This window comes from Asanoa ferruginea (genome assembly GCF_003387075.1).
GTDB classification, from domain to species: domain Bacteria; phylum Actinomycetota; class Actinomycetes; order Mycobacteriales; family Micromonosporaceae; genus Asanoa; species Asanoa ferruginea.
In genome coordinates this window covers 2032419-2493791 of record NZ_QUMQ01000001.1, presented here as the reverse complement: position 1 = coordinate 2493791, position 461373 = coordinate 2032419, and the positions used below count along the sequence as shown (strand labels likewise).

Genomic DNA, 461373 nt, shown 5'->3' with positions numbered 1-461373 from the left:
GAGGATCGATCGCCGCGGCGATCGGTATTGCCGCGTGCGCGGGCGCCGCGCAGCTCGGTCTCGGCTACGGCCTGGGCATCATCACCTGGTTGCCGGCATCCGACCGGGCCGGCGAAGCGGCCTGGGCGGCGAGCCTGGCGTGGGCCGCGTGGATCGCCGCGACATCCACCGTCGCCGGTGCGATCGGCGCGCAACGCCTGGCCGACGACGAGGGCGAGCCGCCCGCCGCCGCGCTGCTCGGTCGGGTCTCGCTGGTCATCGCCGCCGCCGTCGGTGCGTTGGTCACGGTCGCCCTGGTGGCCGTTCCGGCCCGCGCCGCCGTCCGGGCCGACACGTTCTCGCCGCAGACCATTGCCGCGGGCTACGCGGTGATCGGTGTCCTGCTGGGCATCGTCGTCGCGATCTGGACCCTGTCGTCACGCGCCGCTGCGGTCAACGTCATCGCCACGGTCGGTTGGCTCTGGCTGCTCTCGGTCGTCTCGGTCAGCGAGGGCGTGATCTCCGGTGGTGACCAGGCCCCGGCCCAACTCGGCGTCTGGCAGATCACCGGCGGTGGCGAGGCCTTGTGGTTCCGCGACTACCTTTACTGGCCCGGCGCGGCCCTGTCGCTGGGCGCGGCCTTCGTCATCGGCGCTCTGGTCGCCCGGGGCCCGGCGCGCGACCCGCTGCACCGCGTCGGTGCCGCGGTCTCCGGCATCGCCGGCCCGCTCGTCGTGGCCGCTGCCTACTTCCTGGCCGCCCCGCGGCTGTCCGGCATCCGGCCCGAGCAGGTCTCCGCTCACCTGCTGGCGCCCTACGCGGTCCTGGCCGGACTGGCCGGCTCCGTGCTGGTCACCTCGCTGGCGCAACGCGCCGACCGCCTCGCCACCGGCGTCACCGTCCCGGCCCAACGCGGCGAAAAAGCCGCGGACGACCCCTTCGGCGACGGCGAGACAACCCGCTACGCGACCACCACGACGACCGCGGCATCCACCGACCGGGCCTACGGCGAGGCCGACGAGCACGGCTACGGCGAGTCCGACGAGCACGGCTACGGCGCGCGAGGCAGCGCGAGCGACAGCAGCGAGTCGGCGACCACCCGCACCTCCGTCGCAACGCCCCTGTGGCCCGAAGGCACCGCACCTGGCGACCCCGAGCCGCCGGCCGATCCGGAGCGCAAGCCCCGCCGCTTCGGCCGCCGCAGCAAGTAAACGGCACCAGCCGCGGGTCAGAAAGCCACCGCGGCGAGACGACCGTCCTTAGTCGATCGGCCAGGTGTGCACGGGGTCGTTGGTGCGTTGTAGCTCGCCATACCGGGTGAGCATGTGGTGCAGGGCGGTGGTCCGGTCCATGCCGCGCTTGTGTTCGGCCACCCGCACCATCGCGGTCTGCCAGGCCGCGCCGTTTTGGCCCGTGCGGCAGCGTTCGCCGATGATGCCGAGCAATTGGTCGCGGAAGCGGGGTGCGACGCCGAACCGGTCAAGGCCGGCGGCCGCCCGCGGCAGCAGCACGTCGGGCACCAGGTCGGCGATCCGGACTTCGCCGTGCCGTGGCCAGTAGACCCGGGCGTCCAGCCCGCGCCGGGCCGCGGCGTGGAAGTTCTCCTCCGCCTTCGTGAACGGCAGCTGGCTCCAAATCGGACGGTCGGCCTCGGCCAGGTCGCGGACGAGTCCGAAGTAGAACGCCGCGTTGGCCAGCATGTCGACCACCGTCGGGCCGGCCGGAAGCACGCGGTTTTCCACCCGCAGGTGCGGGCGGCCGTTGGTGACGTCGTAGACCGGGCGGTTCCAGCGGTAGATCGTGCCGTTGTGCAGCCGCAACTCGCCCAGATGTGGCACGCCGCCGTTGTGTAGGACCTCGACCGGGTCCTCGTCGTCGGTGATGGGCAGCAACGGCGGGAAATAGCGCACGTTCTCCTCGAACAAGTCGAAGATGGACGTGATCCATCGTTCGCCGAACCAGACCCGCGGGCGTACACCTTGCGATTTCAGCTCATCGGGCCGGGTGTCGGTGGCCTGCTCGAACAGCGCGATCCGGGTCTCCGCCCAGAGCTGCTTCCCATAGAGATAAGGGGAGTTGGCGCCGATGCCGACCTGGATGCCGGCGATCGACTGCGCGGCGTTCCAATAGCTGGCGAAGGCGTCTGGCGAGACCTGAAGGTGGAACTGCACGCTGGTGCACGCCGACTCCGGCGCGATCGAGTCGGTGAAGGTCTGCAACCGTTCGACACCGCGGATGTCGAGCCCGATGTCTTCGCCGCGGGCGTCGACGATCTGCTCGTTGAGTGCCCAATAGCGCTCGTTGCTGGAGAGGTTGCCGAGCACCAGGTGGCGCGGGGTGAGCGTGGGCAGGATGCCGATCAGCACGATGGTCGCGTCGGCCTTGTTGGCCCGGTCTTCCGCGCGCCCGAGGCTGGCCTGGATGTCGTGCTGGTAATCGGCGAAGCCGTCGCCCTCGATCATGCGGGGACGGGCGTTGAGCTCGAGGTTGAACTGACCGAGCTCGGTCTGGAAGGTCGGATCCGCGAGGTTGGCGAGGATCTCCGCGTTGCGCATGGCTGGCTCGGCGTCTTTGTCGACCAGGTTGAGCTCGATCTCGAGACCCGTCGTCGGCCGCTCGGCGTCGAACTCGAAGTCGTCGAGCATCAACGCGAAGACATCGAGACATCGCCGGACTTTCTGGCGATAACGGACGCGATCTTCGCGGGAGAAACCAAGCGGCGACACATCCTTGCCCATGTGTGCCCTCCCCGGCGCACGGCCCCGTATGACTGGCGGTGGACCCTTCACGGTAGGAGCGCGAGGGGCGCTCGGCCAGGGACAAACCAAATACTTATCACCCTTTGTAAGCGGATCAAAGCGTTCAGTCCACCATACGCCAGGGCCCCGGCAGCTTGGATCAGCTGCCGGGGCCCTGGAAAGAGGGGTAAATCAGGCCTGACGAACGGCCTCGCCCTCGAGCTCGATGCGCACCTTCTTGCCCACCAGAACGCCACCGGTCTCCAGGTTGACGTTCCAGGTCAGGCCGAAGTCCTCACGGTCGATCTCGGTGTGTGCCGAGAAGCCGAAAATGTCCATGCCGTAAGGGTTTCGGCCGGCGCCCTCGAACTCGACCTTCAGGTCGACCTTGCGGGTCACGCCGCGGATCGTGAGCTCGCCGGGGAGCACGAACTCGTTGCCGTTGACCTCCTTGACGCCACCGATGCTCTGGAACTCGATGGTCGGAAACTCCTCGGTCTTGAGGAAGTCGGGGCTGCGGAGGTGGGCGTCACGGTCCGCGACACCGGTGGTGATGCTGGCGGTCTTGATCGTCGCGGTGACGGACGACTCCAGCGGGTTCTCGCCGACGGTGATCGTGGCAGATGCCTCGTCGAAGTGACCGCGTACCTTGGCGACCATCATGTGGCGCGCGGTGAAGCCGACCAGCTTGTGCGCGGCGTCCAGGTCGTACGAGCCCGCGGTGGGGATGGTCAGGCCGTTCCAGACGCGGGTGTTGTTGGTGACGGTGTCGCTCATCGGAGAAGAACCCTTCAGCGGTTGTCGGGACGAACTCAACGCTTGATTGAGCAACTATATCTCTCGCAATATTCCGCATGTCAAGGACTGGTACACTCAATCTCGTGGCTGAGCTGTTAGACGATCCCCGCATCACCGCGATCGGGCTGCTCTCCGAGACCTTCATCGGGCTCTCGGCGCGCTTCGCCGCGCAGTTCGCGGGGCAGAAGCTGTCCCCCGTTGAGTTCGAGGTCCTGATGCGGCTCGCCCGCTCCCCCGGTCACGAACTACGCATGACCGACCTCGCCGCCCAAACCTCGCTGTCGACCAGTGGCGTCACCCGGGTGGTCGACCGGATGGAGCGCGACGGCCTGCTCCGGCGCCGCGCCTGCCCCACCGATCGGCGCAGCTCCTACGCGGGCGTCACCAACGCCGGCATGACGAAGCTCACCGATACCCTGCCGGGCCACCTGGCGCTGATCGAGGAGTGGTTCACCGGCCAGCTCACCCCGGCCGAGCTCGACCAGCTCCTGAGCCTGCTGCGCCGGGTGCGCGACGCGGTCAACCCCTGCGCCACCGCCGGCGTTCCCGAGCGGGGCGGGGTGTGCGACCCCGACGACCCCGACAACGAGCCCGACACCGACCCCGACGCCGAGGCCGACGAGCCGGAAACCCTCAGCGCTCGATAGGCCTAATCGGTCACCGGCAGAAAGACCGGCAGAACCGATAACCTCTTATCGCCAAAAGCCACATTTGGTACGCCGAGCGCGCGGCCACCGATACGGTACTCACCAGCAACACACGCAACGGGGACAAAGCGCGAGCGCCACGGGGGGCGCGGCGCGGACGTTATAGATAGTCCGTCGGGGGGCGGGCTGGTCCGCGTCGAGCGGGGGTGGAAGGCAGCCGGTGCTGACTGAGTGGGAGGGCGGTCAGCGCCGGCTGTCTTGTCCTTCGGCCCGGCTTCGCTCCGTGGCCAGCAGCGTGATCCCGCCTTCTTTGCAGACCGCGTCGAGCCGCTCGACCACCGCTCCGCGGGTCTCCTCTTCGTCGGTCACCGACGCCAGCCCGACCAGCGCCTCGGCGACGTCGCGCAGGTCGCGCCCGCCGGCGTAGGCCTGCACCGCGACCCCGAACCATTCCGCCGCGAGCACCCGGTCACCGCGCTTGGCGGCCAGCGTCGCCTCGATCATCGCGCTCGGACCCTGCACGTCGCTGGCCGGCGCCTCGCCCACGTCAGTGCCGGACGCCGTGGACCGAAGTTGGGTCAGCACCGCGAACGCGTCGTCGAAGCGGTCGGCCAGGGCGAGCGCCAGCCCGATCGTGCCGAGCACCCGGGCCCGGTGCCCCGGGTCGCCGAGCCGCTCCAGGGCGGCGATCGCGCGCCGGCCCATCTTCACCGCGTCTTCGTAGCGCCCGTCGAGGCGGTTGACCTCGGCCACGTTGGCCAGCGCCAGGGCGCGCAGCCGGTCATCGCCGCACTGGGCGGCCAGCCGGTCGACCGCGGCCATCCGTCGCCGCGCCGCGGCCAGCTCGCCACCCCGGATCTCGTGCCAGGCCAGGTTGCTCTGCGCGACCGCCATGTCGCGGGTGCGCCCGGTGCGGGTCGCCAGCGCCAACGCCGCCGCACCGTGCCGGCGCGCCTCGTCGTAGCCGCCCGTCGACATCCACAGCCCCGAGAGTTGGTTGCGCGCGGCCAACTCGCCGGACACGTCGCCCTGCTCGCGGAAGGTCGCCAACGCCTCCTCGGCCGCCGGCAACTCGAGCGGGCCGGCGCTGTGCTCGGCGGCGAGTTGGGCCACGCCGAGCTGGGCCCAGGCCCGCAGCACCGGATCGGCATCCGCCGTGCGCGGGTCGTCGAGCAGCCGGCGCAGCCACTGCCGACCGGCAGCGTCGCGGCCCCGGAACCGCCACCAGCGCGGCAGGTTGGCGGCCAGCAGCAGCGCGGTGTGCGGGTCGTCGATCGCCGAGTGGGCCAGCGCCGCCCACAGGTCGCTGGTCACCTCGTCGAGCCGGGCCACCGCACCGGCCAGCCGGCCACCGGCCAACTCTGGCGCCACCCGGGCGGCGAACCGGGCCATCACCTGCGCGTGCCGGCGCCGGATCGCGGTCAGCTCACCCTCGGCCGCGGCCTGCTCCTCGGCGTAGTCGCGGACCACGTCGAGCAGCCGGAACCGCATCGAGCCGGCGCCGCGCATGCCGAGCAGGCCGAGCGCGACGAGCCGGTCGAGCAGCGGCACCGGGTCGCCGTCGAGCGCGATGCCCGGCGCGGCCGTGTCGGCCAGCATGGCCTCGCCGAGCTCGACCGACCAGCGGTTGCGGAACGGCGACAAGCGCCGCACGGCGACCTGCTCCTCCGGCTCGAGCAGCCGGTAGCTGGCCGCGACCGCGTCGCGCAGGCTGACGGCGATCGCCTGGTAGGCACTTCCCGGCGCCGTCTCCGGGCCGGCCAGGTCGAGCAGCCGGTGCCCGTAGCGGTCGAGGATCTGGTTCATGTCGAGCACCCGGCCGCGGGCCGCGGCGAGCTCGATGGCCAGCGGCAGCCCGCCCAGCCGGCGGACCAGCCGGACCAGCGCGCCGACCTCGCCGGGCTCCAGTGGGTCGCGGCGGACCCGGCGCAACCGGTCGAGGAACAGCGCGACCGCGGGATATTTGGACACCGCCGACAGGTCGAGGTCGTCGGTCGGCGGCACCTCGAGCGGCACGACCGGCCAGACGCGTTCGCCAGGCAGCCCGACCGGGTGCCGGCCGGTGGCCAGGATGCGCAGTGACGGCGCCACGGCGACCAGCCGGTGCAGCGCCTCGGCGACCGCACCCGGCGCCCGCTCGACGGCGTCGACCAGCAGCAGGCTCGGCGCGCCGGCGAGCCGGTCGGCCAACTCGTCGGCGCGGGCGACGCCCAACACGGTCGCGGCGGCGGTCAGCACGTCGCTCTCGGTCGAGCCCTCGGTGATCAGGATGCCGGCGACGCCGCCCGGGTGGCGTTCCTTGACCCGTTCGATGACCGACAGCGCCACGCTGGTCTTGCCGACGCCGGCCAGCCCGACGAGGGTGACCAGGCCGTCGCCGCGCAGCAGGGTGAGCGCGACCTCGGCGACGTCGAGGTCGCGGCCGACCAGCGGGCCGGGCGGCGGAAGCCCACGCCCCCGGCTGGCCGCGGCCGAGGCGAGGGGTGTCAGCGAGGGAACCGGGTCGGGCGCCGGTGCGGTCGGCGCGCCGCGGGCCACCGCCAGAAACTCGGTGCGCGCGGCGCCGCTGAGGTGCAGCGCGGTCGCCAGCAGGTCGACGGTCGTCCGCTGTGGCCGGGACGCCCGCCCGCGCTCGAGATCGCGAACGGTCCGGACGCCAATCCCGGCCCGGTTGGCGAGCTCGCTCTGCGTTAATCCGGCGTCGCGGCGGCGCGCTTTGAGCAGGGCGTCGAATCCCTGGTCAGCAGCGTGATCCGCGGTCATGGGCTGGAAGGGTACGCAGGTCAACGCCGCCCCGGGAGCACAACGTCGCGTCACTGACCGGTGAACGCCCGATTCCCGACAGATGAGGGGTAGTTGTCAGGTGGAAATCGTCTCCCGGGCCGTTGAGACGCTCGCGGTGGCCCGCACCGGCGCACCGCTGGCGCTCTGGAACCAGCGCTGGTGCAGCCGGCGCAACGGGGCCGGCGACCACCAGTTCCACTCGCCGAGCAGGCTCATCAGCGCCGGCAGCAGCAGGCCGCGGACGACGGTCACGTCGAGCACGACGGCCACCACCATGCCGAAGCCGATCTCCTTGACCGCGGTCAGCCCGCCGAGCAGGAAGCCGAGGAAGACCACCGAGATGGACAGTGCCGCGGTGGTGACCACCGGGCCGGTCTTCGTGATGCCGGCCAGCACGGCGCGGTCACTGGCGGCGGCGTCGGCACCGGGGCGCCGGCTGCGGCGTCGCTGGTCCCATTCCTCTTTGATCCGGGCCAGCAGGAAGACCTCGTAGTCCATCGAGAGCCCGAAGATGAAGACGAAGAGCAGCACCGGCGTCGTCACGTCGATCGCGCCCCAGGAGTCGAAGCCGAGCAGCACGTCGCCGACACCCCACTGGAACACCACGACCAGCACACCGAGCGTGCCGAGCAGGGTGAGCGCGTTCATCAGCAACGCCTTGAGCGGGATCACCAGCGAGCCGGTGAGCACGAACAACAGGATCGCGGTGACCAGCAGCAGCACGAGCACCGCGATCGGCAGCCGGCTCGCGACCGAGGCCTGATAGTCGACGAGTTCCGCGGCCGGGCCGCCGACCAGCAGCGGGACCGGGGTGTTGAGGGCCCGGATCTGCCGCACCAGGTCGCGCGAGGTCTGGTCGGCGGTCACGCCCTTCGGAGTGACGTCGATGATCGACGCCGGCCCGGTGACGTCGGGCCGCGGCTGCATCAACACCACGCCCGGCATCGTGTTGAGCTGGTTCATCAGGTCGCGGACGGCCGCGGTCGCCGGGTCGCTGTTGACCACCACGACAACCGGCTCGGCGCGGTCGACGTTGAAGTCGCGCTGGACGACCTCGTAGAGCTGGCGCGCTTCGCTGCTGGCCGGCAGCGCTCGGGCGTCGGAGTTGCCCAGGTTGGCGCCCAGCACGAAGGGCAGCGACAAGACGACCAGCCCGACCGAGACGGCGAGCGCGACGGGGCCGGGCTTGCCCTGCGCGACCACCGCGAGGCGGTGCAGCAACGCCTGCTTGGGCCGCGGCAACCGGTCGAGGATCCGGTGCCGGGCGCCGGCCTCCGGAATCCGCCGGTGCCCGATCGCGATCAGCGCCGGCACGGCGGTCAGGCCGGCGACGGTGGCGAGCACGACCACGACCGCGCCGCCCAGCGCCATGCTCGCGAGCAGCGGCTCGGCGAACGCGAACAGCCCGAGCATCGCGGCGGCGACGGCCAGGCCGGAAATCACGACTGTCCGCCCGGCGGTCGCGGTGACCCGGGCGAGCAGCTCAGCTGTTGCCGCCTCCGGTGCGGCCGCCCGCTCCTCGCGGAACCGCGCGATCATCAGCAGCGCGTAGTCGACCGCGAGACCGATGCCGAGCAGCGTCACCACGTTGACGGTGAACTCGCCGACGTCACCGAGGGCGGTCAGCAACAGGAGGCCGAGCAGCGTCGCGGCGACCGAGGCGAAGGCCGCGGCGAGCGGGATCAGGCCGGCGACGAAACCACCGAGGAGCAACACCAGCACGATGAGGAGTACGACCAGCGCGATGCTCTCGCCGACAGCGGCGTCACGGATGGCCTGGTCGGCGAACGCCCGCTCGGCCAGCTTCTCGCCACCGACCAGCACCTGCGGCGCGTCGATCCGGTGCAGGGCGGCGGCGACCAGGTCTTCGGCCCGCTCGCGCTGGGCGTCGGGCAGCCCGGGCCGCAACTCGACCTCCACAAGGGAGCTTCGGTTGTCGGCGCCGATCCGGCCGCCGGGTGCGCCGTAGAGGTCGTCGACCGACTTGACGCCGTCGATGCCCTTGATCTCGGTGACGATCTTCTGGACGTTTTCCACCAGCGGCGGGTCGTAGATGTCGCGGTCGCGAATGACCGCGACGACCTTCTCACCCTCGGGTTTGAGCTGTTGCACCCGCTGGTCGGCCTGCTGCGACTCGGCGTCGGGCCGCAGGTTGTCGGTGGTGGCGAGCCGGTCGAACACCTTGCCGCCGAAGGCCGCGCCGGCGATCAGCAGCACCAGCCAGACGGCCAGCACGGGCCACCGCCAGCGAACCATCGCCCGACCGAGCGCACCGAACATGGTTGGACCTCCCCGGATGAGTACCGGGGAATGCAAGCACCTCTGATCCGCCTACGTCACCAGGCATTCGGCCGGGGTTAGCGTCGGGTTTAGTACTTGTCGTAGAACTTCTCCCACGGGCCGATGGCGGTGCGGTTGGCGATCAGCGGCTTCCGGCCGGCGGACTCGGCGGTCACATACTTGCCGTTGACCGCCACATAGCTCACGGAGTCGTCGGCGTTCTCGATCCGCTTGAAGGTCTCCCACGGCCCGACGGCGGCGCGGTTGGCGATGAGCGGCTTGGTGCCGGCGCTCTCGGCGCACACGTATTTGCCGTTGACCAGCGACTTGATTGCCACGTACCCGTTGCCGAGGTCTTCGATCTGCCAGAACTCCCACAACCCGAGCGACGGCCGGTTGGCGATCAACGGCTTCTTGCCCGCCGACTCGGCGCTGACCCAGTTGTCCCTGGCATAGGAGAGGATCCCGATCGGCGCGGTCTCCGGCGTGTAGCGGGTGAACGACTCCCACGGGCCGACGGCGGTGCGGTTGGCGACCAGCGGCAGCAGACCGGCCCGTTCGGCGGTGACGTATTTCCCGTTGAGCTCGGACCGCAGGCTGATCGTCTTGTCGGCGTTGGTGACGATGCGGAACTTCTGCGCGTCGCCGTCGATCCGCAGACCGCTGGCACGGAGTTTGCCGTCGGAGCCGACCGTCACGAACCTGCCCTGCAGCTGGGCGCGGAGGGCGACATCGCCCCCGCCGACGTCGAAGAACTCGAAGACCAGATCAGGGTCGCGCCGGTTGGCGCCGTGCGCGTAGAGCTCTCCCTGATCGCGCGCCGCGACATCCCGGTTGTTGGCCTTGGCGAACAACTGGAACCTGCCCAGCGACGAGTAGGAATCACACGAGGACGGCCGCGCCCAGCGGCCCTCCGTCAGGGCCACCACGCCGGGGATCTCCACGACGAGCGGTCGCGCCGGAGCCGGGGTCACGGCCTGCGACCGCGTGGCGCCGGGCTCCACCACGAACCCGCCGACCGATTTGCCGTCGGTGCGCAGGTCGAGCGGCACCGCGTAGCCGCTCGCCGCCATGGTCGCGGTGACCAGCAGGTCGTCGCAGCGCGACTCGAACGTCATCCGTGGCCGCACCGGCGTGCCGCAGATGATCGGCAGTTTCACCGCAGCCTGGTAGCCCGCCGCGGGCCCGCCTTCGACGACCAGGTTGAGCCGGGTCTCGGTGGCGGGGCCATAACTGTGCACAGTGGACGTCGCGGTCAGCGAACCGGTCGCGGCGGGCGGCAGCGTGTCGCCCGCGGCGATGCCGGTCACGCTCGTGATCGGCGCGATCGGGAACGCGGTGACCTGATTGACCTTGACCGCCGTCTCGCCGCCGTTGGTGATGGTCCACGTGACCACCCAACTGCTGCTGGCCTCGTCGCATGACGCGGACCCGACGATCTTCGGTGCCGCGGGGGCGGCGTTGGCGGGCGAGGCGGCGACGATCCCGCTGAGACAACCGGCGAGTGCCGCGGTGGCGGCGGCGAGCTTCCTGATGCGCACGCGCGCAGGATAGATCTCGATGGCTCGCCGCCGCAGTCCCGAACGGCTAGACGATGCCCATATCGCGGGCGATGACCAGGCGCTGGATCTCCGACGTGCCTTCGCCGATCTCCAGGATCTTCGAGTCGCGCCAGAAGCGGGCCACCGGGAACTCGTTCATGAAGCCGTAGCCGCCGTGGATCTGGGTGGCGTCGCGGGCGTTGTCGACCGCGCTCTCGCTGGCGTAGAGCTTGGCGATCGCGGCCTTGCGCTTGAAGTCGCGGCCGGCGAGCATCTCGGTGGCGGCGTCGTGGTAGGCGAGGCGGCCCAGGTGGGCGCGCTTCTCCATGTCGGCGATCTTGAATTGGATGGCCTGGAAGCCGGCGATCGGCTGGCCGAACGCGTGCCGTTCCTTGGCGTAGCGCACCGACTCGTCGACGCAGCCCTGCGCGAGCCCGACGGCCAGCGCGGCGATCGCGATGCGGCCCTCGTCGAGGATGCGGAGGAACTGCGCGAAGCCGCGGCCGCGCTCACCGAGCAGATTTTCCGCGGGTACGCGGACGTTGTCGAAGGTCAGCTCGTGGGTGTCCGAGGCGCACCAGCCGACCTTCGAGTAGCCGGGTGCCACCGTGAAGCCAGGCGTGCCGGACGGCACGATGATGGTCGACAGTTCCTTGCTGCCATCGGCGCGGACGCCGGTCACCGCGGTCACCGTGACGAACGAGGTGATGTCGGTGCCCGAGTTGGTGATGAACGCCTTGGCGCCGTTGATCACCCACTCGTCGCCGTCGAGGACGGCCCGGGTGGTGGTGCCGCCGGCGTCGCTGCCGAAGCCGGGCTCGGTCAGGCCGAACGCGGCCAGCGCCTCGCCGCGCAGCAGCGGCGGGAGCCAACGGCGCTTCTGCTCCTCGGTGCCGAAGCGGTAGACCGGCATGGCGCCGAGGGATACCGCGGCCTCCAGGGTGATCGCCACGCTCGAGTCGACCCGGGCCAGCTCTTCGAGGGCCAGGCAGAGGGCGAAGTAGTCGCCGCCCATGCCGCCGTGCTCCTCGGCGAACGGCAGGCCGAACAGCCCCATCTTGCCCATCGCCGCGACGATGTCGTAGGGGAACGTGTGGTTGTCGTAGTGCTTGGCGATCACCGGCGCGACCACGTTCTGGGCAAACTCGCGCACGCTCTCGCGCAGCGCCTCGTGCTCCTCGTTGAGCATGGCTCGGCTCCCTTGATCCTGTTAGACGGGGGTTACGCCGTGGCGACGGCGGGAGAAATGGCGGTCCTTGCCGTGGGCCGCCGCGTAGCGCGCGACCAGTTCGGCGCGCAGCAGGTCGGGTGTGACGATCGCGTCGATCACCAACTCGCTCGCGAGGTGGACGATGTCGATGTCGCGCTCGTAGGCGTCGCGGCGCTCGCTGACGAACGCCGCCCGCTCCTCGGGGTCTTCGATCGCGGCGATCTTGTTGGCGTAGACCGCGTTGACCGCGGCCTCGGCGCCCATCACGGCGATCTTCGCGGTGGGCAGCGCGATCGTCGCGTCGGGCATGAAGCCGGGGCCGGCCATCGCGTAGAGGCCCGCGCCGTAGGCCTTGCGCACCACCACGCAGATCTTCGGCACCGTGGCCTCGGCGATCGCGGTGATCATCTTGGCGCCGTGCCGGATGATGCCCTCTTTCTCCACCGCGGTGCCGACCATGAAGCCGGGCACGTCGGCGAGGAAGAGCAGCGGCACGTTGAACGCGTCGCAGAGCTGGACGAACCGGGTGGCCTTGTCGGCCGAGTCGACGAAGAGCACGCCGCCCTTGAACATCGAGTTGTTGGCGACCACGCCGACCACCTGGCCGTCGAGGCGGCCGAAACCGATCGTCAGCTCTTTGGCCCAGAGCGCCTGGATCTCGAAGAACGAGCCCTCGTCGAGCAGGCCCTTCGCGAACCGGCGCATGTCGAACGCCTGCCGCTCACTGGCCGGCACCAGCGCGGCCAGGTCGACGTCGGGCGCGCTGGCCGCCGTGGTGGCGGGCGGCTGCTCGGTGTAGTTGCCCGGGAGGTAGGACAGGTAGCGGCGGACCGTCTCGAGCGCGTCGTCTTCGGTCTTGCAGAGGAAGTGGCCGACGCCGGATTCACGGGTGTGCACGGCCGCGCCGCCCATCGCCTCCAGCGTGGTCTTCTCGCCGGTCACCATCTCGACCATGCGGTCGGAGCCCAGATACATGCTGGCGTTGCCGTCGACCATCGCGACCACGTCGCAGAACGCCGGGATGTAGGCACCGCCCGCCGCCGACGGCCCGAACAGCGCGCAGACCTGCGGGATCGAGCCGGAGGCCCGGACCTGGTTCCAGAAGATGTGCCCGGCGCCGCGCCGGCCGGGGAACAGGTCGACCTGGTCGGTGATCCGGGCGCCGGCCGAGTCGACCAGGTAGACCATCGGCAGGCCGGACTGGTAGGCCCGCTCGATGATCCGGATGATCTTCTCGACGGTGCGGGCGCCCCAGGAGCCGGCCTTGACCGTCGAGTCGTTGGCCATCAAGCAGACCCGGCGGCCGTCGATCATGGCCTGGCCGGTGAGCACGCCGTCGGCTGGCAGCCCTTCGGCCAGCGCGTTGGCGTAGAGCCCGTCTTCGACGAAGGAGCCTTCGTCGACCAGGCGGGCGACCCGCTCGCGGGCGAACAGCTTGCCCTTGGCGGCGTTGGCCGCGTGGTAGCGCTCCGCGCCACCGGCACGGACCCGCTTGCCGAGCTGCTCGAGCTCTTCGTCGTCGAGTGCCACACCGACCCCTTCGCCCACGCTACTGAACGATCGTTAGGTTACTACACCCGGGCATGCGAAGGGGCCCCCGCGGGTAGCGGGGGCCCCTGTGGTGCGATGTGCGATAGATCAGCCGTTCAGGGCCAGCGCGCCACCGGTGCTCTGCGCGAAGGCGCCACCGATGATGCCGATCGCGTTCCCGCTGACGTTCACCGGGACCTGGATCGGGAGCACAACCTGGGTGCCGTTGAGGGCGCCGAAGTTGTTCGAGCTGACGATGTTGCCGCCACCGTTGGCGGCGATGGCGCCACCACGGGGACCGCGGTCGTCGTGCTTCTTGCCGTGCTTGCCGTGACGACCGTCGTTGTCGTCGTTGTCGTAGTCGTCACCCTCGGTGGCGCCCGAGCGGGCGCCCGGAGCGTCGGCCATCTTGGGGGCGGCCGGAGCGGCGCTCTGGGTCAGCCCACCAACGACCGGGAGGCCGTTGACGACCGGCAGCTGCGGCAGCGAGCCGACCAGCGGCAGGGCCTCTTCCTGGGCGCTGGCGCTCTCGTTGATCGCGAGTGCGCCACCGTCGCAGGACGCGAACGCGCCGCCGATGAGGGCGATCGCGTTGCCGCAGACGTTGATCGGAACCTGGATCGGGGCGTAGAGCTGAGTGCCGTTGAGCAGCCCGAAGTTGTTCGTGCTGATCAGGTTGGCCTCGGTCTCGTGTGCACCCTCGGTGGCGTGCGCGCTCTCGCCGTTGAAGGCGATCGCCCCACCGTCGCATGCCGCGAACGCACCGCCGATGAGGGCGATCGCGTTGCCGCAGACGTTGATCGGCACCTGGATCGGCGCGTAGATCTGCGTGCCGTTGCCCAGCCCGAAGTTGTTCGCGCTGATCATGTTGACTTCGGTGTCGTGGCCACGGTCGTAGCCCTCGGCCCGAGCGCTCTCGTTGATCGCCGCGGCGCCGCCGGTGGACGACGCGAACGCCCCACCGATGAGGCCGATGGCGTTGCCCGAGATGTCGATCGGAACCTGGATCGGCACGACGACCTGGGTGCCGTTGAGCAGCCCGTAGTTGCCGGACGAAACGATGTTGCTGCCGCCACCGTCGGCGAAGGCGCCCTTGCCGTGGTGCTTCTTGCCCTGGTCGTCCTTGTACTTGCCCTCGGCCATGGCGACGAAGTCTTCCCCGCCCCCGTGGCCCTTCTTGTCGTCGTAGCCGTAGCCGTCGTGGTGCGGGTCGCGGTCGTCGTCCGAGCCGCCACCGTTGATCGCGGCGGCGCCGCCGTCGCAGGACGCGAACGCCCCACCGATCAGGGCGACCGCGTTGCCGCAGACGTTGATCGGGACCTGGATCGGGGCCACGACCTGGGTGCCGTTGAGGGCACCGAAGTTGTTGGCGGAGACGATGTCGGCCTCGGTGGTGTGCGCGCTCTCGTTGACCGCGATCGCACCGCCGTCGCAGGCTGCCTGGGCGCCACCGATGATGGCGATGGCGTTGCCGCAGACGTCGATCGGCACCTGGATCGGAACCACGACCTGCGTGCCGTTGAGTGCGCCGTAGTTGTTGGTGGTGACGACGTCGGCCTGCGCCGCCGCTTGCGTCGCCAGGAGACCACCCGCGGCCATGACGCCAACGCTGATGGACTTACGAACCCAAGTCTTCATTGGGTGAAGTGACCTTTCAAGGAATGTCAGTAAGAGGGTGTTGCTGTGGTGTCGCCTTGTCCGGGCGCGACGGTGCCGTGATGGGTCCTGACTCCGCCTGTCGACTTGCGCCCAGGTGTCGTTCGTGATGTCCGGCCAGGAACTCACCGCTAGTCAGAGCGGTCATCGGATTTCCTGGTCTGCCGCGCTACCGCGGACCGTGTGGCCCGGGTGGGGCTGTGGCTCCTGCCCGTCGCGGACGGTGCAGGTCCTCATCACTAGTCAGGTGAGACGGTCGGCTTCTCGGCGTCGTGCCGGGGAACCGCACTGTCGGCCGGCTTAGGCAACAGTTGGAAGGCCACCATGCTGCCCACGACCGACGAGGGAACGGTGGCGAACGCACCACCTCCCGCCGGCGACCCCGACCCGCTGGCCGGGGTACCCGACGCGCTGCCCTCGCCCCGCGTGGGAGCGGGATAGGGCTGGCCGGGCGTCTCGCCGTTCTTCCGGTGCGACGCGGCCGCAGCCACCCGCTCCGGCAGGCCGACGTATTGCCGGATGGTGCTTGCCCCGGTGTGAGTGGCCCGAGGTTCAGCGACGCTGGCCGAACCAGCAGCGGTCGTGCCGGGCGTGCGGGATGACACGCGTCCGTGCACGCCGACGACGCCGACGGGCGTGACAGCCGGGATTGGCCGGCCGCGAGGGCCGGACAGGGTGCCGGTCACCGTCCGGGTCACCGCGCCCACCGTGCTGAACAGCGGTGCCGCGACAAGCCGCAGCATCGATGTCAACGGGCGGAGAAGCGCGGTCACCGGCGCGAGAACCGGCAGGGCGACCTGAGCCACCGGGGTAAGCAGGGCGCCCGGGACGGCCAGCGCACGGGTTACCCCGAGCGGAGCGACCAGTCCAGGTGTGCCGGCCAGGCCGCTGGTGCGCGGTCCGGGCCGGTCCGCCGAGCGGCTCGGCGCCCGGTCAGGGGCGCTGAGGCGGACGGCCGTACGGGCGGCGGTGTGGTCCGGCTTCGCTGCCGGTGCCGCGCCCGCGATGACGATGGAGCGTTGTGCCGTCGTGCTGGGCGCGACGACGGCGGCGGGATCCGAGATGACCCGCTGTGCGGTGGTCCGGCCGGTCGACAACGGTCGCTCGACGGGCGTTTGTGCCGTCACCGGCACCAGCGCGTCGCCGAGCAGGCCGGTCGCCGTGCTCAACACCGGCTTCGCGGTCTCCAGTACCCCGGTCAGCGGTGCGAGGACGGACCCCGCACCGTGATCGGCGACCGGTTCCGCACCAGCGGCCTGCGCCGCCGACGCGGACAGCAGCCAAGCCGCCCCCGCGAGACCACCAACGACGAGCGTCCGGACCAGGACCCGCCGCGGCGCCGTGCGCTGCTTGCGCTCGACCCCCGACCGAATCATGGTTGGCCTTCCGCTCGCCGGTTCGTTAGTAGTGGCGGTCCGGCCTGATTTGACCGGTTATGACCGCCACTGCTCTAGGTAACGAACTGGCTTGGAGCGGGTCACGCAGGTGAATGGGAAAAATTGGTCATCCTGTGACTTATCGCATGCGGCGCACGATGCCCGTGTCGTAGTCACCAGAGACGAACTCAGCCTGGTCGAGCAGTTCGGCGAAGAACGGCAGGTTCTGTTTCGGACCCACGATCTCGAACCCGGCGACCGCGGCCCGGGCCCGCTCCAGCGCCTGCGCGCGGTCGTCGCCATAGACAACGAGCTTGGCCATCAATGAGTCGTAGAAGGGGGTGACTGTCGTCCCTGCGGCGTACCCCGAATCGACCCGGACACCCTCGCCGGTCGGCTCGACCCAGGTGCTGATCACGCCCGGACCGGGCAGGAAGCGCTTCGGGTCTTCGGCGTTGACCCGCAGCTCGATCGCGTGACCACGCGGCGTGAGCGCGGCCGGGTCGAACGCCGGCGGCAGGCCGGCCGCGACCCGGAGCTGCTCCTCGACCAGGTCGACGCCGTAGACCAGCTCGGTCACCGGGTGCTCCACCTGGAGCCGGGTGTTCATCTCCAGGAAGAAGAACTCGCCCGTCGCCGGCTCCAGCAGGCACTCGACGGTGCCCGCGTTGCGGTAGCCGACCGCCTCGCCGGCCCGCACCGCCGCGGCCAGCAGCCGGGCCCGCAGCTCGGGGGTGACCGCCGGCGACGGCGACTCCTCGGCCAGCTTCTGGTTGCGCCGCTGCACCGAGCACTCGCGCTCGCCGAGCGCCACCACGGTGCCGTCGGCCAGGCCGAGGATCTGCACCTCGACGTGGCGTACCCGGGGGAAGTAACGCTCGATCAACACCGCGCCGTCGCCGAACATCCGCTCGGCGAAGGCCCGCACCTTCGCGAACTCGGTCCGCAGCGCCTCTTCGTCGTTCGCGACGCCCATACCCATGCCGCCGCCGCCCGCGGCGGCCTTGACCATCACCGGGTAGCCGATGCCGGCGGCCGCCTCGACCGCGGCGTCGACCGACGCGGCCGGGTCGGTGGTGCCCGGCGCGACCGGCACGCCCGCCGCGGCCATCAGGTTGCGCGCGTTGATCTTGTCGCCCATCGCGCTGATCGCCTCGGGGCCGGGACCGACCCAGATCAGCCCTGCGGCCTCGACCGCGCGGGCGAACTCGGCGTTCTCCGACAGAAACCCATAACCAGGGTGTACGGCCTGCGCGCCGGTGCTCTTCGCCGCCTGCAGGATCGCCTCGACGTTGCGGTAGCTCTGCGCCACATTGGCCGGGCCGATCAGCACGGCCTCGTCGGCCTCGGCCACGAATGGCAGGTCGGCGTCGGCCTCGGAGTAGACGGCGATCGTGCGCACACCGAGCCGGCGGGCCGTCCGGATCACCCGGCGCGCGATCTCGCCACGGTTGGCGACCAGCAGAGACTCGATCATCAGGACTCCCCTTTCGGCGGGCGGCACTGCCCGGCTGGAGGATAAATGGTCCTGCGGTGGTTGCTCAGGCGGTGTCGCGCAAGGCGGCCATCGTGGCGACCCGGAGCAGGTCGGCCAGGCGCTCCCGGTTGACCTCGCCGCCCAGGAACGGGGTGGAGTTCATCAGGCCGAACGCGGCGTGGGCGAGCACCCGGGCCTCGGGCGCGGTGAGCTCGGGACGGATCCGGGTGAGGACCTTGACCCACTCTTCGACGTAGAGCCGCTGCAGCCGGCGGATCTGCCGGCGCGGGTCTTCGGGCATCCGGTCGAGTTCGTGCAGGTGCAGGGCGATCACCGCCGGGTTGGCCAGCGCGAAGTCGACGTGGAACTCGACCAGGGAGGCCAGGGCGGCCTCGCCGGGGTGTCGGGCGACCCGCTCCCGGCCGCCGGCCAGCAGGCCCTCGCTGACTGGGATCAGCGCGGCCACCAGCATCGCCTCTTTGCCGGCGAAGTGGTGGTAGAGCGCGGGGCCGGTGACCCCGGCCGCCGACCCGATGTCGTCCATGGAGACGCCGTGATACCCCCGCGCGGCGAACAGCCCGACCGCGATCTCGAGGATCTCGTCGCGCCGGGATCGGCGCTTCGGCGGGGTGGACGCGGCACTCGGGGTGGCGGGGTCCGCTTGTTGTTCCAGCGTCACGTGGCCAGCCTAGCCAGCTGTCAAGACCAACAAGGTGGCGTGATCTTGAATTTTGTCCAGTAATTAGGGGGGTTGTGTGGTGATTTGTCCGACGGTTTCGCGTGCCGCACGTCACGTTCCGCGCTTCAGCGACCCGGGCTCCTCGCCACGCACGATCGGTGACCGCACCAGGTTGCCCCACTCGGTCCACGAGCCGTCGTAGTTGCGCACGTGCGTGTAGCCGAGCAGGTGCCGCAGCACGAACCAGGTGTGGCTGGAGCGCTCACCGATCCGGCAGTAGGCGATGATGTCGTCCCCTTCGGACAGACCGAGCTGGTCGGCGTAGATGCCGCGCAACTCGTCGGCCGACTTGAAGGTGCCGTCGTCGTTGGCCGCCGCCTTCCACGGCTTGCTCACCGCGCCCGGGATGTGGCCGCCACGCAGCGCACCCTCCTGCGGGTAGTCGGCCATGGCCAGCAGCTTGCCGGTGTATTCGTCGGGCGAGCGCACGTCGACCAGCGGCCGGCCGGCCTGGATGTGTGCCAGCACCTGCTCCCGGAAGGCCCGGATGCGGGCGTCGTCGCGGCGCGGCACCGGGTAGGGCGTCGGCGGCCGCTGGGTGCGGTCGCGGGTCAGCTCGCGCCCTTCGGCGACCCATTTCTGCCGGCCACCATCGAGCAGGCGCACGTCGGGGTGGCCGAAAAGGGAGAACACCCACAGGGCGTACGCCGCCCACCAGTTGAAATTGTCGCCGTAGAAGACGACGGTGTCGTCGCGGCTGATCCCCTTGCCCGAGCACAGGGCGGCGAAGCCCTCCGGGTCGACATAGTCGCGGGTCAGCTCATCGTTGAGCTCGGTGTGCCAGTCGACCTTGATCGAGCCGGGGATGTGCCCGGACTCGTAGAGCAGCACGTCTTCGTCGGACTCGACGACCACCAGGCCGTCGCGCCCCAGGTTTTCCGCCAGCCACTCGGTGGTGACCAGCGAGTGCGGGTCGGCGTAGGTCTGGAGCCGGGGGTCCGGGTCGTTGGAAACGGACATAAGCGCAACGCTATACCCGTCGCCGTCACACCAGGTCACGAACGGCGCGCACTGCGGCGTCGACCTGATCCTCGCTGTTGGCGATGCTCGCGCCGAGCCGCACGTAGGAGGTGCGGTAGGGGGTGACGCTGGCGACCACCTTGGCCACGGCGAGGCGGCCGACCGCCTCGTCGGCGGTCACGTTGCCCACGGTGAAACAGACGACCCCGGCCGACAGCTCCGGGTCGCGCGGTGTCATCAGGGTGACCCCGCCGATGCCGGCCAGCCCCGCCTTGAGCCGGGTGGCGAGGTCGCGGACCCGGCCGGCGACGCGGGCCCGCCCGATGCTGTCGTGCAGCTGGAAGGCCTCGGCGAGGGCCCAGCGGTGCTCGAAGCTGTGATAGCCGCCGGGCGTCGCCGCGGCACCCGGCGGGACCATCGGCCGGCTCGCGGTGATCCAGCCAGTCAGGCTGCGGCCGTCGAACGACGGGACGCTCGGGCTGAACCGGGCCCAGCCGCGCTCGGAGCCCCAGATCAGCCCGGTGCCGCGCGGGCCGTGCAGCCATTTGTGGCAGCCCGAGACCAGGAAGTCGCAGCCCAGGCTCTCGGGCGCGGCGTCGAGGGCGCCGAACCCGTGCACGCCGTCGACGCAGAGCAGCACGTCGCGGCCGGCGAGGGCGTCGGCGATCGCCCGGATCGGCAGCCGGACCCCGTTGCTGGAGTGCACCCAGGTCACCGCGACCACCCGGGTGCGCGGCCCGACCGCGGCCACCAGCTTGCCGACGATCTCGTCGACGCCCGCCGTCGCCGGGTCGGCGTAGAGCTCGACCTGGCGGACGGTGACCCCGTCACGCTCGGACCGCAACCGCAGCGCCTCGTGGGTGGCGTAGAAGTCGTGCTTGCTGGTCAGCACCTCGTCACCGGCGGCGAGCCGCAGCCCGCCGTAGAGCAGCCCGAGGCCCAGCGTGGTCGAGTCGGTGAACGCCACCCGGTCGACCCCGGTGCCCAGGTATTTCATCGCCGCGCCGGCCACCCGGGCCTCGGCCGTCGCCTCGTTGGCGTGCAGGTAGCCGATCGGGTCGCGGTCGAGGCCGGCCCGGTGCTGCTCGATCGCGGCGCGGACGGCCGCGGGGTGTGGCGCGAACACGAACGTCGACAGGTGTGCGACGTCGGGTGCGAGGTCGAACTGGGCCCGCACGCTGGCCCAGTCGCCCGGATCGAACGGTCGCGGCGCGGTGGGCGCTGCCGGGCCGTCACACGCCGCGACGCCCAGGAGGCCGACCGCGGCGGTAGCACCCAGCAGACCCCGGCGGCTGAGCTGTGCCATAGAGCACAGTGAACACCGCCAACATCACACGCGGGTCACTCGGCGTTGCGCAGGCCAAACGGGGTGAGGTCGGGTCGCTTCGCGGTGATCAGGTCGCCGGACGAGCGCCCGGTCAGCCGGCGCTTGACCCACGGCGCGAGGTGCCGGCCGGCCCAGGCGGCGTCGGCGGCCCGGGCGGCCAGCCAGCGCGCCGACGGCAGCCGCTCCGGCGGCACCATCCACTCGGGATCCGACTGCACACCCAGGGCGGTGAGCACGTGCCCGGCCACCCGGCGGTGGCCGGCGGGCGAGAGGTGCAGCCGGTCCGGGCCCCACATCACCGGGTTGTAGAACTCGTGGTCGACGAACAGGTCGACCAGATGCGCGCCATGCCGTTCCGCCGTCTCGCCGACCGCGCGGTTGAGCAACGCCGTACGCGGACCGATGATCTTCTGGCCGGGCAGCCGGGCGGTGACGTCGGCGAACCGGAACACCACGACGTCGGCGCCGGTCGACCGCAACTCGCCGATCACCGCGTCGAAGCGCGCGACCAGCACGTTGGGGTCGAACGACCGGCGCAGCACGTCGTTGCCGCCAGCCGCGAAGCTGATCAGGTCGGGCTTCATCGCGAGCGCGACCGGCACCTGCTCGGCGACCACGTTGGGAAACAGCCGGCCGCGGATCGCCAGGTTGGCGTAGCGGAACTCGGGCGCGTCGACGGCCAACCGCGAGGCGACGAGATCGGCCCAGCCGCGGTAGGTGCCGTCGGGATAGGGATCGTCCATCCCCTCGGTGAAGCTGTCACCGACCGCCACGTAACTGCGCCACTGCACGACCGCATTTTGGCATCGTGCCTACCCCCGTGTACCCGCCGTTGTCGGCAACGTCACTCGCGTGCGCTGGGAGAAAACGGCTCGACTCGATTTCCATCACTCTCCTAGGCTCTGAAAATGCTGCTCCGCATGTCGACGCTCTTTCTGCGCACCTTGCGCGAAGACCCGGCCGACGCCGAGGTCGCCAGCCACCGCCTGCTGCTGCGGGCCGGCTACATTCGGCGGGCCGCGCCGGGCGGCTTCACCTGGCTGCCGTTCGGCAAGCTCGTGCTCGACCGGATCACCGAGGTGGTCCGCGCGGAGATGGCCGCGGTCGGCGGCCAGGAGGTGCAGTTCCCGGCGTTGCTGCCGCGCGAGCCCTACGAGACGAGCGGGCGCTGGGCCGAATACGGCGACGACATCTTCAAGCTCACCGATCGGCGCGGTGCCGAGTTGCTGCTGGCGCCCACCCACGAGGAGATGTTCGCGCTGCTGGTGCGCGACCTGTTCAGCTCCTACCGCGATTATCCGGTGCTGCTTTACCAGGTGCAGACCAAGTTCCGCGACGAGACGCGGCCGCGGGCCGGGCTGATCCGCGGGCGCGAGTTCCTGATGAAAGACGCCTACTCGTTCGACCTCGACGACTCCGGCCTGGAGGCGGCGTATGCGGCGCTGCGCGACGCGTACCAACGGATCTTCGATCGGTTGGGTTTGGATTACACGATCGTCGCGGCGCAGTCCGGGCTGATGGGCGGCACGGCGTCGGAGGAGTTCCTGGCCACGACGCCGGTTGGCGAAGACACCTACGTCGGCTGTGCCGACTGCGGCTATGCCGCCAACACCGAGGCCGTGGTGACCCCGCCGGCGCCCGCCCGCGACCCCGCCGCGCAACCGGCGGCGACCAGCCATGACACGCCCGACACCCCGACCATCGAGTCGCTGGTCGCGCTGGCCAACGAGCGCCGGCTGGGCGACCGCGCCGACTGGACCGCCGCCGACACCCTCAAAAACGTCGTCCTGGCGGTCACCGCACCCGGTGGCAAGCCGGCACCGCTGGTGATCGGCGTGCCCGGCGACCGTGAGGTCGACCTGAAGCGCCTCGCCGCGGTCATCGCGCCCGCCACGGTCGACATGTTCGACGACTGGGCTTCGCTTCCGTCGCTGGTCCGCGGCTACATCGGGCCGCAGGTGCTGGCCGGGCTCGGCATCCGCTACCTCGTCGACCCCCGTGTCGCCGTCGGCACGGCCTGGCTGACCGGCGCCAACGAGGCCGGCCGGCACGCGGTGCACGTCACACACGGGCGCGACTTCGTGGCCGACGGCACGATCGAGGCCGCCGAGGTGCGGGCCGGTGACCCCTGCCCGGGGTGCGGCACGGGCGTGCTGACCATGCGCCGCGGCATCGAGATCGGCCACATCTTCCAGCTCGGCCGCCGGTTCACCGACGCGTTCTCGATCGACGCCCTGGGTGCCGACGGCAAGCCGGTCCGGCCGACCATGGGCTGCTACGGCATCGGCATCTCGCGGGCGGTCGCGGCGATCGCCGAGCAGCATCACGACGAGCGTGGCCTGGTCTGGCCGGCCTCGATCGCGCCGGTCGACGTGCACCTGATCGCCGCCGGCAAGGGCGACCAGATCGCCGGCGCGCTGGCGCTCGGGTCGCGGCTTTCGGGCCTGGGCGTGCGGGTGCTGGTCGACGACCGGGCGCAGGTCTCGCCCGGGGTCAAGTTCACCGACGCCGAGCTGATCGGCGTCCCGATCGCGGTCGTGGTCGGCCGCCGCTTCGCCGAGGGATACGTCGAGGTGCGAGACCGGGCAACCGGCGAGCGGGAGGACATTCCCGTCGAGACGCTTGCTGAGGCGATTGCGTCGCGCGCTGGCATTTCCGGCGTACCGTCGGCTTAGCGCAGCGGCGGCCGGTCTACCGCCGCTACACGAGGGGGACCGGGAGGGGCCGTGGGGACTGTGCGTGTCTCGGATGTGATGACCAAGCGGATCGTCTACCTACCGTCGGAGACCCCTCTCGACGAGGCCGCCCGGGCGATGGCCGAAGCAGACATCGGTGACGTCGTGGTGACCGAGGGCGCCAACCTGGCGGGCATGGCCACCGACCGCGACATCGTCGTGCGCGCGGTGGCCACCAACCGCAAGCCGTCGGCGGTGACGCTCGGCGAGGTCGCGGTCCGCGAGATCGTGATCATCGAGCAGTCGGCGACCCTCAAGGAGGCCGCCGACCTGATGCGCCAGCGGGCCGTCCGGCGGGTCCTGGTCGCCGACGCCGACCGCCAACTCGTCGGCATCATCGCGATGGGTGACCTGGCCGTGATCCACGAGACGGCCGTTTCCGTCCAACGCAACTAAAGGCGCTGTTTCAGGACTGAGGCCGGGCTGCGGCGGGCCCAGGCGCCGCCTGACCGCAGTCCTGAAACAGGGCCTAACGTAGAGGCCATGCCACCGAAGCTGGCCGAGATCGTCGACGAGTTCCGCACCGCGCCGCGTGACGTCGTGCTTGAGATGCTGCTCGAATACTCCGACGCGGTGCCGCCGTTGCCGGCCGAACTGGCCGACCACGCCGGCATGGAGCCCGTCCCCGAATGCCAGACGCCGTTCTTCCTCAAGGTCGAAGTGGCCGACGACAAGACGGTGACCACCTGGTTCGACTGCCCGCCGGAGGCACCGACGACACGGGCCTTCGCCGGCATCCTGTCCGAAGGCCTGGCCGGCGCGACCGCCGACGAGGTGCTCTCGGTGCCCGACGACCTCTACCAGCAGATGGGCCTGGCGCAGGCGATCAGCCCGCTGCGGGTACGCGGCGGCAGCGCGATCCTGGCAAGGTTGAAGCGTCAGGTGCGGGAACAGATCGCCTGAGTCGCGGGTTGCCGTTGGCGTGGAGATCGAAATCTACGCCGACGTCGTCTGCCCCTGGTGCTTCATCGGAAAGCGCCGGCTGGAGAAGGCCCTCGAGTCCTACCCCGGCGACGTGACCGTGCGCTACCGCCCGTTCCAGCTCGACCCCTCCCCCGTGCCGCGGCCGGAACCGACCATCGAGGCGCTGGCACGCAAGTTCGGTGGCCCGGAGCGGGCCCGCCAGATCACCGAGCAGACCACCCAGACCGCTCTCCGCGACGGCCTGGAGCTCAACTTCGCGAAGTCGCTGACGGCCAACACGTTCGACGCGCACCGGCTGGTCCGCGTGGCCGACCAGGTCGGCAAGTCCGAAGCGTTGGTCGAGGCGCTCTACCAGGCCCACTTCGTCGACGGCGTCGACGTCGGCTCACACGATGAGTTGGCCCGGCTGGCCGGCACCGTCGGCCTGGACGAGGCCGAGGCGAAGGCCTACCTCGACTCGGGTGAGGGCACCGACGAGACGCGCGCGGCCCTGGCCGAGGCACGCGACCTCGGCGTCACCGCGGTGCCGATGTTCGTCTTCGCCGGCAAATACGGCGTCAGCGGCGCACAGGAGCCGGCCACCCTGCTCGAGGTCCTGGCCGAGGTCGAGAAGCGCGAGGCTGCCTCAGCTAGTTGATCTTCATGTTCCACGTGGAACATGAGGCATCAGCGCGCCAGATCGTCGACCACCTGGGCGTTGGGCAGCAACGCGAGCGCCGCACCCGGCAGCTCGATCTTGCTGTGCCGCACCCCGGACCCGATGATCACCTGCGCCGTGGCGGCGACCCGCGAGTCGATCAGGATCGGCCAGTCGGCCGGCAACCCGATCGGCGTGATGCCGCCATATTCCATGCCGGTCAGCTCCACGGCCTCGTCCATCGGCGCGAAGCTCGCCTTGCGCACGTCGAGCAGCTTCCGCACGACGCCGTTGACGTCGGCCCGGGTGGTGGCCAGCACCAGGCAGGCGGCGTAACGCACGTCGCCGCCGCGCTTGCCGGCCACGATCACACAGTTGGCCGACACGTCGAGCCCGACCTCGTAGGCATCGCAGAAAGCGGCGGTGTCCGCGAGGTCGGCATCGATCGGCGCGACCAGGATCTCGTCGACCGGCACCGCGGCATCGGTGGGCCACTTCTCCAGAGCCTCGACAACCGGCTTCGCCAGCAGGTCGGCCCGTGCCAGAGCCGCCTCGGTCTTCAGCGTTCCCATCACAGCGCCGATCCTCGCACGCCCCGCCCGGTGCGGGTCACCGGCGGCGCCGCAGCAACCGCCGCAGCTGCGCCGCGATCCGCTGCGCGGTGAAGGGGACGACGGAGACCATCAGCCGACCGGACGCGTCCAACGCCGGCGTGAGCACGTAAAGCCGGGCACCACGCCGCCGCAACAACGGCACCATCCGAACCGGCCGCGGTACGCGCACCGCGGCCGCCCCGGCAGCGCCGGTCGCGCTCGACGCGCCCAACGCCCGCCCAGGGTCGAGCGGCCCCGGCTGCGCCGACACGATCCTGCGCTGCCCCGTCGGGTCGCTGCCGGCGAGCAGCTCCGCTGCCCGCAGCCGGATCCGCACGGTGCCGGGCCCGGCGATGATGTCCACCCGGGCCGGAATCTCCTCGGCGCTCACGCTCAGCAGCTCCAGGTCCGGCGCGGGCGACCGCGCGGTGATGGTCAGCACGCGATCGCCGTTTTCGTCGCGCTCCCAGGCCAGCCCCGTGGCGTCGAGCTTCGCACCCCAGTCGGGCGACGTCGTCACGTCGAAACAGGCGTCCGGGAGCGACCCGTCCCGGAACCCCGGATACCTCGCGTACGACCGGCCGTCCTCGGTCAACGTCGCGGGCACGCCGGTCTCCGCGTCCTGCCGGATCACCGCCAGCAGGTCGTCGAGCCGGCCGTCGCGGGTCAGCGCCAGCCGGATGCGGGTCTCCGCGCCCAACCCGGCGGCGATCTCGTCGGTGAGATGGTCGGCGACGATCCGCCCGATGCCGGCGTGCACCGCCTGCTGGGTGTCCCGGTCGAGGCGCAGGAAGTCGTCTTCGAGCAGCCGGGCGATCTCGTGGTCGAACCGGCGCAGCAGGATGGCGTCGCGCTGCTTGCCAGGCTCGATCAGGTCGGCCACGAACGACACCACCGACTCGACGGTCGCCAGCCGCTGGGCATGCCGGCTGAGGTAGGTGATGTTGGTGGCGCTGAACCGCCGTACGGCGTAATAGAAGTCGTAGTCCGCCAGGACCGAGATCCGCCGCGCCCGGTAGCAGGCCTCCAGCGTGAATGGCAGGTCGCTGCCGATCCGCAGACCCTCGTCGTAGCGGATCCCGTGCCGCTCGAGCAGCTCGCGCCGGAAGAGCTTCGTGTTGGCCAGGGAACGCGGCAGCGGCGAGTCGAAGAGGTCGACGTCGGTCTGGTTGCCGGCGAAGATGTCCTGGTAGATGTGCCTCCCGTGCACCCCGACGACCTTCCCGAGCACCACATCCGCGTCATTGGCGTCGGCCGCGTCGACCAGCCGGCGCAGGGCCTCCCGGCCGAGATGGTCGTCGGAGCCGACGAAGAAGACGTAGCGACCGGTGGCGGCGTCGAGGGCGCGGTTGCACGGCCCCGCCGGACCGCCCGAGTTGGCCTGGCGGATGACGGTGAAGACGCCCGGGTAGCGCGTGGCGAAGCGGTCGAGCTCCGCGCCGCTGCCGTCGGTCGAACCGTCGTCAACCGCGATGATCTGCATCCGGGCCAGACCGATGGTCTGCTCGACCAGCGAGGTCAGGCACTCGGTCAGGTAGGGCATGGTGTTGAAGACCGGCACCACCAGGCTCACCTCGGGCGTGCTCATCGGGCGCCGGCCTCGACCGACAAGAGCCGCCGATAGATCGAGTCCAGCCGCGCGGCCTGCGCCTCCCACGTCCACCCGGCCAGCGGCCCATCCGGTTTGTCGTAGACCGCCCGGTAGCGGTGCGGGTTGGCGAGTACGGCCCGCACCGCCCGCACGAAGTCGGCCGGGTCCTGCGCCCGGAACACCTCACCCTGCCCGGTAGTCCGCACGGTCTCGGCCATGGTCTTCACATCGCTGACCACGATCGGCAGGTGGGCGTGCGAATACTCGAAGAACTTCGTGATCAGGGCGATCTCGTGGTTGGGCCAGTGGTGGATCGGGATCAGCCCGACGTCGGCGGTGGCGAGAAACGCGGAGACCTGTCCGTGCGGCACATACGGGACGGCGTGCACCCGGTCGGCCACCCCGAGCCGGCCGGCCGTGGCGCGCAACTGCCGCACATAGGCGCTGGCCGGATCACCGACCACCAGCGCCAGGTGTACGCCGGTCAGTAGCGGCAACGCCTCGACCACGGTGCCCAGACCACGCTGGACGGTCGCCGAACCGGCGTACACCAGCAGCGGGGTGGTTTTTTCGAGTCCGCAGAGCGCGCGCAGGTCGGGCACCGGGCCGGCGGGGGTCGTCGCGGGCGCGTTGAGCACGACCGCGGGCAGTTCGGCCAAATGGTGCTCGGTTCGCAACAGCTCGGCCAGGGTGTCGGAGACAGTGACCACGGCGTCGGCGTAGGGGACGTATTCGCGCTCGTAGCCGAGGTGGGCCGGCAGCCAGCGGGCGTTGTCGCGCCTCGGCTTGGCGCCCGGCAGGAACTCGTGCGCGTCCCAGAGCAGCTTGACCGGGCGACCTGCGGCCCGAGCGCGTTGCGCGGCGCGCGCACCGACACCGAGCATCCGGAAGTCGTGCGCGTGGATGAGGTCCGGCGCCAGCTCGTCGATCACCGGACCGAACACCCGCTCGTAGGTCCACAGTCCAGGTTCGAGCCGGCGCCACGCGCCATCTCCGTGCACGCGACGCCAGAACCGGACCTGGGCGTGCTCGACCGGCCGCCGCGCCAGCCGGGCCGCCCGCAACGGCAGCCCTCCGCGCTCGACCAGCCGGGCCCGCAGCCCACGGCCCTGGGCCGGCTGGCCACCGCCCATCGGGAGCAGCCGCACCCGCGCCGGGTCGAGCAGCCATTTCTGCTCCGCGCCGGTCGTCGAACAGCCCAGCAGCGTGACGTCCCACCCCGCGTCGGCCGCCGACCGGGCGGCCTTCTGGACCCGGGAGTCGCCTTCGACGCCGTTGTCCACGAGCATGACCACACGGCGCGCGGTGCTGGGGTTCGTCATCCAATTCTCCGGCGTCTTTGTCCCGGCCCGAAACGTCGGTGAGTGTACGTCGGATCTTCGCCCCGACCGCTGGTGCAGTGCGGCGTCTTTGTCTCGTAAACGTTGTCGCTGCCGCTCGTACACCTTCAGGTCGCACGTGCCGAATAACGTTCGGCGACATTCTTCGCGTACGCCGGAACCGTATCTCTTCATATTTGAGATAGCAGGTATTTCATGTCCCACTCTCCGCAGGTGAGTGTCGTCATTCCCACCTTCGCCCGGCCGGACCTGGTGACCCGCGCCGTGCGTAGCGTCCTGGCGCAGACGGTGCCCGACCTCGAGGTCGTGGTGGTCGTCGACGGTCCCGACGACGCGACCTGCGCCGCGCTCGGTGTGATCGACGACGGGCGGGTGCGGGTGGTGCCGCTGACCGCGCAGGGTGGCGCGCAGAACGCCCGCAACGTCGGTGTCGGCGCGGCCCGGGCAGCATGGACGGCGCTGCTCGACGATGACGACGAGTGGCTGCCCAACAAGCTCGAAGTGCAACTCGGGCTGGCCAAGCAGGCCCGGGCCGCACAGCCGGTGATCGCGAGCCGGCTGATCAACCGCACGCCGCGGGCGGATTCCGTCATGCCCAGGCGGCTGCCGGCCCAAGGCGAGCCGATCAGCGAATACCTGACCGTGCGGCGCGGGCTGTTCTACGGCGACGGCTTCATCCAGACCTCGACCATCCTGGCGCCGACCGAGTTGCTGCGCCGGGTGCCGTTCTCCATCGGACTGCGCCGCCAGCAGGAGCTGGACTGGACCCTGCGGGCGGTGCGGCACAGCGACGTGGAGCTGATCATTGCCGCCGAGCCATTGGTCGTCTGGCACCAGGACGAGAGCCGGCAGCGGATCAGCCTGGAGATGCCGTGGGAGTCGCAGCTCGAGTGGCTGCGCGCCAACCGCGAGATCTTCACACCGCGGGCGTACGCCGCCTTCACGATGAGCGTCCTGAGCTCGATGGCGGCTACCACCCGCAGCTACCGGGTATTCCGCGAGATCCTCGCCGAGGCGCGCGCGCACGGCCGACCCGGTCCGCTGGACTACCTGACCTTCCTCCAGATCTGGGCGGTTCCGCCGCGGGTCCGGCGCGGCCTGCGTGACTTCGTGCTCGGGCGCCGGAGTCCCGCGCCGCTCGTGCAGTCGTCGTGACGGCCGCCGACCAGGTCGTCGTGATCTGGCGGAGTCTTCTGCTGCCCGGCTCCGAGACGTTCATCCGGAACCAGGCCGACGCGCTGACCCGTTGGCGACCGGCGTTCCTGGGCGCGCTCAAGTTCGACTCGGTCATCGCCCGGGACACCGACGTGACGGCCTACCCGAACTCGGCCGGCGGGCGGCGCGCGTTCCTGCGGCTCCGCGCGCTCGGCCGGTCGTCGCGGGTGCACCACCTGCTGGCCGGAATGCGCCCAGGGCTGGTCCATGCCCACTTCGGCGGCGACGGTTGGCTGATCAGCCGGTCGGCCGTGCGCCTCGGCGTGCCGCTGGTGATCACCCTGCACGGGCAGGACGTGACCCGCCAGGCGAACGCGCGCGGCGCACGCGGCTTCCGTTATCGCCGCAACCTGCGCTCGGCGTTCTCGCGCGCGGCCCTGGTGCTCGCGGTCTCCGAACATATCCGCCAGCGCGCGATCGAGCTCGGCGCGGATCCGGCGAAGGTGCGCGTACACCACATCGGTGTGCCCGCACCCACCGCGCCGGCGGCCGCGGCAGCGGCTGCGGCTGCGGCTGCAGAGAAGGAGTGGGACGTCGTCTTCGTCGGCCGTTTCGTGGAGAAGAAAGGTATCGACGACCTGGTCGAGGCGCTCGGCCAGCTCGACGGAGTCCGGGCCCTGTTCATCGGCAGCGGCCCGATGGAGGCGACGGTCCGCGGGCGGGCGGCGGCATTGGGGTTGGACGCGACGTTCCTGGGCGCGCAGGATCCGGCCGCGGTCAGCCGGAGCCTGGCCGCCGCGCACGTGTTCGCCTCACCGTCCAAGACGGCGGCCAACGGCGACGCCGAAGGACTGCCGACCACCATCCTGGAAGCGCAGCGCCTCGGCGTTCCGGTCGTCTCGACCTATCACGGCGGCATCCCCGAGGCGGTGTCACACGGAGAGACCGGTCTCCTCGTGGCGGAAGGCGACCCGGCCGGGTTGGCGGATTGCATCCGGCGGCTGCTCGCCGACGAGCAGTTGCGGGTCCGGCTGGGCTCGCAGGCCCGGCGCAACGCGGAAGCGCACTTCGACCTGGCGACGCAGACCCGGTTGCTGGAAGACCTCTACGAGAGCGTGATGTCCCAGCGCTTCTCCAGCTGACGGCGGCCCTCGTCGGTCATCCGCAGCGCGCGGTGGCCCGGCGCCCGCCGGACGAACCAGCCCTCCGCCAGCGCGTGGTCGCAGACCGCAGCACCCAACGCGCCCGCCAGGTGTGGCCGGCGCTCGGTGAAGTCGAGGCACGACCGGGCGAACGCCCGGCGGCTGGCCTGCGCCCCGGCGATGTCGACGCCGGCGTCGGTCAGGGCCTCGGCGCCGGCCGAGGTGAGCGTGAAGCCGTCACCGCCCGCGGCCAGCACCGACCGGTCGACGAAGGCGTCCACCAGGGCGACCGCCACGACGCCGGCCAGATGGTCGTAGCAGGTGCGGGCGAACGTCATCGCCTCATCGGTGCGCGACTGCCGCAGCGAGCGGATCGGCCGCGGCGGGCTGATCGCACCCAACGCTTCGAGCGCGTGGGCCACATCCGCGGACGCGAGCCGGAAGTAGCGGTGGCGGCCGCTGTGGGTGACCGTGATCAGGCCGCCGTCGAGGAGTTGGCTGAGGTGGCCGCTCGCGGTCGAGGCCCGCACACCGCCGGCGCGGGCCAGTTCGCCGGCGGCCAGGGCCTGGCCGGAGAGCAGAGCGTCGAGCATCGCCGCCCGGGCCGGTTCGGCGATCAGCCGGGCGACCGCCGTCAGGTCGACATCGGTGGTCATCGGCCAACACTAGGCCGGGAACAGTTCGGCCCGGCCCGAACTGTTCCGCACCTACGGTCCTTCCATGATCACTGAACTGATTCCGCAGGCGGTCGACGAGGTGCTGGCCCGCGCGGCCAGCTGGCTGGGATGGGACGGCCGCCCGGTTTATCGCGACGGCAACGCCTGGACCCCGCACAAGGCGATCCGGCGGGTAGCCGACCACCTGGTCGACCACCTCGCCGAGATCGACTGCCGACTCGCCGGTCTGCCGACCATCCCCGACGAGTGGCACGGCCGGACAGTCACCACGCACGCCGACTTCGCCCATTTCACCGAGGTCGACCTCGACGAGGCCCGAAGCCGGCTGACCCGGTTGGCCGCCTGCTACCGGGCCAGGCTGCTGGCGCTCGACCCGGAAGCCCTCGACCGCAAGACCGACGACGCGTGGAGCCTGCGCGCGGTGGTCGAGCACGTCTCGAACATCACCTACTACGCCCGCATGCTCGACGGCACCGACTAGCCGGGTTGCGGGCGGTCTTGTTTGACCGCATCGCGAGCAGCGCTCGACGACGTTACGGCTTCGGTACCGCTGCCGCTGCTCGTGACCACAGTCGATCGGGGGGCGAGGTCGCATTCGGCGATCCCTATCCGGACGGCACCTACCGCGGCAGGGCCGACCGCGCCGCGCCACCACTGGACCGACCGCGCCGCGCCACCACTGGACCGACCGCGCCGCGCCACCACTGGACCGATCACGTCGCGCCACCGCCGGACCGACCGCGTCGCGCCACCGCCGGACCGACCGCGTCGCGCCACCGCCGGACCGACCGCGTCGCGCCACCGCCGGACCGACCGCGTCGCGCCACCGCCGGACCGACCGCGTCGCGCCACCGCCGGACCGACCGCGTCGCGCCACCGCCGGACCGACCGCGTCGCGCCACCGCCGGACCGACCGCGTCGCGCCACCGCCGGACCGACCGCGTCGCGCCGCCGCTGGACCGACCGCGTCGCGCCGCCGCTGGCCGTTGGCACCGCTGTTCGCGGCGATGGCGCCACCGCGGGCGGGTGAGCGATCTGGTCGTCACGTTCCGGGATCGTCGTGGCGATGCCGCGCTCGCGACACGAGGCCGGTTAGCCCTGGGTAGCCCCTGTCCACCAGCCGCAGGGCCGGGGGCTGACGTGGCTGCCCGGTCGCGCCGGGCACGCGGATCTTCTCGAGCGTGTCGGGCCGGCTCTCAGTCGATGCCGAACGCGACGTGCCGCCGGGCGTCGACCTCAACGTCGAGACCAGCCGCCCTGTGGCCCGTCCGCAGCCGGCTCGCGGCTCTGTGCATGGTCGTGTCCGCAGCGCCCGCCCCTTGCCGTCGGCGACCAGGTGCGTCTTGGTCAACCCGCCACGGGCGGGGCCGATCGCGTGATCAGCGGGTTCATCTCAGACAGGATCGGTGAACGAGATCGGCTTGCCGGTGGCGCGGGCGTATGCGATCTCCCTGCTCGTGGACTCGCCGATATACCCGCCCGGGTTGACGACCAGAACCCGGTCAGCCAGGTCGATCTTGCGCAGGTGGAGGGCGCCCAGCGCGGTCTTCTGCTCGTCGGTGAGCACCTCGGCTGCTTCGTGATCCTCGGCGCGCAGGAATACGCCTGGCGCGACGACGATGACACCCGCGAAGGTCAGCTCCCGGTTCGCCGCGCTCATCTCGGCCCCGAAGCGGGCGGAGCCGCAGATGCAGACAATCTCAGGTCGGTCGGCCACGGCTCAGTCCTTCGGGACAACGGGAAACCGTCATTGTGCGCATAGCCATCACCAGACGGGCGTCCGACCCGACAATGGGGTGCACCAGCTGCCTTTGGCAACACGGCCTAGTCCGATCCGGGGCGCCACATCTATTAAGTCGATCTTCTTGTTGACAGATCTGCCGCCCCAGATGCGAGTCGGGGCAGCGGTTCGGCCAACCCGGCCGCGTCCTGTCGCTTATCGCGTCGGGCGCCGTGCCGGGCGGTTCGCCGGCGGCACGGTCGCGAACCGGACCGAACCCAGCCGAGCCGAGCCGCGGTCGCAGCCCGTGCCAGGACCCGGCATCCCGGCACTCTCCGGGCGGCGCCCAAGGGGGGAGGGATACCTCGGCAGGCACACAGCCCGCGATGATCCGCAGGACGCGGCCGAGGACCCCACCCGACGGATCACGCTGATGCTCCGGCAAAGCGCCAGCCACGATTCGCCGGATAGGCCCTAGTCGCTCGGCGCGTCCGAGGGTGCCTCCGCCGTGGGCGACGGCGGGGTCGACGGTGCGGCCGGCGAGTCGGAGGGATCCGCCGGTTCGGTGGTCGCGCGCGGGGTCGGCGTCGGCGGCCGCGACGGCGTGGCCGTCGGGCGCGGTGTCGTCGTCGGGGCGGTTTCCCGCGCGGTCGGATGCGGGGTCGTCGGCCGCGGCGCCGGCGGGTCCTCACGCTGGTCGGCGACCGGCCGCTTCGGTGGCGGCTGGCCGCCCGTGGTCGTCGTATCGGGGCGCACGAACAGGTAGGCGACGAACGCCACCACGAAGATGATCGCCAGGATGATCGTGGAGAGCCGGACCTTGCCCAGCCGGCGCAGCGGGCTCATGAGGCGGCCATCGGCTCGGCTGTGTCGACCTGTGCGGCGACCAGGATGCCCTCGTGCTGGAAGGCGATCGCTACCCGGGAGCGCAGCTCGCGGCCCACGTCGAACTGCTTGCCAGGGAGCGTGCGCGCGACGAGCCGCAGGTGGACCGAGTCGACTTCCATGCTCTGCACGCCGAGCACGGTTGGCGCGTCGAGCAGGAGTTCGCCCAGGGCCGGGTCTTCCACCGCCGCGGTCGTGACCTCCTGGAGGATCTCGCGGGCCCGGGTCAGGTCGACGCTGATCGGCACCGGCACGTCGACCACGGCGCGGGCCCAGTCGCGCGACATGTTGATGACCTGGGCGATCTGGCCGTTGGGCACGATCACGACCTCGCCCTGGAGGGTGCGCAGGCGGGTGATCCGCAGCGTGACCTCTTCGACGGTGCCGGTCACGCCGCCCTCCGAGCCGAGCGTGCCGAACCGGATCACGTCGCCGAAGCCGTATTGCCGTTCGAAGATGATGAACGTGCCGGCCAGGATGTCTTGCACGATGCGCTGTGCGCCGAAGCCGAGCGCCACACCGAGCACGGCCGCCGGCGCGACCAGGCCGGTCACCGGCACGCCGAAGCGCTGCACGATCAGGACCGCCGCGATCGAGTAGATCGTCACGATCACGACCCAGGTCAGGCCCTGCGTCACGACGTGGCGGTGTTTGGCGCCCTCGTCGGCGATCTGCTCGGCGCCCGACGGCCGGGCGTCGATGCGCCGGTAGATGCGGCCGCTCACCCAGTGCGTGAGCCGGGCCAGGAGGACCGAGCCAGTGACGAAAAGCACGATCTCCAACCCGTCACTGCGTAGCCAGTTGGTCAGATCGTCGATTGGAGCCATCGCCACCGCCATGGCAACCCATCCTGACACGACCGGTCAGTGGGCGCACCAGCCGACCAGCTCGTCAGGCCGGTTGGACGGCGCGCACGATCGCCTCCCCGAGCTGCTTGGGGCGGGTGAGCTGGGGCCAGTGTGAGGTCGGCAGGTCGATGTAACTGACGTCACGAACCAGCGCCAACTCGGCGGTGTAGCCATGCCCTCCGTCGATGAACTGGCGCAGCATGCCGCTCGGCATCTCGCACGCGATGACGGTGACCGGCACGTCATAACGGCGCGGATCGGAGAGCGCGAACTTGTCCGACGTCACACGCTCCGGCGTCGGGATCGCCCTGGCCCGGAAGGCGGCGCGCAACGAGTCGTCGAGGTCGACCAGGCTTTCGTCGTCGAAGTCGGACCAGTCGGGCAGCGGCACCTCGCCGTCGCGCGCCGGCAGGTTGGGGTTGATGTTGTCGCCGTCGCTGATCGGGACGGAGTCGACGTAGACCACCCGGGCGATCCGGTCGGGCCGGGCGTCGACCACGGCGTGCGCGATCGCGCCACCACCGGAGTGGCCCACCAGCACGACCCCGGGGTCGAGCCCGTCGACCACCGCGACCACCGCGTCGACGTGGTCACGCGCGGTGATCGCGGACCGGTCCACGTCACCGCGATTCATCCCCGGCAGGGTCAGCGGATGGCTGCGATGGCCAGCCGCCGACAGCGCGGGAACGACCTCGTCCCACGACGACGCGTCGAGCCAGAAACCCGGAATCAGCACGATGTCCATGGCGGGAAGGCTAGGACAACCCACCGACAGTTTCAGCCCGGTCACACCTCGACGAAGCGCACATGCGGGCGCCGGCGCAGCCGGATGCCGAACGCCACGGCCACCACCAGCAGCAACACCCCCGCGGTCAGCACGCCATGCAGCACGCCCCGATCGAGATAACCGACCGACGTGTGGTCGATCGCGTAGGTGCCGATCTCGCGACTGAACCAGAACGGCAACACCCGCGCGGCATTGCCGGCCGGATCGAGGATCATCTGCAACCCGACGACGGTGAGCAGCACCAGCATGCCCTCGAGATCGCGCGGCAGCAGCGCGCTGACCGCCAGCCCGAGCAGCGGCGCGACCAGCACACCAAGGAGCATGATCACCGCGATCGCGCCGTACCGAATATTCTTCTGGTCAAAGAGAATCAACGCGAAATACGGCAGCGACAAGGCGACACCGAGCGTCCACAACGCCAGCAATCGCCCGAGGAAAAGCTGGTGCGTGCGATAGCCGGACAGGCGCAGCCGCGGTTCGAGCGACCGCGCCGCCGAGCCGACGAACAGCGCAGCGGTGCTCAGCGCCCAACTCAACCCCAGGCACACGAACCGGATCGACTGGCCCAGGTGGTCGCCACGCCGGGCAAGATAAAAGGCCAGCGGCAAAAGCAGCAGCAGCACGAGTACGCCGCGGCGGCGCCCCGTCTCCCGCAGGGTCATCTCGGCGATGGTCATGGTCCGGTTCACACCGACACCCCCGACAGGTCGAGCACCACGTCGACGCGGTCGAGTTGGTTGAGCAGGTGGGTGACCACCACGACGGCCCGGCCGGCGTCACGCCACCGCCACACCTCATGCCAGAAGTCGAGGTAGGTGCCCCGGTCGAAACCCTGGTAGGGCTCGTCGAGCAGCAGCACGTCGGGGTTGCCGAGCCCGGCGAGCACCAGGTTGAGCTTCTGCCGGGTGCCGCCGGAAAGCTGCCGGGCCTGCGCGCCGTCGGGCGTCCAGTCGAGCGCCGCCGCCTGGCGGGCCCCGGACCGCACCGCCGCGCCGCGCGACACGCCCCGCCCGGCGCCGATGAGGGCGAAGTGCTCGTCGGCACGGAGAAAGTCGGCGGTGCCGCCGGCCTGCGGGCAGTAGCCGAGCGTGCCGTGCACCTCGACCCGGCCGCCGTCGGCCCCGACCAGCCCCGCGCAGATCCGCAGGAACGTCGACTTGCCGGAGCCGTTGGCACCGACCACGGCGGCGACCTGTCCTGCGTGGACGGTCAGCGAGGCGCCGGAGAGCACCGTGCGCTTCCCGTACCTCTTGACGATGTCGATGGCCCGCAGCCGAACCGGACCTGATGAGGCCCGGGGAGCCGGACCACCGATGCTGTCGGCGACCGCCGCCGCGTAGGCGTCCGGCGGCCCGAACGCGCGCAGCGGTGCTTCGCCGCTGTCGCGCAGGTGCCCGGCGGCCTCGGCCACCACGTGACCCGCCAGGTCCGGCCCGACGCCGTGCCGCCGGAGTTCTTCGCTGAGTGCGGCCAGCCAGATCTCGTGTCTCACCGCGCCGTCCTTTCCTGGAGTATCGCGCCGACCCCGCCCGCGAATGCCGCCCACTGCCCGGCGGCGTCGGCGACGACCACGAGGCCCGCGGCGCTGATCCGGTAGTACTTGCGGGCCGGACCGCCGCCGCCCTCGCGCCAGTAGACGGTCACCAGGCCGGAGCGCTGCAACCGCAACAGCACGGGGTAGAGCGTGCCGCCCTGGATCGCGCCGAGCCCCGCCGTCTGGAGCGACTGGGCCAACTCGTAGCCGTAGGAGTCGCCGCGCGCGAGCAGCCCGAGCACGCACAGGTCGAGCACGCCCCGCAACCACTGCGCCCGGCGATCTTGATCCACGGTCCAGCACGCTAGCACGGCCATCTAGATAGCGGAACCATCTAGTGCGCCAACGCCGAGGTCGGTGCCAGCCGTGCCGCCCGGACCGCCGGATAGAGCCCGGCCACCGCGCCGATCACCAGCGTCGCGCCGACGGCACCGAGCGACGCCCACGCCGGCACGACCGCGGGCCAACCCTGGGCCATCGCGTACGCCGTGGTCACCCCGATGCCGAGCAGCACACCGCCGACCCCGCCCAGCGCGCACAGCAGCAGCGACTCAGCGAGGAACTGCGCCCGGATCTGCCCCCGGGTCGCGCCCAGCGCGCGGCGCAGCCCGATCTCGCCGCGCCGTTCGAGCACCGAGATCACCATCGTGTTGGCCACACCGACGCCGCCGACCAGCAACGCCACCGCACCGAGACCGAGCAGCAGCCCGGTGAACGCGTCGTCGGCGGCCCGGCCCGCGACCAGCGCGTCAGACGGCCTGGACACCTGCACCTCCGTCGGCGACTCGGGGTTGGCGGTGTTGGCGAGCACGGCCGCCACCGCCTCGACCGACGACTCGGCTGCGCGGGTGTAGATGGTGGTCGGATGACCGTCGAAGCCCAGATAGCCGGCAGCCGTGTCCCAGCCGACCAGCGCCGACGAGTCGAGCTCCGGCGCCAGCGGCACCGGTGCCAGCACCCCGACCACGGTGAACCAGAGGTCGCCGAGCCAGACGGGCTGCCCGGTGACCGCGCCGAGCCGGGCCGCCGCGGTCGCGCCGAGCACGACCGCCGGATACCGGGCGGTGGCCGCGTTGAGCCAGACCCCGTCGGCCACCGTGGCGCCGACCGTCGCCGGCAGGTCGAGGTAGCTGGCGACGACGGCGATGCTTCCGTTCTGCGGGGCCGGGATCCGGTCGGTGCGGTAGACCCGCGCGTCCACCCGGCCGGTCGCGCTGACCGAGGTCACCGGGCCGATCCGGCCGACCATCGCGGGCGCTTCGACCGGCAGCTCGGCCGGCTCGTCGGCGAAGAGTTTGGTGCCCGGGCCGACGGTCAGCAGGTTGGTGCCCAGCCGGTCGAGGGTGCGGTGCAGCTCCGCCCGGCTCGACGCGGAAACGCCGACGACCGCGGTCATCGCGGCGATGCCGATCGCGATCCCGAGCGCGGCGAGCACCGCCCGCAGCGGGCGCGAGCGCAACCCCGCGACGCCGAGCCGGGCCAGGTCGGCCGGACCGAGACGGGCGGCGGTCAGGAGTCGCATGTGACACCTCCGTCGCGGATCTCCACCCGCCGGGGCAGCCGTGCGGCGATCTCCCGGTCGTGGGTGATCACGATGACCGTGGTGCCGGCCGCGTGCAGCCCGTGCAACAGGTCCAGCACCGCGACGCCGGACGCCGAGTCGAGGTTGCCGGTCGGCTCGTCCGCCAGCAGCAGCGACGGGCCACCGACGATCGCGCGGGCGATCGCCACCCGCTGCCGTTCGCCACCGGAGAGCTCGTGCGGCCGGTGCCGCAACCGGTGACCGAGCCCGACGCTGGTCAGCGCCGACCGGGCCCGCTCCAGCCGGGCCGGGCGGCGCACGCCGGCGTAGAGCAGGCCGTCGGCGACCGCGTCCAGCGCCGGCACCCCCGGCGCCAGGTGGAACTGCTGGAAGACGAAGCCGATCCGGGTGGCCCGCAGCGCGGAGAGCCGGCGGTCGGAGAGCGCGGCGACGTCGTACCCGGCGATCTCGACCTGTCCCGAGGTCGGTCGGTCGAGCGTGCCTACCAGGTGCAGCACGGTCGACTTGCCGGAGCCGGACGGTCCGACGATGGCGAGCAACTCGCCTTCCTCGACGGTCAGCGAGATGCCGTCGACGGCGACCACGCCACCCGGATATTCCTTGCGCACGTCGCGCAGCGCGACCAGCGTCACGACGGCACCCCCACGGTCATTCCGGCGGCCAGGCCCGAGCCGCTGACCTCGACCCGGCCATCGGCGAACAGCCCGGTCTCCACCGCCAGGTAGCGGCCGTCGGCGACCTGCACGCCATAGCCGCCCTCGGCGAGCGCGACCAGCGCGGCGACTGGCACAGTCAACACGCCTTCGCGGCGCGACGCGGTCAGCGACACGTCGACCGGGCCCTCCTGGAGATCGCCGAGCGCCTTCGCGTCGGCGACCGTCACCGTCACCTCGACGGTGGGCGCGCTGTCCGAGCCGGCTGCGGCCGAGGCGACCGCACCCACCGAGGCCACCGTCCCCTTCGCCGTCTTACCGTCCGGCAGCTCGATGGCAGCGGCCGCGCCGGCGACCGCGAGGTGCCGGTCGGCGACCGGCAGGTCGACCGTCACCAACCGGGCCGTGCCGGTGTAGCTGACCACCTGCCCGCCGGCCGGCGCGCCGACCGGGGCGGTGTGGGCGGCGATCCGGATCGCGCCCGGCGCGTAGGCGACCAGGCCCGCGGTGACCGTGCCTTTCTCGTCGACGCCGAGGTCGTCCTGCCACTCGCGCACCGCGTCGGCGGTCGCGCCGGTGTAGTCGTCGTCGACGGTGAAACCCCGGTAGCCGAGCGCGGCCAGGTTGCGCTCGAACTGCTTCACGTCGGGGCCCGCGACGCCCGGCGACAGCGGCCGGTAGAGCGGCAGCGGGCCGTAGAGCAGCACGACCGGCGCGCCGTCGACCCGGAACACCGGCTTGCCGCGCCGCACCGTGGCACCTTCCGGCGCTAGCCAGGTGACCATGCCGCCGGTGCCGCGCAATGCCACCGGGTCGCCGTAGCCGAGCGTGCCGTCGACCTTCTCGCTGTCGACCAGGGTCTGCCGGGTCACCGTCGCGGTCCGCGGCGGTTGGTCGCCGGCATGCGCCGTACCACTGTCGCCGCTGCCGAAACCGACCGCGGCGGTGACGGCGGCGCCGGCCGCCACCACCGCGATGGCCACCGCCAGGACGGCCCGGGACCGACGCGTCACCTGCCGGCTCCCGGGGTGGGCGCGGCGTCACGGCATTTGTCGAGCGCGGTGAGGACGCCGTCATCGTGCTTGTCGAACAGGTAGTCGCGGATGGACTCGCCGGCCGGATCGGGGTCGGGGAAATCGGGCACCCCGTTGGCCCGCATGCACACGGCGAGCGCCCGCTGTTTCTCGAGCTGGCCCGGGTCGAGCTTGCCGTATTCGCCGCCGTTGGGCATGACGTCGCGGCACGCCACGACCGCGCCGATCGCCTTGTCCTTGTCGATGCCGTCCATGTCGACCTTCCCGCCGGGCTGCGGGTCGGGCAGGTCGACACCCTGCTCCCGCATGCATTCCGCGAAGTCCCGGCCGCGTTCCTCGTCGGACTTGCCGCCGGCTGGGCTCGGCGTGCTGCTGGCACCGCCGGCACTGGCAACGCGGGCCGGTTCCGTCGGGCCCTTGCACGCGGCAAGACCGATTCCAAGACCAAGAGCCAGCAGGGGTACGGCTATCCGCCGCTTGAGCGTCATTGGTTTCTCCTTCCGTTCGCTGACCCGCAGTCCACCGGTCCGCGCATAAGGCCGACATCAAGCCGGTCCGGCTGCTTATGGCGGCCTTATCCACTGGTCGGCGACCATGACGGGGTGCGGGTACTGGTGGTGGAGGACGAGCGGTTGCTGGCCGACGCAGTCGGCGAGGGGCTGCGGCGCGAGGCGCTCGCGGTCGATGTCGTCTACGACGGCGACGCGGCGCTGGAACGGCTCGGCGTCAACGAGTACGACGTGCTGGTGCTCGACCGCGATCTGCCGATCGTGCACGGCGACGACGTCTGCCGGGCGGTGGTCGCGTCCGGCGCGGCCACCCGGGTGCTGATGCTGACCGCGGCCGTCGACGTCGCCGACCGGGTGGCCGGCCTGGGCCTGGGCGCCGACGACTACCTGCCCAAGCCCTTCGCGTTCGCCGAGCTGGTCGCGCGGGTGCGGGCGCTCGGCCGCCGGGCCCGGCCCGCCGCACCGCCGCTGCTGCGCCGGGGCGGCCTCACGCTCGACCCGGGCCGGCGGGAGGTGACACGCGACGGCCTCCCGCTGGTGTTGTCCCGCAAGGAGTTCGCGGTGCTGGAGGAGTTGCTCCGCGCGGACGGGTCGGTAGTGAGCGCCGAGCAACTGTTGGAGCGGGCGTGGGACGAGCACATCGACCCGTTCACCAACGTGCTGCGGGTGACCGTCATGACGCTGCGTCGCAAGCTGGGCCCGCCGCAGGTGGTGCTGACCGTGCCGGGAGTGGGGTATCAGATCCGATGAAGTGGCTGACCTCCCGGCTCACCGTCCGGGCCCGGCTGACCCTCACCTACGGCCTGGTCTTCCTGGTCGCCGGTGTCGCCCTGCTCGCGGTCACCTATGTGCTGATGGACGCCAGTCTCGACCGCCAGAAGATCGACGCCTCGGTGATCTTCGACGGGAAGACCGGCCAGCAGCTTCCGGCCAGCGCCCGCGACTTCCTCTCCGACCTCGCGGTCGACCCGAACGTGATCGCCAAGGCGCTCGACGCCCCGTCGCTCACGGAGCAACAGCGGCAGTCCATCTCGGACCGGCTCGAACTGGCCCAGCGGCTCCAACACGACCTCAAACAGCGCACGCTCAACTCGCTGCTGACCCGGGGCGGTGTCGCGGTCGGCGTGGTGACGGTGCTCGGGGTTTGGGTTGGCTGGCTGATGGCCGGCCGCACGCTGCGTCCGCTCACCCAGATCACCGCGACCGCCCGCCGGGTGGCCGACCGCAACCTGCACGAGCGGATCGGGCTGTCCGGGCCGCGTGACGAACTGCGCGAACTGGCCGACACGTTCGACGACATGCTGGCCCGGCTGGACGCGTCCTTCGACGGCCAGCGGCGGTTCGTCGCGAATGCCTCACACGAATTGCGTACGCCGTTGGCGGTGAACCGCACGCTCGTCGAGGTGGCGATGGGCCGGCCCGGTGCGCCACCGGAGCTGGTCGACCTCGGCGCGACCCTGCTGGAGGTCAACGCCCGGCACGAGCGGCTGATCGACGGGCTGCTCACGCTGGCCCGCTCCGAGCAGGCGGTCGCCGATCCGGTGGCGGTCGACCTGGCGGAGGTGGCGGCCCGGGTGCACGAGCAGTTCGGCGCCGACGCCCGCGGTGCCGCGCTGTCGTTCGACCTCGGCGGGGCCCCGGCTCCTACGGCCGGCGACCCGGTGCTCTTGGAGCGCCTCGCGCAGAATCTCGTGGAGAACGCGATCCGGCACAACGTCGCGGCCGGCTGGGTCACGGTGACCACGCGCTCGTCCGCGGACCACGCGGTGCTCACGGTGGCCAACACCGGCCCCGTGGTGCCGGCGGTCGAGGTGGCCGGGCTGTTCGAGCCGTTCCGCCGGCTGACCGACCGGGTCGGCTCCGCGCACGGCACCGGGCTGGGGCTGTCGATCGTGCGCTCGGTGGCCCGCGCGCACGGCGGCGACGTCACGGCGCAGCCCCGCGCCGGCGGTGGCCTGGTCGTCGACGTGACCCTGCCGCTGGTCAGGTGAGCGTGCGCAGCAGGTGGGCGACCGTCTCGAAGGAGGCGGCGCCGAGGTCGAGGTTGGCCGCGGCTTCCGCCAGCGGCTTGTCGACCTGCGGGTCGTAGCCCTCCAGGCCGGTCTCCTCCTCGACGATCCGGCCCAGCAGATACATCGCGTGGAGGATCGCGGTGGCGCCGTCGCCGGTGGGGCCGTAGGGCACGCTCATGCCGGCCGAGTCGGCGAACAGGTCGAGCTGGATGTTGGTGGGCTCGTGGTTGATCTCGCCGCAGTCGTCGGTCACGAACAGCGAGACCTCGCCGAGTAGCAGCCGGGCCCGCTCCACCACCCGCTGCCAGACGTCGGGCGCCGGGCCGGCACCGAACTCGTCGTCATCCTCGACCGCGTCCAGCGCGTCGGCCCAGGTCTGGCCGGGCTGACGGCGGACGAACATGAGGTCGTAGCTCACCGGTGCAGGGTATAAGGGTGGCGCACGCGCTATTGGTCGCTGAGGATCCGGGCGACCGACTCGAACGAGGCCGCGCCGAGGTCGAGGTTGGCGGCGGCCTCGCGGATCGGCTTGCCCAGCCGCGGGTCGTAACCCTCGAGGCCGGTCTCCTCTTCGACGACCTGGCCGAGCAGGAACATCGTGCGCAGCAGGGCGGCGTCGTCAGCGGGGACGGTCAGCTCGGCCGAATCGGCGAAGAGCAGGAGCCGCAGGCCGGTGCGCTCGTGGTCGAGCTTCCCGCAGTCGTCGGTCATCCGCAGCGCGACCTCGCCGAGCAGGAACCGCGCTCGCCCGACCACCCGCTGCCAGACGTCGGCCTCGGGGCCGGCGCCGAAATCGTGGTAGTCGTCGGCCGCTTCGAGGGCCTCGTCCCAGCTCTGTCCCGGCTGCCGCCGCATAAACATGAGTGCATAGCTCACCGGCGCAGCGTACCGAGGGCAAATGCGCCAATCGGTTACCGAAAGGAGCGGACTGGTGACCTCGCGGCCATATTTAAATCGCCGAATAGATCAGGCGTCAATGCTGGTGGAGCCGAGGGGACTTGAACCCCTAACCCCTGCCTTGCAAAGGCAGTGCTCTGCCAGTTGAGCTACGGCCCCGACGGCGGGTGGAGCCGCCGGTCGGAAAATTAACGCAGGTCGGGTGCGGTGGTCGCCTCGTGCCACAGAGCCCGCTCGTCGCTGGACTCCTTGACCTTCTTCACCACGAGGGCGGCCACGCCCACGACGCCAACGATGATCAGGAGCTTCTTCAACATTTGGGTTGGCCCCTCACACGCTCACTGTTGCCAGACCGTCTGAAGTGGGGCTAGCTGGAATCGAACCAGCGACCTCAGAGTTATCAGCTCTGCGCTCTAACCGACTGAGCTATAGCCCCGTGCGACCGGGCAAGGTTACCGTATCGCTTCCGCTTCCCCCAACTTGGATACCCGGTGCGGCGCCGTGCGCCGCACCGGGTATCACTCCGTCAGGGTCAGTCGCGCTCGGCGAGGGTGAGCTCGACGCCGCCGACCAGGTCGGCGCAGACGTTGTAGATGAACGCACCCAGGGTGGCCAGCGCGGTGAAGAGCACCACGTTGACGACGCCGATCAGGGCGGACGTGCCGATCACGCCCTTGGCAGTGATCTTGAAGGTGCTGCCCTCGCTGCCGCCGCTGGCGCTGATCAGGTCACCGAGGCTGGTGTTGACCTTCTCGAAGACGCCCATCGCGTCGAGCGCGAGGTAGAGCACCGACGTGGCCACGATGACCACGATGAACAGGACCAGCGACACCGCGAAGGAGAACTTGAACACCGACCACGGGTCGATCCGCTTGACGTTGAGGCGGGCCCGGCGCGGGCCGCGGGAGGCGCCGCCGGCCACCGTCGAACGCGCCGTGCGGACGGCCTCGGTCACCCGGGCCGCACCCACGGCGGACGCGGACGCGGCAGTGGCGCTGCCGGCCGCACCGGGGCGGGTGGTGGCCGCGGTCGCGGTCGCGTCGCCCGGGCGGGTGGAACTGTCACCCGGGCGGGAGACACCAGGCCGGGTGATCGACGGCGGCGTGCCGGCCGAGGCCGACACGCCGGAAGCCGACACGCCCGAAGTCGCCGGAGCCGGCGCCGCCGAGCCCGAATTCGCCGCGCCCACCGACGCACCGACGGGGACCGACGAAGCGCCGGCACTGCTGCCGCCGTTGGCGTCGGAGCCCTCGTCGGGGGTGCTTCCGTTGTCGCCGTCACCCGGCTTCTCGGGAGGCGGGACCATGCCCGGTGCCCTGGTGAACTTGGGTTGCGGCGCATCGGCGGGGACTGCCGCCCGGCCTACTGCCGCGCGGCCGGTCGCAGAGGCGCCGCCTGCGGCGTCGCCTTCGACCGGGTTCGTCGAGGCCCCCGCAGTCCCCGACTTCGCCTGAGTCTCCGTCATCACCTAGTCCTGTTCGTCGGGCTCGTCGGCATTGCGAGCGATGGCCACGATGGTTACGCCGTCCGGAAGGTCCATGAGCTTGACCCCCATTGTGTTCCGATCGCGCGTGCGGCGTACAGGCTTCACCGGAGTCCGGATAACACCACCATTGCTCGTTATAGCAAACAGCTCATCGTCGGGGCTGATCACCACCGCCCCTACGAGGCCGCCGCGGCGCTCGGTGAGCTTGGCCGTGAGCACGCCCTTGCCGCCGCGACCCTGCACCGGATATTCCGAGATCGGGGTGCGCTTCGCGTAGCCGCCATTGGTCGCCACCAGCACGTCGAGGTGCTCCATGCCCTCGCGGACGACCTCCATCGCCAGCAGTTCGTCGTCGCCGGTGAACCGCATGCCGATGACGCCCGAGGTGGCCCGGCCCATCGGCCGCAGCGCGTCGTCGGTCGCGTTGAACCTGATCGCCTGTGCCATTTTCGAAACCAGCAGCAGGTCGTCTTCGGTGCCGGCGAGCGCGGCGCCGACGAGTTCGTCTTCGTCGCGGAGGTTGATCGCGATGATGCCGCCGGACCGGTTGGAGTCGAACTCCTCCAGCTTGGTCTTCTTGACCAGGCCGTTGCGGGTCGCCAGCACCAGGTAGGGCGCCACACCGTAGTTGGCGATCTCGATCACCTGTGCGATGTGCTCGTCGGGCTGGAACGCCAGCAGGTTGGCCACGTGCTGGCCGCGGGCCGTGCGGCTGGCCTCCGGCAGTTCGTAGGCCTTGGCGCGGTAGACCCGGCCCTTGTTCGTGAAGAACAGGATCCAGTCGTGTGTGGAGCAGACGAAGAAGTGGCTGACGATGTCGTCCTGCCGCAGCCCCGCACCGCTGACACCCTTGCCGCCCCGGCGCTGCGAGCGGTAGAGGTCGACCTTGGTGCGCTTGGCGTAGCCGGTGCGGGTGATCGTCACGACCACGTCTTCACGGGCGATGAGGTCTTCCATCGAGACCTCGCCGTCGAACGGCACGATCTTGGTGCGGCGCTCGTCGCCCCACTTGGCGACGATCTCGCTGAGCTCGTCGGCGACGATCTTCCGCTGCCGCTCGGGCTTGGCCAGGATGTCCTTCAGGTCGGCGATGTCGATCTCGATCTTCGCCAACTCGTCGATGATCTTCTGCCGCTCCAGGGCCGCGAGGCGGCGGAGCTGCATGTCGAGGATCGCGGTCGCCTGGATGTCGTCGATGTCGAGCAGGGTGCGCAGCCCGCCACGGGCGTCTTCCACGGTCGGCGAGCGCCGGATCAGGGCGATCACCTCGTCGAGCGCGTCGAGCGCCTTGACCAGACCGCGCAGGATGTGTGCCCGCTCCTCGGCCTTGCGCAGCCGGTAGGCGGTCCGCCGCTGGATGACGTCGATCTGGTGCTCGACGTAGTAGCGGATGAACTGCGCCAGGTTGAGCGTGCGCGGCACGCCGTCGACCAGCGCCAGCATGTTGGCGCCGAAGGTCTCCTGGAGCTGGGTGTGCTTGTAAAGGTTGTTGAGCACGACCTTGGCGACCGCGTCGCGACGGAGCACGATCACGATCCGCATACCGGTGCGGCCCGACGACTCGTCGCGGATGTCGGCGATGCCGCCGATCTTGCCCTCGCGGATCAGCTCGGCGATCCGCTCCGCCAGGTTGTCGGGGTTGACCTGGTAGGGCAGCTCACTGACGACGAGGCAGGCGCGGCCCTTCTTGTCTTCCTCGACCTCGACCACCGCGCGCATCCGGATGGAGCCACGGCCGGTGCGGTAGGCGTCCTGGATCGCCTGGGTGCCGACGATCAGCCCGCGGGTCGGGAAGTCCGGGCCCTTGACGATGCCCAGCAGCGCCTCGAGCGTGGTGGCCTCGTCGGCCTCCGGGTTGTCGAGGCACCACTTGACCGCCTCGGCGATCTCCCGCAGGTTGTGCGGCGGGATCTTGGTGGCCATGCCGACCGCGATGCCCTCGGCGCCGTTGACCAGCAGGTTGGGGATCCGCGACGGCAGGATCACCGGCTCCTTGGCCCGGCCGTCGTAGTTGTCCTGGAAATCGACGGTGTCCTCGTCGATGTCGCGGAGCATCTCCATCGCCAGCGGGTCGAGCTTGCACTCGGTGTATCGCATGGCGGCGGCGGGGTCGTTGCCCGGCGAGCCGAAGTTGCCGTTGCCGTCGACCAGCGGGTAGCGCAGCGACCAGGGCTGCGCCATCCGGACCAGTGCGTCGTAGATCGCGGAGTCGCCGTGCGGGTGGAACTGACCCATCACGTCGCCGACGACCCGGGAACACTTCACGTAGCCGCGGTCGGGCCGGTAGCCCGAGTCGTACATCGCGTAAAGGATCTTGCGGTGAACCGGCTTGAGGCCATCGCGGACGTCCGGCAGCGCGCGCCCGACGATGACGCTCATCGCATAGTCGAGGTAGGAGCGCTGCATCTCGACCTCGAGCCCGACAGGCTCGATCCGGTCCCGGCTGGAGACCGCGGCGGCCGCGGCCTCGAGATCTGGCTCGCCCTCGTAGGCCTCGGGGTTATCCGTCACAATTAATCCTTTTTCGCCTTAAATGCCGTCTTTGTCCTGTGGATAACGGCTGTGGAAACCGACCTGTCTGTGGATAACTTCCGCCCTCCGTCAACGACCGACCGGGAGGTAGACGCCGGCCGGCCGTTAACGGTTGCGTCAGATATCCAGGAACCGCACATCCTTCGCGTTGCGCTGGATGAACGAGCGCCGAGCCTCGACGTCTTCGCCCATCAGCACGCTGAACAACTCGTCGGCGGTCGCCGCGTCGTCGAGCGTCACCTGGCGCAGGGTGCGGGTCGCCGGGTTCATCGTGGTCTCCCACAGCTCTGGGTAGTTCATCTCGCCCAGACCCTTGAACCGCTGGATGTCGTCCGGCTTGGCGTTGGGCTTGGTCTCCTGGCGGAGCCGGATCAGCCCGTCGCGCTCGCGGTCCGAGTAGGCGTATTGGGCGTCGTCGCCCTTCTTGTTCCACTTGATCTTGTAGAGCGGCGGCGATGCCAGGTAGACGTGGCCGAGCTCGACCAGCGGCCGCATGAAGCGGAACAGCAGGGTGAGCAGCAGCGTCTGGATGTGCTGGCCGTCGACGTCGGCGTCGGCCATCAGCACGACCTTGTGGTAGCGCAGCTTCTCCATGTCGAAGTCGTCGTGGATGCCGGTGCCCAGCGCCGTGATCAGCGCCTGGACCTCGTTGTTCTTCAGCACCCGGTCGATCCGGGCCTTCTCCACGTTGAGGATCTTGCCGCGGATCGGCAGGATCGCCTGCACCCGCGGGTCACGGCCCTGCTTGGCCGAGCCGCCGGCCGAGTCGCCCTCGACGATGAACACCTCGGACTCGCGGGGGTCGGTCGACTGGCAGTCGGCCAGCTTGCCCGGCATCGAGCCCGACTCGAGCAGCGACTTGCGGCGGGCCAGCTTGCGGGCCTGCTGCGCGGCGATCCGGGCCCGGGAGGCCTGGGTCGCCTTGGTGATGATGGTCTTGGCCTCGCTGGGGTTGCGCTCCAGCCAGTCGTTGAGCCACTCGTTGCAGACCCGCTGCACGAAGCTCTTGACCGGGGTGTTGCCCAGCTTGGTCTTGGTCTGGCCCTCGAACTGCGGGTTGGCCAGCTTGACCGACACGATCGCCGCGAGGCCTTCCCGGATGTCTTCACCGGTCAGCTTCTCGTCGCCCTTGAGGATCTTCTTCTCGGCGCCGTATTTGTTGACCACACCGGTCAGCGCCGCGCGGAAGCCCTCTTCGTGGGTGCCACCCTCGTGGGTGTTGATCGTGTTGGCGAAGGTGTAGACCGACTCGCCGTAGGACTCGTTCCACTGCATGGCGATCTCGACCGCCATGCCCTCCTCTTCACCACCGAACTCGATCACCGACTTGTGGATCGGCGACTTGGAGTTGTTGAGGTGCCGGACGAAGTCGGCGATGCCGCCCTTGTAGAGGAAGGTCACCTCGCGCGGCTTGCCGTCTTCCTCGCCGCCCGGACGCTCGTCGCGGAAGTGGATGGTGAGCCCGCGGTTGAGGAACGCGTATTCCTGGAGGCGCCGGTAGATCGTCTCGAAGGTGAACTCGATCGTCTCGAAGATCTTCGGGTCTGGCCAGAACGAGACGGAGGAGCCGGTCTTGTTGGTGGTCTCGCCCTTCTCCAGCGGCCCCGGCTTGGAGTTGGTGTAGCTCTGCCGGTAGACGTGGCCCGACTTGTCGATGACCACCTCCATCCGGGTCGACAGGGCGTTGACCACGGAGACGCCGACGCCGTGCAGGCCGCCGGAGACCGCGTAGGCCTTGCCGTCGAACTTGCCGCCTGCGTGCAGGACGGTCAGCGCGACCTCGACACCCGGCTTCTTGAGCTTCGGGTGGAGGTCGACCGGGAAGCCACGGCCGTTGTCGACGACGCGAACCCCGCCGTCGGCGAGCAGCACGACGTCGATCGTGTCGCAGTAGCCGGCCAGGGCCTCGTCGACCGCGTTGTCGACGACCTCCCAGACCAGGTGATGCAGGCCACGCTCACCGGTCGACCCGATGTACATACCGGGGCGCTTGCGGACCGCTTCGAGGCCCTCGAGCACCTGGATCGATTCGGCGCCGTACTCCTGCTTTTTCTGCGTTGCCACTCTGGCCACTTTCTCGCGCCGCCCCGGCGTCGTTGACTGACGCTGGTGCGCGGGTATGGCGGGATGGCCACCAGCGACCGGCGCGACCGGGGTAGGGGCGCACCGCTCGCCGCGCCTTCCCGCGGTCACGATCGGTTGGACGCGGCACGCGGGCGGCCTCGGGCCGGGGATGACCCGATACGGTCGTACGCGCGTCGTCCTTCGTCTCCCGCAATCTTACCGGGCCGGAGCCCCGAACACCCATCCGGCGCACGCCGGAAACAGCGCTAGAAGCGCCACAGCGGCCCGAACCTCGGTATCCGCGACTCCCCCCACACGAACGCCCCCTCGGCGCGAGCTAGCCGCGCGCCGGCGCCTTTTGGCCGCGGATCATGAAGTCGCCTCGGTGGCCACTGGGACCACCGGGAGCCGAGTTCCCGGCATTCCAGACATCAGGGCCATGATCCCCACACCAAACGTGACCGGTCGGGGGTCGCGCGAACCGGCTACCGTGCCGTAGTTTCTGCGCGGCGCGATCCGATCGGGGCCAGCACCCCGACGTGTCATACGCTCGCGACCCCACCTCTTTCGGTGTCGGGATGCTGCTCAGCGGAGAAGGGTGGCCCGATGGGGCTGGACAACGTCGCCGTCCAGTGGCCGCGCACCGGTCGTTTCTACGATCCGGTCGCACCGGCCGAGTTCGTCGACTTCGCCGACCTGGCGGACGCCCCCGACGTCTCCGCGCCGACCGCGGCCCTCGCGGGACACATCGCCAAGACCGGCACGGTCCGGGCGACGGCCTACACCGAGCTGGTCGATCTTCTGCTTGGTCTCAACGGTGTGCTTTACGCCACAGAGGCCGCGGCCGAAGACGAAGACCCGGTGATCGACCCCGACGGATGCGCGTGGATCGCCGGCGGCCTGGAGCGCTTCGTCGACGGGCATCGCCCACACGGCGAGTCGGTCACCTTCGAGACGGTCGGCGCCGTGCTGCGCACCGCCCTGTCCGGCGGCCGGCTTGCCGAGCAGCAGTTGCGCTGGCTCGACGGGCGCCTCGACGCGCTGCGCGACGAGTCCGGCGACGCGCCGCAGTGGAGCTTCGCCCGCAGCGAGCTGGCGGTGCTGTCGCGGTTCTACCGGCGCTGCGCCGACCGCGGGTTCGCGGTCTACGCCGACTACTGAAAATCAGCCATACGTGTCGCGCGGCCCGCGGCCCTGCACCCGCCGTGGGCCCTTCTGCCACGACGGCGCGGCCGGGCCGTGGATGTGCAGCTTCTTGACCACGTTGTGGCCCACCTCGCCGGCGATCCGCTTGAGCAGCGACGCGGCCAGCAGGCGGAGCTGAGTGGCCCACGCGGTCGACTCGGCCTCGACCGTGAGCTCACCGTCGGCGAGCTTGATCGGGCGGCAGTGTGACGCGATGTCGGGACCGACGACTTTTTCCCAGACCCCGAAGACCTTGGCCTCCGCAGCCGGCTTCTGCCAGCCGCGAGCTTTGATCAGTTTTTCGAGTACGGCGCCGAAGAGTTGCGGGTCGCGCGGGTCGGGGCCGGGGCCGGAGTAGCCGCGCAGGCGCCGCCCCTGGCCGGCTCCGCCGCCAGATCCGCCGGCCGGCCGGCGCCGCTGTGCGGCCGCGCCCCGCTTTGCCAGCGCCGCGTCGAGCGCCGCCCGGGCCAGTTGCGGCCCGGCGAGGCCCTCAGCAGCCGCGGCTGGTCCAGCTTGGGCGGCGGGGCCGCCGGAGGTGGCCGGACCGGATGCGGCCCCGCTGCCGCCTGACGCGGCCGGGCCGGATCGGGCGGCACTGCCGCCGGACGTGGGCGGCTCGGATCGGGCGGCACCGCCGCCTGACGCGGCCGGGCCGGATCGGGCGGCACCGCCGCCGGACGTGGACGGGCCGGATCGGGCGGCGCTGCCGCCGGACGCGGCCGGGCCGGATCGGGCGGCACTGCCGCCGGACGCGGCCGGGCCCGATCGGGCGGCACTACCGCCGGACGTGGACGGGCCGGATCGGGCGGCACCGCCGCCGGACGTGGGCGGCTCGGATCGGGCGGCACCGCCGCCAGACGTGGACGGGCCGGATCGGGCGGCACTGCCGCCGGACCCAGCCGGCTCGGACGCGGCGGCACCGCGGGCTGCGGTGGCTTTGTTCGGCCGGGACGTGGCTCGCGGGCGTGCCTTCCCGGAGCCGGCGTCCCCAGGGTCGCCGGCGGGTGGGTCAGTCGGCACGGCGGACCGTCCCTTCCGAGACTTCGAAGCGGGCGCCGCGCAACGCCGCCGGCACGTCGTCGGGGACCGCGCAGGTCACCAGGAGCTGGCTGGCGCCGCCGACCAGGTCGGCCAGCCGCTCGCGGCGGCCGGCGTCGAGCTCGGCGAACACGTCGTCGAGCGCCAGCACCGGCTCGATGCCGTCGGCGCGCAGCAGGTCGTAGGCGGCCAGCCGCAACGCCAGCGCGTAGGACCAGGACTCGCCGTGACTCGCGTAGCCCTTGGCCGGCAGCTCGCCCAAGGTCAGCGTCAGGTCGTCGCGGTGCGGGCCGGTCAGCGTCGTGCCGCGCTCCACTTCGGACGAACGGCCGGCGGCGAGGGCGGCCAGCAGAAGTTCTTCCAGCTCGGCCCGGTCGGCGCCGGCCGGCGGGATCTCGACGCCGGAGCGGTAGGCGATGCCTGCGGCGCCGCGGCCCGCCGCCACCGCGTCGTAGGCCTTGGCCACGAACGGGCCCAACGCGGTCACCAGCTCGAGCCGGCCGGCCAGCAGCTCCGCGCCGTGCCGGGCCAGATGGGTGTCCCAGACGTCTAGTGTGGACAGATCGCCGCCGCGGGTGCCGCCGGTCTTGCGGGCCAGGTAGGACGTGCGCAGCAACGCGTTGCGCTGCTTGACCACCCGGTCGTAGTCGGCCCGCACGCCGGCGTAACGCGGCTGGCGCGCTACCAGCAGGTCGTCGAGGTAGCGGCGCCGCTCGGCCGGATCGCCGCGGACCAGTTCGAGGTCTTCCGGTGCGAACAGCACCATCCGCAGCGCGCCGAGCACGTCGCGGGCCCGGCGGGCCGGTGATCGGTTGAGCCGGGCCCGGTTGGCCTTGCCGGGCACGATCTCCAGCTCGACTTGCAACTCGCGTCCATCATGGACGATCAGGCAGCGGATCACCGCGGCTTGCGCGCCGGCCCGCACCAGCGGGGCGTCCGTGGCGACCCGGTGACTGTCCAGGGTCGCCACGTAGCCCAGCGCTTCGAGCAGGTTGGTCTTGCCGACCCCGTTGGGGCCGATCAGGACGCTAGTGCCAGCGGACAGGTCGACGGCCACCCGCTCGTAGGAGCGGAAGTCGACCAGCTCGAGCCGCTGGACGTACACGAATCAGCTCTTGTGAACGGGGTGTCCACCGAACTGGTTGCGCAGTGCGGCCACCGCCTTCATCGCCGGTGAGTCGTCTTCGCGGGACTCGAAGCGGGCGAACAGCGACGCGGCGATGACGTGCATCGGCACCGCGAGCCGGATCGCCTCTTCGACCGTCCAGCGGCCCTCGCCGGTGTCGTCGGCGTAGCCCTTGATGGCTTCCAGGGCGGGGTCTTCGTCGAGCGCCCGGTCGAGCAGGTCGAGCAGCCAGGACTTGATCACCGTGCCCTCGCGCCACGACTTGATCACGCCGGGCACGTTGGTCACCAGTTCGGAGGCGCCGAGCAGCTCGTAGCCTTCGGCGTAGGCGTGCATCAGGCCGTATTCGATGCCGTTGTGGACCATCTTGGCGTAGTGGCCGGCGCCGACCGGGCCGGCGTGCACGAAGCCGAACTCGCCGGCAGGCTTGAGCGCTTCGAAGATCGGCATGAGCCGGGCGATGTGGTCGTCGGAGCCGCCGGCCATCAGCGCGTAGCCGAGTTGGTTGCCCCAGATGCCACCCGAGACGCCGACGTCGACGTAGCCGATGCCCTTCGCGTCGAGCCGCTCCGCGCGCGGTGCGTCGCTGCTGAACCGCGAGTTGCCGCCGTCGATGATGATGTCGCCGGGGCTGAGCTCGGCAGCCACGTCGTCGATCGTGCTGTCGGTGACCCCGGCCGGGACCATCACCCAGACCGCTCGCGGCGCCTGGAGCTTCGATGCCAGGTCTGCCAACGTCTTCGCGTCGGAGATCTCTGGCTTGTGGTCAAATCCGACGACCTCGTGACCGGCGGCGCGCAGACGTTCGCGCATGTTGCCACCCATCCGGCCCAGGCCGATGAGCCCCAGCTGCATAGCGGGTTCCCCTCCCGTTGACGTGCCCTTGCTCGTGCCCTACCCGCGGATCAGCGGGTTACCCGGATCGGCATGATCAGATACCGATAGCCGGGGACGATCTCGCCGTCGTCGGCGGCGGGCGAAATCACGGCGGGCTTGAAGGCATCGACGAAGGAGAGGACAGCCGTCGAGGCCAGCAGGTTCTGCAGCCCGTCGATCAGGTATTGCGGGTTGAAGCCGATGGTCAGCGGCTCGCCGCTGAAGGTGGCGTCCATGGCCTCACTGGCCCGCGCCTCCTCGCTGCCGCCGGCCTCGACGACCAGACCGTCGGGGCCGAAGCTGAGCAGCACCGGCGTGGTGCGCTCGGCGACCAGGGCGACCCGGCGGACGACCTCGACCAGCGCCGGCACGGACACCCGGGCCTCGGCGTTGTGGCTGGCCGGGAACAGCGAGCGCACCGGTGGGTAGTTGGCGCCGTCGAGCAGCCGGCTGGTGGTGCGCCGGGTGCCGGCCGAGAAACCGATCATGCCCTCGCCCGCGCCGCCGTGTGCCAGCGCCATGGTGACGTCGCCACCGAGCGGGCCGAGCGTCTTGGCGGTGTCGTTGAGGGTGCGGGCCGGCACCAGCGCGTTGATGCTGATCTCCGGGTCGTCGGGACGCCACTCCAGCTCGCGCATGGCGAGCCGGTAGCGGTCGGTGGCGAGCAGCGCGATGTTGCTGCCGCTGAGCTCCACCCGCACGCCGGTCATCATCGGCAGCGTCTCGTCACGGCCCGCGGCGATGGCGACCTGGGCGACCGCGGTCGCGAACGTGGCGGCGTCGATCGTGCCGGCGCTGGCCGGCATCGCCGGCAGGCTCGGGTAGTCCTCGACGGGCATCGTCGGGAGGGTGAAGCGGGCGCTGCCGCAGACGAGCTCGAGGTGCGCACCGACGGCGGCGATGTCGACCGGCTTGCCGGGCAGCGCCTTGGTGATCTCGGCGAGCAGCCGGCCGGAGACCAGTGCGGCGCCGTCGGCGTCACCCTGGATGTCGACGGTGACCTGACTGGAGACCTCGTAGTCGAAGCCGGAGACCTCGAGGCTGCCGTCGGACACCCGCAGCATCACACCGGCGAGCACCGGGACGGACGGACGGCTCGGCAGGCTCTTCGCCGTCCACGCCACGGCGTCGGCGAGCGCGTCGCGCTCCACACGGAACTTCATGCGTTGCCTCCGGGTCGGCTCGGACGGGGCTGGGTCGGATGCGAGTTGCCCCACCGCACCTTAAGGCGAGGCGGGCGATGACGTGCGCCCGACCCCGGTGTTTCTGGCGAGGTTGTGGGTCCATGCACAAATCCCCAGAGGTGATGATTGGTTTTGTTCTCTCTAAAGAGATAACTAGTCGTCTTCATAGGGCCTGTGCGAACTGTGGAGATCCTGCGTTTTCGCAGCTCAGACATGTTATCCACCGGTGTCGAACATGTGGAGAACGCTGCGGGTAACTCGGCTCGCCATCCACAGCCGATCGCTCGCACACAGCGACGCCCAGTTGTCCACCGGTTGTCCACGGGGTTTCCCCAAGGTTTCTCCCCAGGCTTTAGAGATCATCTTCCGGCTTTCCCCAGAACCTTCAACACGCTTCGCACATGTGCGTCGTCGCTGTGGACGTGGCGAGCGACATCCACAGTGTCATCCCCAGCCTTCATCCACAGGCTGTGTGGACATCGACGAGCACGACGACCACGCCGTCCACGACGGTGGACAGCGCTTGTGGATTAGCTGTGGGAACTGTGGATGAACGCGAGTCACCTGTGTGTTCGGGGGATAACCGCTCCTTACTTGTGCAGAAACCTGGGGACGCAGACTGATCCAGACCAATCATAGTAAACAACCTAATCCGGACAATACTGGAAACGCTGGCTGCAACGACTTTTCTCAGTGTGGATGTGCCTGGGGGTAGACGTGTGGAAAACCCGATCGGTCTGTGGATCGACGTCGACCTGTGGATAACCGCTACGGGTTGTGAACACACGGGTACGCGCAAGCGACCCCTGGCGAGGGGTTCAGCGGACCTCTGGCGGGGTCAAAACAGGGTCAGAAGATTTCTGGCAGAGCTCAGGTGTTCTGCTTGATCCGGTTCGTCAGCTCGGCGATCTGGTTGTAGAGCGAGCGACGCTCCGCCATCTGCTGGCGGATCTTCCGGTCGGCGTGCATCACCGTGGTGTGGTCGCGGCCGCCGAACGCCTGCCCGATCCGGGGCAGCGAGAGGTCGGTCAGCTCGCGACAGAGATACATCGCCACCTGGCGGGCGTTGACGAGCACCCGGGAACGGGAATGGCCGCGCAGGTCTTCGAGCGAAACGCCGAAGTAGTCGGCCGTCGACACCATGATCTGGTCGGCGGTGATCTCCGGGCCCGAGCCGTCGGGGATGAAGTCGCGCAGCACCTCTTCGGCGATCGCGAGCTCCACCGGCGAACGGGTCAGCGACGCGAACGCGGTGACCCGGATCAGCGCGCCCTCGAGCTCGCGGATCGAGTTGGCGATCCGCGACGCGATGAACTCGAGCACGTCTGGCGGCGCGTAGAGCCGCTCCTGTGCCGCCTTCTTCTGGAGGATCGCGATCCGCGTCTCGAGGTCGGGCGGCTGGATGTCGGCGAGCAGACCCCACTCGAACCGGGTGCGCAGCCGATCCTCCAATGTGGCCAGTTGCTTCGGCGACCGGTCAGAGGTGATGACGATCTGCTTGTTGGCGTTGTGCAGCGTATTGAAGGTGTGGAAGAACTCCTCCTGGGTCCGCTCGCGGTTCTCCAGGAACTGGATGTCGTCGATCAGCAGGATGTCGACGTCGCGGTAGCGGCGCTGGAACGCACTGGTCTTGTCGTCGCGCAGCGAGTTGATGAAGTCGTTGGTGAACTCTTCGGTCGAGACGTAGCGCACCGACCGCGCGTTGCCGAGCGTCTGCGCGTAGTGGCCGATCGCGTGCAGCAGGTGGGTCTTACCCAGCCCGGAACTGCCGTAGATGAACAGCGGGTTGTAGGCCTTCGCCGGCGACTCGGCGACCGCGACCGACGCGGCGTGCGCGAACCGGTTGGACGAACCGATGACGAACGTCTCGAACATGTATTTCGGGTTGAGCCGATTGCCGCCGCCGTCGGCACCACCGCGCCGGTCGTCGCGCCGGTCGCCGGAGCGTCCCGGTCCGCTGTCGGAGCCGCCGTCGCGGCGCATCGGCTGGGTCGGCGGTTCGTCGTATTGCCCGCCGCGGTGGTCGGGGGCCTGGCCGCGACCGTCGCGGCGGTCGCGGTCCGCGGCATCCGCGCGGAACGTGGGTGGCGTGTCGGACCGCTGCTGGTAGGAAGCCGGCGTGCCGTAGGTCGTTCCGCCCGCGCCGTAGCCCGGCATGGTCGGTGGCGGCGCCGGCGGGTAGGGCGTCGCGAACAGCGCGTCCTGCCGGTCGCGGTCGACATCGCGCGGCTGGGGGTTGGCCGCGGGCGACGGTGGGCGGGCCTTGCCGACCGCACCGGTGCCGGCCGGGCGGGCCGGAGCGGCGGGGCTGGTCGGCGCCACCGGAGCCGGCTCGATCGGCGGGTTGGGCTTGGGCGAGATGACACTGTGCAGGGCGGTCGGCGCGTTGAGCGCGCTGATCGGCTCGCCCGCCGGCGTGCCGCCGCTGGCCGGGGCGGGGTGGTTGCCGGACTGCGGTGTGGTGGCCTGGCGGGGGGCCGGCGCCGGGTTGCTCTGTGCCGGCCGCGGCGGTCCCGGCTCGTCCGGTTGCTCGGTGTCGGGTGCGGTGCTGCGCTGGTGTGGCGGGAACGCGGTGGCGGCGTAGCTCTCCGGCGCGCCGGTGTAGACGGTGCCCGGTGGGCGGCTCTGGCCGTCTTCCGGCGGGCGGACGGTGACCGCCACCTGGATCGCACGACCCATCCGGCGGGACAGCGCCTCGGTGATCGCCGGGCGCAGCCGGGACTCGATGACGTCGCGGGTGAACGCGTCGGGCACGGAGAGCAGCGCGGTGTCTTCGACGATCGCGCGCAGGCGGGTCAGCCGGAGGTAGGCACGTTGCTGGGCGGAGACGATCTCGTCCGCTAGTTCATCTGTCGCCGCCATCCAGACGCCGGCGAGATCGATCGTCTCGGACACCCCGTTGCCACCCCCCTCGCTTCATGTGCTCGGTCGAGACGGGCCAGCCCCACCCGCTGTGACCTGGCACAACCCCCGCGTACGGGCGGCTGGCCTGACCGCTGTCCACAAGTTATCCACAGCCTGTGTGCTAGCCGATCGTGGCGCCATACCCATACGAACTGACGACCCCGGGTTCAGCCGATCCGGCATCGGTGTGACTACACCGTGCCGAACGATTGACTACCTCGCCCGGTTTTGCCCCATATGGCAGCCGTGAGCCCCCCAGATCGCCGACCAGCAACCCGGCACGCTAACAGCGTTGTCCACACCCCTACAACCGTTGTCCACAGAACTGCCTTCTCGGCATACGCGAAAGGGGGCAGTGGCCCCTGCGTCGAAGAGGCCGCGGCCTGCGCTGACGCGCTGTCTGCCGGTGTTTGACGGTCATTGCGTGCGTGCGTAGGCTTGAGCGGCCGCTCCGTCGCCCTCTGGTAGGGTGGCGGGTGTTTGCTGCGTGGGCCGACCCACGCCCGCTCGCGCGGAGCGCGCCGTGCACAGAACACCACACGACCGGCCCGACCCTGGGGCCGCCCGACGACGGAGAGCCTGACGTGAGCAAGCGCACCTTCCAGCCGAACAACCGCCGGCGCTCCAAGACCCACGGCTTCCGGCTGCGCATGCGCACCCGCGCGGGCCGCGCGATCCTCTCCGCCCGCCGGGCCAAGGGTCGCAAGGAGCTGTCGGCCTGAGTCCGGCACCAAGATGGAAGTAGGGCAGCGATGCTGGCCGCCGCGCAGCGCCTCCGGCGCCGCGACGAGTTCACCACCGCCGTTCGCGGTGGCCGCCGAGCCGGCCGCGGCGCTGTGGTCGTCCACCTGACACTCCCTGCTTCACCCGATCTCGACCAGCCGGCGTCCGCCGCCCCATCGGCGCGCGCCGGCTTCGTCGTGTCCAAGGCCGTCGGCGGCGCCGTGGTGCGCAACCAGGTCAAGCGCCGCCTGCGACACCTCTCCCGGGAGCGGCTAGCCGCCTTGCCGGCCGGGAGCACCCTTGTGGTCCGGGCGCTGCCACAGGCCGCCGATCGCTCGTACCAACGACTCGGTGTTGATCTTGATAAGGCCATCGCCGCGGCTCGGGGGGTGTGATGTCAGTGAGTTCACAGGAAACCATCAGCAACACGACACCCAAGAACATCAGCCTCCCCGCCCGCGTGCTGGCTTTTTGCATCATCGCGTACCGTCGTTGGATAAGCCCGGCACTGCCGGCTCGCTGTCGGTTCTATCCGTCGTGTAGCGCTTACGGCCTCGAGGCTGTGTCGCGGCATGGCGCGATCCGTGGAACCGGTCTGACGATCTGGCGGCTGCTGCGCTGCCACCCCTTCCACCCCGGTGGCTACGACCCGGTCCCTGAGCCGCGTCGTCGTCGCCCCGCCAACACGGCGGAACCCCTGGCCGAGTGACAGGAGCCCTTGGTGCACATCAGTCTTGACTGGATCTACTGGGCGATCTCGTGGATCCTGCTGCGCTGGCACGGGGTGTGGGATGCCATCGGTGTGCCCGACCACGCGGTGCTCGGCACCACCTGGTCCTGGATCCTGGCGATCTTCTTCCTGGTTGTCACGGTCCGGGTGATCCTGTTCCCGGTCTTCGTCAAACAGATCAAGTCACAACGCGCTATGCAGGCCCTGCAGCCCAAGGTCAAGGAGCTGCAGGAGAAACACAAGGGCGACCGGGAAACGCTCCAAAAAGAGATCATGGAGCTCTACCGCACCGAGAAGGCGAACCCGCTCATGGGCTGCCTTCCGATGTTCCTCCAGATTCCGGTCTTCCTCGGCCTCTTCCACGTGCTGAAACGCGTAAACCCGAACAACCAGCTCAAGGAGTTGTACGGGTGGACCGCGCAGCAGTTCGACAGCGCCTCACACGCGACGCTGTTCACCGCACCCATCTCCGGTCGGTTCGGCTCGAGCGCTTCTGAACTCGCCGTCCTCGACTCGAGCGTCACCACGGTAAAGATCATCGCGGCCATCCTGGTCGCCATCATGATCACGACGACCTACCTGACCAGCCGCCAGATGATCCTCAAGACCGGCTGGGCCGAAGACCCGCAGCAGCGGATGTTGCAGCGGATCATGCTCTACGGCATCCCGGCGTCGCTGCTGATCTCCGGTGCGATCTTCCCGATCGGCGTGATCATCTACTGGGTCACGAACAACCTGTTCACCCTGGCGCAGCAGCAGTGGGTGTTGCGCAAGTTCCCGCCACCGGCCGTCAACAAGGCCAACCTGCCCAGCCGTTACTCCGAGGCGGGCGAGAAGGCCCGGGCCGCCGCGGCCGCCCGCGAGGCCCAGCCGAAGTCCGGCGGCCTGCTCAGCCGGCTCACCGACGCCGCCAAGTCGGCTGCCACGCCGCAGCCGGGTGCGACCGCCAAGCCGGTCGGCAAGGGCGCGACCAACGGCAAGGCCGCACCGTCGCGCCAGGCCAGCAGCAAGGCCAACGGCAAGCAGCCCGAGGCCAAGCCCGCGACCGACGGCAAGGCGCTGGCACCCAAACCCGGCGCTAAACCGGTCAACCCGAAAAAGGGCGGCCGCCGCCCCGCTAAACGTCAATGAGCGCTGCGGCCGGCGACTCCTCCGCCGGCCGCGCCTCGCGACACCCATACGTGCCCGGCCCGGTGACTGCGCTCACCGGCCGGGCTGACCAGCGGACCCAGTGGTCCGGCGAGAGACATACGGAGATGACACCGTGACCGACACCAGCATCCCCCGCACCGACAAGCCCTTCGAAGAGGAGAACGACGAGGCTGCCGCGCGCGTGGACGAGGCCGACACGGCCGAGGACGACGAGGCGGTCGACGAGGGCGAAGACGGCGACGAGGCCGAAGACGAGGCCGAGGGCGACGACGACGCGGCGGGCTCCGCGGTCGCGGAGACCAAGGAGACCAGCGACAACGACCTGTTCCGGCAGAGCGAGATCGCCGCGGACTACGTCGAGGGCCTGCTCGACATCCTCGACTACGACGGCGATATCGACGAGCTGGTGTCCGGCGGCCGTCCGGTCGTCGAGGTCGTCGGCGGGCGGCTCCAGCCGCTGGTCGGCCAGCGCGGCGCCACGCTGGAGGCGCTCCAGGAGCTGACCCGGCTGGCGGTCTTCCGTGAAACCGGGTCGCCGAGCCGACTGCTGCTCGACGTCGGCGGCTACCGCGCCACCCGGCGCAAGGAACTCGCCGCCGTGGCCAAGAACGCGGTCGAGAAGGTCAAGGAATACGGCGAGGCCGTGCGCCTCGAGCCGATGTCGGCGTTCGAGCGCAAATGCGTACACGATGTGGTCAACGCCCTTGCCGGTGTTGAAAGTGAGTCCGAGGGCGTCGAGCCGCACCGCCGCATCATCGTGCGGCCGGTTTCGTGACACGGGCCGCGCTCAGCGCGGCGGCTTCGGCCCGGGCGGTCATCCGCCCGGGCCGTTCCATGCCGGGGGTCCGCTCGTGACCGCCCCCGTGCCCGCTGCTGCTTCGGTGTTGTTCGGTGACCGGTTGCCGTTGGCCGCGCGTTATGCCGAGCTGCTCGTCACCGACGGGGTTGTGCGTGGCTTGATCGGCCCGCGCGAGGCACCCCGGATCTGGGACCGCCATCTGCTGAACTGCGCCACTATGACCGAATTGATCCCGTCCGGCGCTTCGGTGGTTGACGTGGGGTCTGGGGCGGGTTTGCCCGGTATCGTGCTTGCGGTGGCGCGGCCGGACCTGACCATGGTCCTGGTCGAGCCATTGGCACGACGGACCGCCTTCCTGGCGGAAGTGGTGGCCGAGCTCGGCCTGGACGACGCCGTAACCGTCGTCCGCGGCCGAGCCGAGGAGGTACGGGACGCCCTGGTCCCCGCCGACGTGGTCACCGCTCGGGCGGTCGCGCCGCTCGACCGGCTCGCCGGCTGGTGTCTCCCCCTCACCGCACCCGGCGGACGGCTGCTCGCCCTCAAGGGCGCGTCGGCCTCCGACGAGATCGCGGAACACCAGACCGCGATCGGTCGACTGGGCGGAGCCACGCCGGTCGTACGGCATTGCGGGGTCGGCCTGGTCGACCCGCCGACGACCGTCGTGGAAATCGTCCGCGAGCGCATCGTCGAGCCGGCACACCCTCGGCCGGCAGGCCGAGGACGCAGCCGTCCGGCCTCGGACGGCGGCGGAGGTCGCGGGAGATCGCGGAGGGGATAAATGGGCCGGCGGGGAGCTGTACCTGAGTTCGGATCTTCTTCCCCGCCGTCGCCGGTGGATCCTGTCGCGGAGTCCGCCCGTCCGGCACGCAAGGCCGGTTCTCGGTCCGCTGGGCCTTCCGAACCCGCCGCGACATCGAAGCCGGCCAGTCGCAAGGCGGTCGGCGCTCAGCGTGCGAGCGCGCCTGTCGCTGGCCGGGCCGATCGCGTTGAGTCTGGCCGTTCGGGGCGGCCGGGCGCTCAAGCCGCCCGCGCCAAAGCCGATGCGGCTGAGTCCGTCGAGTCGGCGCCTCCTCGCGCGGGCTCGCGCCGTGCGGCTCCGCAGGGTGCGGATTCCTCCTCAGCCGCGTCGCCTTCGCGTGCGACTGCTCGGGCTGTCGCAGCCCAGGAGGTGTCGGGCCCGCCCGTCGGCAGTGCCCGGCGTGGCAGCAAGACTTCACCGGTCGGCCTGGACCCGTCTCCCGAGCGTGCGCCTGCCGCTGCTGCCGGCTCGGTTGTGCGGAAGGCTCCGGCGCGATCGACAGGCACACCGCGCCAGTCCCGTGCGGGTGCGGCGCCGGACAGCGGCGACGCGGTCCCGACCGGGAAGCGCACTGCCTCGGCACGCCCCACGTCGAAGCCGGCGAGGGCTGAACCCAACGTCGGTGCCGCACCCTCGACGCCTACGGCAGCCGGTCGCGATGCCGGCTCGTCCAGAGGCCGGCGCAGGGCTCAATCGGAAGCCGGATCCGCGGTTTCGGCGGATGCCGAGCGTGAGGAGTTGGCGGCATCTGCCGGTCCCAGCCCGTCCCGATCGGCTGTGCGGTCGGCTACCGCGGCGGCCAAGCGCGAGGAGTCGGCCGTCTCTGTTGGTCCGCGCCGATCGCGGTCGGCTGCGGTGTTACCGGATGCCCAGGTACCCGAAAGCGGCGGCCCTGCCGCCGCAGGCGGCCAGCGGCGGCGTGCGCCGCGGTCGGCTGCGGTGTTGTCGAACGCCGCTGTGGGCGGCGCCGACGCAGCCCCCTCAGGTCGTCGCGGACGATCCCCATCACCGTCGGCTGCGGCACGGTCGAACGCCGCCTCGACGAGCGGCGACGATCCTTCCGCAGTCGGGCGGCAGCGACCTCCTGCGGGATCCGCGGTTTCGGCGGATGCCATTGCGGTCGGAGGAGACGTGCCCGCCGCCGCTGGTGCTTCGCGCCGGTCCGCCTCGCGCGCGGCTGGGGCGGCTGACGGTGATCAACCAACTGGCGCCGGTAGACCGCGGCGATCTCCGTCGTCCCGCGTGGGGGCACAGGCGAAGGCTCCGCTGGCCGAGGAGGACATTCCGGTTCCGGCTGGTGGGTCGCGTCGAGCTTCATCGCGAGCTGGGGCAAGGCCGTCTGTAGTTGGGACGCCGCGCTCGCGACGCGGCTCCGCTCGGCCGGATCCGGAACCCCTTTTCGACACTTCGCTGATTGCATCGCGAGACTCTGACGACGGCGACGATGTGCAGTCTGCCGCGCGCGTCACCTCCGCACCGCGTGGCTCGGGGACGGCCGGGTCGGGCCGGCCAGCCACCCCGGCAGCACCCCCTTCGGCGAAAGCGACCCGCTCGTCGAGTCGGTCATCGTCGGCACCGCGGACGCCCAATCAACAGCCGGACGATGCGCGTGGAGTCCCGGCTTCGCGGGGGCGAGTCACCCGCGCTACCGCTCCGGCCGAGGCCCAGCACGATGCACCTGACTTCGTGTCAGATCGGGCTGGGGACCCCGAGCTTGTTGGCGGCGGTGTGTCCTCTGGTAGCGGAGGACCCAAGCCCGTTCGGCGTGCAGGAGCAGCCGCCGCGCGCCGTCGCCTCACTGGAGCGGAGCCAGAGCGACAGGATGCGTCACGCGCCGGTGCAGACATTGGACCCGCGGCGCGCAGGCTCGTTGCCGAGGCGGAGCGTGAGGCTGAGCCGCAAGTCGACCCCCGGGCTGAGCAGCAGGTGAACCGCCAGGCTGGGCTGCGGGCGGACCGCCAGACCGAGGGGAAGGCTCAGCGCCAGGGCGAGCGCCAGGGCGAGCGCCAGAGTGAGCGGAAGACGGACCGCGAGGCTGAGCTCCAAGGCGGGGGGAAGGCGGACCGCGAGGCTGAGCGCGAGGGCGAGCGGAAGGCGGATCGCCAGGCTGAGCGCCAGAGCGAGCGGAAGGCTGAGCGCCAAACCGAGCGGCAGACCGGCTCCCAGGCCCAGCAGCAGGCTGGCCCGGGCTCCGTCCGGCAGACCGACCCCGAGGCCGAGCCTCCGTCCGGTCGAAGAAAACGTGCCTCGGTTGCCGCCGCGAAATCCAAGGCCGCTGCCGGTCGACCCCTCGCGAAGGCCAAGCGGTCGGATGGCGGCGCAACCGGGCACGGCACGCGAGCCGCCGACGGCGAGCACACCGCCAGACCCGATGGGGACAAAGCCGACTCCCCTGCCGCTGGCGCGCCGGCGGCAGGGTCCCTTGTGGCGAAGCGGCGCGGAGTGCCGAAGGAACAGCGGAAGGGCGCTGAGAGCAGCCCAACTCGGGCCAAGGGCGAGTCGGGTGGATCAGATGGCGGAAGAAGAACGCGCGATTCGAGTCGAGGTACTGCGGTGTCTGGTTCGGTTATGCGGGACGGGGAGCCGGGCGGCGCGGACCGCCGGCACACAACGGGTGGGGCGGCACGTAAGGCAGCGAACTTCGTGGATCGGACCAACGATCCTCGAACTGAGAGCGTAGGGCGCGGTCGAGCGCCGGCGGCGAGGTCACCACAACAAGAGCCGGGTTCGCCCGACATGCGGCAAAAGCCCAAGAATCAGCCGCCTTCCGAGGCGGGCGGCAGGCCGCGACCTGGCAACAAGGGTCCACGGCCGGGACCGGCTCCGAGTCCGTCGCAGGAGGACGACCCCGACAACCTGGCTCAAGAGCCCGGTGCGAAGGGTGCCAACCGGCGCGGTGGCGTGTCAGGTTCCCGTCGCGTACCCGTGGGCGGCACGGGTTGGCCGCCGGTCGCGACGCCTCGGCGGGGTGGTTACCTGCGCCTGGTTGACGGCTTCCTGGTGTTTGTCCCTCCACACTCGGGTACCGAAACGGCCGACGGTCCGAACAGCCGTGGCCTTGAACGGAGTTCGGCCGTAGGCTGGCCGCGCGGCAATAGCGCGGAACGCGCGGCGGGAGTGCACTCCCCCGCGCAGGCGGACCAGACGCGCAGTGCCCCGGCTGAGCCGGCCGAGGTGACTTTGCCGCCAGATGCGATTGCCTCGAGCTTCGGCGAAGCCGATACACCCCGAGCGGACAGGGACGACACCGTGCATGACAACGGCAGCCACGACCCCGGCGCGACAGCACCTCATGTTTCACGTGAAACCGGGCCCGATGGTTGGGCCGTCGGCAGGCGTGCGCAGGTCCCTGACCCCGGCCTCCCGCACCCGCGTGTCGAGAGTGGACAGAGCGGTCCGGTGAATGCCGCAGCGGATGGCACCGGGGCAGCGCCGCGCGTACCCCTGGCCGTACCATTTTCTAGCCCGGACAACGGCACCAGCGGTGCTTATCCGGGTCGGCCAGACGTGGCTGAGCGCCCCCCGGCTCCGGCACCCCGCCCGCAGCCTGCCCCCAGCACGGATCGGGTCGACGTTGCCCCGTCCCGGCCTGCAGAGCCTCGGACAGACACGCCCGCCGCGGCGCCCGAGGTGATCCCGGAGGAAGCGGTGACCGACGCGTACGTTTCACGTGAAACCCCGACGCGCGAAGAGGACGATCCACCGTTGGCTATGGAGGCATTGCGCGCCGTACAGATCCTGAACCCGAGCGGTGAGATCACGATGCCGCGTCCGGATCACACCAGGATCATGTGTGTCGCGAACCAGAAAGGTGGCGTGGGTAAGACCACGACCACCGTGAACCTTGCTGTCGGCCTCGCGCTGCATGGCAACCGAGTCCTGGTGGTCGACCTCGACCCGCAGGGCAACGCCTCGACTGGGCTCAACGTGCCGCACCACGCCGGCATCCCGGACGTCTACGACTGCCTGATCGACAACGTGCCCCTCTCGGACGTTGCCCAGGCGGTCGAGGGCATCCCCAACCTGTGGTGCGTGCCCGCCACGATCGACCTCGCCGGCGCGGAGATCGAGCTCGTTTCCGTGGTTGCGCGCGAGTCGCGCCTCTCCAGGGCGATCGCCGCGCACCCCGACACGTTCGACTACGTCTTCATCGACTGCCCGCCGTCACTGGGCCTCCTGACCGTCAACGCGCTCGTCGCGGCGCAAGAGGTGCTGATCCCGATCCAGTGCGAGTACTACGCGCTGGAAGGGCTCAACCAACTGATCAACAACATCAATTTGGTACGCCAGCACCTCAACCCGACGCTCGACGTCTCGACGATCCTGCTGACCATGTACGACCGGCGTACCCGCCTGGCCGACGCCGTTGAGCAGGACGTGCGTAACCACTTTGGCGACAAGGTGCTGCGCGCGGTCATCCCCCGCAACGTCCGGGTCTCCGAGGCGCCTAGCTATGGCCAGTCGGTCATGACCTACGATCCGGGGTCGCGCGGCGCCACCAGCTACTTCGAGGCGGCCCAGGAGATCGCCGAGCGTGGTGTCAAGGGAGGCAAGGCATGAAGAACCGTCCGCGGGGCGGTCTTGGACGCGGGCTCGGGGCGCTGATACCGACCGCTCCCACCCCGGCTTCGTCGGTGGCGGTCGCGCCACCGCCGGCGCAGACCGAGGCGCCACCGCCTCCTCCCCCGGCCAGCGCGCCACCGGCGCCGGCCCAGGTGTCGGCACCGCCCGCTGAGGAGCCGGCGCAGGCACCACCCGTACCCGAGGAAGCGCCTGAACCGACGCCACCGGCGGAGGCTGCGGCGCCGGCGCCGATCGACCCTGGTCCGGAGTTGGCGCCTGTTCCTGGCGCGCGCTTCGCGGAACTGCCGGTTGACGCGATCGTGCCCAACGCGCGCCAGCCGCGGTCGGTGTTCGACGACGAAGCGCTCGACGAACTCAAGATCTCGATCCAGGAGGTCGGCTTCCTCCAGCCGATCGTGGTGCGGGAGACCGACGAGGACGGGCGCTACGAGCTCGTCATGGGTGAGCGGCGGTGGCGGGCCGCGCAGGCCGTCGGACGCACGACCATCCCGGCGATCGTTCGGTACACGCGCGACGATGCGATGCTTCGCGACGCCCTGCTGGAGAACATCCACCGGGCCAACCTGAACCCGCTCGAAGAGGCGGCCGCTTACCAGCAGCTACTCGACGAGTTCGGTGCCACGCACGAGGAGCTGGCGCGCCGGATCGGCCGTAGCCGTCCGCAGATCTCGAACACCATTCGGTTGCTGAACCTGCCGGCGGTCGTACAACGTCGGGTTGCGGCTGGTGTGTTGTCAGCCGGGCATGCGCGTGCGCTGCTCGGCCTGGATGACGCCCAGGCGCAGGAAGACCTCGCGCACCGGGTCGTGGCGGAGGGTCTGTCGGTGCGGGCGACCGAGGAGTTGGTGACGCTGGCGTTGGCGGATGGGCCCGCCAAGGCGTCTTCCCCGGCGAAGCGTCGGGTCAAGGCGGTGGCGCCGGCACTCACGGACCTCGCCGACCGCTTGTCGGACCGCTTCGACACGCGGGTCAAGGTGGAGCTCGGCCGCAGCAAGGGCAAGATCTCGATCGAGTTCGCGACGGTCGACGACCTCGAACGCATCGTCGGAATCATCGGGATGAACGAGGAGTCTCCGTCGGAGTAGAGCCCTCCGGCGTCAACGGCCGCGAACCCCATTCGGGTTCGCGGCCGTTTCACGTGAAACCCCCTCTGCGGGTGGCGGAAGTTTTACACAGGCGTTGTCCACAGGCACCCCCTCAAAACCACGAAACCCCGTGTCGGAGGCGTTGTCAGCCTGTGGATGAAGAAGTGCGGAGGACCCCGCGACCGCCCGAAATGGGGAAGGACGGAGGCCTGCATCCTCCGATAGGGTCACCCTCGTGCCTCACTCCCCCGACTCGGTCCCCGCGTACACCAAATGGCCCTCCTTCCCGTTCGAGGGCGATCTGCGCGTCAAAAAGCTCGCTACCCCCGTCGACGCCGAACCGCGCCGGAAGGGCGAAGACGCGGCTGAGTGCATCGCGTGCAACACCCCGGACGACGCCTACATCTGGGTGAGCGAGCGTTGGCGGGTGCGGGCGATGGAGCGGCCGACCGGCCTGCCGATGGTGCTCATCCTCGAAGCCCGGTCCCACCTCGACCTCGGCGACCTCCCCAACCTGCTGGCGGCCGAACTCGGGGTGATGACGGTCCGCCTGGAGCGCGCGGTCAGATCACTCGACGGAGTGGCCCGGGTCCACGTCAACCGGTGGGGCGACAGCTCGGCACACCTGCACATGTGGTTCCTGGCACGGCCATACGGGCAGCTTCAGCTCCGCGGCACGTTCCTGTCCCTGTGGGACGACATCCTGCCGCCCATCGCCGAGTCGGTGTGGCGCGAGAACCTGGCGTTGGTGGCCGCTTGGCTGGCGGAGTTCGGCGGCACGGCGCTCGCTGAGCCGCCGCACATCGAGTGGCAGGCGCCGTCGAGCCTGACGCCCCGGTCGACCCCGGCTGCGGTGGCGGCTGCCGTCGAGTCGGTGGCCGAGCCGCTGTCTGTGGCGATCGCTGAGGCGCCGGAAGGGTCGGATAGTGCGCCGGCGCCGGATGCGGGTTCGACGCCGTTGGTGCCGCCGCAGCCGACGCGAGATGGCCGGGCGCCGGTTGGTGCGGCTGGGCCTGCCGCCGGCGCGTCTGGGGCTAAGGCTGTGCCCGCTGAGAAGGAGTCGCTCGGTGCGCGCCTTGAGGCTGCCGCCGCCCCGGGTGTGGATGGCGTCGCTCCCAACGGTGGCGAGGCCGCGCCAGCGCCCGATGGGGTGAAGCGTGGGCCCGCGCCGGTCGTGGTGGCGGGCTCTGGGAAGCCCACCAAGCCGTAGCCGTTCTTGGCTCGATCAACGGAGCGCACCGGGGTCCGCAAGGACTCTGGTGCGCTCTTTGGTTTCCCGTGAAACATCGGGTTCGGGTTCGCTTCGGCATCGCCGACGGGGTCGAGGCCGATGGGGAGGCGTCGGGGGCAGCCGAAGTCCGTAGGTGACGGGGCGAGGGTTCGGCGACCGGCACCGACACGCTCGGGCGTCGAGGGCGTCGCAGGCTTGGGGGCGTCGCAGGCTTCGAGGGGCGATCGTTGCAGGCCTTGGGGGGCGATCGTTGCAGGCCTTGGGGGTCGATCGTTGCAGGCCTTGGGGGTCGATCGTTGCAGGCCTTGAAGATGCCGGGTGTCGCTGACGCCGAGGGCGTCCAAGGTGCCACGGGTGCCGAGTGCCGTTCGGCCTGCCGAGAGGTTGCCTCTGCCTAGCTGGCTAGCGGTGGAGCCGTCGACGCCTGTTCAGGTTGGGCTGGCGGTGAGACGGTCCGCCGCCTCGGTTGGCTGGTGCCGGGAGCGGATCGGGTCCTCGAGTTCCGCGCACGTCTCGTTTCCCGTGCAACGTCGTCAGCCGCGATGGCGATGGCATGCCTGACCCATGTCGGACGGCTCCGAGAACCAGCCCGCAGGAACGTCTCGCGGCCAACGGCGATGAGGAGCAAGGGCACGGAGACCGCGACACGTGGAGTCTGGCTGGGTAGAGGCGCCGAATCGTCGGTGTCGGGGCGCAGGGTTGAGGGAGTCGGTTGACCACCTCGGCGAGCCGCTTCTATCGGGCTCCTCTAGTAGGGGGCGGGACCGGGTCCGCGGTTCTCGCTGCGCTCCGCGGTTTCTCGTGAAACGTTCCGACGGTACGGCGGCCACTTGGGGTGCCGGCCCGAGGAGGCTGCGGAGCCCGGAGCCCGGAGCCGCGTGATCGCTCGAGCGGTAGACCGCAGGGCTAGCCGGTAGAGCGCGGGCAAACGGTGGTGTGTTGGTCGGGCGGTTGAAGTCGGGCTCGATAGGTCGGGTTCGGTGCGGGTGAGGGCGGGTCTCTTCTTTCATGGGGTGATGGCTTGAGCGAACCGGTCGGCACGGCTCCCGCCAGCGTTACACCGTGCGACGGCACCGTCAGCGCCGAACCGGGTTGGGCCCGAGAGCGGGCGCGCTGGCTCCCCAGCCCGGTGCGTCGTTTATGGCCAGTTGGCGGAACGTCGGATGCTGCCTCGGGCGGGCAGCCTCTCGGCCGGTTGTGGCGCGCGGCAGCTCTCCCGTCGGCTGCTCGGCCCCATCGGTCGGCTCATGAGGCGAAGCCCTCTGTTCCCCTCCGTCGGCCCGACCGACGGTTCGCCTCGAAGATGTGCTTCGCCGCTGCTTTTCTCGGCGGCGAGTGTCAACGCGCTTCGAAGCGATCGGCGGGCGATGACTCCACCCACGCTTACGCCGACTGACCGCCGCCGTTCGCGCGGACGCACACCGTCTAGTCGTCGGTGACGGCGACGTGTCGACCATCCCCAATCTCTGGTGGTTTCACGTGAAACACCAAGGTCCACTTCGATGGGACGAGAAGCGCCGCCCGGCTTCTTGGCGACGCGCTAGCCGGCCGCGGCTCCCCCGACGCCAGAACTGATGCGCCGACGTAGGGGTAGGCCGGTCGTCGGCGAGACGCCTGACATATGGAAACACCCTCGGCCTGGTTGGTGATTCGGGCTCGTCCGCAGAGAGCCCGGTCCTGTAGCGGAACCACGGACCCGGGAACTGGGTCGTGCACCGCACCGATGCAGAGAGCGGTGGACCCGCGGCGAGCTCGACCACAGGCCTGCCGGTGGGGGCGAGCCCAGCCGCCCGGTCGTACGAAGGCGCGGGCGTTTGGGACCTGGGCGCCCCGGGCCTCGCACACGTGCGAACGCGTTCAGCCGGGCCTTGATCACTCACCATCGCGCCCCGCGATCTGGGAGGCACCCCTATCGTCATCCCGCCCATGACGCTGGTCGCTCCCCCTTGTCGCCGCGCCTCCCGATGCCAGGCCGTCTGCCGTCGTCGTGCTCCCGATGCCGGGCTGGGCGCGCCCACCAATTTGGCTTCATGGCTGATGCGTGCCGGATAGACCGGCGGATGGAGCCATCGCACGGGACGATGAGCGAGGCTGCCACAAACCCCGGGCCCCAGAGCCGCCGGGACAGGTAGGCGGGGCATCCCTCGGGCCGCAGAGCCGCCAGGAGAGATAGGCGGGGCAACCCTCGGGCCGCAGAGCCGCCGGGACAGGTAGGCGGGGCAACCCTCGGGCCGCAGAGGCGCCTAAGCGTGGTGTGCGGTGCCGGAATGGAAGCACCACCCAAGCCCCGCCGCAGCGTCGCGACACCGGGGCTAGCGCGGTGACGCAGCGCGGCAACGTTGGATCGACAGCGCCGCTGTAGCCGCGGAGTCGTCGCAAGCCGGGACCTTGAAGCACCCAACGCCGCTGGCGAGAAGATGAACGTCCCGCGTCCGCCCGGCTGCGTCGCCGGGTGCTAAGCGCGCAATGGCAAACCACGGCAGGCCTAAGGGGTTGGGTAGGCGCCAGCTGGTCGCACGAAACGATGGCGGGCCTGAAGCCCGGCCCGGGCGCGGCTCCCGAGCAGCGTTAGGTCATGGCGGGTCTGAACGAGTATGCACGGCCGGACAGAAGGTCCAGCGACGGTACAGAACGACTGACAAGCCTACGAGAGTGCGGGGTCACCCTCGGGATCCGTCGCCGGCCATTTCGGGGCCAGCGACCCACGCGACCACCGGACGGAGCGTTGGAGTCCCGCCGGGAGCGCGCTGGCACGGGACACCTGGGCGGTAATGCGCGCGTCGCAGCCCCGAGTCCGCAGCCCCGAGTCCGCAGCCCCGAGTCCGCAGCCCCGAGGCGGCAGCCCCGAGTCCGCAGCCCCGAGGCGGCAGCCCCGAGGCGGCAGCCCCGAGGCGGCAGCCCCGAGGCGGCAGCCCCGAGGAGCGGGGGGCTGCGGTGAGGAGGCGACTAGCGTCGCGCGGCGATCAAGGCGGTAAGGACAGCCGCTGGTTGACGGGGCGCTCGATAGCGACGTCCAGACGGCTGGTCATCGTCGCGTCCCGAGCAGTCGGATGCTGAATCCCCTATCGCGAGCCGCTCCCCGGACCGATGCGCAAGGTAGTGCTGGCGGAACTCCCGGGCAGGCGCGCCTGTGACGCTGAAGCGACCGCGGGGCTTGCCGGGCGTCGAGCTGCGGACCGGCCAGGTCTCTGGCGCTCGGCGTTCATCCGGCGGGGCAGCGCTGTAGGCGAGGCGGAAACGCCGCACCTCGCTCGGCCCTTGGCAGTACAGGGTCGTTGGACTCTCGCTCGCGGCCGAGGGCGACGTGCTCTGGACCGCCACACGAAGCCGGGTCGGGCTCCGGTGCGGAGGCCGCTGCTACCCCTCGCGACGGGAGCCGCTCCCAGCAGATCTTCTGGTGCGCCCGAACCATCAAGGAGAAGGTTTCACGTGAAACATCGGTGTCGGCACGAGTAGCGACGCGAGGCCACCCAGGAGCGAGCCTTGCAGCACGCTGGGGGCGGCCCGTCGTGTGGGGGTGGGTGATGACCCGGAGCCGGCTCGCCTGGAGATAGCGGGTGCCTGTGTTGGCGGTGGCGGACGCTGGGCGACGCGACTGCGATGGAGCCGTACTCGACCAAGTCTGCCGACCGACTGTCCCCGAATCCGAGCGCGCCGGCGGCTGTGTCCTGGGAGCTGATTGCGCGTCCCCCCGATGCCAGGTTCGGTCGGGTCGGTCTCGGGGGCTTTGGCGGCGGACAGTACGCAAGGGTCCGACGAGCCTCGCCCCCGATCCCTCAGACGCCGGTCGTCGAGGCGGCCGTAGCGATCGTGGCCCGGACGGCAGCGACGCCAATCCTCCACGGCGACCCGCCTTCCGCGGTGTCCGCGCCACACTCGCCCGCTGGCGCGTTGATTGGGCGCCGGTCGAGCTCGAATCGTGGGCGCGCCGTTGTATTCCAAGCCGCGCAGGCGCCGTTGCCTGTATGGCCCGTGCCGCCGCCCTGTCAGAACGCCGCGCGGGTCGACCCCCGCCGGCGGATCCACAGCGAGTCGGTGGTTCGGCGGTCACCCTGCCGGGGATAGCGATGGTCACCGGCTTCACGTCGAACTCGACTCCTGACGCGTCTTCGGCTTCGGTGACGCTGCCCGGAATCCGGTAGGCGATCGAGAACAGCACCGCCACGTCGCTCCAGTTCAGCTGTAGCCAGACACCACGGCGACAAAGGGCCGGCCATTCATGTCGACGCCAACGGCCCGACCGTGTCGCGCATCGGTGATGACGCGGTTGGACGCTGGCCGCGATAGCGCGAGGTTGACGAGGCCCTGCGTCGTTCCACACCATGGCTGCACTCCGGCGGGAGAGAACGCTCCACCGAGCCCAGCGACTGTAATGAGACCTCCACGGGTACGGGGGCACGAGCACGCCAAACCTTCCGATGGACACGCAACCGCGCCCTGGCCCATCGCACTGACGCATGACGGTCGCGCCCCCTTGACGCCTCGACAGCATTCGAGGCCGAAGCAAGCCCCCGGCCCCGGCGGAAGCAGGCGATGTCCGCGGGCCGCACCGGCGACGCCTCGGCCCAGTCAATTAGCTTGCCGACTCCGCCTGCACAACCCCACGGCCGCCACGGCGACCACGGAGCACCGGGCGAGGCGCGGCGCGCGGCTCCGTGGCTGTCCAGTTCCATGTGGAACAGCGAGGCCCTGACCGCGGCCACGGGCAGATCGCCCGCCCTAACCCCACAACGAACTAACGCAGACTCTCAACCGCCAGCCAAGCGCGAACTGCCGACCAACTGCCGGCCTGTCCAGCCCACGGGCCCTCGGCAAGGTCGACCTCACCCCCCACCAACCTCGAATCCGCGAGACCCGACACCTCAACCCATCCCCACCATCGAAACCCGTTTCACGTGAAACGAAGGAGCCTCAGAATCGTGGGATGCGGATACGGGAGGCGCACTCCGATGACCTGGTAAGCCTCCAGGACATCGAACGCTCAGCCGGCGAACTCTTCCGAGAGATCGGCATGCCGGAGATCGCTGACGACGACCCGCCGTCGCTGGCAGACCTGACGCGATACCAGCAAGCCGGCAAAGCCTGGGTAGCCACCACCAACACCGACCACGTGACGGCCTACCTATTCGCCGAACCGCTAGACGGCAACCTCCACCTGGAGCAGCTCTCCGTACACCAAACCCACGCACGACAAGGAATCGGCCGCGAGCTGATCACTCACGCCGCGAAAACGGCAAAGGCGAAGGGGATGCCAGCACTTACGCTGACCACCTTCAGGGACGTCCCATGGAACGCGCCCTACTACGAGCGCCAACGCTTCCGAACACTCGACGAGCACGAAATCACGCCGGGCCTCAGAGAGAGGCGGCAACAAGAAGCCGACCACGGCCTCGACCGCTGGCCCCGAGTCTGCATGCGCAGACCGACGACCTAGTCAGGAAGCCCGTCCCGCCGACCGTGACACCATCGCCGCCAACACCTTGCCGAAGTCCAACCCGGCGGCCTGAATCGCCATCGGCATGAGCGACGTCTCCGTCATCCCCGGCGCCACGTTGACCTCGAGCACATGCGGCGCCCCAGACCCGTCGACGATCATGTCTACGCGGGACAGGTCGCGCAGCCCCAGCGCGTTGTGCGCCGCCACCGCCGTCTCGGCGACCACGGCGGCAGCAGAAGCGTCCAACCGCGCCGGCGTGTGCCACGTCGTCAGCCCGGCCGTGTAGCGCGCCGCATAGTCGTACACCCCATTGCGCGGCACGATCTCGACCGCGGGCAGCGCCTGGGGCCCGTCGCCAAGGTCGATCACGGTGACCGCGACGTCCATGCCGGTCACATACCGCTCGACGAGCGCGGTGGAGTCATAGGCGAAGCAACCCACCATCGCCGCCGGCAGCGAGCTCTCGTCGCGCACGACCGCGGCACCGAGACCCGAGCCACCCTGAGCCGGCTTGACCATCAGCGGCAGCCCCAACCGCGAGGCGATCCGCTCCAGCACCGCGACCGCGCCGAGCTCGGAGAACCGGTCGTGCGGCAACGCCACCCAATCGGGTGTCGGGATGCCGGCCTCGCGCAGCACGGCCTTCGCCGAGGGCTTGTCCCACGCGAGCCGGGACGCCAGCGCGTCACAGCCGACGTAGGGCACGTCGCACAGGTCGAGCACCCCGCGCAGCGACCCGTCCTCACCGGTGGCGCCGTGCAGGGCGATCACCACGGCATCCGGCGGGTCGGACCGTAACGCCGGCAGCAGCGACACGTCGGCGTCGCGCTGCTGGGCGTCGATGCCCGCCGCCCGTAGCGCGTCGATCACCCGGCGGCCGGACTTGAGGGACACGTCCCGCTCGTAGGACAACCCGCCGGCAAGAACAAGGACGCGCAGATCGGTGCTGCTCATAAGTCAGATCATGCCAAGTCGGGACCAGGGGTGTCGGATCCGGCCTGCCCGCGGCGGCGGTTGGCAACGGCGCTGATGGCGCCGAACACCTGCCGCATGGCCAGGTCCTGCTCCATCACCCCGGCGAGGCGGCGGACGCCCTCGCGGATCCGCTCCGGCGACGGGAACGAGAAGTTGAGCCGCATGTTGTCGCCGCCCTTGCCGTCGGCATAGAACCCGGTGCCGGGCACGTAGGCGACCCGGGCCGCGATCGCCCGCGGCATCATCGCCTTGGAGTCGAGGCCGGGTGGCAGGGTGGCCCAGACGAACAGGCCGCCGCTCGGGCGGGTCCAGGTCGTGCCTTCCGGCATCAGGTCGGTGAGCGCCTCCAGCAGCGCGTCGCGCCGCTCCCGGTAGACCTCGCGGTAGGTCTTTATCTGCTCGCGCCACGGCATCGTCGACAGGTAGGTGGTCACCGCCGCCTGCGCGAACGCGCTCGGGCACAGGATCTGCGACTCAGAGGCGATCACGAGCTTCTCGCGCACGGCGTGCGGAGCCAAGATCCAACCGACCCGCAGCCCGGGCGCGAACGTCTTGGAGAACGTCGAAAGGTAGAAAACCCCCTCGCGACGCCGGGCGCGCAGCGGCAGCGGCGCCTCGCCGTCGAAGGAGAGCTGCCCATAGGGGTCGTCTTCGACCACCAGCAGGCCGGCCCGCTCGCAGATGTCGAGCACCTGGTCGCGCCGCTCGTCGGTCAGCGTGACGCCGGCCGGGTTCTGGTAGGTCGGAATCGTGTAGAGGAACTTCGCCCGCCGCCCGGACCGGGTCACGTCGGCGATCGCCGCCTCCAGCGCGGCCGGGATCAGCCCGTCGTCGTCCATGGCGACGTGCACGACCTGGGCCTGCGCCGCCTGGAACGCACCGAGCGCCCCGACGTAGGTCGGACCTTCGGCAAGCACGACGTCACCCGGGTCGAGAAAGAGCCGGGACACGAGATCGAGGGCCTGCTGGCCCCCGACGGTGACAACGACATCGTCCGGCGAAGCGCCGGCGGCTGCGTCGATGCCGGAGAGCGCCATCACCTCGCAGATCCGCTCGCGCAGCTCGGGGGTGCCCTGCCCGATGCCGTATTGCAGCGTGCTGGTGCCGTGGTCGGCGGCTAGGCTGCCGAGCATCTCCCCGACGGCGTCGAGCGGGAGGGCGGCGATGTAGGGAGCGCCACCGGCGAGCGAGACGACCTCGGGGCGGCTGGCGACGGCGAAGAGAGCTCGAATCTCCGATGCCGTCATGCCGCGTACCCGCCGCGCATAGCGGTCGGTATAGTCGTCGAGCGTCGTCCCGGTCATGCCCTACCTCGCCTTCGGGCTCTGCGCTGGTTGGTTGATGGTAGACCGCGCGCCCTCAAGGCACCTTCGGGTTACCTGCGGGCAGTCCATATCGCGGAATCCGGGGTCCCCCGCCAGGTCAGCGCCACGACCCGCGATGTCCGACCTCTCCCGTCCTGCACGGTTCCGGCGTACGATCGCTGGTTGGGGCAGGCGGGCAGCACGCGACTTCCACCGTGCTCCGATAACCGTGAATTAGGCAACCGAGCGGTTTTCGAGGTTCCGCAATGTCACGTCGCCTGGTCAGTCTCACGCTCGACACCCTGGAAGACCTGCCGCGCCCATGCCGGCAATGCGTCTACTGGGAGCTCGACCCGGTCTCCGCCGAGCGCGCCTGTGCCGCCGGCGACCCCGGCCTGGAAAAGGAGGCCTGGGTCTCGCAGACCCTCCTGGAATGGGGCTCCTGCGGCAAGCTGATCTACGTAGACGGCATGCCGGCCGGCTTCGTCCTGTTCGCCCCGCCGGCTTATGTCCCGCGCTCGATGGCGTTCCCGACCTCGCCGGTCTCCGCCGACGCCGCCCTCCTGATGAACGCCCACGTGGTCACCGCCTTCGCCGGCGGCGGCCTGGGCCGCATGCTCGTCCAGGGCGTGGCCCGCGACCTCGTCAAACGCGGCATAAAGGCGATCGAGGCATTCGGCGACGCAAAGTTCGGCGACGCCCCCGACGAGCCCGGCTGCCTGGCCCCGGCCGATTTCTTCCTCTCCGTCGGCTTCAAGACGGTCCGCCCGCATCCGCGCTACCCGCGCCTCCGCCTCGAGCTGCGCACCGCGCTCTCGTGGAAATCCGACGTCGAATATGCCCTGGAAAAGCTCCTCGGCTCCATGAGCCCGGAAAGCATCCTGCGGCCGGTCCGCCCAGCGACCCGAACCAGCAACAGCTGACAACCAAAGATCAAAAATCGGTCCCGGGTCCGCCGGGGGCACGACCGTCGCTCCCGCCGGGGACCGCTCGCTGACGCGTCGCTGCCAGGTCCGCGCCACACAACCAAACAGCCAGCCCGATAGCCACATCGCCGCGGCAACCAGCCGCTAGATCCACCGAACCGCAACGGCGCTGATCGACCTCTGCCCGTTCGCCGGTCGAATCACCGCTGACCTGCGGGGTCGTCCCGGCGCGGTATCGGCGGGACAAGTCGGCGGGCAGGGCCGCGTCCACGAAGCGGAACCGTCAAAGCGGGCAACGACACGGCATCCGTGCAGCCCCGCAGGCGGTCAGCGATGACGGCGGCGGGTCGCCCGGGTGGGGGGACCACGGTTCGGGCCGCGTCGCCCCGGTCCAGCCTCGCAGGGGGCAGACAGCGTGCGACGGTGACGGCGCCTGCGGTTCGGACCGTGCGGGCTCGGGCCGTGCGGACTTGGTCGGGGTCGGCCGGGGCCGGCGGCGTGGAACAGGCGCAGCCATGCGGGCTTGGTCGGGGTCGGCCGGGGCCGGCGGCGTGGAACAGTCGCAGCGCTGCCGGTTTGGGGCTGCGGACTCGGGCGCTGCGGACTTGGTCGGGGTCGGCCGGGCCCGGCGGCGTGCAACAGGCGCAGCGCTCCCGGTGTGGGCCGGGCTCAGGCCGTGCGGACTTGGTCCGAGTCGGCCCGGGCCGGCGGCGTGGAACAGTCGCAGCGCTCCCCGTTTGGGCCGCGGACTCGGGCCCTGCGGACGGTCCGGGTCGGCCGGGCCCGGCGGCGTGTAACAGGCGCAGCGCTCCCGGTTCGGGCCGGTCTGGCGCCGGCCCGGCCGCGATGCGACTGACAGCGCGCACCGGAGGCGGCGACCCAGTCACGGCCGTGGCGCCGGCCTGGACGCGACCGGCCCGCGCAACGATCCGACCGTGGGGCCGCAGACGCTAAACGAGGGACGTGAGAGGTCAGGCGGGCGCAGTTGCGGCGGCGATCGCGGCGCGTAGTTCGCGCACGTCGATCGAGCCGGTCGGCACGTCCTGGTCGATCGGGTAGTACATCCGCTGCACGGCCGCCACGACCGCCTCGACCACCTGGTCGCGGAAGCGCGGATCAACGAGCTTCGCCCGATCACCCGGCGAGGTCAGGTAGCCGACCTCCACCCGGACCGCGGGCATCTTGGTCAGGCGCAGCAGCTCCCACGTCTTCGCGTGGGTCTGGCAGTTGCGCAAGCCGGTCCGGACGACGATCTCGCGCTGCACCAGCCCGGCCAGCCGCTCGCCGACCGTCGACGCGGCGCCGTGGTTGGTGCCGTAGTGGTAGGTCGCCACCCCGTCGGCCTCCGGGTTGGCGTGCCCGTCGATGTGCAGCGAGATGAACAGGTCGCCGCCGAGGTCGTTGGCCAGTTGGGCCCGCTCCAGGTCGGTCAGTTCGGCGGTCGGGGCCGGGCCCCGGGTCAGGTGCACGCGCATGCCGGCCGCGGCCAGTCGGCCTTCCAGCCGGGCGGCCATGTCGTAGGCGAGTTCGGCCTCGGTCCAGCGCAGCGCGCCCTCGGGCACCACGACGCCCGGGTCGGGGCCGCCGTGGCCGGGGTCGACGATGACCGTCTTGCCGACCAGGTTGGGGCCGGAGTGCCGGAAGGCATCGGACTCGCGCAGCCACTGGGGACGCCCGCCGATGACCTTGCGGCCCAAGCGGCGCAGGGCGTGCATCGTCTGGGGGCCGCAGGCGCCGTCGGGTGCCAGCCCGACCTCGCGCTGGAACTGGGCGACCGCCCGGGCTGTACGCGCGCCGTAGACACTGTCTGCGCGCCCGACGTCGTACCCCATCTCGAGCAGTCGTTCTTGCAGGGTTCGGACGTCTTCGCCGATGAGCGGCTCGGGGATGGCCTGGTAGAGGGTGCGCGAGCCGAGCCGCCAGCGGGCCGCGACCAGCGCCCGCCAGGTCTCCGCACCGACCGCTCCGTCGACGCTGAGGCCGCGGCTCTGCTGGAACGTGCGCACCGCCCGCTCGGTCGCCTCGTCGAAGTCGGTGGACTCGAACTCCTCGCCCGGCGAGGTGGCGTGTGCGCCCGGAATCAACCCGAGGCCGACGAGGATGCCACGGATCTCGGTAACCGCGGGACCACGGTCTCCACGTCGGACAACACGCACGGACTACCTCCTCCGGGTGACACGAGCCGCGCTCCCGGAGCCTATCGTGGCTGCCTGGCCGGGGCCGGAAGGATCACGAGACGACGACGCCCCCGCAGCCAGTGGGTGCGGGGGCCGTCGCTGAACGTGGATCAGAACGCGGACTCGATGAGTTTGACCAGGTCACCCTTGGGGCGGGCGCCGGCGACCGACTGCACCGGCTCGCCGCCCTTGAAGACCGTCAAGGTGGGGACCGACATCACGCGGTAGGCGCGGGCGGTCTCCGGGTTCTCGTCGATGTTGAGCTTGACGATGCGGACCTTGTCGCCCATCTCGTTGGCGATCTCCTCGAGGAGTGGCTCAACCTTGCGGCAAGGCGCGCACCACTCGGCCCAGAAGTCGACGAGCACGGGTGTATCCGCCTGCAGGACATCGTTGACGAAGTTGGCGTCCGTCACCGATTTGGTTGTTCCCACTTGAAAACCCTCCTCCGGGCCAACGAATGCTGAATCGAGTATGTAGTTTCCGGGTACGCCCGGCGGCATGTCGTGTCCGGACTCACGCCCAGTCGAAGATCAGACCTCGAGCGCGGCGATGAACCGCTCGGCGTCGAGCGCTGCCGACGTGCCGGTGCCGGCGGCGGTGATCGCCTGCCGGTAGGTGTGGTCGACCAGGTCGCCGGCGGCGAACACACCCGGGAGGCTGGTGTGCGTCGTCGGCGCGGCCACCTTCACGTAGCCGTTGTCGTCCATGTCGACCTGGCCGCGGAACATCTCGCTGCGCGGGTCGTGGCCGATCGCCACGAAGACGCCGGCGACCTTGAGCTCCTTGACCTGGTTGTGGTGGACGTTGTGCACCTTCACGCCAGTGACCTTGCCGTCTTCACCGAGCACCTCGGTGACGATCGAGTTCCACTCGACCTTGATCTTCGGGTTGGTCAGCGCCCGCTCCGCCATGATCTTGCTGGCCCGGAACGAGTCGCGGCGGTGGATGATCGTCACGCTGGCGGCGAAGCGGGTGAGGAAGCTCGCCTCCTCCATCGCGGAGTCGCCGCCGCCGACGACCACGATGTCCTGGCCGCGGAAGAAGAAGCCGTCACAGGTGGCACACGACGAGACGCCGTGGCCGAGGTATTCCTGCTCGCCGGGCACGTTGAGCGGGCGCCAGGCCGAGCCGGTGGCCAGGATGACCGCCTTGGCGCGGTAGACCGTCTCGCCGACGTAGACCGCCTGGGTCACGCCGGAACCGAGCTGGCCGCTGTCGACGAGCTCGACCCGGGTCACGTCATCGGTCAGGAACTCGGCGCCGAACCGCTCAGCCTGCTTGCGCATGGCGTCCATCAGCTCGGGGCCCAGGATGCCGTCGGGGAAGCCGGGGAAGTTTTCCACCTCTGTGGTGGTCATCAGCGCGCCACCCGACTGCACACCCTCGATCACCAGGGGGTTCAGGTTGGCGCGAGCGGCGTAGACCGCGGCCGTGTAGCCGGCCGGGCCGGAGCCGATGATGATCAAGTTGCGGACGTCGTCCACTGCCGTCTCCCGAAGATATGCGTTGCTCGCACCAGGCAGAACGTCATGGTACGAGCCGCGGATTCCCGTGCGTGGACAACCTCACGCCGCGCGTCCGATCTGTCCTCCGCTGTGCGTGTCACCCTACTCGGGCGCGGAACAGCTCGTCTGTGCCGGCCAGTCCGCAATCGGGACCAACCGCCCAGCCCCAGCGGGCCCCGGCACCGTCCGTGAAGAACACCACGACGGCCGGCCGCCCGTCAAAGGCCGCGTAGTCGGCCAGCTCCACCGTGATCGGCCCCTGGCCGTGCGCGGCCGCGATCGCGTCGACGCAGACCTGGAGGGCCGCGGCAGCGTTGAGCCGGGCCAGCGGCCCTTCCATGCTGCTGAACGTGGCCGGCGTCTTCTCGGTCGACTTGGTCACGTCTCCGGCCGTGGCCTGGGGCAGCGGCGGGAGGCTGACCGCCGATCGCGAGGCCCGAAGGAAACCCCCGGTCACGCCCGGGGCGTCGTAGTCACGCCCACTCATGGCGCGCGGGATGGCTGCCGCATCGCCGGCGGCCGGCGCCTGGGCCACCGCCGCCTCGCCGCCGGCGTCGCTCGCCGTCGTGCTGTCGAGGCCGGTCATCGAGCCGTTGATCCATAGGCCGCCGAGCACCGCGACCGCCAGCGCGACGAGCACCGGCGCCGCCACGATCAGCCAGCGCGACCGCTGCCGGGCCCGACCCAGTGGGCGCGCCGCGGGTCGCGACGCGCGCGGCGCCCGGTTGTCGCGGGCCGGCCCGGTCGCCGGCTCGGCGCGCTGAGCCGGCACGGGATGGGCGGAGGGCAACGCGGCCACCAGCCGGGCGACCACCTCGTCGGGCATCGGCTCCGCGGTCTGGTCGGTGAGGAGAGCCAGGTCGTCGGCGGTCGCCGCGAGCGCGGCGACCAGCGAGTCGTGTTCGGCGGCCCAGGCCGGATCGGCGTCGACCAGCGTCGCCACCCGGGCCTCGTCGGGGGTGCCGGCGAGCGCGCCGCCGACATAGTCGGCCAGCAGGTCGAAATCGACCGCCACAGGCTCGCTCATCACTCCCCCTCCCCGGCGTTGTCGGGCACCGGACGGCCCGACACTGATCGGACGTCGCCGCCGGTCGGCCGGTTCCGTGCCGTGGCGGACGGCACCCCGGCGCCGCTGTCACGCGGTCGCAGGTGCCCGAGCAGCATCGCCAATCGTGCCCGGCCCCGCGAGCACCGGCTCTTGACGGTGCCCTCGGCGACGCCGAGCAGCACCGCGGCCTCGGCGACCGGGTAGCCCTGCACGTCGACCAGCAGCAGCGCGGCCCGTTGGTCTTCGGGCAGCCTGGCCAGCGCCTGCCGGACCACCAGCGCGGTGTCGTGGTCGGTGACCGGTGCGGCCGGCTCGACGCCGGTGGGCCGGTCAGGATCGTTGGTGCCGTCGGGCAGCGGCACGGTGGGGTGCGCCTGGCGCCGGCGGATGCGGTCGAGGCAGGCGTTGACGACGATCCGGTGCAGCCAGGTGGTGACCGCCGAGTCGCCACGGAAGCGGGGCGCCGCCCGGTGCGCCGAGAGCAGCGCCTCCTGGAGCGCGTCGGCCGCGTCTTCCCGGTCGCCGAGGGTGCGCAGCGCGACCGCCCACAGTCGATCGCGGTGGCGGTGGAAGAGCTCGGTGAAGGCCAGCGGATCGCCGTCGACATGGGCGCGCAGCAGCGCCTCGTCGTCTGGCGCGTCGAGGTGCTCTAGGTCGCGCCGGCCGGCGGTCACGGCTGCACCCTATCGTCGCGGCGCTATCCCGCGCGGGTGACGATCAGCCCCGTGCCTGGACCGTGATCTCCTGGATCTCGAGTCGCAACCGGCCGTCGGAGGTGCTCGGCAGCTTGGTGAACCAGATCAGCAGGTATTGATTCTTCTGGTCGGGCGGGAAGCCCTGGAACGTCAGCGTGGTCGCCTCGTGGTTTTCGAGGGGCTCGCCGATGCGGGTCTTGTAGTCCTTGAGGACCTTCTGGTCGCCGGCGCGGGTGCTGCCGGTGTCGCCCTGGCCGCTGAACAGCGTGGCCGAGGCGCCGGTGGCGGACAGGTTGACCTGCACCGAGCTGACGTCGGTGGGCTCGGCGAGCTTGATCAGCACGCCCATCCCGGACTTGTCGCCGAACGGCAGGTTCTTGTAGGTGTCGCTCTCCCACGCGGTGTCGCGCTTGCCGTCGACCATCAGCGCGGCGTCGGCCAGCTCGGTGCGGTCGCCGTCGGGGTCGACGATGCGGACCTGGTCGCGGGTGAGCGGGACCGCCTTCGGCGCGGCCGGCTCGTTGGCGTCTCCGCTCGGCGCGGCGGTGCCGGTGGCGGCGACGCCGGGACCGGGCGCGGCGTCGCCGGACGAGTCGTCACCGCGGTCGGCCAGCACGCTGATGCCCAGCAACAGGCCGACGGTGGCGATGACCAGCAGGCTGGCCACGCCCAGCACGAGCTTGCGCCGGGTGGCCGGGGGCTGCTCGGGCAGGCCCTCTTCGACGGCCGAGAACCGCAGCGGCCCGGCGTCGACGATGAACGGCTCGTCGGCGGCCACGTCGAGCCGGTCGAGCTCGGCGGCCAGCACGTCGGCCGACGGCAGCGCCAGCCGGTCGTCGAGCAGGTCCATGGTCAGGTCGTCGAGGTAGGCGGGCACGCCGGCGCGCACCATCCGCGGTGCGGCGATCGCGCCGGAGCCGTCGCGGACGGCGTCGGGCAGCGACGACGGGCCGACCTCGGCGTGCGGCCAGTGGCCGGTCAGCGCGAAGTAGAGGATGCCGCCGATCGCCCGGACGTCGGTGTCGGGGGTGTCGCCGTCGGTCGCGCGGGCGTCGGCCAGCACGACCCGGCCGTCGGCGCCGACCATCACCGTGCCGGGGTGGACGTTGCCGTGCACCATGCCGGTCGCGTGCACGGCGGCCACGGCGCTCGCCACGGAGTGGGCGATCGAGGTGGCGCGCTCGGCGTCGAGCGGCTCGTCGACCACGAGTTCGCGGAGCGCCTCGCCGTCGATCCACTCGCGCACCACATAGGCGCGGCCGTCTTCGTCGATGGCGTCGTAGACGCCCGCGAGGTTGGGGTGGATCACCCGGCTGGCGGTCACCGCCGCCTGGAGCATCTCCTGCGCGGAGTCGCCGCCGGGGTAGCGCAGGACGACCGCGACCGGCCGCCGCAGCACCACGTCGATGCCCTGCCAGACCTGCCGGCCCGCGGCGTCGTCGTTGATGTGCTCGGCCAGCTCGTAGCGGTCCGCGAGCACCTCACCGACATGCGGTGCCCCGACAGTCAGCACGGGAGGTGTGGCCTCGTCGGCCTCCTGGCCCTCGCCGACCTGGGTCACCGGTCCTCCTTCGGTGCTGTTCTCGCTCGTCATGCTGACTCGCTCGCCGTCTCGCAGTCACCTTTGGGCAGCGCGCTGCGCCCCGTGTGAAACCGAAGGGCGGCGCCACCTCAATAGCGTAGGGGCTCGGCGCATCTGTCGGGAGCGACCTTACCTGGGAGGGACCACCCCGCCACAGGCCATGTTCCCTCGTTACGCACTGCTCGTCCGGGGGTCTGAGCACTGCAAACAACGTCAAATCAGTCTTTGCAGCGACATGTTCAGAACCCGAAAAAGGTACGATTTCTTGTCCGGCGCGTCGCCGCCGCCCTGGCGAAAGCCCTAGCGGGCCAGCCCCAGCCGCCGCCGCACCATGCCGAGCACGCTGGTCACCTCGGTGATCCGCAGTGCCGTCGCGAGCGCGAGATAGCTCAGGCAGATGACCAGGCCGCCGACCACCAGCCGGGCCAGCGCGATCATCCGGTCGGCAGAGTCACTGTTCGGCAACAACCGCAGCGCCACGTAACCCACCAGTGCCGCACCGGCCGCCGCCACGGCCACCTTGCCGAAGGTCATCATGATCCGCCCGGCGCCCATCGGCCCGATCCGGCGGCGCAGCAGCATCGCGAACACCACCGCGGCGGCCACGTAGGAGACCGCGTTTCCGAACATCAGGCCAGCCGCGACGGTCGAGGTGGACAGCACCAGGTAGAGGCCCACCTGCACCGCGACGCGTACGCCGACGATCGGGATGTTGACCAGAGCCGGCGTCTTGGTGTCGGGCAGCGCGTAGAAGGCGAACGTGAAGAGCTGGCTGATCGCGAACGGCACGAGCGCGAGCGCGCCGGTCAACAGCACACCCCCGGTGTCTGTCGCGTTGCGCTCAGTGAACGCCCCGTAGTGGAACAGGACTACCGAGATGGGGTACGAGAGCACGGCGTAACAGACCGCGATCGGGGCGAGCACGGCGGTCACCGTGCGTGTTCCACGTGAAACATCGTCGGCGAAGTCGCCGAACCGCCCCTCGGCGGCGGCCGCGCTCATCCGGGGCAGCAGCGCGGTGATGATCGAGACGGCGATGATCCCGTGTGCGGTCATCACCAGCAGGAAGACGTTGTTGTAGATCAGCGGGCCGGCGTCGCCCTTCGCGCTCGCCGCGTTGGCCAGCTTGAACACGACGATGAGGCCGAGCTGGCTGACCGCGACGTAGCAGAACATCCACCCGCCGAGCTGGGCCAGCTCGCGCAGGCCGAGCTCGCGCCACTGGCCACGCCAGCGGTAGTGGAAGCCCACCTTGCGCAGCGCCGGGATCAGGCCGGCGACCTGGACGATGATGCCGAGCAGCGTGCCGCCGCCGACCAGCAGGATCATCATGGCGCTCATGTCGCCGGTGGCCAGGTCTTCGCGGGCACCGTAGAGCCCGATGAACAGCCCGAACGAGGCGATCACGATGATGTTGTTGAGGATCGGCGTGAACATCGGTGCGGCGAAGTGGCCACGCACGTTGAGGATCGCGCTCATCAGGGCCGACAGGCCGCTGAAGAAGATCATCGGCAGCATCAGCAGCGCGAGGATGTTGATCAGCGACTTGGTGTCGGCGGTCGTGGCCTTGTCGATGTAGAGCAGCGTGAGCAGCGGCGCGGCCAGCAGCGCGAGCACGGTCGCCAGGAACAGCGCGACGACCGCGAGGCTCAGCAGCCGCTGGGTGTAGAGCTCGCCCCGGTCGCGGTCGAGGTCGCGGCGGCGCACCAGGACCGGGATCAGCACGCTGGTCAGCACGCCACCCAGGAGGAACTCGAACACCATGCCCGGCAGGATCTGCGCGGTCGTGTAGGCGTCGCCGACCGCCGCGCCCAGGGCGGCCGAGATGACCAGCGTGCGCAGGAAGCCCGTGCCGCGGCTGACCAGGCTGCCGACGGCCATGACCGCGCTGTTGCCGGCGGCGCTGCCCGGACCGGGTTCTTCGATCGCCGGTGGGCCCGCCGGCGGCGGTATGTCGACCGGATCTGCCCGGACGATGCCCTCGTTACCGGTAGCGGCGTGTGCGCTCCGGTAAAGTCCGCTGCTCACGGGACCTCCAGACGAGGGTGAAGACGTACGCCCGACCCTAACCTGACGAACGTTGCCCCGCGGAGACGGCGACCCCGGAGAGAAAGATAGGCTGGCGGTCCCATGTCCGGAACATCCTCTCCCAGCCGCCTCACCCAGGCGCAGCAGACCGCCGTGGCGGAACTGCTCCGGGTCTCGCCGGTCGCCGACGAGCTGGGCCGCCGGTTCGCCAAGGCCGGCCACGAGCTGCATCTGGTCGGCGGTTCGGTGCGCGACGCACTGCTCGGCCGGCTCGGCAACGACCTCGACTTCGCCACCGACGCCCACCCCGACCAGACCCTCGCCGTGCTCAAGGGCTGGGCGGAGGCCACCTGGGAGACGGGGCGCGAGTTCGGCACGATCGGCGCGCAGCGCGACGGCCTGCGCCTGGAGATCACCACGTTCCGGGCCGACGTCTACGACGGTGTCACCCGCAACCCGCTGGTCCAATACGGCTCGAACCTGGCCGACGACCTGCGCCGGCGCGACTTCACCGTCAACGCGATGGCGGTCAGCCTCCCCGACCACACCTTCACCGACCCGCACGGCGGCCTCGACGACCTGGCCGCCAAGCTGATCCGCACGCCCAGCACGCCGGAGCAGTCGTTCGGCGACGACCCGCTGCGGATGCTGCGGGCGGCCCGGTTCGCCGCGCAGCTCCGGTTCGCGGTCGACCCGGCGGTGCGCGCCGCGATGAGCGCGATGGCCGCCGACCTCGACCGGATCACCGCCGAGCGGATCCGCGACGAGTTCACCAAGCTGCTCTCCGGCGCCGACCCGGTCACCGGCCTGCGGCTCCTGGTCGACAGCGGGCTCGCCGACCGGTTCGTCCCGGAGATCTCCGGTCTCAAACTCGAGATCGACGAACACGCCCAACACAAGGATGTGTACGAGCACACGCTGATCGTGGTCGCCAACGCCGTACGCCTGGAGGGTCCGGAAGGTCCTGACTTCGTGCTGCGGATGGCCGCGCTGATGCACGACGTCGGCAAGCCGGCCACCAAGGCGGTCTCCCCCGACGGCCGGGTCAGCTTCCACCACCACGAGGTGGTCGGCGCGCGGATGACCAAGCAGCGGATGAAGGCGATGCGCTACCCCAAGGACGTCATCGCCGACGTCGTCGAGCTGGTGGCGCTGCACCTGCGCTTCTACGGCTACGGCCGGGGCGAGTGGACCGACTCCGCGGTGCGCCGCTATGTCACCGACGCCGGGCCGCTGCTGTCCCGCCTGCACAAGCTGACCCGCTCCGACGTGACCACCCGCAACCGGCGCAAGGCGGCGCAGCTCGCCGCCGACTACGACGCGCTGGAAGACCGGATCGCCCGCATCGCGGCCGAGGAAGACCTGGCTCGGGTACGCCCGGACCTGGACGGCAACGCGATCATGGAGCTGCTCGGCGTGCCGCCGGGGCCGGTGGTCGGGCAGGCCTGGCGCTACCTCAAGGAGCTGCGGCTCGACCGCGGCCCGCTGGACCGCGACGAGGCCGAGGCCGAACTGCTGCGCTGGGCCCGGTCGGAGGGCATCGTCGGCCCCGAATGACAACGGGCGGCTCCGGTCGCTACGGTCGCGGGCATGCAGCCGCACCCCGGCGTCACCCCGCGTTCCTACCGGGTGCCGATCGTGGTCCTGTCGGCGCTGCTGTTCGTGCTCGTCGGCGGCATCGTCGTGGTGCTCTCGGCGCGGGCCGGCGGGCGAGCGCCCTGCCCGGTCGGCGAGTGGACCGTGGAGAGCTATCGCGACGCCGTGCCGGTCGACGCGATCGGCCAGACGTTGACCTTCACCGGCGGCGCCGGCACGATCCTGCGGCTGCGCGGCGACGGGACAGGTGAGACCGACTACGGCGCCGGGGTGACGTTCACGGCCGCCGCGCCGGACGGACGCACGGTCAAGATCGAGGTCTCCGGGCCCGCGCGGTTCCGCTACGAACTCACCGCGGCCGGTGGTGACATTTCCGTCACCCCGGTCAGCAACGACACCACCAGCCAACTCTTCATCGGTGCCACCCGGCTCGGTGCGCCGGCGAAATACAGCGACTCGGCGAAGACCCGGTCCTACCGGCTGGTCTGCCGGCAGGACTCGCTCACCCAGGACGACGACCAACTCGCGGTCGGCTACCGGCGGCGCTGACTTGTCGTACCCCCGAGGTTGAATGGTTCTTATGCACTGGACCGTCGTCGACTCGCCCGTCGGGCCGCTGTCGCTCGCCGCTGACGAGGTGGGTGTGTGCGGGCTGCGCTTCGGTGCCGTGCCGGGTGTGGAGTCCGTCGCGCCGACCGGGGCGCTGGCCGCGGCGGTCGAGCAACTCGCCAGCTACTTCGCCGGCACCCGCACCGACTTCGACCTGCCACTGTCGGTCCGGCGTGGCTCCGAGTTCGAGCGCGCCGTCTGGCGCCGCATGTCGACGATCCCCTACGGCGAGACCGAGACCTATGGCGAGGTCGCGGCCGTGGTGGGCGATCCGGGTGCGGCGCGCGCGGTCGGCGTCGCCTGCAACCGCAACCCGATCGCCATCATCGTGCCGTGCCACCGCATCGTCGGCGCGGGCGGCAAGCTGGTCGGCTTCGGCGGCGGGCTGCCCACGAAACGCTTCCTTCTCGAGTTGGAGGCCGGCAACGCGTGGCAGCGCGCGTGGGCGACCTAGCCCAAGATCGACCGTCTCGGGGCTGAGGATGGCCCGATCAGGCAATGGCAATCGGTGGGCCGGCCTTGGATGATCCGTCCGACTTCCCACTCTCCACGCGACTGAAAGACGGGGGATCTGCCGCATGTCCACCGAGACTCCTGAGTCCAACCTGGGCCGTCGCCGGCTGCTGCGTCGTGCCGGCACGGTGGCCGCGGGCGTGGTCGGCGCGGGCGCCGTGAGCGCCGCCGTCGCCGGTCCGGCCCAGGCCGCGCCGGGCGACCCGATCGTGCAGGGCAACAACGACGCCGGCGCGGGCGTCACCGAGCCGATGGTCACGCTCGACAACACGGAGGGCCCGGCCCTCAACCTCGCGCCGTCGGGCTCCACCAACGGCGACGACCCGGTCGGGTCGTTCCGCGTCGACGGTGGCGGCAACATCTGGACCCTCGTCACGCCGGGCCTGCCGGAGATGGTGCACACCTCGTTCACGGCGACCCAGCTCGTGCCGATCGTCCCGCAGCGGATCCTCGACACCCGCACGAAAGAGGGCCGGGCAAACGTCCTCAACCCGTCGGGCCTCTTCGACGCGGGTGGCCGGCTGCTCGCCGGCAAGACCATCAACCTGCACGTCGGCGACTACGCGTCCTGGGCGATCGCGCTGCACGGCAACGTGACGGTGACCGGCTCCGTCGGCGACGGCTACCTGACGATCTGGCCGGGCGGCACGGCGCGACCGACGACGTCGGTCATCAACTTCCCGTCGAGCGCGAAGCTCAAGGCGCTGGCCAACCACGTGGTGGTCGGCGTCGGCTACCTCGAAGACGAGGACAAGGACGACGTGATCTCGATCTACAACAGCGGCGCCACCGCCCATGTTGTGCTCGACGTGAGCGCGTGGAGCACCGTCTTCGGCTTCACCGAGGTCAAGAAGGGCATCCCGGGGGCCGACACCGCGCGCGCGGCGCGCGCCGCGGCCGGGCTGGCCAAGCCGCAGTCGGTCATCGCCAAGCGGATGGGCGGCAAGCCCGGCTGGGCCAAGTAGCCTTCACCAAACGCGAAAGGGCGGCCACCCCCTCGGGGGTGCCCGCCCTTTGTCGTGCGTGGGTCAGCGCTCGACCTCGCCGCGGATGAACGCCTCGACGGCGTTGTGCGCGTCGTGGTCGGCGTATTGCTGCGGCGGCGACTTCATGAAGTAGCTCGACGCCGACAGGATCGGGCCGCCGATGCCCCGGTCGAGAGCGATCTTCGCCGCGCGGAGGGCGTCGATGATCACGCCGGCCGAGTTGGGCGAGTCCCAGACCTCGAGCTTGAGCTCCGCGTTGAGCGGCGTGTCGCCGAACGAGCGGCCCTCGAGCCGGATGTAGGCCCACTTGCGGTCGTCGAGCCACGGCACGTGGTCGGACGGGCCGATGTGCACGTCGCTCTTGGCCATCTCGTGCGGCACCTGGGACGTGACCGACTGGGTCTTCGAGATCTTCTTCGAGACCAGCCGGGTGCGCTCCAGCATGTTCATGAAGTCCATGTTGCCGCCGAAGTTGAGCTGGTAGGTGCGCAGCAACTCGACGCCACGGTCTTCGAACAGCTTGGCCAGCGCGCGGTGCACGATGGTCGCACCGACCTGGCTCTTGATGTCGTCGCCGACGATCGGCAGGCCGGCGTCGGTGAACTTCTGCGCCCAGACCGGGTCGGACGCGATGAACACCGGCAGGGCGTTGACGAACGCGCAACCGGCGTCGATCGCGGCCTGCGCGTAGTGCTTGTCGGCCTGCTCGGAGCCGACCGGCAGGTAGGCGATCACCACGTCGACGCGGGCGTCACGCAGCGCCTGCGCGACGTCGACCGGCGCCTGGTCGGACTCTTCGATGATCTCCCGGTAGTACTGGCCCAGGCCGTCGAAGGTCGGACCCCGCTGCACGACGACGCCCGTGGGCGGCACGTCGCAGAGCTTGATGGTGTTGTTCTCGCTGGCGACGATCGCCTCCGCGAGGTCCATGCCGACCTTCTTGGCGTCCACGTCGAACGCCGCGACAAACTCCACGTCGGAGACGTGGTAGTCGCCGAAGGTGACGTGCATGAGACCCGGGACGCGGTCGTTGGGGTCGGCGTTGCGGTAGTACTGCACACCCTGGACCAGGGACGAGGCGCAGTTACCCACACCGACGATGGCGACGCGGACGGAGCCCATCGCGTTTGCCTCCTTCTTATTACGGCCGCTCGTCCTGGACGTGCGGGCTGGTTTCTGTTTCTCCCTGGGCAGCGCGCCCTTCGGGAGCCCGGCCGGAGCGCTCATTCACGATGAGCTCCTCCAGCCAGCGCACCTCGCGCTCGCAGGCGTCCAAACCATGACGCTGGAGCTCGAGGGTGTATGCGTCGAGGCGCTCGCCCGCGCGGGAGAGCACGTCGCGCATGCTTTCGCGGCGTTCTTCGACCTTGCGCCGGCGGCCTTCCAGGATCCGCAGGCGGGTGGCCTGGTCGGTGCGCGCGAAGAAAGCGAAGTGGACGCCGAAACCGGCGTCGTCGTAGGTCTCGGGGCCGGCCTGGGCGATGAGGTCGGCGAACCGCTCCTTGCCCTCGGCCGTGATCTTGTAAACCACCCGGCCGCGCTTGCTGGTCAGCGCCGGCACCTCGGGCTTGGTCGGCGGAGTCTCGCCGGCCTCGCTGATGTAGCCGGCGGACTGGAGGCGGCGCAGCGTCGGGTAGAGCGAGCCGTAGCTGATCGCCGCGCGGATCGACCCGAGCTTCGCCGCAAGCTCTTTACGCAGCTCGTAGCCGTGCATCGGAGACTCGTGGAGGAGGCCGAGGATCGCGAACTCGAGCAACTTCCACCTCCCTGCCGTCGTCGATGTATCGGCTCGATACATCGCAACGGTAAACCACGACCGAGCGTCGAGCAAACCTCTGATTGCGCCCGGGGAATCACGCTCCGTAGCCGTTGTCGCTCTCGCCGCCCCGACCGCGTACCCTCTTGCGCATGCGCACGCAGCGCCAGACCATCGACTACTCGCTACAGAAGCGAGCGGTCCTGCGTGACGTCTATTCCGGCCGGGTCGGGACCTACGAGGTCTGCGACGCCTCTCCCTACCTGAAAAGCGCTGCCCGCTTCCACGGAGAGCCGACCGACGAACGCTGCCCGATCTGCCGGCGGGAAAACCTGACGCACGTCCACTACATTTACGGCGATGAACTCAAGCAGTCCGCGGGACAGGCGCGAACACTGGCCGAGTTGCCAGTGCTTGCCATGACTCTGCGTGAGTTCCAGGTCTACGTGGTGGAAGTGTGTGCCGGCTGCTCGTGGAACCACCTGGTGGAGCAATACCTGCTCGGTCGCGACGGACTGGTCTCGACAGACGCAGACACAAGCGGGCGAAGGAGAGAGGCGCGACGGTGACGACGGTTCGCCCGGTTGAAGCAACGTCTTCGACGGTTGGGCGAATCGTTTACCGGATAAGTCCGGTTTTCTCTGATATGTCAGTGGCGGCCCGGTTAGACCGGACGACCGCACGGCGTTGTCCAACTCACGGCAACCCGGTGTGCGCGCGGACGCGCGTCACCGCGACCGGCAGGGTGTGACGAATGAACTCGTACGACGGCTCCAGTTCCGCGCGCGGCCACGCGCGTCCCACGGGCCACAGTGGTCCCACGGGCCACAGTGGTGACGGCGGACCAGGGTTCGGCGGCGACCGGCACTGGCAGGCGACCGGCGACGGCATGGGTGGTTGGCCCAACAACGGCGGCGGCTACGGCGACCAGCCGGCCGCGCCGCGGGGCTCCACTTCGGGTGGTCGGGCGTCGGTGCCCACGGCGTCGGCGTCCGTGCAGTCCTCTTCGGCCTCGGGGGCGGCGTCCGTGCCACCGCCGGCGGGCCGGGCGGGCGTGGGTCGCGCGTCGGCCGCCGTACCCAGTGGATCGTCGTCTTCGGGTCGGGCTTCGGTCGGCAGCGCGTCGGTGGGCAGTGCGTCCGTCGGCAGCGCGTCGGTCGGCAGTGCTTCGGTCGCCGGTGTCGCGGGTCGGGCTCAGGTTGGTCGCGCGTCGGTCGGCTCCGGTCCGGGTGGCCCGGGCGGTCCCGGTGGCCCGGGTGGCAACGGGCCGGGCGGCCCCGGTGGTCCCGGCGGACGCGGTCGTTCGGGCGGCAGCCGGCCCAAGCGCACCCGCAAGCGCAAGTTGATCAACTGGGCCATCGCCGGCTTCGCCGTGCTGGTCATGGTGGCCGGGGCGGGGCTGGTCGGCGGCACCTACTACACGACCAACGTCGTGGTGCCCGACCAGGTCGACCTGCCGCTGGCGACCACCATCTTCGCGTCCGACAACAAGACCCAGATCGCCAAGCTGGGCGAGGTCAACCGCACGTTCGTGTCGATCAACCAGATCCCCAAATACGTGCAATACGCGGTCGCGTCGGCCGAAGACCGCAAGTTCTACGAGCACAGCGGCGTCGACTACGTCGGCATCGCCCGCGCCGCCTGGAACAACTTCACCGGCGGCGACAAGCAGGGCGCCTCGACGATCACGCAGCAATACGCGCGCAACGCCTTCGACAACCTCCAGGGCGTGACCTACGCACGCAAGCTGCGCGAGGCCGTGATGGCGTCGAAGCTCAACGACGAATACAGCAAAGACCAGATCATGGAGATGTACCTCAACACGATCTACTTCGGTCGAGGTGCGTGGGGCATCGAGGCGGCCTCGCAGGGCTACTTCGGTAAGTCGGTCAGCAAGCTGACGCCCGCCGAGGGCGCGGTGCTGGCAGCGGTCATCAAGCAGCCCCAGCCGTCGGAGACCCACAAGGGTTACGACCCGGGCTACAACCCGGAAGCCGCGCAGGAACGCTGGGGCTACGTGCTCCAGGGCATGGTCGAGAAGACCTGGCTGCCGCCCGAGCAGCGGCCGACCGAATATCCGACGAAGTCGCTCAAGCCGTTGCCCAAGGACGGCACCTGCTTCACCGACTGCGGCGTCAACACCCCGCTGGGCAACGTGATCAACTACGTACACGACGAGATGATCGGGATGAAGATCCCGGGCTGCGACGCGAAGAGCTGCTCTCAGTTGATCAAGGATGGTGGCTTCAAGATCCGAACCACCATCGACAAGAACATGCAGAACGACCTTCAGGACGCGATCTGGCGGAAGAAGGCCGGCTCAGAGCTCGCGAAGCAGCCGAAGAACATCATGGCGGCGGGCGTTGCCATCGACCCGGTGCACGGGCGGGTGCTGGCCTACTTCGGCGGTGACAACGGCACCGGCCACGACTACGCCGGCAAGAACGTCGAGGGTGGGGCGTTGACCGGCGGTCACGCGCCCGGCTCGTCGTTCAAGATCTACACGCTGGCGGCGGCGCTCAACAACAACATCTCGCTCGACTCGCGCTGGGACGCGACCGACTACGACGTGCCCGGCACGAAGATCAAGGTCATCAACGCGGGCCGGCAGCCGAGCTGCGCGAAGAGCTGCACGTTGCGCCAGTCGACGGTGTCGTCCTACAACGTGCCCTTCTACCACATCGCCGACAAGCTCGGCGCCGACAAGGTCATCGAGATGGCCCGCAACGCCGGCGTCACCACGATGTGGACCAACAACCCGGTCAAGCCCTACGACCTGACCAACAAGAACACGAAGATCGGCGAGAGCGACCCGTTCTACTACGTCGTCGGCTACGGCGCCTACCCGATCACGGTGCTCGACCACGCCAACGGCCTGGCGACGATCACCAACCGGGGTGTCTACAACAAGGCACACTTCGTCATGTCGGTCGAGCAGAAGAACGCGGCCGGCGCGTGGATCAAGGTCGGCGGCGAGCAGCTCAAGCCGAAGCAGACCATCCGGCAGGATGTCGCCGACGACGTCAACGACGTGTTGCAGGAGATCTCCGGTGGGCTGCCCGGCGGCCGCCCCGCGACCGGCAAGACCGGCACGTGGGAGCTCAACGAGAAGAGCTCCGACAACGCGCACGCCTGGATGCTCGGCGCCACGCCGACGCTCGCCACCGCGATCTGGGTCGGCAACGTCGCCAAGGAGCAGGCGCTGATCGACGACGACGGCGACAAGATCCAGGGCGCCAGCCTGCCGAAGGACATCTGGAAGCGGTTCATGACCGACGCGCTCAAGGGCACCGACGTCGACCGCTTCAAGCCGGGCACCCACATCGGCGACAAGGAAGCCGGCAACGGCACCCCGGTGCAACCCCAGAACGGGGTCTGCTTCCCGGGTGACCAGGCCTGCCTCGCGGCCCAGGGTGGCAACGCGGGCGGCAACCCCGGCGACAACGGCGGGCGCCGCGGCCGCGACAACAACGGCCCCGGCAACAACCAGCCGCCGAACCCCAACACCAACCCGTTCACGATCGTCCCGCCACCCGGCGGCTGATCCGCACGACCATCCGCCGGTCGGTGGCGCCCTGACGGGTGCGACCGACCGGCGGTCGTGCACTACCCGATGCGACAAAATCGGCGCTCCGGATGGGGCACACCGGGTGGGATGCGGAAAGATGCGTCTTCGTGGGTGCAAACCTGATGCGTGACGACGCCGGACCGGTCGACCAGCCGTCCCGCTCCGACGGCTTCGTCCGCGGGCTCTCCGAGGTGATCGGCGGCCCGGTGGGCGAACACGCGGTCGAACGCCGCGACGGGGTGCGGGCCGGCGGCGGCTTCTGGACCGCGGCGCGGGTCGTCCTCGCGCTGATGTGCCTGTCCCTGGCGCTGCACTGGGTGCAGAAGTCACCGTGTCAGGACGGAGCGTGGCAGAACTACCGGCAATACACCCGGTTCTGCTACACCGATGTGCTCGCGCTCTACTACGCCGAGGGGCTCAACGAGGGCAAAGTGCCCTACGTCGACCACCCGGTCGAATACCCGGTGCTGACCGGCGCGTTCATGGGCGCGCTCGGGCTGCCGGTGCACGCGCTCGGCAAGGACCGCCCGGAGATCAACCAGGGCCAGTGGTTCTACAACCTCAATGCCCTGGTGCTCGGCGCGATCGGCGTCGGCGCGGTCGCCGCGCTACTGGCCCTGCGCAAGAGAAGACCGTGGGACGCGGCGATGTTCGCCCTCTCCCCCGCGCTGCTGGTCACCGCGACCGTCAACTGGGACCTGCTGGCGATCGGATTAGCGGTCTTCGGCATGCTCGCGTGGGCCAGAAAGAAACCCGTCGCGGCCGGCGTCCTGCTCGGGCTCGGCTGCGCGGCGAAACTCTGGCCGCTGTTCATCCTGGGCCCGATCCTGGTGCTGGCGTTCCGCACCAAGCGCTGGCGGGCCGCCATGACCACGGTCTGGGTCGGTGTCGCCACGGTCCTGGCCGTCAACATCCCGGTCGCGCTGGCGTTCCCCGACGGCTGGAAGCGGTTCTTCGAGCTCAACAACACCAGACCGATCGACTGGGGCACGATCTGGTACGTCGGCCGCTACCTGGACACCAAGTGGTCGCCGAACTCGGCGGGCCCGTTCCAGTGGCTGAGCGACCACATCCCGACCCTCAACATCCTGTCCTACCTGCTGTTCGGCCTCGCCTGCCTGGGCATCGCCGCGCTCGCCTTCTACGCACCCCGCCGTCCTCGCCTCGCGGCACTGGCCTTCCTCGTGGTCGCGGCGTTCCTGATCTTCAGCAAGGTGTGGTCACAGCAATACGTGCTTTGGCTGCTCCCCCTCGCCGTCCTGGCCCGCCCCCGCTGGGGCGCGTTCCTGGCCTGGCAGGTGGCCGAGGTGTTCTACTTCCTGGCCTTCTACGGCGAGTTGCTCGGCGCCTCGGGCAAGCAGGTCTTCCCGGAGGGCGTCTTCGTGCTGGCCGCGACGCTGCGCCTGGCCGGCGTGATCGCGATGTGCTACTTCGTCATCCGCGACATCCTGCGCCCGGAGCTCGACCCGGTCCGCGCGACCTACGCCGACGACCCCGACGGCGGCGACTTCGACGGCGCGCCCGACCCGGAGCCGGTCGGCAGGGCCGAGCCGGTCCGGGTCTGAGCGTCGCCGCTCAGAGGTGGTAGACCACCGCTGAGCCGATGTCTTCACGGGTGATCCCCAGCGAGTCGACCGGCAGGTCGATCGTCGTCAGCAGGGGTGAGCCCGGCTCGATCTGGTCGCGCACCACGACCACGTTGCGCACGCCCATCGCGCGCAGGTAGTTGATGCTGTTCTGGTCGGGGAACGTCGCGGTCACCTGGCGCACCTCCTCGAGCTTCTTCGGCACGAACCCGCTGCCGCCGTTGACGATGTCCTGGAACTTCGTCGTCGACCAGAGCATCACGTTCTCGTCTTTCAACTGGTCGCTCGGCAGCACCAGCAGCGGACCCTCGACGGTGCGCATCGCCGCGGGCTGGACCGGCACGATCGGGTGCGGCGTGGTGTTGATCCCCTCGATCAGCACCAGGGCCAGCGGGACCAGCGTGACCAGCCGCAGCCACGGACTCGGCCACGGCGGGATCCGGTTGGCCGAGATCTCCTTGACCCGATCGACGAACGCGCACACCGCGCCGGCGGCGAGGATGCCGAGCAGCAGGGTCACCCACAGCATCAGCCGGCCCGGGGTGCGGATGCCGTCCCAGCCGGGCACGTGCTCGAGCAGCGGGATGTAGGTGTATTTGCCGCCCAGGAACTCGCTGCCCATGGCCAGGATCGTGGTGACCGCGACGCCGAGCACGAGCAGCAGCCGCTGCTTGATCGTCCAGATCGAGACGATCAGGCCGGCCAGCGCCAGGGCGATCAGGGTGAACCCGGGCAGCAGGGTCATCTCAGCCGGCCAGCCCAGCGAGTCACGCAGCGGGGCGTGCAGGCCACCCCAGAGCCAGGAATGCTCGGGGGCGGTGAAAAGCCCCCGCAGCGGCGGCGAGTAGAGCTCGATCTCTTCGATCCCACGCCGGGCGTAGGGGTGCGCGTCGGCGACCTCGAAGTAAGGAATCGCCAGCAGCCCACCGGCGGCCGCGAAGATCACGCCACCGCCGAGGTCGGCGAAGAAGAGCTTGCGACCGAACGGCCGCCGGACCGCCCACCGCCGGGCCCGCTTGACCTGCCAGCCGACGAGCGCGCCGATGCCGAGCAACGCCAGCACGTACGCGAAGACCAGCCCGATGCCGAAACCAAGGCTGAGCTGCCACGCGGCGACCAACCACCCCGCCAGCGCCCAGCCAGCATGCCGGCGTTCGGGCCGGTAGCCGTGCCGGAACGAGAAGCCATGCCCGCGGGCGAGCATCGCGAGGGCCAGCGGAATGCCGCCGTTGGAGATGATGTGCAGGTGCCCGGCCTGCGAGAGCAGCCACGGCGCGTAGGTGTAGGCCGCCGCGGCGACCGCGCTGCCGGTGCGGCCAGCGCCGAGTTGGCGCACCAGCACATAGGCGCCGGAGGTGGCGAGCGCGTGCGCCAGCACGAACATGATGTTGTAGCGGACGATCGCCGCCACCGGCCCCTCGCCGATCATGCCGAGCGGTGCGTAGCCGAGCAGCGAGTCGGAGAACGCGAAACTCCACAGCTCGGGATAGAAGGCGTTGGCGTGCCAGAGCCGGGCGGGGTCGGTCAGCAGGCTGTGCCCGGACCAGGACATCTGCCAGGCCTGGAGGGTCGGATCCCAGATGTCCTGCGGGATCGTGTGCCGCGGGTAGCGCAGCGTCGGCCAGGTCATCACCACCGCGGCGGCGACCGACAGGAAGGCGGCGATGAACCACTCGTGGCGGATCGTGCGGCCGGCCCAGCGGGCGGCCCGTCTTGCGACGTTGGGCGGTGGCTCGGTGCGGCCCGCGAACTCCGCCCATTTGTCGGGCTCTTTGTCGCCGTCGGTCAGGGTCGCGACCGCGGCCTTCTCGGCCGCGTCGTCCTCGGCGGCGTCGCTGGCGTCTTCCTTGGCGTCGCCGCCGGTCTTGCTCGGCTTGACGTCCGGGGGAGCAGCCTTTGCGGCTGCGGGGTCTTCGGTCCCACTGGCGTCGGCGGAGCTGCCCGGCTTTTCGGCGGCGCCATCCTCGCGTTGGCCTGGTTCGTCGGCCGTAGGTCCGGTGGTGACGTTGTCGGCCGATTTCACCATCGCGGGTTCGTCGGTCTTGCTCAGGTCGGTGTCTGCCGGCTCGTCGGCGGCGTGCCGTCCGCGCTGTTCAGCGGCGGGTTTGGCCATGGTGGCAGCCGCGACTGTCGCTCCGGGCGCGACCGGAGTCGTTTCGCCGTCGGTCTCTGCCGGGTCTTCGCCGATTTGCTGCGCGGGCAGCCGCGTCTCCGCCACGCTCGTGGCCACGGCGGCAGTGTCGCGGGCGGACCGCTTGAACGGCCACCAGCGGCGGGTCTTCTTCGTGGACGTGCCGGTCGTGGGTTGATCCGGCGCCCCTTCGCCGGCGCCGCGTTGCTTGGGCGCCGTGCCCGGGGACGCCGCTTCGACGGGCGGAGTCGTCTCCGCCGACGAGGGTTCTTCGGCGCCGTCGACTGCTGGGTCGCTGCTCTCGGCCGAGGTGGCTTCATCGCCGAGTTGCGCTGAACCAGGTCGCGCCTTCGGTGCGGCGGCCTTCCGAGCCCTGCGCGGGGTGGCTTCCCCGTCGGGCACGGATGTCGCCTCTTCACTTCCCTCGTGGACGGTCACACCGGCGCCGCCGGCGGGCGCCTTGGCCGCGCGGCGGGCACGCGTTCGCGCCTTCGGCGCGGTGCTTCCCGATCCAGCGGCCTCGCTGCTGGATCCGGATTGCGCTGTCGCGTCGTCGTCGCTGTCCGCGGAGCCACGATCCGCGACTTCGGTGTCTGCCTTCTCGACGGATGCGGCTTGCATCGCGGTGCTGGCCGCCTGGGTCTCGCTTCGCGCGGCGCCAGCGGTCTCCGTGCCAGCGGCGTCCACACCGGTGCTGACCGTCGCACCAGCGCCGGTCGCGACCGCAGCGGCGGTATCGGTCTTGCCTGCTCGGCGGCGTCGCCCTTTGGCCGCCGGCGTTGCCGCCGCGGGCGCGTCGCCTTCGGATTCACCCGCGCGGGTGCCGGCGCCGGCCTCGGCGCCGCCGGTGGTTCGTTGGCCGGTGTCCGTGCGACCAAGTGCGCCTGCGGCGCCTTCGGCCTCGGCACCGCGGGTGCTGGCGCTGCCGGTGGGTCGGTCGCTTACTTCCGCGCGACCAGGTATGGCCGCTGCTCCCTCGACATCGGCACCGCGGGTGCTGGCGCTGATCTTGCCGCTGCCGGTGGTTCGTTCGCTGGTGTCCGTGCCACCAGGTGCGCCTGCGGCGCCTTCGGCCTCGGCACCACGGGGGCTGGGGGCGGTATTGGCGCTACCGGTGGTTCGGTCGCCGATGTCCGCGCGCCCAGGTGTCGCCGCTGCTCCTTCGGCCTCGGCCCCGTGGCGGCTGGCCCCCTCGCCCACGTCTGCGAGACGACGTGTAGCTGCTGCGGCCGCCATCCCGATCACTGCTGCCGCGCCGCCGCCACCGTGGTCACCGCCACGGTCTTCGGCAGACGCGGCACGGCGCCCGCTCGCACTGCCCGCGTCGGACCCGGCCGCGACCGCGCCGCCGTGAGCGCCGCCGGTCGCCTCAACGGTGCCGTCGCTCTCGCGTACACCCGTGGACTGGTTGGTCGCCGTCTGAAGGTCGCCCTGCCGGCGGCCGCCGAGGGATTCGGATCCGTCGTCGGCGGGCCCACCGCGATCGTCGTCCGCCGACTCGGTGACACCCGACCCGCGCCCCTCGTCGCTGGAAGCGGCTTCGCGCCCGTTGGTGCTCGGTGCGGATCCCGTCGCCACCTCGGATGTGCCCGACTCCGCCACATAGGGCTCGTCGGGTTCCTCCTCGCTGGCGATGGAGGGCCGGCGGGTGGGCTCGGGGCCGGGTGCCGCACGTCGCGCGGTCATCGGCGGTTCTTCCGAGTTCATGCCGCTCTTTCTCTCGACCGACCGGAGGCGGGGTCTCGCCGGTGACCGCACCGCGACAGCGCGGTTGGCCCCACGAGACACCTCCTAGTGGCGCCTAACGTCACACCTTGCCGCGTAGAAACGCGATGTCGGCCGCTTGGCCCTCGGCGTCGCCCGGTGTCTCCACGATGACCGGTGCTCCGGCCGCCCTCACGACGGCGATGAGCAACTCGGGGTCGATCATTCCGGAACCGAGGTTGTCGTGTCGATCCCGGCCGGAGTCGAACGGGTCCTTCGAGTCGTTGCAGTGAATCAGGTCGATCCGGCCGGTGATCGCCTTGACCCGGTCGACCAGGCCGAGCAGGTCTTCGCCACCGGCGTGGGCGTGGCACGTGTCGAGGCAGAAGCCGACCTCGTAGTCGCCGACGGCGTCCCATAGCCGGGCCAACATGTCGAGCTTGCGGGCGCAGGCGTGGTCGCCACCCGCGGTGTTCTCGATCAGCACGGGGGTGGCGAAACCGCCCTGGTCCTGCGCGTAGGCGAAAGTCTTGCGCCAGTTGTCGAACCCGGTCTCGAGCTCGTCGACCGCGCCGACGTGTCCGCCGTGGACGATCAGTGCCTTGGCACCGACATCGGCCGCGCCGGCGGCATGCGCGAGCAGCAGCTTGCGGCTCGGGATGCGGATCTTGTTGTTGAGCGTCGCCACGTTGATCAGGTAGGGCGCGTGGATGTAGATGTCGACCTCGGAGGCCTTGAGGTCGGCGGCGTCGGCTCTCGGCTTGGGCGACTTGTAGCCCTGTGGGTCGGTGAGGAAGAACTGCACCGCGTCGGCATCGCGGGCCGTCGCGGCGGCTAACGGATCGGTCGGGTCGACGTGAGCTCCGATGCGCATGGAGGCGAGCCTACGTCGCGGGTACGACAACGGCGCACCGGTGCCCGCGTCCGGAATTCCTCGCAAATCGCCCACCCTCGCGTCACCGCCGCCCGTCCCGCTTCGTTACCTCCGATAGACCAGCCCGGGGGCCGCTGAACCACCACGAGCCTCCACGCACCGGCCGACCACGGGAGTTGTGAACGTTGCACGCCATCCGACGCCGTACCGTCGCGTCCGCTGCCGCCGCCTTTTTTGTGGCCGCGCCGCTGGCCATCGGCGGCGCCGCCCTCGCCGCCGAGCCGGCGCAGGAAACCAACAGCCAGGTCACCTTCAGCGGCGACGGGCTGCTCGGGGTGGCCTGCGGCGCCAAGCCCAACTCCGCGTCGGTGACGGTGCCGGCGGAAAGCACGCTGCGCGTCGTCAACAACACCGGCCGCAAGGCCAAGCTGCTGCTCGACGGCGCGACCCGCGGCGAGGTGGCCTCGGGTGCGACCGCCGACGTGCTCTTCCACCGCGGTCCGGTCGAGTTGGCGCTCAAGCCCGACTGCATGCTGGCCGACGAGAAGTCGGTGCGGGTCGAGGTGCTGGCCGCGCCCGCGCCCCCGGTGGTCAACAACGACACCCCGGCCAACTCGCCGATCGTCCCGTTCGGCAACGGCGGTGGCAACAACTCCGGCGGCGCCGACACCCCGGCGGCGGCCGGCGGCGACGACCAGCAGCCCCGGGGCGCCGCGGCGGGCGGCGACAACGCCAACCCGGCGACCGGTTCCTCTCCCGCCGCGGTCGACCCGGCCAACCCGGCTGCCGGCGACGACGCGGATCCCGCGAACCCGGACGACCCGGCCAACCCCGACGCGGCGGCACTGTCGGCGGACAGCTTCGGCGACCCGACCGGCGGTGGCAGCCTCGACGGGGCGACCACGGTCGCCGGTGCGGCCGCCGAGCCGCTGGCTTCGGTCGACCCGGTCAGCGACAGCGGACCGACCGGTCTGCTGGCCCTGATCGCGACAGTGTGTGCGGTCGGCGTATCCGCTGGGGCAATTCGGGCTATTGTTGCTCAACGTGCAAGCCGGACTCGGGCCGCGTAAACTAAATAACACAACAAAGCTCCGCGGGGCGCCCGCGTCCAACCTCGTCGGTGTGGTCGTTCCTCCCCAGGTCCCACCCAAAGAATGCGGACTCAAGGCGCTCCGCGGCTCTGCACAGAGGGCCCCTTCCTAGCGGAGGGGCCCTTACCACGCCCGGACGGCCTCTCACCTGGGGTCTCCGGTATTGTGGTGGGGTTGTCCGCACCAGCAGGGTGCTGGCAACGACGCACGACCTCCTGCCGCGGATGGACCGTGGCCGCTAAGCCCATAGGAGGTGAGCACGTCTTGCGTCATTACGAAGTTATGGTGATCCTCGATCCCTCTCTCGAGGAACGCACCGTCGCCCCGTCTCTCGACACATACCTCAATGTGATTCGGACCGCGGGTGGCTCGGTGGAGAAGCTCGATGTGTGGGGCCGCCGGCGGCTCTCGTTCGAGATCAACAAGAAGGCCGAGGGCATCTACGCCGTCATCGACCTGCAGGCGGAGCCTGCGGCGGTGGCTGAGCTGGACCGTCAGCTGCGACTCAACGAGTCGGTGCTGCGCACCAAGGTCATCCGGCCCGAGACGCGCTAAGCGCACTTCGGACCAGATCAGCCCGAACAAAGCCTCACCAACTCTGTCGTACGGCTCTGGCAGCCTGTCGGCAGAGACTCGAATGAGTGCACGAGGAGACGGTCATGGCAGGAGACACCACGATCACGGTCATCGGCAACCTGACCGACGACCCCGAGTTGCGCTTCACCCCGTCGGGTGCGGCGGTCGCCAAGTTCCGCGTGGCTTCAACCCCGCGGATCATGGACCGCTCGACCAACGAGTGGAAGGACGGCGAGCCGCTCTTCCTTTCCTGCACCGTGTGGCGTCAGGCGGCCGAAAACGTCGCCGAGTCGCTGCAGCGGGGCGCTCGCGTCATCGTGTCGGGCCGGCTCAAGCAGCGGTCCTACGAGACCCGCGAGGGTGAGAAGCGCACCGTCATCGAGCTCGAGGTCGACGAGATCGGCCCATCCCTGCGCTACGCCACGGCGAAGGTGCAGAAGATGTCGCGCTCCAGTGGCGGTGGTGGTGGCGGCTTTGGCTCCGGCGGTGGCGGCGGCCAGGGTGGCGGCGGAGGCAACAACTTCGACGACCCCTGGGCGACGGCCGCGCCGGCAGGCGCCTCCTCCGGCGGCGGTTCGGGCCGGTCGAGCAGTTTCTCCGACGACGAGCCCCCGTTCTAATCAGAATCACCAGGAGCACGAGCAATGGCTAAGGCTGCCGCGCTACGCAAGCCGAAGAAGAAGGTGAACCCGCTCGACAAGGACGGGATCACCTACATCGACTACAAAGACACCGCGCTGCTGCGCAAGTTCATCTCCGACCGGGGCAAGATCCGTGCCCGCCGGGTCACCGGGGTGACCTCGCAGCAGCAGCGTCAGATCGCACGCGCCGTGAAGAACGCGCGCGAGATGGCGCTCCTGCCCTACACGACCACGGCTCGCTGAGAGGAGGCACCGAAATGAAGGTCATCCTGACTCAGGAGGTGTCCGGCCTCGGCACACCCGGCGACGTGGTCGACGTCAAGGACGGCTACGGCCGCAACTATCTCCTCCCCCAGGGCTTCGGCATCCGCTGGAGCAAGGGCGCGGAGAAAGAGGTCACCAACATCAAGCGGGCCCGCGGTGCTCGCGAGATCCGCGACCTCGGCCACGCCAACGAGGTCAAGGCCCAGCTCGAAGGCCTCAAGGTCAGCATGCAGGTGCGCGCCGGCGACGGTGGCCGCCTGTTCGGCTCGGTCACCCCGGTCGAGATCGTCGACGCGGTCAAGGCCGCTGGTGGCCCGTCGCTCGACCGCCGCCGGCTCGAGCTGCCCGGTCACATCAAGTCGACCGGCAGCTACCCGGTGAAGGTCAAGCTGCACCCTGAGGTGACGGCCACGTTCGACGTGAACGTCAACCGCAGCAAGTAAGGCAACACCCGCGAAAGGGCGTCGCACCGGTCACGGTGCGGCGCCCTTCGTGCGTCAGCCGAGCGGTTGGCCGCTGAACACGCTGTTGAGCACGGCCGCCATGCCACCGCCGACCACCGCCGCGGCCAGGCCGACACTGCCGGCACGCCAACTATGGCCGAGCCAGCGCAAAAGAATGGCCGCGATCAGCGTGACCCCGAGCGCGATGCCAAACGTCGGCACACCCGACAGCAACCCAGCCAGCGCCTGCGCCCGCGGCGAATCACACCCACCGCCGGTCACATCACTGACACAGTCGTCGGTGGCAACCGCAGGCAGGGTCATCAACCAGAGACCAAACGCCAGCACGGGTACGGCGTACCAGGCGGCCGCGTAAAGCACCGCCGCCAGGAACCCACCGTTGTCAGCGTTGTCGAGCTGCTCGAACTCGTCCTGCTCCCAACGCGACCGCCGCCGCGGCGGCACCTGCGTACGGGCCGCGGGTGCGGACCGGACCGGTGCCGGCTCGCCGCGCGGCGCGGTGCGGGCCGGGGCGCCCCAGCCAGGGTCGGTCGCGTCGAGCGCGGGCGGCATCGCCGCACGGGCAAGCGCCGCTTCCTCGGCGGCCGACCGCCCCCGGCGCGGCGGCTCGGCATAACTTTCGGGTTCCGGCCGGCGCGGCTCAGGCAGCCCGACCGCAGGCGACCGCGGCGCCGTAGCCGGCGTCGGCACCCACCGCGGGTCGTCACCGGAAAGCCGATGCCCCGACCAGAACGCGTCGAACTTCTCCTCAGCCTCTTCATCGATGCTGCCGACAAGCCGGTCCCACTCGCCGGTCGTCGTCGTGGGGTCGTATTGACCCGTGTCAGTCATCCGCTCCCACGACCCGGTGCCGGGGTCGTCGTCGCGCCGGTCACCCGGACGCTGCGCAGGAGCGCGCCGCCCGCCCGGCTCATCGATCCGCCGGCTCCCGGTGTCGGCGACCCCATCGGCCGCGTCGCGGGAGGCATCCCGCCGACCACGCCGCCCAGCATCCTGGCCCGGGCGATCGTCGCGCGGTTCCGGCGGTTGCTCGATCGGCGCCATCGCGCGCCGCGACCACTCGCCGGTCATGTCCGGGTGCCGCCAACGGTCCGAGTCAGGCTCGCCCGCCCACGACCCACGCTCCCCGCCGCGACCGGGCCGCTCGCCCGGCTCAGGCTCCGCGCGCCGCCCACCGCGACCACGGACGGGCGGTTCGCCCAGGTCCTGGTCGTCCGGCTCGGCGCGGCGTCCGCGGCTGGGCAGGTCAGGACCGTCGCCAGGAGTCCGTCGACGCTGCGCCGGCACGTCGCCACCGCGAGTGCCGTCACGCCAATCGCGGGCGGCTGGATCGATCTCGTCGCCTCGGCCCCGCCTGGACGGTTCGGGCTCCGCGTGCCGGCTCCGCCCGTGACCGGTCTGCTCTCCGGGGGCGATCTCGTCATGCCGACCCCGACGCCCGACTCCGGTCGAGCCGACCGCATCCGTTTCGTCGTGCCGCCCACGCCGTCCGGCGCCGGTCGAACCGGGGGCGTCGGCTTCGTCGCGGCGGCTGCGTCGTCCGGCGCTGGTCGAGTCGAGGGCGTCAGGCGAGCCGCGATAGGCGCGGCGCGCTACACCGGTCGAGCCCGGGGCGTCCGGTTCGTCGCGCCGGGCGCGCCGGCCCGCGCCGGTCGAGTCGAGCGCGTCGGGTTCGTCGCCGAAGATGCGCCGGCCAACGCCGGTCGACCCGACCGCGTCAGGGTCGTCGCGCCGGCTGCGCCGCCCGGCGCCGGTGGAGTCGAGTGCGTCGGGTTCGTCGCGGTAGGTGCGGCGCCCAACGCCGGTCGAGCCGACCGCGTCGGGGTCGTCGCGCCGGCTGCGTCGTCCCGCGCCGGTGGAGTCGAGTGCGTCGGGTTCGTCGCGGTAGGTGCGCCGGCCAACGCCGGCCGAGCCGACCGCATCCGTTTCGTCGCGCCGGCTGCGTCGTCCGGCGCTGGTCGAGTCGAGTGCGTCGGGTTCGTCGCGGTAGGTGCGGCGGCCGATGCCGGTGGAGCCGACCGCGTCGGGGTCGTCGCGCCGGTCGCGCCGTCCGGCGCTGGTCGAGTCGAGTGCGTCGGGTTCGTCGCGGTAGGTGCGGCGGCCGATGCCGGTGGAGCCGACCGCGTCCGGGTCGTCCCGCCGGTCGCGCCGTCCGGCGCTGGTCGAGTCGAGTGCGTCGGGTTCGTCGCGGTATGTGCGGCGGCCCGCACTAGTTGAGTCGAGTGCGCCTGGGTCGCGGCGGCCGACGCCGGTGGACCCGATCGCGTCGGGGTCGTCGCGCCGCCGGCCGCGTCCGGCGCCGGTCGAATCGAGCGCGTCGGACTCGTCGCCGTAAGCGCGCCGGCCGACCCCGGTCGAGTCGAGGGCGTCCGGGTCGCCACGGCGGCTGCGCCGCCCAACACCGGTCGAGTCCAAAGCATCCGATTCGTCGCGGTATGCGCGGCGGCCCCGACTCGGTGCGTCGACTTCGTCGTCGCGGCCTCGGCGGGCGCGGGTCGGGGTGCCGGGCAGGTCGACCTCGATCGGGTCGTCGTTCCAGCTTGGCCGGCTGCGCTCGGGTGCGTCGGTGTCGCCGTGCCGGGCTCGGCGGCCGCGGGAAACCGGCGGGTCGGCGGGCTCGCCGTGCCAACTGCTGCTCGGGTCGCTGTCGGAATAGCTGTCGCGCCGTCCGCGCAGCGGAACCTGGATGGTGCCGGTGTCTTCGCGGCGGGTGATGCCCGGCAGTTCCGTATCCGTCTGCTCGGTCTGCCAACTCCGCGAGACACCGGCGTCGGCCTCGTCCTGCCGCCGGCGTCGGCCGCGACTGACCGGCGCGGTGTCGGTGGCCTCGTCACGCCGGCTGCGGCGGCCACGAGTCGGCACTTCGGCGGTGCCCGTCGCCGCGTAGCCGACGCTGGGCAGCTCGGTGTCGGTCACCTCGTCCTGCCAGCCTCGGCGACCGCGCGGGGCAGGGGCGTCGGTCTCGACATCGTCCAGGTGGCGCCGCCCGCGGCTGACCGGCTCGGTCTCGACAGGCTCGGCCCGCCGGCCACGCCGCCCGCGAACGGGCACCTCGATCGCGCCGGACGCCTCAATGTCCGCCGAGTCATCGCGGCGGCCGCGGCGCCTGTCGACAGGCACGGAGGCGGCACCGCGGGTCAGCTCGTCGGCAGGCCCGTCGTTCCAACTCCGCCGAGCGCGCGAGTCGCCGACGTCGTCGCGCTGCCGCCGCCCGCCACTGGACAACTCGATCTCGTCAGAGTCGTCGTAACGACGGCGACCACCGCTGGTCAGCTCGACGTCGTCGGATCGGCCTCGGCCGGCACGGGAGTCCGAAATGTCGTCTCGGCGACGTCGGGCCCCGCTGGACAGCTCGATCTCGCCGGGCTCGTCCCAGTCGCGACCCGCGCGCGAGTCCGAAATGTCGTCTCGGCGGCGCCGTGCGCCGCTCGAAAGCTCGATCTCGTCCGGTGAGACGCGGCTACGACGGACGTGTGAGTCAGAGACCTCGTCCCGCCGACGCCGACCACCGCTGGACAACTCGATGTCGTCATAGTCGTCGACTTCATCCCGGTCACGACCACCACGGACCCGGCGGTCGCCGCCGGTCGGAACGATGACCATGTCACCGTCGTCGCCGGGCTCGTCCTGCCAGAAGTTTTTGGGCAGCTTCAACGACGCGGTGTCTTCGATCTGCTGGATCGCCGCGAGCTCGCCGCCGGTCGCACCGAGCGGGTCCCACTGCGAGATCGCGTCCGGGTTGGGCTCGGCGGCCGGTGGCTTGACGCCCCGCCGGGCGCCGGTGCGGCGCGGCCGATCCTCGGACCTGGGCGAGCGCGACCTGGGCGACGTCACCGGGGTGTCGTCGCCGCGCGCCCAATCCCGATAGTCCACAGCCGGAGCGTGACCTTCCTGATATCGGATCGCAATCGTCCGTGTCGACAAGACCAAATCCACGGACGCGTCGATGGTAGTCGACCCAGAGAGGGGTCGCTGGTCCTGGTGTGGACGTATTTCTTTCCTCCACACGCTGGGGACTAAGGAACCGCACGTCAGGAGGGTGCCGCGCAAGGATTCACTGTGGTCATGCACAAGCTGTGCACAGGTTCACGCACACCCTCTGGCCTGCTTTCCACAGGTTGTCCAAAGGTTCGTCCACGTGGCTCTTTGCGCTGGTGGACAACGGGCTCATAAGGTTGCCGTTCGGTCCTAGAAGAAACGGCGCGACATCCCCCGGTCGTGTCGGGGGTCCGCCGATCAACTGTCGGTTATAGTACAACCGTACGAGAGGGGGCCACCGTGTCGATCACCGACGACGTGCGCGGCGGCCGCCCACCCGGGCCGCCGCAAGATGGTCCCCCTCCACAGCGCGACGGTGGCTACGACAAGACGCCGCCGCAGGATGTCGCCGCTGAGCAGAGCGTCCTGGGCGGCATGCTGCTCTCCAAGGACGCGATCGCCGACGTCATCGAGATCCTCAAGACCGGCGACTTCTACCGCCCGATCCACGCGACCGTCTTCGACGCGATCCTCGACCTCTACGGCCGCGGCGAGCCCGCCGACGCGGTGACCGTGTCGGCCTCGCTGGCCGACTCCGGCGACCTGATGCGGATCGGCGGCGCGCCCTACCTCCAGACGCTGATGGCCAGCGTGCCGACGGCGGCCAACGCCGGCTACTACGCGCGGATCGTCGCCGAGCGCGCCGTGCTGCGCCGCCTGGTCGAGGCCGGCACGCGGATCGTCCAACTGGGCTACGGCTCCGCCAACGGCGGTGGCCGCGACGTCGACGACGTGGTCGACCTCGCGCAGCAGGCCATCTACGACGTGACCGAGAAGCGGGTCAGCGAAGACTTCGCGATCCTCGCCGACATGCTCCAGCCCACGCTCGACGAGATCGAAGCGGTCGGCGCCCAGGGCGGCGTGATGACCGGCGTGCCCACCGGTTTCACCGATCTCGACCGCCTGCTCAACGGCCTCCACCCCGGCCAATTGATCATCGTGGCGGGAAGGCCGGGTCTCGGTAAGAGCACCGCGTCCATGGACTTTGCCCGGAATGCGGCTATCCGGCACAACTGCGCGAGCGCCATCTTCTCGCTCGAAATGAGCAAGGTCGAGATCGTCATGCGACTGCTCTCGGCCGAGGCGCGGGTGCCGCTGCATGTCCTGCGATCAGGGCAACTCTCCGACGACGACTGGACCAAGCTGGCGCGCCGGATGGGCGAGATCAGCGAGGCGCCGCTGTTCGTCGACGACACGCCCAACATGAACCTGATGGAGATCCGGGCCAAGGCGCGCCGACTCAAGCAGCGCCACGACCTCAAGATGATCGTCGTCGACTACCTGCAACTGATGAGCTCGCCCAAGCGCACCGAGAGCCGCCAGCAAGAGGTCGCCGAGCTGTCCCGTGGCCTCAAGCTGCTCGCCAAAGAGGTCGAGTGCCCGGTCATCGCCGTGTCACAGCTCAACCGCGGCCCGGAACAGCGCACCGATAAACGCCCGCAGCTGTCCGACCTGCGCGAGTCCGGGTGCCTGACCGCTGAAACCCGGGTGCTGCGTGCTGACACCGGCGCCGAGACCACCATGGGTGAGTTGTTCAACACCGGCGCCCGTGACGTGCCGGTGTGGGCGCTGGATGACCGACTCAAGTATGTGCGCCGGCACCTGACGCACGTGTTCAGCACTGGGGAGAAGCCGGTTTTTCGGCTGCGGCTGGCGTCCGGGCGGGAAGTTCGCGCCACCGCCAACCACCCGTTCCTCACCTACGAAGGCTGGACCCCGCTCGGTGAACTGACGGTCGGCGGCCGGATCGCCGCACCACGGCACGTGTGCGCGCCCGAACAGGTCACCACGTGGGACGACCGGCAAGTCATCCTGCTGGCGCACCTGCTCGGCGACGGCTCAATGCTGCCCCGGCAGTCGATCCGATACGCCAGCATTGACGAAGCCAACCTCGAGGCGGTCCGTGATGCCGCCACGTTCTTCGGGATCACGGCGGCACGCGACGACTACGCGCAGGCCCGGTGCGCCACGTTGCGGCTGGTCGCCCCCTACCGGTTGACGCACGGCAAGCGCAACCCCGTTGCCGTGTGGGTCGACTCGCTAGGGCTATTCGGGAAGCGCAGCCACGAAAAGTTCGTGCCGGCGGAGGTGTTCAGTCTCCCCAAAGACCAGATCGCCCTGTTCCTACGGCACCTGTGGGCAACGGACGGATCGGTCTGGATCCGACCGCTCACGGGGAAAGGCCCGATCGGCCGGGTCTACTACGCATCCACCAGCCGCCGGCTGGTGGACGACGTGGCCCGCCTCCTGTGGCGGTTCGGCATCCAGACACGGATCAAGACGACCCGGAAGACCGGCTACCGCGACGGCTACCAACTGCACATCACCAGTGCCGGCGACCAGGAGGCTTTCTGCCGGGTCATCGGGGTCAACGGCAAGCGCGGGGAGGCGGCCGAACTACTCCGTCAACGCTTGCAAGGGGTTAAGGCCAACACCAACGTTGACACCATCCCGGCAGTCGTCTGGGAGCGCGTGCGCGACGTCCTCTCGGAGCGCCGCATGACCCACCGGCAGTTCGCCGCCTCGATGGGGACCAAGTTCTCCGGGAGCACCATGTGGAAGCACGCCCCGTCCCGGGACCGGATCGCTCGGGCCGCGGCGATCCTCCACGACAACGACCTCGACATGCTCGCCACCAATGACGTCACCTGGGACGAGATTGTGTCCATCGAGCCCGACGGGGTTGAGGCCGTCTACGACGCCACCGTCGCCGGGGCGCATAACTTCGTCGCCAACGGCATCGCGGTCCACAATTCGATCGAGCAAGACGCCGACGTCGTCATCCTGTTGCACCGCGACGACTACTACGACAAAGAGTCGCCGCGGGCCGGTGAGGCTGACTTCATCGTGGCCAAGCACCGAAACGGTCCCACCGACACGGTCACCGTGGCCGCCCAGCTCCACCTGTCGCGCTTCGTCGACATGGCCATTTAGGACAAAAGGGGAAACCAGCCCGCCGCCTCGCCCAGTGCGAGCCGATCGCGCTGCGTCAACGACTCCCGGCCGCTGGCCTTGAGCAGAAAGTCCGTCGGTGACCAGGTCGCCGGCCGGACCACCTCGTCGCTGAGCAAACCGTCCATCGTGGACACGGCGACGGCGAGCGCGGAAGCGGGTGGTGCCGGCGGCGCCGGCAGCGCGACGCTCAGATCGAGATGGTGCACGACCGCCTCGGTGACCAGCGTCGCGATGAAGTCGGGCACGGCCAGCACGTGCCCCTGGGTCGCGACGAACGCCGCCGGGTCGGCCGCGGCCGCCGCCCGCGCGGCCGCCGGCGCGGTTTCGGCCCACAGCGCCACGATCGACGACGGCCGCTCGAACGCACTCGCCGCCCGCCGGGTCAACCACGCACTGTGTCGACCGGCCACGGCGTCACCCGTCCAGTAGCTCACGTGGTCTACATCAGACGGACCGGGCACCGCGCTGACGAAGGCCACCAGCGCCCGCCGCGCGTCTTCGAGCAGGTGGAGCAGCACATCGGCGACCACCCAGCCGCGACAGCGGGTCGCATGCAGCAGGTCGTCGTCGGTCAGCGGCAACACCGTCGCAGTGACCGCGTCGTAAGCGTCGCCGAGCGCGCCAGCGGGTGCCGTCATAACTAGACGATCTCACGCGACGCGGGGCCCGGCAGCCGACAATCGGCCACCGGGCCCCCGCATGCGCATCGCCGGTCAGTCGAACAGTTCGCCCAGGAAACCCTTGTGCTTCTTGTGACGGTAGTGGCCGTGGTAGCCGTATTGTCCGCCGTGCTGCCCATAGGCCGGCTGCGGCGGGTAATGCGCCGGCGGGGGCGGCGGCATGTGGCTCGGCTGGCCATAACCGGGCTGCCCGTGCCCACCCGGCGGGGGCGGCGGCGGAGGCGCGTAACCAGGCGCCACCGGCTGGCCCGGCACGCCAGGTGCGGATTGCTGACGGTTCCAGTTGGCCTCGGCCTCGAAGAGCTTCTCGAGCTCACCGCGGTCGAGGAAAATTCCACGGCACTCGGTGCACTGGTCGACGGTGACGCCGCTGCGCTCGTAGGTTCGCATCTCGCCACGACACTTCGGACAGGTCATCTGCATCACTAGACGGTACCGGGTGGATGCACGTCGCCCGAGCGCAGCGCGGCCGCCACCTCGCCGTCGGTGACCTGGTGGAAGTCGTCGTAGAACTGGCTCACCGCACCGAACGGCTCCGGCCGCACCGGACAGACCAGCTCGTCGACCAGCGGTGTCAGTGCCGATAGCGCCCGCGCCGAGCCGACCGGAACGGCGAGCACCACCCGTGCCGCATCGAGCGCGCGGGCCACCGCGACCGCCGCCCGCGCCGTGGCGCCGGTCGCCAGGCCGTCGTCGACCAGCACCGCGACCTTGCCGCGCAACGTCAGCGGCGGCCGGCCGGCCCGGTAACGCTCCTCGCGCCGCGCCAACTCCGCTTCCTCTCGCGCCAGCACCCGCTCGATGTCGGGCTGCTCGAGCCGTGCGGCCACGTCGTCGTTGCGCACCGCGACACCGCCCGGCCCCAGCGCACCGAACGCGACCTCGGGCGCCCAGGGCACGCCGAGCTTGCGGATGACCAGCACGTCGAGCGCGACACCCAGCCGCGCGGCCACCGCCGCGGCGACCGGCATGCCGCCACGCACCAACCCGAGAACGACGACCTCGGGCCGCCACGCGTAGCCGGCCAATCCCTCGGCCAAAGCCAAGCCGGCCGATGCCCGGTCACGGAACGAGCCCTCCACCCATTCAGGTGTACGCCGTCGCGCGCCCGTCCGTCGCCTCTTCCACCCGATCGCGCGGTGCCGGAGCGGCCGCATCCCGCAACGCGGGCGCCCAGGCCAGCAGGGCGATCGGGTAGAGCAGGTAGCCGAACCGGGTCGACGGCATCAACAGGATCGCCGCCAGCAGCCCGTACCCGCTGATCAATGAAACGGCGGCCGCGGTCCGCGGTGGGCGACGGATGATCCAGACCGCGATCACCACCCCGGCGAGCCCGAGTAGGCCGGCGGCGATCAGCCGCCCACCGGGCAGGCCGGAAGCGATCAGCTGCCCGGGAAACGGCGACGCCGCCGGGCTGCTCACGACCCCGTGCCCGAGCGGGAAGCCGATCACGTTGTCGACCAGGGCGCCCGGGTCACGCAGCAACGGCGGCACGAGCGCGAGCACCGGCAGGCCGAGCGCGCCGAGCGCGAACGGACGCAGGCGCCGCCGGGTCAGCGCGTGGATCAGCAGCACCACCACGATCGGCAGCGCGAACAGCTTGAGCGCGCCGGCCAGCCCCGCGACGACACCGGCCCAGGCCCACCGCTCTCGCGCGCACAACGCCAGCGACAGCAGGCAGAGCGCGAGCACCGGAATGTCATCGCCACCGGTCGCGATGGCCAGCGCGCAGATCGGCAGCACCGTGGTGAGCTGCACGGCGCGCAGCAGGTGCGGGCCGCGGACCAGCGCGATCGCGATCGCGAGCGCGGCCACGGTGACCACCAGGAACCAGATCCGGGCGTCCGTCCACCAGGCGCTCCCCGCGATCGCGCGGGGCAGACCGAAGAGCGCCATGCCTGGTTGGTACGGGAGGTAGCCGAGCAACCGTTCGTCGGCGGGCAGCCCGGCGATCGTGCCGTCGGAGAGGTAGGGCGTGCCGTGGTGCAGCAGCCGGATGCCGCCGTCTTCGACGACCAGCACCTCTTCCTGCGCCCGGTCGGTGCGGCCGCCCGCCCGCTCGACGCACTGGATCAGCATCGGCACCCAGGCGGTCGCGACCCAGGCGACACCGGTGATCGCCGCCCGCAGTCGCGGGTCGCGGTTGCCGGCCAGCCACTGCACCAGCACGGCGACCGCCGCGACGGCGTAGCCAACGGCCGCGACGGCACCCCAGGCCCGGTGTGGCAACAGCGTGGAGGTCAACGCGGTGACCACGGCGAAGCCGGCGGACAGCGTGTAGAGCCCGAGGTCGAACGCCAGGCCGCCGGCCGCCCGGTCGAGCCGAGACCAGGGGATCATCCGCCCAAGTGTGGCAAACGCTCGCTGCGCTGTCGTGGCACCGGTCGCCGGTGCGGGCTGAGCCGGATCACCGCGCCCTCGTCGTGCAGGGCCGGCGCTAGCATCCCCGGCCGGCCGCCGGAGCCGCGGTGCAGCGCCGCGAGCAGCCGGGCGGCGGTCATCGGCCGGGCGAACAGGTGCCCCTGGCCGGCGGTGCAGCCCATCTCCCAGAGCGCGCGGCGCTGCGGCTCGCTGTCGACGCCCTCGGCCACCACCGCGAGGTTGAGGCTGCGGCCGAGATCGACGGTGGACCGGATGACCGCGCCCGCCTCCGGCGAGGTTTCCATCGCGGTGACGAACTCGCTGTCGATCTTCAGCTCGTGCACGGGGATCCGCGACAACACCGACAGCGACGAGTAGCCGGTGCCGAAGTCGTCGAGCGCGAGCCGGACGCCCTCGTCGCGGAACCGGCCGAGGACCTGGTCGACGACCTCGAGCTGGCTGATCGTCAGCGTCTCGGTGAGCTCCAGGATGAGCCGGTCGGGCGGCAGGTCGTGGGTGCGCAGCCGGGTCATCACCGAGCCCGGGAAGCGCGGGTCGAGCAGGCTGCGGGGTGCGACGTTGACCGCGACGGGCAGGTCGAAGCCGGCCTCCCGCCACGAGACGCAGGCGAGCAGCGCTTGATCGAGAACGGCCTCGGCGAACGCCGGCAACAGCCCGCTGCGCTCGACCGTCTCCAGGAACCGCAAGGGGTCGACGGTGCCGTGGTCGGGGTGGTGCCAGCGGGCCAGCGCCTCGGCGGCGAGCACCTCACCGTTGGCCAGGTCGACGATCGGCTGAAAGTCGACGGTGAGCGTGCCGTCAGCGACCGCGCTCGACATGCTGCCGGTGATCGCGAAGCGCCCGATGTCAGCGGTGTCGCGGGCGTGCGAGTAGGTGGCGATCCGCTGGCCGGAGCGCTTGGCCTGGTACATCGCGACGTCGGCCCGGCGCAACAACTCAGCGATGCCACCGGTGCTCGGCGCCGTCGCGATGCCACCACTGGCCTCGACGCTGATCTGCATGCCCTCGACCTCGATCGACTCGTGCAGCACGGCGATCAGACCCTCGGACCGGTGTGTGGCGACGGCCGGCGCCGGCAGGCCGGTCAGCAACACCGCGAACTCGTCACCACCGAGGCGGGACACGAGGTCGGCCGGTCGCGCGGCGCTCTTGAGGCGGTCGGCCACCACCTTCAATACCTGGTCGCCGGCGGCGTGGCCAAGCGTGTCGTTGACTTCCTTGAAGTGGTTGAGGTCGAGCAGCAGGAGCGCGATAACACCGTCGGAGTGGCCTTCGGCGATCTTCTTCTGGCCCTGGTCGATCAGTTGCCGGCGGTTGGCCAGCCCGGTAAGCGCGTCATGCGCGGCGTCGTGCGCGTGCACGATCGCGATGCGTTCGAGTTCGGCGTAGGCCGTCGCGTTGTGGAGGGCTGTGTTCAACGCCGATGCGAACGTGCGGAGCTTGTAGTTCTCCATCTCGTTGAGGGTGACCGGGCCGCGGAACCGGAGCCGGAACTCACCGATCGGACGCCGGTCTGTGCGCCCTTCCAGCACGGTCGTTATTACGAACGCGTCGGCTGGCCACGCCCCCTCGAGGGCGACTTTGCCCGCAGTGCCGCGGACCACCTTGGGTTGATCGGTGTGGAAGACCTCGACCTCCGCACTGTCAGCGGAGAAAAGACTGGGCGCCCATTCGACCGCGACCGCCATGACGCGATCGAGGTCGACGTCGTTAAGCGCTTCTGCGGAGGTGGCGAGGCCTTGCCAGGAAATGCGTTCGTCGCGTTTACGGATCCGCGAGAGGTACCAGAGGTGCATGGTCAAGATGAGCAACGGAACCACAAGTAGCAGCTGCGCATCGTGGTTGACCGACAGCAGCCAGACGACAAAGAACGCGACGATCAGGCGGGCGGCGAGGAATCCGAGGCGGATGTCGAGATGCCGGCGGATCTGTTGACTCAATGGCGTCTGCGTCGCCAACGAGATGACCGGGTTGATAAGCAACTCGTCGGTGAATGTCACCGCCAGGAGCATGAGAAACAGCGTGGTGAGATGGAATTGCGGCTCACCTTGAACGAAATGTGCGCCCGTTGCATATGCGACAAGTCCGCCGGCTGCCGCGCAAATAGTGTCCTTGCCGGTGCCGAAGGCCACCTTGAGGGGGCTTACTCGAGCCAGGAACCGGCCGATCACGATGCCGACGGCCGTGCTCACGACCACCCAAGGAGGCGGCATGACGGTGAGCGCGACGAGGATGACGATGTCGGTCCACGATTGGCCGAACTTGGTGGCGTTCACCCGCACGTTGACCACGGCGCTGGTCGACGCGGTGGCAGCGAGGGCGAGCGCGGCAATCGCCACCAGCGGCGGCGTGTTGACGAGGCCGGTCGCGATGGCGTGGATCGAGAAAATGAGCGCGACTAATGCCACAAACACCACGAGACCGACGAGCAGCCGTAGCTGCCGATCGGTCGCGTTGTGGTGTGCCTTCTGTTCGTCGGTCAATCGATCCCCATCGGAGTGACGCGCACGAGTGACGTCAGCATACCGGACCGTGACCTATTTGTTTCTGGGCTCAGCCCCACTCGCCACTGCGCATGGCCCGCTCCGCTCTCGTCTGCCGGCTTGTTCCGGTGTTGCGATCAGCGTAGGTTGTGATTCGCAGGATTTGAACCGAGAAATGTCGATATGAGCAGCATTCGCTAACCATACGAGGATTTGTCACGATCTGTTCTCACATGAATGCGCAGCGCATTCGCCCAAGTGCGGTTTGTACTATTCGGTCCGAAGGCTTGTCCGAAAGCGAGAGTGCGCGTGCGGTCAGCGATTGTGTGCGGTGCGTGGGCAATGGGCCGCCCCCGATATTGTCTGACCAGAAGCGGTAAGGGACCACCCCCGGTCACGTGACTTATGTCAACGCTCCGCATCTGCATACTTCGACAAACCCCCATAAGCCCGGATGAATTGCCTGCGTCAACACATCGAAGTGCCACTCTGCGTAGCCGGTCGGTCGACAGGCCATGCACCATGTGGCAGTCACGAATAGCCGCGTGCCCCATTCCCTGATGCATTAAGCAAACCGTGTAAGAGGCGGACAAAATTTGTGCGATACTACGAGTTCGATATAACTGAGCAGGGAAGCGTCCGTGCCGCACGGTGTCGGGCTGGCACCGATAGGCTCAGAGCGTGGCTGAGACCAACCTGACGCATGTCGACGAGAGCGGGGCGGCCCGCATGGTCGATGTCTCCGCGAAAGACGTCTCCGCCCGGCGCGCCACCGCCGCCGGCCAGCTCCGCACCACCGCCGAAGTGATCGATCTGCTCCGCCGCGACGGCCTGCCCAAGGGCGACGCGCTGGCGGTGGCCCGGATCGCCGGCATCATGGGCGCCAAGAAGACGCCTGACATCGTGCCGCTCTGCCACCCCATCGCGCTGACCGGCGTGACCGTCGACTTCGCGCTCGGCGAGACGACCGTCGAGATCACCGCCGTGACCCGCACGGCCGACCGCACCGGCGTCGAGATGGAGGCCCTGACCGCCGTCGCCACCGCCGGTCTGGCGCTGGTCGACATGGTCAAGGCCGTTGACCCGGCCGCGTCCATCACCGACGTACGGGTGCTGCGCAAAGAAGGTGGCAAGACCGGCCTGTGGACCAGGGAGGGCGAGCAGTGATCAGGGCCCGCGTCATCGTGGCGTCCAACCGGGCCGCCGCCGGCGTCTACGCCGACACCAGCGGGCCGATCCTGGTCGACGGCCTGCGCGAGATCGGCTGCGAGGTCGGCGACCCGATCGTGGTGCCCGACGGCGAGCCGGTCGCCCAGGCGTTGCGGATGTCGATCGCCGAAGGCATCGAGGTGGTGGTCACCAGCGGTGGCACCGGCATCAATCCGACCGACCAGACGCCCGAGGTGACCAAGGTGCTGCTCGACTACGAGGTGCCGGGCATCGCCGAGGCGATCCGGGCGCACAGCCGCGACAAGATCCCGGCCGCGGCGCTGTCCCGCGGGGTCGCCGGCGTAGCCGGCCGCACGCTGGTGATCAACCTGCCCGGCTCGAAGGGCGGCGCCCGCGACGGCCTCGCCGTGCTCGGCCCGATCCTGGTGCACGCCGTCGACCAGCTCCGCGGCGGAGATCACCCCGGCTCCGACATCTAGGTCGGATTGACCCTGCCCGCACAGGGCACCGCCTACCGGGGCATGCCCGGCGGACCGGTCCGGCCGCCATGATCGGCGATAGGCTCGCAGGGTGACCGCCGAAACCGTCGCGACCACCGCTCCGACCGCCTGGGACCGGGCCCGCACGTTGATGTACGAGGCCGGTCGCGCGGCCCTGCTGCCCCCGGTCGACGTGCTGGTCGACCACGCCGACGGGCTGACCCTCGCGCATGACCTGGTCACGCTGACCGCGCTGCCGGCCTTCCCGACGTCGAGTGTGGATGGCTACGCCGTCCGCGGCCCGGCGCCGTGGACGCTGGTCGGCAAGGTGCTCGCTGGCAACTCCCCCGAGCCGCTGCGCGAAGACGGCACCGCGGTTGAGATCGCCACCGGCGGGATGCTGCCAACCGGTGCCGACGCCGTGCTCCGGGTCGAAGAGTCGACCCGCACCGCCGACGGCCGGGTCACCGGGCAGTTACGCGAGACGGTCGAGTGGCGCCGGACCGGTGAGGAGGCCGAGGTCGGCGAACTGCTCGTCCCAGCGGGCACGCCGGTCGACCCAGGGGTGCTCGGGCTCGCGGCGTCCTGCGGCTACGACAAGCTCGCCGTGCACCCGCGCCCGCGTGCCGCTCTGCGGATCTTCGGCGACGAACTGCTCACCCAGGGGCCGCCCGGCGACGGTCGGGTCCGCGACGCGCTCGGCCCGAACGTGCCCGCCCTGCTCCGCCGCTACGGCTGTGCGGTGGCTCCCGGGGCCGTGGTCGGCCCGGTCGAAGACACCCTCGAGGCGCACGTGGCCGCGATCCGTTCGGCGCTCGCGGAGAGCGACCTGGTCTGCACCACCGGCGGCACCATGCACGGGCCGGTCGACCACCTGCACCCCGCTCTCGCCGCGCTCGGTGCGTCCTATCTGGTCAACACCGTCGCGGTGCGTCCCGGCTTCCCGATGCTGGTCGCCCGGATCACCGGCGACGACGGGCGGGCCCGGTTCATCGCCGGGCTGCCCGGCAACCCGCAGTCGGCGCTGGTGGCGCTCGCCTCGCTGGTGGAGCCGCTGCTCGCCGGGTTGCGCGGGCGGCCGATGCCGACGCTGGGGACGGTCGTGCTGGCCGAGCCGGTGCCGGGGCGGGGTGACTACACACATCTCGCGCTGGTGCACGTCGATGCCACCACGGGGTCGGCGCGGCCGGTGCGGCACGTCGGTTCGGCGATGCTGCGGGGGCTGGCGAGGGCACACGGCTTCGCGGCGATCGCGCCGGGCACCTCCGGCGAGGTGGGCGCGCGGGTACCGTTCGTACCGTTGCCGCTACTCCCAGGAGAACGCCCGTGATCGTCACCGTGACCTCGGAGCCACTCGACCTCGCCGCACACGAAGCGGCCGTGGCCGACCCCCGGGCGGGCGCGGTGGTGTCCTTCCAGGGCGTGGTCCGCGACCACGACGGCGGCCGGTCGGTGCTGTCGCTCGACTACGAGGGCCACCCGTCAGCGATCGACGTGCTGCGCGAGGTCGCCGCGGAAATCGCCAAGGACCCCGAGGTGTACGCCGTCGCTGTGTCACACCGAGTCGGCTCCCTGAAGATCGGCGACGTGGCACTGGTGGCAGCGGTCAGCACCGCCCACCGCGGCGCCGCGTTCGCCGCCTGCGGCCGCTTGGTCGACGAGGCCAAGGCCCGCTTACCGATCTGGAAGCGGCAGGTCTTCGGTGACGGCACCGAGGAATGGGTCAACTGTCCCTAAAGGGAGCGTGACCCATCGCGGACCTGGCAGCGAAGCGAAGCGAGCGGTGCCCGGCGGGAGCGACGGTCGTGCCCCTGACGGGCCCGGGACCTGCCCCGGACTTGGTTCCTGAAGTTCGAATTCGCGGTGCCCGGCGGGAGCGACGGTCGCGCCCCCGACGGGCCCGGGATGATCTGTTTATCGCTGTTGGATGGCCCTGCGGTCGAAGCGGATTCGTTCCGGGTAGAAGGCCGGTTCCGCGCCCGGGCGCCACGGCAGGGTGGCGACCAGGATGATCAGGGCGAGCGCCAGGGAGTTTTCCATCAGGGCGCCCCAGAGGCCGTCCTCGTAGTGGGAGTACTCCGGGAGTTGGTGCTCGTAGGGCCAGATCGGGCTGATCAGGAACAACAGGTAGACGAAGATCGCGGCGCTCGCGTGGCGCAACCCGGTCAGTGCTGGGAACCAGATCGGGGTGCGTAGCGGTGCCAGGCCGCCCATGCCGGCGCTCGGGGTCAGGCCGCGGCGGGTCAGCCGGCGGCTGCTTTCCAGGCCTCGGCTCGCGTCTCGGCGGCGCATCGCGGCGTCGGCCAGGACCAGGATCGCCGGGATCACGAAGACCAGGTGGTGGCTCCAGGAGATCGGGCTGATCACGTTGGCGGTCAGGCCGACCAGGGTGAACGCGGTCAGTTCGTCGCCGTCGGCGTGGGCGCGGGCGGCCCGCGACAGGCCCAGGGCGAAGACCAGCAGCGCGAACGAGAGCCAGAGCAGCGTTGGTGCCTCGGGCGTGTCGTAGAGGCGCGCCAGGACGCCGGCCAGGGACTGGTTGGGCGTCATGTCGGCGGCGCCGACGCGTTCGGTTTCCCAGATCACCCGGAGGAAGTAGGCCGACGAGTCGCGGCCGGCCACCAGGAACGTGCCCGCCGAGACGGCGATCGCCGTCGCCACCGCCGTGGTCGCGGCCCGCCACTGCTTGGTGACCAGGAGGTAGACCACGAACAGTGCGGGCGTCAGCTTGATCGACGCGGCCAGGCCGATGCCCACGCCGGCCCAGGAGCCGCTGCGGATGAAGCGGACCAGGGCGCCGCCGGTCGGTGCGAAGCCCGCGCTGGCCCTTGCGCGCCAGCGCAGCGCGACCATGTCGGCCATGATCAGCAGGAACAGCAGCAGGTTGATCTGGCCGTAGCCGAGCGTTTCGCGGACCGGCTCGATGGCGGCCGCGATCGGCACCGCCAGGCCCACCGCGAACCAGCGCGACCAGCCATAACGCCGGGAGATCGGGCCGAGCAGCGCCCACATCACCACCGCGAGGGCGAGCAGGCTCGCCACCACGTTGATCCACGCTGCGGCCGCGAACGGCACCCGCGACATCGGCAGCATCAGCACGCCGGCAAAGGGTGGGTAGGTGAACCCGAGCCCTGTGTCCGGCGCAGCGTATGCGTATAGATCGTGTCCGCTCGCCCACCAGACAGCCGCGCCGTGGTAGATCTTCATGTCGAAGAAGTTGTACGGCCTGCCGAACGCACCAATCGCGTACCAGGCCGTGACGAACGCGGCGGCGATGATGCCCACGCGTACGACGTTTCGACGATAGATCCCACGGACGGGACTGCTTGTCTGGACGAGGCGGTCCATCCGTCTACCGACGGTCGCCGGCATGGCGTGGCCACCCCCGTACCCTTTGTAACGTGCCGTCCAGGTCCGTCATCGAGCCTAGAGGGGCCCGTCTTTCGTCACCCGTGGCGTTATCTGACCGTGTCCGATCCCACACTAGTTCGCGACATTTCGTCCACGTTAACGCACGGCGACTGGTTCATACGTATCAGGTCGTTACTGTCTGATTCAGCTCGGTAACTTCCGCCCGACGGCTGCGGCGCGGTAGGCGATCTTCGCCTCGCGTCGGGCCGTGCGGGCCGCTCGGCGCACCGACTCGCCGCTGTGCCCGAGCTGGTGCAGGCCGTGGTCCAGGTTGTGCCGGCCGTGTTCGAGTGCGTGCTTGCTGTGCCCGGCGTAGTGGCTGGCCCGCCAGGCCAGGCCCGGCCGGCCCTGGGTGTCGCTCGCGGCGAGCAGCAGCCCACCGAAGAGCCCCAGGTTCTTCATGAAGTGCGTCTCCTGGTGGCGCCGCTCCATCGGGTCTTTGACCGTCCAGAAGGGATGCGCCGCCAGCGTGGTCGGCACCAGGGTGCTGGCCAGCACGGCCGCCGCCGGCCGGGTGAGTCGCCCGGTCGCGAGCAGGAGACCGGCCACGACCTGGGCCGCGCCGTTGAGCCGCACCAGCGTCTCGGCGTCGGTCGGCAGGCTCGGGTGGGTCTTCTCGAACAGCGGGCCGACCTTCTCGGTCACCTTCTGGGCCCTGGGCACGAACGCCGTCGGCCGGGCCACGGAGCGGGCGCCGCTGACGACGAAGATCGTGCTGAGGAACAGGCGCGCGACCGTGCGTACGGGACTCATGGCTTAACTCTTACCCCGTCGGAGGCCGCCGTATCCCCCAAACGGTGCGACTCACGGCTGCGTGCGCAGATACCGTCCGAAGTGGGGGACGGTGAAAGCGACCGTGCCGCGCTCGCCCGAATAGATGAGGCCCTTCTTGATGAGCGCGTCGCGGGCCGGTGACAGGCTGGCCGGGCGGCGGCCGAGCGACTGGGCGACGTCGGCCGTGGCCACCGCGGTGTCCATGTCATCAGTCGTGGACAGTCCCGCCATCGCCCGCATGTATTCGCGTTCGGCCGGTGTCGCGCGCTCGAAGCGGGAGCCGAAGAAGCCGACCGCCAACTCGGCCTCGGCCTCGGGTGCGGCGACCCGCACGTCGTCTGCGGTGATCGGGGTACGCGGGGCGTGGTCCCAGGTCGCCTTGCCGTAGGCCTGCACGAAATAGGGGTATCCACCCGACTTGTCGTAGAGCAGGTCGAGCGCCTTGGGCTCGTATTCCACCTCTTCGCGCTCCGCCGGCGCACACAGTGCCTGGTCGGCCGCGATCCGGTCGAGCCGGTCGATCCGCTGGTAACGGAACAGCCGCTCCGAGTAGGACTTGGCCGCCGACAGCACGGCGGGCAGGTGTGGCAGGCCGGCGCCGACCACGATCAGCGGCGCGCCGAGCTGCGACAACTCGTGGCAGGCGGCGCACAGCGCGGAGACGTCGTCGCCGGGCACGTCCTGCATCTCGTCGATGAACAGCGCGATGCCGGTGCCGACGTCGGTGGCGATGGCGGCGGCGTCGGTGAACAGCTCGACCAGGTCGATCTCGATGTCGCCGGAGTCGGCCCGCCCGGACTTGGCCGGCACGTCGATGCCGGGTTGCCAGCGGTCGCGCAACTTGGCGTTGGCCTGGTTGGCGCGCAGGGCGAACGCCTTGAGAACGCCGAGGAAGTCGTCGATGCGGTCGGGCGCGCGATGCCGCGGCGCCAGCTCACGGACGGCCATGTGCAGCGCGGCCGCGACCGGGCGGCGCAGCGACTGGTCGGGCCGGGCCTCGATCTTGCCGGTGCCCCAGAGCCGGCCGATCGCCTGCGAACGCAGCGCGTTGAGCAGCACCGTCTTGCCGACCCCGCGCAGGCCGGTCAGCACCAGGCTGCGCTCCGGGCGGCCGCGGGCGACCCGCTCCAGCACCACGTCGAAGACGTCGAGCTCGCGGTCGCGCCCGGCCAGCTCCGGAGGCCGCTGGCCGGCGCCGGGTGCGTAGGGGTTGCGCACCGGATCCATGTCGATGACCGTATCGGTCGATCTAGGAAAGACCCTAGAAACGCTTAGATGTGGGTACGGCGTGTCGCGGTCTGCTGATAACTAGGGCCGTCTAGCGCAGGTGCTAGACGGCCCTAGTTTCGGCTAGCTATCGCAGCTTGAGACAGAGCACGTAGTCGTTGAGGTCCAGCGGACTGTCGAAGAAGTACCAGTCGGTGTAGCCCTCGACGTCTTTGCACTTCTTCTCGGCATCGTCCTGGCCGGTGGTTGCCGCGTCGTAGCGGGCCAGCACCTGGTAGGTCTTCGCCGCGCACTTGGCGATCTCGAGCTTGGGGTCGTCGGTCGAGCCGACGTTCTTGACGCACTGGCCCTTCTTGACGAACCGGGCGTCGGCCGACGACTCGGCGTTGGGCGACGTCGTCGGCTCGGTGGTCGGCTCGGCCGCGCTCGGGTCGGGCGTGGCCGGCGCGTCGAGGGCCTTGTTGTCGTCGGGGCGCCCGACGAAGTAGACCGCCGCCGCGCCGCCGCCGCATACGAGCACGGCCAGCACGATGACCAGCACGAGCACGGGGCTGAACCGCTTCTTGCGCGGCGGCTCCTCGGGCGGGGTCGCCCAGGCCGGCTCCGTGCTGTATTGCTGGAAGTTGGGGTCGTATTGCTGGGTCGGGTTGCCGTAGCCGGGTGGCGGCTGGCCGTAGCCCGGGGCGGGCTGACCGTAGCCGCCGCCCTGGGTGTAGTCGGGGTTGCCGTAACCCGGGTTGCCATAGCCCGGGTTGCCCTGGCCGTAGTCGCCGCCCCCGCCGTAGCTGGGCGAGCCTGGTCCGCCGGGTGGGCTGGACTGCGGCTGGCCGCCCCAAGGATCCTGCCCGCCCCACGGGTCCGATGGCTGCCCGTAGGGATCGTTGGGCTGGCGGCCTTGCCAGGGCTCCTGCGGCGGACCGGGGTACGGCCCACCGTTCGGCGGTCCGTAGTTCGACATGGACGTTCCTCCTGGCCAAGGGGAGATCTCATCGATGGCCACCGCGCGGGGGGTCGCGGTGCTCTGGTCACCGTAGCGTCTGACCCTGCGGGGCTCACCTCCCGGAACCGCGCCAACGTGCCACGGACCCGGGCCGCGGGTCAGATCAGCCGGAGCTGACGGTCTTTCGGCCGGCGTTCCTCGGTCGTGCCGAGCCGTTCGAACAGGCCCGCGTCGATCGCACCGAGGAACGGCGACGGGCCGGTGTCACGTTCACTGCCGAGCCGGAATCTACGCTGCGCGTGCGACACATACAGCCGATCCTGTGCCCGGGTGAGCCCGACGAAGAACAGCCGGCGCTCCTCAGCGGTGTCGTCTTCCGTGCTGCTGCCGAAATGTCGCAGCGGGAGCAGGCCGTCTTCGCAGCCGACCAGGAACACGATCGGGAACTCGAGGCCCTTCGCCGCGTGCAGGGTGAGCAGGGTGACCGCCTCGGCGCGGGAGTCGAGCGCGTCGACCTCGGCACCGGTGGCGAGCTGGGCCAGGAACTGCTCGAGGTCGTCGCCGCAGCGCCGGGCCAGCGGGGTGAGCACCTCGACCGCCGACCACACGTCGGCCGGGCTCGGGGTGCTGCTGCTGTCGAGGGTGGGTGTCGCGAACCGTTCGGCGAGGAGTTGGCCGGCACGGCGTACCCGGACAGGAAGTTGACCTTCAGCCGCCGGGCCGGACAGCCGCAGCTCGCGGGCGATGGCGGCGACGCCGGCCCGGTCGCGCAGCCGGTTGTGCGAGCGTTTCTGCACCGGGATGCCGGCACGGGCGAGCGCCTCGACGATCGGGGCGGCCTGCTGGTCGGTGCGATAGAGCACGGCGACGTCGGAGAAGGAGATGCCGGCGGCGTTGCCGCTGATCCGCCCCGAGTCCAGCGACCGGTGGGAAAGGCCGCCAACCAGGTCATCGACGGTACGGGCGACAAAGTCGGCTTCGTCGGTGACCGAGGTCGCGGCGTAGCGCCCGACCAGCGGGGCCTCGGGGTCGAGCCGGGCCGGTTCCAGCCGCCGTCCCCGGACCAGCGACGAGGGCGCGATGGCCTGCACCGCGGCGGCCAGGATCGGAGCCGAGGAGCGGTAGTTGCGGGTCAGCCGGACCAGCCGGGCGTCGGTGAAGTCTTCGGCGAAGCGCATGAAGTAGCCGACGTCGGCGCCGCGGAACGAGTAGATCGACTGGTCCGGGTCGCCGATCGCGCAGAGGTTGCCGTCGGGTGGGCAGAGCAGCCGGAGCAGCTCGTACTGCGTCTCGTCGACGTCCTGGTATTCGTCGACGAAGATCCAGCGCCAGCGGCCCTGGTAGCGGTCGACCAGGTCGGGGTCCTTGCGGAGGAGCTGCAACGGCAGCGTGATCAGCTCGTCGAGGTCGACCAGGTCCTGGCCGCGTAGCAGCTTCACATAGGCCGCCGCGTCGTCGCCGGCCTCTTTCCGGGCGGTCTCCCGCTCGGTGTCGTCGGCGATCCGGAAGTCTTTCGGCAGCCCGGCGGCGGCCGCGTTGCCGCGCAGGATGGTCAGGCCCAGGGAGTGGAACGTGGCGACGGTGACGTCGGCGGCGACCGGGCCGAGCAGGCCGTCGAGGCGAGCACGCAGCTCCTCGGCGGCGCGCCGGGTGAACGTGATCGCGAGGCAGTGCTCGGCGAAGACGCCCAGCTCGGCGCAGAGGTAGGCGATCCGGTGGGTGAGCGTGCGGGTCTTGCCGGTGCCGGGGCCGGCGACGATCAGCATCGGGCCGCCGGGTGCCGACGCGGCGACCCGCTGCATCGCGTCGAGGCGGTCGAGCAGGCCGGTGCCGACCTCTTCCATGCCGGCCAGCATCGGCTCGAACGGCTCGTGCGGGGATACCTGCGGTGGCGGCGGGATCGGGGGTGGGGTCGGTTCGACCCGCTTGACCGGGCCGCGCCTGGCTGAGCCCTCTGACGGGCGGTCTCTTTGGGTTTTTGTGGCTTTTTTCTTGGTTTGCGCGGGCATGTCGAAGAGGGTGTCTGTCTGCGCCGCGTTCGTGGGCAGCTCGTCCGGGTTGAAGACGCGGATGATGCCGTAGGCGCCGTCGTAGCCGGGGGTGCGGTGGACCTCGCCCCGGCGGAGCCGGCGGATCGCCTCTTCGAGGTGGTCGCCGCCGACCCGCTTGATGTCGTCGAGCGGCACGTCGCGCAGGATGGTCAACTCGGGGCCGAGGGCGGCGACCAGGGTGTTGAGCTTGCCTTCGACGGTTTTCGAGCGCGGGCCGACGCCGGCGATCTCGCCGAGGATCTCGGCCAGGGCGAGGAGGTGTTGGACCGGCTTGGCGTTGGTCCGGACGTGTCCGTCGTGCCGGTCGGCCAGGTCTTCGACCCGGCTGAGGACGCCCACGGTCAGCGGTTTGTGGCATTCCGGGCAGAGGCCGCCCGCGGTCCTGGTCTGTGCCGGCACCCAGTTGACGCCGCAGAGGCGGTGGCCGTCGCCGTGGTATTTGCCCTCTTCGGGGAAGAACTCCAGCGTGCCGGCCAGGCCGTCGCCGGTGCGCAGGGCGTCGCGGACGGCGAAATAGTCGAGGTCGGTGGCCAGGACGGTCGCCTCGCGGGCCAGCGCCGGTGGCGAGTGGGCGTCCGAGTTGGACACCAACTGGTAGCGGTCGAGGCTCGAGACCCGCCAGTTCATCGCCGGGTCGGAACTCAGCCCGGTCTCGACGGCGAAGATGTGGTCGGCGAGGTCGGCGTAGCAGTCAGCGATCGCGTCGAAACCCGACTTGCTGCCCAGCGCGGAGAACCACGGCGTCCAGATGTGGGCCGGCACGAGATAGCCGTCCGGGCTCGCCTCGAGCGTGATCTCCAGCAGGTCGCGCGAGTCGAGGCCGAGGATCGGCCGGCCGTCGGAGGCGAGGTTGCCGATCCGCCCGAGCGCCGTGTTGAACCGCGCGACCGCGTCGAGGTCGGGCAGGTAGATCAGGTGGTGCACCTTGCGGGTGCGGTCGTCCCGCTTGTAGATCGTCGAGATCTCGACGGAGAGCGTGAAGCGGACCTGCTCTTCGCTGCTGGCCAGCCGCGGCGGCAGTTGCCGGGTGATGGCCTGCTCGGCGTCGCGGTCGAGCCGGAAGAGTCCGGGTTCGGCGGGTAGGAGGTTTTCCTTCAGGTGCTCAAACCAGGCAGGGTGGGTGAAGTCGCCGGTGCCGAGGAGGGTGACGCCCTTGCGCCGGGCCCACAGCGCCAAATTGGGCAGGGTGAGGTCGCGGCTGCAGGCGCGGGAGTACTTGGAGTGGATGTGCAGATCCGCGACGAAGGGTACGGCGCTGTACGGGAGCACGCCGCATAGTGCCACGCCCCGATGAAGAATGCGGTGACCGTCCACCGTGGTGCGGCGTGTCGCACACCCGTTATGGGCTACGAAGCTCCACAAGAGTGACTTGCGGCGGCGCGCCGACCCGGACCGGCGGCCCCCAGAATCCCGCGCCGTTGGTGACGTAGAGCTGGGTGTCACCGAACCGCGCGTAGCCCCGCACGACGGGTTGGTCGAGCTTGACCAGCAGGTTGAACGGCGCCATCTGACCGCCGTGCGTGTGGCCGGAAAGCTGGAGGTCGACATGCTGCGCGGCGGCGTCGTGGACCTGCACGGGTTGGTGCGCGAGCAACACGACCGGGATGGTCTCGTCGCGGCCGCGCAGGGCACCGGGAATGTCGGGGCCGCCGGTGCTCGTACCCGCACCCGCGACGTCGTTGACGCCGGCGAGGTCGAACGCGCCGCCGGTGCCGGTGATGAGCTCGCGTTCGTTGCGCAACGTGCGGATGCCCAGGCTCTCCACCTCGGCGAGCCATTCCTCGGCGCCGGAGTAGTACTCGTGGTTGCCGGTCACGAAGAACGAGCCGTGCCGCGACTGCATGCCGCGCAGCGGTGCGGCGGCGGGGCCGAGCTCTTTGACACTGCCGTCGACGAGGTCCCCGACGACGGCGACGAGGTCGGCATTGGTCCGGTTGATGACGGCGACGATGCGTTCGGTGTGCGCGCGGCCGGCGAGCGGGCCGAGGTGGATGTCGGAAACGGTGGCGATCCGGAATCCGTCCATTCCGCGGGGCAGTTTCGCGAGGGTGATCTGGACGCGGTCGAGTTGCGGTGCGCCCAGGGCGGTGCGGGCGCCGTAGGCCGTGATGCCGGTGGCGGTGAGCCCCGCGAAGATGGCGGCGCCGCGGGCGAGCAGCAGGCGACGCTCGATGCCGGGCCGCGGTGCTTCGGCGGGGCGGGCGTCGTCGGTCGCGGTCCGGCTCGCTGTTTGGCTCGCGGCTTCGGCGAGGTCGTGCTGCGTCTGGGGTTCGTTTTGGTCGGCAGTGACCTCGCGCCAGCGCGTCTCGGTGACCGGGCTGTTTTCGTGTTCAGCGGTCCCGGTTGGCTGGCGCTGGCTTGTGTCGCGCTGGGCCGCGGTGCCGGTCGCCTGGCCTGTGTCGTGTTGGGCCGCGGTGCCGGTCGCCTGGCGAGTGTCGTGTTGGGCCGGCTCGATTGGCCGGCGGGTGTCGTGTTGTGCCGGCTCGATTGGCTGGCGGGTGTTGGGCCGGCCCGTTGCATCCTGGTCCGTTTCGACCGGTTGGCCGGTCATTTCGGTGGACTGCGGTCCCGTTGCCGGCCATTCGGCGGACGCCGGTCGCTCGTCGGCCCGCTGGCCTAAGGGCGCGGCGCGGCGGCGGAGCACGATGCGGGTGACCAGCATCGGGATCTCCAGCAGGAGCAGCACGACCAGCAGGTAGAACATCAGCGCGATCCACAGGTATCCCGGCCAGGCCAGCACCGTCAGACCCGTGCGGGTGCCGATCAGCGTCGCCGGAACCAACAGCCCGAGAACGACAGCGACGATCGCACCGATCCGCCGCCAGCGCCCGGGACGCGTGGCGTCCCGCACGAGCCGTTTCCAGAGATAAAAGTGGATCAGACCGATGAGGGCGAGTGCCACAACGGCCAACAGGATGATTCCCACTTACCCACCCGCGAAGGGCGGCAGGACATCAACCTCGGCACCGGCCGGCAACGGTTTTTGACCGTCCCGCCAGGCGACCCCATCCACCAGAAAACTCGCCACCTTCAGCACGGTCGCCAACCGCTCACCGTGTCGTTCGGCAAGCTCGGCGACGAAGTCATCGTGGGTCAACCCAGCGGACACGCTGGTCTCCGCGACCCCGGCGGCCGCCCGAGCCCCGGCGAAGAACCGGACGGTGACGACCCCCGACGCCGACCCGTCAACGGGATTACCCATGCCGATCAGCCTATCGCCCGGCTGAACCCGATCCGTCCCACACCGGTCCGCCCCGGCGGGGCGTCAACCACCGATGGCGGACATCGGCCTGGCCGGCTGCAGGAACGACGGATCGTCGATGCCGTGCCCGGCGCGCTTGACCCGCATCGCCGACTGCCACCGCCTGGCAAGCTCCTCGTCGCTGGCACCGCCACGCATCGCGCCGCGCAGATCTGACTCGTCCGTCGCGAACAGACAGTTGCGGATCTGCCCGTCGGCAGTCAGCCGGGTGCGGTCGCAGTCACCGCAGAACGGCCGCGTCACGCTGCCGATCACACCAACCCGCGCCGGCCCGCCGTCACTCGCGGTATAGCCGTCAACCACCCACGTCTCCGCCGGCGCACCGCCGCGCTCGACCGGGTCAGGCAGCAGCTGGTAGCTGGACCGCAACGACGCCAGAATCTCGTCGGCCGTCACCATGGTGGCGCGGTCCCAACTGTGCTGCGCGTCGAGCGGCATCTGCTCGATGAACCGCAACTCGTAGCCGTGCTCCAGCGCGAACCGCACCAACTCCGGCGCCTCGTCGTCATTGACCCCACGCATGAGCACAGAATTGATCTTCACCGGAACGAGCCCGGCGTCGGCGGCAGCGGTCAGCCCCGAAATCACCGCCGCGAACCGATCCCGCCGCGTCAGCGTCTTGAACCGCTCCGGATCCAGCGTGTCGAGCGAGACGTTGACCCGATCCAACCCCGCGTCCTTCAACGCCGAGGCCATCCGCTCCAACCCGATGCCGTTGGTGGTCACCGACATCCGCGGCCGAGGCCGCAACTCGGCACAAGCTCCGACGATCGCGACCACACCAGGCCGGATCAGCGGCTCGCCACCGGTGAACCGGACATCCGTGACCCCAAGCCGCTCCACCGCGACGCGCACCAACCGGACGATCTCGTCGTCAGTGAGCAACTCTTCCCGCGGCAGCCACGCAAGCCCCTCAGCAGGCATGCAGTAGGTGCAGCGCAGGTTGCACCGATCGGTCAGCGACACCCGCAGATCGGTTGCTACCCGTCCGAAGCGGTCGGCCAACACCCCATCCGTGGCCCGGACCTCGGTTATCGTCACGCTTCGACCGTATCGCGTAAAGCTCCCGCCCGTGGATTCCCGCAAGGTCGCCTTCGTCCGACCGATCAGGCACTTGCCTCGATCAATCCGGCGAGTCCGGGAGACCGAGCCTCGCCCGCACGGCCGCGCTGCGCCCGCGGACCGCGCTGCGCCCGCGGGACCCTGCTGCGCGAGCAGGACCGCGCTACGCCAGCAGCAGGGTGTCGACCGCCTGGCGGACCGCGGACCGGTAGGCCGAGCCGAACAACGCCGTGTGCACGAGCAGCAGGTGCAACTGATGCAACGGCACCCGTTGCCGCCAACCGTCGGCGAGCGGCCACTCCTCGTTGTAGGCGTCGACGATCCGGGCCAACTCCGGCGCTCCACCGAAGAGCGCGAGTTGCGCGAGGTCGGTCTCGCGATGACCGCCGTGCGCGGCCGGGTCGATCAGCCAGGCGCGGCCGTCGCCCGCCCAATAGAGGTTGCCTGGCCACAGGTCGCCGTGGATGCGCGACGGTGGCTCGGCTCCGCCGTACACCTCGATCTGGTCGATCAACCGCTCCGTGGCCTCGATGTCGGCCGCGGACAGTGCCCCACCATCGGCCGAGAGCCGCAAATATGGCTGTAGCCGCCGCTCGGCGAACCAACGCGGCCACGGCTGGGCGGAGGGCGTGTTGTCCTGGGTCAGGGCGCCGATGAAGCCGGGCCACTCCGCCCCGAACGCCGGCGCACCAGCGCGATGCATGGCCGCGAGTTGCCTGCCGAATCGCTCGGCTCCCTCCCTGGTCGGCTCTCCCGCGTCGAGCCACTCCAGCGCCAGCAGTTCCGGTAGCGCCGCCAGCACCTCCGGCAGCGGCGGCCCGTCGGGAGTCCGCAGCCACTCGAGACCAGCCGCCTCCGTGGTGAAGAAACCCTCGGGAGTGGGCGCCGACGACCGCTCGGGCCAGGTCTTGACGAACAGCGAGGCGCCGTCGTCGAGGGTCAGCCGGGATGCCGCCGCGATGCTGCCGCCCGCGACCGGCGTCTCGCGTATCCGCTGGTGTTTGAGGAAAGTCGGCAGATGTTGCGGATGAGACCGGAGGTAGGCCAGGTCCATGACGACCAAGTCTGTACCCCTGTCGTGCGTCGGGTTCCGCCGGGTCGCTTCGGAGAGTAAGCATGAGGACATGACGGATGCGGTGGTCCGGCCTTATCGACCCGGGGACCACTCCGCGGGGCGCGCCCTGTGGGCCGAGCTCGCGGAGCGGCGAAGTGGTCTGTATGGGCAGTCTCCGGGCCCGGACCCGGGCGCCGGTTTCGAGGACTATCTGACCCGGATCGACCTGTCGGGGATCTGGGTGGCCGAAGACGCCGGGGAGGGCGTGATCGGTCTGGTCGGGTTGTTGATGCAGGGCACCACCGGTGAGGTGGAGCCGATCGTCGTCGCCGCCCGGCACCGCGGCGCGGGCGTGGGCGCCAAGCTGCTCAAGCACGTTTCCGGCGAGGCCAAGAAGCGCTCGCTCGCGCGGCTCACGATCCGACCGGAGTCGCGCAACGTCGAAGCTCTGAAGTCGCTTCATGCCGCTGGTTTCGACCTCCTCTCCGCTGTCGAGCTCAGCCTCGACCTGCACCCGGCGCCGTCCACCGTGGACAACGTCGACATAGACCTGTTCGGGCTGCGCTTCCGGAGCTGAGTTTCGCGGGTGGGGCCGTTTCCGCGGGGATCTTGACGAGTTGCCTGTGGATAACTTCGGGTCGAGCGTGTCGTGGCACAAGTTATCCACAGGTTGCCCATAGTGCGGTGGCGATCACGCACCGGCATCGGCCACGCTTCCGCGCCATGACCGCTACCCAGGCGCCACCCATCACCTTGCGTTCCTGCGCCGACCTGATCGCGTCGGTGCCCTATCTGCTCGGGTTCCACCCGTCCGACAGCATCGTGGTCATCGCGATCGTCGGAGTCCGCGTGCGCTTCGTGGCCCGTGGCGACCTGCCCGGCGGGGTCGCCCCGGAACACATCGCGCGGCGGCTGCTGTCGCTGCTCCAGCGCGACACCGTCGACACGGTCGCGATCGTCGGATACGGCCCGTCCAGGTCGGTGACCCCCGCCGCCGAGGCGCTGTGCGCGGCGCTGAAGTCGGCCGACATCCACACCCTCGACGTGCTCCGGGTCGACGCCGGCCGCTACTGGTCCTACGTCTGCACCAACCCGACCTGCTGTCCACCCGAGGGCAAGACCTACGACCCGACGACAACCTGCGTGGGCGCCGCCGCGGTTTACGCCGGCCGCGTGGCGCTGCCCGACCGGGATGCCGTGGCGGCGTCCATCGCCCCGGTCGACGGCGCCGCACGGATGGCGATGACCGAGGCCACGACACGCGCCGACGCCCGCCTGACCGCCCTCGTCGAAGGCGCCCGTTCGGCTCCCGACAACGGACAGCCCCGGCTCCGGACGATCGCGCTGCGTTCCGCGGGTGCGGCCGTCCGCGCCAACGCCCGGGTCGCGAAGGCGCTGCGCACAGCGGGCGACGAGGCCGTCGACGCCGCGTTCGACCGCTACCGCGCCGGCCGCCGCCTCACCGACGACGAGGTGGCCTGGCTCAGCGTCCTGCTGGTCCACCTGCCGGTGCGTGACCACGCGTGGGAGCACAGCACCGACGACGACTGGCAGGTCGACCTGTGGAGCGACGTCGTCCGCCGCGTCGACCCGCCGCTGGCCGCGGCGCCGGCGAGCCTGCTGGCCTACACGGCATGGCGATCAGGCCACGGCGCGCTGGCGACCATCGCGGTCGAGCGGGCGCTGGCGGTCGACCCCGACTACGCGCTGGCCCGGATGATCGACGAGATCCTCGACCAGTGCCTGCCGCCCTCGATCGTGGCCGACGCCGAGGCGCAGCCCCACCGCGCGTCGCCGCGGCGCGACCGCCGAACCACGCGACGGCGCTGGATCGGCCCGCACACGGGCCTAGACCAGGCGAGCTAGGGGGTGCGCGATGCCGTTCTCGTGGCTGGCCGCCGTGTCGACAGCGGCCGCACTGCTGCTGGCGTGGGCTGACCTCGCCAGGCGGGGCTCAGCGCACCGCCGGGCTGGCCGCGCGGTCCTCCGGCTGCGGCTGGGTGACCCGGTGGGCGCCGGAATACACGTTCATCGTCGCTCCGCGCAGGAATCCGACCAGAGTCATGCCCGCTTCCTGAGCCAGGTCGACGGCGAGCGAGCTCGGCGCCGACACGGCGGCGAGCAATGGAATGCCCGCCATCCAGGCCTTCTGCGTGAGCTCGAAACTGGCCCGCCCGGAGACCAGCAACACGTGGTCGCGCAACGGCAACCGGTGCTCCGCGACGGCCCGGCCGACAACCTTGTCGACGGCGTTGTGCCGGCCGACGTCCTCCCGCACCAACACGGCCTCGCCGGCCGCGGTGAAGAGACCGGCGGCATGCAGCCCGCCCGTGCGCGCGAAGGCCTGCTGCGCGGCCCGCAGCCGATCGGGCAGGCTGGCCAGCAGCTCAGCGGAGACGGTCATCGGGTCGTCACCGAGGTGCCAGGGCGACTGCGTCCGGATCGCGTCGATGCTGGCCTTGCCGCAGACGCCGCAGGAACTGGTCGTGTAGAAGGCGCGAGCCGGATCCGTGTCGGGCGCCGGCACCCCGTCGGCCAGCACGATGTCGACCACGTTGTAGGTGTTGGGCGTGTCCGTTCCAGCACAGAGCTGAGCGGTGACGATGTCGGCGGCGCCCCGGATGACCCCTTCGGTCAACAGAAACCCGATGGCGAGATCAATATCGTCTCCGGGCGTACGCATCGTGACAGCCAATGGCCGTCGCGGCGTCTTGCCGTCGGCCCGCGTCCCAACCCGGATCTCGAGCGGCTCCTCACCCGAGACCGAATCCATCCGCCGCACGGCGGTCCCGGCCGAGAGGTCGATCCGGACGATCTCGCGCCGGTCGGTAACCCTGCCCACGCCCCCATCCTGCCCCGCCCACAGCCACGCCGCCGAGAGAAGACGAGCAATTCTGAAGCGTTGGCGGTCAATGGTCTTCGCAGCGCGCGCCTGCTCGGCCTCGGATCCCCGCACTCGCCGCAGTTGGCCGCCCTGGGGGGTCGTATGGGGCGTTGGCTGAGTGGAGCGGGCCCGTGTGGCCAGAACGGAGAACGAGGTCCCGGCCGCGAAGGAGTTGCCAACCACCGTGGAAGTGCCGAGAAGTGATTTCTGCCGGGCCTCGACCCCGTCGCCGTAGGGTCGGGAGCGGGAATCGTCGCCGAAGGGAGTGCTGTGACGGGGTTCGCGGCCGTTGTGCTGGCCGGTGGCTCGGGCCGGCGGATGGGTGGGCCCGATAAGCCGTCGGTGCTGGTGGCCGGTCGTTCGATGCGCGACCGGGTGCTGGATGCCCTGGTCGGTGCCGATGCCCGCGTAGTTGTCGGTGGAAGCGGCGATGTGCCTGAGGGCGTGGGCTACACGCGCGAGGATCCACCGGGCGGCGGGCCGGTCGCCGCGGTCGCGGCGGGGTTGGCGGCGATCGACCGGAATTCGCGCGACGTGGTCGTCGTCGCCGGCGACCTGCCGTTGCTGACTGTGAACGCCGTTGCCACACTGCGCGCGCGTCTATCCACAGCAGACGGTGCGCTGTTCGTCGACCACGACGGGCGGAGGCAGCTCTTGTGCGGGGCGTGGCGGGCAGACGCGTTGCGGCGCAGCATCGCGGAGCTGGCTCGCGACCGGGCCGGTGGGCTGAGCGGTGCGTCCATGCGGGCGCTCGTCCAGCCACTCGACGTGGTTGAGGTGTCGTGGGATGTCGCTGGGCCGCCACCGTGGTTCGACTGTGATACCGAGGAGGATCTCCGTAGGGTTCGGGAATGGCTGACAGCGGAGAAAGCGGTATGACGCTCGACGAGTGGGTCAAGGCCGCATGCGCCGAGCTCGGCATCGCACCGGCTGATGCCTCCGTGTCGCTCGTGCTCAACCTGGCCAGGGACGTCGCACACAACACGGTTCGGCCGGCGGCGCCGGTGACGGCCTACCTGCTGGGGCTCGCCGTCGGGCGGGGCGCGGACCCACAGGAAGCGGCGGCGGCGTTGACTGCCCTCGCTACGGCCCAGGCCGGCCCGGCCGCTGCCAGCGACCGCGACCGCGATCGCGATCGCTGAGCAGGTTCTCCCCCGTCCTCGATGGCGAGCACTTCGCCTCGCTGGCCGACCGCGTTAGCTTTGTGCCGAGGGTCGGCCTGAGTACGTCCAGATGTCGGTAAACAAGGTCCCTAGCTGCGGTCTGGCAGATCAAGCAGGGTGGGCCGGCACCGAAGGTGCGGGTAGCGTCCGCCGGGAAGCGTGCCCTGCGGTGGACCGGGCCGAGCAAGGCGAACGATCTAGCTGCGGCCGTTGCGGGTCTGATCTTGCCGCGGCCGGTCTCAGCCACCGAGAATCCGTGCTGGGACGAGCAATGATCATGGGTCTGGCCTGGGGCGGGAGCGAGATCGTGAGGGCTCGGTCAGCAGACTGGGCGTAAGCGCGGTGTAATGCCGTTATCCGACTCACACCGGCCTATCCGTGGGCACCGGTGCCGTGGGTAGGGTGTGGCTGACGGACGGAGGCGATCATGACGTCAGCGAGTGCGGGGGACGATGGGCTTACAGACGCCATCCTGCTCGACGAGGCCAGCACGGCCGATTTGAGGGGCAAGGTCACCGAGGCTTGGCGGGACTTTGCGCGGGCGCTGGCGAAGATGCTTCCCGAGTTGCCGGTTGGCGCTCGGGTTGAGCTGACCCTCGATCCGACCGCCTCGGGGACGGGTACGGCCGTTTACTCCGTCGAGTTGCTGATCCTCGGTGACGGGCTCGTGCGGGCGCTCGCCGTTGGCAACGCCGGGTTGCCGCAGGGGTACCGGCTTGATCGCGCTGCTGTCGCAGACCTTGTCGCGCTCGGCTGGTCGCCGCCGGGGGTGTTGCCGGATTCGGGAGAGCAGTTCGGGCTGCACGCCTCGATCAAGGATGCGTCGAAGATTGCCACGACCGTTTCGCGCACGCTGCGCGACGTCTACGGCGCTCCGCATCCGGCGTTCCTGGTTTACCTCGTGCACGACGCCGAAGACGAGCCCATCGACGTGGAGGCGCTTGCCACCGCGCGGCCCGAGCTGGCCGGCAACCTTGACCTCGACGCGGCCATTAAGGCGGGCCAGGCGATGGCCGCCCGGGGCGAGACCGTTGTCGAAGACGACAGCATCGGGCTCGAGGAGCGGGTCCGGACCGTGGTCGCCACGCTGATGAAGTCGGATGCCGAGGCTCTCAAGGTCGACTCCGACGGCGACATCGGGATCCGGGCGGGCTCGGCGATGGTGTTCGTGCGCGTCCGCGACAACCCGCCGCTCGTCGACGTCTTCTCGCCCGTGCTGACCGAGATCGAGCCGACCGAGCAGCTCTACGTCAAGCTCTCCGAGCTGACCAACCGCATGCCGATCGGTCGTCTCTACTGCACCAACGACACCGTCTGGGCGTCGATCCCCGTGTTCGGCCGCAACTTCCAGGCGACCCACCTGATGCTCGCCGTCCAGGTGATGACCGGGCTCGCCGACGAACTCGACGACCGGCTACACGGCGAGTTCGGCGGCAAGCGTTTCTTCGGCGAGGGCGACAAGCCCGCCAACCGCGCCGCCGAAGAACCCAAGACCGGCATGTATCTGTAGCCAACCCGCCGGCGTCTAGCGCTAGCTCGAATACCTGTCGCTGCCCCAAGCCAGGCGCCAGCCCGGAAACCTGGCGCCAGCTCGGAACGGCCGGTTTCCGCCCGGAAGCTTGGCGCCGGCCGGCAATCCTGGCGCTCGATTGCGCGGAGCCTGGCGTCAACCCCGAGTTCGGTCGCCGAAAATACCCGTCCCGCCGGCCTACGTGAACGGAATCCAGGCCGCGTCGCGCATTGACGTTGTGTCTGTGGCGCGCATGCCGCCGTCTGACACCGTCCACAGTGTCCCGCCCACCATCAACGAGCGCCGGATCGACCCCTGCCATGGCGTCGACGTCGGGTGGCGAACCGTTGCGAGTTGCTCCAGCCGCGACCCGGACAACCTCAACGCCAGTGCGCCGTATGTTGTCTGAGCCGACAATGGCACGACCAGCAAGCCCGTCTCGGGCCAGTAGAGGAAGGCGTGCGGGTCGGACTCGGCCTCCGACCACCCGTTCTTCACCACGTGCTGGGCGACCCGGCGCGGGCTTGACAGGTCGGATACGTCGAACACCGAGACCTGGGTGCCCAGCACGCGGCCGCGGCTGTCGGCGTCCTGGCCCACGCCGATCACGTGGTTGGCGTCGATCGGGTGCAGGTAGGACGAGTAGCCATTGATCTTCAGTTCGCCGGCCACGGCTGGGGATGCCGGGTTGTGCAGGTCGAGAGTGTAGAGCGGATCGGTCTGGCGGAACGTGACCACGTAGCCGACCGGGCCGGTGAAGCGGACCGCGTAGATCTGCTCGTTCTTGCCCAGGCCGCCGACCGAGCCAACCTTGGACATGTCGGTCGACCTCAACACGTAGACCGACGACGACGATGCCCGCGTGGTGGCAACGCGCAGGTGGCCGTCGTATTCAGACATCGCGTATTGGTTGAGCAACGTCCCGGGCACCGAGCCAGAGGCGACGAACCGTGGCGGCCCGGAACCCGTGATGTCGAAGCGGTAGATCTTCGTTTCCTGGTCCTGCGGCAGGACGAACGCCGTTCCGAAGTCAGAGCGGATGCCGCGCCAACTCTCGTCGTTCGCCACGTAGAGGCTCGCGCCGCTGCCGTAGACGAAGTTGCCGTCCGCGACGATCGTGGTCGGGTCGCCGGTGCCCAGCGGGGCCCCGATGTCGAAGCTCAATACCGTCAGCAGCGACGTGCCGGAGAACGTGTCCGGCTTGCGGACCGCACCGCAGTCAATGTGCCCGCTAGCACTGTCGGAGCTCCAGCGCGGCAGCCAATCATCCACCGTGGACCGATCAATGACCCGCCGGTTCTCGGCCAGGCGTTGCGCCTCGGTCGCGTTTTCCCGGAACGGGAAGTCGAGGCGCGGCGTGCTGCGCACCACGATCCGCGCCGTGGCGCCGACCTGGCGGGCGTCGACCAGCGCGCCGTCGATCGTGAACGAGCTGACCACCGCGGGCCGCGTCCCCGCCAGGTCGACCGTGACCAACCGGAACGTCAGGTCTCCGTAGGAAAGCAGCTTGGACTGGGCAGTGGCCACGTCAGCGGCGGGAAAACGCCGGCCGGGACCACCCTGCGACATCAGCACCAGCGCCCGGTCGCCGGACAGCAGCAGACTGGCGTCGGCGAGGTATTCGTCGGTTCCGGCGGTGAGGTCGAGGCGGCCGGTCATCCGGCGGGTCGCGGGATCGAGCACCCGGAGCATGCCGCCCGTGACGGTGACGATTCGGCGTCCGTCGGTCTTGACCAGGTCGGGTTCGTCGACGCCGGTCTCCTGGGTGTTGGTTCCGGAGAAGCCGACTCCGGCCGGCTCGGGCACCGACTTGGCCGCCTGGTCTCCCGCGGCGAAGGCGCTTGCCGTCCGGCGGGCCGACATCATGCCCCCGTTGAACCCCCACGGCGTCACCACTGCCTTGGCGGCGCTCTTCAGACCGCCGAGCACGTCGGCGCAGGAGTCGAACGCGACCAGCTTGAACGCCGGTGCGGGGAGGGCCACGACCGGGGCCGGGGCGGGAGCGGGCGAGGGGGAAGCTGTGCACCCCGAGACGAGCAAGACAGCGACAACGGCGTACGCGGCGCGACGGGCGTTGGTCATGCCGGGTTTGACGCGGCCACCCGCCTCACCGTTCCGCCGGCACCACGTTCGGTGAGTCGACCAGCCGGCTCAGCACGATCATGCTGCGGGTCGAGGTGACGAACGGTTCGGCCCGCAGCCGCTCCAGGGCCTGCTCCAGGTGGGCGATGTCGGCGGCCCGCAGGTGCACGAGGGCGTCGGCCTCGCCGGAGACCGTGTAGGCGCCGACCACCTCCGGGTGCCGCCGGGTCGCGACCGTGAGTTGGGCGGGCGTGGTGCGGCCGGTGCAGTAGAGCTCGACGAACGCCTCCGTCGTCCAGCCCACCGCGGCCGGGTCGACGACGGCCGTGAAGCCGCGGATCACGCCCGCGGAGCGCAAGCGATCGACGCGCCTCTTCACCGCCGGGGCCGAGAGCGAGACCCGTTCTCCGATCTCCGAGTAGGAGGCGCGGGCGTCAGCGACGAGCGACGCAATGATTCGCTGATCTACGTCGTCGATCTGCAACGTTTCGCCTCTCCCAAGCAAGAGATTCGGCTGTCTTGACCACGAAGAGTACCTGATCATGGTGATCGTGAAGGACGAGCGGATGCCACGTATGCGGACATATCTCATGTGCCCGCCGGAATGGTTCGCGGTCACCTACGCGATCAATCCCTGGATGGACACGAGCGCGCCGGTCGACCCGGAGCTGGCCCTGAAGCAGTGGCAGGTGCTCCGCGAGACGCTCACCGGGCTCGGCCACACGGTCCACGTGCTGCCGGCCGAAGACGGGCTGCCCGACATGGTCTACGCCGCCAACGGCGCCTTCACCGTCGACGGTACGGCGTTCGGCGCCCGCTTCCGCTACCCGCAACGGGCCGCCGAGGCAGCCGCGCACCGGGCCTTCTACGCCGAGCACAGCTGGCCCTACGTCGAGCCCACGGAGATCAACGAGGGCGAGGGTGACTTCGCCTACCTGCCCGAGGCGTACGGCGGAATGATCCTTGCCGGTCATGGCTTCCGCACCGAGTCGGTGGCGCACAGCCACGCCCAGGAGGCCCTCGGCCGCCCGGTGATCTCGCTCCAGCTCGTCGACCCGCGCTTCTACCACCTCGACGTGGCCCTGGCCGCGCTCGACGACGCACGGATCACCTACTACCCGGGCGCGTTCTCCCCGGGCTCGCAGCGGGTGCTGGCCCAGCTCTTCCCCGACGCCCTGGTCGCCGACGAGGCCGACGCGCTGGCGTTCGGACTGAATCTGGTCAGCGACGGCCGCAACGTCGTCTTCAACGCCGAAGCGACCGGTCTAGCCGCGAAGCTGGCCGCGGCCGGCTACACGCCCGTCCCGGTCGAGCTGAGCGAGCTCAAGAAGGGCGGCGGCAGCGTGAAGTGCTGCGTCGCGGAGTTGCGCGCAGGGGCCGGCCTCAGCCCAGCGTCGCCAGCTCGCTGATCACGACATTCGACAGCACGGGGCCGTCGCGGCGCACCTCGCGCAGGTACCACTTCTGCTGCGGGGTGCGGGTCTGGTTGAACTGCCACTCGCCGCGCGGGCTGTCGATCACGCCGATCTTGCCCATGGCCAGGTTGACCGCCTGCGGCGTCGGGTCGGGCCCGGCGATCCGCACGGCCTTGTCGATCGCCTGGGCGGCGTCGTAGGAGGCCACCGCGTAGGTCGTCGGGGTCGCGTCGTAGGCGCTGCGGTAGGCGGACGCGAACTCGCGGTTGGCGGCGTTGTTGAGGTCGGGCGAGTAGTTGAGCGCGGTGAAGATGTTGCTGGCCTCCGGGCCCTTCAGCTCGCCGAGCACCTCGCCCTCGGTGAGGAAGCCGGGCGCGTAGACGGCGCCGCGGAAACCGTCGGCGTGCAGCTGGCGCAAGAACTCGACGCCGGCCTGTCCACTGTAGAAACAGTAGATGGTCTTCGGGTTGCTCTGGCGTAGCTCATCTATCTTGGCGCGGAAGAAGTTCTTCGTCGGCTCCGCGTTGTATTCCGTCCACACCGGAGCGGCGGAGATCCGCGGGTCGGTGGGGCCGAACGTGCTGCGGAACCCGTCGACGGCGTCGTGGCCGGCCTCGTATTCGGGCGCGATGATGCCGACCTTGCCCTTGGTCTCCTGCGCCACCCAGTGGCCGAGCGCCTGGCCGGGCTCGTTGTTCACATAGGACGTGCGCCAGATGTAGACCACGCTCTGGAGGTCGGACGGCGAGGCGACGGAACCGATCAGCGGGATCCGGGCCTGCTCGACGGTGTCCCGGATGCCGAGCATGACGGTCGAGTTGACGACGCCGGTCAACGCCAGCACGCCCTGCTTGAGCAGACCGTCGAGGGCGGCCTTGCCGGACTCGACCGTGTCGCCCTCGTCGGCGACGACGAGCTGCACCTGGTGGCCGCCGAGCCGTTGGTCGTTGGTCTCGAGGAACAGGTTGAAGCCCCGGGCGATCTCGTCACCGACGCTCTTGTAGCCCGCGGTCTGCGGCGCGATCAGACCGATTTTGATCGGCTTGTCGCTGACCAGTTGGTTGCCTGCGGCCGCTTCCTCGGTGTTACCGGTGCCGCAACCCGCGGCGAAGCCCGCGGCGCCCAGCGCGGCGAACAACCGCAACGCCTGGCGACGATCCATCTGCGACACGGAACGACCTTCCCCGACCGGTGGGCTGGTTCCCACACTCCCCCGGGTTCCTACCGTCTCAACGACGCTGCGTCAATGAAGATGATCACCACTGCAACGACCGCAACGCCTCTGTCACCTTGCGCCAGGCGGCCGACCGGGGATCGATGAGTTCGAAATGACCCACATTGGGAAGCTCTGAAAGCGTGATTTCGCTACCGCCGGCCCGCGCGGCTGACGCGTACCCCCGGCTCAATGAGATCGGTACTTGCACATCTGCCGTGCCGTGCACGATCACCGTGGGTGATCGCAACGGCATCGTCGGCAGTGGCTCCGCTGCGGCGTAGGCCGCCGCTCGGGTGGTCGGGTCACCACCGAGCAGGGCCGTCACGGCACCGCCGTCGAGGTCGAGCCGGTGTGCCTCGGCCAGGTCCGCCACCGGCGCCAGCGCCAGCACGCCGGCGGGTGCGGAAGGCGCATGGGCGGCGTACCAGAGAGCGAGGTGACCGCCCGCGGAATGACCGACAAGGAGCGGTGGGCCGGGCGCCGGCGCGGGACGCCCCAGCGAGGCGGCCACCGCGGCGACGAGCGCCGGCAGTGCCTCCACCCCGGCCACGACGTCGTCGAAGGTCGCCGGCCAGCCACCCGGCGCCCCCGGCCCGGTCCGCCGGTATTCGAGCTGCGCGACCGGGTAGCCCAGGGCCACCAGCGCGGCCGCGAGATGCCCGGTGTGTGCCCGGTCGTACTCGGCGCGCCAGAATCCGCCGTGGATCACCACGACCAGCGGCGCGACCAACGGCCCGGACCTGGTCAGCGGCAGCCGCACGTCAGCGACGTGGTCGAGGTGTGGGCCGTAGGCGACCACGGCGTCCGGCGGCGGTGCCGGAAGAATCAGCACGTCGCGCGGGTCGGGTTCGCGTGCGGGCATGTGCGGAACGCTAGCTTGCCGGGTCCGGGGAGCACACCCGACGGGCGTTGGGGAAAGATGGAGACTATGACCGAAACCCCAGGAGCGCCGGACGCGCAGGCCGAACCCAACCGTCGGTCGGGCACCGTGGTGGTGGTCGGGCCGGATGGCCGGCCGGTCGGCACGGTCGACACCGACAGCAGCGGCGGCGAGGAAGACCCGGGTCGCCAGATCGAGCAGCCCGCCAAGGTCATGCGGATCGGCAGCATGATCAAGCAACTGCTGGAAGAGGTACGCGCGGCGCCGCTCGACGAGGCCAGCCGGGTCCGCCTGCGCGACATCCACCAGCGCTCGATCATCGAGCTGGAGGATGGCCTGGCGCCGGAGCTGCGCGACGAGCTCGAGCGCCTGTCGCTGCCGTTCAGCGAGACGTCGACGCCGAGCGAGGGTGAGCTGCGGGTCGCGCAGGCCCAGCTCGTCGGCTGGCTGGAGGGGCTGTTCCACGGCATCCAGGCCGCCCTGGTGGCCCAGCAGATGGCGGCCCGCATGCAGCTCGAGGGGATGCGCGGCGGCCAGCGTGCGCTGCCGCCCGGCGCGGTTCCGGGCGTCATCCCCGGCCTGCCCGGCGCGGGGCCCAACCCGGGTCAGCCCGGCACCGAGGGACGCGGCACCGGCCAATACCTGTGACCGGCCAGACCGGCTAACGCCGGTGACCGATCAGGGCAGCAGCGACTCGATGTAGATCGCCACGCCGTCGTCCTCGTTGGAGGCGACCACCTCGTCGGCGACCTCCTTGACCGCCGGATGGGCGTTGCCCACCGCGATCGCCCGGCCGGCCCAGGCCAGCATCGGCACGTCGTTCGGCATGTCGCCGAACGCCGTCACCTGGGCGGCCGGCACGCCGAGCCGGTCGCAATACCAGGCCAGCCCGGCGGCCTTGGTGACACCGGAGGCGGAGACCTCGACCAGACCCGACAGCGACGAGTGGGTCGCCTCGGCGATGCCGTGCAGCGCCTTGCCGATCCGGGCGGTGAACTCGTCGGGATCGCGCTGGCCGGCGCGCACCAGCAGCTTGACGGCCGGCTCGGTGAGCAACTCGGCGACCGCGTCGACGGCCCGCACGCCGCCGTGCGCGCTGTCCCACAGGATCGGGTATTCGACCTGGTGGCGCATCTCCCGGCCGTCGACGATCTCGACCGCCAGCACCGCGTCGGGCACCTCGTCGGCCAGCCGCCGGGCGATCTCGGCGAGCACGTCGGGCGCGAGTGGGTCGGCGCGGAGCACCTGGTCGCGGGCCGGGTCGTAGACCACCGCGCCGTTGGCGCAGACCGCCGGCAGGGGAATGGCGAGCTGCTCGTAGACCAGCTTCAGCCAGCGGATCGGGCGCCCGGTGACCAGCACGACCGGCAGGTCCGCTTCGGCCGCGCGGTCCAGCGCGGCCGCCGTGCGGGCGCTGATCGTCTTGTCAGCGCGGAGCAGGGTTCCGTCGAGATCAGTGGCGATCAGCATCATCGCGACAGTAGCCGGTCGAGGTAAACGGCCACGCCGTCCTCGTCATTGCTGAGGGTGATCTCGTCGGCCGCGGCCCGCACCAGCGGGTGCGCGTTGGCCACCGCCACCTTGCCCCAGCCGGCCCAGGAGAACATCGGCAGGTCGTTGGGCATGTCGCCGAAGACCAGCACGTCGCCGGGGTCGACACCGATCGCCTCGGTGACCACCGCGAGGCCGGTCGCCTTGTCGACGCCGGGCGGGAGGATCTCGATGAAGCCGAGCCCGGCCTGGGTGACGTTGGCGGCCGACGAGGCGACGATGCGGTGTGCCGCCGCCAGCAACTCGTCGACGTCGTGCCCGGGCGCGCGGGCGAACGCCTTGAGCACGTCACCGGCCAAGCAGTCGGCGCGGCTGCGCGGCTCGAACCGGTCGGGGTAGCGCCACGCCGGGTCGGCATCGCCCCAGAGCGGCTCGTCGTGCCCGTCGAGCGCCTCGACCATGACGTTGAGCGGACCGACCGCCGCCTCCAGGTCGACGAGCACCGACGCGAGCACCTGGCCCGACAGCCGGGCGTCGCGCAGCACGATCGGGTCGAGCGGGTCGGTCTGGTCGACCACCCGGCCCCCGTTGGCCATCACGAGGAAGTCGGCGTCGCGGATGTCGTTGCGGGTCAGCTCGGCCAGGCGCGGGCCGCGGCCGGTGGCGCCGACGATGGGGATGCCGGCGGCGCGCACCCGGTTGAGCACCTCATGGGTGAATGCGGACACCGTGTCGTCGCTGCGCACGATCGTGCCGTCGAGGTCGGTGGCGACCAACTTGGGCAGGCCCGGCCGGGGCATGGCTCCTCCTCGCCCCGACCCGTGACGGCTGCCGGGAAGGAGCCGCGAGCGGCCGGGCAGCAACCGTACCTCGCACGAGGTAGCCCAGCCATGACTTTTGGGAGAAATCGTCGCAACCGGGCGGCCGCCACTCAGCGGCGGAAGAGCAGGTCAGGAGCGCTTGACCGGCTCCAGCACCTCGCGACCGCCCAGATAGGGGCGCAACGCCTGGGGCACCACCACCGAGCCGTCGGGCTGCTGGTGGTTTTCCAGGATCGGCACGATCCACCGGGTGGTCGCCAGCGTGCCGTTGAGGGTCGCGGCGGTCTGCGGGCGCCCCGCCTCGTCGCGGTAGCGGATGTTGAGCCGGCGCGCCTGGAAGGTCGTGCAGTTGGAGGTCGAGGTCACCTCGAGGTAGCGCTGCTGCGACGGCAGCCACGCCTCGCAGTCGAACTTGCGCGCCGCGCTGCTGCCCAGGTCGCCGGCGGCGGTGTCGATCACCCGGTAGGGCAGCTCGACCTTGGCCAGCATCTCCTCTTCCCAGGCCAGCAGCCGCAGGTGCTCGTCGCGCGCCTGCTCGGGCCGGCAGTAGGAGAACATCTCGACCTTGTCGAACTGGTGCACCCGGATGATGCCCCGGGTGTCGCGCCCGTAGGAGCCGGCCTCGCGGCGGAAACAGCTCGACCAGCCCGCGTAGCGGACCGGCTCGCCCAGGTCGAGGATCTCGTCGCTGTGGTAGGCCGCGAGCGCCACCTCGCTGGTGCCGACCAGGTAGAGGTCGTCGGACTCGAGCCGGTAGACCTCGCTGGCGTGGGCGCCGAGGAACCCGGTGCCCTCCATCGCCTCCGGCTTGACCAGCGCGGGCACGATCGACGGGGTCAGACCGTATTCGACCGCCTGGGCGATCGCCATCTGGAGCATGGCGAGCTGGAGCAGCGCACCGACGCCGGTCAGGTAGTAGAACCGGCTGCCCGACACCTTGGCGCCGCGCTCGACGTCGATCGCGCCGAGCATCTCGCCCAGCTCGAGGTGGTCGCGGGGGGCCGGCAGGTCGGGCTTGGTGCCCACCTCGCGCAGCACGACGTAGTCGTCTTCGCCGCCGGCCGGCGCACCCTCCTGGACCACGTTGGAGATTCGCAGCTGGGCCTCGCGCAACGCCGCCTCGGCCGCGGTCACCGCCGCCTCGGCCGCCTTGACCTCGGCCGAAAGCTCTTTGGTGCGGCCGAGCAGGGTCTCCTTCTCGGCGCCGGTAGCGCGCGGCATGAGCTTGCCGAGCTGCTTCTGCTCGCCGCGCAGCAGCTCGAAGCGCTGCACCGCGGCCCGCCGCGCCTCGTCGGTCGCGATCAGGTCGTCGACGACAGACTCGGACTCACCCCGGGCCCGCTGGCTGGCGCGCACAACATCGGGATCGTCACGGAGCAGTCGAAGGTCAATCACGGTGAATCAGCCTACCGGGAAGGGTTCTCGGCGGTCGCGCGGATATCACCGTGCGCGGCCGTCGTCTCCGTCTGGGTGGGCGAACGGGCGGGCGGGCTGCACCGTGAGATCGAGCGGCGCCGCCGCGGCGACCTCGGCGGCCGTCTCGTCGCTGCGGTATGGCCGCGGGGCCTGCCACACCGAGTCGGGTGCCACGGCCACCGGTGGCGCTTCCGTCGGCGTCGGGACGAACCGGTGGCGGCCGATCAGGAAGAGCGCCGCGCCGGCCAGCAGCACCGCCGCGTAGGCACCGGTCAGCCCGGCATGGCGGGTGGTGTCGAGGTCGATGTTGGCGCCGAAGTAGTTGCGCTCGATCGAGTGGCCGAAACTCACGCTGAGCGCCACCAGCACCGCCACCAGCCCGCCGGCGAGGCCCAACCCGCCGACCCGGAGCACCGGGCGAAGCGCCGGCGGCCCGAAGAACGCGAGCGCGCAGGCCACGACCAGGGTGAGCACACCCAACACGTAGCCGGTGCCGAAGGTGCCGACATCGCCGACGGTGAACGTGAGCGTCTGGCCGACCGAGCCGCCCTCCTCGGGGCTGACATCACCGGCTGGCACCGCGATCGAATACCACTGCGTGACCAGTGAGATGAAGCCGGCGGCGGCGGCCAGCACGGCGACGATCGCCGCCAGCAGCCGGTCGCGGCCGACCCGGGCCACCCAGGCGCCGAACGGGTTTGCGCGCAGCCGGCCGGTCGTGGGCTCGCCGGCGCCGAACGCCACGACGGCCGGCCCGGAGTGGTCCTCGGACATGCTCACCAGCATGCCATGGAGCGGGTCGCGGCGCGTGCTCAGTTGATCAAGGGCGGCGGCGCCGATCCTTCATGATTTGACGGACCACGTTGCGGCCCGGAATCCCGGTCACGCCACCGCCGCCGTGCGTCGCGCTTCCGGCCTGATAAAGACCTTTCACGGGGGTACGCAGGTCCGCGTAACCCGCGGCCGGCCGGCAGTGGAACATCTGCCCGGGCGTCAGCTCGCCGTGGAAGATGTTGCCGCCGACCAACCCGTACTCCTGCTGCATCTGGTGTGGACCGATGACCTGGCGCCCGATGACCGAATCGGTGAAGCCCGGTGCCACCGCCTCGAGCCGGGCGACCAGCCGGTCGGCGTAGGCGTCGAGGTCTGCGGTGTGCGGCCCGGCGGCGTAGGTGTGCGGCACCCATTGGGTGAACGCGCTGACCACGTGCTTGCCCTCGGGCGCCAGGGTCGGGTCGAACACCGACGGGATGCAGATGTCGGCGAACGGCAGGCTGGCCGGCCGCCCGGCGACCGCTTCCTGGAACGAGCCCTCGATCTCGTCGAGCGAGTCGGCCAGCACGATCGTGCCGCCGTGCACCTCGGGCGCGTACGCCGGATGGCTGGTGAAGGTCGGCAGCCGGTCGACGGCGAAGTTGACCTTCACGGTGCCCGAGCGGCTGCGCCACGCCTCGATGTCGGCGACGAAGTCGGTTGGCAGGTCGGCACGGTCGAGCAACTCGAGGAACGAGATCCGCGGGTGCGCCGTGGTGATCACTGTCGGCGCGCGGAACTCGGTGCCGTCGACGAGCGTGACGCCGACCGCCGCACCGCCCCGGGTGTCGATCCGGGCGACCGGCGACCCGGTGCGGATCTCCGCGCCGAAGGACCGCGCGGCCGACGCCATCGCCTGGGTGACGCCGCCCATGCCGCCCCGCGGGAAGCCCCAGCCGGCCTGCTGCCCGCCGGTCTGGTCGAGATGGTGGTGCAGGGTGACGAAGCCGGTGCCGGCGCTGCGTGGGCCGGCCCAGGTGCCGATCACGCCGGAGACGCTGAGGATGCCGCGCAGCGCGTCGGACTCGAACCGGTCTTCGACCAGGTCGGCGATGCTCGCGGTGAACAGCCGGGTCAGGTCGACCGCGGCCCGCACGTCGACACCGCGCAGCTGGCCGGCGAGGCCGAGTTGGCCGACCAGGTCGAGCGGCCGCTTCGAGCCCAGCTTGGGCGGGATCTCGTGGAGCAGCGGGCCGACCAGCCGGCCGAGGTGACTCAGCCAGGCGTCCCAGCGCTCGTAGGCGTCGGCATCGCGGGCGGAGAACCGGCTGATCTCCCGGTGCCGCTCGGCGGGGTCGTCGGGCAGCCGCAGGTAGCGGCCGTCGGCACGCGGCGCGAAGTAGGGGCCCTGCGGGTAGACGTGGTAGCCGTGCTCGGCCAGCCGCAGGTCGCGCACCATGTCGCCGGGCAACAGGCTGACCACATAGGACAGGCTGGTGACGGTGAAGTCGGGACCGAACGGGTGCTCGGAGACGGCGGCGCCGCCGACGGTGTCGCGGCGTTCGAGCACCAGCACCCGACGGCCGGCGCGGGCCAGGTAGCCGGCGGCGACCAGACCGTTGTGGCCACCGCCGATGACGATGACGTCGTACGCCGAGGTCATCAGCCCTGAACCACGTTGATGTTGAAAGCCAGGTTGCCGTCGAGCGCCCGCATGATCGACACCCAGAGCGGCATATACATCTCCATGCCCCGGCTCTCTTTGATGCCGCCGAGGTCGAGCACGCTGCCCTTGGCCCAGCCGAACTGGCCCAGCAACCCGATCACCACCTCTTTGGCCGACGGGTCCTCACCCGCGATGAAGATCGTGTGCGGTGGCGGCACCAGGCTCGGCTCGACCATCACGCTGCCGTTGACGGTGTTGAGGCTCTTGACCACCCGGGCGTCGGGGAACGCGCGCTGAAGCTGCTCGCCGACGCTGTCGGTGTTGCAGACGGTCAGCCGCAACTCGCCGGAGCCGAAGTCGAGCGGGTTGCTGACGTCGAGCACCACCTTGCCGGCCAGCGCGGCGTTGCCGCCGGCCATCTCCAGGGCGTTGACGGCGTATTGGCCCGCGGTGGCGTTGATCACCAGGTCGGCGCCGGCGACGGCGTCGGCGAACGTGCCGCACTGTGCCGCGTGTGCCTCGGCCCACTCCACGGCGCGTGGATTGCCCGTTTCGCGCGCGCCGAGCGTGACGTCGTGATCAAGATTGCGCAATCGTGTGCCGAACGTCTGGCCAACCGTGCCGGTGCCGAGGATGCCGATCCGCATCCAGCAATCATGCCGGACGGTGGACTAGCGTCGGGGGCATGCCAATCCGCACTTCATCCGCCCGCTGGTCGGGCAACCTGACCGAAGGTTCCGGCACGATCCGCACCGGCAAGGGCGGCTTCGAGGGGAACTACAGCTTCAAGTCGCGCTTCGAGGAGGGCGAGGGCACCAACCCCGAGGAGCTGATCGCCGCCGCGCACGCCGGCTGCTTCTCGATGGCGTTCTCGAAGGGCCTCGCCGACGCCGGCCACACGCCGACCGCCGTCGACACGACCGCGAAGGTGCACCTCGACAAGACCGACGCCGGGATGACCGTCACCCGCATCGACCTCGAGACGGTCGGCGACGTCCCGGGCATCGACGACGGCGAGTTCCAGAAGATCGCCCAGGGTGCCAAGGAGAACTGCCCGATCTCCCGCCTGCTGTCCCCCGGCGCCGAGATCACCCTGACCGCCCGCCTCGCCTGAGCGGCGGCTCTGTCGCGACCGGCACGGCACAATAGGAGCCGTGCCGGTCGAGATGAGTCGCGAGCGCTTCGAAGAGCTGGTCGCCGACGCCCTCGACCAGGTTCCCGAAGAGTTCCTCAAACTGATGAACAACGTGGTGATCCTGGTCGAAGACCGGTCGCCGCGGGGCACCCGGCTGCTCGGCCTCTACGAGGGGCACGCGCTGACCGACCGCGGCTGGAACTACGCGGGCGTGCTGCCCGACCGGATCACCATCTACCGCCTGCCGATCCTGTCGATCTGTCACACGGAAGAAGACGTGGTCGACGAGGTCGCCGTCACCGTCGTACACGAAATCGCACATCATTTCGGGATCAGTGACGAGCGCCTGCATGAGCTCGGCTGGGGTTAGCCCGCGCCAAAGTCAAGGTCGGTTTGGCGACACTGTACGCATGGCGTTTGCGCAGGATACCTACGCTCTTGGCAGTACACAGACCTTGTCGATGGAGGAACGCCCACATGCGTAGCGCGCTGTTTTCCGCGGAGAACCTGGAGAAGGAGTCCGACCAGCCGGGCATGCGGCTGCAAAACTCCAAGATGCTCAAGATCGAGCTCAACGGTGAGTGCATGGCGCGCACCGGGTCGATGGTCGCCTACCAGGGCCAGGTGCAGTTCCAGGCGCTCGGCTCCGGCGGCATCGGCAAGTTCCTCAAGCAGAAGCTGACCGGCGAGGGTGTCCCGCTGATGAAGGTCAGCGGCCGCGGCGACGTCTTCCTCGGCGACCGCGCCGCCGACATCCACCTGGTCGACCTCGACCACGGCGACAACCTGTCGATCAACGGCGCCAACGTGCTGGCCTTCGACTCGTCGCTGCAATACGACATCAAGATGGTCCAGGGGATGGGCATGCTCTCCTCGGCCGGCCTGTTCAACTGCGTCTTCTCGGGCCAGGGCCGGATCGCCATCACGACCAAGGGCACCCCGGTCGTGCTCTCCGTCGACCAGCCCACCTTCGTCGACCCGCAGGCGGCGATCTGCTGGTCGGCCGGGCTCCAGACCGGCTACCACCGCGCCGACCAGCTCGGCATCGGCACGCTGCTCGGCCGGAGCACCGGCGAGGCGTTCACGATGAGCTTCGCGGGCCAGGGCTTCGTCGTCGTGCAGCCTTCCGAGGAGCCCCCGGGCGGCCTCGCCGGCGCGGGTGGCGGCCAGCAGCAGAGCGGCGGCGTCCTCGGCGGCCTGCTGGGTTAAAAGATCTAGGCAGAAACGGCCCACCCCGCACACGGGGGTGGGCCGTTTGTCCGCCTAGGCAGTGTTGGCTGGCCGCGCCTCCGGCGCGGCGGCTACGCGCACCAGCGGGCGCTTCGCGGGTCCGTGGTCGCGGTACGCGGGGCGCCGAGTCACACTCGGCGCCAACCCTTCCGGTGGCTGGCCTGAGTCGGCCACCTACTCTGAGCGTTATGCCGGGAACGCCGCCCACTCGATATGTCTTTCTCGGGCCTGAGGGGACCTTCGCCGAGCAGGCGTTGCGGACTATTCCGGCCGCTGAGCGCGGGCTGCTGACCCCGGCCCGCAGCGTGCCCGAGGCGCTCGACGCGGTGCGCTCAGGCGACGCCGATGCGGCGCTCGTGCCGCTGGAAAACTCGATCGGCGGCGGCGTGGGCGTCACGCTCGACGAGATGGTGGCCGGGTCGCCGCTGGTGATCACCCGCGAGGTGGTGCTGCCGGTCGAGTTCGTGCTCGGCGCCCGCGCCGGGGTCACCCTGGCGGGCATCCGGAGCGTCGCCGCCCACCCGCAGGCGTCCACCCAGTGCCGGGGCTGGCTGCGTGACAACCTGCCCGACGCGGTCGTGGTCGACGTCCTGTCCAACGGCGCGGCCGCGCGCAGCGCCGCCACTGGCGAATACGACGCGGCGATCTGCGCACCGATCGGCGCCAGCCAGCAGCGGCTGACCGTGCTGGCCGAGAAGATCGCCGACCATGGCGACGCGGTGACCCGGTTCGTGCTGGTCTCCCGCCCCGGCCCGCCGCCGCCGGCGACCGGCGACGACCGCACCTCGCTGGCCGTCTACATCGCACACGACCGGGTCGGCGCGCTGCTCGCCGTGCTGATGGAACTCGCCGTGCGCGGGGTCAACATGACCCGCATCGAGTCGCGGCCGACCGGCGAGGCGCTCGGCCGCTACGCGTTCTTCCTCGACTGCACCGGTCACGTCGCCGACGACCGGATGGGGGAGGCACTGCGCGGGCTGCGCCGGGTGAGTGCGGAAGTGCGCTTTCTCGGCTCGTACCCCCGGCATCGCTGGACCGGTTCCGAGGGCGACGGACCGGTGCCGGCGCCGCCCGGCCAGTCCGATGTGGACTACGCCGACGCGGCCGCCTGGCTCGACCGGATCCGCAAGGGCTAGAGCCCCGGCGGCGACGCGTCGCAGGCGGCTGTGCGGATGCCGGCCGGTGCCGCGGCGCGCACCTCGATGCTGCACACGTCGGTGCCCGCGGTGACCAGGCGCAGCGAACCCGGCGCGCCCCGGGTGACCGCCTGGAGCGGGCCGTTGTTGGTGTCGAGCACGATCCACTGCCAGGTGCCCGCGCACAGCGGGCCCACGGTCGCCCGGCCGGAATAGGACGACGGGAGCAACCCCCGGCGCTTGAGCAGCGCGACCACCTGGCTCACGGAGGGCCGGTCGGCGCAGGCGACCGCGGGGCTGTCCGGGAAGCCGGGCGTCGGCGAGAGCGTGGTGGCCGGCACCGTTGGCGGCGTCGGCTGCAGGGTCGGCGTGGGGCTGGCGGTTGCCGACGGGCTGGGGACAACACTGCCCGGCGGATTCAGCTCGGGCGGGGTGCCGCAACCGGCCGTGACCAGGGCAACCAACGCGGACGCGGCGAGGATGAGGGGGCGGCGCACGTGACCTCGGGGGGTGGCATCGATGGGGATGATGACCGGATCATCGTATGCCCGGTCAGGTGGTCACCGGATGGCCGGCCTGGTCGAGCGTCGCGACGGCTTCCGCCAGGCGCACGCTCGGCACCAGGATGTAGTCGGTGTCGTAGGTCGAGAACGCCATGATCGTGACCCGGGCGGCAGCGAGGGGTGCCACCATCGAAGCGAGCACGCCGGTCAGCGCGAAATCGAGCGGGCCGGCGACCCGCAGGCAGCGCCAGGGCGCCTCGGCGGTCGCGCCCTCGGGCACCCGGTCGGCCCGGCAGATCACCGACACCTCGTCGGCGGTCCAGGTCACCGAGACCACGCCGGCGCCGTCTCCGTTGCCGACCAGGCCGGCGGGCAATGCCGAACCCGCGGGCAGCCGACAGACGGCGTAGTCGTCCGGCAGAAGATCAAGGGCAGGCATGACAGGAAGAGTACGACCCACGGGGCGCTTCGAAGAACTTTTTCGCCGCCGGTAGTGCGCGCGCCATCCCGTTCGTCGTAGAGGTGGAAGTTGACGCGAAGTGGAAGGAAACCCGAGATGAAGTACCTGTTTCTGATCTGCACCGAGGCCCCGGGCAACGAGCCCGCCGACGAGTCCGTCGAGGCGGGCGGCGGCCCGATGGAGATCGACGACTGGGTCAGCGAGATGGACGGCAAGGGCGCCCGGCTGACCGGCAACCGGATCCGGCCGGGCAGCGACGCCACCACCGTGCGCGTCCGCAACGGCGACGTGGTGGTGCTCGACGGTCCCTACGCCGAGACCAAGGAGCAGATCGCCGGCTTCGACATCATCGAGGCGGAAAACCTCGACGAGGCCATCGAGATCGCGTCGAAGCACCCGATGGCCTGGGGCGGCATGGTCGACGTACGCCCGTTCTGGGTCGAATGACCGACGTCGACGCCGAGGTCGCTGCCGTCTACCGCGCGGAGTGGGGCCGCGTGGTGGCGGCGGTGATCCGGCTGACCGGCGACTGGGACCTCGCGGAGGAGTGCGCCCAGGACGCGTTCGCGAAGGCGCTGGAGCGCTGGCGGCACGAGGGCGTGCCGTCGCGCCCCGGCGCCTGGGTGCTGGTGACCGCGCGCAACCGGGCACTCGACCGGGTGCGCCGGGCCGCCGTCGAGGCGACCAAGCTGCGTGAGGTGGTGGGGATGAGACAACCGGAGCCGCTGGCGCCGCAGGGCATCCCCGACGACCGGCTGGAGCTGATCTTCACCTGCTGCCACCCGGCCCTCGACCAGGACGCGCAGGTCGCGCTCACCTTGCGAACCCTCGCCGGCTTGAGCACAGCGGAGATCGCCCGGGCGTTCCTGCTGCCCGAGAAGACGATGGCGCAGCGGCTGTTCCGCGCCAAGAGCAAGATCCGAAACGCCGGCATCCCGTTCCGGGTGCCACCGGACCACCTGCTCCCGGACCGGTTGGCGGCCGTGCTCGCCGTGGTCTATCTCCTTTTCAACGAGGGGTACGCCGCCTCCGCCGGCACCGACCTCGTCCGGGTCGACCTGACCGGTGAGGCGATCCGGCTGGCCGAGGTGCTGGCCGCGCTGATGCCCGACGAGCCCGAGGCGCTGGGCCTGCTGGCCCTGCTGGTGCTGCACGACGCGCGGCGGCCGGCCCGCACCGACGCGGCCGGCGACCTGGTGTCGTTGGAAGACCAGGACCGTTCCCGCTGGGACCACTCACGAATTCGCGGCGCCGATGCCCTACTCCAGCGCGCGCTGCGGCGCGGGCGGCCCGGTCCCTACCAGATCCAGGCCGCGATCGCGGCCGTGCACGCGACGGCGCCGACCGCGGCCGAGACCGACTGGACCGAGATCGCCGGGCTGTATGCCGAGCTCGCGAAGCTCGTGCCGTCGCCCGTGGTCGAGCTGAACCGCGCGGTGGCCGTGGCGATGGCCGACGGGCCGCAGGCTGGTCTGGCCCTGGTCGACCGGCTGGCGGCGACCGGTGCGCTGGCCGGTTATCACCTGCTGCCGGCGACGCGCGCGGATCTGCTGCGCCGCCTTGACCGGCCGGCGGAGGCCGTGCTCGCCTACGACGAAGCGCTGGCACTGGTCACATCGGACCCCGAGCGCGCTTATCTGCTACGCCGCCGGACGGCGCTGATGGAGGGCCGCTAGACCGGCGCGAAGAAGGTGAGCGAACCTGCCACCTTGCCGTCGAGCAGGAGCGGGGTGGCGATCGCGTCGACGGTGTCGTTGGCGTTGTCGCGGTGGACCCGGAGGAGGCCGCGGGCCTGGCGCCCGGAGGTGACCGCGAGCAGTGGCGGGATCTTGTCGACCTCGGTCTCGGCGAGCTCGCTGCGCGCGGCCGTGAAGTCGACCAGACGCAGGCCGGCGTCGAGCAGCGGGCGACCCACCGCGGTGCGCTGATCGGACAGGCCGAGCAGCGCGCAACACGACGCGGATGCGGCGACGATGGTCATCGAGTCGTCGATGACCAGGCAGGGCTCGTCTGCCGCGAACACCGTGTCGGCCCAGCGGCCGAAACTGGTCGGCGCTGGCTGTGGCGGCCACGTGTCTGACCACGTGGGTGACGACCAGGCAGCCCCCGCAGGTGGGCCAGTGGTCGGCTCCACGGCGTCTGACTCGCCAGGTGCCGAGAACTCAAGCTCAAGGTCGACGTGCGCCACCGCGCCTCCTGTGCATCGCCGGCAGTTGCCCCACCGTTACGCTAACCGGTGTTTCGCGTGCCGACGACCCTCCGGTCGGCCAGTGCTTCAGAAGGTTGTAGCGGCGCGGTCAACGGCGAGTGGCCAGTTTAGTCGAGGCGGTCGTGCTGCCCTCATACCACCGGTAGCCGCCGCTGTGCGCGACGTTGAGCCACGTGCTCGGCTGGCTGGCGACGTGGGACAGCTTCTCGGCGGTTGCCGAGCTGATCCGGTCGCCGCCGGCGACGAGCAGGCGGTCGAGCTCGCGGTGGGTCGCTACGAGACAGTCTTTCGGCAGCCCGTAGACGCTGATGACGCCAGAACCGACGAAAGTCAGCACCGGTGTCACCGGAATCGTGTGGCCGACGGCGCCGCTGAGTGCCTTGGCCGCACGCTTGGCGTCGCGGCGTGCCTCGGACACGTAGGGCGGGCGCTTCCCGCTGATCTGCACCACGTCACCGGCGACCATCACCCGGGCGCGGCCGTGGTCGGCGATCGTCACGGCGAACAGGCCGCTCGGCCCGATCACCAGGAACCCGGCCTGGTCGTCAGCGCCGGTGAACAGCGCGTCGAACGAGTCGGTGCGGGGCCATTCCACCACGTGCCACGACGGGCCGAGGTGTTCGATGCGGTTGAGAGCACGGGCGCCAGCAGCTTCGATGCGGCGGGCGTCGCGCTCGGCCCGCCGGCGGCGGGCCCAGTCCATCGGGCGGGGACGGACGGCGTCCAGCAGATCTGGTTGGGGGGATTCTGCGCTAGGCAGGGCTCGTTGAGGGGTGAAGGGGACGGCCCGACGCGCAGGAAATACGGTCATCGCTGCCTCCGGCAAGGGCGAGCTTTGGCTGTCTAACTACCGTACGTGGTCACACCGGTACTCCCACAAGATGCAACGACGGAATGAGTGGGGATGAATGCCGCATTCACGGTACGGCTCTTTTCCCGGATGGTGACAACCACGGCTTAGGCTCGGGCCTTGTGACGAACTATGTCGGAAGCGAAGTCGGCCGTCTGGGCACTGTGCTGCTGCATCGGCCTGGTCGGGAGTTGGCCCGTCTGACCCCCCGAAACAACGATTCGCTGCTCTTCGACGGCATCCCGTGGGTGGGCCGGGCCCAAGAGGAACACGATACCTTCGCGGCGGCCCTCCGCGCTCGTGGCGTCGAGGTCCTCTACGTCTCTCAGTTGCTCGCCGACACGCTCTCGGTGCCCGAGGCACGGGCGGAGATCACCGCCAGCGTCGTCGACGACCCGCGCCTCGGCGACACCCTGCGCCGCCGGGTCGCCGACCACCTCACCTACCTCGACCCGTCCGGGCTCGCCGGGGTGTTGATCGGCGGGCTGGCCCACGACGAGTTGCGTACGAGCGTCGACCGCCCGGGCGGCCTGGTCTACTCCCTGATGGCGAGCAACGAGTTCGTCATCGACCCGCTGCCCAATCTGCTCTTCACCCGCGACTCGTCGGTCTGGGTCCGCGACCGGGCCGCCGTCACCAGCCTGGCGACCCCGGCACGCCGGCGCGAGACGACGCTGACCAACGCGATCTACCGCTACCACCCAAGGTTCGTCGGCACCCGCTTCGTCTACGACCCGGGGCTCGAGCCCGTCGAGGGCGGCGACGTGCTGCTGCTGGCCGACGGCGTGATCGCCATCGGCGTAGGGGAGCGAACCACCCCGGCCGGCGCGGAACGCCTGGCCCGCCAGGTCTTCGGGGCCGAGTTGGCGCACACGATCCTGGTGGTCCCGATCGCCCAGGAGCGGGCGACCATGCACCTGGACACCATCGTGACGATGGTCGACGTCGACGCCGTCATCATGTATCCGAAATATGCGGACTCGCTCCAGGCCTACACAGTCATCGCCGGCCCCGACGGCGAGCCACAGGTCGACGGCCCGGCCCCGTTCCTGCGCGCGGCGGCCGACGCGATGGACATCGACATGCTGCGCGTCATCGACACGGGCCTCGACCCGGTCACCGCCGAACGCGAGCAATGGGACGACGGCAACAACACCCTGGCGCTCTCCCCGCGGCTCTGCGTCGCCTACGAGCGCAACGTAGAAACCAACGCCCAACTCGAACGCGCCGGCATCGAGGTCATCCGCATCCCCGGCTCCGAGCTCGGCTCCGGCCGCGGCGGCCCGCGCTGCATGTCCTGCCCAATCCTCCGCGACCCGGTGGCATAGCCACCTGCCCCGCGCGACCCCACTCGCCCGCGTGTCGAAAGAGCGGCGTGTCGTGGCCGGGCCGCGCCGTCTGTTCAGCCGTACATGTTTTGTTATGTAGGCACATAACAAAACATGTACGCGCCGGAAGACCTACCCGTCCTGGCCGTTGCCGACCCGTCCACAGGACGGACCGCGCCGAGGGGCAGAAGTAAAACCGCAGCCAACAGCGGCCCGTCCGCGCGGCGGAACCGTCGGCGTGCTCGGGCGCCTACGCGCGGGAGTTAGCGCAGGGTCAGTTGGCGGCCGACCAGGCCCTGGCGGGAGCGGCGGGCGGCCGAGTCGAGCGGGGTCGGGTCGGCGAGGGCGTCGGCGTAGCGCTTGGCGAACGCCGCGACGGGCGCCTCCCACTCCGCCGGCTCCGGGTCGCGGGGGATGTCCCAGACCGGAACCAGGCGGCCGTGTGCCCGGAACATGCCGGCGAACTTGGTGCCCTCGCCGAGCAGCAGGTCGCCGCTGGCGGACAGGCGGGCCAGGGCGCCCAGTGCCGCGTCTTCCTCATCAGGGAGGACCCAACGCACGTGGCCGCGGTCGGGGACCCGGCACCAGTAGGCCGCCTTCGCCGCGGCGAGGCGGACGGTCGGGTAGATCGAGGCGTTCGCTCGTTCGAGCGACGCCTTGACGTTGGGGTCGTCGCCGGGCTCGTCGTCGAGCCAGAACTCGAAGCCGTCGTGCAGGGTGATCTCGAGCGGGCCGTCGACGATCAGGTCTTGCAGGCGCGGGCCGTGGCCCGCGTGCGCCGGCACCGAGACCGGGCTGCCGGGGGTGGTCTGGAGCGCGCGGACCAGCGCGACCGCCAGGTCGCGGGAGACGTCGCCGGACTGCACGTGGCGCTGGAGGCCGACGAAGACCCGGCCGTCGGGCTTGGTCATCGCGGGCCAGGCCATCGGCAGCACGGTGGCGAGGGTGACCGGCCGGTCGCCGAACTCGGCCACCATCTGCGGGTTGAGAGTCAGCGGCGCGGAAGCGGCCGGGACCAGCTCACGCAGCGCGATCCACTCGACCTCGTCGGCGAAGCCCTCGAACGGCCGCGCCGAGAACATGTCGGGGCGCTTCTCGCGCTTGGGGGTTCCGTCGCTGTTGATCCGGCGCTTCTTGCTCATGGGGAGACAGCCTATTGCCACCGCCGGGCATCCGGCCCGTTGCGGGGTGGCGTTTCACGCCAGGGAGTGGGAGTGCTCCCCGAGCTCGGCCCAGACGATCTGGCCCTGGCCGTCGTGTTCGACGCCCCAGCGGTCGGCGAGCGTGCCGACGATGTGCAGCCCGCGGCCGTTGAGCGCCTCCGGGCCGGCGGGCCGCGACCGCGGCCGGACGTGGCCGGTGCCGCCGCCGTCGGTGACCCGCACCTCGACCACCCCACCCGGGGTGAGGCTCCAGGCCACCCGGATCACGCCGCCGGGCAGGGGGCGGGCGTGCCGGACCGCGTTGCCGACCAACTCGCCAGTTACCGCGACCACGTCATCGAGCAAAGCGGAAGGCACCGTGCCGGCGAGCTCGGTCGTCAGCTGGTGGCGCGCGGCGCGGGCGCCGCGGGCGTGGTGTGGCACGACCACGTGCCAGGATCGTTCGGCCACTGCTGTTGTCACTCCCAGCCTCCCGATCCATCGCTACGCACCGCTACTGGGCTCAGCCGCGGGGTAGCCGGACCTCCGCGACCGTGCCGCCGCCGTCCCGTGGCCGGAGCGACACCCATCCGTTCTGTCGCTCTATGACCCTTCGTACCAGGTAAAGCCCTAATCCGGCCCCTGGATAGCGCCGCCGGTCACCCGATTCGGCTTGCCAGAAACGGTCGAACGCGCGCTCCACATGTTCGGGTCGTACCCCGATGCCCCGGTCGGAAACTCGAAAGACGACTGTGCGCTCGTCACTCTGCGCGGTCAGCTCGATGGATGAGCCGTCGCCGCTGTATTTGTCGGCGTTGGTGACCAGCTCGGTCAGGATCGTGGTGACGGTGCTCCGGTCGCCGACCGCCTTGGGCAGGTCGACCGGCAACCGGACGAGCAGCCGGCGGCGCAGCGCGGTGGGCAGGTCGCGTTCGGCCAGCCGGAGCGCCTCGACCAGGTCGAACGGTGCGGGCGGGGAGCTGGCCGCCGGGCCGGCTTCGTCGGCCGAGGAGAGCAGCCGGTCGACCAGCCGGGCCAGCTCGCCAGCGCGCTGGCCGATCACGTCGGCGGCGTGCCGCCGCTCGTACTCCGGAAGCTCGTCCCAATGGCTGTTGAGGGTGTCGGCGTAACCCTTGATCACGGTGACCGGGGTGCGCAGCTCGTGGCTGGTCAGGGCGACGAACAGGTCGCGGTCGCCCTCGCGGCGGTGCTGGTCGCTGATGTCGCGGAAGGTGACGACGATCGAGTCGACGGTGCCGGTGAGCTCGCTCGCGGTGATCTTGAGCCAGCGGCCGTCGGCGAGGCGGTGGTCGAGGGTCTGGTCGAGCACCGGGATGGGGAACGGCAGGGTGGCGTTGAGCACGTCGGCCTGGCTGAGGCCGGTGACCTGCTCGGCGGCCGGGTTCCAGAGCCGCACCTTGCGGTCGAAGTCGATGATCGCGAGGCCGTCGGTGAGCGCGGCCACCACCGGACCGTCGCCGTGCACGGGGAGGCCGGCCTGGTGGCCATACATGTGGGCGAGGTTGGTGCCGACGAACTCGATCAGGGTGTGGTGCTCGATGGTCGGCAGGTCGTCGACGCTCGGGTAGAAGGCGTGCAGGCTGCCGATCACCATGCCGCGCAGCGAGAGCCGGGTGGCGAGCATCGTGTGCAGGCCGCGGCCGGTCGCCTGGTGCGGGAACTTGCCCTCCAGCCGGTCGAGGGTGAGCACCTGGGTGGGCAGGCCGGTGAGCATCCGCATCGCGATCGGCGACTCGGTCTCGATCGGGCGGCCCAGCGCCCACTCGGCCGCACCGGTCGCGGCGACGATCCGGCCGCCGGACGTGCCGTATTCGGCGAAGAGCATGCCGACCGCGCCGAGCGCCTCCTGCGCGACCCGCAGCAGGATGTCGAGAGTGGGCAGGCCGGCGTCACCGGCGTTGATCCGCTCGATCACCTCGGCGTGGCCGGCGATGAAGGTCGGGTAGTCCGGGCGCGCGGGCATGTTCCCGAGTGTGCACAACCCGCCGCCCGGAGAAAAGGGGCGATTCAGCGGCCGATGTGTTTGAGGACGAACGCCGGACGGTCGGTGATGATGCCGTCGACGCCGAGGTCGACCAGGAAGTCGATCTCGTCGGGCTCGTTGGCGGTCCAGACGTAGACCCGGTTGCCGGCGGCCTGGAGGGTGCGGACCAGCCGGGGGCGGGCCTTGACCAGGTGGATGCCGGGGCCGGCGATCCGGGCGCCGAACGGCAGGGTGCCGCGGACGGCCGAGGGGAGCAGCTCCATCAGCAGCGCGGTGGGCAGGCCGGGCGCCAACTCGCGCATCCGGCGGACGGCCAACGCGGAGAACGACATCACCGTCACCGCCACCCGCTCGCTGTCCCGCGGCTGCTCCAGGCCGTAGCGCTTGAGCAGGGCGGCCAGCGCGCGCTCGACATCGCCGCCGTGGTGTGTCGGGTGCTTGGTCTCGATCAGCACCTGCACCTCGCGCCCGGCGTCGCGGACGGCACCGAGCAGGCGGTCGAGGGTGAGCAGCCGGGCCCGGTCGGGGTCGGCCGGCTCGTCGGTGCCGGACCGGTCGGCCCAGTTGCCGAAGTCGAGGGCGTCGAGTTCGGCCAGCGTGTGCCGGCTGACCCGGCCCTTGCCGTTGCTGGTGCGGTCGAGCCTGCGGTCGTGCACGCACACCAGGTGCCCGTCGCGGGTGAGCCGGACGTCGCACTCGACGCCGTCGGCTCCCTCTTCGAGGGCTTTCAGGTAGGCCGGAAGCGTGTGCTCCGGCAGCACCGCGGAGGAGCCGCGGTGCGCGAAGATCAACGGCGACTCGCCCACGGGTGGCTCAGACGACGCGGGCCGGTTGGCCGTCTTCGCTGACCATCGGGCGGCCGGCGGACTGCCAGGCTTCCATGCCGCCGTCAAGGTTGCGCACGTTGTCCCAGCCCTGCTTGGCCAGGTAGGTCACGACCTGCGACGAGCGCCCGCCCATCCGGCAGACGACCACGACCTCGGCGTCGGTCGGCACTTCGGCCAGCCGGGCCGGAATTTCCATCATCGGCAGGTGGTGCGCGCCTGGCGCGTGCCCGGCCGTCCACTCGTCGTCTTCGCGGACGTCGAGCAGATAGGCATCGTCGGGCACCTCGTCGGCGCTCACCCACGGAACCGGTTGCGGTTTCCACACGCTGCTAAGACTAGATGCGCAGGACCCACTTGGGGTTGGCGGCCGCCCATCCCGTGACGTCGCCCTCCCGGATGGCCTTGAACAGGCCGTCTGCCTCGGGGATGGTGACGTTGTAGGCGGTCCCGTCGACCCGGGCGCCGACCGATGGAATCCGGATGCCGTTGACGTTTTGGGCCCGCATGTTGCGCAATGCGAGGACCAGATCATTAATGGGTACGCCGTTCGTGTCGACGGTCATCGTGGCGCCGATCGCCCGCACGGTCTGGTCGAGCTTGAGTGGGTTGGCCAGCACGCTCGGGTCGGTCAGCTTCTGCGCGATGCCTTTGAGGATCTGCTGCTGGTGGCGCTGCCGGTCGTAGTCGCCGCGGGGGAGCCCGTAGCGCTGCCGGGCGTAGTCGAGCGCCTCCGCTCCGTTCATCGAGTAGCAACCGACGGTGAAGACGTGGCCGGTGTGAATCGAGGTGATCTGCCGGTCGACGCAGACGTCGACGCCGTTGAGCAGGTCGACCACCTGCTTGAAGCCGTTGAAGTCGACGATGGCCGCCCCGTCGAAGCGCACCCCGGTGAAGTTGGTGACCGTGGCGGAGAGCAGTTTGGCGCCGTCGGCCAGGCCGTACTCGAAGGCGGCATTGATCTTGTCCTGGCCACCCTTGTAACCAGTTGCCGGCCAGGGTGGGATGGTGACCCGGAGGTCCCGGGGTATCGAGATCAAATAGGCGCGGTCGAGCCCGGCCGGGATGTTGACGATCACGATCGAGTCGGCGCGATGGCCCATCGAGGGATTGGCGACCCGCGCGTCCGAGCCGATCAGCAGATAGTTGAGCGGCCCTTTGAGATGGGCGTCACCGGTACGCGCGCCGTTGTCGAGCAGGTTGGCCTTGTGCAGCGCGTGGTCGAGGCGGGTGGTCAGGAACTTCACCCCGCCGAGGCTGACGCCGGCCAGCACGGCCAGGGCGATGCCGACCACGATGAAGATCTTGGCCCAGCGCGGCCGACTCCGGCGTGGAGTGGCGGCCCCCGCACCCTTCGGTGCGGGCGGTCGCTTCCCCTGATTGCGCCCCGAGCTGGGAATGGCCCCTCCCGACTCCCCGCCGCCATGATCTGACGTCAGCTTAAGTCGGATATTTCGGGTCTGAGCCAGCGTCGCGGTTAGTCCGGATCGGGGTCAGAGTGACTGCTGAGCTATTTCTTGTTCGCCGCCATCCAGTCGGCCATCTTGTCGTCGGCCATCGCCTTGTACATCGCCAGCGCCTTGGTCTTGTCGGACACCACCACCGACTCGCCGTTGATCGTCTGCGAGCCGCTGAACGGGCTGGTGACGAACTTCAGGTTGTCGCCCCGCAGGCTGCGGAACTGGAGGGCCATGTCGACCAGCGAGAAGCCCTGGTCGACGGTGACCGCGTTGGTGACCGCCTTGAGGAAGCTGTTGAGCTTGGCGGGGTTGGTGAGCGTGCCGGTGCTCGCCGCCTTGTCCATCAGCGCGCGGAGGAAGTCCTGCTGGTGGCGCATCCGGGCGAAGTCGCCGTCGGGGAACTGCTTGCGCTGGCGGATCCAGTCGAGGGCCTCGTCGCCGTTCATGTGGTTGAGACCCTTCTGGAAGGTGCGGAAGGGCTTGTGGATCGACTTGATCGTGCGCTCGACGTTGAGGTCGACGCCGCCGAGGGCGTCGGTGACCTCTTTGAAGCCGGCGAAGTCGATCGCCATGACGTGGTCCATCCGGACGTCGGTGAAGCACTCCACCGTGCGTACGGCCAGCGGCAGCCCGCCGAAGGCGAACGAGGCGTTGACCTTGTGGCGCTCGGCGTTGGAGCAGTCGGCCTTCGCCGACTCGGGCACCGGGACGTAGAGGTCACGGGGTATGGAGACGAGGTAGGCCTGGTCCTGCGACGCCGGTATGTGCATCACGATGATCGTGTCGGCCCGCCACTTGCCGGCCTTGTCGAGCTCGGCGTCGGGGTCGCGGGAGTCGGTGCCGACCATCAGGATGTTGAGCGCGCCGCTGGCCGTCTTGGCCGGTCGCCCGCCGGTGATCTCCGAGAACGGGTCGGTGCGACCGATGTTGCCGTTGAGCGCCCGCACGTAGATCCACGTGCCGGCCGCGCCGAGCAGGCCGAGCAGGGCCAGGCCGGCGACCGCGACCAGGGCGATCCGGCCCCATTTGGGCTGGGGGCCCTTGCGGTAGGGAGCGCCGGGCCGCCGCGGCCCACGCGGGCCACCGGGACCGCCGGGGCCACCGGGACGGGCGCGGCCCGGCTCGCTGCGCGCGCCGGGGACCTGTGCCCGACCGCTGATGCGGGTGCCGGTCGGCGCGCCCGACACCGAAGCGCGCCCGCGGGTGCCACCGGACGAGGACGTGGTCGCAGACATGTCACTCAGGGTACGAAGCAAACCTGGGCATGACTCACTATCAACGCCGGCACGGCACGAAGTTGGTAGCTAAAAATTCTCGGTTGACCTGGGGATTTGCCAGACCGACCCTAGATCGCGCGGCGCCGGAAGTCGTCAATGGTGCGGCGCAGGCCGTCTTCGAACGGGGTGACCGGCTCGAAGCCGAGCCTGGTGCGGGCCAGCGTCAGGTCGGGCCGGCGCATCTCCGGGTCGTCGGCGGTGCGTGACGTGAAGGTCACCGTCGATGAGCTGCCGGTCAGCCGCACGATCGTCTCGGCCAGGTCGCGCATGGACATCTCGTGCTCGTCGCCGCAGTTGATCGGGCCGGCCTCGGTCGAGTCGAGTAGCAGCAGGATGCCGCGGACCAGGTCGTCGACGTAGCAGATCGACCGGGTCTGCTCACCGTTGCCGTGCACGGTGATCGGCTCGCCACGCAGCGCCTGCGCGATGAAGGTCGGGATCGCCCGGCCGTCGTCGGGGCGCATCCGCGGGCCGTAGGTGTTGAAGATGCGCACGATCGCGCTGTCGAGCCCGCGGTAGCGGTGGTAGGCCATCGTGGACGCCTCGGAGAAGCGCTTGGCCTCGTCGTAGACGCTGCGGATGCCGACCGGGTTGACGTTGCCCCAGTAGGTCTCCACCTGCGGGTGAACCAGCGGGTCGCCGTAGGCCTCGGAGGTGGAGGCCATCAGGAACCGGGCGCCGTCGTTGACCGCGCGGTCGAGCAGGTGCAGCGTGGCGATCGAACCGACCCGGAGGATCTCGATCGGCAGCGTCGTGAAGTCTTTGGGGCTGGCCGGCGACGCCATGTGCAGGATCGCGTCGAAGCGATCGGCGAGGGCCGGGTGGTGTGTCGGCAGCCCGTCGGCGACATCGGCCTCGACCAGCGCGAACAGCGGGTTGTCGATGAGGTGGGTGACGTTTTCCTTCGACCCGGTGACGAAGTTGTCGACCGCGACGACCGTGCAACTACGGGCGATAAGGGCGTCGATGAGGTGGGACGGGACGAAACCGGCGCCTCCTGTCACAAGGACGCGATGACCGGCTCCGAAACGTTGGGCAACCACCATGTGCTCCACACTACCGATCGAGCGGATCACCCACCCGCCCCGGGCTGCCCAAGGGCTGAGCGCGGGCCCCGGCGGTGTGCCGCCGCCGGGGCCTCGCGCGACCAGCGTGGGTTTCTATCTAGTGGGCGCCCGAGCCGGTCAGGGAGCGGACCTCGAGTTCCGCGTACTTGGCGTCGTCGCGCTCCTTGGACAGGATCGTGCCGAGCCAGCCGCAGAAGAAGCCGAACGGGATCGAGATCAGACCCGGGTTGGACAGCGGGAACCACTGCCAGTCCGACTTCGAGAACATCGCGGTCGCGGACCCGGAGACGACCGGCGAGAAGAACACCAGCACCACGGCGGAGATCAGACCACCGTAGATCGCCCAGGTCGCACCGGATGTGTTGAACCGCTTCCAGAACAGGCTGTAAAGGATCGCCGGCAGGTTGCCGGACGCGGCCACCGCGAACGCCAGCGCGACCAGGAAGGCCACGTTGAGGTTCTGCGCGAAGATCGACAACAGGATCGCGATCGCACCGATCACCAGCGCGGAGATCCGGGCGACGTTGACCTCCTGCCGCTCAGACGCCTGGCCGTCCTTGACCACATTGGCGTAGAAGTCGTGCGCGAGGCTCGACGACGACGCCAGCGTGAGGCCGGCGACCACGGCGAGAATGGTCGCGAACGCCACCGCCGCGATGATCGCCAGCAGGGTCGCGCCGCCGGTCTCGCCGCCGAGGAACCGGCGACCCAGCTCCTGTGCGAGCTGTGGCGCCGCGGTGTTGCCGGCCTTGTCCTGTGCGGTGATCGCCTTGCTGCCGACCAGCGCCGCGGCACCGAAGCCCAGGGCCAGCGTGAACAGGTAGAAGACGCCGATGATGCCGATCGCCCAGAGCACGCTCTTGCGGGCCGCCCGGGCCGTCGGCACGGTGTAGAACCTGATCAGGATGTGCGGAAGGCCGGCGGTGCCGAGCACCAGGGCGATGCCCAGCGAGAGCAGGTCCATCTTGTTGTAGAAGGTCTGCGTCGCGTTGCCGGCCACTTCCACGCCGTAGCGCAGCCCGGGTTCGAGGAACGCCTCACCCTTGCCGGACGACGACGCCGCGTCGCCGAGCAGCGACGACAGGTTGAAGTGGAAGACCGACAGCACCAGGATCGTCATCACCAGGGCACCGGTCATCAGCAGCACGGCCTTGACGATCTGGACGTAGGTGGTGCCCTTCATGCCGCCCACGGTCACGTAGATGATCATCAGCGCGCCGACCATGATGATGGTCGCGATTTTCGCCGCGCCGGCGTCCATGCCCATGAACGTCGTGCCGGGCCGGATGCCGAGCAGCAGCGCGACCAGCGCGCCGGCGCCCACCATCTGGGCCAGCAAGTAGAAGATCGACACGGTGATCGTGGAGACCGCCGCCGCGGTGCGGACCGGCTTCTGCCGCATCCGGAACGCGAGCACGTCGGCCATCGTGTAGCGGCCCGAGTTGCGCAGCAGCTCGGCGACCAGCAGCAGCGCCACCAGCCAGGCGACCAGGAACCCGATCGAATACAGGAAGCCGTCGTAGCCGTTGAGCGCGATGATCCCGGCGATGCCGAGGAACGACGCCGCCGACATGTAGTCGCCGCCGATGGCCAGGCCGTTCTGGAAGCCCGAGAACGAGCGGCCGCCGGCGTAGAAGTCGGTTGCCGTCTTGGTCTGCCGGCTGGCCCAGACCGTGATCGCCAGCGTGGCGGCGACGAAGATCAGGAACAGGACGATCGTGATGGTACGGGCGGTGTTCCCACCCGTCGTGGCCTCAGCCGCGAGGTGACTCTCCACCGGGCACCTCCCCCAGCTCGTCCTTGATCCGGTCGGCGAGCGGATCGATGTTGCGGCTGGCGTACCGCGAGTAGAGCCAGGCGATGAGGAACGTCGACACGAACTGGAGCAGACCGAAGATCAGCGCCACGTTGATGTGGCTACCGCCGATTCGGGTGTCCATGAAGCCACGCGCGTACGCGGAAAGGATCACGTAGAGCGCGTACCAGACGAAGAAGGCCACGGTCATCGGGAACACGAAGCCGCGAACGGCTTTGCGCAGTGCGGCGAACTCCGGGGAGCTCTGCACGGCTAGATACCGGTCCTCGGGGGATTCCGTGGGGACGGCGTCAGTCGCCTCGGTACTCATGTGGTCACCACCCTTCGCAGGGGCGTTTGTGGGACAGGGGCTGAACACGCGCACCGTAAGAAGGGCGCGGCCGGCCTGGAACCCCCAATGCGGGCGGCGCAGCCACCTGCGCCGAACGGACAGGTGGCTGCGCCCAGTGACGCGGGTCACGCCGTTGAACGGCGCCAATCTCTAACAGCTCGAGGTGCCCGCGCAGAGCCGGTCGGCGGCGACCCGGCCGAGCTCGACCAGCGCGGCGGGGTCGGTCTGGTCCTGCTGTGAGATAAGGGTGATCAGAGGGCCCTGCCGGACGAGGAGATAGAAGCCGGGCTCGCCGATGTCGGACCTGGCCTGGATCAGGAGCGAGCCCGCACCGGCGAAGCCGCTGTCGGCCACCGTGATTCGTGACGGGACGCAGTCGCCGCGGAGCACGTCTGGCAGGGCGTCAAGCCAGTCCTGGGCCGCGGCTGCCGAGTCCATCCGGGTGACGACCTGCTGCAGAAACTCGTGGTCGCCACGCATGAACTGCGCAACGCGCCGGGCGTTCCCGAGCGGTTCGCGGCCGAAGCAGCGACCTCCGATGCCCGCCTGCGGGTCCTCGCTGACCTGGGGAACCAGGTGGCGGTAGCCGGCTGGCAGATCGCTCTCCCGCAGCATCGCCACGGCCGGCAGGGCGGCGCCCGGCCCGGTGACGTCGGTCATCGGGGCGGCGCTGGGGATCAGCGCACCGTCTTTCACCGGCGGACGGTCGAACACGCCGGCCGCGAGGCCCACCGACGGCAGGCCAACCGCGACGGCGGTCAGCACGCCAGCCGCCACCGTCTGCGACCGCCGGCGGCGCCGGGAGACCAGCCGGGCAGCGTGAGCGCCGGCCGGAGCGGCCAGTGGTGGGCCAGCACGGAATCGCGCGAACAGTTCGTCGAGTTGCTGGTCAGTCATGGTGCCCCTCCTCGTCTTCGGTCAGCAATGTGGCGAGTGCGGTCCGGCCGCGGTGCAGCCAGGCCTTGACCGTGCCTTCGGCGACGCCCTCCTGCGCGGCGATCTCGGCGATCGCGAGGTCGGCGATGTGGAACAGCACGATGGCCCGGCGATGCTTCTCCGGCAGCGAGCGCAGCGCACGGGCCAGCGCGACCCGGTCCGGGCTCGGCTCGGCCACCACCTCCTCGCGGTGGTAGCCGGCGTGCGCCCGGGCCGCGCGGACCCGGCGCCAGCGGTTGTTGGCAACGTTCAACGCGACCCGCCGGACCCAGGCGGCCGGCTCGTCGTAGTCGGCAACCCGGTCCCAGCGGGCCCAGGCACGGGTGAAGGCCTCCTGGACCGCGTCCTGCGCCGCGCCGACGTCGGCGGTGTACGCGTACAACTGGAGCATCAGGCGGTGGACGTTCGCGGCGTAGAACTCGTCGAACGATGCGCTCACCCCGGGCTTAGCCACCCGCACAACTGTCTCCATAGGCTGCCTCCCCGTTTCCGGAGAGGACACCGTTGACCCCCGGCGCGGGTTGCGCCGTCAGTCGGCGAGATATCGGCCGCGATAGTGGATCAGTGGCGGCGCGTCGCCGACGATCTCCACGTGCTCGATGGTGGCCTCGACCAGCAGGCCCCAGCCGAACTCCCGGGCGCTGTCGAGGCGGCAGCCGGCCCACGCACCCGCGTCGGCGGGCACCGGGCCGAACGGCGTCTCCGTCCACTCCCCGCTGCGGAACAGGCCGCCGGGCGCGGGCATCAGCCCGGCGAAGCGATCGGCGAGTTGGCGGTGTGCGGTGGTGAGCGGTGCGACCGCGAACCGGCCTGCCGCGGACACCGCTTCCCACAGGTCGGACTCGTCGTCGAGGATCCCGATCAGCCGGCCCGGGTCGCCGTCGACAACCAGGGTGCTCGAGACGGTGAAACCCGCCGGCCCGGGTGCCGTCCACAGCGTCACCGGCGACGCCAGCCGGCCACGGAACCGCCTGATCGGCGAGCGGGCCTGCTCCGGCGTGGCGAAGGGGTCGGTGCCGTGGATCTGCGCGCCGGGCTCGATCGGGTTCACCACACCATCATCGCCGGGGGGTGATCGTCAGGAGCAGTTCGGGCATCCGCCGGTCGAGCACGTCGCCGGCCACCACGCTGCCGAGCCTTGCCGCGCCGAGGCCGTAGAGCAGGCCGATCGGCAGCGCGAGCCAGAGCCAGAGGTCGCCGGCGAGCAGCGTGGCGATCAGCATCGGCGCCGCGAGCACGACGGTGGCCAGGATCGCGACCGTGCTCAACAGGCCGCGGGCCAGGCCCGCTCCGGTGTTGAGGGCGAACGGGTTGGACGTCTCCGGCAGCGCGTAGGCGCCGACCACCGACAGCAGCGAGTTGAGGGCCAGGCCGCAGCCGAACGTCGCGATCAGGGTGCCCAGCCCGAGCGGGATCCAGCCCGGCTCGCCGACGAGCAGCCCGACGAGCACGGCGATCAAGACCACCAACGGGAGTACGTAGATGGAGAACGCGCCCGCGCGCCCGGCGATCTGGACCCGGCCGGGCACACCGGCGACCACGTCAGCGGCGTAGGCGGTGCCGTCGTAGCCGAACTGGTTGGCCAGGGTGACCGCACCCAGCGTGCCTACGAAGATCATCGAGAGCGTGAAGCTGACGGTGGACGCCTGCACGTCGCTGGCGGGTTCCGTACCCCAGATGGCGCTGCCGAAGTTGACCATCGCCGAGACGAACAGTGCGGCGACCGCGAAGGTGATCAGGTTGGCCCGGCGGCGGGCGTCGCGCCACCAGTAACGCACCTCGCGGGCGAGGACGGCGCCGAGCGGGCCGCGCCGGGCCCACCACAGCACGCCCGGGAAGAGTTGCGCGACCGGCGCGCCGGCGCGGACCTGCTTGGCGGCCGGCCCGGCGCTGACCGTGCCGACCATCGCCGACTCGAGCGTGCGCGACCACCACCACATCAGCACGACGATCGCGACCACGCTGATCACGATCTTCAGCAGGGCCGCCCACCAGCGGCCGGACGCCACCTCGAAGCCGGCGGTGTAGGGCGCACCGAACGGCGTCCAACCGGCGATCTCAGCCGCCGGCAGGAACCGCCGCCAGTCGGTGTCGGTGGTCGCCCGGTTGAGCACGACCTGGAGGGGACCGATCAGCGCGGCGGTGACGGCGAGCAGCACGGCGGCCAGGTCGCGGGTCCGCCGGGAGCGCAGCAGGTTGGCGAACGCGCTGGTCACCGCCCGGCTCACCGCGACGCAGAAGACCAGGCCGAGAACGACGCCGACGGCCTCGACGAGCGCGGCGGCCACGCCGCTGAGCGCCCCCGCGGACAGCACCAGGCCGGCGGTCGCGATCAGCGTGGCCGCCGCCGGCACGCCGATCAGGGCGGCGGTCAGCAGCCCGGTCACCAGCGTGCGGCGCGGCAACGGCAGCAGCGCGAAGCGGGACGGGTCGATCGTCTCGTCGACGCCGAAGAACACCAGCGGCAGCAGGGTCCAGGCCAGCGCGACCACGCCGCCGCCACCGGCGGCCACCAGCAGCGCGGCGTCGGCCGAGCCGGCGATTCCGGGCAGCGCGCTGAGCAGGAAACCGGCCGCCGCGTAGCAGAGGCCGATCACGATGCCGACCGCGAACAGCGCGACCCGCCACGGCCGGCCACGGAAGCTGTTGCCGGTGATGCGGAGCTTGAGCTTGGCGAAGTGGCGCGCGGTCACCGGCCGCGGCGTGCTGGCCACGGCGGTGGTCAGAGCCACGACAGCTCCTGACCGGTCGCCGTGCGCCCGCCGACGACCTCGACGAACACCTCTTCGAGGCTGCGGTCGCCGCGCACCTCGTCGAGCCGGCCGACCTGCTTGATCGCGCCGCCGGCGAGGATCGCGACGTGGCTGCACAGCCGCTCGACGACCTCCATCACGTGACTGGAGAAGATCACCGTGCCGCCACCGACCACGTAGCGCTGGAGGATGTCGCGGATCAGCGCGCCCGCGACCGGGTCGACGGCTTCGAACGGCTCGTCGAGGACCAGCAGCCGTGGCGCGTGCAGCAGTGCGCAGGCCAGCCCGATCTTCTTCTTCATGCCGGCCGAGTAGTCGACGACGAGGGTGTTGCCGGCGTCGGCGAGCGCGAGCACGTCGAGCAGTTCCTGGGCGCGCTGGTCGACCACCGCGGGCTCCATGCCGCGCAGCAGGCCGTGGTAGGCCAGCAACTCGGCGCCGCTGAGCCGGTCGAACAGCCGCACCCCGTCGGGCAGCACGCCGAAGAGCCGCTTGGCCGCGATCGGGTCGGCCCAGACGTCGTGCCCGAGCACCCACGCCTGCCCGTGGTCGGGGCGCAGCAGCCCGACCGCCATCGACAGCGTGGTCGTCTTGCCGGCGCCGTTGGGCCCGAGCAGGCCGTAGAACGAGCCGGCCGGCACGTCGAGGTTGACCCCACCGACCGCGACCTTGCCGTCGAAGCTCTTCGCCAACCCGCGCAGCACCAGGGCGAACCGATCGTCCTTCACCGTCGTCGTTTCCACCCCTTGACGGTATCGGCCCGGGTCACCGTCGTGTGGGGCTGGCGAGCACGCTTTCCGGCGCGTGCAGGCGGAGCATCACCGCGCCGACGTCGGCGGGGATCCGTTTGCGGCTGGCCAGCGACACGGCGACCATGACCGCGAACGCGAGCGGCACCGTCCACGCCGCCGGCTGACTGACCAGCGCCGCCGGCCAGCCCGACAGCGGCGGGCCGAGCACGGTCAGCAGCACCGCCGACCCGGCCGCGCCACCACCGGCCAGCACACCGGCCGCGGCGCCGCGCGCGGTCAGCCCGCGCCACCAGATGCCGAGCACGAGCAACGGGCAGAAACTCGACGCGGCGACCGCGAACGCCAGACCGACCACCTGGGATACGTCGAGGCTCTCGACGGTCAGCGACAGCACGATCGGCGCGACCCCGGCGAAGATCGTGGCGAGCCGGAAGTCGCGCACCGAGCCGCGGCCGATCACGTCGGTGGAGAGCACGCCCGCGACGCTGGTGAGCAGCCCCGACGAGCTGGACAGGAACGCGGCGAACGCGCCGGCCACCACCAGTGCGGCGAGCAGTTGGCCGGCCGGTCCGCCGCCGAGGGCGGCGCCGGGCAGCAGCACGACGACGGCATCGGTGCGCCCGGTCATCAGCAGTTGTGGCGTGTAGACCCGGCCCAGCACGCCATAGAGGGTGGGCAACAGATAGAAGAGCCCGACCAGACCGAGCACCACCAATGTCGTACGCCTGGCCGCGTTGCCGTCTGGGTTGGTATAGAAGCGCACCAGCACGTGGGGTAAACCCATGGTGCCGAGGAAGGTCGCCAGGATCAGCGAGTAGGTCTCGAACAGGCCCTGGTCGCTGTCGCCGGGCAGCAGCCAGTCGGGCCCGCGGGTGTCGTCGACGGTGGAGACGCGGGGCACCTGCTCGCCGGCGTCGAAGGAGAGCCGCTCGCCGGGGCGCACCTCCATCGTGGACCCGTCGGAAAGGGTCAGCGTCGCGCGTTGCTCGACCACGACGGTGGTGGCGCTGTGGAAGACCGGCCCGTCCGGGGCGGCGACCGCCGGGCGCCCGTCGGCCTGCCAGTGCAGCAGCAGGAAGATCGCGGGCACCAGCAGCGCGGTCAGCTTGAGCCAGTATTGGAACGCCTGCACGAAGGTGATCGCCCGCATGCCGCCGAGCGCGACGTTGATCGTGACCACGGCACCGACGAGCAGGGCACCGAGCGCGTAGGGCTGGCCGGTGACCGTGGTCAGGGTCAGCCCGGCGCCCTGGAGTTGCGGCACCAGGTAGAGCCAGCCGATGAACACGACGAACGCGGTCGCCAGCTTGCGCAGCCGGCGCGAGCCGAGCCGCAGCTCGCAGAAGTCGGGCAGAGTGAACGCGCCCGAGCGGCGCAACGGCGCGGCGACGAAGAGCAGCAGCGCGAGATAGCCGGCGGCGAAGCCGACCGGATACCAGAGCACGTCGAAGCCGTATTTGAGGATCAGGCCGGCCACCCCGAGGAACGAGGCCGCCGACAGGTATTCGCCGCCGATCGCGGCCGCGTTCCAGGTCGGGCTGACCATCCGGGACGCGACCAGGAAGTCGGAGGTGGTGCGGGCCAGCTTGAGGCCGTAGAAGCCGATGCCGACGGTCACCAGGGTGACCGCCACGATGGCGGGAACGACGTAGGGGTTGTCCACTCAGCGCTCCGGCCGGCGGACCACCGCCACGAAGTCCTGCTCGTTGCGTTCGGCGAGGCGCACGTAGGCCCAGCCGACGGCGAACAGGAACGGGTAGGCGGCCACCCCGAGCAGCACCCAGGGCAGGTCGATGCCGGCGATGCTGGCCGAACTGACCTCGGGCGCGACGGCGAACAGCAGCGGCAGCCCGCCGAGCCCGGTGGCGACCACCAGCGACAGCCGCAGGGCGAGCGCGAGCTGGGCCCGCACCAGCCCGCGGACCAGCGCCTCACCGACCTGGGTCTGCTCGGCGAGCTCGGTGCGGGTGCGGTCGTGGTCGTGCGCCCGCGGCTGGACCTCGGCCAGCACCACCCGGGTCCGCCGCCCTTCCGTCATGCCGGCAGTGTCCCCGATCACACCTAGCCGCGGTAGCCCCCGCAGGAGCCGGCCGGCCGCTCGGCGAGCAGCGCGCGGGCCTGGTGGCGGGCCAGGTTGAACGACCGCCAGTCGTCGTGCTCCCGGCGGAGCCGGAGTTCGGCGAGCCAGAGCGCGCAGGCCCGGTCGTTGTCGGCGAGCCGATCGAGCGCCGGCACGGCGTCGGCCGAGAGCGTGTTGAGGTAGTGCAGGTCGATCCGGCCGGTGGCGGCGAACCGGTCGACGTTGCGGTCGGCGATGAACCGGTCGGGGTTGAGCACCGCGAGGCCGAGCAGCGCGACGGTCGCGATCGCCAGCACCCCGCGGGGCAGCCACCCGCCGCGCAGCTTGACGCCGGCGACCAGCACCGCGACGAAGACCGCGCCGAGCCCGAGTTCCACCGCCGTGACGAACACGCGCAGCCGGGTGAAACCGTAGGCCTGCTCGTAGACGTTCATCCGGTAGGTCGCGCTGGCCACCACGACGAGCGTGAGCAGGGCCAGCGCGCCGAGCAGCACCCGGATCGCGACCCGGTCGGCCCGGTTGGCCCGGGGCGCCCAGCGGCCGCCGATCGCGACGACCACCAGGGTCAGGCCGGTGACCGCGAGCAGTTGCCAGAAGCCGCCGCGCGCGTAGTTGGCGAAGGTCGGGCCGCCCGGGTCGAGCACGTGCCGGGTGCCGCCGAACAGGACCGTGCCCTGCACCGCGACGAACGCGGCGAACAGCAGGTCGAGCAGCGCCACCGGGATCGCCCAGTCGGACCGCCGGAACGCGAACCGGGTCGGCAGGTCGGCCCGGCCCAGCGTTGGCGGCCCGGCGAGGGTGAACGCGGCGCCGGCCAGGACGGCGAAGAGCAGCGGGAAGAACAGCACGGCCCGGGACACGGTGCTGCCGCTGACCGACGGCAGTGCCCAGTCGAGCACCGCGGCGAACGTCTCGTCGGCGGAGGCGAACAGGGCGCCGAACACGACCAGCAGGATCAGCGACACGGAGGCGACGCCGATCGCTCGGGCGGGGCTGCCCGGTGAGCGGTGCTGCACGCCGGCGCGGACCCAGGGCAGCGCCCGCACGGCGGCGGCGGGCGGGATCGCGAAGGACGCCACGATCGCCCGGAGGGTACGCGGGTCGACCAGCGCGAGCGTCCCGGTCACGGCGGCGGTGAGCACACAGAGGACGAACAGCCAGGGCGCGGCGCGGACGGTGCCGACGCCGAGCAGGGCGAGGGTGGCCGCGCCCCAGGCGGCCTGCCGCCAGGAGACCTTTGTTCTCGTGACTGCCAGGGCAACGATGCTTGCGGTCGACCCGATCAGCCAACCGATGCCGGCCCGGTCGAGGGGGATGGCGGTGGCACTGATCGCCGCCGCGAGCAGGAGGGCAACCAGCAGCGCGCGGCCAGGCACCCGGTTGGGACCAGGCCAAGCCCAGGTCGGCGCCTTCGGCGGCGGCGGAGGTGCCTTCAGCACCGGGACGGCTTTCGCCGGTGGCGGGGTCGTTGCGGCCGGCCGGGCCGGTCCGGTCGCCGGGGTCGGTGCCTTCGCAGTCGGCGAGGTCGGTTCGGTCGGGGCAGTCGCTGAGGTCGCGGCGGTCGGTGCCTGCGCTGAGGGCGAGGTCGGTTCGGCCGGAGCAGTCGCTGGGGTCGCGGCGGTCGGTGCCTGCGCTGAGGGCGCGGCCGGCGAGGTCGGTTCGGTCGGCATGGTCTCCGGGGTCGGCGCGGTTGTCGGGGCCGTCGGTGCCGCCGCGGTGGGCGCGGTGGGCGCGGTCGGCGGGGTCGGTTCGGTCGGCATGGTCTCTGGGGTCCGTTCGGTCGGCGCGCTCCGCGGCGCTGGTGCTGTCGGTGCGGTCGCCTCGGTCGGGGTTGGTTCGGTCGGCGTGGTCATGCGGCCACCGCCGCCGGGGTCGGGTTGGCGACGAGCCGCGGCAGCGACACCCGGACCAGGCAGCCGACCCCGTTCGGTGGATCGACGACCCGGATCGCGCCGCCGTGCAGCAGCACCACCCACTGGGCGATCGCCAGGCCCAGGCCTGTCCCGCCGCCGACCGCGCGGTCGCCGCGGGTGAAGCGGTCGAAGACCGACTCGCGCTGGGCCGGCGGGATGCCGGGGCCCTCGTCGCCCACCTCGAACACCACCCGGTCGTCGTCGACCCGGCCGGTGATCGACACGGTGCCGCCGGGTGGGCTGTGCCGGGTCGCGTTGTCGAGCAGGTTGGCCAGCACCTGGTGCAGCCGGGCCGGGTCGGCGTGCACGGTCACCGGCGTGGCCGGCGGGGTCACCGCCAGCTTGATGTCGTGCCCGGCGCCGCTCGCGGTGACCGCGGCCTCGCCGGCCACCTCGTCGAGGAAGTCGGCGACGTCGAGCAGCACCGGGTGCATCGGCTGCACCCCGGCGTCGAGCCGGGACAGGTCGAGCAACTCGGCGACCAGCCGTCCGAGCCGTTCGGTCTGGTGCAGCGCGGTGCGCATCGTGGCGGGATGCGGGTCGGCGACGCCATCGACGACGTTCTCCAAAACACCCTGCAAAGCCGTGATGGGGGTACGCAGCTCGTGCGACACGTTGGCGATCAGCTCGCGTCGCTGCCGGTCGGCAGCGGCCAGGTCGGCGGCCATCTGGTTGAACGCCTCGGCCAGCTCGCCGACCTCGTCGCGGGAGGTGGCGCGCACCCGCCGGCTGTAGTCGCCGCGGCGCATCGCCCGGACGGCGGCGGTCATCTCGCGCAGCGGCGAGGTCATCCCGTGCGCCAGGACCTGCGAGGTGAGCAGGCCGACCAGCAGCGCCGTCGCGGAGGTGATGTAGGGGATCCAGCGGATGGCGTACCAGAAGTAGGCGAGCCCGGCGGCCGCGGAGGCGAGCAGCAGGAAGGCCAGCTTCAGCTTGATCGACCGGACCGGGTCGAGCGGCCGGGGTAGCAGATCGAGGCCGCGGGTCAGCAGGTCTTTCACGGCCGTACCTCCAGCGCGTAGCCGACACCGTGGACGGTGCGGATCAGATCGGCGCCCAGCTTGCGGCGCAGTGCCTTGATGTGGCTGTCGACGGTGCGGGTGCCGGCGCCGTCGCCCCAACCCCAGACGTCGGCGAGCAGCCGTTCCCGGGGCAGCACGGTGCGGGGCCGGCCGGCCAGGTGCACCAGCAGGTCGAACTCGGTCGGGGTCAGGTGTGCCTCGACGCCGGCCCGGCTGACGCGGCGCTCGGCCTGGTTGATCTCCAGGTCGCCGAGCCGGATCGGCTGTGGGCCGGCCGATTGGACCCGATCGACCCGGCGGAGCAGCGCGTGCACGCGTGCGGCGAGTTCGCGCATCGAGAACGGCTTGGTGAGGTAGTCGTCGGCGCCGACCGCGAGGCCGACGAGCATGTCGTTCTCGTCGTCGCGGGCGGTGAGCATCAGCACCGGCACCGGGCGGTCGGCCTGGATCCTCCGGCACACCTCGAGGCCGTCGAAGCCGGGCAGCATCACGTCGAGCACCACCAGGTCGGGCGGCTCGCGGCGGGCCGCGTCGACCGCGGCCGGGCCGTCGCCGGCCAGACTCACCGTGAAACCCTCCGCGCGCAGGCGCACGGCGATCGAGTCGGCGATGGTGCGTTCGTCCTCGACCACCAGGATGCGGCGCTCTCTCATGCCGGCGACTGTAGTGAGCAGGCGTGAGGATCCCGGCCGGGCGATGTGAACAAGCTGTGGAGATGCGAAAAGGCCCGCACCGGGAACGGTGCGGGCCTTCCCATTTGTCGCGCTTAGTCGACCAGCACGTCGACGGTCAGACCGCCGGCCGGGACGGCCACCGAGTAGCGCGGCGGGCCGCCCGGGGTCGCCGGCGCCAGCTTCGCCTTGTCGGAGCTGACGTAATCGCCGTCGATCCGCAGGTCGTAGTCGTAGCGGATCTCCTGGTCGGGCAGCAGGTGCAACTCGTACGCGTTGCCCTGGAAGTCGCTCGTGCCCGTGTAGTCACCGGTGACGGTGTTGAAGACGCTGATCCGTCCCCAGCCGTCCAGCGTGCCGTGGCTGACCACGCTGCCGCGCACGGTCACGCCGTGGGTCAGCGCGAGGTCGGCGGTGGCCACCGCGCCGGCGGTCACCTGCGTGCCGGTGGCGGCGTAGCGGCTGACCGCGCCGCCGGTCCAGGTGGTCGCGTAGCCGAAGCTGGCGTACTTCAGCGGCCACCGGTAAGGGCCGAGGCCGTCGACCTGGAACCGGCCGTCGGCGTCGGTCCGGGTCTCGGGGGCACCCAGTCCGGGGTTCTGGGTGAACAGGGCGATGCTGGCGGAGAGTGGGTTGCCGGTCGCGGCGTCGGTGACCCGGCCGCGGATCGACCCGGCCCGGTCGATCTTCACCGCGGGAGCCGTCGTGGTCTTGCCGGCCGTGGTCTTGACCGTGGCGGCCAGCCGTTCGTCGCCGGCGCCACCGTTGGCGGTCACCCACTGCCGCCCGTAGGCCTTGTCACGGGGTTCGGCGAACAGGCGGTAGTCGCCCGCCGTGAGCCGGGTCAGCGTCACCTTGCCTGCCGCGTCGGAGCAGTTGTCGCCGAAGCCGTCCTGCAGATAGACCTGCGCCGGCTTGTAGGCGGTCAGGCAGACGTTGGCCAGTGCCTTGCCGGTGGCCTTGTCGACGACCGTTGTGGTGATCTTCGCGCCGGGCACCAGCCGCACGATGAGGTCGGCGGTCTGGTTGGCCCGCACCGTGACGGTGGTGTCGCGGTCGAGGTAGTTGCCGTTCGCCCACACGCCGACGTGGCGCAGCCCGACGAGTTGGTCGGTCATCAGCACCTGGCCGGTGCCGTCGCTGCAGAAGTCTTCGGCGCAGAAGTCGCGGATGATGGCGCCGCTGATCGCGTCGTAGGCGCGCACCCGGATGCTGCCCGTCGGGAGCATGCTCTCGGTGACCCGGGTGTCGTGGCCCGCGCTGACGGTGACCCGAGCGGCGTCCTCCTGCTCGGTCGCGCCGTCGAAGTACTGGTAGCGGTTGCCCGCGTTGAACTGGACCGTGTAGGTCCCGACCAGCAATTTCGGGAAGGAGAACTCGCCGTTGGCGTCGGTCGTCGTGCTGCCGGGGCCTCCGTAGGTCTGGTAGGGCTGCGCGTCGACGTTGGCATCGCTGACCGGCGTGCCGTCGTCGTTGGTGAGCCGTCCGCTCAGGCTCCCGATCTCCAGCACCGTGTCGTCGGCCCGGGTCTCCTGGCCCGCGGCCACGACGAATCGGCCCGCGGTCTCGGAGCTGAGCTGCCCCGGGACGTATTGGCGCTGGTAGCTGTCTTCGATCGGCGTGAACGAGAGCTGGTAGGTGCCGGGGGGCACCGCCGCCCGGTATTCGCCGTTGTCGTCGGTGGACGCGCCATAGGACGCGATGCCGTCTTCGTCGCTGATGTCGACCCAGCTCATCACGAGCGGTTCGCCCGTCGCCGTGACCAGGCGGCCGGTCAGCACACCGGTCGCGACGAGTTGCTGGTTGACCGTGGTGGTCTGGCCGGTCGTGACGTGTACCTCGTCGGCTTCGCTGATGTCGGTCTTGCCGTCGAAGTATTGGGTCGGGTGGTCGCCGCCGGACATCGACACGATGTAGCTGTCGGTGTTGAGCCCGCCGATGCGGTAGGTGCCGTCGGCGGCCGTGGTGGTGTAGGCGACCGGGTCGCCCCACTCCTCGTAGTCGAGCACCGACACCCAGATGTCGGCGGCCGGCGTGCCGTCGCTTGCCGTGATCCGGCCGGTGATGACACCGGTGCCGGCCGCCTGTGCGGGCGTCGCCCACCCGGCCACGGTCCCGGCCAGGATGGCCACGGCAAGGGCGGCCGTGGCGCGAACTCGTCTCATGCTGCTCCTGCTCATGGGATCGGGACAGTCAGGTCGAGGGTCATGCCGGCGGCCGGCACGGTGACCGCGTAGCGCGGCGACCCGCCCGGGGTGGCCGGCGGCAGCGCGACCTTGTCGGACCGGTAGGTCTTGCCGTCGATGTCGATGACGTAGCTGAACCGGATCTCCTGGCCCGGCAGCACGTGCAACTCGTAGGCGTTGCCCGCGAAGTCGACGGTGCCCGCCTTGTCGCCCGTCGCGGTGTTGAACACGTTGAAGCGCGCGAACTCCGGGCTGTGCCCGCCGGCGAACAGCGCGCCGCGCACGGTGACGCCCTTGGTGAGGGCGTAGTCGGCGGTGGCGACCGCGCCCGCGGTCACCTGGGTGCCGGTCGCGGTGAAGCGGCTGACGGCGCCGCCGGTCCAGGCGGAGGCGTAGTCGGCACTGTTGACGGCGTAGTTCAGTGCCCACCGGTAGGGGCCGAGGCCGTCGATCTGGAACACGCCGTCGTCGCCGGTCGTCTGGTCGCGGCCGGTGAACACGCCGACCTCGGCCCACAGCGGTGCGCCGGTCGCGGCGTCGGTCACCCGGCCGCGGATGGAGCCGGCGCGGTCGATCTTCACCTGTGCAAGGGTTGCTGTCCGACCTGAGGTGGCCTTCACCGTGACGGCCTGGCGTTCGTCACCACTGCCGCCGTTGGCGGTCACCCACTGCCGGCCGTAGCTCTTGTTGCGTGGGTCGGCGAAGACCCGGTAGTCGCCGGCCTCGAGCCTGCTCAGCGTCACCTTGCCGGCTGCGTCGCTGCACTGGTCCTCACCCCTGCCGTCCGGGACGAAGACATGGCCCGGCTTGTAGGCGTCCAGGCAGACGTTGGCCAGCGCCTTGCCGGTGGCCTTGTCGACGATCGTTGTGGTGATCTTCGCGCCCGGCACGAGCCGGACGATGAGGTCGACCGTCTCGTTGGCGCGCACTGTGGCCTGGGCTTGTCTGCTGACGTAGTTGCTGTCGGTGTTGACGCTTATCGTCTGCGTCCCGACGTCGAGGTCGGTCACCACCACTTCGTTGGCGCCGTTGCTGCAATGCCCTTCGGCGCAGAAGTCGCGAAGGATGGCGCCGGTGATCGCGTCGTAGGCGCGCACCCGGACGCTGCCGGTGGGGAGCAGGCTCGGCGTGATCCGGTTGTCCTGGCCACCGACCACGGTGACCGGGTCGGCCTCGTCCGGGTCGGTCGTGCGGTCGAAGTATTCGGTGCGGTTGCCGACCCAGAACGAGATCTCGTATTGCCCGGCCAGCAGGCGCGGGATGGAGAACCCGCCGTTGCTGTCGGTCGTCGCGCCCTCGCCGCCGCGGTTGCCCTGGAACGGCGTGGCGTTGAGCTGGAGGTCGCGGGCCGCTGTGCCGTCGGATCGGGTGACCCGCCCGCTCAGGCTGCCGGCCGTCAGCGCGGTGTCGTTGACCGTCGTCTCCTGGTCGGCGGTGACGACGAACCGCTTCGCGGTCGCGGGGGAGACCTTCCCGGGCACGTACTGCTCCTGGTAGAGGTCTGCGATCGGCTCGAAGCTCACGAAGTAGGAGCCGGTCGGCACCACGGTGCGGAAGGTGCCGTCGCTGTCGGTGCCGGCCGAGCCGGCCTGGCGCCCGTCGTCGGCCCGGTAGAGCCGCACCAGGCTGCTCTCCAACGGAGCGCCGGTCGGGTCGGTGAACCGCCCCGTGACGACGCCGGCCGCGAGCAGGCCTTCGTTGACGGTCGTGTTCTGGCCGGCGGTCACGCTGACCGGGTCAGCATCGGACAGTTCGGTCTTGCCGTCGAAGTATTGCTCGGCGTAGTCGGCGCCGTTGAAGCCCACGAGGTAGTGACCGGTGGCCAGCCCGTCGAGCCGGTAGGACCCGTCGGCCGCGGTGGTCGTGAAGCCCCGGCCCTCCCAGGTTTCCGAGTCGTAGGCCTGGATGAGGACGTCACCGGCCGGCGCGCCGGCGGCGGTGGTCACGTGCCCGCTGATCGAGCCGTTGGCGGCGGCGTGCGCGGGCGACGCCCACGCGGCCAGGCCGCCGGCCAGGACGACCGCCGCGGTGGCGGCGGTGCCCCTTCGCCTGAAGCTGGATCTCATCTCTTTCCTCCCCGTTTGGTGTCCATCCACAGTGGAACGGATGCACGATCGGCGATCGAAGGATAGAGCCACTTCGCTTCCGCGTCGTCGGCCGTTCGACTGAGATGATCTAGCGGTTCCAGTCCTGCTTCGCCGCGCGGACCAGCTTGTCCTTCAGCTCGCGGGTGTGCCGCCGGGAGACCGGCAGCTCGGCGCCGTCGACAACCACCACATAGCCGGAGTTGGCCAGCCGCAGCTCGGCGATCAGCCGGAGCTGCACGAGGTAGGAGCGGTGGATGCGAACGAAGCCCGCGTCGGCCCAGCGGTCGGCGAGCGTGGCCAGCGGGACCCGCACGAGGTGTGAGCCGTCGGCGGTGTGCAGGCGGGCGTAGTCGCCCTGGGCTTCGACCCAGCGCACTGCGGAGCGGGGCAGCATCCGGGTGGTGCCGGCCAGCTCGACCGGGATCGTCGGGTCTTCCTCGGCGCGGGCGCGGGCCAGTGCGGCCGGGTGGGTCGGCACGACCCGCGAGCTGACCACCCGCCGGATCGACTCGCTCAACCGCTCGGTCTGCACCGGCTTGCGCACGTAGTCGGCGACGCCGAGGTCGAAGGCGTCGACGGCGCCGTCGTCGTAGGCGGTGACGAAGACGATCGCCGGTGGGCGGGCGAAGCGGCGCAGCACCCGGGCCAGTTCCATGCCGTCGAGGCCGGGCATCCGGATGTCGAGGAAGACCACGTCGATGTCGGTGTCGCGGAGCACCCGCAGCGCCTCGGTCGCGTCGGCCGCGGTGTGCAGCTTCGCCACCCGCGGGTCGGCGCGCAGCAGGTAGGCCAGCTCGTCGAGGGCGGGCGGCTCGTCGTCGACCGCGAGCACGCGCAGGAAGCCGTCGGTCATGCCGCACCGCCGGCCGCTCGGACGCCCGGGTGGAACTTCGGCACCCGCATGCTCACCCTTGTTCCCGCCCCGATTCCCGTTTCCACGACCAGGCCGAACTCGTCGCCGAAGACCGAACGCAGGCGTTCGTCGACATTGGACAAACCGACGTGGGCGCCCGCGTCGTCGACCCCGGCCACGCCGGCCTCGGCGACCCCGGCGACGAGGGCCGCCGGATCCATGCCGACGCCGTCGTCTTCGACGGTGATGTGGCACTCGGCACCGGCATCACGGGCCTCGATGCTCACCATACCCAGACCCGGCTTGCGCGACAGCCCGTGGCGAACCGCGTTCTCCACCAACGGTTGCAGGCACAGGAACGGCAGGCTGACCGGCAGCACCTCGGGCGCGATCTGTAGCCGCACCTGGAGCCGGTCGCCGAACCGGGCGCGTTCGATGGTCAGGTAGCGGTCGATCGAGCGCAGCTCCTCGGCGAGCGTGGTGAACTCGCCGTGCGCCCGGAACGAGTAGCGGGTGAACTCGGCGAATTCGAGGATCAGCTCGCGGGCCCGCTCGGGGTCGGTGCGCACGAACGAGGCGATCGCGGTCAGCGCGTTGTAGATGAAGTGCGGGCTGATCTGCGCGCGCAGCGCCTTGACCTCGGCGCGGGCCAGCCGCTCGCGCGACGAGTCGAGCTCGGCCAGGGCCAGTTGTGCGGCGGCCCAGCGGGCGGTCTCCAGGGTCGCCTGGACCAGCCCGGGTGCCGGCTGGTCGTCGGCGACGGCGACCAGCGCGACCGGCGTCGCGGCCCGGATCGGGGCGACGACCGCACCGCGGATCTCGCAGTCGACCCGGTCGCAGGGCAGCTCGGCTTGGCGCAGCACGGTCGACCGCCCGGTGGCGATGGCCTTCTTGGCCGCGGCCTGGAGCTGGTGCGAGTGGTGTGCGCCGCGTCCGTCGAGGGCGAGCAGCGTGTTGTCGTCGGCCAGGGCCAGCCCGGACGCGCCCACCAGCACCCGCAGCAACCGGGCCGCCTTGGCGGCGCTCGCGGCGTTGAGCCCGCTGCGCAATGGCTCGGCCGCCAGCCCGGCGGTGTGCAGCACCTCGTAGGTGGCCCGCTGGGTAGCGGTCGCGATGCCCCGCCTTGCTCGCAGCCGGACCACCGCGTAGACAGCACCAACCAACGCACTGACCAAGGCCAGCACGGCGACCGCCGCGGAGAGGTCCGGACTCATGCGGCGAATCCTCGCCGCCATTGACCGATTACGGAAGCCCTCGCACGGAGGGCAACCATTCGCCCGGAAAAGAAACCGCACCCACGGCGGACCTGGCAGTGAAGCGAAGCGAACGGTCCCCGGCGGGAGCGACGGTCGCGCCCCAGACGAGCCCAGGACCGCATTTTGCCCTTAACGGGCTGGCCTTTTAATAAGCTCCCTTGCGGGCTACGACGACGCCGATGGTGCGCCAGAGGATGCTCAGGTCGTAGGCGAGCGACCAGTTGTCGACGTAGTAGAGGTCGAGGCGGACCGCTTCGTCCCAGGAGAGGTCGGAGCGGCCGGAGACCTGCCACAGGCCGGTGATGCCGGGGCGCACGAGCAGCCGGCGGCGGACGTCGCCGAGGAAGTCGCCGTCGTCGGCGGGCAGCGGGCGGGGGCCGACCAGCGACATCTCGCCCTTGAGCACGTTGACCAGCTGGGGGATCTCGTCGATCGAGCTGGCCCGCAGGAAGCGGCCGAACGGGAACACCCGCGGGTCTTCGCGGATCTTGAAGAGCATGCCGTCGGTCTCGTTCTGGTCGACCAGGGCGGCCAGCCGGTCCTCGGCGTCGACATACATGGTGCGGAGCTTCCACACCCGGAAGGTGCGGCCCTCGTGACCGACCCGGCCCTGGCGGAAGAAGACCGGGCCCTTGTCGGAGATCTTGATGCCGATGGCGACGACCAGGAACAGCGGCAGCAGCAGGATCAGCCCGACCGCGGCGACCATCCGGTCGAGGATGTTCTTGGCCAGCAGCGCCGGGCCGGACAGGGTCGGCTCTTCGACGTGTAGCAGCGGCAGGCCCTCGATGGGGCGGATGTGCACCCGGGGGCCGGCGATGTCGGTGAGCTGAGGGGCGACCACCAGGTCGACGCCGCTGCCCTCGAGCTGCCAGGCGAGCCGGCGCAGCTCGCCGGGCTCGGCGCTGGCCGAGCCGCAGACGGCGATCGTGTCGGCGCCCAGCTCGCGGACCAGGCCGAGCACGTCGCGGCCGGCGTAGACCGGCACCGGGGTCTCGATGCCCCGCGCGGCGGCGTAGCCGTCGGTGATGTGGATGCCGACGGGCACCAGGCCGGCGGCCGGGTTGCGGGTGACGGCCGTGTAGACCTCGAGCGCCTCGGGCAAGGTGCCGATCAGGATCATCCGGTGGCCGGCGCGGCCGCCGCGCTTGCGCACGAGTTGCAGCGCCTGGCGGGCTAGGTAGCGGACGACCAGAACGATGAGCAATCCGCCCAGCAGGGCGCTGCCGACCGTCATACGTGACAAATCGGTCTTCGTGGCGAAGGCCAGGAACGACACGCTGGCTGCCACCACGAGCCCGGCGCGGACCACGCGTTTGAACTCGTCGGTGCCCAGCCCGAGGAAGCGCCGGTCGTAGCCGCCGTTGGCCCAGAGCGTGAACATCCAGCCGAGCGGCAGGAAGACGTAGGCGGTGAGGGTGAACAGCGTCGGGCGGTCCTGGAAGCCCACCCGGGAGTTCTCGAACTCGGTGACCGCGATGTAGCTCGCGAGCGAGACAGCGCCGTAGTCGAGGGCCAGCAGGATCAGAATGTAGGGGCGGTGCCAGCGCGAAACGCGGCGGCGGGCCCGGGCCCAGGCCGAGCGCGGCACGCCGTTTGGCGGCGGGGGCGGCGGGACCTGGATCTCGAAGCTGTCGACGTGGCGCACGACGCCGCCGCGGCCGTTGCTGGTCACCGGGCGTTCGAGGCTGGTGGTCACCTCACCTACGTCCTCCCGGGTAACGCGTTCCGCCCACTCGCCGTACGGGCTCGGGTCGCCCACCGCATCAGTCTCCCATGTCAACGGCTCTGAGCCGTGGACAGAAGACAGACATTACGCCCGGACCCGCCGGAGTGGTCGTCCCCGCGCCGTCGGTGCGGGACCGGGCCACTATACCGATAGTTGAGGGGTTTTTTAGAAGTCAGTTGTGCGTCGAAAAAGGTTCGTACGCAGGGCTTCCGGGCGCTCACTCAGCGCACCAGCCGGGACAGCCGTCGATCCGCCAAGGGTTTGCCGCCGGTTTGGCAGGTCGGACAATATTGCAGGCTCGTCGTGGCGAACGAGACCTCCCGCACGGTGTCGCCGCAGACCGGGCAGGGCAGGCCGGTGCGGGCGTGCACCTTCATGCCGGAGCGCTTCTCGCCCTTGAGTTCCGCGGCCTTTTGCCCCACCGACCGGCTCACCGCGTCGTTGAGCACCGTCTGCGTGGCTTCGTAGAGCGTCGCCAGCTGCTCGTCGGAAAGCCGGTTGGTGATGGCGAACGGCGACATCTTCGCCGCGTGCAGGATCTCGTCGGAGTAGGCGTTGCCGATGCCGGAGAGCACCTTCTGGTCGGTGAGCACGCCCTTGACCTGACCGCGCTGGCCGCGGATCCGCTCGGCGAAGGTGGCCCGGTCGGCGGCGAGCGCGTCGGGACCGAGAGTGGCGACCCGCTCGACCTGGGCCGGATCGGTCACCAGGTGTGCCGAGAGGCGTTTCTGCGTGCCGGCCTCGGTGAGGTCGAAACCGGACCCGTCGTCGAGGCGCACCCGCAACGCGATCGGGCCTTTGCCCGGCTTGAGCGGCAGGTTGCTCGGGAACGTCTCGCGGTAGTGCAGCCAGCCGGCGCGGGACAGGTGCACCAGCAGGTGCAGCCCACCGTCGAACTCGACGTCGAGATATTTGCCGTGCCGACCGGCGCCGGTGATCGCCTTGCCGGCGACGGCGGACGGTGGCGGGTCGTAGGTCTTCAGCGCGTTGATTGCGGCCACCTCGAGCCGCTCGACCCGCCGACCGACGGCGCGGTCGCGCAGGTAGGCGGCGAGTGCTTCCACCTCGGGCAGTTCGGGCACGTCGACAACGGTAGCCTGACGCCACCATGAAGGTCGTCGTCGCGCACAACCGATATCGCGAGGCCCAGCCCTCCGGCGAGAACATCATCGTCGATCTGGAGATCGCCCAACTGGCCGCCGCGGGCGTCGAGGTGCTGCCGTTCCTGCGCAGTTCCGACGAGATCGCGGCCATGTCGCCGGCCGCCAAGGCGCTGCTGCCGATCTCGCCGATCTATGCGCCGAAGGCACAGCGCGACCTGGCCGACCTGATCCGGGAGCACCGGCCCGACGTGCTGCACCTGCACAACCCGTACCCGTTGATCTCGCCCTGGATCGTTCGGACCGCCCACCGGTTCGGCCTGCCGGTGATCCAGACGGTGCACAACTACCGGCAGGTCTGCGCGTCGGGGCTCTACTTCCGCGACGGCGGCATCTGCCACGACTGCCGCGGCCGCGCGTTGCCGTTGCCGGCGATCCGGCACCGTTGCTACCGGGGTTCGGCGGCGCAGAGCGCGGTGATGGCGACCGCGTTGACCGTGCACCGGCCGACGTGGCGCTCGGTCGACGGCTACCTCGCGCTGACCGACGGCATCAAAGATCATTTGATCGCGTACGGGATTCCGCCCGAGCGGATCACCGTCAAGCCGAACGCGATCCCCGACCCGGGCCCGCCGGCACCGATCGGCAACGGCTTCCTGTTCTTCTCCGGTCGGCTCTCCGAGGAGAAGGGCATCCGGCTGCTGCTCGACGCCTGGCAGCGGCACCCCGACGGCGCACACGGCACGTTGCGGGTGGCCGGCGACGGTGACCTGCGCCCGCTGGTCGAGTCCGTCGCCGCGCAGCGCGGCGACGTCGAGTTCCTGGGTCGGCTCGACCGCGCCGGGGTCGACGCGGCGCTGGCCGCGACGGCCGTGGTGCTGGCCACCCCGACCTGGCACGACGTGCTGCCGACGGTGGTGATCGAGGCGCTGGCCGCCGGGCGACCGGTGCTCGGCACCGCGCTGGGCGGCGTGCCCTACCTGGTCGGCGACGCCGGCTGGACGGTGCCGGCGGAGCCGGCCGCGCTGGCCGCCGCGCTCCCGGTGGCCCGGGCCGAGGCCGCGGCGAAGGCGCCGCTGGCCCGGCTGCGCTACGAGGGCACGTTCCACCCCGACGTCGTCACCCAGCAGTTGCTCGACACCTACGACCGGCTCAGCTCCGCAGCGCGCTCCGCCCGGTGAAAGCGATGCTGGCGAGCAGGAAGCCGCCGTTGATGACGGTGAACGCGACCAGCAGCCACACGGTCCACTGTGGAACAACGAGCAACACCAGGCCGGCCAGGAAGATGACCGCGCCGTAGTCGCGGACCAGCTTGACCAGCCGCACCGGCAGCGAGGTCGACGTGACCATGCTGGCGGCGTTGGGGCCGGACTGCATCACCGAGGTCACCAGGTTGACCATCCAGGTGCTGGCGAACAGCGCGACCAACCACGAGGCGGTCGACGGGTGCTGGTCAACCGCGACCGCGGACAGCGCGGTGACCAGTGAGATCTGCACCGCGATGTCGCACAGCACGTCGACCCGCGCGCCGGCCGGGCTGGTCTTGCCGGCCACCCGGGCGAGTTGCCCGTCGGCGCAGTCCAGCGCGTAGGCGAGCTGCCAGCCCAGTAGCGCGACCAGGCCGGCGACCCAGGTCGGCACGGTGGTCGAGGCCAGCGCGACGACCACGGCGGAGGTGGCCAGGCCGATCACCAGGTTGCCGACGGTCAGCGCGGTCGGCGGGACGCCGAGCCGGTAGGCGGCCGCGGCGAACACGGCGCCGGCCCGCTGGCTCAGGCCCTCGCTGAACAGGCCGCCGCCCCGGTTGGTCCGGTAGAAGGCGCCGGCGCTCGGCGTCGTGTGCTCAGCCGACAAGGTCGCGGAGTGCATCGGCGTACCCCTCTAACCGGGTGTCGATCTCGGTGGGCGAAAGCGCGAGGTGCTCGAGGATCGTGTAGCGGTCCGGGCGGGTCGACGGCGCGTGCGCGACGGCCAGGCCGAACTGGCGGTCGGTCAGGCCAAGGTCGGCCGGCGCGACCGGCAGCCCGTGCCGGCGCAGGCAGTTGGCCAGTTGCACGAAGCGCTCCTGGTCGCCGCGCAGGTAGGTGCAGAACAGCGCGCCGAGGCCGACCTGCTCGCCGTGTGACCCGGTGCCGGGGAACAGGTGGTCGATGGCGTGCGAGATCTCGTGGCAGCCGCCGCTGGCCGGGCGGGACGACTCGGCGACGGCCATCGAGATGCCGCCCATGATCAACGCCTCGGCCAACGTGGTCAGGAACGCGTCGTCGCTGATCTTGCCCGGGTGGTTGACCAGCGCCTCGGCGCCGCTGCGGGACAGCGCGACGGCCAGGCCGTCGATCGACTCGCCGCGCTCGCGGTGGGCCAACTCCCAGTCGGCGACCGCGCTCAGGTTGGACAGCGCGTCGCCGATGCCGGCCTGGGTCTGCCGGTCCGGGCCGTTCTCGACGAAGTCGAGGTCGACGACGATCGCGAGCGGGATCTGCACGCCGTAGGAGCCGCGCCGGCCGTCGAGGTCGAGGGAGGCCACCGGCGAGCAGATGCCGTCGTTGGCCAGGCTCGTCGCGACCGTCACCATCGGGATGCCGAGCCGGGTCGCCGCGTATTTGGCGGTGTCGATCGTCTTGCCGCCGCCGATGCCGACCACCGCGTCGTAGTTGCGCTGCCGGAGCCCCTGGCCCAGCTCGGTGGCGGCGTCGATGGTGCCGCCGCAGATGTGGAACAGGTCGGCGTTGCCGAGCGACGGGCGCACCAGGTCGGCGATCCGCTCACCCTGGCCCGGGCCGACCACGATGGCGACGTCGCCGCCGCCGGAGATCCGCCGGTCGTGCAGGAGCGTGCCGAGCTCCGCGACGGCGCCCCGGCGCACCTCGATGGCCAGCGGCGTGGTGACCGTGCGGGCTAGTAGTGGCACGCGATCTCCCTGGCTCGGGCGAGATCGGCGTGGTTGTCGACCTCGACCCAGGGGATGTCGCCGATGGTCGCCGCGCGGACCTCGCCGCCGCGGTCCGCGTACTCCTGATAACCGTCTTCGTAATAGAGCCCGGGATCGCGGCGCCAGGTCGCCTCCAGCGCCTCGGCCAGACCGGCGGCGGCCGACGCCTCGATCAGCGTGGCGCCGATGTATTCGCCGAAGGCCGCGGCCGGGTCCATCAGCTTCGTGATCCGGGTGAGCTGGCCGGCGTCGTCGAACGTGGTCTTCATCTCCTCGTCGGCGAGCGTCTTCACGTCGTCGACGGCGAGCAGCACGCCGGGGCCGCGGTTGGCCAGCAGCGTCTGCTCGACCGAGACCGGGTGCACGGTGTCGCCGTTGACCAGCAGCGCGCCGCCGGCGAACTGGTCGCGGGCCAGCCAGAGGCTGTAGGCGTTGTTCCACTCCTCGGCGCGCTCGTTGTGCACCAGGTTGAGCGTGACCCCGTAGCGCGCCTCCAGGTCGGGCCGGCGCTTCTCCACCGTCTCGGCCGCATAGCCCACCACGACCGCGATGTCGGTCAGCCCGACCGCGGCGAGGTTGCGCAGCGCGATGTCGAGGATGGTGGTCTCGCCGTCGACCGGCACGAGGGCCTTGGGCAGCGAGTCGGTATAGGGGCGCAACCGGCGACCTGCGCCGGCTGCGAGCACGAGGCCGATCATCCCGGCGCTGCCTCCACACGTGTAGCAGATGTACGGGAAGAAAACTCTTCCCGACGTGAGGATAGCGGTGCGCCGGCTCAGGCCCGTCTTGCCGGATTAAGACGGGGGCTTACAAGCCGATCTGCCGTAAAAGGGCGAAACCGCCCTCGATGATCTGGCGGACGAGGCCGCCGTCGATGTCTTTGTTCTCGTCGAGGACGTCGAGCTCGTCTCGGGAGATCCACTTGTAGCTGGTGTGCTTGCCGGCTTCGAGCCGCGGCCGGGAGAGATCACCGTCGACCCGGATCAGGAAGTCGGTCTCCAGCCGCTCCAGCCCGTCTTCGCCGAAGTAGCGGTGCTCGCCGATGGTGCCGAGCACGATCGAGACACGCCAGCCGGTCTCTTCCTCGACCTCGCGGCGCAGCGCCTCGTCGATGGTCTCGCCGGGCTCGAGGTGGCCGCCGACGACGTCCCAGGTGTCGGGGAAGAGCTTGCGGGTCGGCGACCGGCGCTGGATGAACACGCGCCCGTCGTCGTCGACGATCACACCTGCCGCGCAGCGCAAGGGTTCGACGGACACGCACCGAATCTAGGTGCTGTCATCGCCGGCGGCTAGTGGGCCGGGCCGGGTCGGGCGCGGTGCTCTGCTCCAGATGGGCCAGCACCTTGCCCGAGATGGTGGCCAGCGCGGCCAGGTCAGCCGGGTCGAGCAGGTCGATGAAGTGCTCGCGGACCGACGCGACGTGGAGTTTGGCGGCCTCCTGGATGACCGCCCAGCCCTGGTCGGTGAGCACCACGGTGGCGCCCCGGCCGTCGCTGGCGCAGTCGTCGCGGGCCACCAGCCCGCGCTGCTCCATCCGGCTCACATGATGCGAGAGTCGGCTGACCGACCAGCGGATCGACGCGGCGAGCTCGCCAAGGCGCATCCGGTGCTCGGGGGCCGAGGAGACGGTCGAGAGCACGTCGTAGTCGGCGTCGGAGAGCCCGGAGTCGGCGGCCAGGTCGCGGGTGATCTGAAGGTCGAGGAGCGTGCGCAGCCGCCGGTAGCCGAGCCACGCCCGCATCTCGTCGTCGCTCAACCACCTGGTCACCGCTCCAGCGTAACAGTCTGCTTGACATGTCAAACAGAAGGCGGCTAATCTGCTTGACATGTCAAGCAGGTTGTTGCGGCTGTTCGCCGGTCTCGTGCTCTTCGGGGTCAGCCTGGCGCTGATGGTCCGCGCCGACATCGGCCTCGGCCCGTGGGACGTCTTCCACCAGGGCGTCGCCCAGCGGATCGGCCTGTCGATCGGGCTGGTCGTCAACCTCACCGCGATCGTCGTGCTGCTGCTCTGGATCCCGTTGCGGCAACGCCCGGGCATCGGCACGGTCGCCAACGTCGTGGTCGTCGGCCTGGTCACCGACGGCACCCTCTGGCTGCTCCCCGACCTCGACGCGCTCGCGCCGCGGATCGCGCTGCTGGTCGCCGGCATCCTGGCCAACGCGGTCGCGACCGGCCTCTACGTCGGCGCCGGCCTCGGACCGGGCCCGCGCGACGGGCTGATGACCGGGCTGGCCGCCCGCGGCCACTCGATCCGGCTCGTCCGCACCCTGATCGAGCTCACCGTGCTGGTGATCGGCTGGTTGCTGGGCGGCTCGGTCGGCGTCGGCACGATCGTCTACGCGCTGGCCATCGGACCTCTGGTCGGCGTCTTCCTGCCCTTGCTGACCGTGGCACCCCGCCCGGTCGTGAATGGAGAAGCAGCATGACGAAGATCCTGTTCGGGCTGGACGTGCCGGCCACCACCTCAGCCCCTGAGCCGGCGGTGGACCCGGTCGCCGCCGCGCGCGTCGCCGAGGCCGCCGGCTTCGACTTCGTGTCGGCCTCGGATCATCCCTGCGGCACCGATCCGAGCTTCGAGACCTGGACGATGCTGACCTGGATGCTCGCCAACACCAGCCGGCTGCGGGTGCTGCCCCGGGTGCTCGGCGTGCCCTACCGGCGGCCGGCGATGGTGGCCAAGATGGCCGAGACGCTCGACCGGCTCTCCGGCGGGCGGCTGCTTGGCCTGGGCCTCGGCGGTGGCTATTCCGACGACGAGTTCCGGGCGTTCGGCATCGGCGTCCCCTCGCCGCGCGACAAGGTCGACGGTCTCGGCGAGGCGATGCAGATCATCCGGGGACTGTGGACGGAGCCGTCATTCACCTTCAACGGGCGTCTCCACCACACCGACGCCGCGACCATCACGCCCCGGCCGGAGCGGCCGATCCCGATCTGGGTCGGCACCTTCGGGCCCCGGGCCCTCGCGGTCACCGGCCGGCTCGCCGACGGGTGGATCCCGTCGCTCGGCCACGCCCCGCCGGAGACCATCCCCGCGCTGCGCGACCGGATCGCCCGGGCCGCCGAGGGCGCCGGTCGCTCGATCGAGGAGATCACCTGCGGCTATCACCTCGACGTGCCGTCGGGCGGTGCGGGGGAAGTGATCGAGACACTCCTGGGGTACGTGCGGCTGGGCTTCACGGCCTTCAACTTCCGGGTCACCGGGGCCGACCGGGACCAGCGGGTCGGGTGGCTCACGACCGAGATCCTGCCGGGGGTACGGCAAGCGGCGTGAGCACGCAAGTCTTGTAGTTCTGTCCCGGCAGGACCACTATGTCCGTACCGTGACCTTCAAGGGGGATGTGTCATGCAGGTTCGCGATGCCATGTCCAAACAGGTTCTTGTGGTCGGTCCCGAACACACGCTCCGGCAGGCGGCCAGCATGATGGCCACGCGCCGGGTCGGGTCCGCCATCGTCATCGATCCCGACGCGCAAGGGATCGGCATCATGACCGAGCGCGACGTGCTCTACGCCATTGGCGGCAACCTCGACCCCGACACCGAAACCGTAGGCGCCCACATCACCTGGGACGTGGTCTACGCCGGTCCTGAGTGGACACTGGAAGAAGCGGCGCTGGCCATGTCCCGCGGCGGCTTCCGCCACCTGGTGGTGCTCGATGGCACCGAGGTGGCCGGGGTGGTCTCGGTCCGCGACATCATGCGCGTCTGGGCCGCCGCCCGCGAACGCGTCTAGCCCGGCTCGCGGCCTACGGCCTGCGGCTCGCGGCTTGCGGCTTGGGCCTCGCGGCGCGGCCTGCGGCCAGGGTTCGCGGTGCGGCCTGCTGCCCGCGTTTGCGGCTTGGCCTCGCGGCGCGGCCTGCGGGCTCGCGGTCTGGAGACCGCGCCGCGGCTCCGATTTGCTAGATCTAGGTAAATAATTGCTGCTGGGGGCGCATTTTCTTACCTAGATCTCCAGTGGACCGGGGCGTTGGCGGCGTGTCGGCCGCGGCTCGCCGGCGGCTGGCCGACGGCGGGCCGTGATGATCGTCTGGGCGTGGCACCTGGGCGCCGTTACTGCGAAACGGACCTTGGCGCGGCAGACTGGGGAGCATGACGGGGCGCGCGGTCCACGGCTCGACGACCGAGATGATCAAGGCGGTCGCCGCTGGCCGGCCGGTGCGCAGTGAGCGGGCCGATGATCCGTCCGGTGACCCCGATGCCGGGCACGAGGTGCTGCTGATCGGTGACGAGCGGTTCCGGATCGAGCGGATCGGCCGGCCGCTCGACTGGGTGTCGCGTGCCCTCGGTGACGGCGCCGAGGGGCGGCCGCCGTGGACGGTGCTGCTGTGGCAGAGCGGGTTGCTCGACCGGCTGCCGCGCACGGTCGACCACACGATCGCCGGCATCGCCTGGGACCCCACCACCGAGATCGCTGATCTGCTCGTCCTCGATGGGCGGATCTCCGTACCCTTTGATATTGATCTTGAAACGCACCACCGGGTGCTCGATCACATGGCCGCCCTGCACTCGCGGTTCTGGCATTTCACCGATCCGGTCGGGCTCGCGCCGCCAGGCGCCCGCTACACCGCGCTGGCGCCCTCGACCGGCATCAGGGAGGCCAGCTCCGGCGCCGACGCGCTCGTCGTCGGCTGGGCCGCGCTCGCCGCCGACCAGCCCGAGGCGCACGAGATCGCGCTGGCCCTCGCGGTCGACCCCACACCGTTGCTGGTCGCGTTCGACGGGCTGCCGACCACCATGGTCAACGGTGACTGGCGGTTCGGCAACGCCCGGCCGACCAGCGACGGGCGCACCGAGCTGCTCGGCTGGGGCTGGGCCGGCGCCGCGGGGAGCTGTGTCGACCTGGCCAGCTATCTCGCGCTCAACGCCGGCCGGCTGCCCGAGTCGAAGAACGCCACGATCGAGGCATTCCGGGCCGCGCTCGAACGGCGGAAGATCGACACGGCCGACTGGTGGGACCGGCAGCTCGAGTTGGCGCTGCTCGGCGCTTTCGTGCAGTTCGGCTGGTCGAAGACGACCGACCAGCCGGAGCTGGCCTGGTGGATCGATCGGGTACTACCTACTGCCCGAACGTTGCCAGCCTGATCTGGCATCTACGCTGGATACCCATGACCGCCGCGCAACTCATCTCCTTCGCCCGTGGGGCTCCCTCGCTGGACATCGTCGACGTCGAGGGCCTGAAGGCCGCCGCCGTCCGCGCCTTCGACGCCGACCCGGGTGGTGTCACCGCCTACGGCACGTCGGTGGGCTACCTGCCGCTGCGCAAGTGGATCGCCGACAAGCACGGGGTGGCGCCGGAGCAGGTGCTGGTCACCAACGGCTCGCTGCAGGCCGACGCGTTCCTCTTCGACCACCTGGTGGGCGCCGGCGACGCGGTCGTCGTGGAGCGGCCGACCTACGACCGCACCCTGCTCAACCTGCGTGACAAGGGCGGCGAGGTGCACGCCGTGACCACCCAGACCGACGGCATCGACACCGACGAGCTGCGCAAGCTGCTGGAGTCGGGCGTCCGGCCGAGGATCGCCCACATCATCCCGAACTACCAGAACCCGGCCGGCGTCACGCTCTCCCTGGAGAAGCGCCGCGCGCTGCTCGACCTGGCCGCCGAATACGGCTTCACGATCTTCGAAGACGACCCCTACGCCGACATCCGGTTCCGCGGCGAGGCGCTGCCGTCGATGCTCTCGATGGACGAGCGGGGCGTGGTCGTTCACGCGTCGAGCTTCACCAAGACGGTCTGCCCGGGCGTGCGGGTCGGCTACCTGGTTGGGCCGGCGCCGCTGATCGCGGAGATCGCCAAGAAGGCCACGAACCTCTACATCTCGCCGGGAATGGTGTCCCAGGCGATCGTCTACCAGTTCTGCGTGTCCGGTGACATCGACCGCTCGATCGCGACCGTCCGCGAGGCGCTTTCCGAGCGGGTGCGGGTGCTGGCCGAGTCACTGCGCCAGCACATCCCGGGCGTCTCGTTCACCGAGCCCGACGGCGGCTATTTCCTCTGGGTCGAGCTGCCCGACGACGTCGACGTCGACCAGCTCCTGCCGGCGGCGGCGCAGCGCGGTGTCGCGGTGGTCAAGGGCAGCGACTTCCTGCTCGACGGCGGCAAGCACGCGCTGCGGCTGGCCTATTCGGCGGTGACGGTCGATCAGATCGATGAAGGGGTACGCCGGCTGGCGGCGGCCATCGAGGATATCCGCGGCTGATTAGGGTCCGCCAAGGGCACTCTGTCGGATTCCCGACAGAGTGCCCCATCCGTGTGATGAGGGGGCTGACCGGGCGCCGGATGACGGTGAACAATGCGATCCACCGGTCGGTGCCGGCGCCCAAACCGACCCCCTCAGCACTACCCCGCCCCCGATGGCGCCGGGTGGGCCGTTCGCACCCCACCCCCCGACGCGGCCGGTCCACCCGGCGCCCCCCGGGCGGGGTTGCGATCATGACGACATCCTGACGGCTCCCGGCCATCTTCCAGGCGTAACCTGCACTCGGCCCCGATCCGGGTTGTGGTTTGCGGAGGGAGGTGTGTCGATGTCAAATGACGCCGACAAGACCAGTCAAGTTCGTTCGCGAACAAGGTCCTGGAGCGATCCGGTGCGGGCGATGACCCGCATCCTCGCCCCCGCCGAGCCCAAACCGGCGCCCCCGCCCGGTTTCACCGGCCGCGACAAGATCGTCGACTGCGCCCTCTACGTCGACGGCGTGCGCCAGCCGGGCGAATGGACCCCCGAAGACGCGCTGCACGCCGCCCGCGAGGAGACCAACGCCTTCGTCTGGATCGGCCTGCACGAGCCGAGCCTGACCACGATGGCCGGCATCGCCGAGACGTTCGAGCTGCACGAACTCGCCGTCGAAGACGCGGTCAGCGTCGAGCAGCGCCCCAAGCTGGAGCAGTTCGGCGAGATCAACTCGTTGGTGCTGCGCACCGCGCGCTACGTGCGGCACAGCGGCGAGCTGACCGAGACCACCGAGGTCGTCGAGACCGGTCAGGTGATGCTGTTCATCGGGCCGGAGTTCGTGATCTCCGTGCGACACGGCGACGCTTGCAAGCTCTCGCCGGTGCGGGCCGGGCTCGAGCAGCGCAAGGAGCTGCTGTCGCAGGGTCCGTGGTCGGTCGCCTACGCGATCGCCGACCACGTGGTCGACCTCTACCTCGACGTCAGCGACCAGGTGGAGACCGACCTCGACGACCTGGAGAACCAGGTCTTCGCCCGCCAGGTGCACGGCCGGATCCAGCGGATCTACCAGATGAAGCGCGAGCTGGTCGAGTTCAAGCGGGCGGTGGTCCCGCTGCTGCGGCCGATCATGCAGCTCACCGAGTCGACCAACCGGCACGTGCCCAAGGAGATCCGGCGCTTCTTCCGCGACGTGCAGGACCACCTGATCCGGGTCGCCGAGCAGGTCAACGGCTACGACGACCTGCTCAACTCGATCCTTCAGGCCCGGCTGGCCCAGGTCTCTGTCGAGCAGAACAACGACATGCGCAAGATCGCGTCCTGGGCCGCGATCTTCGCGGTGGAGACGTTCATCGCCGGCATCTACGGCATGAACTTCCACAACATGCCCGAACTCCAGTGGCGCTACGGCTACCCGGCCGCGCTCGCCGCGATGCTGGCCGCCGCGATCGTGCTCTACCGGTGGTTCCGCCGCTCAGGCTGGCTCTAAACAGCAAGAAGGGGCTCCCCGCGACGGGGAGCCCCTTTCCTTTGTTCGTGCTGCTCAGGCGTGGCCGTTGGGCGAGCCCATGTGGTCGCTGCTGGCCGTCGGGTCGGTCGTGGTCGGCCGGGTCGTCTGGGTCGACGACGAGGTCAGCCGCTCCTTGGCCGAGTTGGCGGCGTTCTTGGCGGTCGATGCCGCGGTGCGCACCGAGGTGCGGGCCGCGTCGGTGGCATCGCCGATCCGGCCGTGGCTGTGGCCACGGCCACCGCCCGACCCGCCGGAACGGGCCGAGTCCAACGAACGGCTCGGGTCGTATTCGTCCCACTGCTGCTGGCGACGCCGGCGCATGACCGCGGCGGCGCCGAACGCCGCACCCGCGACCAGGACCGCGGCGATGATCGGCCAGCGGCGGCCCGACGATGACGACGATGACGAAGACGAGCGTTCGAGTGCTTTCAGGGCGCGCTTGTCCAGCAGTCGCTGTGCCCGGCTGCTGTTGTCACTCTTCGACCTGCGTGCGGCCTTCCGCGCGTTCTCGCTCGCGGCTGCCGCCAGCGGCCGGACCGAAGACCGGGTCGATTCCCAGCCGCTGCCCGCGACGTCGCGGACCCGGGTGGCCGGCGGAGCGACGAAGTCGCGCGCGGCGTCGACGCGTGGCCGGACCGCGGTGGTCACCCCGCCCGCCGCGTGGCCCGCTGCTGCCTTCAAGTGCTCGAGGCTGTCGCCGAGCTCGGATCGGACCAACTCGGCATGAGTTCTCCGCCGGATACCAAACACCAGACCCCCACCTTCCTGGGCGTAGTTCCTCCTGCATCCTCCACCTTTGGACGTGTCCGCATTGCCGGAACGGGCACATGGGAGGATCGAACTGAAACTCACCGACGATGGAGGAGTACCCGTGGCTGAGACCCTTTACGCCACCCTGCATACGAACCGCGGCCCGATCCGGCTGGAGCTCTTCCCGAACCACGCGCCGAAGACGGTGCGCAACTTCGTGGAACTCTCCGAGGGCACCCGCGACTACGTGGACCCGCGCACCGGGCAGAAGGGCAACGGTCCCTACTACGACGGAACCATCTCGCACCGGGTGATTTCCGGCTTCATGGTCCAGATGGGCGACCCGACCGGCACCGGTCGCGGTGGCCCGGGTTACGAGTTCGGCGACGAGTTCCACCCGGAGCTTCGGTTCGACCGTCCCTACCTGCTGGCCATGGCCAACGCCGGCCCCGGCACCAACGGCTCGCAGTTCTTCATCACGGTCGGCCCGACGCCGCACCTCAACAACCGCCACACCATCTTCGGCCAGGTCGCCGACGAGGAGTCGGCCAAGGTCGTCGACGCGATCGCGAACACGCCGACCAACCACAGCGACAAGCCGCTGGAAGACGTCGTGATCGAGCGCGTGGAGATCGAGCGGGTCAACAGCTGATCGACGGAGCCAGGTACCTTTCTTGGCATGAGTGAATCGCCCCCGACGGCGGCGCCGGTCTGCTATCGCCACCCGTCGCGGGAGACGTGGGTGCGCTGCACACGTTGCGAGCGCCCGATATGCCCGGACTGCATGCGAGAAGCCTCGGTCGGGCACCAGTGCCCGGAGTGCGTCTCGGAAGGGCGCCGTACCCAGCGGCCGGCGCGCACCGCCTTTGGCGGCAGCGCGGCCGGCCGCCACGGCTATGTGACCAAGGCCCTCATCGGGATCAACGTGTTGGCCGCGCTGATCGGCCTCGCGCTCTACGGCGTCGACACCCTGATCCCCCGGGGTGGGTTGTTCACCAACACGACCCAGCTACAAGCGGCCGGCGGGGTGATCGGCCCGTCGTTCCAGTTCCCCACGGACCAAGGCTGGATCAACTACACCGGCGTCTACGACGGCAGCTACTACCGCCTGATCACGGCGATGTTCCTGCACTACGGCATCATCCACCTGCTGTTCAACATGTGGGCGCTGTGGGCGGTCGGCCGCTCGTTGGAGGCCGCTCTCGGGCCGGTCCGCTACCTGAGCCTCTATCTCCTCGCCGGAATCGGTGGAAGCGTCGCCGCGCTGCTGGCCGACCCCAACTCGCTCACCGCCGGCGCCTCGGGCGCCCTGTGGGGTTTGTTCGTGGCGTTCTTCGTCATCCTGCGGCGCCTCGGACGCAGCACGTCGTCGATCGTCGGCCTATTGGTGATCAACCTGGTCATCACGTTCACCCTGCCCGGCATCTCCTGGGCCGGGCACCTCGGCGGCGGCGTCGCCGGCGCGGTCGTCGCGGTCGTCCTGGCCTACGCCCCACGCGCCAACCGCACGCTGATCCAGGTGGTCGGTTGCGTCGTCATCCTCGCGGCGCTGGTCGGTCTGACGCTGAGCGCGGGCTCGCTCTAGACCCGCACGGCCTCGAGCGCCGCCGCGACCTCGTCCGGCGGCGCGCCGAGGTCGTGCTTGCTGAACAGATGCACCGCGTCACCGGTGTCGATCTCCAGCGTCTCGGAGCGGACGCCGGCGTGCGGGCGGCGCTCCACCGCGATCTTCTCGACCGCCGCCCAGGGGATGTGCCGCCGCCGGGCGAACCCGGTGACGACCGTGAGCCCGGTCTCGTCGGCCGCGAGCCGCTCCCGGGCCAGCAGGTCACGGGCACCCCAGAGGGCCAGCCCGGCCGCCGCCACCACGGCCACGGCCAGCGTGACCGCGTCGGTGGCGAACAACACGCCGACCAGAACGAGCAGCACGGCGCCGGTGAGCTTGAGGACCGGAACGAAGCCCGGCACCCGCCAGTGAGAGGTCACGGGGACAAGCATCCCAGCCCCACCTGGCTCAGATCCGCCGTGGCCGCGGCTCCGCCACCGAACACGTCAGTCCGCACTCGGATCCACCCCAGCCAACGGCCGTTGCCGTGCAGGCCGAGACAGCGCGGGTGGACTTCGCGGAACTGCGTGATGCCAGGCCTGTCGCTTGCGGCCAACGATCGCGGGGGAGGATTCGGCCTCCCGCGACCGCGGGCAGAGTTCGGCGATCGGCGGTGCTGCGGCGAGAGTTCGGCGACCAGCGGGCCCCGCGGGGAGGCCCGGCCGCCCGGCGGCCCGAGGGAGAGGCTGGCCGCCCCCGGCCTGCAGGGAGGGGCCGTCCGCCTGGCGGCCTGCGGGGAGGGGCCGGTTGCCCGGCGGCCTGCGGGGAGGGGCCGTCCGCCTGGCGGCCTGCGGGGAGGGGCCGGTTGCCCGGCGGCCTGCGGGGAGGGGCCGTCCGCCTGGCGGCCTGCGGGGAGGGGCCGGTTGCCCGGCGGCCTGCGGGGAGGGGCCGTCCGCCTGGCGGCCTGCGGGGAGGGGCCGGTTGCCCGGCGGCCTGCGGGGAGGGGCCGGTTGCCCGGCGGCCTGCGGGGAGGGGCCGGTTGCCCGGCGGCCTGCGGGGAGGGGCCGGTTGCCCGGCGGCCTGCGGGGAGGGGCCGGTTGCCCGGCGGCCTGCGGGGGGAGGCTGGCCGCCCCCGGCCCGCGGGGAGGCTGGCCGCCCCCGGCCCGCGGGGAGGCTGGCCGCCCCCGGCCCGCGGGGAGGCTGGCCGCCCCCGGCCCGCAGGGAGGGGCCGTCCGCCTGGCGGCCCGCGGGGAGAGGCTGGCCGCCCTCGGCCCGCGGGGAGGGGCTGGCCGCCCCCGGCCTGCAGGGAGGGGCCGTCCGCCTGGCGGCCCGCGGGGAGAGGCTGGCCGCCCTCGGCCCGAGGGGAGGGGGTGGCCGCCCCCGGCCTGCAGGGAGGGGCCGTCCGCCTGGCGGCCCGCGGGGAGAGGCTGCCCGCCTGGCGGCCCGCAGGGAGAGGCTGGCCGCCCCCGGCCCGCAGGGCGAGGCCGGCCGCCTGCGGCCGGGCTGCCCGCCCAGCCTCCCGACGCGCCGCCGGGGATCGCGCGACACGCCGCGCGGGTCGTTCGCCGGCAGATCTAGGTAAATAGATGTAGCTATGGCTACATCTATTTACCTAGATCTCGGAGGATCGCCCCAAACGCGCAGCGTGATCTTGCACAGATCGGGCTTATCGGTGAAGATCGGGCTGCCCGATTGATCATCGTCCGGAATCGTGCCTGGTGGCGTTTGGGGTCAGCGTGGACCGGCGGGGCGATCCCGGCTCTGCGAACGATCAAGGGCGGGGCGCGGCCGGCCACGACGTAGGATTCGACCAGGGCTCACGTTACCGGGGAGTAATCATGCGGGACGCGGTCATCGTCGGTGCGGTCAGGACTCCGGTTGGGCGTCGAAATGGCGGCCTTTCCGGCGTACACCCTGTTGATCTTTCTGGTCATGCTCTGCGTGCCCTTGCCGAAGGGCTCGCGCTTGATCCGGCCGAGGTCGACGACGTGGTCTGGGGTTGCGTCTCGCAGGTCGGTGACCAGTCCTGGAACATCGCGCGGGCGGCGGTGCTCGCCGCCGGCTGGCCCGAGTCGGTGCCCGGCAGCACGCTCGACCGGCAGTGCGGCTCCAGCCAGCAGGCCGTGCACTTCGCGGCCGCGGCCGTCATCGCCGGCCAGGCCGACCTGATGGTCGCCGGTGGCGTCGAGTCGATGAGCCGGGTGCCGATGGGCTCGAGCATCGGCGACGGCAACGCGTTCGGTGACCAGGTGCGGGCCCGCTACCGCGACCACGAGGGTTTCGCGGCCGACGACCCGGTGCCGTTCAGCCAGGGCGTCGGCGCCGAGATGATGGCGCAGCGGTGGGGCTTCGATCGGCGGCGGCTCGACGAGTACGCGCTGGCCAGCCACCAGAAAGCGGCCGCCGCGCAGGACACCGGCCTGTTCGACGCCGAGATCGCGCCGGTGGCGACGGCCGACGGCGGCAAGGTCACCCGGGATGAGGGCATCCGCCGCGACACCACGCTGGAGAAGCTGGGTGAGCTCAAGACGCCGTTCCGGGCCGACGGGGTGGTGACCGCCGGTTCCGCGTCGCAGATCTCCGATGGCGCCGCGGCCCTTGCGGTGACCACCAGTGAGTGGGCGGCCAGCCACGGCCTGCGCCCGCTGGCCCGCATCCACACCGCGGTCGTCGCGGCCGACGATCCGGTCATCATGCTGACCGCGCCGATCCCGGCCACCGCGAAAGCCTTGCGGCGCGCGGGCCTGGGCATCGAGGAGATCGGCGTGTACGAGGTCAACGAGGCGTTCGCGCCCGTGCCGCTGGCCTGGCTGGCGGAGACCGAGGCCGACCCGTCCCGGCTCAACCCGCGTGGCGGCGCGATCGCGCTCGGTCACCCGCTCGGCGGCTCCGGTGCGCGGATCATGACGACGATGCTGCATCACATGCGTGACAACGGGATCCGCTACGGGTTGCAGACGATGTGCGAGGGCGGCGGCATGGCCAACGCGACCATCATTGAGGCGCTTTAGTACCCCTTGAGGGTAAAGATCCTAATGGAGGTTTAAGGAAGTAGCCACCGGGCAGGCCGCGACTCTCCAGCGAGGCGCGTCGTTGTGTGTGACATGGACGTCTTCTCCCGTACGTTCCTGCCCGCCGCTGCGGAAGCCGGTGTGGCCATCCCCACCGTCAGCAGGCACATGCCGGTGTTCCGGCGCTGTGTCGCAGCCGACGACACCGCCGCGCTGGTGGCCCGGTGCACCCGCGCCGACCGCCCCGCGCAGGGCGAATACCTGCTGCTCTTGACCTATCGCCGCCTGGTTGTGACCCACGAGTCGCGGATGCTGCACCGCCTCCGGCTGCATCTGAACACCGAGTTGGGCCACCTGGGCAACGTGACGTGGAACCCCGATCCGCGGCTGTCCGCGGTTGAGTTGGCGGCGACCGCCGTCGATGGGGTGCGGGAGCGATTCTGGATCCGGGTCGGCCACGCGAAGCAGGTGTGGCACCTGGACGCGCTGCTCAGCCACGTCTTCCGCCCGCGCACCGTCCGCGTGGGAGCCGGGACGGCGGCCGGGGCTCTGTCCCCGGCCGCCGCCACCCGCGACGCGCTGCGGCGCGAGACGGGTGCCTGGGAGTCGCTGGGACGGTCGCGCCGCGACCTCGCGGTGGCTTTCTAACAAAGCCCTTACATAACGGCGTACGCCGGTCGGCCATGATGGGGCCGTGAGTGACCGGCCATCAGGGCTCGTGCTCGTCGTCGAAGACGAGCGGGCGATCGCGGATCTGGTCCGGCTCTATTTGAGCCGCGACGGGTTCGGCGTGCACGTCGAACACGACGGCGACGCCGGCCTGGCCGCTGCCCGCCGGGTCCGGCCGGTCGCCTGCGTGCTCGACATCGCGCTGCCCGGCATGTCGGGCACCGAGATCTGCCGCCGGCTCCGCGAGGCCGGCGACTGGACCCCGGTCATCTTCCTGACCGCACGCGACGACGAGGTCGACCGGATCGTCGGCCTGGAACTCGGCGCCGACGACTACATCACCAAGCCGTTCTCGCCGCGCGAGCTGGTCGCCCGGCTGCGCGCGGTGCTCCGCCGGGCCGACGGCGGCGTCGCCGCGGCCGCCGACCGCCCGCGCACGGTCGGCCCGCTGACCCTGGACCCGGCCCGCCGCGGCGTAACCGTCGCCGGCACCCCGGTGCTGCTCACCTCGACCGAGTTCGACCTGCTGGCACACCTGGTCGGTCGGCCCGGAAGGGTGTTCACCCGCGAGGAACTGCTCGCGGCGGTATGGGGCTACGCGTCGCATTCGGGCACCCGCACGGTCGACGTGCACATCGCCCAGGTGCGCGGGAAACTCGGCGCGGCCGGCGCGCTGATCCGCACACACCGCGGCGTCGGGTATGCGATCGATGGCTGATCTGACCGTTCCGTTGCAGGTGATCCGCGAGCGCACCGGCCGCCGGGTGGCCCGCACGCTGACGTCCCGCGCCGTCCTCGTCGGCTGCGTGGTGGCCCTGGTCTCGGTGCTGGTGACCGCGCTGGTGGCCATCCCGCTCGCGGCCCGCGCGGTCGAGGAGCGCACCCGCGAGTCGTTGGCCACCGAGGCCACGGTGGTGGCGGCCGCATTGCGCGCGACACCGCGCCCGGCCGGCGACCAGAAACTCCTGGACGCGTTGCGCAAACGCGACATCTCCCTGTTCGTGCTCCGCCGCGGCGTGCCCGACCAGCCCGGCCTGCCGCCACAGGTGCTGCGCCAGGCCGCGGCGGGCGAGGCGTTCTCGGGCCGCGGTGTCGTCGCCGGCGTACCGTCCCTTGTGGAGGCCCGAGCCCTCAACAACAACGGCAACGCGGTGGTGCTGACCCACCCGCGGGCCACCGGCGTGTGGCGCGACGTGGGACAGAACCTGTGGCTGGCACTGCTGGCCGGGCTGGCCGCGGGCGTGCTGGCCGGTGCCCTTCTCGGCCGCCGGCTGGCCCGCCCGATCCGCAACGCCGCCACGGCCGCGGTGCGACTGCGCGGCGGCGACCGCCAGGTGCGCCTGCCGATCGAGCAGCCACAGGAGGCGGCCGACCTGGCACACGCCCTCAACGGCCTGGCCCAGGCGCTGTCGACCAGCGAGGGCCGGCAGCGCGACTTCCTGCTGTCGGTGTCACACGAGCTGCGAACCCCTTTGACGACCATCCGGGGGTACGCGGAAGCGCTGGCCGACGGCGTGATCGACGGCAGCGGCGCGGCGATTGCGGGCCGCACAGTGCTTGACGAGGCGTCGCGCCTGGACCGGCTGGTGACCGATTTGCTCGCGCTGGCCCGCCTGGACGCGGTGGACTTTCCCTTGACCCCGTTGCCGGTGGACTTGGCGGCGATCGTGACCGAGACGGCGCAGACGTGGCGCCCGCGCTGTGCTGCTGCGGGTGTCTCGCTGGGCGTGGAGTTGCCGGGTCATCCGGTGGCGGCGTTCACCGATCCGGGCCGCACCCGGCAGATCCTCGACGGCCTGCTGGAGAACGCGTTGCGGATCGTGCCGTCGGGCGCACCGATCGTGCTGTCCGCCCGCCCGGATCCGGCCGGCGGTGCGGTCCTGGAGGTCCGCGACGGTGGGCCTGGCTTCACCGACGACGACCTGCGGGTGGTCTTCGAACGCGGCGCCCTGCGGCAGCGTTACGAGGGCATCCGCAAGGGTGGCAGCGGGCTCGGGCTGTCGCTGGTGCACGGCCTGGTCCGCCGGCTGGGCGGGCGAATCGAGGCCGGCCACGCACCGGAAGGCGGCGCCCGCTTCACGATCTGGCTGCCGCAGCAGCCTTACCAACCTCTTACACCGGCCTGACCCGGCCCACGTGGTCGTAGCCGATCGTGGTCTCCAGTTGGCGAGGAGAGGGAGACCATGAGGCGTTGGCTTGCGGGAATTGGGCTGGTCGCGGTTGTCGGGCTCGGCTTGACCGGGTGTGGGCTGGCCAGCAGCGGTGGCCAGGTGGCCGACCAGGCTTACGACGTGGTGGCCGGGATGGGTGCCGAGGGTGAGGCGCTGGCCGCGATGGGGTTCGACCCCGATGACATCACGCCGGCGGAGTTGGCGGAGCTGAAGCTCAACGCGCCCTCGCCGAGCCCGTCCGCGACCGTGGGGCCGAAGGGCAAGGGGCACAACGGTGACCGGGGCAAGCGGCTCAAGGCGCGGGTCCTGCTGCGCAAGAACACCTTGCACGGCGAGGCGGTCGTGCAGACCAAGGACGGCACCACGCAGACCGTGCTGGTGCAGCGTGGTCAGGTGACGGCCGTCGACAGCGACTCGATCACCGTCAAGAGCACCGACGGGTTCAGCCTCACCTGGAGTTTCGCCGATGACCTGCGGGTCGTCGAGCGGCGCAACTCGATCGAGGCCAAGCAGCTCGCGGTCGGTGCTCAGGTCGGGGTGGCCGGCACCAAGAGCGGCGACGGCGGCAGCGCCCGGCTGATCGTGATTCCGCGGGACAAGTAAGCCCGAGGGGCCCCGGCGGACCGCCGGGGCCCAAGGCCTAGTAGACCCGGTCGCCGATGAAGTCGTCGTGGCCGTAGCCGACCGGGTTCGGGAAGTTGCGGGACTCGAAGGACCACTGCTGTCGGGTGCTCGAACCGCAGGTGGCCAGGCGCAGCCGTGGCGTAGCGAGCAGCGGGCTGTCGAACGCCAGGCAGAGCGCGGTGTTGCCGGCCGGCTTGAGCTGGCTGCCGGCGAAGACCCACTTCTGGTTGGCGCCGCCGGTGCAGTTGAAGATGTTGACCGTCGTGTTGGCGGTCAGCGAGCCGCCGGTCACGTCGAGGCAACGGTCGTGCGACAGTTCGCTGTGTAGGGATTGGCGTGCGGGGTCATACCAGAAGCCCTGGTTTCGCCCGCCGTGGCAGGTGTAGGACTGCTGGGCCGTGCCGTTGCGCGAGTCGTAGCCCTTGCCGTCGACGCACTTGCCGGTGCCGGCGTTGCGCAACTGCTTGAACTCGAGCAGGCCGCCGACCAGCGTGCCGTGGCCGGTGCTGGCCGGGTCGACGCAGGTCGCCTGGGGCAGGCCGGAGTTGACGAACGCGGTCATGCACTCGGCGAACATGCCGTGGCCGCGGGCGTTGGGGTGGAACGACTGGCGTGCGGCGTTCTCGTTCCAGATGCCGACCTCGATGAACAGGCCGCGGACGCTGGTGTTGTCGGTGCACACCTCGTGGCCGTGGAAGAGCCGGCTGGCGTCGAGATAGCGGGTGCCGGTGTTGGCCGCCGCCTGGCGCAGGCCGCGTTCGAAGAGCGGCACGGCCTTGTTGCGGGCGAACGCCTGGTCGGCGAGGTAGAGCAGGCAGCCGCCGGAATACCAACCAGGGAAGTCCGGATTGTCCTCGACGTCCGGGCTCGCGGGGCTCGGGTAGGACTGGAGCACGAGGTCGTAGTCGGCGGCGAGATAGCCGGCCCCGGTCATCGTCGCCCGGATGGCGCGGAGCGCGTCTTCGACGGCCGCGCGCGAGCCGTCGACCTTGGTGGTCCACACGTCGGTGTAGGTCGGGTAGCAGGCGCCCTGGAAGAACACCCGCTTGATGGCGCAGTCGGTGGCCACCGGGCCGAACTGGATCGTGCCGTCGCCGTTGGCGCCGACGACCACCCAGATCAGCTTGATCCGGGTGTTGCGGGCCTTGATGGCCAGGTTGTCGCCCTGGTTGAGCTCGTTCCACTGGGTCGGGCCGCCGGCGATCAGGTTCCACGGTGTGGCGCCGGAGCAGGCGAGGTTGAACTGGGTGTCGGACGCGATGCCGGTGCGGAACACGGCCTGGTCGAAGGACCGGTCGCACCAGTTGCCGTCCTGGTGCGTGCCGGGGACGTAGTTGCCGACGCCCTCGCCGGAGATCTCGCTGTCACCCATGGTGACCAGCGCGGTCCTGCGCTCTTCGAGGGGGCGGATGCCGGGGCTGCCGTAGAGGGCGGTGGCCTCGGTGGCGCGGATCGCCTCGAGGTTGGCCGGCAGCGGCGTGACGGTGGGGCGGTCGGCCGCGGCGGCGGGAGCACCGGTGGCGGCGAGGGACGGGAGGACGAGGCCTGCGGCGAGTGCCGCTGCGGCGAGGATGCGCATCGACCCACTCCTTAAATCAATCGGGGGACGTCGATTGAGTTACTGGAGAGTAGCCTGATGAACGCGCATATGTGAATAGTCTTCGGATGGCTGGATGGGCTCCTGCGGGTGACCCCGCCGAACGGCGGAACACGATCTTCATCGCTAGCCGGTACGCTGGTGCGGATTTGTCGCCTGCCCAGGAGAAGTTCCCGTGAAGCTCTCGATCCTCATGCCGGTCTACAACGAGGAAGAACGCATCGCGGAGGCGCTCAAGCAGGCGCTCGCGGTGGAGTATCCGTGCGAGATCGAGCTTGTCGTGGTCAACGACGGCAGCCGCGACGGCACCGGTGCGATCCTCGACGCGGCTGACGACGCGCGGCTGCGGGTCATCACCCACCCCCGCAACGCCGGCAAGGGTGCGGCCATCAAGACCGCGGTCGACAGCGCCGAGGGCGACTACATGGTCATCCTCGACGCCGACCTCGAATACGACCCGATGGACATCCCGAAGCTGCTCGACCCGGTGCTCGACGGTCGCGCCAAGGTGGTCTACGGCAACCGCACGTTCGGCAGCCACAGCGCCTACAGCTTCTGGTATGTGATGGGCAACAAGGCCGTCACCACCGCCGCCAACGTGCTCTTCAACTCCTACATCGGCGACCTGGAGACCTGCTTCAAGCTGCTCCCGGTCTCGCTCTACCGGTCGTTGGAAATCAAGTCCAAGGGCTTCGGCATGGAGGCCGAGGTGACCGGCAAGCTGCTGCGTCGCAAGATCCGGCCCTACGAGGTGCCGATCAGCTACCGGGCCCGTGGTCGTGAAGAGGGCAAGAAGATCACCTGGAAAGACGGCGTCGAAGCACTGTGGATCCTCACCCGCGAGCGCGGCCGCAAGCGCTGAGCAACGAATCGCTCACCATCGGTGAGCTGTCCGCGCGGTCGGGCGTCGCGCCGTCCGCCTTGCGTTACTACGAACGGCTCGGGCTGATCCGGGCCGGTCGCACCAGTGGCAACCAGCGCCGCTACGACCGCGCCGAGCTGCGCCGGGTCGCGTTCATCCGGATCGCGCAGCAGGTCGGCGTCGCGCTCGACGAGATCGCCGACGCGTTGGCCTCGCTGCCTGACAACCGCACGCCGACCCGGGCCGACTGGGGGCGCCTGTCGGCGCTCTGGCGCACCCGCCTGGAGGAGCGCATCGCGCTGCTCGAAGAGCTGCGCGACGATCTGTCCGAGTGCATCGGCTGTGGTTGCCTGTCGATGCAGCGCTGCCAGCTCTACAACGCCGGCGATCGGCTGGCTGCGGAGGGCAGCGGCCCGCGACTGCTGATGCGCAGAGCCGGCCGGCGCGTCACGCGGGATTGACCAGCAGCACCTTTCCGGTGTGCAGGTTGTCTTCGACCACCCGGTGCGCCTCAGCGGCCCGCGGCATCGGGATGCGCCGGTCGATCACCGGCCGGATCTTCCCTTCTTCGACCAGCGGCCACACGGTCGCGCGTACACCCTTGATGATTTCGGTCTTCTCCGCCGCCGGACGGGCCCGCAGGGTCGTCGCGGAGACCGACCCCCGCTTGGCCATCAGCTTGCCGAGGTCGAGCTCGGCGCGGCGACCGCCCTGGGTGCCGATGATGGCCAACCGGCCGTTGGGCGCCAGCGCCGCCATGTTGCGGTCCAGATAGGACGCACCGATGATGTCGAGGATGACGTCGGCGCCGCCGAGCCCCTGTGCCACGGCCGCGAAGTCCTCAGTGGAATAGTCAATGACGTGGTCGGCGCCGAGCGCTAGCAACGCCTCGTGCTTCACTTTCCGTGCGGTGGTGATCACCCGGGCGCCGAGTGCCTTGCCGAGCTGGATGGCAAACGTGCCGATGCCGCTCGATCCACCATGGACCAGGAGCGTCTCTCCCGATGCCAGCCGGGCACCACGGACCACATTGGACCAGACCGTGCAGGCGACCTCGGGGAGTCCGGCCGCTTCGTCGAGCGCCAGACCGGCCGGCACCGGCAAGACATGCTCGGCCGGCACGGCCACCCGCTCGGCGTAGCCGCCGCCGGAGAGCAGCGCGCAGACCGGCTCGCCGCCCACCAGGCCCGCGCACTCCAGCCCCGGGTAGGGCGAGGCGCCGGCGGGCGGTGCGTAGTGCCCCTGCCGTTGCATCAGGTCAGCCCGGTTGACCGCGGAGGCAACCACGTCGATCAGCACCTCGCCCGGGCCCGCTACCGGATCGGGGACCTCCGCCCAGGTGAGCACATCGGGGCCGCCGAACTCGGGGATCGTTATCGCGCGCATGCCCTTTCTTACCCCGTGCCCGGACGCATGGCAGACTTGACCCGCGTCCAGGAGGGTTCGCCTAGTGGCCGATGGCGCTGGTCTTGAAAACCGGTAAGAGGGCAACCTCTTCGTGGGTTCGAATCCCACACCCTCCGCTTTCAGTGCGTGTCTCAGCGTGGCCGGCGGGCCACCGCGAAGACCGACTGCCCGAACGGCGGGCGCACCCGTTGCTCGACCGCCCGCGTCGCGGGAAGCACGAGTTTGTCGTAGAACTTGACCATCGCGCCTTCCTTCGGTGTCAGGCGGAAGACGCTGGTGGCCATGTAGTAGCCGATCAGTCCGAGCGCGTTGGTGTAGTTGATCCGCTCGACCCGCAGGTCGGCCCGGTTCATCACCCGGGCCAGCGACCGGATCGTGTAGCGGCGCACGTGGCCGGTCGCGATGTCGACCGGGCTCATCGCGAACGGGAACGCCGGCACGATGATGATCACGGCGCCGCCCGGGCGGACCATCCGGCCCATGCTCTGCAGCGCGCGGCGGTCGTCTTCGATGTGCTCCAGCACGTTGTAGGAGACGACCGCGGAGTACGCGCCCTCCTCCTGGCTGGGTAGCAGCATCTGGCGTACCTCGATGTCGGTATGGCCGGCCAGCCGCTCCTTGAGCGCGATCAGCCGGTCCGGGTCGGCCTCGGTGGCCGTGAAGCGCTGGGTGTGTGGCGCCCACTCGAGCGCGTAGTCGCCGAGCCCACTGCCGATCTCGATCGGGTTGCTGCCCAGATAGGGCAGGGCCAGTTCGGCGAACCAATGTCGATGGTTGACCGCGGTCGCCAAGCCTTCGAGTACCTCGGACTGCACGTGCTGGTTCCCGGTGATCTCGGCCATCTGCCGCCTCCCCCCGGTAGGGACAGTTACCTCGATGGAACGTGAGAGACCTTCCCTATTAGTTACGGTATGAAAACCTAGGTCGGATGTGCCAGGAACCCGGTGATTTGCCGGTCTTCTGTAGAACCCCTTGACGGGCTTTGGAGGAGCCGATGCCGGTAGGTGGGTCACGGGTGATCAGAGAGACCAGTGCGCCGCTCGTGGCGCACCGGCAACCGCTCTGGAAGCGCGCCCGCGCCCGCGACCTGGCGGCGGTCGCGAGTTACGTGCTGGCGGCGTTCTGGGTGACCTACCGGATCTGGCTGCACCCGACCTGGGGGCTGGCCGCCAACCGGGCCGACCAGGCGTTCTTCGAATGGATGCTCGGGCACGGCGCGCTGGTGGCGACCGGGCAGGCATCGCCGTTCGTCTCCGGCCAGATGAACGCGCCGCTGGGCATCAACCTGATGGCCAACACCTCAGTGCTCGGCATCTCGATCCCGCTGACCCCGGTGACGCTGCTCTTCGGACCGCACGCGGCCTTCAACGTCTTCCTCACCGGCGGCCTGATCCTGACCGCGGTGAGCTGGTATCTGGTGCTCTCCCGCTATCTGCTGCACCGCCGCCTGGCGGCCTGGATCGGCGCCGGCTTCTGCGCCTTCGCGCCCGGGATGATCTCTCAGGCCAACGGACACCCCAACCTGGTGTCCCAGTTCCTGGTGCCGGTGCTGATCTGGCGCACGCTCGAGCTGCGCAAGGCGCGCTTCGTCGTCAACGGCGTGCTGCTCGGCCTGGTGATCATCTGGCAGGCGTTCATCAACCTGGAGATCCTGTTCATGACGGCCGTCGGCCTGGTGATCTTCCTGATCGTCGCCGGTGCCGTCCGCTGGCGGGAGACCCGGGCCACCTGGCGACCGTTCCTGTTCGGCGGCCTCGTCGCGGGTGGGGTCGCGCTCGCGGCCCTCTGGTATCCGATCGCGATCCTGCTCAACGGACCCCAGTCCTACAGCGGCCTGCCGCTGGAGGTACGCGACTACGGCGCCGACCTGGCGGCCTATGTCGCCCTGTCCCGCGAGTCGCTGCTCGGCAGCATGGCCACCGCCCGCGACCTGGCGCAGAACGCCGCCGAGGAGAACTCGTTCTTCGGCTGGCCGCTGCTCGCCCTCACGCTCGTCGTCGTGGTGGCCCTGCGGCGCAGCGCGGCCGCGATCGGGCTGTTCGTCGTCGGGGTCGTGTTCGCCTACCTCTCGCTCGGCCCGGTGGTCCGGCTGCACGGCGAACCGACCGGCATCCCGTCGATGTGGGCGTCGCTGCACGAGGTGCCGGTGCTCAGTTCCGCGGTGCCGACCCGCTGGGCGCTCGCGGTGACGCCGGTGGTCGGCTTGCTGCTGGCGATGGGCGTTGCGGCGGCGCAGCGGCACGCCGAGACGATCACCGCACCGGCCCGGGCCAACGCGTTCCGGGCCGTCGCCGCGGCCGCGTTGCTCGTGGCGCTGGTGCCGATCGCGCCGACCGCGCTGCCGGCCACGAAACTGACCAACACGCCGGACTTCGTCACCGACGGCACCTGGGCCCGCTACACCGCGGGCGGGCGCAGCATCGTGTTCGTGCCCATGCCGAACTCCGGCATCAACGACCCGATCCGCTGGTCCGGCGCCACGCTGACCCGGATGCCGCTGGCCGGCGGCTACTTCCTCGCGCCGGTCGGCCCCGACCGGATCGCGAGCTTCACCTCGGAGTTCCGGCCCACCAACTACTTCCTGCGTTACGTGGCCCGCAGCAAGAAGGTGCCGGCGTTGTCACCGGAGAGCCGTGCCAACGCCCGCGGCGACCTGGCCTACTGGAACGCCGGCGCCGTCGTGATCCCGCAACGCCGCGACACCGAGCTGTGGAAAAAAGCCCTGACCTCGTTGTACGGAGCACCGCCCGAGCGGGTCGGCGACGTCTGGCTCTGGGACGTGGCGAAGCTACCCGGTTGACCGGCGGTGCACCGGCGGCCGTTGCATCGCGGCGAGCAGCGGCTCCGCCGGCGGCGGGTCGGGCAGCGGGCTGGGTCGGTCGGTGCGCAACGCGTCGAGGGCGAGGGCGAAGAACCGGGGCGAGCTCTGCGGCACCTCGCCGACCCGGTCGACGATCGCGGCGTTGGCGATCAACAACAGGACCACGTCTTCGGGTACGAAGTCCGCGCGCAGCGTCCCCTGCTCCTGAGCGGCGCGGATCAGCCGGTTCTGGGTCGCGTACAACCGTTTGCGGAGCTGTTGAAAGGCGGTGGACGCCGGCAGATCGAGGGTCAGCACGTCGGTCACGGTCTGGTCCTCGGCCTGCATGGCGCGCAGCCGTTCGAGATAGCTCCGGAAGCCGTCCCAGGGGTCCGGGTGGCCCAGGGATTCCTGCGCGGCGACCAGATAGCGCTGGGCGCGTTCGAGGAACACGGCCTCGACCAGCTCGGTGCGGTCGGGGAAGCGCCGGTAGACGGTGCCGACGCCGACGCCCGCCTGGCGCGCGATCTCCTCGACCGGCGCGTGCACGCCCTGGTCGGCGAACACCTGCCGGGCGGCTTCGATGATCCGTTGGCGGTTGCGCTCGGCGTCCTTGCGGAGCATGCGGCCAGCCTAAACGGAACTCCGAGTTCCGGTGATGACCATGGTCACGATCAGCGGCGGTTGCTGTTGCGGCGTGGCACAGTTCGCAACGGCGATGTTCTTCAAACTTTAAGGAACTTTTGCGATGGGTACGTCGATCGTTGTCGGTGGAACCGGCGGACTGGGTCAGGCCGTGGCGGCGCATCTCGCCGCCCGGGGCGACACCATGGTGGTCACCAGCCGGGACAAGGCGGTTGCTGAAGCCGCGGCCGCCGCGCTCGGTCCCGGCGCCAGCGGACTGGCCGTCGACCTGGCCCAGCCGGCGACGATCGCCGACGCGTTGGCCTCCGTCGGCGAGGTCGACCACCTGGTGATCACCGCCACCAGTCAGGTGCCGAACACCCTGGCCGACTTCGACCTGAACGCCGCGGTGACGGCGCACACGATCAAGCTGGTCGGCTACGCCGAAGTAGTGCGGGTGCTCCGCGACCGGTTCCGCCCCGGCGCCTCAGTGGTGCTGTTCGGCGGCGTGGCCAAGGACCGCCCCTACCCGGGCTCGACCGTGGTCACCACCCACAACGCCGGGCTGGCCGGCCTGGCGAAGACGCTGGCCACCCAGATCGCACCGCACCGGGTCAACGTGATCCACCCGGGCATCGTCGGCGACAGTCCCAAGTGGCGTGACATGCCCGACCACCCGCACGTGGCCCGCACCCCGATCGGCCGGCTGGTCACGGTCGCCGAGATCGTCGACGCGACCGACTTCCTGCTGCGCAACGGCGGCATCAACGGCCAGGAACTACTCGTCGAGGGCGGCGTGCTCGCCGTCTAGTCCATCGCCACCCGGGGCAGCGTGACGATGGCGGGGTCGACCTCGACCGCCTGCACGATCTCGCCCTGCCCGTCGCCGCGGACCAAGAGCAGGGCATGGTCGGGCAGGTCCTGGAGCACACGCGGTTCCACGGCGTATTCGTAGACCCGCTGGGTGGCCTCGGCGTCGCTCCAGTTGGTGCCGTCGGCGTGGGCGACCGTCCGGCTCCAGTCGCGGACCACGCCGTGGTGCTGGGTGAAGCGGAGGTGGCCCTCGGAGACGCCCAGCATGTCGGCTGCACCGTGGGATTCGGCGACGGTGTGCGCCTCGTTGCCGCCGAGCGTGCGGGTGAGCTGGCTGACCACGAACCGATGGCCCTTGCCGACGAAATCGGCCGCTTCCGTGGCTTCGCGGTGGTTGCCCAGGCGCATCAACGCGACCTCGCCGCCGCCGATCGTGCGCAGCGACTCTTCGCGCAGGTGGGCGAAGAGCAGCACGAGACGGACGCCGCGGCGCTCGCAGAGCGTGCTGAGGCGCTCGATCGAGCGATGGTGGATGCCATCCGCGCCGACCAGAACGAGCGAGCCCATCGGTGGTGCGTCGACCCGGAGCTGCCGGGCCAGCCACTGCACCAGCAGTTCCTTCAACAACTCCTGTTGTACGCCGCCGGTGTCCTCGTCGGCGATCAGGCAGAACAGGTCGGCAGTGGTCGGCTCGGACGGCTCGGTGCCCATCGTCCCCAGTGGATGCAGGAACGCCTCGATCCGGCGGAGCCTTCGCCGGTCGTCGGATCGCGTGTTTCGCAGGCGGGTGCGTTCGTCGTCGCTGAGCGCCGGCGCCGGTCGGTCGGTGAAGGCGTGCAGCGCGCCGAGCAGGCGCGGCATGCTGAAGTCGGGTGCGAGCACGTCGCAGATCTCGTGCAGCAGCAGGGCGTCTTCGGAACGCTCGGCGCGGTCGGCCTGCCGCGCGTCGCCGTGGATCGCCTCGACCAGGCAGTCGACCAGTTCGCCGGCGCTGAGTCCGGTGACCAGGTCGAGGCGGGCCAACTCGGCCGGGAAGCGCCGCACTCCGACGGTGCGGCCGGTGCTCGCGGCCAGCCGCATCAGTTCGCCGCAGAGGGCGTCGCCGGTGAAGTCGACGAGCAGCATCGGGCCGCGGGTGGCGAGCAGCGAACCGCCGAAGACCGTCAGAACCGCTTCCCAGCCGTACGCGGTGCCGCCAACGATGTCGATCCGCCGGTTGCCGGCGACCGGCGCGGCGGCGCGCCACTCGGGCAGCCGGTCGACGGTCTCCTGCTGCTCGCGGTCGTGCGCCCGGCGGCGCTCGTCCCAGCCGGCGCGGGCCCGGGCATAGTCGCGCTCGACGGTGCGCTCGGCCGCGGTGGCCATCCGGGCGGCGATGATGGCCGGCAGCGCGACCAGGCCGCCGACGACCGCGCCGGCGAGCAACAGGAGCAGCCCGATGACGCTGAAGGCGATCCAGCCAGCGGTAGTCAGGTTGAGAACGGTCCCGCCACACAGGAAGAGCACCGCGGCGATCGCTCCGCCGACGCCGACGGAGATCAGGATCCGCCGGAGCATCCCCTGCTGCCACCGTGCCGCGCGGGCCCGCAGGTGCGGCGGCACCGTGCCCCGGACCGGTTCGGGCTCGGCGAACGGCTGCCGGCGGAGGTTGCGGTCGTCGAAGGTCCAGCCGAGTCGCTCACCGGGCGCGGCCAGCAGTGCCAACGGGTCCACGGTCCTGCCTCCGTTACCTTTCAAAGCGCTCTAGTGAGCACGCGATCGGCTGTCCTACCTTGCGGTGGGACGGTCCCGGCCTGACCGGCGGATGCCGTGCCGGGTTCACGCTTCACGGCCACCTGCCCGCGCGCGCGGGTCTTCCGGTCGGCTCCACGTGCTGCCACCGGGCCACTCCCGGCGGTGTCGAATTTAGCCGCGAGGGCGGCCAGGTTAAGCGCGGCGTTGCGGTCGCGGTCGATGACCAGGCCGCACGCCTGGCAGTGGTAGTCACGCTCGGATAGGGCCAGCTTGGCTTTCACCGCGCCGCAACCAGAGCAGGTTTTCGAGGACGGATACCAGCGGTCAGCGACCAGCAGCCGACCACCGTTCCATGCAGTCTTGTACGCCAGTTGCCGGCGGATCTCGGCGAAGCCGGCGTCGGCGATATACCGGGCCAGGCGCCGGTTGGCCAGCATGCCGATGACGTTGAGGTCTTCCACCACGACCGTCCCGTACGTAGCGCCGAGCTCAGTGGTGAGCTTGTGCAGGCCGTCACGGCGCAGGTTCGCGACACGGGCGTGAGCGCGGCCGACCCGGGCAGCGGCACGTTCCCACCGCTTCGACGGCCGTCGTCCGGTCCGCCGGTCCGGGCCGCTCTTGCGCGACAGTGCCTGGCCCAGCGCCCGCAGCCGGGTCTGCGCGACGCTCAGGTGGCGCGGGTTATCGACCAGCTCGCCGGTGGACAGCACCACGAGATGTTTGATCCCGACGTCGACACCAACCACCGAGCCGGGCAGGGCCGGGGTCCGATCGGCGCGTTCAACCTCAACGCAGAAGGCGACGTGCCACCGACCGCCGTCGCGGCGGACCGTGGCGGACATGATCCGGGCCGTGCCGTTGTCCAGGCGACGGGCGAGTTTGCGGGCGGACTCGTGTAGCTTCAGGCGGCCCAGCCGGGGCAGCACCACGTGCATGCGGTCCGGGTCGACCCGGATCGCGCCGGTCGTGAACCGCACCGACGGCGTGGTTCGGCGCCGGGACTTGAACCGCGGGAAGCCGGCCGGGCGTCCGGCCCGTTTTCCGTTCCGGGACTCGGCCCAGTTCTTCAACCCGCGGGCAAGTGCGTCCAGGCCGGTATTGAACGCCTCCTTTGATACCTCACCCCACCACGGCGCCACCTCGGGCTTGGCCACGTTCCATACCTTGCGCAGCCCCGCAAGCGACCACGACAGCGACGGAGTCAGAAGCTCTGCCTGCACACCGTAGCTGCGCTCCGCGGCCCGCTGGTCCATCACCGCCTTGACCTGCGCCAGCGCCCAGTTATGCGCAACCCGCCCGGCCCCGGCATGCGCCAACACGTCACGTTCCTGACGCGGCGTCATGTCCAGGGCGAACCGGAACGCCTGAATCGTTTTCACCCCGGAACGTCCCCGGTCGCGGCTTCGACGGCGCGTCGGGCCTGGACGGCCGCACCGCGGCGGCCGTACCGGCGTGCGCACAGCAACGTCAGGATCTCGGTCACGTCACGCGCCAGGTCCTCGTCGACGTTCGCCGGGTCGACAGCCAGGAGACGGCGGCCCTGCGCGGACAATCGCGGCCTCGAGGCACCCGCAGCCGAAACGGCCGAACCGGTTTCGGCGCTCGACCACAATGGTCGCCAAGGCCGGATCGCGGTTTCGACCAGCCCGCCGGGTGAACCCAACTCCGCCACCGATGAAGCACCAGCAGAACCCGGGACAGGTCCACGTCGAACATCCAGACCTCGGCCCCCGGCGGATCCTGCGGACTGGCACCAATGCAACTCGTCACGACTCATAGTCGCAACCTAGCCAGAAGGTACGACAAGGCCGGCCTACGATTCCGGGTCCAACCTCATCACGGTCGGTGACTGCCATCAGGACCCGGCTTCCTGTCCATCCACGCGGGAGTTCTCGTGTCCGCTGTCACCCGCACTCCAGCCGACTAGTAAGCACTAACAGCGACCGACACACACCAGCAGCTGTTAGCCCCCTGCACAGGATGGTGCTGGGAGGAGTCAACAGTGGATGGACTCGTTTGGAAAGGCCCGCGTTGCTCAGGAAGGCTTGATGACGCAGCCCGCGCAGAGCTTGGGCTGGGGCAGGGTGAAGGCCAGGCAGCAGGTCTTGCGCTGCACGTTGAGTTGCCCGCCGGGGCCGTCGACCATCTCGACCAGGTCGTCGAGTTGGAGGGCTTCCAGGAGCGTGTCGATGTTGGTGGCGGTCGAGCCGGGCAGCCAGTCGGCGGCGCGGAGCAGGCTGTAGGCGACGCCGGATGCGACCGAGCCCATCAGGGTGCGGGCGCCGACGCGGACCTCGGTGTGGATCGCGTCGAGCAGCGGGTTGATGTGCTCGTCGATCAGTGAGGTGCGAAACGTCGACAGCAGTGCGGCCTCGTCGGGGACGACCACGACCTCGGGCAGGCCGGAAAGGGCCAGCGGGTCGTTCGGCAGCACGGCGACGTCGATGGTGCGGCGGTAGCCCAGGGTCAGCAGCGGGCGGTGGTCTTCGAAGTGCACGAGCACGTCGTTGGCGCGCAGCAGTGGCACGCGCCGGGCGGAGGCCCAACCGAGCACCGCCGGCAGGACCAGCCAGTAGCTGTAGGACTTCCAGGCCAGCGCGGCGGCGGCGTGTGGTGAGCCGCGCCAGCGGCGGGCGGCGGCGTCGAGCAGGTCGGGGAGGTGACTGCCGTCGGACAACGACGTCGCGGGAAGCCAGCCGGCCGGGTCGTGCACGAGCAGGCCGCGGGTCAGGCCCGGGAGGTCGTCGGTGCCGAACATCGACCGCAGCGTCGCGGTGATCGGGTCGAAGGGTGCGCCGGCCATCGCGCGGAAGTCGATGGTCGCTGTCACCTCGACCCCGCCACCAAACGCATCCGTGCGGTCACCGAATCTCCACCCATCTTGCGCTATTACCTCAGGCTCGCCAGCCGAAACAACATAGCGTGCTAAGGCTAGCCTAACCAGAGATTCGCGAGACGGAGTGGTGGACGACTCGTCTGGGTTCATCGCCGCACTTTCGCGCCGTGTTGACTTAGTCGCGCTCTGCGACGGTTGTCAAGGCATTTGTCGGTAACGCGCCACTTATGGTCCAGTTCCTTACCGGCGCAGCAGACTGGATTTCCGGGCTTCTAGGGGAGTCCCGGCCCCAAAAGGGACGCGTGATGCCGAGCCCACCGCCGACTTCACCAATCTCGCCGATCGAACGCGCCGCCGACTCGTTCGCGGCGGAGCTGTCTCGCTGGCGGGTCGAACGCGGCCTGACGAAGAAACAACTCGCCACCCAGATGGGCTTCGACCCGTCCTACGTCAGCCACGTCGAAGGCCGCCGGCACCGCCCCACCGAGGATTTCGCCCGGCGTGCCGAGGCCGTGCTGAGCGCGAGCGGGGCGATCTGGCTGCGCTTCCAGGAATACGACGACCTGCGGCACGCCCGCGCCGGCGCCCAGCCGCAGCGCGACCCGCCGGTGCCCGAGCAGTGGATGCCGCCCGGCACCGGGCTGATCGTCGAGCAGGAGGTCGCCACGCTGGCCTTCGTCGGCGACGACTATCGCTGCGTGATCCGGCGGTCCCTCTACAACGCCGGCACCGAGCCGGTCACCCGCTATCTGGTGCGGGTCGCGGTCGACCGCTATCCGGAGGACCCGGAGCGGTCCAACCGGCACCACCGCGACCATCCGCTGACGTTCGCCGAGCTCGACCTACAGGCCTACTGTGACGATCCGCCGGCGCGTGAGCCGATGGAGTGGCGCAAGAAGCACGACCGGGACGCGTTCAAAGAGGTCTGGCTGCTGTTCGAGAACGCCAACGGGCGGTTCCCGCTCTATCCGGGGGAGCGGGTGACGATCGAATACGCCTACACCGTCGGGCAGGAGAAGTGGGGGCGTTGGTTCCAGCGTGCGGTGCGGCTGCCGACCCGGCGGCTGACGGTGCGGCTCGACTTCCCTACCGATCTTGACGCGCAGGTGTGGGGGGTCGCGACGTCGCTGTCGTCGGAGGAGGCGCCGTTGCGCACGCCGGTGACCCGGCGGGCCGAGGGCGATCGCACCTGGTTCGAGTGGAGCACTGACTCGCCGACGCTCAATGCGCGTTACCGGTTGGAGTGGCGGTTCCGGGCGGTTCGGCCTTCGCCTGCCCCTGCGCCTGCCTCCGCCTCGCCGATGCTTGGCGATGCCGCCCCGGACTCGTTGGTCTCCAATGGGCGGCGGGCGTCGGTGCCCGTATCCCTGCTGCATTCGGAAGGTCCGGCGGCGCCTGATCTGGGCCGCGCGGGGCAACCCGCGGCGGTGGTCGTGCCGGCGCAGCGGCATGCGCCGCGCACGCCGAGCGAGCGGATGCGGTCGGTCGGGGTTGTGCAGCGGGGTAGTGCGCTGTTGGCGCATGCGGCGGTGCCGCTGCGGCTGCCGGTGGACGCCGAGGCCGGGCGGGATGTGGTCGATCGGCTGTTCGAGGCGCTGGAGCGCATCGAGGAGATGCACATCTTCAGCAAGGGTGTCGGGCTCGCGGCGCCGCAGATCGGGCTGGCGGTGGCGGTCGCTGTGGTGCGTCCGCCGGATCCCGCCGCTGAGCCGTTGGTGCTGGTCAATCCCCGCATCGTCGACGCGTCACCGCGGGTCGACGAGCGCTACGAGGGGTGCCTGTCGTTCTTCGATGTGCGGGGGCTGGTGCCTCGGTCGCTGCGGGTCCAGGTCGAGCATGCCGACTGGAGTGGGGCGCGGCGGGTGACCACGTTTGAGCGTGGGCTCGCCCGGCTGGTGGCACACGAGATCGACCATCTCGAGGGCCGGCTCTATGACGAGCGGATGCCGCCCGGTGCGGCGTTGGTGCCGATCACGGAGTATCGGGAGACTGGGCGGCCCTGGAACTATTAGGCCGCTCCTGTTTCTAGATGTCGCCGAACGTGTCGTATTTGATGCGGACCGCGGGGATCTTGAGCTCGGCCAGGGTGCGCATCGTGCTCTTGACCATTGACGCCGAGCCCGAGACGAAGAAGTCGTGGTCGCCCCAGGGGCCGTAGCGGGAGACCACCTCGCCGATGTTGCCCTGCTCCCCGACGAAGCTGCTGTCGTCGCTGCACGCGGGGACGACCGACAGCCACGGGTAGCGGGCGGCGAGCTTGTTGAGCTCGGGCAGGTCGTAGAGATCTTCGCGGTCCTTGGCGCCGAAGAACACGTGCACCCAGCGGGTGCGGTTGTAGCGGGTCAGCTCCTCGATCAGGGCCTTGATCGGGGCCAGCCCGGTGCCGCCGGCCACGCAGACGATGTCGCGGGTCGACTTGCGGTCGAGCGTCATCGTGCCCATCGGCGCCGCGATCCGCAGCAGGTCGCCGACCTGGGCGCGGCGGACCAGTGCGCTCGACACCCAGCCGGCACCGAGCGCGCGGACGTGGAACTCGATCGTGCCCTCCTTGTTGGGGGCGTTGGCGATCGAATAAGTACGCCAGAGCCGCGGCTGGTAGCGCGGCGCCTCGACACTGACGTATTGGCCCGCGCGGTATTCCAGTGGATATTGCAGCGGCCGGCAGGTCATCACCGCGATGTCGCGGGCCCGGCGCTCGTGGCTGAGCACCTCGGCGTGCCAGAACGCCGGGTTGGTGTCGGCCTCCGCCCCGGCGATCATCTTCTTCGCGATCACCGCGTAGGCGTCGCCCCAGGCCTGGTCGTATTCGATGCTCCAGGCCTCGCCGGCGAAGGTGCGCAGGGCCTCCAGCAGGGCGCCGCCGACCACGTCGTAGTGCTCTGGTTCCACGTGGAACTTGCGGTGGTCGCGGCCCAGCTGGCGGAGGAACTCGTCAAAACGGTCCGGGTCGTCGAGCGTCTGCACCGCCGACACGATGGCGCCGAGCAGCCGCGCCCGCTGGACGTCCATGGTCACTGGAAACAGGTGCCGCACATGCGGGTTGGACAAGAAAATGCGCGCGTAGAAATATCCGGCGACCTTGTCCTGCTGTTCCTCGACGAGGGTCCAGCTTTCCTTCAGCAGCCGTGAAAGGTTCCCCATTGACGCCCTTTTCGTTTGTCTGACGCGCCTTGGCCTCCACCCGGCCCGCCGCACTTCTGGTTGATCAGGGTGTGTGTGGTCGCACTGTGCACGTCTGACCAGCGTGAGCACTCAGCGTCGAGGTGCATCGCACAGAATGTGCGACGAGTGCGATCCGGCCCTGTCTATGGATCTACGGCTGTGGAACGCTGAACCGCGTGTGGTAAGGCGCTGTGCGTTCCGGCTGGTCTTTTTCAGTTCTGGAGTTCGCATGGAGCACACCGTTATCCCTGCCCCAATGGGTTCGTTCGCGCGCCGCCGGCCCTCCTCCGGACGGCGATCGACCGCGCCGGTCGGGCGGCCCGTAACGGTGGACCCGCCCCGGCTCGATGACCGGATGGTCGGTTTCATCCGCCGGCAGGAGATGGTGTTCGTGTCGGTGGCCGGAGGTCCGCGGACGTCCCGATCGGGGCCTTCGGGGTTCCTGCGGGTGCCGTCGCGGCGCCTTCTCTCGTGGCCTGAGTTCGGGCATTCGCGCCCGTCCGTGGCTGGCCAGGTGCGGTTGCTGTTCCTTGATCTTTTTGCCGAGCGGACCGGGCTGCATGTGACGGGGCGGGCGTCGGTCGTGCCGTATGGGCCGCTGCAGTTGTGTGGCTCTTCTTCGGTCTCGTCTCCGGGGCCGCGGCCTGAGTTTTGGGTCCGGGTTCGGGTCGACCAGGCGTGGTTCGCCGACCAGGGACCGCTGGCTTAGCTGGGTTGGCGCCCCTGACACCCGCGGCCCAGCTTTATCCGGCATTGTGGGTCGGGTGACAGTCGATCTCGAGCAGTCGCCGGTGCGCGTGGAGAGCCGGACGCGCCTGCGTGCCGAGATTCTGATCGTGCTGGGGCTGTCTCTTGGCCAGTCGGCGATCTACTCGCTGGTGACGATCGTGGCGCGGCTCACGGCTGCGGCTCCGCTGTCACAGCAGACGGCCACACTGAATCCCTCACAGTCGGCGCGGCCCTATCTGGATCTGACGTACCAACTGCTGGGGATCTTCTTCGCTCTTGTCCCTGTGGCGTTGGCGCTGTACCTGCTGCGCTCGCCGCGGTCGCTGCTCGGCCTCGACGCCCGGCGACCCTGGTTCGATCTTGGCTGGGGCGTCGCCCTGGCGGCGGCGATCGGGCTGCCCGGCCTGGGGCTGGTGTTCGTCGCGGCGCAGCTAGGCATCAACGCCAACCTGGTCCCGGCCGCGTTGCCACACCTGTGGTGGGCGGTCCCGGTGCTGATCCTCTCCGCGGCGCAGAACGCGATCCTGGAAGAGATCGTCGTAGTCGGCTACCTGGTCACGAAGCTGCGGGATCTTGGTTGGAAGCTGGTCTGGGTCGTGGCCGCGTCGGCGGTATTGCGCGGCTCCTACCACCTTTACCAAGGCTTCGGCGCCTTCCTAGGCAACGCGGTGATGGGCGTGGTGTTCGCCCTGTTCTTCATCCGCACTCGCCGCGTGTTGCCACTGGTGGTGGCACACACGCTCCTGGATGTGGTGGCATTCGTTGGGTATTCGCTACTGCCCCACTCGTGGTTCAGCTGGCTCTGAACCGCTGGATCGCCCTGGCCGCGACGCGCTCGGTGTTGAGGGTCGCGGTCGCGGCGCCGCCGGCTGCGGCGAGCCCCGGCCACCAGCGACCAAGGATCTTGAGCGCGGCCCAGGTGGCGGTCTTGCCGGCCGCGGTGATGGGGGCCCGGCTGGCGCTGTGCCCTGGGATCCCATCAATGGCGGCCTGCGCCGACTCATGATCCTGATGTACGCCCGTCAGCACCAGCAGATCCGCCGCCGTCGCCTGCTTTCCGTAGGCCGCCGCGATGTGGGCGATCAGTTCGGCGTTGACCCAGCTGGTGGCTACCAGGTCGGCGGCCGATGACCAACCGTTGGCGAGGCTGGCCGCGGCGCCGGCCGCAGTGGTCTTTCTGATGAACCTCTGCTGCGCCAGGCGGGCCAGGCCGTCGTTGGTCGCGGTCGGGTAGGTCGCCCGAATCTCCCGCGCCCAGGCGTCGGCCTGAGGTGTGAAGCGCTTCACAGCCGCGGCCGCGGCAGCCTCGGGTACTCGCCAGAGCGAGCCGGGGCCGGGCTTGGGCGGCGCGGCGCCCGTCGGGATCACCGGCTCCGCGCGGCCGTAGCCGTCGACGGGCGCCAGGTCGCTGGTCTCGGTCGCAGTTTCGACGACTGTCTGATCGGTCCCACTCGGCGTCGGGGTCTTGGCGACCGGCTCGGTGGTTGTCGGCTCGGTCCGCGCGGGGGGCGGTGTCGGGGTCTTGGCGACCGGCTCGGTGGTTGTCGGCTCGGTCCGCGCGGGGGGCGGTGTCGGGGTCTTGGCGACCGGCTCGGTGGTTGTCGGCTCGGTCCGCGCGGGGGGCGGTGTCGGGGTCTTGGCGACCGGCTCGGTGGTTGTCGGCTCGGTCCGCGCGGGGAGCGGTGCCGGGGTCTCGGCGACCGGCTCGGTGGTCGACTGCTCGATCCCGTCCGTCGCAGGTACCGGAGTCTCGGCAACCGGCTCGGTCGGCTGGGCGATCGACGGCGAGTCGGCGGCCTCGTTGTTGAGCGTCACCGATTCCTCCGTCAGGCCGTGATCGGGCGTGGTCGCTGAAGTGAGGTCACCCGCCGCCTTCTGCGTCGCCGATTTCCTGGCGGCGATCTTCCTGGGCGTGGCCTTCTTCGCGGCCTTCGCTGAGCTCTCGTCGGCCGGTGCTGCCGCGACAGCCTTTCGGCCGGCGGGGATCTTGGGAGTGGTCTCGGTCGGAGCCGGGTCCTTGACCGCGTCGACCGGCTGGTCGGCGGTGCGCGCCGCAGGCGTGCGCTTGGCCGCCGCGGCCTTCTTCGGAGCCGCCTTCTTGGCCTGCGGTTCGGGCTTGGCCGCGGGCTCGACGTTGGCCGGGGGCTCGACGTTGGCCGAGGGCTCGGCCTTGGCCGGGGGCTCGGCGCTGGCGGTTGCTGGTTCGGCGGCTGTCTTCTTCCGCGGCCGGGGGGCCGCCTTGGCCGGGCCAGTGTCCGTGGGCGCGTTGTCGGCCGGTGGCGTGAAGAGCTGCTCGCCGCCATCCCGTCGGGCCGAGCCGTCGCCGGCAGCCTTAGCTGTTCGAGGCCGCGGGGTCTCGACCGGCTCTTCCGGCGGAGCCTGGAAGAGCATCGGCGGCGGCACCTTGCCCGCCCGGCTGGACGCGTCACCCGCCCGCGGCTGCGGCGCCCGCCGCTCTTCTCGCTCAGGCGGCGCGGTAAACGCGGCCTTGGCAGGCCGCGGACGCCGCTGTTCGGCCGGCTCCGCCGGCTCGCTGGCCCCGGTTCCCATGGTTTGGCAGCGTAGCCCCGCAACCCGCCTGGCACAGGTCGCAGAGCCGCAAGTCCCTGGATCGACGTGCGGAGGTCGCTTTGCCCACCCCGAAGACCGACCTGTATCCTCGATCGGCGGTGGTCTAGCGGCCACCGAGGAGACTTCGCCTAGTCTGGTCTATGGCGCCGCACTGCTAATGCGGTTGGGGTTAACCGCCCCTCCCGGGTTCGAATCCCGGAGTCTCCGCGCCGAGGTCGGTGTGTAGACTGGCCAGGCACCTGCGCCCGTAGCTCAACGGATAGAGCATCTGACTACGGATCAGAAGGTTAGGGGTTCGAATCCCTTCGGGCGCGCAGCAGGTCAGAGGCCATCTCAGCCATTCGAGATGGCCTCTTTCACTGGCCGTACAGCAGTTCGAATCCCTTCGGGCGCGCAACAAGCCCCCTGAGCTGCGGCTCGGGGGGCTTTTCGTTCACTCGCGGGATGCCACACCTCTGCGACACCTTTCTGCCGATCTGAGTCGAGCGCTGTTCGCGTCCCTTCGGGCGCGCAAGCTACTGCGAAGCCGCTTCAACTGGGATTACCCGGTCAAGCGCCTTTCGCGTCTGCTCTACTTTGGATCTCCAGTGCGCCGTTGGTGCTAGCTCGAATAGTCCGTTCTATTCGGTTGGGCAGCAGCGTCAGCCGGCGGATCGAGTCGCACGACAGCTCGGAGCCGGACGCTGTCAACGACGCGCGAATTTGACCCTGGCGACGGGTGAATGCTGACCCCCTCGCCGTGGGTGGATCTTGTTTGTCGTTGGTTTGCGCTGGGACGCGGCCGAGGTCGCGTTCTTTGAGTGGGTAGCTGTCGCCCTTGAGAGAGATGACCTCGGCGTGGTGGGCGAGGCGGTCGATCATGGCTTCGGCGACGACGTCGTCGCCGAAGACCTCGCCCCAGCCGCCGAAGGGTTTGTGGAGGTGACGATCACGGAGGCGCGTTCCTAGCGGCTGGAGACAAAGTCTCTGATGTCCGAGCGTCGGACGTGCTAGCCCAGCAAGTTCTGCCGGCAGAGGTACGGGGTTGGCTGCGCGGGCTGTGGGCAAACCCAGCAGCATGGTTCGTCGCTCGCCGGCCCGTCTAGGACTCGCGGGAGCGAACGCGTATCGAGGCTTCAGCCATTCGACCCACGCATTTACCTTTGGCCAGCGCTATTGGGCGAGGATTTCTTCGGGGCGTCTGTAGGTGATCGCGGCCTCGTAGGCCGCGCCGACATCGAGTAAGAGGGCGTCGAGGTCGCCGCCCGTGGTCGGTGGCAGCGATGCGGAGAACGTGGTCAACGAGGGTACGGCCGTTAATTAGGACGAGTGGGTACTGATCGTCGATTACTTCGACTTGTGCCTGTCGGGAGAAGTGCCGGTGGTGACGAACACGCCGATCCATCCGCGACGTAGTCTGGCGACGACGCGGGCGACCTGGTCAGGGCTGATCGATGTGGACGGTGCGACGCACTTGGCTTGGCCGAGCACGACCAAGGGGGTGTTGCTAGTGGGGGTACCGACGTCGAGGCGGCCCACGAAGTCCATGCCACCGTCGCCGCCGGCCCGGGTAAGCCAGCCTTCCTGGTAAACCGCGCCTGAGCCGCCGAGGACCTGTGCGGCGACGCGGGAAGCTAGCAGCTCGAAGGCGTGTTTGCGACCGTCGAAGAACCGATGCAGACGGTCGAGGGTGGCGGCGTCAGTGGTCCCGGGCTCGGGCAGCTGGTCGGCTGGTGCTTGAACGCGGGAGGACATGACTCGACGGCGAACCCGAGGGATCGCGCTGCGGCCACCACTCACCCAGCGTTGCCAAGCGGCCGGGGCGTGCCGAGCCGAGGTAACGACGTCAAGTTCGGGGTCGCGGCGGTCGTCGATCCACCGCATGTCGAGGGTGTCGCCGGTTGGGGCGAGCTGGACGACGGCAAGGTCGAGTTGCAGGTTAGGAAAGCTGCGAGGGCTGTCCGGATCGCGTTGCACAACGTGCTCGAGGCGTTCGATGATCGCGACCCCGCAGAATTCGATGTGCCCCTTGACCAAGCGGCGACCGTCGCGGTGGACGGTGGCGGAACGGAACAGCAGGAGTGGCGGTGCCAGCGCCCGCTCGGCCGCGGTCGACCCTGCGTGGAACTGCCAGGCGTCGAGTAGAGCCTTGTTTCCTGCGGTCGCCCCAGGCGGGCCCACGGTGGACGGTTTGTGGTCGCCGAAGTAGCGCACATGTCCGTGGTCGAGGTCGAACTCGTCGTGCCATGGATTGGAGGTTTGGCCGGCCTTCCAGGGGCTGGAGCGGATTGCGATTACCGGACGGCGCGGACTGTCCGGTCCGGCGACCATGGCCGACGGATTAATGCCGCGCTCGAGCATCATCTTTGGCCAGTCGTGCCCCGGCGCTGCCGTCATGAAGTGGTAGTTCAGGTAGCCGTCGATCTCGAGGTCGGTGGCATCGCCGTGCCGGGCGTACCGCAGCACTTCCAGCATTGGCAACGACCGCGGCTCCACCTGATGAATCATGCCGGGTCTGCCGTCTCACCAAAAGTAGTCACATCGGCTGAGGTCTGCGGTGTGAGCTACACCGAGCTCAGGCCGGTTCGCGAACGAATACACCGACACCGGGGAGCGTCTCGGTGAGGCCTTTCACCCGGAGGATCATCATCGACTTGTCGATCACTGGTTCCGTGACGGAGTACGCGTCGACAAGGTCCCTTCGGGAGGGCAGCCGAGAGCCAGGTGGGTATACGCCTGAACGGATCTTGTCCTCCAGGTCGTCGGCGATCTCTTCGTAACGGTATCTGGGCATAGGACCTTCCACGGTTGGCCTGTCCATGGAAGCACCAAACGCCAGCGACGACTACCCAACGCTAGCCTTGGGTAGTAGTCTTTTGCTGGCGTTGTCGTCCTTCCATGGTTGGCCCCGAGGCTGGGCACAACGCTTCCCCGGACCGGGGCGCGCACCTTCCGAGTTGGCGCTTGCGTTGTGAGCGCGCCCCGGTCCCCAAGCACCCCGGCCGGTCGGCTGAGATCGCTCCCGGCCGGTCGGGGACTCGACGTTCGGTGCCGTAGGCGACCGGGTGCCGTTGCCGCACCGGTCGTCGTCGGCAGCAACTCGTACCTGCCGGGCTGGTTACGACTTTGACCAGGTTGTCGAAGGTGCTAATAGCTGGTGAGCTAAGCCTTAGCTGTCGTTGTACGACATCGCCCAGACGGCAACCGACACTTCCTGGTGTTCTCAGATGGCGAGCACTTTTGATGTGATCTTGGAGAGAGCGCTCTCCGAGAAGCCATTAGTGGATGAGTAATCAGAGACAAAGCCGTAACTCGTCGCGCGCACAAGACGACGGTCTCAGCTACCGGCAATTGTCGGCTTGCGATCGGCGGCAGGCCGGCGGGACGGTGCTGGTGGACCGGCCGGCTTGTTCGTCGACAACACGGCTCAATCAATCGGCGTCGACACGGCCGGGTGGGCGCCTCGGCCTCCGGGACTGCCGCAAGTACCGCCGCCATTCCACCGGCATCCCGCAACATCTCATGATCGGAGTTCCGTGATGGGCTTCTGTTGGCTTCTCTCCCACAAACGCTGGTCGTCGCCCGGGCTCGCTGACCAGCCGCGGAACATCGCCGATAACTGCGGCGCGAACGGACCCGGCGGCCAGTCGGGTGTCGGTGTGGACCGCCGAGCGGGGATCCGGCTTGAACCGGACACCCATCCGGACCCTGGGGCCGGGCTGTTGGCCGAGGTCAGAACGGTTAACAGCTTCCGTGTCGCAGCTCAGACTGACTCTCCGTCCAGGGAGTCACGCAGTGGGGGAAAACGCGAGTGTGGGTGGTCCAATGGCCCGACGTGACGATCTACGCCTACTGCAGATCCAATCCACCCTCACCCATAGAGATCTGCGTCTGCTCGGCTGGCTCTACGACCACGGTGTCCTGACCAGCGACCAGATCTGTATCGCCCTGTTCCCGTCGAAGGACTTCGGACAGCGTCGCCTTCTGCGCCTGACCCGCCTTGAAGTGATCGGCCGGTTCCGGCCGCAGCGGTGGGGCGGAGGCTCCTACCCATACCACTACCTCCTCGACCAGCTCGGCACAGACGTGGTGGCCGCCCAACGCGGCCACGACCTGCCCCGCCGCAGCATCGCCCGCCAACGCCGGCACCACCTCACCTCACGTGCAAACCTGCCTCACCTACTGGGCACCAACCAGGTGTTTGTCGAGCTGGCCTCCCACCAACGGCAGCATCCCGGGACCAGCCTGGACCGATGGTTGCCGTCCTCGGCGTTCCACCAACCGAGTGCCTTCCTCACCGCCGGCGGGAGCCCGTCGATCATCACTCGGGCCACACCACGGCCGGATGGACACGGCGTGTGGGCCGAAGGCGGACGGTCGGTTCCGTTCTTCCTCGAGTACGACACCGGCACCGAGAACCTCACCGTCCTGACCGACAAGATCACCCGCTACGACAGCCTCGCCGCCGAACCCAACTGGCGATGGCCGGTGTTGTTTTTACTCCCATCCACCCGCCGCGAACTCAACCTCCACCGTCACATCGCCACAACCGGCCCACCCCGCTTCGCCGTCGTTGCCACCACTGCAGCCGACTTCCTTGCTGCCACAGGACTGGACCCCGCGGAGCAGGTCTGGTGGGTCTACGGCACCGACAGCGGGCGCGTCCGCCTCATCGAACTTCCGCACAACGCCGCTCCCAGTGTCTTCCACCTCGAGCCCATCCCATGACCGAGCTGAACCCAACAACAACGATCGGTCAGTCCCCGCTCCCACGTTGCCAGCGGTGGCTCGGGACGACACCGCCGTACTCGGCAATTCTGGAACCGCTGCCGACAGGCACGCGCGAACAGACGGACCCAACAGGACCCAACAGCCGTTCGCTCGCGCTGGGCCGCTGTGTTCCGAACCCAACACACGCCTGGCCCGCACACAACAGGTCGGACAGACCCCGTCCGACGGAACTAGCCACCCAGATGCGGACCGTCCCAACAGGCGGCGCGTCCAAGCCTCGAGCCCGGACATCAAAGGGCCGAAGCCCAATCTGCACCACCACGACAAGGCGATGAATCAACCCGCGTGGCTGTCCGCGGACCTCGCGGTCGTTGCCTTCCCGCGGTCCTCTCGCACACCGCGCGGTGCGGATTAAATGTCCGGGCGGCCATCCGCGGACGTCCGCGCGTAGTCCGGAGAGCTCTCTACACCTCTCGCCGCCATGAAGGAGGCGGACTATGGACCCGACCCGGATCGTGAGCAACGTCAGCACCGGAGCCGTCGCGTGCATCGCGGCCTGGTCGTCCTGGACCCACATGGTCCACGTCGCCTTGAAGTTCGGCGAACGACCAGAGGTCGCCTACGTCCTACCAATCTCCGTCGACGGAATGCTCCTCGTCGCATCAACAGCAATCGTGAACGACAGGCGCGCTCACCGGCCAGTGCGCTGGTCAGCCCGAACCGCTCTCCTCACTGGAGTCGGAGCCAGCATCGCCGCAAACATCGCCGCCGCACAACCCACCCTCGGCGCCCGCATCGTCGCCGCATGGCCCGCCGTCGCCCTGCTCCTCGTCGTCGAAATGCTCTCCCGCACCCGACGCATACCGACCGCATCTACTAACAACAGCAAGTACTCAATCGACGCCAATCGCCCCAGCAGAGCTGGACATTTGGACACGACGCCGGCCACCGGTCCGCCGACCAAGAAGACACCGACAGCCCGAACGCCAACGGAACCATCGCACCCCAAAGCGCCGGGACACAGGGCACCACGACGAGGACGCACGTCCGAGGCCATCGCAAACATTCGGGCGGAACGTCCGGAAGCAACAGTGACGGACATCGCCAACCAGCTCGGAGTAACCGAGCGACATGTCCGCAGACTCTTAACGGCCGCGCCAACCGACAACGTGGGGTGAAGGCAACACCGACCCCGACGGGCAAGGGTCGTCCGGCCCTGTCCTCGATGCAGGTGGTCGGAGTACGCGGACAATCAACCGGCAACAGGGTGGCCCAATCAAAGATGCAGCGGACCAACGGCGATGTCCGTCGCGTTGGCCCGTAAGTGCTCCCAAAGGCGTCCGCGGGCGCAGCAGACGCGACGCCAAGCGTCTTTGTCCGCCCCTCGCGCCTTTGTCGTCGGAGCGCATACGGTGCAGCCCGAACCAACCCGCGCCGCACGCAGCCAGAGCGCAAGCAGGTGCTGTTCCCTGGGGCCGACCGGTCACCGGAACCGGCTAGACGGATGAGGCACCGGGACAGCGCGGTGGCGCGTCGGTTGCCTACGCTGCGGCGGTGAATCGCAAGATCGCTTTCGTTGCCGCTGCCCTCGTCGCGGCCGTCGGGTTCGTCGTCGTCGCGCCGCCGGCATCCGCCGCGGTGCGTCCGGTCATCACCGGCACCACCGCGTGCGATGCCGACACCAGCACGTGGACCATCACCTGGACGGTCACGAACCCCACCGAGGACGCGATCGAGATTCGCCAGGTGTCGCCCGACCGCCGTGAACCGATCGGCACGTTCACCGGGATCGCGGCCGGCGACACGCTCCCTGCGAAGTCGGCTGGGTCGCTCACCGGCACCGCCACCGTGCACAGCTACTTCAAGACCACCGACTTCCTGGCCATCGGCCTGGTCGACACGCCGGTGCAGACCACCCGCGGCGTGGTCGACCTGCCGGTCTGCGGCGACCCGGTCATGCCCACCGCCACGTTCCAGTCCCGCTGCGACGACCTGCTGGTCAGCGTCACCATGGCGGCGGGCGGCTACACCGTGCCCATCGAGGTCTGGAGCTCTGCGTTGGCCCCGGCCAGCCTGCGCGTCGAGCCGGGCGGCCCCACACAGACCCTGGCAGTGCCGTGGAACCAGGCCGGGCGGGTAACCGTCAACATCGACAGCATCGGAACCATCGGGACCGCGGCGTGGCAGTACCCGCCCGCCTGCATGCCCCCATCAACCGGCGTCGCGCAGTTCTTCAGCCGGGCCAACGGCCGGTTCGTCACTGCCTACCACGGGCAAGCACATGCCGATGCCCACGGCGCGAGCGCGGCGACCAGCTTCGAACTCCACGACGTTGGTGGGGGCGACATCGCGCTGCTCTCGCTCGACGCGGACCGGTTCATGACCGTCTCGGACAACACCAGCGCGCTGGAACTCGGCGCTGTCCGGGTCGCCGGCGACGCCGACAAGTTCCAGATCGTCACCAACGCCGACGGCTCGATCAGCCTGCGCTCCAAGCTCAACGGCAAATACGTCAGCGCCGACTCGGAAGACAGGACGCTGACCGCGAACCGCGACACGATCGGCCCGTGGGAGAAGTTCACCAGGTACGCCCCCGGCGTCGGCCCGAACCCCATCCTCGCGGGCGTGAACGACCGCTTCGTGACTGCCGAGTCGGCCGGTGCCAAACCGCTGATCGCCAACCGGCAACTCGACGGCCTCTGGGAAAACTTCCAGATCATCAACCTGGGCAACGGCAACATCGCCGTCAAGTCGGTTGTCAACGGCAAGTACGTGTGCGCGGAGAGCGCCGGCCGCCTCTCGCTGGTGGCCAACCGCACGGCCGTCGGCCCCTGGGAGACGTTCAAGGTCGTCCGCAACATCGACGGCACCATCAGCCTGCAGGCCAAGGCCAACAACCGCTACGTCACCGCCGAATCGGCGGGCAAGAAGCCTCTGATCGCCAACAGGACCGCGATCGGACCCTGGGAAAAGTTCTACATCACCCTCTGAATGCGAGCGTGACGTGCGCCCGCGGATGCTGCTACCCAACGTCCGTAGCGCAGTCTCGGGACTGATGCGGCTGTCCATTGTCGAGCAGCGGTATCTGGCCGTCAGGGTGGTGGAGGGATTCCGGATTACCCCGGTCATGCGCGGATATGAAAATCAGTTCCGGTCTGCCGTCGAGGGTGGCCCTGGCGCTGAGGGCCATGTGGTTCAGTCGACATCGAAGCCGATTTATAATGGCGACAACTTGAACCCAGTGGGGCATGCAAATGAATGCATAGGGAAGCCGCGGCTTCTGGTTCGAAGTCTGTATCGTCAACCCGGCAGGTCAATACGATGATTGAAAACTTGGTGCGGGTAGCACCCGCTCCGGTTGGTAACGAGTGGAATGAGTTTGGGGGTGGGATTACTAGTTTTCTGGCGGGTGCTCTTTCTGCATCCAGGCGGTACTCGGTATTTCCTGCAAGCTTCCCGATGGATGTAGCGCCATTCGAGCCATATGGCGCATGGGCCTGACGGCCTTAGGGCGTCGACCTAGGCGACGGTACCCGGGGATGACAATGGCCATCGGTTCATCGCGCCGGTGTCTAGCCGTACTTAACAGCCACACTATAACCCCATTTATATGCGCACCACTCGCGCTCAAAGCCGCCAGCGTCTGGGTGCCCGCATGGCGGTTGCGATCGCATGGGTCAAGTGGCGCGCTACGGGAAATCCTGCGGCCAAAGCCCACGGCGGACGAGGCGATCCAGGCGCTCGCGGATCTTGGCGGAGTTCAGGCCAACCCGTTCGCGCTCGCGCCCTGGCAGGTCCGCCAGCGCATCCCAGAGAACGGTGTCACGATTGACGAATACCAGGTTCTGCGAGACCTCGCGGCAGACCGAACACCAGGACATGCCCACACACCGCTCATACCTGCTGTCGTCGGGCGCATAGAGCCGGTACCTGTAGTGGTAGATCCGTCCAGTGCACGAGGAGGGGGTCCCGTCGGGTCGACGGTGTACGGCGTTCGTGGCGCCTTTCCACTGCCACCGGCCCGACCTGCCCTGCATGGCCCGAAGTATGCGGCATTGCCCGCAGGCGTAGCGCGCATGGGGGAAGCGGCGCCGCACCGCGACACGGCATTCACTGCCCCCCCCGCGCCAACCGTCTTCTGGCTGATCAGGTCGCCTGTGCGGTCATCCACGCGCGGCAGCGGCCATCGACCGTCGGCCAGCCGGCGCCGAAGTGGTCGCGGGCGGCGTCGCCGCCGGCAGCGGTGTGGACCTGGTCGCGGACGTAGGCGAGCATGCGGTCCTCGCCGTAGAGGTCGGCCAGGCACGTCACGGACGCTTCGGCGAGGGCGTAGAAAATGTCGTACTGAGCGAGTGTGGGATGGTCCGGGAGTGGGTCGATCGCGATCGTGGCCGGCAACCGGCCGGTACGGGCGAGCGCGCGATGGCCGACGCCGTCGAGCAGACCGAGGGCGTCCCTGTCGTCGAGCTCCTAGCCGCTCTGTCGGCCTTGCGGCGCATCCGGTCCCAGCTCGACGGGTGGGAGCGGCAGCTCATCACCGGCGCACGCAAGGCCGGCGCGAGCTGGGCGCAACTCGCTCCCGCCCTCGGGGTCGCCAGCCGCCAAGCGGCCGAGCGCCGCTACCTGCGCCTCGCGCCGGACAGCGTCGACAATCCCACCACCCGCGACGAACGGGTACGGGCGGTCCGCGACCAACGGGCCGCCGATCGGGCCGTCGATGACTGGGCCCGCGCCGAGGGCGCCGACCTACGCCAGCTCGCCGGGCTCGTGACGGCCCTCGACGACCTCGACGCGGCCGCGCGGGACAGCCTCGACAAGCTCCACCACGCGATCGGCGCTGCGGACGCCGCCGTCCTGGTCCCGCTGCTCGCCGCGGCCGGCCGGCACCTGCCCGTCGACCATGCCCTGGCCCACCGCATCGCCGGCGTCACCGCACACGCCGACGAGATCCGCCGGTTCACCCAGCAGCAACGCACCGGCGACAGCTGACCCTCGACGCCCAAAAAATCTATGTCCGAAGGACTAGACATCCTGGGCGGGCTTGGCTAACGTTTCCGTCGTTGACAACAGAGATCGCTGAGAGACGCAGACGATCAGGCCGAGCGTTAAGCAGGGCCCGGATGTGTTCGTGGCTCGCTCGGCCATGGCGGTGAAGACATGTCACCGCCGCAGTGAGTAAGGCAAGTGGAAGGCAAGACCCTGACGTAAGTCCAGGTCAGGGCACATCAGGTGGGGCCAAGGTTGGTTCGGGGCTCTGCTTGGAGGAAGGACCGCCGTACGTGTGTGAGGCCATGAAGTCGCGTGGGGCTTCGACACCGGCGGAGCACGTGAGTAGCAGATGTGGAAGCAGAGGAAAGGGAGGGCCGAACACCGTTGGATCGCCTACCGCCAGCACCAACGTCGCTGGGGGTGGACACCGCAGTTCCCATCGAACGAGAGGTGGTCTCCGGTCACGCTTATGCGATCCTCGCACCCGAAACCGTCAGTGACGGTGGGTGTGGATACGAGAACCCGACCGACGTGTCGGTAGATGGTGTTTTTGACCCGTAGCCCTGGGCCCCGGCGCTTCCCGCGCCGGGGCCCTCGTCATGGAGGTGTGTGTATGGCCAAACCCGATGACATGTTCGGAGACGATGATTACCCCGCCTACACGATGGGCCGCGCCGCGGACATCGTCGGGGCCTCGCAGGATTTTCTCCGCCGCCTCGACGAGGCGAAGCTGTTCACCCCGTTCCGTTCGGCCGGCGGCCACCGCCGCTACTCCCGCTATCAGTTGCGCCTCGCCGCCCGAGCGAGGGAGATGGTTGACCAGGGGACCGCTCTGGAAGCCGCCTGCCGGATCATCATCCTCGAGGACCAACTCGAAGAAGCCCTCCACCACAACGAACATCATCAGCGCCAAACAGACGCCGCCTGACCTCTTCGGTTCAGGGTGTCCAACCGGGCCGTCAGCGTCGAACCTCGCCGCGCCCGCGCCGGTGGGAGTTGTTCTTTGTCGCAAAAGAGGGTTACTGGTCGAGGACCAGTAACCCGGTGCGTGTTCGGCTCGCCTCGCCTAAGCAATGCTGCGTTAAACCGGGCGGTGGGCGCCAACGCGTAGCCCGCACCTGCCGCCGCCGACCGGGCAACCCGCGTCAACATGTCCTCGGCGAGCACCGAGCTGCCGGTAACCACAGGCCCGGCTTGCCCTGCTGGGTTGCGGAGTCGCGTTGACGCCGCGGAACGGCGGTATCGGGCCGGCGTGAGATGCTCGCCGCGTGACTGTGCAGGAGTCTCTGAAATGGGCGTTGCGGGATGTGGTCGGGCCCGTCGCGCGCACTCACGGCTTTAAGGGGAGCGGTCCGACGTGGCGGAAGTCGAACGCATCCGGCGACTGGGCAATCGTGAATGTCCAATCCTCGAAGTGGAACACATCCCAGAGCCTTGAGTGCGTCATCAATCTCGCAGTCGCGCCGGAACCGTGGCTTCGTTGGGAGCGCGAGCATCTCGGCAAGGGGATGCCGAAGGCGGTATCCGAGTCTCTGGGGCTTTACCGCCAGAGTTTGCACCCGAGCGGCACGCCCGTCGGTCCAGAGGGCTGGTGGAAGGTGACCGGTCCTGAATCTGCCGCCACGGCGGCCCAGGACATGGTCGTCCAGTTGGAGGCTGCCGGGTGGCCCGTCCTTGAGCGGATGTTGACCCCAGGCGGCATGCTCGACCAGGTCCGGCGCGGCGACCTGGGATTCATGAAGCGGAAGTACTTCGACGCCTTCTTCGCACGCGCGGAGGCCTTGCTGCTCATAGACCGAGGGCACAGCGATGCGCTGGAGAATAGCCTCCGGTACGCGCTCGATCACTGCCCAGACCACTCGAGAGAGCACGCCGAAAGGTTCGACGCGTGGGCTCGACAGCAGCGGCGAGCGGCCGATCAGCTACATCACCGGCCCACGTAGCTGCCGGAGATCCATGGGGTGTGACCTTCGGACGCGCGCGTGCCAAGTGTCGATCGACGCGAAAGGTGCACACGTAAGCGGCATTATGGTGTTCGCGCCGCAAGGTGCTCGCACTGTTCGCGCGACGGAATGGTAGTCAACCGGCGCCTACAGAAGGTCGGACCGGAGGTTTAACAGCGCCTCAGATAAAACGCCTGGGCCCGTCAAAAATTCTTGCATTGCGCGGCTATTGCCGTGCATGCAGGCTTCAACCGCTGCCTGCTGTGGCCCGAGCCAGTCCAGCGGTTCTCGCACGAACCGAGAGCTCCAATACCAGCCGGCGTCAGTGTTGCTCGGAACTAAAGGCAATGCGACCATTGCTTTTCCTGCATGAATAGAGGGGGGACTGCCGTTAGTTTCGATGGTAACGTCCAAGCCATAGAAAGAGACGGTATGCGGTTTCTTTTGATCTTTGTTTTGGAGTCTGACTTGGAAGCGGTCAGCCTCATCAGCACCGACCTGCTGATTCAGTTTCTTGGACGCTGTGTAGCCGACGTCGGCGGGCGACGGAAGAGAAAGATCGTACTCTCCAGTGACTTCGAGCTCGCCTTGAGTGTTGCACACGCGAATCTGCGTAAACCGCTCGACTCTGATTGAAGCACGCCTCGAGACCACGCGTGCGGTTCCCCTGTTCTGCACCGAAATATCTAGAACTGCTGCACTGCCCACGTCCTCGACGGCAAGGTCGACGATCTCCAAGGTTCCTTCCGACGGAAAAAGCCGATCAATCAGTTTGGTCCCCACCGGCGTAACGAATGCCCCCACAACCAGCAGCAGTACGGCTCCCACGGCAGCAAGCGTCCGCGGACCGAAGATCCATCCCGTTTTTGGGGCGCTACGGCGCCGGTTGATGTTGGCCGCCGCTTCTTCTTCGAGCTACCCAAGGTGTACCTCTGAATGCACCAGTGTCGACCGGATCGGAATCTTTGCGAACGAGGACAGCACTCTACGCGTAAACCTGGCCCGGTCACCGGGCGCTTTGGTGACAGATCTTGGACACGACTGTGTTGGCAGTGGGCACCTTTCCCGGATCCCCTGATGAAGTGCGTTCTTCGCGAGCGCGGGTCTCGGAGCCGCCCAACCCCGGGTGACTCTCTCATGTGGTCGATCGCCGATTCCTATGCGGATCACTCGACGAGCAAGATCCATACGACGGCGGGCGTACGGTATGTCTTCGGCTCCCGATACCAGTGATCACTGCAGCCGGGTGGGCGAGTGATCTGGCTCAGAGCTCGTCGCGCCATCTGCGGAGTTCGCGCACTCGTCGTGCTTACAGGGTCGACCGGATGCGCTCGGCGACAGCGGTCAAGTCGACGCCTACGAGGTCGCTGAGATTCCGCACCTCTGCGGGAGTTTGTCGTGCGAAAGGGATCACCTGCGCGCCTGGTGGCGGGCCCGGACTTCCTGAGGTGAGGGATACAGGCGTCCTGGTGCTAGAGAGTGGATAGATCCGCCAGACGCGCGCCTGGTCGGCCAGAGCCATAACGTTGTTGGCTAGGGCGATCAGCACGGTTTGCCGCGCACTCCTCGCTACCACGACTGCGTGGCCCGAGACCCTACTGAGCGCAGTGACTGCCCGAGCTGCCGTGTGGTAAGCATTGCCTGGCCCGTCCACCCACCAGATGTCTGCTTCCCTGCGGGCGTTCAGACCGGCTTCTGCGAGATTTTCTCTTGCCTCGGCGTACGGGTCTAGCTTGGTTTGTCCAGCTAGGAGGATGGTGTCCCAAACCTCAACGGGGCTGCTGACGATCGCGTAGGGGCGCGTCGAGGGAAGGAGTCGTTCCTCGGCCAGCTCAGCGTTTGCTTCTGCGACCCATTCGCTGGCATCGCGCCAGGCGTCTGTGGCGTACAGGTCCCCTTGCCGGCCGCCGTACAGCGTCGTGCCCTGGCGTAACGTCGCCATGGCAACGGCTAGGAGTGCGAAGAGGTGATCGAAGGCTTCGGCCGGAAGTTCATCGAGGACCTCGTCATCAGGTATGAGGGCCCACACCAGCCAACGCAGGTCGCGTCTCCAGTCCTCGTCTTCCCGCCACACGCCTTCGGCGAGCAGCGTCAGGTACAGCGCCGCAATCGTCATGCGTATGTAGATGGGTGGCAGCGACGACCGGTTGGCATGCTGAGCGCGCGGTCCGGTGGCGAACGCAGCCCATTGGGCTCCGAAGCGGCGGTACCGGCGGCGTTGGTCGGGGCGGATGGCTGCGTCAGATCGGGCCGAGAAAGTCGCGTGGTCCTGGGCGATGTCATCGAGGACTGTTTCATCCTCGTCATCTGTGACCTCGTTGTCGTCGGTATCGTCGATGGCCCAATCTGCGGAGCTGGTGGTGACCGTGGCGCTCAGCCTGCGGGGGAAGATGAGTTGGGACAGGGCTGGCCCGAGCCGGCGGTCGCATGCGTCCAGGTAGTCGGCCCATCGATCGGCCGAAGCCTCTCTGACATCCAGTCGCTTGTTGCTGGAGGCTGGGGCGGGCGTGTTCGTGGCGCTGACTAGTTCCACCAGGCGCTCAAGATCGACAGTGAATCGTTGGGCGATAAGCGGGTCGGTAAAGAGATCGTCGGTCTCGTAGGCCCGTGATAGCCGTGGCTCGTCTGGGATATCGCTGCGCGGTCGGCAGCGGATTGGGTCGGTGATGAAAACGACGGTCGACTCGTGTCGCGTCCCGTTGACGTCGATGACCGCGCGGATCGCGCCGCCAGACACCTCGGGGACCAGAAACCGGGCCTTGCTCAGCCCAGCAGCGATCGTCCCCGCGGTCTCCCAGCTGCCCGGGACCGCCGATGGCGAGAATTCGATGAGGATCGGGTCGATTGCGGGTGAAGCTAGCTCGACAACGAGGATGCCATCGGTGATTGCGCAGCCAAGCAACGCTGGTGCTGAGCCTTCCGATGCGGTTGGCGGGAGCGGATCCGCTGCCATGGTCCGGAAGACGATGTCAGCCGTAAGGTCGCCATCAGGTAGCAGAGGTGAGAAGTGGGGTGCGACGACTGTCAGCTCGCAGTTGCCGCCCCCTGAGGTGGTCATCAGCAGTGCGGACGAGGTGATATTCGCGCTGCCGGTCATGCCAGCGACGCTGCCGCCGGCCTCCCATTCGATGAGCTTGCCGTGCCGGAGTGCCCCGGGTTGGACAAGCCTGAATTCCACGTTGCCGGCAGACGAGGTGGCTTGGGCGATCGCCGCGCCGTCGAATCGGGCGGCAGAGGGTTGCACCGCGATCCGTGCGACGCGCGGCCGGGTCCTCATGACCAAGGCTTTTACCGCCTCCGCGGGCGGGTCGAAGAAGGGAGCGGCAAGGCGCAGCTCCTCCACCGATTGGTCAGGTATCCGCTCCAGGAGCGGTCGTAGCAGGTTCCCGTAAGCCCTGGTTGAAGCCCAGCGGGTGTCAATCGATGTCGGCCGTATCTGGTCGGCCACGGCTTGTAGTGTCCCCGCGATCCAGCTCGCGATCGTCACCACGGTCGGCAGCTCTTGAAGCCAGTCCGCAACATCGGCGATGAGCTGTGGGCCCACTTCGCGGGAACCGTGGGCGATAACCCACAGCTCACGGTTGTAGCCCCAGCCTGACAGAGTCGGGTTGCCCGATCCCACTGCAAGGGCGTTGTCCTCGTCGCCGGCGAGAACAACGAGCTTTGGATGGAACGCACGCCTACACGCCGCATGTCCATGCTGGTACGCCGTGCCTGCCCGCCGCACGTCCACGTCGTCGTGTACGGCCTGCGCGGGGTCTCCGAGGACCGTGATGCGAGCACCAAGACCTCGTGCCGTCGGAACTACGAACTTCTCGAGAAAGCTGAGGTCGACCGTGTACCCCATGATGATCATCTCGCGCAGCGGAGCTCGGTCGGCCCGGTCCCGCCACTGCTCCAACAGGGTCAGCGGCGAGCGGATGGTGTGCGCCACTCCGCTCATGCTGGCAGCTCCAGTAACTCCCGCCCGCGCGCCGTTAGCGGCTGCGTCCGATCGTGGGTGAACAGCCGGATCTGCGTTGCGATTTCAGCCAGCTGGGGGATGCGAAGACCAATGTTGTCGCGACCTTCGGGCGAGTCGGCGAAATAGGCGCCGTTACGCTCGTGGAGGCGGCTGAATAAGTTGATCGTGCCGTCGGATTTGACCGTCACTTTGCGTAACGCGACTCGCCGGGACTGTGCCAGCATGTCGTCGACGAGCCTGCGTCCGAGCTCGGCAAGTGGTCGGTTTCTAAAATCCTTCCGTAGCTGGGCGATCCAGGTGGGATCCAAATAGGTGGGTCGCCGCCCGGCGAAGCTGCGCAGGCTGATGCCGCTCAAAGTTTTCAGCCTGCATGCCCCGAGGAGGAGTACGGCTACGTTTGTTGCCGCACTGGCCCTCTCGCTGGTGATGGCACGTTCAGCCGGGTATGGATCGCCTTGTGCATCGATCGTCGGCGGTAGGCCTGATTCGAAGTTGGTCACGGTGCTGTCGGGCAGGACGTCGCTGATCCACTCGTGGAGATGGTGACGCGACGCGCGATCCGTGTCGAGAACCACTCGCACGAGATCCGCCCACAGACGGCGCCACGCACCTACTGATTGGTGCCGCAGCACGACGCCGCGCCATGCGGCAGCCCGGTCCTCCGTGGCGAACACCGGGTCTTCCCGTGCCTTCGATCCGAATACGACTCCGTCCGCAAGCGCGTCCAACCAGGTCTTCGCCTGCGGGTGTAGTTGCCACGAACGGGCAAGCAAACGAAGGGTGGCCCTTCGCGTCCGGTCCTCGGCAGTCCACGCCGCTGGGTCGTGCCGACCGTCGACGGTTGCGGTGAAGACGTCACGCAACGGTGCAAGGTCGGGAGTTTCCTCCTTGTACTGGAGACTCAGCCGTTCGAACGCCGATGCGGGCAAGATGAGTCCCGCTCCTTTCTCTGCGACGGCGAAAAGGGGCGCGTACATTGCCAGAACCTCCGCCGGACACCGGTGACGGCCGGCCCGCAGAGCGCCGCCGTCAAGGGCGACGGTGCCCATCGCGACACTTGGACCGTTGTACTGCGACCAAAAGCCCCAGGAGCGCGGTGAGTATGAACCCGCACCGGTGCTGTCTGCCACCGCGAACTCGCTGCCTTCGGCGGGAGCGAGCCGAGCAAGCGCGTTCACGCCGTGGCTGATTCCGGCTGGGTGGTCAGGCGTGTCGTATGCCTGGGAGATCCGCGCCATGCCGACTTCTGCCCGGCGGATCAATCGCTGGCAACGCTCGCGGTCCAGGCCGAGGGCCTCTGCGTGTGCTGACAGAGCCCAATAGAGTCCGTAGTAACGGGCATACGGTGTCACCGTCGACACGCCCGGGACGAGCATGTCGACTGCCGCCATTACCGGCGCTTCGACTGCGAGTGGATATCTGCCAGCGCGGGCGACCAATCCAGGCTCACACCAGCTCGGACCCGCCACGCTGGACCGAGCAGGGACCGGACTGGACGTTGGATCGGTGGAGGCGGTGGTCATCCAATCATCCTGGTGGGGAGATCCGAGCTACGGAATTACCCATCGCGGCGAATCTGGGTCTACACCACGAAACCGTTGGATAAGACTGTTCGTATCGCAGCTCCCCCATTCACCTCAGCGGGTGAGATCAACCCCTGATCAGTGGGTATGTCACCTCCGCCCACAGACAACCTCGCCCTCGACGGCCGATCGTTGAACTATGCAGCGCGGCGACCAGGCCGGTCTCACCTTCGCCTTCTACGGCCGGGTTTCGACCGAGGACCATCAGGACCCCCAAGCGTCCCTTGCCTGGCAGCTCGGACGAGCCCGGGAGCTGATCGTCCCTACGCGGGGCCACATCGTGAGCGAATACTTCGACGTCGGGATCTCTCGGTCTCTCCCCTGGAAACGTCGTCCGCGGGCCAACGAGCTCCTTCAGGCCATCAAGAGTCCCTCGCGACCGTTCGCTGCCGTGGTCATCGGTGAGCCTCAGCGTGCCTTCTACGGTGACCAGTTCAGCATGACCTTTCCGATCTTGGCTCACTACGGCGTCCAGCTGTGGGTGCCCGAGATCGGCGGCCGGTCGACCCGGGCAGCGACGCCCACGACTTGGTCATGGCCCTCTACGGCGGCATGAGCAAAGGCGAACGCAACCGCATCCGGGCACGAGTCCACTCCGCGATGACAGCCCAGACCCGAACCGAGGGCCGCTTCCTCGGCGGCCGCCCGCCCTACGGCTACCGAATCGCCGATGCCGGACCCCACCCCAAGCCGACTCGGGCCGCCGACGGCCGCCGATTGCACCGCCTCGAGCCTGACCCTGACACCGCCCCGACCGTCGTGCGGATCTTCGTTGAGTACCTTGCCGGCCGCGGCCTGACCTCAATCGCCCGAAGTCTGACACTCGACGGCATCGCCTGCCCGTCCGCGCACGACCGGACCCGCAACCCGCACCGAGACGGCACGGCCTGGCAGATCACTGCGGTGCGGTCCATTCTCACCAACCCGCGCTACACCGGCCGGCAGGTCTGGAACCGGCAGCGCGGCGACGAGGTCCTGCTCGACATCGACGACGTCGCCGCTGGCTACACCACCGTCCATCGCTGGAACCATCCCGACGACTGGGTCTGGTCCACCGGCCAAGCCCACGAGCCCCTTGTCGATCCGAACACTTTCGCCCGCGCCCAGGAGACTCTGTGCACCCGCGGGGCCGTTGGGGACACAGGCAAGGCCCCACGACGCAGCAATCGGCCCTACCTGTTTCGCGGGCTGCTCACCTGCGGGCTTTGCGGACGCCGGATGAACGCCGGGGTCCACCACGGCCGCATCTATTACCGCTGCGTCGCCGCCGGCCTCGCCGACCCGCTGGCGGATCACCCACCCACGGTCTACCTGCGGCAGGACGCCCTCACCCCCGCCGTGACCGCGTTCCTCGGCCAAGCCGGGTACGCGGTCGACGCGGCTGTCAACCGCACGTCGAACGAGAGGGATCCCGGGGACGGGGGGAGGCCGCGCGCTGCGGCGGCCCGCCAGGCTGAGGCCTACGCTCGCCGCGGACTGCGCCTGACCTACCACTGGGACCGAGACACGGTGGTCCTGCGCGTCGTGATCCCGCCGGCGGCCGGCGCCGCGCCCGAGGCGGCGGTGATCCACCAAGCCGAGTTCGTCGTTGGCTGACGGCGTGCACGAAGGCGAGGGACACGCACATAATCGGTCTTATGTTGAACGCCGATCCTGCAACCGCCCACCGGGCCAGCCCGGCACACCGGGCACAGATCGACATCCTTAGGCTGCCGCGGTGGTTGGGACAGCGGATGTGGGCGTCCGGGTGTGGACAGCCGAGCGGGTGCACCAGCTCGGCGTGGTGACCGATGTTCCGACGGCGTCAGCGATCTTCCAGATTTCGCGCAGTGTCGGGTATGACTTGGTGCGCCGGGGCTGTTTCCCGGTCCCGCTGATTCGGGTCGGTGACCGCTACCGCGTTCCCACCGCGCCAATACTTGCGTTGCTCGGCCTCGACCGCGACGGTGCATCGCCTGGGCCGGACGAAAACCGCAACGTCTCGGATGAGAAGCGGCGAGTGGACCTGGTCGGCGCGGTCGGCTGCTCCCCGATGGTTACCACCGGAAAAGCCGGAAGCGCTGCGGGCGCCACAGATGCGGGGAACCTCGTCCGGGTCGGTCTACAAGCGGTGCGCCTGCAAGGGAGACAGCGGGCGTCGGTTGGGTGCGCGCTGTCCTAAGCTGCGTGGCCCGGACGGTGGGTGGAACAGCCGCCATGGCGTATGGGGTTTCCAACTCGAGCTACCCGTCGACGATGGCGAGCCCCGCCGCCAGCTGCGGCACAGCGGCTTTCCCACCCGACGGGCTGCCGAGGCCGAACGTGACCAGGCGAAGAGCCTGCTCGCTGTCGCCGGGGGCGATCCCACGATGGAACGGGCTGTGGCCGCTCTGCTGGTTCGGCACCGCCCGGGCACGCCGTTCCCCGACAGGGACGTACTGACCCAAGATCTGCAGGCGATCGTCGCACCGACCGCTGGGCTCACGGTCGGCCGTTACTTGATCGAGTGGCTCGACGGGCGCCAGGTCGCCGCGACTACCCGCCACTCCTACGCCCAGCACATTCGGCTCTACCTCGGACCACACCTCGGCCACCTCTTGCTGCGGGAACTCACCTGCGCCCACATCCAGGCCATGTACGCCGCAATCGGCGCGCAGAGCAACGAGATCGCGGCCGCGCGGAACAGCGACGACCCGGACATCCGTCAGAGCGTTCGCGGCCGGCGGCCACTGTCCGCCGCCACCCTCCACAAGCTTCATTCCACCCTGCACAAGGCCCTCAGCGACGCTGTCCGCAAACATCATCTGATCCCACACAACCCCGCCGCCGCCGTCGAGCTCCCCGACACCCGACGCCCCCGCGCGCGGGTGTGGCGAGACCGGGACGTCGCAGAGTGGAAGCGCACCGGACGGCGGCCGAGCCCGGTGATGGTGTGGACACCGCCGCTGGCAGGTGCGTTCCTCGATCACATCGAAACGGCGTGCCCGACTCTCTATCCGATGTTCCTCCTGATGTTGCACCGTGGCCTGCGCCGGGGCGAGGCCTGCGGGCTACTCGACCGCGATGTTGACCTCGGCCACCTCCAGATCGTTATCACCCAAACCATCACCACCGTTGGCTACCAGACGATCGTCAAACCGGTGAAGACCCCAGCCGCACGCCGGACACTTCCACTAGCCGGGCTCACCGCCGCGGTCCTGCGCGAATACGTCGCCGAGCGGGCCCAATGGGCAAGACGGGCCAGGGCCTGGCCGGACCACGGCTTGTTCTTCGTCCAACCCACGGGGGCCGCGTGGCATCCCAAGCAGCTGACCGACCGGTTCGACCAACTCGTGCGCTCCAGTGGCATGCCGCCCGTTCGCCTCCACGACCTGCGCCACTGCGCGGCCACCTACCTTCGGCACGCCGGCGGAGATCTAAAGGAGGTCCAGGAAACCTTGGGCCACGCCGCGATGGAGTTCACCGCCGACTCGTACGTGTCGGTGCTGCCCGAGCGCCATATTTTCGGCGCCACCGCCGCCGCCGATCTCATCCCACGGGGCAAGTTCAACTCGACGTCGGCCTCCGTGCCGACTAGCGCGGCACCGACTACCGCATGCCCACGCAACTCATCTAGCAGATGATCCGGCGATTCGCTGTTCGTACGTTGCAGCCAGAGGATCACGTCCTTGCGGGCCAGCGACCGCCCGACCGTGAAGTCTGGCCGCCAACATTCTTCGCTGGGCCGGGCGCGATCACCGTCGGCATAGGTGTCAGGGCACGGTAGAGGCACCGCGCGGCAGCCACCCATAACCGTCCTAATGATGTACGCGGACGAGCCGCGCTGCGGTTCTTGCCCGATGCGGTCGACCGGCGTTGTAGGCAAGGGGTCCTGCTGTCTCGGGCCCTTGAGGTCCGGCATGCTCTACGACCCTCTTCAGGAGGCAGGTGGCAAAAGAATGCGAGCAAGACCGTCATCAGCTTCATGAACAACGGCGGGAGCCGAGTGCCCAGGCCCGAGATTGATTCGTGTACCCGCGCCAAGCGGGTCGAGCGTATGGCCCGACCGTCCCAGAAAGTGACCATTCGGGCGGTGCCGATAAGCTGAGGGACCGGCTTAAGTGGATCATGACGGTCGGCCAAGAGGTGGTGACAACGCGTGCGTGACGACTCGCCACGTTGGGAAGAGGTCAATCCGAGCGAGTATGGCCACGAGAAGGACGGCCTCCGCGAGTTGGCGTCCTATCTTCCTGACGCAGACCCTTTCCATGTCTGGGCCAACGTCGAGTTCGTCGCTACCGACGGTTCCATCAATGAGGTCGACGCGCTAGTGCTGACCCGGTCGGGCCTTTACGTCGTAGAGCTCAAACACTGGCTGGGCGAGATTTCGGGCAACCAGGGCGAATGGGTGCGGCGCATGCCCCGGGGAAGGCTCATGCCAGCGGCCAACCCGCTCGTGCTAGCCAACCGGAAGGCCAAGCGGCTCGCCGGCCTGATCCGCCACTACGCCCGTCAGCAGGGCCGCGGCGACGACGGCCTTTACGTCGGTGCCGCCGTGTTCCTGCATGCCCGCTCCATGCGGTCGCGCCTCGACGAGATCGGCAGTCAGCACGTCTATGGCCTGGACAACCACGATTCCGGGTTACCGAGCCTGAGGGGTTTCCTGCTCGCCGTCCCGCGCGCTCCGGGTCACGCCGTCGACGCCACGCGCGGGAAGCGCATCGTCGAGCTCGTCAAGGGCGCCGGGATCCGGCCGTCGGTCGCCAACCGGACCGTCGGTCAGGTGCTGCTTCTGCCCGAGCCTTTCGCCGAGGGCCTGGGCTGGCAGGACTTCCTCGGTGGGCACGTCATGCACAAGAACCTTGTCCGCCGGGTGCGGTTCTACCTGACGAGCCGGGCGCCGGCCGAAGATGTGCCTGTTATCCGGCGTGCGGCGGAGCGCGAGTTTCGTCTGCTTCAGGGCATCAACCACCCGGGTATCGCGCGTGTCCTGGACATGCACGAGCACGGCTGGGGTCCTGCGGTCGTTTTCGAGCATGACCCGAGTTGGATACGACTCGACCATTGGCTGGTCGAGTACGGTCCGAAACTGAGCATTGCCCAGCGGCTCCAGATCGTGCAGGACCTCGCGGAGATCATCGGGTACGCCCACCTGCGCCGCCTGTCGCACCGGGCGCTGAACCCGCGCGCGATCTACGTGGCGAATCCGACTTCTGCCCGGCCGTCCCTCGTTGTGACCGACTGGCAGGCCGGCGGGCGGTTGGCCGGCTCGACCCAGGTCACGAAGCTGAGCACGTCGACCGATGGCGCGGGGCTCGAGCTCTTCTTCGACGACGAGGTCCGCGCCTACCAGGCACCCGAGGCGGTTAATCACGGCGACGTCCCCGGCACGCAGCTGGACGTGTTCTCGCTCGGTGCGCTCGCCTATCGGATCTTCAGCGGCGAACCGCCGGCAGCGACCCCGGAGGAGCTTGTCGCCGCCGTACACGATGGTGGTCTAAATCTCGCCGCGGTCGCGGACGGCATTCCGAACTCGCTGCTCACGCTCGTCTACGACGCCACGCACGGCAACCCCAGCAAGCGGGTGAAAAGCGCGTCGGCGTTCCACGCCGGGCTCGATGATGTCTGGGAGGAGCTGACCAGGCCCGATCCGGAGCCGGTGGTCGATCCCCTCGACGCGCAGAAGGGCACCGTGCTCGAGGGCGGCTTCACCGTGCTGCGCCGCCTGGGCACGGGAGCCACCGCCACCGCACTGCTGGTCAGCGAGGAGACCCCGGACGGCGCCAAGACGCGGGTGCTGAAGGTCGCCCGCGACGAGCAATACGCAGACCGCCTCGACGCCGAGGCTGGCGTGCTAAAAGCGATGCGCCACCACTGGCAGGTGGCCGAGCTCGTGACAGGTCCGGTCGTAATTGGCGGCCGAACGGCCCTGGTCCTGGAGAGCGCCGGCGAACGTACCCTCGCCGACGAGCTCTCCGGCGGCCGCAGGCTCGCGCTCGACCTGCTCGAACGCTACGGGCGCGACCTCATGGACATCGTGAACTTCCTGGAGGGTGAGGGCGTCTGGCATCGCGACCTGAAGCCCGCGAACCTCGCGGCCCGGCCGCGCCCGAAAGACCGGCAGCTTCACCTCTGCGTCTTCGATTTCTCGCTCGCCGCCGCGCCCGCCGACCAGATCGCGGCCGGCACGCACCCCTACCTCGACCCGTTCCTCGGTCCGCCGCGGCGGATGCGTTACGACGCGGCCGCCGACCGGTTCGCCGCCGCTGTCACCCTCTACGAGATGGCGACCGGCAGCCTGCCCCGCTGGGGAGACAACGCCAACCCGGCCGCGATCAGCGACGAGGTGACGATCGACCCCGGGGTCTTCGACACCGCGATCGCCGACAGGCTCGCCGCGTTCTTCGCCCGGGCGCTGCGCCGTGACTCCGGCCAACGGTTCGACACCGCCGAGGAGATGGCCGACGCCTGGCGCACGATGTTCAAGGACATCCCGACGATCCCGGCCGAGCCGGCCGGTGGCCTCACCCGGGAAAGCTTGCTCGACGCGGTCGGGCTGACCGCCCGCGCCAGGTCGGCGCTCGAACGCCTCGGCGTGCACACGATCGGCGAGCTGCTCGACTACGAGCCGTCGGCGCTGACCCGCGCCCAGGGCGTGCCGGACGCGACACGCAAGGAGATCCTTTCCCAGGTCAGGGCGCTGCGGGCCCGCCTGCCGGAAGAGATTCAAGAGGAGGTACGGGAAGAGCGTCTCCACCGGGCCCAGGGTATCGAGGCCATCTCGGTGAGGCTGCTGCCCGGACAGCGCGCCAAGGACTACGAGTCGCTGGCGGCGGTGCTCGGCCAGTCGCCGGTTGAGAACGGCCGGTATCTCGGCTGGCTCTCCCAGACCGACGCCGCCGCGGCGATCGGGCTCACCCAGCCTCAGGTCTCGACGATGCTGCGCAAGCAGGCGAAGGGGTGGCTGGGCAATGACGACCTCAAATCCGTTCGGGACGAGGTGGTGGCTCTCCTGGAGGCACGTGGCGGGGTGATGTCGGCCGGCGAACTGGCCGAAGCCCTGATCGCAGCCCGTGGTTCGTATTCCGACGAGCCGAAACGAACCCCCCAAGCCATCGGCCTGGTCCGGGCCGCCGTCGAGACCGAACTCACGCGCGGCGGCGATTCCCGGGTGGCCATCCAGCGGTTCCGCGCGTCCGACGTGGTCCTGGTTGGCAGGGAGCCGGAAGATCCCACCGCGGAGACGACCGCCGCCGATTTGCTCGCGTACGCGGTCTCGCTCGGCAGGCGAGCCGCCGAACTTGCCGGTGACGATCCGCTGAACACGCGGACGCGGGCGGTAGAGGAGCTGCGGCGGATCGTTCCTCCCGGCGGCGCTCTTCCGGTCAGCGACGTCCGATTGCTCCAGATCGCTGCGGCGGCGAGCAACAACGTCGCCGACGTTAACGCGCAGGGCCAGATCTATCCGGTCGGTATGGACGCCGAGCGTGCGCTGCGTCTGGCCCGCAACGGCCTTCTTGGCCAGACGATGGGCGCCGACCAGCTCCGTTCCCGGGTCCGCGTCCGCTTTCCCCGGGCGCAGCCGTTGCCCAGCCAGCGCTACGAGCTCGACCAGTTGCTTGTGAACTGCGAGGTGCCGCTGCTCTGGGACGACGGGCGTCAGGCGTACGTGGCGAAGTCGGCCAGTCTCGTCCCGAGTAGCACCCGCATGGTGAGCACCGGCCCGCTCGCCGACCATGCCGATGCGGTCGAGGCCGAGACGAAGCTGCAAGCGGCGATCGAGCGACGAGCGTTCCTCGCGATCCTCGCGCCGATGGCCCGCTTTGTCAGCGCTCGCAGGACGCTCGTCGATCGGCTCGGCCTCACCGAGCTGAACGTCACCGCGCACATCCTGCGTCGGCTCCGCGAACTTGACTTCCCGTGGGACGCGATCGTCGCTGCCGATAGCGGACGCGCGGATGATCCCGACTTCCGTAGCCTCGCCGAGATCGTGGCGCACGAGGTCATGCCGGGCCTTGTTAAGGCGATCTCGATCGACGCGCCACTGCTGTTGACGGATCTCGCGCCGCTCGCCCGCTACGGCCAGCTGCGCATCCTCCAGGAACTCGCCGATCCCAGCCGCCCGCGCGCCGGTGCCCGACTGCTACTCGTGCCCGCCCGCCGGCCCGAACCTGCCATGCTCGACGCCGTCCAGCTGCCGCTCACGTCACCGGCCAGCCAGTCCCTCTGGCTGCCCGGAACGTGGCCGCTCCGCACCGCCGCCGAAGGGATCGCCTCGTGATCGCGCTCGCACCCCTGCAAAAGCAGGTAGGTCTGTTGGTCGAAGACCTCCGCATGCAGGTTGCGGCCGATGAGGGGCTGAGTTCTCAACTGCGCAAGGAGTACGCCGACGCGCGGGCTGCGCGGCGCACGGCGGCGACGTACGAGTCGTGGCTGGAGGACGTGCTCGACCAGGCGGCGGTCGCGTGGGTGCTGGGTTGCGTGTTCGTGCGTTTCTGCGAAGACAACGCGCTGATGAGGGAGGTGTGGATCGGCGGGCCTGAGGAACACGCGTCCGTCGAGGTGGCCCTGCAGAGTCGCCAGGCTTACTTGATCGCGGCGCCGACCCACAACGACAGGCACTGGCTGCGCGAGGCGTTCGCCCACCTGCGGGGGGCTGGGGCGACTGCAAAGATCTTCGACGAACACAACCCGGTGTGGCGGTTCGCGATTTCGGGTCGTGCGGCGGAGGTGTTGTCGGACTTCTTCCGTCGGGGTGCGGGTTGGCTGTCGTTGCGGTCGGCCGACCTGGAGACGCGGTTCCTGGGCGATCTCTACCAAGACCTTTCGGCCCACGCCCGCGAGACATATGCGTTGCTGCAGACGCCGGAGTTCGTCGAGGAGTTCATCCTCGACCGGACCTTCGAGCCTGCCTACCGCGAGTTCGGCCTCGCGAACATGAGCGTGATCGACCCGACCTGCGGCTCAGGCCACTTCCTGCTCGGCGCTTTCGATCGCTTGTTCACCCGCTGGAAGGAACGCGAACCTGCCACGCCAGCCAACGTGTTGGTGGACCGTGCGCTCAGGCAGGTGACCGGTGTCGACATCAACCCGGCCGCGGTCGCCATCGCCCGGTTCCGGTTGATGATCGCCGGCCTGAAAGCGTCCGGTCACCGCGATCTCGCGACAGAGTTTCCGGTTCGTGTGGCGGCCGGCGACTCGCTTCTTGAGTGGCGAGAGAGGTCTCGTCATCAGGGCGATCTTCTCGCGCCGTTCGAGAACCGACCCGAGTATCCGTTCTGGACAGAAGACGCGAAGCAGCTTGGTGACTACCTGAATCCTGGCCAGTACACGGTCGTGGTCGGCAATCCGCCGTACATCACGGTCAAGGACCGGGCACGCAACGAGGTCTACCGGGAGCTGTACTCGGATGTCTGCCACCGCCAGTACCAACTGACAGTGCCGTTCGCGAAGCGGTTCTTCGACCTTGCCAAGCGGGCCGACGGTAACGGCGACGGCGCCGGCTACGTCGGCCAGATCACGTCGAACGGCTTCATGAAACGAGAGTTCGGCGTCAAGCTGATCAACGAGTACTTCGCGCTCCAGGTCGAACTGACCGAGGTCATCGACACCTCAGGCGCCTACATCCCCGGCCACGGGACGCCGACCGTCATCCTGATCGGCCGGGCGAACAAGCGTCGCCGCTCAGAGTCAATCCGCGCGGTGCTGGGCGTCCGCGGCGAACCCGGGCAGCCTGCCGACCCTGCCAACGGTCTGGTCTGGGCAGCCATCGTCGACCAGATCGACCGGCCCGACTCCGAGTCCGAATGGATCAGCGCCGCCGATCTCGACCGCTCACGCCTAGCGAGCCACCCCTGGAGTCTTAGCGGTGGCGGCGCTTCTGGAGTGATGGAGATCCTCGAATCTGAACGGAATTCGGTTCTTCGTGAATGGAATGTCGATATTGGCTCAGGTGCTGTAACACGCGAGGACAACGCCTACATGTTGGGCGCAGGGCTCCTTCGGAGAAGAGCCGTGCCGGCAGGTCAACGATTGCCGATGATTGAGGGCGAGGTCGTGCGCGACTGGTCGATCATTGAGCCTCTGATCGGCTTGTGGCCCTATGATGCGGACTCCCTCGAGCCTGTGGCGGGCTCGTCTTTGATCGAACTTCTCTGGCCGGCTCGGCGGATACTGTCCGAACGGGTCGCGTATGGCGCAACCCAACTTCAGCGTGGTTTGAAGTGGTTTGAGTATTCGATGTTTTTCGCGGGCCGATTCCGGGCGCCGCTATCTATATCGTTTGCGTTTGTCGCAACGCACAACAATTTTGTTCTCGATCGCGGCGGAAAAGTCTTTAGTCGTTCTGCCCCGGTGATCAAGCTCCCGGCGGGAGCGACGGAGGACGAACACCTGCGGCTTCTCGGTGTGCTGAATAGCTCTACGGCCTGCTTCTGGCTCAAACAAGTGTGCCAGGCAAAAACTGGGGCAGATAACACCAGCGGTGGCGGAAACCGATGGAGTCCTGAACCCTGGTACTCCTTTTATGAGTTCACTGGCACGAAATTGCAGAACTTTCCCCTTCCGGATTCGTTTCCGGACGTCCTGAGTCGCGAGATTGATCTGCTTGGTCAGCGACTGATGGCGGCAAGTCCGACCGCGGTTACGACCTCCGACGTACCAACTAGGCGCGGATTGGATGTTGCGGAGCGTGAATGGCAATCTATCCGCCTGCAGATGATTGCTTTGCAGGAGGAGTTGGACTGGGATGTTTATCGCCGTTACGGCTTGCTAGAGACCGCGTTGACCGCGAATGAACCGCCGGATCTAGAGTTTGGTGAGCGCGCGTTCGAGATAATGTTGGCGCGCCGGATGCAAGCCGGAGTGTCAAAGACCCGTTGGTTTGACCACCACGGATATAGCCCGGTTACCGAGCTGCCGGCGCACTGGTCTCCGGAGTACCGAGCATTGGTGGAGAAGCGGATCGCGGTCATCGAGTCTGACCGCAATATCGCGCTCATCGAGCGGCCCGAGTACAAGCGCCGGTGGGCGACTGAGGGCTGGGACGCGATGCGGCACGAGGCGCTGCGCAACTGGCTTCTAGACCGTCTCGAAGCGTCCGAGCTGTGGGGAGGTGCACCCACCCCGCTGTCGATCGGGCAGCTCGCGGACCGCGTTCGGCACGACGACGACTTCAGGTCGGTGCTTGACCTGTACATGCAGACCGACCAGCACGACCTGGTCAAGTCCTTGAGCAAGCTGGTAGCCGACGAATATGTGCCCTACCTGCCGAGCCAGCGCTACAAGCCGGCCGGCCTACGAAAGCGTGCCGAGTGGGAGCGGACCTGGGCGTTGCAGCGCCGCGAGGACGCCGGCGAGAAGGCCGACATTCCGGTGCCGGCGAAGTACACGTCGGCTGACTTCCTGAAGGCGAGCTTCTGGCGTAACCGCGGCAAGCTCGACGTGCCGAAGGAGCGGTTCATCTCGTACCCGAAGGCCGGTCGCGACGGTGACGGCACCGAACTGATCGGCTGGGCCGGCTGGGACCACCTGGCACAGGCTCAGGCGCTAGCGACGATCTACCTGGACCGTAAGACGCAGGGCGGGTGGAAGGCCGACCGGCTGCTACCGCTGCTCGCGGGGATCGCCGAGTTGGAGCCGTGGTTGCACCAGTGGCATGGTGAGCCGCGTCCGGGCTTCCCGGGCACCCCGGCGCAGTTCTTCACCGGTTTGATCGACACCGAGTTGGCCGCGCTTGACGCCGACCGGGCCGACCTTGCCACCATCAGGGGCGTGGAGGTGCCCGCATGACATTGCTGCGCGAACTCATCGAGATCCCGACGTCGGTCGGCGACGCCGACTTCGTGGTGCGGGCGTCGGAGGGCGCTGACCTGCGCCGCTATGTGGTCACCGACGACCTGCGGCGTAACTTCGACGAGGCGCTCAGCATGGTCGGGCACGCGGTGACGAGCGGCCGGTCGCAGGCGAAGTTCCTGCACGGCTCGTTCGGTTCCGGTAAGTCGCACTTCATGGCCGTGCTCCGCGAGATCTTGGCGCACAACGCCGAGGCCCGGTCGGTGCGCAGCCTCGGCGAGCCGGTCGCCAAGGCCGACGAGTGGTTACACGGCAAGCGCGTCCTCAGTCTGACCTTCCACATGCTCGACGCGCGCTCGACCGAGCAGGCGATCCTCGAGGGATACCTGCGGCAGATCACCGCTCTGCATCCTGAGGCGCCGCCGCCAGCCGTACACCTCTCAGATGGGCTTCTGCGAGACGCGGCGAAGCTGCGCGCGGACCTCGGCGACGAAAAGTTCTTCGACCGCCTTCGCGGCACCGGGATGACGCCCGGCGGCAGCGGGTCGGGGCTGGCCGTCTTGCGCGCGCAGTCCGCGGGCTGGACCGCGGACAGCTACGAGCGTGCCGCCGCATCAGCGCCCGGCACGAAGGAACGCGACGCGCTGGTCAGCGCCCTGATGAGCACGTTCTTCACGGGTGCGGTGCGCGGGGGCGAATACCTCGATCTCGATACCGGGCTTGCGGTGATTACCCGACACGCCAAAGATCTCAACTACGACGCGATGGTGTTCTTCCTCGACGAGCTGATCCTCTGGCTCTCGACGAAGATCGCCGACCACACGTTCGTGCAGACCGAGGGCGCGAAGCTCAACAAGCTGGTCGAGTCGTCGGACACCGCGCGGCCCCTTCCGATCGCGTCGTTCATTGCACGGCAGCGCAACCTCGAAGACTTCCTCGGCCCGCAGGTCGGCGGCACCGAGCGTGCCGCGCTCGCCGATGTGATGCGCAGTGTCCAGGGTCGGCTGGGTCAAGACATCGTGCTCGCCGACACCAACCTCCCGGAGATCACCGAGAAGCGGCTGCTCAAACCCAACGACGGCAACGCGAAGGCGATCATCGACCAGGCGTTTTCGGCGGTTCGTGGCCGGCGCGAGGTGTGGGATGTTCTCCTGCTGGGCGACCAGTACGGCGACGCCGGGATCGGCTCCGACGCGGCCTCGTTCCGGCGTCTCTATCCATTCTCGCCGGCACTCGTGGCCACGCTAGTCGCGCTCTCCCAGGCGCTTCAGCGCGAGCGGACCGCCCTCAAGGTAATGACCGAGCTGCTCGTCGAGCGGCGCAACACGCTCGCGGTCAACGACCTGATCGGCGTGGCGGCGTTGTTCGAGCCGCTGGTGCTGCGCGGCGAGTTGCCCGACCGGCCCGAGCTCAAGCAACTGTTCCAGGCTGGCCGCGACACCTACCTGCACAAGTTCCGGCCGCTGCTGCTTGCCACGCACGGGATTGGGGAGGCCGAGGCACCACACCACGAGCTGTTCGCCCTCGACGATCGGCTGGTCAAGACGCTGATCCTCGGCGCGCTCGTCGCGGAGGTGCCGGCGCTTCACAACCTGACCGCGGCGAAGTTGCACGCGTTGAATTTCGGCTCGATCGCTACACCAATTCCTGGCTACGAGAACCAGATCGTGCTCGATCGGCTGCGCCGACTCGCGGCCGACGCCGGCCAGCTCCACATAGGCGAGGGCCCGGACCCGGTCATCTCGGTGACGCTGGCGTCGGTGGACTACGACCGGCTTCTCGACCTTGTGCCGCACAACGAGACCGCCTCCGGCGTCCTGCAACAGCTCGTACGCGAGCTGGTCAGCGGCGAACTCGGCCTCGAACTTCGCGACGGCACCTTCGGCGAGCTTCCGTACGCGCGCGAGTGGCGCGGCCGCAAACACCCCATCCAGGTGCGGTTCGGCAACGTCCGCGACAAGGACTCAATGCCAGACTCCGCGCTCATCGGCCACGGCGACGCCTGGCGGATCGTCGTCGACTACCCGTTCGACCCGGGACACCGCCGCAACGAGGACTTCGCGCGCATCGAGACCCTCGAACGCGGGCACCGCACGGTGCTGTGGATGCCGCTGTTCCTCACCGACGACGTCATGGGCCGGGTCGCCCAGCTCGCGAAGATCAACTATCTGCTGGGTGGTGGCAACGGCGACAGGCTCACACAGCTCGCGGCCGACTGGTCGGTCGCCGACCGGCAGCAGGGCAAGGTCTACCTCCAGCAGCGGCAGCAGCAGTTGCGGGTCGCGATCACGGATGCGTTCAAGCAGGCGTACGGGGCCGCGGCACCTCACCCGGCCAACGTCGAGAGCGACGCCGTGCCGATCCTGCATACGCTCGCCCACGGCCTTCGCCTCGGTGACCCGCGCGGCGGCACGTTGCGCGACGCGTTCCAGAACCTGACCGGGACGCTCCTCGCCTGGTCCTATCCGGGCATCCCGGCCTTGCCCGACGACGAGAAGTCGATTACGCGGGCCGAGTTGGCCAAGGTACTCAAGTACGCGCGGTTGGCCGCCGCCGAGCCGACCAAGGGCATCGCCGTCGACACCGCCGACCAGCGGACGATTCGCCGGATCTGCAACCAGCTCCGGCTGGGCGAGCTACATGAGCACCGGTACGTGCTCACGATGTCTACGTGCTGGTGGAGTGGTCACCTTCTGCAGGAAGCGTCGAAGCAGGGGTACAAGGAGCATTTCCCAATTCACGTGCTCCGGCCTCTCCTCGATCAGGAGAAACCACGAGGGTTCGAGCGCGATCTGCAGAACGCAATTCTCGCTGTCTTTGCCGAGGAGCAACAGCTCGCGTGGTTCCATCACGGCAGTAAGGTCCCTGTCGACAGCGTCCAAGCTGTCGACGATGCGATGGAACTGCGCCAGATCCCCTTGCCCGACGAGCAGACCTGGAGCGAAGCTCGCACGCGGACACAGGGTCTCTTCGGCAAACAGCCCCCGGCATGGCGTAGCGCGGGAAACCTTGGCGTGTTCGCCAGCATGGTCCGCGCGGAGGCCAGGGCCCAGGCAGCCAGCGCCGATGTGCTCGCACGTGAGCTGGAGCGGAATGCCGACGCGCTGGGCCTTGACGTCGACGCGACGACCGGTCGGCTTGCAACCGCCCGGCGGGTCGCACGGCTGCTCAAGGAGCTTTCTGGCGAGTCCGATGACGTCGACCTGATCGCTCGTGTCGCTCGGGCCGACGTCGGCGATGTCGACGACGCGGTCGCGGGCAGGGCCTTCAAGTCCGCCGGTGCCGTCATCGACGCCCTCGCGGGCGCACAATGGCCACTGATCCATGTGATCCGGACGCTAACTCCGTCTGACACAGGGGCCGCGGAAATCGTCGAGCGGCTCGAGATGGCCGCACGCCATGAACAGAACGCCAAGGATCTCGTCGAAGCTCTCCGAAACGCGGGTAATGCCGCCGCTCGCCACATCGCACAGATCGATCCGGAGCAGGAAGAGAGGCGACGAAAGGAGAAGGAAGAGCGAGAAAAGCGTGATCGGGAGCTGAAGGAGAAGGAAGAGCGAGAAAGGCGCGATCGGGAGCGCGCGAACGCGCGGATGGAGATCTTTGACGGTACTGGCCTGGATGAACTGACAAACCGACTTAGCCGCGAAGTTGAGTCGGGGAAGACGGTGACGGTCTGGTGGGAGGTGCGGTGACAGCGGTGCAGCCGGCCGCGATCCGCCGCAAGGTCGAGGATTGGCTTCGCAAGTCCGAAGACCAGGCGCCGGCGATCGCGCTTCGGTCTCGTCCGGACTGGACCAACGATCCCGTCCTCACCTTCGGAGCGACGATCGCACGCGTCGTGCCGTGCCCCACGCCGCTTGCCGCGTGGGCCGCGCTCGGAGACCGCCGGGACGGTGAACGGCTGGTTTTGCTGACCGAACTGACCGACGGTCAGCTCGGAGACGGTCTGCTCGCGTACGTCAGCCTGAACACGGTGCGTCGCGTCGACGCGTGGGAGATCGCTGCCGGCCTGTTCGGCGCGTCGCAGAACGATCCGATGCTGATCCGTGAGGGCCGGTGGGTCGCCGACGCGCTCATCGACCTCGTTCCCACCGATGGTTGGCCGCCTGCTCTGGGCACTGTGTTGAGCCGCGACCTCGCGCTGGCGAGCTTGGTGGCGGAGGCGCTCGGCATCGACAGCGATCAGCTCGACGGTGCGGGCCTGATGGATTGGACGACCGAGGCGGCCAAAGTCCTGCGGGCGACACAGCGGCCTGCGGCGGTCTTGGACGGAATCCGCGGCTACCTCTCGGAGGTGGGCGGGCCCGGCGCGGCAGCCATCATGGCAGCGGTCCGTTCCGGTAACGGTGCGGACGCCGTACCTCTGGGATTGCTTGCGGGTGCGCTGTGGCCGGCGCCGTCAGGCGGACCACGCGCCACGGCGGTGGCCGTCGCTCAGACCCGCCTCGAGCGCTACTTCGGCGGCACGCGGCCTGGCAACGACGAGGCAGCGGCGCTGCACACGTTGGCCCTGGCCTACCTCGGCCGGGTCGGCACCAGTGACGACGAGGGTCGCCGCAAAGCTAACGGCTATTTGGTCCGAGCCGAGAAGATCGCGCAGGAGATTGACGCGACCGACCTCCTCGGCGGGAGCGACGTGTTGCCGACCGGTTTCTTGCAACGGCTCCAGGCGGTCGCCGTCGCGGTGCGGCTGGGCGCGGCCGGAGGACGACCCGCCGCCGCGGTCACGTCGGCGGAGCGGGCCTTGGCATATGCCGAGGCCCATCGGGGCGCCGACGCCTTCCGGCTCGAAGCCGCACGGATGGCGGTACGCCTGCTGCGCTGGCTCGAAAGCGGAGACGGTCCCCAGCCAGCCACGCTCTACGACGCTTTGCTGCGCCAGGTGAGGGACGACGGCTTCGTCGATCGGGCGCGCCTCGACGTGTTCGTCGGAGACGTCGACCCGGTCGTCGCAGAGGCATACCACCTGCTGCACCGGGAGGTTGACGCCCGGCGCGCACGGCACGACCAGCGGTTCGCGACGCTCTTGGCCGAGGCAACTGAACACGATGCCGAACCGGGCGCGTTGATCCGCGTGGAGGACGTGTTCGACCGCGTCGTCCACCCGGTCCTCGACAATGGCAAGCGCGTGCTTCTGCTGGTCCTCGACGGTATGAGCGTCGCCGCCTCGACCGAGCTCGCCGAGTCGATGACCCGCACGGGCTCGTGGATGGAGCTGACGCCGCAGGGTCAGGAGCGGGTCGGCGTGCTGGCCGCCCTCCCGACGATCACCGAAGTCAGCCGCTGCTCGCTGTTCACCGGTCGGATCGCCACCGGCGAACAGAAAGAAGAGCTGGCCGCCTTCAACCAGCGGTTCCCCACCGGACTCCTGCTGCACAAGTCGCGGCTTCGGGCCGGTGCGGGCGCGGCATTCGACCCCGACGTGATCGAGGCACTCGGCGACCCGAACGCGCCGGTGGTCGCGGCCGTGGTCAACACCATCGACGACGCACTCGACCGGAGTGACCCCGGCACCACCGTGTGGGGGACCGAGACCATCCAGGCGGTACGCGACCTGCTCACGCTGGCGTCCGACCGCGTCGTCATCGTGGTCTCGGACCACGGCCACGTGGTCGACCGGGGCCCCGACGCGGTAACGCGTCCGAGTTCGTCGAGTGAAAACCGGTGGCGGCCCAGCGACCATGCGGTCGGTGACGGCGAGGTGCTGGTGCGCGGGCCACGCGTCGCGAAGGGCGACGGGGAGGTCGTCCTACCCTGGCGGGAGGAGATCCGCTACGGCCCCCGCAAGGCCGGCTACCACGGGGGTGCCTCGGCCGCCGAGGTCGTGATCCCGTTGCTGATGTTCAGCGCGGGCGACGAGAACGCCGTTCCCGGATGGGCGGGCGCCCCGGTCGCCAGCCCGTCGTGGTGGTGGCCCGCCAATGACGCGGAAACGCCCTCGTCGTTGCCCTCACCCGCGTCGCAGTCGTGGCTGGTCGAGTCGGTGAAGGCAGGGAAGCCGCATAAGGCTGCCCGGCCCCCGTCGCAGGCACAGGCCGAGACACTCTTCGACACTCCCGCCGGTGCTGCGGCGTCGAAGGCCGAGGCCGCGCCGGAGCCGACGGCGCAGCCATCGCAGGCAGACCGACTCGTCGCCGCATTGCTGGCCAGCGACACGTACGCGCAGCGTCGCGGTGGACGGGGCGGGCTGCCGGACAACCGGGTGGCCGCGATGGTTCGGATTCTTCTCACGGGTCGGGGACGCAGCCGGGTCGATATGCTGGCCACGCAGGCCGGCATACCCGCACACCGGATCAACTCGACAATCACCGCGCTCCGGAAAGTCCTTCAGGTCGAGGGCTACCCGGTTCTGCAGATCGATCCTGACGGCCAGACGGTCATCCTCGACATCGCTCTGCTCGTCGAGCAGTTCGGACTGGACCAGAAATGACGCTCGAGGTCTCGGCGCGGCGCCGGCGCGACATCGTCGACGCGTTGCGACGTGGCGTCGTGCCGCACAACGGCTTGGACGCGCTCGCCGTCGGGCTCGATCGGTTCGTGGTCGCGATCGACGAGGACCTCGAGCGGGTCGCCGGCGGCGGGAGCGTCTTCAAGGCCATTCGCGGTGAATACGGCGCGGGCAAGACGTTTTTCACCCGTTGGCTCGCCGAGCGCGCCAAGCGGAGCGGGTTCGCGACCTCGGAGGTGCAGATCTCGGAGCTGGAGACTCCGCTGCACCGGATGGAGACCGTCTACCGGCGGCTCGCAGATCACCTGACCACCGAGCAGTTCGCGCCCAGCGCGCTGCGACCTGTACTCGACAGCTGGATCTTCGCTCTGGAAGAGGACGTCCTCGCCGGCGGCGAGGTCGCGGAGGACGACGCCGACGCGCTCGACCATGCGGTGGGCGAGCTGATGGAGCAACGGCTGGCGGAGATTTCCCGGCGTACCCCGGCGTTCGCCGCGGGCCTGCGTGGTTATCGGACCGCGACCGCTGCCGGTGACCTGGCCACCGCGAGTGCGCTCGCGGCGTGGCTCGGCGGGCAGCCGCAGGTCGCGGCTTCGGCGCGGCGGGCAGCCGGTGTGAAGGGGGACCTCGACCATTTCGGTGCGCTGAGCTTCCTGCAGGGTTTGCTGACCGTGCTGCGCGATGGTGGGGGATCCGGGCTGCTGCTGGTGCTCGACGAGGTCGAAACCTTGCAGAGGGTACGCAGCGACGCGCGGGACAAGGCCCTCAACGCGCTGCGGCAGTTCGTTGACGACATCTACGCGGGACGGTTCCCGGGCCTGTTTCTGGTGATCACCGGCACGCCAGCGTTCTTCGATGGGCCGCAGGGCGTGCAGCGGCTTGCTCCGCTGTCGCAGCGACTGGCCACCGACTTCGGCTCCGACCCGCGGTGGGACAACCCGAGGGCGGCGCAGGTTCGGCTGCCCGGATTCGACATCGACCGGCTCGTCGAACTCGGCATCAAGGTCCGCGAGCTTTACGGCTCCGAGCGGGTCAGCAGAGTCGACGACGCATACGTGCGGGAACTCGCGCAAGCGGTCACCGGGCGGCTCGGCGGCAAGGTCGGCATCGCGCCGCGCGTCTTCCTCAAGAAGCTGGTCGCCGATGTGCTCGACCGCGTCGACCAGTTCGACGACTACGACCCGCGCCAGCACTACCAGCTGACTGTACGGTCCGACGAGCTGTCCGAGGTCGAACGGAACGCGGCATCAGCCGACGAGATCGAACTGCAGATCTGACGATGGACGACCTGCATCCCGTTGTGATCCACCACATCGTCAACAGCCTTGGCTGGTCGGACCTGCGTCCGCTGCAGCGCGCCGCGATCGGTCCAGTGCTCGCCGGCGACGACACCCTGCTGGTCGCGCCGACCGCCGGTGGCAAGACCGAAGCCGCCGTCTTCCCGCTCCTGTCGCGGATGGCGAACGAGGAGTGGACCGGCCCCTCAGTCCTCTACGTGTGCCCGCTTCGGGCGCTCCTCAACAACCTGCACCCGCGTATCACCTCATATGCGAGCTGGCTCGGCCGTAGCGCCGCGCTCTGGCACGGCGACGTGGGAGCGGCCGCCCGGCGGGCGGTCTTGTGGGATCGGCCGGACATCGTGCTGACAACCCCGGAATCGCTGGAATCCATGCTGGTCAGCACCAAGGTCGACCACAAGCAGTTCTTCTCCGGACTCCGCGCCGTGGTCGTCGACGAGGTGCACGCGTTCGCCGGTGATGACCGTGGCTGGCACCTTCTCGCCGTCCTCGAGCGGTTGACAACGCTTGTCGAGCGACCGATCCAGCGCGTCGGTCTCTCGGCCACGGTCGGCAATCCGGAGCAGATGGTCGCCTGGCTCCAGGGGTCGAACGTCGGGAAGCGGCCACGGCAGGTGGTGGCGCCCGAGACCGACCCGATCCCGTCGGCGCCCGCGGTGCCACCCGGGGATGTCGAACTCGACTTCGTCGGAACCCTCGCGAACGCCGCCACCGTCATCGCCTCCCTACATGCGGGCGAGAAACGCCTGGTGTTCTGCGAGGCCCGGCAGACCGTGGAGGAGCTGGGCGCTCTCTTGCGCGACGAAGGGATCACCACCTTCCTCTCGCACGCGTCGCTGTCCGCGGAGGAGCGCCGTCGTTCCGAGGAGGCCTTCGCCGAGGCGCGCGACTGCGTCATCGTGTCGACGAGCACCCTCGAGCTCGGCATCGACGTCGGAGACCTGGACCGGGTGATCCAGATCGACGCTCCGTCGACCGTCGCCTCGTTCCTGCAGCGGCTCGGCCGCACCGGGCGGCGGTCGACAACCATGCGGAATTGCCTTTTCCTTGCCGTGAGCGGAGACGCGCTCCTCAAGGCCGCGGCCCTGCTCTCGCTGTGGGGCAAGGGCTGGGTCGAACCCGTCACATCCCCGCCGGAACCGCGCCACATCATCGCCCAGCAGATTTTGGCGCTATGCCTACAGGAGAACCGCATCGGTGACCGGCTCTGGCCACAATGGTGGAACGGACTCGCGCCGTTGAGCGCCGGCGCGGATGTCATCCTGCGACACCTCGTCAACGAAGGCTTCCTCGAACAGGACGGTGAGCTGCTGTTCATCGGTCGAGAGGCCGAGCGGAAGTTCGGTCGCCGGCATTTCATGGAACTCACCGCCGTCTTCACGGGTCCGCCCGAGTTCACCGTCTTCGCCGGGCGAAGCGAGATCGGCAGGATCGACCCGAGCCTGCTGACCGAAGAGGTCAAAGGCGACCGACGGCTGTTGCTGGCCGGACGCAGCTGGCACGTCACCTACATCGACTGGCGCCGGCGGCGCTGCTACGTCGAAATCGCCGACGGCGGCGGCCGGGCACGCTGGCAGACATCAGGAGTGGGTGGACAAGGCTACGAACTCACCCGCGCGATGCGAGACGTGCTGCTCGGGCTTGATCCGCCCGTACGAATGACCCGCCGCGCCGTCGACCGCCTCGGCAAAGAACGCGACGAGCGCCGACACCAGGTGCACCCGGGAGGTTCGCTGATCGTTCGTGACGGCCCGGACCTGCGCTGGTGGACGTGGGCTGGGTTCCGGACGAACGCGACGCTCGCGGCGACGCTCACCGAGGTCGTGGATCCAGTTCAGCGCTTCGATGACCAATCGATGAGGCTGCGATCCGATCTCACGCGCGCTGACTGGCAAACGTTGACCGCCGATGCCGCACAGCGTCTCTGCCTGCCGGAGGTGACGCCACGCGCCGTCGAGGGCCTCAAGTTCGGGGCCGCCTTACCGCCGCGGATGGCCGCGGCGACACTCGCCGCGCGGCTGGCAGATCTCGACGGAGCCGCCGCCGTGCTCGGCGAACCGACCCGTTTCGTCTCCGTCAGCGGCCCCCGGGCCTGACGGGTCTAATTGTGGCCAAGGGAGCACCGCCGCCACCGGATGGTCGCGTCCTCGATCACGACGCCCGTCGGACACCGACCGAAACAGTTCGAGCAGGTCAACAGTAAGTCTGACCGAGCCCGACACGGACAAGCGGCGGCCTAACCCGACCGATCTACCCGGCCCGCGGACACCTGGTCGAACTCGGCCAGCGGCTCGTTCGCCCGTCCTCTGTGGAGTCGGCAGTGGTGCTGTCGCCGCATCTTGCGTCGCTTCAGCTGCAGCGTGTGCGGCTGGCCGCGTCGACGGTTCGGGTGGAAGCGGCGACGACCACGGCGGAGGCTGTCTGCCCGGACTGTGGTGCGCTTTCGTCTCGGGTTCATAGCCGCTACGTGCGCAGGGTCGCCGATCCTGGTCTCGGTGGCCGGGAAGTCCGGCTGGATCTGACGGTGCGCCGCTTCTTCTGTCCCGGGCCGTCGTGCCCGCGTCGCACGTTCGCCGAGCCCGTGGTCCAGGCCACCCGTCACGCGGAAACGCAGCTGTACCGCACCTTTCCCCATCCACCGTGGACCACATCGCTCCGAAGGAGGAGTCTGCTGTTCCCCACAATCCGGGCTGGTACGAGCCCCGGCCGGCTTGACATCTCCGACCACACTGGATCTTGGCGGTTCGCCGGCGCCCGGCATCGGCTCACTCGGCAAGAGCGGTGAGAGCTGCGCATTCAAGTGAAACAACGTCCTACCCGGACTCTACGCAGCGCGGCGGCGATCGGGTCTGCTAGTGTGCCTCGCTAGTTGTTCACGTCGTCAGATTGCTGCATCCAGTTCGGCCGTTGATCTTTCTGAGGTCCCGGCCGGGCTAGGGCTCCACCCGTCATAGACCGGCGGGTGTCCTGAAGGAGCGGTGAGTCGGCGACGCGCCACACACCCCTGGACGGCATCAGCCGAGAGGGACAGGTGGGGAGATGGTGCTAAGTCGGGCCGAGTCCTCGCCATTCCGCTGACCAACGTGGTTTGCGGAACAGAGTCGAGGAGGACTCTCATGGCGCCCGTTCCCGCGCCCGCTGTCGAGGCGGAGCTTGCTGTCGAGTCGGACATTGTTGATCATCAGCTGATCGGTGCGAGGCTGCGGCCGCCAGCCTCAGCGGCGGTAATCGCGAAGAGCGTCGCGACCGGCGTGGCCGCGGGGCTGAGTGAGGAACTCGCTAGGACGCTCGCCCACGCTGCCGGCGACCAGCAGGAGCTCCGGCGTGCATTGAAGGCGCCCAAGGTACAGCGGTTCGGCACGGACGAGTTCACCTACATCGAGTTCGACGTCCTCACCTGGCGCATCCTGCCATCGCCGGACAACATCCGATTCGAAGGCGAGCACGCACGCGGCGCGATCAACATGCCTAGGTTCGGAGCGCTGGAAGGGCAGCCGCTGCTGACGTTCGAGATGGACTCGGCCGACGAGATGATCGATCAGATGGCCCCAATGATCGCCGACATGACGGAGAACAATCCGCACGTCGCGTCCATCCAGGACAGGGGCATCGAGACGCCAGGGTGGCTGAGCTTTCTACGGCTGACCACGGACGTCGGTCAGGTGACCGTCCTGGAGTCTACGGATGGGTTTGGCCGCACCGTCGCCGCCCATAAGGGCCTCGGGATCACCTTCAAGGACGCGGCTTGGAACCTGCGTCCGGGCAGCCGCCGCGCGCTCACCCTGCAGCGCAACCTGGCCGAGTGGGCCGACAGTTATGAAGTCACCGAGGAGCAGGCCCGCAAGGTTCGCTGCTCGATCATGCCTAACGCCCGGGTCATCATCGACTTCAACGCGTCGCGCGAGTTCGACCGGGCTCGCCGACGATTCGTGGCGCACCTCCACATGGCGCCACCGATGAACTTCACAACCGCGGCCACACTCAACGCCAAGGCCAATGCGGCGATCGACAAGCTCTATATCCGCGACCTCCTGCCTGCCGTCGAGGAGATGACCGCTGAAGAAGTGCGCGACATCCTCGATGGCACCGATCGCGAACATGATCTACTCGATGACGAACTCGCGGTCCTGGCCTGCGGAGCGCTCAACCCGCAGGCGAGCACGCGGCAGGCACGTGCGGTCAACGAGGCCATCGTCGACCTCACAGGCGCACGGCCGAAGGTCGAGGAGCGTACGCAGCTCGCAGCCGAGGTCGCGCTGCGGGGCTTCCCCGCAGACAAGCGGCTCACGGCTCTGCGCTCGGCACTCGATCGGGCGTGGCGCTGGTCGGCGCTTCGCGGAGTGGAGCTGTCCCGCTGGGAACCGCTCGATCTCTTGGCCGAGGCGGAAATCGAGCTAGCAGAGATGGACGGCGGCGTCGGCGCGGCCACCGCGGAACTCGCGACTCTTGCCAGCTACCACCTCGTCGCGACACGTACCCAGCTGCTGACTCGCTCCGAGTTCGGCGGTCGCGGAAGCAACACCGAGCCGCAGCAGATCATCAGGCAGCTGACGAAGACCGAAACTGGTCTTCGCCAGCTGTGTCAGGTCGTGCTGGACGGTAGGGCCGGTCGCGATCCGCAGGAGTTGTCTGACGGGGCCGCTCCGAGGAACAAGCGCTTCGTGCGGGCTGAGCGGCTGACGGCCGGCCGGTTGCGTGAGCTTGCACTGATCTCCGACGAGCAGAGCATCACGCACGAGAGTCCCGAGGATCTCTTCGCCGCCGCGATCGCGGATTTCCGGAAGCACCTGGAGGAGTTGCACGCCACAGCGATCGAGGTAAACGAGGTCGTCGACCACCATGGCGTGGCGCTGGTCGACACGTCGGGCTACGACGATCCAGAGATGAAGCGCACCTTCAACGAGGTCTCCGATCTCATCTCGGAATGGAGGGCCACGCGTCGCCGTGCCACTCGGATGCGGGCTGACTTGGACGACGGCGGGGACGAGAAGTGAACCGCCAAGGGCGGGCGCTGAGCAAGCAGGCGTATGACACTGCCTGTGACCTCGCCGGGGCGGCCCTGCTACGACGGGTTCCGGCGGCTGCGACGCTGCTGCAGGTCGCCGAGGAGAAAGTGTGGTCGGAGTTCTCGACGGCCGTCTACATCGGCGCCGACTCGAACAACACGATCCGCTACGTCGGAAGTGCGGTGCGCTCAGGTCGGTCCAACGTGGGCGACCGTATCCAGGAGCATGCGCGGGCCGGTCGGGCCGCATGCTGGACGCGGCTGATGGTGGTGCCCCTGTCCGCAGACACCGAAGCGAGCCTCGTACGCCGGATCGAAGGGCGGATCGGCGCCGTCCTGTTGCCGATCGACACGCTGCGTCTACCGACCTTTCGGAGGGGTAGAAGACCGACTGGCACCAGTGCACTCCGGTAACTGAACAGTGCGGGTGGGTGGCCTCGTCTTTAGGCAGGTGTGGCCACCCACCCCGCTTGGTCCGATCGGCAGCGTGGGGTCAGATGCGCCAAGGTGCGCGGCGGAAACGGCCGGAGGTGCCGGACCGCAGGCGTTGGTCAAGGCCAATCATCTGTCGGCGAGTCATCCGGTTGGCCCCTATTCGTACGTATGGGCGAGTGTCGCGCCGCCTCTTCGGTTCCCTGATCGTTAGAGTGTCGACCCGGACGCTCGGACGACGGCGAAAGATCACACGGAGCGATTGCGTTGACGTCAGCAACAGCAGCAACTGGGAGCGTGCGGGCGGCACCGCCTGCGGACCCAAAGCACGGGCCCGCGCGATTCTGGGCTGTTGACCTGCACGTGCACACGCCAGCCTCGCGGGATGTCGACGTCCACACCTATGGCGCCAAGGACCCTCGCGAGATCGTCGACGCGGCGGTTGCGGCAAGGCTCCACGCGATCGCCGTCACTGATCACAACACCGCAGCCTGGTGCGACGCGATAGCCGAGGCCGCCAGCGACACGCCGCTCGTGGTCCTTCCCGGCGTAGAGCTCAGCACGGCAGAAGGGCATCTCCTCGCCATATGGGAAGAGGGCACCCCCGCCCAGTTCCTCGAGGACGTGCTCGTCGAGCTAGGGGTTCTCCGCGCCGACCACGGTGACATTCACAAGGCGCTGCGTACCGGCTTCGCCGACACCGCGAAGGTCATCGCCGCCCGGGGTGGCTTGGCGATCGCGGCACACGCGGACCGAGAGAAAGGGCTGCTCCGCATCCCCGTGGCCGACCACGTCAACCAGACCTTGCTCGACGAGGCTATCGGTGCTGTCGAGATCGTCGACATCACCGAGGCCGACAGGGTCAGCGCGCGGCTCAACGGCAAGCGCGAGCTAGCGGTCGTCCGAAGCTCCGACACAACCGCGCCCGGTGCAAGCGCTCATGTCTTACGCGGCATAGGCAACCGTCGGACCTGGATCAAGGCGTCGAAGCCCGATCTCCGCGGCCTGCGGCACGCACTGGCGGATCCGGCTCTGCGGGTTCGGCTGGTCGAGCCTGCGGCACCGGAGCACACGATGATCGAGTCTGTGACCGTGGCCGGCGGGTTCCTCGACGGCCAGCAGTTTGAGCTTTCCGGCGATCTTAACTGTCTGCTCGGCGGGACCGGGGCGGGCAAATCATTGCTAATCGAGTTGGTCCGATTCGCGCTCGACCAGCAGACCGACGCAGGCGACTTCCCGCAGATACGTAAGGAGGTCGAGTCCCGGCTTAAGTACGCGCTCACCTCTGGCTCAACCGTCGAGGTCATGCTCACGCGCGGCCACGCGCGGTGCCTCGTCCGCCGTGCTTACTTCGAGGACGGCTCCACCCAGCCGGAGTTCATCGGTGACACCGAGCAGCTGATCGGCCTCTCCGGCCGGATCGCGATCACCGGCTTCTCCCAGGGCGAGGTGATCGAGTACGCACGAACCCCGGTCGGGCGTATGGCGCTCATCGACGCGGCTCTCGACCTGACCGAGTTCGAAGTCCGCGATACGGATGCGGTGTATCGCCTGAACGACAACGGGCGCTACATCAGCTCGCTCGAGTCGAAGATCGCGCAGGCGCGGCTGAAGTTGGAGAAGCTCCCTGAGGTCGAGAAGCGGCTGGAGGAGCTGTCCGGCCTGTTCGATGGCGAGACGGTCAAAATGCAGGCGGACTGGAGCACGGAGAAGGCGCTCTTCGAGCCGCTGGTCGGCATCCCCGAACTGAGAGTTACAGCCCGCACGGACGGCGGGGACAAATTCCGCGGCTCGGCCGCCATCGCAAGCAACCATGACCTTTACGAACGGGTGCAAGCTGCCTACACCCAGCTGCGCGAGGCCGTCGAAACTGCCAACGTGCAGTTGGCGCACGTTGAGCTGGCGGTGAACAAGGAACTCGTCGCGATTCAGCAACAGTGGCTTGAGCGGTACCGCGAGTTCGACCGCGAACTCGCAGAGGCGGTGAGCCATATCGATGTCGACAACAAGGGCCTCGCCGCACTTCGCATGCGCCTGGTCGAACTGCAGACGGAGAAGGCCAAACTCGACACGCAGCAGACCGAGATGGATGACGAACTGCTCCCGAACCTGTCGGCGGCCACGAGGTACCGGGAGGAGCTGATCAACGAGCTGATCGAGGGACGCAAGGCACGGCGACGGCGGCGCGAGGATCGGATAAAGGCGCTCAACAAGCTGATGGGGGGCATCGTCCGGATCAAGATGCTTTCCGAGAACGACGACTCGCTCTACCTGGCCGAACTATCGGCCGTCGCTAAGGGCTCCCGGCTGCGTGCGTCGGTCCTCCAGCAGATTTGCGAGAAGTCCGCCCCGGTCAAGCTCGTGCGCTCGTTCCTCGCCGACGATGTCGACGGCGTGAGCGCTGCCACCGGCGCCGAGCGCAAGCACGTCGAAGCTCTTTTCGAGCATGTGAGGGAGAAGGGCACCATCGAGGACTTCCTCAAGATGCAGACGCTCGATCTACACGACGGCCTCTCCGTCGAATTCCGCAAGCGTCCCAACGACAGCTACGTGCCGATCGAGCGGCTCGCCCACGGCCAGAAATGCACCGCGATCCTCATTGTCGCTCTCGCCGACGGCAACGACCCCCTGATCATCGATCAGCCTGAAGACGCGCTCCACGCCCCGTGGATCGAAGAATATCTGGTCGCAAAACTTCGCGATCTGCGTGGCAGCCGGCAGTACATCTTCGCCACCCGTAGTCCGGGACTGGTCGTCTCTGCCGACGCTGAAATGATCATCACCCTTACCTCCGATGCGAGCAACGGCGTCGTCGAAGCCACGGGATCGCTCGAACGCCACGACCTCAACGCGCTGGCGCTGTACCACCTGGAAGGCGGCCCAGTGCCCTTCAAACGCCGAACCATCAAGCTCGGCTCGTCGATGAACTAGCGTTCGCCGAGCCTCCTCGACGCTGGTGACGCCACTCCAACCCGACTAGGTCCGCGGACCGTCGCGGATCGCGCCGGGGGTCGATGGTGACGCTGAACCGGGTGGTGGCGGTGGCGGGCGGCACGTCGCCGATGTGGAAGACGCCGATTTCTGTGAGCCCGCTGGGCTTGCGGCCACCTGCTGGTGGCGCTGCTCGGACGGCTGGTGCTCCGTGGAAGCTCGTATGTTCGCCTGCCGGGACGGACGCACCCGTAATGAGCCGGACCGTCGCCGAAGATGACAGTTCAAATTTGATGCTCCCTCGGTGGTATGCGCGCCGACCAGCGCGGACGGGGCTGGGTGGTTTACCGACTTAGGAGTACGGAGCTGGATCGCCCGGAGAGACGATGCGAAGTGGACCAGCGGGAGACTTTTAATCCTCAGGTCTCCCTAGCGACAGCTCGAAGGTGCGGACCGGACCAGCTCCGAACCGGCCTTCGCCCAGATCCGCGATGGGACACGGCTGACGGCACCCCGGCGTCCTGACTCGTCGGCGTTCGATGCGGCCACTGCAAGGCACGCCCCCGACTCGCCGGCCAGCGAAATCGGCAGGTCAGCCGGGCCGCCGCATGGGTGGTCGTCGAAGCATGCGCCTACCGAGGTCACGGGCGATGACCGCTACGGGTAGCGCACTACTCACCCTCAGCGTAATCTGTCGAGGCTTTCGCCCACGGTTGTCCACGGGGGACTGACGATGATTCGTGCTGACGGCGCCGGGCCCACTTGCCGTGCTCGAATGGGATAGCAACGACCGATGGCGGTTCTCGAAGTCGTTGACGTCGTCCGGCGGTTTGGTGGCAAGCAGCCGATAACCGCACTCCAAGGGTTCAGCATGACGGCCGAGGCCGGCGAGATTGTCGGCCTTCTCGGAGTTAACGGTGCCGGCAAGACGACCCTCGTCAAGATAGTCGCGACCCTGCTACAGCCGACCTCAGGCACGGCCCGGGTGTGCGGCTATGACGTCACCTCCCGCGGACGCGACGCTCGCGCGCATCTCGGTGTTGTCTTCGGGGGTGATCGTGGTCTCTATGGGCGACTGTCCGCCGTGGACAACCTCATCTTCTTCGGCGGGCTCTCCGGCATCCGTCGCGGTCTGCGCCTGCGCGCCATGGAGGCGCTGGAGCAGGTGGGCCTGCGCGACAGGGCGAACACCCGGGTCGAGACGTTGTCACGTGGTATGCGGCAGCGGCTGCACCTTGCCGCCGGGTTGTTGCATCAGCCTCGCCTGCTGTTGCTCGACGAGCCCACCACGGGGCTCGACGTCGTTGAGGCTCAGCGCATGCGCGACCACATCGCAGGGCTTGCTCGCACCGGCGTTGCGGTGCTGCTTACCTCCCACTACCCGGTCGACGTGGACCAACTAGCAAGCCGCGTGGTCGTGTTGCAGGACGGGGTGAACCGCAACGATCTGCCCATCGCCCGGTTTCGGGAGCTCGCCGGGTTCGTCGCCGAAGTGCGGATCACCGGCGCCGGGCCGCAGCCGCAGACCCCCACCAGCGAGGGCTTCGAAATCGCCACCGACCAACACGGCTGGACGATGACCTGCCGCCTGCGTCGGTGGGACCTCGGCACCCTCGACATGCTGACCTCGATCACCAAAGGGCACGCGGTGGCTGAGTTGCAGGTCACCCCCGTCGGGCTGGAAGGGGTGCTGCACTCGCTGCTCGGAGGCAGCCGGTGACCGACGTTCTATGGGCGGCCTGGCGGGGTGCGGTCCTCCAGGTCCACGAAGCCAAACGTTCGTCGAACCTGCTCGTCCACGGCATCGTGCAGCCGCTCGTCGTGATCAGCCTCGGCCTCTACGCCCGCGGCAACGCCGACCCAAAGTACGTCGGCCAGGTCATCGCCGGCGCCGCCATGCTGTCACTTTGGACGGTCGTGCTCTGGAACTCCGGCACGCTGTTGCTGCGCGACCGCATGGCCGGTGCGCTTGCCACGATCATGGTTAGGCCCTACCCACTGGTCGCCGTTCTGCTCGGCCGCACCCTCCTGGTCGCCCTCACTGCGATCGTCTCCAACGCCCTGGTCGTCGTCGTGATCGTCAACGCCCGCGGTGGCCCACCGCCCGAATTGCCCGGCCCAACCACGATGGTGGTGCTCGCCCTGCTGGCCGCCGGATCCGCCGCCTGCCTCGGCGTTTTGCTCAGCGCCGTCGTCGTAGCCAGCCGTGGCGCAGCCATGGTGATCGACACCTTCGTCTACGTCATCTTCGTCCTCGGCGGCCTACTGATCCCGGTAAACCTGCTCCCGGCAGCCGTCCGCTGGCCCGCGGAACTGGTCAGCCTCCACCACGTCGCGGTCATGGTCGTCGGCAAGCACCTCGACGGAAGCCAGGTCGCCGCAGTGCTGGGGCTCTCCGCCGCCTACCTGGCCGCCGGCATCGTCCTGATGGGCGCGGCCACGAGACAGGCGCGCAGGGAGGGCACCCTTGACCTGGTCTGACCGCCTTGCCGGGCGTGACCTGCCCTTTCTCGTGCAGATGCCACTGCTGGCCACCCGCGACTACGTCATCAACCGCAGCGGTTGGGTCGCCGCTTGGAGCATGCCGATCCGCGCTGTCTTCCAGGCCGCGTTCGTCATCCTGGCCGGCCAGTTCTACGCCGGCACCGCCGGCCGTGACTACGCCTTTGTCGGCGCGGTAGCGTTCGCCGCCTCGCCCTGGGCGCTCGGCGCCGTGTCCGACGCCATGCTCGAGGATCGCAACCAGGGCACCATTTACCGCCTACGGCTCGGCCGTCTACCAATGTTGGTGCTGGTGGCGCTGCGCACCCCGCCCTACCTGGTGCAAGGCCTTGTCGCGATGGTGCTCGGCGCATTGATCGCCGGTCCAGTGCTGGTCGGCACCGAGCTATCCCTACGCGTCGCCCTGCTGCTGCCGATCCTCGCCACCGGACTGCTCAGCATGCTCTGCATGGGCCTGGCCATCGGCTCGACCGGTGGCAGCCCGCGCACCGACATCCTGCTGTCCAACCTCGCCCAATACCTGGTCCTGCTCGCCGCCGGCGTCATTCTCCCGCCGGGAAGGCTGCCGTTACTCGACACGGTGGGTCAGTTCCTGCCGCTGCGGCATGCACTGGCCGCAGCCCACGGCTGGCTCGCTGGGCGGCACGAATGGACGCAGATCGGTCTCGAACTTCTCGTGGCCGCGGGCTGGTTGGCGGTCGCCTCTGGTTGCCTCGCGGTGCAGGCCCTGCTCGCCCGCCGCTACGGCCTCGACGACCTGAGCTGACGAAGACGGGACAGCCAAAAGGAGGCCACCGCGCTAATATCCGTCGATCTGATCATCATGACATTGCGGGGTGGCCATGATGCGAGTCGGCATTAACGGGTGTGGTCGGGTCGGGCGGTCGTTTTGGCGGGCCGCCCTGGAGCGACCCGGGTTCGACGTGGTCGCCGTCAACGACACGGCGCTGACCCCGCAGGCCATCGCCCACCTGCTCAATTTCGACAGCGTCCGCGGCCGGGCACAACAGAAGGCCACTGTCGAGTCAGACCGCGTCGTGCTAGGCGGCCAGCCAGTCACCGTAAGCCAAAACCCCACCCCCGAAGAGATCCCCTGGGGTGAGCTAGGCGTCGACCTCGTCGTCGAGTCCACCGGCCGATACTTCCGCGCCGAAAGACTCCGCGGTCACCTCGCAGCCGGCGCGCGCAAGGTGCTTGTCTCCGCCGCCGCGCCCGACCCCGACGCCACCATCGTCATCGGCGTCAACGAGCACGACTACGACCCAACCAGGCACCACATCGTCTCGCCGGCCTGCTGCACCGGCAACGCGGTCGCCCCCGTCGTGGCCACCCTGCGCGCCGAGTTCGGTGTCGCCGGCGTTTTCATCAACACCATCCACGCCTACGACGGGACGCACAGCTCCCTGCACGACGCCCCGCATCGCGATCGGCGGATGGGCCGGGCCGCCGGGGTCAACATTGTGCCGGTCAAGATCAAAGACACCACCCGGTCACTGGGGTACGTGTTTCCCGACCTCGCCCAGCACATCGAGGGCATGGCGATGCGGGTGCCCGCCGGGATCGGCTGCGCCGTCGAGGTGGTCGCCGAGCTGAACACCCAGGCCACCGTCGAGCAGGTCAACGCCGCGTTCCGGGCCGCCGCCAACGGTCAGTTCAAGGGCCGGCTCGGCTACACCGACGAGTCGCTGGTCTCCTCCGACTTCGTCGGCGCCACCGAGGTGTCCATCCTGGACGCCCAGCTCACCACCATGCTGGGGCGCAACGCCAAGCTGGTGGTCTGGCATGACAACGAGATCGGGTACGCGCGGGTCCTCGCCGACACCGTCGAGCTGATCGCCGCCGCGGGCTGACCAACGCCATGCTGACCGTTGGCGTCGCCGCCCGCAACGAGGAGGCGACGATCTCGCACTCGCTGGAGTCGATCGAAAACGCGCTCGCCGAAATCCCGGGCGAGGGCGCGACCGAGCTCATCGTCGCGGTCAACGACTCCACCGACCGCACCCGCGAGCTCGCCGAAGCCTTCGCAAACCGCGACCCCAGCCGCTACCGGGTCATCGAATCCGAGCCGGGAATAGTGGAAGCCCAGCGAGCGGTCGCGCGAGCCGCCAAAGCGCCCGACTACCTGATCTTCGTCGACGCCGACTGCCTGCTCGACCGGCAGTGCCTGCGGAAACTGTCGGAGGTCATGCGGGATCCGACCGTGCAGGCGACCTGGGCCCAGCGTGTCCTGGCCGGCCCGGCGAAACCCGGGTTCTGGCAGGCATTGCTCAACTTCGGCGACTACCACCGCGACGTGATCCTGCGCGGCCACTACGTCGTGGGGCAAGCCTTCGCCATCCGGAAATACGACGTGCCCTACGACTCACCCAGCCGCGAACCCGTGCCGGCGAACGTCGCCGCCCACCTCCAACTCGACCGCGGCCCGCTGACCGACGACTCCTACCTCTCCCGGGCACTGATCGCCGCCTTCGGTCAAGACGCCATCCGCCCGGGGAACGACGCCATCGTCTACGCGCAGCCAATGCGCAGCCTGCGCGACCTCTACAGAGCGCAACGCCGCAAGGCGTACGAGGTAGAGCGACTCAATCTGCTCTTCCCCGAGCTGCGTGGAGTGCGCGGCAAGTTCTTCGGGCGGCGGTTCGACAGCACGGCCTACGCACGGCTGACCCCGGCGCAGCGGCTGCAATGCCGGCTCTACCAGCGGCTCTATTCGGGCCTGTGGCGGCTGGCGCAATGGCAGCTCGCCACCAGCCTCTGGCTCCTAAAGCGCGGAGTACCGCTGCGGCCGTGCAACATCTGGCCGGTGGTGCACGGCACGAAGAAACCGTTCCCGGCGACATGACGCTCTCCGTCGTGGTGCCGGTGTATCGGCAGCGCCAGGCCCTGCGACACACGCTGGCATCGCTGTCCGCCCAGACAGCCAAAGACTTCGAGGTCATCGTCGTCGACGACGGCTCACCAGAGCCGGTCGGAGATGTCGTCAAGGAGTTCGCGGGAAGGCTGAACGTCCGCTGCGAGCGCCACGAGAGCAACAAGGGGAGGGCCGCCGCCCGCAACACCGGTGCGGCCGAAGCGACAGGCGACCACTTGGTGTTCCTCGACGCCGACTCGGTCGCCCACCCGAACCTGTTGGGAGCGCACAAAGACCGGCATGGAGAGGGTCCGCGAGTGGTCCTCGGCCGACGCATCAAGGCCGACTGGCAAATGGCGGCCCGGTTCGGCGACCCAACGACCCTGCCCACGGAGGTGCCGCCACATCAGGACGACGGCCGCTACGCCCTGGAAGTGGCCAAACAATGGGCCGTCGACCGCTCGCCATGGGTCTTCCTGCACGCGCACAACTTCTCCCTGCCCCGAGCGGTCTTCACTGAGGTAGGCGGCTTCGACGAGGCGTTCGTCCGGTGGGGCTGGGAGGACACCGAGCTGGGCTACCGCCTGTTCCGGCACTGGCAGCGTGAGCCAGGCCGGTTCGTCTGGGCACCGGAGGCGATCTGCTACCACGTCCCGCACTACTCAGATCTCACGGCCAACTGGCGCGAGGCGAAGGCAGGACTGGCCTACCTACAGACCAAGCACGAACACTGGGAAGTCGAGCGGCTCGGCTTCCGCCTTCGCGACCTGGTCCTCGACATGCCGGCCTACGCCGCGCACCTCGAAAGGCTGGACAACGGCCACCTGACCCCGACGTTGGAGGCGTTTCTGCCAAGAAGTGCCAAGAGGCTGTGGGCAGGACCCGGCGCCGATCGGTTACGTGACAAGCCAGCCGCCACCCTCGACGTGCATCAGCCGCGCTCGGAAACCAACAAGCAACTGCTCGGCCTGGCCACGCCATGGCCTGACGGCGCATTCGACGACGTCGTGCACTGGCAAACCTGGCGCATCCTGACCATCACTGACCTGGGCCACCTGATCCGCGAGAGCCTCCGGCTCGCCCCAACACTCATTCTCGCGGGAACCACGAACGGCAACGCAGACATCGAACGGGCCTTGGAAGCCGCCCCTTTGACGGTGCGACAGGTGGCCAACACAGCCGCCGTCTGGGCGATCGAGGTGCGCGCTACCGCGTCTCGATGACGTCGGCGATGTGGAACGGCACGTAGTGGTCGAAGAACAGGCTGGTCAGCAGCGCCACCCGGCCACTGGCTCGGAACGCCGTGAACAGGGCCGTCATTCCGTCTTCGACCGCGTACACGGAAAGGTTCAGCTCTTTCGCGATCTGCCGGGTGTTGAGGCCGCGGGCGACCGCACCGAGGACCTTGCCGTGCCACGGTTGCAGGCCGCGAGCCCGCACCACGAACTCGCCGATCTCGTGCGGGCGGATCCGCCCGACCGTCACCGCGATCGCGTTCTCCAGCTCAGTTGCATGGAACGCCAACCAAGGGCTCCCGGAAGCGTCGATCAGCCCGGTCCGCCGGCCCTTAGCGACCGCGGTGCCGACCCGGTCGAGCTCCACAGCGTCCAGGACACTGCGCGCGGAGGCCGTCACGTCGAGCAGCCGCCCGTCAGGTGACATGAACAACCGACCCGACGGCGAATCCACGGCTGCCGGCACCAAAGCCGGGGACGCGGCGACAAGGTCGGGGCGTGCCCGCCGCTGCCGGGGAAGCCAGAAGCGTGACGAGCGCGAGGAAGCACCAGCCGGCGCGGGATCCGGCGCCACAGTGACCGCCCCGCGGCCGCGGGCCAGCGCGTTGTGCAGGGCAGCACCGAACAACCGCCCAGCCGGCGCCAACTGCGCCACCTCGTCAGCGCTGAACCGGCCACCGACCCGATAGGCGAGCAGCGCACCCCAGGTGCCTTCGGAGTCATGGAACGTCTGCCGCAACTCGTCGGTGAAACCACGCGGCCGCAACACCGTCCGGAACCGCGCACTCAACGACGGGTCGCCATGAGTCAAACCCGCGAGCGTGCCAAGACGCTGCTCACCGACCAGGTCGACGAGCTTGAGCACATCGTCCTGCCCGTATTCGTTGGCGAACAGCTCCCGCTCCAACGAATGGTCGTGCGGCCCACCGTCGACCACGCACGATGCCCACATCATCGTCAGCGGGTCGAGCACCGCCCAGATCGCCAGGTCGAAGCCGACCGTGTCGCGTAGCATCTCGCTGGCCTGGCGGCGCAGGTCGACGTGGTCGAGGGACACATCGAGGTCGGCGCCAACCCGCACCGCGAACGGTTCGTGCCCGGTGCGCGGCGCGCCGACGCCGCGCGGTGGCTGGCGGTCAGCCGTTGTCCGCGAGCCCGACGGCTTCGGATCCTCGAAATCGTCGTCGTCGGCGGAAGCGGAGTCGGTGTCCTCCTCCAGTCCGTCGAGCGGGACTCGGATGCCGGCGGCGCGGGCAAGCGTCACGGTCACCTCACGGCTGACTGGCCGGTCGTCCGGCTCCTTGTTGAGACAGCGGTGCAGCAGATCCCGGATGACCGGCGGCACGCCAGGCAGCTTCGGGAGGGGCGTCGGCTCCTGGTAGATGTGCGCTTCGACCATTTGCGTGCTGGTTTCGGCGGTCCACGGCATTCGGCCCGCGAGCAGCCGATAGAGCAGCAGCGCGAGTGCGTACACGTCGGTGGCTGCGACGACGGGCCGACCGTCGAGCCGCTCCGGTGCCAGATAGGCGGGCGTACCCAGGATCTGATCGCCCTCGATCATGTCCCGCTCGCCGGCCACCGCCGCAAGTCCGAAGTCGACCACCTTCGCACCGGCCGCCGGAAGCATCACGTTCCCGGGCTTCACGTCGCGATGCACAACCCCCGACGCATGCGCCGCGGCCAGCGCCGACGCCACCTCGGCACAGATGCGCAGCGCCGTCTCCACGGTCACCGGCCCGCGCCGCAGGCGCTGCTCCAGCGAACGGCCGTGCAACAGCTCCATCACCACGAACGGCCGCGCACCGGCCGCCTCGCCGTAGTCGTAGACGCTCGCGATGTGCGGATGGTTGAGCCGGCCGGCGGCGCGCGCCTCGGCCAGGATGCGGCGGCGGAACTCGGCGTCCTTCGCGAACTGGGCGGCCAGCACCTTGATGGCGACGTCGCGGTCGAGGACCTGGTCGTAGGCCTGCCAGACGACGCCCATGCCGCCCGCGCCCAGCCGGCGGGTCAGCCGGTAGCGCGCGCTGAGCGTCTCCCCGTCCACGGTTGCAAGCCTCCTTCCGCCGTTGTCCCGAATGGATCGCCGCCGGTTGATTTAAGCAAGACCTAACCGTCGGCTAAGCCGGCGCTAGGCGGATCCATAGGCATGCCAAGTACCGTCGACAGGACTTCACACGGGGCTGAGGAAGGAACCGAGCGGATCGGAGAGGTGCTATGGCGACTATTTTCGCCATTCACGCCAACGCGACCACTCAGCTGACTGTCAGTCGTGCTGTGGCCAGTGTGAGTAACGCCGAGTTGACCGGGCGCACGGCTTCGGCGGTGGAGGCCCAACGGGTTTTCCAGACCCTGGCGCCCGACGTGGTGACCGTCGACCTGCAACTTCCCGACGGCAACGGGATCACCCTCGCCGAACGGCTCCGGGCCACCCGGCCTGACCTGCCCGTCCTCGTCATCGGCGCCACGGCGCACCGGCTGCTCGAACGCGCCCTCGCCGCCGGCGTCGCCGCCTACGTGGGTCGCGACGCCGGAGTCGTCGAGGTCGCGGCGGCCATCCGCGCCTGCCTGTCCGGCGGTGGCAGCTACTCCGCGCACACCCTGAACGCCGCCCTGCGCCATCCGCGGCCGGTCGGGCTGAGCCGCCGCGAGCGACAGGTCTACGACCTGCTCCGGGCCGGGCACAGCCCCGTCGAGGTCGCCGCCGAGCTTGGCGTCGGCGAGTCGACCGTGCGCACCTACGTCGCCCGCGTCCGGGCCAAGACCGCTGGCGGCGGTGACCTCCCGCAAGCGGGCTGAGCGAACAAGCACGTCAGCCACCGAACGCCTGCATGATCTTGATCGCGGCCGGGCCGATCACGACCACGAACAGGGCCGGGAAGATGCAGAAGATCATTGGGAACAGGATCTTCACGGGTACCTTCTGGGCCTGCTCCTCGGCGCGTTGACTGCGGCGTAGGCGCATCTCGGCCGCCTGCTGGCGCAGCACCTTGCCGATCGGGATGCCCAGCGTCGTGGCCTGCGCGACTGCCGACGCGAATGCCCGCAACTCGGTGATCGTGGTGCGGGCCGCCATCTCGCGCAGCGCGTCGACCCGGGCCCGCCCGATCTGCATCTCGTGCAGGACCCGGGCGAACTCGCCGACCATCGGGCCGCGCCCGTTGCGGACCACCTGCGCCATCGCCGCCTCGAAACCAAGACCGGCCTCGACGGTCACCACCAGCGTGTCCAACACATCGGGCAGAGTGCGGCGGACGAGTTCCTGGCGTTCCTGCGCGAGGTGCAGCACCAGCAGGGCCGGCGCGGCGAACCCCACGGCAGCGCCGACCAGGGCCCACACCAGCCACATCAGCGGCCGCGCGAACATGATCGCCAACCCGAGGCCGGCGCCGCACCCGACGACCGCGAGCAGGCCCTGGTAGGCGGTCACCTTGGGCACGCTCAGCCAGGACGGGTTGCCGGCCTGGTCCAGCCGCCGGGACAGCCATGCGGACGCGCCACCGGGGCTCAACGCGCGACCCAGCGCGTAGGAACCAGGGACCAGCGTCGCCGGTTCGGACCGTGCGGGGTTCGCGCCCGCGACGCGGTACCCCTGGTCGACGGTCTTGATCGTGCGGGTGACGGCGTCGTGTGGGCCGCCCGCGGTCAGCACAACGGCCGCGACGCCGAGGCCGCCGACAACCGCGACCAATCCGATGATCAGCAGCATCTAGACCTCGACCTTCAGCCAGCGCGCCATCCAGAACGCGCCGAACACCATGAGCAGGGCCGCGCCGGCCAGCATGATCAGACCCGTCCCCGTGGTCCACAGCACGCTGAGATATTCGCGGCTGACCAGGAACATCCAGGCGGCGATCGCGATGGGCAGACCCAGCAGGAGGTACGAGGACAGTCGGCCCTCGGCCGACAGCGCCCGCACGTGCCGGCGCAGCCGGTTGCGCTCGCGGATCGTGTCCACGGTGGTGTCCAGGGTCTCGGCGAGGTTGCCGCCGGTCTCGTGCTGGATCCGGATCGCGATCACCGCCCAGGCCAGATCCTGGTTGTCGGCCCGCACGGCCGCCCGTTCCAGCGCGTCGGACAGGTCGGCGCCCAGTCGCACCTCACCCATCGCGCGGCCCAACTCGACGGCCAGCGGGCCGGGCGGCGCGTCACGGACGACCGCGTCCAGCGCCTGTGACAGGGAGAAGCCCGAGCGCAGCGACCCGACGATGAGCTGGAGCGCGTCGGGAAGTTGGTCCGCGAACGCCTGCCGGCGCCGGCGGCTCCGCAGCCGCGGATAGCTAGCCGGCAACAGCCCACCGAGCAGCCCACCGAGCAGCCCACCGAGCAGCCCGAACTGCATCCCGAGCACGATGACGCCCATCGCGACCGCACCGGCCTGGATGCTCCGCCACTGCCCGGGACGCATGGTGATGTCGGCGTCGTCGAGCCGTTTCGCGACCCGCTCTCCGTCGCCCGCGGCCACCTTGCCGGGCAGGCTCGAGACGGTGCCAGCGAGGCCGGCGTTCGTCGTGCCCTTGACGTTGCCGCGCCCGGCGAGCCGGAACCGTTCGACCTGCTCGAGCCGGCGCTGCCGGGTCGTGCCACTGCCGCCGAAGATAACCAGCAGCAGGGCGAGCAGCAGCACGCCGAAGAACAGGACGCCGAGGGTGCCCGGCTGCACGGCGTCGACCAGCGACCGCGAGCCGCCGCCGGAGTCACCCGGCGAGGCCGGGGCGTCCGCGAACCGCACATCAACATCGCCGCTGCTGCGCGCGGCACCCGTCCCGGCGGTGACCCGCAGAGAAGCGGCCGCGCCGGAAAGCTCCGGTGGCACCGACACTGTGATGGTGAACAGCGCCGGCATCGTCGCCGCCGTGCGCAGCACCGCAGCCAGCGTTCCGGTCGTCGCGACCCGCGCCTCGCCACCGGAGGCGAGTGCGCCGAGCCCACCGGCCGGACCGACACTGACCACGTCGACGCGCTGATCCACCCCGGCGGAGCCGGCGACCGAACCACTCGACCCGCGAGCGACCAGCAGCAGCCGCCGTTCACCGCCATCGGGAGCGAGCGCCGCACCGGTTCGCAGGCCGGTCACCACATCGACGCCGCTGCCGGCGCCCAGGGCATCGAGCCCGGCCTTGAACGCGCCACGATCACGGGTCGGCCGCACCGCCGCCACCGGCGGATCGGTCGCGACGACCAGCCCGAGCGCGACATCGGCCGGAACGCTGCCGGCGAGGGCGGCCACCGCCGCGCCGTCGACGCCAGGGCCGACCACGACAGTCAGCGTGCGCTGCGGCGCCCCTTTGACGGCGCCAGGAGCGACCGCGGCGGGCAGCGCGTAACCATCTCGGGAAACAGTGACCGGCGGGATCCGCCCACCTTCAGTGCCGGGCAACGCCGCCACGAGCCGGACCTGACCAGGACGCACATCGGCGACCGACACGGGCAGATCGCTCTCCGCGTACGCCGGTGAGCCTGTCAAAACAATCGCCGCTGCGCCGACTGCGACCAGCAGCCCTCGAAGGATCACCACGGCGAGCTCTCGAACAGGGTGGCCGGCACCGGGACCCCGGCGTCGGCGAGCGTGTCCAGGAACCGTGGCCGCAACCCGGTCCATCGCAACGTGCCGCGGTGGCGGCCCTGGTCGTCGAGACCGGCACGGTGGTCGAAGACGAACAGGTCCTGCACCGTCACGACCTCGCCCTCCATCCCGATCACCTCGGAGATGTGGGTGACCCGCCGGGTGCCGTCGCGCATGCGGTCCTGATGGATGATCACGTCGACGGCGGAGGCCACCTGCTCGCGGATGGCCCGCACCGGCAGGTCGAGACCCGCCATCATCGACATCGTCTCGAGCCGGGCGATCGAGTCCCGGGGCGCGTTGGCGTGCACGGTCGTCAGCGATCCATTGTGGCCGGTGTTCATCGCCTGGAGCAGGTCGAGGGCGGCGCCGTCGCGGACCTCACCGATCACGATCCGGTCGGGTCGCATCCGCAGCGAGTTGCGGACCAGGTCGCGGATGGTCACCTCGCCGCGGCCCTCGATGTTGGGCGGGCGCGCCTCCAGCCGCAGCACGTGGTCCTGGCGGAGCTGGAGTTCGGCCGCGTCCTCGATGGTGACGATCCGCTCGGTGGGCGGGATGAAACCGGACAGCACGTTGAGCGTCGTCGTCTTCCCGGAACCCGTCCCGCCGCTGATCACGATGTCCAGGCGGCCGCGTACACATGCGTAAAGAAGTTGAGCGACCTCCTGCGTGAGCGTGCCGAAGCCGATCAGGTCGTCGACCGTGAACGCCTCGCGGGCGAACTTGCGGATCGTCAGCATCGAGCCGTCGAGCGCGATCGGCGGCAACACGACGTTGACGCGGCTGCCGTCGGGGAGGCGGGCGTCGACCATCGGGCTGGCCTCGTCGACCCGCCGGCCCACCCGCCAGACGATCCGGTCGATGACCCGGCGAAGGTGGTCCTCGTCGACGAACGAGGCGTCGACCTGGTGGATCTGGCCGAACCGCTCCACGAAGATCCGGTCCGGTCCGTTCACCATGATCTCGGTGATGTCCGGGTCGCGGAGCAACGGCTCGACCGGCCCGTGTCCGAGGATCTCGTCGATCAGCTCGGCCGCGATCCGGGCCGGGTCGGCGACCGCCAGCGGCGACTCGTCGCGCGCCAGCACGTCGTTGATGGTCTCGCGGACCTTCTGCTCGAGCGCTTCGTGGCCGGTGCGCTGGTCGTAGAGCTGCGGACCCAGGATCGACAGCAGCTCGCGGTGCACCCGCACCCGCAGGGCGGCCGCCGATCCGACGCCCGGGCCACGGCCGGGTCGCGTTGTCGGCCAGGCACCGCTGTCGCCACCGGCGTGCCCGCGCTGGGAGAGCCGGTCGGTCAGGCTCATCGCCCACCGGCCCGGCCGCTGCGGGTCCGCTCCCGGCGGCCCTGCTGGGCGATCTGACCCGATGCCAGGTCGCGGATCGCCTTGCTGACCGGGTGGCTGGGCTTGTCGAGCACGATCGGGGTGCCCCGGTTGATCGAGATCGGCACGTCGCGGCTCGACGGGATGTGTCCGGTGGTGCGGCTCTGCAGCACGCGTTCGATGTCGGCGCCGGACAGGCCGACCCGGGCGTCGCTGCGGTTGAGCACCACCAGCCGGTTGTCCTTGCCGAGCCCGAGCAGGTCGAGCATGTCCATCGCGATCCGCAGGTTCTTCAGCGCCGGCACGTCGGGTGTGGCGACCAGGACGTGCACGTCGGTGACGTCGAGCGCGGCCAGCACGCCCTCGGTGAAGTGCGCCGGGGTGTCGATGACCACGAAGTCGGCCATGGTGCGCACCGCGGCCAGCACCGCCACGACCAACTCCCGGTCGATCCGCTCCGCCTCGGTCGGTCCGACAGGAGCGAGCAACACATCAACACCCGGCGCGTACGGGGTCAGCAGCGCCCGGATCAACCCGGCGTCGATCCGGTCCCGGGACGCGACCACGTCGGCGATCCCGCGGTCGGGGGAGAGCTGGAGCATGATCCCGACGTCGCCGAACGCGAGGTCGAGGTCGACCAGGCAGACCCGCCGCCGTCCACCGTCGGCCAGGCAGACCGCCAGGTTGGTGGCCAACGTGGACTTGCCGCAGCCGCCCTTGGCGGAGAACACGGTGACGATCTTGGCCTCCGCCGGCGCCGCGACGGCCGGAGCGACCGCACCGTTCAGGTGCCGCGACACTTCCAGCGATCGGCCGCAGGCCGCGCGGACGCCTTCGGTGTCATGGGCGTCGACGGCCTCGCGCACGCCGGCCCGCAGCGCCTGCGACATCGTCTCCATGTCCAGGCGTTCGCGGAGCAGCACGACACCGAGGGCGGGCCGCACCAGCCGTTGCTGCGCGGCGACGTCGAGCGCGACCGAGGTGGGGGTGCTGGGCCCGAAGACGACCAGCGGCTCGCCGGGTAGGTCGGCCAGCAAGCGTTGCAGGTCTTCGATCCGGGCGACCGCCTGGACACCGCCGCCGAGCATCGCGGCCAGGTGCGCCGACCACTGCCGGTTGGGTTCGAAGAGGATGGTCATCGCGACTTCCCGAAGAGCGTGCCGTTGTCGACCCCGCGGTCGGGGCTGACGTCTGAGGAGTCACCGAGCAGACCGACGTTGAGCAGCCCGCCCAGCGCGGTGGCGTGGGCCAGGATCTCCGCCTGCCGCTGGTCGAGAGCGAAGGTCATCGCGACGTCACTCGGCGAGCTGGTGGTGGCCGGCTTCGGCAGGCCGTCGCCCTCGGTCGCGGCGCCGACGGAGATGACCTCGACGTCGGTCATCAGCACCCGGGTGATGCTGTTGATGTCGTGGCCGCGTTCGAGGCCGGTGCCGGACACGTCGTCGCGCTGGTCGGGCTTCAACGGCGTGTAGGTGTAGAAGATGGCGACCCGGGTGCCCGCCCGCACGCTGCCGGGACCGAACACGGCCGACTTGACCTTCGCGGCGATGGCGAGCTTGCCGTCGGGGATCGCGATGCCCGAACGGTTGACCGCGGTGCCGAACATGGTCCGCAACACCAACTGTCCACGCTGGACGGGGGCGGTGGTGACCAGCGCGTCCAGGTCGGCTTCCACCGCACCCAGGGTGTCCTCGGGCAGCGTCTCGGCCGGCATCCGGGTCTGCCGCAGGTAGCCGCCATCGCGCAGCGCCCGACCGGTGGTGCCGGCCGGGATCTGTTTCTCCGCGACCAGCACGGTGCGCGCCTGTTTGCCGGCCACGGCACGGGAGTCCGCCGACCGCACGTACAGCAGGACGGCGACCGCCCCGGCCGCAGCCACGACGACGGCGGCGAACACCGCGATGATCCGTCGGTTCATGTGTGTCGTTCCCTACCAGTTCGTTGTTCCGGGTCAACCGATGAGTGCGGTGATCTGTGCGCCGAGGTCAGGCCCGCCGACCGTGCCCCCGCCGGGCACCACCGCCCGGGTGAAGAAGCCGAATACGCAGGTGCTCACGCCGGGCCCGCACGAGCTCAGGGTCGGCGAGTTGACGACCGAGTCGGGTAGCTGCCAGCCGGTCACGACGAACGCGCCGACACCCTGGATGGCGTACGCGAAACCGCCGTCACCGGCGTCGGTCACCTTCTCGAAGATCGGCACGGCCACCGCCTGGCCGGGTTTCCCGATCAGCGACTGGAGCGCCTCCAGGCAACCGTCCGGCCGCTGGTCGGGCAGCGTCGCGCGGACCGGTGTGCTGGTCGCTGCTGCCGTCCGGCAGGTGTTGTCGGCGCCGGTCACCCACCGGAACCCGCCCGGGTCTCCGCGCCCGGTGCCGCCTCGGCCGCAGGCGGCCGGGTCGGTGTCGGTGTAGAGCGCGACCGCCTGTTCGGTGGACGGAAACGTGCCGCCGCCGCGGGTCATCCGCTTCCAGTCGCAGGTGGAGATGGTCAGCGCGAGGGTCCGCGCGGCCGTCGGCGAGCCCCAGGTGACCCGGGCGCACGCCGTGACGGCCGCACCGTCGTAGTCGTCGACGACCGCCTGCGCGAACACCGGCGGCAGCAGCGTCGAACCGTCGGCGGTCAGAATGCTGGTGCGTACCTCGGCGTAGACGCCGGTCTCGGGAGCGGTCCCGGTGCAGGTGGCGTCGGACTCGGCGGGGCATTCCGACAACCCGCCGCCGCGACCGCACACCACCGCCGTCGCCTCACCATCAGGGACATTCACCCGGGCGTACGCCGTCGCGGCATCGCCGCTCTCCGGTGCGCCACACGCCACCTCGCTGGTCGCGCAGACCCGGGCGACCTCGACCGCGGCCGCGTCGGCGCCCGTCTGCAACTGCTTGTGCTCGGCGTAGATGAGCCCGACGTCGACGACCAGCGCGCAGATCCCGAGCGCGACACCGGAGCCGACGAACACGGCCGCGACGGCCGCGACGGCACCCCGGTCGCCGCGACGGGTGCCGCGCCGGCGGCTCAGGAGCACGGCATGACCCCGCTGCCGGTCAACGTGACGGTGCCCGACGGCCCTTCGGCGCCGAGCAGGTCAGCGAGCGCGCCGATCGGCGTCACGAACTCGAACGGGAAGCTGACGCCGACCACCGCGGCCGTCCCACCGCTCGCCGCGACCGGGCAGGTCTCGATGGTCGTGATGGTGGCCTCCGCACCGGCGATCTCCCGGATCCGCTGATCCGGCGGGTCGCCGAACGACGCGATCCGGGCGCCCTGCTGCGCCGCTTCGGTGACGTTCATCTGGGCGTTCAACATCCGTCCAAAGTCGATGATCCCGAAAAGGATCATCAGCAGGATGGGGAAGACGAAGGCCGCCTCGACGGCCGCCGCACCCCGGTCCCGCCGGCCGCGGGAGGAGGCAGAGGCCGGCCGGCCACAGTGGCCGGCCGGCGCTTCACCTGGGGCAACTACGGCGTGACGCACGAGTCCGCGGGGGTGATGCGGTCGCAGGCGGAGTTGAACTGCCGGGCGATGGCCGGGCCGAACACGAACAGGATGGCGATGAGGCCGGCCACGATGAACCCCATGATCAGGGCGTATTCGGTAGCGCTCGCGCCGCGGTCGCGATTGCGCCGGTCAGCGAACCGCTTGATCTTCTCGATCATCAGAAATGACTCCAGTGCTGTCGGGACAGGGCCGGGGGAACGCACATGAGTCTGTTTCGGGAAGAGATCACTGTCTGTCCGTCGCCGGTAGCTATCCGGACTGGATGATCGCTGAGTGTGGCTACACGGCCACGACACGATCAAACGAGGGCAACTCTGACCGGTCGGCTAAAGAACGGCGACAAGAACGGTGGCCAGCAGCGCGGCCGCCAGCATCGCCGGGCCGAACGGCGCCGCCGCCCGTCGGTCCGTCCGGCCGCTGACCAGCAGGCCGAGCACCAGAGGCAGGTTGACCACGGGGGCGAGCACGACGCCGGCGACCACGGCCGGCCAGCCGAGCCAGCCAAGGAACAGGCCGAGTGCGGCACCGAGCTTGACGTCGCCGAACCCGAGTTGGGACCGCAGGATCAGCGCGATCAGCAGATAGCCGGCCCCGCAGGCCGCGGCGGCGAGGCCGGCGCGCAGCAGCGCCGGGCCGTCGCCCTCGATGACCGCGGCGAGGGCGAGCAGGGCCGCTCCACCGCCGAAGAGGGTGCCGACGAGCGGGTCGGGCAGCCGCAACACGGCGAGGTCGATGGCGGCCAGCGGGACGGCGAGGGCGGCGAGCAGCAGAAATGCCGGAAGCGCGGCGGTCGGCCCGGTCGCGGCGGCCGTCGCCGCACAGACCGCGGCCGTGATCGGCACCAGCACCCACCGGCCGGGTGTGGGTGCCCGGCCGCAGTTCGGGCACCGGCCCGAGGCCCGCCACCACTGGAGTCGGTCGGCGCCACAGTGCGGGCAGCCGTGCCGCCACGGCGGCGGGTGCGGCTGGTCTTCCGGCCATTCCACCGCGAAGCGACTGACCAGGCCGGGCAACACCGCACCCCAGCACGCACCGGCTATCCCGGCGGCGACGGCGAGCAGCGGCAGCGACACGGCCGCATCGTAGCGATCAGTCCTCAGCTTTTGGAGCGGGCGCGGTAGGCGGCGACATTCGCGCGGTTGCCGCACATCTCGTAGGAGTGCCAGCGCTGGGTGCGGCTGCGGGTCGCGTCGTAGAACACCCGGGAGCAGTGCCCGTTGTCGCAGACGCGCAGCCGCGACCAGGTGTTGGTCTGGACCAGGTCGGCCACGGCGCGGGCGATCCCGCCGACGACCGGATCACCGGCCACCTGCTGGAGCCCCGCATCGGGGAAGGTCTGCCGGAACAGGGCGTCGGCGGTGTGCGCGGTGAAGCTGGCCCAGGCCCGCTCGGCGTCGTCGGGCCCACGGGCCTCGAGCACACCCGAGAGGTCGGCACGCAGCACCCGGACCCGGTCGAGTTGCTGCTCGCGGCCCGCCCCGCCGGCCGGCTCGCCGAACCGGCCCAGGATCTCGGCCGCGATCTCCGGGTCGTCGAGGGTGTCCGGCAGCGCCGGGATGGCGTGCGGCCGGGAGTTGAGCAGGTCGACGACCTCGTCTCGGCTGGGCATGGCTAGACGCTACGTCGACATGGGCTAAATAACAAAGACCTTTACGGGCTGGCCGTCGCGGTGCTAGAACGTAATGGTCATATGGCAGTAGCCCATTACGCACCACAGGGAGCACCTCATGAGTCGGCTCATCCTCACCGCCGTCGGCGGCGACCCCGACCAGACCGTCGAGCTCGACGACGACCATGACCTGACCGTCGGCCCCGACGATGTCCTGGTCACGATCGAGGCGGCACCGATCAACCCGGCCGACCAGCTCTTCATGCTCGGCTGGTTCGGCGTCTACCCGCAGGTCCCCAACCCGGTCGGCGCCGAGGGCGTCGGACGCGTCACAGCGGCCGGGCCCGCCGTCGACCAGGCACTGGTCGGGCGGCGGGTGATCATCCTGCCGACCTTCGTGCAGGGCACCTGGGCCGACCAGGTCGTCGTGCCGGCCCGCAACGTCGTGCCGGTGACCGACCAGGCCGACCCGAAGCAACTCGCGATGCTTCCGGTCAACCCGGCAACCGCATACGCCCTGCTCAACGACTACGTCACGATCCAGCCGGGCGATTGGATCGGGCTCGGGCTGGCCAACTCCGGCGTCGGGCAGAACGTGATCGCGCTGGCCAAGCGGGCCGGCATCAAGGTCCTGGCCATCGTGCGCCGCGACGACGCCGCCAAGCAGGCGACCGCGCTCGGCGCCGACCGCGTGGTGATCGACGGCGAGCACCTCGGTGCCCGGATCGCCGACGCCCTCGACGGGGCGAAGCTGCGGGTCCTGTTCGACGGCGGCGCACCGGGCCTCGACGCGTTGGCCCCGCACATCGCCAGCGGCGGCACGGTCGTCACCTTCTCCTCCGTCACCGGTGCGCCGCCGACCGTACCCCTGGCCGATCTGATCTATCGCGGGATCTCACTGCGGGCGTTCTACATCCTCAACTGGGTGCAGACGACCCCGCGGGAAAAGCTCGAGCGGGTGTACGGCGAGCTCGCCGACCTGGTCGCCCAGGGCGTGCTCGGCACGGAGGTGGAGGCCACCTACCCGCTCACCCAATACCGCGAGGCGCTCGCCCACGCCGGCCAGCAGCAGCGCACCGGCAAGATCCTCTTCGTGCCGGGCCAGGAGCAGCGCGCCTGAGCGGCGCCTCAGAAGATGACAAACGCGGCGATGGCGACGAGGGCGAAGAACACCGCGATCCCGGTCGGGTACGTCGTGCGGCGGGTCCAGCGCGAACGCTTGCGGGCGAACTCGAAGTCGACCGCCTGCATCGTCACCGTCGGCGTCGCCACACCGCCGTCGACCAGCAGGGAGATCCTGACCGCGTCCCGCGGATTGAGCGTCAGCGCCGCGAGCCGGACGCCGTTTCCCTCGACCACGAAGTCGTCGATCAGCGTGCCGTCGATTCCGCCCCGGGTGAGCAGCGAGACCTCCACGTCGACCAACCGACCGTCGGCGATCGCAACCCGGGGCGGGATCGACATGCTCGCGGCGGTCACCGCGTTCCTGCCGACGTTCTCGATCAGAATGTCCAGGACGCGGGGCTCCAGCAGCACGACCTCATCGGCGCCGGTGACCACGGTGTATCTGACCGACCGCCAACGGCGCATCACCGCGTCGCTGGTCGCTGAGGGCAGCAGCTGCCAGACGATCTTCTTGGAAGCCGTGCGACGGCTGTCATAGCGCCCGAAGATCAGGGCCAACGCGGAGATGACAGCGGACCCGAGACCGACCCATGCGGCGGCTGTCACGTGCCCTCCTGATCTTAACTGTCGGTTACCACGCGTACGGCTAACGACATGGCGCCGCAGATGTAACCACATAGGACCGGAAGTTCCCAACACGCGTGCGCCGGCGCCGTTGATCACCCAAGAAAGCCCAGGTCAGCGGGTCTTCGTTCAGTCGAGATGCTGAAACATTCGAGCAGCGGACGCAGGTCGTTGGGTGAGATGGTGACCGCGCCGTCCTCGATCCGCGGCGGCGGGGAATCTCGTCACTCTGGGTTACTCGCTGCAGTGGAGGTCCGCGAGCGGACAGGTCGGCAGGGCGATCCAGCCCTCGGTCGCGGCAGCCGCCGCCTGAGCCGGTGACGGGCGGGTGGCCCGGCCGGTTGCCGCCGCCCGGGCGGCCAGCGCCGCCACCACCGCGTCGAGCGCGTCGTGGCTGCGCCGGCACAGCGGCTCGAACGCGCCGAGCGACAGCCACGGCGCCGCGGACAGCAGCGCCGACACCAGGTCCGAGGCCAGCCCGGCCCGCTTGTAGCCGCGATGGGTCAGTCCCCAAACGAACAGCGACGCCGCCGGATAGACCTCCACGACCAGGCCGTCGCCGGCGCGGGAGATCGGAAGACCGTCATCGGAGAGCATCGACAGCAACCCCGCCGCCCGGAAGGCCGCGTGGCCGATCCGGTCCGCGGACACGCTCATCGGGATCAGCCCGGTCGAGGACCGCACCACCTCGTCGGTCATCCGGTAAGCCAGCCGCCGCCGCCACAACGCACCCTCGCCGGCAGGTGGCGGCGTCACAAGTCCGGACCGATGGGTGGCCACGAACGACACGAACGCATCCGGCCAGCCCAGCGGGCTGTCGATCCCGGCCTTGTCGGACAAGCGAACGGCCGAGACGATCTCCGCGTCGGTCGCGCCCGCCTGGACCGACTCCACGACCGCGCCGGCCGGCGACCAGCGCACGACCGCCAGCCCGGACCGCTCGTCAGCGGCGGCCAGGTCCACCCCGACCGTGATCACGACAGCGCCGACAGGATCACGTCGCGATGGCAGTGAGCCTGGTCGGCCTCGAAACAGAGCAGGGCCACCCGCTTCTGCCGCGCCAGCGAAGCCAACGCCGACAGCGCGTCCGGCGGCATCAGAGACGCATAAACCGCCCGGGCCGCAGCGACGTCAGCGGGCGAACCATGGAACCCAGGCCGGTTCGACGGTGGATTACCCAGCGCCGGCAGGTGCGTGTAGCCAAGACCGGCCGAGGCCAGAGCGGCGGCCAGCGCCTTCTTGTTGAAGTCGCGCTTGCGGGATCGCGCGGCGAATCGCACGTCGACCACGCGGGAAACATGCAGCGACGCCAGGCGGTCGAGGAACTCAGCGAGGGTCAGGCCCTCGTACCCGATGCCGATCGCGTCCATCAGAAGAGCCTGCCACGACCGGCCCCCGCAGCTCCGGGACGAGCTGCGGGGGCCGGCCACCTACCCCCAGCGAAACGAACACCACTTCGAAGACAGCTACAACCGTGCCAGAGCTGGGCGGAAAGCCCCATCGGGAACACGTCCGCGCAAGCGGGGCGGACCGGCTTAACCACCCAGAGTGAAAACGCCGAAATCCGACAGAAACCGCAAGCGCGGCGGTGGAGAAAGCCCGAAGAAGGGAAAGAGGCGCGACATGAGGATTGGCATCGTTGGTTCAGGCAAGGTCGGCGGCACGCTCACGAGGCGGTTCCGGGAGATCGGGCACGAGGTGGCGGTCGCCAACCGCCGCGGCCCCGACTCGCTGCGACCGCTCGCCGACCAGACCGGCGCGACCGCCGGGACCGTCACCCAGGTGGCCGAGAAATCCGACGTGATCGTGCTCGCCATCCCGACGCACGCGGTGCCGCAACTACCCGGGCTGGCGTTCGACGGGAAGATCGTGGTCGACGCCAACAACTACTTCCCGGACCGCGACGGCGAGATCGAGCCGATCGTCGACCGTGCGGTCTCGTCGAGCCGCTGGGTCGCCGACCATTTCCCGGGTGCCCGCGTGGTCAAGGCGTTCAACAACATCATGGCCGGGCACCTCGACCGCTACGGGAAACCGGAGGGAGAGCAGGGCCGGATCGCGCTGCCGGTCGCCGGCGACGACATCGAGGCCAAGGAAGTGGTCGACGAGCTGGTCGACGAGCTCGGCTTCGACCCGGTCGACGCGGGCAGCCTCGACGGAAGCTGGCGCCAGCAACCCGGCACCCCGGTCTACCTCACCGATCTCGACAAGACAGAACTGAGGCGAAAGCTCAGGGCTTGAGCCCGACCGCGGCGTAACCGGCCAGGCTGATCGACTGGTCGGTGTCGGGGTCCGCCTGCCAGTGGGTCATGTCGACCACGCCCGGCGGCAACAGCTCAAACCCGGCGAACAAAGCGGTGACCTGAGCACGGGTACGCATCGTCATCGGCGTCGCCGTCCGCTGGTAGAGCTGCCGGTGCGTCGCCGCCTTGCGCGGCTGCGCGTCGGCCGTCGCGTGGTTGACCGCCAACAGGCTTCCGGGCGCGATCGCGTCGCGGTAGGCCGCCACGATGCCCGCCGGATCGTCGGTGTCCGGCACGAAATGCAGCACTGCCACCAGCAGCAACCCGACCGGTTGGGTCAGATCGAGACCGCCCTCCAGGGTCGCGGCCGCGAGCACCGTTGCCGTGTCGCGAAGGTCGGCCTGCACAGCGTTGGCCAACGGGTTGTCTTCCAGCAACGCCCGACTGTGCACCACCGCGACCGGGTCCTTGTCGACGCAGACCACCCGGCACGACGGGTCGACCTCCTGCGCGACGGTGGGCACGTTGCCCGCGGTCGGCAACCCGGAGCCCAGGTCGAGGAACTGCCGCACACCGCACTGCACCATGAACCGCACCGCTCGCCGCAGGAACGACCGGTTGGCGCGCATGATCGCCGGAAGTTCCGGCCAGTCGGCGATCGCCTGCTCCGCCAGCGACCGGTCGGCGGCGAAGTTGTGCGCACCGCCGAGGTAGAAGTCGTAGATCCGGGCGGCGTTCGGCTTGTCCCTGTCGATCTCGGCGGGTGCCCAGGACGAATGAGCTGGTGGCACGACCTACTCCCTCGAAGACGACCAATCGGGAAGATCACTTCAGCCTAGCGCCGGCTGGGGCAAATGTCCGCTCATGCGCGATCCCGCTGCCCGTACGACATCGGCCGTTGGCTTTGCGGTCGCACCCCCGTCAACGCGAGCTACTAGGCAGATCAGGTCAGCTACCCAGGGGAGTGTTCGCATGCCCGTTCCACCCGCGACCGGCCGGTTCGTCCGGACGGCCATGGTCGCCGGCCTCATCACCGTTCCGGCCCTGATCGGGCCGGCCGCACACGCCGCGCCGGCGAGCAAGAGCAAGGACGCTGGCTTCGCCCGGCTCGCGACCGTGCCGGTTTACCTCAACAGCTCCGAGGACCAGGAGACGGTCGCCGAGATCAGCGCCGTCAGCACCGACGGCAAGACGGTGATCTCGACCGACAGCCCGGGTGAGCGGCTCGGCTTCCTCGACATCACCGACCCGGCGCACCCGAAGCCGACCGGCACGCTCGCGTTGCCCGGCGAGCCCACCTCGGTGGCCGTCTACAAGAACTTCGCGCTCGCGGTGGTCAACACCAGCGAGAACTTCATCGACACCTCCGGCGTGCTCCAGGTCATCGACCTCGACACCCGCACGGTGGTCCGCACGATTCCGCTCGGCGGCCAGCCCGACTCGATCGCGGTGGCGCCCAGCGGCAAGTACGCGGTGATCGCGATCGAGAACGAGCGCGACGAAGACGTCAACGACGGCGAGCTGCCGCAGCAGCCGGCCGGTTTCGTGCAGGTCGTCGACCTCAAGAAGTGGGCGCTGACCCGGATCGAGATGACCGGCCTGGCCAAGGTCGCTCCCGGCGACCCGGAGCCCGAGTACGTCTCGATCAACCGCAACGACGAGGCGGTGGTCACGCTCCAGGAGAACAACCACATCGCCATCATCGACCTGGCGAAGAAGAAGGTCGTCAAGGACTTCAGCGCCGGCCAGGTCAAACTGTCCGGTGTGGACACCGTCGACGACGGCACCATCGCGCAGGACGACTCGATCACCGTCCGCCGCGAGCCCGACGGCGTCACCTGGATCGACGACAACACGTTCGCGACCGCCAACGAGGGTGACTACGTCGGCGGCTCGCGCGGCTTCACCGTGTGGAAGCGCAACGGCGAGGTGCTCTACGACGCCGGCAACTCGTTCGACCGGCTCGCGGCCGCGCACGGCCTCTACCCGGACAACCGCTCCGACGCCAAGGGCACCGAGCCCGAGGGCGTCGCCTTCGGCAAGTTCGACGGCAAGCCGGTGCTGTTCGTCAACTCCGAGCGGGGCAACTTCGTCGCGGCGTACGACATCAGCAAGCCCAAGGCACCGAGGTTCATGCAGATCATGCCGACCACCAACGGCCCCGAAGGGGTCACCACGGTGCCGTCGCGCAACCTGCTCGTGGTCTCCAGCGAGGAAGACCTGCCCGACGACGGCATCCGTGCGTCGGTGACGATCTTCCAGTACGGCGACAAGAAGAGCGCGTTCCCGACCATCCGCTCGGCATACGAGCCGGGTCAGCAGAAGGCTCCCATCTCCTGGGGCGCCCTCTCCGGCCTGAGCCAGGTGCCCGGCCAGCCCAACCAGCTCGTGTCGATCACCGACAACGTCTACACCCCGACCCGCCTGCTGACGATCGACACCGCGCAGCAGCCGGCCCTGGTGAAGAGCGAACTGACGATCACCAAGGACGGCAACCCGATCGGGTACGACGCCGAAGGTGTCGCCGCCCGTGCCACCTCCGGCTACTGGATCGCGATCGAGGGTGACGGCACCGCCGCGAAGCCCAACCTGATCGTCCGGCTCGACGCCAAGGGCGCCGTGCAGGAGGAGATCCCGCTGCCGGCCGACGTGGCCGCCAACGTGACCAGCAACGGTTTCGAGGGCGTCGCGGTGACCGGCGTCGGCAACGGTGAGCAGGTCTGGGTCGCGGTGCAGCGCGAGCTCAAGGGCGACCCGAAGGGCACCGTCCGGATCGGCCGCTACTCGGTCGCCGACAAGACCTGGGCGTGGCTCGGCTACCAGCTCGACGCGGCGCCCGCGGGTGCCTGGATCGGGCTGTCCGAATTGGTCGCGGTCGACAACAACACGTTCGCGGTCATCGAGCGTGACAACCAGCGCGGCCTGAAGGCGACGGTCAAGAAGGTCTACACCTTCGACGTGCCGGCCACCTTCGGCACCGGCATGCCGACCGTGTCGAAGAAGCTCGCGGTCGACCTGTTGCCGTTGCTCAAGGCCGACAACGGCTGGGTGCAGGACAAGGTCGAGGGCCTCGGGATCGCCGGCAACGGTCAGGTCTACGCGGTCACCGACAACGACGGCGTCGAAGACGCCACCGGCGAGACGGTCTTCATGCGCCTCGGCGCGGCGAGGAAGCTGTTCAAGTAAGGCCTGTTCGCAGAGAAGGGCCCGCGCCGTTGTCCGGCGCGGGCCCTTGTTCAGGGTGCGCTAGGAAATCGCGATTCCGCTGTAGTAGTAACGCAGGATCGACTGGTAGCTGCTGCCGCCGTTCGCGAGATCACGCGAGCCGTACTGCGACATCCAGTTCCCGTCGACCCAGGCACCGCACGCCGTCGTGGTCGCGCAGTAGTGCGCCTGCAGGATGTTGCCGCTGCGGGTCATCCGGGCCGACCAGGTGCTGTCGACCGCGGCTGACGTCGCTGACTGCGCCGACGACGGCTTGTAGACCTGGTCGCCGGTGTCGTCCCGGACGTCGTAGCACGCCCCGCCGGCGGTCTTGCGGGTCGAGTGCAGCGCCCAATACCAGGCGTAGCTCTTGACGGCCATGGCACCGGACTCCAGCGAGGCCTTCGGCCAGCTGGTGATCCACTCGTTCGGGAGGACGTTCTTGACGTAGGTCTTGAAGTCGACCCTGTCCACTCGCCCGAGACTGACCCGGTAGACCAGGATCGTGGTCGGCAGCTTGGCGTTGGTGCCGTCGGTGCTGCAACCCGTCGGCCCGCTGATCAGCTCGTGCGAGGCGTTGTTGTTCTTCAGCGTGGAGTTGAGGTTGCCCTTGGCGCCGGGCGCGAAGTCCTGGGTGGCACCGGCGAAGTTGCTGTTGAAGTAGACCCGCACGGTCTTGCTGGTGCGGTTCCACACCGACGCGGCGTTGTTCTTGACGCACAGGCCCTTGCCGGCGCCGGCGCCCTTGAACTCGTAGCAGGTCGGCTGGGTCGTGCCGTAGTCGTCTTCGGAGCCGGTGAAGTCGGAGATCGAGCCGGCTTCGTTGCTGTTGTAGTAGTAGCAGAACTCGCCGCTGTCGCAAGCTCCGTCACGGCTCGCGGCGGATGCCGCGCCCGGTGCCACCGCGGCACCGATCAGCGCCGCCACCAGGAGTGCCAGAATGCCGGCGACTCGTTTCGGGGTGCTCATCCGGTCACCAGCCGCCGGGGACGTACGCCCAGCCCAGGTAGTCGGACCGGTCGCGGAAGGTGCTGGTCTGGTAGACGGTCGGCCCGGTGCTGATGGCGCTGTTGCCGCCGATGGAGAGCATCACGTGCCCGGCCGACGTGGTCGACGTGAAGAACACGGCCGTTCCGGCGGGCGGCACCGTGCCGGTGTGGATGCGGCCGTTGTCGCGCTGCCAGAGGTAGTGCGCGCGGGCCGTGGCGAACCGGCCGCTGGTGCCGAACGCCCGCTCGACGAACAGCTCGCACTCGTTGTTCCAGTCGGTGTGCCCGAGGCGCGCCTTCGCGAACGCGACGGCCTCGGCCGCACGCGGGTCGGCCGGGTTGGTGGTGCCGCCGATGGCGTGCGAGGCGTTGTTGTTCTTCAGCGTCGCGTTGAGGTTGGCTCTGGCACCGGCCGCGATCGTCTGGGTCGCGCCGCCAAAGTTGCTGTTGAAGTAGACCACCACGGACTTGCTGGTGCGGTTCCATGCCGACGCGGCGTTGTTCTTGATGCACAGGCCCTGGCCGGCGCCCGAGCCCTTGAACTCGTAGCAGGACGGCTGGGTCGTGCCGTAGTCGTCGACCGACGTGGTGAAGTCGGAGACCGAGCCGGCGTAGTTGCTGTTGTAGTAGTAGCAGAACTCGCCGCTGTCGCAGACCCCGTCGCGGGACGCCGCCGACGCGGGTGAGGCGACCGCCAGGATGGAGGTGGTGATGGCGAGCGCTGTGCCAACGATGGCGAGGCTCTTGCGGATGTTCATGGGTGTCCTCTCTCAGGGACAGTGAGGGGGTGGTGGGTGCGGGTCACTGCCCGCGCTGGTACTGCTCCCAGGTCTTGATCGCGATCCGGGGACCGTCGTCCGGGCCGTGGTTGGCCAGGCCGTTCATGCCGAGGTAGTAGTCGCCGACCTGGTTCTGCGCCTGCGTGGACAGGTCGGTGTCGTTGATCGCCGCGGCGTGGATGTGCCAAGGCCAGTCGCCTTGGCTCGGGTTGCGGACCCAGGCCGCGAAACCGACCTGGCGCAGCGCCTTGGCGACGGCGGTGCGCTTGGCCGCGGTCATGCCGGTGACCGAGATGTCGACGACACCACCGCCGTCGTGCGTACCGGCCGAGGTCGGGTCGCCCCCGGGGTTGTAGGAGCCCTGATCGAGCACCAGGGTGTAGCCGAGCAGGCGCTGGGTCTCGGCGAGCATCGCCTGGGTGCGCGCGTTGACGACATACCCGTCGCGCTGGACCTTCGCGCCGGGGCCGATCGTGTTGGTGACGGTGTAGCGGTTCTGCCCGAGCTTCGTCAGCGACGTGGTGCCCGGCAGCCCGTTGGCGGCCAGGCCGGTGTAGCCGAGGGAACGCTGATAGGCCGCGTACGCCGTGATGGTTGTGGTGCCGAAGTAGCCGTCGACCCACTGTGCGTTGAGCAGGTTCTTGGCTTGGAGCGCCTGCTCGACGGCGAGCACGGAGCTCTTCGCGCCCGGGGTCAGGGTGTTGTCGGCACGCCGCGGGTCGATCTGGGCGGCCAGGACGGTGGCCTCCATGTCCACGACCGGCAGCGCGGCCGCGGTGCTGGTTCGCTGCGCTGCGGCGTCGGATGTCGAAGCCCACGCATAGGCGGGGGCGGCGACGGCCACGCAGAGCGCCGCGAACCCGACGGCCAACCAGGGACGGCGCATGGTCGATCCTCCTCGTAGGTGGTGAGTCGTGTTGGGAACGGACTCACCCTGCGAGAAGGGCGTCGATGTTCGGTACCCCGTCGACCTGTCAGATTCGGCGGACCGGCACCGACCTCGACGAATGCGGTGTTGTCAGGTTGTGTCAGGCGGTGACGTTGACCATGAAGTACACCGGACGGCGGCTGGGGAAGTATTCCCGGCCGTTCTCGTCGACCATCTTCCAGCTCACCCAGCACTTCCCCGGGTGGCTCGGCGCGGTCACCGGAACGCTGATCATCACCTGCTGACCGGGCGGCGTGTCGCCGATAGAGACCCGGTCCGGCACGTGGCAACCGTCGTTGTCAGCGGTGGGGTTGATCCGCGCCAGGAAGCGGTTGTGCCAGTCGACCGTTCCCACGTTGGCGAGCGCCCACACCTTGGTGAACTCCTGGTTGACCTTCACCTTCATGCCGTCGGGGATGGTGACGTCGGCGATGAACTTGCTCGAGTCGCCGGGGATCAGCGAGTCGGAGAAGGGTGTGGACGACGGTGATGACGTCGCTGACGGCGTGGCAGCCGCGGCGCCGGAGCCGGTCGGGGCTGACCGGCCGCGGATGGTGACGGCCAGGACGGCGCCGACGACCACCACGACCGCGGCGGCCGCGGCGATCCACCGCAACCGGCGTCGCCGAGCGCTTTGTTCACTGCTTGTCGTTGTTGTGTCCACAGTGTCCGGGGCGTCGACCTCGGTGGTGCTGACCGGCTCTGGATCCGCGTCGACGGTCACCGGGCGCTGAGCGTCTTCCCAGCGGCGCCGCCACTGGACCTCGTCGGCCTCGCAGGCCCGGACGAACTCACGGGTGGTCTCCCAGGACGGAAACCGGGTGCCAGCAGCGGCTTCGTGCAAAGTGGTGTGGGAGATCCGGCCCGACCGACCAGCCATCTTCCGGAAGGACGGGTCACCCGCGGCGGCCCGCAGTGCGCGCAACTGTTCAGCGAACGCTTCGGCGGTGATTCCGTCCTGGATGGACTCTGCGGCAGCACGCTGGTCTCTCATCCATACCCCATGTCAGACGTCGTCGTCAGGCGTTGTCAGAGCGTGTAAGAGGGTACCGAACGGGCGTCGGCGGCCATCAATGTGGTGGCTGACGACACCGGTTGTGACGGTCACCGGTGCACTGACGGAGGCCATCGATGAAGACCCTTTCCCGAAGCAGCGTGCGGATCCTCGCAGCCGCGGCGCTGGCTGTGCCCGCGGCGCTGGCGTTCGCGGGCCCCGCGCAGGCCGAGACCAACCCGCGCTGCGCGGGCTCGGTGCAGATCGGCGCGACGGCGTACGTCACCGTCGGTGGCCAGACGGCCGCATCGGTCAAGCAGTACAAGGGATGCGGCAAGAACTACGCCTACACCTACGTGTGGCAGCAGTACCGCGCGAGCCACGGCGCCTACCAGGTCTGCACGTCGATCGTCACCGGAAGCACGCTGCGGGACCTCCAGTGTTCGAGCGGCCCGGACGTGTGGTCGCTGGGCGCCAACACCTTGTCGGTGTGCACCCGCGCCCTCGGCGGCATCTCCGACGTGGCGTCGAAGGAAACCGAAGTGCGCTGCTGAACCCTTGCTCTGCTGCCAAATAGGCCCCACCCAGCAGCCTGGGCGGGGCCTATTGGCAGCAGAGCTGCGGCGCGCCGTGAACAGGTAGCGTCGAGACGACGATGCCCGATCGACGGGGGTGCGAAGTGTCGTTGCCTTGCGACAGCCACGTGCACAGCGAATGGTCCTGGGACACACCGGTTGGGGACATGGAAGGCTCCTGCGCCCGCGCCGTGGAAATCGGGCTACCGGCGATCACCTTCACGGAACACCTCGACCACACGGTGTGGCGGATCGCGCTGGAAGGTCCCTACGCCACGGACCATCTCACCGGGATCGCCGATCCGGACGGCCTCCTGACACCACCCACCTTCGACCCCACCGGCTATCTGGCGGCGATCGAGCACTGCCGCGACCGCTTCACGCAGTTGCATATCCTCAGCGGCCTGGAGTTGGGCGAACCACACCGGCATGTCGAACAATGCTCCCAGATCCTCGCGGCAGGCCGGTTCGACCGAGTGCTTGGCTCCCTGCATACCCTGCCCGATCAGGGCGCATTCGCCGAGCCGTGGGGCGTCTACCCGCACCGTCACCCGCACGAGGTGATGCGCGAATATCTGGCCGGCGTCGCGACGATGATGGCGACCAGCGGCATGTTCTCCGTGCTCGCCCACATCGACTACCCGGTCCGTTCGTGGCCGGCGGAGCGGGTCGGTTCGTTCGACCCGAAGGCGTTCGAAGAGGAGTTCCGCCACGCGCTACGGGCGACCGCGCGGTCCGGCCGGGCACTCGAGATCAACACCCGGCTGCCGCTGGACGCGACCATCTTGAGCTGGTGGCATCAGGAAGGCGGCGACGCGGTGACCTTTGGCAGCGACGCACACCGACCCGAGGCCGTCGCACACGGCCTCGGGGATGCGGCCCGGATGGCCGAAGCTTGCGGGTTCCGCCCCAGCGCGAACCCCTACGATCTGTGGGGCCGTGCCGACTGAACCGCCCAACGCGAGCCAAGGTCAGGCCAGCTTCACCAGCGACTCCGCGATCAGCCAGATGCCGAAGATGAGGAACAGCGCGGCCGCGCCCCACTTGATCGCCTTTTCCGGTAGGCGCTTGCCGAGCATGCGGCCGACCACGATGGCCAGGGCGTCGGCCGCGACCATGCCGATCGTGGAACCGACCCAGACTCCGAACCAGCCGTGCTGCGTTGCCAGCGTGATGGTCGCCAGCATTGTCTTGTCGCCCAGCTCGGCCAGGAAGAACGCACCACCGACGGCCAGCACCGCCGAGCGTTGGGAGCGTTGGGCTTTCGACTTCTCCGCCTCGGTGAGCGAGTCGCCGCGCAACGTCCAGGCCGCGAAGGCCAGGAAGGCCACGCCGGCGACGAGGCTGATCCAGTCGGTTGGCAGGGTCGCGCCCAGGCCGTAGCCGACTGCCACCGAGACCAGGTGGACGATCGCGGTGGCCGCGGTGATGCCGATCAACACCGTCAGGGCGCGGTAGCGGGTGGCGAAAGTCATCGCCATCAACTGAGACTTGTCGCCTAGTTCGGCGACGAAGATGACGCCGAAACTGAGCGCGAGCGCGGCGAGAAAGCCTCCCACGAAAAAACCCTCCCCGGGTGTCTTCACCGGGTCGGGGCACGCGAGACTTCGACCCGGCAATTGATCATTGCCGTAGCCGAAGGTCTCGCTCACCTGATGATCGAACTCATCAGGTCGGATGGCCGGGCGCGGACGCCAGTGTGTCGACCACCACGTTGGGAGCTACTCCCCTTCGCAGCCACCCACGTTACTGGGTGAGCACCCAGATCGGAAGATCATCGAGGTGTGTGCTGCCGCTCACCCGCCAGCCGGCGCGCTGGTACATCGCCACATTGGCCTCGTTGGTCGTCTCCAGGTAGGCCGGCAGACCCGCCGCGGCGGCCGCCGCCAGCCCCGGTTTCATCACCTCGCGGCCGAGCCGGCGGCCGGCGTGCGAGGGGTGGGTGGCGAGCACGCCGAGATACCAGAACTTCGATGGGCGCCGGGGAAAGAACACCTGGACTGCCCGGTGGTAGTCGTCGAGCCGGGCCAGCGCCTCGTCGGAGACGGCCAGCTTCTCTTCCTCGTCGGACCACCCGCCCGGCGCGTCCCACATGGCCACCGAGCGGCCGCCGTCGATCACCCAGGTGGTGCCAGGGGTGACCCGCTGGTCGAACAGCGCGCCGGCGAACACCGCCGCCTCCGCGTCGCGGGTCACCGGATCCTGGAAGAAGAACCGGAACGCCGGGTCACGGTCGAACGCGGCGACGACGGTCTCGACAACCTGTTGGCGGTCGGCCGCCGTCGCCCGTTCCACGTCAGTCATGCGAGCGACCCTAGCCGCGCGGCGGTGCCCCCGCGAGCGCGATTCCCCCGGCCGGGGCAGCCGACCCGTCGAGATCGACGGCGGCCTGGGTGAACTGTGCGTCGTGCAGTCGCCGGTAGGCGCCGTTGGCCATCAGCAACTGCTCGTGGGTGCCCTGCTCGACGATCCGACCCTTCTCCATCACCAGGATGAGGTGGGCGTCGCGGATCGTGGAGAGCCGGTGCGCGATCACGAAGCTGGTCCGGTCGGACCGCAGCGCCGCCATTGCCCGTTGCAGCAAGGCCTCGGTGCGGGTGTCGACGGAGCTGGTCGCCTCGTCGAGGATCAGCAGTGACGGGTTGGCCAGGAACGCCCGCGCGATCGTGATGAGCTGCCGCTCACCGGCGCTGACGTTGCTGCCCTCCTCGTCGATCACCGTGTCGTAGCCGTCGGGCAGGCTGCGCACGAACCGGTCGACGAAGGTCGCCTCGGCCGCCGCGTGGATCTGCTCCTCGGTGGCGCTCGGGTTCCCGTAGGCGATGTTGTCCCGGATCGTGCCCCCGAACAGCCAGGTGTCCTGGAGCACCATGCCGATCTCGCCGCGCAGGGTCTCGCGCTTCATCGTCGTGATGTCGACCCCGTCGAGCGTGATCCGACCGCCGTCGAGCTCGTAGAAGCGCATGACCAGGTTGACCAGCGTGGTCTTGCCGGCCCCCGTCGGACCGACAATCGCCACCGTGTGCCCGGGCTCGGCGACCAGCGACAGGTCGTCGATCAGCGGGGTGTCGGGCGTGTAGCGGAACGAGACGTGCTCGAACTCGACCCGGCCGTGCGGCTGGTGCACCTCGACGGCGGGCGACGGGTCGGGCAACTGCTCGTCGGCGTCGAGCAGGTCGAAGACGCGTTCGGCCGAGGCGACACCGGACTGGAGCAGGTTGGCCATCGACGCGAGCTGGGTCAGCGGCTGGGTGAACTGGCGCGAGTATTGGATGAACGCCTGCACGTCACCCAACGTCATCGTGCCGGACGCCACCCGGAGCCCGCCGAGCACCGCGATCACCACGTAGCTCAGGTTTCCGACGAAGAACATCGCCGGCATGATGATCCCGGAGACGAACTGCGCGCCGAATGCCGCCTTGTAGAGCTCGTCGTTCTTGGTCTCGAAGTCGGCCTCGACCTCCTTGCGCCGGCCGAAGACCTTGACCAGCTCGTGGCCGGTGAACGCCTCCTCGATGTGCCCGTTGAGCCGGCCGGTGTGCTTCCACTGCGCGATGAACTGCTTCTGCGACCGCTTGCCGATCTGCGCGGTGATCAGGAACGACAGTGGCACCGCGACGAGCGCGACGGCGGCGAGCAGGGGCGAGATCCACACCATCAGCGTGACAACGCCGACCACGGTGAGCAACGAGGTCAACACCTGACTGAGCGTCTGTTGCAGGCTCTGCGCGACGTTGTCGATGTCGTTGGTCACCCGGCTGAGCAGCTCACCGCGGGGCTGCTTGTCGAAGTAGGGCAGCGGCAGCCGGTTGAGCTTGTCTTCGACGTCGGCGCGCAGCTTGAGCACCGCGCGCTGCACCACCCCGTTGAGCACCCAGCCCTGGGCCCAGGCCAGCAGACTGGACACCACGTAGATGGCGAGCACGACCAGCAGGATCTGGCCGAGCTGCTCGAAGTTGATGCCCACGCCCGGGATCGGCTTGGTCTTGAGCAGCAACTCGGCGAAGTTTTCCTGGCCGCCGGCCCGGGCCGCGGCTGCGGCCTGGTCGAGGCTGGCGCCCTCCGGCAGCCGGCGACCAAGAACGCCGCGGAAGATGACGTCGGTCGCGTGCCCGAGGATCTTCGGGCCGATCACCGCGAGCGCCACGCTGCTGATCGCCAGCAGGACGACCAGCGACAGCTGACCGCGGTAGGGGCTCAGCCGGCGGAGCAGGCGCTTCGCCGACGGGACGAAGGTCATCGACTTCTCGACCGGCATGCCGGCGCTCATCCACGGCGGACCGCCGCCGGGCCGGCGGGCACCGGCCGCGGGGAGCCGGGCGGGCACCACGCGGGCGCCGTCTTCGGCGGCGGGCGGGTTGGCCTGGTTGGGGGCCGGGTTGCTGTTTCCGTTCTGCGGCGCGGTCATGCTGCGGCTCCCACCGTGAGCTGCGACTCGACGATCTCGGCGTACGTCGGGCTGCTTTCCAGAAGTTCGGCGTGCCGGCCACGGCCCACGATGGCGCCGTCTTCGAGCACGATGATCTCGTCGGCGTCGATGATCGTGGAGACCCGCTGTGCCACCACGATCACCGCGGCGTCGGCCGTCACGGGCCGCAAGGCCGCCCGCAGCCGGGCGTCGGTGCCGAGGTCGAGCGCGGAGAACGAGTCGTCGAACAGGTAGATCTCGGGCTTGCGGACCAGCGCCCGGGCGATGGCCAGGCGTTGCCGCTGGCCGCCGGAGACGTTGGTGCCGCCCTGTGCGATCGGCGCTTCGAGCCGCTCGGGCATCTCCTCGACGAAGTCTTTGGCCTGGGCCACCTCGAGCGCGGCCCACAGCTCCTCGTCGGTCGCGTCCGGGTTGCCGTAGCGCAGGTTGCTGGCGATCGTGCCGGTGAACAGGTAGGGCCGTTGCGGCACCAACCCGATCTTGCTCCAGAGCAGGTCTTCGTCGAGTTGCCTAACGTCGACACCGTCGACCAGCACCGTGCCCGACGTGGCGTCGAACAGCCGCGGCGCCATCGAGATCAGCGTTGTCTTGCCGGCTCCCGTACTCCCGATGATCGCTGTTGTCTTGCCTGCTTCGGCGTGCAGGTCGATGTTGCGCAGCACGGGTGAGGCGGCGCCGGGGTATTGGAACGTGACGTCGCGGAACTCCAGGCTGGCGTGCTCGCTGACGGTGGTAACCGGGTTCTGTGCCGGCACAACGGTGCTGTCGGTGTCGAGCACCTCGGTGATCCGCTCGGCGGCGACGGCCGCGCGCGGCACCATGATCAGCATGAAGGTCGCCATCATGACCGACATCAGGATGAGTACGAGGTAGTTGAGGAACGCCGTCAGCGCGCCGATCTCGATCTGGCCCGAGTCGACCCGGCTGGCGCCGAACCAGAGCACGCCGACGCTCGACACGTTGAGCACCAGCATGACGGTCGGGAAGATCAGCGCCATCAGCCGGCCGGCCCGCAGCGCGGTCGCGGTCAGTTGCTGGTTGGCGTCGCCGAACCGCTCGGTCTCGTAGGGCTCGCGGACGAACGCGCGGACCACGCGGACGCCGGTGATCTGCTCGCGCAGCACCCGGTTGACCACGTCGATGCGGGTCTGCATCTTGCGGAAGGTGGGCACCATCCGGCGGATGATCAGGCCGATCGCGATCGCCAGCACCGGGACGGCGACCAGCATCAGCCAGGACAGCCCGACGTCTTCGCGCAGCGCGAGGATCACGCCGCCGACCGCGGTGATCGGCGCGGTGACCAGCAGGGTGCAGCTCAGCACGACGAGCATCTGCACCTGTTGCGTGTCGTTGGTGCTGCGGGTGATCAGCGACGGTGCGCCGAAGTGGTTGACCTCGCGGGCGGAGAACATGCCGACCCGGTGGAAGATCGCGCCGCGGACGTCGCGGCCGAAGCTCATGGCGGTGCGCGCACCGAAGTAGACGGCGACGATCGAACACGCCATCTGCACGATCGTCACGGCCAGCATCCAGCCGCCGGTGCGCAGGATGTAGCCGGTGTCACCGGCCGCGATGCCCTTGTCGATGATGTCGGCGTTGAGGCTGGGCAGGTAGAGCGACGCCATCGTCCCGACGAACTGGAACACGACGACCAGGAGCAGTGGTTTCTTGTACGGGCGCAGATAGCCCCGCAGCAGTTTGATCAGCAACTTTCCCCCGGGTTGCTCACGTGGTCACCGGTCTCCGGGCGGCGCAGCACGCCGTCGAGGAGGACCGAGACGACCTCTTCGGTGGTGAGTGGGTGGTTGTCGGTGATGATCCGGTGGGTGCCGGCAAAGGTGAGCAGCCGGAGCATCCGCGCGACCTCGGGGGCCGGCAGCCGGAACTTGTCTTCGTCGGGTGCGACCAGCCGCTCCATCGCGTCCAGCATCGGCTGGTGGCTCGGCCGCTCCTCCGGCTTGTGGTGTTGCGGGCCGTCCATCCGCAGCGCTGACATCACCGCGAAGGCGGTCTCCATCCGCTTGCGCATGATCTCGGCCGCCTGCACCATCCGCTCGCGAATCGGCAGGTCCAGGTCGATCGCGTTGAGCGCGGCCACGGTCGGCAGCGGGTCGAGGACGGTGGCGATGGCCTCGCGGACCAGCGTCTCCTTGTCAGGGAAGACGCGGAAGATCGTGCCCTCGGCGACACCGGCGGCCTCGGCGATCTGTTTCGTCGTGACCTTGGTGCCGTGTTGGACAACAAGCGGCAGCGTCGCCTCGACCAGGGCGGCGCGGCGCTCTTCGGGTGGAAGGGGCCGGGCCCGACCCCCGGTGGTGGCGCTGGACGTCATCACGGGAGAAGGCTAACTGAGTGAGCCGCTCACTCACAAGCGAATTACGAACAAGTTCGCTGCGGGCGAACGCGGCCGCGGTCGTCAGGCCGTGGCAGCTTCCCTTGTCCCGGCGGCTGGACGCGTGAACAGCTCGCCGATCCCGGTGATCTCCAGGATCGAGGCGAGGAAGGGCGGGACCGCCCGCAGGGTGACCGGGATGCCCGCCTCGTGGCCGCGCCGCCAGGCGTGGACCAGCGCGGCCAGGCCGGTGCTGTCGATGAAGGTCAGCCGCTCGACGTCGAGGGTCAGCCGGGCCGGTGTTTTGTCGAGCGCGCTGGCCAGCGCGATGCGCAACACGTCGGCACACGGGAAGTCGAGATCGCCACGCACGGTGACCACTGGGCCGTCGACGCCGTCTTCGACATCGACCCGCAGCGGTGTCAGCTGACTCACCTTCGCCACCTTTCGACGGATACACATTAGGCCAGCCCGGCCAGGCGCGCTGGGTATCCGGCTGGCCGCGATCGCGTCCCATGCCGTATGGCAAGCAAGCGCGTAGGGTGGGTTTCCCAGGCCGATGATCAGGGAGTTGTCGACGAACGTGAATACCGCCGACGTCGCCGGAGCGGGGTCGGGCGGCCGCCGGGTCACGGCGGCAGCGGCGCCCGACGCGCCCGCGATCCCTCGGCCCTCGGTCGTCGGGGGCTCCGAGCCGGCTCCGTTGCTCGACCATTTCCGCGAGGGCGTCGTGGTCACCGACCAGGCCGGCGTGATCCGCGAGTTCAGCGAACCCGCGCTGCGGCTGATGCCCGGCCTCGCGGTCGGCCGCACCCTCGCCGGTTGCGGCGCGCCGGCGCTGACCGACGGCGACCTGACGATCGGCGACCGGCGGGTGCGCTCCCGCCGCGTCGACCTCACGGTCGCCGGGGTGACGAGCATTGCCTGGTACGTCGAAGACGTCACCGACGCCATCGCGCGCTCCGACGCCCTGCTCGCCGAGCGTGGCCGGGCCCGCTTCCTCGCGGCGGCGAGCCAGCAGTTGGGCAACCCGCTGCACGAAGACCGGGCGGCACGGGCGGCAGTCCGGCTGGCCGTACCCACGCTGGGTGAAATCGCTGTTGTCGTGCTGTCGCCGCGCCGTGGCCGGGCCCGCTGGTGGCGGGCCACCGGCGCCGACCCGGCGATGGTCGACGGCGGTGTGCTGACCGGCGACGAGTTGCCGCCCGCGGTCGAGCAGGCGCTGGCCGGCAACGAACCGTCGGAGGCCGACTGGCTCGCCGACCAACTCGCCGAGGCCGGCTGGCTCGGCGACCGCGATCGCCGCGCGGTGTCGGCCCGGGTGGTGTCGCTGCCCGGCAGCGCGTCGGCGACCGGTGCGCTGGTGGTCGTCCGCGACACCGACCCGGACCAGCACGACATGCAGCTGCTGCGCGGCTTCGCGGCCCGCGCCGGTGCCGCGCTCGACGCCGCGGTGCTCTACCGAGACCAGGCCGAGGTGGCCGAGACGCTTCAGGCGAGCCTGGCGCCGACCGAGCCGCCGGCCGTCGGCGGCGTGCAGTGGGGCGCCGCCTACCGCCCCGCGCAAAGCTCACTGCGGATCGGCGGCGACTTCTACGGCGCCCACCAGATGCCCGACGGCGGCGCGCTGTTCTACCTCGGCGACGTCTCCGGCAAGGGCGTCGACGCCGCTGTGTTCACCGGGCAGATCCGGCAGGGGATCCAGGCGCTGCGGCGCATCGAGGCTGACCCGGCGCGGCTGCTCAGCCTGCTCAACGATGCCGTGCTGGAGACCAGCCGTTCCCACGGACAAGGTCGATTCGCGACCATGGTGCTCGGCCGCGCCCACTCGACCCACAGCGGTGGCCTGTCGCTCACCCTGGCCAGCGGCGGGCACCTGCCGCCGATCGTGCTGCGCTCCGACGGCTCGGTGGAGACGGTCGACCTGCGCGGCATGCTGATCGGGGTGGTGCCCGATCCACGGATCGCCACGGTCACCGTCCAACTCGCGCCGGGGGAGACCTGCGTGCTGTTCAGCGATGGGGTGACCGAGGCGCGCGGCGGCGTCCGGGGCGACCAGTTCGGAGCGGCCCGGCTCGTCGACGCTCTCACCGGCTGCCAGCGGATGCCGGCGCCGGCGGTCGCCGAGCGGGTCGAGCAGGTGATCGGTGACTGGCTCGGTGGCCGCAACCACGACGACATCGCGGTCCTGGCCGTGCGCGCGGTTCCTTCCGGTTTGACCGCCCGGCATCTCCATGCGGTGCCGTCGTGACCGCCGTGCTCGCGCAGACGGTCGGGAGCGTCTACCCGGCCTACCTGCGTTGTCTCGACGAGGCCGACGAGAACGGGGCGATCGACCTGGCTCTCGCGTTGCTCGACGGCGGCGTACCGGCCGACACCGTGCTGCTCTCCCTGGTCGCGCCCGCGCAGGCGCAGGTCGGCGAGTGGTGGCAGCGCAACGAGTGGAGCGTCGCCCAGGAGCACGCCGCGACCCACATCAGCGAGCGGGTCGTGGCGGCGGTGGGCGCGACCGTGCGGCCCCGGCCGACCCGTTCGCGGATCGTGGTCGCCTGTCTCGACGGCGAGTGGCACGCGTTGCCGCCGCGGCTGGTGGCCGAGGTGCTTCGGCTCGACGGCTGGGACGTGACCTTCCTCGGTGCCAGCGTGCCGTCGGCGCATCTGGTCTCCTACCTGCACCGGCACGACCCGCGGGCGGTGCTGCTCGCGTGCGCGTTGCCGATGCGGCTGCCGCAGGCTTTTCGCGCGATCGAGGCCTGCCGGCGGACCGACGTGCCGGTGCTGGTCGGCGGCCGGGGCTTCGGCTCCGACGGGCGCTGGGCACGGCGGCTCGGTGTGCCGTTCGCCGGGGACGCCCGGGCCGCGTCGGCGCTTCTCTCGGCACCCCTCCCGTCGGCTTTGCCGCCTGCGCTGGTCGACGACACCGAATATCCGGCCCTCCTCGCGGCCCGGGTCGAGCTGATCGATCTCGTGCTCGACCGGCTCGACTTGAGTCGCTATTCGCCCGCGCAGGTCGACGCGACGGTCGCCGACCTGGGCTACATCGTCGACTCGCTGGCCGCGGCGGTCTACGTCGACGACGGGTCGTTGTTCGCCGAGTTCGTGAGCTGGCTGGGCGAGGTGCTGGCCAGCCGGGGCGTGCCGCTGCACACCGTCGGCCTGACCTTCGACGTGATGGCCGAGCGGCTGCGCGACTTTCCCCGGGCCCACAACATCCTGCGCGCGAATTCTGGGTATAGCCCGACGGCGTGACGTCATTCGGACTTGAACTGCCCTGCGGCGCCGCCTGCGCCGACCCCCGCCTGTTGGCCGAGTTGGCTCGTCGCGCCGAAGACGCCGGCTGGGACGGCGTGTTCCTCGAGGACTACCTGGTCTACAACGCCGAACCGGACTGCCCGACGGCCGACGTCTGGGTAGCGCTCGCCGCGATGGCCGGCGCGACCGACACGGTCCGCCTGGGCACGACCGTCACCGGCGGCGCCCGGCACCTGCCGTGGGAACTGGCCCGCCGGGTCAGCACGCTCGACCAACTCAGCGGCGGGCGGGTCGTGCTCGGGCTCGGGGTGGGCGATCCCAACGACGACGCGTACCGCCGCTTCGGTGGGGTGTCCGATCCTCGGGTCCGGGCGAGCCTGCTCGACGAGTCGCTGGAGATCCTGGTCGGGCTGTTCGGCGGTAAGCGGTTCAGCTTCGCGGGCGAGCATTTCCGGGTCGACGACGTGCTGTTCCAGCCGGTGCCGGTGTCGGTCCCGCTCTGGATCGGTGGCGGGTGGCCGGGGCGGGCGGCGGTTACCCGGGCCGCCCGGCATGACGGGTTCCTGCCGTATCGGCGGTCGGCCACCAACCGCTACGCCGACGCCGCTTCTGAGCTTTCCGCGGGCGATGTGGCCGAGATCCTCTCGCGGGTGCGCGCCGATCGGGGTTCGATCGAGGGCTTCGACCTGATCGTCGGCGGCCGTCGGCGGCGCGCGGACTGGTCGGCGGAGCGGCTGCACGTGGCGGCGGTCGCCGAGGCCGGGGCCACCTGGTGGATGGAGTGGCTGCCGCCGGGCACGCCCGACGAGATGCGGGCGGCGGCGTCTCAGGCGCCGTTGCGGCCCTGAACGCGGAAGATCCCGGCGCCCCTCTGGCGGGTGCCGGGATCTTCTTTCTCTTGCTATTTGTCTTCCTCGTCGTCGGGGAGCCGGTGCTCGAGGACCTCTTCCGCGCTGGCCTCGGGCTCTTCCTCCCGAATGTCCGATTCCAGCAGGATCGCTTCCGCTTGTTCCTGGAAGTCGTCGCTGCCTACCGCTTCTTCTTCGGGAAGCGGGTGCTCGGCACGGGACTTGCTGCGGTCGTCGGTCATGCGTCCCGACTACCCCGCTGTGCGGCACCGCTAACCGCCCCGACCAGGTCCCGGTCGGAACGCCGCTGACCGTCCGCGGCGGCGCCGGCGCGGTCCGCGGTGGCCCAGTCGGTGGCGCCGGTCCGCCCGGAGGAGGCGGCGGTCGTGCTGGTGGCGCCGGTCCGGCCGGCGGCGGTCGTGGTCCTAGCGGCAGTCCGGCCGCGGTCGCCGCTCGTGGTGGTGCCCGACCGCATCGCGGTTGAGGTCGTGGTGGTGGTGGCGGCCCGGCCTGCGATGACGGTCGTGGTCGTAGCGGCAGTCCGGCCGGCGGTAGCGGTGGCGGTCTCGGGCATGGGGGTGATCGGCTCGCGGGTGGCTGGCTGGGCGGCGCGGGCGGCGCGGGCGGCGCGGAGGATGCCGAACGAGAGCACCATCAGGATGGCGATCTCGACGCTGACCAGGCTGCGCTCGACCAGGCCCATCATCACCCGGCCGCCGGGGAACGCGACGTACCAGAGCACGGCCACGCCCAACGCGCACCCGACGCAGAGCCGGCGAACGGCGGAAACCATCCGGCGGCCCATCCCAGGGAACCGGCTGGCGATCACCGCGGCGGCGATCGGCAGGGCGACGAACGCGGCCACCGATGTGTAGCGGTGAACCAGCGCCGCGGTCGACATCGTGGTCACCTCCGGCGGGTCGGTCGGGATGATCGCGGCAACGAGCAGGCCAACGGACCAGATCGACAGGAGTACGGCCGGCAGCCCACGAATGGCCACCCCGACCGCGCGGAGCCCGGCGAGCAGGGCCGGCGCCCCGAGTGCCAGAGCGACCATGGCGATCTCGATCGTCACGCCCCGGTTCGACAGCGCGTAGTCGCTGATGGTCAGCTTGAGTGGGTCGTACCCCGGTCCGAGTCCGATGTGTCCGATGACCGTCGCCACGACCGCGGTGAGCAGTCCGAGGATGGAGACGGATGCGAAGGCGCGGGCGGCGGTTTTGTTCATGCCTCAAGGCTTCCGGCCAGGGCGTTTTCCCGACATCGGGAGACGCCCTGGCCAAACCCGCGAATCGTCTCGGGGGTTTGCACTGGCCTACTACTCAGGGTCGGGGTAACCCCACCGCCGCCAGGGGTGGCTACGCCTCCGGTGCGATGCGGCCAGCAAGAACATCGGCCACATCGAAGCGAACCGGCTGGTCGAGCTGGTCATATCCGCACGATTCCGGGTCGCGGTCGGGCCGCCACCGCACAAACTGGGCGGTGTGCCGGAAGCGGTGCCCCTCTAGGTGGTCGTATCTCACCTCGACCACCCGCTCCGGCCGCAGCGGCACGAACGACAGGTCTTTCTCAGGGTTCCACCGACTGGCTTCGCGCCGGTTCTCGGCGACGTTCTCGAACGCGGCGGCCCAGTTCCACGGATGGCTGGCGAAGTCGGTGACCAGCGGCTGCAACTCGACGAAGAGCTCCTTGCGTCGGGCCATCGGAAACGCGCCGATCACCCCGACGGAGCTGAGGTTGGACCCACCGCTGTATTCCCGGTAAGCCGCCGGAAGCACCGAGTTGGCCGGGTCGTCGTAGAGCCCGAGCAGCAACGACCCGATAGCTTCCGGCTCCGTCTTGTGCGGCCGGTAACCGGCAACCACACAGTCAGCGGTCCGCTCATGCTTGATCTTGGCCATCACCCGCTTGTTGGGCTGATAGGTCTCCAACCCACTTTTGGCGATCAACCCATCGAGCCCCGCACCCTCGAAAAGGTCGAACCACTGCCGCGCCACCCGCTGGTCGGTGGTGATCGGCGTGAGATGCACCGGCGGCCGCGCGTCGCGAAGCGCCCGCTCCAAGGCGGCCCGCCGCTCCCGAAACGGCCGCCCGGTGAAGTCGTCGTCGCCCAAAGCCAACAGATCAAAGGCGATGAAACTAGCCGGGGTACGCTCCGCCAACAGATTGACCCGACTCGCGGCCGGATGCAGCCGAAGCTGCAAGGCGCCGAAGTCGAGCCCCTGCGTGTCGGTGCTGGCGATGACGATCTCGCCGTCGACGACGCACCGTTCGGGCAGGCTCTCCCGCACCGCCGCGACGATCTCCGGAAAATAGCGGGTCATCGGCCGCTCATTGCGACTGCCGATCTCGACCTCGTCACCGTCGCGGAACACGATCGACCGGAACCCATCCCACTTGGGCTCATAGAACCGATCATCAGGAATCTCAGCAACCGACTTGGCCAACATCGGCTGCACCGGCGGCATGACGGGCAACTGCACCCCTGCATCCTCTCGCGCCGGACCGACAAGAAGACCCCGGTCGCCCGACACGGCCGGTGTCGCCGAGCCGTCGGGCGCGCCGACCGCGGACACCGCCCCCGGCAGACGCGGCTGAGCCGCGCCGCCCCCGACCGCCAAGGCGGCCTCGGCCGGTTTGTCGTGGGTTCGTGAAGCGGTCCAGGTCGGCCCTCGGGCCGCGAAGGTGGCGTCGGCCGGTTCGTCGTGGGTTCGTGAAGCGGTCCAGGTCGGCCCTCGCGCCGGCAAAGGCGGCGTCGGCCGGTTCGTCGTGGGTCCGTGAAGCGGTCCAGGTCGGCCCTCGCGCCGGCAAAGGCGGCGTCAGCCGGTTCGTCGTGGGTCCGCGGAGCGAGCCAGGTCGGCCTCGGGCCGCCAAGGCGGCCTCCGCCGGGTCCGTGAAGCGAAGCTACGTAGGCCTTCAGCCGGCCATACCCTCCGCACCGCGCCACGCGGCCGGACCACATGCCTTTCGACCTCATGGATCCGCAGGCTGCGGTGAAACGTTGCGCACGCTGGAGCCGCCCGCCCGCGGCGGCACGGCCGCCGTGGGGCGAGAGCTCAAAGCGATAGAACCAGGCGGCTCAGACGCCGCCGAGGACCGGGGGTGGGACGTCGTCGGCGTCGCGCCAGACCAGGTCGTCTTCCGTCAACCAGGTGCTGTGCTCGTCGTTCTCGTCTTCTTCCGGGCCGTTGCTGCGGGCACCCGCCGCGGCCTGCGAGCGGGCCGCCGACGAGGTCGTGTTGCGGCCCTCGCCGTCGATCGCCGGCCGGCCACCGCGGTTGCCACCCTCACGACCGGACCCGGCCGTGCCGGTGCCCGACTTGGCCCCGCCGCGACCAGCCGCCGACTTGCCGTTGGCGTTGGCCGTCGACGTGTTGCCACTGCCGCCGCGTGGGCCCTGCCCCGACTGGCCGGCCCCGGGGGCGCCCTTCGTCGGGCTGGCGCCCTTGCCCGTCGCGGATGCTGTTGAGGTGCCGCTCCCGTTGGTCATGTTGACCGTGCGCGTGGTCGCGTTGGTGCCGGTTGTGGGCGGCTTGGCGCCCGTGCCGCTGCCGGTCTGGCCGAGCACCCCGCCCGGTGGCAGGTTGCCGGACGTCAGGCTGGTGCCGCCGAGGCCGGATGGGCCGGGCGTGCCGCCGATCTGGGTCAGCGCGCCGGCCGCACCGACCGCCATCGCGCCGGCCGCCAGGGCGCCGTCGCCGCTGCCGGAGAGTTGCGTGCCGACGTGGGTGCCGTTGCCGACCGTGCCGTTGCCTGTCGTCGCCGGGCCGCCGGTGATGCCCGGGTCGGCCGACACGTGTGCCGGGTTGTCGATCGTGCCGGTGCGGGCCGAACCGCCCGGGCCGGTGCCCGGGTCGACGGACGGCCGGCCGACATGCGGACCACTCGACGGGTCGGAGCGCAGGTTGGGGTCGCCTTCGGGCAGGCCGGGCGGCGGCGGCTGGAACGGGCGCCAGTCGCTGGTGTCAGCCATCTCGTAGTTGGCCGCCACGCCGGCGACGAGCGCCGCCATCCGCTCGCGGGCCCGCTCTTTCTCTTCCTCGTCCTGGTTGTGGCCGAAGATGCCGCCGATCAGGGCACCGCCAGCGGCGCCGACGGGGCCGAGCATCGCGCCCTTGGCCGCGCCGTCGAGGGCGCCGCTGACCAGCTTGTCGTTGTCGTCGTGCTCCTCGGGCGTCTCGGCCTTGGACTGCGCGTCGGCCAGTGCGGCGCTCATCTGGCTCAGGCCGCTGTGCGTCGCGAGGAAGTTGCCCGACAGGTCGCGCGAGTAGCCGGAGATCTTGCCGATCCGGTCGCGGAACTCGGTGCCGGCGGTGCCTTCCCAGCCGGCGATGACCCGGTCGAGGTCGCGGTCGACGGCGCCGGCGAGGGTGTCGGCCTGGCGCTCGGCCGACTTCCAGGCCGCGATCGTGTTTTCGACGTCGCTCGGCTTGCCGGCGAACAACTGGTCGTAGAGCTCGCGGTGGCTCATCCCCGCGTAACGGCCCCCGTCAGCCATTGCTCGAACCCCCCAGTGCCTTCGTGACGCCGCCGAGGACGTTGGCGATGTCTGCCGAGTTGGCGGCGTTGCGCTGCTCGGTCGTGCGGTAGTTGCTGATGATCGTGTCGGTCGCCGACTGGGCGGCCCGGATCGCGTCGATCAGCCGCCGCACGCGGGTGGCCTGATCGTTCTGCCGGGTGTGGTGTTGGTCGCGGATCCGGGTGGCGTCTGCGAACGCGCCGAGCGGTGGCCGCGCCGCGGCCGAGCCGGTCACCGTCTTGAGCAGCGACTCGGCCTCGGTCAGGCGGGCGTCGAGCGCTCGACGGAAGTCTTCCAGCGAGAGAATATCGACCTTGGTCTGTTCGTTCCCCATCGACAGATGTCCAGTCTCGTCTGGGTGGCCCCGAATGCCGGAGTCACCGGTTGCTTGCTCACTTCACGTCGTCCACAGTCGAGACTAGCGGTAGGGAGCGACACTTTTCGACCCGCGCCGGGCAGGATTGGCCAGTCAGCCGCTCGGCCGAACGAAATTCCGCGCGGCAACCGGGTCGAGCAACGGCCCATTCGGCACCAGCGCGAGCAGGTTCGACGGCACCGGCAGCGGCTCGACACCGCCATACCCGAGCGCGACCACCGCGTCAGCCTGTCCCTCACTGCGCAACGGGAACTTGTAGCCCTGATCGGTGATCAGATAGACCGTCGTGTCGGACTGCACACCCGGCGCCGGCTCGACCCGGACCAGCGCACCCTTGCCGCTCGGCACGATCACCCGGTCGGCCACCCCGACGCCGTCGGGCCCGGCACCACCCGCGGGGCTGCCGCCGTCGGGAAGCGGGCCCGGCCCGCCCGGATAGCGGTGCACCTGCGCGGAGACGTCGCCGTCGCTGCCGTTGTGCACCGCGCACAGCATCGGGTCGGCGGCCTGCGTCGCCGGGATCTCCGGCAGGTCGTGCGGGAAACCCTTCGGCTCGACCGTGGTGTTGCGAATCAGCGCCTCGGCCGCGTCGGCCGCGGAGATCTCGATCTCCTTGGGATCGTCGGCGAGCAGCAGCTTGGCCGACACGGAACCGATGGTCACCAGTCCGCCGTTCGTCAGCACGTACCGCTGCTGCCCGTTTTTGTAGACCTTGCCGTTCTTGCCTTCTTCGCCGCCAACGCGTTTGTCGCTGGTCTGCCCCTTGTCGGGGATCGGTGGCTGCTTCAGTGGAGGGCCGCTGGTAATGCCGTTGAGCAGGGCCTTCCCGACCGTCACCGGAGTGACGGCGGCAAGCTCCAGCGCGGTGAGCGCGGTCTCGTCGTTGATCTCGTAGCGACGGTCGCCGAAGACCACATAGGTCGCAGCGGGACCGCTCGCGTCTTCCGGCGTGGTGACCAGCAATGCCGCGTCGGCGCCGACCGGCTCGCCGCCGGCCGGTTCGCGACCGACGAACACCATGGTCTTCGTCGCGCCGGCACTGTTGTTGGGCGGTGGCAGGCTGCAGACACTCCACGGCAGGCGGAGCAGAGAGGCGCGGTCGGGCGGTGGGTCGGGCGCGCCGGGGATGCCGATCGGCTCACCCACCGAATAGGCCGACAGCGAGTCGCGCGACATCTGCCGGCTGGCCGGCGCCTCGGCACCCGAGTAGAGCAGCGCGGAAGTCCAGTTGAGCACCGGGTGCAGCGTGTTCTCGACGAGCACGTAGCGGGCGCCGGTCTCGCGCATGATGATCAGCTCGCCGGTTGTCGGCTTGCCGCCACCGGGGTTGATCAGACCGATCACGCCGACGATCGCGAACACGATCGCGGCCACCATGATGCTGCCGAACAGCGCCAACCCGAACCGCCGCATGGGCAGATCGTTGGTCTCCGGCTCGCCGGTGAGCAGGCCGGAGATGATCCGCCGGGTGATGAAGCGGTGCGCCTGCACCTGCTCCTGACGGCTGCGCATGACGACCCTCCCCCGGCATCGTGCGGCCGCTTTCCGCGACGCGGCCACCCTACGATAGGTGACTCGTCGTACGCTGTCCCCGCCGTGCCCCTGGGGAGGAGGACGCGCATGCGAACGGCTGTGTGGCGACTGGTTGTCGCCGAGGTCGCGATTGTCGCCATCGCTCTGGCCGCGTTCAGCGGTTCGCCCATCGGGCTCGGCGCCGCCGCCGCGGCGGCCGTCGTCGTGGGCGGGTTCGTCTACGCGCGCCGCGACGGTCGATGGTGGACAGACAATGCCCGCACCCGCCGGCGTTGGCGCCGTCGTCGCCGCACCGGGCACGTGCTCCAGAGCCATTCCATCAACGGGTACGACGACCGCGGCACCAGCGTCGGCGTCGGCTGTGACGAGGGCGGTTGGTACGCCGCCGTAGCGGTCGCGCCCGCCCTCGGCGTCTCCGGCACCCGGGGCGTCGCGGTCCCGGTCACCCGCCTCGCGGAGCTGCTCGATGACGCCACCCTGCCGCTCAGCGGGCTACAGGTGGTGAGCTGGGCCGCCCCGTCGCCACACCATCTGTTGCCCAGCCAGGTCCCCAGCGTCGCGTCCTACCACCAGCTCGCCGCCGACCTGCTCCCACCGGGCCCGGCACCGATCGACCAGCGCGACTGGGTCGCCGTCCGCCTCGACGTGACCGACGCGGCCGTCGCCGCGCACCGGCGCGGCGGTGGTGTCGACGGCGTGCACCGCGCGGTCGCGGCGGCCGTCGGCCGGGTCAGCAAGGCGCTCAACAGCGCCGGCATCGTGACCGAGATCCTCGGCCCGCAGCAGCTCGCGGCCGCCGTGCGGCTCTGCGCGGGCGTCGAGGCGATGCCGCAGGACGCGGGCGCCCCGGCCGAAGACTGGACCACGTTCTACGCCGGCGGCCTGCACCATCTGGCGTTCGAGGTGCACGGCCTGCCACCGCGCGAGGCGCCGCTGTCGTCGTTGCTGCGTTCACCGGCCGCCCAGGTCGTGCTTTCCGTCGAGATGCGCCCCACGATCGCCCGGCGCGACGACGCCCGGGTGTCGGCGCAGCCCAGCGGCGGTCCGGTCCTGGCCCGCACCGTGGTGCGGATGGCGGCACCCGCGGCCCGGCTGCCAGAAGCGGCCCGCACCCTGGCCGGCCGCGCCGGCCACCTCGGCCTCAAGCTCCGCCGGCTCGACGGCTTGCAGGGCCCAGCCGCCTACGCCACCGCGCCGACCGGCGGTGGCCCGTGGTGACCCGGGCCGGGCAGCCGCTGTCGCCGGCGTTGGCCGGTGCCATCGGGATGAACGCCGAGCACACCGGCCTGCTGCTCGGCCGCGGCGCCGAGGGCGACGCCGTGCTGCTGCGGCTGTTCCGTCCACAGCCGACCCGCATCGCGCTGATCGGCGGCCTGTGGCTGGCCCGCATCACCGTCTTCCGCGCGTTGGCACTCGGCGCGCAGGTCTTCGTCCGCACCTCCGACGAGCGGCGCTGGCACGGCCTCGGCGAGGTCGCGGTCGGCAACCCCGAACGCGTGCGGGTGGTCACCGGCGGCCGGCCCAACATCGCCGCCCGGGTCGGTGACCCGGTGCTGCACGTCCACGACGTCGAGGGTCAGCGGGTCTTCGACCTACAACCCGGCGACGCGTGGCAGACCACCTTGACCATCTCCGCGCAGCTCACCGACACCGCGGCCGACGCGCTCGCGGTCGCCGACGCGGCTCTGGTGCAGCGGATGTGGGCGCAGCAGGCGGTCTACGTCGCTGCCCGGCTCGGCGTCGACCCAGAGGCGGCCTCCGAGGTGGAAAACCTTCCCGACGACACGGTCGCGCTGCTCAGCGACGGCCAGGTCCGGCTGGCCTGGGTGTCACCCACCGACATCGAGCAGCAGATGTTCGGCGTCCCAGGCCGGCTCTAGCTAGCCCTCGCGGATCGCCCGGATCCAGCCGTAGAGGCCGCTCACCCACACGACCAGCGGCAGGATGCCGAGGATCAGCAGGATCTCCAGGATGTCGACGGTGCGGCCGAGCATCGGCGAGCGGCGTCGGCCCGCGCCGAGCCCGGCGCCGACGCTGATCGCGGCCACCACCAGCAGCCCGGCGACGACCAGGGTGAGCCGGCCGACCATGCTCGTGGTCACGAAGCCGCCGACGGCCAGCGCCCCGAGCGCGACCACACCGGCACCGAGCAACGGCACCCGTTGCGCGGTCGAGATGAACCAGCGCGCCCGCATGAACAGGAACAGGCCGAGCACGCCGCACAGCGCGTACCCCGCGGCCCCTCCGGTGCTGATCAGCGCGATGGAAGCACCGGCCGCGATCAGGCCCACCGCGCCCAGCATCCCGGCGAGCAGGTCGTCGGCGCGCTCGGCGAGGCGCAGCACCCGGGCCCCGTCGACCGTCTCGGTGTCGGTGCGCAGGTCTTCGGTGCCGGATGGCACGGTCGGCACCGGCAGCCCGGCCATCCGGTAGGACATCATCGGCATCGCTGGCACCAGCACCAGGGCGAGCGCGAGCACGACCGAGGCCGCGCCGGCCGGCGTGCTGCCGAAGACCATGCAGATGACGGCCGCGACGCCGAGCCCGAGAGCACCGGCGCTGGCGGCGAGGAACACCTGGCCGTAGGCCGCGACCGCGACGCTGCCGGCGACCGCGGCGACGAACAGCACGGCGGCGGCACCGACCAGCAGGTCGGGAGCGGCGAGCTTGCCAAGACCGCGGTCGGGTGCGAAGAGGGTCAGTCCGCCGACGGCGGCGTACACCATGGACACGATCGCCAACAGCAACCCATTGCGGTGGTCGCCGAAGCCGCGGGCGGCGACCGCCGCGGTGGCCAGCAGAATCAAAGCGAGGACCAGCGCGATGTACGGAGCAGCGCCGCGCGGTGGGCCGGTCAGCGCGAGGGCGACGGCGCCTCCGACCAGCGCGGTGACGCCGAGCCCGAGCCCGAAGGCCTTGCTGGTCGCGGTTGACCAGCGGCCAGGGCGCATCCGGGTCGCGGTGGCGATCGCGTCGACCACGTCATCGAAGACCGGCTCGGGCTCTTCGCCGCCGCGCGGGCGCAGGTAGAGCAACTCGCCGTCACGGATCTCGAGCTGGGCGGGCGACTGTGCGATGTCGAGTGCCGGACCCGCCAGTCGCGCCAGCGACCAGCCGTAGCGGCCGTCGGGCTCGTCGGCGAGCCGGTCACCGGCGAACCGCAGCAACGTCGGCAGCACGTCGGCGAGCGGCACGTCGGACGGTAGGGCAAGGTCGACCCGGGTCTTGGGCGCGACGATCGTCACGCGGCTCGATCCCGCTGTCATCGTGCCCGCCACGAGGTCCTCCTTATCCACAGGTCGCACCCGGGCGTATCGCGGGCGCCACCGCTTCCGGCAGAGTACATACGATGGCCTCGGTCCGGTGTCCACCCGGTCCGTGCGCGCCGCCCCTGGGGAGGAATGGCGTTGAGTACCGTCCTGTTCCGTCGACCGCCGCGTCGGCCTGGCCCCGCCATGCCGCGTGGTGAGGTGCTGATCGAGTCACCGCCAGAGCTGCCTGAGCAGCTTCCGCGCGGCATCGGTCAGCTGCTCATGGTGCTGCCGATGGTCTGTGGCGTCGGCGCGATGGCATTCCTCTACGCCGGCCGCGGCGGCGGCATGGTCACCTACATCGCCGGTGGTCTGTTCGGCGTCTCGATGCTCGGCATGGCCATCGGCACCATGGGCGGCGGCGGCAACACGAAAGCCGAGCTCGACGCCGAGCGACGCGACTACATGCGCTACCTCGCCCAGGTGCGCAAGCGGGTCAAGCGTGCGGCCGAGCAGCAGCGATCCGCGGCGATGTGGGTGCACCCGGCGCCCGACGCCCTCTGGTCGCTGGCCGCGTCGCGGCGCATGTGGGAACGCCGCTCGACCGATGAAGACTTCGGTCAGATCCGCATCGCGGTCGGTCCACAGCAGCTAGCGGTCGACGTCACGCCGCCGGAGACCAAGCCGGTCGAAGACCTCGAGCCGATGTCGGCGATCGCGTTGCGCCGGTTCATGAACACCTTCCGTGCCGTGCCTGACCTGCCGATCGCCCTGTCGCTGCGGGCGTTCGGCCGGGTCTCGCTGCGCGGCGACCGCGAGCGGGTGCTGGCCGTGACCCGCTCGGCGATCGCCCAGCTCGTGACGTTCCACTCACCGGAAGACGTGCGCATCGCGCTGGTCGCCGCACCCGAGCGGGTCGGCGAGTGGGATTGGCTCAAGTGGCTGCCGCACGTGCAGGTCGACCGCAAGGTCGACGGCGCCGGCTCGATCAGGCTGGTCTTCGAGTCGATGACCGAGCTCGAGGCGGCGCTCGACGAGGAGCTGAGCAGCCGCGGCCGGTTCAACCCGTCGGCGAAGGCGCTGACCACCGAGGCGCACCTCGTCGTCATCCTCGACGGTGGCGAGGCGCCGGCCGCCGCGCAGCTCACCGGGCCCGGCCTGCTGGGCACCACGGTCTTCGACCTGTCCGGCGCGGTCCCGCGCGAGGCCGGCCGCTGGCTGCTGGCGTTGACCGTCAACGGTGACCGCATCGAGGTCAACCAGGGCAACCGCAGCACCTCGCTCGGCCGGGCCGACGGGCTCGCGCCGGCCGCCGCCGAAGCGGTCGCCCGCCAGCTCGCGCCCTATCGGCTGTCCCACCAGACCACCAGCGAAGAGCCGCTGTCGCGCAGTCCCGAGCTGCCCGAGCTGGTCGGTGTCGGCGACGCGGCGGCGGTCGATCCACGCCGCAACTGGCGGCCGCGGCCGGTGCGCGAGACGTTGCGCATCCCGCTCGGTGTCGGCCCCGACGGCGCGGTCGTCGAGCTCGACCTCAAGGAGTCGGCGCTCGAGGGCAGTGGCCCACACGGCCTGATCATCGGCGCCACCGGTTCCGGCAAGAGCGAGCTGCTCCGCACGATCGTGGCCGCGCTGGCGATCACCCACTCGTCCGAAGAGCTCAACTTCGTGCTCGTCGACTTCAAGGGTGGTGCGACGTTCGCGTCGCTCGACGCGCTGCCACACACCAGCGCCGTCATCACGAACCTCGCCGACGAGCTCTCGCTGGTCGACCGCATGCAGGACGCGATCGCCGGCGAGCTGCAACGCCGGCAGGAGCTGCTGCGTTCGGCCGGCAACTACGTCTCGCGACACGAATACGAGCGGGCGCGCGCGGGCGGCGAAAACCTACAACCGCTGCCCAGCCTGGTGATCATCTGCGACGAGTTCAGCGAGCTGCTCGCGGCCAAGCCCGAGTTCATCGACCTGTTCCTCCAGATCGGCCGGTTGGGCCGGTCGCTCGGCATCCACCTGCTGCTGGCCAGCCAGCGGCTCGAAGAGGGCCGGCTGCGCGGTCTCGACACCCACCTGTCCTACCGGATCGGCCTGCGCACCTTCTCCGCCGTCGAGAGCCGCATCGTGCTGGGTGTGCCCGACGCCTACGAGCTGCCCAACGCGCCGGGCCACGGCTACCTGAAGATCGACACCTCGACCATGCTGCGGTTCCGCGGCGCCTACGTGTCCGGCCCCTACCGGCAGGCCAGCGCCGCGACCCCGGCCGCCAAGGCCCGGGTGCAGGGCCAGGTCGTGCCCTACACGATGGCAAGGGTGGCGTTGCCCAAGGTGCCCGACCTGCCGCCCGAGCCGGTGGAGGCCGCGTCCGCCGGCGCCGAGCCGGCTCGCCAGGTCACCATGCTCGACGTGGTCACCGGCCGCCTGCGCGGCCAGGGCCCGCCGGCGCACCAGGTCTGGCTGCCGCCGCTCGACCTGCCGACACCGCTCGACGCGCTGCTGCCCGAGCTTCAGCGCGATCCCGACCGCGGCCTACAGGCGCCCGGCTGGCCCGGCAGCGGCCGGCTGGCGGTGCCGGTCGGTGTCGTTGACCGGCCGTTCGACCAGCGGCGCGACCCGCTGGTGGTCGACCTGTCCGGCGCGGCCGGCAACACGGTCATCGCGGGTGGCCCGCGGTCCGGCAAGAGCACGCTGCTGCGCACGCTCATCTCGTCGCTGGCGCTGACCCACACGCCCCGCGAGGTGGCCTTCATGTGCCTCGACTTCGGCGGCGGCACGCTGCGCGCCCTCGACGGGCTGCCGCACATGGCCGGTGTGGCCGGGCGGCGCGACATCGAGGCCGTCCGGCGTTCGGTCGGTGAGGCCACGGCTTTGCTCGACGAGCGTGAGCAGCGGTTCGCCGAGCGGGGCATCGAGTCGATCGCGGCCTACCGCCGGATGCGCGCCACGGGCCGGTTCCCGGAGGACCCGTTCGGCGACCTGTTCCTGGTCGTCGACGGCTGGGGCACGCTGCGCGAAGACTTCGAGGAGCTGGAGACCCGGATCACCCGGCTCGCGTCGCGCGGCCTGGGCTACGGCATCCACGTGATCATCACCGTCAACCGCTGGGCCGAGCTGCGGATGAACATGCGCGACCTGCTCGGCACGCGGCTCGAATTGCGGCTCGGCGACCCCGCCGAGTCCGAAATCGACCGTCGCGCGGCGATCAACGTGCCCAACGGCGTCCCGGGCCGAGGCCTGACCCGGGATAAGTTGCACTATCTGAGCGCATTGCCCCGAGCTGACGGCATGGGCGACCCGGAAACACTGGTCGACGGCACGGCCGGCATGGTCGCCGCGATCGCCGAGTCGTGGCCACACGCCCCGGCGCCGAAGGTCCGCCTGCTGCCGCGCCGCCTGCCGGTCGACGAGCTGACCAAGCTCGCCGGCACCGACGCACCGGGCATCCCGATGGGCCTCAACGAGTCTCACCTCGCGCCGGTGCGCCTCGACTTCTCGGTCGACCCACACCTCTTGGTCTTCGGCGATGTCGAATCCGGCAAGACCAACCTGATGAGACTGATCTCACGGTCGATTGTGGAGCGTTATTCGCCACAGGAAGCGCGGGTCGTCATCGTCGACTATCGGCGCGGCCTGCTCGACGCGATCTCCGGCGAACACCTGCTCGGCTACGCGCCGTCGGCCACGGTTGTCGGGGAAATGGTCGGATTCCTGCGCGACTCGCTGAAGCAACGGTTGCCCGGTCCCGACATCACGCCTGACCAGCTACGCAACCGCAGTTGGTGGCACGGCCCCGAGTTGTTCCTGATCGTCGACGACTATGACCTGGTCGCAACCGTTGGCAACAATCCACTGTTGCCGCTCGTCGAGCTGTTGCCGCAGGCCAGCGACATTGGTTTGCATATGATTCTGACCCGGCGGGTGGGCGGCGCGTCGCGCGCCCTTTACGAGCAGGTCATCCAGCGGATGCGCGAGCTTGATACACCGGTGTTCCTGATGTCGGGCAAGCCGGAAGAGGGTGCCCTGGTTGGCACGCTCAAGCCGAGCCCACAGCCGGCCGGGCGAGGCAATCTCGTCCGCAGGCAAGATGGGCAGCAATTGGTCCAGACGGCCTGGATAGAGCCGTGACGATCCGGGGCTGCGCCAACGTGCCCCCGTCCGTTACGGTAAGTCCGGACGTGTCGCACGAATCGATCGAGGGGTGAGTGTTATGGGTCAGCCGTTCCTGGTTGATGCCGCGACGCTCCACAAAGCTGCGGGGGATGTGCGGTCGACGAGGTCTGATGTCGACGGTGATCTCAAGCGGCTTGGGGGCGTGTTGGACGATCTGGCTGTCGCATGGCAGGGCCAGGCGTCCGCGGGGTTCCAGACTTTGATGCAGCGCTGGACTGGTGATGTCACCAAGCTGCTGACCGCGTTGGACAACATCGCGGACCTGCTCGACCAGGGTGGCACGACGCACCAGGTCAACGACGAGCAGCAGAACGAGATGATCAACAAGTTCAACTCGGCCCTGAACCCGTAGTGATCTGACCGAAGGATACGTAGATCATGTCGCAGCCGATCCAAGTCAGCTACGCCGCGCTGGAAAACGCGCAGTCCCAGATGCAGTCCATCTCCAAGGGCATCGAGGGTCGCCTCGACAGTCTCCGTTCGCAGCTGCAGCAGATGCAGTGGAACGGTTCCGACCGCGAGGCCTACCAGGGCTATCAGGCGCAATGGGATGCAGCCGTCGCCGACATCAACGCGATCCTGCACGAGATCGGTGCCGCCGTCGGCACCGCCAACCAGAACTACCAGAGCACCGAGTCCAACAACGCGAAGGTCTGGCGCTGACCAAGCCCGTCCCGAGCGTCACCCGCTGAGCGCGGCCTGGGCAAATGCCCAGGCCGCGCTGCGCTTTCCGGCTGGCGCTGATCAACTTGGCGCGCTGTGGATTAGGCCGCGCTCTGCCAGTCGGTCGCCTTCGTTCGGCGGTGCGGGGTGGCCTCCAGTGCCTTCGCCGACGACCTGCACGATCCCGTGCCGGTGGTCTATCCGGTCATCCACAATGGACTATGGCGCGTCGCCGCCGCAGATCGCTCTTGTTCAAGCAGGCTGCCAGCGAGGCCGAGCGGCCACGGAGTCGCCGTTGACGGATTTGGCGCGGTCGCGCGCCGCCCGCAGCCGCAACGACCGCATCGCTGCCGCCTGAAGCCGCGACGCAGGCCAGATCCCACGCCTGAGCGGAGAAATCGAGCCGAACGTCGTTGAACACGGGTGCGCGGCATGACAGGGGCGAGGACCAAGCGCCGGTCGACGTCCGCAGGACAGGGCCTCCATGGCCTGGCGATGTGAACCTCAGCGAGGCGGGACTTGATGACAGGGCCGAGGACCAAGCGCCGGTCGACGTCCGCAGGACGGGGCCTCCATGGCTGGCGATGTGAACCTCAGCGAGGCGGGACTTGAGCTCGGCCGCTGAAGTTGGGCGAGGTGGCGTGGCTTCCCACGTGCTGGCTTGGTTGCCGTTGTGCCGGCTGGCCCTGTGCCGATCCGGATCCAGCCATCGCTCCGGCTCGGGCCGGGCCACCGCCGCGGCTGCGGACCTTCGGCGCCGTGACCTGCGCGGTCGACGGCTGACCACCGCGGCCCTTGGAAGCGCGACCGGCGGATAGAGCGGGGGCCGCCCCGTCGACGGGAAGACCTCGCCGGCGGGTGCGCCGGAGCACCGCGGCGACCAGGGCGATCACCAAGGCCACGCCGGCGAGCGCAGTGGCGGTCCAGGTCGCGATCACGCGGGTGTTGCCCATCGGGTCCTTTGGCAGCGTGACCGGGGCGAGGGCCTGCGGTGCCGGCGATGGCTTGCTCGCGCCCGGGATCGCGGTCAGGGCCCGGTAGGGGTTGATCACGCCGTACCCCACCTGGTTGTTGCGGCCCTCCGGCGGATGATCGGCGGTCGTGGTGATCCGCTCGAGGACCTGAGCCGGTGTGAGCTTCGGATTCGCGGAGCGGAGCAGCGCGGCAAGCCCCGACACATAGGCGGCGGCGAAGCTGGTCCCGCCCTCCGTGAAGCGGAGGTAACCGTCGTCGTGCGGGATCGGGCCGTCGACATCGGCGCCAGGGGCGGCGACGTCCACGTAGGCACCGGACGTCGACGTGGCAACGTGGTGCCCGTCCTTGTCGATGCCGGCGACGGCGATCACTCCGTCGTAGGCCGCCGGGTAGGCGGACTGCTCGGTGCCGTTGCTGCCACCGTCGTTGCCGGCCGCTGCCACGACCACGACGCCGTGGTCGAGCGCGTTTTTGATCGCCCGCTCCAGCGCCGGTGTCGGGTCGGTCGTCAGCGACAGGTTGATGACGTCGACGTCCTTGCCGACGGCCCAGTCGATCGCCGAGACGATGTGCGCCCCCGGGGTGGCACCCTGTTCCTTGCCCGTGCTCTTCAGCACCCGGATCGGCAGGATCTTGGCCTTCGGCGCGATGCCGGTGAACACCGACCCTTCCGGCTTCTGCCCGGCGATCACCCCGGCGACGATGGTGCCGTGTGCGGCCTCGTCACACTGGCCGCGAGTGGACGGAACCAAGAAGTCGCGTCCTTGAAGGACCCTGCCGGCCAACGCCGGGTGGGTGGCCGACACACCCGAGTCGATGACCGCGACCGTGATCCCGGCACCCTCGCTGATCGGCCATGCCAGATCCGGCCGCATCTGCTGCAGCGGCCACGGTGTCTGCGTCATCGGCCCACCCTCGGTGGGATTGGGGACACATGCCGGTGCCCGGACCGCCGCGTGACCGGCGGCAGCCGCCGCACCCTGCGGCGCCACACCAACCGCGACAACGGACGCCACCAACCCCACGACAGCGGCACCCGCCGCCGATCGCACGACGCGGCTCAGCCGGCCGGCCGCCACCCGCGGTGGCGGTGCGGCGACGGGCGCCAGGGGATTTGGGCGGCCTAGGGCCACCTGTGGTTGCACGGCGGTGCCTAGACCTTCCCCGACGCTCCGCCCACGCTCGTCGTTTGATCCGCCGCCACCGAAGCCGCGGGTTGTCGCGTGGTCCGCGGTCGGCGCTGTGCCCGGCGCCGCCGTGGCGGGCCGGGCACTCGGGGTTTGCTGTTGATGGGCCATGGGGTGGGCTCGGTCGGTCAGTTCCCGAGAACCGGGGGCGGGGGGACGTCGGTGCCCTCGTTCCACACGTTCTCGTCTTCGTAGAGCCAGCTGTCGTATTCGTCTTCGTCGCCATAGGCGTTTCCGCCCGCGCCGGCTCCGCCGGCGAAGCCCGCACCTCGACCAGCGGCACCGCGGCCCGCAGCGCCGCCCTTGCCGGCACCCGCTCCACCGCCCATGCCAGCCATGCCGCCGCCGGCGCCCGCGCCGCGGGCACCGCCCAGGCCGGTTCCGCGGCCGCCCGCGCCCTTGCCGGCACCAGCACCGGCGCCGCCGATGCCGGCCATGCCAGCGCCGGCGCCGCGGGTCGAACCGGTGCCTCGGCCGCCGCCTGCGCCGCCGCCGATGCCGCCCATGCCTGCCATGCCGCCGCTGCCCAGCTTGCCGCCGCCGGCGCCGCGGCCGGCCAGGCCGCCACCCATGCCGGCGAGGCCGGGGGTGATGGGCTTGCCGAGGGAGCCGCCGCCCGGGATGCGGCCCAAGCCGCCAGCTCCGCCGAGGCCGCCGCCCGCACTGCCCAGGCCGGCGCCGCCGCCCGCGCCACCGAGACCGCCACCGCCCAGGCCGCCGGCGCCCAGGCCAGAGGGGGTGCCGGTGGTCAGGCCGCCGCCCGCGCCGGCGAGGCCGGAACCTGGCTTGTAGCCGTCGAGGTCAGGGCTGGTGGGCTTGTCGATCGGTGAGCCGTCGAGCAGGCCCGGCATTTTGCCGACGCCGCTGCCGCCGCCACCGACATCAGGGATGCCGCCACCGGCACCGGCCGGGGCGCCACCCAGGTCTGGGATGCCGCCGGGGCCGGCGCCCGGGCCGCCACCGCCCAGGTCGGGAGTGGTGACCTTGGGGACGTCTACACCGCCAACTGGCGCTGCGCCCGGTGCCCGGTCGGCCGTGCTCTCGTGTTGCGTGTTGACCGCGTCGTAGGCCTCGCGCGCGTCGCCTTCCACGTCGGTCAGCAGGGACCGGAACTGGTCGGTCAACCAGCCGGCCAACTGCATCGGCGCGGAGTTGAAGAAGCCGGACTTGAGCTCGGTCTCGAGCACGCCGGGGCCGATGAAGACGCTGGCGTCGCGGGCAGCCATGACGTCGCCGATCATCGTTGCCGGGATCGGCATCGCCGCCTGGGCCTTCTGGAGGTCTTGGGCCGCGGTCCGGAGGGTGTCGACGATGCCGGCGCCGCCTTCCGGCGCCGCACTATCGGAGACCACCTTGAGTTCCTTGCTCAGACCTTTGACCTTCTCGGTGAAGGCGTCGGCCGCTTTGCCCGTCCAGAACGCGTCGATCCCCTTGAGATCGCGCTCGAGCGCGGTGGAGACGTCGCGGACATTGCCGACCAACTCCTGCCAACCGAGAGCGGCGTCCTCCACGTCGCCGGGACGGCCGGCGACGACCACCTGGTTGACCATGGTCGTCCAGTCGAGAGCAGGCATCTGCTCTTACCTCCCCCTTGGCAGACTTCCTAGACCTGGTGTTGCGTCGCCGACGCGTCGTTGAAGATCGAGCTCCACTGCTGCGCGGTGAGCGCGTTGCGCTCTTCAGCGGCAGCGTAGTTTTCCTTGATCTTGCCAAGTGCGTCAGCGGTGTCGCGCAGCTTCTCCACGGTGTTCTTGATCGACGTGCGGAACGACTCGTAGAGCAGGTTGTGCTTCTGCTGGATCTGCAGCGCGCCTTCGAACGCGCCCAGCGACGACGTTCCAGCACCGGCGCTGGCCGGACCGTCGATCTTCTCCTTGATGCCCGGCATCGCGTAGTAGAGGCGGCTGAGGTAGTCGGCCTGGTCGCGCAGGTATTTCTGGGTGCTCTCCAGGGACTCGAGGTCGACACCGGTCTTGGCACCCGGAGCGTCCTCGGTCAGCCCGGCCGGCGCGACATCGGGCCGTGAGGTGCCGACGTTGTCCGACTCCATCCGCATGTCGGGCTGGAACGGGATGTCGGCCTTCGTGCTGATCCGGTCGCCGTTGTTGTCGACCGTCATGACCGTGCCGTCCTTGAGGTGGACCTCCACGGTGTTCTGGTCGATGCGCTTGTAGCTGTCGACCTGCGAGTCGAATTCCGAGTTGCCGGACTCGAACTTGTCCCCCATGGCTACTCCCCAGGTCTCGGCAGCCATCGATGGTGCCGAACGTCAATGCGTACTTTACCGGTCACTCGTTGGCGGTGGTTGCCGCTGTTCGGTCGGTGGCTGGCCGTATCCCGGCGGCGCTGGCGGCGGGTATTGCAGCTGATGCGGCCTCGAACCCGCGCCACCAGGCGGTCCGTAGGTAGGTTGCGCCGGCGGTGGCCCATAGGACGGTTGCGGCGGCGGCGGTCCGTAGCCCGGCTGCTGCGGCGCTGGCGGGTAATGCGGCTGCTGCCGTTGCGGCGAGACGTATCCGGGCGGCATCGAACCCGGCGCACCCGGCGGCGGCCCGGTCCATTGGCCCGGCGGGGGCGGCATGTGTTGCTGCGCCGGCCCACCTGGCACGCCGGGCGGCGGATTAGGACCGTGGCGGCGCCGGCGGCGACCGAGCCAGACGAGCAACACGACGATGACAACGACGACCGCCAGGCAGCCGAGACCGTAGAGCAGGAGGCTGCCCCAGTCGGCGTGGACCTTGATCGCCGCGGACGAATCACCGTCATCACCGTTGTCGTTGCCGGCACCCGGGCTGGCCGAGTCGGCCGGCACCGGTGCCGCGACCCCCAGTGGGTTGGCGTCGACTGGCGGGATGTTGGCGGTCAACGCCTTGACCGGGTCGATGATGCCGAAGCCGTAGTAGGGATCCCGGCCCTTCTGGCCCTTGTCCGTCGTAGTTTTGATCAGTCGGTTGATGACGTTGGCGGCGTCGAGGTCGGGGAAGCGTGCGCGGATCAGCGCGACCACTCCGGCCACGATGGCGGTGGCCGGGCTGGTGCCGTCGCCGACGCCGTAGCCGTTGGGCGACGACGCCGCGTTGACCGACATGATGACCTGCACGCCGGGCGCGGCGACCGCGAGCTCATGGCCGCGGCTGGAGCCACTCCAGACCTTGCCCTTGCGGTCGGTGGCGGCGACCGAGACCACCCCGGGCTGGGCGGCGAGTTGGCTCAGCGAGTCTTCGCCCTTGTTGCCGGCGCTCGCCACCACCACGACGTCGCGCTGCTGCGCGTAGGCGATGGCTTGAAAAAGCAGCGGGGACACGACCGGTGACAAGGGCTCCATCGAGACGCTGATCACCCCGACATGCTGATCGGCCGCCCAGCGGATGGCCTCTGGCATCGTCTCCGCAGCCATGCCGACCGCGGCGGGCATGATCTTCGCTTCGGGCGCGATGCCGAGCATCCGCTGCGTGCCACCGCCACGCCCGGCGATGAGGCTGGCCATCCCGGTGCCGTGGCTGACGTCTTTGTCGGGGTCGGTGCGCCCGTCGGGCGCCACGTCGGTGGCGAACGCCTTGCCGGGCACGACCTGACCGACCAGGTCCTGGTTGTCGGCCTGCACGCCGCCGTCGACGATCGCGACCGTGACGCCGGCGCCCTTGGTGATCTCTTGTGCGCGCGGGATGCGCAGCGAGTCGAGGTGCCAGGACAACGACCGCACGGTGTCGGCGTGTGCCGGGGTGGCGACCAGTGGCACGGTGGCCACCGTCAACACGGCCGTCACCGTCGCGAGCAGTCGCGCACCAGCGCGTCGATCCCTGGACTGCTTCATCTCACCGCCCGAGTCGCTGCCGACGACCGGCGCACCGGCACATCGGCTGTTGTGACTGTCCGTGCGCACCAGTGTAGAGGCCCTCAGCAGATGGAAGACGACCGCGCAAGCGGGGCTGTGCATAACTATTGATCTGTGGACAGCCGTCCAGAGCGGTTGACAATCCTCCAGACTTGGCGACCACAAGCGAACGCCGCGCCGACGAACGAAGTCGTCGCCGCGGCGTCCACGGTGGTCAGGGGGAGAGTTCAGTGCGAATTGTGAAGGACGCCCGCCGCGCCGCCACCACGGCGAACCGGCTCGGCCGTAGCGATCAGGCCGCGTCGGGTGAACTCGATCGCAGTCGCCGCGCCGAGCTCGGGCGTGGCAGCGAACGCCTGGCCGAGTGTGCCCAGCTCACCGCCATACGCCGTGATGAATGCCGGTTCTGCTTGTCCGGGGCTGGCGTTGCGCTGCGACGCCCGTGGCGCGGCCATCGCCTCGGGCAGTGTCATTCCCAGGTCGATCCGGTTGACGAGGATCTGCAGCACAGTGGTGATGATCGTCGCGCCGCCGGGGCTGCCGAGCGCCAGGAAGGGCTTGCCGTCGTCGAACACGATCGTGGGCGACATCGAAGAGCGCGGCCGCTTGCCCGGAGCCGGCAGGTTGGGGTCGGCGGGCGCGCCCGGGGCCTGCGCGAAGTTGAAGTCGGTCATCTCGTTGTTGAGCAGGAAACCACGGCCCGGCACCACCATCGCGTTGCCGCCGGTCTGCTCGATCGTCAGGGTGTATTCGACGATGTTGCCCCACTTGTCGGTGACGGTGAGGTTGGTCGTGCTCTGCCCGGGGTTACCGTCAGCGACGGCCGTCGCGGTGGTGCACCCTCCATAGTGGCCATCGGGGCTACCCGGCGCGACGGGCTTGACCAGGGCCTTCGTCGGGTCGATCTGGCAGGCCCGCTCGGCGGCAAACTTGTCGCGCACCAACTCGTCGAGCACAGCCTGCGAGGTGTAGTCGCCGACATAGCGGTTGCGGTCGGCGAACGAGAGCGCGCTGGCCTCGAGATAGAGGTGCAGCGCCTCGGTGGCGGTCAGGCCGGCCAGGTCAAACTGCTCGAGGATATTGAGCGCCTCGCTCACCGCGACGCCACCGCTCGACGGCGTCGACATGCCATAGACGGTGTAGCCGCGATAGTCCGACTTCGTCGGCGCGGGAAACCGCACGTCATAGCGGTCGAGGTCGGCGAGGGTCATCCCGCCCGGGCGGATCTCGAACTGCCACGGCACGGCGGGGTCGGCGGCGACCGGCGGGTGCTGCACGGTCGCGACGATGTCGCGGGCGATCGCGCCCTCATAGAAGGCGTCCGTGCCGCGCCGGGAGATCTCGCCATAGGTGTCGGCGAGGTCCGGGTTGCGGAAGCGCGAGCCGACCAGCGGCGGCTGCCCGCCCGGCAGGTAGAGATCACGCGTGGAATCAAACTGGGCAAACTGGGCGGAGTTGTCGGCGATCTGCTGGCGGAACGTCGCGTCGACGGTGAAACCGCGCCGGGCGACATCGGCCGCCGGCGACAGCGCCGCGCCGAGCGAGCGGCTGCCCCACTTGCGAAGGGCTTCCTTCCAGGTCAACAGCGATCCGGGTACGCCGGCCGAAATGCCACTGATCCGGGCCTCCTGGAACGCCATCGGCGTGCCGTCGGCCTTGATGAACGCGTCCTGCCCCATCGCGCGGGGTGCCGCCTCGCGCCCGTCGATGGTGTGCACGCGACGGGTCTTGGCGTCGTAGTAGACGAAGAAGCCGCCGCCGCCGATGCCCGCGGAGAACGGCTCGGTCACGCCGAGCGTGGCTGCGGCCGCGACCGCGGCGTCCACGGCGTTGCCACCCCGGCGCAGCACGTCGAGGCCCACGGCGGTGGCGGTGGGGTCGACAGTCGAGACCGCTCCGCCATATCCGGTGGCGGTGGGGTTTCTGGGCGGTTCGCCACCACCATGAGCGAGCGCCGGGGCAGAGCCCGGCACCACCAGCCCTGCCGCGATGACGACGGCGACGACTGCGATCTTTCCGAGCTTCATGTGCCCTCCCGGATCAGCATGCGTCTCTATGTCCTACCGCCACGGTCAACGAACGGCAACCACAGGCGCCGCGGCACAAGAAACGAGGCAGCGCCGCCGAGGACACGGAGGGTGATGTCAGCTCAGCAACAACCCGGCCAGCCGGCGCCGGGCCAGCCACGTCGTGCCGATGCCCAGCACCAGGAGATAGGCGGTGGCGGCCAGCATGCCGGCCCCGAGGTGACCGGTGGTCAGGCCGCGCATGAGCTCAATGCTCTGATAGAGCGGCAGGGCCGCGACCAGCACCTGAAGCGTGGGCGGGTAGATCGACAGCGGGTAGAACGTGGTCGCGAACAGGAACATCGGCAGCATGATTAGTTGCAGATACTGGTGGTGGTGCGGCTCGCGGATGTAGGTGGCGGCGGCCAGGCCGGCTGCCGAGAAGGCATATGCGATCAGCATCGCGGCCGGCACGGCGAGTAGTGCCCACCAGGAGTGGACCATGCCGAGCAGCAGGATGACCACAAAGAAGCAACTCGATGACAGGGTGCTGCGGAGCACCGACGCGGCGATCTCGCCGACCGCGATGTCGCCGATCCGCATCGGCGTCGTGACGATCGCGTCGTAGACCTTGTCGAAGCGCACCCGAAACCAGACGTTGGCGGTCGTCTCGTTGACCGCGCTGTTCATCGCCGACGTCGCGAGCAGGGCCGGCGCCACGAAGGCCGCATACGCGGAGGCGTCTGACCCACCGTTGATGAGCTGGCCGATGCCCACACCGATGGAGAGGAGATAGAGGAAGGGTTCGAAGATGCCGTTGACGACCAGGTTCCACGGCCGGCCGTGGCGCAGGACCCAGAGGTGACGCACGACGATCAAGTGAGCGGACGACACGGTTTCGCTTCCCTTCAGGCGTGGAGGTGGCGCCGGTAGGTGCGGCGTGCCAGCAGGTATCCGACGGCGCCGAGGGCAGCGAGATATCCGATGTGGACAATCGCGAGCGGCCACGAGACCGTGCCGAGGCTCAGCGAGCGGCACAGGTCGACGCCGTGCCACAGCGGGGTCGCGTAGACGAGCGGACGGACCGCCTCCGGCAGCTGCGACACCGCGAAGAACGTGCCGGAAAACAGGTAGAGCGGCATCACCACCCACTTGAAGATGCCGTTCACCGGCCGGATGTCCGGCAGTGTCACCGCCCAGGCGGCTGCCGGCAGCGCGAACGCCATCGCGGTGAGGGCCGCCGCCGGCACCGCCAACAGCACCAGCGGCGACTGGGCCGCACCGAACGCGACCATCACCGCCGCGAACACGGCGGCGCTCAGTGTCACCCGCGACGCCATGAAGAGGAGATGGCCGTGCAGGATGTCCTCGGGTTCCAACGGCGTGCCGGCCGCGACCGGGTAGGCGCCGCCGGGCCCACGATTGAACGCCACCGGGAACGCCGACTCGATGATGCCGTTCTGCATCGCGGCCGCGGCCAGCATCCCGGGCGCGAAGAACGCCAGATAGTCGACGCCGCCCAGGGCCGCGGGATCGGGCCCGACCAGCCGGCCGATGCCAAGCCCGACCGCCACCAGGAACAGCAACGGGTTGGCGATGCTGATCACCACCGTGCCGCGCCAGGTGCGTCGATAGCGCAGGATCCAATAGTGGTAGGCGCGGAACACCATCGCGTCGGCGGTCGCCATCAGTCGACCAGCGTCCGGCCGGTGAGCGCGAGGAACACGTCTTCGAGACTGGCCCGGCGCACCATCGCCGTCGCGGGCACCAGGCCGAGCTGATGCACGACCGCCAGCGCCGCCTCGCCCTCGGCCGTATACCAGAGCACCCGGTCGGGCAGCTCCTCCAGCCGGTCGCTGATCTCGGCGTCGCGCAGTTTCGCCAGCGCCTTGTCCTGCTCGCCGATCTCGAAGCGCAGCTCCAGGACCTCCTTTGTGGAGTGTGCCGCGATCAGCTCGGCCGGCGAGCCCTGCGCGACGATCCGGCCCTTGTCCATCACGACCAGCCGGTCGCAGAGTTGCTCGGCCTCGTCCATGTAATGCGTGGTCAGGATCAGGCTGACGCCCTGCTGCTTGAGCCGGAACAGCCGATCCCAGAGCACGTGCCGGGCCTGCGGGTCGAGCCCGGTGGTGGGCTCGTCGAGGAGCAGGATCTCCGGCTCGTTGATCAGCGACCGGGCGATCGTGAGTCGCCGCCGCATGCCGCCCGAGAGCGCGTCGACCCGCTCGCCGCCGCGGTCGGCGAGCTGGGCGAACTCCAGCAGTTGCCCGCTGCGCTCGGTGATGAGCGCCTTGGGCAGCCCGAAATAGCGGCCGTAGATGAGCAGGTTCTCCAGCACGGTCAGGTCGCGGTCGAGCGCGTCGTCCTGTGGCACGACGCCGAGCCGGGCCCGGATCTGCCGGCCATGGGTACGCGGGTCCATGCCGAGCACCCGCAGCGTGCCGCCGGTCGGCGGCGACACGCACGCGATCATCCGCATCGTCGACGACTTGCCCGCGCCGTTGGGTCCGAGGAACCCGAACGACTCGCCGCGCCGCAGGGTGAAGTCGATGCCGTCGACCGCGGTGAACGCCGTGCCGTGACGGTCTCGGGGTGGGTAGCGCTTGACGAGGCCGGCCGCCTCCACGAGGACATCGGGCATGGTGAAGATCGTAGAAAATCAAACAGGGGGGCGCAAGAAATTAACAGAGGAGCGAAAATTCTGGGTTGTCGTGAGATTGCAGAGATGAGTCCAACTATTGCGGGATCGTGTCGCGTCCTGGCACGATGACCGTCGATCCGTCCCTACGCCCAAGGAGCGGTTGACATGGCGGTATCGCGCCGAAGATTCGTGACCTCAGTGGCGGCCGGCTCTGCGCTCGCCGCCATCTCCACCACCGAACTGGCCGCCGTCCTGGCCAGTCCCGCCAGCGCGGCCAGCCCGCCCGGCGACGTGGTCGGCAAGATCTCCGTCGGCTACCAGGGCTGGTTCGCCTGCCCCGGTGACGGCGCCCCGATCGGCGGCTGGTGGCACTGGAGCCGGGACCGGTTCCAGCCGCCGTCGCCGAGCAACACGACGATCGTGTCCTGGCCCGACATGCGGGAATTCACCCGCGCCTACACGACCGCCTACCCCAACCTCGGCAACGGCCAGCCGGCGCAACTCTTCTCGTCCTACGACGACCAGACCGTCGACACCCACTTCAAGTGGATGCAGCAATACAACGTCGACACCGCCGCCCTCCAGCGGTTCAACCCGGTCAGCGACGAGGGCCCGACCCGCGACGCGATGGCACAGAAGGTCCGCGCGGCCGCCGAGCGCTACAGCCGCAAGTTCTACATCATGTATGACGTCACGAGCTGGACGAACATGCAGTCGGAGATCAAGACCGACTGGACGACCAAGATGTCCGCGCACACCGCGTCGTCCGCCTACGCACGGCAGAACGGCAAGCCGGTCGTCTGCATCTGGGGCTTTGGCTTCAACGACTCCGGCCGCCCGTTCGCGCCCGCACCCTGCCTCGACGTCATCAACTGGTTCAAGGCGCAGGGTTGTTATGTCATCGGCGGCGTGCCCACCTACTGGCGACAGGGGATCAACGACTCGCGCGCCGGCTTCTCCGAGGTCTACCACGCGTTCAACATGATCTCGCCGTGGATGGTCGGCCGCACCGGTGACCTGGCCGGCCTCGACTCCTTCTACACCAACGTCAACATCCCCGACCAGGCCGACTGCAATGCCAACGGCATCGACTACCAGCCGTGCGTGATGCCGGGCGACCTGTCGTCGGGGCATCGCCGGCACGGCGACTTCTACTGGCGACACATCTACAACATGATCCGGGTCGGCGCCGCCGGCCTCTACGTCTCGATGTTTGACGAGTTCAACGAGGGCAACCAGATCGCCAAGACCAGCGAGACGCAGGCGACGACCCCCGCCGGCGCCAACATCCGCTCCCTCGACGAAGACGGCACCTTCTGCTCGTCCGACTACTACTTGCGGATCACCGCCGACGGTGGCCGGATGCTCAAGGGCCAACTCGCCCTCACCGCCACCCGGCCGACCCAGCCCACCACCGGCACCCCGCCCGACCCGCCGACCGGCAACCTCGCCCTCAACAAGCCGACCTCGGCGAGCTCCCAGAACGGCGGTTTCGTCGCCGGCAACGCGGTCGACGCCAACGTCGGCAGCTACTGGGAGAGCGCCAACAGCGCCTTCCCACAATGGCTCCAGGTCGACCTCGGCACTGCCGTGCAGGTCAACCGCGTCGTGCTGAAGCTGCCGCCGGGCTGGGAGACGCGTACCCAGACAATCCTGATCCAAGGCAGCACCAACGGATCGCAGTGGGGGACGCTCGCGCCGAGCGCCGGGGTGACCTTCAACCCCGCGTCCGGCAACAGCGTGACGCTGCCCGTGCTCGCGTCGCTGGCCCGCTACGTGCGCTTGACGATCAACGGCAACACCGCCTGGCCGGCCGCCCAGATCTCGCAGCTCGAGGTGTATGGCGGGATCGTCGACCCCGGCGGACCGCCCACCGCACCGGGCAACCTGACAGTCACCGGCAAGACCACCACCAGCGTCTCGCTCTCGTGGACCGCCTCGACCGACGACACCGGCGTGGTCGGCTACGACGTGCGCCAGGGCAACACCGTGGTGGGCTCGCCGACCGGCACGTCTTACACCGTCAACGCTCTGACCCCCAACACCAGCTACAGCTTCTCGGTCGTCGCCCGGGACACCGCCGGCAACGTCTCCAGCTCCTCCAATGTGGTCACGACGACGACCAACGCGCCGCCGGCCAACACCAACCTCGCGCTTGGCAAGCCGACCGCCGAGAGCGGACACACCCAGAGTTACGGCTCCGGCAACGTCGTCGACGGCGACGCCAACAGCTACTGGGAAAGCCCCAACAACGCGTTTCCGCAATGGGTTCAGGTCGACCTCGGCGCCGCGACGTCGGTCGGCCGGGTCGTGCTCAAGCTGCCGCCGCCGGCCGCCTGGCAGACCCGGACCCAGACGCTGTCGATCCAGGGCAGCACCAATGGATCGTCGTGGAGCACGCTTTCCGCGTCCGCCGGCCGGGTGTTCAATCCGGCGACCGGCAATGCGGTGACCGTCAGCTTCACCGCGACGTCGACCCGCTACGTGCGGGTCAACGTCACCGGCAACACCGGCTGGCCCGCGGGCCAGCTTTCCGAGCTAGAGGTGTACGCCAGCTGACGCCCGAAACCCCGCCGGCCGCTGTCAATCGCCCTTCGCAGCGGCCGGCGGTTCGGCCGTCGGCGCCCCACCGGGCCGGTAAGCGATGAGCTGTCGCCGCCGCCGGATCTGGAACACCGCGGCGGCGACCATCGACACGGCGGCAACGCCGAGCAGGATCCAGGTGACCGGCTCGCGGGCGAGAACCGCCGCCGTGCCGAGGGCCAGCGCGCCGGCGATCTGGATCGTCGCGATCAGGCCGAGTTGGCGCGGTGTGAACTGTTCCCGCAGGTCGACAACCAGGTCGTCGATGCGCGGATCCGGTGCGAAGCCATCGCGGATCGCACGGTTCACCGCCCTGCGGGTCGCAGGGTCAGCGCCCGCCAGGAGCGGCAGTTGTCCGCGGCGGCGTACCCGGAGCAGCAGCGGGACCGCCAGCGCGACGAGGAACGCCAGCGGCAACAGCGGCACGACCACGTTCCACGGCAGCGGCAACTCGCTCGTGCCGCCGCGGGTCGCGAACACCCCGGCCAGCACGACGAAGCCGACCAACATCGCCAGCAGCACCCCACGCGGAGAGTCCTGACGCGCGGTTTGGAGGCGGTCGCGTTCCTCGTCCGACAGCCCCATCGCAGACCCTCCCCACCAGTTGGGTGGAGGGAAGTACCCGCGCCGGGCGAAGATCAATCGTTGTCGAGTTCGCGCAACCGCTGCGCCGCGCTCTCCGGTGTGATGTCGCGCTGCGGCTGGGCCAGCAGCTCGAAGCCGACCATGAACTTGCGCACCGTCGCCGACCGCAGCAGCGGCGGGTAGAAGTGCGCGTGCAGGTGGGCGCGCGGGTGCTCGCTGCCGTCGGTCGGCCGCTGGTGGAAGCCCATCGAGTAGGGGAACGTGACGCCGAACAGCCGGTCGTAACGGCGGGTCACCTTGCCGAGGACGTCGGCCAGCCCGTCGCGCTCCGCACCGTCCAAATCGGTCAGTGACCCGTGGTGCGACCGGGGCAGCACCAGCGTCTCGAACGGCCATACCGCCCAGAACGGCACCAGCGAGACGTAATGCTCGTTGCTGTCGACCACCCGCGACCCGTCGCTCAGCTCCGCGGCGAGATAGTCACAGAGCAGACAATCGCCGTCGTACGCCGCCTGCTGCGCCAACTCCTTCGCCGGCTCGTTGGGCACGCTCTCGGTCGCCCAGATCTGGCCGTGCGGATGAGGGTTGCTGGCACCCATCATCGAGCCGCGGTTCTCGAAGACCTGCACGTGCCCGACCCAGTCGATGGCGCCGAGCGAGGCGGTCTGCTCGGCCCAGGTGTCGACCACGGTGCGCAGCGCCGGCTGCGACATGCCGCCGAGGGTCAGGTCGTGCCGGGGCGAGAAGCAGACCACCCGGCAGATCCCGCGCTCCGGCCGGGCGACCAGCAGGCCATCATCGACCCCACCCTTCGCGGCGTCGGGCAGCAGGGCCGCGAAGTCGTTGTCGAAGACGTAGGTCGAGTCGTACACCGGTGTCTTCACCCCGCCGGCCCGGGTGTTGCCGGGGCAGAGGTAGCACGACGGGTCGTACTCCGGACGCTTCTCCGGTGTCGTCTCTTCGATCTGGCCTTGCCAGGGTCGAGCCGTGCGGTGCGGTGAGACCAGGACCCACTCGCCGGTCAGCCGGTTGAGCCGGCGATGCGGCGCGTCTGGAAGAAGGTCCATGCGTCCTCCACGATCGATGCCAGGTCGGGCTTGGCGGCGACCCAGCCCAGCTCAGCGCGTGCCCGGACCGACGACGCGATGAGCGTAGCGGGGTCACCGGCGCGGCGCGGAGCGGGTGAGACCTTCACCTCCTCGCCGGTCACCGTGCGGACCATCTCCACGATCTGGAGGTTGGAGAAACCCTTGCCGTTGCCCAGGTTGTAGATCTTGTGACGCCCCGGATCGATCGCCTCGAGCGCGAGCAGATGCGCCGCGGCGAGATCCTCGACGTGGATGTAGTCGCGCACGCACGTGCCGTCGCGGGTCGGGTAGTCGCCACCGAAGATCCGCAGGCTCGGTCGCAGGCCCGCCGCGACCTCGAGCGCGGCCGGGATCAGGTGGGTCTCCGGCTCGTGACACTCGCCCAGCGGGATCGGGCCGTCGAGGGCCGCGCCCGCCACGTTGAAGTAGCGCAGGCTGGTCGCGCCCAGCTGGTGCGCCTTGACCGCGTGGGCGATGGCCATGTCGACGGCGAGCTTGGTCCAGCCGTAGGGGTTGGTCGGCGCGACCGGGGCCTGCTCGGTGATCGGAAGCGTGCTCGGGTTGCCGTAGACGGCCGCGGTCGAGCTGAACACCAACCGCTGCACGCCGGCCAGCCGCACCGCGTCGAGCAGCGCCAGCGAACCGGACACGTTGGTGTGCCAGTAGATCTCGGGCCGCTCCACCGACTCGCCAGCAGCGATCTTGGCGGCGAAATGCAGCACCCCGTCGAACCCCGCGTCAGCCGTCAGCACCTCGCCGACCTCGTGCAGGTCGCGCTTGTGCAACATCACTTCACCCGGCAGCGAGCCGACGTGGCCCGTCGAGAGGTCGTCGATGACCTCGACCGTGTGGCCGGCGTCAAGCAGTTGATGCACGACAACGGACCCGATATAGCCGGCACCGCCGGTCACGAGCAACTTCATGGGTCTGACCCTAGGGCCATGAGTGCCCACTACCGCAACCACGATCGGCGATCCGCGGAAATGTCGCCGTAACGCACGAGAGGATCAACCAATAGGCTCGGAGGAACGCTCATGCTTGAACACAAAAAGGCGATCGTGTACGGCGGCGGCGGCGCGATCGGCGCCGAGATCGCTCGCGTTTTCGCAGCTCAGGGCGCCCGCGTCTATCTGGCGGGGCGGACCGGGTCGGCCCTTTCCGCGGTCGCCGCGCAGATCGGCGCACTCGGCCGCGAGCCGGCCGAGACGTCCGTGGTGGATGTGCTCGACGAGGTGTCCGTGAACGCGTTCGCAGCTCAGGTCGGCGCTGTCGACATCTGTGTCAACGCGGTCGGCCTCGACGGCGGCGCGCAAGGCATGCCCTTGATCGAAATGAGCGCCGACACTGTCGTCGGGCCGATTGCCGACGCCGCGCGGTCCGCCTATAACACCGCCAAGGCGGCGGCGGTGCACATGAGGGACGGCGTGATCATCATGCTGTCGACCCCGATGGCCCGGATGCCGGTCGCCATGACCGGCCCGTTCGGCAGCGCGTCGGCGGCGGTCGAGACGCTGGCCCGGCAGCTGGCCGCGGAGCTCGGGCCCCGCGGCACCCGGGTGGTCTGCCTCCGGTTGACCGGCATTCCCGAGACGGCCCTCCGGTTGGGCTCGCAGACCGAGCGGGTGTGGCGCGACGCCGCCGCCCGGCTCGGCATGTCGTTCGAGGAGGTCGCCGAAGCGGCCGGGGCGGGGAGCCCGCTCGGTCGGCCGCTCACGGTGGCCCGGGTCGCGGAGGTGGCGGCGTTCGTCGCCTCCGATCAGGCCGGCGCCCTGACCGGCACGGTCCTGAACGTGAGCGCCGGCGCGGTGGTGGACTAGAGCGACGTGCCGCGGACCTCGATGCCCTTCACCGAACCTTGGGGCGGCGGCGGGGCAGCGCCTTTGGCGCCGCACGCCGCTGGCGGTGGGTAGAGGTCGCCGGGCCCCGCCCGGGCGGCTAACGGCCAGGCAGCGCACCTCCGTTCACCTGGATGATCTGCGCGGTGACGTGACCGGCGCTCGGTGAGGTCAGCCAACTTATCGTGGCGGCGACATCGTCGGTGTGCCCGGGGCGCTTGTTGAGCGCCTGGCCGACCAGCATCTCGTGGCGCTGGTCGGTCATCGTGTCGGCGAAGAACTCCGTCTCGGTCGTGTAGCCCGGTGCGACCACGTTCACCGTGATGCCACGCGGGCCGAGCGCCGCGGCGAGGTCGATCGCGTAGGGGTGCAGCGCCGCCTTGCTACCGCCGTAGGAGCCGCTGCCCGAGCCGCGGAACGCGGCAATCGAGCTGAGCAGCACGACCCGCGCGTCGTCGGCGAGCAGGTCGCGCAGCGCTTCCGTGAGGTGCACGGCAGTGAGCACATTGGACTTGAAGTTGGCCGTCCACGCGGCTGACGCTCGCGCCACCGGGCCAACCTCTGGGCCCGGGTCGGGCAATGCCAGCACCGCGTTGCCGCCGGCGTTGTTGACCAGCACGTCGACCCGACCGAAGCGCTCGTGAACCTCACTCGCTACCCGCTCCGCGTCGCTGACCTCGCCCACGTCGGCGACGATCGGGTGCGCGCCGATTTCTTCCGCCGTCACGGCCAGAACGTCGGCCCGTCGGCCGACGATCACCACCGTGTCGCCGTCTTTCGCGCACGACGCGGCCACCGCCCGGCCGATGCCGGTTCCTCCGCCGCTGACTACCACCACCCGTGACATGGCGACGAGCCTAGCGACGCCGGACGCCGGCTGCTCTGTCAAAAAAGGCCCTGTGGATAACCGCCAGCGACCGCGTTTCTGTCACACCCTCAGTCGAGGATTCCCCTATGACTCAACGACTTGTGCACCGTCCGCGGCGCCGGGTGAGCAGACTGGGCGCAAACCGTCGACCGTTGGACACGGGCGCGGCGGTTGGCACCGCGCGGCCGCCGCCGCGGTTGCATCGCGCCGCGGCGGGCGGCGGTTGGCTGGCAGGCGCGGCCTGGCGGTGCGGGGGTATCTAGTGCTGTTGTGGATCGCAGCCGAGGCGCCTGTATGTCTTGACAGGCATATGCTCGTCAGGGAATATTGGGCGTGTGCCTGTGAATGCTTTCGCGGTGCTGGCGGAGCCGGCACGCCGGCGGATCCTTGACGAGCTGCGTGTCTCCGACCGCAGCGTGGGCGAGCTGGTCGCCGCGTTGACGATCAGCCAGCCGGCAGTGTCCAAGCACCTCAAGGTGCTGCGCGAGGCGGGCTTCGTCTCGTCACGCATCGCGGCGCAACACCGGATCTACCACGTCGAGCCGGCCCAGTTCGCGGCGATCGACGAGTGGCTCGCGCCCTACCGTCTGCTGTGGACAAAGCATCTCGACAGGCTGGCTCGCCATCTCGATACGACGGAGTAGTCATGAAGCCCTACGAACCGGGTCCACTGGCAGAAGCACGCACCGAGCAGGCGGCCGACGGCCGCTGGACCCTCGTGTTCATTCGCGACTTCCCCCATCCGCCCCCACGCGTCTGGCGGGCGCTGACCGCACCCGGTGAGCTGGGTGAGTGGGCGCCCTACACGGCTGACCGCGATTTGGCCGCGCTCGGTCCCGCGACGTTGACGATGATCGACGGCGACCAAAACGCCGACATCGCGGTGGAGGTGACCGAGGTCGACCCCGAACGAACGCTGACCTATAGCTGGGGCACCGACATCCTCCGCTGGAACGTCGCGGCCATCGCGATGGGCTCCCGCCTGACTCTCCACCACACGGTCAGCGACCCCTCCTGGATCCCTCAGGTGGCCGCCGGCTGGCACATCTGCCTAGACGTCGCCGAGCACCTCCTGTCAGGCAATCCGGTCGGGCCGATTCGCGGCAACGAGGCGCGCGCCTACGGCTGGGAATCCCTCCGAGACGCCTACGCCCTGAAGCTCGACCACCCATCAACCGAGGAAAGCTAGCGGTCTCGGAGCCTAGGTGCCACGGAGCGAAGGGGTTCAGACCCGTCAGCACGGCGAAAGGATCGCCCAGCTGCCAGCTACCGGTGGACGATCAGAGCCGCAGTGATCGCGATGTTGTCGGGAGGATTCGCTGTCGCTGTCGCTGTCGCTGTCGCTGTCGCTGTCGCTGTCGCCGTCGGCGCCTAGCGCGCGACGGCGTGAAGCGATCCACGGCCGCCAGTGCGGGGAAGGCGCGCCCAGCGGCCAGCAACGACCAGAGCCGCAGCGATCACGGTGTCGGCGAGATGGATCCGCCGTCGGTGTCGGCGCCCAGGCGCCACAGGGCGACGCGATCGAGGGCCGCCAACGCACCGAAAGCGACGCCAAGCGGCCAATGGCCGGTGGCGATCAGAGCCGCGGTCGCCCCGCCGAAGACGAGCCACTCGGGGAGGAGGCGTTGAGGATCGGGGAGTTTGTGCTTGGCACGGGGAGCTACCCAGCGGCTCCAGACCGCGATGCCAACAGCCACGTACGCGGCCGCCAGCAGTGCGCTCGGCCAGACCGGCGATGGAATGCTCCAGCCGCCATAGCCGAGCGCGGCCAGGGCAACGAGTTCCAGCAGGAAACGGAGGGTTAACGCGAGAGCTTTCACGACGGCGTCCACGATACTGGGCTGCGATGAGCGTGCCTGCGGTAGTGGATCTTGTTGAGCGGTTGGACACGGCGGACCTGGTCGAGGCCGAGCACAAGACCGACACGCTTCGGTGGCTTGCCGGCACGACCGACGTCTTCCGTCGGATCAAGCCGGATACTCCGCCGCGGCACCTGGTGTCCTACGTCGTGCCGATCGAGGGCGACGGCAATGTGTTGCTCGTCGACCACGTCAACGCTGGCCTCTGGCTACCGCCCGGCGGCCACGTCGAACCGGGCGAGCATCCGGCCGACACGGCGCGGCGCGAGGCGTTCGAAGAGCTTGGCCTGCGGGTCACCGTGGGCGACCCGGTCTTTCTCACCGTCACGGAGACGATCGGCATCGACCGTGGGCACACCGACGTGAGCCTTTGGTTCCCGGTAGCGGCGCACCAGGGTCAGCGGATCAGGCCGGATCAGCGCGAGTTCGCCGCCACGCGATGGTGGTCGGCCGATGAGCTGACTTCGGCCGACCCGGCGCGCTTCGATCCGCACTTCTTCCGTTTCCTGAGGAAGATCGGCTTCCTGCGGAAGGCCGAGGTCGTGCGATAGACCGCCAGACCGCCAGCCTGCCGACGATCGCTCAGAGGTAGAAGCCGCTCGCGGCGGGTGCGGGTGGGGTCGCCACCGACGGACGGCCGTCGCGCAGGGCCAGCAGTTCGGCCAGCGTCGCACCGTAAGCGCCGACGCCGGTCGAGGAGCCGAGCCATTCGGTTGCCTGCTCGTACGGCAGCGGGCCGACCTCGATCTGCGCCATGCACCGACCAGGCCGCAGCACCGCCGGGTGCAGGCGGCCGATCTTCTCGTTGGTGGTCACCGCAACGATCACGTTGCCGCCCTGGCCGAGCAGACCGTCGGTCAGGTTGAGCAGCCGGGAGAGCTGCTGCGTGGTCGCGGTCAGGCCGTCGGCGCGGATCAGGTCGTCGCTGTCCTCGAGCAGGAGCAGTCGCCAACGGCGGCTGTCGGTGCCGGGTTGGCTGCCCGCGGCGACCCGCGCCAGATAGCCGGGGTCGGTGAACAGCGCCTGGGGGTCGATCACGACGTCGACTTGGCACCAGTCGCGCCAGGACCGGGCCAGCGCGCGCAGCGCGGTGGTCTTGCCGGTGCCGGGGCTGCCGTGCATGATCAGCAGCCGGCCGTTGACCGTCTCGGGGGTGAGGCCGGCGATCTGGTCGATCGCCTCGCCGGCGGTCTTCTCATAGTTGTCGCGGATCGAGGTCCACTCGTCGCAGGCCACGTGCCGGGCGGTACGGGTCGGGCCCATCTGCGACTGGTGCCAGAAGCCGATCTCGACCTCGCCGGTGTCGACCGCGGCGGGCTCGGCCGCGCCGAACATGCACTCGTCGAGTACGGACTGCGCCAGCTCCTCGGTGACCGCGGTCACCGTGATCGACGCGCCGCCGGTGCGCCAGCGGACCGCGCGGACGGTCCACCCGTCGCCGGTCGCCAGTCGGGCGTCGCGGCCCTCGTCGACCGCGACCCGCACGAGCTTGGCGTTGGGGGGCAGGAGGCTCGCGCCGTCGCGTACCCGGTCGAGTCGCTTGGTCCGAGCCCACGGCTGGTCGCCCGAGACGAAGTGCGACAGCGCTAGCGCGTCGACGACGTCGGACGGCACGTCCATGTCGTCGAAGTGCAGCATGCGGCCCAAGGGGCCGGTGTGCTCACCGTTACCGCCAGGTGTTCCGCCATCCAACATTCACCGATAGTGACTACTCTCGGCGACCAGCGTCCACCGCGTATGCGTGGTGTGTGGCATTTGTCGCGCCTAGCCAGCACGGGAAGAAGGGGGGCGGCTACACACCGTCACTCGTCAGGAGCGCAGCGCACCTTTGATCACTTTGCCGGTCGCCGTGCGGGGTAGCGCCGCCACGAAATGGACATCCCGCGGCACCGCGAACCGTGCTCCGTGCTGCCGTGCATGCGACCGCACCTCGTCGGCCGACAGCGACGCCCCGGGGTGGAGCACCACGAACGCGGCCAGCCGCTGGCCGAACGCCTCGTCGGCCACCCCGACGACCGCGACCTCCCGCACCGGCGGCAGTGCGGCAAGCAGGTCCTCCACCGAAGACGGAAACACGTTCTCGCCACCGGAGATCACCATGTCGTCCTCGCGCCCCGAGACCGTGAGCAGGCCGGAAGCGTCGAGGACGCCGAGATCACCGGTGGCCAGCAACCCGTCGCGCGACTCGACGGGCGACGCCCCGCCCGCGTACCCCTCGAAGAGCATCTCGTTGCCCACGAAGATCCGCCCGACCGTGCCAGCCGGCACCGGCGCCCCAGACGGGGACAAGATCGCCACTTGGGTGCCGTGCGGCGGCCTCCCGGCGGCCCGCGGCGACCGGCGCAACTCAGCGGGCGTCGCCACCGACGCCCACGACACCTCGGTCGACCCGTAGAGGTTGTAGAGCACCTCCCCGTTGGCGTCCATGAACCGCGTCGCGAGATCACCCGGCAGCGCCGACCCACTCACCGCCACCACCCGCAGACCAGGCAACACACACCCGGCTTCGAGCAGACGCTCCAACATCACGGGTACGGCGAACACGGCAGCACACTCATGCCGCCGCACGAGATCCGCGGTCGACTCGGGAGTGAACCGCGGCGCCAGCACGACCGTCGCCCGCAGCCCGAAGGCCATCTGTAGCGCCGCGTAGCCCCAGGTGTGGAAGAGCGGCGCGGCGATCAGTATCCGCGACCGGGCCCGCACCGGGATCCGGTCGAGGATCGACACCAACGGCCCGAGCCCGCCCGGGTTCGGTCGCCGCGCGCCCTTGGGCGTGCCGGTGGTTCCAGACGTCAACACCACGGTGCGTCCCGGCCGCGCTGGCGGCGACAAGACCCCGACGGGCGCCGCGCTGCAGACCGCGTCGAGCAACGACGCGTCCAGGAACACAGCGGGAGACGCGGCTTCGGCCAGCGCCGCGGCGCGGGCCGCCTCTTGCGCGGAGTGGTCCGGGCCGGTCGCGGGATGCACGGCTGGCGCCCCGCCATAGACCGTGTCTTTCGGCGAGTGGTCAGGGTTGGCCGGGGGAGCCGCGGCGAGCGCCGCGCCGCGGACCGCGTCGTGTCGCGACTCGTGCGGAACGGTCGAGGGATCAACGGCGGCCGCCACGTCGCGCAGCGAGTGGTCCGGGGCGATCGAGGCAGGCGCGGCGGGCGCCGCTTCGCGGGCCGTGTCGTGTAGCGACGGGTCCGGGGCGGTCGAGGCAGGCACGGCGGCCCCCGCGCCGCGGACGCTGTTATGCGAGGAGAGCGGCGGCCCTTCAACCAGACTGGCCGCCCCGCCCCGAACCATCGAACGGAAACCCGGCGGCACCTCGAACGAGGAATCATGGATCACCAACCGCAACCCATGATCACGAACCACCGCGGCGATCTGCGCGGACGACAGGCCAGTGTTGACCAGAACGGCGTCAGCCCCGAGCAGCGAGAGCGCCACCACCGACAGCACAAACCCACGGTCGTTGCGGCACAACACCCCGACCCGGTCACCCGGCCCGATCCCCAGCGAGGCCCGCAACCCCAAGGCCAAGGCCGACGCCCGCGACAACAAAGACCCGTAGGTCAGCGCGCCGTCCGCATCGATCAGCGCCACCGACGAAGGAGACCGCGCCGCCGCGGAATGGACTTCGCCGCCGAGGCCATAGCCCCAGCGGCGAAGAGCGGAAAGCTGCGCGATAACCCGTCGCGGTGAGCCCGGTGTCAGGAGCCCTCGCCGCGCGAGGGTTAAGACGGCGTGTGCCGTCGTCACCGGATCTGGTGGCCCGAGATCGCTCGGGAGACCACCAGCCGTTGGATCTCCGAGGTCCCCTCGAAGATGGTGTAGATCTTGGCGTCCCGGTACCAGCGCTCGACCGGGTGGTCGCGCACATACCCGGCACCGCCGAGGATCTGGAGGGCTTTTTCGGTGACCGAGACGGCCACCTCGCCGGCCCGCAGCTTCGACATCGAGCCCTCGCCGGCCTCGAACGGGCGGTTGTTGCGGCCCATCCACGCCGCCCGCCACACCAGCAGCCGCGCCGCGTCGATGTCGGTGCGCATGTCGGCCAGGGCGAACGCCACCGCCTGGTTCTCGATGATCGGCCGCCCGAACTGCTCCCGGGTCTTGGCGTAGGACAGCGCGTATTCATACGCCGCCCGGGCCACCCCGATCGCCTGCGCGCCCACCGTCGGCCGGGTGATCTCGAAGGTGCGCATCGCCGACGACGACGAGGAACGCTGCCCCGAGCGAGCGCGCTCCAAGCGCGAGGAGAGCGCGTCATGACCGCCCAGCAGGCACGACCCCGGCACCCGCACGTCGTCGAGAAAGACGTCAGCGGTGTGCGAGGCGTGCAACCCCAGCTTTGAAAGCTTCCGTGGCGACGAGAGCCCAGCCGTCCCGGGCGGCACCACGAAAGCCGCCTGCCCGCGAGCACCCAGAGCGGGATCCACGCTCGCCGTCACCACATGCACGCCGGCGATGCCGCCGTTGGTGGCATAGGCCTTCTGCCCATTGAGGACCCAGGTGTCAGAAGCCGAGTCGTAGACCGCCCGGGTGCGCATCGCGCCGACGTCAGAACCAGCAGCAGGCTCCGTCGAGCAGAACGCCGCCACCGCGGGCGAGTCGACCGACCCGAAGCACTGCGGCACCCACTCGACGAGCTGGTCGGGCGTGCCGGAGCCGTAGATCGCGGCCACCGCCAGCGACGTGCCCATCAGGGCCATGCCGATCCCGGCGTCACCCCAGAAGAGTTCTTCGCTCGCGATCGGCAGCGACAAGCCGGTCGGGTCGGCCCAGGTGTTGGCCAGGAACTCGAAACCGTAGAGGCCGACCTTGGCCGCCTCCTGGATCACCGGCCAGGGCGTCTCCTCGCGGGCGTCCCACTCCGCCGCAGCGGGGCGCACGACCGAAGCCGCGAAGCCGTGCACCCAGTCGCGCAGGTCGCTTTGTTCCTCACTCAGGTCGAGCGAGAACTCCGCCATCTCAGCTCTTGGGGATGTCGAAGAGGTTGGCGATGTTGGCCGCCAGGCCGAGGTCGCCCTTGGCCTTGAGCTTGCCGGTCATGAACATCATCACCGGGTTGCCGCCGCCCGAAACGATCTTCAGGAAGTCGACCGGGCCCATCGTCAGGGACAGCCGCGGGTCGCGCTCGGCGGTGTTGTTGACGGTGCACGCACCGTCTTCGATGACCACCTCGTAGGTGTCGCTGCCACCATCGGGGCGGCCCGTAACCGTCCAGTGGATCACCGCGTTGGTCGAGCCGGCGCGGTCGGCGCGGAACAGGGTCGGCATCCGCTCGAAGACCTGGTCGAGGACCTTGCCGCGCGCGTCGCTCTGCATGATTTCAGCGATCTTTGCGTCGGGCGTGGACTTGACCAGCTGCGCGAACTCCTTGGGGCCGACCGCTGCGAACGGGGTCGGGTCGAAGTCAGTCATCGCGGAAATACCCTTCAACTGATTTAGCTACTCCGGAGTAACCTTACGCAGGAGTAGATATGCTGGCAAGCGTGCCGAGCCGGCCAACGTTCAAGCGCCTTCCGCGCGCCGTCCGCGAGCAACAGATGCTCGACGCGGCCGTGCGGGTCTTCGCGCGCCGCGGCTTCCACGCGGCCAGCATGGATGAGATCGCCGACGAGGCCGGCATTTCAAAACCAATGGTGTACGCCTACCTGGGCAGCAAAGACGACCTCTTCCGGGCCTGCGTCAACCAGGAAGGCACCCGCCTGCTCGAGTCGATCGTGGCGGTGGTGCGCGACGACCTGCCGGCCGACGAGCAACTCTGGCGCGGCCTGCGCGGCTTCTTCGGCTTCGTCGGCGCACACCGCGAGGGCTGGGCCGTGCTCTACCGCCAGGCCAGCGGCCGCCAGCCGTTCGCCGCCGACATCGCCGCCCTCCGCGGCCGCATCGTCGAGGTGGTCGCCGGGATGCTCGGCCGCGCGGTGCTCGCGAGCGGGGGCACCGAGGCCCGCGAGCCGGATCTGACCGCGAGCGCCTACGCCCTCGTCGGCGCGGCCGAGTCGGTCGCCGACTGGCTGGCCGACCACCCCGAGGCCGACCCCGACCACTCGGCCGCGCGACTGATGAACTTCACCTGGCTGGGTGCCCGCCAGCTGTTGCAGGGTGAGCTCTGGCAGCCCAGTTCGGCCTGAGCACCTGCTTTCCCTCGGCCGTCGGGCCGTGTGAGGTGATCACCACCGGCGCGTCGAGCGCCGCGGAGACCGCCGACGGCCAGTCGACCGGTCCGTTGCTGAAGCGGGGCCGCGTGCTGAACAGCCGCCGGGTCAGCGCCTCCTGCCGGGCCAGGTCGCCGACCGGCCCGGGCAGCAGCCGGTCGGTCCAGTCGTAGCGGTCGCAGAACTTCAACGCCGGGCTGACGATGTCGAGGTGGGTCAGCGCGATCCCGTCGACCCCACCGCACACCTCGATCGCGTAGCGGTGCGCCACCGCGTCGAAGTGTCCGAACCGGAACCGGCCCTGCCACCGGTTGGTCGGGTTGTTGGGGTCGGTCAGCGGCAACCCTGGGTCTTCGGTGACCAGCGGGCCCGCGCCGTGCCGGGTGGTCACCACGCGGAGCACGCCGAGCCGGGTCGCGTTGCCCGCCTGGCCCGCCTCGACCAGCAGCGTCTCGGCGTTGTCGAACGTCGTCGTGCTCCACGTCGTGTAGGGGTGGAACCCGTGCCATTCGTCGAGCAGCACGCCCTGGGCGCCTTCGAAGACCACCGGCCCGACCGCCAGCAGGTTGCCCAGGAAGGCCCGGCTGACGATCGGCACCCGCGCGGCGAACGCGCCGAACGCATGCACCGTCGCCTCGATCGGCGGCACGTCGAGCGGGCCGAGCTCGTCGACCAGGCGGTCGCGGAGCAGGGTCAGTTTGGCCCTGAGCACCCCGGGGGCCTGCGCGTCGGCCACCCGGGGCGCGTCGGAGGGGTGGGCGAGCGCGTACCCCATCGCCTCGCCCACCCCCTTGCCGCAGGACCCATGCCGGTGGGCCCCACGGGCTATCTCCCGGGCTCGGTTGGCGGCCCGGTGATAGGGCGTGGCGAGCAGCGCGTCACCCTCGACGGTCAGCCGGTCCAACGCATCCGGCACACCGACGTCGGCCAGGTGGTCGGCCTCGACGACGAGCGCCAGCGGGTCGACCACCATGAACCGGGACAGGTGCGTGTGCACGCCACGCAACGTGCCGGCGCCGAACTGGGCGAAGACGTGACGCCGTCCGTCGGGCAGAACGACACTGTGGCCGGCCTGCCCGCCCCCGTTGTACCGCACCACTGCGGCAACCGGACGGCCGTCGATCCCCTTCGCGCACAACCAGTCGACGACGGTCCCCTTGCCCGCGTCGCCGTATCCCAGGTCGGCTACCAGCACGTGGTTCATAGCCGGCTGATTCGGTCGTCGCCGTGCAGCGTGGTCGGCAGGCCCCAGGTGGACAGCACCCGCCCGCCCCGCTCGACCGGTGCCAGCGCGCTGGACACCGACGCCGCCACCGTGCTGCCGGCCGCGGCCAGGTCGGAGAGCCCGGCGTCGAGGTCGATCGCCGCCTCGCCGAGGCCCACGGCCAGGGCGATCGTCTCGCAGACCGCGTTGGGGTCGTCGAGTTCGATCGCGTTCTGGCCGAGCAGCCCCCGCCAGAAGTCGAGGACCTTGGCGTTGCCGGCGTGGCTGGCTCCGCGCGGCAGTAGGTAATAGGTGTCGAACTTGCGTCGCACCTCCGAGACGATCCGCCGGATCGGGATGTCCTCGCTCAGGTCGTCGCCGCACACGTTGCGCACCTCGCGCGCCTTGACCCGGTCGTAGGCCAGCTCGTCGCCGATCACGAACAGGTAGCCACGCCGCCCGCGCCGGGTGAAGCAGTCGAGCTCGGTGTGCCGGGCCATGTAGTAGAGGGCCAGCTCGTAGGACTCGGTCATCTGCCCGCCGCCGCCGCCTTCGAGCACGATCCGGCTGAGGTCGTCGTCCATCCGGTTGTCGGACTCGAACTGGCCGATCTGGAGCGGCACCCGGTCGCAGGTGGCGTCGCCGATCGCGCCGAAGAGGATCTGCGGGTCGCGGGCGTAGCCGTTGCGCAGCAGCAGGCCGAGCAGCTTCGGCAGCTTGGTCTGCAGCACGCGCGGGACGTGGCCCATCGAGCCGGTGACGTCGAAGAGCACTGCGATCGAGATCGACTCGGGGTGCTCGGCCGAGTCGCGGCTCTCCCGGACGGCGCCACGAGGGTCGAGTTTGGGGTGGACGGTGCGGGCGCCGCTGTCGCTGTAGGCGAAGGCGCTCTTGCCGGTCGAGCGCCGGTAGCGGTCGGCGGCATCGTAGACGTCGGTTGACCAGACTCCGCTGCCCATCGCGGGCCTCCTTAAAGGTGGAGCGGGCGGAACTTCCGCGCGCCGTAGAGTCGTTCGAGCAGGTCGTCGAGTTCGGCCAGGAGCCGCCAGGCGTCGTCGGGCCGATGCCGGGGCGACGCCAGCGCGCAGCCCTTGGCGAAGGCCAGCAGAGCCGCCGGCGCGTAGCCACCCATCAGCGCGGTCATCGACCGGGCGGCCATCGCGATGTCGGTTTCCGGCCCGGGTGGCTGTCGCTTGTGCACCTCGGGCGGATACCAGTCGGCGTAGCCCGGCACGACGGCCGGCACGTGGTCGAGCCGGTCGACCACCGCGTAACACCAGTCGACGAGCACGACACCGTGGTCGGCCGTCTCGACCAGGATGTGCTCGGGCAGCACGGCACCGTGCACCACGCCGGCGCGGTGCGCCAACCCGAGAGCGACCAGCAACCGCCGCCAGATCCAGGCGGCGTCGCGCGGGTCCAGGCCGTCGGGCCGCATCCGGATCAGGTCGGCGACGCTGCGCAACTGGGGTACGGAACCGAGTACGTTCACCCGTCGTTCCTCGCCGGTGCCGGGGTCACGATGCCGGAACGTCTCGACCAGCCGGGGCACGTAGGGCAGGTAGCGCGGGTCGCCGGCGGCGGCGATCCGGCTCAGGGCGTGCGCCTCGCGGTCCATCAGGTCGTTGTTGACCGGGCGGCGCGGCTGCTTCAGGAACATGCCCCGGCCGAGCGCGTAGAGGTTGGCCAGGTCGCCGGAGTGCGCCACCGCACCGACCCGATAGCGGCCGAAGGCCACCGTGCCGCGCGCCCGCCAGCGGTTGGTCAGCGTGATGAAGGCGTCGGTCGCGACCGCCTTGGCCGCCGGCGCCACCCGGTCGGGATGCAGCACGGCGGCCAGCCGCAGGTAGCCGCGGTGCGGGTCGTCGGAGCCGAACAGCTCCGCGTCGCCGGCCTGGTTGACCAGGCGGATCGCCTCGTCGAGCGTGGTCATCGGAACGTCTCCTCCCGGGCCGGCCGGAGCAGGGCTGGGTGCAGCAACCGGGCGTCGCCCGCCCGGTAGAGACGGGCGCGGGGACCGCCGCGCGGCCCGCCGTGCTCGGTGGTCGCGCCGGTGCCCTCGACGAGCCCAGGCACGGAGAGCACCTTGCGGTGGAAGTTGCCGGCATGCAGCGGGTGTCCCCAGACGGTCTCGTAGACCGCGCGCAGGTCGGCGATCGTGAACTCCTCGCCGACGAACGCGGTCGCCAGCGGGGTGTATTCGAGCTTGGAGCGGGCCCGCTCCAGACCGTCGTCGACGATCCGGCGGTGGTCGAAGGCCAGTTCGCGGCTGGGCAGTGCGGTCACCGCCAGCCACTCGGCGTCGCCGGCGTCGGAGCCGGCCGAGGGCTCCGGCAGGTCGGGCGCGAAGGCCAGGTAGGCGATCGAGACGATCCGCATCCGCGGGTCGCGGTCGGGCGTGCCGTAGGAGGCGAGCTGCTCGAAGTGCACTCGCCGCAGCGGCTCGCCGCCGAGCCCGGTTTCTTCACCGAACTCGCGGCGGGCCGCTGCGGCGAGCTCCTCGTCGGGCCGAACGAAGCCCCCCGGCAACGCCCAGAACCCGGCGAACGGCGGACCGGCCCGTTGGATCAGCAGGACCTGGAGCTCGCCGTCGCGGATGGTGAAGGCGACCACGTCGACCGTGACCGCGACCGCGGGGTAGGCCCGCGGGTCGTACCCCGCCAGGAACTCCTGCTCGTTGACCACGGCCGTCCTTCTCACCCTCAGAACTTCTCGACTTAAGAATAACTCAAGATGAGAATAACCCCGCCGACAGGCAGGGGACAAGGGGCCGCGGGGGCCGTTGCTAGCTGATGGTGCCGGTGAGGTGTGGCGCGCCGCTCTTCGGGTCGTGCAGAGCGAAGGTCTCGCCCGGCGTCGCCGCGAACGCGACCGTGCCAGGCAGCAGGATCGGCCTCTTGAAGGCGACCTCGACGGTGTACGCGTCGGGCAGCCGGCCCTCGAGCGCCGCCAGGCAGCGGGCCTTGCTCCACATCCCGTGCGCGATCGGGCGCGGGAACCCGAAGAGCCTGGCACCCAGCCGCGAGGTGTGGATCGGGTTGCGGTCGCCGGACACCCGCGCGTAGTCGACACCGACCCGGGCCGGCACCTTCCAGGTCGCCGAGGCCGGCGGCGGCACGTCCCGGGGCGCCGAACCAGACGGGCCGGAGGCACGACCCCGGCGCAGGTAAGTGGAGACGTCTCGCCAGACCTCGACCCCGTCGACGGTCGCGACCGCGACCACGTCGAACTGCCGGCCGCGCTCGTGCGGGCGCAGGTCGACCGCCCGCACCGACAGGTCGAACCGGTCGCCGGCGTCGAGCGGCCGGGTCACCGTGATCCGGTTGGCGACGTGCACCAACCCGACCACCGGGTAGGGAAACTCGGGGCTGGTCATCAGCCGCATCGCCAGCGGCGTGGCCAGCACGTGCGGGAACGTCACCGGCAGCCGGTCGCTCAGCCGGAAGCCGCACACCCGGTCGTATTCGGCCAGCCGCCCGCGATCCACGACAACGCCGCGCAGCACGAGTTCGACGTCGGGCAGCACCTCGATCGGCGGCCGCCGGTCGCTGCCCGGCACCAGGCCGATGCGGGGCAGCGCCCGGATCGCCGCCCGCCGGTAGAGCGGTCCCAGCTCCGGCGGGCCGTCGAGTTCCACGATCGACATCAGGCGCCCAGCCACATCTGGCCGCACACCCGGATCACGTTGCCGGTGATGCCGGCCGAGCCCGGCGCGGCGAGCCAGGCGATCGTCTCGGCCACGTCGACCGGCAGGCCGCCCTGCGACATGCTGTTCATCCGGCGCCCGATCTCGCGGGCCGCCACCGGCATCCGCGCGGTCATCCGGGTCTCGATGAAGCCCGGCGCCACCGCGTTGATCGTGATCCCCTGCGGCGCGAGCACCGGCGCCATCGACTGGACCAGCCCGATCACGCCGGCTTTCGAGGTGGCGTAGTTGGTCTGGCCGCGGTTGCCGGCGATGCCGCTGGTCGACGAGACGGCGACGATCCGGCCGCCTTCCGGGATCAGCGGCACCAGAGCTTCGTTGATCCGTTCCTGGCTGGACAGGTTGACGTCGATGACCGCGTCCCACTGCTCGGCGCTCATCCGGCCGATCGTCTTGTCGCGGGTGATCCCGGCGTTGTGCACCACGATGTCTACCTTGCCGTGCCGCGAGTCGAGCTGGGCGGCCAGTGTCGACGGTGCGTCGGGGCGGGTGAGGTCGAGTTGCAGCGCCGTGCCGCCGACCTCGTTGGCGACCCGGGCCAGGCTCTCGCCCGCGGCCGGCACGTCGAGGGCGACCACCCGGGCGCCGTCGCGGGCCAGCACCCGCGCGATGGCCGCGCCGATGCCCTGCGCGGCCCCGGTCACCAGGGCCACTTTGCCGTCCAGCGGGTGCGCCCAGTCGGTCATCGGCGACGAGAGCACGTGGCCGATCCGGATCACCTGACCCGACACGTACGCCGAGCGCCCGGAAAGCAGGAATCGCACGGTGGAGTCGGCGAACTCGTCGGCGCCGGGTGCCACATAGACGAGTTGGGCGGTCATGCCGCGGCCGAACTCCTTGGCGATGCTGCGGGTCAGGCCCTCCAGGGCGCGCTGGGCGGTGGCCTCGCGCGGCGAGGAGCACGCTTCCGGCGGCGTGCCGAAGACGATCACCCGCCCGCTGGGGCCCAGCGTCCGGGCGTTGGCGTGGAAGAACTCGTAGACCGGGTGCAGCGCGGCGGTGTCGGCGATGCCGGTCGCGTCGAACACCAGTGCCGACCAGGGCGGCCCGCCGTCGAGGCCGACGCCGGCGATCGTGAGCATCTTTCGGACCGGCTCGTCGAGCCGGCCGCCGGGTGCGGCGCCGAGCAGCACGGGCCCGGTGACCAGCGGATCCCCGGGGCGGAAGCGGCGCAGCAGCGGTGGCTGGGGCAGCCCGAGCCGCTTGACCAGCGCGCGGCCGGGACCGGAGTTCGCGAAGCTCGCGTATCGGTCGCTCATAGCGATAGCCTACTTGCGGGTAACCGGTGAGGGAGGGCGTCTGATGGAGACCAGAAGAGTCGCGATCGTCGGCGGCAACCGGGTGCCGTTCGCCCGCTCCAACAGCCGCTACGCGCAAGCCAGCAACCTCGACCTGCTCACCGCCGCGCTCGACGGGCTGGTCGCCCGCTTCGGGCTGGCCGGCGCCCGGGTCGGCGAACTGGTCGCCGGTGCCGTGCTCAAGCACTCCCGTGACTTCAACCTGACCCGCGAGGTGGTGCTCGGCTCGCGATTGGACCCGACCACCCCGGCCTACGACATCCAGCAGGCCTGTGGCACCGGTCTGGAGGCCGCCATCCTGGTGGCCAACAAGATCGCGCTGGGCCAACTCGATGCGGGCATCGCGGGCGGCGTCGACACCACATCGGACGCTCCGCTGGCGCTCAACGAAGACCTGCGCCGCACGCTGCTCCAGCTGAACTCGGCCCGCACGACCGCAGCCAAAGTGCGGGCGGCCGCCCGGCTGCGCCCGCACCACGCGTTCCTGCCCGAGGCGCCGCGCAACGCCGAGCCGCGCACCGGCCTGTCGATGGGCGACCACGCCGCGATCACCGCGCTGCGCTGGAACGTCGACCGGCAGGCGCAAGACGCCCTCGCGCTGGCCTCGCACCAGCGACTCGCGGCGGCCTACGAGCGTGGCTTCTTCGACGACCTGATCACGCCCTACCTGGGGCTCAGCCGTGACCAGAACCTGCGCGCCGACACCTCGCTGGAGAAGTTGGGTGCGCTGCGGCCGGTGTTCGGCACGCGAGGCCCCGACGGCGAGCGGGCGACGATGACCGCCGGCAACTCGTCGCCGCTGACCGACGGCGCGTCGACCGTGCTGCTCGCGACCGACGAGTGGGCCGCCGAGCGCCGGCTGCCGGTGCTCGCGCACTTCGTCGACGCGGAGACCGCGGCGGTCGACTTCGTGCACGGTGACGAGGGGCTGCTGATGGCCCCGGCCTACGCGGTGCCGCGGTTGCTCGCCCGCCACGGGCTGAGCCTCCAGGACTTCGACTTCTACGAGATCCACGAGGCGTTCGCGTCGCAGGTGCTGGCGACCCTGGCGGCCTGGGAGTCGCCGGAGTTCTGCAAGGAGCGGCTCGGTCTCGACGCGCCGCTCGGGTCGATCGACCGCGCCAAGCTCAACGTCAACGGCTCGTCGCTGGCGGCCGGCCACCCGTTCGCCGCGACCGGCGGCCGGATCGTCGCGACGCTGGCCAAGCTGCTGGCGGAGAAGGGCGGCGGGCGGGGCCTGATCTCCATCTGCGCCGCCGGCGGCCAGGGCGTGGTGGCCATCCTGGAGCGCTGACCCCAGCGCTCCGCCCGTACCCCCCAATGAATGTTTGACAGTGTGCGAGATCGACGCGCATACTCTCCAACATGTCTTTGGGAGATGACCCGACCGTCAAGCTCCGCGCGCTGGCGCATCCGGTGCGACTGCGGATCCTGTCGCTGCTGACCGGCTCGGCGATGACCGCCGCCGAGGTGGCACGGGAGCTCGACCTGACGCACGCCAACGCCAGCTATCATTTGCGGCACCTGCTCGCCGCCGGTCAGATCGAGGCGGCCGGCGAGGAGCGGATCCGGGGCGGGGTAGCCAAGCGCTACCGGCACAACGTCGAGGCCGACTTCGCCAAGCCCGAGCCCAACATTCCCGACGACGCCCCGCGGACCGCCGACCACCTGCTGATGTACGAGGTGCTCGCGAGCGAGCTGCGCCGCCGTTCCAGGGCGTTGATGCGCGCGAAGGGCAATCACTTCACCGACGCCGAACTCTGGGTCGACCCGGCCGTCTTCGCCGCGGTGAAAGAGCAGATCGACCAGGCCAGCCTGGCCCTGCACCGGGCGGCCGTGGCACCCCGCACCCCCGGCACGATCCGCGTGAACGCGACGATCGCACTATTCAGAATGGAGCCCGACGCACGATGACCGACACCGTCGCCGCCCCTCCGGCGACCGGTGATGAGCCCAGACCCGGAATGCTGGCGCCCTTGCGCCACGCCCCGTTCCGGTTCCTCGTCGCCGGCCGCACGACCACCATGTTGGGCAACGCCGTCGCGCCGATCGCCCTCGCGTTCGCCGTGCTCGACCTCACCGGCTCGGCACGCGACCTGGGCCTGGTCGTCGGTGCCCGGTCGCTCTTCAACGTCATCTTCATCCTCTTCGGCGGGGTCATCGCCGACCGGCTACCGCGCCACCTGGTGATGGTCGGCGCATCGGTGCTGGCCGGCGCGACCCAGGCGACCGTCGCGGTCACGGTGCTCACCGGCACGGCGACGATCCCGTTGCTGCTGGGCCTGTCGGCGGTCAACGGCATCGCGGCCGCCGTCTCGTTCCCGGCCATCTCGGCGATAGTGCCGCAGACCGTGCCGGCCGCGATTCTCCAGCAGGCCAACGCGATCAACCGGCTGGCGTTCAACTCCGCGATGATCGCCGGTTCCTCGCTCGGCGGCGTGCTCGTCGCGACCGCCGGCCCGGGCTGGGGCCTCGCCGTCGACGCCGGCACCTTCTTCCTCGCGGGCCTGCTGTTCGCGCTGGTGCGGATCCCGAAGACCGACCAGCCGCCGGTGCTCGACCGGCCGGGCATCTTCGCCGAGATGCGGCACGGCTGGACCGCGTTCATCAGCCGCACCTGGCTGTGGGTGGTCGTCGCCGGGTTCTGCGTGATCAACGCGGCGTTGTCGGGATCGGTCAGCGTGCTCGGCCCGGTCGTCGCCGACGCGAGCTTCGGCCGGACCACCTGGGGCCTGATCCTGGCCGTGGAGACCGCCGGCATGATCGCCGGTGCGCTGGTCGCCATGCGGGTCCGGGTCGGCAGGCTGCTCTTCTACGGCGTGCTCTGGTGCCTCGGCGACGTGCTGCTGGTGCTCGCCCTTGGCCTGACCTCGACGGTGCTGGTCCTGCTGCTGGCCGGTTTCGCGGTCGGGTTCGCGCTCGAGCAGTTCACCGTGGCCTGGGACACCACCATGCAGGAGCACGTGCCGAGCGACATGTTGGCGCGGGTCTACTCCTACGACATGTTGGGTTCGATCCTCGCCCTGCCGATCGGCCAGGTCGCGGCCGGCCCGCTCGCCGAGCACTTCGGCACGCGACACACCCTGGTCGGCGCCGCCGCCGTGATCGCGGTGGCCACCATCGCCATGTTGTTCAGCCGCGACGTCCGCCAGCTCCGGCACGCCGTCTAGGCGGTCACCGACTTCCAGCGGTCGGCCCAGGCCTCTTCGACTGCGGCGTAGGCGGCGTCGTCGAGGCCATAGGTGGAGACGACGAGCGTGGCGTCGGTCGGCTCGGTGGAGTTGACCGGCGCCAGCGTCGCGAGGGCGACCAGGTGGCCCGAGCCGTCGACGGTCATCCGCAGGTGCGGGCTCGCGTGCCAGACCCGACCGGCGTCGGTGCGCAGCGCCGGCAGCACCGAACCTTGGAAGAACAGGGTGCGCCGGGCGCCCTGGCCGCGGGCGAGCAGGAACCGCAACTGCTCGAGGAACTGCCGCCAGCCCTCTTCGATCGCGTCGTATTCGCCGCTCGGCTCGCCCGGCGACTCGATCCGGACGGTGGTGCTGGTGGGGCTGTCGGCCGTCAGCGTGATCAGGTGGTCTTCGCCCAGCGCGATCCGGTCAGGCGGGCTGAGTCGGGCGTCATCGAGGAAGATCATCCGGATCTCGTCGGCGAGGCCCGGATAGTCCCAGCCGAACCACTGCCCGATCAGCTCCGCCTCGGTGAAGTGCCGCCAGACCAGCGCCTGGGGCGCGTCCACAGTGGTCTCGACCCGAAATGGCTTCATGGCCTCACCATAACCCGCTGTGCGTTGGGTCACAGCGCGGCCACTCGCAGGTGTAAGGGCCGCTCCGGGCGGGTGCCAGAATGGCCGGGTGACTTCGGTGCCCAACATTCTCGCCGCCCGCTACGCCTCACCCGAGCTGGTCGACCTGTGGTCGCCGACGGAGAAGGTGAAGCTCGAGCGACGGCTGTGGATCGCGGTGCTGGAGGCGCAACGCGACCTGGGCATCGACGTGCCGGCCGGCGCGGTCGAGGCCTACCGGGGGGTGCTCGACGACGTCGACCTCGTCTCGATCGCCGAGCGGGAGCGGGTCACCCGGCACGACGTGAAGGCTCGGATCGAGGAGTTCGCCGACCTGGCCGGCCACGAGCAGATCCACAAGGGGATGACCTCCCGCGACCTGACCGAGAACGTCGAGCAGCTCCAGATCCGCTCCTCGCTGGAACTGGTCCGCGACCGGGTGGTTGCCACCCTGGCCCGGCTGGCCCGCCTCGCGGTCGAACACGACCACCTGGTGCTGGCCGGCCGCTCGCACAACGTCGCCGCGCAGGCGACCACCCTGGGCAAGCGGTTCGCGTCGGCCGGCGAGGAGCTGCTGATCGCCTACCAGCGGCTCGACGACCTGATCGGCCGTTACCCGCTGCGCGGCATCAAGGGGCCGGTCGGCACCGCCGCCGACCAGCTCGACCTCTTCGACGGCGACGCCGCCAAGGTCGCCGAGCTGGAGGCCCGGGTCGCCGCGCACCTCGGCTTCTCCTCCGTGCTCAGCAGCGTCGGCCAGATCTACCCGCGCTCGCTCGACTTCGACGTGGTCACCGCGCTGGCCCAGGTGGTCGCCGCGCCGAGCAGCCTGGCCACCACGATCCGGCTGATGGTCGGCCAGGAACTGGTCACCGAGGGCTTCCGGCCGGGCCAGGTCGGCTCCAGCGCGATGCCGCACAAGATGAACACGCGGTCCAGCGAGCGGGTCAACGGGCTCGCGGTCGTGGTCCGCGGCTACGTGTCGATGATCGGCGAGCTGGCCGGCGACCAGTGGAACGAGGGCGACGTCTCCGACTCGGTGGTCCGCCGGGTCGCGCTGCCCGACGCGTTCTTCGCCACCGACGGCCTGTTCCAGACCTTCCTGACCGTGCTCGACGAGTTCGGCGCCTATCCCGCCGTGGTGGCCCGCGAGCTCGACCGCTACCTGCCGTTCCTGGCCACGACCAAGATCCTGGTCGCCGCCGTACGCCGGGGAGTCGGTCGCGAGACGGCGCATGAGGTGATCAAGGAGAACGCGGTCGCCGTGGCGCTCGCGATGCGGGAGAAGGGCACCACCGACAACGACCTGTTCGACCGGCTCGCCGCCGACGGCCGGCTGGGCCTCTCGCGGGGCGAGATCGACGCGCTGGTCGCCGACCGGGCCGCGTTCGTCGGTGCGGCCGGCGCCCAGGTGGCCGCCGTGGCCGAGAAGATCGCCGAGGTGGTCCGCCAGCACCCGAGCGCGGCCGGCTACACGCCGCGCCCCATCCTCTGACAAGCCGGCGTGGCGCCTCGCAGACGGAGGCGCCACGCCGGATTGTGGGAGAGCGTTCCTTCCTTTACACGCCCGCGGTCGAGGTGATCCAGGCCCGGTTGTAGGCGACGCTGCCGTAGTTCTGGATGCTGGAGCCGTCGGCCGTCGAGGCGACGCCGACCTGCGCGCCGTTGTAGAACTGCGGGCCGCCGGAGTCGCCGCGCCACGCGTTGCCGTTGATCCGGGTGCTGCGGATCGCCCGGCCACCGTAGGCGTCGGTGACGTTGGTGCTGGTCACCCGCACGCTGGCGGTCTTGAGCACCGGCGAGGCGTCACAGCCGCTGTAGCAGGTCATGCCCCAGCCGTAGATGGTGTTGGTGGAGTTGACCGGCGGGTAGGCGCTGGAAAGTGTCACGTAGCTCGTGCTCACCGCACTGCTCAGCCGCATCAGGGCCAGGTCGCTGCGGGTGTAGGTGGCGCTGACGGTGCGGGTGACACCACCGGAACCGCGGTTGACGCTGCCGACGCGCACCGACATCGTGCCGCTGATGCAGTGCCGGGCGGTGAGCACCCAGGTCGACGCGATGATCGTGCCGGAACAGGTGAACGATCCGCCGCTGAACACGGCGGCGGCCCACGGCGCGGACGCCACCGTGCTGCCACCGATGATCTGATCTGGGCCGGTCGGTGCGGCGCCGGCCGCGCTGGGCACGAGGAACGCGCCGGTCAGACCGATGGCGAGCGCGGCCAGGGTGAGGCGTTTGCGCATCTGTGGGGCTCCTATCCGAGGGGGGTGGTTCGGACTGCCCGAGACGCTATTGGGATATCGATGTATTCGCAATCATCAGTTTGAAGTCATACCGCGCGGTGATGGCCGGCGACCCGATTAGCGTTGACCGCGATGGAGTTCCTCGTCGTCGCGGTCACGGCGTTCGCGCTGATCCTGCCGGTCGAGTTACCCGACAAGACGTTCGTCGCGACCCTCGTGCTGAGCACCCGGTATCCGCCACTACCGGTGTGGCTCGGCGTGATCGTCGCGTTCTTCGTGCAGTGCGCGGTCGCGGTCGCCGCGGGCACCCTGATCTCCCGGCTCCCCGAACGGCCGGTCGAGTTGGTCGCCGCGGCGCTGTTCCTGGCCGGCGCGTTCGTCCTCTTCCACGGCGCCCGCAAGGCCGACGAGCAGAAACCGGAGGAGCTCGATGGGCAGATCAAGACCAGGCGCACCGGCGTACGCGCGGCGGCAGCGAGTTTTGTCGTCCTGTTCACCGCTGAATGGGGTGACCTGTCGCAGTTGCTGACCGCCGGCCTGGTCGCGAGTGGCCGAGATCCCATTCCGGTGTTCGTGGGCTCGTGGCTGGCGCTGGTGGTGGTCTCCGGTGCCGCTGTCCTGCTTGGTCGCTGGCTGCGGAAGAGGGTCAAGTTGTCGGTGATCCGATATGTGGCGGCCGGGATCTGCCTTGTCCTCGCCGTCCTTACCACGGTCGAGGCACTACGCGCGTAATGCCTGTCCACGATGCCTGTCCACGGTCTGGGCGGGTGCCGGTCCGCGTCTATCTACCGGGTAGTCTTGGCGCGCTTACCGCGTACAAAAGTCAGGAGTGCCCAGTGGCTCGCGTCGTCGTCGACGTCATGCTCAAGCCGGAGATCCTCGATCCTCAGGGCCAAGCGGTCGCCAACGCGCTGCCGCGGCTCGGGGTCAGTGATGTCTCCTCCGTGCGCATCGGTCGCCGCATCGAAATCGAGTTCACCGGCGAAGCCGATCTCGACCGGGTGCGGGAGATCGCTGACAAGCTGCTCGCCAACCCGGTGATCGAAGACTTCACCATCCACGAGGTCGCCGACGAGCCTGTTCCGGCGGGTGACCCGTCGTGAGTGCCCGCGTCGGAGTCGTGACGTTCCCGGGCTCGCTCGACGACGGTGACGCCGCGCGCGCCGTCCGGGTCGCCGGTGGCGAGGCCGTGCGGCTGTGGCACGGCGACAGCGACCTGCACGGCGTCGACGCCGTGGTGCTGCCCGGCGGTTTCTCCTACGGCGACTACCTGCGCACCGGTGCGATCGCCCGGTTCGCGCCGGTGATGGAGTCGATCATCGACGGCGCCCGGGGCGGGCTGCCGGTGCTGGGCATCTGCAACGGCTTCCAGATCCTGTGCGAAGCCCACCTGCTTCCCGGTGCCCTCACCCGCAACAGCCACCTGCACTTCCGCAACCGCGACCAGTGGCTGCGCGTCGGCACCAGCGGCACCGCGTGGACCAACTCGTTCGAGGCCGACCAGGAGATCCTGGTCCCGCTCAAGAGCGGCGAGGGTCGCTACGTCGCTGACCAGGCGACGCTCGACGAGTTGACGGCCAACGGTCGGATCGTCGCGACCTATGTGCGCGGCAACCCCAACGGCTCCGAGCGCGACATCGCCGGCATCACCAACGAGGCCGGCAACGTCGTCGGGCTCATGCCCCACCCCGAGCACGCGATCGAGGCACTCACCGGTCCGTCGCTCGACGGTCTGGGCTTCTTCACCTCGATTCTCAAGCACCTGGCGGGGGCCACGGCATGACAACACAGCCCGATACGGCGTCGAGCGAGGCAGCCGAGCTGTCCTTGCCGGCGCAGGGTTCGCCCTACGAGCCGCACGAGGGCCCCGACACCGTCGAGCAGGCCAACGGCACCCCGGAGGAGCTCCAGCCCTTCGCCGAGCTCGGGCTGCGCGACGACGAATACGACCGCATCCGCGGCATCCTGCACCGCCGGCCGACCCAGTCCGAGCTGGCGATGTATTCGATCATGTGGAGCGAGCACTGCTCCTACAAGTCGAGCAAGGTGCACCTGCGGCAGTTCAGCGAGAAGGCGCCGCCGAGCGACCGGATGCTCGCCGGCATCGGCGAAAACGCCGGTGTCATCAAGATCTCCGACGAGATCGCGGTGACCTTCAAGGTCGAGTCACACAACCACCCGAGCTTCGTCGAGCCCTACCAGGGCGCCGCGACCGGTGTCGGCGGCATCGTCCGCGACATCCTCGCGATGGGCGCCCGGCCGGTCGCCGTGATGGACCCGCTGCGGTTCGGCGCGGCCGATCATGAAGACACCGCGCGGGTGCTGCCCGGCGTGGTGGCCGGCATCGGCGGCTACGGCAACTCCCTTGGCCTGCCCAACGTCGGCGGCGAGGTCGTCTTCGACCCGACCTATCAGGGCAACCCGCTGGTCAACGCGCTGTGCCTCGGCGTGCTGCCGGTCGACCGGCTCCAGAAGAAAGACGCCGCCGGCCCCGGCAACATCGTGGTCCTGATGGGCGCCAAGACCGGCCGCGACGGCATCGGCGGCGTGTCCGTGCTGGCCAGCGCGACCTTCGACGACGGCAGCCAGGCTCGCCGCCCGTCGGTGCAGGTCGGCGACCCGTTCACCGAGAAGCTGCTGATCGAGGCCTGCCTCGAGCTCTACGACGCCAACCTGGTCGTCGGCATCCAGGACCTCGGCGGCGCCGGCCTGACCTGCGCGCTGACCGAGACCGCGGCCTCCGCCGGCACCGGCATGCGGGTCTGGCTGGAGCGGGTGCCGCTGCGCGAGCAGTCGATGGAGCCGCACGAGATCCTGGCCAGCGAGTCGCAGGAGCGGATGCTCCTGATCGTCAAGCCCGAGCAGCTCGACGAGGTGCTCGCCGTCGCCGACAAGTGGGGCGTGCTGGCCACCGCGATCGGCGAGGTCACCCCTTCTGAGGTCAGCGGCCTGCCCGGCCGGCTGCGGATCACCTGGCGCGACAACCTGGTCGTCGACGTGCCGCCGGCCTCGCTGGTCGACGACGGCCCGGTCTACGCCCGGCCGATGCGCGAGCCCGCCGACCTGATCCTGCTCCAGGCCGACCGGGCCGAGACGCTGCCCAGGCCGGCGACGCCGGAAGACCTCAAGGAGACCCTGCTGCGGATGGTTGGCTCGCCCAACCTCTGCGACAAGTCGTGGGTCACCGAGCAGTTCGACCGCTACGTGCTCGGCAACACCGTGCTGGCCCAGCCCGAAGACGCCGGCGTGATCCGGATCGACGAGCAGACCGGCCTCGGTGTCGCCCTGTCCGTTGACGGCAACGGGCGCTACGCCCGGCTCGACCCCTACAACGGCGCCAAGCTGGCGCTGGCCGAGAGCTACCGCAACGTCGCCGTCAGCGGTGCCAAGCCGGTCGCGGTCACCAACTGCCTCAATTTCGGCTCGCCCGAAGACCCGGCGGTGATGTGGCAGTTCGCCGAGGCGGTGCGCGGCCTGGCCGACGGCTGCCTCGAGCTGGGCATCCCGGTGACCGGCGGCAACGTCAGCTTCTACAACCAGACCGGCGCCGCGGCGATCCACCCCACCCCGGTGGTCGGTGTGCTCGGCGTGATCGACAACGTGGCCGACCGGGTGCCGATCGGCTTCACCAAGCCGGCGACCGGCGACGGCGACCTGATCTTCCTGCTCGGCGAGACGGCCAACGAGCTGTCCGGCTCCGAGTGGGCCTGGGTGACCCACGAGCACCTCGGCGGCGTGCCGCCGAAGGTCGACCTGGCCCGTGAAAGGGCCCTGGCCGAGGTGCTCGCCGAGGCGTCCCGGGTCGGTCACCTCAGCTCGGCCCACGACGTCTCCGACGGCGGCCTCGCGCAGGCGCTGGTCGAGGCCTGCCTGCGCAACGGCGTGGGTGCCCGGGTCGCGCTGCCGGAGGAGTTCACGGCGGGCTCGATGCCGTTCGTCTACCTGTTCAGCGAGTCGGCCGGCCGGGCCGTCGTGGCAGTGCCGCGCGGTCACGAGCGGGCGTTCACCGGGCTGTGCGCCGAGAAGGGCGTCCCGTGGACCCCGATCGGCGTGACCGACGGGCAAAACGAGGCGCTCGACATCCGCGGCCAGTTCGCGGTGCCGCTGGCCGAGCTGCGCGAGGCGCACACCGCGACGCTGCCCCGCCTGTTCGGCGCTTCCCACTAGGTCACGGCATACAAAAAGGGGGCCGCGAAAGCGGCCCCCTTTTTGGTTGCTCTGATCAGTCGTCGAGCCAGCCGAGCTGCCGCCGGTCGCGACCTCCCTCGGCGCCATGGCGGGCACCGCGGCCCTCGTTCTCCTCGGGGTAGTAGTCGCCCCGCTCGCCGTAGCCATCGGGTGCGGCGTAGTCGCCACCGCCCCGCTGCTCGGGCACGCCGCCGTAGCCACCGCCGGCCTGCGGCGGGTAGCCACCGACCTGGGTCGGGTCGTAACCACCGGCCGGGTAACCGCCCGCGGGCGGGCCCTGGTCGTAGCCGGCACTCGGAGCGCCGCCGTAGCCGCCGCCCTCGTAGCCGCCGCGACCGCCCTGGTCGTAGCCGCCACGCTGGCCGCCGGCCGCGCCGTATCCGTTGCCGCCCTGGTCGTAGCCGTTGGGCTCGGCACCGTAGCCGCGCTCGTCGGCGCTGTAACCCTGGCCGGCGCCGTAGCCGCCACCCTGCTGCGGGTAGCCGCCGTTCGGCTGGCCGCCGTAGCCGCCGCCACCGGACGCGGGCTCGTAGCGACCGGTCGGCTCGTCGAAGCGCTCGCCGTAGCCACCGCCGGCCTGCTGGCCGCCGTAGTCGCCACCGGAGGCCGGTGCACCGCCGTAGCCGCCACCGGAAGCCGGTGCGCCGCCGTAGCCGCCGCCCGATGCCGGTGCGCCGCCGTAACCGCCGCCGCCCGAACCGGGCGCGTCGGGGTAGCCGCCGCCGGCACCGTAGCCGCCGCCCGAGCCGGGTGCGGGGTTGTACATCTGGGTCTGCTGGTCGTAGCCGCCGGCCCGGGTGGGCTCGCCGTAACCACCGGCGCCGCCCCAGGCGGGCTGCGTCTGCGCGCCGCCACCGTAGGTCGGTGCCTGCGGCGGCATCGGCGCGCCGTAGGGGTCGGGGAACTCGTCCATCGGTGCGCGGTTGTGCAGCATCGTCGGTGCGTCGGCCATGCCGCCGGCGCCCGCCCCGGCGATCCGGGTCGCGTCGTTGCCACCGCCGCGATAGCCCGCCGCGCCGCCGGCCGGCACAGCCGGTCGGACGCCCGTGGTCGAGGTCTCGTCGTCGGGGTCGTCGCTTTCCTTGCGGCGCAGCATCACCCAGATGATGCCGCCGACGCCGAACGCCACCAGCAGGCCGCCGCCGAGCACGACCAGCCAGTTGCCGAAGCCGCCACCGTCGTCGGTGTTGCCCGCCGGTGCCGCGGCGATCGCGCTGTCGGTGGCCGTGGCCTCGTCGGTGATCTCGTCGTCGGGCGCCTCGGTCGGGACCAGCGGGGTCGCGCTGACCGACGGCGGTGCCGCGGCGAGCGGAAGCTGGATCACGACGTTGTTCGAGCTCTGGCCGGCGTTGAGGTTGACCGTCTTGGTGTTCCGCTTGTCGTCTTTCGACGCCCCGATGGTGATCTGACCGGGCGCGATCGGGTTCTGCGTGGTGCCGGTGAAGGTGAAGTTGCCGCTGGCGTTGGCGAGCGTCTCGTGTAGCTTGCTCGCACCGTCACTCAGAGCGACGTAAGCGCCACTCACACCCTTGCCGTCGGCCTGGTTGGTGACCTTGCCGCTGATCGACTTGACGGTCTCCACCGGCGGCGGCGCCTGCACCTGCTTGCCACGCACCGTGACGTCACGGGTGGCCTGGCCACTCTCGCCATTGATGGTCACCTGCACGATGACCTGGCCGGACTTGGTCTGGCCGTCGGCGACGTTGCCGGCGGTCACTTCCGCCTCGAACGTCTGCGGGTTGCCCTGGCCGACCTGCTCGTCGCTGTCGCAGCCGTCTGTGCAGCTCAACTCGCCGAAGCTGGTCGACACCTTGATGGTCGCCGTCTGCTCGCCGCCGGGGTTCTGGTTGGTGACCCGGAACCGGACGGTGGCCTTCTGGCCAGGTGACAAGGTGCCGTTTGAGAAGCTGACGATCGACACCGTTGGAGCTGCCGCTTGTGCGGGGTTGGGAAATACTGTGACCAGCGCGCCAGCTATCAGCGCTACGACCACACCGGCCCGTGCTCTCCAGGCTCGTCGGTGTGTTGTCACGTCCACCGCCTTCCGGTCTCACCCCCGAACGAGTACACCGTCGGTCACTATGCCTTGTCCGACGGGATCAGCGCGACCCAGGGGCCGAAGGAACAAGAACGTGAGGAGGTCGTATCGTCCCGTCATGTCCCGTGCGCACAATAAGTCACCTGCGGTAGCGGCCGCCCTTGATGCCCTCGACGCCGGGGTTAGCCCCGAGGCGGCGACGCTCCGTGATGCTGTGCGTGCGCTGCTGACCGACCTCGCCAAGCGCGCGCCGGGCCGCTCGGTCGAGGTGCGGGTCCCACCATACGGTGCCGTGCAATGCATCCCAGGACCGCGACATACCCGTGGTACGCCTTCCAATGTGGTCGAAACGGACGGTGTGACGTGGGTCCTGCTCGCGACCGGCCGACTCGCGTGGGCCGACGCGCTCGCCGCCGGCAAGATCAAGGCAAGCGGAAACCGAGCCGATCTCTCCTCATATCTCCCCTAGCCGGGCAGAATTCGGGTCCTCCGAACGGGTCTGTTGACGGTTCGGGGCGCCAAGGTGGCCGACTGTGACCGGCCTGAACTCGCGTACACTGGCCCGAGCAGACGTGCCATGCCCAGCAGCGAGGAGCAGTAGGTGCCCCGAGGCGACGGCCGGTTGAGCCAGGACCTCGACCCCCAACGACCCGGCCCGCAAGATGCTTGCGGTGTGTTCGGTGTGTGGGGGCCGGGTGAAGAGGTCGCGAAGCTGACCTACTTCGGGCTCTACGCCCTCCAGCACCGAGGCCAGGAAGCGGCTGGGATAGCGGTCAGCGACGGCTCCGGCGTGGTGGTCTACAAGGATCTCGGCCTGGTGGCCCAGGTCTTCGACGAGCCCACCCTGGCCAGCCTGCGCGGCCATCTGGCCATCGGCCACACCCGTTACTCCACGACCGGCGGCTCGACGTGGGAAAACGCCCAGCCGACGATCCGGGCGACGACGGCCGGCACAACCATCGCGCTGGCGCACAACGGCAACCTGGTCAACACCGCCGAGTTGGCCGCTGAGGTCGCCGAGCGCGGCCTGTCGACCGACCCGTCGACCACCTCCGACACCGCCCTGGTGACCGCTCTGCTCGCCGGCCGGCCCGACATGTCCGTCGAGGCCGCCGCGCTCGAGGTGCTGCCGACCCTGCGCGGCGCGTTCAGCTTCGTGTTCATGGACGAGAACACCCTCTACGCCGCCCGCGACGCCTACGGGGTGCGGCCCCTGGTGCTCGGCCGGCTGGAGCGCGGCTGGGTGGTGGCCAGCGAGACCGCGGCGCTCGACATCGTCGGCGCCAGCGTGGTCCGCGAGGTCGAGCCCGGTGAGCTGATCGCGATCGACGAAGACGGGCTGCGCTCGTTCCGGTTCGCGGTGCCCGAGCCCAAGGGCTGCCTCTTCGAATACGTCTACATCGCGCGCCCCGACACCACCATCTCCGGGCGCAACGTGCACGCCGCCCGGGTGCAGATCGGCCGCCAGCTGGCCAAGGAGCACCCGGTCGAGGCCGACATGGTCATCCCGGTGCCCGAGTCCGGCACCCCGGCCGCGATCGGCTACGCCGCCGAGTCCGGCGTCACCTACGGCGCGGGCCTGGTGAAAAACGCTTACGTCGGTCGCACCTTCATCCAGCCGTCGCAGACCCTGCGCCAGCTCGGCATCCGGCTCAAGCTCAACCCACTGCGGGAAAACGTCCGCGGCAAGCGGATCGTGGTGGTCGACGACTCGATTGTGCGGGGCAACACCCAGCGGGCCATCGTCCGCATGCTCCGCGAGGCCGGCGCGCTCGAGGTGCACGTGCGCATCTCCTCGCCGCCGGTCAACTGGCCATGCTTCTACGGCATCGACTTCGCCACCCGCGCGGAGTTGCTGGCCAACGGCCTCGACAACGACGGCATCCGACGTGCGATCGGTGCCGACACGTTGGGCTACGTATCACTCGGCGGTCTGATTGCCGCGACCGAGCAGCCGAAGACGCGCCTGTGCCGCGCGTGTTTCGATGGGGACTATCCGATCCCGCTGCCGGCCGGCAACCTGATCGGCAAGCACGTGCTCGAAGGCGTCGCCCGGCGGGTCGACGCCGATGCCGAGCAGCGCGGCGAGGGCGGAGGCAACCGTCCCGCGCCGGGCGACCTTCCGTTGGTCGTCCAGCAGATGGCAGCCAGCTCCAACGGCGGCGGCACGCACAGTTCCTAGCCGGCGTCTCCACAGAGACACCGCGCGTCAGGCGTAAAGGGAGAAATCGTGACGCACGTTACTGAGCGGGGCGGCGGCTCGGCCAAAAATCCGGGCACGGAAGGCTTCGAGCCATGGACAGCCGGTGCCGGCCGGACCAGTCGCAAGCGCACAGTGACCTACGCCGACGCCGGCGTCTCGATCCACGCCGGCGAGCGCGCGGTCGAGCTGCTCAAGAGCAAGGTGGCCAAGGCGCAGCGCCCCGAGGTGCTCGGTGACCTCGGCGGCTTCGCGGGCCTGTTCCGGCTCGACACCAAGCGCTACAAGAACCCGATCCTGGCCTCGTCGACCGACGGTGTCGGCACCAAGCTGGTGATCGCGCAGCAGCTCGACATCCACGACACGGTCGGCATCGACCTGGTCGCGATGGTCGTCGACGACCTGGTCGCGTGCGGCGCCGAGCCGCTGTTCCTGCTCGACTACATCGCCTGCGGCGAGGTCGTGCCCGACAAGGTCGCCGAGATCGGCGCCGGCATCTCCGACGGCTGCCGCTACGCCGGCTGCGCGCTGCTCGGCGGCGAGACGGCCGAGCACCCGGGCGTGCTGCGCCCCGACGAATACGACCTGTCCGCGACCGGCGTCGGCGTCGTCGAGGAGAGCGAGATCCTCGGCCGCGAGCGGGTCGAGGTCGGCGATGTCGTCATCGCGATGCGCTCGTCCGGTCTGCACTCCAACGGCTACTCACTGGTCCGCCACGTGTTGCTCGGCGCCGGCCGGATGCGGCTCGACACCGTGGTCGACGACTTCGGCAAGCAGCGCACCCTCGGCGAGGAGCTGCTCACGCCGACCAAGATCTACGCTCGCGACTGCCTCAAGCTGATCTCCGAGGCCGACGTGCGGGCGCTGGCCCACGTCACCGGTGGTGGCATTCCCGGCAACCTGGTGCGGGTGCTGCCGGAGCACGTCGACGCGGTGGTCAACCGCTCGACCTGGAAGCCGCAGCCGATCTTCGACATGGTCCAGGCCAAGGGCCGGATCGAAGACTCGGAGATGGAGTCGACGTTCAACATGGGTGTCGGCATGTTCGCCATCGTCTCGCCGGAAGACGCCGACCGGGCGCTGGCGTTCCTCGCCGGCCGCGGCATCGACGCCTGGCAGGCGGGCGAGATCATCGAGGGCACCGGCACCGTCCAGATGATCGGTCAGCACACCCGCGGCTGACTCGGCTTGCTCACAGGTTTGGGGCTTACCCGATTGGCCACCGCCGCCTAACCTAAAGTCCTGCCTTCGACACCTCGACGGGGAGAGGAGGGCGGGTGGTTGTCCGGCAGGGCCAGTTCACCGGCATGCACGGCATCGCCCAGGTGCCCTCCTATGTGGTCATGCAGCCGACGACGTTGTGCAACCTCGACTGCGCCTACTGTTATCTGCCGTTCCGCTCCGCCGACCGGAAGATGCCGGTCGGCGTAGCCGGCGCGGTCGCGGGCCCGGTCAACCGCTGGGCCGAAAACGGCCGGTTCTCGGTGGTCTGGCACGGCGGCGAGCCGCTCGCGACCGGTCGCGATCACTTCGCCGCGCTGCTCGCGCCGTTCGACCCGGCGGTCGAGCACCATGTGCAGACCAACGCGACGCTGATCGACGACGCCTGGTGTGAGTTCTTCGCCACGCACGAGATCCGGGTCAGCGTCAGCGTCGACGGCCCGCGCGAGCGCAACGGCGACCGGGTGACCCGGGGCGGCCGGCCCGCCTACGACCGCATCGTGCGCGGCATCGAGACGCTGCGCCGGCACGGCATCGGCTTCTCCACCCTCTGCGTGGTCTCCGACCCCGCGCCGGGGCGGGCGGCCGAGCTCTACCGCTATTTCCTCGACCTCGGTTGCGACGTGCTCGGCATCAACATCGAAGAGACCGAGGGCACCAACACCCGCGGCAACGCCCACCCGGCACAGGACGTCATCGACTTCTGGGCCGAGCTCGTCGCCGCCTGGCGCCAGGACCCGCGGATCCACCTCCGCGAGATCGAGTGGTCCCTGCGCTACACCGAGGCGGTGCTGGCCGGTGAGGCCGACAGCGTGCTGCCCCGGCAGCTCGACCCGATTCCCACCGTGGCCTACGACGGCTCGGTGGTGCTGCTCTCGCCCGAGTTGGCCGGGTTCCAGGACGCCCGGCACGGCGATTTCAGCAGCGGCAACGTCCTCACGACACCCCTTACCGAGATCATCGCGGGTGCGGCGCGGAGCACGCCCTGGGTCGCCGAGTTCCTCGACGGCGTGGAGGCCTGCCGGGCGACGTGCCCCTACTTCGGTTTCTGCGGCGGTGCGCACGCGGCGAACCGCTATTTCGAACACGGCCGGTTCGACACGACCGAGACCGACCACTGCCGCAACAGCAAGATCCGCCTACTGGAAGGGGTGTTGCAGCATGCCCGAGACCACCAGCCTTCGGCCGCCTGAGCACGTCGAAAGCGACCCGGGCACGACCGACCTCGCCGCACGGATGGCCGGTGCGCGGGCAGGGCTCAGCGCACTGTTGTCGGAAGCGGAAGAGGCTCGCAAGCTACGCGCGGAAGCGGCCGACCCGGCCGACGGCGCGGTGTGTGCCTGGAACCACTTTGAGAACATCCCGACGTTCTACAACTGGAACAACCGCCCCCGCTGACCCCTGGACACGACCGAGCACGCGGGTTGTCACCGCGTGCTCGTTGATGACCCGGGGGGTCAGCGGGAGCGAGACGACCAGTTGTTGGCAGCGTCGTCTTCTGCGTTGTCGTCCTCGTCTTCGTCGTCGACCAAGCTGCCGCTCTGGTCGCCGTCGAAGTCGTGGTCCGACTTGCCGCCGTTGCCGAGTTCTCGTTGCAACGCGGCGAGGTCGGTGTTCGGGGAGTGATACTTCAACTCCCTGGCCACCTTCGTCTGCTTGGCCTTAGCACGGCCGCGCCCCATGGCTCGACCCCCTCGCACAGAATTCGGGGCAGCACGAAGGCGGGCCCCGATGACGTCAGGCATCTCTCGTGGCTCTTACGGTACATGGGGATGGCCAGGTTCGACACCTCGGGTTGCCCCGTCTGGCCGGCGCGTCGATCACGTTTTTGATCAGGGGATTGCCCGGCGGTCGTGTCGCCCTCCGAGGTGCGGTCGGCGACACGAGCCAGTAGCCGGACGGTAAGGGGCGTTCTGGTCAGCGGAGATGGATGGTGCGGAGTCGCCCGATCTCGGCCATCCGGCGCTCTGCCAGGCGATCCGCGGCCACCGCGGGCGGCACGCCCTCGGCGTCGGCCAGGCGCAAGATCTCCCGCGTTGTGTCGTAGATCCGCGTCGCGCGCAGCTTCGCGCGATCGAAATTGAACCCTTCGATCTCATCTGCGACCTGGATCACACCGCCCGCGTTGACCACGTAGTCGGGCGTGTAGAGGATGCCGCGATCGGCGAGTTGCTTCTCGATGCCGGGGTGAGCGAGCTGGTTGTTGGCGCCGCCCGTGACGATCTTGGCGTTGAGCAGGGGGACGGTGTCGTCGTCGAGGGCGCCGCCGAGCGCGCAGGGCGCGTACACGTCGATGTCGCTGGTGATCAGGCTGGTGGTGTCGGTGACCACGTCCACCTGGGGGTAGGTGGCGTGGGCCCACTCGAGGGCCCGGGCGTTCACGTCGGTGGCCACCACGCTGGCGCCGTCTTCGATCAGGTGGGCGGTGAGGTGCTTACCGACCTTGCCGAGGCCGGCGACGCCGACCCGGCGGCCGGCGAGGGTCGGGCTGCCCCAGACGTGTTCGGCGGCGGCCCGCATGCCCTGGAACACACCCCAGGCGGTCAGCACCGACGAGTCGCCCGCTCCGCCGTGCTCGACGCTGCGGCCGGTCACATAGCTGGTCTCCCGGGCCACCACGTCCATGTCGGCCACGTAGGTGCCCACGTCGCACGCGGTGTAGTAACGACCGCCGAGCGACTCGACGAACCGGCCGTACGCCCGCAGCAGGCTCTCGCTCTTGATCTTGTCTGGGTCTCCCCAGATGACCGCCTTGCCGCCGCCGAGGTCGAGCCCGGCCAGGGCGTTCTTGTAGGCCATGCCGCGGGAGAGCTCCAGCACGTCGTGGAGCGCCTCGGCCTCGCTGGCGTAGGGGTAGAAGCGGGTGCCGCCGAGCGCGGGGCCCAGCGCGGTCGAGTAGATACCGATGATCGCCTTCAGGCCACTCTGCTTGTCCTGGCAGAAGACGACCTGTTCATGGCCGGTGGAGTCGGGATCTTCCGTGGTTGCGAATACGGCCATCACTGTTCCTCCTGGTCGCGGTGCGGCCTTGTGGGGCGCACGCCTGCGGTTGACGCCGGCGGGGTGGTGCCGGTTTCTGCGCACGACGATATTCCCGTTGGCAACGTGGCGCAGACGCGTGTCGCCCGTCGTTACGGCTCGCGGCCGATTCGTGGGAGGATCGCGCCGTGCCGTCGCTGTTCGCTTCCTACCTGCGGGTCTACGAGCCGTTGACCGCATTCGATCGGGAACGTCAGGTTTTCTGGCGCCGCTACGTCCGTGAAGGCCGTGCCGTCGCGCCCCAGGAGGGCCCGGTCCGGCAGCGGACCGCGGTGATCGAGGGTCTCGGCGCCGGCTGGACCCGCCTGCCCGACCTGCCCGAAGAGGCCTACGTGCTGGAGGCCGACGACACCCTGCTGGTCTGCCCGTGGAACCTGCGGTTGCGGGTGGCCGAGGCGGCGCTGAGCGCGCGTGACGGGGTGCCGTCGGTGATCGCCGACGCGTTCGTCCCGCCGGTGCTCGCCGGCCAGGCCCGCGCGGTCGTCGACGACTGGCGCAGTGGCGCCCGGGTGCTGGAGCACGGCGTGCCGCGGGTGCACGAGCAGATCGCCACCTGGGGCGTGCCGCTGCGCTGGTTCGTCTTCGTCGACCTGGGCGAGCGCGAGCTCGTGCTGCGCGAGGAGCGGCGTTCGCTGCGCTACCGCACCGAGATCTCCAAGGCGCGCCGCCGGGCCTCCCGGGCGCTCTCCGTCCTGCGCAAGTCGGTGGGGGACGCGCCGATCACCGAGGCGGTCGAAGAGGGCGCCCGGTGGCTGGAGGAGTTCCACCCCCGTTCGGTGGTCGAACTCGACTACGGCGGCCTCGTGGATCTGCTCTCCGACACCATCCTGGAAGACGATGACTCGCCAGGTCTCGTTGCTGCCGGCCTGGCCGCTTTGTCCCGCGGTGATGCTGATGGTGCCACTGAGGTCTATGAGAATCTGGTCACTCGTTGGCGCGCGATTCAGCTCCTCGAACGGTGTAATTAAGGGTCAAATCGGTGGCCGTGAATGAGAAAACCTCGTGTTTTCCTGAACACGAACGGTGACGGAGAGTCCAAATAAGGCGGTTTCTGGCATATAAAATCGCCATAAATCGGTCAATGCTCATCCGTCCATCCAGGGACCTTCGGCCGTTCGGCCCATGTCGGACATCGGGGACTAGCCGGACCATGAGAGACGCGTCGGCCGGCGGGACCCCGGCCGATGTCTATAGGTACCTGTGGAGGAGTGACCGATGGCATCGCGTACGCACGAACCCGAGCCGCTACTCACACCGGCAGAGGTCGCGTCGATGTTCCGTGTCGACCCGAAGACGGTGACCCGGTGGGCGAAGGCCGGAAAGCTCAGCGCGATTCGCACGCTGGGCGGCCACCGCCGCTACCGTGAATCCGAGGTTCGAGCCCTGCTGCAGGGGCAAATTCCCCAGCAGCGCCAGGGCGACTGACCAACCCCCGGTCGAACGTTCGTCGGACAGGGGCGGGAGCTACACGACAACCGTGTAGATCCCGCCCCTGATGCGTGTTCGGGAACGGTCTGACCTGCGTCTAAGGTCGACCGGTGCGAGAACCCCTCTCCGGCGACGCCTTCGGCGAGCTGATCCGCGACGCCCTCGCCGTCGCCACCGGGGTCGGCCCCCGACCCCTTGCCGGCGGGCGGTTGCCCCGACCGGTCATCGAGATCATCGAGCGCGATGACGGCCTGATCAACGGGGCGCCCGCCGCTCCCTACCTCGAGGAGCCGGCCGCCTGGCCGGATCACGACCATCGAGCCCTTTCCCGGGTACGCGGACGCGTGCTCGACATCGGCGTCGGCGGCGGCCGGATCGCCCTGGAACTCCAGCGCCGCGGCATCGAGGTGACCGGCCTGGACATCTCCGCCGGCGCGATCGAGGTGTGCCGCCGCCGTGGCGTCCGTGACCTGGTCCTCGGCACCGTCGACGAGCACGCCGCGACCGCCGGGCCCACGTACGACACCTTCCTGATGCTCGGCAACAACCTCGGGCTGATCGGCGGCGCGGACCGGGCACCGGCGTTCCTGGCCGCCCTGGCCGCGCTGGCGCGGCCGGGCGCCCGCCTGATCGCCCACGGCACGAACCCCTACAACACCACCGACCCCGTGCATACCGCCTACCATCGGTGGAACCGGGAACGCGGCCGGCTGGGCGGCCAGCTCCGCATCCGGGTCCGCTACCGGGAGCTGGCCACCGAGTGGTTCGACTACCTGGTCTGCTCGGTCGACGAGCTGAGTTCGCTGGTCAGCGGCACGCAGTGGCGGATCGCGGACATCGACAACGCGGACGCCCCTTACTACCTGGCGACGCTGGAGCTGGCGGCCTCCGGGTAAAGGCGAACAAACCTCGGGAATCCGGCGCTGGCCGACGTCTCGGTCGGTAGCGTCCGATCCATGAGGGTGGCGGGCAGTACGCTGCTGCGGAACCTCGCCGGCAGCATCGGGGTCTTATGCACCGTGGCCGGGCTCGCGGTCGGGCTGCCCGCCCTCGACCGCGCCCTACCGGCGCAGCGCCCGGTCGGAAAAGGCACCTACCCGGTCGGCGGCGGCGTGACCGTCACACCGCCGCCGGACGCCCGCCTCGACGTCACGCTCACCCGACCGGGTGACACCCGCGGCACCGCGGTCTTCCTGGTCGGCACGGTCCGCTACGTCATCGTCGTCACGCCGTTCCAGGGCACGCTCCCGGAAGCGACCGAACGGCTCCGCCGGAAGATCACCGCGGTACGCGGCCACGAGCTCACCGGCCAGCAGTTCCCGGTGTCCACCGCGACCGGCCTGGCCGGCGTCCAGGGCACCTACGCCGCGCCCGGCCGCGGCGGCCGTTACCTGGTCTTCGCCGGCGACGGCGTGGCGATCGAGGTCACCGTGGCCGGCACCGCACCCGCGCTGCGCGACGCCCTCCCGGCGATCGAGGCGAGCACGAAGACGATCGCCCACCGCCGCGGCGGCACCGCATGACCCAGACCCTCCGGTCCGCCCGCAGCGCGCCGGTGCACCCCACGCCGGCCTGGGCCCACCCCGGCAAGTCGCTACTGCTCCCGGCGTTCTGGGTGGTGCTGCTGCTGATCGCCGGTGGCGGGCTGCGGCTGGTCATGTTCATCCGCGAGTCGTTCGCCACCTATCCCACCGCGACCCTCACCGCCCTGGTGCTCTTCGGCCTCTACGCGGTGCCGTTCTGCGTCTTCGTGGCCGCGCTCGACTACCTCGAGCGCGAACCCCCGCTGCTGCTCGCGACCGCCTTCGCCTGGGGCGGCCTGGTCGCGACCTCGATCTCCATCCGCGGCAACACGGCCGTGCACAACCTGATCGCCAAGCTGGCCTCACCCGGAATCGCCGCGGAATGGGGCTCGGCGCTGGCCGGCCCGACCGTCGAGGAGACCGCCAAGGCACTCGGCATCATCGCGATCGTGCTGGTGGCCCGCGCCCAGGTCAACAGCGTCCTGGACGGCGTCGTATACGGCTCGCTGGTCGGCCTGGGCTTCCAGGTCGTCGAAGACGTGGTCTACGCGATCAACGCGGTCGCGGTGGCCGGCCGCGGCGACCAGATCGCCCCGGTGGTGGCCACGTTTCTCCTGCGCGGCTTCCTGGCCGGCCTGTGGAGCCACACCCTGTTCGGCGCCTTGGCCGGCGCGGGCATCGGCTATCTGGCGGTCCGCACCGACCGCTCCCTCTTCTCCCGCGTCGGCGTGGCCGTGCTGTCGGTCCTCGGCGCGATGGCGATCCACTTCCTGTGGAACTCACCACTGCTCTCCCTCGGTGGCGGCGCCGGCATCTTCGGCGACCTGTTCGTCAAGGGCCTACCCCCGCTACTGATGATCCTGTTCCTGGTCCGCGGCGTGCGGCACCGCGAGGCCGACTACTACATGGCGCAGTTGGCGGCCCTGGGTGACCGGCGGATCGCGACGGCCGACGAGCTTCGGGTGCTGGCACACGGCCACCTGCGCGCCGGTGCGCGGCGGCATGCCCATGGGCGGGCGGGGATCAAGGGCCGGCATGCGGTGCGGCGGCTGCAACGCGCCCAGGCCCGGTTGGCGGTCGAGTTGTCGCGGGCCAGCGGGGTCGGTCTGCTGCTCGCACCCGCCGCTGCTTCGGTCGCGCCGGCCCCGGTCGGTGGTGCCGGTGTCGCGGTAGGCGTGGCCCGGATGGCGCCGCAGCCCGCTGGCGCGCTGGTGCTGGGCGGCCCGACGGCGGTGCGCTGGCGCGACCGGGTGCTGGTCGAACGCGGCCGGCTGCTGGCCCTGGGTCACCCCGAGGCGACCGCGCCACTGACCCGCAACGGCAGCATCCGGCGCGTGGTCGGCGGTGTGGCCCTCTTCCTGGCGGCGATGGTCGCGGTCGGGCTGGCGCTGATCGCGCTGGGTGCTTCGTAATCCAGGCGCCGCGGTCAGTCGCGGTGGCCTGGCCGCACAGCATGCTCGACCACGTCGCCGCACGGCTCGAAGCCCAGGTGGGCGTAGACGCTGATGGCGGTCTCGGCTGCCTGGAGAATCGCGGTGTCGTAACCGTCCGTCGCAGCTAGGCCGAGGCCGAAGGAGACCAGCTCGGTAGCCCAGCCCCGGCGGCGGTGCGGCGCCAGCGTGCAGACGTTGTAGAAACCAGCTACTCCCGCGCCGTAGAAGAGTTCCGCCGCCGCGACCGGGCGCCCGTCGGCATACCCGATCAGGTAGCGCGCCGGGCTATCCGCCGCTAATGATCCGGCGGCGGTGCGTGCGAAGAACTCCAGCACCGTCGGCGACGGCGGCGACCAGTTGGCCGCGACCACCGACGCCCAATCCGCCAGCTCGGCCGGCGTCGCGACGACTCGGACCTCCCGGTCCGTAGCCGGACGCGGGCCGGTCGGGCACCACATCGCCAGCTCGCGTTCGGCCACCGGCAGGCCGGCCGCCAGCAACCGGTCGGACAGGTCCGCCGGGGTCGAGCTCGGGCCGACCCACCAGGTGAACGGGCGGCCGGTCGCCCGGAGCAGCGCCACGGTTTCCGCTATCCGGTTGTCGGTGCTGAAGCGGGCCGCCGCCACGATGTTGAACGTGTCGTCCGGCAGGCCGCTGTCGCAGACCAGCACGTCGCCCTCGGCGAGCAGTCGCATGCCGGGCGTGGCGTGGTGCAGGTGGGACGCGTGCCGGGCCAGGTTGTCGTCGAGCGCCGCGAGGTTCACGCCAGCGCGGTCCTGGTGCCCCCCGCGACGTGCGCCCCGCCGCCCAGGTCGGCCGTCGTGCCGGCCGCGAAGCCGGACGCGCCGCCGTCGCCGGTGAGCCGGCGCGGGCGGGCCAGGCGCGCGGTGGGGTAGGCCTCGTCGCGCTTGCGTTCCACTACGCCGGAGCGGTCGGCCAGCACCAGGTCCATCGACGGCACGCTGGACGACGCCGCCGACTCGGCCTCGCGGAGCCGGGTGGTCACCGCGGCCGCGAAGCCGGCCAGCCAGGAACGGCGGAACGCGGCCGGGTGCTGACCGGCCGGCACCGTGGCCGCGGCCAGACCGTGCGCCGCCTGCACCAACAGCGACGTGTAGAGCAGGTCTGCCCGGGTCACGTCGCTGTCGAAGCCGAACAGGTGGACGGCGACCGAGCCCGCCCGGGTGAGCCGGACCGTGCGGCAGCGCAACGGGATGGCTACACCGACCAGGAGGCCGGCCTTGTCGGTGGCGTACGGCGACGGCACCTCGATCAGCCGGTCGACCACCGGGTCGCGGGCCGGGTCGCGAGCGGCGAGCAGTGCCTGGTCGACACCGTATTTGGCGATCAGCTCGGTCGCCTTGGCGGTCAGCGCCTGCGCCTCGGCCGGGGAGCACGCCGGGTCTTCGGCCTTGGCCAGCAGCTTTCGCACCTTGTCAAGCACGAGGTCAAGAGATAGCACATCGCCGGAAACGAGTGTCAGACATGGATTCACGTGAGTACGCTGACCACGCCCCTTGATCCACGATGGAGGCCGCCCAATGCTGTCCCGACTCCTTCGCGTCCTAATGACCATCACCACGATGGGGTTGCTCGGCGTCGCCTTAGCCACCCCGGCCCAGGCCGAACCCAGCGCCGACGTCGCCGCCGCCGGCGCCTGCTACAGCGGGTTCGTCCGCAAGTCCCTCCCGCGCGGCGGCACCGGCTTCGACGCCGGGCCCTACACGACCTCGACGCGCTGCGTCGACATCAACGTCCGCAACGCCAGCGTCTACCCGTTCAAGGTCTGCGTGATCTTCGTCAGCGTCGGCTCGTGCAACTACTGGACCAGCGTGCCGACCGGCGGGGCCTGGCGGATCGCCGCCACCAACGTGCGCGACAACGTGAAGTTCTACGTGCGGGTCGTGCTCGCCGAATACAAATACGAGCCGCTGGTGATCGACACCGCTTACTGAGAGCGGCGGCGGAGCGTGGCGACGGCCGACCCGGCCAGCGTCAACAGGCACTCCGGCAACTGACCGTCGGCCAGCGCGGCGCCGAACAGCGCCTCGCCGGTCGACGCGTCGCTGTTGGCGTAGGCGCTCACGAAACGGGCCACCCAGCGGGTGTCGTAGCCGGCCTCGTCGATGTCGGGGAAGTCGAGCGTCCACCGGCCGACCGGCACGCCCTCGCCGACCATCGTCGCGGCCAGGCACCAGGCGACGTCATAGGCGCCAACCACACCAGACCGGTCGACGACCGCGTCGAACGCGTCGACCACCGCGTCGCTGTCGCCGTCGAGGGCCAACCGCAGCACCTGCGCGGCGTCGTCGACCGCATCCGGGGGAACCTCGACCACGGGCGAACTCTACGACCCGTCGTCAACCGCGGCCACGCGAACGGGTCAGCTCGGCGCGCGGAGCAGGCAGGTCAGCCGGGCGGTGCAGACCCGGTCGCCGGCCTCGTCGGTGATCACGATCTCGTAGGTGGCGGTGCCCCGCCCGCGGTGGGCCGGCGTCGCGACACCGGTGACCGTACCCGTGCGTACCGCCTTGTGGTGGGTGGCATTGATGTCGACGCCCAAGGCGAGCCCGCGGCCGACGGTGTGCCCGTGCAGGACGGCGGCGACCGAGCCGAGCGTCTCGGCCAGCACGCATGACGCGCCGCCGTGCAGCAGGCCGTATGGCTGCGTGTTGCCGTCGACCGGCATCGTGCCGACCACGCGCTCCGGGGTCATCTCGGTCAGGACGATGCCCATCCGTTCCGCGAGCGCGCCGGGGCCGTTTGCGAGAGGTGAAGTTGACACGCGGTCACGTTACCCGTCGGTATTACGGCTTTGGCCGGGCGCTATCCCATATATCGACGCCGGCACGCTACCCTCCCTGGCGGACCTCAGGGGAGGAAGGACGGACACCCCATGCTCGTCTCCCGCGGAGCGCGTCACATGGCCATCGCCGTGTGCGCCGCGCTCGTGCTGGCCAGCGCCGCGTGTGGCAAAGATGCCCCACCGCCGGACACCGCCGACTCGGCCGGCACCCCGGCCCGGCTCTACGGCACCGACGGAAACATGATCAATACGTTCGGCGACGAGTTCAAGGATCAGGCGGGCATGCTCGCCGGGATGAAGGGGACAACTCCCCTCGCCCCGCTGTCCGAAGACTTCAAGGCGCGCATCAAGGCGCTTCGCCCCGAGCTCACCGACTACACCTACGCCGGCGAGACCTACGACGCGATCGTGATCAGCGCGCTCGCGGCGCAGCAGGCGGGCTCGATCGATCCGACCAAGATCGCCAACCAGATCAACTCGGTGACCACCGGCGGCACGGAATGCGAGACGGTGCCGGCCTGCCTGGCGCTCGCCCGCGACGGAGCCGACCTGCAATACCGCGGCGTCTCGCTGAAGCGCGGCGGGTTCACCGACGCCGGCGAGCCGTCGACCGCAAGCTACGCGACGCTGCACTTCGGCTCGGGCGACCGACTCGACGACAGCAAGACGGAATACGTCGGTGCCGGCGACGAGTCGACAACCTCGACGAAGAAGCCGCCCAAGACGTCGGCCGCTCCGGACAAGATCGACCCGCTCAAGATCGGCGGCCTGCTGCCGGAGACCGGCGACCTCGCGCTGGCCTACCCGCCGATGGAGGCGGCCGCCGCGCTCGCGATCCAGGAGCTCAACGCTGCCGGCGGCGTGTTCGGGCAAGACGTCGTGTGGGTGCCCGGCGACGACGGCACCAACCCCGACGTCGCCAAGAAGACCGTGGAAAAGCAGATCAACGCCAAGGTCAGCGTGATCATCGGCGCCGGTGCGTCGAGCATCTCGCGCGCGGTGCTGCCCGCCGTGGTCAAGGCCGGCGTCGTGCTCTTCTCGCCGTGCAACACCGACGCCGGGCTGAGCACGGTCGACGACAAGGGCCTCTACTTCCGCACCGCGCCCTCCGACATCCTCCAGGGCCGCGCGCTGGCCGACGTGATCCTGCGCGACGGGCCACACAAGGTCGCGATCGTGGCGCGCAACGACTCCTACGGCACGGGCCTGCAAGGCAACGTGAAGTCCGAACTGGAGCGGGCCGGCTTCCCGACCAACAGCATCGAGTTGCTGACCTACGAGCCGCCGACCCCGGCCGCGCCCGACATCGACTTCACCACCGGGGCCAACCAGATCAAGACCAACAGCCCCGACGGCGTGCTGGTCATCGGCTTCGGCGAGTCGGCCCAGATCATCAAGGCGCTCGCGAAGGCCGGCGTGGAGATCCACCACTAGGCACACCTGGCACGTTTCCGGGAGCCGGGCCCGGCGGCCCCGGCCATAGATTGCTCCACATGAGTGAGTGGGACACATCGCACCTGGCCAGTGACCCGGCCGGGGTAGACGGACTGGGCAGCGGCGACGAGACCGGCGGCTTCGCCGACGGGCCGGCCGGTTTCGGCGCGCCGCACTCCATCGTGGAGCACGACCTCGACGGTGGCCGCACCTACATCACCGACCTCGACGGCGACGGCTACGCCGACCTGGTCTCCGTCGACGGCGACCACGACGGCGTGATCGAGGCCGCCTACCACGACAGCGACGGCGACGGCCGGCTCGACACGATCATGCGGGACTACGACGAAGACGGCGTGGCCGACCAATACCTGACCGACGCCAACGGCGACGGCCACACCGACGCGGTCGCGTCCGACATCAACAACGACGGCCGGGTCGACTCGCTCGCCCTGGACACCGACTTCGACGGCCGCACCGACGCCTGGGTCCGCGACACCAACTACGACGGCATCGCCGACTACGCCTCGATGCGCCCAAGCCCATTCGCCACAAACTAGATCAAATGCGGGATGGCTCGGGCCCGCGGTGGGCACGACCGTCGCTCCCGCCAGAGAGCGCTCCGCTACGCTCCGCTGCCAGGTCCGCCGCTGGTCGCTCGCACGGCGACACGCCGGCCCGTTCGCATGAGCGTCGAGTCGCGGTGTGCGGCCGGTGGCCGTAGGTTGTGCCGGAACGCTACCCGCACCCGCGCGAGGAGATCCGATGAGCGAGTCCGAAGAGGTCGTCGAGACCCGCGGCGACGAGCGCGTCGAGCTGATGACGGCCGACGCCAACAACGACGGCAAGACCGACGTGTGGGTGGTCGACACCGACGGCGACGGCAAGCCCGACCTGTTCCAATTCGACACCACCGGCGACGGCAAGGTCGACGTCACCATGGTCGACCTCGATGAAGACGGCACCCCCGACGAGATCGTCGACGGCGACGGCGGCCACCCGCCGACCGCCGCCTGACCCAAGCCGAAGGCCCGTCCGTCCGGGCGGGCCTAATGCTTGTCGGCCACTCGCCGACCGCTGCCTGATCCGGGCCGAAGGCCTGTCCGTGGGGGCGGGCCTTGTGTTTGTGGGTCGCCCGCTGACCGCGGCCTGATCCGGGTCGAAGGGCTGTCCGTGGGGGTGGGCCTTGTGTTTGTGGGTCGCCCGTTGACCGCGGCCTGATCCGGGTCGAAGGGCTGTCCGTGGGGGTGGGCCTTGTGTTTGTGGGTCGCCCGTTGACCGCGGCCTGATCCGGGTCGAGGGCCCGTCCGTCCGTGTGGGCGGGGCTAATGTTTGTGGGCCACTCGCCGACCACTGCCTGATCCGGGCCGAAAGGCGCGTCGTAAGGGCGGGCCTGATGCTCGTGGCCGCCCGCCGGGCTTGGTCGCCTGAGGGCTGGTCGGCCTTAGTGCTGTTTGGCCGCTGACAGCAGCGCGGTCAGCAGATCCTCGTCGGCCTGTGGCGGGACCGTGCGCAGGTCGAGCAGACAGCGCCCGGCGGAGACGCGGCCGACCACCGGCGGGTCGCCCTGGCGGAGCAGCGCCGCGTAACCGGTCGGCAGGCTCAGACCGACGCTCGGCAGCACCACTCCCGGCGCACCCCCGCCGCCCACCGTCGAACCGGTGTCGACCACCTCGACGTCGATACCCGCCTCGGCCAACACCGCCGACAGCCGTTGCGCCCGGTCGCGCAGCGCCGCCACCGGAGTCCGCAGCGACACCGTCGTCGGCGGCAGCGGCCCCGAGACCGTGGCCTCGAGAGCGGCCAGCGTCAGCTTGTCGACCCGCAGCGCGCGCGCCAGCGGGTGCCGGGCCATCCGGGTGACCAGGTCGGTGCGGCCGAAGATCAGACCGGCCTGCGGGCCGCCGAGCAGCTTGTCGGCGCTCGCGGTGACCAGTGCCGCGCCCGCGGCCAACGCCGAGGCGGCGTCGGGCTCGTCGGGCAGCAGCGGCTCGGGCGCCAGGAGGCCCGAGCCGATGTCGTAGACCACCGGCACGTCCAGGGACACCAGTTCTGCCAGGGTGGGCGCCGCGGTGAAGCCGCTGACCCGGTAGTTGGACGGGTGCAGCCGCATCACCAGCGCCGTCTCGGGGCCGATCGCCTCGGCGTAGTCGGCGAGCCGGGTCCGGTTGGTGGTGCCGACCTCGCGGAGCACGGCACCCGCCGCGGTGAGCAACTCGGGGATCCGGAACCCGTCGCCGATCTCGATCAGCTCGCCCCGGCTGACCACGACCTCCCGTCCGGCGGCGAGGGCGAACACGGTCAGCGCGAGCGCGGCCGCGTTGTTGTTGACGACGTGCACCGCCTCGGCGCCGGGCACCGCGGCCCGCAGCGCGCCGAGGACCTCGGTGCCGCGTTTGGCGCGTACACCGGATGAGAGGTCGAATTCGACGTCGGTGTAGCCGGCGGCGTCGGTGACCGCGGCGACCGCGGCCGGCGACAGGGCGGAACGGCCGAGGTTGGTGTGCACGATGACACCGGTGGCGTTGAGCACCCGGCGCAGCCCAGCGGCTGAGGCGGGCAGGGTGGCGACCGCGACATCGGCGGCGGCCTCGGCCGGCAGCCGGCCGGAGCGCACCTGGTCGAGCGCCCGGGCGACGGCCGCGCGGACGAGACCGGGGCCGAGCCGCTCGGCGGCGGCGACCAGGCGTGGGTCGGCGAGGACCGCGTCGACCCGCGGCGTCGCGCGGCGTGGATCGGTCATCGCGCCCCCCGGGTAGGGAAGGTTGTGGCGGAGGCGTACGGGAATCGAACCCGCCTGACCCGGATGCCGGATCACGCCGGTTTTGAAGACCGGGAGGGCCACCAGGCGCCCACTCGCCTCCGCGGGCGACTATAGGCGACCCAGCGCACCCGGGCACGGCAAACGCCGTGCGCCGGGATCAGCTCTTGGCGACCACCCGGACGACGGACGAGCCGCCCGCGGTCGCGCCGTCCTGGTTCGCCGAGGTGACCAGGTTGTAGTAGCCCGGCTGGGCGTCGGCGCCGATCACGATGGTGCTCACCGGTTGCTCGTCGGGCGTGCCGGCTGGCCGGACCGGGACCGCGGTGTAGGTGGTGGCGGGGGCCGCGCCGCCCTTCAGGTCGTCGGCCGAGGCGTAGGGGCCGGCCAGGCTCGCGGTCAGCTCGACCTGGGGCGGCCCGGAGACGGGGCCCTCGGGTGTCTGGACGATCCAGTGCACGGTCATGGTCTGGCCCGGCCGGTATTGCGTCTCGACGTCGGCCGCCACGCAGCACGAGTAGGTGACCGTGACGGTCGGCGATGCGGACTCGGTGCAACCCGACAGGCCGGCGAGGGCCACGAACCCGAGGAGCAGGGCATGGGGTCTCATGGGGGCGAACCTAGCGGGAGAAAGCAACACGCCCACCGTGCGAGGCACAGGTGGGCGGTGCTCAAAGCCCGGCGAGAGGCTTGGTGGCCAGGGGCGGGGTCGAACCGCCGACCTTCCGATTTTCAGTCGGACGCTCGTACCAACTGAGCTACCTGGCCGTGGTGACAACGCGGTCCTGACGGGACTTGAACCCGCGACCTCCGCCTTGACAGGGCGGCGAGCACTCCAACTGCTCCACAGGACCTTGCTCGTGCTGCCCGGCCGAAGCCGGGGTCTTGCCGTGCCCCCAACGGGATTCGAACCCGTGCTACCGCCTTGAAAGGGCGGCGTCCTGGGCCGCTAGACGATGAGGGCGGGCCCCGCAATCATCGCACATGTGGATCCAGGCGCGAACTTCGCGGCAGTGCTCCCATCCGGACCAGCCGGAGGCTTCGAAAGCATACGCGATGCCTGTCTCCGCCACCAAGCCGGTATCACCGGTACCGCAAACCCGCCCAAACCCCACCCGCTCAGTGGAGTTGGGTGATCCCGAACCGGCTGCGGAGGTTCTTGATCACGTTAGGGCAGGCGACCAGGGTGCCGTTGCGGTCGCCGCCGCCGTCGTGCATCAGGATGATCGAGCCCGGGCGGGAGTGGGAGATCACCCGGGAGCCGATCAGCTTGGCGTCGGAGATCTCCCAGTCGCGCGGGTCGACGTCCCAGCCCAGCGGTTTCATGCCCAGCGAGGAGCTGACCTTGACCACGCTGTCGGTCCACTCGCCGCCGGGTTGCCGGAAGTAGCGGATCTTCGCGTTGGGCACTGCCGCGCGGATCGCTCGGTTGGTCGCCTCCAGGTTGGCCTTGATCTCGGCGGCCGGGCGCTTGCCCAGGTCGAGTTCGTGGTTCCAACTGTGGTTGCAGAGCGTGTGCCCCTCGCGGACGATCCGCCTCATCAGCGAGGGGTATTTCTTGACCTGCGTGCCAACCACGCAGAAGGTCGCCTTCACGTGGGCAGCCTTGAGGCGGTCGAGCACCTTCGGCGTCCACATCGGGTGCGGGCCGTCGTCGAAGGTGAGCGCCACCTGCTTGCGACCGGTCAGCTTCATGCTGCCGAACGGCCCGCTGCCGGCCGGCTTGGGCTTCGGTTTGGGTTTGGGCGCCACGACCACGTCGGGCGGAGTGGCAGACGGCGAGGGCGCCGCGGTGGTCGGCCGCACCTCGGGCGGGCTGGCCGTGACCGTGCTGCGCTGATTGGCCAGCACGGCGGATCTGTTGGTCGTCCAGCGTGAGCCGACCAGCAGCGTGAGGACGACCAGCGCGGCAGCGACCGCGACGCGTCTCGACATCGTCGACTCCCAGGGCGGGAGCGGGGGCGTGCTCCCAAGGGGCGCCGGCCCACGCCGGCGAGGACCGCACACACGGTAGCGGACCCTGGCTCGGTATTCGACTATCCGAGAGACCTTCGCGCCCACGTTTGGGCGAGCTGGAGCGCCTCGGCGAGGCTTGTCGGCGCGACCACGCCGGTGGGCAGGCTGTCGACCGACCAACCTGGACCGCCGGCGAGGATCAGCACCGGGCGACGCGGCGCGTCCTGGAGCGCCACGAGCTGTGCCGGGTCGGCGGTGTCGGGCGTGTGCGACCAGATCATCACGACGTCGGGGCCGGTGCGGTCGACCGCGTCGGCCAGCGCCACGGACGGCACCCGGGCGCCGAGCAGCCGGCTCGCGACGCCGTCGATCGCCAGCGCGGCGGCCATCGCCTCCAGCGGCAGGCTGTGCTGCTCCTCGTCGGCGCAGGCGAGCAGGATCCGGGGCGGTTCCGCGCCGCGGGGGCGGGGTACGGCGGCGAACACCTCGGTCGCGGTGCGGGAGAACAGGTGCTCGACCTCGATCAGCCGCTTGGACGCCATGTGTCGCTCGCCGATCCCGGCCAGCACCGGGCGCAGCACGTCGTCCCACGCCGACACGACGCCCTGGTCGGTGACGGCCCGCGCCATGATCTCGCGCATCGCGTCGACGTCGAGCCGGATCGCGGCCCGGGCCAGGCCGCGCGCGGTCGGCCCGGCGCGGCCGACCGGGATCGCGAAGCCGCCACCGTCGCGGGCCGGCTGCTGCTCGGCCGGCGGGACGTCGGGTGCGTAGCGGGCCCACCGGGCCGCTTCGGCCGGTGCGATGCCCTCGCCGGTGAGCCGGCGCATCACCTCCAGCCGGGACAGGTCCTCGGCCGTGTAACGGCGGTGGTGGCCGGGCACGTGGCTGCTCGGCCCCAGCCCGTAGCGCTGGTGCCAGGTGCGCAGCGTCGTGACCGCGACACCGAGGCGGCGCGCGACAGCCCCGGCGCTCAGGCCGTCATCGGCCACCCGACCGCTCCGCCGCGTCGCCGTCGGCGTCTGCCGGGACCGCGGCGGCGCCCACGGCGCCGGACCGCTGGAACGCGGCGACCTGGTTGATCACCCCCGCCAACCAGGGTGAGTAGAGGGTGGGTTCGGCGCGGATCGCGCGCGGCAGCACCTCGGGGTCGACCCAGTCGAGCTCGGCGACCTCGTCGGGGTCGGGCAGCAGCCGCTCGTCGCCGGACACGCGGCCGAGCAGCACGTGGTCGTATTCCCACTCGACCCGCCCCGTCGACGGGTCCTCGGCGTAGTAGACGTAGACGCCGATCTCCGAGAGCGCGACCGGTGCGGCGCCGAGTTCCTCCTTGAGCCGCCGGTTGGCGGAGACGGCGAGTTCCTCGCCCGGTGCGGGGTGGCCACAGCAGGTGTTGGCCCAGCGCATCGGGAAGCGCGTCTTCACCGCCGCCCGGCGTTGGAGCAGGACCCGCCCATCGGGATCCATCAGCACCACCGAGAACGCCCGGTGCAACTGACCGGGGCGCTGGTGTGCCACCTCGACGGTCTCGCTGCCGATCGGCAGGCCGTCGTCGTCGACGAGCTCGACGAGGTGTCGTTCGCGAGAGTCGGTCATGTCAGTCCTCCGACGATCCGGGAAGCCGCGAGCTTGCCGGAGATGAGCACCATCGGCACGCCGACGCCGGGCTGGGTGCCGGAGCCGACGAAAACCACATTGGACAATGAGCGGTGCAGGTTGCCCGGGCGGAACGGCCCGGTCTGGAAGAGGCTGTGCGCGGCCGCGAACGGGGTGCCCGCGGCCATTCCGGCGGCCGCCCAGTCGGCGGGCGTGACCACGCGGGAGACTTCGACGCCGGCCGCGAACCCGTGGTAGCCGCGCCGTTCGAGCGTGGCCATGAGGTCGTCGGCGTAGCGGCGGCCCAGCGGGCCGCGCCAGTCGAGCGGCGCCCGGTCGAGGTTGGGCACCGGTGCGAGCACGTAGTAGCTGTGCCGGCCGGCCGGTGCCACTGTGGGCTCGGTGCGGCTGGGGTTGGTGACCAGCAGCGACGGGTCCGACATCAGCTCGCCCCGGTCGATGATCTCGGCGAACGTGCGCCGCCAGGCCCGGCCGAAGTGGATGTTGTGGTGCGCGATCCGCTCGTACCCCTGGCTGGATCCGATGTGCAGGACCACCGCGGAGGGTGAGTAGCGCAGCGGGCGCTGCGGCTCGCCGAGGAGCTGCTCGGAAGCGACCGGCAGGTCAGGGTTGAGCACGACCACGTCGGCCGGGATCCGCTCGCCGGTCGCGGTGTGCACGGCGACGGCCCGGCCGCCGGACGTCTCCACCCGGGTGACCGCGCAGTCGTAGCGGATCTGCACGCCGTGCTTCTCGGCGGCGCCGGCGAGCGCGCGCGGCACCGCGTGGATGCCGCCGCGCGGGTAGAACACCCCGGCGACCGAGTCGAGGTAGGCGATGACCGCGTAGATCGCGAGCGCGTCCTCCGGCGCGAGGCCGGCATACATGGCCTGGAAAGAGAAGATTCTGCGGGTACGCGGATCGCGGAAGAACTGGTTGACCTTGGTCTGTAGCCGGCGGAACGCGCCGTTGGCGAACAGCCGCAGCAGGTTGCCGGTGAGCAGATCGGTGGGCGCGTCGAAGTTGCGCGCGATGAAGTCGTCGCGCTCGAGCCGCCACAGCTCACGGGCGAACTCGACAAACCGCAGATAGCCATCGGCCTCGCGGGGGCCGCAGACGCGGGAGATCTCGCCGGCCATCCGCACGGTGTCGGTGATCACGTCGAGGGTCGAGCCGTCGGGGTAGTGGGCCCGGTAGGCCGGGTCGAGCGGGATCAGCTCGAGCCAGTCGCCGAGCTCCTCACCGACCGCGGCCAGCGCCTCGGCGATCAGGTCGGGCATGGTGAGCACGGTGGGGCCGGTGTCGAACTCGTAGCCGTCGAGGCTGAGCCGGCCGGCGCGCCCGCCGGGGACCGCCTCGCGCTCGACGATGGTCACCTGGCGCCCCGCCCCGGCCAGGTGCAGGGCAGCGGCCAGCCCGCCGAGGCCCGCGCCGACCACGACGACGCGGTCGGTCGGTCCGGTCACGGTTCGCATGCCCACCTCCTGAAGTTAGCCGTCACGATCGCCGTTGGGTGGCCGCGACCGCGAGCGCGCTCAGGGCGGCCCGGGTGCTGCCGTCGATCGGCGCCCGGTCCAGCGCGGCGAGGGCGGCACTGACCCGATTGTCGATCATGGCGTCGACCACGGCCACCGCGCCAGTATCAGCGACGATCTCCGCGATGCGGTCGATTTCTCCTGGACTACCGGTCCGGCCCAGCTCGGCCGCCTGCGCCGCGGTGGCCAAGCGGCGCGCGAGCAGCAGCAACACGGTGGGCTTGCCGGTCCGCAGGTCGTCGCCCGCCGGTTTGCCGGTCTCCGCCGGGTCGCCGAACACCCCAAGCAGGTCGTCGCGGAGCTGGAATGCCTCTCCGACGGCGTCGCCATAGCGCTGGTAGGCCTCGGCAACCGCCGCCCCGCCGCCGGTCAGGGCAGCACCGAACAGCAGCGGCCGGGTAACCGTGTAGCTGGCGGTCTTCAGCCGGGCCACCCGCAGCGCCCGATCGACCGACCAGCGGTCGGGCTCGGCGTCGCCGAGCACGTCGAGATATTGCCCTGCGATGGCCTCGACGCGCATCTGGTCGTAGCAGTGGCGGGCCGCCAGCAGCGCGGTCGCCGGCACCTCGGCCCGGGCCAGCAGCCGATCGGCCCACACGAGGCACAGGTCGCCCACCAGCACGGCGCCGGCGGTGCCGAACCGATCGGCGGGGCCGGCCCGGCCCGCGCCGGTGTGCTGAGCGGCGAGCACCTGGTGTGCGGTCGGCCGACCGCGCCGGGTCACCGAGCCGTCCATCACGTCGTCGTGGATCAACGCGAACGCGTGCAGCAACTCGAGCGCGGCGAAAGCCGGCAGCACCGGCTCGTCGGCGGGCCCGGCACCGGCGACGCCGCGCCAGCCCCAGTGTGCGAACGTCGGCCGCAGGCGCTTGCCGCCGGCCAGCACGCTGTCGCGGGCCAGCGCCGCGAACGGGCGAAGCGCCGGGTCGGTGGACTCGAGGGTGGTGCATTCGTGCCGGAGGAACGCGGTGAGGGTGTCATCGATCGCGGCCCGGAGCCGCTCGTCGCCCAGGGGTGCGGAGCGTTGCGGCGGCGGGGCCAGAGGCAGCGCGTCGAGCGTGTCGTTGGCCACGCGGCCGAGCGTACCCTATGGTTACGAGTTGCGTCGATTGCTGAGTCGATTTACCGTGGGAGGCGTGATGGAGCAGAACCTGACTGCGTCCTACGAGAGCTGCCGTGAGCTGCACAGACACCACGGCCGCACCTACTATCTCGCGACCCGGCTGCTGCCCGCATGGAAACGACGCCATGTTCACGCCCTCTACGGCTTCACCCGCTACGCCGACGAGATCGTCGACCGCACCGACGACCTGAACGCGCGGGAGCGGGCGGCCGCGCTCGAGCGGTGGTCGGCGAGCTTCCTGGCCGGCCTGCACGGCGCACCGGTCGACGACCCGCTGCTGCCCGCTGTGCTGCACACGATCGCGGTCTTCGACCTCGACCGCACCGACTTCGCCAGCTTCCTGCGCAGCATGGCCATGGACCTCACCGTCACCACCTACCCCACCTATGCCGACCTGCTCGACTACATGGAGGGCTCGGCGGCGGTCATCGGCACCATGATGTTGCCGATCCTGGGCAGTTCCGACTTCGCCGCCGCGCGCGAGCCGGCCCGCCAACTCGGCCTCGCCTTCCAGCTCACCAACTTCATCCGCGACGTCGGCGAAGACCTCGACCGCGGCCGCACCTACCTGCCCGACGAGGATCTCGACCGGTTCGGCGTGACCCGGGCCGACCTGGCCGGAGCGGTCACCCGTCGCGCCGCGACACCAAAGATCAAGAGCCTCATCGCGTACGAGGTGGAGCGCGCTCGGGCGCACTACACCGCCGCCGCCCCTGGTGTGGCGATGCTCGCGCCCGGCTCGCGGGCCTGCATCCGGGCGGCCTACACGCTCTACGGCGGGATCCTCGACGAGGTCGTCGCCGCCGACTACGACGTGTTCGTCCGCCGGGCCACCGTGCCCAACCGTCGCCGCGCCGCCGTCGCCGCGCGCGCACTCCTCGCCGGTCGCGGCACCCCGATCGTGGTGCCGCCGACCAACGTGCGGGCGGTGGCGGCGCGGGCCGTCGAGGCGGCCTGATGCGCACCGCGGTGGTGCTCTTCACCCGCGACCTGCGGCTGCACGACAACCCGGCGCTGGCAGCGGCGTGTGCCAACGCCGAGCAGGTCGTGCCCCTGTTCGTCTTCGACCCCGCGCTGGCCGGTCGGTCGCCCAACCGCGACCGGTTCCTGCACCAGAGCGTCGCCGACCTGCGCGCGGTGCTCCGCGACCGGGGCAGCGACCTGGTGCTGCGCCAGGGCGATCCGGTCGCGGAGACGATCCGGCTGGCCGGCGAGGTCGGCGCCGAAGGGGTGGCGCTCGCGGCCGACGTGAGCCGCTACGCCAAGCGCCGCGAGCGGCGGCTCACCGAGGAGGGTGAGCGGCATCGCCTCTCCGTGCGGCTGTTCCCAGGACTGACCATTGTGGACCCTGGTGCGCTGAAGCCCGGCGGCGGCGACCACTACCGGGTGTTCTCGCCCTATCACCGCTCCTGGCAGGCGACGAAGTGGCGCGACCAGATCGGCCTGCCCAAGAAGCGGCCCCTGCCGTCAGGCGTCGACGTCGGCCGGCTGCCGGACGAGCCCGCCGGCGAGTCGCCCGGCGCGGTGCCGGGCGGGGAGACCGCGGCCCGGCGGCGGTTGCGTGGCTGGGTCGGCAACGTCGAGCGCTACGACGACCTGCACAACGACCTGGCCGGCGACGGCACTTCGCGGCTCAGCCCCTACCTCCGATTCGGTTGCCTGTCACCGCTGGAGGTGGCGCACGCCGCGCTGGCCCGGCCCGCCGCGGACCCGTTCGTCCGCCAGCTCTGCTGGCGCGACTTCTACTACCAGGTGGCGCAGGCGTTCCCGGAGATCGGCCGCAAGGCCTACCGCCGCGGTGCGACCGAGAGCTGGCAGGGCGACGACGCCGCCTTCGACCGCTGGGCCGAGGGGCGCACCGGAGTGCCCATTGTGGACGCTGGCATGCACCAGCTCCGCCGCGAGGGCTGGATGCACAACCGGGCCCGCCTGGTGACCGCGTCCTACCTGACCAAGGATCTCGGCGTCGACTGGCGGCGCGGGCTCGGCGAGTTCGGTCGCTGGCTGCTCGACGGCGACCTGCCCAACAACGCCGGCAACTGGCAGTGGACGGCCGGCACCGGCAACGACACCCGGCCCTACCGCCGGTTCAACCCGGAACGCCAGCGCGAGCGCTACGACCCCGATGGCGAATATGTGGCCCGCTACTCCTGAACGACTGCCATGATGGCCGTTTCCAACTCGTCGAGCCGGTCGAACTCGGCCAGGTGTCGGGTGACGAAACCGATCGCCAGACCGGCGCTGGGCAACGCGTAGCCGCAACTGCCGCCGATCCCGCCCATGCCGAAGCTGCCGTCGTCTTCGACCTGGAAGCCGAGCGACCAGCGCACCGTGCGCTCGAGCAACTGGTCCAGCCCGTCGTGCTGCACCCGGCACATCTCGGCCACGGCCGCCTCGCTCAGGATGCGGCGGCCGTCGAGCGTGCCGCCGGCCAGCATGCCGGCGTAGAACCGGACCACCGCGGTCGCGGTCGCGTGCAGGTTGACGGCCGGCACCTCGGTGTCACGCCACAATGGACCATTGAGCACCGCGAGGTCGCGGCACCCGGCCGGGTTGGCCAGCCCGCGGTGGCGCAGGCTGCCGGGGGTGCCGACCGAGGTCTGCGGCCAGTCAGGCGCCCCGAAGGCCAGGTCGGCCACGTCTTCCCGGCCGCCGGAGCCGAAGGAGAGCTCGAGCTGCCAGGGCTGGGCCACCTCGTCGACCAGGAACCGCCCGATCGACCGGCCGTCGACCCGCCGGACCAGCTCGCCGACGAGGTGGCCGTAGGTGAGCGCGTGCTCCGCCGCGACCGTGCCCGGAGTCCACATCGGACCAGCGCCGGCCAGGTCCGCGGTGAGTAGGCTCCACTCGGCCCAGGCCTGCGCCGGTCGTTCGCTCGGGAAGCCGGGCCGGCCGGCCGTGTGTGCGAGCACGTGCCGGACCGTGGTGCCGTCGTCGGGGAACTCGGGCCAGTGACGGTGCACCGGGTCGTCGAGCCCGACCAGGCCCCGGTCGACCAGGATCATCAGGCATGCGGCGGCGAAGGGCTTGCTCACCGAGTAGACGGCGACCACGGTCCACGGCGTCCAGGGCCGCTGACGGTCGGTGTCGCGCCAGCCGCCGACCAGATCGACCACCAGCCGGCCACGGTGCACGACGGCGAGACCGGCGCCGCTGTCGCGGCCGTCGGTGAAGAAGCCCGCGAAGACGTCACGGACGGGCGCGAACGCCGGGCTGGTGTGGCCGGTCACGGGCGACATGGCGGCCACTATAGGGCGGTCTGACGTTTAATGGGCTACGTGGCTGAGCGCGTGGACGTCGTCGTGGTCGGGTTGGGCGTCGGGGGCGAGGAGGTCGCCGGCAAGCTCGCGGAGGCCGGCCTGGCGGTCGTCGGCATCGAGAGCAACCTGGTCGGCGGCGAGTGCCCCTATTTCGGCTGTGTGCCGACCAAGATGATGATCCGGGCGGCCAATTCGCTGGCCGAGGCCCGGCGGGTCGCCCGGCTGGCCGGCTCGGCGTCGGTGAATCCCGACTGGGCGCCGGTCGCCAGGCGGATCCGTGAGGAAGCCACCGACGACTGGGACGACACGGTGGCCGTCGAGCGATTCGTCGGCAAAGGCGGCCGGTTCATCCGCGGCTACGGCACGCTCACCGGCCCCCGCACGGTCGAGGTCGCCGGCCAGACGTTCGAGGCGGCCCGCGGCATCGTGATCGGCACCGGTGCCGCGCCGGTCGCGCCGCCGATCGAGGGTCTGGCCGGCACGCCCTACTGGACCAACCGCGAGGCCGTCGAAGCCGAAGAGCTGCCGGTCTCGATGGTCGTCCTCGGCGGCGGCGCGATCGGCGTCGAGCTGGCCCAGGTGTTCGCCCGGTTCGGCGTGCGGGTGACCGTCGTCGAGGCGGCCGACCGGCTGCTGCCGTTTGACGAGCCGGAGGCGGGCGCGCTGGTGCGCACCGCACTCGAGGCCGACGGCGTGGAGATCCACACCGGCATGCACGCGACGCGGGTGCTCCACGGCGAGGCGGATGGCTTCGCGGTGGAAATCGGCGGCGCCGCACCGGTGACCGGAGACCGGTTGCTGGTGGCGACCGGCCGGCGGGCCCGGGTCGCCGATCTCGGCCTGGAGCACGTCGGTGTCGACGCGTCGGCGCATGCCGTCTCGACCGACGAGCGGATGCGGGTCGCCGACGGCGTCTGGGCGGTCGGCGACGTCACCGGGCACGGCGCCTTCACCCACATGGCGATGTATGAGGCCGGCATCGCCGTGCGCGACATCCTCGGCCAGGAAGGCCCACCGGCCGACTATCGCGCGGTGCCGCGGGTCAGCTTCACGGACCCGGAGGTCGGGTCGGTCGGCCTGACCGAGGCACAGGCCCGCGATCAGGGCGGCGACGTCCGAGTAGGACTGACCGATCTCACCACCTCCGCACGCGGCTGGATCCACAAGGAAGGCAACGCCGGCCTGATCAAGCTGATCGCCGACGGCGACGTGCTGGTCGGCGCGACCTCGGTCGGCCCGATGGGTGGCGAGGTGCTCAGCATGCTGACGCTCGCGGTGCACGCCCGGGTGCCGCTGGCCGAGCTACGCAGCATGATCTACGCCTACCCCACCTTCCACCGCGCGGTCGAAGACGCCCTCCACAACCTCGCCTAGGTAAAGATCTGGTCAGGGTCGATCGACAGCGGGAACGGCCAATCCGATTGCCAACGATCGCCCGGATGGACCTTCGCGGCGAGGTCGTATTCGCTGCCGTCGGCCAAGCGGAACACCAGCAGAGACAGGTCACGGCGGTCGACGACCCAGTATTCGGGGATGTCGAACTGCGCGTAGACCTTTCGCTTGATGAAGAGGTCGTTGCTCGGGTTGGAAGGCGAAACCACCTCTATCGCGAGCAGCACGTCGGTGGGCTTGATGCCGCGGTCGCGGCTCTTGAGCACTTCAACGTGGGCGACGACAAGATCAGGAATGTAGAAGTTGCGCTGGTCGGGGAAGACGCCGACGCCTTCGATCATTTTGAAATGAGCAGGTGCCTGGGCATGGAGGGCGTCGCGGAGCAGGACCGTCGCGGCGATGTGGGGCATGGCTGCTGGCGGGCTCACCAGGAGGCTCCCGTCGAAGATCTCGTAGCGGTAGCCGTCGTCGGGGAGGTCATCGAGATCGTCGACCGTCCAGGCCGCAGATGGCACCTTGCGGATGTGCGGGGTCGTCACTGTCACGCCCTCCTTTCTACGCACTTAGCGTTGCATTTGCGTTTGCGCGATTACAACCTGTGGACAAGCGGTGTCTGTGGATAACCGGTGGCCATGACGGGGTCGGGCAAATGGCTGTCGTGTTCTTGCAAAAAGATGACGTACAGTTTGCGCCGTGACCAGACGACTGACCGAGGTCGCGCGCAAGGCCGGCGTCAGCGAAGCGACCGTGAGCCGGGTGCTCAACGGTCGCGACGGTGTCTCCGAATCGACGCGCACCGCGGTGCTGACCGCGCTCGACGTGCTCGGCTACGAGCGCCCGACGAAGCTGCGCGGCGAGCGCGCCCGGCTCGTCGGCCTCGTGCTGCCCGAGCTGCAAAACCCGATCTTCCCCGCCCTCGCCGAGGTGGTGACCGGCTCGCTCGCCCAGCGCGGCCTGACCCCGGCCCTCTGCGCCCGCACCATCGGCGGCATCTCGGAGCCTGACTACGTCGACATGCTGCTCGACCACCAGGTTTCCGGCGTGATCTTCGCCGGCGGCAACTACGCGCTGGCCGACGCCAAGCACGAGCACTATCGCCAGCTCACCGACCGTGGCCTGCCGGTGGTGCTGGTCAACGCCGGCGTCGACGAGTTGCCGTTCCCGCACGTCTCGACCGACGACGCGGTGGCGGTCGAGCAGGCCTACGGGCACCTGCGTTCGCTCGGCCACGAGCGGATCGGCCTGGTGCTCGGCCCGGAAGACCACATGCCCTCGCGGCGCAAGCTGACCGCCATGGCCGAGGCCGCCGGGTGGGGGCCAGACGACATCACCGAGTGGGTCGGTCGCACCAGCTTCTCGATGGAGAGCGCCCGGGTCGCGGCCACCAAGCTGATCGACAAGGGCGCCACCGGGCTGATCTGTGCCAGCGACGTGATCGCGCTGGGCACGATCCGCGCCGTGCGCCGGCTCGGCAAGCAGGTGCCCGATGACATCTCGGTGATCGGCTTCGATGACTCGGGGCTGATGACCTGCACCGACCCGCCGCTGACCACGATCCGCCAGCCCATCGAGATGATGGGCCAGGCGGCCGTCGACATCCTGGTCAACCAGATCGAAGGCGTCGGGGTCAACACCGACGAACTTCTCTTCGAGCCCGAGTTGGTGGTGCGCGGCTCCACCGGGCCGGCTCGCTCGCGCTGACCTGCACAGATAACCGTAAATATGGGCGGGCCAACGGGCCCGCCCATATTTGTGCCCGAACTGGGAGCGCTCCCAGATGAAGTCGTGTTTTTTCTGAGACCAGTCAGCTTCTTGCGAGAGCTAGTTCGGCTTTGTATCGTCATCGCCACGAAACATGGCACGTGAGAGAGCCACATCACACACCCGAGAATCCCCGCTCCACCCAGGAAGGGCGTTCACCTCATGAACAGATCCAGGTTGCGTAGCGCCGTCGGGCTGCTGCTGGTCGCCGGGGTCGCGCTGTCGGCGGCCGCGTGCGGCTCCGACGACGGCGGCAACGCACCGGCTTCTGACCCCAATGCCAAGGTCACGCTCGTCATCAACGGCCTGCCGCCGGACACCGAGGCGGTCAACCGCAAGCACTTCCTTGACAACGTCGCCGAGTTCGAGAAGCTCAACCCGAACATCGACATCGATGCCAAAGAAGGCAAGATGGACCCGCAGACCTTCCAGTCGAAGCTCGCGGGTGGCCAGCTCGAGGACGTCTTCTACGTCTACTTCACCGACCCGGCCAGCCTGATCGCTAAGCGCCAGGTCGCTGACATCAGCAAATACCTCGGCGAGTTCGCGCCGACCAAGGAGATCCGGCCGGATCTCATGAAGATCTTCTCGGACGACGGCGGCAAGGTTTACGGCCTGCCCGCGAAGAACTACTCGCTCGGCCTGCTCTACAACCGGGACCTGTTCACCCAGGCCAAGCTCGACCCGAACAACCCGCCGAAGACCTGGGACGAGGTCCGCACCGCGGCCAAGGCGATCAGCGCCCTGGGCAAGGACTACGTCGGCTACGGCGACTACAGCAAGAACAACACCGGTGGCTGGCACTTCACCGCGGGGATGTACTCGCTCGGTGGCGACGTGGCGGTCAACGAGGGTGGCACCTGGAAGGCGGCCTTCAACAACGAGAAGGGCACCCAGGTCCTCCAGCAGCTCAAGGACATGCGCTGGACCGACAACAGCATGGGCCAGCGCCAGCTCCTGGAGTGGGCCGACCTGCTCCAGATGATGGGCTCCGGCAAGCTCGGCATGTACATGGCCGCCCCGGACAACATCGAGACGATCGTCAACCAGTTCAAGGGCGACTTCAACAAGTACGGCCTGGGCCCGATCCCGAACGGCACCGCCACCCTGGCCGGTGGCGAGGGCTACATGTTCAACGCCAAGGCCACGCCCGAGAAGATCCGCGCCGGCCTCAAGTGGCTGACGTTCTGGTGGGACAACCCGGACCGGATCGCGACCGAGTACGAGTGGGCCGCTTCGCAGAAGACCCCGGTCGGCCTGCCCGAGCCGGCGCTGTGGACCGGTGACGCGAAGGCCAAGCAGCAGGCGGCGATCGACAAGCTGAAGAACCTGCCGGTCGAGAACTACAAGCCGTTCGCTGACGCCACCGCCAACATCCCGCTGAAGGTCGAGCCGCCGAACGCGCAGCAGATCTACGCGGTGCTGGACGTGCCGATGCAGAAGGTGCTGACCGACAAGAACGCCGACATCGCCAAGCTGCTCAAGGACGCCGAGACCCAGGTCAACGGCATCCTCGCCAGCGTCAAGTAACCATCGTGGCCGCCGCCGGAGCCTACTGAACCGGGCCCCGGCGGCGGTCCGCCAAAACCCCTGAAAGAGGACGCTGGAGATGGCGGTCGCCACCGCCGGCCGGCCGGCTGGGTTTCGCAGCCGCCTGAGCCGGAAGATCCAGGACAACCTCATGGCGTACGCCTTCATGGCCGGAGGCATCGCCTGTTTCGCGTTCTTCTCGTGGTATCCGCTGGTCCGCGGTGTGATCCTGAGCTTCCAGCAGATCAACTTCGTGACCGATCCCTACTGGGTCGGCACCGACAACTTCACCGCCATCTTCAAGGACCCGCTGTTCGTCACGGCGTGGAAGAACACCCTCATCTTCACCGGCATCGCGCTGATCTTCGGCTTCCTCGTACCCCTGGCGCTGTCGATCTTGATCAATGAGATGCGGCACCTCAAGGGCTTCTTCCGGGTGGCCGTCTATCTCCCGGTGATGCTCCCGCCGATCGTCGGCGTGCTGCTCTTCCGCTACTTCTACGACCCCGGCTTCGGCCTGTTCAACACGATCCTGCGCGGCGTCGGCCTGCCCGAGTCGCAGTGGACCCAGTCGTCGAAGACCGCGATGATCTCGCTGGTCCTGGTCTCCACCTGGGCCAACCTTGGCGGCGCGACGCTGATGTATCTCGCGGCACTCCAAAGCATCCCCGGCGACCTCTACGAGGCGGCCGAGCTCGACGGCGCCAGCGCCTGGCGCCGGCTGCGCCATGTGACGCTGCCCCAGCTCCGCTTCATCATGCTGGTCCTGCTGCTGCTTCAGATCATCGCGACGATGCAGGTGTTCATCGAGCCATACCAGCTCACCGGAACGTCCAATCCGGACACCGTCACGGTGATGGTGCTGATCTACCGGTACGCGTTCACCGTCAACCAGGACTTCGGCATGGCCGCCGCGATGAGCGTGCTGCTGTTCGTGGTGCTGGGCATCTTCTCCGCCATCTACCTGCGGGTGACCCGTGACCGGGACTGAGGGGGACCACCGATGACGATCGCCACGCCGATCCGGCCGCTGCCGGCGACGCCGCCGGTGGCACCCGCGCCCCGCCGGCGCCGGTCGGCCAGCGGGTCCGGCGCCACCCGCACGCTGTTCTCCGAGGTCGAGATCAGCCGCGGCAAGGGCCGGTTCCTCTACTGGCTGACCCTGACCCTGGTCTTCCTGCTCTTCCTGGCGATCTTCATCTTCCCGCTCTACTGGATGTTCAGCAGCGCGGTGAAGACGCCGGAGGAGTATGCGCAGCCGGACCCGACGCTGTTCCCGCACACCTTCGTGCCGGAGACCTACCAGCTCGCCTGGGACCGGATGCGGATCGCCAAGTTCTTCGCCAACACCGCGTTCTACGCGCTCGGCGGCTGGCTCATCCAGCTCGTCTTCCAGGTCGCCGTCGCGTACGCGTTGTCGAAGTTGCGTCCAATCTTCGGCAAGGTCGTGCTCGGCCTGATGCTGGCCAGCCTGATGCTGCCGGCGACCGCGCTGCTGATCCCGGCCTACCTGACCGTGACCGACGTGCCGATCTTCGGCTGGAACCTGCTGAACACACCCTGGGCGCTGTGGCTGCCGGCGGTCGCCAACGCGTTCAACATCTACGTGCTCAAGCGGTTCTTCGACCAGATCCCCAACGACCTGCTCGACTCCGCCGCCCTCGACGGCGCCGGCCGGTTCCGGGTGCTGTGGAGCATCGTGCTCCCGCTGTCGCGTCCGGTGCTGGGCGTCGTGTCGATCTTCTCGATCGTGGCGATCTGGAAGGACTTCATCTGGCCGCTGCTGGTCTTGCAGGACCCGGAGACGCAGACGCTCAGCGTCGCGCTCAGCCGGCTCGCATCGACCAGCCAGGTGCCGCCGACCCAGCTCATGGCGGGTCTCGCGATCGCCAGCGTGCCGATGATCGTAGTTTTCCTCATTTTCCAGCGCAGCATCATCGGCGGATTGGCGGCAGGGAGTATGAAGGGCTAGCTATCCCTCTACCAGCAGCAACGGCGGTCAGAGCAGACCGCGCTCCCGAACCACCCGAAAAGAAAGAAAGCAGGTATCCAGTGTCCATCGCAGAACGCGAGCCGTGGTGGCGCGGGGCGGTGATCTACCAGATCTACCCCCGTAGCTTCGCCGACGGTAGTGGCGACGGCATCGGCGACATCGCCGGCATCAGGGCACACCTGGACCACCTCTCCGGGCTCGGGGTCGACGCGGTCTGGTTGAGCCCGTGGTTTCCGTCGCCGATGGCGGACGCGGGCTACGACGTGTCGGACTTCCGCGACATCGACCCGCTTTTCGGCACGCTCGCCGAGGCCGAGGCGATGATCGCCGAGGCGCACGCGCGCGGCATCCGGGTGATCGTCGATATCGTGCCGAACCACTGCTCTGACCAGCACCCCTGGTTCCAGGCCGCACTGGCCGCCGGCCCGGGCTCGCCGGAGCGCGAGCTGTTCTGGTTCCGCCCCGGTCGCGGACCCAACGGCGACGAGATGCCCACCGACTGGCGGGGCGAGTTCAAGGGCACCACGTGGACCCGCACGACCAACGCCGACGGGACTCCGGGCGAGTGGTACCTGCACCTTTTCGCACCCGAACAGCCGGACTTCAACTGGGACCACCCGAAGGTCCGGGCCGAGTTCGAGAGCATCCTGCGCTTCTGGTTCGACCGCGGCATCGACGGCATCCGGATCGACTCGGCCGCGCTGCTGCTGAAGGACCCGGCGCTGCCGGAGGTCGAAGCAGCCGAGCGGCACCCCTTCCACGACCTGGACGGGGTGCACGAGGTCTACCGGAGCTGGCGGCGGATCGCCGACGAATACCCCGGCGGCCGCGCGCTGATCGGCGAGGTCTGGCTGCCCGACGCGGAGCGGTTCACCAACTACCTGCGTCCCGACGAGCTGCACACAGCGTTCAACTTCGACTTCCTGACCTGCGCCTGGGACCCGGACCTGCTGCGGGCCTGCATCGACCGCACGATGGAGACGCACGCGCTGGTCGGTGCGCCGGCCACCTGGGTGCTCGCCAACCACGACGTCACCCGGCCGGTCACCCGCTATGGCCGGGAGGACACCACGTTCAGCTTCGCGACCAAGCGCGAAGGGACGCCGACCGACCTGCAGCTCGGCTACCAACGGGCGCGGGCGGCCGCGCTGCTCTGCCTGGCGCTGCCCGGCGGCGCCTACATCTACCAGGGCGACGAGCTGGGCCTCTGGGAGGTGGAAGACATCCCGCCCGCGATGCGCACCGACCCGATGTACCCGCGGTCCGGCTTCGTCGACCCCGGCCGCGACGGCTGCCGGGTGCCGCTGCCGTGGTCCGGCGTCGAGTCACCGTTCGGGTTCAGCCCGACCGGCTCGTCGGCGCCGTGGTTGCCGCAACCGGCCGACTGGAAGGACCGCACCGTTCAGGCGCAGACCGGTGACCCGCACTCGATGCTCGAGCTCTACCGCGAAGCGCTGCGCATTCGGCGCGACGTGGCGGCGCTCGGTGACGGCGCGATGCGCTGGCTGCCGTCGGCCGACGGGGTGCTGGCGTTCGCCCGCGACCCGCGGTTCGTCTGCGTTGCCAACCTGTCGACGGCCGCCGTCGACCTGCCCGACCACGAGGAGGTGTGGCTGGCGAGCGGTCCGCTCGACGGCGACCGGCTGCCGGCCGACACCACCGCGTGGCTCCGCACTGCCTGACCTTTATCCGGCTCCACGGCACTTCTAGACCACGGGGGTACGCGCACCAAAGGGCACCACGCACGGGGGGATCGTCCCACCTCTCGGAAGGGAACCCATGCCCAACCATGACGCCGTCGCTGCGCCCACAGCCGGCAGCGCACCGCCCATCACCCGGCGCCGGGCGGGGCTCGCCATTCTGGCGAGTTCCGCCCTGGTGGCCGGCAGCATCGCGGTGGTCACACTGGCCACCGGATCGCCCGCCGTCGCGGCCGGGCTGTCTCCGTTTGACATCGTCGGCCGAGGCGCGACCGTCCCGTTCATCGAGCAGGAGGCGGAGAAGGTCGCGCACAACGGCACCAAGATCGGTCCGACCCGCTTTTATGGCCAGCTTCCGGCGGAGGCATCCGGTCGGGAGGCGGTCACCCTCGACGCCGTCGGCGAGTATGTCGAGTTCACCCTGACCGCGCCGGCCAACGCGGTGACCTTCCGCTACAGCATCCCGGACGGTCCCGGTGGCGCGGGTCGCGACGCGACCATCGACCTGCGGGCCAACGGCTCCCTGCTCAAGACCGTGCCGGTGACCTCGAAGTACGGCTGGTACTACGGCGGCTACCCGTTCAACAACAACCCGGGCGACACCAACCCGCACCACTTCTACGACGAGGCGCGGGCCATGTTCGGCTCGACGCAGCCGATCGGCACGAAGATCCGGCTCCAGGTCAACTCGACCGCGCAGTCGCCGACCTTCACCATCGACCTCGCCGACTTCGAGAACGTCCCCGGGGCGATCGGCAAGCCGACCAACGCTCTGGATGTCGTGGCCGACTTCGGCGCGGACCCGACCGGCGCCACCGACTCGACCGCCAAGTTCCAGGCGGCCGTCAACGCCGGTCAGGCCCAGGGCCGGGCGGTCTACGTACCCCAGGGGAACTTCACGCTTTATGACCACGTCGTGGTCGACGGCGTGACGCTGCGCGGCGCCGGGCCGTGGTACACGGTGCTCGGCGGCCGGCACCCCACCGACCGCAAGCGCGCGGCCGGCATCTACGGCAAATACGTGTCCGGCGGCGGCTACACCGGTGAGATCCGGTCGCACGAGGCCGGCGGGCCGAGCCGCAACGTCACCGTCCGCGACCTCGCCATCATCGGCGACATCCGCGAACGGATGGACGACGACCAGGTCAACGCGTTCGGCGGTGCGATGACCAACTCGGTCATCGACAACGTCTGGGTGCAGCACACCAAGGTCGGCGCCTGGATGGACGGCCCGATGGACAACTTCACGATCCAGAACAGCCGGATCCTCGACCAGACCGCCGACGGGGTCAACTTCCACACCGGCGTCACGAACTCGACGGTGACCAACACGTTCCTGCGCAACACCGGCGACGACGCGCTGGCGATGTGGGCGCAGAACGTGCCCAACGTCAACAACACCTTCAGCCACAACACGATCGGCGTCACGCTGCTCGCCAACCACCTGGTCAGCTACGGCGGGCGGGACATCAAGATCACCGACAACGTGGTCGCCGACTCGCTCACCAACGGCGGCGGCATCCACGTCGCCAACCGCTATCCGGGCGTGCAGGGCACCACCGCGGTGCACGGCACCTGGACGATCGCCCGCAACACCACGATCCGGGCCGGCAACTCCGACTACAACTGGAACTTCGGGGTCGGCGCGATCTGGTTCTCGGCGCTCAACGAGGCGTTCGCCAGCGACGCGGCCATCAACATCACCGACACCGACATCATCGACAGCTCCTACGCCGCCCTGCACTGGATCGAGGGGCAAACCAGGGGAATCAACTTCACCAACGTCAGAATCCAGGGCGCCGGCACGTACGCACTACAGGTGCAGGCGGCCAGCCAGGTCTCCTTCACCAACGTGGTGGCGACCGGGATCGCCCAGGCCAAACCGATCCACAACTGCGTGGGCTCTGGATTCCAGATCACCCAGGGCGCCGGCAACTCCGGCTGGTATACCGCGACGCCGGACTGCGGGCCGTGGCCGGATCCACAGTGGAACAATGGTCCGACCACGCCGCCGACCACCACGCCGCCGACACCGACCGGGCAGATCGTGGCCAGCCCGAGCAGCGTCACCTTCGGCACGCAGAACCTCAACACGACCAGCGCGCCGCAGACCGTGACGTTGCGCAACAGCGGCACCGCCAACGCTCCGGTGTCGGGCATCTCGGTCAGCCCGGCCGACTTCAGCCAGACCAACAACTGTCCGACCACCCTGGCGCCGAACGCCACCTGCACCCTCACGGTCACCTTCCGGCCGACCGCCGCCGGCAACCGGTCGGGCACGGCGTTCGTTCAGACCACACCGGGTGACCTGGTGATTGGGCTCTCGGGCGTCGGCTTCGACCCGGCCGGAAACCTCGCGGCGGGCCGCCCGGTGACCGCGACCAGCGCCAACGGCCCCTACCCGGCGACCAACGCGGTCGACGGCAACGTCGCCTCCTATTGGGAGAGCAACAACGGCCAGTTCCCGCAGTCGTTGACCGTCGACCTGGGCTCCGCCCAGTCCGTCGGGCGGCTGGTGCTCAAGCTCCCGACCAACTGGGAGACCCGCACCCAGAACATCACCGTCCTGGGCTCCACCGACGGCGGCACCTACTCGCAGATCCTGGGCGCCGCCAACTACACCTTCAACCAGGGCTCGTCGGTCACCGTCAACCTGCCCGCGGGCACCCGGCGGTTCGTCCGGCTGACCATCAACAGCAACAACGTCTGGCCGGCCGCGCAACTCTCCGAGTTCGAGGTCTACGGCAGTGGTGGCTCGACCGGCCCGGCGCTCGCCGTCACGCCGGGCGCGCTGACCTTCGCCAGCCGGCAGGTCGGCACGACCAGCGCGGCACAGCAGGTGACTGTCACCAACACCGGCAACGCGAGCGCGTCGATCTCTTCTTTGTCGGTCACGGGCGATTACGCGCAGACGAACAACTGCGGATCGCTGGCGGCCGGCGCGTCCTGCACCGCCAACGTCACCTTCACGCCGACCGGCTCGGGCACCCGCACGGGCACCCTGTCGATCGCGTCCAACGCACCGGGCTCACCGCACACCGTCAGCCTCACCGGCGTGGGCACCACCACGACGCCACCGGTGACCAACCTCGCCCTCAACCGACCGATCGTCGAGACCAGCCACGCCGACGTCTACGGCGCCGGCAACGCGGTCGACGGAAACGCCAACAGCTACTGGGAGAGCGCCAACAACGCGTTCCCGCAGTCGCTGACCGTCGACCTCGGCAGTGCCCAGTCCGTTTCCCGGGTGGTGCTCAAGCTTCCGCCGGCGACGGCGTGGCAGACGCGTACCCAAACGGTCGCGGTCCTGGGCTCCACCAACAACTCGACCTTCACCACCCTGTCCGGCGCGGCCGGGCGGACCTTCAACCCCGCGTCCGGCAACACGGTGACCATCACGTTCACCGCGACGTCGCAGCGTTGGCTGCGGCTGACCTTCACCGGCAACACGGGTTGGCCGGCCGGCCAGCTCTCGGAGTACGAGGTTTACGCCTCCTGACCGCACCAAACGGGAGGGCCGCCCTGCCTTGGCGGCCCTCCCGGAGCGCCATCCCCGCAAGCGCCTTCCGACTCCACGGAACTCCTCACGGAAGAGGTGCAACCCCCATCATGTCCCGATCCCGGCACCGACGTGTCACGTGGCGGTTAATAGCCGGCACACTCTCGACCCTGCTCGTCGGCTCGGTCCTCTCGGCCGTGGCCACCACGCCCGCCGCCGCGGCCGGCGGTCCCAACCTCGCCGCCGGCCGTCCCGCCTCGGCGAGCAGCACCAACAACGGCTTCGTCGCGAGCAACCTCACCGACGGCAACAAGGGCAGCTACTGGGAAAGCTCCGGCGCCCTGCCCCAGTGGGGCCAGGTCGACCTGGGCAGCACGACCAGCATCGACCAGGTCGTGCTGAAACTCCCCGACGGGTGGGGCCAGCGCACCGAGACGCTCTCGATCCAGGGCAGCACCGACGGCTCCGGCTTCTCGACGATCGTCTCGTCGGCCGGCCGGGATTTCTCGCCCGCCAACAACAACACGGTGACCATCAACTTCAGCGCGACGAACACCCGCTACGTGCGGGTCAACGTCACCGCCAACACCGGCTGGGGCGCCGCCCAGCTGTCCGCGATCGAGGTCTACGGCACCGCCACCACCTCGAGCAACCTGGCGCTGGGCAAGGCGACCAGTGAGAGCGGGCACTCCGACGTCTACGGCTCCGGCAACGTGGTCGACGGCAACCAGGGCAGCTACTGGGAGAGCGTCAACAACTCCTTCCCGGAGTGGGTCCAGGTCGACCTCGGCGCGGCCGTGGCCGTCAACCGGGTCGTGCTGAAGCTGCCGACCTCGGGCTGGGGCGCGCGCACCCAGACGCTGTCCGTGCAGGGCAGCACCAACGGCTCGACGTTCAGCGACCTCTCCGCGTCGGCGGCCCGGGTGTTCGACCCGGCCAGCGGCAACACCGTGTCGATCACCTTCACCCAGGGGACCACGCGGTACGTCCGGCTGAACATCACCGCCAACACCGCCTGGCCGGCCGGCCAGATCTCCGAGTTCGAGGTCTACGGCCCGACCACCGGTGACACCCAGGCGCCCAGCGCGCCGACCAACCTGGCGTTCACCCAGCCGGCCTCCGGCCAGATCCGCCTGACCTGGACGGCTTCCACCGACAACGTCGGCGTGACCGGCTACGACATCTACGCCAACGGTGTTCTGCGGACCAGCGTCGGCAACGTCACCACCTACACCGACTCCCAGCCGGACAGCGCGACGGTCGCCTACTTCGTGCGGGCCAAGGATGCGGCCGGCAACGTCTCGGGTAACAGCAACACGGTGACCCGGACGGGCACCTCCACCGACACCCAGGCGCCGTCGGCGCCTTCGAACCTCGCCTACACCGAGCCTGGCTCCGGCCAGATCCGGTTGACCTGGACGGCGTCGACCGACAACGTCGGCGTGACCGGCTACGACGTCTACGCCAACGGCTCCGTGCGGGCCAGCGTCGCGGGCAACGTGCTGACCTACACCGACAGCCAGCCGGCGACGGCGACCGTCTCCTACTACGTGCGGGCCAAGGACGCGGCCGGCAACGTCTCCGGAAACAGCAACACCGTCACCCGCGCTGGCACCGGCAACCCGACCGGCACCAACCTGGCCGTTGGCAAGCCGATCGCGGCCTCGTCGACGGTGTTCACGTTCGTGGCCGCCAACGCCAACGACGACTCGACCAGCACCTACTGGGAGGGCGCCGGCGGTGCCTACCCGAGCACGCTGACCGTCTCGCTCGGCGCGAACGCGACCGTCAGCTCGGTCGTCATCAAGCTGCCGCCGGGCACCGAGTGGGGTGCGCGCACGCAGACCCTGTCGGTCCAGGGTCGCGAGCAGAGCTCGTCGACGTTCACCACGCTCGTCGGCTCCGCGACCTACAGCTTCAGCCCGACCTCGGGCGGCAACACGGTGACGATCCCGGTCAGCGGGAACGTCGCCGACGTCCGGCTCACCTTCACCGCCAACTCCGGCTCGTCCAACGGCCAGGTCGCCGAGTTCCAGGTCATCGGAACCCCGGCGCCCAACCCGGACCTGACGGTCAGCGCCATCTCCGCTTCGCCGGCCAGCCCGATCGAGACCGACTCGATCACCCTGTCGGCGACGGTCCGCAACATCGGCAACGCCGCCTCCGGCGCCACCACGGTCGGCCTCTACCTGGGCACGACCAAGGTCGCCACGGCCAACGTCGGCGCACTCGCGGCCGGCGGGCAGGTCACCGTCACGTCCAACATCGGCCCGCGCGACGCCGGCACCTACCAGCTGGTCGCCAAGGTCGACGAGAGCAACACGGTGATCGAGCAGAGCGACGCCAACAACACCTTCACCGGTGGCAACCTCGTCGTCGGCCAGGTGCAGAGCTCCGACCTGGTCGCCGGCAGCGTCAGCTGGTCGCCCAACAACCCGTCGGCCGGGCAGACGGTCACCTTCTCGGTGGCCATCCGCAACCAGGGCACGATCGCCTCGGCCAGCGGCTCGCACGGCATCACGCTCACGGTGCTCAACGAGGCCGGGACCGTGGTCCGCACGCTGACCGGGTCGTTCAGCGGCACGATCGCCGCCGGCGCCACCGCGGCCGCGGTCAACATGGGCACGTGGACGGCCGCCAACGGCCGCTACACGGTGCGCGTCGTGCTCGCCGACGACGCCAACGAGTTGCCGGTCAAGCGCACCAACAACACCAGCGACCGGCCGTTCTTCGCCGGGCGCGGCGCCAACATGCCCTACGACATGTATGAGGCCGAGGACGGCACGATCGGTGGCGGCGCGCAGTCGCTGGCGCCGAACCGGACCATCGGCGACCTCGCCGGCGAGGCGTCGGGCCGGCGCGCGGTGCGCCTGCCCAGCAACGGCTCGTTCGTCCAGTGGACCACCCGCAACCCGACCAACACCCTGGTCGTCCGGTTCTCGATCCCGGACTCCGCGGGCGGCGGCGGCCAGTCGTCGTCGCTGAACATCTACGTCAACGGCACGCTGCACAAGGCGATCCCGTTGAACTCGCGGTACGCCTGGCTCTACGGCGCCGAGGCGGGCCCGAGCAACTCGCCTGGTTCGGGACCGCGGCACATCTACGACGAAGCCAACATCATGCTGAACTCGTCGATCCCGGCCGGCGCCACGATCAAGCTGCAGAAGGACAGTGGCACCGAGGCGACCGTCGACTTCATCAACCTCGAGCAGGTCGCGCCGCGGGCCAACCCGGACCCGACGCGTTACAAGGTGCCGGCCGGCACCAGCCAGCAAGAGGTGCAGGCGGCGTTCGACGCGGCCCGCCAGGACACCACCTCGCTCGGCGTCTACCTGCCGGCGGGCACCTACGACACCAGCAACAAGTTCACCATCTACGGGCGCGCGATCAAGGTGGTCGGCGCCGGCATCTGGTACACCCGGTTCCAGACACCGCAGACCCAGGAGAACACCAACGCGGGCTTCGACGTGCAGTCGTCGGCCAGCGGGTCGTCGTTCGAGCACCTCGCCTTCTTCGGCAACTACACGTCCCGCCAGGACGGGCCGGGCAAGGTCTGGGGTGAGCTCTCCAACGTCGACAACATGACGATCGACAACGTCTGGGTGGAGCACACGGTCTGTGCCTACTGGGGCGTGAGCGTCAGCGGTCTGAAGATCACCAACAGCCGCCTCCGCAACACGTTCGCCGACGGCGTCAACATGACCAACGGCAGCACCGACAACCTGATCTCCAACAACGAGGGCCGGGGCAACGGCGACGACGCGTTCGCGCTGTTCTCGGCCACCGACGCGGGCGGCGGTGCCAACACCGGCAACGTCTTCGAGAACCTCTCGGCGACGCTGACCTGGCGGGCGGCCGGTGTGGCGGTCTACGGCGGGCAGAACAACACCTTCCGCAACCTCTACATCGCCGACATGCTGACCTACTCCGGTCTGACGATCAGCTCCCTGGACTTCGGTTACCCGTTCGTCGGGTTCGGGCCGGGGATAACCACGTTCGACAACATCTCGCTCGTCCGAGCGGGTGGCCATTTCTGGGGCGGCCAGACCTTCGGAGCGATCTGGATGTTCTCGGCATCCAAGGAGTTCCGGGCCATCAGATTGTCCAATATCGACATTGTCGATCCGACGTACACCGGAATCATGTTCCAGACCAACTACGTCGGGAGCTCTCCGCAGAACCCGGTGCAGGACACGGTCTTCACGAACGTCTCGATCTCGGGTGTGCAGAAGAGTGGTGACGCCTTCGACGCCAAGTCCGGCTTCGGCATCTGGGTCAACGAGCTGCCCGAGCCCGGTCAAGGCCCGGCGGTCGGCTCCGCGACGTTCAACAACCTGACCTTCAGCAACAACTTCCAGAACATCAAGAACACGACGAGTACGTTCCAGCTGATCATCAACTAACACCACGACCGGGTGCCCCGGGGACAACGCCGAGTCCCCGGGGCACTCCCGTATCCACACTGGAGGCTCTTACATGCGACGGGGGATTGTGGCCTGCGCGGCCGCGCTCACACTTCTGCTGGCCGGATGCGGCGGTGACGACGGCGGCACGACTGCTGCCGCGGCGCCCAGCCCGACCGGCCCCGTGCCGGGCGGCGAGTGCCCCGGCATGGCCGAGGGCGTCGGCGCGAAGCCGGTGCACTTCGGTGCTGCCGGCGCGACCAACCTGGCCGGCCTGATCGGCGGCACCGGCACCGCCGGCGTGGTGCTGGCCCACCAGGCCGAGGCCAACCTGTGCCAATGGATCCTGGGCTTCAACGAGCTGATCGGCAAGGGCTACAAGGTGCTCGCGTTCGACTTCCACGGGCACGGTGCCTCGGAGAGCAGCGAGGTCGGCTTCGACGACGACGTGGTGGCGGCCGCGGCGACCCTGCGCGCCGATGGCGCGACCTCGATCGTGCTGATCGGCGCGTCGATGGGCGGCACGTTCTCGGTCGCCGCCGCACCGAAAATCACCCCACCGGTGGCCGGCGTCGTGTCGGTGTCGGCGCCACTGGCCTACGCCGGGGTGAGCGCCCAACAGGCGGCCGCGACGCTTTCCGTTCCGGTCCTCTACGTGGCCAACGAGAACGACGGCATCATCGGCGACGCGGCCACCGAGCTGAAGGCGGCCTCGACGGCCAGCCCGGACGCCCAGGCCCTGGTCACGTCCGGCGCCATCCACGGCGTGCCGCTGGTCATCGAAGGCGGAGACGCGAAGATCCGGACGGCCCTGTTCGCGTTCCTCGCCAAGTACGCGCCGGTGTAATCGGTCACCGGCCTAGCTTTCGCTGGCGGGCGCGCCGTGGCGACCTTCGCCGCCCACGAAGCGGGCGGCGCCCTCGGCCGCGCCCGCCGCGAGCGATTCCAGGCCCAACGCGAACTCCGCTTCCATCGTGCCGGCGTGCACCGCCCGCCGGTCGTTGCGCAGGCAGGCCTGCGGCAGCGCGGCCAACTCCGCGGCCAGCGTCCTGGCGACGGCGAGCGCGTTGCCGGTCGGTGCCAACCGGTTGACCAGGCCGATCGCGTGCGCCTCGGCCGCGTCCACCGTTCGGCCGGTGAGGATCAGGTCCATCGCGCGGCTCTCCCCGATCAGCCGGGGTAGCCGCACCGTGCCGCCGTCGATCAGCGGCACGCCCCAGCGCCGGCAGAAGACGCCGAGCACCGCGTCCTGTGCGGCCACCCGCAGGTCGCACCAGAGGGCGAGTTCGAGGCCGCCGGCGACGGCGTACCCCTCGATGGCGGCTATGACCGGTTTGGACAGTGTCATTCGGGTCGGGCCCATCGGGCCGTCGCCGTCGGGGGCGACCCGGTTGCCTCGCTCGGTGCCGATCGCGCCGAGGTCGGCGCCCGCGCAGAAGGTGCCGCCGGCTCCCGTGAGGATCGCGACGGCCGCGCTGTCGTCGCCATCGAAGGCGCGGAACGCCTCGGCCAGCGCGGCGGCGGTCGGTCCGTCGACGGCGTTGCGCTTGGCCGGCCGGTCGATGATCACGGTCGTGACGGCGCCGTCCCGTTCGGTTCGCACGGTCATGTCGCAACCATCACAGACCCGGGCGGGTGACGTCCGGCGGGGCAGCCTCCTCACCCGGGACCCGCGTGCCAGCATGTCTGCGTCCTTTGTATATATACGGGGGTTTTATGAGACTTCATCGCTTCGCCGCTGTCCTGGTCGGTGCGCTCTCGGTGACGATGCTCGCGCCGGCGGTGGCCAACGCCGCACCGATGTCGAACCGGCCGTGGGTCACGGTCATCGCCAGCCGGCTCGACAACCCGCGTGGGGTGTCGGTCGGCGACGACGGCACGGTCGTGGTCGCGGAAGCGGGCCGGGGCGGCAAGAGTGACAAGTGCGTCGACAATCCCGAGGGCGGCAAAGTCTGCCTCGGCTACACCGGCGCCATCACAACGGTGACGGCCGGTCAGCGCGGCACCTGGCGGCAGCGGCGGTTCGTGGGCGGTCTTCCCTCGCTCGCGGGCCCCGATGGTTCGTCGGCGGTCGGGCCACACGACGTGTCGCCCTACGCGGGCGGCGGCTACGTGGCCACGCTGGGGCTCGGCGGCACGACGCAGACCCGGCTGAGTCTGGGCTTCGGCGGTCTCATGCTCGGTCAGACGATCGTGGTCAACCGCGACGGCAACAACTCGCTGAGCCTTCGTACGCTCGGCGACCCGGCCGCGTTCGAGGCCCGGCGCGATCCCGACCAGCAGGGCGTGGACTCCAACCCGTATGGCGTGCTCGGCACCCGCAATGGTGCGGTGGCCACCGACGCGGGCGGCAACACGCTGGTCAGCGTCGACCGCAAGGGTGCGGTCGCCACGCTGGCGGTCTTCCCCAACCGGATGGTCCAGTCACCCGAGCCGGGCGGTGGCCGGGTGCCCATGCAGGCCGTGCCGACCTCGGTGGTCCGGGGTCCTGACGGCGCCTACTACGTCGGTCAGCTCACCGGCTTCCCATTCCCCACCGGTGGCGCCAACGTCTACCGGGTCGTACCCGGGCAGCGGCCGACCATCTTCGCGCGCGGCTTCACCAACATCATCGACCTGGCCTTCGATCAGCAGGGCCGGTTGCTGGTGCTGGAGATCGCCAAGAACAGCCTGCTCAGCGATGACCAGACCGGTGCGCTGATCCGGGTCGACCGGCGTGGCCGGCACACCGAGTTGGTGCCGGGCCGGTTGACCGCGCCGGGTGGCCTCGCGATCGGGGCAGACGGTTCGCTGTTCGTGTCCAACAGGTCGGTCGTGGCCGGCCGCGGCGAACTGCTGCGGATCGGCAACGTGTAACTTCCTTCCCTCCTGAACGGCCCCGGTCCAGATTGGACCGGGGCCGTTCCTGTTCGTCAGGCGGCGGCGAGCACCAGGACGCCGAGCGTCAGCACACCGGCGGCGAGGAACAGCGCGCCGATCCAGAGCAGCGCGACGAGGCCGTTGGGCCGGGTGCGGCCGCGACCCATCGAGGAGAAGAAGAAGCCGGCCGGCACGAGGATCGCGGCGATCGGGGTCGCGGTGCGGGCGACCCAGCCCCAGAACCCGTGCGCGCCGGCGGCGTCGGCGTAGGGGAGCGCGACCAGGCTGAGGATCACGAACACGCCCGCGTGCGCGTGCCCGGCCCGGGCGAACGCCTTCTGGAAATCAGTCAGCTCGACCGCACCGCGGGCCACCTTGGTCAGGTAATACCCGCCCGTCTCGATGGTCACGATCGTGAGCAACAGGACCCCGGCGATGCCCAGTGACTGAGAGGTGAGCGTCACGACGGCCATCCAATCTTGACGTTGACTAGATATCTTGACGGTGACAAGACTAGCCTGGAACATGGAAGGTGGGAAGAGGGGGACCCGAGATGACCAAGCCGCACGAGCGCGTATCGCACGCCGAGCGCGAATCGGCCGCCAGGATGCTCGCCGACGCCACCGGCGCCGGCTATCTCACGACCGAAGAGTTCGACGGCCGCGTTGCGGTCGCGTACTCCGCCATCACCCGGGCAGACCTTGACCGGGTCGCCGCCGAGCTCCCACCGGAGTGGGTCCGCGGCTGGGAGAAGTCCAAGCGCCGCGCGGAGCGGGTGTTCGCACAGCAGGCCTCGGCCCGCAGGCACCTGGCCGCCTACGTCGCCGGCAGTGGACTCATGATCACGATCTGGCTCGTGGTCGGTCTGGCCACCGGGGCCTGGTATCCGTGGCCACTCTGGCCGATCCTCGGCTGGGGCTTCGGCGTCTACCACCACACCAAGCCGCTCCGTCAGGCCCGCGCGCTGCGCGCCGACGCGGGCCCACCGCCACTGAGCCGCGGAATGCTCTAACGCGTTGGAGCGCAAACGCCTGGCGCCGCCGCATAGCGGCGCGGGCTGAAAGCGGCTCGGCTGGTAGCGGATGAGACCGCGGGGTTCCCTCCGCCGCCTGGTGGGCCCCGGGCTGACCGGCGGCCGGTCTTCGCGTGAGCTCGGCTCGGCCCGCGGGGATTGTTAAGACCGCGGGTTCCCGCCGCCGCCCGAACAACGGCGGGAACCCGTGATCCGGCAGGTCAGTCGTGTTCGGCGCGGTGGCGGCCGCCGTCGAGCGGGGTCCCGGCCGGTCGACGGCGTAGTCCGAACACGGTGCCGACCTGCGCGCCTACGATCGCCGCCGCGGCTATCACGGCGGAGACGGCGAGCGGGCGGTTGATCTGGAGGCCGGTGTCGCTCTGCTGGGGAGCGCCCGCGGCCATGTTCTGGTCGGGTGAGGCCGGCGGCAGCGGCACGACCTCCGCCGGCCGAGGTGCCGGCAGGACCGGCGGCACGGTGATGGTCGGTGGCTCGGTGATGGTTGGTGGCTTGGGCCGGGCCGGTTGGCTCGGCGGTGCTGGCGGGGTCTCCTTCGGCGGGGTGGGCGGCGGCTTGGTCGGGTCGTGGCCGTCGTTGACGCCCGGGTTGATGACCATGCCGCTCGCATGTGGACGGTAGCCGTGGTCGGCCGCCTCGTCGGGCAACCGGAGCAACTGGCCCGGGAAGATCCGGTCCGGGTTCTTGATCTTGTTGATCCGGGCCAGTTCCGGGAAGTCGCTGAAGTCGCCGACGTAACGGTCGGCGATGGCACCCAGGTAGTCGCCGCGTTCGACCTGGTAGCGCGGTTCGGCGTCGCCACTTGCCCGGACCGGCAGCAGGTGCGCGACCCCGCCGCTGGCCGGCACCGGCGACGTGGCCGCACGGGCGGGAGCCGCCGTGGCGGCGGAAGGCGTCGCTCCCTGGGCGGCCGCCACCGGGGAGGTGCCGGCGGGCAGGACGACCGAATTCGCGGTGCTGGAAGCAGCGGCGGCCGCGCGGGCGGCGACGCCCGGGTTCGTCTTCGGTGCGGCGGACCACGGCGTCTCGGCCGCAGCCAGCGGTGCCGCGGCGACTCGCGGCTGCACGTGCAGTGTCGTGGGCTGGGCGGTCGCCGCGACGGCGGCGGTCGCCGGGCTGGCGACCAGGATCAACGCCGAGCCGATCAGCGCCGCGGCCATCCGCTGCTGGCGGCCCAGCCCGGGTAGTCGCGGTGCCGGCCGGCGGACGATCCGGAACGGCAGGTCGATCAGCACCGAGACGGCGAACGTGGCCCAGCCCAGCCAGCCCACCACCGCGAGCGCCCGCACGAAGAGCTGGCCGTCGTCGCGGCTGGTCAACGCCGTGCCGATCTCGGCGAACGTGGGCAGGTGGTCAGGCAACGGATTGCCGGCGAAGGCTAGCAGCGCGATCGGCGCGCCACCGACCAGGCCGACCAGCACGACCAGCGCGCCCAGGCCGGTGACGATCTGCCCCACGCGTCGGGGCGCGGAAACGCTCACAGGTTCCTCCTGCCGTGGAGCTACGGGTTGGCATCGGTGGTGGTCACCAGTTCGACGGTCGCTTCGGCCTGCACCGGGTAGGTGTCGGCGAAGCCGAAGAAATCGAGCATCACGGCGTCGTAGGAGATCGTGACCGTGACCCGCAGGAACTGGGTGCTCTCGGCGCCGCTGGCGTCTTCGCCCAACGACACGGTGCGACCGATGATCGTCGGGTCGTCGAGGTTGTCGACGAACGCGAGCGCGGCAGTGGTCGCGGCGGCCTGGTCGACGGCCGCCGGTGCGCCCGCGATCGCGTCGGCCACGTCGATCGCCTGGCCGCCGGCGCGGGCGGCCTCGGCCGCGATGTTGGCGGCCCGCTGGTAGGCGCGGATCCGGCCGATGCCGTCGAAGGTCAGCCCGATCACGATCAGCACGCCGACCAGCGCCACCGCGATGAACACGCTGACCCGGCCGCGGTCACCCGCGGAGCGCCGTTGCCGCTCAGCCTCGCCCGCAGGCAGTTCACCAGCATCGATCCGCAACCCCGGTGGTGCGCCGGCGCCGTCTTCGCCGGCGGGCAGATCCCCGAAACGGCCGAAGGGACCGTGCCGGCGGAGGTCGCGGCGCAGTGCCGGCTGGCCTGGCGCAACGTGTTGGGCGTGCTGGCCGCCGCCTGACCGGCTCATCCGGCGCTCCGGCCGCGATACCAGTCGAGTGGGGAGGTGTAGCGGGCCGTCACGTCGCGCGTCGTGAAGTCGAGCAACGGGAAGCCGACGAAGTTGAGGCTGCATTCGACGGTCACGGTGACCACCGGCGGCGCGCCTTCCTGTGGGCCGAAGTCGGTGTTGGCGAACGCGCCCGCGACGTCGGGGGTGATCGTGCGGCTCGCGCAGAGCACGTCGAGCTCGTCGAGGGTGTCGTTGGCGGCGTCGGTGGCCGCAGCCGCCGCACGGTCGCCTTCGCGCTCGATCGACGCGGCCCGGGCGGCGTCGTGTGCGGCGAGGTCGACGGCGTTCTGCGCGATGGTCACCCGCCCGACGAACGACGCCACCACCATCAGCATGATGAACGCGGGCAGCAGGATGGCGACCTCGACAGAGGCCGAACCGCGCTCGCTCAGAGGTCTCATCCGGCGTCCACTGTGAATCGTTCGACGGTGCCGTGTGCCGTCTGGGAAACCGGGAAGGTCACGCCCGGGATGACCGACAAAGCCCGGCCGGTGACGGTGAACGCCACCTCGTCGGCCTCGGCCGCGGCCTCGTCGACCGCGCCGGCGGAAAGCCAGTCGCCGGTGTGGGTCAGGAACGCGTTGCCCTTGGCGAGGCCGGCACCGGGCGGCGCCTGGTAGGCGCGCTGCGCGCTGACCGCCTCCTGCGCCGCCGACAGCGCCGCGGATCGGGCCAGGAACACCGCCGCGATCTGGATCGCGAGAAACAGCAACAGGATGATCAGCGGCGCCACGATCGCCAGTTCGACGGGCGAGGCGCCGCGGTCGGATCCGCTCCGATCGCCGGGCACGGCCGGGCGCCGGCGCGCGGAGTCCGCGGCCGGGCCCGGGATCGGTAGCAGGATCATGGTCAGCCTTCGCCGCCGCCGGCGCCCGGCATGGGCGCGATGTCGCCGGACTGGTCCATGAAGGTGTTAGCGGTCGTGAGTGCCCAGGCCACGACGAGGCCCGCGAGAAGTGCGAGCCCGACGATGATGATCGCGGTCGGCACCGGGTTGTCGCCCCGGTCCCCTTCGCCGCCGCTGTTGAGCGTGCGCAGCCGCTGCGACGCGACCGCGTGTAGGTAGGCGAGGTACGCCATCGGTGTTCCTTTCGGACGCCCGGATCACACCCGGGTCAGGAAGGGGTAGAGAACGAAGCCCATGAGTACGAACACGAGCATCGCTCCGGGGACGTCGAGGCGGCCGGTGACCGCCTCGGCGCGAGCGAGGTTGTCGGTGCGAATCTGGTCGCGCAACGAGTCGGCCCGAGCCCGCAAGGTCTCGTGGACCTGTGCGCCCTCGGTGCCGGAGGACTGCATGATGGCGCCGACGTCACCGAGTTCCGGGACGCCGATCTCTTCGGACAGCTCGCGCAGTTCCTCCCACGGCGAATGCATCTGCAACTGGGCCATGCGCAGTGCCGAGCGGATCCGCTCGAACACCCAGCCGTCACAGATCGCCGCCGCGTTCTCCAATGCCTGCACCGGCCCGTGTGCCGCGGTCAACTGCAACGCGACGAGGTCGAGGTAGGTGCAGACGGCCCGGCTGAACTCGCGCCGGGCCCGATCGGCCTTGCTGAGCACATCGCGGTGTGCGATGAAAGCGGCGATCGCGGCCAGGCCGAGGCTCGCGATCACCGGGACAAAGAACGGGATCCCGAGCCCGAAGAGCTGGAAGATCACCGTCAACAACACCGGCGCGGCCAGCCCGGAGCCGCCCGCGATCAGCAGGGACAGCGCGTATTGCTCCGGGGTGCGGCCGAGCAGCGCCAGGTCACGGGTCGGCGGGCGAAGCCACCGGGACAACCCGCCGAGCCAGTCGAGGTCGCGCCGCGGGCCCGCCGCGAGCCCGGCCGGTGCGGCCTGGTGCAGGCGGCGCAGGGCGGGTGCGAGCGCGGGCGAGGCGGGTAGCGCTTCCCGCACGATCACGAAGGCGCCGGCACCCATCAGCGCGCCGCCGAGGACGCCCGAGACGAACGGGAGGTTGACGATCACCGGACCGCCTCCTCGAGCTTGGGCGGTGCGAGGAAGCGGGCGGCCCGGGGTGGCAGGCTCATCGTGCGCACCCAGGCGAGCAGCGCGACGAAGATCCCGCCGAGCACCACCATGACGACCTGGCCCCCGGGCGTACCGTATGGGCGCATGTAATCGGGGTTGATCAGCCCATAACCGAGCACCAGCAGCACCATTCCGGTCAGGAAGCGCACCGCGAAGCGCGGCTGCGTGCGCTTGGCCTCGACCTCGCGGCGGGTGGCCACCTCGGCCGAAGCCGCCGAGGCGATCGAGCCGAGCACGTCGCCGAGGCGCTCGCCGCGGTCGCTCAGGTGCAGGATCAGCGCGGCGACGACCTGATCGGCCACCGGGTCGGAGATCTCGTCGGCGAACGCGAGCAACGCGATCCGGGCCTGCCAACCGGCCTGTAGGCGGGCGGCGAGCAGCCCGACCTCTTCCTGGATCTGCTCGGGGACGGTCGCGACGGTGCCGACGATCGCCTGTTGCAGGCCCTGGCCGGTGCCGGAGACGTCTTTGAGCCGCCGGGTCCACTCGCCGATCGCCTCGATCCGGGCCACCGCCCGCTGCTCGGCCCGACCGACGGTGAACAGCCAGGGCGTGCCCGGCACCGCGACGGCGAACAGCAGGCCGACCACCGGCAGGCCGGTGACCAGGAACGCCAGTGCGCCGGCGCCGGCCGCGCAGACCAGCAGGATCTGGTGTCGCCGCCGGTCGCGCGGGTTGTCGCTGGAGCCGGTCCACAGTCGACCGATGCTGGACGTGCTGGACGCGGGGCGGGGTGGCCGGTTGGTGCCGACGATGGCGACCACGGCGAGGATCACGCCGGCGACGCAGGCGGCACCGGCGAGCACCGCGATCAGCTCGAGGTCAGCGGGCAGCTTCACATCGTCCTCCGCTGCTGGAGCTGGGTGTGCCGGGGTCGCCGCCAAGCTCCGGTGCCCGCCTCGATGTAGCGGGTCAGCATGCGGGCGTCGTACCCGATGCGCATCAATTGATCTCTGACCCGCTCCGGCAGATGCCGGGGGACCGCCCGCCCGTCGGCGCCCGGACCGAAGACCGTCGTCGTCGCGACCCGGTTGTGCTCGCTGACCCCGATGACCTCTTCGATGTGTGAGATGAAGCGGTGCTTGCGGCCACCGATGGCGGTCTCGTCTTCCACCGTGACGTAGACGATCAGGTCGAGCGCGTTGCCGGCCATCCGGCGGGCCTGGTCGACGGTCATCTCCCGGCCGTGGGAGAGGGCGAGTTCGATGATCCGTTCGCTCACACCGCCGGGGGTACGCGCGTGGATCGTGCACATCGAACCGCGGCTCGTCGTCATCGCCTGGAGCATCGGCACGATCTCGCGCGACCGGACCTCGCCGACGATGATCCGCAGCACGCCCATCCGCAGCGAGAGCGGGATCAGGTCGGCGATCGTCACCTCGCCGGCCGGCCGCCCGTCGTAGCCCTTCTCGCCGTGCCCCTCGCGGGACTCGAAGCTCATCACCGCGCGGTGTTTCAGCGACCGGCGGGCGGGCAGCAGTTCGCGGCTCTCCTCCAGCAGCACGTAGGGCTCGTCGGCCGGGATCTCGTTCATCAGCGCCCGGATGACGGTCGTCTTCCCGGCACCGGCGAGCCCGGCGACCATGATGTTGAGCCCGGCCCGCATCGACGCCCGGAGGAAGTCACGGATCAGCGGGTCGACCATCTCGTCGAGGTCGGCGCGGGCGCCGGCCAGCTCGTCGAGCGTCACGTCGAGGGTGTTGTGCCGGCGGATCACCGCGTAGGGCCGGTGGCTGACCAGGAACACCGCCGCGAGCCGGCTGCCGTCAGGTAGCTGCAGGTCGAGCGTCGGCTTCGAGGTCGACAGCGAGCGTTCGGTCGAACCCGCCCGGCGCGCGGCGGCCTGGAGGATCTCCACCATCTCCTCGTCGCTGTCGGCGATCGGGTCGCCCCAGTCGACGCCGCCACCGTGCCGGGTGATCCGGACCTGGTCGCAGCCCAGGATGTGCACTTCTTCGATCGACTCGTCGATCAGCAGCGACTGGAGCCGGCCGAGGCCGACCAGCTCGGCGGTGACCTGGTCGAGCAGGGCGCGTTCGTCGGCGGCGTGCAGCGGGGTGCCGGCCCGGCGGACCGCGTCGGCGTAGGCCGCTACCACCTCGGCCGCCAGCCGTGCGCGTTCGAGGTCTTCCTCGCCCGGCGTGTATTCGCGGCCGCGCTGCCAGTGCGTGAGCCGTTCGCTCAGCTCCCGGCGCAGCTCACGGACCAGGGCAAAATCAATTCGCCGACGGGGTACGTGCTGCGGGTGCGCGATCGGCGGTGGCGCCGGGGGCTGGGCCGGCCCTTCTGGTTGGTGGTGCCGCCCATTGGGGAGCATGGGCGGCACGGTCGAGGTGGCGCCCTCGCGACCGCGGGGGTCGTGGGCGACCGGTTCAAACCGCATGGGTCACCTCCGCGGTCGGCCAGCTCAGCCGGGCCCGGCGGCGGTCGAGCAGGCTGTGCACCGGCACCTCGAGCGCGCCCGCGGCCCGCATCAGCGGCCGGTTGGCGCGAATGGTGCCGCCGTGGGTCAGCACCTCGGCGGTGCGCGGGTCGTCGGGAAGCTGGCCGATCACCGGCAGCCGCATGGCTTTGCTGATCTCCGATTTGGGATGCCCGTCGCCGACCACCAGCAGCCGCAGGTTGCCGGCCGGGACGCGATGGTCGGTGAAGTCGCGTTCGATCGCCCGCACCGCGCCGCGGGTCGCCGACAGGTCGGCCAGCCGGGCGCCGGTGACGACCAGCACGGTCGCCGCGGCCCGCAACAGCGGCCAGGGCGGGTTGGGCACCTCGATCCGTCCACAGTCGACCAACACGTCGAACGGTGGCTGGCCGCGGTCGAGCGAAACGAAGAAGTCGGCGAAGCGTTGCCAGAGCGGGGTGACACTGCCGGCCTGCGCGGCGTCGACGACGCCGGGCAGCAGCAGCCGCTCGCGCCGGGGCGCGTCGAGGTCGACGAGCTGCGACCAGAAATGCGCCTCGAGATTGCCGTCGCGCAACTCGGCGACGGCCACCTCGCCGATCCCGCGGCGGCCGTCGAGCGCGCCGCCGAGATAGCCGGCCAGGATCGAGCCCCCGGCCGGGTCGCACTCGGCCAGGATGAGCCGGCGGTGCCAGGTCAGCGTGCAGGCCAGCGCGGCGGTGGTGACACCGGGCGCACCCTTGCCGGAGACCAGCGCGATGATCGCCACGGTCACTTACCCGCGGTCAGGACGACGGCGATCCGGTCGTCGTCGGCGAGCAGCACGACGGGGGCCACGTCGGACGCGTCGAGCGCCAGGTAGACCGTCGCGTTGCTGCGGTCGAGGGTCATGTCGATGACCGTGCCGTCGTAGCGGGTGATCGCCGGTGGCTCGCCCTTGGCCGGAGTGCCGACCAGGATCACCTTGTCGCCCGGCAGCAGCCGGCGGGCCGGCACCTGGTTGGCCCGCAGGCCCAGCGCGACCTGTTGCTGCCCGCCGGTGAGCAGCGGCTTGTCGGTCAACTGGGCGCGGGTGAGCAGGGTGCCCGGCACCAGCGAGACCAGTGCCCGCTTGCCGAGGACGGAGGCCTTCTGGTTGGCCGGCACCGGCGTCAGGCCGGCACCGCCGGCCACCTGCACGGTCACCAGGTCGTCGGGGGACAGCGTGGTGCCCTGCGGCACCGAGCGGGCGACCGCGAGGTAGGAGCCGGTCGCCTTGACCGACGTGATGGCGAACGCGGCGCCGAGGCCGCCGAGCGCGATCAGCAGCACGGCGAGCCCGAGCAGCCCGGGGCGCATCCGGCGCTGCCGGATCACCTTGGGCGGGGCGATCGGTGCCGGGGTCGGCAAGGCGGCGTTGCGGGTCGGCGTCGCGGTCACTTGGTCACCACCTGAAGCTCGTCGATCTGAATCTGCGCGGTGTTCTCCCGCGTGACGTTGGGGATCACGCCGTTCTCGGCGCCGGCTTCCCAGGTGACCGTCCAGGTCGTGGTCGCGGTGACCGTGTATTTGTCAGCCGCGCGGTAGCCCTCGAATCCGCAGGTCGGCGACTCGCCGCCCTGCCGCGTGTAGGGCGTGCCGGGGTTGGTGCAGGTCACCGGCGTGCCGCCGTCGCCCATGTTCCAGGTGATCTTGCCGACGACCGCGGTCAGGTTGACCGTGACGCCGCGCTCGGACTCGCTCGCCGTCAACGGGCCCCAGGTGCTCACCTTGTCGCCGGGGTTGTTGTCGGCCGGCACCCACAGCCAGATGGGCAGCCCGACCAGACCCGGACCGACCGCGGGGTCGGGCGCGATGCCGATCACCGGCGGCCGCAGGTCGAGGCTGGCCAGCGCGCGGGCGGCCAACTCGGCCGGGTCAGGCGGCGCCGCGAAGCCGGGCGGCGGGTCGTCGAGCAGCACGGGTTCGCCACCGGCCAGGCCGCCGGCGCCGCAGCTTCGGGTGTAGGACGTCATGCCCTCCGGCACGCCGGCCGGCTGCGGCTCGGTGACCCGGTAGTAGCAGCCGTCGGAGTTGTTGAACCAGCCGAGCAGGTCGTCATAGCAGGGCACGACGACGCCGTCGCGCCGGCACGGACCGCCGCCGCCACCGCCGTTGCCGCCGTTCCCGTTGCCACCGCCGTTGTTGCCACCGCCGTTGTTGCCGCCGCCCTCGCCCCAGCCGTCGCAGGTGGTCTGGTTGGGCGGGCACTCCGCACCGCCGTCGTCGGCCAGCGCGACGACCGAGCCGGTCAGCACCAGCGCGAGCCCCGCTGTCAGCACCCCGAACCGGGTCAACCGCCGCCCGGTCAGCACGGCTGGTCCTTGTGTGCGATGCCGGAGTCGATGAGCCAGCGGCCGTCGGGATAGCGACTGGCGGTCGCCGTGGCGATATAGCGGCCGGCGGCGTGACCGGGGACCTTCTTCTTCGTCTTCGCGTTGACCATCGCGTAGCCGGTGGCGTCGATGCAATCTTGAATCGAGACGGTCGCCGGCACGGAATCCAAGCTCACGGCGGTTATGCGTGGGTCGGAAATGAGTTTACCGGTACGCATCGCACCGTGCTCCTTAATATCGCGAATAGCGGTCCGGACGCGGGTCAGCAGCGGGTCGCCAAGGTATTTCCTCAGCTCCGGATAGTTGGGGTCGGGAATTGCCTCGGCCTTTCTGGCGGCTGCCAGATATCCGGCGTAGGCGGCGAGTGCCGACTTGGTCGCGGCGGCCGTTTCGGGATTGGCCGTGGGAGCGGGCGCGGAGTTGTCGAATGCGGCTGTCGATGGCGGCTCGGAACCGCATGCGACCAGTGCCGCCGCAAGTGCGACGGCGACGGCGGCGCTCGCCAGTCGTGGTGCGGGCACGGTGCATCCTCCCTGCGTCGCCTGGGACCGTGGGCGAAACTGGGCACGGTTAACTAAGGGTCGGACCCATCATCCGATCGCGTTTCGCGTTATTAATTTGGATCATCAAAGCAGCGGCGGGCGAGAGTCGCACCAGCCGCTTAAAGGTCGGTAGTGCAACACCCGAGGGCCGAGCATAGGCTGACGATCGCCGATGCAACAGAGGTCATTTCAAATAACACGTAGGGTCACGGCGACGGCCGTGACCGGGCCGGAAGGACCGACGATGGAGCCGTTTTTCGGGTGGCTGCGGCACTCGGGTGCACGCGTCCCGCGCTTTCTATCAAGCGACGGACAGCGTGTGCGATTCAAACTTCGATATGCGGAAGACCGTCGGTTTGTGTCCGATTCGTCGATCGGGACGGGCGCCAATGCTTGGCATGCGTTGTCCACAGCCGCTGGGCGGCTCGACCGGGCGGTCGGCGCATCGAGAAGATCGACTTGCGCGATCAACTCGTCACTGTCCGTGAAGGTGGGGCGGGTGGCATGACGACGGGGGTACGCGTACGGACCGCACCGCGGCGGCTACCCGCGGTGTTGGTCACCCCGCTGCTGCGGTGGTTGGCGATCAACCACACCGTGGCCCCGGGCGAGCCCTGGCGCCGGACCTGCCCCGGCTGTGGCGCCGCCATCGGGTTCGGCGGCGCGCTTCTGCCACAGGCCCGCTGTGGCGGCTGCGCGGCCCGGGTCGGTCCGCCGCCCTGGTCTGTTGAGGTGCTCGCCCTCCTTGCGCTGCTCGCCTTGGTCGCCTTCGCTGGCGGCCGGCCCGTTGTTTCGCTGCCGGTGGTCGCCGCCTTCGCCTGGTGGGCCGCGCTGGCCATCCCGCTCGTGCTGGTCGACCTCGCCGTGCACCGCCTGCCGGACAGGTTGACGTTGCCTGCCGCGGCAGGTGTGGCCGTGCTGCTGGGTGCCGCCGCGTTGGTCGACGGCGCGGCCGACCGCTGGGTGCGGTCGCTGCTCGCGGGAGCCGGCGTGGCGCTCTTCTTCGCGACGACCACGCTCGTGCTGGGCCGCCGGGGCTTCGGGCTCGGCGACGCCAAGCTGGCGCTGAGCTGCGCCGCGCTGCTCGGCTGGTTCGGCTGGGGCGCCGTGCTGCTCGGGCTGATGGCCGGCCTGCTGCTGTCGGCGTTGGTGAGCATCGTGCTGCTGCTCGCCGGGAAGGTGCGCTGGACGAGCAGCCTGCCGTTCGGCCCGTTTCTGGTCGCGGGCACGGTGCTCGGCCTGTTTGTTGTCGTACCCCTGTCATAGCGTGCTCGCGTGGTCACGATCGATGACGTGCGACGGCTCGCCAGCACCCTGCCGCGGGCCTATGAGGTGCTGGTCCGCGATCGGATCAAGTTCCGGGTCGGGAGCCTGGTGTTCCTGTCCTTCTCTCCCGACGAGACCGTGATGGGCTTCGGCTTCCCTAAAGAGGAGCGGGCCGGGCTGGTGGCGGCCGAGCCCGACAAGTTCCTCATGCCGGTGCCCTCCGACGAGCGTTACAACTGGGTCCGGGTCCGGCTGTCCGAGATCGACGAGGGCGAGATGCGCGAGCTCGTCCTCGACTCCTGGCGGATGTGCGTCCCCAAGCGGGTCGCCCGAGAGTTCCTGGAGGCGAGCTAACGTCCAAGTGGTGACAGCGGAGACGATGGTGGGGTTCGGCCCCAAGCAGGCCTGGTTGGCGATCCGTGGCCGTGACCCGGGCGCGGTGGTCGACGCGCTCGGCCTGCGCGACCTGGGGCCGACGCCGTGGCGCGAGGGCGTCGACCTTGCCCACCTCACCGATGATCGGCTGGCGGTGACGCCGCCGCTGGCCGGGGCGCGCGAGGCCGAGTGGATCCTGGTGGCCGGCCGTCGGCTGTTCACCAGCGAGAGCACCGTAGAGGCCGTGGCGCTGTCGGTGGCCCTGGAGACCGAGGTGCAGTTCTTCGCCACCCACCGGGTCGGTGAGCAGCACCGTTGGGTCCGCGCGGTCGATGGGGTGCTGGTGCGCGCCTTCGACTTCGTGGGCGAGACGGGTGAGGTGACCGAGTGGCGCGGTGATCCTGACGACGCCGAGCGGGCGCTGGGCATCCCGGAGGCGGCCCCCGCCGACGCCGACGATCTCCTGGTCGGCGAAGACGACGTGGCGCGGCTCGCCGCGCGCTGGAGCATCGACCCGACGGCACTCGACGGCCGACCCGCTCCCGGCCCGTTGCACGTAGCCGCCGCGCCGGACTAGCCGCCGCGAGAGCCGCCTGGCCGGCTTGCCGGCTACAAACGGAATGACAGGTCGGGAGTGATCGACTGGGTGTCCATCTGGGCCTTCTGCAGGCGGCCCGAATAGTCCCAGTTCATCGACTGCCAGCGGGTGAACTGGTCGAGCACCCACACGCCTGACTGGCGGGAGCCGTTGCCCGACTTGCCGTTGCCGCCGAAGGGCAGGTGCGCCTCGGCGCCCGAGGTCGAGTTGTTGACGCTGACCATGCCGGCCGAGACGCCGGCGCGGAAGGCGAACGCTGAGCGCGGGTCGTTGGTGTAGATCGACGACGAGAGGCCGTAGCCGGGCGCGTTGGCCAACGCGATCGCCTCGTCGAGTTCGCGGTAGGGCATGACGCCGACGATCGGGCCGAATGTCTCTTCCTGGAAGAGCCGGTCATCCGCGCGGACGCCGGCCACCAGCACCGGGTGGTAGAAGAGGCCGGCAGCGGGATCGCCGGCGAAACCGGCGCGGGGGTTCTCCGGAGTGATCCGGCCGACCGGGCCGAGCACCCGGTGGTGGTCGCCGATCCAGGTCAGATATTCCTCATAGCGCGAGGCGAACCGGTCGGCCAGCATCGGTCCATAGAGGACGTCTTCCCGGGTGGGATCGCCGATCACCGCGTCGGACAGGGCCTTGCCGAGCGAGTCGACGAAGGACTCATACACCGACTCGTGCACCATCGCCGTGCCCAGTGACGTGCAACGCTGCCCCGCCGTGCCGAAACCGCCGAAGAGCGCACCCTCGACCGCCAGCGACAGGTCGGCATCAGGGGTGACCACCATCGGGTTCTTGCCGCCCAGCTCCAGGCACGGGGTCTGTAGGTGGCGGCCGGTCAGCTCGCCGATCCGGGCACCCACCGCCGACGAGCCGGTGAAGCCGACCTTGTCGACCAGGCCCGCGTCGAGGGCGTCGGACAAGCCCGCAAAGGTGTCTTCACCGGAAGCGTCGACCACTGCGAAGACCCCGGAAGGCACACCCGCCCGGCGGACCAACTCACCCAGGGCGGCGGCGCTCGCGGACGCGTATTCGGCGGGTTTCCAGACGACCGCGTTGCCGCAGAGGAGGGCGGGCACCAGGTACCACGACGGCACCGCGACCGGGAAGTTGCCGGCGGTGATGATCGCGGCCACCCCGACCGGCACCCGGAACGTGAAGAGCTGCTTGTCGGGCATCTCGCTGGGCACGGTCTGGCCGTAGAGCCGGCGCCCCTCGCCGAGGAAGAAGTCGCAGGTGTCGACGATCTCCTGGACCTCGCCTCGGGCCTCGACGATCGGCTTGCCGATCTCCCGGGTGACCAGTTGCGCCAGCGTCTCGAGGTTGGCGCGGACCAGCGCGCCCAGGTTGCCGATGACCTGGCCGCGCACCGGTGCCGGCACCGCCGCCCACCGCGCCTGTGCGGCCCGGGCGTCGCGGCAGGCCGCGACGAAGGCGGCGGCGTCGGTCAGCGGCACCTCGGCCACCACGTCGTCGAGCCGGGCCGGGTTGACGGAGCGGTAGGTCGTCATGCCTCACACATTACGGAGTGACCTGGCCCAGGTAGGGCGGCAGGTGCAGGCCGTCGCGGATCGCCCGCTGCACGGTGGCCGGGTCGGGGCGGGCGTCGACGGTCAGCACGTATTCCTTGCGCCGGAACAGCTCCAGCACCGGTTCGGTCTTGCCGTAGTAGTCGCGCAGGCGGGCCGCGAGCGCCTCGGGGGTGTCGTCGTCGCGGGTGATCAGGTTGCCGCCACAGACGTCGCACTTGCCCTCGATCTCCGGGCGGTCGGAGATGAGGTTGTAGTCCATGCCGCAGTTGGCGCAGAGCCGCCGGCTGAGCACCCGCTTGGCCACGTCTTCGTCGGGCAGGTCGAGATGGATGACGCCGTCGATGTCGTAGCTCTCCAGGAAGAACGACGCCTGGCGGACGTTGCGGGGGAAGCCGTCGATGAGGAAGCCATAGTTCCAGTCGTGCTGCTGGAGCCGCTCGCGCACGATCGACTCGACCAGGTCGTCGCCGACCAACTCGCCGGTGGTCATCGTGCGGCGGACCAGGGCGCCGATCTTGGTGTGCTGCTGGACGTGCCAGCGGAGGATGTCGCCGACGCTGATGTGGGTCAGCTCCAGCTCGCGGCTCATCAGGGTGCTCTGGGTGCCCTTGCCGCTGCCCTGCACACCCATGATCACGTACTTCCGCATGCGCAAACGTTCCCACCCGCCGCCGGGCCGTGCCAACAGATTCCGGGGATCCATCACTTGGAACGAACCGTTCCGTTCTGCTAAGCTCAAACGGAACGGACCCGAACGTTCCGATGGAAGGTGAACGATCATGAACCCGTACCGCCTCGACGTCCCTCAGGGCGACCTCGACGACCTTCGCGCGCGGCTCACCCAGACCCGCTGGCCGTTCGCGCTGCCCGGCGCCGAGTGGTCCCGCGGCGTTCCGGTCGACTACCTGCGCGAGCTGGCCGGCTACTGGGCCGACGGCTACGACTGGCGCGCCGCGGAACGCCGGATCAACGAGTTGCCGCAGTTCACCACCGAGATCGGCGGGCAGCGGGTGCACTTCCTGCACGCCCGCTCGCCCGAGCCCGGCGCGCTCCCGCTGGTGCTCAGCCACGGCTGGCCCGGCTCGATCGTCGAGTTCCTCGACGTGATCGGCCCGCTGACCGACCCGCGGGCGCACGGCGGCGACCCGGCCGACGCATTCCACGTGGTGATCCCGTCGATCCCCGGCTTCGGCCTCTCCGGCCAGGTGACCGAGGCCGGCTGGGACAGCCGCCGGATCGCCGGCGCGTTCGCCGAGCTGATGCGCCGTCTCGACTACTCCCGCTATGGCGCGCAGGGCGGTGACTACGGCGCATTCATCGCACCGGACCTGGGCCGGGTCGACGCCGACCACGTCGTTGGCATCCACGTCAACGCGGCCACAATGGGCTTCATCCCGTTCGGCGAGGTGCCCGAGGCCGAGCAGGCCACGATGACCGACGCCGAGCGGGTCCGCCTCGGCCGGCTCGCCAACTACCTCCAGGACATGAACGGCTACTTCCAGATCCAGGCGACCAGACCACAGACCCTGTCGTACGCCCTCGCCGACTCACCGGTCGGCCAGCTCGCCTGGATCGTCGAGAAGTTCCAGGAGTGGACGCACGGCGGCAAGCTCCCGGAGGACGTCGTCGACCGCGACAAGATCCTCACCAACGTGATGCTCTACTGGCTGACCAACACGGCCGGCACGTCGGCCAACCTCTATTACGAGAGCATGCACAGCGGCAACTGGCCGACGCCGAGCGGTGTGCCGACGGGGGTCGCGGTGTTCGCCGAAGATGTGGCGATCCGCCGCTACGCCGAGCAGACCAACACCATCACCCACTGGTCCGAGTTCGACCGCGGCGGCCACTTCGCCGCCATCGAGGCACCGGACCTGTTCGTCGAGGATGTGCGCGCCTTCTTCCGGACCGTGCGTTAGCTGTCGGCGTCGCCGGCCCGCCGGCGCAATTCACCGACAGACGACTCGTCCAGGCCGGCCACACCGCCCGCGCGGTGCTGGTCGGCCTGGTCGTCGATCCACTTGGCGTGGGCTTCCCAGGCCGCCTGTTTGCTGGTGCCCAGCGCGGCGCCGATCTGCGTCCACGAGGCACCGGCCGCGCGGGCCGTGCGGACGCTGAGCTGCCGGCCGTAGTGCGCCTTGCGGGCCAGCACCTCGCTCAGCGCGAGCAGCTCGAGTGTCTCTTCGCGACCGAGCGCCGGCTCGCCCAGCGCCTCCCAGGTGCGCAGCTGGTCGAAGCGGGCGGTTGCGGTGGCGAGCGTGTGCTCCAGCTCCAGCAGGTCGGGCGTCATGCCGACCACGCTGCCGTCAAGCCAGCCTGACGTCAAGGCGTGTTCGCCGTAGGCGAAGCGGCCCGGGCGTCCAGTGCGGACGCCCGGGCACGCTCCTCGCCGACACTGCGCGCGATCGATTCCGCGAGCGAGCGGAACGCCGGGTCGGCGCCGGCGTTCTGCTCTCCGGCGCAGAGTCGGGAGGTCTGGTCGAGATGCGCGATCACCACGGCGGTGAAGCCGCGATCGAACTCCTTGCCGGTGGCCCGGGTCAGCGCGTCGCGCTGTGCCGCCGTGGGCATGCCGGGCATCTCGTGCTGTAGGTGCGGGTTGTCGGTGGGCAGGGTGACCCCGGCGGCGAGCCCACGCAGCGACTCGAGCTCCGCCGACCGGGCGCGCCGGGTCACCGAGGCGAAGAGTTGCACGGCTGGGTCGCCGGATCGGGGTGGCACCAGGTCGAGCACGGGCAGCAGCCGCTCGTTCATCGCGATGAGCAGTTGCAGCCAGGCGATGTCGGTCGTGTTGGGACCGGCCGAGGGAGAAGCGGAAGGAGGTGCCGGGCCGCGGTCAGGCTTCGTGCAGCCGCCGACGAGGGCGAGCGGAACGAGCGCGAGCAGGGCACGGCGGCGGATCATCGGTCAACTCCTCGACGGGGACGGTCGTCGATGGATTTCTGCGAGAGAGCGCTCTCGCCGATGGCCAGTTTGTGCGACACTACGATGCGTGTCAATCCCTGGAAAGCGCTCCCCCAGATATTGACGAGAACCGAACTGCGGTGAAAACTCAGAGCCGCTCGGAGAGCGCTCTCCGAGCGCCACGCCCCCGTCCCGGCGTGCACACCGCGCGCGCCGCCTATCCCCGTTAGGCAGGCACATGAGACCCGTCGCACCACCCCTCGACGTGACACCCGAACCACCACCCCCGCGCCGCCGGACCCGCCGCCACGCGGCCCTCGCGAGCCTGGCTGCCGCCGCACTGGTGGCCGCCGCACTGACCGTCTCCTCCGCGGCGAGCGCCGCCGACGCGGTCATCTCGCAGGGCAAGCCGGCCACCGCGTCCTCGGTGGAGAACGCGACCTTCCCCGCCTCCGCGGCCGTCGACGGCAACGCCGGCACCCGCTGGGCATCGGCGTTCGCCGACCCGCAGTGGATCCAGGTGGACCTCGGCGCGACCGCCACCATCACCCAGATCACCCTCAACTGGGAGGCCGCGTACGCCAGGTCGTTCCAGATCCAGACCTCGGCCAACGGCAGCACCTGGACCAACATCTACACGACGACCACCGGCACGGGCGGCACGCAGGTGCTCCCGGTCAGCGGCAGCGGCCGCTACGTGCGGCTCAACGGCACCGTCCGGGCCACCGCCTACGGCTACAGCCTGTTCGAGTTCCAGGTGCACGGCACGTTCGGTGGCACGAATCCGGGCGGCTGCGGCACCACCAACGCCGCGCAGGGCAAGCCGGTGACCGCGTCGTCGGTGCAGAACGCCGGCTTCCCGGCCACCGCGGCGGTCGACGGCAACGCCGGCACCCGCTGGTCATCGGCCGCCACCGATCCACAGTGGATCAGGGTCGACCTGGGCAGCGTGCAGAGCATCTGCCAGGTGGTCCTGCAATGGGAGGCCGCCTACGGGCGTTCGTTCCAGATCCAGACCAGCACCAACGACTCCACCTGGACCGACATCTTCAGCACGACCACGGGCACCGGCGGCACCCAGACGCTCAACGTCACCGGGAGCGGCCGCTACGTGCGGATGAATGGCACCGCCCGGGGCACCGGCTACGGCTACTCACTCTGGGAGCTGCGGATCTACACCGGCACCGGCACCACCCCGACTGACCCACCCACCAGCGAGCCGCCGACCGGCACCCCGGTCGAGCCGACAGATCCACGCAACCCCAACTTCGGTCCCAACACCATCGTGTACGACCCGTCCACGCCGACCGCGACCATCCAGAGCCGGCTGAACAGCATCTTCACCCAGCAGGAGCGCAACCAGTTCGGGCAGGAGCGCTACGCGGTCCTGTTCAAGCCGGGCAACTACACGGCCGACGTCAACCTCGGCTTCTTCACCCAGGTCGCGGGCCTCGGCATGTCGCCCGACGACGTCAACCTCAACGGGCACGTCCGCGCCGAAGCGTTCTGGATGGGCGGCAACGCCACGCAGAACTTCTGGCGGTCGGCCGAGAACCTGAGCGTCACCCTGCCGGCCGGCGTCACCGTCGAGCGGTGGGCCGTCTCGCAGGCGGCGCCGTACCGTCGGATGCATTTGCGTGGTGGCGGCAACCAGATCCAACTCTGGAACGGCGGCGACGGCTGGTCGAGTGGCGGCTTCATGGCCGACACGAAGATCGACGGCACGGTCGTCTCCGGCTCGCAGCAGCAGTGGTATTCGCGTAACAGCGAGTTCGGCTCGTGGTCCGGATCGGTCTGGAACATGGTGTTCCAGGGCGTGACCGGCGCACCGGCCAACCATTTCCCGAACCCATCGCACACGGTCGTCGCCAACACCCCGACCGTGCGGGAGAAGCCGTTCCTCTACATCGACGGCACCGGCGAATACCGGGTGTTCGTGCCCGCGCTGCGCGCCAACTCGGTCGGCACCACCTGGTTCAACAAGACGCCGGCGGGCTCGTCACTGTCGCTGTCGACGTTCTTCATCGTGCGCCCGGGCACCCCGGTCGCCACCATCAACGACGCGCTGTCGCAGGGCAAGAACCTGCTCTTCGCGCCCGGCGTGCACCACGTCAGCTCGCCGATCCAGGTCAACCGGGCCGACACCGTGATCCTCGGTCTGGGCCTGGCCACCATCCAGGCCGACAACGGCTCGGTGGGCATGAAGATCGCCGACGTCAACGGCGTCAAGGTCGGCGGCATCATGTTCGAGGCCGGCGCGACCAACTCGCCGGTGCTGATGGAGGTCGGCCCGCCCGGATCGTCGGCCGACCACGCCGCCAACCCGGTCTCGCTGCACGACGTCTTCTTCCGCATCGGCGGCCCGGGGGTCGGTCGCGCGACCAACACCCTGACCGTCAACAGCGACGACGTCATCGGTGACCACATGTGGCTCTGGCGCGCCGACCACGGCGACGGGGTGGGCTGGTCGGTCAACACGGCCGACACGGGCCTGACCGTCAACGGCGACGACGTCACCATGTATGGCCTGTTCGTCGAGCACTTCCAGAAATATCAGACGGTCTGGAACGGCGAGCGCGGCCGGACCTACTTCTACCAGAACGAGTTCCCCTACGAGATGCCCAACCAGGCCGCCTGGATGAACGGCACGACCCGGGGCTACGCGGCCTACAAGGTCAACGACGCGGTCAACCAACACTTCGCGATCGGCCTCGGCTCCTATTGTGTGTTCACATTGGACGCATCAGTGGTCGCGGAACGCTCCTTCGAGGTGCCGACCAAGGCGGGCGTGCAGTTCCAGAATATGGTGACCGTCTCGCTCGGCGGTGCGGGCACGATCAACCACATCATCAACAACGCCGGGGGTACGGCCAGAGCCGGCGCCGAAATCCAGTACCTGAACAACTACCCGTGAGGTCAGTCCGCTGACAGCACCTGATTGATCGCGTGTTCGCCGGCATCCGCCAAACCGGGGTGGATGTCGGCGAACACGGCTATCGCCGTGCCGATGGCCAACGCCCAGGCCCGAGCCCGCCGCCAGGTCGCCTCGTCGGCCTCGATACCGGCCCGGAAGGCGGCGCGCCCTTCGGCGTCGAACACCAGCCAGGCGGCGGCGAGATCGGTGGCCGGATCACCGGCGGTCAGGTCACCGAAGTCGAGCACGGCCGCGAGCGTGGCCGGCTGCCCGCGCAGAACGAGGTTGGCCGGGTGCGGGTCGCCGTGCAGCCAGACCTTCGGCCCCGTCCACTCGGGCGCCGCGCGCAACTCGTCCCAGAGGTCGCGCAACTCGTCTTCGCGGTCGAGCTTGCCGCTGGTCAGCCGGTCCTGAATCTGCTCGTCGCGCACGACCAACGGCACGCCGCGCACCGGGTTGGCGGGAGCGTCGTCAGGCGCGGGGACGTGCAGCCGGTTCATGAACTCGGCTAGCTCGGCGGCGACGGCCCGCCGCTCAACGACGGGCACCATTGACGCGATCTCGCCCTCGAACCACCGGCAGACCGACCACGGCCACGGATAGCCCTCGCCGGGCACACCAAGCCGCACCGGCGTGGGAACGCTGAGCGGCAGGTGCGTGGCGATGGTCGGCAGCCACCGTTGCTCATTGACCAGAAGCTGAACCGCAACCTGCCGCCGCGGCAACCGCACGCAGAGATCATCGCCAAGCCGCACGATCGTGTTGTCCCACCCGTTGGCGACGAGCCGAAGTGGACGGTCGGCGAGGTCGGGCTGCTGCGCCCGCAGCAGCCGGGCGACCAGATCGAGGTTGACATCAATCTCGGCAACAGGTGCGGTCACCGAACCATTCTGCCTGGCATTCCGCTCCAAACCGCGGACCCGGCTGGGTCCCGACGCCCCCTAAGAAGGGGCTCGCAGGTGCTCGGAATGCGGTAGGTCGCGGCCGCGGCTTGGCCGGTCTTAGGCGAGCGGCGCAGCAAGGTGCGGTGATCGTTTGCAGCTGGTCAACACCAGCAAGCCCGATCCGCTTGATCGTGTGCACCTGATCGACACTCACCGCGGCGTGTCGTGCGGATCCGGCACACATGATCATGGTGGGAGGCGGAAAGCCTGCAGATCCGGTGCAAATGATCAATGGCATGCGGCCTTCGGGCGCCGAGGTCGGCGCCTCAGGCGGGACCTGCGCGCACCAGACGTCTCCCGCGCGGCGCCGCTTCTGCGCCGCCGTCGCCGGGTTGTGCCGTGCGGGCCGCGCCGCATCGTGCCGCCCGGGGCCACGCGGGGTTGTGTCGCGCGGGGTTGCCGCGTCGGGCCGCGCGGGTTGTGCCGCGCGGGGGCCGCGCCGGGCGGGCCTGCGCCGTGCCAGGCAGTGCTGCGCGGGGTTGTGCCGCGGGGGCCGCGCCGGGTTGTGCCGCGCGGGGGCCGCGCCGGGTTGTGCCGCGCGGGGGCCGCGCCGGGTTGTGCCGCGCGGGGGCCGCGCCGGGTTGTGCCGCGCGGGGGCCGCGCCGGGTTGTGCCGCGCGGGGGCCGCGCCGGGTTGTGCCGCGCGGGGGCCGCGCCGGGTTGTGCCGGGCAGGCCTGCGCCGTGCCAGGCCGTGCTGCGCAGGGTTGTGCCGCGGGGGCCGCGCCGGGTTGTGCCGCGCGAGGGCCGCGCCGGGTTGTGCCGCGCTGGGCTGTGCAGCGCGGGGTTGCGCCGGACCGCGGCGGCCCGAGCCGTGCCGCGGGTCGGACTGTCCGCGCCGCGCCGCCCCGGGCTTGCCGCCCCGGCGATCCCGGGAATCAATTCAGCCGGAGGACCGCACCACCAGTGTTGGTTCGAAGATGACGGTTTGCGGGAGCAGCTTCGGGTTGTCGATGTGGGCGATGAGCAGGCGGGCGCTTTCCGCGGCCATGTCCTCGAGCGGCTGGCGCACGGTGGTCAGCGGCGGCCGGGCCGCGAGCGCCGCGCTGCTGTCGTCGAAGCCGACCACCGCGATCTCCTCCGGCACCCGCCGCCCGAGTTCGCGCAGGACGCTCAACGCACCCTGGGCCATCAGGTCGTTGGCCACGAAGACCCCGTCGAGGTCGGGGTGCGAGGCGATCAGCCGCCGCATCGCCGCGTCGCCGCTCTCGTGGGTGAAGTTGCCCTCGACCGACGGGATCGCGCCGAACCCGGTCAGTGCCGTGCGGAAGCCGGCGGCCCGGTCGGCGCTCGCCGGCACGTGCGCCGGACCGGTGATCATGCCGAGCCGGCGCCGGCCCGTCGCCGCCAGGTGTTCGGCGGCCAGGGCGGCGCCGCGGTCGTTGGCCACGTCGACGTAGCTGATCGGGACCGGCGTTGCCGGCCGGCCGATCACCACGCCGGGCACGCCGGCGTCGATCAGTAGGGCCGGGAGCGTGTCGTCGGGGTGCAGCGAGAGGACGACGGCGCCGTCGGCCTGGCCCTGGCGGAGGTCGCCGACCAGGCGTTTGCGGGCCTCGTCGGTGCCGACCAACTGGAGGCCCAACTGCATGCGGGCCGGGCGTAGCGTGCTGAGCAGGCCGCCGACCACCCGGCCGAAGAACGGGTCGCTGAAGAAGCGGCTCATGAACGGGTCGTCGTCGTGGCTCTCCGCGTCGGAGACGACGAGCGCGATCGTGCCGGTGCGGCGGGTGACCAGTGAGCGGGCCGCCCGGTTGGGCACGTATCCCGTTGCCTGCACGGCGTTCCACACGACCTCGTGCAACTCGGGGTTGACGTTGCGGATCCCGTTGATCACCCGGGAGACGGTGGCCCGGGACACGCCAGCGACCTGGGCGACGTCTTCGAGCGTGGGTAGGCGCGCGCCGTCGGTGGTCACGTGTGCTTCCTATGATCAGTGGAGAGCGCTCTCCGCGCGGGGCCGGTTCAGCGTAACAGCCGACCGATCTACGGCGGGTCCAGCAACGGCCGGAAGGCGGCCTTGAACAGCCTCGGGCCGACCGTGCGCAGCACGGTGTCGCGTACCAGTGGCGGCAGGTGCCGAGCGCGGTCGCGGCGCCGGGTCTGGTCGCGCACCCAGCGGGCGCGCGGGATCCGCCGGCGGGCGTAGCCCTCCAGATCAGGAACGTGGTCGGCCAGCACGATCGCGTCCTCCAACGCGAGCGCCGCGCCCTGGGCCATGTTGGGCGAGTAGGCGTGCGCGGCGTCGCCGATCAGCACGCTCTTGCCACGGGTCACCGAGTCGAGGAAGACCTCCTCGATGGTGCCCTCGTGCACGTCGGTGGCGCCCGCGACCAGGCGGCGGACCGGCTCCGGGAAGTCGTCGAACAGCGGCCGCCAGTCGGCGGGCGGTGACGCCGCGGTCAGGTCGGCGTAGCAGTAGGCCTGCCCACCACCGAGCGAGAGGGCGAGGAAGGTGCGGCCGTTGCCCTGCCAGGTGCACCACAGATGCTCTTCGGGATAGCCGTCGGCGATGAACCGCCACGCCAACTCGCCGACCGGGCGGGGCGGGGCCGCGTCCGGGAACACCCACTCGCGCACCGCTGAGCGGACCCCGTCGGCGCCGATCACCAGGTCGTAGGGTGCCGCGTCGTCGGAGACGAACGTCTTGACCAGCACGTCGGCGGCCAGGCCGGTGCGCAGGATCCGCCGCAGGTCGGCGTGCCGCACCGCGACGCTCGGCCCGATGCCGCCCCAGACGTCGTCGATCGGCAGGTCGATCAGCGGCCGGCCGCGGTGGTCGAGCAGCCGCACGCGGTGGATCTCGTGCCCGGCCGCCCGGATCGCGTCACCGAAACCGAGCGTGGTCAGCGCGCGTACGGCGTTGGCCGGCAGGTAGATCCCGGTCCCGCCGCCATCCGGTCGCGGGTTGCGCTCGAACAGGTCGGCCCGGATCCCCTTGGCCCGCAACGCGTGCGCCGCACCCAGCCCGGCGATCCCGGCCCCAACGATCAACACCCGCGGATCCGTCATGCCGCACAGTCTCCTCCCGCCGCGTCAGCGCGGTGGCAACGGTCCTACGTAGACCCAGGCGCCATCCTCGCGGACGAAGCGGCTGCGCTCGTGCAACTCGTCGGTGTGGCCGGCCTGCCGGTAGATCGCCCGGAACTCGACGACGCCGGTCTGATCAGCCGGGCCGCCCTTGGCGGTGTCGAGCACCTCGAGCCGGATCCAGCGCTGTGCCGGGTCGAGGTCGAGTGTCTCCGGCCGGGTTCTGCTGTGCCAGGTGCGCAGCAGGTAGTCGACCTCACCCAGGGCGAACGCGCTGAACCGCGAGCGCATCAGCCGCTCGGCGGTGGGTGCCGCGATCTCGCCGCGGTGCAACGGGCCACAGCACTCGTCGTAGTCGAGACCGGAACCGCAGGGACAACTGGCCATCCCGTCATTCTGGCGAAAGAGCGTGGGCGGCCGCGGGACCCCCGACCCGCGACCGCCCACTCGGGCCTGTCCCACGAGACAGGCCAAGGGATTCAGCTAACTTCCCGCCGCAGGAGGCGGGCCACGCCGAGCACGCAGGGCAGCAGCACCCAGACCGCGACCGACGCGGCGAGCTTGGCCCACTCACCGCCGCTGAGGGCGGTGTCGTCGAACAGCGGTGTCGACGTCACGCTCAGGTCGAGCCACTCGGCCGTGCCTTTCAGGCCGGAGATGAGCGAGGTGAGCAGCGACCAGACGGTCGGGACCACGAAGTAGAGCACGATCGCGACCGGCGTGTTCATGAACAGCATGCCGAAGCCGATGCCGAACAGGATGTTGATGACGCTGAACAGCACCGCGTAGCCGAGCAGCATGCCGCCGAACGACCAGCTTCCCGCGGCGGGGTCCATCGCGCCGGCGACCGCGTTGCCGATGGCCGCCATGGCCAGGCCCGGCACCACCGCGACAACGCCGAGCACGGCCGCGGCCAGGAACTTGGCGCCGGCGATCCGCTGGCGCTGCGGCGTGAGCGCGAACGTGGTCAGCGCCGTGCGCTGGCTCCACTCGGTGGTCACCGAGAGGATGCCGAGGACCGGCAGCAGGATGGCGGTCGGGAACAGGGTCGACTGGAACATGTTCTTGAACGTCTGCGCCGCCGGCTCCGCGGCGAAGAGCTGGATCACCACGACCGCCACCGAGATCAGCGCGGTGACCACCATCAGCCACAGGCCGGCCCGGGTGTCGGCCATCTTGCGCAGTTCGACGCTGGTCAGCCGGGCCATGCTCGGCCGGGTGAAGGTCTGCGGCGGCGCGCTGGGCGGGCGGGTGGACGTCAGGGTGGCGGTCATCGCGCGGTCTCCTTGGACTCGCCGGCGGTCAGGGTCAGGAACAGCTCTTCGAGGCCGCCGGTGTCCACCGGGCGCAGTTCCAGCAGCACCGCCGAGATGCTCGCCGCCACCTGCCCGACCGCTTCCGCCTCGGCCTGCACGGTCAGCGCGCCGTCGGCGCCCGCGGTCACGGGCAGGCCGGCCCGCTCCAGCGCCTTCTGGAGGGTGGCCGGGTCCAGCGCCCGCACCCGGAGCCCGCCGCCGGCGAGCAGCTCCGCTTTGGTGCCGTTGGCCACGATTCGACCGCCCCCGATAACCACGAGTCGATCCGCGACCGCCTCCACCTCGCGCAGCAGGTGTGACGAGAGCAACACGGTGCCGCCCCGGTCGGCGAAGTCACGCAGCAGGCCGCGCATCCAGAAGATGCCTTCCGGGTCGAGCCCGTTGGCCGGCTCGTCCAGGATCAGCACCCGCGGGTCGCCGAGGAACGCGTGCGCGATGCCGAGCCGCTGCCGCATGCCGAGCGAGTAGCCGCGTACCCGGCGGGTCGCCGCCGGCCCGGACAGGCCAACCAGCGACAGCAGTTCCTCCACCCGGGCCGAGCCCACCCCCTGCGTGCGGGCCGACAGGGTGAGGACCTCGCGTCCGGTCCGGCCGGGGTGCTGCGCCGAGGCATCGAGCAGCACGCCGACCTCGCGGCCGGGGTTGGGTAGCTGCCGGTAGGGCCGCCCGGCGACCATCGAGGCGCCGGCGGTGGGCGGGGTGAGCCCGGTGATCATCCGCATCGTGGTCGACTTGCCGGCGCCGTTGGGGCCGAGGAAACCGGTCACGGTGCCGGGGGCGCACTCGAACGACACGTCGTTGACGGCCGTGTGCGCCCCGTAGCGCTTCGTCAAGCTGGTCACACTGATCATGCCGACAATCCTGCGGTCGCCAGGTGGTCCAGCGCGTCGGGCCAAGGTCGATAGCACGCGCCGAAGGTCGCCGACCGATACCGACTTTGGTCGCATGCCGATCGTGCCGATTGGCTCGTACCCTTTGCTCATGAGTGCGGCAACCCGGGTCGGTCCGGACATTCCGTCCCTGCTGCCGGGTGGGCTCCTCCAAACCGTCGACGCGGAGCGTCCGGCCCGCCGGCGATCCACCCGCGACTGGGTCGTCGACTCGATCATCTTCGTGGTGGCGGTCGTCACGGTCGGCCTCTTCAGCGCCAGCGTGTGGAACGACGACAGCCTCTCCAGCACGGCCCGCTGGCTCGACATCGCCTTGGGTGCGGCGTCGCCCTTCCTGCTCTGGTTCCGCCGCCGCTGGCCGGTCGCGACCGCGTTGATCATGGTTCCGGTCGGCGGGGTGTCACTGACCGCCGCGACCGCCGGCCTGGTCACGCTGTTCACCGTCGCCGTGCATCGCCGGATCGGCATCTCCGGCCCGATCGCGCTGCTCAGCGCCGCCACCACGCCGATCTTCCTGGCCTGGCGGCCGGATCCGGACCTGCCCTACTGGCTGGTCACCGCGTTCGCCGTGCTGACGACGGTCGCGGTGTTCGCGTGGGGGATGTTCGTCCGGGCGCGCCGCCAGCTCGTGGTCTCGCTGCACGACCGGGCCGTGCGGGCCGAGTCCGAGCAACAGTTGCGGGTGTCGCAGGCGCAACACCTCGAACGCGCCCGGATCGCCCGCGAGATGCACGACGTGCTGGCACACCGGATCTCGTTGCTCAGCCTGCACGCCGGCGCACTGGAGATCCGTCCCGACGCACCGTCCGAGGAGATCGCCAGGGCCGCGTCGGTCATCCGGGCCAGCGCGCACCAGGCGTTGCAGGACCTGCGCGAGGTGATCGGCGTGCTGCGCGAGGAAGACGGCGAGCCGATCCGGCCGCAGCCGACGCTGGCCGACGTGCCGGCCCTGATCGAGGAATCGCGCGGCGCTGGGATGAAGGTGCGGGTCGACTGCCGGGTCGACGACCTCGACGCGGTGCCGGCGGCGGTCGGGCGCAACGCGTACCGCATCGTCCAGGAGGGTTTGACCAATGCCCGTAAGCACGCCGCGGGCGTGCTGGTCGACATCCATTTCGAGGGTACGGCCGGCAGCGGCCTGACCGTCTCCGTGCGCAACCCGGCGCCGGTGGGCGCGGCCGCGACGATTCCGGGCACCGGCACGGGCATCGTCGGTCTGGTCGAGCGGGCCGGGCTGGCCGGTGGCCGGCTGACCCACGGCCGCACCGACACGGGCGACTTCGAGCTGCGCGCCTGGCTACCGTGGCCGGCATGACCGACAACCCCGTGCGTGTCCTGATCGTCGACGATGACCCGCTGGTCCGCGCCGGCCTGTCGATGATCCTCGGTGGCACCGCGGAGCTGAGCGTGGTCGGCGAGGCGGCCGACGGCTCCGAGGTCGCGGCCGCGGTGGCGGCGGTCTCGCCCGACGTCGTGCTGATGGACATCCGGATGCCGAAGATGGACGGCCTGACCGCGACCGAGCGGCTGCGCCGGGTGGCGGGCGCGCCCGAGGTGCTGGTGCTGACGACCTTCGAAGCCGACGAGTACGTGCTGCGCGCGCTGCGGGCCGGCGCCAGCGGCTTCCTGCTCAAGGACACCCCGCCGGCCGAGATCGTGCGGGCGGTGCGCCGGGTCGCCGCGGGTGAGCCGATCCTGTCGCCCCGGGTGACCCGCCGGCTGATCGCACACGTCGCCGACGACGGGGCCGACGCCCGCCGCAACCGCTCCCGTGAGCTGCTGGCCCGGCTGAGCGAGCGGGAGATCGAGGTCGCGGTCGCCGTGGGCCGGGGTCTGTCCAATGCGGAGATCGGTGCCGAGCTGTTCATGAGCGTGGCCACGGTCAAGGCACACATGACCCGGATGCTGACCAAGCTCGACCTCAACAACCGGGTCCAGGTAGCCCTCCTAGCGCAGGATGCCGGCCTGACCTAGGCAGCACTTAGGATTCGCGGGGTGACGGACCCGACTCCCGTCGAGCCCGCGGTGCGGGTCACGACCCTCGAGCTCTTCTTCGACCTGGTCTTCGTCTTCACGATCACGCAGCTCACCGACGCGCTGGCCGAGCATCTCGGCTGGAGCACGTTCGGCGAGACGGTGTTGATGCTGGGGATCATCTGGTGGATGTATTCGGGCTATGCCTGGCTCACCAACGCCGTGGCGCCGACCAGCACCTTCCGCCGCAGCATGTTGCTGGTCGGCATGGCCGGGTTCCTGATCATCGCGCTGTCGATCCCCGAGGCGTTCGGCGACAACGGCTGGGCGTTCGGCGCGGGCTTCATGGTCGTCAGCGTCGCGCACAGCGTGCTGTTCCTGCGGTCGGCCGGGCTTGACGCGTTCCGGGCCGCGACCGGGTTCGCGCCGCTCAACCTGATTGCCGCCGGGCTGGTGCTGGCCGGCGGCCTGCTTCCGGAGGAACACCGGGCCGCGTGGTGGGGCGGCGCGCTGGTGGTGCAGTCGATCGTTCCGTACCTCCGCCGGATCGGCGGCCTGGCGCTGATCGCCGGGCACTTCGTCGAGCGGCACGGGCTCGTCATGATCATTGTGATCGGTGAGTCGATCGTCTCGATCGGGCTCGGCTTCGTCGGCGTCGAACTCGACGGCTCGTCGTTGCTGGTCGCCCTGCTCGGGCTCGGCGTCGCCTACTACTTCTACTGGGCCTACTTCGCCGGCGACGACGAGCGCTCGGCCGAGGCGCTGAGGCGGATCGCGGATCCGGTCCACAAGGCCCGGGTGGCGGTGTGGGGTTGGGGCTACGCCCACTTCCCGATGATCATCGGGATCGTGCTCTTCTCGGCCGGCATCAAGAAGGCGATCCCGGCGGCCTTCGACCCGCTCAAGTGGAACGCCGCCGTGGCCCTCGCGGTCGGAGCCGCCGCCTTCATGATCGGCCACGCCGTCTTCCTGACGCTGCTGCGGCTCTGGCGCGGCGTGGCACACCGGCTGATCGCCGCGGCGCTGGTCGTGCTGACCATCTTCATCGGCCACATCGACGCGACCGCGCAGCTCGTGGCGATCCTGGCGATCATGGCGGGCGCGCTGATCCTCGAGGACCTGCCCCAGGTGATCCGCTCCCGGAGCACCAACCTGCACACATTCGGGCGGTGAGCCCTTTCCTGGTCGTACCCTTGCGAATGTGGCGGCTTTAGACTATTTCGCGAAAACCGACACCGTCCGCATCGCGACCGGGTTGCGGGCTGGCGGTGAGGTGGTGACGCCGATCTGGGCGGTCGTCGTCGACGGGGTGCCCTACATCCGCAGCGGCTACGGGCCCGACTCGAAGTGGTATCGGCGCGCGCACCGGACCGGGCAGGCCGCGTTCGTCGACGGCGCGCGGCGCTATCAGGCGGGGATCACCGACATCGCCGACGAGCCGACGCTGGCCGCGGTCGACGCCGCCTACCGGGCGAAATACGCCAGCCAGTCCGGGGTCAAAGAGATGGTCGCCCGCTCCGCCCGCGACTGCACCATGCGCGTCGACCTCGTCGCCTAAGGGGGCTCGTCATGTTCGTCCAGATCACCCAGGGTCACGTGCGCGGTGCCGAGCAGGTCAAGGCGGCCCTCGACGAGTGGGTACGCGATGTCGCGCCCGGCGCCGAAGGCTGGTTGCGGACGACCAGCGGGGTCACCGACGACGGCGTTTTCGTCAGCCTGGTCAGTTTCACCGACGCGGCATCGGCCCACCGCAACAGTGACCGTCCCGAGCAGGCCCAGTGGTGGGAGCGGACGGCACCGCTGTTCGACGGCGAAGTCACCTTCCACGACGCCGACAACGCCGTCACCGACAACCCGGGCGATCCCGACAGCGCGAAGTTCGTGCAGCTCGTGCAGGGGCAGGGAAGCGATCGTGTGCGCGCGTTGACGGTGCTCGTAGCGGAAACCGGCAAGTGGGCCGAGATCCGTCCCGAGGTGCTCGGCGTCACCGCCTGCACCTACGGCAACGGCGAATACACGGTGGCGGTCTATTTCGCCAACGAGCGCGACGCCCGTGTGGGAGAGCGCAAACCGCTCCCGGCTGACCTGGCCAAGGCGCTGGCCGAGGTGCAGCACCTGCGGGTGCGTCAGCCGAGCTACCTCGACCTGCACACGCCCTGGATCTCGGTCCGCAGAGCCTAGGGGCAGGGTGCGGCGGGCGCGCGCAGCCCGGTGATCAGCATTTCGGCGAACAGCTCCCACTTCTCGGTGCGGGCGATCGCTGCGGACAGCCCACCCAGGATCGCCTGGAAGTCGCTGACGCTCAGGTCGGCGCGGACCGCGCCGGCGTTTCGGGCGCGGGCGAGCAACTGCTCCGTGCGCTCGCCGAGGATGCTCTCGATCGGGCAGCCGTTGTCGGGGTAGTCGCTGAACAGATGACACAGGCCCGCGTCGCCGGCCATGTCTTCGGCCGTGCGGCGGACGAACCAGCCGAACGCGTCGGCCGGGTCGGGCATCGCGAGCGCCTCGTCGGCGATCTCGACCCGCTCGTCGAGCCACCGCTGTGCCAGCTCGTCGATCAAGGCCTGCTTGGTGGGGAAGTTGCGGTAGAGCGTGCCGACACCGACCCCGGCCCGTCTGGCGATCTGCTCCATCTGCACCTCGGCGCCGTCTTCCGAGAACGCGGCGCGGGCGGCATCGAGCACCCGGGCGCGGTTGCGGGCGGCGTCGCCGCGCATGGGGCGGGCCGCCCCGGCCAGGACGGGGCTGAGCGTCTTCCCCCCAGGGGTGCGGGGGTCGGCTGTGGTGGTCATCACGTCGATCCTACCGAATCCGATTGACAACCGGAATCTTCATTCCGTAGGTTCGAAGCATACCGGAAGCGGAATTCGACTTCCACTTCAAACCTCGGGGGGAACGCGCAGATGAGTCGCGCGGAACAAGCAACACCGCACAAGACCTGGGCCTTGGCCTTGCTCGCGGTCACCCAGTTCGTCCTGGTCCTCGACGCGTCAATTGTCAACGTCGCGTTGCCGTCGATCGGCCGGGAGCTCAACTTCAACCAGGACTCGCTGTCCTGGGTCACCAACGCCTACACCCTCACCTTCGGCGGTTTCCTGCTGCTCGGCGGCCGGATCAGCGACATCCTCGGCAGACGCCGGATGTTCATGATCGGTCTCGGGCTCTTCGTCGTCGCGTCCTTCGGCGGCGCGCTGGCGCAGGACCCGGCCGTGCTGATCACCGCCCGGGCCGCACAGGGCCTCGGCGCCGCGCTGGTCGCACCGGCCGCGTTGTCGCTGCTCATGACGATCTTCGCCGCCGGCGCGGAGCGCAACCGCGCGCTCGGCGTCTGGGGCGCGGTCGCCGGCGCCGGCGGTGCGGTCGGCTCGATCCTCGGCGGTGTGCTGACCGAATGGATCGGCTGGGAGGCCGTCCTCTGGGTCAACGTGCCGATCGGCATCGCCGCGCTCGCGCTCGCACCGCGACTGCTGCCCGCCGCGCGGGACCGGGTCTCGGCCGCTGGTTTCGATGTGATGGGCGCGATCAGCGTGACCGGTGGTCTCGCACTCGGCGTCTACGCGCTGGTCGACGGCAACAACGCCGGCTGGCTGTCGGCGCAGACCATCGCGTCCGGCGCGATCGCGATCGCCCTGCTGGCCGCGTTCGTGGTGATCGAGACGCGGGCCAAGCACCCGCTGGTGCCGATGCACATCTTCAAGCAGCCCACGCTGCGTGGCGCCAACCTGATCGCGCTGCTGGTCACCGGCTCGGTGTTCCCGACGTTCTTCGTGTTGACGCTGTTCATGCAGCAGGTCTGGGGCTACAGCCCGCTCAAGGCGGGCTTCGGCCAGCTCCCGTTCGCGATCTCGCTGATCGCGTTCGCGGGTCTGACCTCGCGCTGGGTCACCCGACTCGGGTTCAAGACGCCGCTGCTGATCGGCATGCTGATCACCGCGGGGTCGCTGGTCTGGCTGTCGCTCCTGAGCGTCGGGGGCAGCTACTGGACCCAGCTTCTCGGGCCCACGTTGCTGGCCGGCGTCGGTGGCGCGTTGATGTTCATCCCGGTCACGCTGGCCGCCACGGCCGGTGCCCGGCGTGACGAGGCCGGCCTCGCGTCCGGTCTGATCAACACCACCCAGCAGGTCGGCGGTGCGATCGGCCTGGCGATCACGGTCGCCATCGCGACCGCGGCCACCACGTCGTCGCTGACCAGTGGCCACGCGCCAGCGGTCGCGGCCACCGACGGCTTCCAGGTGGCGCTGTTGGCCGGCGCCGGGCTGGCCGCACTGGGCGCCGTCTTCACCGCCTGGCTGCTGCCGGGGGTGAAGAACCAGCCCGCGCCGATCGACGAAGAAGCCGAGGAGCGCGAGGCCGTCACGGTCTAACTCGGGGGAACAGCGAAGGCCCGCGCCGGTTCGGCGCGGGCCTTCGTTTTGGCCGGGATCAGCCCGGATACTCCGTCAGCGTGCTCGTGCCGAACGAGCCGACGACCGGCGTACCCGCGTCGTTGATGGTTCGCTCGATTCCGCCGCTGCCGTCGAGGAAGACGGTGATCATGTTGTGGAACCGCACCCCCGGCCGGTCGGGCACCTCGATGCCGCGCGCCGCCCGGATGTCGACGCCCTGGTTGAAGTAGGAGTAGACGCCCAGCCCCCAGGCCTCGTGGCTGCGCACCGACGGACCGACCTTGTAGGACGCCCAGCCGCTGCCGGTCGGGCTGTTCCAGGCCGCCTGGCTCGGCGGGTCGTAGGGCAGCTCGCTCTGATAGAAGATCGTCCGGCCGCGTTCGCCGTTCCAGATCGTCTGCCACTTCTGGTAGTGCTCGACGAACAGGCCGTACGCCGTGACGTCGTCGCCGTTGACCACGACGCCCGTGTCGCCGGTGTTCTGCGTCCAGCCGATGCCGTTGCCGTGGTCGCCCCGCCACGCCCAGATGTTTTCCAGGATCGTGTCGTCGCTGTTGACCACCAGGCTGGTCGTCGCCTGGCCGACCCAGGGACCGCCGACCCGGATGAACACGTCCTGCAGCGAGGTCGGGTTCCGCGAGTGGTCGGAGTGGCTGAACCGGGAGCCGACCTCGATCAGCGTGTCGGACTTGCGGGCGCCGGCGTCGACCAGCACGCCGGCCACCTTGACGCCGTCGACGTCGGCGATCTTCAGCGCCGCCTCGCCGGTGTCGGGTGCCAGGCTGGGCATGCCGAGCCCGAGCACGACGGTGTTCTTGTGCAGCACCCGCAGCGGCCGGTCGAGGTGGTAGACCCCGGGCGTGAGCAGCAGGTTCTTGCCCAGCGCGAGGGCCAGGTTGATCCGCGCCGCGCTGTCGGTCGGCTTGGCGATGAAGAAGTCGTCGATGTCGATCGATGACCCGGGCTCGCTGCCGTCGGCCCACGTGGTGCCGGCCGTGTCGTGTTGCAGCGCCGGCACGAAGACCCGGTATTTGCCCTTCTCGTCGACGAAGAGATAGGGCTTCTCGCGGGTGACCGGGCTGCTGGGCAGCGTGGTGTAGGGCGGGTTGGGGAAGCCGGTCGGCGGTGCACCGGTGACGCCGGAGAAGACCTGGTTCCAGACGCCGTTGGTCCAGGCGTCACCGAGCTCGCTGTCGCGGGTCAGCCACTGCTGCTGCGACCCGTTGATGGTGATGCCGTCCACCTTGGAGTTGGCGATGAACCCGCCACTGGAATAGCCCCCGTTGCCCGGCTCGAGCCAGAGGATCCCCTTCACGTGTACGCGTCGCATCGGCGACGCCTGGGAAACCGCCCACTGGTTGGACCAGTCGGTCGGGGTGACCGTGAAGTTCTCCGCCGACCGCCAGAAGTTGGTCAGCGCCGAAACGCCACCCGGCACGTTGGGGTTGACCTGGCCGACCACCCGCACCGCGCCGGTGATGTCGACGTCGGCCGGTGAGCGGCCGAGCCCGGAAACGGTGGTGTAGTAGCCGAGCCGGGCGTTGACGTCGTAGTGGCCCGGCTTGAAGAGCACGGCGTAGCGGTTGGTGCCCATCTCGTTTTTCTCTTGCTGCGCGAACAGTTCGTCGAACTTGGCCTGCATCTCGGCGGCGGGCGTGCTGGGGTCGTAGACGAAGACGTTCGGACCGAAGTCGGGCCCGCCGCGGTGAGCGGCGGCGCTGCCGGGAATGGCGAACACGCCGGCAGCCGTCAACGTGGCCGCAGTGGTGGCGGCTGCGAGGAGACGGACGGTTCTCATCGACCTGCCTAACGGGGACGGGAGTGAGAGAGCGCTCTCACAGATCGATCCGTTTCTACACGGTGACGAGGGTGTCGCGCTAGGGCCTTGTTGAAGGCGGCAAGTCGCACAAGAGGTAGAAAAGCCTTGGATCAAGCTGACGTCTCGCCCAAGGCCCAGATCCGCTCGATCTTCGGCGCGGCGATTTCGCCGCTTCTGTCGACGTCGACACTGAAGACGGTCAGGCATCGTCCACCGTTGACGCTCATCATGCTGGCCGTGCCGTCGGCGGAAGCGGCGAGGCGGGCAGCCGCCAAGGTCGCCGCGCCGAAGATGCCGACAAGGAGGACAGCGGTGCATTCATCAGCGAATGGGCTGGGGACCCGAGCGACGAACCCGTAGTCTCGGGCCAACCGGCCCGACCGGAAGACCGGCGTGTATGCGGCATCTTCCTCGACGCACAGCTGAACTGGGTCGTAGCCGAAGCGAACCGGGACCTGACCGCCAAGCATCGCGAAGCGAGTAGCCGCGTTCAGATCCGGGCCTCCTAAGAGGACCAGGTTTCGCGCCCTGAACGCCGACACCTCTCCGGCCTGGGCCACGACGACGTTGTCCAGGTGTTCCTGTAAGGACAGCATGGCCAGCGCCTCGCCGAACCCGACGAATCCGAACGGCTCCGGGCCGACGGCCGGCGACATGACGCCGACGACGATGGCAATCTCTCTTGCCCGCAGCGGAGCCCAATATTCGCGTGTCGCTCCGCCGCCGCGGGACGACGCGAAGCGATGCATATATCGACGATAGATTGGCTGGAGCCGGCGGGAAAGGTTGTCCGCCGGCCGCCAGCTGAGGTGCTAGATGTCGGTGACGACCGGTGGCTGGTCGCCCTGGGCCCACGGCGGCGGGCCTTCGAAGCGAAGTGCGTGCACGTCGAAGAGGACCGCGTGCTGCACGCCGAGTGCCGGCCCGCCCATGCCCGCCATCCAGGTCAGGAACGGTCCGGGCTCGGGACCGGCGCCGCCCAGGCCCTTGGTGTATTCGTCGTGGGCCGCGAGCGACGCGATGCCGCGCTGGAGCGGCTCGCCGGTGATGTCGACGCCGTGGCTCGGCTTCTCGGCGCCGGCGAAGCAGACGAACCGCACGCCGTTCCACGGCTCGAGGCCCTCGTCTTCCAGCTCCGGGAAGATCCACCGGTTGCCGGCGTCGCGGGCCGCGTCGAGGGTGGCCAGGCCCACGGCGCGGTGGTCGGCCTGGTTGGTCATCCCGCCGATCATGCGGATCGAGAACGCGCCGGACAGGATCACGTCGGGCTTGTGCCGGCGGATCGAGCGGGTGATGTCGCGGCGCAGCGCCATGCTGTATTCGACGACGCCGTCGCGGTTGTCGAGGAACTCGACGACCTTGACGCCCACCTCAGCCGCACCGGCGCGCTCCTCCTGCTCGCGCAGGGGCGCCGCGTCTTCGGGCCGCATCGAGTCGATGCCCGCCTCGCCGCGGGTGGCCAGCAGGTAGGTCACCGTCTTGCCCTGCGCCGTCCACCGCGCGATGGCGGACGCGGTGCCGTATTCGATGTCGTCGGGGTGCGCGGCCACGGCCATGGCCCGCTCCCAGTCTTCCGGCAGCGCCGGCAGCAGAACGTCAGTCACGGGCCAAACCTTAGACCCGATCCACCGGTACGGGAGTCACCCGCGCGACTGTCAGCGCGGAAGGCGGATGTGCGTCGACGTGAGCCCGAGATGCGCCAGGGCGGCCCGCGGGCTGAGCCCCTTCGGCAGCGTCTCGAGGTAACCGCGCCAGATGTCGCGGTCGGTGGCGAGCGCTCGCAGGTAGGCGACGCAGAGTTCGGGCGTGATGAACAGGCGCCGGCCGTGTGAGGCGCGCATCGACTCGGTGATCCGGCGCTTCTCCTCGTCGCTGAGGCCGGACCGCGCCGGGAGCGCGGCGATGATCCGGTCCACCATGGTCCGCCGGTCTTCCAGGAACGCCGCCCAGAAGGCGAGGTCGGCGTCGGCCACCGAGCCGCCGTCGTCGAGCAGCGCGTAGATCCCCTCGGCCAGACAGTCGCCGAGTTCCTCGGCCCGCGCGCGTTCGGTGGTGCGGAACGGCTCGTAGGGCTCCTGGACCATCCGCCCGGTGACCGCCGTGCGGCTCAGGCCCTCCTCGTCGAGGAGGAAGAACCAGTCCTCGTTGTAGATGTCGGGGAAGAAGGTCTTGGTGCGGCCGACCGGCACCACCATCGCGCCGCCGCCGACGAACGTCTCCTGCGGGTCGCCGATCGCGCGCAGCGCGTGGCAGACCACCGAGTTGTCGGGATAGCCGTCGTTGCCCAGCCCGACCATGCTGAACCGGTCGAGCAGCCCGGCGGCCGCCCGCATGTCGTCGGGGCGCACCGACCTGATGTCGTCGTCGAGGAACGCGATCCGGTCCCAGTCGAGCATCTTCGACAGCGCCAGCCCGATGTTGCGCTTGAGGCTCAGGTCGCCCTTGCGGCCGAACCGCGAGTCGGCCAGCAGCGTCGAGGTGGTGAACGTGGGCAGGGTGACCCGGTCGTGCACGTCGGTCGCGATCAGTCGGACGCCCAACTGCCGGGCCACCCGGTTGGCCGCGTCGGCGCTGGCCCGGATGCTGCACAGGGCGACCACCGGGCAGTCGAGCTCCTTGCCCAGAGCCAGTGCGAAACGCAGGTAGGGCGTCTGCCGTGCGGTGGGCACGATGATCGCGTCGAGGTCGTGGCGGCTGGTCTGGTCGTCGACGCGGTGCAGCAGGCTGGCGTGCGACGGGTGGTGTCGCGGCGCCGTGCGGGCCGGCGCGGGAACGGTGGGCGCCGGCCGGCCGGCCAGCTGGGTGCTCACGCGGACCACTCGTGCAGCACGTTGTCGGGGATCGTCCAGTCCGGCGTGATCACTTCGCCGTTCACCACCTGGACGCGCGCGAGAATGCTGTAGGTCTGCTTCCCGGGGAACCGGTCCCGCACGTAGCCGGCGTTGCGGTCGCGGAAGCGTATGTCGGTGAGCGCGCGTACGGCGCCGTAGACTCCCCGACCGAACATGCCGTTGCACACGGTGACGGTCCTCAAAGCGTTGTATGGGTTCTGGCCGCGACAGAAGTGAGCGACGTCTTCGACCAGGATGCGACGCTTGCCGTCCTTCAGGATGGACGGCCGGTGCGACGCACCGTTGCCCTCGCGAACCTCGAACGCACCCTCGTCGTCAGGGTCGTCGATCAGCCGGGTCTGCTGCCGGACGGGTACGCCCAGCGAGTCGAGCACGGCTGTGGTCACGTTGTTGAAGTCGACGCCTCCCAGCAGGACCAGATGCGTGGTCAAGTGGTCCCGGGTGACCAACGACGCGCGGATGAACCCGACATCGCTGCCGGGGTTCGCCGCCCGAACGTGTCCGTGCAGCTCGGCCAGCGAGTCGAGGTCGGTGAGGCGGTAGAGCTCGACGTAGTCAGGGCTCTCGGGATCGGTGTAGGTCGCGTCCGCCCGCTGCTCGGGAGGCAGCTCGCCGCAGACGATCGTCACGGGGGCGCCGTCGGCGAAATGCCATGGCCCGGCGGCGGGCGGCCAGTTGCTCAGTTGGCTCGGGATCCGCGGCGCGGTGGCCCGGCCGACGGCGGCTGCCCGCAGGCTCAGCAGCTCGTCTTCCAACTGCTGGCGGCGCAGCTCCTCGTCGGGCGACAGATCGTCGTGCAGCACGGCCCGGCCGTTGGTGAGCGAGCGCGGGGTGGCGAAGAAGCGCGCGTAGGACGCGAGCCGTTCGGCCGGCGGCGGTTTCGGGCCGATGCGGCTCTCCCAGGAGGAGATGAGCGGGACGCTGACGCCGAGCGCCTTGGCGAGCTGCGGTTGCTTCACCGGCGTGGGCCAGGCGGTGAGGCGAAGACCGCGAAGGCGCAGTGCGAGCACCTCCGCCGGGTCGCCGTCGCCAGCCATTCGCGTTCTCCTTCAGTCAACTTCAGCGAACCGCTGAAGTTGGCCTCTCAGCACGGATGAAGGCAAATGAATGCCACATTCACGCTGATCGGTGCTGTCTACAGCACGATAACACCTTGATTCAGCTCAATGCTGAAGTTTAAGCTGAACCACAAGCGACGTTACTGAATCTTAACGAGAGGAGGTGAAGCCGCAGGAAACTCTAGCAGGGTCACTTTGGCTGTGACAGCTGTTCCAAAGAAAGAAAAGACACCCTCGGCGGCAACCGAGGGTGTCTGCAACGGCAAGCTCCTGCGGGTCTGAAGCGAGGAGTCCGTCATGTCCACGGTAACCGCTCTGTCCAATCTGGCCAAGGACTCGATAGGGCCGGATCCAGGCCTGGGCACCCTTCCCTTCGTCGCCGTCGTCATCGGGCTCGTGATGATCGCGGCCGTCAAGCTCTTCGGGCAGGTCGGCGAGGCTTTCGCGAACGCCGTCCAACTGCTCCGCATCGCCATCGCGGCGCTCGGCACGGCCACTCTGTTGGTTGGCGCCGTGGTCGTAATGGCCGTCGTGATGATCCGCGCATAACGCGGGTCTGACACGACTTCACCTTTGGCCGGCACCATTGCCATGTGCAGATCCGGCCCGCTTCCGCTGAGGACATGCTTTATCTCGAGCGTGTCCTCGGCCCGGAGCGGACGGCCTTCTACCGGCAGCGGCTGAAACGCCAGGGCGTCGTGCTCACCTCCTGGGAAGGCGAAGACCCGATCGGCGCCGTCTATGTGACCTGGGAACCCGCTGACGAGGACATCGTCCGCAAGCACCTGCCCGGGGTGCCTTTCGTGCACCGCCTGCACGTGGTCGACGGCCGGCGCAACAACGGGCGCGGCAAGGCGCTGCTGCGCGAGGCCGAGGAACTCGACGAGGTGCGGATGGCGGGCCGGCTGGGAGCCGGGATCGACCTCGACAACGACCGGGTGATCGGCTGGTACGAGCGGCTCGGCTACCGCGAGTGGGCGCACGGCATCGTGCAGACCTGGCGCGAGGAGCACGTACCCGATGGGACCGTGCAAGTCGTTCCTGATCTTTGCCGGATCTTCGTCAAGGATCTCGATCCGGCGTGACTGGGTAGGGTCGGCGGGTGCGAATCGGTGTTTTGCTGCTGCCGACCGACCCCTGGCCGGAGAGCGTGGCGCTGGCGCGGCGGATCGAGGAGATGGGCTACGACCATCTCTGGACCTACGACCACCTGTCCTGGCGCCGCTATCGCGACCGGCCCTGGCACGCCGCGATCCCGTGGCTGACCGGCATCGCGGCCCGGACCTCGCGGATCCGCCTCGGCACCATGGTCTCCTCGCCCAACTTCCGTCACCCGGTGACGCTGGCCAAGGAGGCGATGACGCTCGACCACGTCAGCGAGGGGCGGCTGACCCTCGGCATCGGCGCGGGCGGCATCGGCTTCGACGCGACCGTGCTGGGCGGGTCGGTGCTATCGCCGGGCGAGCGGGCCCGCCGTCTCGACGAGTTCGTCGGCACCGTCGACACCCTGCTCCGCGAGCCGTCGGCGTCGCATTCCGGCGAGTTCTACACGGTCGACGAGGCGCGGATGCTGCCCGGCTGTGTGCAGCGCCCGCGCCTGCCACTGGCGGTCGCCGCCGGTGGGCGCAAGACCATGGAGACCGTCATCCGGTACGCCGACGCGTGGATCACCGAAGGCGAGGAGGCGACGATCCGGGTGAACGCGGCCCGGCTCGATGAGTCGGGCCGGGCGATCGACCGGATCCTGCTGGCCGACAACGGCCCCGAGCGCCCGCTGTCGAGCGTCGAGGCGTTTCTCGACCTGGTCGGCCGCTACGCCGAACTCGGCTTCACCGACCTGGTCTTCCACCATCCGCGCCCGTACGACCCGATCTGGACCGACAACCCGGCGATGGTGGAGAAGATCGCCACGGAGGCGCTGCCGAAGCTGCGCTAGTCGGCTTCGACCTCTTCGAGGCGGGCGGTGGCGACATCGAAGACGAAGCCGCGCACGTCGTCGCGGTGCGGCAGCCAGGGGCAACCGCGCACGACGGAGATCGACTTGCGCACCGTCAGGCGGATGTCGCTGAAGCCCGGCACGCTCCATTCCGGCGCGACGCCGGTGTCGTCGGTCAGCCGCCGGCGGAACGCGTCGTCGTCGAAGCCTTCCATCCCGCACTCGGTGTGGTGGATCACCACGACCTCGCGGGTGCCGAGCGAGTGCTGGCTGACCGCGAGCGAGCGGAGCACGTCTTCGGTCGGCAGCCCGCCCGCGTTGCGGATCAGGTGGGCGTCGCCGATCTGGAGGCCGAGCGCGCCGAACAGGTCGAGCCGCGAGTCCATGCAGGCGACGACCGCCAGCCTCAGCTTCGGACGTTGGGGTCGGGCGCCTTCGAACCTGGCGGCGTATGCCTCGTTGGCATGCAGGAGATGGTCGATCGCGGACACAGGTGGAGTACAACAGACCGGCGCGCCGAGGGTCGACAACTTCCCGAGGTTTTGCCGCACAAGTCACGACCAAAGACCCCAACCGGGCGCGGACCCGGTCGGGGCCGGCGGCCGTTATTCGACCGGCTTGCCGTTGGCGGTCAGGGTGACGTCGATGTTGCCGCGGGTGGCGTTCGAATAGGGGCAGATGCTGTGCGCGGTGCGGACCAGGTCGACGGCCTGGGCCTCGTCGGTGATCGAGGGGAGCGTGACGTCGAGTTCGACCGCCAGCACGAAGCCGCCGGTGCCGGTGGGCAGCAGGCTGACCTTGGAGTCGATCTCCGCGTCGCCGGCTTCGATGTGTGCCCGGCGGGCGGCGCCGGCCAGGGCCGACTCGAAGCACGCGGCGTAGCCGACGGCGAAGAGTTGCTCGGGGTTGGTGCCGCCGCCCTCGCCGCCCATCTCGGCCGGTGCGCGCAGGTCGACCTCCAGCGCGCCGTCGGAGGTGCGACCGTGCCCGTTTGTGCGCCCGCCGGCCACGTGGGCCTCGGCGGTATAAAGAACCTTTGCCATACAGCCAAATTAGCGCGATCTCACCGCATGTTGCGTGGGCGGCGGGTCGCGCGGCGGAGCTGGAAGATCCGGGCCGCGAACGGGACCGCGCAGATCAGTGCGCCTCCGATGGCGGCCAGCAGCAGGGCCACGCCGAGCGGCATCGTGAAGTTGGCGGACAGGAAGTGGATGCGCACGCTGTCCAGGTTTTGCAGCACGAAGACCAGGAGGAAGGCGAGCAGGATCAAGCCGATCAGCAGGATGATCCACGAACCGCCGATCCTGGTGTGGCGCTTCTCGTCGGGCAGCGTGCCCTTGGTGGAAACGGACCGACTCATGCGACCCACCTCATCCCATAACTACTTCCACCGTAGTCGCCCGTATCCGAAAAATCCGCATACGGGGGATGAGTGCTAGGCCAGCCGGCCTTCTTTGCCGCCCGCGCAAGCCGAGGCGACCGTGGCGTAGGCGGGCACCTGGCGGAGCAGGCCGACCACGTCGAGCAACCGGCTCATGAACGGTGACGGCGCCGCGAGCGCGAGGTAGCCACCCTCGGCCTCGCACCGGCGGTGGGCGTCGAGGAACGTGGACAGGCCCATCGAGTCGCAGAAGCCGAGCAGGGCCAGGTCGATGACGATGCGGTGGGTGGGGCGAGCGAGGAGATCCTCGATCGCCGCCGCGAGCTCGGCCGCCGTGTCGACGCCGAGCTCACCGGCCAGCTTCACGACGGTCGCTTCGCCAGCAGGCGCCTCGGCGATGGAAATGCGCACGAGAGCCCCCATTCTCGTCTTCCGTCAAACCGTAACTTCGCTCTAGGCCATACAACGGACAACGAGTGCGTGTCTCGGATCACCACCAAATACCTCTGTCACGGAGGTAATTTGTGGAGATGACCGACGTCACCCAGAGCGCGGAGGTAGTCGGGGAGTTGATGTCCATAACAGCCGCTTTACGCCGTCTCTCGCGGCGTCGCACGGCCGAAGCGGTCGCCGTGCCGCCGCTCCCTGAGGCACAGCGTGAGCTGTTGTTCGTGGTCGCCAACCAGCCCGGCGTCGGGATCGCCGGCGCCGCGCAGGCGCTCGACCTCGCCGGCAACTCGGTCAGCACCCTGGTCAACGCCCTCGTCGACCAGGGCCTGCTGCACCGCGAGCCCGACCCTGCCGACCGGCGCGCCGCCCGCCTCACGCTGACCACCAGGGCGCAGGAGCGGATGGCCGCGTGGCGAGCCGCCCGCGCCGCCCTGATCGGGCAGGCGCTCGACCGGGCCGCCCCGGAGGACCGCGCCGCCATCGAAGCCGCCCTGCCCGCCCTGCGCCGCCTGCTCGACCAGGTGCGCG

At 70.1% G+C, this 461373-nt stretch carries 409 protein-coding genes, 9 tRNA genes and 4 pseudogenes (2 of these 422 running past the window's edge); 173 read left to right on the top strand and 249 right to left on the bottom strand.

Annotated elements, in window-relative coordinates:
- Positions 1-1190, top strand: the 3' portion of a protein-coding gene (locus DFJ67_RS11850) for a hypothetical protein (RefSeq protein WP_239097053.1). 19 nt of this gene lie to the left of the window's left edge; the window shows 1190 of its 1209 coding nt (coding positions 20-1209); the start codon falls outside the window, past its left edge; its stop codon occupies positions 1188-1190.
- A 48-nt stretch (positions 1191-1238) separates the two neighbouring features.
- Here the strand turns inward: DFJ67_RS11850 and DFJ67_RS11845 are convergent, their stop codons facing one another.
- Both DFJ67_RS11845 and DFJ67_RS11840 read right to left on the bottom strand, forming a co-directional pair.
- The gene (locus tag DFJ67_RS11845; protein WP_116067931.1) at positions 1239-2717 is read right to left on the bottom strand and encodes a glutamate-cysteine ligase family protein; all 1479 of its coding nucleotides are present in this window, start codon (positions 2715-2717) and stop codon (positions 1239-1241) included.
- 192 nt (positions 2718-2909) lie between these two features.
- Entirely contained in the window at positions 2910-3494 is a 585-nt protein-coding gene (locus tag DFJ67_RS11840; RefSeq protein WP_116067930.1) for a YceI family protein, read from the bottom strand.
- 77 nt (positions 3495-3571) lie between these two features.
- On the opposite strand from DFJ67_RS11840, the gene DFJ67_RS11835 reads away from it, so the two are divergent.
- On the top strand, positions 3572-4162 hold the full coding sequence (locus tag DFJ67_RS11835; RefSeq protein WP_116067929.1) for a MarR family winged helix-turn-helix transcriptional regulator: 591 nt from the start codon (positions 3572-3574) through the stop codon (positions 4160-4162).
- Positions 4163-4405: 243 nt separating this feature from the next.
- Here DFJ67_RS11835 and DFJ67_RS11830 read toward each other — a convergent pair whose 3' ends face one another.
- The 12 genes from DFJ67_RS11830 to DFJ67_RS11775 all read right to left on the bottom strand — a co-directional run bounded on the left by DFJ67_RS11830 (position 4406) and on the right by DFJ67_RS11775 (position 21833).
- Positions 4406-6925 (bottom strand): ATP-binding protein, encoded by a 2520-nt coding sequence (locus tag DFJ67_RS11830; RefSeq protein WP_116067928.1) that lies wholly within the window; start codon positions 6923-6925, stop codon positions 4406-4408.
- Between the two features lie 96 nt (positions 6926-7021).
- Positions 7022-9226, bottom strand: coding sequence for an MMPL family transporter (locus DFJ67_RS11825; protein WP_239097052.1), 2205 nt, complete (start codon positions 9224-9226; stop codon positions 7022-7024).
- A gap of 89 nt (positions 9227-9315) precedes the next feature.
- Complete coding sequence (locus DFJ67_RS11820) at positions 9316-10767, bottom strand: fascin domain-containing protein (protein WP_116067927.1); 1452 nt, start codon at positions 10765-10767, stop codon at positions 9316-9318.
- A gap of 46 nt (positions 10768-10813) precedes the next feature.
- A complete protein-coding gene (locus DFJ67_RS11815; RefSeq protein WP_116067926.1) occupies positions 10814-11956 on the bottom strand; it encodes an acyl-CoA dehydrogenase family protein in 1143 nt (380 codons plus the stop codon).
- Positions 11957-11977: 21 nt separating this feature from the next.
- Positions 11978-13507 carry an acyl-CoA carboxylase subunit beta gene (locus DFJ67_RS11810; RefSeq protein WP_116076067.1) on the bottom strand — a complete coding sequence of 510 codons (1530 nt, stop codon included), beginning with the start codon at positions 13505-13507 and terminating at the stop codon, positions 11978-11980.
- A 108-nt stretch (positions 13508-13615) separates the two neighbouring features.
- A complete protein-coding gene (locus DFJ67_RS11805) occupies positions 13616-15106 on the bottom strand; it encodes a chaplin family protein (RefSeq protein ID WP_170215809.1) in 1491 nt (496 codons plus the stop codon).
- A 296-nt stretch (positions 15107-15402) separates the two neighbouring features.
- Complete coding sequence (locus DFJ67_RS11800; protein WP_116067924.1) at positions 15403-16539, bottom strand: RodZ family helix-turn-helix domain-containing protein; 1137 nt, start codon at positions 16537-16539, stop codon at positions 15403-15405.
- 139 nt (positions 16540-16678) lie between these two features.
- Complete coding sequence (locus tag DFJ67_RS11795; RefSeq protein WP_116067923.1) at positions 16679-18016, bottom strand: acetyl-CoA carboxylase biotin carboxylase subunit; 1338 nt, start codon at positions 18014-18016, stop codon at positions 16679-16681.
- 64 nt (positions 18017-18080) lie between these two features.
- Positions 18081-18695 (bottom strand): TetR/AcrR family transcriptional regulator, encoded by a 615-nt coding sequence (locus DFJ67_RS11790; RefSeq protein ID WP_116067922.1) that lies wholly within the window; start codon positions 18693-18695, stop codon positions 18081-18083.
- 111 nt (positions 18696-18806) lie between these two features.
- Entirely contained in the window at positions 18807-19715 is a 909-nt protein-coding gene (locus tag DFJ67_RS11785; protein ID WP_116067921.1) for a sulfurtransferase, read from the bottom strand.
- A 25-nt stretch (positions 19716-19740) separates the two neighbouring features.
- On the bottom strand, positions 19741-21021 hold the full coding sequence (locus DFJ67_RS11780; protein ID WP_116067920.1) for an aminotransferase class V-fold PLP-dependent enzyme: 1281 nt from the start codon (positions 21019-21021) through the stop codon (positions 19741-19743).
- Between the two features lie 35 nt (positions 21022-21056).
- The gene (locus DFJ67_RS11775) at positions 21057-21833 is read right to left on the bottom strand and encodes an SGNH/GDSL hydrolase family protein (RefSeq protein WP_116067919.1); all 777 of its coding nucleotides are present in this window, start codon (positions 21831-21833) and stop codon (positions 21057-21059) included.
- Between the two features lie 117 nt (positions 21834-21950).
- On the opposite strand from DFJ67_RS11775, the gene DFJ67_RS11770 reads away from it, so the two are divergent.
- The 4 genes from DFJ67_RS11770 (at position 21951) to DFJ67_RS11755 (ending at position 25338) form a co-directional block, all read left to right on the top strand.
- A complete protein-coding gene (locus DFJ67_RS11770) occupies positions 21951-23717 on the top strand; it encodes a proline--tRNA ligase (RefSeq protein ID WP_116067918.1) in 1767 nt (588 codons plus the stop codon).
- A gap of 51 nt (positions 23718-23768) precedes the next feature.
- On the top strand, positions 23769-24173 hold the full coding sequence (locus DFJ67_RS11765) for a CBS domain-containing protein (RefSeq protein ID WP_170215807.1): 405 nt from the start codon (positions 23769-23771) through the stop codon (positions 24171-24173).
- Between the two features lie 87 nt (positions 24174-24260).
- Positions 24261-24680: a SufE family protein gene (locus tag DFJ67_RS11760; protein ID WP_116067916.1), complete on the top strand. Its 420-nt coding sequence runs from the start codon at positions 24261-24263 to the stop codon at positions 24678-24680.
- A gap of 19 nt (positions 24681-24699) precedes the next feature.
- Entirely contained in the window at positions 24700-25338 is a 639-nt protein-coding gene (locus DFJ67_RS11755) for a DsbA family oxidoreductase (protein WP_116067915.1), read from the top strand.
- A gap of 29 nt (positions 25339-25367) precedes the next feature.
- Here the strand turns inward: DFJ67_RS11755 and DFJ67_RS11750 are convergent, their stop codons facing one another.
- The 3 genes from DFJ67_RS11750 to DFJ67_RS11740 are packed head-to-tail and all read right to left on the bottom strand — an operon-like array spanning position 25368 to position 28811.
- Complete coding sequence (locus tag DFJ67_RS11750; protein WP_116067914.1) at positions 25368-25910, bottom strand: YbaK/EbsC family protein; 543 nt, start codon at positions 25908-25910, stop codon at positions 25368-25370.
- A 37-nt stretch (positions 25911-25947) separates the two neighbouring features.
- Positions 25948-27519 (bottom strand): glycosyltransferase, encoded by a 1572-nt coding sequence (locus DFJ67_RS11745; RefSeq protein WP_116067913.1) that lies wholly within the window; start codon positions 27517-27519, stop codon positions 25948-25950.
- On the bottom strand, positions 27516-28811 hold the full coding sequence (locus DFJ67_RS11740) for a glycosyltransferase family 4 protein (RefSeq protein WP_116076065.1): 1296 nt from the start codon (positions 28809-28811) through the stop codon (positions 27516-27518). The genes DFJ67_RS11745 and DFJ67_RS11740 overlap by 4 nt, the downstream gene beginning before the upstream one ends.
- Before the next feature lie 264 nt (positions 28812-29075).
- Between DFJ67_RS11740 and DFJ67_RS11735 the strand changes: the two genes are divergently transcribed.
- Positions 29076-30017, top strand: a complete 942-nt coding sequence (locus DFJ67_RS11735; protein ID WP_239097051.1) for a glycosyltransferase family 2 protein — start codon at positions 29076-29078, stop codon at positions 30015-30017.
- The gene (locus DFJ67_RS11730) at positions 30014-31159 is read left to right on the top strand and encodes a glycosyltransferase (RefSeq protein ID WP_116067911.1); all 1146 of its coding nucleotides are present in this window, start codon (positions 30014-30016) and stop codon (positions 31157-31159) included. Before DFJ67_RS11735 ends, DFJ67_RS11730 begins: the two co-directional genes overlap by 4 nt.
- On the opposite strand, the gene DFJ67_RS11725 is transcribed toward DFJ67_RS11730, so the two are convergent.
- The gene (locus DFJ67_RS11725) at positions 31123-31815 is read right to left on the bottom strand and encodes an ArsR/SmtB family transcription factor (protein WP_116067910.1); all 693 of its coding nucleotides are present in this window, start codon (positions 31813-31815) and stop codon (positions 31123-31125) included. The two genes, DFJ67_RS11730 and DFJ67_RS11725, sit on opposite strands and share 37 nt — an antisense overlap.
- 64 nt (positions 31816-31879) lie before the next feature.
- Here DFJ67_RS11725 and DFJ67_RS11720 point away from each other — a divergent pair, with 64 nt between their 5' ends.
- Complete coding sequence (locus DFJ67_RS11720) at positions 31880-32317, top strand: hypothetical protein (protein ID WP_170215802.1); 438 nt, start codon at positions 31880-31882, stop codon at positions 32315-32317.
- Positions 32318-33229: 912 nt separating this feature from the next.
- On the opposite strand, the gene DFJ67_RS11710 is transcribed toward DFJ67_RS11720, so the two are convergent.
- From DFJ67_RS11710 to DFJ67_RS42280, 11 genes are all read right to left on the bottom strand, one after another.
- Complete coding sequence (locus DFJ67_RS11710; protein ID WP_116067907.1) at positions 33230-33553, bottom strand: hypothetical protein; 324 nt, start codon at positions 33551-33553, stop codon at positions 33230-33232.
- Between the two features lie 477 nt (positions 33554-34030).
- Positions 34031-34402 (bottom strand): Rv3103c transmembrane domain-containing protein, encoded by a 372-nt coding sequence (locus DFJ67_RS42625; protein WP_170215801.1) that lies wholly within the window; start codon positions 34400-34402, stop codon positions 34031-34033.
- The gene (locus tag DFJ67_RS11700) at positions 34399-35268 is read right to left on the bottom strand and encodes a mechanosensitive ion channel family protein (protein WP_203783306.1); all 870 of its coding nucleotides are present in this window, start codon (positions 35266-35268) and stop codon (positions 34399-34401) included. The genes DFJ67_RS42625 and DFJ67_RS11700 overlap by 4 nt, the downstream gene beginning before the upstream one ends.
- A 64-nt stretch (positions 35269-35332) precedes the next feature.
- Positions 35333-36034: an alpha/beta fold hydrolase gene (locus tag DFJ67_RS11695; RefSeq protein ID WP_116067904.1), complete on the bottom strand. Its 702-nt coding sequence runs from the start codon at positions 36032-36034 to the stop codon at positions 35333-35335.
- 41 nt (positions 36035-36075) lie between these two features.
- The gene (locus DFJ67_RS11690) at positions 36076-36753 is read right to left on the bottom strand and encodes an ABC transporter permease (protein ID WP_239097050.1); all 678 of its coding nucleotides are present in this window, start codon (positions 36751-36753) and stop codon (positions 36076-36078) included.
- Between the two features lie 8 nt (positions 36754-36761).
- Positions 36762-37568, bottom strand: coding sequence for an ATP-binding cassette domain-containing protein (locus DFJ67_RS11685; RefSeq protein ID WP_116067902.1), 807 nt, complete (start codon positions 37566-37568; stop codon positions 36762-36764).
- A complete protein-coding gene (locus DFJ67_RS11680) occupies positions 37565-37903 on the bottom strand; it encodes a PadR family transcriptional regulator (RefSeq protein WP_116076063.1) in 339 nt (112 codons plus the stop codon). The genes DFJ67_RS11685 and DFJ67_RS11680 overlap by 4 nt, the downstream gene beginning before the upstream one ends.
- A gap of 41 nt (positions 37904-37944) precedes the next feature.
- Positions 37945-39132: an ABC transporter permease gene (locus DFJ67_RS11675; protein WP_116067901.1), complete on the bottom strand. Its 1188-nt coding sequence runs from the start codon at positions 39130-39132 to the stop codon at positions 37945-37947.
- Positions 39120-39779, bottom strand: a complete 660-nt coding sequence (locus DFJ67_RS11670; protein ID WP_116076061.1) for an ABC transporter ATP-binding protein — start codon at positions 39777-39779, stop codon at positions 39120-39122. The genes DFJ67_RS11675 and DFJ67_RS11670 overlap by 13 nt, the downstream gene beginning before the upstream one ends.
- A gap of 2 nt (positions 39780-39781) precedes the next feature.
- Positions 39782-40819: a peptidoglycan-binding domain-containing protein gene (locus tag DFJ67_RS11665; protein WP_116067900.1), complete on the bottom strand. Its 1038-nt coding sequence runs from the start codon at positions 40817-40819 to the stop codon at positions 39782-39784.
- On the bottom strand, positions 40816-41328 hold the full coding sequence (locus tag DFJ67_RS42280; RefSeq protein WP_147315493.1) for a hypothetical protein: 513 nt from the start codon (positions 41326-41328) through the stop codon (positions 40816-40818). The genes DFJ67_RS11665 and DFJ67_RS42280 overlap by 4 nt, the downstream gene beginning before the upstream one ends.
- 114 nt (positions 41329-41442) lie before the next feature.
- Between DFJ67_RS42280 and DFJ67_RS11655 the strand changes: the two genes are divergently transcribed.
- Together DFJ67_RS11655 and DFJ67_RS11650 are read left to right on the top strand one after the other, a co-directional pair.
- Complete coding sequence (locus DFJ67_RS11655) at positions 41443-42099, top strand: response regulator transcription factor (RefSeq protein ID WP_116067898.1); 657 nt, start codon at positions 41443-41445, stop codon at positions 42097-42099.
- Positions 42096-43340 (top strand): sensor histidine kinase, encoded by a 1245-nt coding sequence (locus DFJ67_RS11650; protein WP_116067897.1) that lies wholly within the window; start codon positions 42096-42098, stop codon positions 43338-43340. Before DFJ67_RS11655 ends, DFJ67_RS11650 begins: the two co-directional genes overlap by 4 nt.
- Here DFJ67_RS11650 and DFJ67_RS11645 read toward each other — a convergent pair.
- The 8 genes from DFJ67_RS11645 to gyrB form a co-directional block, all read right to left on the bottom strand.
- The gene (locus DFJ67_RS11645; RefSeq protein ID WP_116067896.1) at positions 43333-43779 is read right to left on the bottom strand and encodes a hypothetical protein; all 447 of its coding nucleotides are present in this window, start codon (positions 43777-43779) and stop codon (positions 43333-43335) included. The genes DFJ67_RS11650 and DFJ67_RS11645 overlap by 8 nt on opposite strands.
- A gap of 29 nt (positions 43780-43808) precedes the next feature.
- Positions 43809-44237 carry a hypothetical protein gene (locus DFJ67_RS11640; RefSeq protein WP_147315492.1) on the bottom strand — a complete coding sequence of 143 codons (429 nt, stop codon included), beginning with the start codon at positions 44235-44237 and terminating at the stop codon, positions 43809-43811.
- 104 nt (positions 44238-44341) lie between these two features.
- Positions 44342-44417, bottom strand: a tRNA-Ala gene (locus DFJ67_RS11635).
- A gap of 29 nt (positions 44418-44446) precedes the next feature.
- The gene (locus tag DFJ67_RS43230; RefSeq protein ID WP_211333954.1) at positions 44447-44575 is read right to left on the bottom strand and encodes a DLW-39 family protein; all 129 of its coding nucleotides are present in this window, start codon (positions 44573-44575) and stop codon (positions 44447-44449) included.
- A gap of 45 nt (positions 44576-44620) precedes the next feature.
- Positions 44621-44694: transfer RNA gene (locus tag DFJ67_RS11630), tRNA-Ile, on the bottom strand.
- A 96-nt stretch (positions 44695-44790) separates the two neighbouring features.
- Positions 44791-45723 (bottom strand): DUF3566 domain-containing protein, encoded by a 933-nt coding sequence (locus tag DFJ67_RS11625; RefSeq protein WP_116076059.1) that lies wholly within the window; start codon positions 45721-45723, stop codon positions 44791-44793.
- Between the two features lie 3 nt (positions 45724-45726).
- Positions 45727-48255, bottom strand: a complete 2529-nt coding sequence (gene gyrA / locus DFJ67_RS11620) for a DNA gyrase subunit A (protein WP_116067894.1) — start codon at positions 48253-48255, stop codon at positions 45727-45729.
- A gap of 138 nt (positions 48256-48393) precedes the next feature.
- The gene (gyrB, locus tag DFJ67_RS11615; RefSeq protein WP_116067893.1) at positions 48394-50340 is read right to left on the bottom strand and encodes a DNA topoisomerase (ATP-hydrolyzing) subunit B; all 1947 of its coding nucleotides are present in this window, start codon (positions 50338-50340) and stop codon (positions 48394-48396) included.
- 606 nt (positions 50341-50946) lie between these two features.
- Between gyrB and DFJ67_RS11610 the strand changes: the two genes are divergently transcribed.
- On the top strand, positions 50947-51501 hold the full coding sequence (locus DFJ67_RS11610) for a hypothetical protein (protein ID WP_116067892.1): 555 nt from the start codon (positions 50947-50949) through the stop codon (positions 51499-51501).
- A gap of 3 nt (positions 51502-51504) precedes the next feature.
- On the opposite strand, the pseudogene DFJ67_RS43225 reads toward DFJ67_RS11610, so the two are convergent.
- The 5 genes and pseudogenes from DFJ67_RS43225 to dnaA form a co-directional block, all read right to left on the bottom strand.
- Positions 51505-52071 (bottom strand): annotated as a pseudogene (locus DFJ67_RS43225) (DciA family protein); the annotation flags it as partial.
- Positions 52072-52534: 463 nt separating this feature from the next.
- On the bottom strand, positions 52535-53668 hold the full coding sequence (gene recF, locus DFJ67_RS11600; RefSeq protein ID WP_116067890.1) for a DNA replication/repair protein RecF: 1134 nt from the start codon (positions 53666-53668) through the stop codon (positions 52535-52537).
- Between the two features lie 3 nt (positions 53669-53671).
- On the bottom strand, positions 53672-54544 hold the full coding sequence (gnd, locus tag DFJ67_RS11595; RefSeq protein WP_116067889.1) for a phosphogluconate dehydrogenase (NAD(+)-dependent, decarboxylating): 873 nt from the start codon (positions 54542-54544) through the stop codon (positions 53672-53674).
- A gap of 50 nt (positions 54545-54594) precedes the next feature.
- Positions 54595-55728 (bottom strand): DNA polymerase III subunit beta, encoded by a 1134-nt coding sequence (dnaN, locus tag DFJ67_RS11590; RefSeq protein WP_116067888.1) that lies wholly within the window; start codon positions 55726-55728, stop codon positions 54595-54597.
- Between the two features lie 891 nt (positions 55729-56619).
- Positions 56620-58611 carry a chromosomal replication initiator protein DnaA gene (gene dnaA, locus DFJ67_RS11585; RefSeq protein ID WP_239097059.1) on the bottom strand — a complete coding sequence of 664 codons (1992 nt, stop codon included), beginning with the start codon at positions 58609-58611 and terminating at the stop codon, positions 56620-56622.
- A 626-nt stretch (positions 58612-59237) separates the two neighbouring features.
- Between dnaA and rpmH the strand changes: the two genes are divergently transcribed.
- The 6 genes from rpmH (at position 59238) to rsmG (ending at position 62835) form a co-directional block, all read left to right on the top strand.
- Entirely contained in the window at positions 59238-59375 is a 138-nt protein-coding gene (gene rpmH, locus DFJ67_RS11580) for a 50S ribosomal protein L34 (protein ID WP_116067886.1), read from the top strand.
- Positions 59376-59405: 30 nt separating this feature from the next.
- On the top strand, positions 59406-59771 hold the full coding sequence (gene rnpA, locus DFJ67_RS11575) for a ribonuclease P protein component (RefSeq protein WP_116067885.1): 366 nt from the start codon (positions 59406-59408) through the stop codon (positions 59769-59771).
- A gap of 65 nt (positions 59772-59836) precedes the next feature.
- Positions 59837-60085 carry a membrane protein insertion efficiency factor YidD gene (gene yidD, locus DFJ67_RS11570; RefSeq protein WP_203783315.1) on the top strand — a complete coding sequence of 83 codons (249 nt, stop codon included), beginning with the start codon at positions 59837-59839 and terminating at the stop codon, positions 60083-60085.
- A gap of 18 nt (positions 60086-60103) precedes the next feature.
- Complete coding sequence (yidC, locus tag DFJ67_RS11565) at positions 60104-61237, top strand: membrane protein insertase YidC (RefSeq protein ID WP_116076056.1); 1134 nt, start codon at positions 60104-60106, stop codon at positions 61235-61237.
- A gap of 133 nt (positions 61238-61370) precedes the next feature.
- A complete protein-coding gene (locus DFJ67_RS11560) occupies positions 61371-62033 on the top strand; it encodes a Jag family protein (protein ID WP_409362894.1) in 663 nt (220 codons plus the stop codon).
- A 76-nt stretch (positions 62034-62109) separates the two neighbouring features.
- Positions 62110-62835, top strand: coding sequence for a 16S rRNA (guanine(527)-N(7))-methyltransferase RsmG (rsmG, locus tag DFJ67_RS11555; RefSeq protein ID WP_239097049.1), 726 nt, complete (start codon positions 62110-62112; stop codon positions 62833-62835).
- A 1848-nt stretch (positions 62836-64683) separates the two neighbouring features.
- Here the strand turns inward: rsmG and DFJ67_RS42275 are convergent.
- The gene (locus DFJ67_RS42275) at positions 64684-65214 is read right to left on the bottom strand and encodes a hypothetical protein (RefSeq protein ID WP_147315491.1); all 531 of its coding nucleotides are present in this window, start codon (positions 65212-65214) and stop codon (positions 64684-64686) included.
- Between the two features lie 1149 nt (positions 65215-66363).
- Here DFJ67_RS42275 and DFJ67_RS11545 point away from each other — a divergent pair.
- The 4 genes from DFJ67_RS11545 to DFJ67_RS11530 all read left to right on the top strand — a co-directional run bounded on the left by DFJ67_RS11545 (position 66364) and on the right by DFJ67_RS11530 (position 75190).
- Positions 66364-67416 carry a ParA family protein gene (locus DFJ67_RS11545; protein ID WP_116067883.1) on the top strand — a complete coding sequence of 351 codons (1053 nt, stop codon included), beginning with the start codon at positions 66364-66366 and terminating at the stop codon, positions 67414-67416.
- On the top strand, positions 67413-68525 hold the full coding sequence (locus DFJ67_RS11540; protein WP_116067882.1) for a ParB/RepB/Spo0J family partition protein: 1113 nt from the start codon (positions 67413-67415) through the stop codon (positions 68523-68525). The genes DFJ67_RS11545 and DFJ67_RS11540 overlap by 4 nt, the downstream gene beginning before the upstream one ends.
- A gap of 235 nt (positions 68526-68760) precedes the next feature.
- The gene (locus tag DFJ67_RS11535) at positions 68761-69735 is read left to right on the top strand and encodes a hypothetical protein (RefSeq protein WP_116067881.1); all 975 of its coding nucleotides are present in this window, start codon (positions 68761-68763) and stop codon (positions 69733-69735) included.
- A 4945-nt stretch (positions 69736-74680) separates the two neighbouring features.
- A complete protein-coding gene (locus tag DFJ67_RS11530) occupies positions 74681-75190 on the top strand; it encodes a GNAT family N-acetyltransferase (protein WP_116067880.1) in 510 nt (169 codons plus the stop codon).
- On the opposite strand, the gene DFJ67_RS11525 is transcribed toward DFJ67_RS11530, so the two are convergent.
- Both DFJ67_RS11525 and DFJ67_RS11520 read right to left on the bottom strand, forming a co-directional pair.
- Positions 75191-76147, bottom strand: a complete 957-nt coding sequence (locus tag DFJ67_RS11525) for a D-alanine--D-alanine ligase family protein (protein WP_116067879.1) — start codon at positions 76145-76147, stop codon at positions 75191-75193.
- An 8-nt stretch (positions 76148-76155) separates the two neighbouring features.
- On the bottom strand, positions 76156-77472 hold the full coding sequence (locus DFJ67_RS11520; protein WP_116067878.1) for an aminotransferase-like domain-containing protein: 1317 nt from the start codon (positions 77470-77472) through the stop codon (positions 76156-76158).
- A gap of 266 nt (positions 77473-77738) precedes the next feature.
- On the opposite strand from DFJ67_RS11520, the gene DFJ67_RS11515 reads away from it, so the two are divergent.
- On the top strand, positions 77739-78395 hold the full coding sequence (locus DFJ67_RS11515) for a GNAT family N-acetyltransferase (protein ID WP_116067877.1): 657 nt from the start codon (positions 77739-77741) through the stop codon (positions 78393-78395).
- A 974-nt stretch (positions 78396-79369) separates the two neighbouring features.
- On the opposite strand, the gene DFJ67_RS11510 is transcribed toward DFJ67_RS11515, so the two are convergent.
- The 7 genes from DFJ67_RS11510 to murJ form a co-directional block, all read right to left on the bottom strand.
- The gene (locus DFJ67_RS11510) at positions 79370-80554 is read right to left on the bottom strand and encodes an N-acetylmuramoyl-L-alanine amidase (protein ID WP_116067876.1); all 1185 of its coding nucleotides are present in this window, start codon (positions 80552-80554) and stop codon (positions 79370-79372) included.
- Positions 80555-80685: 131 nt separating this feature from the next.
- On the bottom strand, positions 80686-81009 hold the full coding sequence (trxA, locus tag DFJ67_RS11505) for a thioredoxin (RefSeq protein WP_116067875.1): 324 nt from the start codon (positions 81007-81009) through the stop codon (positions 80686-80688).
- Between the two features lie 99 nt (positions 81010-81108).
- A complete protein-coding gene (gene trxB / locus DFJ67_RS11500) occupies positions 81109-82062 on the bottom strand; it encodes a thioredoxin-disulfide reductase (protein WP_116067874.1) in 954 nt (317 codons plus the stop codon).
- A gap of 118 nt (positions 82063-82180) precedes the next feature.
- Entirely contained in the window at positions 82181-83110 is a 930-nt protein-coding gene (locus DFJ67_RS11495) for an RsmA family anti-sigma factor (protein WP_116067873.1), read from the bottom strand.
- Positions 83110-83805 (bottom strand): RNA polymerase sigma factor SigM, encoded by a 696-nt coding sequence (gene sigM / locus DFJ67_RS11490; RefSeq protein WP_116067872.1) that lies wholly within the window; start codon positions 83803-83805, stop codon positions 83110-83112. Before sigM ends, DFJ67_RS11495 begins: the two co-directional genes overlap by 1 nt.
- A gap of 43 nt (positions 83806-83848) precedes the next feature.
- Positions 83849-85420, bottom strand: a complete 1572-nt coding sequence (locus DFJ67_RS11485) for a protein kinase family protein (RefSeq protein ID WP_116067871.1) — start codon at positions 85418-85420, stop codon at positions 83849-83851.
- 288 nt (positions 85421-85708) lie between these two features.
- Positions 85709-87436 carry a murein biosynthesis integral membrane protein MurJ gene (gene murJ / locus DFJ67_RS11480; RefSeq protein WP_116067870.1) on the bottom strand — a complete coding sequence of 576 codons (1728 nt, stop codon included), beginning with the start codon at positions 87434-87436 and terminating at the stop codon, positions 85709-85711.
- 102 nt (positions 87437-87538) lie between these two features.
- Between murJ and DFJ67_RS11475 the strand changes: the two genes are divergently transcribed.
- The 4 genes from DFJ67_RS11475 to DFJ67_RS11460 all read left to right on the top strand — a co-directional run bounded on the left by DFJ67_RS11475 (position 87539) and on the right by DFJ67_RS11460 (position 91119).
- Complete coding sequence (locus tag DFJ67_RS11475) at positions 87539-88993, top strand: CCA tRNA nucleotidyltransferase (protein WP_116067869.1); 1455 nt, start codon at positions 87539-87541, stop codon at positions 88991-88993.
- Between the two features lie 33 nt (positions 88994-89026).
- Positions 89027-89581, top strand: a complete 555-nt coding sequence (locus DFJ67_RS11470) for a hypothetical protein (protein WP_116067868.1) — start codon at positions 89027-89029, stop codon at positions 89579-89581.
- Positions 89582-89612: 31 nt separating this feature from the next.
- Positions 89613-90095: a methylated-DNA--[protein]-cysteine S-methyltransferase gene (locus tag DFJ67_RS11465; RefSeq protein WP_116067867.1), complete on the top strand. Its 483-nt coding sequence runs from the start codon at positions 89613-89615 to the stop codon at positions 90093-90095.
- 124 nt (positions 90096-90219) lie between these two features.
- Positions 90220-91119 carry a hypothetical protein gene (locus DFJ67_RS11460; RefSeq protein WP_116067866.1) on the top strand — a complete coding sequence of 300 codons (900 nt, stop codon included), beginning with the start codon at positions 90220-90222 and terminating at the stop codon, positions 91117-91119.
- A gap of 63 nt (positions 91120-91182) precedes the next feature.
- Here the strand turns inward: DFJ67_RS11460 and DFJ67_RS11455 are convergent, their stop codons facing one another.
- On the bottom strand, positions 91183-92262 hold the full coding sequence (locus tag DFJ67_RS11455; RefSeq protein WP_116067865.1) for an inositol-3-phosphate synthase: 1080 nt from the start codon (positions 92260-92262) through the stop codon (positions 91183-91185).
- 19 nt (positions 92263-92281) lie between these two features.
- Positions 92282-92896 carry a PadR family transcriptional regulator gene (locus DFJ67_RS11450; RefSeq protein WP_116067864.1) on the bottom strand — a complete coding sequence of 205 codons (615 nt, stop codon included), beginning with the start codon at positions 92894-92896 and terminating at the stop codon, positions 92282-92284.
- A 152-nt stretch (positions 92897-93048) separates the two neighbouring features.
- Between DFJ67_RS11450 and DFJ67_RS11445 the strand changes: the two genes are divergently transcribed.
- The 3 genes from DFJ67_RS11445 (at position 93049) to DFJ67_RS11435 (ending at position 98029) form a co-directional block, all read left to right on the top strand.
- On the top strand, positions 93049-93465 hold the full coding sequence (locus tag DFJ67_RS11445; RefSeq protein WP_116067863.1) for a DUF5318 domain-containing protein: 417 nt from the start codon (positions 93049-93051) through the stop codon (positions 93463-93465).
- Between the two features lie 185 nt (positions 93466-93650).
- Positions 93651-96440, top strand: a complete 2790-nt coding sequence (locus tag DFJ67_RS11440) for a transglycosylase domain-containing protein (protein ID WP_116067862.1) — start codon at positions 93651-93653, stop codon at positions 96438-96440.
- A gap of 146 nt (positions 96441-96586) precedes the next feature.
- Complete coding sequence (locus DFJ67_RS11435; protein ID WP_116067861.1) at positions 96587-98029, top strand: glycosyltransferase family 87 protein; 1443 nt, start codon at positions 96587-96589, stop codon at positions 98027-98029.
- A gap of 10 nt (positions 98030-98039) precedes the next feature.
- On the opposite strand, the gene DFJ67_RS43760 is transcribed toward DFJ67_RS11435, so the two are convergent.
- Positions 98040-100163, bottom strand: a complete 2124-nt coding sequence (locus tag DFJ67_RS43760; protein WP_409362896.1) for a putative glycosyltransferase family protein — start codon at positions 100161-100163, stop codon at positions 98040-98042.
- A gap of 1825 nt (positions 100164-101988) precedes the next feature.
- Positions 101989-102759 carry a deoxyribonuclease IV gene (locus DFJ67_RS11425; protein ID WP_116067860.1) on the bottom strand — a complete coding sequence of 257 codons (771 nt, stop codon included), beginning with the start codon at positions 102757-102759 and terminating at the stop codon, positions 101989-101991.
- A 185-nt stretch (positions 102760-102944) separates the two neighbouring features.
- Here DFJ67_RS11425 and DFJ67_RS11420 point away from each other — a divergent pair, with 185 nt between their 5' ends.
- The 5 genes from DFJ67_RS11420 to rplI all read left to right on the top strand — a co-directional run bounded on the left by DFJ67_RS11420 (position 102945) and on the right by rplI (position 105774).
- The gene (locus DFJ67_RS11420; protein WP_147315490.1) at positions 102945-103829 is read left to right on the top strand and encodes a hypothetical protein; all 885 of its coding nucleotides are present in this window, start codon (positions 102945-102947) and stop codon (positions 103827-103829) included.
- Between the two features lie 285 nt (positions 103830-104114).
- Positions 104115-104405 carry a 30S ribosomal protein S6 gene (rpsF, locus tag DFJ67_RS11415; RefSeq protein WP_089250289.1) on the top strand — a complete coding sequence of 97 codons (291 nt, stop codon included), beginning with the start codon at positions 104115-104117 and terminating at the stop codon, positions 104403-104405.
- 86 nt (positions 104406-104491) lie between these two features.
- Positions 104492-105046, top strand: coding sequence for a single-stranded DNA-binding protein (locus DFJ67_RS11410; RefSeq protein WP_203783304.1), 555 nt, complete (start codon positions 104492-104494; stop codon positions 105044-105046).
- A 24-nt stretch (positions 105047-105070) separates the two neighbouring features.
- Positions 105071-105310, top strand: coding sequence for a 30S ribosomal protein S18 (gene rpsR, locus DFJ67_RS11405; protein ID WP_091551811.1), 240 nt, complete (start codon positions 105071-105073; stop codon positions 105308-105310).
- 14 nt (positions 105311-105324) lie between these two features.
- Complete coding sequence (rplI, locus tag DFJ67_RS11400; RefSeq protein ID WP_116067858.1) at positions 105325-105774, top strand: 50S ribosomal protein L9; 450 nt, start codon at positions 105325-105327, stop codon at positions 105772-105774.
- Between the two features lie 54 nt (positions 105775-105828).
- Here rplI and DFJ67_RS11395 read toward each other — a convergent pair whose 3' ends face one another.
- On the bottom strand, positions 105829-109668 hold the full coding sequence (locus DFJ67_RS11395; protein WP_116067857.1) for a hypothetical protein: 3840 nt from the start codon (positions 109666-109668) through the stop codon (positions 105829-105831).
- A gap of 423 nt (positions 109669-110091) precedes the next feature.
- Between DFJ67_RS11395 and DFJ67_RS11390 the strand changes: the two genes are divergently transcribed.
- Positions 110092-112767 (top strand): replicative DNA helicase, encoded by a 2676-nt coding sequence (locus DFJ67_RS11390; protein ID WP_203783314.1) that lies wholly within the window; start codon positions 110092-110094, stop codon positions 112765-112767.
- On the opposite strand, the gene DFJ67_RS11385 is transcribed toward DFJ67_RS11390, so the two are convergent.
- The 5 genes from DFJ67_RS11385 to DFJ67_RS11365 all read right to left on the bottom strand — a co-directional run bounded on the left by DFJ67_RS11385 (position 112764) and on the right by DFJ67_RS11365 (position 118333).
- Positions 112764-113426 carry a maleylpyruvate isomerase N-terminal domain-containing protein gene (locus DFJ67_RS11385; RefSeq protein WP_116067855.1) on the bottom strand — a complete coding sequence of 221 codons (663 nt, stop codon included), beginning with the start codon at positions 113424-113426 and terminating at the stop codon, positions 112764-112766. The two genes, DFJ67_RS11390 and DFJ67_RS11385, sit on opposite strands and share 4 nt — an antisense overlap.
- A 75-nt stretch (positions 113427-113501) precedes the next feature.
- The gene (locus DFJ67_RS11380) at positions 113502-113894 is read right to left on the bottom strand and encodes a TFIIB-type zinc ribbon-containing protein (RefSeq protein WP_116067854.1); all 393 of its coding nucleotides are present in this window, start codon (positions 113892-113894) and stop codon (positions 113502-113504) included.
- Positions 113894-114550, bottom strand: a complete 657-nt coding sequence (locus DFJ67_RS11375; RefSeq protein WP_239097048.1) for a phosphoribosyltransferase — start codon at positions 114548-114550, stop codon at positions 113894-113896. Before DFJ67_RS11375 ends, DFJ67_RS11380 begins: the two co-directional genes overlap by 1 nt.
- Positions 114551-114554: 4 nt before the next feature.
- Positions 114555-115808, bottom strand: a complete 1254-nt coding sequence (locus DFJ67_RS11370) for a glycosyltransferase family 87 protein (RefSeq protein ID WP_116067852.1) — start codon at positions 115806-115808, stop codon at positions 114555-114557.
- The gene (locus DFJ67_RS11365; RefSeq protein WP_203783297.1) at positions 115805-118333 is read right to left on the bottom strand and encodes a putative bifunctional diguanylate cyclase/phosphodiesterase; all 2529 of its coding nucleotides are present in this window, start codon (positions 118331-118333) and stop codon (positions 115805-115807) included. Before DFJ67_RS11365 ends, DFJ67_RS11370 begins: the two co-directional genes overlap by 4 nt.
- A 681-nt stretch (positions 118334-119014) precedes the next feature.
- Between DFJ67_RS11365 and moaC the strand changes: the two genes are divergently transcribed.
- The 4 genes from moaC to DFJ67_RS11345 all read left to right on the top strand — a co-directional run bounded on the left by moaC (position 119015) and on the right by DFJ67_RS11345 (position 121719).
- Positions 119015-119500, top strand: coding sequence for a cyclic pyranopterin monophosphate synthase MoaC (gene moaC / locus DFJ67_RS11360; RefSeq protein ID WP_275407638.1), 486 nt, complete (start codon positions 119015-119017; stop codon positions 119498-119500).
- A complete protein-coding gene (locus tag DFJ67_RS11355; protein WP_116067851.1) occupies positions 119497-119982 on the top strand; it encodes a MogA/MoaB family molybdenum cofactor biosynthesis protein in 486 nt (161 codons plus the stop codon). Before moaC ends, DFJ67_RS11355 begins: the two co-directional genes overlap by 4 nt.
- A 151-nt stretch (positions 119983-120133) precedes the next feature.
- Positions 120134-121312 (top strand): molybdopterin molybdotransferase MoeA, encoded by a 1179-nt coding sequence (locus tag DFJ67_RS11350; RefSeq protein WP_116076044.1) that lies wholly within the window; start codon positions 120134-120136, stop codon positions 121310-121312.
- Positions 121309-121719 carry a molybdenum cofactor biosynthesis protein MoaE gene (locus tag DFJ67_RS11345; RefSeq protein ID WP_116067850.1) on the top strand — a complete coding sequence of 137 codons (411 nt, stop codon included), beginning with the start codon at positions 121309-121311 and terminating at the stop codon, positions 121717-121719. Before DFJ67_RS11350 ends, DFJ67_RS11345 begins: the two co-directional genes overlap by 4 nt.
- 177 nt (positions 121720-121896) lie before the next feature.
- On the opposite strand, the gene DFJ67_RS11340 is transcribed toward DFJ67_RS11345, so the two are convergent.
- The 10 genes and pseudogenes from DFJ67_RS11340 to DFJ67_RS11295 all read right to left on the bottom strand — a co-directional run bounded on the left by DFJ67_RS11340 (position 121897) and on the right by DFJ67_RS11295 (position 133763).
- Positions 121897-123354 (bottom strand): glycosyltransferase 87 family protein, encoded by a 1458-nt coding sequence (locus tag DFJ67_RS11340; protein ID WP_116067849.1) that lies wholly within the window; start codon positions 123352-123354, stop codon positions 121897-121899.
- A 183-nt stretch (positions 123355-123537) separates the two neighbouring features.
- Positions 123538-124146: a DoxX family protein gene (locus DFJ67_RS11335; protein WP_116067848.1), complete on the bottom strand. Its 609-nt coding sequence runs from the start codon at positions 124144-124146 to the stop codon at positions 123538-123540.
- Between the two features lie 51 nt (positions 124147-124197).
- Positions 124198-125394, bottom strand: coding sequence for an ATP-binding protein (locus DFJ67_RS11330; protein ID WP_116067847.1), 1197 nt, complete (start codon positions 125392-125394; stop codon positions 124198-124200).
- A gap of 127 nt (positions 125395-125521) precedes the next feature.
- Complete coding sequence (locus tag DFJ67_RS43215; RefSeq protein ID WP_116067846.1) at positions 125522-126352, bottom strand: LppU/SCO3897 family protein; 831 nt, start codon at positions 126350-126352, stop codon at positions 125522-125524.
- 140 nt (positions 126353-126492) lie between these two features.
- Positions 126493-128262, bottom strand: a pseudogene (locus tag DFJ67_RS44680) (ATP-dependent helicase); the annotation flags it as partial.
- Positions 128263-128336: 74 nt separating this feature from the next.
- Positions 128337-129669, bottom strand: a pseudogene (locus DFJ67_RS44675) (endonuclease Q family protein); the annotation flags it as partial.
- A gap of 55 nt (positions 129670-129724) precedes the next feature.
- The gene (locus DFJ67_RS11315) at positions 129725-131311 is read right to left on the bottom strand and encodes a metallophosphoesterase (RefSeq protein ID WP_239097046.1); all 1587 of its coding nucleotides are present in this window, start codon (positions 131309-131311) and stop codon (positions 129725-129727) included.
- Entirely contained in the window at positions 131312-131587 is a 276-nt protein-coding gene (locus tag DFJ67_RS11305; protein WP_116067844.1) for a MoaD/ThiS family protein, read from the bottom strand. It lies immediately after the preceding gene.
- Positions 131588-131650: 63 nt separating this feature from the next.
- The gene (gene moaA, locus DFJ67_RS11300) at positions 131651-132682 is read right to left on the bottom strand and encodes a GTP 3',8-cyclase MoaA (RefSeq protein ID WP_116076040.1); all 1032 of its coding nucleotides are present in this window, start codon (positions 132680-132682) and stop codon (positions 131651-131653) included.
- Between the two features lie 190 nt (positions 132683-132872).
- Entirely contained in the window at positions 132873-133763 is an 891-nt protein-coding gene (locus DFJ67_RS11295; protein ID WP_116067843.1) for a fructosamine kinase family protein, read from the bottom strand.
- A gap of 70 nt (positions 133764-133833) precedes the next feature.
- Between DFJ67_RS11295 and DFJ67_RS11290 the strand changes: the two genes are divergently transcribed.
- Both DFJ67_RS11290 and DFJ67_RS11285 read left to right on the top strand, forming a co-directional pair.
- Positions 133834-134340: a GNAT family N-acetyltransferase gene (locus tag DFJ67_RS11290; RefSeq protein ID WP_116067842.1), complete on the top strand. Its 507-nt coding sequence runs from the start codon at positions 133834-133836 to the stop codon at positions 134338-134340.
- A 146-nt stretch (positions 134341-134486) separates the two neighbouring features.
- Entirely contained in the window at positions 134487-135629 is a 1143-nt protein-coding gene (locus tag DFJ67_RS11285) for a DUF4192 domain-containing protein (RefSeq protein ID WP_116076038.1), read from the top strand.
- Between the two features lie 88 nt (positions 135630-135717).
- Here the strand turns inward: DFJ67_RS11285 and fdhD are convergent, their stop codons facing one another.
- Positions 135718-136605 (bottom strand): formate dehydrogenase accessory sulfurtransferase FdhD, encoded by an 888-nt coding sequence (gene fdhD, locus DFJ67_RS11280; RefSeq protein ID WP_116067841.1) that lies wholly within the window; start codon positions 136603-136605, stop codon positions 135718-135720.
- A gap of 312 nt (positions 136606-136917) precedes the next feature.
- Between fdhD and mobA the strand changes: the two genes are divergently transcribed.
- The 3 genes from mobA to DFJ67_RS11265 all read left to right on the top strand — a co-directional run bounded on the left by mobA (position 136918) and on the right by DFJ67_RS11265 (position 139320).
- Positions 136918-137526, top strand: coding sequence for a molybdenum cofactor guanylyltransferase (gene mobA, locus DFJ67_RS11275; RefSeq protein WP_116067840.1), 609 nt, complete (start codon positions 136918-136920; stop codon positions 137524-137526).
- Positions 137523-137789, top strand: coding sequence for a DUF6457 domain-containing protein (locus DFJ67_RS11270; protein WP_116067839.1), 267 nt, complete (start codon positions 137523-137525; stop codon positions 137787-137789). The genes mobA and DFJ67_RS11270 overlap by 4 nt, the downstream gene beginning before the upstream one ends.
- Positions 137790-138237: 448 nt before the next feature.
- Positions 138238-139320 carry a T3SS (YopN, CesT) and YbjN peptide-binding chaperone 1 gene (locus tag DFJ67_RS11265; protein WP_116067838.1) on the top strand — a complete coding sequence of 361 codons (1083 nt, stop codon included), beginning with the start codon at positions 138238-138240 and terminating at the stop codon, positions 139318-139320.
- A 198-nt stretch (positions 139321-139518) separates the two neighbouring features.
- On the opposite strand, the gene DFJ67_RS11260 is transcribed toward DFJ67_RS11265, so the two are convergent.
- Entirely contained in the window at positions 139519-141303 is a 1785-nt protein-coding gene (locus DFJ67_RS11260; protein WP_239097045.1) for a beta-propeller domain-containing protein, read from the bottom strand.
- Between the two features lie 124 nt (positions 141304-141427).
- Positions 141428-141886, bottom strand: coding sequence for an Lrp/AsnC family transcriptional regulator (locus tag DFJ67_RS11255; protein ID WP_116067836.1), 459 nt, complete (start codon positions 141884-141886; stop codon positions 141428-141430).
- 58 nt (positions 141887-141944) lie between these two features.
- On the opposite strand from DFJ67_RS11255, the gene ddaH reads away from it, so the two are divergent.
- Positions 141945-142811: a dimethylargininase gene (gene ddaH / locus DFJ67_RS11250; protein ID WP_203783294.1), complete on the top strand. Its 867-nt coding sequence runs from the start codon at positions 141945-141947 to the stop codon at positions 142809-142811.
- Here the strand turns inward: ddaH and DFJ67_RS11245 are convergent.
- Both DFJ67_RS11245 and DFJ67_RS11240 read right to left on the bottom strand, forming a co-directional pair.
- Positions 142786-143988, bottom strand: coding sequence for an ABC transporter substrate-binding protein (locus tag DFJ67_RS11245; RefSeq protein WP_116067835.1), 1203 nt, complete (start codon positions 143986-143988; stop codon positions 142786-142788). The two genes, ddaH and DFJ67_RS11245, sit on opposite strands and share 26 nt — an antisense overlap.
- A gap of 85 nt (positions 143989-144073) precedes the next feature.
- Positions 144074-144895: an alpha/beta hydrolase family protein gene (locus DFJ67_RS11240; RefSeq protein WP_116067834.1), complete on the bottom strand. Its 822-nt coding sequence runs from the start codon at positions 144893-144895 to the stop codon at positions 144074-144076.
- Between the two features lie 57 nt (positions 144896-144952).
- On the opposite strand from DFJ67_RS11240, the gene DFJ67_RS11235 reads away from it, so the two are divergent.
- Positions 144953-145561: a bacterial proteasome activator family protein gene (locus DFJ67_RS11235; RefSeq protein WP_409362892.1), complete on the top strand. Its 609-nt coding sequence runs from the start codon at positions 144953-144955 to the stop codon at positions 145559-145561.
- Between the two features lie 30 nt (positions 145562-145591).
- On the opposite strand, the gene DFJ67_RS11230 is transcribed toward DFJ67_RS11235, so the two are convergent.
- The 6 genes from DFJ67_RS11230 to DFJ67_RS11205 form a co-directional block, all read right to left on the bottom strand.
- Positions 145592-146383, bottom strand: a complete 792-nt coding sequence (locus tag DFJ67_RS11230) for an HAD family hydrolase (protein WP_409362891.1) — start codon at positions 146381-146383, stop codon at positions 145592-145594.
- Positions 146383-147204 (bottom strand): HAD family hydrolase, encoded by an 822-nt coding sequence (locus DFJ67_RS11225; RefSeq protein ID WP_116067831.1) that lies wholly within the window; start codon positions 147202-147204, stop codon positions 146383-146385. The genes DFJ67_RS11230 and DFJ67_RS11225 overlap by 1 nt, the downstream gene beginning before the upstream one ends.
- A gap of 150 nt (positions 147205-147354) precedes the next feature.
- A complete protein-coding gene (gene serS, locus DFJ67_RS11220) occupies positions 147355-148620 on the bottom strand; it encodes a serine--tRNA ligase (RefSeq protein WP_116067830.1) in 1266 nt (421 codons plus the stop codon).
- A gap of 45 nt (positions 148621-148665) precedes the next feature.
- Positions 148666-149415, bottom strand: coding sequence for a hypothetical protein (locus DFJ67_RS11215; RefSeq protein WP_147315489.1), 750 nt, complete (start codon positions 149413-149415; stop codon positions 148666-148668).
- A gap of 46 nt (positions 149416-149461) precedes the next feature.
- Entirely contained in the window at positions 149462-151057 is a 1596-nt protein-coding gene (locus DFJ67_RS11210; RefSeq protein WP_116067828.1) for a phytoene desaturase family protein, read from the bottom strand.
- The gene (locus tag DFJ67_RS11205) at positions 151057-151707 is read right to left on the bottom strand and encodes an NADPH-dependent F420 reductase (RefSeq protein WP_116067827.1); all 651 of its coding nucleotides are present in this window, start codon (positions 151705-151707) and stop codon (positions 151057-151059) included. Before DFJ67_RS11205 ends, DFJ67_RS11210 begins: the two co-directional genes overlap by 1 nt.
- A 38-nt stretch (positions 151708-151745) precedes the next feature.
- Here DFJ67_RS11205 and DFJ67_RS11200 point away from each other — a divergent pair, with 38 nt between their 5' ends.
- From DFJ67_RS11200 to pheA, 4 genes are all read left to right on the top strand, one after another.
- The gene (locus DFJ67_RS11200) at positions 151746-152174 is read left to right on the top strand and encodes an OsmC family protein (RefSeq protein ID WP_116067826.1); all 429 of its coding nucleotides are present in this window, start codon (positions 151746-151748) and stop codon (positions 152172-152174) included.
- Between the two features lie 52 nt (positions 152175-152226).
- Positions 152227-152565, top strand: a complete 339-nt coding sequence (locus DFJ67_RS11195) for a metallopeptidase family protein (protein WP_116076035.1) — start codon at positions 152227-152229, stop codon at positions 152563-152565.
- Positions 152566-152672: 107 nt separating this feature from the next.
- The gene (locus tag DFJ67_RS11190) at positions 152673-153404 is read left to right on the top strand and encodes an AIM24 family protein (protein WP_116067825.1); all 732 of its coding nucleotides are present in this window, start codon (positions 152673-152675) and stop codon (positions 153402-153404) included.
- 209 nt (positions 153405-153613) lie between these two features.
- Entirely contained in the window at positions 153614-154561 is a 948-nt protein-coding gene (gene pheA / locus DFJ67_RS11185; RefSeq protein WP_116067824.1) for a prephenate dehydratase, read from the top strand.
- Here pheA and DFJ67_RS11180 read toward each other — a convergent pair.
- Positions 154558-155058: a hypothetical protein gene (locus DFJ67_RS11180; protein ID WP_116067823.1), complete on the bottom strand. Its 501-nt coding sequence runs from the start codon at positions 155056-155058 to the stop codon at positions 154558-154560. The two genes, pheA and DFJ67_RS11180, sit on opposite strands and share 4 nt — an antisense overlap.
- A gap of 55 nt (positions 155059-155113) precedes the next feature.
- A complete protein-coding gene (locus DFJ67_RS11175) occupies positions 155114-155503 on the bottom strand; it encodes an ACT domain-containing protein (protein ID WP_116067822.1) in 390 nt (129 codons plus the stop codon).
- A 117-nt stretch (positions 155504-155620) separates the two neighbouring features.
- On the opposite strand from DFJ67_RS11175, the gene DFJ67_RS11170 reads away from it, so the two are divergent.
- Positions 155621-155971, top strand: coding sequence for a YciI family protein (locus DFJ67_RS11170; RefSeq protein ID WP_116067821.1), 351 nt, complete (start codon positions 155621-155623; stop codon positions 155969-155971).
- The gene (locus DFJ67_RS11165) at positions 155968-157200 is read left to right on the top strand and encodes an RNA polymerase sigma factor (protein WP_116067820.1); all 1233 of its coding nucleotides are present in this window, start codon (positions 155968-155970) and stop codon (positions 157198-157200) included. The genes DFJ67_RS11170 and DFJ67_RS11165 overlap by 4 nt, the downstream gene beginning before the upstream one ends.
- Here DFJ67_RS11165 and DFJ67_RS11160 read toward each other — a convergent pair.
- Together DFJ67_RS11160 and DFJ67_RS11155 are read right to left on the bottom strand one after the other, a co-directional pair.
- A complete protein-coding gene (locus tag DFJ67_RS11160) occupies positions 157197-157547 on the bottom strand; it encodes a transcriptional regulator (protein ID WP_239097044.1) in 351 nt (116 codons plus the stop codon). The genes DFJ67_RS11165 and DFJ67_RS11160 overlap by 4 nt on opposite strands.
- Positions 157548-157821: 274 nt before the next feature.
- Complete coding sequence (locus DFJ67_RS11155) at positions 157822-158544, bottom strand: hypothetical protein (RefSeq protein ID WP_116067819.1); 723 nt, start codon at positions 158542-158544, stop codon at positions 157822-157824.
- A gap of 161 nt (positions 158545-158705) precedes the next feature.
- Between DFJ67_RS11155 and DFJ67_RS11150 the strand changes: the two genes are divergently transcribed.
- The gene (locus DFJ67_RS11150; protein WP_239097043.1) at positions 158706-159911 is read left to right on the top strand and encodes an arginine deiminase; all 1206 of its coding nucleotides are present in this window, start codon (positions 158706-158708) and stop codon (positions 159909-159911) included.
- 263 nt (positions 159912-160174) lie between these two features.
- On the opposite strand, the gene DFJ67_RS11145 is transcribed toward DFJ67_RS11150, so the two are convergent.
- The 26 genes from DFJ67_RS11145 to DFJ67_RS11020 all read right to left on the bottom strand — a co-directional run bounded on the left by DFJ67_RS11145 (position 160175) and on the right by DFJ67_RS11020 (position 189153).
- Positions 160175-161053 (bottom strand): DUF5926 family protein, encoded by an 879-nt coding sequence (locus DFJ67_RS11145; protein WP_116067817.1) that lies wholly within the window; start codon positions 161051-161053, stop codon positions 160175-160177.
- Between the two features lie 54 nt (positions 161054-161107).
- Positions 161108-161536: an ATP-binding protein gene (locus tag DFJ67_RS11140; RefSeq protein WP_116067816.1), complete on the bottom strand. Its 429-nt coding sequence runs from the start codon at positions 161534-161536 to the stop codon at positions 161108-161110.
- A 40-nt stretch (positions 161537-161576) separates the two neighbouring features.
- A complete protein-coding gene (locus DFJ67_RS11135; protein WP_116067815.1) occupies positions 161577-163037 on the bottom strand; it encodes a sensor histidine kinase in 1461 nt (486 codons plus the stop codon).
- A gap of 44 nt (positions 163038-163081) precedes the next feature.
- On the bottom strand, positions 163082-163864 hold the full coding sequence (locus DFJ67_RS11130; RefSeq protein WP_116067814.1) for a glycerophosphodiester phosphodiesterase: 783 nt from the start codon (positions 163862-163864) through the stop codon (positions 163082-163084).
- 7 nt (positions 163865-163871) lie between these two features.
- Entirely contained in the window at positions 163872-164210 is a 339-nt protein-coding gene (locus DFJ67_RS11125) for a rhodanese-like domain-containing protein (RefSeq protein ID WP_116067813.1), read from the bottom strand.
- 10 nt (positions 164211-164220) lie between these two features.
- Positions 164221-165177, bottom strand: coding sequence for an LCP family protein (locus DFJ67_RS11120; RefSeq protein WP_239097042.1), 957 nt, complete (start codon positions 165175-165177; stop codon positions 164221-164223).
- A 215-nt stretch (positions 165178-165392) separates the two neighbouring features.
- Entirely contained in the window at positions 165393-166577 is a 1185-nt protein-coding gene (locus tag DFJ67_RS11115; RefSeq protein ID WP_116067812.1) for an LCP family protein, read from the bottom strand.
- A 110-nt stretch (positions 166578-166687) separates the two neighbouring features.
- Complete coding sequence (locus tag DFJ67_RS11110) at positions 166688-167665, bottom strand: NAD-dependent epimerase/dehydratase family protein (protein WP_116067811.1); 978 nt, start codon at positions 167663-167665, stop codon at positions 166688-166690.
- A gap of 118 nt (positions 167666-167783) precedes the next feature.
- Positions 167784-169463 carry a monocarboxylic acid transporter gene (locus DFJ67_RS11105; RefSeq protein WP_116067810.1) on the bottom strand — a complete coding sequence of 560 codons (1680 nt, stop codon included), beginning with the start codon at positions 169461-169463 and terminating at the stop codon, positions 167784-167786.
- Positions 169441-169812, bottom strand: a complete 372-nt coding sequence (locus DFJ67_RS11100) for a DUF485 domain-containing protein (protein WP_116067809.1) — start codon at positions 169810-169812, stop codon at positions 169441-169443. The genes DFJ67_RS11105 and DFJ67_RS11100 overlap by 23 nt, the downstream gene beginning before the upstream one ends.
- A 171-nt stretch (positions 169813-169983) precedes the next feature.
- Positions 169984-170730 carry a hypothetical protein gene (locus tag DFJ67_RS11095; RefSeq protein ID WP_116067808.1) on the bottom strand — a complete coding sequence of 249 codons (747 nt, stop codon included), beginning with the start codon at positions 170728-170730 and terminating at the stop codon, positions 169984-169986.
- A complete protein-coding gene (locus DFJ67_RS11090; RefSeq protein WP_116067807.1) occupies positions 170723-171241 on the bottom strand; it encodes an RNA polymerase sigma factor in 519 nt (172 codons plus the stop codon). Before DFJ67_RS11090 ends, DFJ67_RS11095 begins: the two co-directional genes overlap by 8 nt.
- A gap of 57 nt (positions 171242-171298) precedes the next feature.
- Positions 171299-171823, bottom strand: a complete 525-nt coding sequence (locus tag DFJ67_RS11085) for a flavin reductase family protein (RefSeq protein ID WP_308442488.1) — start codon at positions 171821-171823, stop codon at positions 171299-171301.
- A 4-nt stretch (positions 171824-171827) separates the two neighbouring features.
- Entirely contained in the window at positions 171828-173501 is a 1674-nt protein-coding gene (locus DFJ67_RS11080) for an ABC transporter permease (RefSeq protein ID WP_116067806.1), read from the bottom strand.
- Positions 173492-174250, bottom strand: coding sequence for an ABC transporter ATP-binding protein (locus DFJ67_RS11075; RefSeq protein WP_116076027.1), 759 nt, complete (start codon positions 174248-174250; stop codon positions 173492-173494). The genes DFJ67_RS11080 and DFJ67_RS11075 overlap by 10 nt, the downstream gene beginning before the upstream one ends.
- A 37-nt stretch (positions 174251-174287) precedes the next feature.
- On the bottom strand, positions 174288-175937 hold the full coding sequence (locus DFJ67_RS11070) for a sodium/solute symporter (RefSeq protein WP_116067805.1): 1650 nt from the start codon (positions 175935-175937) through the stop codon (positions 174288-174290).
- Positions 175938-176312, bottom strand: coding sequence for a DUF485 domain-containing protein (locus tag DFJ67_RS11065; RefSeq protein ID WP_116067804.1), 375 nt, complete (start codon positions 176310-176312; stop codon positions 175938-175940).
- Positions 176313-176335: 23 nt separating this feature from the next.
- Entirely contained in the window at positions 176336-178207 is a 1872-nt protein-coding gene (locus DFJ67_RS11060) for a DUF4153 domain-containing protein (RefSeq protein WP_116067803.1), read from the bottom strand.
- Positions 178204-179268, bottom strand: a complete 1065-nt coding sequence (locus DFJ67_RS11055; protein WP_116067802.1) for a sensor histidine kinase — start codon at positions 179266-179268, stop codon at positions 178204-178206. Before DFJ67_RS11055 ends, DFJ67_RS11060 begins: the two co-directional genes overlap by 4 nt.
- The gene (locus tag DFJ67_RS11050) at positions 179265-179942 is read right to left on the bottom strand and encodes a response regulator transcription factor (RefSeq protein ID WP_116067801.1); all 678 of its coding nucleotides are present in this window, start codon (positions 179940-179942) and stop codon (positions 179265-179267) included. The genes DFJ67_RS11055 and DFJ67_RS11050 overlap by 4 nt, the downstream gene beginning before the upstream one ends.
- A 113-nt stretch (positions 179943-180055) precedes the next feature.
- Positions 180056-182125 carry a carboxypeptidase-like regulatory domain-containing protein gene (locus tag DFJ67_RS11045; protein ID WP_170215798.1) on the bottom strand — a complete coding sequence of 690 codons (2070 nt, stop codon included), beginning with the start codon at positions 182123-182125 and terminating at the stop codon, positions 180056-180058.
- 11 nt (positions 182126-182136) lie between these two features.
- The gene (locus DFJ67_RS11040; RefSeq protein WP_116067799.1) at positions 182137-184212 is read right to left on the bottom strand and encodes a carboxypeptidase-like regulatory domain-containing protein; all 2076 of its coding nucleotides are present in this window, start codon (positions 184210-184212) and stop codon (positions 182137-182139) included.
- Positions 184213-184321: 109 nt separating this feature from the next.
- Entirely contained in the window at positions 184322-185086 is a 765-nt protein-coding gene (locus DFJ67_RS11035; RefSeq protein ID WP_116067798.1) for a LytR/AlgR family response regulator transcription factor, read from the bottom strand.
- Positions 185083-186300, bottom strand: a complete 1218-nt coding sequence (locus tag DFJ67_RS11030) for a sensor histidine kinase (RefSeq protein ID WP_116067797.1) — start codon at positions 186298-186300, stop codon at positions 185083-185085. Before DFJ67_RS11030 ends, DFJ67_RS11035 begins: the two co-directional genes overlap by 4 nt.
- Positions 186301-186487: 187 nt before the next feature.
- Positions 186488-187990 (bottom strand): sugar transferase, encoded by a 1503-nt coding sequence (locus DFJ67_RS11025; RefSeq protein ID WP_116076025.1) that lies wholly within the window; start codon positions 187988-187990, stop codon positions 186488-186490.
- Positions 187991-188292: 302 nt separating this feature from the next.
- Positions 188293-189153 carry an Fpg/Nei family DNA glycosylase gene (locus DFJ67_RS11020; protein WP_116067796.1) on the bottom strand — a complete coding sequence of 287 codons (861 nt, stop codon included), beginning with the start codon at positions 189151-189153 and terminating at the stop codon, positions 188293-188295.
- A 26-nt stretch (positions 189154-189179) separates the two neighbouring features.
- Between DFJ67_RS11020 and DFJ67_RS11015 the strand changes: the two genes are divergently transcribed.
- On the top strand, positions 189180-190352 hold the full coding sequence (locus tag DFJ67_RS11015) for a glycosyltransferase (RefSeq protein WP_116067795.1): 1173 nt from the start codon (positions 189180-189182) through the stop codon (positions 190350-190352).
- Here the strand turns inward: DFJ67_RS11015 and DFJ67_RS11010 are convergent.
- The 5 genes from DFJ67_RS11010 to DFJ67_RS10990 form a co-directional block, all read right to left on the bottom strand.
- Positions 190324-191040: a CDP-alcohol phosphatidyltransferase family protein gene (locus DFJ67_RS11010; protein WP_116067794.1), complete on the bottom strand. Its 717-nt coding sequence runs from the start codon at positions 191038-191040 to the stop codon at positions 190324-190326. The genes DFJ67_RS11015 and DFJ67_RS11010 overlap by 29 nt on opposite strands.
- Complete coding sequence (locus DFJ67_RS11005) at positions 191015-192082, bottom strand: iron-containing alcohol dehydrogenase family protein (protein ID WP_116067793.1); 1068 nt, start codon at positions 192080-192082, stop codon at positions 191015-191017. Before DFJ67_RS11005 ends, DFJ67_RS11010 begins: the two co-directional genes overlap by 26 nt.
- Positions 192070-192801: a phosphocholine cytidylyltransferase family protein gene (locus tag DFJ67_RS11000; protein WP_116067792.1), complete on the bottom strand. Its 732-nt coding sequence runs from the start codon at positions 192799-192801 to the stop codon at positions 192070-192072. The genes DFJ67_RS11005 and DFJ67_RS11000 overlap by 13 nt, the downstream gene beginning before the upstream one ends.
- A gap of 109 nt (positions 192802-192910) precedes the next feature.
- On the bottom strand, positions 192911-193360 hold the full coding sequence (locus DFJ67_RS10995; RefSeq protein ID WP_116067791.1) for an NUDIX hydrolase: 450 nt from the start codon (positions 193358-193360) through the stop codon (positions 192911-192913).
- Positions 193361-193379: 19 nt separating this feature from the next.
- Positions 193380-193871 (bottom strand): MarR family winged helix-turn-helix transcriptional regulator, encoded by a 492-nt coding sequence (locus DFJ67_RS10990; RefSeq protein WP_239097041.1) that lies wholly within the window; start codon positions 193869-193871, stop codon positions 193380-193382.
- Positions 193872-193929: 58 nt separating this feature from the next.
- On the opposite strand from DFJ67_RS10990, the gene yczE reads away from it, so the two are divergent.
- From yczE to corA, 6 genes are all read left to right on the top strand, one after another.
- Positions 193930-194529 (top strand): membrane protein YczE, encoded by a 600-nt coding sequence (gene yczE / locus DFJ67_RS10985; RefSeq protein WP_116067789.1) that lies wholly within the window; start codon positions 193930-193932, stop codon positions 194527-194529.
- Positions 194526-195374 carry an LLM class flavin-dependent oxidoreductase gene (locus DFJ67_RS10980; protein WP_116067788.1) on the top strand — a complete coding sequence of 283 codons (849 nt, stop codon included), beginning with the start codon at positions 194526-194528 and terminating at the stop codon, positions 195372-195374. Before yczE ends, DFJ67_RS10980 begins: the two co-directional genes overlap by 4 nt.
- Before the next feature lie 72 nt (positions 195375-195446).
- Positions 195447-195833 carry a CBS domain-containing protein gene (locus DFJ67_RS10975; protein WP_116067787.1) on the top strand — a complete coding sequence of 129 codons (387 nt, stop codon included), beginning with the start codon at positions 195447-195449 and terminating at the stop codon, positions 195831-195833.
- Positions 195834-196189: 356 nt separating this feature from the next.
- The gene (locus DFJ67_RS10970; protein ID WP_116067786.1) at positions 196190-197182 is read left to right on the top strand and encodes an aminoglycoside phosphotransferase; all 993 of its coding nucleotides are present in this window, start codon (positions 196190-196192) and stop codon (positions 197180-197182) included.
- Between the two features lie 23 nt (positions 197183-197205).
- Positions 197206-198300 (top strand): aminotransferase-like domain-containing protein, encoded by a 1095-nt coding sequence (locus DFJ67_RS10965; RefSeq protein ID WP_116067785.1) that lies wholly within the window; start codon positions 197206-197208, stop codon positions 198298-198300.
- A gap of 397 nt (positions 198301-198697) precedes the next feature.
- Positions 198698-199759 carry a magnesium/cobalt transporter CorA gene (gene corA / locus DFJ67_RS10960; RefSeq protein WP_116067784.1) on the top strand — a complete coding sequence of 354 codons (1062 nt, stop codon included), beginning with the start codon at positions 198698-198700 and terminating at the stop codon, positions 199757-199759.
- A gap of 54 nt (positions 199760-199813) precedes the next feature.
- Here corA and DFJ67_RS10955 read toward each other — a convergent pair whose 3' ends face one another.
- Positions 199814-200461, bottom strand: coding sequence for a hypothetical protein (locus DFJ67_RS10955; protein WP_147315488.1), 648 nt, complete (start codon positions 200459-200461; stop codon positions 199814-199816).
- A 190-nt stretch (positions 200462-200651) separates the two neighbouring features.
- Between DFJ67_RS10955 and DFJ67_RS10950 the strand changes: the two genes are divergently transcribed.
- Together DFJ67_RS10950 and DFJ67_RS10945 are read left to right on the top strand one after the other, a co-directional pair.
- Positions 200652-201182, top strand: coding sequence for a peptidylprolyl isomerase (locus tag DFJ67_RS10950; RefSeq protein WP_116067782.1), 531 nt, complete (start codon positions 200652-200654; stop codon positions 201180-201182).
- A gap of 27 nt (positions 201183-201209) precedes the next feature.
- On the top strand, positions 201210-202115 hold the full coding sequence (locus DFJ67_RS10945) for a rhomboid family intramembrane serine protease (protein WP_116067781.1): 906 nt from the start codon (positions 201210-201212) through the stop codon (positions 202113-202115).
- On the opposite strand, the gene DFJ67_RS10940 is transcribed toward DFJ67_RS10945, so the two are convergent.
- Complete coding sequence (locus DFJ67_RS10940) at positions 202112-202528, bottom strand: PH domain-containing protein (protein WP_116067780.1); 417 nt, start codon at positions 202526-202528, stop codon at positions 202112-202114. The genes DFJ67_RS10945 and DFJ67_RS10940 overlap by 4 nt on opposite strands.
- Positions 202529-203914: 1386 nt before the next feature.
- Between DFJ67_RS10940 and DFJ67_RS10935 the strand changes: the two genes are divergently transcribed.
- The 5 genes from DFJ67_RS10935 (at position 203915) to DFJ67_RS10915 (ending at position 208530) form a co-directional block, all read left to right on the top strand.
- The gene (locus tag DFJ67_RS10935) at positions 203915-205087 is read left to right on the top strand and encodes a thiolase family protein (protein WP_116067779.1); all 1173 of its coding nucleotides are present in this window, start codon (positions 203915-203917) and stop codon (positions 205085-205087) included.
- Positions 205088-205180: 93 nt separating this feature from the next.
- Entirely contained in the window at positions 205181-205735 is a 555-nt protein-coding gene (locus DFJ67_RS10930) for a hypothetical protein (protein WP_116067778.1), read from the top strand.
- Positions 205736-205781: 46 nt separating this feature from the next.
- Positions 205782-206474 (top strand): response regulator transcription factor, encoded by a 693-nt coding sequence (locus tag DFJ67_RS10925; RefSeq protein ID WP_116067777.1) that lies wholly within the window; start codon positions 205782-205784, stop codon positions 206472-206474.
- Positions 206467-207882 (top strand): sensor histidine kinase, encoded by a 1416-nt coding sequence (locus tag DFJ67_RS10920; RefSeq protein ID WP_239097267.1) that lies wholly within the window; start codon positions 206467-206469, stop codon positions 207880-207882. The genes DFJ67_RS10925 and DFJ67_RS10920 overlap by 8 nt, the downstream gene beginning before the upstream one ends.
- A gap of 57 nt (positions 207883-207939) precedes the next feature.
- Positions 207940-208530 carry a hypothetical protein gene (locus DFJ67_RS10915; RefSeq protein ID WP_116067775.1) on the top strand — a complete coding sequence of 197 codons (591 nt, stop codon included), beginning with the start codon at positions 207940-207942 and terminating at the stop codon, positions 208528-208530.
- Positions 208531-208567: 37 nt separating this feature from the next.
- On the opposite strand, the gene DFJ67_RS10910 is transcribed toward DFJ67_RS10915, so the two are convergent.
- Positions 208568-210130 (bottom strand): ricin-type beta-trefoil lectin domain protein, encoded by a 1563-nt coding sequence (locus DFJ67_RS10910; RefSeq protein ID WP_116067774.1) that lies wholly within the window; start codon positions 210128-210130, stop codon positions 208568-208570.
- Between the two features lie 193 nt (positions 210131-210323).
- On the opposite strand from DFJ67_RS10910, the gene DFJ67_RS10905 reads away from it, so the two are divergent.
- Both DFJ67_RS10905 and soxR read left to right on the top strand, forming a co-directional pair.
- On the top strand, positions 210324-211010 hold the full coding sequence (locus tag DFJ67_RS10905; protein WP_116067773.1) for a glycosyltransferase family 2 protein: 687 nt from the start codon (positions 210324-210326) through the stop codon (positions 211008-211010).
- Positions 210974-211471 carry a redox-sensitive transcriptional activator SoxR gene (soxR, locus tag DFJ67_RS10900; RefSeq protein ID WP_409362937.1) on the top strand — a complete coding sequence of 166 codons (498 nt, stop codon included), beginning with the start codon at positions 210974-210976 and terminating at the stop codon, positions 211469-211471. Before DFJ67_RS10905 ends, soxR begins: the two co-directional genes overlap by 37 nt.
- Here soxR and DFJ67_RS10895 read toward each other — a convergent pair.
- Entirely contained in the window at positions 211458-212396 is a 939-nt protein-coding gene (locus tag DFJ67_RS10895; protein ID WP_116067772.1) for an NAD(P)H-quinone oxidoreductase, read from the bottom strand. The genes soxR and DFJ67_RS10895 overlap by 14 nt on opposite strands.
- A 50-nt stretch (positions 212397-212446) precedes the next feature.
- Between DFJ67_RS10895 and DFJ67_RS10890 the strand changes: the two genes are divergently transcribed.
- A tRNA-Ser gene (locus tag DFJ67_RS10890) sits at positions 212447-212533 on the top strand.
- Between the two features lie 15 nt (positions 212534-212548).
- Here DFJ67_RS10890 and DFJ67_RS10885 read toward each other — a convergent pair.
- Positions 212549-213259, bottom strand: coding sequence for a class I SAM-dependent methyltransferase (locus DFJ67_RS10885; RefSeq protein ID WP_116067771.1), 711 nt, complete (start codon positions 213257-213259; stop codon positions 212549-212551).
- Positions 213260-213432: 173 nt separating this feature from the next.
- On the opposite strand from DFJ67_RS10885, the gene DFJ67_RS10880 reads away from it, so the two are divergent.
- On the top strand, positions 213433-215217 hold the full coding sequence (locus tag DFJ67_RS10880; RefSeq protein WP_116067770.1) for a DUF6311 domain-containing protein: 1785 nt from the start codon (positions 213433-213435) through the stop codon (positions 215215-215217).
- On the opposite strand, the gene DFJ67_RS10875 is transcribed toward DFJ67_RS10880, so the two are convergent.
- Positions 215206-215841: a TetR/AcrR family transcriptional regulator gene (locus DFJ67_RS10875; RefSeq protein ID WP_116067769.1), complete on the bottom strand. Its 636-nt coding sequence runs from the start codon at positions 215839-215841 to the stop codon at positions 215206-215208. The two genes, DFJ67_RS10880 and DFJ67_RS10875, sit on opposite strands and share 12 nt — an antisense overlap.
- Positions 215842-215965: 124 nt before the next feature.
- Between DFJ67_RS10875 and DFJ67_RS10870 the strand changes: the two genes are divergently transcribed.
- Entirely contained in the window at positions 215966-216652 is a 687-nt protein-coding gene (locus tag DFJ67_RS10870) for an SDR family oxidoreductase (RefSeq protein ID WP_116067768.1), read from the top strand.
- Here DFJ67_RS10870 and DFJ67_RS10865 read toward each other — a convergent pair.
- The 3 genes from DFJ67_RS10865 to DFJ67_RS10850 form a co-directional block, all read right to left on the bottom strand.
- Complete coding sequence (locus DFJ67_RS10865) at positions 216649-218367, bottom strand: hypothetical protein (protein ID WP_116067767.1); 1719 nt, start codon at positions 218365-218367, stop codon at positions 216649-216651. The genes DFJ67_RS10870 and DFJ67_RS10865 overlap by 4 nt on opposite strands.
- A gap of 20 nt (positions 218368-218387) precedes the next feature.
- Complete coding sequence (tnpB, locus tag DFJ67_RS10860) at positions 218388-219767, bottom strand: IS607 family element RNA-guided endonuclease TnpB (protein WP_116067766.1); 1380 nt, start codon at positions 219765-219767, stop codon at positions 218388-218390.
- Positions 219768-220423: 656 nt separating this feature from the next.
- Positions 220424-221191: an IucA/IucC family C-terminal-domain containing protein gene (locus DFJ67_RS10850; protein WP_116076021.1), complete on the bottom strand. Its 768-nt coding sequence runs from the start codon at positions 221189-221191 to the stop codon at positions 220424-220426.
- Between the two features lie 338 nt (positions 221192-221529).
- On the opposite strand from DFJ67_RS10850, the gene DFJ67_RS43750 reads away from it, so the two are divergent.
- The gene (locus tag DFJ67_RS43750; RefSeq protein WP_239097266.1) at positions 221530-223236 is read left to right on the top strand and encodes a peptide deformylase; all 1707 of its coding nucleotides are present in this window, start codon (positions 221530-221532) and stop codon (positions 223234-223236) included.
- 13 nt (positions 223237-223249) lie between these two features.
- Here DFJ67_RS43750 and DFJ67_RS10835 read toward each other — a convergent pair whose 3' ends face one another.
- The gene (locus tag DFJ67_RS10835) at positions 223250-224365 is read right to left on the bottom strand and encodes a globin domain-containing protein (RefSeq protein WP_116067765.1); all 1116 of its coding nucleotides are present in this window, start codon (positions 224363-224365) and stop codon (positions 223250-223252) included.
- 785 nt (positions 224366-225150) lie between these two features.
- On the opposite strand from DFJ67_RS10835, the gene DFJ67_RS10825 reads away from it, so the two are divergent.
- On the top strand, positions 225151-225921 hold the full coding sequence (locus DFJ67_RS10825) for a CPBP family intramembrane glutamic endopeptidase (RefSeq protein WP_116067763.1): 771 nt from the start codon (positions 225151-225153) through the stop codon (positions 225919-225921).
- On the opposite strand, the gene DFJ67_RS10820 is transcribed toward DFJ67_RS10825, so the two are convergent.
- Positions 225908-227665 carry a hypothetical protein gene (locus DFJ67_RS10820; RefSeq protein ID WP_116067762.1) on the bottom strand — a complete coding sequence of 586 codons (1758 nt, stop codon included), beginning with the start codon at positions 227663-227665 and terminating at the stop codon, positions 225908-225910. The two genes, DFJ67_RS10825 and DFJ67_RS10820, sit on opposite strands and share 14 nt — an antisense overlap.
- A gap of 138 nt (positions 227666-227803) precedes the next feature.
- Here DFJ67_RS10820 and DFJ67_RS10815 point away from each other — a divergent pair.
- Positions 227804-227893, top strand: a tRNA-Ser gene (locus tag DFJ67_RS10815).
- A 34-nt stretch (positions 227894-227927) separates the two neighbouring features.
- Positions 227928-228000: transfer RNA gene (locus DFJ67_RS10810), tRNA-Arg, on the top strand.
- Positions 228001-228442: 442 nt separating this feature from the next.
- On the opposite strand, the pseudogene DFJ67_RS10805 reads toward DFJ67_RS10810, so the two are convergent.
- The 4 genes and pseudogenes from DFJ67_RS10805 to DFJ67_RS10795 form a co-directional block, all read right to left on the bottom strand.
- A pseudogene (locus tag DFJ67_RS10805) lies at positions 228443-228630 on the bottom strand (ATP-binding protein); the annotation flags it as partial.
- A 208-nt stretch (positions 228631-228838) separates the two neighbouring features.
- A complete protein-coding gene (locus tag DFJ67_RS44340) occupies positions 228839-228967 on the bottom strand; it encodes a hypothetical protein (RefSeq protein WP_275407665.1) in 129 nt (42 codons plus the stop codon).
- A 45-nt stretch (positions 228968-229012) separates the two neighbouring features.
- Positions 229013-230140 carry a restriction endonuclease gene (locus DFJ67_RS10800; RefSeq protein ID WP_203783684.1) on the bottom strand — a complete coding sequence of 376 codons (1128 nt, stop codon included), beginning with the start codon at positions 230138-230140 and terminating at the stop codon, positions 229013-229015.
- Between the two features lie 100 nt (positions 230141-230240).
- Positions 230241-230459, bottom strand: a complete 219-nt coding sequence (locus DFJ67_RS10795) for a winged helix-turn-helix domain-containing protein (RefSeq protein WP_116067761.1) — start codon at positions 230457-230459, stop codon at positions 230241-230243.
- A gap of 1031 nt (positions 230460-231490) precedes the next feature.
- Between DFJ67_RS10795 and DFJ67_RS10790 the strand changes: the two genes are divergently transcribed.
- The 3 genes from DFJ67_RS10790 to DFJ67_RS10780 all read left to right on the top strand — a co-directional run bounded on the left by DFJ67_RS10790 (position 231491) and on the right by DFJ67_RS10780 (position 235387).
- Positions 231491-232393, top strand: a complete 903-nt coding sequence (locus tag DFJ67_RS10790; protein WP_116067760.1) for a replication-relaxation family protein — start codon at positions 231491-231493, stop codon at positions 232391-232393.
- A gap of 500 nt (positions 232394-232893) precedes the next feature.
- Positions 232894-233574, top strand: a complete 681-nt coding sequence (locus DFJ67_RS10785) for a DUF2637 domain-containing protein (protein WP_116067759.1) — start codon at positions 232894-232896, stop codon at positions 233572-233574.
- A 376-nt stretch (positions 233575-233950) separates the two neighbouring features.
- Positions 233951-235387, top strand: a complete 1437-nt coding sequence (locus DFJ67_RS10780; RefSeq protein WP_116067758.1) for a fascin domain-containing protein — start codon at positions 233951-233953, stop codon at positions 235385-235387.
- Between the two features lie 698 nt (positions 235388-236085).
- Here the strand turns inward: DFJ67_RS10780 and DFJ67_RS42265 are convergent.
- Positions 236086-236277, bottom strand: a complete 192-nt coding sequence (locus tag DFJ67_RS42265) for a hypothetical protein (protein ID WP_147315487.1) — start codon at positions 236275-236277, stop codon at positions 236086-236088.
- 265 nt (positions 236278-236542) lie between these two features.
- Positions 236543-236794, bottom strand: a complete 252-nt coding sequence (locus tag DFJ67_RS10775) for a hypothetical protein (protein ID WP_116067757.1) — start codon at positions 236792-236794, stop codon at positions 236543-236545.
- Between the two features lie 24 nt (positions 236795-236818).
- Between DFJ67_RS10775 and DFJ67_RS10770 the strand changes: the two genes are divergently transcribed.
- The 3 genes from DFJ67_RS10770 (at position 236819) to DFJ67_RS10760 (ending at position 239328) form a co-directional block, all read left to right on the top strand.
- On the top strand, positions 236819-237385 hold the full coding sequence (locus tag DFJ67_RS10770; protein WP_116067756.1) for an HSP18 transcriptional regulator: 567 nt from the start codon (positions 236819-236821) through the stop codon (positions 237383-237385).
- Positions 237386-237998: 613 nt separating this feature from the next.
- The gene (locus tag DFJ67_RS10765) at positions 237999-238313 is read left to right on the top strand and encodes a MerR family transcriptional regulator (RefSeq protein WP_116067755.1); all 315 of its coding nucleotides are present in this window, start codon (positions 237999-238001) and stop codon (positions 238311-238313) included.
- 340 nt (positions 238314-238653) lie between these two features.
- A complete protein-coding gene (locus DFJ67_RS10760; RefSeq protein WP_116067754.1) occupies positions 238654-239328 on the top strand; it encodes a DUF4304 domain-containing protein in 675 nt (224 codons plus the stop codon).
- 147 nt (positions 239329-239475) lie between these two features.
- Here the strand turns inward: DFJ67_RS10760 and DFJ67_RS42260 are convergent, their stop codons facing one another.
- The 3 genes from DFJ67_RS42260 to DFJ67_RS10745 form a co-directional block, all read right to left on the bottom strand.
- On the bottom strand, positions 239476-240156 hold the full coding sequence (locus DFJ67_RS42260; RefSeq protein ID WP_147315486.1) for a hypothetical protein: 681 nt from the start codon (positions 240154-240156) through the stop codon (positions 239476-239478).
- A gap of 481 nt (positions 240157-240637) precedes the next feature.
- Entirely contained in the window at positions 240638-243262 is a 2625-nt protein-coding gene (locus DFJ67_RS10750) for a phospholipase D-like domain-containing protein (RefSeq protein WP_147315485.1), read from the bottom strand.
- 5 nt (positions 243263-243267) lie between these two features.
- The gene (locus DFJ67_RS10745; protein ID WP_203783682.1) at positions 243268-244653 is read right to left on the bottom strand and encodes a hypothetical protein; all 1386 of its coding nucleotides are present in this window, start codon (positions 244651-244653) and stop codon (positions 243268-243270) included.
- Between the two features lie 361 nt (positions 244654-245014).
- Between DFJ67_RS10745 and DFJ67_RS43745 the strand changes: the two genes are divergently transcribed.
- The 19 genes from DFJ67_RS43745 to DFJ67_RS10650 all read left to right on the top strand — a co-directional run bounded on the left by DFJ67_RS43745 (position 245015) and on the right by DFJ67_RS10650 (position 279319).
- Positions 245015-245431: a recombinase family protein gene (locus DFJ67_RS43745; protein WP_239097265.1), complete on the top strand. Its 417-nt coding sequence runs from the start codon at positions 245015-245017 to the stop codon at positions 245429-245431.
- Positions 245410-246471, top strand: coding sequence for a recombinase family protein (locus DFJ67_RS10740; RefSeq protein WP_239097264.1), 1062 nt, complete (start codon positions 245410-245412; stop codon positions 246469-246471). Before DFJ67_RS43745 ends, DFJ67_RS10740 begins: the two co-directional genes overlap by 22 nt.
- Positions 246472-247235: 764 nt before the next feature.
- A complete protein-coding gene (locus tag DFJ67_RS10730) occupies positions 247236-248477 on the top strand; it encodes a tyrosine-type recombinase/integrase (RefSeq protein ID WP_239097263.1) in 1242 nt (413 codons plus the stop codon).
- Positions 248478-248992: 515 nt separating this feature from the next.
- The gene (gene pglW, locus DFJ67_RS10725) at positions 248993-253114 is read left to right on the top strand and encodes a BREX system serine/threonine kinase PglW (protein ID WP_116067749.1); all 4122 of its coding nucleotides are present in this window, start codon (positions 248993-248995) and stop codon (positions 253112-253114) included.
- Positions 253111-256623: a BREX-2 system adenine-specific DNA-methyltransferase PglX gene (gene pglX, locus DFJ67_RS10720; RefSeq protein WP_116067748.1), complete on the top strand. Its 3513-nt coding sequence runs from the start codon at positions 253111-253113 to the stop codon at positions 256621-256623. Before pglW ends, pglX begins: the two co-directional genes overlap by 4 nt.
- Positions 256620-260321 carry a DUF6079 family protein gene (locus DFJ67_RS10715; protein ID WP_147315484.1) on the top strand — a complete coding sequence of 1234 codons (3702 nt, stop codon included), beginning with the start codon at positions 256620-256622 and terminating at the stop codon, positions 260319-260321. Before pglX ends, DFJ67_RS10715 begins: the two co-directional genes overlap by 4 nt.
- A complete protein-coding gene (pglZ, locus tag DFJ67_RS10710) occupies positions 260318-263059 on the top strand; it encodes a BREX-2 system phosphatase PglZ (protein WP_239097262.1) in 2742 nt (913 codons plus the stop codon). Before DFJ67_RS10715 ends, pglZ begins: the two co-directional genes overlap by 4 nt.
- Positions 263056-264354: a BREX system ATP-binding protein BrxD gene (gene brxD / locus DFJ67_RS10705; protein ID WP_116067745.1), complete on the top strand. Its 1299-nt coding sequence runs from the start codon at positions 263056-263058 to the stop codon at positions 264352-264354. Before pglZ ends, brxD begins: the two co-directional genes overlap by 4 nt.
- A gap of 2 nt (positions 264355-264356) precedes the next feature.
- Positions 264357-266471: a DEAD/DEAH box helicase gene (locus DFJ67_RS10700; protein WP_116067744.1), complete on the top strand. Its 2115-nt coding sequence runs from the start codon at positions 264357-264359 to the stop codon at positions 266469-266471.
- Positions 266472-266683: 212 nt separating this feature from the next.
- Positions 266684-267160 carry a transposase family protein gene (locus DFJ67_RS44670; protein ID WP_409362936.1) on the top strand — a complete coding sequence of 159 codons (477 nt, stop codon included), beginning with the start codon at positions 266684-266686 and terminating at the stop codon, positions 267158-267160.
- A 331-nt stretch (positions 267161-267491) separates the two neighbouring features.
- A complete protein-coding gene (locus tag DFJ67_RS10690; RefSeq protein ID WP_116067742.1) occupies positions 267492-269369 on the top strand; it encodes a hypothetical protein in 1878 nt (625 codons plus the stop codon).
- Positions 269366-269794 carry a hypothetical protein gene (locus tag DFJ67_RS10685; RefSeq protein WP_116067741.1) on the top strand — a complete coding sequence of 143 codons (429 nt, stop codon included), beginning with the start codon at positions 269366-269368 and terminating at the stop codon, positions 269792-269794. Before DFJ67_RS10690 ends, DFJ67_RS10685 begins: the two co-directional genes overlap by 4 nt.
- A 315-nt stretch (positions 269795-270109) precedes the next feature.
- A complete protein-coding gene (locus DFJ67_RS10680; RefSeq protein ID WP_116067740.1) occupies positions 270110-272743 on the top strand; it encodes an AAA family ATPase in 2634 nt (877 codons plus the stop codon).
- Positions 272744-273536: 793 nt separating this feature from the next.
- Positions 273537-274463 (top strand): ABC transporter ATP-binding protein, encoded by a 927-nt coding sequence (locus tag DFJ67_RS10675; protein ID WP_116067739.1) that lies wholly within the window; start codon positions 273537-273539, stop codon positions 274461-274463.
- Positions 274460-275224: an ABC transporter permease gene (locus DFJ67_RS10670; RefSeq protein WP_116067738.1), complete on the top strand. Its 765-nt coding sequence runs from the start codon at positions 274460-274462 to the stop codon at positions 275222-275224. The genes DFJ67_RS10675 and DFJ67_RS10670 overlap by 4 nt, the downstream gene beginning before the upstream one ends.
- Positions 275211-276011: an ABC transporter permease gene (locus DFJ67_RS10665; RefSeq protein WP_147315483.1), complete on the top strand. Its 801-nt coding sequence runs from the start codon at positions 275211-275213 to the stop codon at positions 276009-276011. Before DFJ67_RS10670 ends, DFJ67_RS10665 begins: the two co-directional genes overlap by 14 nt.
- Positions 276012-276090: 79 nt before the next feature.
- Positions 276091-277095 carry a type I glyceraldehyde-3-phosphate dehydrogenase gene (locus DFJ67_RS10660; RefSeq protein ID WP_170215795.1) on the top strand — a complete coding sequence of 335 codons (1005 nt, stop codon included), beginning with the start codon at positions 276091-276093 and terminating at the stop codon, positions 277093-277095.
- Between the two features lie 8 nt (positions 277096-277103).
- A complete protein-coding gene (locus DFJ67_RS10655) occupies positions 277104-278087 on the top strand; it encodes a glycosyltransferase family 2 protein (RefSeq protein ID WP_116067735.1) in 984 nt (327 codons plus the stop codon).
- A complete protein-coding gene (locus DFJ67_RS10650) occupies positions 278033-279319 on the top strand; it encodes a glycosyltransferase family 2 protein (protein ID WP_170215793.1) in 1287 nt (428 codons plus the stop codon). The genes DFJ67_RS10655 and DFJ67_RS10650 overlap by 55 nt, the downstream gene beginning before the upstream one ends.
- On the opposite strand, the gene DFJ67_RS10645 is transcribed toward DFJ67_RS10650, so the two are convergent.
- Entirely contained in the window at positions 279303-281375 is a 2073-nt protein-coding gene (locus tag DFJ67_RS10645; protein ID WP_239097261.1) for a serine/threonine-protein kinase, read from the bottom strand. The genes DFJ67_RS10650 and DFJ67_RS10645 overlap by 17 nt on opposite strands.
- A gap of 239 nt (positions 281376-281614) precedes the next feature.
- Here DFJ67_RS10645 and DFJ67_RS10640 point away from each other — a divergent pair, with 239 nt between their 5' ends.
- The gene (locus tag DFJ67_RS10640; protein ID WP_170215791.1) at positions 281615-282127 is read left to right on the top strand and encodes a response regulator; all 513 of its coding nucleotides are present in this window, start codon (positions 281615-281617) and stop codon (positions 282125-282127) included.
- Between the two features lie 13 nt (positions 282128-282140).
- Here DFJ67_RS10640 and DFJ67_RS10635 read toward each other — a convergent pair whose 3' ends face one another.
- From DFJ67_RS10635 to DFJ67_RS10595, 10 genes are all read right to left on the bottom strand, one after another.
- Complete coding sequence (locus tag DFJ67_RS10635) at positions 282141-283037, bottom strand: type II secretion system F family protein (RefSeq protein WP_116067732.1); 897 nt, start codon at positions 283035-283037, stop codon at positions 282141-282143.
- Positions 283038-284756: a type II secretion system F family protein gene (locus tag DFJ67_RS10630; RefSeq protein ID WP_147315481.1), complete on the bottom strand. Its 1719-nt coding sequence runs from the start codon at positions 284754-284756 to the stop codon at positions 283038-283040.
- Between the two features lie 83 nt (positions 284757-284839).
- Positions 284840-286204, bottom strand: a complete 1365-nt coding sequence (locus DFJ67_RS10625; protein WP_116067730.1) for a TadA family conjugal transfer-associated ATPase — start codon at positions 286202-286204, stop codon at positions 284840-284842.
- Entirely contained in the window at positions 286201-287361 is a 1161-nt protein-coding gene (locus DFJ67_RS10620; protein WP_116067729.1) for a CpaE/TadZ family protein, read from the bottom strand. Before DFJ67_RS10620 ends, DFJ67_RS10625 begins: the two co-directional genes overlap by 4 nt.
- A complete protein-coding gene (locus DFJ67_RS10615) occupies positions 287358-288140 on the bottom strand; it encodes an RcpC/CpaB family pilus assembly protein (RefSeq protein WP_116067728.1) in 783 nt (260 codons plus the stop codon). The genes DFJ67_RS10620 and DFJ67_RS10615 overlap by 4 nt, the downstream gene beginning before the upstream one ends.
- 33 nt (positions 288141-288173) lie before the next feature.
- Positions 288174-289244 (bottom strand): pilus assembly protein TadG-related protein, encoded by a 1071-nt coding sequence (locus DFJ67_RS10610; protein ID WP_116067727.1) that lies wholly within the window; start codon positions 289242-289244, stop codon positions 288174-288176.
- Positions 289235-289693, bottom strand: a complete 459-nt coding sequence (locus tag DFJ67_RS10605; RefSeq protein ID WP_170215790.1) for a TadE/TadG family type IV pilus assembly protein — start codon at positions 289691-289693, stop codon at positions 289235-289237. The genes DFJ67_RS10610 and DFJ67_RS10605 overlap by 10 nt, the downstream gene beginning before the upstream one ends.
- A complete protein-coding gene (locus tag DFJ67_RS42620; RefSeq protein ID WP_170215789.1) occupies positions 289678-289875 on the bottom strand; it encodes a Flp family type IVb pilin in 198 nt (65 codons plus the stop codon). Before DFJ67_RS42620 ends, DFJ67_RS10605 begins: the two co-directional genes overlap by 16 nt.
- 168 nt (positions 289876-290043) lie before the next feature.
- Positions 290044-290817 carry a prepilin peptidase gene (locus DFJ67_RS10600; protein ID WP_239097269.1) on the bottom strand — a complete coding sequence of 258 codons (774 nt, stop codon included), beginning with the start codon at positions 290815-290817 and terminating at the stop codon, positions 290044-290046.
- Positions 290814-291326, bottom strand: a complete 513-nt coding sequence (locus tag DFJ67_RS10595) for a CGNR zinc finger domain-containing protein (RefSeq protein ID WP_116067725.1) — start codon at positions 291324-291326, stop codon at positions 290814-290816. Before DFJ67_RS10595 ends, DFJ67_RS10600 begins: the two co-directional genes overlap by 4 nt.
- Before the next feature lie 118 nt (positions 291327-291444).
- Here DFJ67_RS10595 and DFJ67_RS10590 point away from each other — a divergent pair, with 118 nt between their 5' ends.
- Positions 291445-292446, top strand: coding sequence for a zinc-dependent alcohol dehydrogenase family protein (locus DFJ67_RS10590; RefSeq protein ID WP_116067724.1), 1002 nt, complete (start codon positions 291445-291447; stop codon positions 292444-292446).
- 8 nt (positions 292447-292454) lie between these two features.
- Here the strand turns inward: DFJ67_RS10590 and DFJ67_RS10585 are convergent, their stop codons facing one another.
- The 3 genes from DFJ67_RS10585 to DFJ67_RS10575 all read right to left on the bottom strand — a co-directional run bounded on the left by DFJ67_RS10585 (position 292455) and on the right by DFJ67_RS10575 (position 294445).
- The gene (locus tag DFJ67_RS10585; protein WP_147315480.1) at positions 292455-293057 is read right to left on the bottom strand and encodes a hypothetical protein; all 603 of its coding nucleotides are present in this window, start codon (positions 293055-293057) and stop codon (positions 292455-292457) included.
- A gap of 252 nt (positions 293058-293309) precedes the next feature.
- Complete coding sequence (locus tag DFJ67_RS10580; RefSeq protein ID WP_116067722.1) at positions 293310-294053, bottom strand: DUF429 domain-containing protein; 744 nt, start codon at positions 294051-294053, stop codon at positions 293310-293312.
- Positions 294050-294445, bottom strand: a complete 396-nt coding sequence (locus DFJ67_RS10575) for a DUF488 domain-containing protein (RefSeq protein ID WP_116067721.1) — start codon at positions 294443-294445, stop codon at positions 294050-294052. Before DFJ67_RS10575 ends, DFJ67_RS10580 begins: the two co-directional genes overlap by 4 nt.
- Positions 294446-294623: 178 nt before the next feature.
- Here DFJ67_RS10575 and DFJ67_RS10570 point away from each other — a divergent pair, with 178 nt between their 5' ends.
- The gene (locus DFJ67_RS10570) at positions 294624-295316 is read left to right on the top strand and encodes an NADPH-dependent F420 reductase (protein WP_275407664.1); all 693 of its coding nucleotides are present in this window, start codon (positions 294624-294626) and stop codon (positions 295314-295316) included.
- On the opposite strand, the gene DFJ67_RS10565 is transcribed toward DFJ67_RS10570, so the two are convergent.
- A complete protein-coding gene (locus DFJ67_RS10565; RefSeq protein WP_116067719.1) occupies positions 295306-296109 on the bottom strand; it encodes an SAM-dependent methyltransferase in 804 nt (267 codons plus the stop codon). The genes DFJ67_RS10570 and DFJ67_RS10565 overlap by 11 nt on opposite strands.
- Before the next feature lie 181 nt (positions 296110-296290).
- Between DFJ67_RS10565 and DFJ67_RS10560 the strand changes: the two genes are divergently transcribed.
- A complete protein-coding gene (locus DFJ67_RS10560; RefSeq protein ID WP_203783681.1) occupies positions 296291-298504 on the top strand; it encodes an esterase-like activity of phytase family protein in 2214 nt (737 codons plus the stop codon).
- Positions 298505-298564: 60 nt separating this feature from the next.
- Here the strand turns inward: DFJ67_RS10560 and DFJ67_RS42615 are convergent, their stop codons facing one another.
- The 4 genes from DFJ67_RS42615 to DFJ67_RS10540 form a co-directional block, all read right to left on the bottom strand.
- Positions 298565-299491, bottom strand: coding sequence for a peptidase inhibitor family I36 protein (locus DFJ67_RS42615; RefSeq protein ID WP_170215788.1), 927 nt, complete (start codon positions 299489-299491; stop codon positions 298565-298567).
- 4 nt (positions 299492-299495) lie between these two features.
- The gene (locus tag DFJ67_RS10550) at positions 299496-300269 is read right to left on the bottom strand and encodes a peptidase inhibitor family I36 protein (RefSeq protein ID WP_116067718.1); all 774 of its coding nucleotides are present in this window, start codon (positions 300267-300269) and stop codon (positions 299496-299498) included.
- Positions 300270-300312: 43 nt separating this feature from the next.
- A complete protein-coding gene (locus DFJ67_RS10545; protein ID WP_116067717.1) occupies positions 300313-301176 on the bottom strand; it encodes a peptidoglycan-binding domain-containing protein in 864 nt (287 codons plus the stop codon).
- Positions 301177-301318: 142 nt separating this feature from the next.
- Positions 301319-302212: an NBR1-Ig-like domain-containing protein gene (locus DFJ67_RS10540; RefSeq protein ID WP_116067716.1), complete on the bottom strand. Its 894-nt coding sequence runs from the start codon at positions 302210-302212 to the stop codon at positions 301319-301321.
- Between the two features lie 137 nt (positions 302213-302349).
- Here DFJ67_RS10540 and DFJ67_RS10535 point away from each other — a divergent pair, with 137 nt between their 5' ends.
- Together DFJ67_RS10535 and DFJ67_RS10530 are read left to right on the top strand one after the other, a co-directional pair.
- Complete coding sequence (locus DFJ67_RS10535; protein ID WP_147315479.1) at positions 302350-302766, top strand: hypothetical protein; 417 nt, start codon at positions 302350-302352, stop codon at positions 302764-302766.
- Positions 302767-302867: 101 nt separating this feature from the next.
- Positions 302868-303737 carry a PHP domain-containing protein gene (locus DFJ67_RS10530; RefSeq protein WP_116067714.1) on the top strand — a complete coding sequence of 290 codons (870 nt, stop codon included), beginning with the start codon at positions 302868-302870 and terminating at the stop codon, positions 303735-303737.
- A gap of 21 nt (positions 303738-303758) precedes the next feature.
- Here DFJ67_RS10530 and DFJ67_RS10525 read toward each other — a convergent pair whose 3' ends face one another.
- From DFJ67_RS10525 to DFJ67_RS10500, 6 genes are all read right to left on the bottom strand, one after another.
- Positions 303759-304346: a TMEM165/GDT1 family protein gene (locus tag DFJ67_RS10525; protein ID WP_116076010.1), complete on the bottom strand. Its 588-nt coding sequence runs from the start codon at positions 304344-304346 to the stop codon at positions 303759-303761.
- Positions 304347-304533: 187 nt separating this feature from the next.
- Positions 304534-305091, bottom strand: coding sequence for a GNAT family N-acetyltransferase (locus tag DFJ67_RS10520; RefSeq protein ID WP_116067713.1), 558 nt, complete (start codon positions 305089-305091; stop codon positions 304534-304536).
- 10 nt (positions 305092-305101) lie between these two features.
- Positions 305102-307195 carry an ABC transporter ATP-binding protein gene (locus DFJ67_RS10515; RefSeq protein ID WP_409362935.1) on the bottom strand — a complete coding sequence of 698 codons (2094 nt, stop codon included), beginning with the start codon at positions 307193-307195 and terminating at the stop codon, positions 305102-305104.
- Complete coding sequence (locus DFJ67_RS10510) at positions 307192-308925, bottom strand: ABC transporter ATP-binding protein (protein WP_116067712.1); 1734 nt, start codon at positions 308923-308925, stop codon at positions 307192-307194. Before DFJ67_RS10510 ends, DFJ67_RS10515 begins: the two co-directional genes overlap by 4 nt.
- Entirely contained in the window at positions 308919-309548 is a 630-nt protein-coding gene (locus DFJ67_RS10505; protein ID WP_116067711.1) for a TetR/AcrR family transcriptional regulator, read from the bottom strand. The genes DFJ67_RS10510 and DFJ67_RS10505 overlap by 7 nt, the downstream gene beginning before the upstream one ends.
- A gap of 84 nt (positions 309549-309632) precedes the next feature.
- Complete coding sequence (locus DFJ67_RS10500) at positions 309633-309983, bottom strand: STAS domain-containing protein (RefSeq protein ID WP_170215786.1); 351 nt, start codon at positions 309981-309983, stop codon at positions 309633-309635.
- 124 nt (positions 309984-310107) lie between these two features.
- On the opposite strand from DFJ67_RS10500, the gene DFJ67_RS10495 reads away from it, so the two are divergent.
- The 3 genes from DFJ67_RS10495 to DFJ67_RS10485 are packed head-to-tail and all read left to right on the top strand — an operon-like array spanning position 310108 to position 313648.
- Positions 310108-311799, top strand: a complete 1692-nt coding sequence (locus tag DFJ67_RS10495) for a PP2C family protein-serine/threonine phosphatase (RefSeq protein ID WP_116067709.1) — start codon at positions 310108-310110, stop codon at positions 311797-311799.
- On the top strand, positions 311796-312797 hold the full coding sequence (locus tag DFJ67_RS10490) for a cobalamin B12-binding domain-containing protein (protein WP_116067708.1): 1002 nt from the start codon (positions 311796-311798) through the stop codon (positions 312795-312797). The genes DFJ67_RS10495 and DFJ67_RS10490 overlap by 4 nt, the downstream gene beginning before the upstream one ends.
- On the top strand, positions 312794-313648 hold the full coding sequence (locus DFJ67_RS10485; RefSeq protein WP_116067707.1) for an LLM class flavin-dependent oxidoreductase: 855 nt from the start codon (positions 312794-312796) through the stop codon (positions 313646-313648). Before DFJ67_RS10490 ends, DFJ67_RS10485 begins: the two co-directional genes overlap by 4 nt.
- 53 nt (positions 313649-313701) lie before the next feature.
- Here the strand turns inward: DFJ67_RS10485 and DFJ67_RS10480 are convergent, their stop codons facing one another.
- The 6 genes from DFJ67_RS10480 to eccB form a co-directional block, all read right to left on the bottom strand.
- On the bottom strand, positions 313702-313890 hold the full coding sequence (locus DFJ67_RS10480; protein ID WP_116067706.1) for a hypothetical protein: 189 nt from the start codon (positions 313888-313890) through the stop codon (positions 313702-313704).
- Positions 313887-314876 (bottom strand): DUF998 domain-containing protein, encoded by a 990-nt coding sequence (locus DFJ67_RS10475; protein ID WP_116067705.1) that lies wholly within the window; start codon positions 314874-314876, stop codon positions 313887-313889. The genes DFJ67_RS10480 and DFJ67_RS10475 overlap by 4 nt, the downstream gene beginning before the upstream one ends.
- A 130-nt stretch (positions 314877-315006) precedes the next feature.
- Positions 315007-316131 carry an ATP-dependent DNA ligase gene (locus DFJ67_RS10470; RefSeq protein ID WP_203783688.1) on the bottom strand — a complete coding sequence of 375 codons (1125 nt, stop codon included), beginning with the start codon at positions 316129-316131 and terminating at the stop codon, positions 315007-315009.
- A gap of 596 nt (positions 316132-316727) precedes the next feature.
- Positions 316728-318146 carry a hypothetical protein gene (locus DFJ67_RS10465; protein ID WP_147315477.1) on the bottom strand — a complete coding sequence of 473 codons (1419 nt, stop codon included), beginning with the start codon at positions 318144-318146 and terminating at the stop codon, positions 316728-316730.
- Positions 318139-318501 (bottom strand): hypothetical protein, encoded by a 363-nt coding sequence (locus DFJ67_RS10460; RefSeq protein ID WP_116067703.1) that lies wholly within the window; start codon positions 318499-318501, stop codon positions 318139-318141. The genes DFJ67_RS10465 and DFJ67_RS10460 overlap by 8 nt, the downstream gene beginning before the upstream one ends.
- A gap of 135 nt (positions 318502-318636) precedes the next feature.
- A complete protein-coding gene (gene eccB, locus DFJ67_RS10455; RefSeq protein ID WP_170215785.1) occupies positions 318637-320055 on the bottom strand; it encodes a type VII secretion protein EccB in 1419 nt (472 codons plus the stop codon).
- 108 nt (positions 320056-320163) lie between these two features.
- On the opposite strand from eccB, the gene eccE reads away from it, so the two are divergent.
- Positions 320164-321294 (top strand): type VII secretion protein EccE, encoded by a 1131-nt coding sequence (gene eccE, locus DFJ67_RS10450; protein ID WP_116076004.1) that lies wholly within the window; start codon positions 320164-320166, stop codon positions 321292-321294.
- Positions 321291-321956 carry a hypothetical protein gene (locus DFJ67_RS10445; RefSeq protein ID WP_147315476.1) on the top strand — a complete coding sequence of 222 codons (666 nt, stop codon included), beginning with the start codon at positions 321291-321293 and terminating at the stop codon, positions 321954-321956. The genes eccE and DFJ67_RS10445 overlap by 4 nt, the downstream gene beginning before the upstream one ends.
- On the opposite strand, the gene eccD is transcribed toward DFJ67_RS10445, so the two are convergent.
- Positions 321957-323321: a type VII secretion integral membrane protein EccD gene (gene eccD / locus DFJ67_RS10440; protein WP_170215784.1), complete on the bottom strand. Its 1365-nt coding sequence runs from the start codon at positions 323319-323321 to the stop codon at positions 321957-321959. It abuts the gene before it with no gap.
- A 162-nt stretch (positions 323322-323483) separates the two neighbouring features.
- Here eccD and eccCa point away from each other — a divergent pair, with 162 nt between their 5' ends.
- The 3 genes from eccCa to DFJ67_RS10425 all read left to right on the top strand — a co-directional run bounded on the left by eccCa (position 323484) and on the right by DFJ67_RS10425 (position 328151).
- The gene (eccCa, locus tag DFJ67_RS10435) at positions 323484-327443 is read left to right on the top strand and encodes a type VII secretion protein EccCa (protein WP_116076002.1); all 3960 of its coding nucleotides are present in this window, start codon (positions 323484-323486) and stop codon (positions 327441-327443) included.
- An 82-nt stretch (positions 327444-327525) separates the two neighbouring features.
- Positions 327526-327840 carry a WXG100 family type VII secretion target gene (locus DFJ67_RS10430; protein ID WP_116067699.1) on the top strand — a complete coding sequence of 105 codons (315 nt, stop codon included), beginning with the start codon at positions 327526-327528 and terminating at the stop codon, positions 327838-327840.
- 26 nt (positions 327841-327866) lie between these two features.
- Positions 327867-328151 (top strand): WXG100 family type VII secretion target, encoded by a 285-nt coding sequence (locus tag DFJ67_RS10425; protein ID WP_116067698.1) that lies wholly within the window; start codon positions 327867-327869, stop codon positions 328149-328151.
- A 593-nt stretch (positions 328152-328744) separates the two neighbouring features.
- Here DFJ67_RS10425 and mycP read toward each other — a convergent pair.
- The 8 genes from mycP to DFJ67_RS10385 form a co-directional block, all read right to left on the bottom strand.
- Positions 328745-330031, bottom strand: coding sequence for a type VII secretion-associated serine protease mycosin (gene mycP / locus DFJ67_RS10420; RefSeq protein WP_170215783.1), 1287 nt, complete (start codon positions 330029-330031; stop codon positions 328745-328747).
- Positions 330032-330441: 410 nt separating this feature from the next.
- Entirely contained in the window at positions 330442-331887 is a 1446-nt protein-coding gene (locus DFJ67_RS10415; protein ID WP_147315475.1) for a WXG100 family type VII secretion target, read from the bottom strand.
- A gap of 29 nt (positions 331888-331916) precedes the next feature.
- Entirely contained in the window at positions 331917-332540 is a 624-nt protein-coding gene (locus DFJ67_RS10410) for a hypothetical protein (RefSeq protein ID WP_116067695.1), read from the bottom strand.
- Positions 332541-332594: 54 nt separating this feature from the next.
- A complete protein-coding gene (locus tag DFJ67_RS10405; RefSeq protein ID WP_170215782.1) occupies positions 332595-334070 on the bottom strand; it encodes a S8 family serine peptidase in 1476 nt (491 codons plus the stop codon).
- Positions 334071-334375: 305 nt separating this feature from the next.
- Entirely contained in the window at positions 334376-336175 is a 1800-nt protein-coding gene (gene ggt, locus DFJ67_RS10400) for a gamma-glutamyltransferase (RefSeq protein WP_116067693.1), read from the bottom strand.
- Positions 336176-336292: 117 nt separating this feature from the next.
- On the bottom strand, positions 336293-337048 hold the full coding sequence (locus DFJ67_RS10395; protein ID WP_116067692.1) for an ABC transporter permease: 756 nt from the start codon (positions 337046-337048) through the stop codon (positions 336293-336295).
- A 14-nt stretch (positions 337049-337062) separates the two neighbouring features.
- A complete protein-coding gene (locus DFJ67_RS10390; protein WP_116067691.1) occupies positions 337063-337842 on the bottom strand; it encodes an ABC transporter permease in 780 nt (259 codons plus the stop codon).
- A complete protein-coding gene (locus DFJ67_RS10385) occupies positions 337842-338795 on the bottom strand; it encodes an ABC transporter ATP-binding protein (protein WP_116067690.1) in 954 nt (317 codons plus the stop codon). The genes DFJ67_RS10390 and DFJ67_RS10385 overlap by 1 nt, the downstream gene beginning before the upstream one ends.
- 165 nt (positions 338796-338960) lie before the next feature.
- On the opposite strand from DFJ67_RS10385, the gene DFJ67_RS10380 reads away from it, so the two are divergent.
- Entirely contained in the window at positions 338961-341354 is a 2394-nt protein-coding gene (locus tag DFJ67_RS10380; protein ID WP_116067689.1) for a glycoside hydrolase family 99 protein, read from the top strand.
- 24 nt (positions 341355-341378) lie between these two features.
- Here DFJ67_RS10380 and DFJ67_RS10375 read toward each other — a convergent pair whose 3' ends face one another.
- Genes DFJ67_RS10375 through galE form a run of 3 tightly spaced genes read right to left on the bottom strand, consistent with a single transcriptional unit; the run spans position 341379 to position 343974 of the window.
- Complete coding sequence (locus tag DFJ67_RS10375) at positions 341379-341963, bottom strand: hypothetical protein (RefSeq protein ID WP_147315474.1); 585 nt, start codon at positions 341961-341963, stop codon at positions 341379-341381.
- A 53-nt stretch (positions 341964-342016) separates the two neighbouring features.
- Positions 342017-343030, bottom strand: a complete 1014-nt coding sequence (locus tag DFJ67_RS10370; RefSeq protein WP_116067687.1) for a UDP-glucose--hexose-1-phosphate uridylyltransferase — start codon at positions 343028-343030, stop codon at positions 342017-342019.
- Positions 342985-343974 (bottom strand): UDP-glucose 4-epimerase GalE, encoded by a 990-nt coding sequence (galE, locus tag DFJ67_RS10365; RefSeq protein WP_116067686.1) that lies wholly within the window; start codon positions 343972-343974, stop codon positions 342985-342987. Before galE ends, DFJ67_RS10370 begins: the two co-directional genes overlap by 46 nt.
- Positions 343975-344085: 111 nt before the next feature.
- Between galE and DFJ67_RS10360 the strand changes: the two genes are divergently transcribed.
- Positions 344086-344868 (top strand): SDR family NAD(P)-dependent oxidoreductase, encoded by a 783-nt coding sequence (locus DFJ67_RS10360; RefSeq protein ID WP_116067685.1) that lies wholly within the window; start codon positions 344086-344088, stop codon positions 344866-344868.
- 118 nt (positions 344869-344986) lie between these two features.
- Here the strand turns inward: DFJ67_RS10360 and DFJ67_RS10355 are convergent, their stop codons facing one another.
- Positions 344987-345733, bottom strand: a complete 747-nt coding sequence (locus DFJ67_RS10355) for an SDR family NAD(P)-dependent oxidoreductase (protein WP_116067684.1) — start codon at positions 345731-345733, stop codon at positions 344987-344989.
- A 356-nt stretch (positions 345734-346089) separates the two neighbouring features.
- Between DFJ67_RS10355 and DFJ67_RS10350 the strand changes: the two genes are divergently transcribed.
- Both DFJ67_RS10350 and DFJ67_RS10345 read left to right on the top strand, forming a co-directional pair.
- Entirely contained in the window at positions 346090-346398 is a 309-nt protein-coding gene (locus DFJ67_RS10350) for an ArsR/SmtB family transcription factor (RefSeq protein WP_203783543.1), read from the top strand.
- Between the two features lie 2 nt (positions 346399-346400).
- A complete protein-coding gene (locus DFJ67_RS10345; RefSeq protein ID WP_116067682.1) occupies positions 346401-346943 on the top strand; it encodes an SRPBCC family protein in 543 nt (180 codons plus the stop codon).
- 268 nt (positions 346944-347211) lie between these two features.
- Here the strand turns inward: DFJ67_RS10345 and DFJ67_RS10340 are convergent, their stop codons facing one another.
- A complete protein-coding gene (locus tag DFJ67_RS10340) occupies positions 347212-347586 on the bottom strand; it encodes a YrdB family protein (RefSeq protein WP_203783551.1) in 375 nt (124 codons plus the stop codon).
- A 14-nt stretch (positions 347587-347600) separates the two neighbouring features.
- Between DFJ67_RS10340 and DFJ67_RS10335 the strand changes: the two genes are divergently transcribed.
- Positions 347601-348164 (top strand): NUDIX domain-containing protein, encoded by a 564-nt coding sequence (locus DFJ67_RS10335; protein ID WP_116067680.1) that lies wholly within the window; start codon positions 347601-347603, stop codon positions 348162-348164.
- A 31-nt stretch (positions 348165-348195) separates the two neighbouring features.
- Here the strand turns inward: DFJ67_RS10335 and DFJ67_RS10330 are convergent, their stop codons facing one another.
- From DFJ67_RS10330 to DFJ67_RS10310, 4 genes are all read right to left on the bottom strand, one after another.
- Entirely contained in the window at positions 348196-349251 is a 1056-nt protein-coding gene (locus DFJ67_RS10330) for a DUF5925 domain-containing protein (protein ID WP_116067679.1), read from the bottom strand.
- A 171-nt stretch (positions 349252-349422) separates the two neighbouring features.
- Entirely contained in the window at positions 349423-351363 is a 1941-nt protein-coding gene (locus DFJ67_RS10325; RefSeq protein ID WP_275407649.1) for an AMP-binding protein, read from the bottom strand.
- On the bottom strand, positions 351360-352574 hold the full coding sequence (locus DFJ67_RS10315; RefSeq protein ID WP_116067678.1) for an acyl-CoA dehydrogenase family protein: 1215 nt from the start codon (positions 352572-352574) through the stop codon (positions 351360-351362). Before DFJ67_RS10315 ends, DFJ67_RS10325 begins: the two co-directional genes overlap by 4 nt.
- A 1-nt stretch (position 352575) precedes the next feature.
- Positions 352576-353028, bottom strand: a complete 453-nt coding sequence (locus DFJ67_RS10310; RefSeq protein WP_116067677.1) for an SCP2 sterol-binding domain-containing protein — start codon at positions 353026-353028, stop codon at positions 352576-352578.
- Between the two features lie 71 nt (positions 353029-353099).
- Between DFJ67_RS10310 and DFJ67_RS10305 the strand changes: the two genes are divergently transcribed.
- Positions 353100-353741 (top strand): TetR/AcrR family transcriptional regulator, encoded by a 642-nt coding sequence (locus DFJ67_RS10305; protein WP_203783553.1) that lies wholly within the window; start codon positions 353100-353102, stop codon positions 353739-353741.
- Here the strand turns inward: DFJ67_RS10305 and DFJ67_RS10300 are convergent.
- The 6 genes from DFJ67_RS10300 to DFJ67_RS10275 form a co-directional block, all read right to left on the bottom strand.
- The gene (locus tag DFJ67_RS10300; protein ID WP_116067675.1) at positions 353680-354969 is read right to left on the bottom strand and encodes an adenylosuccinate synthetase; all 1290 of its coding nucleotides are present in this window, start codon (positions 354967-354969) and stop codon (positions 353680-353682) included. The genes DFJ67_RS10305 and DFJ67_RS10300 overlap by 62 nt on opposite strands.
- Positions 354966-355928: a hypothetical protein gene (locus DFJ67_RS10295; RefSeq protein ID WP_116067674.1), complete on the bottom strand. Its 963-nt coding sequence runs from the start codon at positions 355926-355928 to the stop codon at positions 354966-354968. The genes DFJ67_RS10300 and DFJ67_RS10295 overlap by 4 nt, the downstream gene beginning before the upstream one ends.
- Before the next feature lie 11 nt (positions 355929-355939).
- Complete coding sequence (locus DFJ67_RS10290) at positions 355940-356902, bottom strand: protein kinase family protein (RefSeq protein ID WP_116067673.1); 963 nt, start codon at positions 356900-356902, stop codon at positions 355940-355942.
- Complete coding sequence (locus DFJ67_RS10285; RefSeq protein WP_116067672.1) at positions 356899-357654, bottom strand: NUDIX hydrolase; 756 nt, start codon at positions 357652-357654, stop codon at positions 356899-356901. The genes DFJ67_RS10290 and DFJ67_RS10285 overlap by 4 nt, the downstream gene beginning before the upstream one ends.
- A gap of 100 nt (positions 357655-357754) precedes the next feature.
- Positions 357755-358615 (bottom strand): MaoC/PaaZ C-terminal domain-containing protein, encoded by an 861-nt coding sequence (locus DFJ67_RS10280; protein ID WP_116067671.1) that lies wholly within the window; start codon positions 358613-358615, stop codon positions 357755-357757.
- A complete protein-coding gene (locus DFJ67_RS10275) occupies positions 358615-359934 on the bottom strand; it encodes a 3-oxoacyl-ACP reductase (RefSeq protein ID WP_116067670.1) in 1320 nt (439 codons plus the stop codon). Before DFJ67_RS10275 ends, DFJ67_RS10280 begins: the two co-directional genes overlap by 1 nt.
- Before the next feature lie 40 nt (positions 359935-359974).
- Here DFJ67_RS10275 and DFJ67_RS10270 point away from each other — a divergent pair, with 40 nt between their 5' ends.
- The 3 genes from DFJ67_RS10270 to DFJ67_RS10260 all read left to right on the top strand — a co-directional run bounded on the left by DFJ67_RS10270 (position 359975) and on the right by DFJ67_RS10260 (position 363143).
- Positions 359975-361267, top strand: a complete 1293-nt coding sequence (locus DFJ67_RS10270; RefSeq protein WP_116075997.1) for an acetyl-CoA C-acetyltransferase — start codon at positions 359975-359977, stop codon at positions 361265-361267.
- A 71-nt stretch (positions 361268-361338) separates the two neighbouring features.
- A complete protein-coding gene (locus tag DFJ67_RS10265; RefSeq protein WP_116067669.1) occupies positions 361339-361887 on the top strand; it encodes an ArsR/SmtB family transcription factor in 549 nt (182 codons plus the stop codon).
- The gene (locus tag DFJ67_RS10260) at positions 361884-363143 is read left to right on the top strand and encodes an MFS transporter (RefSeq protein WP_239097144.1); all 1260 of its coding nucleotides are present in this window, start codon (positions 361884-361886) and stop codon (positions 363141-363143) included. The genes DFJ67_RS10265 and DFJ67_RS10260 overlap by 4 nt, the downstream gene beginning before the upstream one ends.
- On the opposite strand, the gene DFJ67_RS10255 is transcribed toward DFJ67_RS10260, so the two are convergent.
- The gene (locus tag DFJ67_RS10255) at positions 363140-363739 is read right to left on the bottom strand and encodes an SRPBCC family protein (RefSeq protein WP_116067668.1); all 600 of its coding nucleotides are present in this window, start codon (positions 363737-363739) and stop codon (positions 363140-363142) included. The genes DFJ67_RS10260 and DFJ67_RS10255 overlap by 4 nt on opposite strands.
- 88 nt (positions 363740-363827) lie before the next feature.
- On the opposite strand from DFJ67_RS10255, the gene purB reads away from it, so the two are divergent.
- The gene (purB, locus tag DFJ67_RS10250; RefSeq protein WP_116067667.1) at positions 363828-365252 is read left to right on the top strand and encodes an adenylosuccinate lyase; all 1425 of its coding nucleotides are present in this window, start codon (positions 363828-363830) and stop codon (positions 365250-365252) included.
- 64 nt (positions 365253-365316) lie between these two features.
- Here the strand turns inward: purB and DFJ67_RS10245 are convergent, their stop codons facing one another.
- Positions 365317-366000 carry a S1 family peptidase gene (locus tag DFJ67_RS10245; RefSeq protein ID WP_116067666.1) on the bottom strand — a complete coding sequence of 228 codons (684 nt, stop codon included), beginning with the start codon at positions 365998-366000 and terminating at the stop codon, positions 365317-365319.
- Between the two features lie 132 nt (positions 366001-366132).
- Between DFJ67_RS10245 and DFJ67_RS10240 the strand changes: the two genes are divergently transcribed.
- The 4 genes from DFJ67_RS10240 (at position 366133) to purL (ending at position 370167) form a co-directional block, all read left to right on the top strand.
- Complete coding sequence (locus DFJ67_RS10240) at positions 366133-366732, top strand: TMEM165/GDT1 family protein (RefSeq protein WP_116067665.1); 600 nt, start codon at positions 366133-366135, stop codon at positions 366730-366732.
- A gap of 104 nt (positions 366733-366836) precedes the next feature.
- Positions 366837-367103, top strand: a complete 267-nt coding sequence (purS, locus tag DFJ67_RS10235) for a phosphoribosylformylglycinamidine synthase subunit PurS (protein WP_116067664.1) — start codon at positions 366837-366839, stop codon at positions 367101-367103.
- The gene (purQ, locus tag DFJ67_RS10230; protein WP_116067663.1) at positions 367100-367783 is read left to right on the top strand and encodes a phosphoribosylformylglycinamidine synthase subunit PurQ; all 684 of its coding nucleotides are present in this window, start codon (positions 367100-367102) and stop codon (positions 367781-367783) included. Before purS ends, purQ begins: the two co-directional genes overlap by 4 nt.
- On the top strand, positions 367780-370167 hold the full coding sequence (gene purL, locus DFJ67_RS10225) for a phosphoribosylformylglycinamidine synthase subunit PurL (protein WP_116067662.1): 2388 nt from the start codon (positions 367780-367782) through the stop codon (positions 370165-370167). The genes purQ and purL overlap by 4 nt, the downstream gene beginning before the upstream one ends.
- A gap of 55 nt (positions 370168-370222) precedes the next feature.
- Here purL and DFJ67_RS10220 read toward each other — a convergent pair whose 3' ends face one another.
- Complete coding sequence (locus tag DFJ67_RS10220) at positions 370223-372109, bottom strand: carboxypeptidase-like regulatory domain-containing protein (RefSeq protein WP_170215779.1); 1887 nt, start codon at positions 372107-372109, stop codon at positions 370223-370225.
- A 235-nt stretch (positions 372110-372344) separates the two neighbouring features.
- Here DFJ67_RS10220 and DFJ67_RS10215 point away from each other — a divergent pair, with 235 nt between their 5' ends.
- The 5 genes from DFJ67_RS10215 to amcA all read left to right on the top strand — a co-directional run bounded on the left by DFJ67_RS10215 (position 372345) and on the right by amcA (position 377045).
- A complete protein-coding gene (locus DFJ67_RS10215) occupies positions 372345-372695 on the top strand; it encodes a sterol carrier family protein (RefSeq protein ID WP_116067660.1) in 351 nt (116 codons plus the stop codon).
- A 132-nt stretch (positions 372696-372827) separates the two neighbouring features.
- Positions 372828-374408, top strand: coding sequence for an amidophosphoribosyltransferase (purF, locus tag DFJ67_RS10210; RefSeq protein ID WP_239097145.1), 1581 nt, complete (start codon positions 372828-372830; stop codon positions 374406-374408).
- Between the two features lie 48 nt (positions 374409-374456).
- Complete coding sequence (gene purM / locus DFJ67_RS10205; RefSeq protein WP_116067659.1) at positions 374457-375608, top strand: phosphoribosylformylglycinamidine cyclo-ligase; 1152 nt, start codon at positions 374457-374459, stop codon at positions 375606-375608.
- A 125-nt stretch (positions 375609-375733) separates the two neighbouring features.
- A complete protein-coding gene (amcB, locus tag DFJ67_RS10200; protein WP_116075993.1) occupies positions 375734-376840 on the top strand; it encodes a cyclophane-forming radical SAM peptide maturase AmcB in 1107 nt (368 codons plus the stop codon).
- Positions 376809-377045 carry a multiple cyclophane-containing RiPP AmcA gene (gene amcA, locus DFJ67_RS10195; RefSeq protein ID WP_116067658.1) on the top strand — a complete coding sequence of 79 codons (237 nt, stop codon included), beginning with the start codon at positions 376809-376811 and terminating at the stop codon, positions 377043-377045. The genes amcB and amcA overlap by 32 nt, the downstream gene beginning before the upstream one ends.
- 59 nt (positions 377046-377104) lie before the next feature.
- Here the strand turns inward: amcA and DFJ67_RS10190 are convergent, their stop codons facing one another.
- Positions 377105-377329: a DUF3073 domain-containing protein gene (locus DFJ67_RS10190; protein ID WP_116067657.1), complete on the bottom strand. Its 225-nt coding sequence runs from the start codon at positions 377327-377329 to the stop codon at positions 377105-377107.
- A 235-nt stretch (positions 377330-377564) separates the two neighbouring features.
- A complete protein-coding gene (locus DFJ67_RS10185; RefSeq protein WP_116067656.1) occupies positions 377565-378647 on the bottom strand; it encodes a Glu/Leu/Phe/Val family dehydrogenase in 1083 nt (360 codons plus the stop codon).
- A gap of 167 nt (positions 378648-378814) precedes the next feature.
- Here DFJ67_RS10185 and DFJ67_RS10180 point away from each other — a divergent pair, with 167 nt between their 5' ends.
- From DFJ67_RS10180 to DFJ67_RS10160, 5 genes are all read left to right on the top strand, one after another.
- Positions 378815-379654 (top strand): DUF8083 family protein, encoded by an 840-nt coding sequence (locus DFJ67_RS10180; protein WP_116067655.1) that lies wholly within the window; start codon positions 378815-378817, stop codon positions 379652-379654.
- Between the two features lie 247 nt (positions 379655-379901).
- A complete protein-coding gene (locus DFJ67_RS10175; RefSeq protein WP_007073996.1) occupies positions 379902-380111 on the top strand; it encodes a BldC family transcriptional regulator in 210 nt (69 codons plus the stop codon).
- Positions 380112-380224: 113 nt separating this feature from the next.
- Positions 380225-381010, top strand: a complete 786-nt coding sequence (locus tag DFJ67_RS10170; protein WP_116067654.1) for a class I SAM-dependent methyltransferase — start codon at positions 380225-380227, stop codon at positions 381008-381010.
- A 60-nt stretch (positions 381011-381070) separates the two neighbouring features.
- Complete coding sequence (locus DFJ67_RS10165; protein ID WP_116067653.1) at positions 381071-381637, top strand: hypothetical protein; 567 nt, start codon at positions 381071-381073, stop codon at positions 381635-381637.
- Entirely contained in the window at positions 381634-383049 is a 1416-nt protein-coding gene (locus DFJ67_RS10160; RefSeq protein WP_116067652.1) for a PrsW family intramembrane metalloprotease, read from the top strand. The genes DFJ67_RS10165 and DFJ67_RS10160 overlap by 4 nt, the downstream gene beginning before the upstream one ends.
- 14 nt (positions 383050-383063) lie before the next feature.
- On the opposite strand, the gene DFJ67_RS10155 is transcribed toward DFJ67_RS10160, so the two are convergent.
- Together DFJ67_RS10155 and DFJ67_RS10150 are read right to left on the bottom strand one after the other, a co-directional pair.
- On the bottom strand, positions 383064-383834 hold the full coding sequence (locus DFJ67_RS10155) for a GNAT family N-acetyltransferase (RefSeq protein WP_203783555.1): 771 nt from the start codon (positions 383832-383834) through the stop codon (positions 383064-383066).
- The gene (locus DFJ67_RS10150) at positions 383831-384514 is read right to left on the bottom strand and encodes a DUF2786 domain-containing protein (protein ID WP_239097146.1); all 684 of its coding nucleotides are present in this window, start codon (positions 384512-384514) and stop codon (positions 383831-383833) included. The genes DFJ67_RS10155 and DFJ67_RS10150 overlap by 4 nt, the downstream gene beginning before the upstream one ends.
- 97 nt (positions 384515-384611) lie before the next feature.
- Between DFJ67_RS10150 and DFJ67_RS10145 the strand changes: the two genes are divergently transcribed.
- A complete protein-coding gene (locus tag DFJ67_RS10145; RefSeq protein WP_170215691.1) occupies positions 384612-385025 on the top strand; it encodes a hypothetical protein in 414 nt (137 codons plus the stop codon).
- Here DFJ67_RS10145 and DFJ67_RS10140 read toward each other — a convergent pair.
- Together DFJ67_RS10140 and DFJ67_RS10135 are read right to left on the bottom strand one after the other, a co-directional pair.
- Positions 385019-385408: a hypothetical protein gene (locus DFJ67_RS10140; protein WP_116067649.1), complete on the bottom strand. Its 390-nt coding sequence runs from the start codon at positions 385406-385408 to the stop codon at positions 385019-385021. The two genes, DFJ67_RS10145 and DFJ67_RS10140, sit on opposite strands and share 7 nt — an antisense overlap.
- 45 nt (positions 385409-385453) lie before the next feature.
- Complete coding sequence (locus tag DFJ67_RS10135) at positions 385454-385807, bottom strand: hotdog fold thioesterase (RefSeq protein ID WP_116067648.1); 354 nt, start codon at positions 385805-385807, stop codon at positions 385454-385456.
- 159 nt (positions 385808-385966) lie between these two features.
- On the opposite strand from DFJ67_RS10135, the gene DFJ67_RS10130 reads away from it, so the two are divergent.
- The 3 genes from DFJ67_RS10130 to DFJ67_RS10120 all read left to right on the top strand — a co-directional run bounded on the left by DFJ67_RS10130 (position 385967) and on the right by DFJ67_RS10120 (position 388327).
- Positions 385967-387310: an ABC transporter substrate-binding protein gene (locus tag DFJ67_RS10130; RefSeq protein ID WP_116067647.1), complete on the top strand. Its 1344-nt coding sequence runs from the start codon at positions 385967-385969 to the stop codon at positions 387308-387310.
- A gap of 59 nt (positions 387311-387369) precedes the next feature.
- Positions 387370-387870: a hypothetical protein gene (locus DFJ67_RS10125; RefSeq protein ID WP_116067646.1), complete on the top strand. Its 501-nt coding sequence runs from the start codon at positions 387370-387372 to the stop codon at positions 387868-387870.
- Between the two features lie 205 nt (positions 387871-388075).
- Entirely contained in the window at positions 388076-388327 is a 252-nt protein-coding gene (locus tag DFJ67_RS10120) for a hypothetical protein (protein WP_116067645.1), read from the top strand.
- Positions 388328-388754: 427 nt separating this feature from the next.
- Here DFJ67_RS10120 and selA read toward each other — a convergent pair whose 3' ends face one another.
- From selA to DFJ67_RS10065, 11 genes are all read right to left on the bottom strand, one after another.
- On the bottom strand, positions 388755-390053 hold the full coding sequence (selA, locus tag DFJ67_RS10115; protein ID WP_116067644.1) for an L-seryl-tRNA(Sec) selenium transferase: 1299 nt from the start codon (positions 390051-390053) through the stop codon (positions 388755-388757).
- 25 nt (positions 390054-390078) lie between these two features.
- A tRNA-Sec gene (locus tag DFJ67_RS10110) sits at positions 390079-390174 on the bottom strand.
- A gap of 57 nt (positions 390175-390231) precedes the next feature.
- Complete coding sequence (locus DFJ67_RS10105; protein ID WP_239097147.1) at positions 390232-390681, bottom strand: hypothetical protein; 450 nt, start codon at positions 390679-390681, stop codon at positions 390232-390234.
- 81 nt (positions 390682-390762) lie between these two features.
- Positions 390763-390839 (bottom strand) — tRNA-Phe (locus tag DFJ67_RS10100).
- 12 nt (positions 390840-390851) lie between these two features.
- Positions 390852-390925: transfer RNA gene (locus DFJ67_RS10095), tRNA-Asp, on the bottom strand.
- A 37-nt stretch (positions 390926-390962) separates the two neighbouring features.
- A tRNA-Glu gene (locus DFJ67_RS10090) sits at positions 390963-391035 on the bottom strand.
- Between the two features lie 155 nt (positions 391036-391190).
- Positions 391191-392006, bottom strand: coding sequence for a polysaccharide deacetylase family protein (locus DFJ67_RS10085; protein WP_116067643.1), 816 nt, complete (start codon positions 392004-392006; stop codon positions 391191-391193).
- A gap of 101 nt (positions 392007-392107) precedes the next feature.
- Positions 392108-393019, bottom strand: coding sequence for a MerR family transcriptional regulator (locus tag DFJ67_RS10080; RefSeq protein WP_116067642.1), 912 nt, complete (start codon positions 393017-393019; stop codon positions 392108-392110).
- Positions 393009-393623, bottom strand: a complete 615-nt coding sequence (gene idi / locus DFJ67_RS10075) for an isopentenyl-diphosphate Delta-isomerase (protein WP_116067641.1) — start codon at positions 393621-393623, stop codon at positions 393009-393011. The genes DFJ67_RS10080 and idi overlap by 11 nt, the downstream gene beginning before the upstream one ends.
- Positions 393620-395098, bottom strand: coding sequence for a phytoene desaturase family protein (crtI, locus tag DFJ67_RS10070; protein WP_116067640.1), 1479 nt, complete (start codon positions 395096-395098; stop codon positions 393620-393622). Before crtI ends, idi begins: the two co-directional genes overlap by 4 nt.
- 22 nt (positions 395099-395120) lie before the next feature.
- Positions 395121-396206: a polyprenyl synthetase family protein gene (locus DFJ67_RS10065; RefSeq protein ID WP_409362907.1), complete on the bottom strand. Its 1086-nt coding sequence runs from the start codon at positions 396204-396206 to the stop codon at positions 395121-395123.
- 91 nt (positions 396207-396297) lie between these two features.
- Between DFJ67_RS10065 and DFJ67_RS10060 the strand changes: the two genes are divergently transcribed.
- A complete protein-coding gene (locus DFJ67_RS10060) occupies positions 396298-397239 on the top strand; it encodes a phytoene/squalene synthase family protein (RefSeq protein ID WP_116067638.1) in 942 nt (313 codons plus the stop codon).
- Positions 397239-398435, top strand: coding sequence for a cryptochrome/photolyase family protein (locus DFJ67_RS10055; protein ID WP_116067637.1), 1197 nt, complete (start codon positions 397239-397241; stop codon positions 398433-398435). The genes DFJ67_RS10060 and DFJ67_RS10055 overlap by 1 nt, the downstream gene beginning before the upstream one ends.
- Here DFJ67_RS10055 and DFJ67_RS10050 read toward each other — a convergent pair.
- On the bottom strand, positions 398426-399520 hold the full coding sequence (locus DFJ67_RS10050; RefSeq protein WP_116067636.1) for a serine hydrolase domain-containing protein: 1095 nt from the start codon (positions 399518-399520) through the stop codon (positions 398426-398428). The two genes, DFJ67_RS10055 and DFJ67_RS10050, sit on opposite strands and share 10 nt — an antisense overlap.
- Before the next feature lie 30 nt (positions 399521-399550).
- Here DFJ67_RS10050 and DFJ67_RS10045 point away from each other — a divergent pair, with 30 nt between their 5' ends.
- Entirely contained in the window at positions 399551-400915 is a 1365-nt protein-coding gene (locus DFJ67_RS10045; RefSeq protein WP_203783556.1) for a dihydrolipoyl dehydrogenase family protein, read from the top strand.
- Here the strand turns inward: DFJ67_RS10045 and DFJ67_RS10040 are convergent.
- On the bottom strand, positions 400912-401478 hold the full coding sequence (locus DFJ67_RS10040) for a Uma2 family endonuclease (RefSeq protein ID WP_170215778.1): 567 nt from the start codon (positions 401476-401478) through the stop codon (positions 400912-400914). The genes DFJ67_RS10045 and DFJ67_RS10040 overlap by 4 nt on opposite strands.
- Positions 401479-401626: 148 nt before the next feature.
- Here DFJ67_RS10040 and DFJ67_RS10035 point away from each other — a divergent pair, with 148 nt between their 5' ends.
- The 8 genes from DFJ67_RS10035 to DFJ67_RS10000 all read left to right on the top strand — a co-directional run bounded on the left by DFJ67_RS10035 (position 401627) and on the right by DFJ67_RS10000 (position 416666).
- Complete coding sequence (locus DFJ67_RS10035; RefSeq protein ID WP_116067634.1) at positions 401627-402634, top strand: LacI family DNA-binding transcriptional regulator; 1008 nt, start codon at positions 401627-401629, stop codon at positions 402632-402634.
- A 222-nt stretch (positions 402635-402856) separates the two neighbouring features.
- Entirely contained in the window at positions 402857-404224 is a 1368-nt protein-coding gene (locus tag DFJ67_RS10030) for an ABC transporter substrate-binding protein (RefSeq protein ID WP_116067633.1), read from the top strand.
- A gap of 79 nt (positions 404225-404303) precedes the next feature.
- A complete protein-coding gene (locus DFJ67_RS10025) occupies positions 404304-405215 on the top strand; it encodes a carbohydrate ABC transporter permease (protein WP_116067632.1) in 912 nt (303 codons plus the stop codon).
- A gap of 12 nt (positions 405216-405227) precedes the next feature.
- Positions 405228-406196 (top strand): carbohydrate ABC transporter permease, encoded by a 969-nt coding sequence (locus DFJ67_RS10020; protein ID WP_116067631.1) that lies wholly within the window; start codon positions 405228-405230, stop codon positions 406194-406196.
- A gap of 86 nt (positions 406197-406282) precedes the next feature.
- Positions 406283-407899 (top strand): glycoside hydrolase family 13 protein, encoded by a 1617-nt coding sequence (locus DFJ67_RS10015; protein ID WP_116075984.1) that lies wholly within the window; start codon positions 406283-406285, stop codon positions 407897-407899.
- A 97-nt stretch (positions 407900-407996) separates the two neighbouring features.
- On the top strand, positions 407997-411416 hold the full coding sequence (locus DFJ67_RS10010; RefSeq protein ID WP_116067630.1) for a galactose-binding domain-containing protein: 3420 nt from the start codon (positions 407997-407999) through the stop codon (positions 411414-411416).
- Between the two features lie 110 nt (positions 411417-411526).
- Positions 411527-415819 carry a discoidin domain-containing protein gene (locus tag DFJ67_RS10005; RefSeq protein ID WP_116067629.1) on the top strand — a complete coding sequence of 1431 codons (4293 nt, stop codon included), beginning with the start codon at positions 411527-411529 and terminating at the stop codon, positions 415817-415819.
- A gap of 73 nt (positions 415820-415892) precedes the next feature.
- Complete coding sequence (locus DFJ67_RS10000; RefSeq protein ID WP_116067628.1) at positions 415893-416666, top strand: alpha/beta hydrolase; 774 nt, start codon at positions 415893-415895, stop codon at positions 416664-416666.
- A 12-nt stretch (positions 416667-416678) separates the two neighbouring features.
- Here the strand turns inward: DFJ67_RS10000 and DFJ67_RS09995 are convergent, their stop codons facing one another.
- Positions 416679-417428, bottom strand: coding sequence for a crotonase/enoyl-CoA hydratase family protein (locus DFJ67_RS09995; protein WP_116067627.1), 750 nt, complete (start codon positions 417426-417428; stop codon positions 416679-416681).
- Positions 417429-417535: 107 nt separating this feature from the next.
- On the opposite strand from DFJ67_RS09995, the gene DFJ67_RS09990 reads away from it, so the two are divergent.
- The gene (locus DFJ67_RS09990; RefSeq protein WP_116067626.1) at positions 417536-418675 is read left to right on the top strand and encodes a ScyD/ScyE family protein; all 1140 of its coding nucleotides are present in this window, start codon (positions 417536-417538) and stop codon (positions 418673-418675) included.
- A 56-nt stretch (positions 418676-418731) separates the two neighbouring features.
- Here DFJ67_RS09990 and DFJ67_RS09985 read toward each other — a convergent pair whose 3' ends face one another.
- Positions 418732-419151: a hypothetical protein gene (locus tag DFJ67_RS09985; protein ID WP_116067625.1), complete on the bottom strand. Its 420-nt coding sequence runs from the start codon at positions 419149-419151 to the stop codon at positions 418732-418734.
- 80 nt (positions 419152-419231) lie between these two features.
- On the opposite strand from DFJ67_RS09985, the gene DFJ67_RS09980 reads away from it, so the two are divergent.
- Positions 419232-419690, top strand: a complete 459-nt coding sequence (locus DFJ67_RS09980) for a DUF1707 domain-containing protein (RefSeq protein ID WP_116067624.1) — start codon at positions 419232-419234, stop codon at positions 419688-419690.
- A 221-nt stretch (positions 419691-419911) separates the two neighbouring features.
- On the opposite strand, the gene DFJ67_RS09975 is transcribed toward DFJ67_RS09980, so the two are convergent.
- Both DFJ67_RS09975 and DFJ67_RS09970 read right to left on the bottom strand, forming a co-directional pair.
- Positions 419912-421189: a LysM peptidoglycan-binding domain-containing protein gene (locus tag DFJ67_RS09975; RefSeq protein WP_116067623.1), complete on the bottom strand. Its 1278-nt coding sequence runs from the start codon at positions 421187-421189 to the stop codon at positions 419912-419914.
- Positions 421190-421209: 20 nt separating this feature from the next.
- Complete coding sequence (locus DFJ67_RS09970) at positions 421210-421629, bottom strand: hypothetical protein (protein WP_244940430.1); 420 nt, start codon at positions 421627-421629, stop codon at positions 421210-421212.
- Between the two features lie 33 nt (positions 421630-421662).
- Here DFJ67_RS09970 and DFJ67_RS42610 point away from each other — a divergent pair, with 33 nt between their 5' ends.
- Complete coding sequence (locus DFJ67_RS42610; RefSeq protein WP_170215690.1) at positions 421663-421845, top strand: RidA family protein; 183 nt, start codon at positions 421663-421665, stop codon at positions 421843-421845.
- 5 nt (positions 421846-421850) lie between these two features.
- Here DFJ67_RS42610 and DFJ67_RS09965 read toward each other — a convergent pair whose 3' ends face one another.
- The 10 genes from DFJ67_RS09965 to DFJ67_RS09915 are packed head-to-tail and all read right to left on the bottom strand — an operon-like array spanning position 421851 to position 429194.
- Positions 421851-422297, bottom strand: coding sequence for a TadE family protein (locus tag DFJ67_RS09965; RefSeq protein ID WP_116067622.1), 447 nt, complete (start codon positions 422295-422297; stop codon positions 421851-421853).
- Positions 422294-422743: a TadE/TadG family type IV pilus assembly protein gene (locus DFJ67_RS09960; RefSeq protein ID WP_116067621.1), complete on the bottom strand. Its 450-nt coding sequence runs from the start codon at positions 422741-422743 to the stop codon at positions 422294-422296. Before DFJ67_RS09960 ends, DFJ67_RS09965 begins: the two co-directional genes overlap by 4 nt.
- Before the next feature lie 2 nt (positions 422744-422745).
- Positions 422746-422976: a hypothetical protein gene (locus DFJ67_RS09955; protein ID WP_239097148.1), complete on the bottom strand. Its 231-nt coding sequence runs from the start codon at positions 422974-422976 to the stop codon at positions 422746-422748.
- Between the two features lie 24 nt (positions 422977-423000).
- Positions 423001-423822 carry a type II secretion system F family protein gene (locus DFJ67_RS09950; RefSeq protein WP_116075977.1) on the bottom strand — a complete coding sequence of 274 codons (822 nt, stop codon included), beginning with the start codon at positions 423820-423822 and terminating at the stop codon, positions 423001-423003.
- 44 nt (positions 423823-423866) lie between these two features.
- On the bottom strand, positions 423867-424817 hold the full coding sequence (locus DFJ67_RS09945) for a type II secretion system F family protein (protein ID WP_409362905.1): 951 nt from the start codon (positions 424815-424817) through the stop codon (positions 423867-423869).
- A complete protein-coding gene (locus DFJ67_RS09940) occupies positions 424769-426316 on the bottom strand; it encodes a TadA family conjugal transfer-associated ATPase (protein WP_116067620.1) in 1548 nt (515 codons plus the stop codon). Before DFJ67_RS09940 ends, DFJ67_RS09945 begins: the two co-directional genes overlap by 49 nt.
- Positions 426306-427103, bottom strand: a complete 798-nt coding sequence (locus tag DFJ67_RS09935) for a CpaE/TadZ family protein (protein WP_116075973.1) — start codon at positions 427101-427103, stop codon at positions 426306-426308. Before DFJ67_RS09935 ends, DFJ67_RS09940 begins: the two co-directional genes overlap by 11 nt.
- A gap of 2 nt (positions 427104-427105) precedes the next feature.
- A complete protein-coding gene (locus DFJ67_RS09930; protein ID WP_409362906.1) occupies positions 427106-427753 on the bottom strand; it encodes an SAF domain-containing protein in 648 nt (215 codons plus the stop codon).
- Positions 427750-428667 (bottom strand): hypothetical protein, encoded by a 918-nt coding sequence (locus DFJ67_RS42605; RefSeq protein ID WP_170215777.1) that lies wholly within the window; start codon positions 428665-428667, stop codon positions 427750-427752. The genes DFJ67_RS09930 and DFJ67_RS42605 overlap by 4 nt, the downstream gene beginning before the upstream one ends.
- The gene (locus DFJ67_RS09915) at positions 428661-429194 is read right to left on the bottom strand and encodes a hypothetical protein (protein WP_409362908.1); all 534 of its coding nucleotides are present in this window, start codon (positions 429192-429194) and stop codon (positions 428661-428663) included. The genes DFJ67_RS42605 and DFJ67_RS09915 overlap by 7 nt, the downstream gene beginning before the upstream one ends.
- A gap of 540 nt (positions 429195-429734) precedes the next feature.
- Between DFJ67_RS09915 and DFJ67_RS09910 the strand changes: the two genes are divergently transcribed.
- The 3 genes from DFJ67_RS09910 to DFJ67_RS09900 are packed head-to-tail and all read left to right on the top strand — an operon-like array spanning position 429735 to position 431448.
- Entirely contained in the window at positions 429735-430496 is a 762-nt protein-coding gene (locus DFJ67_RS09910) for a prepilin peptidase (RefSeq protein ID WP_116067617.1), read from the top strand.
- Positions 430497-430505: 9 nt separating this feature from the next.
- Entirely contained in the window at positions 430506-430850 is a 345-nt protein-coding gene (locus DFJ67_RS09905) for an MmcQ/YjbR family DNA-binding protein (protein WP_116067616.1), read from the top strand.
- A gap of 10 nt (positions 430851-430860) precedes the next feature.
- A complete protein-coding gene (locus tag DFJ67_RS09900) occupies positions 430861-431448 on the top strand; it encodes a hypothetical protein (protein WP_239097149.1) in 588 nt (195 codons plus the stop codon).
- Between the two features lie 32 nt (positions 431449-431480).
- Here DFJ67_RS09900 and DFJ67_RS09895 read toward each other — a convergent pair whose 3' ends face one another.
- Positions 431481-432974 (bottom strand): aldehyde dehydrogenase family protein, encoded by a 1494-nt coding sequence (locus DFJ67_RS09895; RefSeq protein WP_116067614.1) that lies wholly within the window; start codon positions 432972-432974, stop codon positions 431481-431483.
- Positions 432975-432984: 10 nt separating this feature from the next.
- Positions 432985-433644 (bottom strand): adenylate kinase family protein, encoded by a 660-nt coding sequence (locus DFJ67_RS09890; RefSeq protein ID WP_116067613.1) that lies wholly within the window; start codon positions 433642-433644, stop codon positions 432985-432987.
- Positions 433645-433774: 130 nt separating this feature from the next.
- On the opposite strand from DFJ67_RS09890, the gene DFJ67_RS09885 reads away from it, so the two are divergent.
- Complete coding sequence (locus tag DFJ67_RS09885; protein ID WP_116067612.1) at positions 433775-434914, top strand: epoxide hydrolase family protein; 1140 nt, start codon at positions 433775-433777, stop codon at positions 434912-434914.
- On the opposite strand, the gene DFJ67_RS09880 is transcribed toward DFJ67_RS09885, so the two are convergent.
- On the bottom strand, positions 434911-435285 hold the full coding sequence (locus DFJ67_RS09880; protein ID WP_116075969.1) for a hypothetical protein: 375 nt from the start codon (positions 435283-435285) through the stop codon (positions 434911-434913). The genes DFJ67_RS09885 and DFJ67_RS09880 overlap by 4 nt on opposite strands.
- Positions 435286-435317: 32 nt before the next feature.
- Positions 435318-435899, bottom strand: a complete 582-nt coding sequence (locus DFJ67_RS09875) for a DUF305 domain-containing protein (RefSeq protein ID WP_116067611.1) — start codon at positions 435897-435899, stop codon at positions 435318-435320.
- Positions 435900-436137: 238 nt separating this feature from the next.
- Here DFJ67_RS09875 and DFJ67_RS09870 point away from each other — a divergent pair, with 238 nt between their 5' ends.
- Positions 436138-438813, top strand: coding sequence for a discoidin domain-containing protein (locus DFJ67_RS09870; protein WP_116067610.1), 2676 nt, complete (start codon positions 436138-436140; stop codon positions 438811-438813).
- A 2-nt stretch (positions 438814-438815) separates the two neighbouring features.
- Here the strand turns inward: DFJ67_RS09870 and DFJ67_RS09865 are convergent, their stop codons facing one another.
- The 6 genes from DFJ67_RS09865 to DFJ67_RS09840 form a co-directional block, all read right to left on the bottom strand.
- Positions 438816-439694 (bottom strand): aminoglycoside phosphotransferase family protein, encoded by an 879-nt coding sequence (locus DFJ67_RS09865; RefSeq protein ID WP_116067609.1) that lies wholly within the window; start codon positions 439692-439694, stop codon positions 438816-438818.
- Between the two features lie 943 nt (positions 439695-440637).
- Positions 440638-441672, bottom strand: a complete 1035-nt coding sequence (locus tag DFJ67_RS09860; RefSeq protein ID WP_116067608.1) for a LacI family DNA-binding transcriptional regulator — start codon at positions 441670-441672, stop codon at positions 440638-440640.
- Between the two features lie 68 nt (positions 441673-441740).
- Positions 441741-442766 carry an FAD-dependent monooxygenase gene (locus DFJ67_RS09855; protein ID WP_116067607.1) on the bottom strand — a complete coding sequence of 342 codons (1026 nt, stop codon included), beginning with the start codon at positions 442764-442766 and terminating at the stop codon, positions 441741-441743.
- Positions 442767-442790: 24 nt separating this feature from the next.
- Positions 442791-443171 (bottom strand): YchJ family protein, encoded by a 381-nt coding sequence (locus DFJ67_RS09850; RefSeq protein ID WP_116067606.1) that lies wholly within the window; start codon positions 443169-443171, stop codon positions 442791-442793.
- A gap of 92 nt (positions 443172-443263) precedes the next feature.
- Positions 443264-444046, bottom strand: a complete 783-nt coding sequence (locus DFJ67_RS09845; protein WP_409362909.1) for an ABC transporter permease — start codon at positions 444044-444046, stop codon at positions 443264-443266.
- An 8-nt stretch (positions 444047-444054) separates the two neighbouring features.
- Positions 444055-444951, bottom strand: a complete 897-nt coding sequence (locus tag DFJ67_RS09840; RefSeq protein ID WP_116067604.1) for an ABC transporter ATP-binding protein — start codon at positions 444949-444951, stop codon at positions 444055-444057.
- A 130-nt stretch (positions 444952-445081) separates the two neighbouring features.
- Here DFJ67_RS09840 and DFJ67_RS09835 point away from each other — a divergent pair, with 130 nt between their 5' ends.
- Genes DFJ67_RS09835 through DFJ67_RS09815 form a run of 5 tightly spaced genes read left to right on the top strand, consistent with a single transcriptional unit; the run spans position 445082 to position 449145 of the window.
- The gene (locus DFJ67_RS09835; protein ID WP_116067603.1) at positions 445082-446305 is read left to right on the top strand and encodes a sensor histidine kinase; all 1224 of its coding nucleotides are present in this window, start codon (positions 445082-445084) and stop codon (positions 446303-446305) included.
- Positions 446302-446964, top strand: coding sequence for a response regulator (locus DFJ67_RS09830; RefSeq protein WP_116075967.1), 663 nt, complete (start codon positions 446302-446304; stop codon positions 446962-446964). Before DFJ67_RS09835 ends, DFJ67_RS09830 begins: the two co-directional genes overlap by 4 nt.
- Before the next feature lie 21 nt (positions 446965-446985).
- Positions 446986-448137 carry a low temperature requirement protein A gene (locus DFJ67_RS09825; RefSeq protein ID WP_116067602.1) on the top strand — a complete coding sequence of 384 codons (1152 nt, stop codon included), beginning with the start codon at positions 446986-446988 and terminating at the stop codon, positions 448135-448137.
- Between the two features lie 28 nt (positions 448138-448165).
- Positions 448166-448522 (top strand): DUF2255 family protein, encoded by a 357-nt coding sequence (locus DFJ67_RS09820; RefSeq protein ID WP_116067601.1) that lies wholly within the window; start codon positions 448166-448168, stop codon positions 448520-448522.
- An 11-nt stretch (positions 448523-448533) separates the two neighbouring features.
- On the top strand, positions 448534-449145 hold the full coding sequence (locus tag DFJ67_RS09815; protein ID WP_116067600.1) for a hypothetical protein: 612 nt from the start codon (positions 448534-448536) through the stop codon (positions 449143-449145).
- Here the strand turns inward: DFJ67_RS09815 and DFJ67_RS09810 are convergent.
- Positions 449142-449756, bottom strand: coding sequence for a TetR/AcrR family transcriptional regulator (locus DFJ67_RS09810; RefSeq protein ID WP_116067599.1), 615 nt, complete (start codon positions 449754-449756; stop codon positions 449142-449144). The genes DFJ67_RS09815 and DFJ67_RS09810 overlap by 4 nt on opposite strands.
- A gap of 111 nt (positions 449757-449867) precedes the next feature.
- On the opposite strand from DFJ67_RS09810, the gene DFJ67_RS09805 reads away from it, so the two are divergent.
- A complete protein-coding gene (locus DFJ67_RS09805) occupies positions 449868-451328 on the top strand; it encodes an MFS transporter (RefSeq protein WP_116067598.1) in 1461 nt (486 codons plus the stop codon).
- A gap of 58 nt (positions 451329-451386) precedes the next feature.
- On the opposite strand, the gene DFJ67_RS09800 is transcribed toward DFJ67_RS09805, so the two are convergent.
- The 5 genes from DFJ67_RS09800 to DFJ67_RS09780 all read right to left on the bottom strand — a co-directional run bounded on the left by DFJ67_RS09800 (position 451387) and on the right by DFJ67_RS09780 (position 457057).
- A complete protein-coding gene (locus DFJ67_RS09800; RefSeq protein WP_116067597.1) occupies positions 451387-453147 on the bottom strand; it encodes a pectate lyase-like domain-containing protein in 1761 nt (586 codons plus the stop codon).
- 131 nt (positions 453148-453278) lie between these two features.
- Positions 453279-453917, bottom strand: a complete 639-nt coding sequence (locus tag DFJ67_RS09795; RefSeq protein ID WP_147315472.1) for a hypothetical protein — start codon at positions 453915-453917, stop codon at positions 453279-453281.
- 63 nt (positions 453918-453980) lie between these two features.
- Positions 453981-454772: a PIG-L deacetylase family protein gene (locus DFJ67_RS09790; RefSeq protein ID WP_239097150.1), complete on the bottom strand. Its 792-nt coding sequence runs from the start codon at positions 454770-454772 to the stop codon at positions 453981-453983.
- 51 nt (positions 454773-454823) lie between these two features.
- Positions 454824-455978, bottom strand: coding sequence for a hypothetical protein (locus DFJ67_RS09785; protein WP_147315471.1), 1155 nt, complete (start codon positions 455976-455978; stop codon positions 454824-454826).
- Positions 455975-457057 carry a helix-turn-helix domain-containing protein gene (locus tag DFJ67_RS09780; RefSeq protein ID WP_116067594.1) on the bottom strand — a complete coding sequence of 361 codons (1083 nt, stop codon included), beginning with the start codon at positions 457055-457057 and terminating at the stop codon, positions 455975-455977. The genes DFJ67_RS09785 and DFJ67_RS09780 overlap by 4 nt, the downstream gene beginning before the upstream one ends.
- Before the next feature lie 318 nt (positions 457058-457375).
- Between DFJ67_RS09780 and DFJ67_RS09775 the strand changes: the two genes are divergently transcribed.
- The 3 genes from DFJ67_RS09775 to DFJ67_RS09765 all read left to right on the top strand — a co-directional run bounded on the left by DFJ67_RS09775 (position 457376) and on the right by DFJ67_RS09765 (position 459014).
- Positions 457376-457627: a hypothetical protein gene (locus DFJ67_RS09775; RefSeq protein ID WP_116067593.1), complete on the top strand. Its 252-nt coding sequence runs from the start codon at positions 457376-457378 to the stop codon at positions 457625-457627.
- 74 nt (positions 457628-457701) lie between these two features.
- Positions 457702-458163 (top strand): GNAT family N-acetyltransferase, encoded by a 462-nt coding sequence (locus DFJ67_RS09770; RefSeq protein ID WP_116067592.1) that lies wholly within the window; start codon positions 457702-457704, stop codon positions 458161-458163.
- 17 nt (positions 458164-458180) lie between these two features.
- Positions 458181-459014, top strand: coding sequence for an LLM class flavin-dependent oxidoreductase (locus tag DFJ67_RS09765; RefSeq protein ID WP_116067591.1), 834 nt, complete (start codon positions 458181-458183; stop codon positions 459012-459014).
- Here DFJ67_RS09765 and DFJ67_RS09760 read toward each other — a convergent pair.
- From DFJ67_RS09760 to DFJ67_RS09745, 4 genes are all read right to left on the bottom strand, one after another.
- A complete protein-coding gene (locus DFJ67_RS09760) occupies positions 459011-459505 on the bottom strand; it encodes a beta-class carbonic anhydrase (protein WP_239097151.1) in 495 nt (164 codons plus the stop codon). The genes DFJ67_RS09765 and DFJ67_RS09760 overlap by 4 nt on opposite strands.
- 114 nt (positions 459506-459619) lie before the next feature.
- Positions 459620-460057 carry an organic hydroperoxide resistance protein gene (locus tag DFJ67_RS09755; protein WP_116067590.1) on the bottom strand — a complete coding sequence of 146 codons (438 nt, stop codon included), beginning with the start codon at positions 460055-460057 and terminating at the stop codon, positions 459620-459622.
- A gap of 20 nt (positions 460058-460077) precedes the next feature.
- On the bottom strand, positions 460078-460374 hold the full coding sequence (locus DFJ67_RS09750) for a LapA family protein (protein WP_116067589.1): 297 nt from the start codon (positions 460372-460374) through the stop codon (positions 460078-460080).
- 75 nt (positions 460375-460449) lie between these two features.
- A complete protein-coding gene (locus DFJ67_RS09745) occupies positions 460450-460806 on the bottom strand; it encodes an STAS domain-containing protein (RefSeq protein WP_239097152.1) in 357 nt (118 codons plus the stop codon).
- Between the two features lie 119 nt (positions 460807-460925).
- Here DFJ67_RS09745 and DFJ67_RS09740 point away from each other — a divergent pair, with 119 nt between their 5' ends.
- A protein-coding gene (locus DFJ67_RS09740) for a MarR family winged helix-turn-helix transcriptional regulator (protein ID WP_116075960.1) crosses the window boundary here: on the top strand, positions 460926-461373 show its 5' portion. Its footprint extends 32 nt past the window's final position; the window shows 448 of its 480 coding nt (coding positions 1-448); its start codon is at positions 460926-460928; its stop codon lies beyond the right edge, outside the window.

What these genes read in the sequence shown, in the direction of transcription:
- DFJ67_RS11195 (WP_116076035.1), top strand. Translation starts at nt 152,227, where the DNA reads ATGAGTCGCGAGCGCTTCGAAGAGCTGGTCGCCGACGCCCTCGACCAG.
- DFJ67_RS10980 (WP_116067788.1), top strand. Translation starts at nt 194,526, where the DNA reads ATGACGAAGATCCTGTTCGGGCTGGACGTGCCGGCCACCACCTCAGCC.
- DFJ67_RS09850 (WP_116067606.1), bottom strand. Translation starts at nt 443,171, where the DNA reads ATGGCCAGTTGTCCCTGCGGTTCCGGTCTCGACTACGACGAGTGCTGT.
- DFJ67_RS11475 (WP_116067869.1), top strand. Translation starts at nt 87,539, where the DNA reads ATGTCCGGAACATCCTCTCCCAGCCGCCTCACCCAGGCGCAGCAGACC.
- DFJ67_RS10595 (WP_116067725.1), bottom strand. Translation starts at nt 291,326, where the DNA reads ATGCCCAGCCGAGACGAGGTCGTCGACCTGCTCAACTCCCGGCCGCAC.
- DFJ67_RS10875 (WP_116067769.1), bottom strand. Translation starts at nt 215,841, where the DNA reads ATGCTCCGCAAGGACGCCGAGCGCAACCGCCAACGGATCATCGAAGCC.
- DFJ67_RS10530 (WP_116067714.1), top strand. Translation starts at nt 302,868, where the DNA reads ATGCCCGATCGACGGGGGTGCGAAGTGTCGTTGCCTTGCGACAGCCAC.
- DFJ67_RS11485 (WP_116067871.1), bottom strand. Translation starts at nt 85,420, where the DNA reads ATGACGAGCGAGAACAGCACCGAAGGAGGACCGGTGACCCAGGTCGGC.
- DFJ67_RS09775 (WP_116067593.1), top strand. Translation starts at nt 457,376, where the DNA reads ATGTCCACGGTAACCGCTCTGTCCAATCTGGCCAAGGACTCGATAGGG.
- DFJ67_RS10675 (WP_116067739.1), top strand. Translation starts at nt 273,537, where the DNA reads ATGGCGGTTCTCGAAGTCGTTGACGTCGTCCGGCGGTTTGGTGGCAAG.
- DFJ67_RS10545 (WP_116067717.1), bottom strand. Translation starts at nt 301,176, where the DNA reads ATGCGCCGTCCCTGGTTGGCCGTCGGGTTCGCGGCGCTCTGCGTGGCC.
- DFJ67_RS11465 (WP_116067867.1), top strand. Translation starts at nt 89,613, where the DNA reads ATGCACTGGACCGTCGTCGACTCGCCCGTCGGGCCGCTGTCGCTCGCC.
- DFJ67_RS10495 (WP_116067709.1), top strand. Translation starts at nt 310,108, where the DNA reads ATGATCAGGGAGTTGTCGACGAACGTGAATACCGCCGACGTCGCCGGA.
- DFJ67_RS11170 (WP_116067821.1), top strand. Translation starts at nt 155,621, where the DNA reads ATGAAGTACCTGTTTCTGATCTGCACCGAGGCCCCGGGCAACGAGCCC.
- DFJ67_RS11445 (WP_116067863.1), top strand. Translation starts at nt 93,049, where the DNA reads ATGCGCACGCAGCGCCAGACCATCGACTACTCGCTACAGAAGCGAGCG.
- DFJ67_RS10280 (WP_116067671.1), bottom strand. Translation starts at nt 358,615, where the DNA reads ATGTCGATCGTGGAACTCGACGGCCCGCCGGAGCTGGGACCGCTCTAC.
- DFJ67_RS09840 (WP_116067604.1), bottom strand. Translation starts at nt 444,951, where the DNA reads ATGATCAGTGTGACCAGCTTGACGAAGCGCTACGGGGCGCACACGGCC.
- DFJ67_RS11460 (WP_116067866.1), top strand. Translation starts at nt 90,220, where the DNA reads ATGTCCACCGAGACTCCTGAGTCCAACCTGGGCCGTCGCCGGCTGCTG.
- DFJ67_RS10770 (WP_116067756.1), top strand. Translation starts at nt 236,819, where the DNA reads ATGGCCGACGCCGTCGAGCAGACCGAGGGCGTCCCTGTCGTCGAGCTC.
- DFJ67_RS10085 (WP_116067643.1), bottom strand. Translation starts at nt 392,006, where the DNA reads ATGTCGAGACGCGTCGCGGTCGCTGCCGCGCTGGTCGTCCTCACGCTG.
- DFJ67_RS11190 (WP_116067825.1), top strand. Translation starts at nt 152,673, where the DNA reads ATGCGTAGCGCGCTGTTTTCCGCGGAGAACCTGGAGAAGGAGTCCGAC.
- DFJ67_RS11040 (WP_116067799.1), bottom strand. Translation starts at nt 184,212, where the DNA reads ATGAGATCCAGCTTCAGGCGAAGGGGCACCGCCGCCACCGCGGCGGTC.
- DFJ67_RS11340 (WP_116067849.1), bottom strand. Translation starts at nt 123,354, where the DNA reads ATGCCGGCGACCGTCGGTAGACGGATGGACCGCCTCGTCCAGACAAGC.
- DFJ67_RS42280 (WP_147315493.1), bottom strand. Translation starts at nt 41,328, where the DNA reads ATGACGCTCAAGCGGCGGATAGCCGTACCCCTGCTGGCTCTTGGTCTT.
- DFJ67_RS11740 (WP_116076065.1), bottom strand. Translation starts at nt 28,811, where the DNA reads ATGCTCGTGGACAACGGCGTCGAAGGCGACTCCCGGGTCCAGAAGGCC.
- DFJ67_RS10300 (WP_116067675.1), bottom strand. Translation starts at nt 354,969, where the DNA reads ATGAACCACGTGCTGGTAGCCGACCTGGGATACGGCGACGCGGGCAAG.
- DFJ67_RS11205 (WP_116067827.1), bottom strand. Translation starts at nt 151,707, where the DNA reads ATGCGGATCGGCATCCTCGGCACCGGCACGGTTGGCCAGACGTTCGGC.
- DFJ67_RS09880 (WP_116075969.1), bottom strand. Translation starts at nt 435,285, where the DNA reads ATGACGCCCGACCTGCTGGAGCTGGAGCACACGCTCGCCACCGCAACC.
- DFJ67_RS10515 (WP_409362935.1), bottom strand. Translation starts at nt 307,195, where the DNA reads ATGACCGCGCCGCAGAACGGAAACAGCAACCCGGCCCCCAACCAGGCC.
- DFJ67_RS09990 (WP_116067626.1), top strand. Translation starts at nt 417,536, where the DNA reads ATGAGACTTCATCGCTTCGCCGCTGTCCTGGTCGGTGCGCTCTCGGTG.
- DFJ67_RS10160 (WP_116067652.1), top strand. Translation starts at nt 381,634, where the DNA reads ATGACCCAGACCCTCCGGTCCGCCCGCAGCGCGCCGGTGCACCCCACG.
- DFJ67_RS11145 (WP_116067817.1), bottom strand. Translation starts at nt 161,053, where the DNA reads ATGAGCAAGAAGCGCCGGATCAACAGCGACGGAACCCCCAAGCGCGAG.
- DFJ67_RS10010 (WP_116067630.1), top strand. Translation starts at nt 407,997, where the DNA reads ATGCCCAACCATGACGCCGTCGCTGCGCCCACAGCCGGCAGCGCACCG.
- mycP (WP_170215783.1), bottom strand. Translation starts at nt 330,031, where the DNA reads ATGACGCAGACACCGTGGCCGCTGCAGCAGATGCGGCCGGATCTGGCA.
- DFJ67_RS09855 (WP_116067607.1), bottom strand. Translation starts at nt 442,766, where the DNA reads ATGACGGATCCGCGGGTGTTGATCGTTGGGGCCGGGATCGCCGGGCTG.
- DFJ67_RS10430 (WP_116067699.1), top strand. Translation starts at nt 327,526, where the DNA reads ATGGGTCAGCCGTTCCTGGTTGATGCCGCGACGCTCCACAAAGCTGCG.
- DFJ67_RS11265 (WP_116067838.1), top strand. Translation starts at nt 138,238, where the DNA reads ATGACGTCAGCGAGTGCGGGGGACGATGGGCTTACAGACGCCATCCTG.
- DFJ67_RS11010 (WP_116067794.1), bottom strand. Translation starts at nt 191,040, where the DNA reads ATGCACTCCGCGACCTTGTCGGCTGAGCACACGACGCCGAGCGCCGGC.
- DFJ67_RS10135 (WP_116067648.1), bottom strand. Translation starts at nt 385,807, where the DNA reads ATGGGCATCGTCCTGACCGAGATGACCCCGGAGCGCGTGGTCGGCACG.
- DFJ67_RS10690 (WP_116067742.1), top strand. Translation starts at nt 267,492, where the DNA reads ATGGCGCCCGTTCCCGCGCCCGCTGTCGAGGCGGAGCTTGCTGTCGAG.
- DFJ67_RS11240 (WP_116067834.1), bottom strand. Translation starts at nt 144,895, where the DNA reads ATGCCCGCACGCGAACCCGACCCGCGCGACGTGCTGATTCTTCCGGCA.
- DFJ67_RS11520 (WP_116067878.1), bottom strand. Translation starts at nt 77,472, where the DNA reads ATGACCGGGACGACGCTCGACGACTATACCGACCGCTATGCGCGGCGG.
- DFJ67_RS11115 (WP_116067812.1), bottom strand. Translation starts at nt 166,577, where the DNA reads ATGTCTGCGACCACGTCCTCGTCCGGTGGCACCCGCGGGCGCGCTTCG.
- DFJ67_RS11000 (WP_116067792.1), bottom strand. Translation starts at nt 192,801, where the DNA reads ATGATCGGCCTCGTGCTCGCAGCCGGCGCAGGTCGCCGGTTGCGCCCC.
- DFJ67_RS11785 (WP_116067921.1), bottom strand. Translation starts at nt 19,715, where the DNA reads ATGTCCGTTTCCAACGACCCGGACCCCCGGCTCCAGACCTACGCCGAC.
- DFJ67_RS09980 (WP_116067624.1), top strand. Translation starts at nt 419,232, where the DNA reads ATGACCAAGCCGCACGAGCGCGTATCGCACGCCGAGCGCGAATCGGCC.
- DFJ67_RS10045 (WP_203783556.1), top strand. Translation starts at nt 399,551, where the DNA reads ATGGGCTACGTGGCTGAGCGCGTGGACGTCGTCGTGGTCGGGTTGGGC.
- DFJ67_RS10215 (WP_116067660.1), top strand. Translation starts at nt 372,345, where the DNA reads ATGTCCCGTGCGCACAATAAGTCACCTGCGGTAGCGGCCGCCCTTGAT.
- DFJ67_RS11835 (WP_116067929.1), top strand. Translation starts at nt 3,572, where the DNA reads ATGTCAAGGACTGGTACACTCAATCTCGTGGCTGAGCTGTTAGACGAT.
- DFJ67_RS10000 (WP_116067628.1), top strand. Translation starts at nt 415,893, where the DNA reads ATGCGACGGGGGATTGTGGCCTGCGCGGCCGCGCTCACACTTCTGCTG.
- DFJ67_RS10635 (WP_116067732.1), bottom strand. Translation starts at nt 283,037, where the DNA reads ATGCTGCTGATCATCGGATTGGTCGCGGTTGTCGGCGGCCTCGGCGTC.
- DFJ67_RS10625 (WP_116067730.1), bottom strand. Translation starts at nt 286,204, where the DNA reads ATGAGCCTGACCGACCGGCTCTCCCAGCGCGGGCACGCCGGTGGCGAC.
- DFJ67_RS10915 (WP_116067775.1), top strand. Translation starts at nt 207,940, where the DNA reads ATGAGGCGTTGGCTTGCGGGAATTGGGCTGGTCGCGGTTGTCGGGCTC.
- DFJ67_RS10370 (WP_116067687.1), bottom strand. Translation starts at nt 343,030, where the DNA reads ATGGACCTTCTTCCAGACGCGCCGCATCGCCGGCTCAACCGGCTGACC.
- DFJ67_RS10550 (WP_116067718.1), bottom strand. Translation starts at nt 300,269, where the DNA reads ATGAACATCCGCAAGAGCCTCGCCATCGTTGGCACAGCGCTCGCCATC.
- DFJ67_RS10535 (WP_147315479.1), top strand. Translation starts at nt 302,350, where the DNA reads ATGAAGACCCTTTCCCGAAGCAGCGTGCGGATCCTCGCAGCCGCGGCG.
- DFJ67_RS10060 (WP_116067638.1), top strand. Translation starts at nt 396,298, where the DNA reads ATGGAGCAGAACCTGACTGCGTCCTACGAGAGCTGCCGTGAGCTGCAC.
- DFJ67_RS10410 (WP_116067695.1), bottom strand. Translation starts at nt 332,540, where the DNA reads ATGGGGGACAAGTTCGAGTCCGGCAACTCGGAATTCGACTCGCAGGTC.
- DFJ67_RS09910 (WP_116067617.1), top strand. Translation starts at nt 429,735, where the DNA reads ATGACGACGGGGGTACGCGTACGGACCGCACCGCGGCGGCTACCCGCG.
- DFJ67_RS11100 (WP_116067809.1), bottom strand. Translation starts at nt 169,812, where the DNA reads ATGAGTACCGAGGCGACTGACGCCGTCCCCACGGAATCCCCCGAGGAC.
- DFJ67_RS11285 (WP_116076038.1), top strand. Translation starts at nt 134,487, where the DNA reads ATGACCGCTACCCAGGCGCCACCCATCACCTTGCGTTCCTGCGCCGAC.
- DFJ67_RS11065 (WP_116067804.1), bottom strand. Translation starts at nt 176,312, where the DNA reads ATGACGGAAGGGCGGCGGACCCGGGTGGTGCTGGCCGAGGTCCAGCCG.
- DFJ67_RS09885 (WP_116067612.1), top strand. Translation starts at nt 433,775, where the DNA reads ATGAACCCGTACCGCCTCGACGTCCCTCAGGGCGACCTCGACGACCTT.
- DFJ67_RS11695 (WP_116067904.1), bottom strand. Translation starts at nt 36,034, where the DNA reads ATGGACATCGTGCTGATTCCGGGTTTCTGGCTCGACGCGTCGTCGTGG.
- DFJ67_RS11035 (WP_116067798.1), bottom strand. Translation starts at nt 185,086, where the DNA reads ATGACCGACGGCTTCCTGCGCGTGCTCGCGGTCGACGACGAGCCGCCC.
- DFJ67_RS11135 (WP_116067815.1), bottom strand. Translation starts at nt 163,037, where the DNA reads ATGCCCGCGCGCCCGGACTACCCGACCTTCATCGCCGGCCACGCCGAG.
- DFJ67_RS10260 (WP_239097144.1), top strand. Translation starts at nt 361,884, where the DNA reads ATGACCGACACCGTCGCCGCCCCTCCGGCGACCGGTGATGAGCCCAGA.
- DFJ67_RS09985 (WP_116067625.1), bottom strand. Translation starts at nt 419,151, where the DNA reads ATGGCCGTCGTGACGCTCACCTCTCAGTCACTGGGCATCGCCGGGGTC.
- DFJ67_RS11440 (WP_116067862.1), top strand. Translation starts at nt 93,651, where the DNA reads ATGAACTCGTACGACGGCTCCAGTTCCGCGCGCGGCCACGCGCGTCCC.
- DFJ67_RS09875 (WP_116067611.1), bottom strand. Translation starts at nt 435,899, where the DNA reads ATGATCCGCCGCCGTGCCCTGCTCGCGCTCGTTCCGCTCGCCCTCGTC.
- DFJ67_RS11770 (WP_116067918.1), top strand. Translation starts at nt 21,951, where the DNA reads ATGCTGCTCCGCATGTCGACGCTCTTTCTGCGCACCTTGCGCGAAGAC.
- DFJ67_RS10615 (WP_116067728.1), bottom strand. Translation starts at nt 288,140, where the DNA reads ATGAACCGACGGATCATCGCGGTGTTCGCCGCCGTCGTCGTGGCTGCG.
- eccB (WP_170215785.1), bottom strand. Translation starts at nt 320,055, where the DNA reads ATGCGCAGCCGTCAGGAGCAGGTGCAGGCGCACCGCTTCATCACCCGG.
- DFJ67_RS11650 (WP_116067897.1), top strand. Translation starts at nt 42,096, where the DNA reads ATGAAGTGGCTGACCTCCCGGCTCACCGTCCGGGCCCGGCTGACCCTC.
- DFJ67_RS10345 (WP_116067682.1), top strand. Translation starts at nt 346,401, where the DNA reads ATGAAGCCCTACGAACCGGGTCCACTGGCAGAAGCACGCACCGAGCAG.
- DFJ67_RS10930 (WP_116067778.1), top strand. Translation starts at nt 205,181, where the DNA reads ATGGACGTCTTCTCCCGTACGTTCCTGCCCGCCGCTGCGGAAGCCGGT.
- DFJ67_RS11335 (WP_116067848.1), bottom strand. Translation starts at nt 124,146, where the DNA reads ATGAGTCCCGTACGCACGGTCGCGCGCCTGTTCCTCAGCACGATCTTC.
- DFJ67_RS11525 (WP_116067879.1), bottom strand. Translation starts at nt 76,147, where the DNA reads ATGAGCAGCACCGATCTGCGCGTCCTTGTTCTTGCCGGCGGGTTGTCC.
- eccE (WP_116076004.1), top strand. Translation starts at nt 320,164, where the DNA reads ATGCGAACGGCTGTGTGGCGACTGGTTGTCGCCGAGGTCGCGATTGTC.
- DFJ67_RS10375 (WP_147315474.1), bottom strand. Translation starts at nt 341,963, where the DNA reads ATGGGGCTGTCGGACGAGGAACGCGACCGCCTCCAAACCGCGCGTCAG.
- DFJ67_RS10800 (WP_203783684.1), bottom strand. Translation starts at nt 230,140, where the DNA reads ATGCTGGAAGTGCTGCGGTACGCCCGGCACGGCGATGCCACCGACCTC.
- amcB (WP_116075993.1), top strand. Translation starts at nt 375,734, where the DNA reads ATGCACGGCATCGCCCAGGTGCCCTCCTATGTGGTCATGCAGCCGACG.
- DFJ67_RS09835 (WP_116067603.1), top strand. Translation starts at nt 445,082, where the DNA reads ATGAGTGCGGCAACCCGGGTCGGTCCGGACATTCCGTCCCTGCTGCCG.
- DFJ67_RS11425 (WP_116067860.1), bottom strand. Translation starts at nt 102,759, where the DNA reads ATGCGCATCGGAGCTCACGTCGACCCGACCGATCCGTTAGCCGCCGCG.
- DFJ67_RS43215 (WP_116067846.1), bottom strand. Translation starts at nt 126,352, where the DNA reads ATGTCGAACTACGGACCGCCGAACGGTGGGCCGTACCCCGGTCCGCCG.
- DFJ67_RS11305 (WP_116067844.1), bottom strand. Translation starts at nt 131,587, where the DNA reads ATGGGTAATCCCGTTGACGGGTCGGCGTCGGGGGTCGTCACCGTCCGG.
- DFJ67_RS11700 (WP_203783306.1), bottom strand. Translation starts at nt 35,268, where the DNA reads ATGGCTCCAATCGACGATCTGACCAACTGGCTACGCAGTGACGGGTTG.
- DFJ67_RS10975 (WP_116067787.1), top strand. Translation starts at nt 195,447, where the DNA reads ATGCAGGTTCGCGATGCCATGTCCAAACAGGTTCTTGTGGTCGGTCCC.
- DFJ67_RS09895 (WP_116067614.1), bottom strand. Translation starts at nt 432,974, where the DNA reads ATGACGACCTACCGCTCCGTCAACCCGGCCCGGCTCGACGACGTGGTG.
- ggt (WP_116067693.1), bottom strand. Translation starts at nt 336,175, where the DNA reads ATGAAGCTCGGAAAGATCGCAGTCGTCGCCGTCGTCATCGCGGCAGGG.
- DFJ67_RS10885 (WP_116067771.1), bottom strand. Translation starts at nt 213,259, where the DNA reads ATGGCCGAGATCACCGGGAACCAGCACGTGCAGTCCGAGGTACTCGAA.
- DFJ67_RS09770 (WP_116067592.1), top strand. Translation starts at nt 457,702, where the DNA reads ATGCTTTATCTCGAGCGTGTCCTCGGCCCGGAGCGGACGGCCTTCTAC.
- DFJ67_RS42615 (WP_170215788.1), bottom strand. Translation starts at nt 299,491, where the DNA reads ATGAGCACCCCGAAACGAGTCGCCGGCATTCTGGCACTCCTGGTGGCG.
- DFJ67_RS10390 (WP_116067691.1), bottom strand. Translation starts at nt 337,842, where the DNA reads ATGGCGACCGCCGACGCGATGGTGTTCCGCGCCTACCACTATTGGATC.
- DFJ67_RS09795 (WP_147315472.1), bottom strand. Translation starts at nt 453,917, where the DNA reads ATGCATCGCTTCGCGTCGTCCCGCGGCGGCGGAGCGACACGCGAATAT.
- DFJ67_RS10785 (WP_116067759.1), top strand. Translation starts at nt 232,894, where the DNA reads ATGGACCCGACCCGGATCGTGAGCAACGTCAGCACCGGAGCCGTCGCG.
- DFJ67_RS11795 (WP_116067923.1), bottom strand. Translation starts at nt 18,016, where the DNA reads ATGATCGAGTCTCTGCTGGTCGCCAACCGTGGCGAGATCGCGCGCCGG.
- DFJ67_RS11060 (WP_116067803.1), bottom strand. Translation starts at nt 178,207, where the DNA reads ATGACCACGCCGACCGAACCAACCCCGACCGAGGCGACCGCACCGACA.
- DFJ67_RS10025 (WP_116067632.1), top strand. Translation starts at nt 404,304, where the DNA reads ATGGCGGTCGCCACCGCCGGCCGGCCGGCTGGGTTTCGCAGCCGCCTG.
- DFJ67_RS11210 (WP_116067828.1), bottom strand. Translation starts at nt 151,057, where the DNA reads ATGACCTCGGCGTACGACGTCATCGTCATCGGCGGTGGCCACAACGGT.
- DFJ67_RS11495 (WP_116067873.1), bottom strand. Translation starts at nt 83,110, where the DNA reads ATGAGCGAGCCTGTGGCGGTCGATTTCGACCTGCTGGCCGACTATGTC.
- DFJ67_RS10940 (WP_116067780.1), bottom strand. Translation starts at nt 202,528, where the DNA reads ATGCTTGTCCCCGTGACCTCTCACTGGCGGGTGCCGGGCTTCGTTCCG.
- DFJ67_RS10125 (WP_116067646.1), top strand. Translation starts at nt 387,370, where the DNA reads ATGAGTGAGTGGGACACATCGCACCTGGCCAGTGACCCGGCCGGGGTA.
- DFJ67_RS11050 (WP_116067801.1), bottom strand. Translation starts at nt 179,942, where the DNA reads ATGAGAGAGCGCCGCATCCTGGTGGTCGAGGACGAACGCACCATCGCC.
- DFJ67_RS10415 (WP_147315475.1), bottom strand. Translation starts at nt 331,887, where the DNA reads ATGCCTGCTCTCGACTGGACGACCATGGTCAACCAGGTGGTCGTCGCC.
- DFJ67_RS09890 (WP_116067613.1), bottom strand. Translation starts at nt 433,644, where the DNA reads ATGCGGAAGTACGTGATCATGGGTGTGCAGGGCAGCGGCAAGGGCACC.
- DFJ67_RS11675 (WP_116067901.1), bottom strand. Translation starts at nt 39,132, where the DNA reads ATGCGACTCCTGACCGCCGCCCGTCTCGGTCCGGCCGACCTGGCCCGG.
- DFJ67_RS11725 (WP_116067910.1), bottom strand. Translation starts at nt 31,815, where the DNA reads ATGACCACCGATGTCGACCTGACGGCGGTCGCCCGGCTGATCGCCGAA.
- DFJ67_RS10560 (WP_203783681.1), top strand. Translation starts at nt 296,291, where the DNA reads ATGCCCGTTCCACCCGCGACCGGCCGGTTCGTCCGGACGGCCATGGTC.
- DFJ67_RS43760 (WP_409362896.1), bottom strand. Translation starts at nt 100,163, where the DNA reads ATGGCCAAACCCGCCGCTGAACAGCGCGGACGGCACGCCGCCGACGAG.
- DFJ67_RS10380 (WP_116067689.1), top strand. Translation starts at nt 338,961, where the DNA reads ATGGCGGTATCGCGCCGAAGATTCGTGACCTCAGTGGCGGCCGGCTCT.
- DFJ67_RS11330 (WP_116067847.1), bottom strand. Translation starts at nt 125,394, where the DNA reads ATGGATCCGGTGCGCAACCCCTACGCACCCGGCGCCGGCCAGCGGCCT.
- crtI (WP_116067640.1), bottom strand. Translation starts at nt 395,098, where the DNA reads ATGCGAACCGTGACCGGACCGACCGACCGCGTCGTCGTGGTCGGCGCG.
- DFJ67_RS10895 (WP_116067772.1), bottom strand. Translation starts at nt 212,396, where the DNA reads ATGCGCGCGATAACGATCCCCGAGTTCGGCGGCCCCGATGTGCTCACC.
- DFJ67_RS10020 (WP_116067631.1), top strand. Translation starts at nt 405,228, where the DNA reads ATGACGATCGCCACGCCGATCCGGCCGCTGCCGGCGACGCCGCCGGTG.
- gnd (WP_116067889.1), bottom strand. Translation starts at nt 54,544, where the DNA reads ATGCAGCTGGGGCTCATCGGCCTGGGCCGGATGGGTGGCAACATGCGC.
- DFJ67_RS09755 (WP_116067590.1), bottom strand. Translation starts at nt 460,057, where the DNA reads ATGGCAAAGGTTCTTTATACCGCCGAGGCCCACGTGGCCGGCGGGCGC.
- DFJ67_RS10330 (WP_116067679.1), bottom strand. Translation starts at nt 349,251, where the DNA reads ATGCTGCACTTCGACGACATGGACGTGCCGTCCGACGTCGTCGACGCG.
- DFJ67_RS43745 (WP_239097265.1), top strand. Translation starts at nt 245,015, where the DNA reads ATGCAGCGCGGCGACCAGGCCGGTCTCACCTTCGCCTTCTACGGCCGG.
- DFJ67_RS10475 (WP_116067705.1), bottom strand. Translation starts at nt 314,876, where the DNA reads ATGAACAAAACCGCCGCCCGCGCCTTCGCATCCGTCTCCATCCTCGGA.
- DFJ67_RS11750 (WP_116067914.1), bottom strand. Translation starts at nt 25,910, where the DNA reads ATGGGAACGCTGAAGACCGAGGCGGCTCTGGCACGGGCCGACCTGCTG.
- DFJ67_RS10795 (WP_116067761.1), bottom strand. Translation starts at nt 230,459, where the DNA reads ATGCCCAGATACCGTTACGAAGAGATCGCCGACGACCTGGAGGACAAG.
- DFJ67_RS11110 (WP_116067811.1), bottom strand. Translation starts at nt 167,665, where the DNA reads ATGGTGGTTGCCCAACGTTTCGGAGCCGGTCATCGCGTCCTTGTGACA.
- pheA (WP_116067824.1), top strand. Translation starts at nt 153,614, where the DNA reads ATGCCGGGAACGCCGCCCACTCGATATGTCTTTCTCGGGCCTGAGGGG.
- DFJ67_RS10005 (WP_116067629.1), top strand. Translation starts at nt 411,527, where the DNA reads ATGTCCCGATCCCGGCACCGACGTGTCACGTGGCGGTTAATAGCCGGC.
- DFJ67_RS10540 (WP_116067716.1), bottom strand. Translation starts at nt 302,212, where the DNA reads ATGAGAGACCAGCGTGCTGCCGCAGAGTCCATCCAGGACGGAATCACC.
- DFJ67_RS10050 (WP_116067636.1), bottom strand. Translation starts at nt 399,520, where the DNA reads ATGTCGCCCGTGACCGGCCACACCAGCCCGGCGTTCGCGCCCGTCCGT.
- DFJ67_RS11625 (WP_116076059.1), bottom strand. Translation starts at nt 45,723, where the DNA reads ATGACGGAGACTCAGGCGAAGTCGGGGACTGCGGGGGCCTCGACGAAC.
- DFJ67_RS42620 (WP_170215789.1), bottom strand. Translation starts at nt 289,875, where the DNA reads ATGATCGAGAAGATCAAGCGGTTCGCTGACCGGCGCAATCGCGACCGC.
- DFJ67_RS09810 (WP_116067599.1), bottom strand. Translation starts at nt 449,756, where the DNA reads ATGACCACCACAGCCGACCCCCGCACCCCTGGGGGGAAGACGCTCAGC.
- DFJ67_RS10360 (WP_116067685.1), top strand. Translation starts at nt 344,086, where the DNA reads ATGCTTGAACACAAAAAGGCGATCGTGTACGGCGGCGGCGGCGCGATC.
- yczE (WP_116067789.1), top strand. Translation starts at nt 193,930, where the DNA reads ATGTCAAGCAGGTTGTTGCGGCTGTTCGCCGGTCTCGTGCTCTTCGGG.
- purL (WP_116067662.1), top strand. Translation starts at nt 367,780, where the DNA reads ATGACAACACAGCCCGATACGGCGTCGAGCGAGGCAGCCGAGCTGTCC.
- DFJ67_RS10145 (WP_170215691.1), top strand. Translation starts at nt 384,612, where the DNA reads ATGCTGTCCCGACTCCTTCGCGTCCTAATGACCATCACCACGATGGGG.
- DFJ67_RS09955 (WP_239097148.1), bottom strand. Translation starts at nt 422,976, where the DNA reads ATGGCGTACCTCGCCTACCTACACGCGGTCGCGTCGCAGCGGCTGCGC.
- DFJ67_RS09960 (WP_116067621.1), bottom strand. Translation starts at nt 422,743, where the DNA reads ATGATCCTGCTACCGATCCCGGGCCCGGCCGCGGACTCCGCGCGCCGG.
- galE (WP_116067686.1), bottom strand. Translation starts at nt 343,974, where the DNA reads ATGAAGTTGCTCGTGACCGGCGGTGCCGGCTATATCGGGTCCGTTGTC.
- selA (WP_116067644.1), bottom strand. Translation starts at nt 390,053, where the DNA reads ATGACCGATCCACGCCGCGCGACGCCGCGGGTCGACGCGGTCCTCGCC.
- DFJ67_RS10355 (WP_116067684.1), bottom strand. Translation starts at nt 345,733, where the DNA reads ATGTCACGGGTGGTGGTAGTCAGCGGCGGAGGAACCGGCATCGGCCGG.
- DFJ67_RS10970 (WP_116067786.1), top strand. Translation starts at nt 196,190, where the DNA reads ATGACGGGGCGCGCGGTCCACGGCTCGACGACCGAGATGATCAAGGCG.
- DFJ67_RS10715 (WP_147315484.1), top strand. Translation starts at nt 256,620, where the DNA reads ATGACATTGCTGCGCGAACTCATCGAGATCCCGACGTCGGTCGGCGAC.
- DFJ67_RS10255 (WP_116067668.1), bottom strand. Translation starts at nt 363,739, where the DNA reads ATGAAGCCATTTCGGGTCGAGACCACTGTGGACGCGCCCCAGGCGCTG.
- DFJ67_RS10700 (WP_116067744.1), top strand. Translation starts at nt 264,357, where the DNA reads ATGGACGACCTGCATCCCGTTGTGATCCACCACATCGTCAACAGCCTT.
- DFJ67_RS11385 (WP_116067855.1), bottom strand. Translation starts at nt 113,426, where the DNA reads ATGACGGCACCCGCTGGCGCGCTCGGCGACGCTTACGACGCGGTCACT.
- DFJ67_RS10965 (WP_116067785.1), top strand. Translation starts at nt 197,206, where the DNA reads ATGACCGCCGCGCAACTCATCTCCTTCGCCCGTGGGGCTCCCTCGCTG.
- DFJ67_RS10315 (WP_116067678.1), bottom strand. Translation starts at nt 352,574, where the DNA reads ATGGCGGAGTTCTCGCTCGACCTGAGTGAGGAACAAAGCGACCTGCGC.
- DFJ67_RS10945 (WP_116067781.1), top strand. Translation starts at nt 201,210, where the DNA reads ATGAGTGAATCGCCCCCGACGGCGGCGCCGGTCTGCTATCGCCACCCG.
- DFJ67_RS11825 (WP_239097052.1), bottom strand. Translation starts at nt 9,226, where the DNA reads ATGTTCGGTGCGCTCGGTCGGGCGATGGTTCGCTGGCGGTGGCCCGTG.
- DFJ67_RS11780 (WP_116067920.1), bottom strand. Translation starts at nt 21,021, where the DNA reads ATGGCACAGCTCAGCCGCCGGGGTCTGCTGGGTGCTACCGCCGCGGTC.
- dnaA (WP_239097059.1), bottom strand. Translation starts at nt 58,611, where the DNA reads ATGGCGGCGACAGATGAACTAGCGGACGAGATCGTCTCCGCCCAGCAA.
- DFJ67_RS09750 (WP_116067589.1), bottom strand. Translation starts at nt 460,374, where the DNA reads ATGAGTCGGTCCGTTTCCACCAAGGGCACGCTGCCCGACGAGAAGCGC.
- DFJ67_RS10130 (WP_116067647.1), top strand. Translation starts at nt 385,967, where the DNA reads ATGCTCGTCTCCCGCGGAGCGCGTCACATGGCCATCGCCGTGTGCGCC.
- DFJ67_RS11840 (WP_116067930.1), bottom strand. Translation starts at nt 3,494, where the DNA reads ATGAGCGACACCGTCACCAACAACACCCGCGTCTGGAACGGCCTGACC.
- DFJ67_RS09780 (WP_116067594.1), bottom strand. Translation starts at nt 457,057, where the DNA reads ATGGCTGGCGACGGCGACCCGGCGGAGGTGCTCGCACTGCGCCTTCGC.
- DFJ67_RS10920 (WP_239097267.1), top strand. Translation starts at nt 206,467, where the DNA reads ATGGCTGATCTGACCGTTCCGTTGCAGGTGATCCGCGAGCGCACCGGC.
- DFJ67_RS10425 (WP_116067698.1), top strand. Translation starts at nt 327,867, where the DNA reads ATGTCGCAGCCGATCCAAGTCAGCTACGCCGCGCTGGAAAACGCGCAG.
- DFJ67_RS11720 (WP_170215802.1), top strand. Translation starts at nt 31,880, where the DNA reads ATGATCACTGAACTGATTCCGCAGGCGGTCGACGAGGTGCTGGCCCGC.
- DFJ67_RS10240 (WP_116067665.1), top strand. Translation starts at nt 366,133, where the DNA reads ATGGAGTTCCTCGTCGTCGCGGTCACGGCGTTCGCGCTGATCCTGCCG.
- DFJ67_RS11800 (WP_116067924.1), bottom strand. Translation starts at nt 16,539, where the DNA reads ATGATTCGGTCGGGGGTCGAGCGCAAGCAGCGCACGGCGCCGCGGCGG.
- DFJ67_RS11690 (WP_239097050.1), bottom strand. Translation starts at nt 36,753, where the DNA reads ATGACCATCGCCGAGATGACCCTGCGGGAGACGGGGCGCCGCCGCGGC.
- DFJ67_RS10055 (WP_116067637.1), top strand. Translation starts at nt 397,239, where the DNA reads ATGCGCACCGCGGTGGTGCTCTTCACCCGCGACCTGCGGCTGCACGAC.
- DFJ67_RS11090 (WP_116067807.1), bottom strand. Translation starts at nt 171,241, where the DNA reads ATGGAGACAGTTGTGCGGGTGGCTAAGCCCGGGGTGAGCGCATCGTTC.
- DFJ67_RS11270 (WP_116067839.1), top strand. Translation starts at nt 137,523, where the DNA reads ATGACGCTCGACGAGTGGGTCAAGGCCGCATGCGCCGAGCTCGGCATC.
- DFJ67_RS09995 (WP_116067627.1), bottom strand. Translation starts at nt 417,428, where the DNA reads ATGACCGTGCGAACCGAACGGGACGGCGCCGTCACGACCGTGATCATC.
- DFJ67_RS11610 (WP_116067892.1), top strand. Translation starts at nt 50,947, where the DNA reads ATGGGGCTGGACAACGTCGCCGTCCAGTGGCCGCGCACCGGTCGTTTC.
- DFJ67_RS11015 (WP_116067795.1), top strand. Translation starts at nt 189,180, where the DNA reads ATGAAGGTCGTCGTCGCGCACAACCGATATCGCGAGGCCCAGCCCTCC.
- DFJ67_RS10505 (WP_116067711.1), bottom strand. Translation starts at nt 309,548, where the DNA reads ATGACGTCCAGCGCCACCACCGGGGGTCGGGCCCGGCCCCTTCCACCC.
- DFJ67_RS10460 (WP_116067703.1), bottom strand. Translation starts at nt 318,501, where the DNA reads ATGGGGAACGAACAGACCAAGGTCGATATTCTCTCGCTGGAAGACTTC.
- corA (WP_116067784.1), top strand. Translation starts at nt 198,698, where the DNA reads ATGACCCGCATCCTCGCCCCCGCCGAGCCCAAACCGGCGCCCCCGCCC.
- DFJ67_RS09815 (WP_116067600.1), top strand. Translation starts at nt 448,534, where the DNA reads ATGTTCGTCCAGATCACCCAGGGTCACGTGCGCGGTGCCGAGCAGGTC.
- DFJ67_RS10295 (WP_116067674.1), bottom strand. Translation starts at nt 355,928, where the DNA reads ATGGGCAGCGGAGTCTGGTCAACCGACGTCTACGATGCCGCCGACCGC.
- rplI (WP_116067858.1), top strand. Translation starts at nt 105,325, where the DNA reads ATGAAGGTCATCCTGACTCAGGAGGTGTCCGGCCTCGGCACACCCGGC.
- DFJ67_RS11295 (WP_116067843.1), bottom strand. Translation starts at nt 133,763, where the DNA reads ATGGACCTGGCCTACCTCCGGTCTCATCCGCAACATCTGCCGACTTTC.
- DFJ67_RS10185 (WP_116067656.1), bottom strand. Translation starts at nt 378,647, where the DNA reads ATGGCCGTATTCGCAACCACGGAAGATCCCGACTCCACCGGCCATGAA.
- DFJ67_RS10245 (WP_116067666.1), bottom strand. Translation starts at nt 366,000, where the DNA reads ATGCGCAAACGCCTCACCCTGGCCGCGCTCGCCATCGGTCTGACCGGC.
- DFJ67_RS11540 (WP_116067882.1), top strand. Translation starts at nt 67,413, where the DNA reads ATGAAGAACCGTCCGCGGGGCGGTCTTGGACGCGGGCTCGGGGCGCTG.
- ddaH (WP_203783294.1), top strand. Translation starts at nt 141,945, where the DNA reads ATGGTGATCGTGAAGGACGAGCGGATGCCACGTATGCGGACATATCTC.
- DFJ67_RS10120 (WP_116067645.1), top strand. Translation starts at nt 388,076, where the DNA reads ATGAGCGAGTCCGAAGAGGTCGTCGAGACCCGCGGCGACGAGCGCGTC.
- DFJ67_RS11225 (WP_116067831.1), bottom strand. Translation starts at nt 147,204, where the DNA reads ATGCCCCGGCCGGGCCTGCCCAAGTTGGTCGCCACCGACCTCGACGGC.
- DFJ67_RS10030 (WP_116067633.1), top strand. Translation starts at nt 402,857, where the DNA reads ATGAACAGATCCAGGTTGCGTAGCGCCGTCGGGCTGCTGCTGGTCGCC.
- DFJ67_RS11155 (WP_116067819.1), bottom strand. Translation starts at nt 158,544, where the DNA reads ATGACCGTATTTCCTGCGCGTCGGGCCGTCCCCTTCACCCCTCAACGA.
- DFJ67_RS10910 (WP_116067774.1), bottom strand. Translation starts at nt 210,130, where the DNA reads ATGCGCATCCTCGCCGCAGCGGCACTCGCCGCAGGCCTCGTCCTCCCG.
- DFJ67_RS10465 (WP_147315477.1), bottom strand. Translation starts at nt 318,146, where the DNA reads ATGGCTGACGGGGGCCGTTACGCGGGGATGAGCCACCGCGAGCTCTAC.
- DFJ67_RS10655 (WP_116067735.1), top strand. Translation starts at nt 277,104, where the DNA reads ATGCTGACCGTTGGCGTCGCCGCCCGCAACGAGGAGGCGACGATCTCG.
- rnpA (WP_116067885.1), top strand. Translation starts at nt 59,406, where the DNA reads ATGCTGGCCGCCGCGCAGCGCCTCCGGCGCCGCGACGAGTTCACCACC.
- DFJ67_RS10310 (WP_116067677.1), bottom strand. Translation starts at nt 353,028, where the DNA reads ATGACTGACTTCGACCCGACCCCGTTCGCAGCGGTCGGCCCCAAGGAG.
- DFJ67_RS11830 (WP_116067928.1), bottom strand. Translation starts at nt 6,925, where the DNA reads ATGACCGCGGATCACGCTGCTGACCAGGGATTCGACGCCCTGCTCAAA.
- DFJ67_RS11515 (WP_116067877.1), top strand. Translation starts at nt 77,739, where the DNA reads ATGTCACGTCGCCTGGTCAGTCTCACGCTCGACACCCTGGAAGACCTG.
- DFJ67_RS11095 (WP_116067808.1), bottom strand. Translation starts at nt 170,730, where the DNA reads ATGACTGACCAGCAACTCGACGAACTGTTCGCGCGATTCCGTGCTGGC.
- DFJ67_RS09800 (WP_116067597.1), bottom strand. Translation starts at nt 453,147, where the DNA reads ATGAGAACCGTCCGTCTCCTCGCAGCCGCCACCACTGCGGCCACGTTG.
- DFJ67_RS11745 (WP_116067913.1), bottom strand. Translation starts at nt 27,519, where the DNA reads ATGAGCACGCCCGAGGTGAGCCTGGTGGTGCCGGTCTTCAACACCATG.
- DFJ67_RS10870 (WP_116067768.1), top strand. Translation starts at nt 215,966, where the DNA reads ATGGGTACGTCGATCGTTGTCGGTGGAACCGGCGGACTGGGTCAGGCC.
- DFJ67_RS11290 (WP_116067842.1), top strand. Translation starts at nt 133,834, where the DNA reads ATGACGGATGCGGTGGTCCGGCCTTATCGACCCGGGGACCACTCCGCG.
- idi (WP_116067641.1), bottom strand. Translation starts at nt 393,623, where the DNA reads ATGACCGACTCTCGCGAACGACACCTCGTCGAGCTCGTCGACGACGAC.
- DFJ67_RS11235 (WP_409362892.1), top strand. Translation starts at nt 144,953, where the DNA reads ATGGAGACTATGACCGAAACCCCAGGAGCGCCGGACGCGCAGGCCGAA.
- DFJ67_RS11230 (WP_409362891.1), bottom strand. Translation starts at nt 146,383, where the DNA reads ATGCTGATCGCCACTGATCTCGACGGAACCCTGCTCCGCGCTGACAAG.
- DFJ67_RS11175 (WP_116067822.1), bottom strand. Translation starts at nt 155,503, where the DNA reads ATGCCTGCCCTTGATCTTCTGCCGGACGACTACGCCGTCTGTCGGCTG.
- DFJ67_RS10660 (WP_170215795.1), top strand. Translation starts at nt 276,091, where the DNA reads ATGCGAGTCGGCATTAACGGGTGTGGTCGGGTCGGGCGGTCGTTTTGG.
- DFJ67_RS42265 (WP_147315487.1), bottom strand. Translation starts at nt 236,277, where the DNA reads ATGTCCTGGTGTTCGGTCTGCCGCGAGGTCTCGCAGAACCTGGTATTC.
- DFJ67_RS11845 (WP_116067931.1), bottom strand. Translation starts at nt 2,717, where the DNA reads ATGGGCAAGGATGTGTCGCCGCTTGGTTTCTCCCGCGAAGATCGCGTC.
- DFJ67_RS10275 (WP_116067670.1), bottom strand. Translation starts at nt 359,934, where the DNA reads ATGAGCGACCGATACGCGAGCTTCGCGAACTCCGGTCCCGGCCGCGCG.
- DFJ67_RS09870 (WP_116067610.1), top strand. Translation starts at nt 436,138, where the DNA reads ATGAGACCCGTCGCACCACCCCTCGACGTGACACCCGAACCACCACCC.
- DFJ67_RS10575 (WP_116067721.1), bottom strand. Translation starts at nt 294,445, where the DNA reads ATGGACGCGATCGGCATCGGGTACGAGGGCCTGACCCTCGCTGAGTTC.
- DFJ67_RS10335 (WP_116067680.1), top strand. Translation starts at nt 347,601, where the DNA reads ATGAGCGTGCCTGCGGTAGTGGATCTTGTTGAGCGGTTGGACACGGCG.
- DFJ67_RS10190 (WP_116067657.1), bottom strand. Translation starts at nt 377,329, where the DNA reads ATGGGGCGCGGCCGTGCTAAGGCCAAGCAGACGAAGGTGGCCAGGGAG.
- rpsR (WP_091551811.1), top strand. Translation starts at nt 105,071, where the DNA reads ATGGCTAAGGCTGCCGCGCTACGCAAGCCGAAGAAGAAGGTGAACCCG.
- DFJ67_RS09830 (WP_116075967.1), top strand. Translation starts at nt 446,302, where the DNA reads ATGACCGACAACCCCGTGCGTGTCCTGATCGTCGACGATGACCCGCTG.
- brxD (WP_116067745.1), top strand. Translation starts at nt 263,056, where the DNA reads ATGACGCTCGAGGTCTCGGCGCGGCGCCGGCGCGACATCGTCGACGCG.
- DFJ67_RS10835 (WP_116067765.1), bottom strand. Translation starts at nt 224,365, where the DNA reads ATGGGGAACCTTTCACGGCTGCTGAAGGAAAGCTGGACCCTCGTCGAG.
- DFJ67_RS11350 (WP_116076044.1), top strand. Translation starts at nt 120,134, where the DNA reads ATGTACGAGGCCGGTCGCGCGGCCCTGCTGCCCCCGGTCGACGTGCTG.
- DFJ67_RS10480 (WP_116067706.1), bottom strand. Translation starts at nt 313,890, where the DNA reads ATGACCGACGACCGCAGCAAGTCCCGTGCCGAGCACCCGCTTCCCGAA.
- DFJ67_RS09940 (WP_116067620.1), bottom strand. Translation starts at nt 426,316, where the DNA reads ATGCGGTTTGAACCGGTCGCCCACGACCCCCGCGGTCGCGAGGGCGCC.
- DFJ67_RS10820 (WP_116067762.1), bottom strand. Translation starts at nt 227,665, where the DNA reads ATGGGAACCGGGGCCAGCGAGCCGGCGGAGCCGGCCGAACAGCGGCGT.
- DFJ67_RS11215 (WP_147315489.1), bottom strand. Translation starts at nt 149,415, where the DNA reads ATGTCCGAGGACCACTCCGGGCCGGCCGTCGTGGCGTTCGGCGCCGGC.
- DFJ67_RS10290 (WP_116067673.1), bottom strand. Translation starts at nt 356,902, where the DNA reads ATGACCACGCTCGACGAGGCGATCCGCCTGGTCAACCAGGCCGGCGAC.
- DFJ67_RS10175 (WP_007073996.1), top strand. Translation starts at nt 379,902, where the DNA reads ATGGCATCGCGTACGCACGAACCCGAGCCGCTACTCACACCGGCAGAG.
- DFJ67_RS10740 (WP_239097264.1), top strand. Translation starts at nt 245,410, where the DNA reads ATGGCCCTCTACGGCGGCATGAGCAAAGGCGAACGCAACCGCATCCGG.
- DFJ67_RS09805 (WP_116067598.1), top strand. Translation starts at nt 449,868, where the DNA reads ATGAGTCGCGCGGAACAAGCAACACCGCACAAGACCTGGGCCTTGGCC.
- DFJ67_RS09950 (WP_116075977.1), bottom strand. Translation starts at nt 423,822, where the DNA reads ATGGGTGCCGGCGCCTTCGTGATCGTGCGGGAAGCGCTACCCGCCTCG.
- DFJ67_RS11200 (WP_116067826.1), top strand. Translation starts at nt 151,746, where the DNA reads ATGCCAATCCGCACTTCATCCGCCCGCTGGTCGGGCAACCTGACCGAA.
- DFJ67_RS42625 (WP_170215801.1), bottom strand. Translation starts at nt 34,402, where the DNA reads ATGAGCCCGCTGCGCCGGCTGGGCAAGGTCCGGCTCTCCACGATCATC.
- DFJ67_RS11370 (WP_116067852.1), bottom strand. Translation starts at nt 115,808, where the DNA reads ATGATCCCCTGGTCTCGGCTCGACCGGGCGGCCGGCGGCCTGGCGTTC.
- DFJ67_RS11435 (WP_116067861.1), top strand. Translation starts at nt 96,587, where the DNA reads ATGCGTGACGACGCCGGACCGGTCGACCAGCCGTCCCGCTCCGACGGC.
- DFJ67_RS10105 (WP_239097147.1), bottom strand. Translation starts at nt 390,681, where the DNA reads ATGAGACCCCATGCCCTGCTCCTCGGGTTCGTGGCCCTCGCCGGCCTG.
- amcA (WP_116067658.1), top strand. Translation starts at nt 376,809, where the DNA reads ATGCCCGAGACCACCAGCCTTCGGCCGCCTGAGCACGTCGAAAGCGAC.
- DFJ67_RS11455 (WP_116067865.1), bottom strand. Translation starts at nt 92,262, where the DNA reads ATGGGCTCCGTCCGCGTCGCCATCGTCGGTGTGGGTAACTGCGCCTCG.
- DFJ67_RS10590 (WP_116067724.1), top strand. Translation starts at nt 291,445, where the DNA reads ATGAGTCGGCTCATCCTCACCGCCGTCGGCGGCGACCCCGACCAGACC.
- DFJ67_RS11165 (WP_116067820.1), top strand. Translation starts at nt 155,968, where the DNA reads ATGACCGACGTCGACGCCGAGGTCGCTGCCGTCTACCGCGCGGAGTGG.
- DFJ67_RS10790 (WP_116067760.1), top strand. Translation starts at nt 231,491, where the DNA reads ATGGCCCGACGTGACGATCTACGCCTACTGCAGATCCAATCCACCCTC.
- DFJ67_RS11805 (WP_170215809.1), bottom strand. Translation starts at nt 15,106, where the DNA reads ATGGCCGCGGGTGGTCTCCTGGCGACGCAAGCGGCGGCGCAGGCCGAC.
- DFJ67_RS10520 (WP_116067713.1), bottom strand. Translation starts at nt 305,091, where the DNA reads ATGACTGACGTGGAACGGGCGACGGCGGCCGACCGCCAACAGGTTGTC.
- DFJ67_RS11760 (WP_116067916.1), top strand. Translation starts at nt 24,261, where the DNA reads ATGCCACCGAAGCTGGCCGAGATCGTCGACGAGTTCCGCACCGCGCCG.
- DFJ67_RS10620 (WP_116067729.1), bottom strand. Translation starts at nt 287,361, where the DNA reads ATGACCATCCTCTTCGAACCCAACCGGCAGTGGTCGGCGCACCTGGCC.
- DFJ67_RS11470 (WP_116067868.1), top strand. Translation starts at nt 89,027, where the DNA reads ATGCAGCCGCACCCCGGCGTCACCCCGCGTTCCTACCGGGTGCCGATC.
- DFJ67_RS10385 (WP_116067690.1), bottom strand. Translation starts at nt 338,795, where the DNA reads ATGCCCGATGTCCTCGTGGAGGCGGCCGGCCTCGTCAAGCGCTACCCA.
- DFJ67_RS11030 (WP_116067797.1), bottom strand. Translation starts at nt 186,300, where the DNA reads ATGAGTCCGGACCTCTCCGCGGCGGTCGCCGTGCTGGCCTTGGTCAGT.
- DFJ67_RS10935 (WP_116067779.1), top strand. Translation starts at nt 203,915, where the DNA reads ATGCGGGACGCGGTCATCGTCGGTGCGGTCAGGACTCCGGTTGGGCGT.
- dnaN (WP_116067888.1), bottom strand. Translation starts at nt 55,728, where the DNA reads ATGAAGTTCCGTGTGGAGCGCGACGCGCTCGCCGACGCCGTGGCGTGG.
- DFJ67_RS43750 (WP_239097266.1), top strand. Translation starts at nt 221,530, where the DNA reads ATGCCGAGCCCACCGCCGACTTCACCAATCTCGCCGATCGAACGCGCC.
- DFJ67_RS10850 (WP_116076021.1), bottom strand. Translation starts at nt 221,191, where the DNA reads ATGGCCGGCGCACCCTTCGACCCGATCACCGCGACGCTGCGGTCGATG.
- DFJ67_RS10765 (WP_116067755.1), top strand. Translation starts at nt 237,999, where the DNA reads ATGGCCAAACCCGATGACATGTTCGGAGACGATGATTACCCCGCCTAC.
- DFJ67_RS09965 (WP_116067622.1), bottom strand. Translation starts at nt 422,297, where the DNA reads ATGAGACCTCTGAGCGAGCGCGGTTCGGCCTCTGTCGAGGTCGCCATC.
- DFJ67_RS11045 (WP_170215798.1), bottom strand. Translation starts at nt 182,125, where the DNA reads ATGAGACGAGTTCGCGCCACGGCCGCCCTTGCCGTGGCCATCCTGGCC.
- DFJ67_RS43230 (WP_211333954.1), bottom strand. Translation starts at nt 44,575, where the DNA reads ATGTTGAAGAAGCTCCTGATCATCGTTGGCGTCGTGGGCGTGGCCGCC.
- DFJ67_RS11530 (WP_116067880.1), top strand. Translation starts at nt 74,681, where the DNA reads ATGCGGATACGGGAGGCGCACTCCGATGACCTGGTAAGCCTCCAGGAC.
- DFJ67_RS10165 (WP_116067653.1), top strand. Translation starts at nt 381,071, where the DNA reads ATGAGGGTGGCGGGCAGTACGCTGCTGCGGAACCTCGCCGGCAGCATC.
- DFJ67_RS10265 (WP_116067669.1), top strand. Translation starts at nt 361,339, where the DNA reads ATGTCTTTGGGAGATGACCCGACCGTCAAGCTCCGCGCGCTGGCGCAT.
- DFJ67_RS11815 (WP_116067926.1), bottom strand. Translation starts at nt 11,956, where the DNA reads ATGCTCAACGAGGAGCACGAGGCGCTGCGCGAGAGCGTGCGCGAGTTT.